Annotated in this window: 381 protein-coding genes, 1 tRNA gene, 1 other RNA gene, 23 pseudogenes and 2 riboswitches (2 of these 408 only partly in view); of the genes and pseudogenes, 173 read left to right on the top strand and 233 right to left on the bottom strand. The window is 73.6% G+C overall.

Translation table 11 applies throughout. From position 1 onward, the window contains the following. The 12 genes from E4N63_RS25030 to hisI all read right to left on the bottom strand — a co-directional run. Positions 1-636: the 5' portion of a VIT1/CCC1 transporter family protein gene (locus tag E4N63_RS25030; RefSeq protein ID WP_125623921.1), read on the bottom strand. It extends 132 nt beyond the left edge of the window; only the first 636 of its 768 coding nucleotides appear in the window; it begins with the start codon at positions 634-636; its stop codon lies beyond the left edge, outside the window. 206 nt (positions 637-842) lie between these two features. Further along, complete coding sequence (gene lgt / locus E4N63_RS25025) at positions 843-1,898, bottom strand: prolipoprotein diacylglyceryl transferase (protein WP_125623922.1); 1,056 nt, start codon at positions 1,896-1,898, stop codon at positions 843-845. 195 nt (positions 1,899-2,093) lie between these two features. Beyond that, entirely contained in the window at positions 2,094-2,474 is a 381-nt protein-coding gene (locus E4N63_RS25020) for a hypothetical protein (RefSeq protein ID WP_230241741.1), read from the bottom strand. A 191-nt stretch (positions 2,475-2,665) separates the two neighbouring features. Then, on the bottom strand, positions 2,666-3,481 hold the full coding sequence (gene trpA, locus E4N63_RS25015) for a tryptophan synthase subunit alpha (RefSeq protein WP_043463215.1): 816 nt from the start codon (positions 3,479-3,481) through the stop codon (positions 2,666-2,668). Then, the gene (trpB, locus tag E4N63_RS25010) at positions 3,481-4,728 is read right to left on the bottom strand and encodes a tryptophan synthase subunit beta (protein WP_125623924.1); all 1,248 of its coding nucleotides are present in this window, start codon (positions 4,726-4,728) and stop codon (positions 3,481-3,483) included. Before trpB ends, trpA begins: the two co-directional genes overlap by 1 nt. A gap of 378 nt (positions 4,729-5,106) precedes the next feature. Further along, positions 5,107-5,274: a tryptophan biosynthesis modulator TrpM gene (gene trpM / locus E4N63_RS31600; RefSeq protein ID WP_374112832.1), complete on the bottom strand. Its 168-nt coding sequence runs from the start codon at positions 5,272-5,274 to the stop codon at positions 5,107-5,109. A gap of 9 nt (positions 5,275-5,283) precedes the next feature. Further along, positions 5,284-6,093 (bottom strand): indole-3-glycerol phosphate synthase TrpC, encoded by an 810-nt coding sequence (trpC, locus tag E4N63_RS25005; protein ID WP_125623925.1) that lies wholly within the window; start codon positions 6,091-6,093, stop codon positions 5,284-5,286. 179 nt (positions 6,094-6,272) lie between these two features. After that, positions 6,273-6,704 carry a DUF2752 domain-containing protein gene (locus tag E4N63_RS25000; protein ID WP_308188742.1) on the bottom strand — a complete coding sequence of 144 codons (432 nt, stop codon included), beginning with the start codon at positions 6,702-6,704 and terminating at the stop codon, positions 6,273-6,275. Positions 6,705-6,960: 256 nt separating this feature from the next. Then, on the bottom strand, positions 6,961-7,188 hold the full coding sequence (locus E4N63_RS24995; RefSeq protein ID WP_019706500.1) for an HGxxPAAW family protein: 228 nt from the start codon (positions 7,186-7,188) through the stop codon (positions 6,961-6,963). A gap of 158 nt (positions 7,189-7,346) precedes the next feature. Further along, entirely contained in the window at positions 7,347-8,126 is a 780-nt protein-coding gene (locus tag E4N63_RS24990; protein WP_125623927.1) for a TIGR02234 family membrane protein, read from the bottom strand. A 135-nt stretch (positions 8,127-8,261) separates the two neighbouring features. Further along, the gene (locus tag E4N63_RS24985) at positions 8,262-9,770 is read right to left on the bottom strand and encodes an anthranilate synthase component I (RefSeq protein ID WP_125623928.1); all 1,509 of its coding nucleotides are present in this window, start codon (positions 9,768-9,770) and stop codon (positions 8,262-8,264) included. Positions 9,771-9,919: 149 nt separating this feature from the next. Next, a complete protein-coding gene (hisI, locus tag E4N63_RS24980) occupies positions 9,920-10,327 on the bottom strand; it encodes a phosphoribosyl-AMP cyclohydrolase (protein WP_230241739.1) in 408 nt (135 codons plus the stop codon). A 337-nt stretch (positions 10,328-10,664) separates the two neighbouring features. Here hisI and E4N63_RS24975 point away from each other — a divergent pair, with 337 nt between their 5' ends. The 3 genes from E4N63_RS24975 to E4N63_RS24965 all read left to right on the top strand — a co-directional run bounded on the left by E4N63_RS24975 (position 10,665) and on the right by E4N63_RS24965 (position 13,419). Beyond that, positions 10,665-11,297 (top strand): TIGR03085 family metal-binding protein, encoded by a 633-nt coding sequence (locus E4N63_RS24975; protein ID WP_230241738.1) that lies wholly within the window; start codon positions 10,665-10,667, stop codon positions 11,295-11,297. A gap of 329 nt (positions 11,298-11,626) precedes the next feature. Next, entirely contained in the window at positions 11,627-12,391 is a 765-nt protein-coding gene (locus E4N63_RS24970; protein WP_125623931.1) for a metallophosphoesterase, read from the top strand. 257 nt (positions 12,392-12,648) lie between these two features. Continuing rightward, a complete protein-coding gene (locus tag E4N63_RS24965; RefSeq protein WP_230241737.1) occupies positions 12,649-13,419 on the top strand; it encodes an isocitrate lyase/phosphoenolpyruvate mutase family protein in 771 nt (256 codons plus the stop codon). 123 nt (positions 13,420-13,542) lie between these two features. Here E4N63_RS24965 and E4N63_RS24960 read toward each other — a convergent pair whose 3' ends face one another. The 3 genes from E4N63_RS24960 to E4N63_RS24950 form a co-directional block, all read right to left on the bottom strand. Further along, positions 13,543-14,178 (bottom strand): TMEM175 family protein, encoded by a 636-nt coding sequence (locus E4N63_RS24960; RefSeq protein WP_230241736.1) that lies wholly within the window; start codon positions 14,176-14,178, stop codon positions 13,543-13,545. 403 nt (positions 14,179-14,581) lie between these two features. Then, positions 14,582-14,950, bottom strand: a complete 369-nt coding sequence (locus tag E4N63_RS24955) for a hypothetical protein (RefSeq protein WP_230241735.1) — start codon at positions 14,948-14,950, stop codon at positions 14,582-14,584. Between the two features lie 39 nt (positions 14,951-14,989). Beyond that, positions 14,990-16,468, bottom strand: coding sequence for a DUF4157 domain-containing protein (locus E4N63_RS24950; protein ID WP_230241734.1), 1,479 nt, complete (start codon positions 16,466-16,468; stop codon positions 14,990-14,992). A 314-nt stretch (positions 16,469-16,782) separates the two neighbouring features. Here E4N63_RS24950 and E4N63_RS24945 point away from each other — a divergent pair, with 314 nt between their 5' ends. Further along, positions 16,783-17,970: a DUF4157 domain-containing protein gene (locus tag E4N63_RS24945; protein WP_230241733.1), complete on the top strand. Its 1,188-nt coding sequence runs from the start codon at positions 16,783-16,785 to the stop codon at positions 17,968-17,970. A 182-nt stretch (positions 17,971-18,152) separates the two neighbouring features. Here E4N63_RS24945 and hisF read toward each other — a convergent pair whose 3' ends face one another. From hisF to hisD, 8 genes are all read right to left on the bottom strand, one after another. Then, positions 18,153-18,923, bottom strand: a complete 771-nt coding sequence (gene hisF / locus E4N63_RS24940) for an imidazole glycerol phosphate synthase subunit HisF (RefSeq protein ID WP_125623935.1) — start codon at positions 18,921-18,923, stop codon at positions 18,153-18,155. A gap of 43 nt (positions 18,924-18,966) precedes the next feature. After that, a complete protein-coding gene (locus E4N63_RS24935) occupies positions 18,967-19,440 on the bottom strand; it encodes a RidA family protein (protein ID WP_228429743.1) in 474 nt (157 codons plus the stop codon). 95 nt (positions 19,441-19,535) lie between these two features. After that, a complete protein-coding gene (gene priA, locus E4N63_RS24930; protein WP_125623936.1) occupies positions 19,536-20,264 on the bottom strand; it encodes a bifunctional 1-(5-phosphoribosyl)-5-((5-phosphoribosylamino)methylideneamino)imidazole-4-carboxamide isomerase/phosphoribosylanthranilate isomerase PriA in 729 nt (242 codons plus the stop codon). 153 nt (positions 20,265-20,417) lie between these two features. Then, positions 20,418-21,104 (bottom strand): imidazole glycerol phosphate synthase subunit HisH, encoded by a 687-nt coding sequence (hisH, locus tag E4N63_RS24925; protein ID WP_125626003.1) that lies wholly within the window; start codon positions 21,102-21,104, stop codon positions 20,418-20,420. Further along, positions 21,101-21,268: a hypothetical protein gene (locus tag E4N63_RS24920; protein WP_185831340.1), complete on the bottom strand. Its 168-nt coding sequence runs from the start codon at positions 21,266-21,268 to the stop codon at positions 21,101-21,103. The genes hisH and E4N63_RS24920 overlap by 4 nt, the downstream gene beginning before the upstream one ends. Further along, a complete protein-coding gene (hisB, locus tag E4N63_RS24915) occupies positions 21,265-21,858 on the bottom strand; it encodes an imidazoleglycerol-phosphate dehydratase HisB (RefSeq protein WP_030542950.1) in 594 nt (197 codons plus the stop codon). The genes E4N63_RS24920 and hisB overlap by 4 nt, the downstream gene beginning before the upstream one ends. After that, complete coding sequence (locus tag E4N63_RS24910; RefSeq protein ID WP_125626002.1) at positions 21,855-23,036, bottom strand: histidinol-phosphate transaminase; 1,182 nt, start codon at positions 23,034-23,036, stop codon at positions 21,855-21,857. Before E4N63_RS24910 ends, hisB begins: the two co-directional genes overlap by 4 nt. Beyond that, positions 23,033-24,379, bottom strand: coding sequence for a histidinol dehydrogenase (gene hisD / locus E4N63_RS24905; RefSeq protein WP_125626001.1), 1,347 nt, complete (start codon positions 24,377-24,379; stop codon positions 23,033-23,035). The genes E4N63_RS24910 and hisD overlap by 4 nt, the downstream gene beginning before the upstream one ends. A gap of 165 nt (positions 24,380-24,544) precedes the next feature. On the opposite strand from hisD, the gene E4N63_RS24900 reads away from it, so the two are divergent. The 4 genes from E4N63_RS24900 to ybaK all read left to right on the top strand — a co-directional run bounded on the left by E4N63_RS24900 (position 24,545) and on the right by ybaK (position 28,820). Then, positions 24,545-26,146, top strand: coding sequence for an oxidoreductase (locus E4N63_RS24900; RefSeq protein ID WP_125626000.1), 1,602 nt, complete (start codon positions 24,545-24,547; stop codon positions 26,144-26,146). Between the two features lie 171 nt (positions 26,147-26,317). Further along, on the top strand, positions 26,318-27,505 hold the full coding sequence (locus E4N63_RS24895; RefSeq protein WP_125625999.1) for a hypothetical protein: 1,188 nt from the start codon (positions 26,318-26,320) through the stop codon (positions 27,503-27,505). Positions 27,506-27,516: 11 nt separating this feature from the next. Then, positions 27,517-28,257 carry an LON peptidase substrate-binding domain-containing protein gene (locus E4N63_RS24890; protein WP_230241732.1) on the top strand — a complete coding sequence of 247 codons (741 nt, stop codon included), beginning with the start codon at positions 27,517-27,519 and terminating at the stop codon, positions 28,255-28,257. A gap of 47 nt (positions 28,258-28,304) precedes the next feature. Then, positions 28,305-28,820, top strand: a complete 516-nt coding sequence (gene ybaK, locus E4N63_RS24885) for a Cys-tRNA(Pro) deacylase (protein WP_125625997.1) — start codon at positions 28,305-28,307, stop codon at positions 28,818-28,820. A gap of 51 nt (positions 28,821-28,871) precedes the next feature. Here the strand turns inward: ybaK and E4N63_RS24880 are convergent, their stop codons facing one another. The 8 genes and pseudogenes from E4N63_RS24880 to E4N63_RS31595 all read right to left on the bottom strand — a co-directional run bounded on the left by E4N63_RS24880 (position 28,872) and on the right by E4N63_RS31595 (position 36,088). Then, positions 28,872-29,471 (bottom strand): ABC transporter permease, encoded by a 600-nt coding sequence (locus E4N63_RS24880; protein ID WP_125625996.1) that lies wholly within the window; start codon positions 29,469-29,471, stop codon positions 28,872-28,874. A gap of 59 nt (positions 29,472-29,530) precedes the next feature. Further along, entirely contained in the window at positions 29,531-30,370 is an 840-nt protein-coding gene (locus E4N63_RS24875) for an ABC transporter permease (protein ID WP_125625995.1), read from the bottom strand. Between the two features lie 43 nt (positions 30,371-30,413). Then, positions 30,414-31,451 carry an ABC transporter ATP-binding protein gene (locus tag E4N63_RS24870; RefSeq protein ID WP_125625994.1) on the bottom strand — a complete coding sequence of 346 codons (1,038 nt, stop codon included), beginning with the start codon at positions 31,449-31,451 and terminating at the stop codon, positions 30,414-30,416. Positions 31,452-31,617: 166 nt separating this feature from the next. Beyond that, positions 31,618-31,827 carry a hypothetical protein gene (locus E4N63_RS24865; RefSeq protein WP_230241731.1) on the bottom strand — a complete coding sequence of 70 codons (210 nt, stop codon included), beginning with the start codon at positions 31,825-31,827 and terminating at the stop codon, positions 31,618-31,620. Beyond that, positions 31,824-32,246, bottom strand: coding sequence for an ATP-binding protein (locus E4N63_RS24860; protein ID WP_230241730.1), 423 nt, complete (start codon positions 32,244-32,246; stop codon positions 31,824-31,826). Before E4N63_RS24860 ends, E4N63_RS24865 begins: the two co-directional genes overlap by 4 nt. A 125-nt stretch (positions 32,247-32,371) precedes the next feature. Then, positions 32,372-33,586 carry a helix-turn-helix domain-containing protein gene (locus tag E4N63_RS24855; RefSeq protein WP_230241729.1) on the bottom strand — a complete coding sequence of 405 codons (1,215 nt, stop codon included), beginning with the start codon at positions 33,584-33,586 and terminating at the stop codon, positions 32,372-32,374. Between the two features lie 60 nt (positions 33,587-33,646). After that, the gene (locus E4N63_RS24850; protein WP_230242732.1) at positions 33,647-34,645 is read right to left on the bottom strand and encodes a hypothetical protein; all 999 of its coding nucleotides are present in this window, start codon (positions 34,643-34,645) and stop codon (positions 33,647-33,649) included. 137 nt (positions 34,646-34,782) lie between these two features. After that, a pseudogene (locus tag E4N63_RS31595) lies at positions 34,783-36,088 on the bottom strand (NYN domain-containing protein). 260 nt (positions 36,089-36,348) lie between these two features. Between E4N63_RS31595 and E4N63_RS24835 the strand changes: the two are divergent. Next, complete coding sequence (locus E4N63_RS24835; RefSeq protein WP_185831188.1) at positions 36,349-36,522, top strand: hypothetical protein; 174 nt, start codon at positions 36,349-36,351, stop codon at positions 36,520-36,522. Positions 36,523-36,621: 99 nt separating this feature from the next. On the opposite strand, the gene dnaE is transcribed toward E4N63_RS24835, so the two are convergent. After that, entirely contained in the window at positions 36,622-40,164 is a 3,543-nt protein-coding gene (dnaE, locus tag E4N63_RS24830; protein WP_125623692.1) for a DNA polymerase III subunit alpha, read from the bottom strand. 355 nt (positions 40,165-40,519) lie between these two features. On the opposite strand from dnaE, the gene E4N63_RS24825 reads away from it, so the two are divergent. The 4 genes from E4N63_RS24825 to E4N63_RS24810 all read left to right on the top strand — a co-directional run bounded on the left by E4N63_RS24825 (position 40,520) and on the right by E4N63_RS24810 (position 45,678). Continuing rightward, complete coding sequence (locus E4N63_RS24825; protein WP_125623691.1) at positions 40,520-41,203, top strand: hypothetical protein; 684 nt, start codon at positions 40,520-40,522, stop codon at positions 41,201-41,203. A 66-nt stretch (positions 41,204-41,269) separates the two neighbouring features. After that, on the top strand, positions 41,270-42,112 hold the full coding sequence (locus E4N63_RS24820; protein ID WP_230241728.1) for a thioredoxin domain-containing protein: 843 nt from the start codon (positions 41,270-41,272) through the stop codon (positions 42,110-42,112). Positions 42,113-42,194: 82 nt separating this feature from the next. Continuing rightward, entirely contained in the window at positions 42,195-43,862 is a 1,668-nt protein-coding gene (locus E4N63_RS24815) for an alkaline phosphatase (RefSeq protein ID WP_230241727.1), read from the top strand. A 232-nt stretch (positions 43,863-44,094) separates the two neighbouring features. Beyond that, positions 44,095-45,678: a serine/threonine-protein kinase gene (locus tag E4N63_RS24810; protein ID WP_230241726.1), complete on the top strand. Its 1,584-nt coding sequence runs from the start codon at positions 44,095-44,097 to the stop codon at positions 45,676-45,678. Positions 45,679-45,820: 142 nt separating this feature from the next. On the opposite strand, the gene E4N63_RS24805 is transcribed toward E4N63_RS24810, so the two are convergent. Then, complete coding sequence (locus E4N63_RS24805; protein ID WP_185831187.1) at positions 45,821-46,441, bottom strand: dienelactone hydrolase family protein; 621 nt, start codon at positions 46,439-46,441, stop codon at positions 45,821-45,823. A gap of 78 nt (positions 46,442-46,519) precedes the next feature. Between E4N63_RS24805 and E4N63_RS24800 the strand changes: the two genes are divergently transcribed. Beyond that, positions 46,520-47,791 carry a mechanosensitive ion channel family protein gene (locus E4N63_RS24800; protein ID WP_125623687.1) on the top strand — a complete coding sequence of 424 codons (1,272 nt, stop codon included), beginning with the start codon at positions 46,520-46,522 and terminating at the stop codon, positions 47,789-47,791. A gap of 57 nt (positions 47,792-47,848) precedes the next feature. Here E4N63_RS24800 and E4N63_RS24795 read toward each other — a convergent pair whose 3' ends face one another. The 3 genes from E4N63_RS24795 to E4N63_RS24785 form a co-directional block, all read right to left on the bottom strand. Next, a complete protein-coding gene (locus E4N63_RS24795; protein ID WP_125623686.1) occupies positions 47,849-48,790 on the bottom strand; it encodes an RluA family pseudouridine synthase in 942 nt (313 codons plus the stop codon). Positions 48,791-48,866: 76 nt separating this feature from the next. After that, positions 48,867-49,469: a signal peptidase II gene (gene lspA, locus E4N63_RS24790; RefSeq protein ID WP_230241725.1), complete on the bottom strand. Its 603-nt coding sequence runs from the start codon at positions 49,467-49,469 to the stop codon at positions 48,867-48,869. Positions 49,470-49,578: 109 nt separating this feature from the next. Then, positions 49,579-50,238 carry a TraR/DksA family transcriptional regulator gene (locus E4N63_RS24785; protein WP_125623684.1) on the bottom strand — a complete coding sequence of 220 codons (660 nt, stop codon included), beginning with the start codon at positions 50,236-50,238 and terminating at the stop codon, positions 49,579-49,581. A gap of 624 nt (positions 50,239-50,862) precedes the next feature. Here E4N63_RS24785 and ileS point away from each other — a divergent pair. Beyond that, the gene (gene ileS / locus E4N63_RS24780) at positions 50,863-54,045 is read left to right on the top strand and encodes an isoleucine--tRNA ligase (RefSeq protein WP_125623683.1); all 3,183 of its coding nucleotides are present in this window, start codon (positions 50,863-50,865) and stop codon (positions 54,043-54,045) included. A gap of 163 nt (positions 54,046-54,208) precedes the next feature. Here the strand turns inward: ileS and E4N63_RS24775 are convergent, their stop codons facing one another. From E4N63_RS24775 to rsmH, 16 genes and pseudogenes are all read right to left on the bottom strand, one after another. After that, on the bottom strand, positions 54,209-55,318 hold the full coding sequence (locus tag E4N63_RS24775; RefSeq protein WP_043470298.1) for a DivIVA domain-containing protein: 1,110 nt from the start codon (positions 55,316-55,318) through the stop codon (positions 54,209-54,211). A gap of 47 nt (positions 55,319-55,365) precedes the next feature. Next, positions 55,366-55,650: a YggT family protein gene (locus E4N63_RS24770; RefSeq protein WP_019709472.1), complete on the bottom strand. Its 285-nt coding sequence runs from the start codon at positions 55,648-55,650 to the stop codon at positions 55,366-55,368. A 58-nt stretch (positions 55,651-55,708) separates the two neighbouring features. Further along, positions 55,709-56,329, bottom strand: a complete 621-nt coding sequence (locus E4N63_RS24765) for a cell division protein SepF (protein WP_125623681.1) — start codon at positions 56,327-56,329, stop codon at positions 55,709-55,711. A 123-nt stretch (positions 56,330-56,452) separates the two neighbouring features. Beyond that, entirely contained in the window at positions 56,453-57,172 is a 720-nt protein-coding gene (locus tag E4N63_RS24760) for a YggS family pyridoxal phosphate-dependent enzyme (protein ID WP_230242636.1), read from the bottom strand. Positions 57,173-57,174: 2 nt separating this feature from the next. Continuing rightward, positions 57,175-57,906: a peptidoglycan editing factor PgeF gene (pgeF, locus tag E4N63_RS24755; RefSeq protein WP_125623680.1), complete on the bottom strand. Its 732-nt coding sequence runs from the start codon at positions 57,904-57,906 to the stop codon at positions 57,175-57,177. A 13-nt stretch (positions 57,907-57,919) separates the two neighbouring features. Further along, positions 57,920-59,136 (bottom strand): annotated as a pseudogene (gene ftsZ / locus E4N63_RS24750) (cell division protein FtsZ). Positions 59,137-59,375: 239 nt separating this feature from the next. Next, the gene (locus tag E4N63_RS24745; RefSeq protein ID WP_374112831.1) at positions 59,376-60,176 is read right to left on the bottom strand and encodes a cell division protein FtsQ/DivIB; all 801 of its coding nucleotides are present in this window, start codon (positions 60,174-60,176) and stop codon (positions 59,376-59,378) included. 46 nt (positions 60,177-60,222) lie between these two features. Continuing rightward, positions 60,223-61,317, bottom strand: a complete 1,095-nt coding sequence (murG, locus tag E4N63_RS24740; RefSeq protein WP_125623677.1) for an undecaprenyldiphospho-muramoylpentapeptide beta-N-acetylglucosaminyltransferase — start codon at positions 61,315-61,317, stop codon at positions 60,223-60,225. Between the two features lie 6 nt (positions 61,318-61,323). Then, entirely contained in the window at positions 61,324-62,733 is a 1,410-nt protein-coding gene (gene ftsW, locus E4N63_RS24735; protein ID WP_230241724.1) for a putative lipid II flippase FtsW, read from the bottom strand. 60 nt (positions 62,734-62,793) lie between these two features. Beyond that, positions 62,794-64,245 carry a UDP-N-acetylmuramoyl-L-alanine--D-glutamate ligase gene (gene murD / locus E4N63_RS24730; protein ID WP_230242633.1) on the bottom strand — a complete coding sequence of 484 codons (1,452 nt, stop codon included), beginning with the start codon at positions 64,243-64,245 and terminating at the stop codon, positions 62,794-62,796. Then, positions 64,227-65,297, bottom strand: a complete 1,071-nt coding sequence (gene mraY / locus E4N63_RS24725) for a phospho-N-acetylmuramoyl-pentapeptide-transferase (RefSeq protein WP_019709463.1) — start codon at positions 65,295-65,297, stop codon at positions 64,227-64,229. Before mraY ends, murD begins: the two co-directional genes overlap by 19 nt. Then, a complete protein-coding gene (gene murF / locus E4N63_RS24720) occupies positions 65,294-66,721 on the bottom strand; it encodes a UDP-N-acetylmuramoyl-tripeptide--D-alanyl-D-alanine ligase (protein ID WP_125623675.1) in 1,428 nt (475 codons plus the stop codon). The genes mraY and murF overlap by 4 nt, the downstream gene beginning before the upstream one ends. Before the next feature lie 62 nt (positions 66,722-66,783). Then, positions 66,784-68,610, bottom strand: coding sequence for a UDP-N-acetylmuramoyl-L-alanyl-D-glutamate--2,6-diaminopimelate ligase (locus tag E4N63_RS24715; protein WP_125623674.1), 1,827 nt, complete (start codon positions 68,608-68,610; stop codon positions 66,784-66,786). A gap of 166 nt (positions 68,611-68,776) precedes the next feature. Next, a pseudogene (locus E4N63_RS24710) lies at positions 68,777-70,761 on the bottom strand (peptidoglycan D,D-transpeptidase FtsI family protein). A 33-nt stretch (positions 70,762-70,794) separates the two neighbouring features. Next, positions 70,795-71,283, bottom strand: coding sequence for a septum formation initiator family protein (locus E4N63_RS24705; protein WP_374112830.1), 489 nt, complete (start codon positions 71,281-71,283; stop codon positions 70,795-70,797). Beyond that, complete coding sequence (gene rsmH, locus E4N63_RS24700) at positions 71,280-72,236, bottom strand: 16S rRNA (cytosine(1402)-N(4))-methyltransferase RsmH (protein WP_230241723.1); 957 nt, start codon at positions 72,234-72,236, stop codon at positions 71,280-71,282. The genes E4N63_RS24705 and rsmH overlap by 4 nt, the downstream gene beginning before the upstream one ends. Positions 72,237-72,593: 357 nt before the next feature. Here rsmH and E4N63_RS24695 point away from each other — a divergent pair, with 357 nt between their 5' ends. From E4N63_RS24695 to E4N63_RS24680, 4 genes are all read left to right on the top strand, one after another. Next, the gene (locus E4N63_RS24695; protein ID WP_125626469.1) at positions 72,594-73,136 is read left to right on the top strand and encodes a carbonic anhydrase; all 543 of its coding nucleotides are present in this window, start codon (positions 72,594-72,596) and stop codon (positions 73,134-73,136) included. 249 nt (positions 73,137-73,385) lie between these two features. After that, positions 73,386-74,408, top strand: coding sequence for a MoxR family ATPase (locus E4N63_RS24690; protein WP_125626470.1), 1,023 nt, complete (start codon positions 73,386-73,388; stop codon positions 74,406-74,408). Further along, positions 74,408-75,757 (top strand): DUF58 domain-containing protein, encoded by a 1,350-nt coding sequence (locus E4N63_RS24685; RefSeq protein ID WP_125626471.1) that lies wholly within the window; start codon positions 74,408-74,410, stop codon positions 75,755-75,757. Before E4N63_RS24690 ends, E4N63_RS24685 begins: the two co-directional genes overlap by 1 nt. A gap of 27 nt (positions 75,758-75,784) precedes the next feature. Further along, the gene (locus tag E4N63_RS24680) at positions 75,785-78,208 is read left to right on the top strand and encodes a DUF3488 and transglutaminase-like domain-containing protein (RefSeq protein ID WP_230241722.1); all 2,424 of its coding nucleotides are present in this window, start codon (positions 75,785-75,787) and stop codon (positions 78,206-78,208) included. A 297-nt stretch (positions 78,209-78,505) separates the two neighbouring features. On the opposite strand, the gene E4N63_RS24675 is transcribed toward E4N63_RS24680, so the two are convergent. The 3 genes from E4N63_RS24675 to E4N63_RS24665 all read right to left on the bottom strand — a co-directional run bounded on the left by E4N63_RS24675 (position 78,506) and on the right by E4N63_RS24665 (position 80,587). After that, positions 78,506-78,904 (bottom strand): DUF3040 domain-containing protein, encoded by a 399-nt coding sequence (locus tag E4N63_RS24675; RefSeq protein WP_125627062.1) that lies wholly within the window; start codon positions 78,902-78,904, stop codon positions 78,506-78,508. Positions 78,905-79,179: 275 nt separating this feature from the next. Then, positions 79,180-79,959, bottom strand: coding sequence for a methyltransferase (locus tag E4N63_RS24670; protein WP_125627061.1), 780 nt, complete (start codon positions 79,957-79,959; stop codon positions 79,180-79,182). 85 nt (positions 79,960-80,044) lie between these two features. Next, positions 80,045-80,587 carry an SAV_6107 family HEPN domain-containing protein gene (locus E4N63_RS24665; protein WP_230241721.1) on the bottom strand — a complete coding sequence of 181 codons (543 nt, stop codon included), beginning with the start codon at positions 80,585-80,587 and terminating at the stop codon, positions 80,045-80,047. Positions 80,588-80,884: 297 nt separating this feature from the next. Here E4N63_RS24665 and E4N63_RS24660 point away from each other — a divergent pair, with 297 nt between their 5' ends. The 4 genes and pseudogenes from E4N63_RS24660 (at position 80,885) to E4N63_RS24645 (ending at position 86,486) form a co-directional block, all read left to right on the top strand. Further along, positions 80,885-81,739: an ATP-binding cassette domain-containing protein gene (locus E4N63_RS24660; RefSeq protein WP_230241720.1), complete on the top strand. Its 855-nt coding sequence runs from the start codon at positions 80,885-80,887 to the stop codon at positions 81,737-81,739. After that, the gene (locus E4N63_RS24655) at positions 81,711-83,801 is read left to right on the top strand and encodes a YhgE/Pip family protein (protein WP_230241719.1); all 2,091 of its coding nucleotides are present in this window, start codon (positions 81,711-81,713) and stop codon (positions 83,799-83,801) included. The genes E4N63_RS24660 and E4N63_RS24655 overlap by 29 nt, the downstream gene beginning before the upstream one ends. A 47-nt stretch (positions 83,802-83,848) precedes the next feature. Beyond that, positions 83,849-84,490 (top strand): TetR/AcrR family transcriptional regulator, encoded by a 642-nt coding sequence (locus E4N63_RS24650; RefSeq protein WP_125626393.1) that lies wholly within the window; start codon positions 83,849-83,851, stop codon positions 84,488-84,490. A 450-nt stretch (positions 84,491-84,940) separates the two neighbouring features. Beyond that, positions 84,941-86,486, top strand: a pseudogene (locus E4N63_RS24645) (phytoene desaturase family protein). Between the two features lie 1,182 nt (positions 86,487-87,668). Here E4N63_RS24645 and metF read toward each other — a convergent pair. From metF to E4N63_RS24620, 4 genes are all read right to left on the bottom strand, one after another. Continuing rightward, entirely contained in the window at positions 87,669-88,589 is a 921-nt protein-coding gene (gene metF, locus E4N63_RS24635) for a methylenetetrahydrofolate reductase [NAD(P)H] (protein ID WP_125626396.1), read from the bottom strand. Positions 88,590-88,712: 123 nt separating this feature from the next. Beyond that, positions 88,713-89,381 (bottom strand): thiamine phosphate synthase, encoded by a 669-nt coding sequence (gene thiE / locus E4N63_RS24630; RefSeq protein ID WP_230241718.1) that lies wholly within the window; start codon positions 89,379-89,381, stop codon positions 88,713-88,715. A gap of 274 nt (positions 89,382-89,655) precedes the next feature. Next, entirely contained in the window at positions 89,656-90,021 is a 366-nt protein-coding gene (locus E4N63_RS24625; RefSeq protein WP_019706499.1) for an Rv2175c family DNA-binding protein, read from the bottom strand. A 66-nt stretch (positions 90,022-90,087) separates the two neighbouring features. Continuing rightward, the gene (locus E4N63_RS24620) at positions 90,088-91,371 is read right to left on the bottom strand and encodes an NAD(P)/FAD-dependent oxidoreductase (RefSeq protein WP_230241717.1); all 1,284 of its coding nucleotides are present in this window, start codon (positions 91,369-91,371) and stop codon (positions 90,088-90,090) included. A gap of 146 nt (positions 91,372-91,517) precedes the next feature. Next, a riboswitch (TPP riboswitch) is annotated at positions 91,518-91,630 on the top strand. On the opposite strand from E4N63_RS24620, the gene thiO reads away from it, so the two are divergent. From thiO to pknB, 4 genes are all read left to right on the top strand, one after another. Further along, on the top strand, positions 91,627-92,907 hold the full coding sequence (gene thiO / locus E4N63_RS24615) for a glycine oxidase ThiO (protein ID WP_230241716.1): 1,281 nt from the start codon (positions 91,627-91,629) through the stop codon (positions 92,905-92,907). It overlaps the preceding riboswitch by 4 nt. After that, positions 92,904-93,128 (top strand): sulfur carrier protein ThiS, encoded by a 225-nt coding sequence (gene thiS, locus E4N63_RS24610; RefSeq protein WP_185831393.1) that lies wholly within the window; start codon positions 92,904-92,906, stop codon positions 93,126-93,128. Before thiO ends, thiS begins: the two co-directional genes overlap by 4 nt. Positions 93,129-93,131: 3 nt before the next feature. After that, positions 93,132-94,031, top strand: coding sequence for a thiazole synthase (locus E4N63_RS24605; RefSeq protein WP_268271052.1), 900 nt, complete (start codon positions 93,132-93,134; stop codon positions 94,029-94,031). A gap of 348 nt (positions 94,032-94,379) precedes the next feature. Further along, positions 94,380-96,392, top strand: coding sequence for a Stk1 family PASTA domain-containing Ser/Thr kinase (gene pknB / locus E4N63_RS24600; RefSeq protein ID WP_230241715.1), 2,013 nt, complete (start codon positions 94,380-94,382; stop codon positions 96,390-96,392). A gap of 69 nt (positions 96,393-96,461) precedes the next feature. Here pknB and E4N63_RS24595 read toward each other — a convergent pair whose 3' ends face one another. After that, the gene (locus E4N63_RS24595; RefSeq protein WP_230241714.1) at positions 96,462-96,953 is read right to left on the bottom strand and encodes an FBP domain-containing protein; all 492 of its coding nucleotides are present in this window, start codon (positions 96,951-96,953) and stop codon (positions 96,462-96,464) included. A 71-nt stretch (positions 96,954-97,024) separates the two neighbouring features. Here E4N63_RS24595 and E4N63_RS24590 point away from each other — a divergent pair, with 71 nt between their 5' ends. The 3 genes from E4N63_RS24590 (at position 97,025) to E4N63_RS24580 (ending at position 99,943) form a co-directional block, all read left to right on the top strand. Beyond that, positions 97,025-97,639: a TetR/AcrR family transcriptional regulator gene (locus tag E4N63_RS24590; RefSeq protein WP_125626854.1), complete on the top strand. Its 615-nt coding sequence runs from the start codon at positions 97,025-97,027 to the stop codon at positions 97,637-97,639. A gap of 100 nt (positions 97,640-97,739) precedes the next feature. Further along, entirely contained in the window at positions 97,740-98,924 is a 1,185-nt protein-coding gene (locus E4N63_RS24585; RefSeq protein WP_230241713.1) for a GDSL-type esterase/lipase family protein, read from the top strand. Positions 98,925-99,085: 161 nt separating this feature from the next. Then, entirely contained in the window at positions 99,086-99,943 is an 858-nt protein-coding gene (locus E4N63_RS24580; RefSeq protein ID WP_125626593.1) for a deoxyribonuclease IV, read from the top strand. A 66-nt stretch (positions 99,944-100,009) separates the two neighbouring features. Here the strand turns inward: E4N63_RS24580 and E4N63_RS24575 are convergent, their stop codons facing one another. After that, a complete protein-coding gene (locus tag E4N63_RS24575) occupies positions 100,010-100,636 on the bottom strand; it encodes a sulfite oxidase-like oxidoreductase (protein ID WP_230241712.1) in 627 nt (208 codons plus the stop codon). Positions 100,637-100,856: 220 nt separating this feature from the next. On the opposite strand from E4N63_RS24575, the gene bfr reads away from it, so the two are divergent. Beyond that, entirely contained in the window at positions 100,857-101,357 is a 501-nt protein-coding gene (gene bfr / locus E4N63_RS24570) for a bacterioferritin (RefSeq protein WP_230241711.1), read from the top strand. Positions 101,358-101,410: 53 nt separating this feature from the next. Here the strand turns inward: bfr and E4N63_RS24565 are convergent, their stop codons facing one another. Next, on the bottom strand, positions 101,411-101,701 hold the full coding sequence (locus tag E4N63_RS24565) for a bacterioferritin-associated ferredoxin (RefSeq protein WP_230242631.1): 291 nt from the start codon (positions 101,699-101,701) through the stop codon (positions 101,411-101,413). Positions 101,702-101,889: 188 nt separating this feature from the next. Beyond that, on the bottom strand, positions 101,890-103,239 hold the full coding sequence (locus tag E4N63_RS24560; protein WP_125626590.1) for a class II 3-deoxy-7-phosphoheptulonate synthase: 1,350 nt from the start codon (positions 103,237-103,239) through the stop codon (positions 101,890-101,892). A gap of 377 nt (positions 103,240-103,616) precedes the next feature. On the opposite strand from E4N63_RS24560, the pseudogene E4N63_RS24555 reads away from it, so the two are divergent. Then, positions 103,617-106,437: pseudogene (locus tag E4N63_RS24555) on the top strand (glycosyl hydrolase). 513 nt (positions 106,438-106,950) lie between these two features. Then, positions 106,951-108,894, top strand: coding sequence for an anthranilate synthase family protein (locus tag E4N63_RS24550; protein ID WP_230241710.1), 1,944 nt, complete (start codon positions 106,951-106,953; stop codon positions 108,892-108,894). A 231-nt stretch (positions 108,895-109,125) separates the two neighbouring features. Here E4N63_RS24550 and E4N63_RS24545 read toward each other — a convergent pair whose 3' ends face one another. From E4N63_RS24545 to E4N63_RS24520, 6 genes are all read right to left on the bottom strand, one after another. Continuing rightward, on the bottom strand, positions 109,126-110,094 hold the full coding sequence (locus E4N63_RS24545) for a DUF6879 family protein (protein ID WP_050364008.1): 969 nt from the start codon (positions 110,092-110,094) through the stop codon (positions 109,126-109,128). Between the two features lie 47 nt (positions 110,095-110,141). Beyond that, positions 110,142-111,113, bottom strand: coding sequence for an SCO2521 family protein (locus E4N63_RS24540; RefSeq protein ID WP_125626377.1), 972 nt, complete (start codon positions 111,111-111,113; stop codon positions 110,142-110,144). A 1-nt stretch (position 111,114) separates the two neighbouring features. Further along, positions 111,115-112,080, bottom strand: coding sequence for an SCO2522 family protein (locus tag E4N63_RS24535; RefSeq protein WP_230241709.1), 966 nt, complete (start codon positions 112,078-112,080; stop codon positions 111,115-111,117). Then, positions 112,077-112,994, bottom strand: coding sequence for an SCO2523 family variant P-loop protein (locus tag E4N63_RS24530; protein WP_125626375.1), 918 nt, complete (start codon positions 112,992-112,994; stop codon positions 112,077-112,079). Before E4N63_RS24530 ends, E4N63_RS24535 begins: the two co-directional genes overlap by 4 nt. 2 nt (positions 112,995-112,996) lie before the next feature. Next, positions 112,997-114,838, bottom strand: a complete 1,842-nt coding sequence (locus tag E4N63_RS24525; RefSeq protein WP_230242629.1) for an SCO2524 family protein — start codon at positions 114,836-114,838, stop codon at positions 112,997-112,999. Between the two features lie 73 nt (positions 114,839-114,911). Then, the gene (locus E4N63_RS24520; RefSeq protein ID WP_228429748.1) at positions 114,912-115,709 is read right to left on the bottom strand and encodes an SCO2525 family SAM-dependent methyltransferase; all 798 of its coding nucleotides are present in this window, start codon (positions 115,707-115,709) and stop codon (positions 114,912-114,914) included. Positions 115,710-115,987: 278 nt separating this feature from the next. Between E4N63_RS24520 and E4N63_RS24515 the strand changes: the two genes are divergently transcribed. Continuing rightward, the gene (locus tag E4N63_RS24515; RefSeq protein WP_043469103.1) at positions 115,988-116,509 is read left to right on the top strand and encodes an N-acetyltransferase; all 522 of its coding nucleotides are present in this window, start codon (positions 115,988-115,990) and stop codon (positions 116,507-116,509) included. A gap of 51 nt (positions 116,510-116,560) precedes the next feature. Here the strand turns inward: E4N63_RS24515 and E4N63_RS24510 are convergent, their stop codons facing one another. The 6 genes from E4N63_RS24510 to E4N63_RS24485 all read right to left on the bottom strand — a co-directional run bounded on the left by E4N63_RS24510 (position 116,561) and on the right by E4N63_RS24485 (position 122,682). Next, positions 116,561-116,929 (bottom strand): hypothetical protein, encoded by a 369-nt coding sequence (locus tag E4N63_RS24510; RefSeq protein ID WP_230241708.1) that lies wholly within the window; start codon positions 116,927-116,929, stop codon positions 116,561-116,563. A 460-nt stretch (positions 116,930-117,389) separates the two neighbouring features. Next, the gene (locus tag E4N63_RS24505; RefSeq protein WP_230241707.1) at positions 117,390-118,403 is read right to left on the bottom strand and encodes a 2-hydroxyacid dehydrogenase; all 1,014 of its coding nucleotides are present in this window, start codon (positions 118,401-118,403) and stop codon (positions 117,390-117,392) included. Between the two features lie 201 nt (positions 118,404-118,604). Further along, positions 118,605-119,633, bottom strand: coding sequence for a 6-phosphofructokinase (locus E4N63_RS24500; RefSeq protein WP_125626575.1), 1,029 nt, complete (start codon positions 119,631-119,633; stop codon positions 118,605-118,607). A gap of 203 nt (positions 119,634-119,836) precedes the next feature. Next, positions 119,837-120,511 (bottom strand): response regulator transcription factor, encoded by a 675-nt coding sequence (locus tag E4N63_RS24495; RefSeq protein WP_125626574.1) that lies wholly within the window; start codon positions 120,509-120,511, stop codon positions 119,837-119,839. After that, entirely contained in the window at positions 120,508-121,755 is a 1,248-nt protein-coding gene (gene macS / locus E4N63_RS24490; protein ID WP_125626573.1) for a MacS family sensor histidine kinase, read from the bottom strand. The genes E4N63_RS24495 and macS overlap by 4 nt, the downstream gene beginning before the upstream one ends. A 126-nt stretch (positions 121,756-121,881) precedes the next feature. Continuing rightward, entirely contained in the window at positions 121,882-122,682 is an 801-nt protein-coding gene (locus tag E4N63_RS24485; RefSeq protein WP_230241706.1) for a 1-acyl-sn-glycerol-3-phosphate acyltransferase, read from the bottom strand. A 189-nt stretch (positions 122,683-122,871) separates the two neighbouring features. On the opposite strand from E4N63_RS24485, the gene E4N63_RS24480 reads away from it, so the two are divergent. After that, positions 122,872-123,654 carry a carboxylesterase gene (locus E4N63_RS24480; protein WP_125623111.1) on the top strand — a complete coding sequence of 261 codons (783 nt, stop codon included), beginning with the start codon at positions 122,872-122,874 and terminating at the stop codon, positions 123,652-123,654. Continuing rightward, on the top strand, positions 123,647-124,432 hold the full coding sequence (locus tag E4N63_RS24475) for a hypothetical protein (protein ID WP_230241705.1): 786 nt from the start codon (positions 123,647-123,649) through the stop codon (positions 124,430-124,432). The genes E4N63_RS24480 and E4N63_RS24475 overlap by 8 nt, the downstream gene beginning before the upstream one ends. A 183-nt stretch (positions 124,433-124,615) precedes the next feature. On the opposite strand, the gene E4N63_RS24470 is transcribed toward E4N63_RS24475, so the two are convergent. The 7 genes and pseudogenes from E4N63_RS24470 to E4N63_RS24445 all read right to left on the bottom strand — a co-directional run bounded on the left by E4N63_RS24470 (position 124,616) and on the right by E4N63_RS24445 (position 130,051). Beyond that, complete coding sequence (locus tag E4N63_RS24470) at positions 124,616-125,365, bottom strand: endonuclease/exonuclease/phosphatase family protein (RefSeq protein ID WP_230242627.1); 750 nt, start codon at positions 125,363-125,365, stop codon at positions 124,616-124,618. Positions 125,366-125,572: 207 nt separating this feature from the next. Further along, positions 125,573-126,514, bottom strand: a complete 942-nt coding sequence (locus tag E4N63_RS24465; RefSeq protein ID WP_019710525.1) for an ROK family glucokinase — start codon at positions 126,512-126,514, stop codon at positions 125,573-125,575. A 58-nt stretch (positions 126,515-126,572) separates the two neighbouring features. Continuing rightward, entirely contained in the window at positions 126,573-127,079 is a 507-nt protein-coding gene (locus E4N63_RS24460; RefSeq protein WP_230241704.1) for a DUF5304 domain-containing protein, read from the bottom strand. Positions 127,080-127,240: 161 nt separating this feature from the next. Next, positions 127,241-128,335, bottom strand: coding sequence for an ArsA-related P-loop ATPase (locus E4N63_RS24455; protein ID WP_308188741.1), 1,095 nt, complete (start codon positions 128,333-128,335; stop codon positions 127,241-127,243). Between the two features lie 266 nt (positions 128,336-128,601). Continuing rightward, positions 128,602-128,646 (bottom strand): annotated as a pseudogene (locus tag E4N63_RS31280) (hypothetical protein); the annotation flags it as partial. Positions 128,647-128,677: 31 nt separating this feature from the next. Beyond that, positions 128,678-129,127: an SRPBCC family protein gene (locus E4N63_RS24450; RefSeq protein WP_125623106.1), complete on the bottom strand. Its 450-nt coding sequence runs from the start codon at positions 129,125-129,127 to the stop codon at positions 128,678-128,680. Positions 129,128-129,271: 144 nt separating this feature from the next. Continuing rightward, the gene (locus E4N63_RS24445) at positions 129,272-130,051 is read right to left on the bottom strand and encodes a metallophosphoesterase (protein ID WP_125623105.1); all 780 of its coding nucleotides are present in this window, start codon (positions 130,049-130,051) and stop codon (positions 129,272-129,274) included. A gap of 281 nt (positions 130,052-130,332) precedes the next feature. On the opposite strand from E4N63_RS24445, the gene E4N63_RS24440 reads away from it, so the two are divergent. Next, entirely contained in the window at positions 130,333-132,129 is a 1,797-nt protein-coding gene (locus E4N63_RS24440) for a long-chain fatty acid--CoA ligase (RefSeq protein ID WP_230241703.1), read from the top strand. Positions 132,130-132,343: 214 nt separating this feature from the next. On the opposite strand, the gene E4N63_RS24435 is transcribed toward E4N63_RS24440, so the two are convergent. From E4N63_RS24435 to E4N63_RS24410, 6 genes are all read right to left on the bottom strand, one after another. After that, positions 132,344-133,474 (bottom strand): glycosyltransferase family 4 protein, encoded by a 1,131-nt coding sequence (locus E4N63_RS24435; protein WP_125623103.1) that lies wholly within the window; start codon positions 133,472-133,474, stop codon positions 132,344-132,346. A gap of 132 nt (positions 133,475-133,606) precedes the next feature. Further along, positions 133,607-134,851, bottom strand: a complete 1,245-nt coding sequence (locus E4N63_RS24430) for a hypothetical protein (RefSeq protein WP_230241702.1) — start codon at positions 134,849-134,851, stop codon at positions 133,607-133,609. A 108-nt stretch (positions 134,852-134,959) separates the two neighbouring features. Then, positions 134,960-135,985 carry an NlpC/P60 family protein gene (locus E4N63_RS24425; RefSeq protein WP_230241701.1) on the bottom strand — a complete coding sequence of 342 codons (1,026 nt, stop codon included), beginning with the start codon at positions 135,983-135,985 and terminating at the stop codon, positions 134,960-134,962. Positions 135,986-136,187: 202 nt separating this feature from the next. Then, on the bottom strand, positions 136,188-137,216 hold the full coding sequence (locus E4N63_RS24420) for an NlpC/P60 family protein (protein WP_230241700.1): 1,029 nt from the start codon (positions 137,214-137,216) through the stop codon (positions 136,188-136,190). Between the two features lie 303 nt (positions 137,217-137,519). After that, positions 137,520-138,881 carry an NYN domain-containing protein gene (locus E4N63_RS24415; protein WP_230242625.1) on the bottom strand — a complete coding sequence of 454 codons (1,362 nt, stop codon included), beginning with the start codon at positions 138,879-138,881 and terminating at the stop codon, positions 137,520-137,522. A gap of 19 nt (positions 138,882-138,900) precedes the next feature. Further along, on the bottom strand, positions 138,901-139,140 hold the full coding sequence (locus E4N63_RS24410) for a hypothetical protein (protein ID WP_019709421.1): 240 nt from the start codon (positions 139,138-139,140) through the stop codon (positions 138,901-138,903). Positions 139,141-139,333: 193 nt separating this feature from the next. Here E4N63_RS24410 and E4N63_RS24405 point away from each other — a divergent pair, with 193 nt between their 5' ends. Together E4N63_RS24405 and E4N63_RS24400 are read left to right on the top strand one after the other, a co-directional pair. Next, on the top strand, positions 139,334-140,095 hold the full coding sequence (locus E4N63_RS24405; RefSeq protein WP_374112829.1) for a rhomboid family intramembrane serine protease: 762 nt from the start codon (positions 139,334-139,336) through the stop codon (positions 140,093-140,095). Then, positions 140,092-140,373, top strand: a complete 282-nt coding sequence (locus E4N63_RS24400; protein WP_019709419.1) for an Lrp/AsnC family transcriptional regulator — start codon at positions 140,092-140,094, stop codon at positions 140,371-140,373. Before E4N63_RS24405 ends, E4N63_RS24400 begins: the two co-directional genes overlap by 4 nt. A 75-nt stretch (positions 140,374-140,448) precedes the next feature. Here the strand turns inward: E4N63_RS24400 and trpD are convergent, their stop codons facing one another. The 5 genes from trpD to E4N63_RS24375 form a co-directional block, all read right to left on the bottom strand. After that, positions 140,449-141,513, bottom strand: a complete 1,065-nt coding sequence (gene trpD / locus E4N63_RS24395) for an anthranilate phosphoribosyltransferase (protein WP_125623098.1) — start codon at positions 141,511-141,513, stop codon at positions 140,449-140,451. Positions 141,514-141,758: 245 nt separating this feature from the next. Further along, positions 141,759-143,390, bottom strand: coding sequence for a ubiquinol-cytochrome c reductase cytochrome b subunit (locus tag E4N63_RS24390; protein ID WP_125623097.1), 1,632 nt, complete (start codon positions 143,388-143,390; stop codon positions 141,759-141,761). Continuing rightward, a complete protein-coding gene (locus E4N63_RS24385) occupies positions 143,387-144,454 on the bottom strand; it encodes a ubiquinol-cytochrome c reductase iron-sulfur subunit (protein ID WP_125623096.1) in 1,068 nt (355 codons plus the stop codon). Before E4N63_RS24385 ends, E4N63_RS24390 begins: the two co-directional genes overlap by 4 nt. Continuing rightward, positions 144,451-145,260, bottom strand: coding sequence for a c-type cytochrome (locus E4N63_RS24380; RefSeq protein WP_125623095.1), 810 nt, complete (start codon positions 145,258-145,260; stop codon positions 144,451-144,453). Before E4N63_RS24380 ends, E4N63_RS24385 begins: the two co-directional genes overlap by 4 nt. A 71-nt stretch (positions 145,261-145,331) precedes the next feature. After that, on the bottom strand, positions 145,332-145,952 hold the full coding sequence (locus E4N63_RS24375) for a heme-copper oxidase subunit III (RefSeq protein ID WP_125623094.1): 621 nt from the start codon (positions 145,950-145,952) through the stop codon (positions 145,332-145,334). Between the two features lie 307 nt (positions 145,953-146,259). Here E4N63_RS24375 and E4N63_RS24370 point away from each other — a divergent pair, with 307 nt between their 5' ends. After that, positions 146,260-146,661: a hypothetical protein gene (locus E4N63_RS24370; RefSeq protein WP_125623093.1), complete on the top strand. Its 402-nt coding sequence runs from the start codon at positions 146,260-146,262 to the stop codon at positions 146,659-146,661. A 9-nt stretch (positions 146,662-146,670) separates the two neighbouring features. Here E4N63_RS24370 and E4N63_RS24365 read toward each other — a convergent pair whose 3' ends face one another. The 4 genes from E4N63_RS24365 to coxB all read right to left on the bottom strand — a co-directional run bounded on the left by E4N63_RS24365 (position 146,671) and on the right by coxB (position 151,127). Then, positions 146,671-147,927 carry an Ig-like domain-containing protein gene (locus tag E4N63_RS24365; RefSeq protein WP_125623092.1) on the bottom strand — a complete coding sequence of 419 codons (1,257 nt, stop codon included), beginning with the start codon at positions 147,925-147,927 and terminating at the stop codon, positions 146,671-146,673. Positions 147,928-148,036: 109 nt separating this feature from the next. Next, a complete protein-coding gene (locus E4N63_RS24360) occupies positions 148,037-148,435 on the bottom strand; it encodes a cytochrome c oxidase subunit 4 (protein ID WP_125623091.1) in 399 nt (132 codons plus the stop codon). Further along, complete coding sequence (gene ctaD, locus E4N63_RS24355; RefSeq protein WP_230241698.1) at positions 148,432-150,168, bottom strand: cytochrome c oxidase subunit I; 1,737 nt, start codon at positions 150,166-150,168, stop codon at positions 148,432-148,434. The genes E4N63_RS24360 and ctaD overlap by 4 nt, the downstream gene beginning before the upstream one ends. Further along, positions 150,165-151,127, bottom strand: a complete 963-nt coding sequence (coxB, locus tag E4N63_RS24350; RefSeq protein ID WP_019709409.1) for a cytochrome c oxidase subunit II — start codon at positions 151,125-151,127, stop codon at positions 150,165-150,167. Before coxB ends, ctaD begins: the two co-directional genes overlap by 4 nt. 300 nt (positions 151,128-151,427) lie before the next feature. Here coxB and E4N63_RS24340 point away from each other — a divergent pair. Beyond that, positions 151,428-152,970, top strand: a pseudogene (locus E4N63_RS24340) (cysteine desulfurase/sulfurtransferase TusA family protein). A gap of 30 nt (positions 152,971-153,000) precedes the next feature. On the opposite strand, the gene E4N63_RS24335 reads toward E4N63_RS24340, so the two are convergent. Continuing rightward, positions 153,001-153,975, bottom strand: a complete 975-nt coding sequence (locus E4N63_RS24335; protein WP_125623088.1) for a carbohydrate kinase family protein — start codon at positions 153,973-153,975, stop codon at positions 153,001-153,003. Positions 153,976-154,153: 178 nt separating this feature from the next. On the opposite strand from E4N63_RS24335, the gene E4N63_RS24330 reads away from it, so the two are divergent. Continuing rightward, complete coding sequence (locus E4N63_RS24330) at positions 154,154-154,393, top strand: hypothetical protein (protein WP_230241697.1); 240 nt, start codon at positions 154,154-154,156, stop codon at positions 154,391-154,393. 160 nt (positions 154,394-154,553) lie between these two features. Next, positions 154,554-156,218 (top strand): hypothetical protein, encoded by a 1,665-nt coding sequence (locus tag E4N63_RS24325; RefSeq protein WP_125623086.1) that lies wholly within the window; start codon positions 154,554-154,556, stop codon positions 156,216-156,218. A gap of 99 nt (positions 156,219-156,317) precedes the next feature. Here the strand turns inward: E4N63_RS24325 and E4N63_RS24320 are convergent, their stop codons facing one another. After that, entirely contained in the window at positions 156,318-156,674 is a 357-nt protein-coding gene (locus E4N63_RS24320; protein ID WP_030543065.1) for an iron-sulfur cluster assembly accessory protein, read from the bottom strand. Positions 156,675-156,931: 257 nt separating this feature from the next. On the opposite strand from E4N63_RS24320, the gene nadA reads away from it, so the two are divergent. Further along, positions 156,932-158,119: a quinolinate synthase NadA gene (nadA, locus tag E4N63_RS24315; RefSeq protein ID WP_125623085.1), complete on the top strand. Its 1,188-nt coding sequence runs from the start codon at positions 156,932-156,934 to the stop codon at positions 158,117-158,119. A gap of 87 nt (positions 158,120-158,206) precedes the next feature. Here nadA and E4N63_RS24310 read toward each other — a convergent pair whose 3' ends face one another. From E4N63_RS24310 to E4N63_RS24290, 5 genes are all read right to left on the bottom strand, one after another. Next, entirely contained in the window at positions 158,207-161,428 is a 3,222-nt protein-coding gene (locus E4N63_RS24310) for an efflux RND transporter permease subunit (protein ID WP_230241696.1), read from the bottom strand. Positions 161,429-161,647: 219 nt separating this feature from the next. Continuing rightward, positions 161,648-162,355, bottom strand: a complete 708-nt coding sequence (locus E4N63_RS24305; RefSeq protein ID WP_125623083.1) for a response regulator transcription factor — start codon at positions 162,353-162,355, stop codon at positions 161,648-161,650. After that, positions 162,352-163,815 carry a sensor histidine kinase gene (locus tag E4N63_RS24300; protein ID WP_374112828.1) on the bottom strand — a complete coding sequence of 488 codons (1,464 nt, stop codon included), beginning with the start codon at positions 163,813-163,815 and terminating at the stop codon, positions 162,352-162,354. The genes E4N63_RS24305 and E4N63_RS24300 overlap by 4 nt, the downstream gene beginning before the upstream one ends. 99 nt (positions 163,816-163,914) lie before the next feature. Continuing rightward, positions 163,915-164,193 (bottom strand): hypothetical protein, encoded by a 279-nt coding sequence (locus E4N63_RS24295; RefSeq protein ID WP_019709403.1) that lies wholly within the window; start codon positions 164,191-164,193, stop codon positions 163,915-163,917. Between the two features lie 167 nt (positions 164,194-164,360). Then, complete coding sequence (locus E4N63_RS24290; protein ID WP_125623082.1) at positions 164,361-165,194, bottom strand: PspA/IM30 family protein; 834 nt, start codon at positions 165,192-165,194, stop codon at positions 164,361-164,363. Between the two features lie 337 nt (positions 165,195-165,531). Between E4N63_RS24290 and E4N63_RS24285 the strand changes: the two genes are divergently transcribed. Both E4N63_RS24285 and E4N63_RS24280 read left to right on the top strand, forming a co-directional pair. Continuing rightward, complete coding sequence (locus E4N63_RS24285) at positions 165,532-166,125, top strand: DUF3043 domain-containing protein (RefSeq protein WP_050364597.1); 594 nt, start codon at positions 165,532-165,534, stop codon at positions 166,123-166,125. A gap of 92 nt (positions 166,126-166,217) precedes the next feature. Beyond that, complete coding sequence (locus E4N63_RS24280; RefSeq protein ID WP_125623113.1) at positions 166,218-166,979, top strand: bifunctional 2-polyprenyl-6-hydroxyphenol methylase/3-demethylubiquinol 3-O-methyltransferase UbiG; 762 nt, start codon at positions 166,218-166,220, stop codon at positions 166,977-166,979. A gap of 179 nt (positions 166,980-167,158) precedes the next feature. Here E4N63_RS24280 and E4N63_RS24275 read toward each other — a convergent pair whose 3' ends face one another. Then, positions 167,159-167,368 (bottom strand): hypothetical protein, encoded by a 210-nt coding sequence (locus E4N63_RS24275; protein ID WP_019709399.1) that lies wholly within the window; start codon positions 167,366-167,368, stop codon positions 167,159-167,161. Positions 167,369-167,562: 194 nt separating this feature from the next. On the opposite strand from E4N63_RS24275, the gene E4N63_RS24270 reads away from it, so the two are divergent. The 7 genes from E4N63_RS24270 (at position 167,563) to E4N63_RS24240 (ending at position 178,329) form a co-directional block, all read left to right on the top strand. Continuing rightward, positions 167,563-168,765, top strand: a complete 1,203-nt coding sequence (locus tag E4N63_RS24270; RefSeq protein ID WP_125623081.1) for a bifunctional adenosylcobinamide kinase/adenosylcobinamide-phosphate guanylyltransferase — start codon at positions 167,563-167,565, stop codon at positions 168,763-168,765. Between the two features lie 204 nt (positions 168,766-168,969). Continuing rightward, positions 168,970-170,145 (top strand): nicotinate-nucleotide--dimethylbenzimidazole phosphoribosyltransferase, encoded by a 1,176-nt coding sequence (gene cobT, locus E4N63_RS24265; protein ID WP_230241695.1) that lies wholly within the window; start codon positions 168,970-168,972, stop codon positions 170,143-170,145. Positions 170,146-170,495: 350 nt separating this feature from the next. Beyond that, entirely contained in the window at positions 170,496-171,215 is a 720-nt protein-coding gene (locus E4N63_RS24260; RefSeq protein WP_308189761.1) for an adenosylcobinamide-GDP ribazoletransferase, read from the top strand. Between the two features lie 462 nt (positions 171,216-171,677). Then, positions 171,678-173,207: a leucyl aminopeptidase gene (locus tag E4N63_RS24255; protein WP_230241694.1), complete on the top strand. Its 1,530-nt coding sequence runs from the start codon at positions 171,678-171,680 to the stop codon at positions 173,205-173,207. Positions 173,208-173,781: 574 nt separating this feature from the next. After that, positions 173,782-175,170, top strand: coding sequence for a dihydrolipoyl dehydrogenase (lpdA, locus tag E4N63_RS24250; protein WP_125626800.1), 1,389 nt, complete (start codon positions 173,782-173,784; stop codon positions 175,168-175,170). A 47-nt stretch (positions 175,171-175,217) separates the two neighbouring features. Then, entirely contained in the window at positions 175,218-176,996 is a 1,779-nt protein-coding gene (gene sucB, locus E4N63_RS24245) for a 2-oxoglutarate dehydrogenase, E2 component, dihydrolipoamide succinyltransferase (RefSeq protein ID WP_230241693.1), read from the top strand. 136 nt (positions 176,997-177,132) lie between these two features. Then, complete coding sequence (locus E4N63_RS24240; protein ID WP_230241692.1) at positions 177,133-178,329, top strand: YafY family protein; 1,197 nt, start codon at positions 177,133-177,135, stop codon at positions 178,327-178,329. 54 nt (positions 178,330-178,383) lie between these two features. Here the strand turns inward: E4N63_RS24240 and E4N63_RS24235 are convergent, their stop codons facing one another. Continuing rightward, positions 178,384-179,301: an SDR family oxidoreductase gene (locus tag E4N63_RS24235; protein ID WP_228429753.1), complete on the bottom strand. Its 918-nt coding sequence runs from the start codon at positions 179,299-179,301 to the stop codon at positions 178,384-178,386. A gap of 262 nt (positions 179,302-179,563) precedes the next feature. On the opposite strand from E4N63_RS24235, the gene E4N63_RS24230 reads away from it, so the two are divergent. Further along, on the top strand, positions 179,564-180,088 hold the full coding sequence (locus tag E4N63_RS24230) for a DUF4240 domain-containing protein (protein WP_230242621.1): 525 nt from the start codon (positions 179,564-179,566) through the stop codon (positions 180,086-180,088). Between the two features lie 48 nt (positions 180,089-180,136). Here the strand turns inward: E4N63_RS24230 and E4N63_RS24225 are convergent, their stop codons facing one another. Further along, entirely contained in the window at positions 180,137-180,664 is a 528-nt protein-coding gene (locus E4N63_RS24225; protein WP_125626359.1) for a GNAT family N-acetyltransferase, read from the bottom strand. Positions 180,665-180,730: 66 nt separating this feature from the next. Here E4N63_RS24225 and E4N63_RS24220 point away from each other — a divergent pair, with 66 nt between their 5' ends. Both E4N63_RS24220 and E4N63_RS24215 read left to right on the top strand, forming a co-directional pair. Continuing rightward, positions 180,731-181,624 carry a TIGR01777 family oxidoreductase gene (locus E4N63_RS24220; protein WP_230241691.1) on the top strand — a complete coding sequence of 298 codons (894 nt, stop codon included), beginning with the start codon at positions 180,731-180,733 and terminating at the stop codon, positions 181,622-181,624. Positions 181,625-181,952: 328 nt separating this feature from the next. Continuing rightward, positions 181,953-183,362: an NAD(P)/FAD-dependent oxidoreductase gene (locus E4N63_RS24215; protein WP_228429754.1), complete on the top strand. Its 1,410-nt coding sequence runs from the start codon at positions 181,953-181,955 to the stop codon at positions 183,360-183,362. Positions 183,363-183,502: 140 nt separating this feature from the next. On the opposite strand, the pseudogene E4N63_RS24210 reads toward E4N63_RS24215, so the two are convergent. Continuing rightward, positions 183,503-185,150 (bottom strand): annotated as a pseudogene (locus E4N63_RS24210) (regulator). A gap of 397 nt (positions 185,151-185,547) precedes the next feature. Here E4N63_RS24210 and lipB point away from each other — a divergent pair. The 4 genes from lipB (at position 185,548) to E4N63_RS24190 (ending at position 188,801) form a co-directional block, all read left to right on the top strand. Next, positions 185,548-186,333 carry a lipoyl(octanoyl) transferase LipB gene (gene lipB / locus E4N63_RS24205; RefSeq protein ID WP_125624033.1) on the top strand — a complete coding sequence of 262 codons (786 nt, stop codon included), beginning with the start codon at positions 185,548-185,550 and terminating at the stop codon, positions 186,331-186,333. A 224-nt stretch (positions 186,334-186,557) separates the two neighbouring features. Beyond that, complete coding sequence (gene lipA, locus E4N63_RS24200) at positions 186,558-187,532, top strand: lipoyl synthase (protein ID WP_230241690.1); 975 nt, start codon at positions 186,558-186,560, stop codon at positions 187,530-187,532. Between the two features lie 359 nt (positions 187,533-187,891). Beyond that, the gene (locus E4N63_RS24195; protein WP_043462160.1) at positions 187,892-188,101 is read left to right on the top strand and encodes a hypothetical protein; all 210 of its coding nucleotides are present in this window, start codon (positions 187,892-187,894) and stop codon (positions 188,099-188,101) included. Between the two features lie 10 nt (positions 188,102-188,111). Continuing rightward, entirely contained in the window at positions 188,112-188,801 is a 690-nt protein-coding gene (locus E4N63_RS24190; protein WP_125624035.1) for a DUF4191 domain-containing protein, read from the top strand. Positions 188,802-189,007: 206 nt separating this feature from the next. Here E4N63_RS24190 and E4N63_RS24185 read toward each other — a convergent pair whose 3' ends face one another. Then, entirely contained in the window at positions 189,008-189,475 is a 468-nt protein-coding gene (locus tag E4N63_RS24185) for an RDD family protein (protein WP_125624036.1), read from the bottom strand. Between the two features lie 274 nt (positions 189,476-189,749). On the opposite strand from E4N63_RS24185, the gene glnA (E4N63_RS24180) reads away from it, so the two are divergent. The 3 genes from glnA (E4N63_RS24180) (at position 189,750) to E4N63_RS24170 (ending at position 193,264) form a co-directional block, all read left to right on the top strand. Then, on the top strand, positions 189,750-191,159 hold the full coding sequence (glnA, locus tag E4N63_RS24180; RefSeq protein WP_019709389.1) for a type I glutamate--ammonia ligase: 1,410 nt from the start codon (positions 189,750-189,752) through the stop codon (positions 191,157-191,159). A 687-nt stretch (positions 191,160-191,846) separates the two neighbouring features. Continuing rightward, positions 191,847-192,422 (top strand): sigma-70 family RNA polymerase sigma factor, encoded by a 576-nt coding sequence (locus tag E4N63_RS24175; RefSeq protein ID WP_230241689.1) that lies wholly within the window; start codon positions 191,847-191,849, stop codon positions 192,420-192,422. 17 nt (positions 192,423-192,439) lie between these two features. After that, positions 192,440-193,264, top strand: a complete 825-nt coding sequence (locus tag E4N63_RS24170) for a hypothetical protein (protein ID WP_230241688.1) — start codon at positions 192,440-192,442, stop codon at positions 193,262-193,264. Positions 193,265-193,497: 233 nt separating this feature from the next. Here the strand turns inward: E4N63_RS24170 and E4N63_RS24165 are convergent, their stop codons facing one another. Beyond that, positions 193,498-194,847, bottom strand: coding sequence for an SGNH/GDSL hydrolase family protein (locus E4N63_RS24165; RefSeq protein ID WP_230241687.1), 1,350 nt, complete (start codon positions 194,845-194,847; stop codon positions 193,498-193,500). A gap of 67 nt (positions 194,848-194,914) precedes the next feature. Beyond that, positions 194,915-195,586 carry a polysaccharide deacetylase family protein gene (locus tag E4N63_RS24160; RefSeq protein ID WP_230241686.1) on the bottom strand — a complete coding sequence of 224 codons (672 nt, stop codon included), beginning with the start codon at positions 195,584-195,586 and terminating at the stop codon, positions 194,915-194,917. 640 nt (positions 195,587-196,226) lie between these two features. On the opposite strand from E4N63_RS24160, the gene E4N63_RS24155 reads away from it, so the two are divergent. Further along, on the top strand, positions 196,227-197,177 hold the full coding sequence (locus E4N63_RS24155) for an alpha/beta hydrolase (RefSeq protein WP_230241685.1): 951 nt from the start codon (positions 196,227-196,229) through the stop codon (positions 197,175-197,177). 109 nt (positions 197,178-197,286) lie between these two features. Here E4N63_RS24155 and E4N63_RS30790 read toward each other — a convergent pair whose 3' ends face one another. Then, a complete protein-coding gene (locus E4N63_RS30790; RefSeq protein ID WP_268271549.1) occupies positions 197,287-198,225 on the bottom strand; it encodes a helix-turn-helix domain-containing protein in 939 nt (312 codons plus the stop codon). A gap of 134 nt (positions 198,226-198,359) precedes the next feature. Between E4N63_RS30790 and E4N63_RS24145 the strand changes: the two genes are divergently transcribed. The 3 genes from E4N63_RS24145 (at position 198,360) to E4N63_RS24135 (ending at position 200,337) form a co-directional block, all read left to right on the top strand. Then, positions 198,360-198,626 carry a hypothetical protein gene (locus E4N63_RS24145; protein ID WP_230241684.1) on the top strand — a complete coding sequence of 89 codons (267 nt, stop codon included), beginning with the start codon at positions 198,360-198,362 and terminating at the stop codon, positions 198,624-198,626. Positions 198,627-198,639: 13 nt separating this feature from the next. Then, positions 198,640-199,692 carry a PHB depolymerase family esterase gene (locus tag E4N63_RS24140; RefSeq protein WP_230241683.1) on the top strand — a complete coding sequence of 351 codons (1,053 nt, stop codon included), beginning with the start codon at positions 198,640-198,642 and terminating at the stop codon, positions 199,690-199,692. A 117-nt stretch (positions 199,693-199,809) separates the two neighbouring features. Next, entirely contained in the window at positions 199,810-200,337 is a 528-nt protein-coding gene (locus tag E4N63_RS24135) for a DinB family protein (protein ID WP_125624042.1), read from the top strand. 84 nt (positions 200,338-200,421) lie between these two features. Here the strand turns inward: E4N63_RS24135 and E4N63_RS24130 are convergent, their stop codons facing one another. Then, positions 200,422-201,066 carry a low molecular weight phosphatase family protein gene (locus tag E4N63_RS24130; protein ID WP_125624043.1) on the bottom strand — a complete coding sequence of 215 codons (645 nt, stop codon included), beginning with the start codon at positions 201,064-201,066 and terminating at the stop codon, positions 200,422-200,424. A gap of 180 nt (positions 201,067-201,246) precedes the next feature. After that, complete coding sequence (locus tag E4N63_RS24125) at positions 201,247-201,612, bottom strand: helix-turn-helix transcriptional regulator (RefSeq protein WP_230241682.1); 366 nt, start codon at positions 201,610-201,612, stop codon at positions 201,247-201,249. A gap of 158 nt (positions 201,613-201,770) precedes the next feature. On the opposite strand from E4N63_RS24125, the gene E4N63_RS24120 reads away from it, so the two are divergent. Then, complete coding sequence (locus E4N63_RS24120) at positions 201,771-203,126, top strand: NAD(P)-binding domain-containing protein (protein ID WP_230241681.1); 1,356 nt, start codon at positions 201,771-201,773, stop codon at positions 203,124-203,126. A gap of 140 nt (positions 203,127-203,266) precedes the next feature. Here the strand turns inward: E4N63_RS24120 and E4N63_RS24115 are convergent, their stop codons facing one another. From E4N63_RS24115 to E4N63_RS24105, 3 genes are all read right to left on the bottom strand, one after another. After that, positions 203,267-205,420 (bottom strand): restriction endonuclease, encoded by a 2,154-nt coding sequence (locus tag E4N63_RS24115; RefSeq protein WP_230241680.1) that lies wholly within the window; start codon positions 205,418-205,420, stop codon positions 203,267-203,269. 224 nt (positions 205,421-205,644) lie between these two features. Further along, entirely contained in the window at positions 205,645-205,899 is a 255-nt protein-coding gene (locus E4N63_RS24110; protein WP_230241679.1) for a DUF397 domain-containing protein, read from the bottom strand. Next, positions 205,896-206,732 carry a helix-turn-helix transcriptional regulator gene (locus tag E4N63_RS24105; RefSeq protein ID WP_230241678.1) on the bottom strand — a complete coding sequence of 279 codons (837 nt, stop codon included), beginning with the start codon at positions 206,730-206,732 and terminating at the stop codon, positions 205,896-205,898. Before E4N63_RS24105 ends, E4N63_RS24110 begins: the two co-directional genes overlap by 4 nt. Before the next feature lie 503 nt (positions 206,733-207,235). Between E4N63_RS24105 and E4N63_RS24100 the strand changes: the two genes are divergently transcribed. Together E4N63_RS24100 and E4N63_RS24095 are read left to right on the top strand one after the other, a co-directional pair. Then, positions 207,236-208,000: an SGNH/GDSL hydrolase family protein gene (locus E4N63_RS24100; protein ID WP_230241677.1), complete on the top strand. Its 765-nt coding sequence runs from the start codon at positions 207,236-207,238 to the stop codon at positions 207,998-208,000. 440 nt (positions 208,001-208,440) lie between these two features. Beyond that, positions 208,441-209,046, top strand: coding sequence for a bifunctional 2-polyprenyl-6-hydroxyphenol methylase/3-demethylubiquinol 3-O-methyltransferase UbiG (locus tag E4N63_RS24095; protein WP_230241676.1), 606 nt, complete (start codon positions 208,441-208,443; stop codon positions 209,044-209,046). A gap of 42 nt (positions 209,047-209,088) precedes the next feature. On the opposite strand, the gene E4N63_RS24090 is transcribed toward E4N63_RS24095, so the two are convergent. Next, the gene (locus E4N63_RS24090) at positions 209,089-210,069 is read right to left on the bottom strand and encodes a TerC family protein (protein WP_125624049.1); all 981 of its coding nucleotides are present in this window, start codon (positions 210,067-210,069) and stop codon (positions 209,089-209,091) included. Between the two features lie 537 nt (positions 210,070-210,606). Here E4N63_RS24090 and glnII point away from each other — a divergent pair. Continuing rightward, positions 210,607-211,626, top strand: a complete 1,020-nt coding sequence (gene glnII, locus E4N63_RS24085; protein WP_125624051.1) for a glutamine synthetase — start codon at positions 210,607-210,609, stop codon at positions 211,624-211,626. A 172-nt stretch (positions 211,627-211,798) separates the two neighbouring features. Here glnII and E4N63_RS24080 read toward each other — a convergent pair whose 3' ends face one another. Next, the gene (locus E4N63_RS24080) at positions 211,799-213,148 is read right to left on the bottom strand and encodes a PepSY domain-containing protein (RefSeq protein WP_230242618.1); all 1,350 of its coding nucleotides are present in this window, start codon (positions 213,146-213,148) and stop codon (positions 211,799-211,801) included. A gap of 740 nt (positions 213,149-213,888) precedes the next feature. Continuing rightward, entirely contained in the window at positions 213,889-214,614 is a 726-nt protein-coding gene (locus E4N63_RS24075; protein WP_230241675.1) for a hypothetical protein, read from the bottom strand. A 394-nt stretch (positions 214,615-215,008) separates the two neighbouring features. Between E4N63_RS24075 and E4N63_RS24070 the strand changes: the two genes are divergently transcribed. The 3 genes from E4N63_RS24070 to E4N63_RS24060 all read left to right on the top strand — a co-directional run bounded on the left by E4N63_RS24070 (position 215,009) and on the right by E4N63_RS24060 (position 218,453). After that, positions 215,009-216,286: a histidine kinase gene (locus tag E4N63_RS24070; protein WP_230241674.1), complete on the top strand. Its 1,278-nt coding sequence runs from the start codon at positions 215,009-215,011 to the stop codon at positions 216,284-216,286. Next, on the top strand, positions 216,250-216,906 hold the full coding sequence (locus E4N63_RS24065; RefSeq protein WP_039821629.1) for a response regulator transcription factor: 657 nt from the start codon (positions 216,250-216,252) through the stop codon (positions 216,904-216,906). Before E4N63_RS24070 ends, E4N63_RS24065 begins: the two co-directional genes overlap by 37 nt. 143 nt (positions 216,907-217,049) lie before the next feature. Next, positions 217,050-218,453, top strand: a complete 1,404-nt coding sequence (locus E4N63_RS24060; protein ID WP_308188740.1) for a DUF1996 domain-containing protein — start codon at positions 217,050-217,052, stop codon at positions 218,451-218,453. Between the two features lie 202 nt (positions 218,454-218,655). Here the strand turns inward: E4N63_RS24060 and E4N63_RS24055 are convergent, their stop codons facing one another. Next, the gene (locus E4N63_RS24055; RefSeq protein WP_230241672.1) at positions 218,656-219,171 is read right to left on the bottom strand and encodes a hypothetical protein; all 516 of its coding nucleotides are present in this window, start codon (positions 219,169-219,171) and stop codon (positions 218,656-218,658) included. A gap of 171 nt (positions 219,172-219,342) precedes the next feature. On the opposite strand from E4N63_RS24055, the gene E4N63_RS24050 reads away from it, so the two are divergent. Beyond that, on the top strand, positions 219,343-222,447 hold the full coding sequence (locus E4N63_RS24050) for an alpha-N-acetylglucosaminidase (protein WP_125625486.1): 3,105 nt from the start codon (positions 219,343-219,345) through the stop codon (positions 222,445-222,447). A 69-nt stretch (positions 222,448-222,516) separates the two neighbouring features. On the opposite strand, the gene E4N63_RS24045 is transcribed toward E4N63_RS24050, so the two are convergent. Both E4N63_RS24045 and E4N63_RS24040 read right to left on the bottom strand, forming a co-directional pair. Continuing rightward, entirely contained in the window at positions 222,517-222,711 is a 195-nt protein-coding gene (locus E4N63_RS24045) for a hypothetical protein (RefSeq protein ID WP_125625487.1), read from the bottom strand. Then, the gene (locus tag E4N63_RS24040) at positions 222,708-222,944 is read right to left on the bottom strand and encodes a three-helix bundle dimerization domain-containing protein (RefSeq protein ID WP_070159286.1); all 237 of its coding nucleotides are present in this window, start codon (positions 222,942-222,944) and stop codon (positions 222,708-222,710) included. Before E4N63_RS24040 ends, E4N63_RS24045 begins: the two co-directional genes overlap by 4 nt. 354 nt (positions 222,945-223,298) lie before the next feature. Here E4N63_RS24040 and E4N63_RS24035 point away from each other — a divergent pair, with 354 nt between their 5' ends. Further along, the gene (locus E4N63_RS24035) at positions 223,299-224,000 is read left to right on the top strand and encodes a TetR/AcrR family transcriptional regulator (RefSeq protein WP_125625488.1); all 702 of its coding nucleotides are present in this window, start codon (positions 223,299-223,301) and stop codon (positions 223,998-224,000) included. A 158-nt stretch (positions 224,001-224,158) separates the two neighbouring features. Here the strand turns inward: E4N63_RS24035 and pulA are convergent, their stop codons facing one another. Together pulA and E4N63_RS24025 are read right to left on the bottom strand one after the other, a co-directional pair. Then, positions 224,159-229,522, bottom strand: coding sequence for a pullulanase-type alpha-1,6-glucosidase (gene pulA / locus E4N63_RS24030; protein ID WP_374112827.1), 5,364 nt, complete (start codon positions 229,520-229,522; stop codon positions 224,159-224,161). 209 nt (positions 229,523-229,731) lie between these two features. Then, a complete protein-coding gene (locus E4N63_RS24025) occupies positions 229,732-231,456 on the bottom strand; it encodes a carbohydrate-binding module family 20 domain-containing protein (protein WP_125626685.1) in 1,725 nt (574 codons plus the stop codon). A gap of 593 nt (positions 231,457-232,049) precedes the next feature. Between E4N63_RS24025 and E4N63_RS24020 the strand changes: the two genes are divergently transcribed. Continuing rightward, positions 232,050-232,553, top strand: coding sequence for a DinB family protein (locus E4N63_RS24020; RefSeq protein WP_125626686.1), 504 nt, complete (start codon positions 232,050-232,052; stop codon positions 232,551-232,553). Between the two features lie 45 nt (positions 232,554-232,598). Here E4N63_RS24020 and E4N63_RS24015 read toward each other — a convergent pair whose 3' ends face one another. From E4N63_RS24015 to E4N63_RS23965, 11 genes are all read right to left on the bottom strand, one after another. After that, positions 232,599-233,339, bottom strand: coding sequence for a hypothetical protein (locus E4N63_RS24015; protein ID WP_125626687.1), 741 nt, complete (start codon positions 233,337-233,339; stop codon positions 232,599-232,601). A gap of 154 nt (positions 233,340-233,493) precedes the next feature. Beyond that, on the bottom strand, positions 233,494-233,634 hold the full coding sequence (locus E4N63_RS24010; protein WP_230241670.1) for a hypothetical protein: 141 nt from the start codon (positions 233,632-233,634) through the stop codon (positions 233,494-233,496). Between the two features lie 51 nt (positions 233,635-233,685). After that, the gene (locus E4N63_RS24005; RefSeq protein ID WP_125626688.1) at positions 233,686-234,183 is read right to left on the bottom strand and encodes a transmembrane transport protein; all 498 of its coding nucleotides are present in this window, start codon (positions 234,181-234,183) and stop codon (positions 233,686-233,688) included. After that, the gene (locus E4N63_RS24000; protein WP_230241669.1) at positions 234,176-234,721 is read right to left on the bottom strand and encodes an RNA polymerase sigma factor; all 546 of its coding nucleotides are present in this window, start codon (positions 234,719-234,721) and stop codon (positions 234,176-234,178) included. Before E4N63_RS24000 ends, E4N63_RS24005 begins: the two co-directional genes overlap by 8 nt. A 165-nt stretch (positions 234,722-234,886) precedes the next feature. After that, entirely contained in the window at positions 234,887-235,927 is a 1,041-nt protein-coding gene (locus E4N63_RS23995) for an AbfB domain-containing protein (protein ID WP_230241668.1), read from the bottom strand. Between the two features lie 216 nt (positions 235,928-236,143). Then, positions 236,144-236,872, bottom strand: a complete 729-nt coding sequence (locus tag E4N63_RS31270; protein ID WP_308188738.1) for an AbfB domain-containing protein — start codon at positions 236,870-236,872, stop codon at positions 236,144-236,146. Positions 236,873-237,919: 1,047 nt separating this feature from the next. Further along, on the bottom strand, positions 237,920-238,978 hold the full coding sequence (locus E4N63_RS23985; protein WP_185831127.1) for a LacI family DNA-binding transcriptional regulator: 1,059 nt from the start codon (positions 238,976-238,978) through the stop codon (positions 237,920-237,922). A gap of 2 nt (positions 238,979-238,980) precedes the next feature. Continuing rightward, on the bottom strand, positions 238,981-240,723 hold the full coding sequence (locus E4N63_RS23980; RefSeq protein ID WP_230241666.1) for a glycoside hydrolase family 13 protein: 1,743 nt from the start codon (positions 240,721-240,723) through the stop codon (positions 238,981-238,983). 95 nt (positions 240,724-240,818) lie between these two features. Continuing rightward, entirely contained in the window at positions 240,819-241,766 is a 948-nt protein-coding gene (locus tag E4N63_RS23975; RefSeq protein WP_230242617.1) for a sugar ABC transporter permease, read from the bottom strand. A gap of 5 nt (positions 241,767-241,771) precedes the next feature. Then, positions 241,772-242,791, bottom strand: coding sequence for a carbohydrate ABC transporter permease (locus E4N63_RS23970; RefSeq protein ID WP_125622830.1), 1,020 nt, complete (start codon positions 242,789-242,791; stop codon positions 241,772-241,774). A 35-nt stretch (positions 242,792-242,826) separates the two neighbouring features. Further along, positions 242,827-244,110 carry an extracellular solute-binding protein gene (locus E4N63_RS23965; RefSeq protein ID WP_230241665.1) on the bottom strand — a complete coding sequence of 428 codons (1,284 nt, stop codon included), beginning with the start codon at positions 244,108-244,110 and terminating at the stop codon, positions 242,827-242,829. A 362-nt stretch (positions 244,111-244,472) separates the two neighbouring features. Here E4N63_RS23965 and E4N63_RS23960 point away from each other — a divergent pair. From E4N63_RS23960 to E4N63_RS23945, 4 genes and pseudogenes are all read left to right on the top strand, one after another. Further along, a pseudogene (locus E4N63_RS23960) lies at positions 244,473-246,229 on the top strand (glycoside hydrolase family 13 protein). 25 nt (positions 246,230-246,254) lie between these two features. Continuing rightward, positions 246,255-247,322, top strand: a complete 1,068-nt coding sequence (locus tag E4N63_RS23955; RefSeq protein ID WP_125622833.1) for a LacI family DNA-binding transcriptional regulator — start codon at positions 246,255-246,257, stop codon at positions 247,320-247,322. A 35-nt stretch (positions 247,323-247,357) separates the two neighbouring features. Then, positions 247,358-248,194: a phosphatase PAP2 family protein gene (locus tag E4N63_RS23950; RefSeq protein WP_374112826.1), complete on the top strand. Its 837-nt coding sequence runs from the start codon at positions 247,358-247,360 to the stop codon at positions 248,192-248,194. Further along, positions 248,184-249,269, top strand: a complete 1,086-nt coding sequence (locus tag E4N63_RS23945; protein ID WP_308188737.1) for an HAD hydrolase family protein — start codon at positions 248,184-248,186, stop codon at positions 249,267-249,269. Before E4N63_RS23950 ends, E4N63_RS23945 begins: the two co-directional genes overlap by 11 nt. On the opposite strand, the gene E4N63_RS23940 is transcribed toward E4N63_RS23945, so the two are convergent. Continuing rightward, the gene (locus tag E4N63_RS23940; protein ID WP_230241664.1) at positions 249,251-252,541 is read right to left on the bottom strand and encodes a bifunctional [glutamine synthetase] adenylyltransferase/[glutamine synthetase]-adenylyl-L-tyrosine phosphorylase; all 3,291 of its coding nucleotides are present in this window, start codon (positions 252,539-252,541) and stop codon (positions 249,251-249,253) included. The genes E4N63_RS23945 and E4N63_RS23940 overlap by 19 nt on opposite strands. Before the next feature lie 508 nt (positions 252,542-253,049). Here E4N63_RS23940 and E4N63_RS23935 point away from each other — a divergent pair. The 3 genes from E4N63_RS23935 (at position 253,050) to E4N63_RS23925 (ending at position 254,698) form a co-directional block, all read left to right on the top strand. Beyond that, on the top strand, positions 253,050-253,208 hold the full coding sequence (locus E4N63_RS23935) for a hypothetical protein (protein WP_185831125.1): 159 nt from the start codon (positions 253,050-253,052) through the stop codon (positions 253,206-253,208). Between the two features lie 194 nt (positions 253,209-253,402). Beyond that, positions 253,403-254,050 carry a sigma-70 family RNA polymerase sigma factor gene (locus E4N63_RS23930; RefSeq protein WP_230241663.1) on the top strand — a complete coding sequence of 216 codons (648 nt, stop codon included), beginning with the start codon at positions 253,403-253,405 and terminating at the stop codon, positions 254,048-254,050. Between the two features lie 159 nt (positions 254,051-254,209). Beyond that, positions 254,210-254,698 (top strand): hypothetical protein, encoded by a 489-nt coding sequence (locus E4N63_RS23925; protein ID WP_125622836.1) that lies wholly within the window; start codon positions 254,210-254,212, stop codon positions 254,696-254,698. A gap of 179 nt (positions 254,699-254,877) precedes the next feature. Here the strand turns inward: E4N63_RS23925 and glnA (E4N63_RS23920) are convergent, their stop codons facing one another. Together glnA (E4N63_RS23920) and panB are read right to left on the bottom strand one after the other, a co-directional pair. After that, a complete protein-coding gene (gene glnA, locus E4N63_RS23920) occupies positions 254,878-256,239 on the bottom strand; it encodes a type I glutamate--ammonia ligase (RefSeq protein WP_125622841.1) in 1,362 nt (453 codons plus the stop codon). A gap of 551 nt (positions 256,240-256,790) precedes the next feature. Next, a complete protein-coding gene (panB, locus tag E4N63_RS23915; RefSeq protein ID WP_125622842.1) occupies positions 256,791-257,669 on the bottom strand; it encodes a 3-methyl-2-oxobutanoate hydroxymethyltransferase in 879 nt (292 codons plus the stop codon). 346 nt (positions 257,670-258,015) lie between these two features. On the opposite strand from panB, the gene E4N63_RS23910 reads away from it, so the two are divergent. Further along, entirely contained in the window at positions 258,016-259,035 is a 1,020-nt protein-coding gene (locus E4N63_RS23910) for an endonuclease/exonuclease/phosphatase family protein (RefSeq protein WP_230241662.1), read from the top strand. Between the two features lie 139 nt (positions 259,036-259,174). Here E4N63_RS23910 and E4N63_RS23905 read toward each other — a convergent pair whose 3' ends face one another. Next, positions 259,175-260,929, bottom strand: coding sequence for an NAD+ synthase (locus E4N63_RS23905; protein ID WP_125622844.1), 1,755 nt, complete (start codon positions 260,927-260,929; stop codon positions 259,175-259,177). Positions 260,930-261,047: 118 nt separating this feature from the next. Here E4N63_RS23905 and E4N63_RS23900 point away from each other — a divergent pair, with 118 nt between their 5' ends. Further along, positions 261,048-261,872, top strand: coding sequence for a site-2 protease family protein (locus E4N63_RS23900; RefSeq protein WP_230241661.1), 825 nt, complete (start codon positions 261,048-261,050; stop codon positions 261,870-261,872). A gap of 308 nt (positions 261,873-262,180) precedes the next feature. Here the strand turns inward: E4N63_RS23900 and E4N63_RS23895 are convergent, their stop codons facing one another. Further along, positions 262,181-262,372, bottom strand: coding sequence for a hypothetical protein (locus tag E4N63_RS23895; RefSeq protein WP_125622846.1), 192 nt, complete (start codon positions 262,370-262,372; stop codon positions 262,181-262,183). Positions 262,373-262,535: 163 nt separating this feature from the next. After that, on the bottom strand, positions 262,536-263,240 hold the full coding sequence (gene npdG, locus E4N63_RS23890) for an NADPH-dependent F420 reductase (RefSeq protein WP_230241660.1): 705 nt from the start codon (positions 263,238-263,240) through the stop codon (positions 262,536-262,538). A 225-nt stretch (positions 263,241-263,465) separates the two neighbouring features. On the opposite strand from npdG, the gene E4N63_RS23885 reads away from it, so the two are divergent. Further along, the gene (locus tag E4N63_RS23885; RefSeq protein WP_230241659.1) at positions 263,466-264,083 is read left to right on the top strand and encodes a hypothetical protein; all 618 of its coding nucleotides are present in this window, start codon (positions 263,466-263,468) and stop codon (positions 264,081-264,083) included. Between the two features lie 55 nt (positions 264,084-264,138). Here E4N63_RS23885 and E4N63_RS23880 read toward each other — a convergent pair whose 3' ends face one another. Next, entirely contained in the window at positions 264,139-264,384 is a 246-nt protein-coding gene (locus E4N63_RS23880) for a hypothetical protein (protein ID WP_043462077.1), read from the bottom strand. A gap of 101 nt (positions 264,385-264,485) precedes the next feature. Here E4N63_RS23880 and map point away from each other — a divergent pair, with 101 nt between their 5' ends. From map to E4N63_RS23865, 3 genes are all read left to right on the top strand, one after another. Then, positions 264,486-265,343, top strand: coding sequence for a type I methionyl aminopeptidase (map, locus tag E4N63_RS23875; RefSeq protein WP_125622849.1), 858 nt, complete (start codon positions 264,486-264,488; stop codon positions 265,341-265,343). Positions 265,344-265,602: 259 nt separating this feature from the next. Beyond that, positions 265,603-266,283, top strand: coding sequence for a heme oxygenase (biliverdin-producing) (locus E4N63_RS23870; protein WP_230241658.1), 681 nt, complete (start codon positions 265,603-265,605; stop codon positions 266,281-266,283). A gap of 318 nt (positions 266,284-266,601) precedes the next feature. Continuing rightward, positions 266,602-268,068 (top strand): sugar transferase, encoded by a 1,467-nt coding sequence (locus E4N63_RS23865; protein ID WP_230241657.1) that lies wholly within the window; start codon positions 266,602-266,604, stop codon positions 268,066-268,068. 67 nt (positions 268,069-268,135) lie between these two features. Here E4N63_RS23865 and E4N63_RS23860 read toward each other — a convergent pair whose 3' ends face one another. Then, on the bottom strand, positions 268,136-269,089 hold the full coding sequence (locus tag E4N63_RS23860) for a GDP-L-fucose synthase (RefSeq protein ID WP_230241656.1): 954 nt from the start codon (positions 269,087-269,089) through the stop codon (positions 268,136-268,138). 184 nt (positions 269,090-269,273) lie between these two features. On the opposite strand from E4N63_RS23860, the gene gmd reads away from it, so the two are divergent. The 4 genes from gmd (at position 269,274) to E4N63_RS23840 (ending at position 274,821) form a co-directional block, all read left to right on the top strand. Continuing rightward, positions 269,274-270,314 (top strand): GDP-mannose 4,6-dehydratase, encoded by a 1,041-nt coding sequence (gene gmd / locus E4N63_RS23855; RefSeq protein WP_125622853.1) that lies wholly within the window; start codon positions 269,274-269,276, stop codon positions 270,312-270,314. 162 nt (positions 270,315-270,476) lie between these two features. After that, complete coding sequence (locus E4N63_RS23850) at positions 270,477-273,209, top strand: LamG-like jellyroll fold domain-containing protein (protein ID WP_125622854.1); 2,733 nt, start codon at positions 270,477-270,479, stop codon at positions 273,207-273,209. Continuing rightward, positions 273,206-273,988, top strand: a complete 783-nt coding sequence (locus E4N63_RS23845; protein ID WP_230241655.1) for a hypothetical protein — start codon at positions 273,206-273,208, stop codon at positions 273,986-273,988. The genes E4N63_RS23850 and E4N63_RS23845 overlap by 4 nt, the downstream gene beginning before the upstream one ends. Beyond that, positions 273,985-274,821: a glycosyltransferase family 2 protein gene (locus E4N63_RS23840; protein ID WP_019709339.1), complete on the top strand. Its 837-nt coding sequence runs from the start codon at positions 273,985-273,987 to the stop codon at positions 274,819-274,821. The genes E4N63_RS23845 and E4N63_RS23840 overlap by 4 nt, the downstream gene beginning before the upstream one ends. Positions 274,822-274,887: 66 nt before the next feature. Here the strand turns inward: E4N63_RS23840 and E4N63_RS23835 are convergent, their stop codons facing one another. Beyond that, a complete protein-coding gene (locus E4N63_RS23835) occupies positions 274,888-276,045 on the bottom strand; it encodes a glycosyltransferase (protein ID WP_125622856.1) in 1,158 nt (385 codons plus the stop codon). A 181-nt stretch (positions 276,046-276,226) separates the two neighbouring features. On the opposite strand from E4N63_RS23835, the gene E4N63_RS23830 reads away from it, so the two are divergent. Further along, positions 276,227-277,825: an O-antigen polysaccharide polymerase Wzy family protein gene (locus E4N63_RS23830; RefSeq protein ID WP_230241654.1), complete on the top strand. Its 1,599-nt coding sequence runs from the start codon at positions 276,227-276,229 to the stop codon at positions 277,823-277,825. Here the strand turns inward: E4N63_RS23830 and E4N63_RS23825 are convergent. The 3 genes and pseudogenes from E4N63_RS23825 to E4N63_RS23815 form a co-directional block, all read right to left on the bottom strand. After that, positions 277,822-279,144: a hypothetical protein gene (locus E4N63_RS23825; protein ID WP_230242616.1), complete on the bottom strand. Its 1,323-nt coding sequence runs from the start codon at positions 279,142-279,144 to the stop codon at positions 277,822-277,824. The genes E4N63_RS23830 and E4N63_RS23825 overlap by 4 nt on opposite strands. 224 nt (positions 279,145-279,368) lie before the next feature. Beyond that, positions 279,369-281,168 (bottom strand): lipopolysaccharide biosynthesis protein, encoded by a 1,800-nt coding sequence (locus tag E4N63_RS23820; protein WP_230241653.1) that lies wholly within the window; start codon positions 281,166-281,168, stop codon positions 279,369-279,371. After that, positions 281,168-282,428 (bottom strand): annotated as a pseudogene (locus E4N63_RS23815) (glycosyltransferase). The gene E4N63_RS23820 and the pseudogene E4N63_RS23815 overlap by 1 nt, the downstream one beginning before the upstream one ends. Positions 282,429-282,602: 174 nt before the next feature. On the opposite strand from E4N63_RS23815, the gene E4N63_RS23810 reads away from it, so the two are divergent. After that, positions 282,603-283,073 carry an adenylyltransferase/cytidyltransferase family protein gene (locus E4N63_RS23810; protein ID WP_043462058.1) on the top strand — a complete coding sequence of 157 codons (471 nt, stop codon included), beginning with the start codon at positions 282,603-282,605 and terminating at the stop codon, positions 283,071-283,073. Here the strand turns inward: E4N63_RS23810 and E4N63_RS23805 are convergent. Next, the gene (locus tag E4N63_RS23805; protein WP_185831126.1) at positions 283,027-283,767 is read right to left on the bottom strand and encodes a CDP-alcohol phosphatidyltransferase family protein; all 741 of its coding nucleotides are present in this window, start codon (positions 283,765-283,767) and stop codon (positions 283,027-283,029) included. The two genes, E4N63_RS23810 and E4N63_RS23805, sit on opposite strands and share 47 nt — an antisense overlap. Positions 283,768-283,864: 97 nt before the next feature. Beyond that, positions 283,865-284,782, bottom strand: a pseudogene (locus E4N63_RS23800) (RNA-guided endonuclease InsQ/TnpB family protein); the annotation flags it as partial. A gap of 341 nt (positions 284,783-285,123) precedes the next feature. Here E4N63_RS23800 and E4N63_RS23795 point away from each other — a divergent pair. After that, positions 285,124-286,098 (top strand): hypothetical protein, encoded by a 975-nt coding sequence (locus E4N63_RS23795; protein ID WP_228429762.1) that lies wholly within the window; start codon positions 285,124-285,126, stop codon positions 286,096-286,098. A gap of 69 nt (positions 286,099-286,167) precedes the next feature. Here E4N63_RS23795 and E4N63_RS23790 read toward each other — a convergent pair whose 3' ends face one another. The 4 genes from E4N63_RS23790 to E4N63_RS23770 form a co-directional block, all read right to left on the bottom strand. Then, a complete protein-coding gene (locus E4N63_RS23790; RefSeq protein ID WP_125626314.1) occupies positions 286,168-286,908 on the bottom strand; it encodes a bifunctional DNA primase/polymerase in 741 nt (246 codons plus the stop codon). Between the two features lie 252 nt (positions 286,909-287,160). Further along, positions 287,161-287,763 (bottom strand): TetR/AcrR family transcriptional regulator, encoded by a 603-nt coding sequence (locus E4N63_RS23785; protein ID WP_125626315.1) that lies wholly within the window; start codon positions 287,761-287,763, stop codon positions 287,161-287,163. A gap of 66 nt (positions 287,764-287,829) precedes the next feature. Further along, complete coding sequence (locus E4N63_RS23780; RefSeq protein ID WP_230241652.1) at positions 287,830-288,903, bottom strand: small ribosomal subunit Rsm22 family protein; 1,074 nt, start codon at positions 288,901-288,903, stop codon at positions 287,830-287,832. 283 nt (positions 288,904-289,186) lie between these two features. After that, positions 289,187-290,563, bottom strand: coding sequence for a multidrug effflux MFS transporter (locus E4N63_RS23770; protein WP_230241651.1), 1,377 nt, complete (start codon positions 290,561-290,563; stop codon positions 289,187-289,189). A gap of 76 nt (positions 290,564-290,639) precedes the next feature. Here E4N63_RS23770 and E4N63_RS23765 point away from each other — a divergent pair, with 76 nt between their 5' ends. Beyond that, a complete protein-coding gene (locus E4N63_RS23765) occupies positions 290,640-291,623 on the top strand; it encodes a Gfo/Idh/MocA family protein (RefSeq protein WP_374112825.1) in 984 nt (327 codons plus the stop codon). Positions 291,624-291,725: 102 nt separating this feature from the next. Here E4N63_RS23765 and E4N63_RS23760 read toward each other — a convergent pair whose 3' ends face one another. From E4N63_RS23760 to rnpB, 5 genes are all read right to left on the bottom strand, one after another. Next, the gene (locus tag E4N63_RS23760) at positions 291,726-293,354 is read right to left on the bottom strand and encodes an alkaline phosphatase (protein WP_125626319.1); all 1,629 of its coding nucleotides are present in this window, start codon (positions 293,352-293,354) and stop codon (positions 291,726-291,728) included. 507 nt (positions 293,355-293,861) lie between these two features. Continuing rightward, positions 293,862-294,308 (bottom strand): fluoroacetyl-CoA thioesterase, encoded by a 447-nt coding sequence (gene flK, locus E4N63_RS23755; protein WP_125626056.1) that lies wholly within the window; start codon positions 294,306-294,308, stop codon positions 293,862-293,864. A gap of 146 nt (positions 294,309-294,454) precedes the next feature. Next, on the bottom strand, positions 294,455-294,595 hold the full coding sequence (locus E4N63_RS23750) for a hypothetical protein (RefSeq protein WP_185831343.1): 141 nt from the start codon (positions 294,593-294,595) through the stop codon (positions 294,455-294,457). A gap of 227 nt (positions 294,596-294,822) precedes the next feature. After that, positions 294,823-295,281, bottom strand: a complete 459-nt coding sequence (locus E4N63_RS23745) for an Hsp20/alpha crystallin family protein (RefSeq protein ID WP_125626055.1) — start codon at positions 295,279-295,281, stop codon at positions 294,823-294,825. Positions 295,282-295,491: 210 nt separating this feature from the next. After that, positions 295,492-295,896, bottom strand: an RNA gene (gene rnpB / locus E4N63_RS23740) — RNase P RNA component class A. A 173-nt stretch (positions 295,897-296,069) separates the two neighbouring features. Between rnpB and E4N63_RS23735 the strand changes: the two genes are divergently transcribed. Further along, positions 296,070-297,188 (top strand): sigma-70 family RNA polymerase sigma factor, encoded by a 1,119-nt coding sequence (locus E4N63_RS23735; RefSeq protein ID WP_374112824.1) that lies wholly within the window; start codon positions 296,070-296,072, stop codon positions 297,186-297,188. Here E4N63_RS23735 and E4N63_RS23730 read toward each other — a convergent pair. The 3 genes and pseudogenes from E4N63_RS23730 to E4N63_RS23720 all read right to left on the bottom strand — a co-directional run. Continuing rightward, a pseudogene (locus E4N63_RS23730) lies at positions 297,183-297,506 on the bottom strand (hypothetical protein); the annotation flags it as partial. The gene E4N63_RS23735 and the pseudogene E4N63_RS23730 sit on opposite strands and share 6 nt — an antisense overlap. A gap of 100 nt (positions 297,507-297,606) precedes the next feature. Beyond that, positions 297,607-298,191: a Uma2 family endonuclease gene (locus tag E4N63_RS23725; RefSeq protein ID WP_230241650.1), complete on the bottom strand. Its 585-nt coding sequence runs from the start codon at positions 298,189-298,191 to the stop codon at positions 297,607-297,609. A 211-nt stretch (positions 298,192-298,402) separates the two neighbouring features. Then, entirely contained in the window at positions 298,403-298,987 is a 585-nt protein-coding gene (locus E4N63_RS23720; protein WP_230241649.1) for a Uma2 family endonuclease, read from the bottom strand. Between the two features lie 187 nt (positions 298,988-299,174). On the opposite strand from E4N63_RS23720, the gene E4N63_RS23715 reads away from it, so the two are divergent. From E4N63_RS23715 to yaaA, 4 genes are all read left to right on the top strand, one after another. Beyond that, positions 299,175-300,005, top strand: coding sequence for a MerR family transcriptional regulator (locus E4N63_RS23715; RefSeq protein WP_230241648.1), 831 nt, complete (start codon positions 299,175-299,177; stop codon positions 300,003-300,005). Further along, on the top strand, positions 300,002-301,000 hold the full coding sequence (locus E4N63_RS23710) for a hypothetical protein (protein ID WP_185831342.1): 999 nt from the start codon (positions 300,002-300,004) through the stop codon (positions 300,998-301,000). Before E4N63_RS23715 ends, E4N63_RS23710 begins: the two co-directional genes overlap by 4 nt. Positions 301,001-301,122: 122 nt before the next feature. Continuing rightward, entirely contained in the window at positions 301,123-301,407 is a 285-nt protein-coding gene (locus E4N63_RS23705; protein WP_125626052.1) for a hypothetical protein, read from the top strand. Between the two features lie 250 nt (positions 301,408-301,657). Then, positions 301,658-302,467, top strand: coding sequence for a peroxide stress protein YaaA (yaaA, locus tag E4N63_RS23700; protein WP_230241647.1), 810 nt, complete (start codon positions 301,658-301,660; stop codon positions 302,465-302,467). A gap of 100 nt (positions 302,468-302,567) precedes the next feature. On the opposite strand, the pseudogene E4N63_RS23695 reads toward yaaA, so the two are convergent. The 3 genes and pseudogenes from E4N63_RS23695 to E4N63_RS23685 form a co-directional block, all read right to left on the bottom strand. Continuing rightward, a pseudogene (locus E4N63_RS23695) lies at positions 302,568-303,802 on the bottom strand (bifunctional RNase H/acid phosphatase). Positions 303,803-303,807: 5 nt separating this feature from the next. Then, positions 303,808-304,551 carry a zinc ribbon domain-containing protein gene (locus tag E4N63_RS23690; RefSeq protein WP_185831344.1) on the bottom strand — a complete coding sequence of 248 codons (744 nt, stop codon included), beginning with the start codon at positions 304,549-304,551 and terminating at the stop codon, positions 303,808-303,810. Then, a complete protein-coding gene (locus E4N63_RS23685; RefSeq protein ID WP_125626048.1) occupies positions 304,548-305,423 on the bottom strand; it encodes a Nif3-like dinuclear metal center hexameric protein in 876 nt (291 codons plus the stop codon). Before E4N63_RS23685 ends, E4N63_RS23690 begins: the two co-directional genes overlap by 4 nt. A 509-nt stretch (positions 305,424-305,932) precedes the next feature. Here E4N63_RS23685 and E4N63_RS23680 point away from each other — a divergent pair. Next, positions 305,933-307,069 (top strand): hypothetical protein, encoded by a 1,137-nt coding sequence (locus E4N63_RS23680; protein ID WP_125627073.1) that lies wholly within the window; start codon positions 305,933-305,935, stop codon positions 307,067-307,069. A gap of 510 nt (positions 307,070-307,579) precedes the next feature. Here the strand turns inward: E4N63_RS23680 and E4N63_RS30780 are convergent. Next, positions 307,580-307,708: a hypothetical protein gene (locus tag E4N63_RS30780; RefSeq protein WP_268271047.1), complete on the bottom strand. Its 129-nt coding sequence runs from the start codon at positions 307,706-307,708 to the stop codon at positions 307,580-307,582. Between the two features lie 385 nt (positions 307,709-308,093). After that, positions 308,094-308,828 (bottom strand): SDR family NAD(P)-dependent oxidoreductase, encoded by a 735-nt coding sequence (locus tag E4N63_RS23675; protein ID WP_230241646.1) that lies wholly within the window; start codon positions 308,826-308,828, stop codon positions 308,094-308,096. 661 nt (positions 308,829-309,489) lie between these two features. Between E4N63_RS23675 and E4N63_RS23670 the strand changes: the two genes are divergently transcribed. From E4N63_RS23670 to E4N63_RS23655, 4 genes and pseudogenes are all read left to right on the top strand, one after another. After that, entirely contained in the window at positions 309,490-310,077 is a 588-nt protein-coding gene (locus E4N63_RS23670) for a class I SAM-dependent methyltransferase (RefSeq protein ID WP_230242614.1), read from the top strand. A gap of 23 nt (positions 310,078-310,100) precedes the next feature. Further along, positions 310,101-311,042: an N-acetylmuramoyl-L-alanine amidase gene (locus E4N63_RS23665; protein ID WP_230241645.1), complete on the top strand. Its 942-nt coding sequence runs from the start codon at positions 310,101-310,103 to the stop codon at positions 311,040-311,042. Positions 311,043-311,276: 234 nt separating this feature from the next. Beyond that, a pseudogene (locus E4N63_RS23660) lies at positions 311,277-312,150 on the top strand (hypothetical protein). Between the two features lie 333 nt (positions 312,151-312,483). Next, a complete protein-coding gene (locus tag E4N63_RS23655; protein WP_039818594.1) occupies positions 312,484-312,780 on the top strand; it encodes a hypothetical protein in 297 nt (98 codons plus the stop codon). A gap of 54 nt (positions 312,781-312,834) precedes the next feature. On the opposite strand, the gene E4N63_RS23650 is transcribed toward E4N63_RS23655, so the two are convergent. Genes E4N63_RS23650 through E4N63_RS23640 form a run of 3 tightly spaced genes read right to left on the bottom strand, consistent with a single transcriptional unit; the run spans position 312,835 to position 316,127 of the window. Next, entirely contained in the window at positions 312,835-313,920 is a 1,086-nt protein-coding gene (locus E4N63_RS23650; protein WP_230241644.1) for a prenyltransferase, read from the bottom strand. Beyond that, positions 313,917-314,687 carry a class I SAM-dependent methyltransferase gene (locus E4N63_RS23645; protein WP_125626805.1) on the bottom strand — a complete coding sequence of 257 codons (771 nt, stop codon included), beginning with the start codon at positions 314,685-314,687 and terminating at the stop codon, positions 313,917-313,919. Before E4N63_RS23645 ends, E4N63_RS23650 begins: the two co-directional genes overlap by 4 nt. A gap of 36 nt (positions 314,688-314,723) precedes the next feature. Further along, positions 314,724-316,127: a glycosyltransferase family 4 protein gene (locus E4N63_RS23640; RefSeq protein ID WP_230241643.1), complete on the bottom strand. Its 1,404-nt coding sequence runs from the start codon at positions 316,125-316,127 to the stop codon at positions 314,724-314,726. A gap of 359 nt (positions 316,128-316,486) precedes the next feature. Here E4N63_RS23640 and E4N63_RS23635 point away from each other — a divergent pair, with 359 nt between their 5' ends. Both E4N63_RS23635 and E4N63_RS23630 read left to right on the top strand, forming a co-directional pair. Then, complete coding sequence (locus E4N63_RS23635) at positions 316,487-317,203, top strand: TetR family transcriptional regulator (RefSeq protein WP_228429767.1); 717 nt, start codon at positions 316,487-316,489, stop codon at positions 317,201-317,203. Between the two features lie 166 nt (positions 317,204-317,369). Next, the gene (locus E4N63_RS23630) at positions 317,370-317,999 is read left to right on the top strand and encodes a response regulator transcription factor (RefSeq protein ID WP_228429768.1); all 630 of its coding nucleotides are present in this window, start codon (positions 317,370-317,372) and stop codon (positions 317,997-317,999) included. Between the two features lie 89 nt (positions 318,000-318,088). Here E4N63_RS23630 and E4N63_RS23625 read toward each other — a convergent pair whose 3' ends face one another. The 4 genes from E4N63_RS23625 to lanKC all read right to left on the bottom strand — a co-directional run bounded on the left by E4N63_RS23625 (position 318,089) and on the right by lanKC (position 325,261). After that, entirely contained in the window at positions 318,089-319,924 is a 1,836-nt protein-coding gene (locus tag E4N63_RS23625) for an ABC transporter ATP-binding protein (RefSeq protein ID WP_125625348.1), read from the bottom strand. 275 nt (positions 319,925-320,199) lie between these two features. Beyond that, positions 320,200-322,269, bottom strand: coding sequence for an ABC transporter ATP-binding protein (locus tag E4N63_RS23620; RefSeq protein ID WP_230241642.1), 2,070 nt, complete (start codon positions 322,267-322,269; stop codon positions 320,200-320,202). A gap of 128 nt (positions 322,270-322,397) precedes the next feature. After that, positions 322,398-322,532, bottom strand: coding sequence for a SapB/AmfS family lanthipeptide (locus E4N63_RS23615; protein ID WP_019706186.1), 135 nt, complete (start codon positions 322,530-322,532; stop codon positions 322,398-322,400). Continuing rightward, the gene (gene lanKC, locus E4N63_RS23610; RefSeq protein WP_230241641.1) at positions 322,529-325,261 is read right to left on the bottom strand and encodes a class III lanthionine synthetase LanKC; all 2,733 of its coding nucleotides are present in this window, start codon (positions 325,259-325,261) and stop codon (positions 322,529-322,531) included. The genes E4N63_RS23615 and lanKC overlap by 4 nt, the downstream gene beginning before the upstream one ends. Positions 325,262-325,645: 384 nt before the next feature. Continuing rightward, positions 325,646-325,807, top strand: a riboswitch (cobalamin riboswitch). Between the two features lie 165 nt (positions 325,808-325,972). Here lanKC and E4N63_RS23605 point away from each other — a divergent pair. From E4N63_RS23605 to E4N63_RS23570, 8 genes and pseudogenes are all read left to right on the top strand, one after another. Beyond that, positions 325,973-327,250, top strand: a complete 1,278-nt coding sequence (locus E4N63_RS23605; protein WP_230241640.1) for a prenyltransferase/squalene oxidase repeat-containing protein — start codon at positions 325,973-325,975, stop codon at positions 327,248-327,250. A gap of 245 nt (positions 327,251-327,495) precedes the next feature. After that, a complete protein-coding gene (locus tag E4N63_RS23600) occupies positions 327,496-328,182 on the top strand; it encodes an SCO2322 family protein (RefSeq protein ID WP_308188736.1) in 687 nt (228 codons plus the stop codon). 183 nt (positions 328,183-328,365) lie between these two features. Then, a pseudogene (locus tag E4N63_RS23595) lies at positions 328,366-329,478 on the top strand (energy-coupling factor transporter transmembrane protein EcfT); the annotation flags it as partial. A 437-nt stretch (positions 329,479-329,915) separates the two neighbouring features. Next, positions 329,916-331,606: pseudogene (locus E4N63_RS23590) on the top strand (ABC transporter ATP-binding protein). Then, complete coding sequence (locus E4N63_RS23585) at positions 331,603-332,466, top strand: ECF transporter S component (RefSeq protein WP_230241639.1); 864 nt, start codon at positions 331,603-331,605, stop codon at positions 332,464-332,466. Before E4N63_RS23590 ends, E4N63_RS23585 begins: the two are co-directional and overlap by 4 nt. A 337-nt stretch (positions 332,467-332,803) precedes the next feature. After that, positions 332,804-333,439 (top strand): DUF6230 family protein, encoded by a 636-nt coding sequence (locus E4N63_RS23580; RefSeq protein WP_125625343.1) that lies wholly within the window; start codon positions 332,804-332,806, stop codon positions 333,437-333,439. 156 nt (positions 333,440-333,595) lie between these two features. After that, positions 333,596-333,937 (top strand): DUF6114 domain-containing protein, encoded by a 342-nt coding sequence (locus tag E4N63_RS23575; protein WP_308188786.1) that lies wholly within the window; start codon positions 333,596-333,598, stop codon positions 333,935-333,937. 107 nt (positions 333,938-334,044) lie between these two features. Further along, positions 334,045-334,746 carry a hypothetical protein gene (locus E4N63_RS23570; RefSeq protein WP_230241638.1) on the top strand — a complete coding sequence of 234 codons (702 nt, stop codon included), beginning with the start codon at positions 334,045-334,047 and terminating at the stop codon, positions 334,744-334,746. On the opposite strand, the gene E4N63_RS23565 is transcribed toward E4N63_RS23570, so the two are convergent. The 4 genes from E4N63_RS23565 to E4N63_RS23550 all read right to left on the bottom strand — a co-directional run bounded on the left by E4N63_RS23565 (position 334,736) and on the right by E4N63_RS23550 (position 341,574). Beyond that, positions 334,736-337,066, bottom strand: a complete 2,331-nt coding sequence (locus E4N63_RS23565; protein ID WP_374112823.1) for a phosphatase PAP2 family protein — start codon at positions 337,064-337,066, stop codon at positions 334,736-334,738. The two genes, E4N63_RS23570 and E4N63_RS23565, sit on opposite strands and share 11 nt — an antisense overlap. A 358-nt stretch (positions 337,067-337,424) precedes the next feature. Next, on the bottom strand, positions 337,425-339,572 hold the full coding sequence (locus tag E4N63_RS23560; protein ID WP_230241637.1) for an Ig-like domain repeat protein: 2,148 nt from the start codon (positions 339,570-339,572) through the stop codon (positions 337,425-337,427). Positions 339,573-340,062: 490 nt separating this feature from the next. Continuing rightward, on the bottom strand, positions 340,063-340,578 hold the full coding sequence (locus E4N63_RS23555; protein WP_230241636.1) for a hypothetical protein: 516 nt from the start codon (positions 340,576-340,578) through the stop codon (positions 340,063-340,065). A 303-nt stretch (positions 340,579-340,881) separates the two neighbouring features. Then, positions 340,882-341,574 (bottom strand): hypothetical protein, encoded by a 693-nt coding sequence (locus E4N63_RS23550; protein ID WP_228429771.1) that lies wholly within the window; start codon positions 341,572-341,574, stop codon positions 340,882-340,884. A 144-nt stretch (positions 341,575-341,718) separates the two neighbouring features. Here E4N63_RS23550 and E4N63_RS23545 point away from each other — a divergent pair, with 144 nt between their 5' ends. After that, the gene (locus tag E4N63_RS23545; RefSeq protein ID WP_230241635.1) at positions 341,719-342,225 is read left to right on the top strand and encodes a GNAT family N-acetyltransferase; all 507 of its coding nucleotides are present in this window, start codon (positions 341,719-341,721) and stop codon (positions 342,223-342,225) included. On the opposite strand, the gene E4N63_RS23540 is transcribed toward E4N63_RS23545, so the two are convergent. Further along, positions 342,174-344,513 carry an MFS transporter gene (locus tag E4N63_RS23540; RefSeq protein WP_230241634.1) on the bottom strand — a complete coding sequence of 780 codons (2,340 nt, stop codon included), beginning with the start codon at positions 344,511-344,513 and terminating at the stop codon, positions 342,174-342,176. The genes E4N63_RS23545 and E4N63_RS23540 overlap by 52 nt on opposite strands. A 711-nt stretch (positions 344,514-345,224) precedes the next feature. Between E4N63_RS23540 and E4N63_RS31265 the strand changes: the two genes are divergently transcribed. The 3 genes from E4N63_RS31265 (at position 345,225) to E4N63_RS23525 (ending at position 348,990) form a co-directional block, all read left to right on the top strand. Beyond that, entirely contained in the window at positions 345,225-346,202 is a 978-nt protein-coding gene (locus tag E4N63_RS31265) for a peptidoglycan-binding domain-containing protein (protein ID WP_230241633.1), read from the top strand. A 1,108-nt stretch (positions 346,203-347,310) separates the two neighbouring features. Continuing rightward, a complete protein-coding gene (locus tag E4N63_RS31260; RefSeq protein WP_230241632.1) occupies positions 347,311-347,823 on the top strand; it encodes a peptidoglycan-binding protein in 513 nt (170 codons plus the stop codon). 501 nt (positions 347,824-348,324) lie between these two features. Beyond that, a complete protein-coding gene (locus tag E4N63_RS23525; protein ID WP_185831384.1) occupies positions 348,325-348,990 on the top strand; it encodes an HAD-IA family hydrolase in 666 nt (221 codons plus the stop codon). A 75-nt stretch (positions 348,991-349,065) separates the two neighbouring features. On the opposite strand, the gene E4N63_RS23520 is transcribed toward E4N63_RS23525, so the two are convergent. Beyond that, positions 349,066-349,653, bottom strand: a complete 588-nt coding sequence (locus E4N63_RS23520) for a TMEM165/GDT1 family protein (protein ID WP_230241631.1) — start codon at positions 349,651-349,653, stop codon at positions 349,066-349,068. Between the two features lie 229 nt (positions 349,654-349,882). Continuing rightward, on the bottom strand, positions 349,883-350,680 hold the full coding sequence (locus E4N63_RS23515; RefSeq protein WP_228429773.1) for an ABC transporter permease: 798 nt from the start codon (positions 350,678-350,680) through the stop codon (positions 349,883-349,885). 208 nt (positions 350,681-350,888) lie between these two features. Between E4N63_RS23515 and E4N63_RS23510 the strand changes: the two genes are divergently transcribed. Together E4N63_RS23510 and E4N63_RS23505 are read left to right on the top strand one after the other, a co-directional pair. Then, the gene (locus tag E4N63_RS23510) at positions 350,889-351,560 is read left to right on the top strand and encodes an HNH endonuclease family protein (protein ID WP_125626708.1); all 672 of its coding nucleotides are present in this window, start codon (positions 350,889-350,891) and stop codon (positions 351,558-351,560) included. Positions 351,561-351,732: 172 nt separating this feature from the next. Continuing rightward, positions 351,733-353,538, top strand: a pseudogene (locus tag E4N63_RS23505) (alkaline phosphatase D family protein). Between the two features lie 66 nt (positions 353,539-353,604). Here the strand turns inward: E4N63_RS23505 and E4N63_RS23500 are convergent. Further along, complete coding sequence (locus tag E4N63_RS23500) at positions 353,605-354,441, bottom strand: superoxide dismutase family protein (RefSeq protein ID WP_228429774.1); 837 nt, start codon at positions 354,439-354,441, stop codon at positions 353,605-353,607. Positions 354,442-354,670: 229 nt separating this feature from the next. Here E4N63_RS23500 and E4N63_RS23495 point away from each other — a divergent pair, with 229 nt between their 5' ends. Next, a complete protein-coding gene (locus E4N63_RS23495; RefSeq protein ID WP_125624925.1) occupies positions 354,671-355,336 on the top strand; it encodes a DedA family protein in 666 nt (221 codons plus the stop codon). A 499-nt stretch (positions 355,337-355,835) separates the two neighbouring features. Continuing rightward, on the top strand, positions 355,836-356,351 hold the full coding sequence (locus tag E4N63_RS23490; RefSeq protein ID WP_230241630.1) for a hypothetical protein: 516 nt from the start codon (positions 355,836-355,838) through the stop codon (positions 356,349-356,351). A 109-nt stretch (positions 356,352-356,460) separates the two neighbouring features. Here the strand turns inward: E4N63_RS23490 and E4N63_RS23485 are convergent, their stop codons facing one another. Then, the gene (locus E4N63_RS23485) at positions 356,461-357,546 is read right to left on the bottom strand and encodes a Ku protein (protein ID WP_230241629.1); all 1,086 of its coding nucleotides are present in this window, start codon (positions 357,544-357,546) and stop codon (positions 356,461-356,463) included. Between the two features lie 39 nt (positions 357,547-357,585). Here E4N63_RS23485 and ligD point away from each other — a divergent pair, with 39 nt between their 5' ends. The 4 genes from ligD to E4N63_RS23465 all read left to right on the top strand — a co-directional run bounded on the left by ligD (position 357,586) and on the right by E4N63_RS23465 (position 361,372). Continuing rightward, positions 357,586-358,485, top strand: coding sequence for a non-homologous end-joining DNA ligase (gene ligD, locus E4N63_RS23480; protein ID WP_230241628.1), 900 nt, complete (start codon positions 357,586-357,588; stop codon positions 358,483-358,485). Between the two features lie 155 nt (positions 358,486-358,640). Further along, entirely contained in the window at positions 358,641-359,519 is an 879-nt protein-coding gene (locus E4N63_RS23475; protein WP_125624933.1) for an ATP-dependent DNA ligase, read from the top strand. A 225-nt stretch (positions 359,520-359,744) separates the two neighbouring features. After that, on the top strand, positions 359,745-360,785 hold the full coding sequence (locus E4N63_RS23470) for an N-acetylmuramoyl-L-alanine amidase (RefSeq protein WP_230241627.1): 1,041 nt from the start codon (positions 359,745-359,747) through the stop codon (positions 360,783-360,785). A gap of 266 nt (positions 360,786-361,051) precedes the next feature. Further along, positions 361,052-361,372, top strand: coding sequence for a hypothetical protein (locus E4N63_RS23465; RefSeq protein ID WP_125624914.1), 321 nt, complete (start codon positions 361,052-361,054; stop codon positions 361,370-361,372). 194 nt (positions 361,373-361,566) lie between these two features. Here E4N63_RS23465 and E4N63_RS23460 read toward each other — a convergent pair. Together E4N63_RS23460 and E4N63_RS31255 are read right to left on the bottom strand one after the other, a co-directional pair. Then, positions 361,567-362,810: pseudogene (locus E4N63_RS23460) on the bottom strand (RtcB family protein). Positions 362,811-363,100: 290 nt separating this feature from the next. Next, on the bottom strand, positions 363,101-363,559 hold the full coding sequence (locus E4N63_RS31255; protein WP_228429775.1) for an archease: 459 nt from the start codon (positions 363,557-363,559) through the stop codon (positions 363,101-363,103). Positions 363,560-363,898: 339 nt separating this feature from the next. On the opposite strand from E4N63_RS31255, the gene E4N63_RS23450 reads away from it, so the two are divergent. Together E4N63_RS23450 and E4N63_RS23445 are read left to right on the top strand one after the other, a co-directional pair. Next, a complete protein-coding gene (locus E4N63_RS23450; RefSeq protein WP_308188734.1) occupies positions 363,899-366,181 on the top strand; it encodes a sulfatase in 2,283 nt (760 codons plus the stop codon). A 264-nt stretch (positions 366,182-366,445) separates the two neighbouring features. Further along, positions 366,446-366,787, top strand: coding sequence for a hypothetical protein (locus E4N63_RS23445; protein WP_125624908.1), 342 nt, complete (start codon positions 366,446-366,448; stop codon positions 366,785-366,787). An 89-nt stretch (positions 366,788-366,876) separates the two neighbouring features. Here the strand turns inward: E4N63_RS23445 and E4N63_RS23440 are convergent, their stop codons facing one another. Next, a complete protein-coding gene (locus E4N63_RS23440) occupies positions 366,877-367,659 on the bottom strand; it encodes a CDP-alcohol phosphatidyltransferase family protein (protein WP_230241626.1) in 783 nt (260 codons plus the stop codon). Between the two features lie 294 nt (positions 367,660-367,953). Here E4N63_RS23440 and E4N63_RS23435 point away from each other — a divergent pair, with 294 nt between their 5' ends. From E4N63_RS23435 to E4N63_RS23415, 5 genes and pseudogenes are all read left to right on the top strand, one after another. Further along, entirely contained in the window at positions 367,954-368,937 is a 984-nt protein-coding gene (locus E4N63_RS23435) for a zinc-binding alcohol dehydrogenase (protein ID WP_230241625.1), read from the top strand. Positions 368,938-369,135: 198 nt separating this feature from the next. Then, positions 369,136-369,534: a 6-carboxytetrahydropterin synthase gene (locus E4N63_RS23430; RefSeq protein WP_019709268.1), complete on the top strand. Its 399-nt coding sequence runs from the start codon at positions 369,136-369,138 to the stop codon at positions 369,532-369,534. Positions 369,535-369,581: 47 nt separating this feature from the next. Next, a complete protein-coding gene (locus E4N63_RS23425; protein WP_125624929.1) occupies positions 369,582-370,733 on the top strand; it encodes a glycosyltransferase family 4 protein in 1,152 nt (383 codons plus the stop codon). Further along, a pseudogene (locus E4N63_RS23420) lies at positions 370,723-371,792 on the top strand (class I SAM-dependent methyltransferase). Before E4N63_RS23425 ends, E4N63_RS23420 begins: the two are co-directional and overlap by 11 nt. A gap of 29 nt (positions 371,793-371,821) precedes the next feature. Further along, positions 371,822-372,784 (top strand): annotated as a pseudogene (locus E4N63_RS23415) (lysylphosphatidylglycerol synthase domain-containing protein); the annotation flags it as partial. Positions 372,785-372,952: 168 nt separating this feature from the next. On the opposite strand, the pseudogene E4N63_RS23410 reads toward E4N63_RS23415, so the two are convergent. Together E4N63_RS23410 and E4N63_RS23405 are read right to left on the bottom strand one after the other, a co-directional pair. Continuing rightward, positions 372,953-373,606, bottom strand: a pseudogene (locus tag E4N63_RS23410) (RibD family protein); the annotation flags it as partial. Positions 373,607-373,659: 53 nt separating this feature from the next. Beyond that, the gene (locus E4N63_RS23405; protein WP_125626920.1) at positions 373,660-374,481 is read right to left on the bottom strand and encodes a creatininase family protein; all 822 of its coding nucleotides are present in this window, start codon (positions 374,479-374,481) and stop codon (positions 373,660-373,662) included. Positions 374,482-374,705: 224 nt separating this feature from the next. Between E4N63_RS23405 and ribA the strand changes: the two genes are divergently transcribed. From ribA to E4N63_RS23385, 4 genes are all read left to right on the top strand, one after another. Further along, the gene (gene ribA / locus E4N63_RS23400) at positions 374,706-375,371 is read left to right on the top strand and encodes a GTP cyclohydrolase II (protein WP_125626919.1); all 666 of its coding nucleotides are present in this window, start codon (positions 374,706-374,708) and stop codon (positions 375,369-375,371) included. 278 nt (positions 375,372-375,649) lie between these two features. Then, entirely contained in the window at positions 375,650-376,096 is a 447-nt protein-coding gene (locus E4N63_RS31250; RefSeq protein ID WP_185831240.1) for an SCP2 sterol-binding domain-containing protein, read from the top strand. A 7-nt stretch (positions 376,097-376,103) separates the two neighbouring features. After that, a complete protein-coding gene (locus E4N63_RS23390; protein ID WP_125624462.1) occupies positions 376,104-376,361 on the top strand; it encodes a hypothetical protein in 258 nt (85 codons plus the stop codon). After that, positions 376,358-377,386, top strand: coding sequence for a S1 family peptidase (locus E4N63_RS23385; RefSeq protein ID WP_230241624.1), 1,029 nt, complete (start codon positions 376,358-376,360; stop codon positions 377,384-377,386). Before E4N63_RS23390 ends, E4N63_RS23385 begins: the two co-directional genes overlap by 4 nt. Before the next feature lie 49 nt (positions 377,387-377,435). Here E4N63_RS23385 and E4N63_RS23380 read toward each other — a convergent pair whose 3' ends face one another. After that, a complete protein-coding gene (locus E4N63_RS23380) occupies positions 377,436-378,131 on the bottom strand; it encodes a YwiC-like family protein (RefSeq protein ID WP_230241623.1) in 696 nt (231 codons plus the stop codon). Between the two features lie 199 nt (positions 378,132-378,330). Continuing rightward, entirely contained in the window at positions 378,331-378,732 is a 402-nt protein-coding gene (locus E4N63_RS23375) for a putative zinc-binding protein (RefSeq protein ID WP_230241622.1), read from the bottom strand. 221 nt (positions 378,733-378,953) lie between these two features. On the opposite strand from E4N63_RS23375, the gene E4N63_RS23370 reads away from it, so the two are divergent. The 3 genes from E4N63_RS23370 to E4N63_RS23360 all read left to right on the top strand — a co-directional run bounded on the left by E4N63_RS23370 (position 378,954) and on the right by E4N63_RS23360 (position 381,091). Then, positions 378,954-380,153, top strand: a complete 1,200-nt coding sequence (locus E4N63_RS23370; RefSeq protein ID WP_230241621.1) for a PLP-dependent aminotransferase family protein — start codon at positions 378,954-378,956, stop codon at positions 380,151-380,153. Between the two features lie 81 nt (positions 380,154-380,234). Next, positions 380,235-380,885 carry an MOSC domain-containing protein gene (locus tag E4N63_RS23365; protein WP_230241620.1) on the top strand — a complete coding sequence of 217 codons (651 nt, stop codon included), beginning with the start codon at positions 380,235-380,237 and terminating at the stop codon, positions 380,883-380,885. Positions 380,886-380,947: 62 nt separating this feature from the next. Continuing rightward, the gene (locus tag E4N63_RS23360; RefSeq protein WP_230241619.1) at positions 380,948-381,091 is read left to right on the top strand and encodes a hypothetical protein; all 144 of its coding nucleotides are present in this window, start codon (positions 380,948-380,950) and stop codon (positions 381,089-381,091) included. 83 nt (positions 381,092-381,174) lie between these two features. Here the strand turns inward: E4N63_RS23360 and E4N63_RS23355 are convergent, their stop codons facing one another. The 6 genes from E4N63_RS23355 to E4N63_RS23325 all read right to left on the bottom strand — a co-directional run bounded on the left by E4N63_RS23355 (position 381,175) and on the right by E4N63_RS23325 (position 389,009). Continuing rightward, complete coding sequence (locus tag E4N63_RS23355) at positions 381,175-381,993, bottom strand: alpha/beta fold hydrolase (protein WP_125624451.1); 819 nt, start codon at positions 381,991-381,993, stop codon at positions 381,175-381,177. 647 nt (positions 381,994-382,640) lie between these two features. Next, positions 382,641-384,056 (bottom strand): CdaR family transcriptional regulator, encoded by a 1,416-nt coding sequence (locus E4N63_RS30755; protein ID WP_268271044.1) that lies wholly within the window; start codon positions 384,054-384,056, stop codon positions 382,641-382,643. A gap of 152 nt (positions 384,057-384,208) precedes the next feature. Then, entirely contained in the window at positions 384,209-385,888 is a 1,680-nt protein-coding gene (locus tag E4N63_RS23340) for a GMC family oxidoreductase (protein ID WP_125624028.1), read from the bottom strand. 270 nt (positions 385,889-386,158) lie between these two features. Then, positions 386,159-387,577 carry an aldehyde dehydrogenase family protein gene (locus E4N63_RS23335; protein ID WP_125624027.1) on the bottom strand — a complete coding sequence of 473 codons (1,419 nt, stop codon included), beginning with the start codon at positions 387,575-387,577 and terminating at the stop codon, positions 386,159-386,161. 770 nt (positions 387,578-388,347) lie between these two features. Continuing rightward, positions 388,348-388,626, bottom strand: coding sequence for a hypothetical protein (locus tag E4N63_RS23330; RefSeq protein ID WP_125624026.1), 279 nt, complete (start codon positions 388,624-388,626; stop codon positions 388,348-388,350). A gap of 308 nt (positions 388,627-388,934) precedes the next feature. Further along, positions 388,935-389,009: transfer RNA gene (locus E4N63_RS23325), tRNA-Val, on the bottom strand. A gap of 294 nt (positions 389,010-389,303) precedes the next feature. Between E4N63_RS23325 and E4N63_RS23320 the strand changes: the two genes are divergently transcribed. From E4N63_RS23320 to E4N63_RS23310, 3 genes are all read left to right on the top strand, one after another. Beyond that, complete coding sequence (locus E4N63_RS23320; RefSeq protein ID WP_230241618.1) at positions 389,304-390,029, top strand: DUF4097 family beta strand repeat-containing protein; 726 nt, start codon at positions 389,304-389,306, stop codon at positions 390,027-390,029. 120 nt (positions 390,030-390,149) lie between these two features. Continuing rightward, positions 390,150-391,547 carry a hypothetical protein gene (locus E4N63_RS23315; RefSeq protein WP_228429779.1) on the top strand — a complete coding sequence of 466 codons (1,398 nt, stop codon included), beginning with the start codon at positions 390,150-390,152 and terminating at the stop codon, positions 391,545-391,547. A gap of 298 nt (positions 391,548-391,845) precedes the next feature. After that, the gene (locus E4N63_RS23310; protein WP_125624024.1) at positions 391,846-392,073 is read left to right on the top strand and encodes a zinc ribbon domain-containing protein; all 228 of its coding nucleotides are present in this window, start codon (positions 391,846-391,848) and stop codon (positions 392,071-392,073) included. Positions 392,074-392,187: 114 nt separating this feature from the next. Here E4N63_RS23310 and E4N63_RS23305 read toward each other — a convergent pair whose 3' ends face one another. The 4 genes from E4N63_RS23305 to E4N63_RS23290 form a co-directional block, all read right to left on the bottom strand. Continuing rightward, positions 392,188-392,904 carry an O-methyltransferase gene (locus E4N63_RS23305; protein ID WP_230241617.1) on the bottom strand — a complete coding sequence of 239 codons (717 nt, stop codon included), beginning with the start codon at positions 392,902-392,904 and terminating at the stop codon, positions 392,188-392,190. Between the two features lie 14 nt (positions 392,905-392,918). Next, a complete protein-coding gene (locus E4N63_RS23300) occupies positions 392,919-393,719 on the bottom strand; it encodes an HAD family hydrolase (RefSeq protein ID WP_125624031.1) in 801 nt (266 codons plus the stop codon). Positions 393,720-393,952: 233 nt separating this feature from the next. Beyond that, positions 393,953-396,865: a phosphoribosyltransferase gene (locus E4N63_RS23295; RefSeq protein ID WP_230241616.1), complete on the bottom strand. Its 2,913-nt coding sequence runs from the start codon at positions 396,863-396,865 to the stop codon at positions 393,953-393,955. Between the two features lie 71 nt (positions 396,866-396,936). Beyond that, on the bottom strand, positions 396,937-398,094 hold the full coding sequence (locus tag E4N63_RS23290; RefSeq protein ID WP_125624022.1) for an HpcH/HpaI aldolase/citrate lyase family protein: 1,158 nt from the start codon (positions 398,092-398,094) through the stop codon (positions 396,937-396,939). Between the two features lie 198 nt (positions 398,095-398,292). Between E4N63_RS23290 and E4N63_RS23285 the strand changes: the two genes are divergently transcribed. Then, positions 398,293-399,366, top strand: a complete 1,074-nt coding sequence (locus tag E4N63_RS23285) for a TerD family protein (RefSeq protein WP_374112822.1) — start codon at positions 398,293-398,295, stop codon at positions 399,364-399,366. Here the strand turns inward: E4N63_RS23285 and E4N63_RS23280 are convergent. The 6 genes from E4N63_RS23280 to E4N63_RS23255 all read right to left on the bottom strand — a co-directional run bounded on the left by E4N63_RS23280 (position 399,288) and on the right by E4N63_RS23255 (position 403,922). Further along, on the bottom strand, positions 399,288-400,046 hold the full coding sequence (locus E4N63_RS23280; protein ID WP_374112821.1) for a Tellurium resistance: 759 nt from the start codon (positions 400,044-400,046) through the stop codon (positions 399,288-399,290). The two genes, E4N63_RS23285 and E4N63_RS23280, sit on opposite strands and share 79 nt — an antisense overlap. Positions 400,047-400,220: 174 nt before the next feature. Then, positions 400,221-401,354, bottom strand: a complete 1,134-nt coding sequence (locus E4N63_RS23275) for a DUF475 domain-containing protein (protein WP_125624020.1) — start codon at positions 401,352-401,354, stop codon at positions 400,221-400,223. Between the two features lie 47 nt (positions 401,355-401,401). Continuing rightward, positions 401,402-401,977 carry a TerD family protein gene (locus E4N63_RS23270; protein ID WP_019709244.1) on the bottom strand — a complete coding sequence of 192 codons (576 nt, stop codon included), beginning with the start codon at positions 401,975-401,977 and terminating at the stop codon, positions 401,402-401,404. Between the two features lie 131 nt (positions 401,978-402,108). Beyond that, entirely contained in the window at positions 402,109-402,684 is a 576-nt protein-coding gene (locus tag E4N63_RS23265; protein ID WP_030545331.1) for a TerD family protein, read from the bottom strand. Positions 402,685-402,841: 157 nt separating this feature from the next. Beyond that, positions 402,842-403,300, bottom strand: coding sequence for a peroxiredoxin (locus E4N63_RS23260; RefSeq protein ID WP_125624019.1), 459 nt, complete (start codon positions 403,298-403,300; stop codon positions 402,842-402,844). Between the two features lie 181 nt (positions 403,301-403,481). Further along, entirely contained in the window at positions 403,482-403,922 is a 441-nt protein-coding gene (locus E4N63_RS23255; protein ID WP_019709241.1) for a DUF3052 domain-containing protein, read from the bottom strand. Positions 403,923-404,387: 465 nt separating this feature from the next. Here E4N63_RS23255 and aceE point away from each other — a divergent pair, with 465 nt between their 5' ends. Continuing rightward, complete coding sequence (aceE, locus tag E4N63_RS23250; RefSeq protein WP_125624018.1) at positions 404,388-407,120, top strand: pyruvate dehydrogenase (acetyl-transferring), homodimeric type; 2,733 nt, start codon at positions 404,388-404,390, stop codon at positions 407,118-407,120. Between the two features lie 116 nt (positions 407,121-407,236). Here aceE and E4N63_RS23245 read toward each other — a convergent pair whose 3' ends face one another. Further along, positions 407,237-407,548: a small hydrophobic protein gene (locus tag E4N63_RS23245; RefSeq protein ID WP_125624017.1), complete on the bottom strand. Its 312-nt coding sequence runs from the start codon at positions 407,546-407,548 to the stop codon at positions 407,237-407,239. Between the two features lie 71 nt (positions 407,549-407,619). Between E4N63_RS23245 and E4N63_RS23240 the strand changes: the two genes are divergently transcribed. After that, complete coding sequence (locus E4N63_RS23240) at positions 407,620-408,432, top strand: potassium channel family protein (RefSeq protein ID WP_230241615.1); 813 nt, start codon at positions 407,620-407,622, stop codon at positions 408,430-408,432. Here E4N63_RS23240 and E4N63_RS23235 read toward each other — a convergent pair. Beyond that, positions 408,413-408,862 carry a peptidase inhibitor family I36 protein gene (locus tag E4N63_RS23235; RefSeq protein WP_230241614.1) on the bottom strand — a complete coding sequence of 150 codons (450 nt, stop codon included), beginning with the start codon at positions 408,860-408,862 and terminating at the stop codon, positions 408,413-408,415. The two genes, E4N63_RS23240 and E4N63_RS23235, sit on opposite strands and share 20 nt — an antisense overlap. A gap of 267 nt (positions 408,863-409,129) precedes the next feature. Further along, a complete protein-coding gene (locus E4N63_RS23230; protein WP_125624014.1) occupies positions 409,130-410,731 on the bottom strand; it encodes an MFS transporter in 1,602 nt (533 codons plus the stop codon). A 125-nt stretch (positions 410,732-410,856) separates the two neighbouring features. Between E4N63_RS23230 and E4N63_RS23225 the strand changes: the two genes are divergently transcribed. The 3 genes from E4N63_RS23225 to E4N63_RS23215 all read left to right on the top strand — a co-directional run bounded on the left by E4N63_RS23225 (position 410,857) and on the right by E4N63_RS23215 (position 414,037). Continuing rightward, entirely contained in the window at positions 410,857-411,516 is a 660-nt protein-coding gene (locus tag E4N63_RS23225) for a TetR family transcriptional regulator (RefSeq protein ID WP_230241613.1), read from the top strand. Between the two features lie 299 nt (positions 411,517-411,815). Beyond that, positions 411,816-413,060 (top strand): alpha/beta hydrolase, encoded by a 1,245-nt coding sequence (locus tag E4N63_RS23220; RefSeq protein WP_228429782.1) that lies wholly within the window; start codon positions 411,816-411,818, stop codon positions 413,058-413,060. 68 nt (positions 413,061-413,128) lie between these two features. Further along, complete coding sequence (locus E4N63_RS23215; protein WP_230241612.1) at positions 413,129-414,037, top strand: DUF4429 domain-containing protein; 909 nt, start codon at positions 413,129-413,131, stop codon at positions 414,035-414,037. Positions 414,038-414,111: 74 nt separating this feature from the next. Here the strand turns inward: E4N63_RS23215 and E4N63_RS23210 are convergent, their stop codons facing one another. Both E4N63_RS23210 and E4N63_RS23205 read right to left on the bottom strand, forming a co-directional pair. Next, complete coding sequence (locus E4N63_RS23210; protein ID WP_125625084.1) at positions 414,112-415,149, bottom strand: aldo/keto reductase; 1,038 nt, start codon at positions 415,147-415,149, stop codon at positions 414,112-414,114. Continuing rightward, the gene (locus tag E4N63_RS23205) at positions 415,146-415,592 is read right to left on the bottom strand and encodes a MerR family transcriptional regulator (RefSeq protein WP_230241611.1); all 447 of its coding nucleotides are present in this window, start codon (positions 415,590-415,592) and stop codon (positions 415,146-415,148) included. Before E4N63_RS23205 ends, E4N63_RS23210 begins: the two co-directional genes overlap by 4 nt. A gap of 245 nt (positions 415,593-415,837) precedes the next feature. On the opposite strand from E4N63_RS23205, the gene E4N63_RS23200 reads away from it, so the two are divergent. Continuing rightward, positions 415,838-416,662: a serine hydrolase gene (locus tag E4N63_RS23200; RefSeq protein WP_125625088.1), complete on the top strand. Its 825-nt coding sequence runs from the start codon at positions 415,838-415,840 to the stop codon at positions 416,660-416,662. Between the two features lie 159 nt (positions 416,663-416,821). After that, positions 416,822-417,727 (top strand): trypsin-like serine protease, encoded by a 906-nt coding sequence (locus tag E4N63_RS23195; protein WP_230241610.1) that lies wholly within the window; start codon positions 416,822-416,824, stop codon positions 417,725-417,727. A 69-nt stretch (positions 417,728-417,796) separates the two neighbouring features. On the opposite strand, the gene E4N63_RS23190 is transcribed toward E4N63_RS23195, so the two are convergent. Next, positions 417,797-418,501, bottom strand: a complete 705-nt coding sequence (locus tag E4N63_RS23190; RefSeq protein WP_125625090.1) for a pirin family protein — start codon at positions 418,499-418,501, stop codon at positions 417,797-417,799. A 300-nt stretch (positions 418,502-418,801) separates the two neighbouring features. Here E4N63_RS23190 and E4N63_RS23185 point away from each other — a divergent pair, with 300 nt between their 5' ends. From E4N63_RS23185 to E4N63_RS23165, 5 genes are all read left to right on the top strand, one after another. Further along, complete coding sequence (locus E4N63_RS23185) at positions 418,802-420,001, top strand: CdaR family transcriptional regulator (protein WP_125625092.1); 1,200 nt, start codon at positions 418,802-418,804, stop codon at positions 419,999-420,001. 89 nt (positions 420,002-420,090) lie between these two features. Continuing rightward, complete coding sequence (locus tag E4N63_RS23180) at positions 420,091-421,044, top strand: ACP S-malonyltransferase (RefSeq protein WP_230241609.1); 954 nt, start codon at positions 420,091-420,093, stop codon at positions 421,042-421,044. A gap of 13 nt (positions 421,045-421,057) precedes the next feature. Continuing rightward, a complete protein-coding gene (locus E4N63_RS23175) occupies positions 421,058-422,071 on the top strand; it encodes a ketoacyl-ACP synthase III (RefSeq protein ID WP_125625096.1) in 1,014 nt (337 codons plus the stop codon). A 93-nt stretch (positions 422,072-422,164) separates the two neighbouring features. Continuing rightward, positions 422,165-422,413 carry an acyl carrier protein gene (locus tag E4N63_RS23170; RefSeq protein ID WP_030545387.1) on the top strand — a complete coding sequence of 83 codons (249 nt, stop codon included), beginning with the start codon at positions 422,165-422,167 and terminating at the stop codon, positions 422,411-422,413. 66 nt (positions 422,414-422,479) lie between these two features. Then, positions 422,480-423,751 carry a beta-ketoacyl synthase gene (locus E4N63_RS23165; RefSeq protein WP_125625098.1) on the top strand — a complete coding sequence of 424 codons (1,272 nt, stop codon included), beginning with the start codon at positions 422,480-422,482 and terminating at the stop codon, positions 423,749-423,751. A 110-nt stretch (positions 423,752-423,861) separates the two neighbouring features. Here the strand turns inward: E4N63_RS23165 and E4N63_RS23160 are convergent, their stop codons facing one another. Next, positions 423,862-424,356: a DUF3145 domain-containing protein gene (locus tag E4N63_RS23160; protein ID WP_019709212.1), complete on the bottom strand. Its 495-nt coding sequence runs from the start codon at positions 424,354-424,356 to the stop codon at positions 423,862-423,864. Between the two features lie 726 nt (positions 424,357-425,082). Between E4N63_RS23160 and E4N63_RS23155 the strand changes: the two genes are divergently transcribed. The 7 genes from E4N63_RS23155 to E4N63_RS23125 all read left to right on the top strand — a co-directional run bounded on the left by E4N63_RS23155 (position 425,083) and on the right by E4N63_RS23125 (position 433,736). Beyond that, entirely contained in the window at positions 425,083-426,243 is a 1,161-nt protein-coding gene (locus tag E4N63_RS23155; protein ID WP_230242610.1) for a mandelate racemase/muconate lactonizing enzyme family protein, read from the top strand. Next, complete coding sequence (locus E4N63_RS23150) at positions 426,240-427,259, top strand: zinc-binding dehydrogenase (RefSeq protein ID WP_230241608.1); 1,020 nt, start codon at positions 426,240-426,242, stop codon at positions 427,257-427,259. Before E4N63_RS23155 ends, E4N63_RS23150 begins: the two co-directional genes overlap by 4 nt. A 193-nt stretch (positions 427,260-427,452) precedes the next feature. Continuing rightward, entirely contained in the window at positions 427,453-428,427 is a 975-nt protein-coding gene (locus E4N63_RS23145; protein ID WP_230241607.1) for a hypothetical protein, read from the top strand. A gap of 40 nt (positions 428,428-428,467) precedes the next feature. Next, complete coding sequence (gene chvE / locus E4N63_RS23140; RefSeq protein WP_125625325.1) at positions 428,468-429,577, top strand: multiple monosaccharide ABC transporter substrate-binding protein; 1,110 nt, start codon at positions 428,468-428,470, stop codon at positions 429,575-429,577. Positions 429,578-429,592: 15 nt separating this feature from the next. Continuing rightward, a complete protein-coding gene (mmsA, locus tag E4N63_RS23135) occupies positions 429,593-431,203 on the top strand; it encodes a multiple monosaccharide ABC transporter ATP-binding protein (protein ID WP_230241606.1) in 1,611 nt (536 codons plus the stop codon). Further along, complete coding sequence (gene mmsB / locus E4N63_RS23130; RefSeq protein ID WP_043460229.1) at positions 431,200-432,456, top strand: multiple monosaccharide ABC transporter permease; 1,257 nt, start codon at positions 431,200-431,202, stop codon at positions 432,454-432,456. The genes mmsA and mmsB overlap by 4 nt, the downstream gene beginning before the upstream one ends. Before the next feature lie 131 nt (positions 432,457-432,587). Beyond that, on the top strand, positions 432,588-433,736 hold the full coding sequence (locus tag E4N63_RS23125) for an aldose epimerase family protein (protein ID WP_228429784.1): 1,149 nt from the start codon (positions 432,588-432,590) through the stop codon (positions 433,734-433,736). A gap of 417 nt (positions 433,737-434,153) precedes the next feature. Here the strand turns inward: E4N63_RS23125 and E4N63_RS23120 are convergent, their stop codons facing one another. Further along, on the bottom strand, positions 434,154-434,630 hold the full coding sequence (locus E4N63_RS23120) for a hypothetical protein (protein ID WP_228429785.1): 477 nt from the start codon (positions 434,628-434,630) through the stop codon (positions 434,154-434,156). A 126-nt stretch (positions 434,631-434,756) separates the two neighbouring features. Further along, positions 434,757-435,935, bottom strand: coding sequence for a helix-turn-helix transcriptional regulator (locus E4N63_RS23115; RefSeq protein ID WP_230241605.1), 1,179 nt, complete (start codon positions 435,933-435,935; stop codon positions 434,757-434,759). Between the two features lie 515 nt (positions 435,936-436,450). On the opposite strand from E4N63_RS23115, the gene E4N63_RS23110 reads away from it, so the two are divergent. From E4N63_RS23110 to E4N63_RS23100, 3 genes are all read left to right on the top strand, one after another. Further along, entirely contained in the window at positions 436,451-436,672 is a 222-nt protein-coding gene (locus E4N63_RS23110; RefSeq protein WP_230241604.1) for a type II toxin-antitoxin system VapB family antitoxin, read from the top strand. Positions 436,673-437,082: 410 nt separating this feature from the next. Then, on the top strand, positions 437,083-437,937 hold the full coding sequence (locus E4N63_RS23105) for a helix-turn-helix transcriptional regulator (RefSeq protein ID WP_230241603.1): 855 nt from the start codon (positions 437,083-437,085) through the stop codon (positions 437,935-437,937). Between the two features lie 11 nt (positions 437,938-437,948). Further along, a complete protein-coding gene (locus E4N63_RS23100; protein WP_230241602.1) occupies positions 437,949-438,173 on the top strand; it encodes a DUF397 domain-containing protein in 225 nt (74 codons plus the stop codon). A gap of 86 nt (positions 438,174-438,259) precedes the next feature. Here the strand turns inward: E4N63_RS23100 and E4N63_RS23095 are convergent, their stop codons facing one another. The 12 genes from E4N63_RS23095 to E4N63_RS23040 form a co-directional block, all read right to left on the bottom strand. After that, positions 438,260-438,670, bottom strand: coding sequence for a hypothetical protein (locus E4N63_RS23095; RefSeq protein ID WP_228429786.1), 411 nt, complete (start codon positions 438,668-438,670; stop codon positions 438,260-438,262). Between the two features lie 67 nt (positions 438,671-438,737). Next, entirely contained in the window at positions 438,738-440,057 is a 1,320-nt protein-coding gene (locus tag E4N63_RS31245; protein WP_230241601.1) for an AAA family ATPase, read from the bottom strand. Positions 440,058-440,170: 113 nt separating this feature from the next. After that, the gene (locus E4N63_RS23085) at positions 440,171-440,599 is read right to left on the bottom strand and encodes an ATP-binding protein (RefSeq protein ID WP_125625308.1); all 429 of its coding nucleotides are present in this window, start codon (positions 440,597-440,599) and stop codon (positions 440,171-440,173) included. Positions 440,600-440,757: 158 nt separating this feature from the next. Next, a complete protein-coding gene (locus E4N63_RS23080) occupies positions 440,758-442,257 on the bottom strand; it encodes a family 43 glycosylhydrolase (protein WP_374112887.1) in 1,500 nt (499 codons plus the stop codon). Positions 442,258-442,629: 372 nt separating this feature from the next. After that, the gene (locus tag E4N63_RS23075; protein WP_230241599.1) at positions 442,630-444,156 is read right to left on the bottom strand and encodes an alpha-N-arabinofuranosidase; all 1,527 of its coding nucleotides are present in this window, start codon (positions 444,154-444,156) and stop codon (positions 442,630-442,632) included. A gap of 111 nt (positions 444,157-444,267) precedes the next feature. After that, complete coding sequence (locus E4N63_RS23070; protein ID WP_230241598.1) at positions 444,268-445,233, bottom strand: arabinan endo-1,5-alpha-L-arabinosidase; 966 nt, start codon at positions 445,231-445,233, stop codon at positions 444,268-444,270. Between the two features lie 157 nt (positions 445,234-445,390). After that, complete coding sequence (locus E4N63_RS23065; protein ID WP_374112886.1) at positions 445,391-446,290, bottom strand: carbohydrate ABC transporter permease; 900 nt, start codon at positions 446,288-446,290, stop codon at positions 445,391-445,393. A gap of 11 nt (positions 446,291-446,301) precedes the next feature. After that, positions 446,302-447,264 carry a carbohydrate ABC transporter permease gene (locus tag E4N63_RS23060; RefSeq protein ID WP_125626675.1) on the bottom strand — a complete coding sequence of 321 codons (963 nt, stop codon included), beginning with the start codon at positions 447,262-447,264 and terminating at the stop codon, positions 446,302-446,304. After that, positions 447,261-448,607 (bottom strand): extracellular solute-binding protein, encoded by a 1,347-nt coding sequence (locus E4N63_RS23055; RefSeq protein WP_125626676.1) that lies wholly within the window; start codon positions 448,605-448,607, stop codon positions 447,261-447,263. Before E4N63_RS23055 ends, E4N63_RS23060 begins: the two co-directional genes overlap by 4 nt. Before the next feature lie 206 nt (positions 448,608-448,813). Next, entirely contained in the window at positions 448,814-449,734 is a 921-nt protein-coding gene (locus tag E4N63_RS23050; protein WP_230241597.1) for an EI24 domain-containing protein, read from the bottom strand. Positions 449,735-449,821: 87 nt separating this feature from the next. Next, a complete protein-coding gene (locus E4N63_RS23045) occupies positions 449,822-450,247 on the bottom strand; it encodes an organic hydroperoxide resistance protein (RefSeq protein ID WP_125626678.1) in 426 nt (141 codons plus the stop codon). A gap of 169 nt (positions 450,248-450,416) precedes the next feature. Continuing rightward, positions 450,417-451,454, bottom strand: coding sequence for an NADP-dependent oxidoreductase (locus E4N63_RS23040; RefSeq protein ID WP_230241596.1), 1,038 nt, complete (start codon positions 451,452-451,454; stop codon positions 450,417-450,419). A 117-nt stretch (positions 451,455-451,571) separates the two neighbouring features. Here E4N63_RS23040 and E4N63_RS23035 point away from each other — a divergent pair, with 117 nt between their 5' ends. Together E4N63_RS23035 and E4N63_RS23030 are read left to right on the top strand one after the other, a co-directional pair. After that, entirely contained in the window at positions 451,572-452,003 is a 432-nt protein-coding gene (locus tag E4N63_RS23035; RefSeq protein WP_043460197.1) for a MarR family winged helix-turn-helix transcriptional regulator, read from the top strand. A gap of 97 nt (positions 452,004-452,100) precedes the next feature. Further along, a complete protein-coding gene (locus E4N63_RS23030) occupies positions 452,101-452,634 on the top strand; it encodes an HXXEE domain-containing protein (RefSeq protein WP_374112820.1) in 534 nt (177 codons plus the stop codon). Between the two features lie 68 nt (positions 452,635-452,702). On the opposite strand, the pseudogene E4N63_RS23025 reads toward E4N63_RS23030, so the two are convergent. The 6 genes and pseudogenes from E4N63_RS23025 to E4N63_RS23000 all read right to left on the bottom strand — a co-directional run bounded on the left by E4N63_RS23025 (position 452,703) and on the right by E4N63_RS23000 (position 456,794). Continuing rightward, positions 452,703-453,379, bottom strand: a pseudogene (locus E4N63_RS23025) (class I SAM-dependent methyltransferase). A 362-nt stretch (positions 453,380-453,741) separates the two neighbouring features. Further along, positions 453,742-453,924 carry a hypothetical protein gene (locus E4N63_RS31590; RefSeq protein WP_374112819.1) on the bottom strand — a complete coding sequence of 61 codons (183 nt, stop codon included), beginning with the start codon at positions 453,922-453,924 and terminating at the stop codon, positions 453,742-453,744. Between the two features lie 374 nt (positions 453,925-454,298). Further along, the gene (locus tag E4N63_RS23015) at positions 454,299-454,667 is read right to left on the bottom strand and encodes a helix-turn-helix domain-containing protein (protein WP_230241595.1); all 369 of its coding nucleotides are present in this window, start codon (positions 454,665-454,667) and stop codon (positions 454,299-454,301) included. Further along, entirely contained in the window at positions 454,664-455,038 is a 375-nt protein-coding gene (locus E4N63_RS23010) for a type II toxin-antitoxin system RelE/ParE family toxin (protein ID WP_230241594.1), read from the bottom strand. The genes E4N63_RS23015 and E4N63_RS23010 overlap by 4 nt, the downstream gene beginning before the upstream one ends. Before the next feature lie 112 nt (positions 455,039-455,150). Next, positions 455,151-456,024 (bottom strand): annotated as a pseudogene (locus tag E4N63_RS23005) (SMP-30/gluconolactonase/LRE family protein). Further along, positions 456,021-456,794, bottom strand: coding sequence for an IclR family transcriptional regulator (locus E4N63_RS23000; protein ID WP_125623663.1), 774 nt, complete (start codon positions 456,792-456,794; stop codon positions 456,021-456,023). The pseudogene E4N63_RS23005 and the gene E4N63_RS23000 overlap by 4 nt, the downstream one beginning before the upstream one ends. Positions 456,795-457,299: 505 nt before the next feature. Here E4N63_RS23000 and E4N63_RS22995 point away from each other — a divergent pair. Beyond that, a protein-coding gene (locus tag E4N63_RS22995) for a hypothetical protein (protein WP_228429878.1) crosses the window boundary here: on the top strand, positions 457,300-457,680 show its 5' portion. 141 nt of this gene lie beyond the right edge of the window; only the first 381 of its 522 coding nucleotides appear in the window; its start codon is at positions 457,300-457,302; its stop codon lies beyond the right edge, outside the window.

The raw sequence follows: 457,680 nt of genomic DNA, 5'->3' as shown, positions 1-457,680 counted from the left end.
GAGGAACAGCCCGGCCAGGGCGAGAAGCACCGCCGGCCACAGCTGCTCAGCCCCCAGCAGATACGGCAGCACGGGAAGAACGGCACCCGCCGCGAAGGCCCCGAAGGAGGAGACGGCGGCGATCGCCGGCGAGGGCAGGTCGCCGGGATCGACCCCGAGCTCCTCCCGGACGTGGATCTCCAGGGCCAGCTCGGGATCCCGGGAGAGCTGCTCGGCGACCTGCCGGGCCAGCTTCGGCTCCACGCCGCGCGATGCGTAGAGCTCCGCGAGCTCCCGCTCCTCCTCCGCCGGGTTCTTCCGTATCTCCTCGCGCTCGACCTCCAGCTCGGCCAGCACCAGCTCACGCTGCGAGGCGACCGAGGTGTACTCGCCGGCGGCCATGGAGAAGGCTCCCGCGGCGAGGCCGGCCATCCCGGTGATCACGATGGTCTGCGAGGCGACGTTGCTGCCCGCGACACCCGTGATCAGGGCCAGGTTGGACACCAGGCCGTCCATCGCGCCGAAGACCGCGGGGCGGAGCCAGCCGCCGTTGACGTCGCGGTGGGTGTGGTTGTCCCGGTGCGCGTCGTGCGGCTTGTCCTCGGCCTCGGTGAAATCCCCGGCGAGGTTGTCGGCGGCGGCGCTGCTGCTGGCCATGGGTGTGGTGCTCCCTTCCCCGGGACAGCCCGTCGGCTCCCCCTGGCTGCGAAGGTACGCGCGATGCCCAGGCGCCGCCAGCAAGGAAGGCCGAACTTACCTCTCTGACCTGCGGTTTCACTTCCGGGCGGTGGAGCGGGCAGACGGAACGGCGGCGGTCCCCCATGGGGCCGCCGCCGTCCGCGGGCGTGTCCGTGATCTCCGTCTCAGAGCTTCTTGGTGGTGCCCGCCCCGGAGTCCGCGGTGCCGTCACCGTCACCCGGGCCGTCCGGAACGGCCGTGCCGCCGCCGGACACCGCCGGTTCGCCGGACCCGGTGGGGGCGTCGCCGCTCTCCGCGTTCCCCGTCGCCCCGGCGGCCCCGGCACCCTTGCCGGGCTCGCCGTCCTTTCCGGGCCCGCCGTCCTTCTCGCCGTCCCGCCCGGCGTCGGCGGCCTCGGCCGCGCGGGCCTCCTCCGCCGCCGGTTCCACCACGGTCTCCCGGCCGGGGCGCAGCCGGGAGGAGACGATCATGTAGGTGACCGCCCCGAGGAAGACGATCATCGAGGTCCAGACGTTGAGGCGCAGGCCGAGCACATGGTTGGCCTCGTCGATCCGCAGGTACTCGATCCAGCCGCGGCCCACGGTGTACGCGGCGACATACAGCGCGAAGGCCCGCCCGTGACCGAGCTTGAAGCGGCGGTCCGCCCAGATCACCAGCAGGGCGACGCCGACGCACCACAGCGATTCGTAGAGGAACGTGGGGTGGTAGAGCCCGGGTTCGGGGCCTTTGTCGATCTTCAGGGCCCAGGGCAGATCGGTGGCCCTGCCGTACAGCTCCTGGTTGAACCAGTTGCCCCAGCGGCCGATGGCCTGGGCGACCGCGATACCGGGCGCGACCGCGTCCGCGTAGGCCGGGAGCGGGACGCCGCGGCGCCGGGCCCCGATCCACGCACCGACGGCGCCGAGGGCGATGGCGCCCCAGATGCCGAGCCCGCCCTCCCAGATCTTGAAGGCGTCGACCCAGTTGCCCTCCTCACCGAAGTACGGCTCGTACGTGGTGAAGATGTGGTAGAGACGGCCGCCGACGAGACCGAACGGCACGGCCCAGACGGCGATGTCGGCCACCGTGCCGGGCAGGCCGCCGCGGGCGACCCAGCGCCGGCCTCCGATCCAGACGGCGGCGAAGACGCCGATGAGGATGCTGAACGCGTAGCCGCGCAGCGGGATCGGACCGAGTTCGATCACGCCGGTCGACGGGCTGGGAATGTATGCGAGGTCCATGGCGGACCCGACGCTACCGTGCCGGGCGGGGGACCGGGCAACCCGCCCGGCAACGGCTCCATAACGGGCCGCACCGGGCGTGGCCCCGCGCCCCCCTCCTCCCCGCGCTCGCCCGTGGCCGGACGGTCACGGGGGACCGGCCGGGCGGGCGCCCGGCGGGCACCCGACCCGGAGACCGGGCTGAGGAAACGGGCGTCAGGAGAGGACCCGGGCCGGGTCGGCCACCACCACGACCAGCAGGACGACGAAGACCAGGCCGGCCACCACGCCCGACCAGCGCTGCCCGCGGGCCTGCGGCCGGGCGGGCGCGGTCCGCCACCCCTCCGGCTGCCGGGGCACGGCCTGCCTCCCCCGGCGGCGCCACCGTCGGAGGGTGCCCTGGCGCCGGGCGGCCGCCTCGTCCTCCCGGCGCAGCCGTTCGGTCACCATGCGGGCACGCGCCGACGGCTCCCTGGGCGCCCGGGCCCGCGCGGGCCCGGCGCTCTCCTCGACGAACCGCGCCCACTCCTCCTCGGATATCGCGGGCAGATCGGGCTCGTCCGCGGCCCGGCCGGTGGCGGGCGGCTCTGCGGTCACGGTCCTCACATCTCCTGGGGTCGCACGGGGCGGCCGGGCGGGACGCACGGCGGCCCGGCCGGTGACGGGGTGTGGGGGTGATACCAGGGTAATCCAGCGGGCCGACAGCGGCCGAGAGCCGGGACGGAGTCGGAACGGCGGAACGGGGAGGCGTACGCCTCCCCGTTCCGCTCCCCCGCTGATCCGGGCGGTCAGGCCCCGCGGCTCACGCCCTTCGCCAACTGCCCTGCCAGCGACCGGACTCCGTCCAACCCGCTCTCCAGGTCCGGCGCGTCCAGCAGCCGTTTGACGAAGGCCGAGCCGACGATCACCCCGTCGGCGAACGCCGCGACCTCGGCCGCCTGCTCCGGGTTGGAGACGCCGAGCCCGACGCAGACGGGCAGTCCGGTGGTGGCCCGGGTGCGGCGCACCAGGTCCTGCGCCTGCTCGCCGACGGACTCGCGGGTGCCGGTGACCCCCATCAGGGAGGCCGCGTAGACGAAGCCGCTGCCGACCGCCGTGATCTTCGCCAGCCGCTCGTCCCGGCTGCTGGGCGCGACGACGAAGACCGTGGCCAGGCCGTGCCGCGCGGCGGCCTCGCGCCACACCGCGGACTCCTCGACGGGGAGGTCGGGCAGGATGCAGCCCGCTCCCCCGGCCTCGGCCAGATCGGCGGCGAACCGCTCGACGCCGTACTGGTCGACCGGGTTCCAGTACGTCATGCAGAGCACCGGCGCCCCGGTCGCGGCGTGCACCTCGGCCACCGTGCGGATCACGTCGGTGATGCGCAGCCCGGCCCGCAGGGCGATGTCGTCGGCGGTCTGGATGACCGGCCCGTCCAGCACCGGGTCGCTGTGCGGCAGCCCGACCTCGACCACGTCGCAGCCGCCCTCGACCATCGCCGTGACGGCCCGCACCCCGCCGTCCACGGTCGGGAAACCGGCGGGCAGGTAGCCGACCAGCGCGGCCCGGCCCTCCCCCTTGGCCTTGGCCAGGACGGATTCCAGGAGTTCCAGGTTGCCCGCCATCACTCGGCCTCGATCTCGTCGCTCGGGTCGTACAGCTTGAAGTAGCGCGCGGCGGTCTCCATGTCCTTGTCGCCGCGGCCGGAGAGATTGACCAGCACCAGCCCGTCCGGGCCCAGTTCGCGGCCGAGGACGAGGGCGCCGGCCAGCGCGTGCGCGCTCTCGATGGCCGGGATGATGCCCTCGGTCTCCGACAGCAGCCGCAGTGCCTGCATCGCCTCGTCGTCGGTGACCGCGCGGTACTCGGCGCGGCCGGTGTCCTTGAGGTAGGCGTGCTCGGGGCCGACGCCCGGGTAGTCGAGCCCGGCGGAGATCGAGTACGGCTCGGTGATCTGGCCGTCCTCGTCCTGGAGGACGTAGCTGCGGGAGCCGTGCAGGATGCCGGAGGTGCCCTCGGTGAGGGTCGCCGCGTGCTCGCCGGTCTCCACGCCGTGCCCGGCGGGCTCGAAACCGACGAGCCGGACGGCCTCGTCGGGGATGAACGCGTGGAACAGGCCGATGGCGTTGGAGCCGCCGCCCACGCAGGCCGCCACCGCGTCCGGGAGCCGGCCGGCGCGCTCCAGGATCTGCCGGCGCGCCTCGACGCCGATCACCCGGTGGAAGTCCCGGACCAGGGCGGGGAACGGGTGCGGTCCGGCGACCGTGCCGAAGAGGTAGTGGGTGCGGTCGACGTTGGCCACCCAGTCGCGGAACGCCTCGTTGATGGCGTCCTTCAGGGTGCGGCTGCCGGACTTGACGGCGATGACCTCGGCGCCGAGCATCCGCATCCGCGCCACGTTGAGCGCCTGCCGCTGGGTGTCGACCTCGCCCATGTAGATGGTGCATTCGAGGCCGAAGAGGGCGCAGGCGGTGGCCGTCGCGACCCCGTGCTGCCCGGCGCCGGTCTCGGCGATGACGCGGGTCTTGCCCATGCGGCGGGTCAGCAGCGCCTGCCCCAGCACATTGTTGATCTTGTGGGAGCCGGTGTGGTTGAGATCCTCCCGCTTGAGGAAGACCCGGGCGCCACCGGCGTGTTCGGCGAACCGCCGGACCTCGGTGAGGGCGCTGGGGCGGCCGGTGTAGTTGACGAGCAGTTCGTCCAGCTCGGCGGCGAAGGCCGGGTCGGCCTTCGCCTTGGCGTACTCGGCGGCCACCTCGTCGACCGCGGCGACCAGCGCCTCGGGGATGAACTTGCCGCCGAACGCGCCGAAGTAGCCCTCGGGGCTGGGGACCAGACCCTCGGGGTCCGGGATGAAGAAGTCGGAGGACATCTGCGGTACTCCTCGTGCCGGGGCGCGAGGCCCCGGGTGGTGGGGTGGTGAAGTGAACGGTCCCTGGGGAGAGCCTCGCGTACGCCCGGCCGGCCTCCGGTGGTGCGGCCACCGCCCGGGCCGGCGCGGGACACCGCCGCGGGACGGCGACGCCGGAGCCCGGGCCCGGACAGGTCCGGCATGCGGTGTTGTCCGGGCGCGGGCAGAGGCGCAGGCGCAGACACAGGGCCGCGGCCCGGGCTTCGCGAGCCGAGGGCACGAGCCGGAGAAGCCGATGGCACCCGTCCGGTGGCCGGACCGCCTGCGGCAGGCGCGGTGTCAGCCGGTGTCAGCCGGTGTCAGCCGGTGTCAGCCGGTGTCAGCCGGTGTCAGCCGGTGTCAGCCAACCGTACGCGTGGCCACGGCATGCCATCGCATGCCGTTGATCTGCCCCGGCTCGCTGCCGATGTGGTAGCGCACCCGCCGCCCCCGCACCCGCCGCGCGGGCGCGCGGCAGCCCCGCGGCCGGCAGCCGCGGGCGAGCCGTGCGTACGGGGAACGGGCCATCGGGACGCCTCAGCCGCGCCCGTGCCGCAGGGCCGGGTGCGCGCCGGCCGCCACCAGGTCGGCCACCGCCGTCCTGGGGTCGCGGCCGGTGACCAGCGACTCCCCGACGAGCACGGCGTCCGCGCCCTCGTTGGCGTACGCGATCAGATCGTGCGGTCCGCGCACGCCCGACTCCGCGATCTTGACGATGTGGTCGGGGATCCCCGGGGCGATCCGCCCGAAGTTGGCCCGGTCCACCTCCAGCGTCTTGAGGTTCCGCGCGTTGACGCCGATGACACGGGCGCCGGCGACGACGGCCCGCTCGACCTCCTCCTCGTCGTGCACTTCGACGAGCGGCGTCAGGCCGATCGACTCGGCGCGCTCGATGAGCGACACCAGGGCCGCCTGGTCCAGGGCCGCGACGATGAGCAGGGCGAGGTCGGCGCCGTGGGCACGGGCCTCCCAGAGCTGGTAGGAGGTGACGATGAAGTCCTTGCGCAGCACGGGGATGTCGACCCGGGCGCGGACGGCCTCCAGGTCCGCGAGCGAGCCGCCGAACTTCCGCTCCTCGGTCAGCACGCTGATGACGGCCGCGCCGCCCGCCTCGTAGTCGGCGGCGAGCCCGGCCGGGTCGGCGATCGCGGCCAGCGCGCCCTTGGACGGGCTGGAGCGCTTGACCTCGCAGATGACCTTGACGCTGTCACCGCGGAGCGCCGCGGCCCCGTCCTTGGCCGGAGGGGTCCTGGCCGCCCGCTCCTTGAGCTCGTCGAGGCTCACGCGTGCCTGCCGCTCCGCGAGGTCGGCACGGACTCCCTCGATGATCTCGTCGAGCACACTCACGGGAGCGGCCCCCTTCCGGGACGGTGGTGGAGCGATCGCGGCCGTCCGGTGCCCGCCGGGCACCGCCCGCCCACGACTGCGCGAGACTCTGCGATGGTATCCGGCCGGGCGCACACCGTTCACATCCGGGCGCCCGGGGTCCCGACACGTGGACATACCCGGTGCTACCGGTTCCGGTTCTACGGTGCCAGGCCCGCGCCGAGCGACAGGTTCCGGACAACCGTGAACGCCGTGACGAGCACCCCCGCGGCCCACCACGCCGGACGGCTCCGCACGAACCGCGCGGCGCGCCCGGCCGGCGCGGGGCGGGTGGCGCGCCCGTGCCGGGCGGCGGTGCGTACGGCGCATACGGCCCAGAGCGCCCAGACGACGGCCGCCGCGGCCACGGCCAGGACGACCAGCGCGTTGGCGCCGAAGGCGGCGGCCGGATCACCCCGCACCAGGGCGTGGGTGCTGCGGAGGCCGCCGCAGCCCGGGCACAGGAGGCCGGTCGTGTGGAAGAGCGGGCACACCGGGTAGCGCCCCGGTACCCCGGGGTCCACGGCCCCGACCCAGCCGAGGGCGGCCGCACCGGCGGCGAGCGCTCCCGCGGGTGCGGCCAGGGCCCTCACGCGGGACGGAAGGAGCCGCCCGGCACGGCCGGCCCGGTGACGGTCGCCGCCGGGCGGAGGCGGGGACGGAGACGCGGGAGGCGGGGCGGGCACGGTGCGGGGTGCGCGGGTTCGTCGCTCACAGGGCCGAGTCTCTCCGCGTACGCGGAAAGGCGCAGCCCCGGGCCCTCGTACGCCGTCCATACGGCCGTACGGGCCACGGGGCCGCGCCTTCACGGTCCCGCCCCGGCTCGCGGGGGCGCCGTGCGCCCGCGGGTCAGTGCTGCGGCTGCCGCTTCTGCGGCTCGCGCGTGGCGTCCTGGCCCAGGCCGGCCTTCTTCATCATCCAGCCGACGATCCCGCCCAGGAAGACGAGGGCGATACCCACCCAGAAGCCCACGGGGCTGGCCATCACGGTGAAGGCGCTGGCCACGCAGAAACCGATGAAGGCGATGATGACGCCGGTCCAGGCGGCCGGGGTGTGTCCGTGGTCGGTGCCCGCCATGAGTTCTCCTCGTTGCTCTGTGTGCGCCTGGCTCGGGCGCGGTGAACGCTCGGCGTCCATTGTTCCCGACGGGCTGTGACACCGACGCGCCGGGGTGCCGTCCCGGAGCGTCGGAACGGCGGGCCGCCGCGCAGGTCGGGCGGGGTCCGGGGGTGGTCTCAGCGGTCGCGGGTCGGGTCCTCGCCCCGGTCCAGGGCGCGCCACATCTCCTCGGGGCGCTCCGGGCCGGGCGCGGCGGCGCCGCGGCGCGGGACGCCGGACGGGCGCTCGTACCGGCCGGACATGGCGGGCCAGCGGTGGCCGTGGCGCAGGGCGAGCAGTCCGGCGAGCAGGAGGAGCAGTCCGGCCGCGGTGGAGACCAGCGGCCAGGGGGTGTGGGTGACGTTCTCCACACCGGCGCCGACCAGCCCGGTGGCCCGGGCCGCCTCGGCCTCCAGTGCTCCGGTGTCGGCTCGGCCGTACAGGGAGCCGGCGGCGGTGCCCGCGCCGCTGAGCGCCAGCAGCGCGGCGACGGCGGCCCGCCCGGCGCGGCGCACGGCGAACACGGCGACCAGCGCGGCGAGCCCGACGACGGCCAGCGCGGCGGGCACGCCGGTGACGTCGCGGCCTTCGGCGGTAACCCGCAGCGCCCCCTGGGCGGCGGTGGTCGTGGCCTCGGACCAGGTCTGTCCGCCGGCGACCAGGGCGAGGGCGGCGCCCGCGGCACCGAGTGCGAGCGCGGCGGCGAGACTGCGCCGGCCGGCGCCGCCGGACGTGTCCCCGGCGTCGGCCGTGTCCCGCGCACCGGCCGTGTCTCCTGTGCCGGAGGCGGCGCCGGTGCCGGCGGCGGGACCGGGCGCCGGATCGGCCCCGGCCGGCCGGGGGTGGCCGGATGCGGAGTGCTGGGGTTCGCGGTGCTCGGGTTCGGGACGGCTGCGCGGCTCGGGTACGGGACTCACCACTCCACTATGGCCCGTCCCGCCCCGCCGCCCGAACCCGGGGCGGGGTCGCCTCCGGGCCGGGCGGATCGCGGGGACGCGGCGGGGCCGGAGGGCCGGGGCCGGGGACCGGACCCGAGCGGTCCGCCGCGGCCGCTACCGCAGCCGCGACGCCATCCGTACCGCGCGCAGCACTGCGGCCGCCTTGTTGCGGCACTCCGTGTCCTCGGAGACCGGGTCGGAGTCGGCCACCACCCCGGCCCCCGCCTGCACATACGCGGTGCCGTCGCGCAGCAGGGCCGTGCGGATGGCGATGGCGGTGTCGGAGTCGCCCGCGAAGTCGAGGTAGCCGACGCAGCCCCCGTACAGGCCCCGCCGGGTCGGCTCCAGTTCCTCGATGATCTGGAGGGCGCGTGGCTTGGGGGCGCCCGAGAGGGTGCCGGCCGGGAAGCAGGCGGTGAGCACGTCGAAGGCGGTGCGGCCCTCGGCGAGACGGCCGGTGACGGTGGACACGATGTGCATGACGTGGCTGTAGCGCTCCACCGACATGAAGTCGACGACCTCCACGCTGCCCGGCTCGCAGACCCGGCCGAGGTCGTTCCGCCCGAGGTCGACCAGCATCAGGTGCTCGGCGCGCTCCTTGGGGTCGGCCAGCAGTTCCTCGGCGAGGGAGGCGTCCTCCTGCGGGGTGGCGCCGCGCGGCCGGGTGCCCGCGATGGGGTGCAGCATGGCGCGCCCGTCCTCGACCTTGACCAGCGCCTCGGGGCTGGAGCCGACGACGTCGAAGCCGTCGAGCCGCAGAAGGTACATGTACGGGCTGGGGTTGGTGGCGCGCAGCACCCGGTAGACGTCGAGGGCGGAGGCCGGGCAGGGCGTCTCGAACCGCTGGGACGGAACGACCTGGAACGCCTCACCGGCCCGGATGCGTTCCTTGATGTCCTCGACGGCCTCCCGGTACGCGGCGCCGCCCCAGTGCTGGGTGAACTCGGGCAGTTCGGAGGGCGGCAGGGCGGCGGCTCCGCCGGGCAGGGGCCGGGCGAGGTCGGCGGTCATCGCGTCGAGGCGGGCCACGGCGTCCGCGTAGGCCTCGTCGACGCCGGTATCGAGGTCGTTGTGGTTGATCGCGTTGGCGATGAGCAGGACGGTGCCGTCCCAGTGGTCGAGCACGGCCAGGTCGGAGGTGAGCAGCATGGTCAGCTCGGGCAGGCCGAGGTCGTCACGGGTGCTGTCGCCGATCTTCTCCAGGCGGCGCACGATGTCGTAGCCGAGATAGCCGACCATGCCGCCGGTGAAGGGCGGCAGGCCGAGGAGGTCACCCAGGTCGCGCGGGGTGTGCAGGGTGTCGACGGTGGCGCGCAGGGCCTCCAGCGGATCGCCGCCGGTGGGGACGCCGACGGGCGGCGTGCCGAGCCAGTGCGCCTCGCCGTCGCGGACGGTGAGGGTGGCGTCGCTGCGGACACCGACGAAGGAGTAGCGCGACCAGGAGCGGCCGTTCTCCGCCGACTCCAGGAGGAACGTGCCGGGGCGTTCGGCCGCGAGCTTGCGGTACAGGCCGACCGGGGTGTCCCCGTCGGCGAGCAGTCTGCGGCTGACGGGGATGACGCGGCGGTCGGCCGCCAGCTTGCGGAAGGTCGTGAGATCCATCGTGGCGGCGCCGGTACTCATGGGCCCGGATCCTAGTGTGCGCGGCGGCTGCCACCGGGTGCGTTCCACGATGCGGCCCGCCGGGGCCCCGGCGGCGGACCGGAGGCGCCGGGTCCGGGCCGAGGGGTCCGGTTCAGGCGGTGCGGCCGGTTCAGGGCGAGGAGCCCGGTTCAGGCCGAGGCCGCCGGGCCGAGCGGCAGTTCCTGCGCGTCGAAGCAGGTGCGGTCACCGGTGTGGCAGGCGGCGCCCACCTGGTCGACCCGGACGAGCACGGTGTCGCCGTCGCAGTCGAGCGCCACGGACTTGACGTGCTGGACGTGCCCCGAGGTGTCGCCCTTCACCCAGTACTCGCCGCGGCTGCGGCTCCAGTAGGTGCAGCGGCCGGTGGTGAGGGTCCGATGCAGGGCCTCGTCGTCCATCCAGCCCAGCATCAGCACCTCGCCGGTGTCGTACTGCTGGGCGACGGCGGGGACGAGCCCGTCGGCGTTCCGCTTGAGCCGTGCGGCGATGGCGGGGTCGAGGCCGGAGGAGCCGGCCGGACCGGAGGAGCCGGTGCGGTCGCTGGAGTCGCTGGACATGGGCGCCATTGTGCCGCCGCGGCGGTGGCCTCGTGAAATCGGCCGCACGGCGGGGGCGGCACGCCGCACCGGAGGAGAGGCACGGCCGCGCCCGCGGCGCCCGCTCCCGCACGTCCGCGCCGGCCGGGAGCTTGCAGGGAGCCGCCGCACGCGCACGGTCCGCCGGCTCACCCGGCGCCCGCGCAGCGGCGGATCCAGCCGCGAGCGCCCCGGTCTCGGGGTCTCCCCGGGCCGCCCCGAGACCGGCCCCGAACCCGGTCCGGGTTCTCCCCCACTGTCCCCGGAACCACCGCGCGGCATCATGGCCGCTCACCCGGGACGGTCGTAGGGTGGCGGTATGTCGACCCATGCGAAGCGTGAACGCCTGCTCCTGGCCGATCTGTTGGAGAACGCGGGCCCGGGGGCCCCGACCCTGTGCGGCGACTGGACCACCCGCGACCTCGCCGTGCACCTGGTGGTGCGCGAGCGGCGCCCCGACGCGGCCGCGGGCATGTTCGTCAAGCCGCTCGCGGCGCGGCTGGACCGGGTGGCCGCCGAGTTCGGCGCGAAGCCGTACGAGGAGCTGATCCAGCTCGTCCGCACCGGCCCGCCCCGGATGTCGCCGTTCACCCTCAAGCAGATCGACGAGGCCGCCAACACCGTCGAGTTCTATGTGCACGCCGAGGACATCCGCCGCGCCCAGCCCGACTGGACGCCGCGCGAGCTGGACCCCGTGCTGGCCGACGCCCTGTGGTCCCGCATCGAGAAGGCCGCCCGGATGATGGGCCGCAAGTCGCCGGTCGGCCTGGTGCTGCGCCGCCCGGACGGCCGCACGGCCGTCGCCCACCGCGGCACCCCGGTGGTCACCGTCACCGGCGAGCCGGGCGAACTGCTCCTCTTCCTCTACGGCCGCCAGGAGCAGGCGCGTGTGGAGACGGAGGGCGACAAGGACGCCGTCGCCAAGGCGTACGCGGCCAAGCTGGGCATCTGACGCGGCTGACGCGGGCGGCGGACGTCCCCCGGGCGTGGTGAGGGGCCCGGCCCCCGCCGTTCCACTCGGCGGCGGAGAGGCGACGGAGCCGGCGGAACACGTCGGGGGACGAGGAGCCGGAGGGGCCTGGGCCCATCGCCGCGCCCGGAGCCCCGCCGGATCCGGGACGGCGGCCGCCCACGACCCCGTCACCCCGTACAGCCCCGACCGCCCCGACAGTCCCGACAGTCCCGACCGCCCCGACGGCCGCAACAGCCCCTGCCGGCGCAGGGCTTCGCGGTGAGTGAACCCGCCCGCGGGCCACGTCCGGCGCCACTACCGTCACCGCCATGACGCAGCGAGTCGCCGTACTGTCCGACATCCACGGGGTGCTGCCCGCCCTGGAAGCCGTGCTCGCCGAACCCGCCGTCCGGTCCGCCGACCGGATCGTGCTCACCGGCGACCTGGCCGCCGGGCCGCAGCCCGTCGAGACGCTGGACCTGCTGGACACGCTCGGCGACCGGGCGCTGTGGATCCGGGGCAACGCGGACCGGGAGCTGGTGGAGGGCGCGCCGGCCGGCGTCCCGGTCTCCGTCTGGGCGGCCGAGCGGCTCCGCCCCGAGCAGGCCGAACGGCTCGCGGGTCTGCCGCTCACCGCCGAACTGGACGTGGACGGCCTCGGCCGCGTGCTGTTCTGCCACGGCACCCCGCGCGACGACGCGGAGATCGTCCTCGCCGACTCGTCCGGCGGCCGCTGGGCCGAGGTTCTGGCCGGTGTGGACGCCGGGGTCGAGGTGATCGTCTGCGGCAACACGCACATGCCGTTCGCCCGCCTCGTCCACGGGCGTCTGGTCGTCAACCCGGGCAGCGTCGGCATGCCGTACGGCCGCCGGGGCGCCCACTGGGCCCTGCTCGGCCCGGGCGTCGAGCTGCGCCGCACCCCGTACGACTACGCGGCCGCCTGCGCGCGGATTGCCGCCGAGTCGGCCTTCCCGGACGCCGCCGCCTGGGCGGACGAGTACGTCCATGCCCGCAACTCCGCGGAGGACGCGCTCGCGGTCTTCGGGCGCATGGAGGGCCGCCGCCCGGCGCCCGGGGACTCCGGCCTGTCCTGAACAGCTTCGCGACCGGGCGCGGTTGGCCAGGACCCCGGCCCTCCGTCCCGCGGGCACCGGGGACCCGCGCCTCACCCGCGCCCGGGCCCCCTGTCCGGCCGGGGTCCCGCCGGGCCCAGTGCGCGGTACCGGCTGCTCCCCCGCCGGGGCTTCCGCCCCCGGACCCCGGGGCGTGCTGACCCGCTCCCGGGCCGTGCCGGAGCCGGGCCCACCTCGAACGGAGGTGGATTCCACGGCAGTTGCCTACGCTCACACACATGACTGCCACGACCGACACCGCCGACGGCACCAACGGAGCCTCTTCGCGGGCCGAGACCTTCCGCGCCCTCCACCACGACCGGGCGCCCTCCGCTCCGCTCGTCCTCCCCGGCCCGTGGGACGCCGTCAGCGCCCGCGCCTTCGAGGCCGCGGGTTTCCCGGCCCTGGCCACACCCAGCGCGGGCATCTCGGCGGCCCTCGGTTATCCGGACGGCGGCGGCACTCCGCCGGAGGAGATGTTCGCGGCGATCGCGCGGATCGTCCGTTCCGTCTCGATCCCCGTCTCGGCGGACGTCGAGGACGGCTACGGGCTGCCGCCCCGCGAACTGGTCGAACGGCTGCTGGAGGCCGGGGCGGTGGGCTGCAACCTGGAGGACTCCGGCCCGGCGGACCACCAGCTGGCCGACCCGCGCTGGCACGCGGACTGGCTCGCGGAGGTCCGGGCCGCGGCGGGCGGCAGCCTGTTCGTCAACGCCCGTGTCGACACCTTCCTCCGCGGTGTGCCGGACGCCGGGGCGGCGATCGAACGCGGCCGCCTCTACCGCGAGGCGGGCGCGGACTGCGTCTACCCGATCCTCGCCCCGCCGGAGCTGCTGCCCGGACTCGCCGCCGGCATCGGCGGCCCGCTCAACGCGCTCGCGCGCCCCGGCGGCCCCACTCCGCGCGAACTCGGCGAACTGGGCGCCACCCGCGTCACGTTCGGCGGCGGCCTGCAGAGCCGCATCGCGGAGGAGATCCAGGGCCTCGCGCGGGAGCTGCGGGACGGCTGATCCGGAGCCCGACCCGGCCGCCGACGGCATGGCAGGCGTACTCGCTCGCCGAGGAACCGTCGGCCGCGTGGCCTGTACGCGTCGTCCGGACGACGGTGTGACACCGGCCCGATCCCGCCGGTGTCACGCCTCGGGAGATCTCTCCGCAGGCTCCCGGTGCGTCGCCTTCTGCTGCGTACGCCGTCGTCTGCGGCCGATCACGAAGTTCAGCGGGACCAGTGTGAGCCAGGACCACATGGCCGCCGCCGGAGAGACGAAAGCCAGCGGCACGGCGGCACCGAAGACCACGGCGGTGACCCCCGAGTCCACGGCGAGCCGCTGTCTCCTGACCCTCGGGCCCCCGTCGGCCGGTCCGGCGGGGCCCCGGGCGGTCTCGCTGCGGCGGACGGCGGCCACCAAGGCTGTATGAACGGCATTGATGGCCGCCACCGTGCCCGAGTAGACCGCCACGGCCACTGCCTGGTCGGTGTACTCGGCAAGCAGGGACGTCGGGAACGGCAGCAGAGCCACCAGAGCGAGTCCCAGCAGCGTCAGACCGAGGACCGCGCCGTCCGGCGCAGGCGCGGCGCCGAGAATGCTGCGGTGATCGCGCCAGAACTGGGCGATGACGGTGAAGCTGAGCGCATACGCGGCGATGTTCGGCAGCACATCACTCAGCTCCTTGTGGAAGTCCGCGCTGTCCAGCCCCGCCGGCACGGAGATGTCCAGCACCAGAAGCGTCATCGCGATGGCGAAGACCCCGTCCGACAGAGCCTCCACTCTCTGGGCCCCGCCGGCCCGAGCGGTACCACCGCTTCCACCGAGGGAGCCCTTCCCGCCACGGTGTGGCCCGGTGTTCGTCACATCAGCCGATCCTCGCCCGTTTCTTCCCCAGCGGCATCCGGGACGGCGCCGTCCGGACCAGTACGCCCGCGCCCGCCCGGGCTCAGTCCGGGTGCGCGTACAGGGGTGCTTCCGGCCCCCTGACGGTCCGCCGTCCAAGACGACCTGCGCTGCTGCCTTCTTGCACGGCTCGGCAACCTTCCGCGATGCGCACGCGTGCGATCCCCCGCTGACGCGGGCGCCGAATCACCGGCAAGCGTGAACGCCCGCAAACATTGACCGTTGAAGTGGACCTGTTCGCCGTCGCCGCCCATCATCTCGACGATCCGCATCCCGGCCGTCACAGCTCGACCGGCGGCTCGTTCGCCGCGTCCGTCCCGGAGACGCACGGAGGACGGGGTCGGGTCAGCAGCCGCTCCTCCAGGACCGTCGCGTAGATCGCGGCGGTCGTGGACGCCGGGTGAAAAGGGGGCCAGATGCCCCGGCGGTAGGAGAAGCGGTGGCCGCGGAAGGTGACGGCGGCCACCGCGCAGACGGCGCGGACGGCGCCCTCCGCGTCCCGGTCATCCGTCAGGTATTCGACGTCCAGTGACTCCAGCCGCGCGCCCCGGCAGACCGGGAAGTCCTCCAGGGCGGGGCGGGCGGCCCGCAGGAACGCTTCCGCGTAGCGCTGCGGGCTGCCGTGCCGAACCCGTTCTCCTCCGGTCATCTCTCCATCATGCGTCGCGTCCGCCGTTCCGGGTTCGCGTCATCCCTCGCTGTTGTCGATGCTCCAGGCCCGGAACGCGCCCTTCGCGATGCGCGCCATGAGCGTCTGGAAGTCCGCCTTGACGGCCTGCGGGGTCTTGTCCTGCGGGAACAGCGGGGCGATGCCCTGGCGGTCCGGCGGCAGGCCGTTCACCAGCCGCTGCTTGTAGGCGTTGTAGACCGTCGCGATGTCGCGGCGCACCGCCTCACCCTCCCGGTTGGTGAAGACGGGAAGCCCGCGCTTGCGGTCGTCGTTGGTGGCGGCGATGGAGGCGACGTCCATCAGGAAGCAGTCGAGCAGGTCCGTGACGTCCTGCTCCCTGGCCCCCTGGACCCGGGTCTCCGCGTCCCGCAGCAGCATCTGCGCCATCTCCAGGGCCACGTCACGGTAGACGGTGTAGCGGGGGCTGCCCGGGATGGCGCCGAGCACGTGGTCGGCCTGCTTGGCGTTGGCCGAGTTCATCGAGACGAACCCGTCGGGCCCGCCCCTGTCCTCGCTCTCCAGACCGGGCACGGGGAAGGGCATGTCCCGGAAGCTCTTCTCCTCCCGTGCCATGTTCGGCATGCTCTCCGCGAGCGGGTGGATGCCGAACTCGTGGCAGAGCATTCCGGCTATGTAGCCGATGTCGTAGTTCTCGAAGTAGTAGGAGGCGAGGTTGACGAACACGCCCTCCTCCCCCTTGTCGATCACGTCGGCGGGGGTCTCCGTCGTGCGCTTCTCCAGCGTGATCGAGCAGTCGCGCTCCCCGAGGTAACTCCTGATCATGCTGTGTCCCGCGAGGAGCTGAAGGAGCCGGCCGGCTTTCTCCATGTACTCCGGGTACTTGAGGGCCACGTTGGTGAACGCGATCCTGCCCTGCGCCAGTTTCATCCGCTGGACCGCCGGTGCCGAACGCTGCACCGGACCCGCTGCCCCCGCGCCGCCCGTACCGTCCGCGCCGGCCGGTTCCGGGCCGCTCCTCCGCTCCGCCGGACCCGACATCACCCGCGTCGCGTTGGCCTCCGCCTCGCGTTCGAACCGGTCCGAGGGATCCGACACCCTCACGCCCGCGCCGTTGTCGGTGCCCGCGACCGGACCCTGCCGCTGCTGGATGACATGCGTCAGCTCATGGGCGAGGGTGTGCTTGTCGGTGCCGCCGTCGCCGATGACGACATGGCTGCCGGAGGTGTAGGCACGGGCACCGACTTCGGCGGCGGACGCCTTCGCGGCGCTGTCGTTGTGGACCCGGACGTCGGAGAAATCCGCGTCCAGCCGGGTCTCCATCTCGGCGCGGGTGGCGTCGTCAAGGGGCCGCCCGGGGGCACGCAGCACGTCATGGACGGCCGAGCGCTGCACCTGGGGCTGCTCGGGCCGGTGGCCGCAGCCGTCGCCGTGCTGGTGCCGTTCCTGCTCCGTGAGGTGCCCGGCCCGGCGGAGCATCTGCACGACGGCCGCGTTCCCCGCGGCGGCCTGCAGCGCGGGCAGGCTGCGGGAGGGCATGTCACCTCCGGCCGCGGGAGTACGCGCCGGTGCGCGCCGCTCCTGGTCGCCGGACGGTCGGGCATGGGCGTGGACGTGCACGGCGCCCCTCTTCCTGTGATCGGATCCAACGCCCTCTGAATACGCAGGACATGATCATCGGGTCCAGGTACCGAAGGGAAGAGTTCCCTGCCCTTCCGGGTGGAAAGGGGCGCCCTGCCGTGACCGCTGCACTGTTCGGACCGGTCATCGTGCACCCGGGGCTGTCCGGCCGGACCTTTCCCGCCTGCCTTCTCCTGTGTAGAGAAGTGAGGACGCCCAGACGAAAGGTCCTCATGCACGCGAAGAAGCAGCCGGAGAAGGACGCCGCTCAACGGCGGGCGGCGAGCCCGCCGGAGCAGGCGGCCGTGGTGGCGCAGCCTGTCGCCGGCAGCACGTCACCGCAGACGATCGCGGCTTTACAGCGCAGTGCCGGAAACGCGGGCGTCGTGCAGATGCTCCGTCAGGCCGGGCACCTCCCGGAGCAGGAACGGCACCAGCACGGCGCCGGCTGCGGCCACGGGGCCGAGCAGCCGGAGGTGCAGCGGTCCCCGGTGCACGACGTGCTGCGTTCGGCCGGGCGGCCGCTGGACGAGCCGCTCCGCAACGAGATGGAGACCAGGCTGGGCGCCGACTTCTCCGATGTCAGGGTGCACACCGACGCGGTGGCCCAGCGCTCCACGGCCGAGCTCGGCGCCAAGGCCTGGACCTCGGGCAACGACATCGCCATCGGTCCGGACGGCGCCGATCCCCACACGCTCGCGCACGAGCTCACCCATGTGATACAGCAGCGCTCGGGGTCGGTGGACGGCACGACCGGGCCCGGCGGGGTGCGGGTGTCCGACCCGGGCGACCGGTTCGAGCGGGCGGCCGAGGCCAACGCGTCACGCGTGATGTCCGCCCCGCTCCCCGACGTCCAGCGCGCACCGGAGGATGCGCGGCAGGCCCCGGCCGACGCCGGCATCCCCGTGCAGCTCGCCCGGCACGCCACCGGGCCGACGGAGCGGGACCCGGACAGCGACAACTACGACTCGGACGACGACAACTTCAGCACCAGGTTCGAGTCACAGCTGCCGCAGCCCACGCCCGAGTCCACGGTGGCGAGTCTGGTGGAGCAGCAGTCCGACCAGCACGTCATCCTCTGGCGCGGCACCTCACTGTCACGGGCCGAGGCCATGGAGTCGAACGGCAGCGCGGGGGGCGGGTCTGCCAGCGCGAGCACCACCGCTCCGGACCGGGCCGCGAGCCAATCCCAGATCGGTTACGGCGGTCAGCTGCCGGAGTTCACCACGCGCCCCGGCACCGCCGAGGGCTTCAGCCACAAGCAGGCGCTGGTGGTCATCTCCATCGCGGCGAAGTACCTGTCCAGGGGCAGCTCGAACGAGCAGGGCTGGATCGCGCTCCCCTCCGCGCCGCTCACGGTGCTCCATCTGGTGGACCGGACACGCGGACAGCAGTCGGGGCGCACGGCGAACGCGTCCTGAGCCCCGTGCCCGAACAGCGGTGCGGGCGGCCGCGTCCCGTGCCGCGGTCCAACAACGCCCGGAGCGGCACGGCGGACCCGGTACAGCGGACCGGGGCCTGCCCGGCATGGCTGCTACCAGTCGGCACGGCCGGGCCGGTACGGCTCCATGTCGGCGGGCCGGTGCACCGGCCCGCCGCCCGCTCAGCGGACCGGGTGGCCGGCCTCGCGCAGGGCGCGCTTGACCTCGCCGATGCGGAGGTCGCCGAAGTGGAAGACCGAGGCGGCCAGGACCGCGTCCGCGCCGGCGGTGACCGCCGGGGCGAAGTCGGACAGCTTGCCCGCGCCGCCGGAGGCGATCACCGGGATGGTGACCTCGGCCCGCACCGCCTTGATCATCTCGGTGTCGTAGCCGTCCTTGGTGCCGTCGGCGTCCATCGAGTTGAGCAGGATCTCCCCGGCGCCCAACCCGGCCGCGCGGTGGGCCCATTCGACGGCGTCGATGCCCGTGCCGCGCCGCCCGCCGTGGGTGGTGACCTCGTAGCCGGAGGGCGTGGTGGTGCCCTCCGGGCAGCGGCGGGCGTCGACGGAGAGGACCAGAACCTGGCTGCCGAAGCGCTCGGAGATCTCGCGGATCAGTTCGGGGCGGGCGATGGCCGCGGTGTTGACGCCGACCTTGTCCGCCCCGGCGCGCAGCAGCTTGTCGACGTCCTCCGTGGAGCGGACGCCGCCGCCGACGGTGAGCGGGATGAAGACCTGCTCGGCGGTGCGCCGCACCACGTCGTAGGTGGTCTCGCGGTCGCCGGAGGAGGCGGTGATGTCGAGGAAGGTCAGCTCGTCGGCGCCCTCGGCGTCGTACAGCTTGGCCATCTCGACCGGGTCGCCCGCGTCGCGCAGGTTCTGGAAGTTGACGCCCTTCACGACCCGGCCGCCGTCCACGTCCAGGCAGGGGATGACTCGGACCGCCAGGGTCATGTCGCTCGGTCTCCTCTTCGTTGTCGGTCTGTGTGCGGAAGGTCTACGCCGGGGTCTGCGCGGACGTCTGCGCGGTGCCGGCGGGCGCGGAGCGGTCGTCGCCGCGGAACGCCTCCAGCTCCACCTCGACCAGCACCCGGGAGTCGACGAAGCCGGAGACCACGACCAGGGTCGCGGCCGGGCGCACGGCGCCGAAGATCTCCTGGTGGGCGCGGCCGACGGCCTCCACGTCGCGGGCGTGGGTCAGGTACATGCGGGTGCGGATCACGGCCCCGGCGCCGAGGCCGAACCGCGCGAGCGCGTCCAGCGCGTTGCGGAAGGCCGTCCGCGCCTGCTCGTAGGGGTCGCCCTCGCCCATCAGATCGCCCCCGACGAGCGGCATGGTGCCGGAGACCAGCACCCGGTCCCCCGCCGCGACGGCCCGCGCGAAACCGATCGACTCCTCCCAGGGGCTGTCGGTCTGCACGCGCTGTATGGACGGGACGGCGTCGGACGGTCCGGTTCCGGGCATCGGCATCGGTTCCTGCTCCTCGAAGCTGGGGGCGGGGGCGGCTGGGCGGACGGGACGGGACAGCCGCGGCGGTTCGGTACGCACCGCGGCCGTCACACAGCTCAGGACACCGCGGCGAGCGCTACCTCCAGGGTGAACGCCTTGGCGTAGAGGGCCTTGCCGACGATGGCGCCCTCGACGCCCTCCGGCACCAGGGCCGCGATCGCCCGCAGGTCGTCCAGGGAGGAGACCCCGCCGGAGGCCACGACGGGCTTGTCGGTGGCGGCGCAGACGTTCCGCAGCAGCTCCAGGTTGGGGCCCTGGAGGGTGCCGTCCTTGGCGATGTCGGTGACCACGTAGCGGGCGCAGCCCTCGGAGTCGAGCCGGGCCAGGGTCTCGTAGAGGTCGCCGCCGTCACGGGTCCAGCCGCGGCCGCGGAGGGTGGTGCCGCGGACGTCGAGGCCGACGGCGATCCGGTCTCCGTGCTCGGCGATGACCCGGGCGACCCACTCGGGGGTCTCCAGGGCGGCGGTGCCGAGGTTGACGCGGGTGCAGCCGGTGGCGAGGGCGGCGGCCAGGGTGGCGTCGTCGCGGATGCCGCCGGACAGCTCGACCTTGATGTCCATGGAGCCGGCGACCTCGGCGATCTTCTCGCGGTTGTCGCCGGTGCCGAAGGCCGCGTCGAGGTCCACCAGGTGCAGCCACTCGGCGCCCGCCTTCTGCCAGGCGAGGGCGGCGGAGAGCGGGTCGCCGTAGGACGTCTCGGAGCCGGACTCGCCGTGGACGAGGCGGACGGCCCGGCCGTCACGGACGTCGACGGCCGGGAGGAGTTCGAGGCGGTGCGTGGTCATGGCGTGGCGTGCCTTCGGTGTCGGGGCGGGCGGTGGACGGGTGGGCGGTGGGGGCCGGTCCCGCGCGGCGGGCGGTGGGAGGTGGACGGAGCGGCCGGCCCGGGCGGGCCGGCGGCGGCCCCGGCCGCCGCCGCGCGGTGCCGTCAGAGGGTGTCAGAGGGTGTCGACCCAGTTGCGCAGCAGCTGGGCGCCGGCGTCGCCGGACTTCTCCGGGTGGAACTGGGTGGCCCACAGCGGGCCGTTCTCCACGGCGGCCACGAACGGCTCTCCGTGCGTGGTCCAGCTGACCTTCGGCGGGCGGATGGAGGCGTTGCCGGCCTCGAAGTCCCACTGGCCGACCGCGTAGGAGTGGACGAAGTAGAAGCGGGTGTCCTCGTCCAGCCCGGCGAAGGCCTGCGAACCCTCGGCCGCCTTCACGGTGTTCCAGCCCATGTGCGGCACGACGGGGGCGCGCAGCGGGCCGACGGTGCCCGGCCACTCGTCCAGCCCCTCGGTCTCGACGCCGTGCTCGATGCCGCGGGCGAAGAGGATCTGCATCCCGACGCAGATGCCCAGGACGGGGCGCCCGCCGGCCAGCCGCCGGCCGACGACCCAGTCGCCGCGTGCCTCCCTGAGCCCCTGCATGCAGGCGGCGAAGGCGCCGACGCCGGGGACGAGCAGCCCGTCGGCGTTCATGGCGCGGTCGTAGTCGCGGGTGATCTCCACGTCGGCGCCGGCCCGGGCGAGGGCGCGCTCCGCGGAGCGGACGTTGCCGAAGCCGTAGTCGAAGACGACGACCTTCTTGCCGGTGCCGGCGCTTCCGCCGGCGCCCGTGCCCGCCACCTCAGCGGTTCCGGTCATTCCCATACTCCCTCCAGCCGCATGATGCCCGCCGCCAGGCACATCGCCGAACTGATCGCCAGCAGCACGATGACGCCCCTGGGCAGCCCCTGCTTGGCGAAGGAGATCACCCCGCCGAGCAGGAAGAGCCCCACGACGATCAGGACGGTGGACAGCCCCGTCACAGCGCGCCCTTGGTGGACGGCAGGATGCCGGCGGCGCGCGGGTCGCGCTCGCTGGCGTAGCGCAGCGCGCGGGCGAGGGCCTTGAACTGGCATTCGACGATGTGGTGGGCGTTGCGCCCGTAGGGCACGTGGACGTGCAGGGCGATCTGCGCCTGGGCCACGAAGGACTCCAGGATGTGCCGGGTCATCGTGGTGTCGTACTCGCCGATCATCGGCGCCATCTTCTCGGGCTCGGTGTGCACGAGGTAGGGGCGGCCGGAGAGGTCGACGGTGACCTGGGCGAGCGACTCGTCCAGGGGGACGGTGCAGTTGCCGAAGCGGTAGATGCCGACCTTGTCGCCGAGGGCCTTCCTGAAGGCGGCGCCGAGCGCCAGCGCGGTGTCCTCGATGGTGTGGTGGCTGTCGATGTGCAGATCGCCCTCGGTCTTCACCGTGAGGTCGAAGAGGCCGTGCCGGCCGAGCTGGTCGAGCATGTGGTCGTAGAAGCCGACGCCGGTCGAGACATCGACCTTGCCGGTGCCGTCCAGGTCGATCTCGACGAGGACGCTGGTCTCCTTGGTGGTGCGCTCCACGCGGCCCACGCGGGTCATCGGTTCGTCTCCTTGGTGGGGTTCCCGGTGCTCGGGGGGTCCGGCCGGGGGTCCGGTGCGTTCCCCGGGCGGCCCAGGACGGCGCGTACCGCGTCGAGGAAGGTGTCGTTCTCGGCCGGGGTGCCGGCGGTGACGCGCAGCCATCCGGGCACGCCGTTGTCGCGGACCAGGACGCCCTGCTCCAGCAGGGCCCGCCAGGTCTTGTGGGCGTCCTCGAAGCGGCCGAACTGGACGAAGTTGGCGTCGGAGTCGGTCACCTCGCAGCCGAGCGCGCGCAACTCCGTGACCAGGCGGTCCCGTTCCGACTTCAGCTGCTCCACGTAACCGAGCAGGGTGTCGGTGTGTTCCAGCGCCGCGAGCGCGGTGGCCTGGGTGACGGCCGAGAGGTGGTAGGGCAGCCGCACGAGCTGGACGGCGCCGACGACGGCCGGGTCGGCGGCGAGATAGCCGAGCCGGAGCCCGGCCGCGCCGAAGGCCTTGGACATGGTGCGGCTGATCACCAGCAGCGGCCGGCCCTCGATGAGCGGCAGCAGCGAGGGGCGGTGGCTGAACTCGCCGTACGCCTCGTCGACGACGACCAGCGAGGGCTTGGCCTCCTGCGCCGCCTCGTACAGGGCGAGGACGGTCTCCGCCTCGACGGCGGTGCCGGTGGGGTTGTTCGGGGAGGTGATGAAGACGACGTCGGGGCGGTGCTCGGCGATGGCCGCGCGGGCGCCCTCCACGTCCACGCGGAAGTCGGCGTGGCGGGGGCCGGAGATCCAGCCGGTGCCGGTGCCGCGCGCGATGAGGGCGTGCATCGAGTAGGAGGGTTCGAAGCCGATGGCGGTGCGCCCCGGGCCGCCGAAGGCCTGCAGCAGCTGCTGCAGGACCTCGTTGGAGCCGTTGGCCGCCCACACCTGGCCGGTGGTGACCTCGTGCCCGCAGGTGCGGGTGAGGTACTTCGCCAGTTCGGTGCGGAGCTCGACGGCGTCCCGGTCCGGGTAGCGGTTGAGGGTGCGGGCCGCCTCGGTGACGCGCTCGGCGATCCGCAGCACGATCGGCTCGGGCAGCGGGTACGGGTTCTCGTTGGTGTTCAGCCGGACGGGGACGTCGAGCTGCGGGGCGCCGTAGGCGGACTGGCCGCGCAGTTCCTCCCGGATGGGCAGGGCGTCCCAGGGGGCCGGGGTGTTCGCGCTCACGTGCTCCCGGACCCTCCGTCCGCCCGTCCGTCCGTCCGCGCCCCGGGGAAACGGGCCGTGATCGCGGCCCCGTGCGCCGGCAGGTCCTCGGCCTCGGCGAGGGTGACCACGTGCTGGGCGACGTCCGCGAGCGCCTCGCGGCTGTAGTCCACGACGTGGATACCGCGCAGGAAGGACTGCACCGAGAGCCCCGAGGAGTGGCAGGCGCAGCCGCCGGTGGGCAGGACGTGGTTGGAGCCGGCGCTGTAGTCGCCGAGCGAGACCGGGGCGTACGGGCCGACGAAGATCGCGCCGGCGTTGCGGACCCGGGCGGCGAGGGCCGCCGCGTCGGCCGTCTGGATCTCCAGGTGCTCGGCGGCGTAGGCGTCGACCACGCGCAGGCCCTCGTCCATGCCGTCGACGAGCACGATGGCGGACTGCCGGCCGGCCAGCGCCGCGGTGACCCGCTCCACGTGCTTCGTCGCCGCGACCTGGGTCTTCAGCTCGGCCTCGACGGCCGCGGCCAGCTCCGGGGAGTCGGTGACGAGGACGGAGGCGGCGAGGGTGTCGTGCTCGGCCTGGCTGATCAGGTCGGCGGCGACGTGCACGGGGTCGGCCCCGGCGTCGGCGAGGACGGCGATCTCGGTCGGCCCGGCCTCGGCGTCGATGCCGATCCGGCCCTTCAGCAGCCGCTTGGCCGCGGCGACGTAGATGTTGCCGGGGCCGGTGACGAGGTTCACCGGCAGGCACTCGTCGGTGCCGTACGCGAACATGGCGATGGCCTGGGCGCCGCCCGCGGCGTGCACCTCCGTCACACCCAGCAGGGCGCAGGCGGCGAGGATCGTCGGGTGCGGCAGACCGCCGAAGGCCGCCTGCGGCGGGGAGCTGACGGCGATGCCCTCGACGCCGGCCTCCTGCGCGGGCACCACATTCATCACCACGGATGACGGGTAGACGGCGAGGCCGCCCGGGACGTACAGGCCGACGCGCTCCACGGGCACCCAGCGCTCGGTGACGGTGCCGCCCGGCACGACCTGCGTGGTGTGGTCGGTGCGGCGCTGGTCGCGGTGGACGAGCCGGGCGCGGCGGATCGACTCCTCGAGCGCGGCGCGGACGGCCGGGTCCAGCTCCTCCAGGGCCCGGGCGAGGGCCTCGGCGGGGACGCGGGTCCGGTCGAGCGTGACACCGTCGAACCGCCGGTTGAGGTCGAGCACCGCCGCCGAGCCACGATGGCGCACGTCGTCGCAGAGGGGCCGCACCTTCTCCAGGGCGGCCTCGACGTCGAACTCGGCTCGTGGCAGCAGGTCGCGCAGGGCGGCCCCCCCGGGGAGGGCGTCGCCGCGCAGATCGATTCGGGAGATCACGCGGTCAAGTGTCTCAGACCCGGCACACGGACCGGGCACCCGTATCAATCGCTGATACGGGACCCCGCAGTCACTCGTGACCATCGGCTTTCATACGGTTACCCAGCGGGCATGGGACACCTGTACGGGCCGGGACGGCCGTGCACAACGGAGGAGGACGCGCGAGTGACCGTGCCAGGGGACGGCGAGCCGCCGGCATCTCTTGAACTGACCCCCGCGGAATGGGGGATGTGGCAGGCGTTCCGCAACGGCAGCACGCACGATCTGCGCAGCCGCAACCCGCTCCACGACGATCCGGACGGGCAGCACCGCTGGGGCCCCGACCGCACGGTGCGCGCCCGCGTCCTGGCGCTGTTACTCCTCGACGGCCCGGCGCCGCAGCCGGGCCGGGTCACCGCGCTCAAGCTGAACGGTGCCTACGTCACGGGCACCCTGGACCTGGCCGGCGGCACCGTCGATCCGTATGTGGAGATGCACGGCTGCCGTTTCGAGCGGGAGATCCTGCTGCCGGAGGCCCGTTTCACCACGCTGCGGCTGGTGGGCTGCCGGATACCGCGGCTGGAGGGCGCGCGGCTGCAGACGGAGGGCGATCTGCATCTGCCGCGCTGCACCGTGCCCCACGGCATCCGCCTCACCGACGCCCAGATCGGCACCGATCTGCTGCTCAACCAGCTCACCGTGGAGCGCGACCGCCGGGGCCGCTCGATCGTCGCCGACGGGATCTCCGTCGGCCAGGACCTCCAGGCCGAGCTGATCGAGTCGCACGGCGAGCTGAGCCTGCGCGGCGCGCAGATCGGGGTCTCGCTCAGCCTGCGCGGCAGCAAGCTGCGCAATCCGCACGGGCGGCGGGCGCTCAACGCGCCCCAGCTCACCGTGGAACGCACGCTCTATCTGACCGCCGCCGGGCTCAGCGGCTCGCCGTTCGCCACCGGCACCACACCGCCGTACGGGGTCGTCAACACGCCGGGGAGCGGTATGCGCGTCCAGCGCTTCGAATGCGAGGGCGGGGTCCGGCTGGACGACGGGCGCTTCGGGGACGCCGTCGACTTCGAACAGGCCCGCTTCGTCATGGAGGCCGACCAGGAGCTGTCCATGCGGCGCATCCAGACGCCGGAGCTGCGTTTCCTGTGCGAGCGCCCGCACCGCGGCCGGGTGACGCTGTCGGGTGCCAAGGTGGTCAATCTGGTGGACCAGGCGTCGAGCTGGCCCGGGCCGGGCGGCCTGTCGATGGCCGGGTTCGGCTACGAGTGCCTGATCCCGCGCGGCCGGTTCCCGCTGGCGATGCGGCTGGAGTGGGTCGCGGCCGCCACCCCCGAGTACGCCCCCGAACCGTACGAGCAGTTGTCGAACGCGCTGCGGGCGAGCGGTGAGGACGCCCACGCCCGCGAGGTGCTGCTCGCCAAGCAGCGGCGGCGCCGCGAGACCCTGCCGGTGGCCGGGAAGCTGTGGGGCTTCCTGCAGGACTGGACGGTGGCCTACGGGTACCGGCCGGGCCGCGCGGCGGTGTGGATGGCCTTCCTGTGGGCGGCCGGCGCGCTGCTGTTCTCCCGGATCGAGCCGCCGGCCATCAGCGACGAGGGCGCCCCGCACTGGGACCCCTGGATCTACGCCCTCGACCTGCTGCTGCCGGTCATCAACCTGGGCCAGGACACGTCCTGGCGGATGACGGGCTTCCACCAGTGGGCGTCGGTGGTCATGATCCTGCTCGGCTGGGTCCTCGCCACGACCGTCGCGGCCGGGGCCTCGCGCCTCCTGCGGCGCAACTGACCGGCCGCCGGGAACGGCGGCCCGCCCCCGGGTGCGCCCGCCCCGTCACCGGGCGGCGAACTCTTGTTTTTTTACCGCTTGTTGACTGTCCCCCAGGCAACCGAAAATCCGATACCGAAGCGTCACCGGAAACTGCTGGAACGGCTACGACCTGCGCTTTTCAATGGAGCCATGGTCTATTTCCGCGCGCTGGCGACCACTGCGCGCATGGTCCGCCATACCTCCCGTCTCGCCGCCGACCTCGTTCCCGACCACGACGTGGTACTCGACGCGCCCGACGAACGGCTCTCCGGCGTGCTCACCGCCGCCGGGGCGGGCGACCACCGCCCCGCCGCCGCCCTGCTCGCCGCCACCCGGAACGACGCCCAGTGGGAGTACCGCGACCGCTGCACCGACGTCCTGGCGCGCTTCGCGCAGTCCCGTCCCCACTGGTTCGGCCGCTGGCAGGCCGAGGCCGCCCCCGGCGACCCCGACCTCGCCCTGCTCCGCGCCGCACTCGCCGTGCGCCGCGCCCGGCCGCGCGCGGACCGCGAGGAGTGGCTGCGCGCCGCGGCCCCGCTCGTCCGCGCCGCCGCCGGGGCCGCGCCGCAGGACCCGGTGCCCTGGCGGATCGCCCTGGACCGGGCGCGCGGACTCGGCCTCCCGCACTCCGAGTTCGCCGGCATCTGGTCCGAGGCGGTCGCCCGCTCCCCGCACCACAGCGGCTGCCATGTGGCGGCCCTGCGCTATCTGACCGCCCGCTGCCGCTCCTCGGCCCCGGAGGACGGCGGACCGCCGCACGGCGCGGACGGTACGGGGCGAGCGGGCGCCGCCGGCGCGGAGGAGACGGAACCCGAGGAGGGCGACGTCCTCCTCGGCGCCCGCCGCCACGACGCGTGCTTCTACTTCGCCGAGCGGGCCGCCGAGGCCGCGCTCCCCGGCTCCCTGCTGCAGGCCCTCCCGGCCCGTGCCCTGCTCGGCCACGCGGGCCCGGCGGCCGGGTCCCCGGCCGGGGGCACCGCCCGGTCCCGTCTCGCCCGCACGGAGTTCGGGGACCTGGCGGACATCGCCTCCCCGGGCCGGATCGACGCCGCCGTCGAACTCGCCGTCGGCATGTCCGCCCGGTACGCGCCCGGCGACCCGTGGCCCGCCGAGGTCCGCAACGTCCTCGCCCTGCTGCTGATCCTCCGCGGCCGCTGGGAGGACGCCCTGGACCAGTTCCGGCTCATCGGCCCGCACGCCACGGCCTTCCCGTGGACGGCCGTCTCCGACGACCCGCTGGGCCAGTTCCTGGAGATGCGCGACGGCACCCGGCTCCAGGTGGCCGCCGGCATGCCCCTGTGGCGGCGCGGCGACCGGGCGGTGGAGACCGGCCAGTAGGCTTGGCCGTCGTGACCATCGCGCGCCTTCCGCTCTTCCCGCTGAACACGGTGCTCTTCCCGGGCCTCGTGCTGCCGCTCAACGTCTTCGAGCAGCGGTACCGCGCCCTCATGCGCGACCTGCTGAAGCTGGACGAGGACGCCCCGCGGCGCTTCGTCGTCGTCGCCATCCGCGACGGTCACGAGACGGCCCCCTCCGTCCCGGGCCTGCCGGACGCCACCGCGCTGCCCGAGCGCGGCCCCGGCGCGGGCTTCGGCGGCGACCCGCTGGCCGCCTTCCACTCCGTGGGCTGTGTGGCCGACGCGGCCACGATCCGCGAGAAGGAGGACGGCGGCTACGAGGTGCTGGCCACCGGGACGACCCGGGTCCGGCTGCACTCGGTCGACGCCTCCGGCCCGTATCTGACCGGCGAGTGCGAGGAACTCCCGGAAGTGCAGGGGGAGGGCGCGGGCGCGCTGGCCTCCGGGGTGGTCCGGGCGTTCCGTACGTACCAGAAGCGGCTGGCCGGGGCGAGCGAGCGGTCGCTGGCGGGCGAGCAGGAGCTGCCCGGGGAGCCGTCGGTGCTGTCGTACCTGGTCGCCGCGGCGGCGGTGCTCGACACCCCGGCGAAGCAGCGGCTGCTGGAGGCGCCGGACACCGTGTCCCGGCTCGCGGCCGAGCTGAAACTCCTTCGCGCGGAGAGCGCGGTGATCCGTAGCATCCCCTCGCTGCCCGCGGTCGACCTGACCCGGCAGCCGATGAGCCAGAACTAGACGGGCCCCGGCGGACCGGCCGGCGGAACGGGCGGAGGCACGGAGACGTGGCGAAGAAGAAGCAGCGACGGGGCGGAGCGGCGGCCGGTGCCGGGGGCACACCCGCCACCGTCGCCCTCACCGAGGCCGGCACGGTCTTCACGGTGCACTCCTACGAGCACGACCCGGCCGCGGCCTCGTACGGCGCGGAGGCGGCCGAGGCGATGGGGGTGGAGCCGGCCCGGGTCTTCAAGACGCTGCTCGCCGAGGTGGACGGGGCGCTGACGGTCGCCGTGGTCCCGGTGTCCGGCTCACTGGACCTCAAGGCCCTGGCCGCGGCGGCGGGGGGAAAGCGGGCGGCGATGGCCGACCCGGCGGCGGCGGAGCGGGCCACCGGCTACGTCCGCGGCGGCATCTCCCCGCTGGGCCAGCGGCGCCGGCTGCCCACCGTGCTCGACGCCTCGGCCGCGGAGCACGCCACGATCTGCGTCTCGGCGGGCCGCCGCGGCCTGGAGGTGGAACTGGCCCCGGCGGACCTCGCCGGACTCACGGGCGCCGTCCTGGCCCCGATCGCCCGGTCCTGAAGCCGGGCGCCGCGGAGGCCCGGCGCCGGTCCCCTCCGGACCCTCCCCCGCTCAGAGCGGCGGCAGCACCGGTTCCGGGTCGCGCGGCCCGAACAACCCGGTCAGCGCGAGATGGACCAGCATGGCGGCGGTCGGCCACGCCAGCAGCGCGCCCTTCGCCCGCAGTTGCAGCGGCCCGTCGAAGGTGACGCCCTTGCCCACCTCGCGGGCGTGCGCGACGACGTCCGTGGTCGGCCCGAGGGCGACGCCGAGCCGCCAGGCGATCACCGAACCGAGCAGCCCGCCGACCGCCAGGGCGGCCACCAGCGGCACGCCGCCGCGCCGGAAGAGCAGGAAGACCAGCAGCGCCCAGACCGCGCCGAGGGCCAGGCCCAGCAGGACGAAGGTGCCGTCCGCGCCGACCGCGTGCTCGCCCTCGGTGTTCTCCAGATAGACGGCCTTGCCGTCGGAGACCAGCGGCACGCGCGGCGCCAGCCACAGCCAGGCCAGTCCCAGCAGCAGTCCGGTGACGGTGACGGCGAGCCCCACGAGAACGGCCCGGCGCAGCTCGCCGGGCTCCAGACCCGCGGACGGCGGGGCGCCGAAGGAGGGCTGCGGCACGGGGTCATCGGGGGAACGGCCGTGGGGCGGCGGTGTCAGCGGTGCGGTCACCCCGCCATCGTGCCAGGTGCCGTGCCGTCCTCCCTCCGCAGGAGGGCCGTCGGGGCGGCTCACCGCAGCGCCGCCCTCCGGTAGGCCCAGGTCGCCGCGGCCAGCGAGACCACGCCCACCGCGGCGCAGACGGCGAGATCGAGTCCCAGGGCGGCCCAGTCGGGGCGGGTCTCGAAGGCCCGGGCGAGCGCCTCCACACCGTAGGTGGAGGGCAGCAGATCGCGCGCCCAGGCGACCGGTTCCGGCAGCCGCGACGGCGGCAGGACGCCCAGCAGCAGCGCCGCGGACATGCCCAGCTGCCCCAGGAGCGTGGCGATCTCCTGCCGGGGCGCCAGCAGCCCGAGCGCGGCCCCCAGGCCGGCCAGGGCGGCACCGGCCAGCGGGATCACCGCGCCGAGGACCCAGAGCTGGCCCATCGGGAGCTGGAACATCACACTGCCGGCCACGGCGACGAAGACCGTCCCGGGCACCGTGAACGAGGCGTACGCCCCGGCGGCGCCCAGCACCACGGCCGCGGGCGGCACCGGCAGCGTCGCGTAGTGGTCCAGCCCGCCGCCGGCCCGCAGCCGCCCGAAGTACTGGGCGAGCAGATTGAGCCCGACGAAGGCCACGACCAGCACGCTCGACCCGGCCACCACGGCCCGCGCCTCCTCGCCGCTGTGGACGATGCCGCGCATCAGCACCATGATCCCCAGCGACTGGAAGGTCGCCACGAACAGCAGGGGGATCCGGGCCACCCGGGCGCGCGAGAGCTGCGCCCGGTAGACGGCGGCCAGCGCGGGCAGCAGCCGCGCGCGGGGCGCGAGCGGCGCGGGCTCCACGCCGGGGGCGGCCGGTCCGGCCGGTCCGGCCGCTACGGGGGCCGCGCCGGGCACCGCCCGCGCGGACACGGCGCTCACGTCCTGCCGCTCCCGTCCGCCGTGGCCCTGCGTGTACCGCCGGTCACCCCTTCACCAGCCCTTCCGTGCCGTTTCCGCCGAGCGCGAGATAGACATCCTCCAGGCTGGGGGTGGCCAGCGTGAAATCGTCGAGTGCCGCGAACGCCGGACCGCCGGTGACGGCGGCGACCAGCGCCCGGGCCCGGTCCTGCGGCAGCCGCAGCGTCCAGTGCCGCCCGGTTTCCGTCGCGGCCTTCCGTACGGCGGCGACCTCGGGAACGTTCAGCGGCGGCCGGTCCCGCCACACCAGCTCCAGCCGCACCTCGCCGTCCACCAGCGCCTTGAGCCCGGCCGGGGTGTCGCAGGCGATGACCCGGCCGCGCTCCAGCACCGCCACCCGGTGGAGCACCGTCTCGGCCTCCAGGACGTTGTGCGTCACCAGCAGGACGGTCGCCCCCCGCTCGGCGCGGCGCCGGTCCACGGCCGCCCAGACGGCGCGCCGGGCCACCGGGTCCATGCCGGTGGTGGGCTCGTCGAGGACGAGCAGCGGACGGTCGCCGACGAGCGCGGCGGCGAAGCAGGCGAGCCGCCGCTGGCCGCCGGAGAGCCGGCTCAGCGGCTTGCCGGCGAGGGCGGCGAGGCCGAGCTCGTCGAGGACGGCGTCCCGCTCGGCGCGGGCCGTGCGCCGGTCCAGGCCGCGCAGCCGCCCGGTGGTCTCGGCGGCCAGGGCGACCGTCAGCTCGTCGAGCGCCGTGGACTCCTGGCCGAGGTAGCCGATGAGCCGGGCGGCGCGCTCGGGATGGCGTACGAGGTCGTGGCCGAGCACCCGGACCTCGCCCGCGTCGGGGCGCATGAGCCCGGTGAGCTGGCGGACGAGGGTGGACTTGCCGGCGCCGTTGGGTCCCAGCAGGCCGAAGATCTCACCGCGCCGCACCGTCAGGTCGATGCCGTCGCTGGCCCGGACGGCCGGGTGGGCCGGGGTGCCGCGGCGGGCGCGGGCGGCCGGATAGGTCTTGACCAGGCCGCGCACCGAGCAGACCGGCGCGGCGGCCGCCGCCGCGCCGCCGGCGCCGTGTGCCGCCTGTGCTGTGCCCGTGCTCACGGTCAACTACCCTACAGGCCGTCTCTCAGGGGTCGGAGGAGTCTCTACTTGGCGAAAGTTTCCAGGCCAGAACCGGGTTTTCCCCGAGAGGGCGCACAGTCCGTGAGACGTGCGTCAGAGCCCGTGACGACGGAAGCCCCGGCCGGGGCTTTCGTCGTCACGGGCGTCAGGTATCGCGGCCCCGCAGTCTCTCTTCACGGGTCTTGATCACCCGCAGCCGATCCGGCTGCCGTGAGGTCCACCGGTCCGGCCCATGCTCCGGCCGCAGCACCCATGTGGCACCGCCGCGCACGTCCGCCACGATCCCGCGCCGGTCGGCGTCCTCGTCGTGGATCAGGTCACCCACCCACGCGCGCAACGTCTCTTCGCCGGTCATCCGTGTCCCTTCCCGTGCAATTCCGCCCACACCTGTTTCCCCCACGGCAGCGGCTCGGTGCCCCAGTCCTCGGCCAACGCCGACACGAGCGCGAGGCCGCGCCCGCCTTCGTCCTCGGGGCCGGATGCCTTGTGCACCGGTGGCGCCTTCGAGAAGTCCACGACGCCGATACGCACACGCGCCGTCTCGGGCCTCTCGACAACTACCCGGATCGAGTCACGCCGGGCGTGCTGCACGGCGTTGGCCACCAGTTCGGAGACGATCGTGGCGCCGTCCTCGGCCAAGTCGTCCAGGCGCCACGCGGCGCACGCTGCACGGACCAGGCGCCGGGCGGGCGCGGCGCTCTCGGGTTGGCGGGGCAGGGTCTCGCTGTACCCGGGGTGCCCGGTCCTGCGAGCCCGCGTTGTAGGTTGCGGCATGTCGGTCTGCTCTCTCAGATCGGCCAAGCCCCGGGGCCGGTCGCACGGCCGCCGGGGCGCTGTCCGCTCATGTAAGCGACATACCTGGAGCACTGACAGGGGCGCAACGTCCCACTCTCACCACACTATTCGCAGACCCCCAGGAACTCCGCCAACGGCCGCAGACCCGGCGGGTGATTGGGGAGCGCCCACAGGTCGCGCACGATGGCCACGGCCAAGGTGTGGTGTCGCATCCATGTCGGCGCCACACGGCGCAGGGACTCCAGGGTCTTCACCGCTCCGGCCGCATCCCCGGTGTCCGTGTGGGCGCGGGCCACGTCCAGCAGCAGCCACGTGCGCCATGACGGAGGCGTGTCCTTGCTGAGCCGCATCCCCTTTGCCAGAGCCAGGGCGTCCTGCGGGTGCCCGTACTGCACTGCGAGCCGGACGCGTTCAATGCGGACCGATGAGGGGCTGAACACGCTGACCATGCGGTTGTCTCCGCCGTCGGCCAGCTTCGAGACTCGGGCGGCTTCCTTCTCGGCCGTCTCCATCATTGCGGCTGCGCGCTCGTAGTCGCCGCTCCGCGCGGCCGATGTGGCGGCGCTCATGGTCAGCGCGCCCCACACCTTCAGGCCGTCGGCTGTATCGGTATGGCCCGCGTTCGCCATGTCGTCGGCGGCCCGGAGGGCGATAGCCAGCGCGTCTTCCAGACGGCCTTGCCGCTGGTACGTCCACGCCGTGGAGTTGACAATCATCGGCAGTAGCAGCGGATCGGAGGACTGCCCGGCTGCGTCTATGGCGCGCTCAAGGCTGATCAGAGCGAGGTCCGTCTTTCCCATTCGCACGGCTACGTGCCCGGCGAGCTGAAGTGCCTTTCCCAGGGCCGCGAATCCGGCCCTGCGCTCGTCGTCTCTGCCCGAAGCGGTGGCGGAGCGCGCATCCGAGGTCAAGTCCGGCAGCGCCTTCATCACCGTGTCGAACTCGGCAGAGTGGTACTGCGTCCAACCGTCCGCGATCTGCTCACGCAGGCTGTCCATGGAGAAGTCGGGCTCCGGTGGCTCGGGCTCCGGTCCCCAGAGCGCGGGCATGATGGCACGGCGCACCGCCACGAAGCGGGGACCGTCATTCTCCCCTGTGGAGGACACTGCAGGCGGGTCCCCGAGAAGAGTAGTCAGCTCCACGCCAAGACCGTTCGCCAGGGCGTGCAGCGTGGGCAAACGCGCCGAATGCTTCCGTCCCTGTTCGAGCTGACGGATCACGTCAACGGATACGCCGGAGCGCTCGGCCAGCGCTTCTTGTGTGAGGGAGGCCAGACGGCGCAAGCGGCGCAGAGTCTTCCCCAGGTCTTCCTTTGCCACGCTGCCACGGTACGCCCGCCGTGCTCAGGCCAGGGTGCCGATGACGCCACCGTTCGCCCGCTAGGCAGGGCCGTCCGCGTATAGCCCTCGGAGATGGCGGCTCAACCGGTCCTGAAGCGCATCGAGCGCCGCCCGTGCCACTGCCGCGTTCCGGTGCGGCTCCAGCCACTCCAGCACGCTGGCCGCTAGTTCACGGTCTTCGAGTCGGGCGATGTGGGCACGGAGATGCAGCGCGGCTTCCGTTGCCGCTGCCCGGAACTGCTCGCTCATCCTGGCTCCGGGCGGCAGTTGGTTCGCGGCCATGCTGCCTTCAAGCGCGTGCTGTATCTCCATGATCGCTTCCCGCTGGAGAGTCGCTCGCTCTGCGGCCAGACGAATCTTCGCCTCTTCCTGCGTGAGCAGCCGGTCACGCCGGAGGGTGCGTGCGTCGGACAGCTTCTGCCCGAGCAGCGTGCCGAGACTTCCCAGGACAACACCGACCAGGGGCGCGATCGATTTCCACCATTCCATCGGAGGATGGTAACCAGGGCGCAGCGTTGGACTGTGGATCGGTGGTAGCAGGCCAGCTGACCGTTTGCACGCAGGAAGCCGCAGCTCACACGGGCCAGGGTGTCCAGGCAACGGGTAATTCCGGCCGCCCTCAGTGGCCATGCCCCACAGGAGACCAGCCATCACGTCCGAGACCTGGGCCCGCTGCGCGGCCGTCAGCTCCAGGGCGTCCAGCGCCCGGTTCATCGCATCGAACATGATCTTCGTCTGGACCGCGGCCAGCGTCGCCAGATGCTCTTCCACGCCTGTGCGGGCCGCGAGGTCGCACATCTTCAGCGGCCAGTCCCGCTCCTCCCCGTACAGCTGCATCTGCTCCAGCAGCCACGCCACATGCCCGGCGGCCTGCCGGATCAGCCGAGAGACGACGACCGCTGGGCCTTCCTGCCGACCGTCCACGTCACCTTCGGTGCGCAAGAACTCGGCCGTGGCCTCCCGGCGCCGTGCGGCGGCCCGCACCTGCGGCGCCGCACCACCGTGCATCCGGCACACGGTCGCGCCGGTGACGGCCATGCCCAGCACCGGCCGCCGGACCGCGTCCGGGCCGTGCGGCGGCCGTCCTCGGGCGTCTCCAGACCGTTCCCACCACCGGTGGCCGACTGGACGCGCGCACGGAGTCCGCGCCCTCCAGACACACGCGCCCGCCCCGCTCAGTCCGCGGCCGGGGAGGGCTCGGCGGCGGCCGGGGCGCCGGCCTCGCGCCAGAAGCCGGCGCGGATCGCGTAGCGGTCGCGCTCGTCGATCTGGTCGTCCTTGTGGGCCAGCAGCCCGAAGCGGGCGGCGTACCGCAGCAGTTCGCCGTCGATGCGGTGCGGGATGCGCGGGTAGTCGGCGGTCAGCTGCTTCAGGGGGGCCGGGGAGGGCAGCCGGTCCTTCCAGCGGCGGGCGAAGACCTGGCCGACCTCGAAGGGGTCGCCGCTGACGGCCGTGATGTCCTCCTCCCGGTCGGCCCAGCGCTGTTCCGGGCTGGTGAGCTGGGCGAGGGTGGGCAGGGCCGCGCTCTCCGGGGTCGGCGGGCCGCCGCCGCGGTCGATCCAGCCGCGGTCGGAGGACCAGCGCAGAGTGGCGGCGGGGACCGGTGCGGGCGGCCCGGCGGGGCGGCGGGCCCGCGGCCGAGGCCGGCGAGGTCCTTGGGGTCGGCACGCCTCTGGCCGCGCCGTCGGCGGAGCCGTCGCTCCCGGCGGGCCGCCCGTTGCGCTCCCCGGGGCGCCGTCCTCCGTGCCGCCCGGGGCGGAGGCGGGTTCGCCGGGTGCGGGGCGGGGTGCCAAGGGCGGCCGGAGCGCCGTTGCGCGGTGCCCCGACGCGGCTCTCGCGGGGCCCGTCACCGTCGGACTCGGGCAGCGGCGCGGAGAGGATCGCCGCGATCTCCGGCCGGGACTCGGGCTGCGGCGGGCAGGCGGTGACGGCGTCCCTGGCGCGGACGGCCCGGGTGATCCAGCTGCGGTCCAGGACCCGGCGTTCGTCGGCCTCCGCGACCAGGTCCTCGGACTGGTTGTAGTCGCCGTCGGCGGCCTGCACGGCCCAGAGGTGGACGGCGACGCCGTGCTCCTTGGCGGACATCAGCCCGGGCAGGAGATCACCGTCGCCGGTGACGAGGACGATGTCGGAGCAGGCGCGGTTGCGGGCGAGTTCGGTGAGCTCGGCGTGCATCGCCGCGTCGACGCCCTTCTGCGCCCAGCGGCCGTCGCTCCGGGTCAGCGCGCCGAGCCGGACGGTGACCCGCGGCATGACGCGCAGCCGCCGGTGCTCGGGCTGGGGTACGCGGTCGGGGGCGCCGTCGAACCAGTAGATGCGGAGCAACTGCCGTTCCGTGTCGGCCTCGGCGCGCTCCCGCAGGGCCTGGATGAGGGCGGCGTGGTCCACGCTGATACGGGACCGGGCGGGCTCTCCGGCGAGCAGACTCGCGGCGGCCCCCAGCAGGTAACCGGCGTCCACCAGGACGACGCAGCGCTCCACGGTCCACCCTCTTTCCTGATCCGCCGCCCCCCGGAACGGTTTTCTTTCGGGTATCCCCCGAGTCTGCCCGACCGCCCGGGGGTTATCTGCCGAACTGGATCACCGGCGTGGCGCGTCGGTGCCGCCGGGAACCTGATCTCGCCGCTCACCGGCGGTAATTGTCCGACATGCGGCTTTTGCCGGGGCGTGTCACAGTGAGGTCGACGGCGCTCCCGTCCCCCGCCGGGTCGCCGGCCGGAGCGCCGGGAGGAGGCACCACCATGGCGAAGAACAAGAACCGGGATCGCAAGCAGCAGGACCGTCCCGCCGCCGGGAGCGGCGGGGAACAGGCCAGGGGCGGTTCCATGGAAGCGCAGGAGCGGATGACAGCCGAGTCCCCGGAATCCTCGCGGAACGTCTCGAAGAAGCACCAGCGGCGCTTCGGGCACAACTGACGGCGCCCTCCGGCGCACAGGGGGCGCGCCCCGGTCCCACGGGCGCGCCCCTTCGGCGTACCGGCCCCGGCGGCGGGGCGGCAAGCCCCGGGCGGTACCTCAGCCGGCCAGGCAGGACGGCCCGAGCAGCACCTTGAGATCCCCGAAGAGGGCGGGATCGGCGGTGACCCGGTGCCGGTCGAGCCGGAGCACGGTGGTCTTCCGGGCGCCCTGGAGCTTGACCCGCACCTCGGTGGACCCGCGGTGCTGGGTGAGCACCTCACCGAGCTTCTCGACCAGCGGCGGAGTGACCCGCACCGTCGGAATGGTGATCGTCACGGGCCCGTTGGCGGAGGCCTCCGAGAGATCGGGGACCATCATCTCCATGGCGACCAGCCGGGGCACGTCCTCCCGCTTGTCGAGCCGGCCCTTGACGAAGACCACGGTGTCCTCGACGAGCTGGGTGGACACCAGCTGGTAGGTGGCCGGGAAGAACATGCAGTCGAGGGAGCCCGCCAGGTCCTCGACAGTGGCGATGGCCCAGGCGTTGCCCTGCTTGGTCATCTTCCGCTGGAGGCCGGAGATGATGCCGCCGATGGTGACGATGGTGCCGTCGGAGTAGTCCCCGCCGGTCAGCTGGGAGATCGACGCGTCCGCCTTCTCGCTGAGGACGTGCTCGATGCCGAAGAGCGGGTGGTCGGAGACGTAGAGGCCGAGCATCTCCCGCTCCTGCGCGAGGAGATACGCCTTGTCCCACTCGATGTCGGAGAACTCGACGTCGAGCCCGAAGCCCGGGGTGTCGTCCCCGTCGTCCTCCCCCATGCCGCCGAAGAGGTCGAACTGCCCCTCCGCCTCCTTCCGCTTGACCTGCACCACGTTGTCGATCATCGACTCGTAGTGCGCCATCAGGCCCTTGCGGGTGTGGCCCAGCTCGTCGAAGGCACCGGCCTTGATCAGGGATTCGACGGTCCGCTTGTTGCAGACCACCGCCTCCACCTTGTCCAGGAAGTCCGGGAAGGAGGCGTACTTCCCCTTGGACTTGCGGCAGCGCACGATCGAGTCCACGACGTTCTGCCCGACGTTGCGGACGGCGGTCAGGCCGAAGACGATCGTGCTGTCACCGCGCGGGGTGAAGTTGGCGTCCGACTCATTGACGTCCGGCGGGAGGACCTTGATGCCCATCCTGCGGCACTCGTTGAGGTAGATCGCCGACTTGTCCTTGTCGTCGCGGACCGAGGTGAGCAGTGCCGCCATGTACTCGGCCGGGTAGTTGGCCTTGAGATAGGCGGTCCAGTAGGAGACCAGTCCGTACGCGGAGGAGTGCGCCTTGTTGAAGGCGTAGCCGGCGAAGGGCACCAGCACGTCCCACACGGCCTGGATGGCCTCGTCGGAGAAGCCCTTCTCCCGGGCGCCCTTCTGGAAGTTGACGAACTCCGCGTCGAGGACTTCCTTCTTCTTCTTGCCCATCGCGCGGCGGAGCAGGTCGGCCTGGCCGAGGGAGTAGCCGGCGAGCACCTGGGCGGCCTTCTGCACCTGCTCCTGGTACACGATGAGGCCGTGGGTGATGTCGAGGACCTCCTTGAGAGGCTCCTCCAGCTCCGGGTGGATCGGCGTGATCTCCTGCTGGCCGTTCTTCCGCAGCGCGTAGTTGATGTGGCTGTTCATGCCCATCGGGCCGGGCCGGTAGAGGGCCGAGACGGCGGAGATGTCCTCGAAGTTGTCCGGCTTCATCATGCGCAGCAGGGAGCGCATGGGTCCGCCGTCGAACTGGAAGACGCCGAGGGTGTCGCCGCGCTGGAGGAGCTCGAACGTCTTGGGGTCGTCGAGCGAGAGGTCGAGCAGGGTGATGTCGATGCCCTTGTTGGCCTTCACGAGCTTGACGGCGTCGTCCATGATCGTGAGGTTGCGCAGGCCCAGGAAGTCCATCTTGAGCAGGCCCAGCGACTCACAGGTGGGGTAGTCCCACTGCGTGATGGTGACGCCGTCGGTGTGCCGCACCCAGACCGGGACATGGTCGGTGATCTTCTCGCTGGACATGATCACGCCGGCCGCGTGCACGCCCATCTGCCGCACCAGCCCCTCGACGCCGCGCGCGGTGTCGATGACCTTCTTGACGTCCGGCTCGTTCTCGTACATCGAGCGGATCTCGCCGGCCTCGCTGTACCGGGGGTGCGAGGGGTCGGTGATGCCGGAGAGCGGGATGCCCTTGCCGAGGACGTCGGCGGGCATGGCCTTGGTGAGCCGGTCGCCCATGGCGTACGGGTAACCGAGCACGCGGGCGGCGTCCTTGATGGCGTTCTTGGCCTTGATGGTGCCGTAGGTGCCGATCATGCAGACCTTGTCGGCGCCGTACTTCTCGGTGACGTACCGGATGACCTCACCGCGCCTGCGCTCGTCGAAGTCGATGTCGACATCGGGCATGGAGACGCGCTCGGGGTTGAGGAACCGCTCGAAGATCAGGCCGTGCTCGATCGGGTCGAGGTCGGTGATGCCCATGGCGTAGGCGACGATCGAGCCGGCCGCCGAGCCGCGGCCCGGGCCGACGGCGATGCCGTTGTTCTTGGCCCACATGATGAAGTCGGCGACGACGAGGAAGTAGCCGGGGAACCCCATCTGGATGATGACGTCCATCTCGTACTCGGCCTGCTGCTGCCGGTCCTCCGGGACGCCGCCCGGGTAGCGGCGGGCCATGCCCCGCTTGACCTCCTCGCGGAACCAGGTCACCTCGGTGAAGCCCTCGGGGACCTCGAACCGGGGCATCAGGTCGCGCTTCTCGAACCAGCCGGTGGTGTCGATCTGCTCGGCGACGAGCAGGGTGTTGGCGCACCCCTCCTGCCAGGCGTCCGAGGAGTCGATGGCGTACATCTCGTCGGTGGACTTGAGGTAGTAGCCGGAGCCGCCGAACCGGAAGCGGTCCGGGTCGGAGAGGTTCTTGCCGGTCTGGATGCAGAGCAGGGCGTCGTGGGCGTCGGCCTCGCCGGCGTGCGTGTAGTGCGAGTCGTTGGTGACGAGGGGCGGGATGCCGAGCTTCTTCCCGATCCGCAGGAGGTCGTCCCGGACCCGCTTCTCCAGCTCCAGGCCGTGGTCCATCAGCTCCAGGAAGTAGCGGTCCTTCCCGAAGATCTCCTGGTAGTCGGCGGCGGCCTTGAGCGCCTCGTCGAAGTGGCCGAGCCGGATCCGGGTCTGCACCTCGCCGGAGGGGCAGCCGGTGGAGGCGATCAGGCCCTCGGAGTGCGCGGCGATGACCTCCTTGTCCATCCGGGGCCACTTGGTGAGCCAGCCCTCGGCGTAGGCGTCGGAGGAGAGCCGGAAGAGATTGTGCAGACCGGTCTTGTTGCTCGCCCAGATCGTCTTGTGGGTGTAACCGCCGGAACCGGAGACGTCGTCCCGCTTCTGGTGCGGCTGGCCCCAGGTGATGCGCCGCTTGTTCCGCCGCGACTCGGGGGCCACGTACGCCTCGATGCCGATGATCGGCGTGATGCCGGCCTTGGTGGCCTGGTCGTAGAAATCGTAGGCCCCGTGGAGGTTCCCGTGGTCCGTCATCGCGATGTGCGACATGCCCATGTCCTGGCAGGCCGCGAACATGTCCTTGAGCCGCGCGGCACCGTCCAGCAGCGAGTACTGGGTGTGAACGTGCAGGTGCGTGAAGGGCGGCTTGGTCACGGTGGAAGACCTCCGGGCAAGGGTCGGTGACGGCTGGGACGCGTGGGAACGCGTGCGGCGACAGCACCGAAGTCTATGCCCGGGGAGTGACGCCGGAGGGCACCCGGGAGCCCTCTTCCGGCTTCCCCCGGACGGGTTTCCCGCTGCCCGCCGGGACCGGCCGGGCGGGCACCGGAAACCTCCGGAACGCCACGGGAAACGGCAGCGCGGGCGTGTCCCCGGCCGGCCGGAACCAGGTGGCGGCGGCCCGCTCCGGACCGGCGCGGTCCGCCCCCGGACCGCAGGGTTCCGGACCGGCTGCCGGAAGCCCGGGTTTAGGTCCCGCTTAGCCGGGGCCGTGGCACACTTTCCGGCGATGGACGTATCGGGAGCACAGCTGAGGACGCTGCGGGCGGCGCTGTTCACGGCGCTCTGCCTCACGCTGTCCACGGCCGCGCACGTGGCCCTGTCCGCGGCGCCGCTGCCCGTCGGCCCGGTGGCGGCGGTCGCCGCCGGCGTTTTCCTGATCGCGTACGCGCTGGCCGGCCGCGAGCGCGGCCTCTGGTCCATCGCGGCGCTGCTCGTCCCCCTGGAGCTGGCCGCGGACACGGTCTTCACCACAGGCCAGCACACCTGTTACGGCGAGAGCGGCGGCCCCGTGGCCGGCCCGCTCCGCTCGCTCGGCGTCGACCTGCTCTGCGGCGGCGGCACCCTCGGCACCCCCCTGGCGCGGATGACGGCCCCGGACGACGCCGCCGCGCTGCCGGTGCCCGGCGGTCCGGCCACCCCCTGGCTGCTACTCGCCGCGCACGCCGCGGTGGGCCTGGCCGCCGCCGTCTGGCTGTGGCGTGGCGAGGCGGCGCTCGGCCGGCTGCTGCGGGCCCTGGCGGCCTTCGCCTTCCGGCCGCTGCTCCTCGCGGTCGCCGCGCTCGTCCCGGCCGGCCCCGTACCGCGCCGCGGGCCGCACGGGCCGCGGCGCCCCGTGGCGCCGGGCCGGCTCCCCATGCTGGTGTACTCCGTCGTACGGCGCGGACCGCCCGCCGTCGCGGCTGTCCGCTGACAGCCGCCGGGCCCCGTCCCGGCACAGCGACCGCGACCCCCTTACACCACGGAGCAGGGAATCACCATGAGCAAGCGCAACAGCCAGGAAGCCAAGCGAAACGCCCGTGAGCGGCTGCGCGAGGAGCGCGAGCGGCAGGCGAAGAAGGACAAGCTCCGCCGCCAGCTCGTCGTCGGCGGCTCGATCGTGGGCGTCCTGGCGATCGCGGCCGGCATCGGCTTCGCCGTCACCCAGCTGGGTGACGGCGGCGGCAGCGGCACGGTGAGCTCGAAAGAGTGGAACGACGCCGCCGAGGACAAGAAGCTCGTGAAGCCCGCCAACACCTCCGGCGCCAAGGGCACCGATGTGATCATCGGCGAGAAGGGCGCGGAGAAGACTCTCCAGGTCTACGAGGACATGCGCTGCCCCGCCTGCGCCGCCTTCGAGCAGGGCGCCGGCGAGATCCTGATCCAGGACGTCGAGGAGGGCAAGTACAAGGCCGAGTTCGTCATGGCCACCTTCATCGACGACATGGCCCAGGGCTCCGGCTCGAAGAACGCCCTGAGCGCCCTGGGCGCCGCCCTGGACGTCAGCCCGCAGGCGTTCATGGACTACAAGCACGCGCTGTACTCCCAGAAGAACCACCCGGAGGAGTCCGAGGACGAGTTCGCCGACGACGCCTACCTCCTGGAGGTCGCCGGCGAGATCAAGGAGCTCAAGGGCAACGCGGACTTCGAGAAGGACGTCAAGGACGGCACCTTCGACAAGTGGGCCCTGGAGATGGACAAGAAGTTCGACAAGAGCGATGTCCAGGGCACCCCGACCCTCAAGATGAACGGCGAGAAGCTCGTCGTGGAGGGCACCGAGAACACCCCGATGGCCCCGGACCAGTTCAAGGCCGCCATCGACAAGGCCCTCACAGCGGAATAATCACCGCCGGAACGGCAACGGGCAGGCGAACTTCCGTCGTACGTCTGCCCGTTCGCCGTACCCGGCAGTAATCTGTCGGCCCGTGACGGACCTTACAGAGACCGAGACCGCCCCCCGCCCCGCAGGCCACTCCCGCCGCACGGTCGTCAAGGCCGCGGCCGCCGGCGCGGGCGCCGCGATGATCCCGCTCACCGGCGCCCACCGCGCCGCGGCGGCCGGGAACGCCCCCGCGTTCCTGCACGGCGTCGCCTCCGGCGACCCGCTCCCCGACGGTGTCCTGCTGTGGACCCGCATCACGCCCACCGCCGACGCCGTACCCGGCTCCGGCCGGGGGCCGGACACCCCGGTCGGCTGGGAGGTGGCCGAGGACCGCTCCTTCGCCTCGGTCGTCGCCCGCGGCACCGCGACGGCCACCGCCGCGGCCGACCACACCGTCAAGGCCGACGTCCGCGGACTGCGCCCGGCCACCCAGTACTTCTACCGCTTCACCGCCGGCGGCACGGTCTCCCCGACCGGCCGCACCCGCACCACCGCCGCGCACGACGCCACCGCCCCCGCCGTCCGCTTCGGCGTCGTCTCCTGCGCCGACTGGGAGGCCGGCTGGTTCTCCGCCTACCGCCACCTCGCCGCCCGCGCCGACCTCGACGCGGTGCTCCACCTCGGCGACTACATCTACGAGTACGGCACCGGCGGCTTCCCGGGCGCGGACGGCGTGATCCGCTCGCACGTCCCCACCCACGAGATCCTCACCCTCGCCGACTACCGCGCCCGGCACGGCAACTACAAGACCGACGAGGACCTGCGGAACCTGCACGCCACCCACCCGGTCATCGCCATCTGGGACGACCACGAGGTGGCCAACGACGCCTGGTCCGGCGGCGCCGAGAACCACGACCCGGCCACCGAGGGCGACTGGGCGCGGCGCGTGGCCGCCGCCAAGCAGGCGTACTTCGAATGGATGCCGGTGCGCCCCTCCGTCGCGGGCACCACCTACCGCCGGCTGCGCTTCGGCCGGCTCGCCGATCTGCACCTGCTGGACCTGCGCTCGTTCCGCTCGCAGCAGACCTCCATCGGCAACGGCGAGGTGGACGACCCGGACCGCACCATCACCGGCCGCAAGCAGCTCGACTGGCTGAAGAGCGGGCTGGCGTCCTCCGACGCCTCCTGGAAGCTGGTCGGCACCTCCGTGATGATCTCCCCGGTGGCCTTCGGCTCCGTCCCCGCGTATCTGCTCGGCCCGCTCAGCAAGCTGCTCGGACTGCCCGCCGAGGGCCTGGCCGTCAACGTCGACCAGTGGGACGGCTACACCGACGACCGCCGCGAACTCCTCACCCATCTGCGGGAGTCGGGCATCGAGAACACCGTCTTCCTCACCGGTGACATCCACACCGCCTGGGCCAACGACGTCCCCGTCAGGGCCGCCACGTACCCCCTCTCGGCCACCGCCGCCACAGAGTTCGTGGTGACCTCGGTGACCTCGGACAACATCGACGACATCCTGAACGTGCCGCCGCAGACCGCCTCCCTGGTCGCGACGGCCGCCGTCCGCGCCGCCAACCGCCATGTGAAGTGGGTGGACATGGACTCGCACGGCTACGGGGTCCTGGACGTCACCGCCGAGCGGGCGCAGATGGACTACTACGTCATCTCCGAGAAGACCGACCGCTCCGCCTCCACGGAGTGGCTGCGCTCCTACCGGACCCGTTCCGGTGCGCAGAAGCTGGAGCGGGTGGACCAGCCGGTCCGCTGAACCACCGTCCGCAGCTTGCCGTCCCGCCGCGGCCCCGGCCGCGGCGGGACCGGCGCCCCGTACGTCGCGGTGCGGGCCGGACGCGGGCCGGCGGCCGCCCCGGGCGAGCCCCGGTCGGCCCCTCCCGGCGCGCTTTCCCTTCCGTGGCGGACCCCCGGGACGCGGCGGGCTGTATACCCTGCTGCTGCACCTGGCATGGACGGCAGCGGTACGGCGGCTGGGGGACGGCGAGTTGAGCGAGTCCGGGGACATCATCGACGGCCGCTTCGAGCTGCTGGAGCGGCTCGGCAGCGGCGGTATGGGTGCGGTGTGGCGGGCGCGCGACCGGGCTCTGCAGCGGGAGGTCGCCCTCAAGGAGGTACGGCCCCCGGATCCGGCGGCGGCCGGCGCGGGACCGGGCGCCGGACGCGTACTCCAGGAGCGGGTGTGGCGGGAGGCCCGGGCGCTGGCCCGGCTCAGCCACCCCCATGTGGTGACGATTCATCACATCGTGGACGACGAGGGGCCGTATCCCTGGCTCGTCATGGAACTGCTCTCCGGCGGCACCCTCCAGGACCGGCTCGACACCCGCGGCCCGCTGACGCCCGCGGAAGCGGCCCGCATCGGCCGCGAACTGCTCTCCGCCCTGTCCGCCGCGCACGCCGCGGGCATCCACCACCGCGACGTCAAACCGGCCAACGTCCTGCTGCGGCCCGACGGCGGCGCGGTCCTCACCGACTTCGGCATCGCCGCCCTGCAGGGCTCCGTGACCCTCACCGCCGTCGGCGACGTGATCGGCTCCCCCGAGTACATCGCCCCCGAGCGCCTCCGGGGCCGCGACGACCTCCCGGCCTCGGACCTCTGGTCGCTCGGCATGCTGCTGTACGTCGCCGTGGAGGGCGTCAACCCGGTGCGGCGCGCCACGGCCGTCGCCACGCTCGCCGCCGTGCTCGACGAGCCCGTGCCGCCCCCGCGGCGCGCGGGTCCGCTCGCGCCCGTCCTCGCGGAGCTGCTCGAACGGGACCCCGCCGCCCGGCCGGACGCGGCGCGGCTCGACCGGCTGCTGGCCGCCGCGGCGGAGGGGAGCACGGCTCCGCCGCCACCACCGACGGCCCCCACCCTGCCCGGCGTCCCGCACCCGTCCGACCCGCTCCACACGGCGCCCACCGTGACCACGGCCGGCTCCGGGCCGCCCGCTCCGGCGGACCGGGACCGGCGGGGCCATCGTACGGTGGCGGGGATGGCCGCCGCCGCGGTCGTCGGCGCCGGGCTCGCGGCGACCGGGGTCTATCTGGCCCTGACCGGCGACGGCGGCGACCCCCCTCCCCCGACGCGGACCACGAGCGCGTCCACGGGCACCGCCTCCGCCACCGGGTCCGCGACGCCCTCGTCCTCCGCCTCACCGTCCACCGCACCACCGAGCAGCGGAACCGGGCCGTCCACGTCCCCGGAGACACCGCCGCGGACGCCGCCGGAGAGCTCGCCGTCCGTGACGGGCCCGCGGCCCGGCACCTGGATCGCCCAGCTCTTCTCCGAGGCGGTGGTCCCCGGCAAGCCCGCCCCCAGAAGGCAGTTGGCGGAACTGCGCGAGAAGATCCCGGTGGCTCACCTGCTGCACAGCAGCGACTTCGCCTCGCTGCGGCCCGGCTACTGGGTGATCTACGCCCCCGGCCCGTTCGACGACGGCGAAGCGGCCCTCGCCTTCTGCGCGGAACACGGCCGGACCACCGAGAACGAGTGCGCGGGCCGCTACCTCAGCCATGACGAGGACGACCGCGAACTGCTGTGCCTCCCCACCCCGGACGGCGGCTCCCGGGGACGCTGCACCCGGCCGTGAACAGCCGCCCGGCACCCGGCCGCCGCAGCCACCGGCCCGGCCCCGCGGGGCCTACCGCGCTCTCGCCACCGGCGCGGGCCGACCGCCGCCCGCCGCGCGGCGTACGCGCCACCGCGCCCGTGAACGGAGCCCCGTACCGCGGCTACAGCTCCGACAGGAACGACAGGGCCACCGACCAGGTCTCCTCCGCCGCCTCCGGATCGTGGTCCGGGAGATCCGGATCGGTGTAGAGGTGGCCGGCTCCCGGGTAGCGGAAGATCTCCACCTCCGTTCCGGCCCGGCGCATCCGCAGATACCAGGCGTTCAGCCAATCGTGCGGCTCGAACGGGTCCGGGTCGGCGACGTGGAGCTGGACCGGCAGCCCGTCCGCGGACGCGTCCTCGGCGAGGTCCGAGGTGCCGTGGAGCATCAGCAGCCCGCGGGCCTTCTCGTCCGCCATCGCCAGGTTCTGGGCCAGCGAACCGCCCAGTGAGAAGCCCGCGTAGACCAGTCCGCGGTCGGACAGCGGCGCCGCGGCCGCGACCGCGCGCCTCAGCAGCTCGTCGCCGCCGATCTCGTCCTTGAGGTCCATGCCCTCCTCCACGCTGCCCGCGGTGCGGCCGTCGTACAGATCCGGCACGTGGACCTCGTGCCCGGCGGCCCGCATGCGGTCCGCCGCGGCGTGCACGGCCGGTCGCAGACCGTAAGAACTGTGAAAAAGAACAACTGTCGGAGAGCCCGGCACCCGTGTCACTTCCCTGAGAGCGGTTAGCAGTCTTCTCATCGTGCCAGTTACGGTCGGTCGGAGGTCCGCGGCCCCGACGCCGCCGGAATCCCGCCCCGAGGAGGAGACACCGTGCCGATGGAGGCTGTACTGCGCCCGCTGATCGTGTTCGGCGGTGCGCTGGTCATCTCGCTCGCCGTCGGCTGGCTCGTCCGCGTGGCGCTCCGCAGAAGCGACGCCCGGCACCCGGAGACGCCGCTGTGGGACATGCTGAGCCGGGCGCTGGTGCCGCTGCAGCTGGTGCTGGGCGCGGCGCTGCTGCGCGGCTCGTACGACCAGGCGCATCTCGCCCGGAACCACACGGTGGCCATCGGGCGGCTGCTGACGCTCGTGCTGATCGGCGCCACCGCCTGGCTGGTGCTGCGGGTCGTCACGGCCGTCGTCGAGGCATCGTTCACCCGCTACTCCGCGACGACCAGCGAACGGGCCCGGGTCCGCCGGGTCCGCACCCAGATCACGCTCATCCAGCGGGTGGTGACCGCGGTCGTCGCGGTGGTGGCCGGCGCGGCGATGCTGCTGACGTTCCCCGCGATGCGCACCGTCGGCACCTCGCTGCTGGCCTCGGCCGGTCTGCTGGGCATCGTGGCCGGCATCGCCGCCCAGTCCACGCTGGGGAACCTCTTCGCCGGACTGCAGATCGCCTTCGGCGACATGGTGCGGATCGGTGACACGGTCGTGGTGAACGGCGAGTGGGGCACCGTCGAGGAGATCACCCTCACCTTCCTGACCGTGAAGACCTGGGACGAACGCCGGTTCACCATGCCCGTCTCGTACTTCACCAGCCAGCCGTTCGAGAACTGGTCGCGCAACAGTCCGCAGATGACCGGCACCGTCTTCTTCCATCTCGACCACTCCGCGCCGGTCCAGCTGATGCGGGAGAAACTGGGCGAGATCGTGCAGACGATCGACGCCTGGGACGGCCGGAACTGGAACCTCACCGTCACCGACTCGACCCCCAGCACCATGGAGGTGCGGGCCCTGGTGACGGCGAAGGACGGCGACACCCTCTGGACGGCCCGGGTCGAGGTCCGGGAGAAGCTGCTGACCTGGCTGCGCGAGGAGCATCCGTACGCCCTGCCGCGCATCAACACGGCCCCGGCCGTCTTCCCGCCGCCGCGGAAGCGGGAACGGGACGGGCTGCCGACGGGCGTCGACGGGACCGTGGCCGCCCAGCGGACGGAGTCCCCGGAGGACCGGGCGGAGACGCCCGCCTCCGCGGCCGACCGCGGCGCCGCGCAGAACGGCCGGCCGGAGGCGGCGGAGCAGGGGAAGGGGACGGAGAAGTCCGGCAGAGCCGGCCGGGCGGGCAAGAACCACTCCGGCCGCGGCCCCCGGCTCCACCGCCGCTGAGCCCGGCCGGAGCGGGCCCGTGCGGACGGCCCCGGGGGGAGCGCGGCCGGCCCGCTCCTACGCGCTCTCGGCGCGCACGATGTCCAGCGCCCGCTGCAGGTCCTCGGGGTAGGCGCTCGCGAACTCCACCCACCGGCCGTCCGCCGGGTGCTCGAAGCCCAGCCGCATCGCGTGCAGCCACTGGCGGCCGAGCTTCAGCCGCTTGGCGAGGGTCGGGTCGGCGCCGTAGGTGAGGTCGCCGACACAGGGGTGGCGGTGCGCCGCCATGTGCACCCGGATCTGGTGGGTCCGGCCGGTCTCCAGCTTGACGTCGAGCAGGCTGGCGGCGCGGAAGGCCTCGATGAGGTCGTAGTGCGTGACGCTGGGCTTGCCCTCGGCGGTCACGGCCCACTTGTAGTCGTGGACCGGGTGCCGGCCGATGGGAGCGTCGATGGTACCGCTCATCGGGTCGGGGTGACCCTGGACGAGCGTGTGGTAGCGCTTGTCGACCGTGCGCTCCCGGAACTGCTGTTTGAGCAGGCTGTACGCGCGCTCGGACTTGGCCACCACCATCAGCCCGGAGGTGCCGACGTCCAGGCGGTGCACGATGCCCTGGCGCTCGGCGGCGCCGGAGGTCGAGATCCGGAAACCCGCGGCGGCCAGCCCGCCGATCACGGTGGTGCCCGTCCAGCCGGGGCTGGGATGAGCGGCGACCCCGACCGGCTTGTCCACCACCACGATGTCGTCGTCGTCGTGGACGATCTCCATGCCCTCGACGGGCTCGGCGACGATCTCCACCGGCGGCGCGGCCCGCGGCAGCTCGACCTCCAGCCAGGCGCCACCGGTGACCCGGTCGGACTTCCCGGCGAGGCTGCCGTCGACCAGTACCTTCCCGGCGGCGGCCAGCTCGGCCGCCTTGGTGCGGGAGAAGCCGAACATACGGGCTATCGCGGCGTCGACGCGTTCGCCCTCGAGGCCGTCGGGTACGGGCAGCGTGCGGATTTCGGGAAGGGTGCTCACCCGTCGAGTATGCCGGACCCGGAACCCCGCCCGCCCCCGCCGGTGCCCCGGCGGGACGCGGCGCGGCGCCCGGTCGTCAGTCCTTGTGGACGGTGCCGTCGGGGTCGAGCCCGCGGAAGGACAGCAGCACGATGAGGACGCCGCCGCACACGATGGCCGTGTCGGCGAGGTTGAACACCGCGAACCCCTTGGGTGCGATGAAGTCCACGACCTCGCCCCGGAAGAAGCCGGGGCTCCGGAAGAGCCGGTCGGTGAGGTTGCCGAGGGCGCCGCCGAGCAGCAGCCCCAGCGCGACCGCCCAGGGCAGGCTGTAGAGCTTCCGCGCGATCCGGGCGATGACGACGATCACGGCGGCCGCGATGACCGTGAACACCACGGTCAGCGCCTCGCCGATGCCGAAGGCGGCGCCCGGGTTGCGCACGGCCTCGAACCGCAGCCACTCCCCGATCACCGGAATCGCCTGGTGGTGCTCCAGCTTGGCCACCACGAGCATCTTGGTGCCCAGGTCGAAGAGGTAGGCGATCGCGGCGACGGCCAGCAGCACGGCGATCCGCCGTTTGCCCCGGCTCCGGGGGGCCGCGCCGTCGCCGGCGTCCGCCCCGTGCTCGCCGTCGGGCCCGGCCTCCGGCCGCTCCCCCTCGGAATCCGGGGTGTCGATGATCCGCTCCGCCTCTGCCACGTGAGTCCCTCAGCCTCTGGTCCGCCACCGGGCCCCACCCGGCTGAGGACGAGGGTACGGCACGGCCCGGGAGCGCCGGACCGTGCCGGGGGACGCCTGCCCGGGCCCGCTAGCGCCGCTCCTGCCGCTGCTTGCACTCCACGCAGAGCGTGGCCCGCGGGAAGGCCTGCATCCGGGCCTTGCCGATGGGGTTGCCGCAGGACTCGCAGCGCCCGTACGTGCCGGCGTCGAGCCGTTCCAGAGCCCGTTCGGTCTGGTCGAGCATCTCCCGGGCGTTGGCGTTCAGCGCCAGCTCGTGCTCGCGGGTGATGTTCTTGGTGCCGGTGTCCGCCTGGTCGTCGCCCGCGCCGTCGCCGGAGTCCCGCATCAGCCCGGCGATCGCCTCCTGGGAGGAGGCGATCTCGGTGCGCAGCCGTTCGGCCTCGCTCTTCAGCTCGTTCCGCGCCTCGTCGACCTCTTCGGCGGTCCAGGGGTCCTCACCGGGCCGTACCGCCAGTTCCCCGGGCACGGCCGCGGCCGTGCCGGCCGGGGTCTTCTTCGCAACCACCGTCTTGGCTCCCGTCTTCTCTGCGGGCTTCCCGGCGACCGGTGCCGCCTTCGCGGTCCGCTCCGGCGCGGCCGCCGTGTGCGCGGACGGCCGCCGTACGGCCGTCTCCGCGGCGGCCGTCCCGCTCACCACGGCCGCCGCGCCGGCCGTACCGGCGCGGTTGTCCGGGGCCGCCGTACCGGCCGGCTCCGCCGTCTCGACGACGGGCTTCTTCGCCACCATCGCAGCGACCCCCTCACCATATTGTGATCTTGTCGTTAATCGTGCTCGGACGATAAGTCGACTCGGAGGTCGCGGCAACGGGGCACGCCGACCATCCGGATCTCCCACCACCCCGGCCCGCCTCCGCCGGTAACGGCCGGGAGCGAGCCTGCATCCGTTGTGCCCCGCTCCCCGGCGGGTAATCCGGTGCGGCGGGGACCCGGGAGGGCCTCCGCCGGGGGTCCGCGAACCCGGGAGCCCCGCGTATGGCCATTCGGGTGGGCCGGCGGGTCCGGGCCCGCCCCCGGAAATCCGGTCGGCCGCCGCCCGCCCGGGCCCGTACACTGGGCGCTGCGTGAGGCGTGGATGGGGACGAGTAGTTCCGTACGCAGCCATGAGCGACCCGGGGACGGTGCGAGCCCGGGGGTGTGCGCGGTGCGAAGATCACCCCGGAGCCGCCGGAGGAAAACCCCCGCGTACGGCGGGGGCGAGTAGAACCGGCAGCGCGTCCCAATGAGGGGGCCGAGGAGCGCCGGCCGGCGACTCCCCGGTCAAGGAGGGTGGTACCGCGGGAGCGACAGGCTCTCGTCCCTCCGACGGACAGCACGATCACCACCCGCATGTGTCCGCCGGAGGCAGACCCCGATGAGTCCACAGCCGCAGTACCGCCAGGTCCCCGCCCAGGTCGACCTGCCCGCGCTGGAGCACGCCGTGCTCGACTTCTGGCGCGAGAACAAGGTCTTCGCCCGCTCCCTGGAGCAGTCCGAGGGACGTCCCGAGTGGGTCTTCTACGAGGGCCCGCCGACCGCGAACGGCATGCCCGGCGCCCACCACATCGAGGCCCGGGTCTTCAAGGACGTCTTCCCCCGCTTCCGCACCATGCGCGGCTACCACGTCGCCCGCAAGGCCGGCTGGGACTGCCACGGGCTGCCGGTCGAGCTGGCGGTCGAGAAGGAGCTCGGCTTCAACGGCAAGAAGGACATCGAGGCGTACGGCATCGCGGAGTTCAACGCGAAGTGCCGCGAGTCGGTGACCCGCCACACCGACGCCTTCGCCGAACTCACCACGCGCATGGGCTACTGGGTCGATCTCGACGAGGCCTACCGCACCATGGACCCGGAGTACATCCAGAGCGTGTGGTGGTCGCTGAAGGAGATCTTCACCAAGGGCCTGCTGGTGCAGGACCACCGCGTCGCCCCCTGGTGCCCGCGCTGCGGCACCGGCCTCTCCGACCACGAACTCGCCCAGGGCTACGAGACCGTCGTCGATCCCTCGGTCTACGTCCGCTTCCCGCTGACCTCCGGCCCGCTCGCCGGTGAGGCGGCGCTGCTGGTCTGGACGACGACCCCGTGGACGCTGGTGTCCAACACGGCCGTCGCCGCCCACCCCGGCGTGCGCTACGTCGTCGCCACGGACGGCAGCGAGAAGCTCGTCGTCGCCGAACCGCTGCTGGAGAAGGCGCTGGGCGAGGGCTGGGAGACCACCGGGCAGTCCTTCACCGGCGCCGAGATGGAGCGCTGGACGTACGAGCGCCCGTTCGCCCTGCTGGAGTTCCCCGAGCCGGGCGAGGGTGAGCCCGCGCCGCACTTCGTCGTGGGCGCCGAGTACGTCACCACCGAGGACGGCACGGGTCTGGTCCACCAGTCCCCCGCGTTCGGTGAGGACGACCTCAAGGTCTGCCGCGCCTACGGGCTGCCGGTCGTCAACCCCGTGCGCCCCGACGGCACCTTCGAGGAGGAACTGCCGCTCGTCGGCGGCCAGTTCTTCAAGAAGGCGGACGAGGACCTGGTCGCCGACCTCGACAGCCGCGGCCTCCTCTTCCGCCACCTGCCGTACGAGCACAGCTATCCGCACTGCTGGCGCTGCCACACCGCGCTGCTCTACTACGCGCAGCCGTCCTGGTACATCCGCACCACCCAGGTCAAGGACGCCCTGCTCCGCGAGAACGACCGCACCAACTGGTACCCGGAGTCGGTCAAGTACGGCCGCTTCGGCGACTGGCTGAACAACAACATCGACTGGGCGCTCTCCCGCAACCGCTACTGGGGCACCCCACTGCCCGTCTGGCGCTGCGCGGAGAACCACCTCACCTGCGTCGGCTCGCTGGCCGAACTCACCGAGCTCACCGGCACCGACCAGTCCGGGCTCGACCCGCACCGCCCGTACATCGACGAGGTCGTCTTCCCCTGCACCGCCGAGGGCTGCTCCCTGGAGGCCACCCGCGTCCCGGAGGTCATCGACGCCTGGTACGACTCCGGCTCGATGCCCTTCGCGCAGTGGGGCTACCCGTACAAGAACAAGGAGATCTTCGAGAAGCGCTACCCGGCGCAGTTCATCTCGGAGGCCATCGACCAGACCCGCGGCTGGTTCTACACGCTCATGGCCGTCGGCACCCTGGTCTTCGACAAGTCCTCCTACGAGAACGTGGTCTGCCTCGGCCACATCCTCGCCGAGGACGGCCGGAAGATGTCCAAGCACCTGGGCAACATCCTCCAGCCGATCCCGCTCATGGACCGGCACGGCGCCGACGCCGTGCGCTGGTTCATGGCCGCCGGCGGCTCGCCCTGGGCCGCGCGCCGCGTGGGCCACGGCACCATCCAGGAAGTCGTCCGCAAGACACTCCTCACCTACTGGAACACGGTCGCCTTCCAGGCCCTCTACGCCCGCACCTCGGGCTGGGCGCCGAGCACCTCGGACCCGGCCCCGGCGGACCGCCCGGTCCTCGACCGCTGGCTGCTGAGCGAGCTCAACACCCTGGTCGCCGAGGTCACCGAAGCCCTGGAGGGCTACGACACCCAGCGCGCCGGAAAGCTGGTCTCGGCCTTCGTCGACGACCTCTCGAACTGGTACGTCCGCCGCTCCCGCCGCCGCTTCTGGCAGGGCGACGCCGCGGCGCTGCGCACCCTCCACGAGGTCGTCGAGACCGTGACCCGGCTGATGGCCCCGCTGGTCCCGTTCATCACCGAGCGGGTCTGGCAGGACCTGGTCGTCCCGGTCACCCCGGGCGCCCCGGACTCGGTGCACCTGTCCACCTGGCCGGAGCCGGAGACCGCGCTCGTCGACCGGGGGCTCTCGGAGCAGATGCTGCTGGTCCGGCGGCTGGTCGAGCTCGGCCGGGCGACCCGCGCCGAGTCGGGGGTCAAGACCCGGCAGCCGCTGTCGCGCGCACTGGTCGCCGCCGCGGGCTTCGACGCCCTCTCGCCGGAGCTGCGTGCCCAGATCACCGATGAGCTGAACGTCAGCTCCCTGGACTCCCTCTCGGCCGTCGGCGGCTCCCTCGTCGACACCACGGCGAAAGCCAACTTCCGGGCCCTGGGCAAGCGGTTCGGCAAGGGCGTCCAGGCGGTGGCCAAGGCGATCGCCCAGGCGGACGCCGCGGCGCTCTCCCGCGCCCTGCGCGAGGGCACCGCGTCGGTCGAGGTGGACGGCGAGACGGTCACGCTCGCCCCGGAGGAGGTCGTCATCACGGAGACCCCGCGCGAGGGCTGGTCGGTCGCTTCCGACGCGGGCGCCACCGTGGCCCTGGATCTGGAGATCACCCCGGAGTTGCGCCGCGCGGGACTGGCCCGGGACGCGATCCGGCTGATCCAGGAGGCCCGCAAGAACAGCGGCCTGGACGTGGCGGACCGCATCGCCCTCCGCTGGGAGTCCACGGAGCCGGAGACCCGGGCGGCGCTCACCGAGCACGCGGCCCTGATCGCGGACGAGGTCCTGGCGACCGACTTCGCCGGCGCCGGGGCGGCTCCCGGGCCGGACGAGGCGTACGGCGAGTCCTTCACCGACGAGGGCCTGGCCCTCACCTTCCGTCTCCGCAAGACGGAGGCCTGAGCCGGCATCTCGGGGACGGGGGCCCGGCCGCGCGGAAGCCGGCCGGGCCCCGTCGGCCCCCAGTGGGCACCACCCGCGGGCGCGCACAGGTCCGGGCCCGGAGGGAATCCCTCCGGGCCCGGACCCGTGATATGCCGACGGTGCGCGCCCTAAGGCGCCGCGATCAGTTGTCGTCCTCGTCGATGAGGAAGCCGCGCATCGGCGACGGTGCCTGCTGCATCGGCGACGGGCCCTGCGGCCGCACCGGTGCCATCGGCTGCGTCATGGCCGGCGACATCTGCTGCTGGCCTCCGTAGGACGGACCGCCGTTGCCGCCCGAGGGACCGCCCATGGACTGGTTGCCCATGTGCCCGCCCATCGAGCCGGCACCGGCCATGGAGGGGGACGGCGGCAGCGACGGGGCCGGCGGGCCGCTGCGCGGCGGGGCCAGCGAGTCGTCGGCCTGGTTCTCCAGCTGGCGCAGCTGGCTCTCCAGGTACGACTTCAGACGGGTGCGGTACTCCCGCTCGAAGCCGCGCAGGTCCTCGACCTTGCGCTCCAGCGTGGCGCGCGCGGATTCCAGGGAGCCCATCGCGACACGGTGCTTCTCCTGGGCGTCCCGCTCCAGGGCGTCGGCCTTGGCGCGGGCGTCCCGCTCCAGACCCTCGGCACGGCTGCGGGCCTCACCGACGATCTTGTTGGCCTCGGAACGGGCCTCCGCGATCGCCTGGTCCGCGGTCTGCTGCGCGAGCGACAGCACGCGCGCGGCGCCGCCGTCGCCCGGACCGCCGGGGCCGGGGCCGTGGCCCATGTGACCGCCGGGACCCTGGTGCTGCTGCATGTGCTGGCCGGGGCCGCCGGGGCCGCCCATCGGACCGCCCATGTGACCGGGACCACCCTGCATCGGGCCGGGGCCGTGCATGCCGGGGCCGCCCTGCGGGCCGTGGCCACCGGGACCTGCGGGCAGCTGAGGTGCTCCACCGGGCAGCTGGGGCGGGCCCATCTGCTGCTGCGGCGGCACCGGCTGCGGGCCCGATATGGCGGCGGGCACCGGCCCGCCGGGCCTCTCCTGCTGCTCCGGCGGTTTGCGCATGCCCTGTTGTTGCTGGTTCTGCGCGGCGGCACGTGTCGCGGCCGCGAGCTTGGCCCGCAGGTCCTCGTTCTCGCGCAGCAGCCGGGTCAGCTCGGCTTCGACCTCGTCGAGGAAGGCATCGACCTCGTCCTCGTCATAGCCCTCTCGGAGGCGGACGGTCGTGAACTGCTTGTTCCGAACGTCCTCAGGGGTCAACGGCATCTCTTCACCTCAACGTAGTCGTCGGCATATCGGCAAGACCGTATCGTTCACAGCTGCCTCACGACGGAGATCAGGATGTAGACGATGATCATCAGTACGAAGAAGGACAGGTCGAGCGCCACGCCCCCGAGACGCAGCGGCGGAATGAACCGCCGCAGAAGCTTGAGTGGCGGATCGGTCACAGTGTAGGTCGCTTCCAGGAGCACCACCATCGCCTTGCCGGGTTGCCACGACCGGGCGAACTGGAAGACATAATCCATGACCAACCGGAAAATCAGCACAATCAGGAAGCACATCAGCGCGATGTAGATCACCTGCAGTGCGATGTCCATCCCGCGCTTCCCTCTCCCCTTGCACTTCGTCTCGGGCCGTACGGCCGGTTGTTGCGTCTCAGCTCTGGTTGAAGAACCCGCCCTCAGCGATACGGGCTTTGTCCTCCGCCGTGACATCGACGTTAGCAGGCGACAGCAGGAACACCTTCTGCGTCACTCGCTCAATGCTGCCATGCAGACCGAAGACCAGGCCCGCCGCAAAGTCGACAAGTCGCTTCGCGTCGGTGTCGTCCATCTCCGTCAGATTCATGATCACCGGAGTGCCCTCACGGAAGTGTTCCCCGATGGTACGGGCCTCGTTGTAGGTCCGGGGATGGAGCGTCGTGATGCGGTAGGGCTCGCGATCGGAGACGACCTTGGGCATGATCACCGGTGCGTTCTTCTCCAGACTCTGGCGTTCGGGTGTGATGGACGCCACGGGGGCGATACGGGCGGGACGCCCGCTTTCGGCCGTGACGGCCACCGGTTCACGCTGCGCGGGGGGTTGGGCGACTCTTGCCGGTTCGCCCGGTTCGCCCCGTTCCATTCGGTCCGCCTGGTGCGGCTGGTGCTGCCGGTGCGCCCGCTCGGGCTCCGGCTCGGGTTCGAACTCGTCATCGGGGTCGAACCCCCGGCCGTCGTACCCATCGTCCTCCACGAGGCCGAGGTAGACCGCCATCTTGCGCATCGCGCCGGCCATGTTCTGCGTCCTCCGCTCTGTGGTGGATCGGCTCCGTCACCGGCCGCCCTGGATCCACTCGGCCCGTCCGCCCGGGGGCGGAACCGACCATATTTTCTGCTGTGGTCCGACTTCTTGGCGACGTTACCGGAGGCCGGGCCTGACTCCGAGTACCGCAGTACCGACGCGTACATGTGTCGCTCCGGCCCCGATGGCGTCCTCGAGATCCGTACTCATACCCGCTGAGACCATGTTCGCAGCAGGATGACGCGCCCGCAGGCCGGATGAGATTTCCAACAGCCGCTCGAAGGCGGCCCGTTGACGCCCGACGTAAGGGCCGGTGAGCGGCGCCACGGTCATCACGCCGCCGAGCCGCAGGCCGTCGGCGGCCGCGATCGCGTCCCCCAACTCCGGTACCGCGCCGGGCGCGGCGCCGCCCCGGCCCGCCGCCTCGCCGGACCCGGCGTCCAGGGCCACCTGGATCAGGCAGCCCAGTTCGCGGCCGGCCCGGACCGCCGCCGCGGACAGCGCGCTGACGAGTTTGGGGCGGTCCACGGAATGCACCACATCGGCATAACCGACCACGGAGCGGACTTTGTTGGTCTGCAACTGGCCGACGAAGTGCCATGTCAGAGGCAGGTCCGCGCATTCCGCCGCCTTCGGCGCGGCATCCTGGTCCCGGTTCTCCGCGACGTGCCGGACACCCAGTCCGGCGAGGAGCCGCACGTCCGAGGCCGGGTAGGTCTTGGTGACCACGATCAGGGTCACCTCCTCCCGCTTCCGGCCCGCCGCGGCGCAGGCGGAGGCGATGCGTTCCTCCACCCGCCCCAGGTTGGCGGCCAGTTCGGCCCTGCGATCGGTCACGCTCATCCGTCCAACCAGACATAGGAGGCCAGGCGCCCGGTGGTGCGCTCGCCGCGGTACGAGAAATGGTCCGCCGATTCGCGGGTGCAGACGGCCGACGAGACCGTCCCCTCCACCCCGAGCCCGGACAGCTGGGCCCGGACACCGGCCGGCACGTCGAGGGCGGGCGTGCCCCGGGCCGTGACGGCCCGGGCCCCGGGCACCACGGCGGCGACCTCGTCCCGCATCCCCGCCGGGACCTCGTAGCAACGGCCGCAGATGGCCGGGCCGGTGTGCGCGACGAGCCGGGAGGGTTCGGCACCGAGCCGCACCATGGCTCCGACCAGCGCCGGGACCACTCCGGCGGCGAGTCCGGGACGGCCCGCGTGGGCGGCGCCCGCGATTCCGGCGACCGGGTCGGCCAGCAGGACCGGAACGCAGTCCGCGGTGAGCACCGCGAGGGCGAGCCCCCGGCGGGCCGTCACCACCGCGTCGACGGCGTCGTCCGCCGTTCCGTCCCAGGGGCCGTCGACCACGGCCACGTCCCGGCCGTGCACCTGGTTCATCCAGACCACCCGGCCCGGGGCGAGGCCCAGCGACTCCGCGGCGAGTTCGCGGTTCTTCCGGACGGCCGCGGGGTCGTCGCCGACCGCGCCGCCGAGATTGAGCTCGGCATACGGAGCGGCGCTCACCCCGCCCCACCGGTCGGTGAAGGCGAAGCGGGCGCCGCCCGTCTCGTACTGTTCCCCTATCACGTGCGGGCCACGGCTACTTGAGGAAGTCCGGCACGTCGAGCTCCTCGGCCTGGCTGTCCGAGTACGGACGGGCCGGGGCACCTGCGGGGGCGCGGCCGGCGGCGAGGGGACGTCGGCGACCGGGGCCGCCTCGGCCGGATCGGGCTCCTCCTCACGGGAGGGGGTGACGCTGCCGAGTCCGCCGAAGGACGGGCGGCTCTCCACCGGGGCGGGTGCGGGCGTCTCCTCGCGGCCGCCGTAGGAGCCGAGCACCTTGTCCCGGCTCTGGCTCTTCGAGGGCGGCTGGCCGCCGTCGAACCCGGCCGCGATCACGGTGACCCGGACCTCGTCGCCGAGGGCGTCGTCGATGACCGCGCCGAAGATGATGTTGGCCTCCGGGTGGGCGGCCTCGCTGACCAGCTGCGCGGCCTCGTTGATCTCGAACAGACCGAGGTCGGAGCCGCCGGAGATGGAGAGCAGCACCCCGCGGGCGCCGTCGATGGACGCCTCCAGCAGCGGCGAGGAGATCGCCATCTCGGCGGCGGCCACGGCACGGTCGTCGCCGCGGGCCGATCCGATGCCCATGAGCGCCGATCCCGCCTCGGACATCACGGACTTCACATCCGCGAAGTCGAGGTTGATGAGCCCCGGGGTGGTGATGAGGTCGGTGATGCCCTGGACGCCCGACAGCAGGACCTGGTCCGCGGACTTGAAGGCGTCGAGCACGCTGACCTGGCGGTCGGAGATCGACAGCAGTCGGTCGTTGGGGATCACGATGAGGGTGTCGACCTCGTCGCGCAGGCCGGCGATGCCGTCCTCGGCCTGGTTCGCGCGGCGCCGGCCCTCGAAGGTGAAGGGGCGGGTGACCACGCCGATGGTCAGCGCACCCAGGGAGCGGGCGATGCCGGCGACCACGGGGGCGCCGCCGGTGCCCGTGCCACCCCCCTCGCCCGCGGTGACGAAGACCATGTCGGCCCCCTTGAGGACCTCCTCGATCTCCTCGCGGTGGTCCTCGGCCGCCTTGCGGCCGACATCGGGATTGGCGCCGGCGCCGAGGCCCCGGGTGAGCTCACGGCCGACGTCGAGTTTGACGTCCGCGTCGCTCATCAGCAGGGCCTGTGCGTCCGTGTTGATCGCGATGAACTCGACGCCCTTGAGACCGACCTCGATCATCCGGTTGATGGCGTTGACGCCACCGCCGCCGATGCCGACGACCTTGATGACTGCGAGGTAGTTCTGCGGTGCTGCCACGTCGAAGGCCTCTCGCCTCGAGTTACGTATGCCTGAGGGCCGGTTCGAAGTGCCGACCCGAACCCTAACCGTGAAGTTTAGGGTTACCAGTGTGTCTGCCCCTTGGAGCCTTCGAACGAGACACTAAGTCGACAAGTGCCACGCGTTCAACGAACACGCCGAACCTGCCGCTTTTCTTTTCACCCTATGTGATCGCGCATCATGGTGGGGCACCAGGGTGCGGGCCGGATGAGTCGGGGTCAACTCCCGGAGACCGCCGGGGCGCTGGGAGAGCTCACATCGAAGTGGTCGGCTCCCCGCGCGCTTTTCAGCAAAGCGAGAAGCGTCCCGGCCTTCTGTTCCGAACGCTCGGGCGAACCCCAGACGACGGTCCGGCCGCCCGTCAGTTCCAGGGTGACGGAGTCGTAGGAACGGACCACCAGGGCACGGGTCTCCCGGTGAATCGGGGCAGGCAGCCCGGCCGCGACACCGGCTGCCTCCCTCCGCAGCCGTTCCGCTCCGAAACGGCGCAGACTCGGTGACCGGGCGGCGTCCATTTCCAGTAGCGGTACGCCCTTGGGCGGTTGGCTCACCGTGGCGAAAAGCACACCATCGCCGTCCACTTCGATGAACTTTCCGCCCTTTTCGATAAGCACCGCGGGCTTTCGCTCCGTCACCTTCAGACCGACCTCGTGCGGCCATGAGCGTACGACCTCGACGGAGTCGATGCGCGGGAGTTTTTCCCGCAGCCGGGCGGCGACCGCTTCGGTGTCGACGGAAACCAGAGGGGCGCCGCGCGGAACGGCGGCCGCCCGGCGGACCTGCTCCGGGGTCAGTACCCCGGTCCCGTCGACCGTCACCCGCTCCACCCGCACCCACGGCGAGCCGTGCAGGAACCAGAAGACGCCGGCCGCGGACAGGGCCAGGCCCAGGGCCCAGAAGACGAGCCGGTCTCCGCGCGGGCGCCACCGGCGCGGACGCTCCCGCCCGGCCGGTTCCGGGGACGGGCCGGACGGCGACAGCCCGTTCCCGCCGCGCCGGGCGGTCGTCTGTCCGGCCACGCTCCCCTGCCTTCCCGCGTTCCGCGCGCGCTGTCCTCCGGGGCCGTCAGCCGGCCCGGCCTGCCGCGATCGCCTCGTAGACCATGCCGACCAGCAGTTCGTCGGCGTCCCGGCGGCCGAAGTCGGCGGCCGCGCGCGACATCTCGTGCAGCCGGTAGGCGTCGGTGAGCACCGGCACCACCTGCTGCTGCACCCACTCGGGCGTCAGTTCGGCGTCGTCCACCAGAAGTCCGCCGCCCGCCTTGACCACCGGCTGGGCATTGAGCCGCTGTTCACCGTTGCCGATCGGCAGGGGCACATAGGCGGCGGGCAGTCCGACGGCCGACAGCTCGGCGACCGTCATCGCGCCCGCCCGGCAGAGCATCATGTCCGCCGCCGCGTAGGCCAGGTCCATCCGGTCCACGTACGAAACGGGGATGTACGGCGGCATGCCCGGCATGTTGTCGGCCCGCGGCAGTTCGTTCTTGGGGCCGACCGCGTGCAGGATCTGGATGCCCGCGCGCTGGAGCGCCGGAGCCACCGTCTGCACGACCTCGTTCAGCCGCCGCGCGCCCTGCGATCCGCCGGACACCAGCAGGGTGGGCAGGTTCTGGTCCAGGCCGAACGCGGCCCGGGCCTCCGGCCGGGCCGCCGCCCGGTCCAGGGTGGCGATGGAGCGGCGCAGCGGAATGCCCACGTATCGCGCGCCGCGCAGCTTGCTGTCCGGGGTGCTCACCGCGACGGCCGCGGCGTACCGCGAGCCGATCTTGTTGGCGAGACCGGGGCGCGCGTTGGCCTCGTGGACGATGATCGGCACCCCCAGCCGCTTGGCCGCGAGATAGCCGGGCAGCGCCACATAGCCGCCGAACCCGACCACGCAGTCGGCCTTGGTGCGCTCCAGGATCTGCTCCGCGGCCTTGATGGTGCCGCGCAGCCGGCCGGGAACGGTGATCAGTTCCGGTGTGGGCTTGCGCGGCAGCGGTACGGCCGGGATCAGCCCCAGTTCGTAGCCCCGCTCGGGTACGAGCCGGGTCTCGAGTCCGCGCTCCGTTCCCAGGGCCGTGATTCCCACGGCCGGGTCGTGCCTCCGCAGGGCATCCGCGAGGGCGAGCGCGGGCTCGATGTGGCCGGCGGTCCCCCCACCGGCGAGTACGACATGCACCGAAATTCACCGCTCTCCGGACGGCGGCCGCTCCGCGCGCCGTCTCATCGTGTTCCTTCCCGCCCGGGCCAGCCGCTTTCCCGGGTAAAACTGCCTCAGACGAGGCTGCCGCATGGCCAGGGCCGCCCGGGCGGCGGGCTCACTGCGCGCGAACGCGATCATCAGCCCGACGGCGAACAGGGTCGGCAGCAGGGCCGACCCCCCGTAGGAGACCAGCGGGAGCGGGACTCCGGCGATCGGCAGCAGGCCGAGCACCGCACCAATGTTGACCACGGCCTGGGCCGTGATCCAGGTGGTCACACCTCCCGCGGCGTACCTGACGAAGGGGTCCTCCGTGCGTCCGGCCACGCGGATACCCGCATAGCCTAGAGCCGCGTAGAGGGCGAGCACCGACAGCGTCCCCGCCAGGCCGAGTTCCTCCCCTGTCACGGCGAAGATGAAGTCGGTGTGTGGTTCGGGTAGTTCACCCCATTTCTCCACGCTTGCGCCGAGGCCGGCACCGAACCAGTTGCCGTTGGCCAGAGCGTATATCCCGTGGACGGCCTGCCAGCACTGGTCCTGCGGGCCGGGGTCGGTGGCGCCGATGCACTCCAGGCGGGCCATCCGGTTGGGGTTGGTCCCGATGAACAGCGCGCCGATGAGCCCGGCGACGGCGAGCACCCCGGCGAACAGCCGGGTGGGGGCGCCGGCCAGCCAGAGCAGGCCGAAGAGGATCGCGGTCAGGATGATGGCCGTGCCCATGTCGCCGCCGAGCATGATCAGTCCGAGCACCAGGAAGGCGACCGGGACCAGCGGCACCAGCAGGTGCTTCCACTGGGCCAGCAGCTTCTTCTCCCGCTTGCGCGCGAGCAGGTCGGCGCCCCAGAGGACGAGCGCGAGTTTCCCGAACTCGCTGGGCTGGAGCTGGAACGGGCCGCCGAGCTGGATCCAGTTCTGATTGCCCTTCACCGCGTGCCCGACGCCGGGGATCTGGACCAGCACCAGCAGCACCAGGCAGACGGCGAGCAGCGGGTACGCCAGGGCGCGGTGGAGGCGGACCGGCATCCGGGAGGCCAGCAGGAGCAGGCCCGCGCCGATCCCGGCGGCCAGCAGCTGCTTGCCGAAGAAGTAGGTGGAGGGCAGGTCGGAGCGGAGAGCCTGGATCTGGGAGGCGGAGAAGACCATCACCAGGCCCAGCACGGTCAGCAGCATCCCGCTGCCCAGGATCAGGTAATAGGCCGTCAGCGGGCGGTCCCAGGCGCGCCGCAGACGGTCCCTGAGGTGCCGCAGCCGGTGCACCGGGCCGGAACGGCCGGACGGGCGGCGTCCGGGGCGGGCCGGGGCGGTGCGGCTCCGGCCCGCCCCGCCGGACCGTGCCGGGCGGGGACGTGCCGGGGCGCGCTCACGTGTCGGGATGCGGGGCCGCTCGGCCGTCATGTCCCCTCCAGTCGGGCTGCCGGGTGCCGGGCGGCCGGTCGGGCACGGGGGGCAGCCCGGTCAGCGTCCCTGTCCCCCATGCCCGGCCCCGAGCTCGCGCACGGCCTCGGCGAAGGCCTCGCCGCGCTTGCCGTAGTTGACGAACATGTCCATCGAGGCGCAGGCGGGGGCCAGCAGAACGGTGTCTCCCGGCCGGGCGAGCGCCGCCGCTTCCCGGACCGCCGCCGCCATCGCCCCAGTGTCGGTCCGGCCGAGCTCGGCGACCGGGACATCCGGGGCGTGTCGCGTCAGGGCTTCGCGGATGAGGGCCCGGTCGGCGCCCATCAGGACGGCCCCGCGCAGCCGTCCGGAGGCCGCCGCCACCAGTTCGTCGAACGTGGCGCCCTTGGCGAGGCCGCCGGCGATCCAGACGACGGAGTCGTAGGCGGTCAGGGAGGCCTCGGCGGCATGGGTGTTGGTCGCCTTGGAGTCGTCGATGTACGTGACGCCGCCGATCTCCGCGACCCGCGCGATACGGTGCGGCTCGGGCCGGAACGCCCGCAGGCCGTCCCGTACGGCGCGCGGCTCGACGCCGTAGGCGCGGGCCAGGGCCGCGGCGGCGAGGGCGTTGGCGATGTTGTGCGGGACCGGCGGGTTGACGTCGGAGACCTCGGCCAGCTCCTGGGCCTGCTTCTGACGGTCCGCCACGAAGGCGCGGTCGACGAGGATGCCGTCGACGACGCCGAGCTGGGAGGGCGCCGGGGGGCCGAGGGTGAAGCCGATGGCGCGGCAGCCCTCCTCCACGTCGGCGGCGCGGACCAGTTCCTCGGTGGCCTTGTCGGCCGCGTTGTAGACGCAGGCGACCGTGTTGCCCTGGTAGATCCGGCCCTTGTCGGCGGCGTACGCCTCCATCGAGCCGTGCCAGTCGAGGTGGTCGGGCGCCAGGTTGAGGACGGTGGCGGAGTGCGCGCGCAGGCTGGGCGCCCAGTGCAGCTGGTAGCTGGAGAGTTCGACGGCCAGCACGTCGTACGGCTCGGCGTCCTCCCGCTGCTCGGCGAGGACGGCGTCCAGGACGGAGACGCCGATGTTGCCGACGGCGGCGGTGCGCAGCCCGGCGGCCTCCAGGATGGCGGCGAGCATCCGGACCGTGGTGGTCTTGCCGTTGGTGCCGGTGACGGCGAGCCAGGGCGCGGCGTCCGGGCCGCGCAGGCGCCAGGCCAGCTCCACATCACCCCAGACCGGGACGCCGGCCTCGGCCGCGGTCCGGAAGAGCGGCTTGTCCGGCTGCCACCCCGGTGTGGTGACGACGAGTTCGGTGGACTCGGGGAGGGTGGCGCCGTCGCCCAGGCGGACCGTGACGCCCAGCGCCTCCAGTTCGGCGGCCTGCTGCCGCGACCGTTCGTCGTCGCCGTCGTTGACCACGGTGACCCGGGCGCCGAGGCCCCGCAGCACGCGCGCTGCGGGGACCCCGGAGACACCGAGTCCGGCGACGGTGACACGGGTGCCGGCCCAGTTCACTTGCCCGCCGCCCAGCCCGCGTAGAAGAGACCGAGACCGACGATCACGCACATGCCCTGGATGATCCAGAATCTGACCACGACCAGCACTTCGCTCCAGCCCTTGAGCTCGAAGTGGTGCTGGAGCGGCGCCATCCGGAAGACCCGCTTCCCGGTGAGCCGGAAGGAGCCGACCTGGATGACGACGGACATCGTGATCAGGACGAAGAGGCCGCCGAGCAGGGCGAGCAGGAGCTCCGTGCGGGAGACGATCGCCAGGCCGGCGAGCGCGCCGCCGAGGGCCAGCGAACCGGTGTCGCCCATGAAGATCTTGGCGGGCGAGGTGTTCCACCACAGGAAGCCGAAGCAGGCGCCCATCAGGGCGGAGGCCACCACGGCCAGGTCCAGCGGGTCGCGGACCTCGAAGCAGGCGGCGGGGTTGGTCAGCCGCTCGGCGTAGGCGCAGGACTCCTGGTGCTGCCAGACACCGATGAAGGTGTAGGCGCCGAAGACCATCACGGAGGCGCCGGTGGCCAGGCCGTCGAGGCCGTCGGTCAGGTTCACGCCGTTCGACATCGCGAGGATCATGAACAGCGCCCAGATCACGAAGATGACCGGGCCGAGCGACCAGCCGAAGTCCTGCGTGAAGGAGAGCTTGTCGGAGGCCGGTGTCTGGCCCCGGCCGTCCGCGAAGTTGAGCGACAGGACCGCGAAGGCGATGCCGACGATCAGCTGGCCGGCCATCTTCGCCTTGGCGCGCAGACCGAGGCTCCGCTGCTTGACGATCTTGATGTAGTCGTCCAGGAAGCCGACCAGGCCCATGCCCGCCATCAGGAAGAGCACCAGGAGACCCGAGAAGGTGGGGTTCGTGGCGGTGATCACCTTGGTGAGGGCGTACGCGATGAGCGTGGCCAGGATGAAGGCGATACCACCCATGGTGGGGGTGCCGCGCTTGCCGTGGTGCCCGCGCGGGCCGTCGTCCCGGATGTACTGCCCGTAGCCCTTGCGGGCCAGCAGTTTGATCAGCAGCGGAGTGCCGACCAGGGTCAGGAAGAGCCCGATGACTCCGGAGAAGAGGATCTGCCTCATCGGCCGGCGACCTCACCCTCGCCCGCGGCCGCGCCGCCGTCGGCGAGCAGCTCCTGCGCCACCCGCTCCAGCCCCACCGAACGGGACGCCTTCACCAGCACGACGTCGCCCGGGCGCAGTTCTCTGCGCATAAGGTCGACCGCCGCCCGTGCGTCGGACACGTGCACCGACTCCTCACCCCACGAACCCTCGTTCTTGGCACCCATGTCGAGCCAGGCGGCCTCCCGGCCCCCGACCGCCACAAGCTTGCTGACGTTGAGTCGGACGGCCAGCCGCCCGACCGCGTCGTGCTCGGCGAGTGACTCCTCGCCGAGCTCGGCCATCTCGCCGAGCACGGCCCACGTACGACGCCCCTTGCCCATGGCGACGAGCGCACGGAGCGCCGCCCGCACGGAGTCGGGGTTCGCGTTGTAGGCGTCGTTGACGACCGTCACGCCGTCCGGGCGCTCGGTGACCTCCATGCGCCAGCGGGAGAGCTGGCCGGCCTCGGAGAGCGCGGTGGCGATCTCGTCGGCAGGCATGCCCAACTCATGGGCGACGGCGGCCGCGGCGAGCGCGTTCGACACGTGGTGCTCACCGTACAGCCGCAGGGTCACGGCACTGCACCCGGTGGGGGTGCGAAGTGTGAAGGCGGGCTGCCCGGTGTCCGTGAGGCGGACGTCCTCGGCGCGGACGCCGGCGTCCGCGGACTCGCCGAACAGGACGGTACGGGCCCGGGTGCGGCCCGCCATGGCCCGTACCAGCGGGTCGTCGGCGTTGAGGACGGCCAGGCCGCCCTCCGCGGCCGGCGGCAGCGCCTCGGCCAGCTCGCCCTTCGCCTCGGCGATCTGCTCCTTGCCGCCGAACTCGCCGACGTGCGCGGTGCCGACGTTGAGCACGACGCCGATCCGCGGCGGGGTGAGCTCCGCGAGGTACCGGATGTGCCCCTTGCCGCGGGCGCCCATTTCCAGGACGAGGTGACGGGTCGTCGCCTCGGCGCGCAGGGCGGTCAGCGGCAGCCCGATCTCGTTGTTGAGGGAGCCGGGCGGCCAGACCGTCGGGCCGATCCGCTGCAGGAGCTGGGCGAGCAGGTCCTTGGTGCTGGTCTTGCCGGCCGAGCCGGTCAGCGCGACGACGGTGGTGCCCAGCCGCCGGACGACCTCGCGGGCCAGCGCGCCGAGCGCGGCCGTGACGTCGTCGACGACGATCGCCGGGACGCCGACGGGCCGGGCGGCGAGAACGGCGACCGCCCCCCGCTCGACGGCCTGCCGTGCGTAGTCGTGGCCGTCCACGTTCTCACCGGCGAACGCGGCGAACAGGCCGCCGGGACCCGCCTTCCGCGAGTCGATCTCGACGGAGCCGGTGACCCGGGCGCCGAGGTCCGGTATGTCGTGCGGACGGCCGGAGACGGCGGCGGTGATCTCGGCGAGCGAGAGGTCGATCACCGGTCACCCCCGCGGGGGCCGGACGGCTGCCGGGTGAAGGCGTGTGCGCGCATGGCGGTCTGTCATCCCTGGTCGGTGGAGTGCGGAGGGAGCGCGCCGCCGGCTTCCGCCGGGGTGGCGCGCTCCGCGGCGGCACGGGCGCGGATGGCCCCGCCCAGCACCTCACGGTCGTCGAAGGCGCGGACCACGCCCGCGATGTGCTGGCCCTGTTCGTGCCCCTTGCCGAGGACCAGCACCGCGTCACCGGGCTCGGCCCGGGCGACGGCCGCGGCGATGGCCTCGGCGCGGTCGGCGTGCAGCAGGACGTCGCCGCGCTCGTGGACCGGGACCTCGGAGGCACCGGTGAGCATCACGGCGAGGATCGCCAGGGGGTCCTCGGAGCGCGGGTTGTCGGAGGTGAGCACGGCGGTGTCGGAGAGCCGGGCCAGCGCCGCGCCCATCGGGCGGCGCTTGTGCGGGTCGCGGTCGCCGCCGCAGCCGAGCACCGCGTGGATTCTGCCGTCGGTGACCCGGCGGACCGCGCGGAGGACGGACTCCACGGCGTCGGGCTTGTGCGCATAGTCGACGAAGGCGAGATACGGCTGGCCCTCGTCGACCCGCTCCAGCCGGCCGGGGACCCCGGGGATCCCCGCGACGCCGTCGGCCGCCGTCTGCGGGTCGACGCCGGCGACGACGAGGGCGGTGACCGCGGCGAGGGCGTTGGCGACGTTGAACGGGCCCGGCAGCGGCGCGGCGGCCCGCACGGACTCGCCCTTGGGGCCGACGGCGGTGAAGGTGGAGCCGAGCGGGCCGACCTCGATCTCCTCGGCGCGCCAGTCGGCGTCCGGATGGCCCTCCGCGGAGAAGGTGGTGACCGGGACCTCGGACTCGTGGACCAGGCGGCGGCCGTACTCGTCGTCGAGGTTGACGACGCCGGCGCGGCTGCGGCGGGCGGTGAACAGCTGGGCCTTCGCCCGGAAGTAGTCCTCCATGTCCGGGTGGAAGTCCAGGTGCTCGGGGCTGAGGTTGTTGAAGACGGCGACGTCGAACACGCAGCCGTCGACCCGCCCGAGGACCAGGGCGTGGCTGGAGACCTCCATGGTGACCGAGCGGACACCGCGCTCGCGCATCACGGCGAAGAGCGCCTGGAGGTCGGTGGCCTCCGGGGTGGTGCGCTCGCTCTTGATGCGCTCGTCGCCGATCCGGGACTCGACGGTGCCGATGAGGCCGGTGGGTTCGGGGGCGCCGCCGTCCTCCTCGGCCCCGCCGTCGTCCGCGCCGGTGACCGGGTGCCGGCGGCGGGCGGCGGCCGCGGCCCGGAGACCGCCGTCGATCATGTAGGCGGTGGTGGTCTTGCCGGAGGTGCCGGTGATGCCGATCTGGAGGAGATCGCGGCCCGGGTCGCCGTAGACCGTGACGGCCAGTTCGCCCATCCGGCCGCGGGGATCGTCCACGACGAGGACCGGGAGGCCGGTGGCGGTGGCCCGCTCGGCACCGGACGGGTCGGTGAGGACGGCCGCGGCGCCGAGGCCGGCGGCCTGTCCGGCGAAGTCGGCGCCGTGCAGGCGGGCTCCGGGGAGCGCGGCGTAGATGTCACCGGGGCGCACCGCGCGGGAGTCGTGGGTGATGCCCGTGACCGCCGCGTCGGCGGCGCCCGGGGGGAGCTCGGCGCCCAGCTGATCCGCCAGCTTCGCCACCGGCGTCGGGTGGACCCGTTCGGGGCGTGGCGCCCCCGGGGGGTTCGCGGGGACTCGCCTCGGGGCCTCCCCCGTCGGCGGCGCGTCGGGGGACGGGGTGTGGGACTGATCAGCATGTGGCACGGCGGTGAGCGTACCCGGCCCACCGGGCGGGTCGCGAAACAAGGGGTGGAAGGCATTCCGTTCCTCGCCGTCCGGGGTGATCGACGTCACGGGATCCGGCCTCAATCTCTTTCTCGGTTACTGGGGCGTCCGGGCTCTCCGGGGTCTCCCGGTTTTCCGGGCCTCTTCCCGGTTCTTCCGGTTTCGGCTCTTGTTCCCCGTTGTCCCGCCCCCTGGTGCGTCGATCCGCGTGATTCCGCCCGGTTCCGGCGCGCGTTCAGCCGCGCGGCTCGAAGGTCACCGGCAGTCTCGCCGGGTCGGCGCCGGTCGGGGCCACCTTGAGGCTTTTCAGCGCGAACTCCGTGACCTGCTTGTAGACGGGGCCGCAGACCTGGCCGCCGAAGTAGCTCCCCTTGTCGGGGTCCGGGTCCTGGACGGCGCAGTAGACGGTGACCCTCGGCCGGTCCGCGGGTGCGAATCCGGCGAACGAGGCGGTGTAGCCGTTGTAACGGCCGGTGTCCGGGTCCACCCGGTTGGAGGTACCGGTCTTGCCCGCGACGCGGTAGCCGGGGATCCGGGCCCTGGTGCCCGTTCCCTCCTCGCTGCCGACGACGGACTCCAGCATCCTCGCCAGCGTCTTGGCGGTCTTCTCGCTGATGACACGGGTGGTCCGGGGCTCCGGTGCCGGGGTGAAGCGGCCGTCGGGCCCGGTGGTGCCGCGGACGAGCGTGGGCTCCACGCGCACCCCGCCGTTGGCGATCGTCGAGTAGACGGAGGCGGCCTGGACGGCGTTGATCGAGAGCCCCTGGCCGAACGGGATCGTGTACTGCTGCGAAGCGCTCCAGTCCTCCGGCTTCGCCAGGATGCCCGGGGTCTCGCCGGGGTAGCCGAGGCCGGTGGGCCGGCCGATGCCGAACTTCCGCAGATAGGAGTGGAGGACCTTGTTCGCCTCCTTCTGTGTCGTGCCGAGCTGTTCGACGGCGAGGATCGTCCCGAGGTTGCTGGACTTGGCGAGCACGCCGTTGAGCGTCAGATACCAGGTGGGGTGGTCGACGTCGTCGGCGAAGAGCCGGTCGGCCCGGTGCAGCCTGTTGGGCACCGTCACATGGGTCCCGGGGGTGGCGGCGCCCTCCTCCAGGACGGCGGCCATCGACATCACCTTGCTGGTGCTTCCGGGCTCGTACGCGTCCTGGAGCGCCGGGTTGCCGAGGCCGGTGCCGGCGGCGGAGATGTCGTTCGGGTCGAACCCGGGGGCGTTGGCCAGGGCCAGGATCTCGCCGGTCCGGGTGTCCTGCACGACGACGTAACCGCGCTGGGCACCGGTCTCCCGGACCTTTTCGGTGATGGCCCGCTGGGCGGCCCACTGCAGGTCGCGGTCGATGGTCAGCCGGACGTCGGAGCCCGGCACGGCGGGCTGCTCCCGGGCGCTCTCGGTGGGCACCCGGCGGCCGCCGGAGTGGGCGTAGGTGATCTTGCCGGGCTCACCGGCCAGCTCCTTGTCGAGCTTGGCCTCCAGGCCGCCGCCGCCCCTGCCCTCGGCGTTGACGAAGCCCAGTATCCCGGCGGCCAGCTCCCGGTTCGGGTAGATCCGCTTGCTGTGCGGCTCCTGGTAGATCCCCGCCAGCGGGTTCGGCTCGCCGCCGGAGCCGGCCTTCTCGGCGAAGCCGTCCCTGAGGTCCTTGATCTGCTGCCAGACCTGCGGGGACTGGCGGCGGGCCAGGACCGCGTAGCGGGAGTTGCCCGCGGAGAGCTTCTCCGCCATCCCGTCCTCGTCCTGTTCCAGGATGGGGGCGAGCAGTTCGGCCGCCCGTTCGGGGGCGTCCCGGCTCCCGCTCTGCTCCGGGGCGAAGAGATACGGGTCGCCGATGATGTCGTAGGCGTCGACGGTGGTGGCCAGCTCGCCGCCGGAGCGGTCGGTGATGGAGCCCCGCTCGGCGGCGATCGTATGGGTGATGTACCGGTTGACCCGGCTCTTGGCCGCGTAGGTGTCGGCCTCCACGGCCTGCACCTGGAGCAGGCGGACCACGAACGCGAGCATGACGAGGGTCAGCGTGAGGCTGATCAGCCGGAGGCGGGGGCGGGGCTGCCGAGGCGGATCGGCCGCTGCGCCGGGCGGCCGGGGCGCGGACCGCGGCCGCCGGGGGCGCCCGGCCCACGGCCCTGGCACCGCCGGACCGCGGGGTCCTCCCGCCGGTCCCGGCCGGCGGCCGCGGGGGCGGCGGGGCCGGGCACCCGCCGGCGCGGCTGCTGGGGGTCACTCATGCGCTGGCCTTTCCGGTGCGGGGGTGCGGGCGGTCAGCCGCCGGGGCGGTGAGCGGGCGGCTCCGGGAGCGGCTCCTCCGCCGGCCCCGAGAGCCCGGAGAGGCCCGGCCGCCCGGAGGGCGCGGCGGAGGCGCCGGACGGGCCCGGCGCCGGGGACGACGGGGCTGCTGCTTCGGACGGGACGCCGCGCACGGTGCCGTCCGGGTACAGGAAGACCGGACTGCCGCCGGGGACCATGCCGAGCTCGCGGGCGCGCTCCGCGAGCGCGTCGGGCGCCGTGAAGGCGTCGACCTCCTGTTGCAGGGCCTGCTGCTGGCCCGTCAGGTCGGTGGTCTCCCTCCGCAGCTCGCTGAGCCGGAAGGAGCCCTGGTTGAGCGAGGCGTTGAGGAGGAGCAGGCTGATCAGCCCGCCGGCGAGCAGGAGCACCACCAGCAGGACGAACGGAGTGCGGGCCGCCGTGCTCGGCCCGGCCGGCATCAGCCGGGCCAGCCGGGCGGCCCTGCCCCGGAGCGTCCGCTTCACCGGTGGTCCTCCCTGATCCGCTGGGCGCCGCGCAGCCGGGCGGGCGCGGCGCGCTTGTTCTCCGCCACCTCCTCGTCGCCGGGAAGCTCCGCGCCGCGGGTCAGGAGCTTCAGCCGCGGCTGGTACTGCTCGGGGACGACGGGCAGACCGGGGGGCGCCGTGTTGCCCGCTCCGGCGGCGAACACCTGCTTGACGAGCCGGTCCTCCAGCGAGTGGTACGACAGCACGGCGACGCGGCCGCCGACGGCGAGCCGGGAGACCGCGGCGGGGATCGCCCGTTCGAGGACGGACAGTTCGCCGTTGACCTCGATGCGCAGCGCCTGGAAGGTGCGTTTGGCCGGGTTGCCGCCGGTGCGCTTCGCCGCCTGGGGCAGGGCGTTCCGGATGAGTTCCACGAGACGGGCGCTGTTCGTGAAGGGCTCCTCGGCCCGGGCCTTGACGACCGCGTCCACGATCTTCCGGGCGAACTTCTCCTCGCCGTAGGTGCGCAGGATGCGGACCAGGTCGCCGGGCGGGTAGGTGTTGAGGACCTCGGCCGCGCTCATGCCCGTCGTCTGGTCCATCCGCATGTCGAGCGGTGCGTCCTGGGCGTAGGCGAATCCGCGTCCGGCCTCGTCCAGCTGCATGGAGGAGACCCCCAGGTCGAACAGGATGCCCTGGACGCGCGGGATGCCGAGCCGGTCCAGCACCTCGGGGAGCTCGTCGTAGACGGCGTGCACCAGGGTGGCCCGGTCCGCGTGGGGAGCGAGCCGCTCGCCGGCGAGCCGCAGCGCCACCGGGTCGCGGTCGAGGGCGATGAGGCGGACGCCGGGGAAGGTGTTCAGCAGGGCCTCGCTGTGCCCGCCGAGGCCGAGGGTGCAGTCGACGGCGACGGCGCCCGGCCCGGCCAGGGCAGGGGCCAACAGGTCCAGGCACCGCTGGAGCATCACCGGGACATGTCGGGTCTCGCTCATGCGCCCTCTCAGATCGGCGCCGCCGTACGCACCGCCGGGTCCCCGCCCGCTCTGCGAGCCGCTGGCACCGGGGAAGGAGCGTCAGCCGACCGGGGAGCGGGAGGAGGCCGAGCCGTACGTACAGGCCGCGCACGCGGGATTTCTCGGTCCGGGGGAGCTCCGCGCCTCCCACTTCGCGTCACTTTAGTCCACTCCTCGGCGCGGTCAATCAACGGGCCTGCGCGCCGCGCGGACCGGCTCCCGGCCCTCCGCGGGGCCGTCCGCGGGGTGTGGATCGGCTCACATCCCGGGCCGTTGGACGGCTTTGCCCCCATCTCACAGCGGGCCCCGGCCCGGCGCGCCGGATAACGTCGGAGTATGTCGACATCTGCGCCCGCACCCCGCCCCGCCACCGACAGCGTCATCGACCGGCTCGTGAGCGCCAACCGCGCGTACGCCGCCGGGTTCACCGACCCGGGCATGGACGCCCGGCCCGTCCTGAAGGTCGCCGTCGTGGCCTGCATGGACGCGCGGCTGGACCTGCACGCCGCCCTCGGCCTGGACCTGGGCGACGCCCACACCATCCGCAACGCCGGCGGTGTGGTCACCGATGACACCATCCGTTCGCTGACCATCAGCCAGCGCGCCCTGGGCACCCGCAGCATCGCTCTGGTCCACCACACGAACTGCGGTCTGGAGAGCCTCACCGAGGAGTTCCGGCACGACCTGGAGATGGAGGTCGGCCAGCGGCCGAACTGGGCGGTGGAGGCGTTCCGGGACGTCGACCAGGACGTGCGCCAGTCGATGCAGCGGGTCCGCACCTCGCCGTTCCTGCTGGACACCCGCGACGTCCGCGGGTTCGTCTTCGACGTGACCACCGGGCTGCTGCGGGAGATCGACCCCGCGGGGCCGGAGTCCTGAACCCGGGGGGTCGGGGGGTCCCCCGTGGCCCCCCGGCTCTTCGGGCAGACAAGCCGGTACACACGGGGACAAAGAGACCCGGGTTGTCCACAGGCGTGTGACGTGAAGCCGTGAGGACGGCAAGAATGCGGAGATACGGCACCGTCGCCGGCGAACGCCGGACGCGGTGAGCGCGTATGACGCGCGTGTGATGTGTGGCCGGCCCGCCGAAGGGTGCGCCGGCCCGGAGAACGGGCCGAGGAGGGCTGGGTGACGACCTATGACGATCGAGCGAGCCTCACTGATCTGACCACCACCGCGGAGCGCGTGCGCCGGTCGGTGGAGAACGTGATCGAGGGCAAGCCGGAGGTCGTGAGGCTCTCGCTGACGGTGCTGCTCGCCGAGGGGCATCTGCTCATCGAGGACGTACCGGGGGTCGGCAAGACCATGCTGGCGAAGGCGCTGGCGCGGTCGATCGACTGCTCGGTGCGGCGTATCCAGTTCACCCCCGACCTCCTGCCCTCGGACATCACCGGGGTGAGCGTCTTCGACCAGCAGCGGCGGGACTTCGAGTTCAAGCCCGGCGCGATCTTCGCCCAGATCGTGATCGGCGACGAGATCAACCGCGCCTCGCCGAAGACCCAGTCGGCGCTGCTGGAGTCGATGGAGGAGCGGCAGGTCACCGCCGACGGGCAGACCTACCACCTGCCCAGCCCTTTCATGGTGGTGGCCACCCAGAACCCGGTCGAGATGGAGGGCACCTACCCGCTGCCGGAGGCGCAGCGGGACCGCTTCATGGCCCGGGTGTCGATCGGCTACCCCAGCGCCGAGGCCGAGCTGGAGATGCTGGACGTGCACGGCGGTGTCTCGCCGCTCGACGACATGCAGCCGGTGGCGCACGCCCACGACATCGTCAAGCTGATCGACGCGGTCCACTCCGTGCACGTCGCGGACTCCGTCCGGCGCTACACCGTCGATCTGGTGGCGGCCACCCGCAACCACCCCGAGCTGCGGCTGGGCGCCTCGCCGCGGGCGACGCTCCACCTGCTGCGGGCCGCGAAGGCCTCGGCGGCCCTGCACGGCCGGGACTACGCCCTCCCGGACGATGTGCAGGCGCTGGCCGTCCCGGTGCTCGCGCACCGGCTGCTGCCCACCGCCCAGGCACAGCTCGGGCGGCGTACGTCCGAGCAGGTCGTCGCAGACATCCTCCGGCAGACCCCGGTGCCCGATCCCTCCGCGCAGCAGTGGCGCGGAACGCCGCAGGGCCGGCCGCCGGGCCTGCGGGGGCTGTGATGTCCGGCGCGCCGGGAGAGACCGAGGCGCCCGCGGAGGGCCGGGAGCAGCGGGGCACCCTGCGGGGCGCGCTGGCCGGGCTCACCACCCGGGGGCGGTCCTTCCTGGCCGCCGGTTTCGCCGCGGCCGCGTGCAGCTACGTCCTGGGGCAGGACGACCTGCTGCGGGTCGGACTGCTGCTCTCTGTCCTCCCGCTGGTGTGCGTCGCGGTGCTGTACCGCACGCGCCACCAGGTGGCGGGCAGCCGGCGGCTGGCTCCCGCGCGGGTTCCGGCCGGCTCGGAGGCGCGGGTCCATCTGCGGGTCGACAACGTCTCCCGGCTGCCCACGGGGCTGCTGATGCTGCAGGACGGGGTGCCGTACGTCCTCGGGCCGCGCCCCCGGTTCGTCCTGGACCGGGTGGAGCCGGGCGGACGGCGCGAGGTGTCGTACCGGGTCCGTTCGGACCTGCGCGGCCGCTATCCCCTCGGGCCGCTCCAGCTGCGGCTGACCGACCCGTTCGGGATGTGCGAGCTGACCCGGGCGTTCAGCACGCGGGACACCCTGACCGTGGTGCCGCGCACCGAGCCCCTGCCGCCCGTCCGGCTCTCCGGGGACACTCCCGGTTACGGCGAGGGGCGGCACCGTTCGCTCGCGCTGGCCGGCGAGGACGACGTCATCCCCCGCGGCTACCGGCACGGGGACGATCTGCGCCGGGTGCACTGGCGTTCCACCGCACGCTACGGCGAGCTGATGGTGCGCCGGGAGGAACAGCCGCAGCAGCCGCGCTGCACGGTGCTGCTCGACACCCGGCGTGTCGCGCACCGGGGCGCGGGGCCGGACTCCGGGTTCGAGTGGGCCGTGTCCGCGGCGGCCTCCATCTCGGCGCACATGCTGGAACGGGGCTTCTCGGTACGGTTGCTGACGGACACCGGGGACACCGTGCCCGGTACGGACGGCGGCGCGGGGACGCCGGGGGACTTCGCGGACACGGCCGGGCTGATTCTGGACACCCTCGCGGTGGTGGACCACTCCGGCGAGCCGGGGCTGTCCGGGGCCTACGACCATCTCCGCGGCGGACAGGAGGGGCTGCTGGTGGCGCTGCTCGGCGCGCTGGACGAGGAGCAGACGGCGGTGGTGGCGCGGCTGCGGCACCGGACCGGGCGGGCCGTCGCGTTCGTCCTGGACACCGGCGCCTGGGCGCGCGAGCCGGACGCGGACCCCGACGGCTTCGCCGGCCGGCTGCGGCTGCTGCGCGAGGCGGGCTGGTCGACGGTCCCGGTCCGCCCCGGCGCGGCACTGCCCGACCTGTGGCGGATGGCGGAGCGGCCGCGGGCGGGGGCACCGGCGAGCGGGCAGACGGGGGCATGACATGACGGGCCGGGCAGAGGAGCGGCGATGAGCGGACGCGGACGGCTGGCGGTGAGCGCGGCGCTGGCCACCCTGCTGGCGGCCTGCTCCCTGCTGCCGCTGGTGAAGGAGGCGGGCTGGCTGCCGCAGGCGGCGTTCCTGCTGGCGGCCGTGTCCGGGGCGGGCGCGCTGGCGCGGCGGGCGCCGCTGCCCCGCCCGCTGACGGCCCTCGCCCAACTGCTGGTGGCGCTCCTGCTGCTGACCTGGTCCTTCGCGCGGGGGCAGGCCGTGGCCGGGCTGCTGCCCGGCCCGGACGCCTTCCGCGAGTTCGCCCTGCTGCTGTCGGAGGGCGCGCAGGACATAGGCGAGTACTCCATACCGGCGCCCGTGACGCCCGGCATCCGGCTGATGCTGGTCGGGGGTGTGCTGGCGATCGGACTGCTGGTGGACGTGCTCGCGGTGACGTACCGGGCGGCGGCCCCCGCCGGCCTGCCGCTGCTGGCGCTGTACTCCGTGGCGGCCGGGCTGGACCAGGGCGGCTCGCGCTGGCTGTGGTTCCTGCTGGCGGCGGTCGGCTATCTGCTGCTTCTGCTGGCCGAGGGCCGTGACCGGCTCTCGCAGTGGGGGCGGGTCTTCAGCGGCGCGCCGCCCGCGCCCAGCAGGCTGGGGGCCGGGCTGGAGCCGTCCGGCGGCGGCCGGGCGGCCGCCCCGCTCCGCACCGGCCGCCGGATCGGCGCGGTGACGCTGGGCATCGCCATGCTGCTGCCCGCCGTCATGCCCTCACTGGGCGACGGGCTCCTCGACGGGCAGCGGGGCACCGCGGGCTCCGGACCCGGGGCGGGCACCATCACGACCGTGAATCCGCTGGTGTCCCTGCAGAACAGCCTCAACCAGCCGGAGAACCGGGAGGTCCTCTCCTACCGGACGAACGCGGAGAACACCCGGGACCTCTATCTGCGGATCGTCGCCCTGGACCAGTTCGACGGCTCTTCCTGGAAGTCCTCGGAGCGGCCGATACGCCCGGTGCCCGACGAGCTCCCGCCGCCCCCCGGGCTGAGCCCCGAGGTGGCAACGGCCAGGGTCGACACCTCCGTCTCGGCGTCCGACTCCTACCGGCAGAGCTGGCTTCCGATGCCGTACCCGGCCACCCGGGTGGAGATCGGCGGGCGCTGGAGCTTCGAGCCGGAGGGCCGCACCCTGGTCGGCAACCGCCGGCAGACGACCCGGGGGGCGGAGTACCGGGTGTCGAGCCTGCTGGTGCAGCCGACGGCGGCGCAGCTCGCCGCGGCCGGCCCGCCGCCCGCCGATCTGCTGCGCGAGTACACCGAGGTGCCGGACTCGCTGCCCCCGGTGGTGGCCCGCACGGCGCGGGACGTGACCGAGGGCGCGGGCAGCGCGTACGAGAAGGCGGTGCGGCTGCAGGACTGGTTCGCGTCCGAGGGCGGCTTCGTCTACGACACCCAGGTGGAGGCCGGGAGCGGCAGCGAGGCCGTCGCCAACTTCCTGGAGCAGAAGGAGGGCTTCTGCGTCCACTTCTCGTTCTCCATGGCCGCCATGGCGCGGACCCTGGACATCCCGGCGCGGGTGGCGGTCGGTTTCACCCCGGGAACGGCGAGCGCGAACGGCACCATGTCCGTCGGCCTCCGCGACGCGCACGCCTGGCCCGAGCTGTACTTCGAGAACATCGGCTGGGTCCGCTTCGAGCCGACGCCCTCCCGGGGAACGGTCCCCGACTACACCGTGCCGGACGCCCCGGAGAGCGGCACCACGGTCCCGGACGAGCCGGAGCCCGTCGAGTCCTCGGAGCCGTCGGCCACCCCCTCCGACCGGGAGGACTGCCCGGCGGACCAGCGTTTCCTCGGTGAGTGCCAGGTGCCCCCGGCCGACGCCGGGAGCGGCGCCACCGGTGGCGGACTGCCGCTGCGCACGATCCTGCTGTCCACCGCGGCGGCCGTCCTGCTGCTGGGACTGCCCCTGCTGCCGCTGGTGTGGCGGACCCGGGTGCGCGGACGCCGGCTCGGCGGAGCGGGGAAGGAGCCGCGCGACCCGGCCGAGGAGGTCCTCGCCGCCTGGCGGGAGCTGATCGACTCGGCCTGGGACCACGGCTTTCCGCCCGACGACTCGCAGACCCCGCGCCGGGCCGCCGAGCGGATCGTGGCGGCCGGCGGACTGGAGGAGCCCGCGGCGGAATCGGTGCGCCGGGTGGCCGGGGCCGTCGAGCAGGTGCTCTACGCGCCGGTACCGCGTCCGGCGCCGGGGCTCGCCGACGACGTACGGCGCGTGCGGGCGGCCCTGCATGCCGCGGCCGGGCGGGGAACCCGGCTGCGGGCCCTGTTCGCGCCGCGCTCGGCGGTACGGGTGGCGTGGGCCTGCTCACGCCGGTTGTGGGCGCTGACCGAGCGGTGGAGCGCCGCCTGGACCACGGCTGTACTGCGGGTCTCCCGGCGCGTCCCCACCCGGCAGCGGGGCTGAGCCCCAGCCCGAAGCCGGCCGGGAGGCGGGCCGGGGAACGGCCTTCGCCGGGACGGCCCGGCTGCCGGGAGCAGGCCGTGCCCGGAGGCCCTGCGTCCGGGGATCGCCTACGGGGCCGGTCCGGGCACGGGGCCGCGGGCGGGCGGGGGCCGCGGACGGGCGGGGGCGGGGATGGGAACGGGAAAACACCCGTGTACGCGAACAGACTTGAGGGGTGACCTCTCGCAAGGTCACCCCTCAAGGTGTGTCCGTGTGCCGGCTCCGCGGTCCGGCTCGGCCGCCTGCCGGTGCCGGCGGCTAGTGCCCCGGCTCGTCGCGGCGGCGCTGCCAGCGCTCCTCGATGCGGTTCATCATGGAGCGGCGCTGCCTGCCCTGTCTGCGGCCGCCCTGGGCGCCGGTATCGGCGGGCTGCTGTTCACCCGGCTGGGGTGCCTTGCGCCAACTGGTGACGGCGAGCGCGGCGCACCCGAGCATGACGAGGAACCCCACCACGCTGATCCAGATCTGCTGGGCAACCATGCCCGCCATGAGAAGCGCGATACCCACCAGAAAACCCGCGACCGCCTGGTACACCCGGCGACGGGTGTACGTGCGCAGCCCGCTTCCCTCAAGCGCTGTCGCGAACTTGGGATCTTCGGCGTACAGCGCTCGCTCCATCTGCTCGAGCATGCGCTGCTCGTGCTCCGAGAGCGGCACGGAGTCCTCCTACTCGTCGGTCGCGGGAGCGACCGGGTGCGACGCTTTCAAGGATAGGCAGGGATTCGCCCCCGTGAAACCCGCTCCCCTGCGTCATTTCCCATGACACAGGGCACATCGGGTCAGGTTCCGGGTCACTCTCCCCTGCCGGCCCGTCCGACGATGCCGACCGTGTTCCCTCGATCATACGGGGCAATGCGTCCGATTGGGTGAGCTGTGGCCCAGAGCATGCGCCGGCCGGAGTCGGGCGACTCCGGACGGTATGCCGTACGGCGTCAGCCGGATTCCCGTTCAGCCAGTACGTGCAGCTGGGTGGCGACGGACTGGAGGGCGGGGACCTCCGCCGCGGCCGCCTCCAGCTTGAGCAGGGCCTCCAGGGCGCCGGGCTCGCCGTCCACCAGCGCACCGGGGACCAGGTCGGCGAAGACGCGGACGCCGTGCACCGCCTCGACGGCGAGCCCGGCACCGGTGACGAGCGCGGTCAGTTCCTCCGGGGTGAAGCGGCGGGGCACCGGGTCGCCCTCCCCCCAGCGCCCGTGCGGATCCGCCAGGACCTGCCGCGCCTCGGAGAAGTGCCCGGCGAGCGCACGGGCGAGGACGGCACCGCCCAGACCGGCGGCGAGCAGGCTGAGCGTGCCGGACGGGCGAAGCGCGGCGACGGCGTTGCGCACGCCCTCCGCCGGGTCCTCCATGTACTCCAGGACGCCGTGGCAGAGGACGGCGTCGAAGCCGCCCCGCTCGACCACGTCGAAGAGGCCGTGCGCATCGCCCTGGACTCCGCGCACGCGGTCGGCGACCCCGGCCTCGGCGGCCCGCCGCTCCAGCGCGAAGAGGGCGTTGGGACTGGGGTCCACCACGGTGACGCGGTGGCCCCGGCGGGCGACGGGCACGGCGAAGTTGCCGGTGCCGCCACCGGTGTCGAGCACGTCGAGCACGGCGCGGGAGCCGTGCCCGCCGGGGCCCGCGCTCTTCATCCGGCGGTCCAGTGCCTCCCGGAGCACGTCCCAGACCACGGCGGTGCGGAGAGAGGCTCGGGGGCGCATCGGGTCGGACACAGCGGGGGACTCCTCGGCGCGGGACCGCCGCGGGGACGGCGGTCGCAGTCGGTGCAGGCGCCCTCCACCCTATTGCCTCTCCCGCTCAGCTCGCGTCGGGCTCCGCCTCCTGCTGCGGCTCGGCGGTGCGGGCCTGCGGCAGCACCGGCTGGAGCACCAGCATCCGCTCCACGAGCCGCAGGAACATCCCGGCGTCGCGCAGCAGATCGTCGGCGTCGCGGCTGCCGGCCGCGTCGCGTATGCCCGCCTCGGCGCGGGCCCGGCGGGCGGCACCGGAGGCGAACAGCATGCTCCACTCGGTCAGTTCGGGAGCCACCTCCGGCAGCACCTCCCAGGCGCTGCGGATGCGCTGCCGGCGGCGCGGGGTGCTCTCGGGCCGGCCGCGGACCGCGAGCACGGCCGCGGCGGTCCGCAGGGCGGCGAGGTGGGCGGTGGCGTAACGCTCGTTCGGCTCCGGGAGTCCGGCGGCTTCGTCCAGCCCGGCACGGGCCTGGGCGAGCAGGCCCAGCGCCTCGGGCGGTGCGCCGGCCCGGCGCACCACGGGGTGGACGTCGGCCGGGGAACCGGCGAGTGCGGGGGTGGTCCTGTTGCTGCGGCGTCGGCGCGCTGCGGCGGACGTGGTCGCCATGACGAACCTCCTGTCGTCGCGGAACGGCTGTCGGGGCCGTATGTGCACATCGTCGGGCACACCACTGACAATCCGGCCTGACCTGCGGTTTCCTCCCGTACCAGCCGCTTCCCGGGTTTTCCCGCCCCGGCTCGGGAGGGTTCCGTGCCACCTCCCTCCTCCCCACGCCCCCGGGCCCCGGCGGGCCGAGCCCCCGGCCGCGAGCCGCGGCGTCTCGGACGCTATCTTTCTGTACTGACCAGTCAGTTCAAAAAGCCGCCGGTATGCCGGCGCGGAACAAGGAGAGGGGACGCGAGGGTGAAGGACACCACCCCGCGGGGCGCGGCGGTCTCGGCCGGGGGGTTCGGCCTGCGGGGCCCCCGCGGCTGGGCCTTCCGCGACATCGCCGTCACGGCGGAACCCGGTGCGCTCATCGCCGTCGAAGGGCCGTCCGGTACGGGCCGGACCTGCCTGCTGCTCGCCCTCACCGGGCGGATGCGGGCCCACACCGGGCACGCGGAGGTCGGCGGCCTCCGGCTGCCGACCGGCCGGGGAGCCCGGCGCGGGCACATGGCCGCCGTACGGCGGATCAGCGCCCTCGGCCCGGTCCCGGGGGTCTCCGAGCTCGAACCGTCCCTGACCGTCGCCGAGCACCTGCGCGAACGCGCCCTGATGGAACGCAGGTTCGGCACCCCGCCCCGGGAACTGCTGCGTCCGCGCGCCGCACGGGCCGCGGACCTGCGGGAGCGGATCGAGGCGGCGCTGGAGGGCGCCGGGCTGGCGCCCGAGACCCTGCCCAAGGGCACCCGGACGACCGTGCGGGATCTGGAGCGGCTGGAGTCGCTGCGGCTCTCCGTCGCGCTCGCGCTGACCGGCCGGCCGCGGTTGCTGGCCGTCGATGACGCCGATCTCAAACTGCACGGCCGGGAACGGGCCGCCGTCTGGGAGTTGCTGGCCGGGGTGGCCGCGGCGGGAACGACCGTGCTCGCCGTGTGCAGCCAGGCCCCGCCCGGCTCCGTCACCGTCCGCACCGCCGCCGCGGAGACTCACGGGGACGACGGAACGTCCGCCGGGCCCTCCGGTGCCCGCACGGATCCCACGGCCGGAACCACGGACGGCACAAGGGACGGGGAGGGGGCACCGGATGCGTTCGCCACGACTCGCCGCGCTTGAGCTGCGGCGCTTCGGCCGGGGCCGGATGCCGCGGGCGGCGCTCGTCGCCCTGCTCCTGCTGCCGCTGCTCTACGGGGCGCTCTACCTGTGGTCGTTCTGGGACCCGTACGGCCGGCTGGACAAGGTCCCGGCCGCCCTCGTCAACGCCGACCGCGGCGCCACCGTCGACGGTGAACGGATCACGGCGGGCGACGAGATCGCCGACGGGCTCCGCGACAGCCACGCGTTCGAGTGGCACGAGGTCAGCGCCGCCGAGGCCCGTGCGGGGGTGGAGAGCGGGCGGTACTACCTCTCGCTCTCCGTGCCGGGCGACTTCAGCGAGCGCCTCACCTCGGGCTCCGGCGGGGAACTCCCCGAGAACGGCGCGCTCCGGGTGCGCACCAACGACGCCAACAACTACGTCGTCGGGCAGATCTCCAGGACCGTCTTCGCCGAGGTGCGCTCCGCGGCCTCGGCGGACACCGCCCGCTCCTATCTGGACAAGATCTTCCTCTCCTTCTCCGACATCCACGGGGCGACCGAGAAGGCCGCCGAGGGCGCCGACAAGCTGGACGAGGGGGTGGACAAGGCGCACCGGGGCGCCACGGACCTCGCCGACGGCCTGGCCAAGGCGGAGAAGGGCAGCGGCGATCTCCGGACCGGGCTGCGGAAACTCCACAAGGGCGCCGGACGCCTCGACTCCGGCGCCGCCCGGGTGGCCGAGGGCACCGGGAAGCTCGCCGAGGAGGCCGGACGGATGGGCCGCGTCGTCCCCTTCCTCAAGGAGCACGGGGACGAGATCGGGCGCACCGCCGGCCTGGTCGCCGACACCGCCGGGACCGTCCGCGGCCACCTCGGCGATCTCCCCTCGCCCACCACCGCGGCCGAACTGGCCGGGGAGACCCGCGAGGCGGCGGACTTCCTCGCCGCCGACCACAAGGAGCGCTGTGAGCGCACCCCGACCCCCGACGCCGCCTGCCCGCGGTTGACGAAGGCCGCCGAGGCCGCCGGGAAGGCCGCGGATGCCGCGGAGACCGTCGAGTCCCTGGTGCGGAGCGAGAACGGCGAACTCGACCGGCTGGACCGCGACCTGGCCTCCGTGCAGCGGTACGCCCGGACCCTGGAGCGGAAGGCCCCGGCCCTCTGGAAGGACGTCGACACCGCCGTCGCCGGCATCGAGAAACTGGACGCGGGCGCGGAGAAGGTCGCCCGCGGCGCGCACTCCCTGCACACCGGCCTGGCCACCGCCAAGAAGGGCTCGGAGACCCTCGACCGGGGGATCGGCAAGCTCTCCGAGGGCGCCGGCGATCTGGGCGGCGGCCTGTTCCGGCTGGCGGACGGATCGGAGAAGCTGGCGGGCGGCCTGCACGACGGCGCGCGGAAGATCCCGGACTACGACCGCGAGGAGCGCGACGCCCGGACGGAGGTCATGGCCGACCCGGTCCGGCTCGCCAACCGCTCGCTGCACACGGCGCCGGACTACGGCACCGGCTTCGCCCCGTACTTCATCCCGCTCTCCCTCTGGGTGGGCGCCATGGTCGCGTACATGCTGATCCAGCCGCTCAACCGGCGGGCGCTGGCCACCGGTGCCTCCTCCTGGCGCATCGCGGTGGCCGGCTGGCTGCCCGTCGCGGCCCTGGGAGTGCTGCAGACGGCGGCCCTGATGTCCGTGCTCCACTGGGGACTCGGGCTGGAGATGGCGCGGGCCGCGGGCACGATGGGCTTCCTGCTGCTGGTCACCGCCTGTTTCGCGGCCGTCGTGCAGTGGCTGAACGCGCGCTTCGGCCCGGCCGGCCGCATCCTCGTCCTGGCGCTGCTGATGCTCCAGCTGACCTCCGCGGGCGGCACCTACCCCGTCGAGACCAGCCCCGGCTTCTTCAACGCCGTCCATCCCTTCCTGCCGATGACCCACGTCGTCGAGGGGCTGCGCCGGCTGATCACGGGAGGCGGCCTGGAACCGGTGTGGCAGGGCACCGCGGTGCTGGCCGCGTACACCCTGGGCGCGCTGGCGCTCACCGCCTGGTCGGCCCGGCGCCGCCAGGTGTGGACGGTGGACCGGCTGCACCCGGAGCTGAGCCTGTGAGGCCCGACCGGCCGGTAGACCGCCCGGTAACCGGGAGAATCAGCGGCATGGAGAGCACGAGCACCCGTCGGCGGGCCACCCGCACCAGGCTCTACGAGGCGGCCGTCACGCTCATCGCGGAGCAGGGCTTCTCGGCCACCACGGTGGAGGAGATCGCCGAGCGCGCCGGGGTGGCCAAGGGCACCGTCTACTACAACTTCGCCAGCAAGACCGAACTGTTCGAGGAGTTGCTCCGGCACGGGGTGGGGATGCTCACCGCCTCGCTCCAGCGGGCGGCGGACGAGACCGCGGAGCGCGGCGGCAGCCGGGTGGACGCGCTGGACGCCATGGTCCGCGCCGGACTGGCCTTCATCGACCGCTACCCGGCCTTCACCCAGCTCTACGTGGCCGAGCTGTGGCGCACCAACCGGGCCTGGCAGGACACCCTGCTGGTGCTGCGGCAGCAGGCGGTCGCGGTCGTGGAGACGGTGATCCGGGAGGCCGTGGAGCGCGGCGAGGTGAGCGGGGAGATCGACGTCCAGCTGACGGCGGCGGCCCTGGTCGGCATGGTGCTGGTGGCGGCGCTGGACTGGAAGGCGTTCCAGCCGGAGCGGACCCTCGACGACGTGCACGCCGCGCTCTCACGGCTGCTGCAGGGGCGGGTCGGCGGGGAGCGGAGCGGTCGGGAGGACCGCGCGGGCACGGTATGAGGGCGCGGGTATGGCGTGAGCGCGGGCACGGCGTGAGCGCGCGAAAAGGCGCTGTCCTGGCGTGGTGCGATCCCCCGTCGTACCCCGCCAGGACAGCGTTCCCCGTACCCCCGTGCCCGGGTTTCCCCGTGCCCCGGGTTTCCCCGTGCCGCCCGGACGAGCTCCCCCGTGGTGCTCCTCCGGGCCGTCCCGGGGTGCCGCGCCGTTCCGCCGCCCCGTGCCGGCGGTGCCGGCGGGCTCCCCTTCCGTGGCCCTCACTCTTCCGTCCGCGGGCGGCCCGGCCCATCCGCGCGGCTACTCATCCGCCGTCTGGGTACGGGTACTCAGACCGCGCGCCGCATACTCACGGTCGGGTACGGCGGCACTCCCCGGCACCGGCGAAAGCCCCGGCCGGGCAGGCGGAACGGGGCACCGGAACGGCTGCCTGCGCCCCCGGCTAAGGTCTCGCCCATGGCACGGATTGCGGTGATCGGCGCCGGCACGGGCGCGATGGCGGCCGCCGCCCGGCTGGCCGTGGCAGGCCACCGGGTGGCGGTGTACGAGCGCGCGGAGACGTACGGCGGCGCCGTCCGCCGCTTCGAGCGCGACGGGTTCGGCTTCGACACGGGGCCGGCGCTGCTCCATCTGCCCGCCGTCTTCCGTGACTTGTTCATCAAGACCGGCAAGGAACCCCTGGAGTCGTGCGTCGCCCTGGAGCAGGTCGATCCGGCGAGCCGGCATCTGTTCGCGGACGGCACGGACCTCTCCCTGCCGGGCGCCTCCCGGGCCGGCGTGGTCCGGGCCCTCGACGCGGCGCTCGGCGCGGGCGCCGGGGAACGCTGGGGCGGGCTGCTGGGCCGTGCCCGGGAGACCTGGGAGGCCACCCGGCGACCGCTGCTGGAGGAGCCGCTGCCGCGCGACCGGACCGGCCTGGAGAGCGATCCCTACCCAACCCCGTCCGGGCGGAAGCTGTTGGGCCTGCGCAGGACGCGACCCCCCGGCAGCCTCACCGAACTCGCCCGGCGCGAGCTGCGCGATCCCCGGCTGGCCGCCCTCCTGGAGAGCCACGCCCTGGCCTACGGCTTCGACCCGCGGACCGTGCCCGCGAGCGCGGCCGTACTGCCGTATCTGGAACACACCTTCGGCAGCTGGTACGTGCGGGGCGGCCTGCGGGCCCTGGCGGAGGCTCTGTACGAACGCTGCCGCGCGCGGGGCGTGGAGTTCACCTTCGGCGCCGAGGTGACGGGCGTCCTCGTCGAGAACGGCCGGGCCGCCGGACTGGAGCTGCGGGACGGCGGACGGGTGGCGGCCGAGGCCGTCATCTCCGGCGTCGACGCCCGGCTGCTGTACGACCGCCTGCTGCCCCCGGGCGGGCGCGCCCTCCCCGCCACCCGCCGCGGCCCCGCCCGGCCACGGCCGGTTCAGCCTGCTGCTGGCGCTGCGCGGCCCGCGCCCGGAGGGAACGGCACACCGCACGGTGCTGCACGCCGCCGATCCGGCCACCGAACGGGCCGGTCTGGACGGGGACTTCGGCAGCCTCTGCGACCGCCCCACCGTGACGGTGCTCCGGCCCGGCGATCCCGCACTGCTCCCGGACGCCGGCCATGAGACCGCGGTGCTCTCGGTGACCGTCCCGCCGCACGCCCCCGGCGGGACCGGCGCGGAGGGCACGCTCGACTGGACCGCCGGAGGGCACGCCGAACGGTTCGCCGACGCGCTACTGGCCGCCGCCGGCAAGGCCGGGCTCGATCTGGAGAGCCGGCTGCTGTGGCGGGAGGCCCGGACACCGGCCGACACGGAACGCGAGACGGGGACGCCCGGGGGCTCGGTGCCGGGCCCCGCGCTGGCGGGCGCCGGCGGTGCCTTCCTCCGAGCGGGCAACCGCGCCGATGTGGGCGGTCTGTACCTGGTGGGCGGTTCGGCCCATCCCGGCGGCGGGCTCGCCCATACCGGGATGTCGGGCGCACTGGTCACGGGCCTGCTCGTGAACGGCGACGACTGGCGCGGCTCGCAGTAACGGCGGGTCGGGGCCCGCTTCGTGGGCCCCGCCGCGGGCCCCGACCGCGGAACGGCGGACGGCCGGAGCCGGTCGGACGGGCCGGGAGGGGGCCGGCGCCGTCGCGGGGTGCGCGGAAAGCGGTACCCGGTCAGGGCTCGGGGCCGGTGGCTCCGGGCTCGGTGGCTCCGGCGGATCAGTAGCGGTACTGCTGCTCGTCGAAGCCGCTGTTGTAGCCGGGGGCGCCTGGTACGGGTAGGGCGGCTGGTCCGCCGGGGCCTCCTCGGGCGGGAGGGGCCCCGCGCCGTCACGCTGCTGCGGCACCCAGACACCGCCGGGCGGGGTCTCGGAGTACGGCTGCGCGTACGGGTCCGGGGCGTACGGGTCCGCCGCCTGGTACGGCGCCCCCGCGTACGGGTCGGCCGCCCCGTACGCTCCGCCGTCCGGGGCGTAGCCCTGGCCGTAGCCCTGGTCACCGGCGCCGGAGTACGGGTCGGCGTAACCGCCGTACTGCGCCGTCTGGTAGTCGTACGTGCCCTGGCCCTGGCCGTAGCCGGTCTGGCCGCCCGCCTGCCCCGTGGCGGCGCCGGTCCCCACGTAGGTGCCGTAGCCGTCGTCGTAGCCGGCGTACTCGCCGTAGCCGCCGCGGCCGGTGTCGCGGCCGGGATCGCCGTACCGGGTGTCGCCGTAGACGCCGTACTCACCGGTGTCGTCGGGCAGCGGCTCCGGCCGGTACACGGCGGGTTCCGGCTCCCGTTCGGGCCGCCCGCCGTCGTCGGGGAACGCTCCGTCGTGCGGGAACTCCCCATCGTGCGGGAACTCCCCGCCGTCGGGCAGCGCTTCGAGGTCCGAGACCTCCAGCGTGGGCTCCGCCCGGTTCCCGGGGTCGCCCTTGCGGCGCTTGCTCGCGCCCGGCTTGCCCCCGATGGCCCACCCGGTGGAGAAGCCGCGCCGGAAGGAGAGCGTGACGAAGGTCTGTCCGACGGCGAAGGCCATCGCGCCGATGCCGATCAGCACCACGGAGGGGATCAGGAGGACACCGACGACCACGCAGGAGAAGCCCGCGAAGGCGAGGAGCCGCCAGCGCAGCCGCGCCTTGTACTGCAGCAGCACCTCACCGAGCAGCCAGAGGGCGACGATCCCGAATGCGATGTAGAGGACTGTCCAGCCCATGTGCCGCCCCGCTTCCGCCGCTTTCGGCCGTCATCGGGGCCGCTGGTGCAGCCCCAGATTCTCGTAGATCTCCAGCGTCGCCGTCGAGTGGTTCAGGGTGATGAAGTGCAACCCCGGGATGCCCTCTCCCATCAACCGCGCGCACAGCTCCGTGGCGTATTCGATCCCCATGGAGCGTACAGCGGCCGGGTCGTCTTTGACCGCGAGGATCCGCTCGGCCAGCTCCGGGGGGAAGGCCGCGTTGCTGAGCTGGGCGAATCTCTCGATCTGCCGGACGTTGGTGACCGGCATGATCTCGGGGATGATCGGGGTCTCGCAGCCCGCCGCCGCCACCCGGTCCCGCAGGCGCAGGTAGTCCTCCGGGTAGAAGAACATCTGGGTGATGGCGAAGTCGGCGCCGGCCCGGCACTTGTCGACGAAGTGCCGTATGTCGCTCTCCCAGTCCGGGGACCGCGGGTGCATCTCGGGGAAGGCCGCGACACCCACGCAGAAGTCGCCGGACTCCTTGATCAGCCGTACGAGGTCGGCGGCGTACCGGACGCCCTGGGGGTGCGGGACCCACTCGCCCATCGGGTCACCGGGCGGGTCGCCGCGGAGCGCGAGCATGTTCCGGATACCGGCTCCGGCGTAGCTGCCGATGACGTTGCGCAGTTCGGCGACGGAGTGGTTCACCGCGGTGAGGTGTGCGACGGGGGTGAGCGTGGTCTCGGTGGCGATCCGCTCCGTGGCGCGCACGGTGCCGTCCCGGGAGGAGCCGCCCGCGCCGTAGGTCACGGAGACGAAGGTGGGGGCGACGGCCTCGATCCGCCGGATGGCGTTCCACAGCGTCCGCTCGCCCTTCTCCGTCTTCGGGGCGGCGAACTCGAACGAATACGACTGCGCGCCCGACGCGAGGAGGTCGCGCACGGTACGGGCGTGGTCCGTCCGGGTGGAGGGCATACCAAGGGCCATACCGGCAGGTTAACCACCGGCGCACCCCGTCCCCATCCCTGTCCAGCAGGCGGACAGGGGATCGCCGCGCGGCACGGGGCCGCCCGGCCTGCCGCGGCCCCTCGCGCCGGAGCCGGCCGCGGGTCAGAGCGGGCGTTCGCGGAGCCTCCGGGCGAGGTCGGCGGTGGCCGCGGCCGGGTCGGCGGCCTCCGTGAGGGCACGGACCACCACCACCCGCCGGGCTCCGGCGTCGAGCACCTGCTCCAGATTGCCCGCGTCGATCCCGCCGATGGCGAACCACGGACGGCCGGTGCCGAGGGCCGCGGTGGAACGGACCAGATCCAGGCCGGGGGCGGGCCGTCCGGGCTTGGTGGGGGTGGGCCAGCAGGGGCCGGTGCAGAAGTAGTCGGCGCCCGGCTCGGAGGCCGCCGCGGCGGCCTGGGCCCCGGAGTGGGTGGACCGGCCGATCAGCGGGCCGTCGCCGAGGATGGCACGGGCGGCCGGGACGGGCAGGTCTTCCTGGCCGAGGTGGAGGATGTCGGCGCCCGCGGCGTGGGCGATGTCGGCGCGGTCGTTGACGGCGAGCAGCTTGCCGTGGCGGCGGCAGGCGTCGGCCATGACCTCCAGGTGCTCCAGCTCTTGGCGGGCCTCGATGCCCTTGTCGCGCAGCTGCACGATGTCCACACCGGAGGAGAGCACCTCGTCGAGGAAGGCGGGCAGGTCGCCCTGGCGGGTGCGGGCGTCGGTGCACAGATAGAGCCGGGCGCCGGCGAGCAGTGCGGCGGCTTCGGCGTGGGTGTGGGCGCGGGCCATGGCGGTCCCCCGTTTCGTCGGTGTACGGGCCCGGGGGTGCTCCGGGCCCGTACACCGTTGCGGTTGTTCAGGCGTGACGTGATGCGGACGTGCCGGTGTGTACCCGGACTCCGGACTGCGTGGCTCCGGCGGACCGCCGGGCGCGGGCCGGCCGGGTGTCCCGGGCGGCGGGGCTCCGGCGCACGGGGCGCCGCCGGCGGGACGGCCCGGACCGTGTCCGGGCTGGCGCCGTGTCCGGCTTCGTGTGCGGCTCCGGGTCCGTGTCCGGCTCCGGTCAGACGGCGAGCGCCTGGGCGCGGCGCTTCACCTCCGTGCCGCGGTTCTCCCCCAGGGCCTGGGCCGGCGTGCCGGGCAGGCTCGGATCCGGGGTGAAGAGCCATTCCAGCATTTCCTCGTCGGTGAAGCCGTCGTCCCGCAGGAGCGTCAGCGTTCCGACGAGGCCCTTGATCACCTTGCCGTTCCCGATGAAGGCGGCCGGTACCTGGAGCACGCGGTTCTCGCCACGGCGCACCGCGATCAGCTGGCCCTCCCTGACCAGCTGCCGGACGCGGGTCACCTCCACGCCCAGGCGTTCGGCGACGTCGGGAAGGGTGAGCCAGTCGGAGACGAGCGCTTCGGTCTTCGTGTCAATCTCGGTCACAGGTCAAGCGTGCCATCCGGGACCGACAGCCGGAAGCGCGGCACCGCCGGGCGGGCGCACACCCGCTCAGACGGCGGCCGACTTCAGCGGTACGGACGGGTCGGCGGCCCGCTCCGGGTCGAGCCGCGCCGCCCGCTCGATCAGCCGGCGGCCCTGCGCGAGATCGCGCGGCCGGCCCACGGCGAGCAGGGCCGTCAGCACTCCGTCCCGCAGCCAGCACACCGACCAGGAGGTGCCCGCCGGGTCACCGCGCCACAGCAGGCGCTCGCCGCCGGAGTGGTGGCCCGCGTACTGGAGGAAGCGGCCGAACTGCTCCGACCAGAAGTACGGCACCGGGTCGTACACGGGGGTCTCCTCGGCGCAGCGCGCGATGCGCGCGGCCACGGTGACCGGTCCCCGGAAGGCGTTGTCCCAGTGGTGGATCAGCAGCCGCTCGCCGTAGCGGGCGGAGGGGAAGGAGGCGCAGTCGCCGACCGCGTAGACGTCCGGCAGGGAGGTGCTCAGCCGCTCGTCGGCCCGTACGGAGCCGTCCGCGCCGAGCTCGACGCCGGAGCCCGCCAGCCAGCCGGTTGCGGGCCGGGCGCCGATGCCGACGACGACGGCGTCCGCGCGGAGCCGGCTGCCGTCCCCGAGGAGGACGCCGCCGGACTCGACGGCGGCGACGCGGGTGCCGGTGAGGAGGCGGGCGCCCGCCTCCTCGTACCAGCCGGCCATGGGCGCGGTGACCTCGGCCGGGAGCGCGTCGGCCAGCGGGCGGCCGGTGGCCTCGACGACGGTGACGGGGCAGCCGGCCTCGCGTGCGGCGGTGGTGAGCTCGGCGCCAATCCAGCCCGCGCCGACGATGACGATCCGGCGGCCGGCGGCGAGCACCGGGCGCAGCCGTTCGGCGTCGTCGAGGGTGCGCAGCACGTGCACACCGGGCGAGGTCTCGCTGCCGGGGAGACCGACGGGATCCGCGCCGGTGGCGATGACGAGGTGGTCGTACGGGAGGACGGTGTCCCCGGCGACGACCAGCCGGTCGGCGGCGCGGAGCGCGTTCGCCGGGTGGCCGAGCAGCAGTTCGACGTCCAGGGCGGCGAAGTCGATGCCGAGGGACGTGGCTCCGGCCGGACCGGTGGCCGCGCCGGCGGACGCGCCCCCCTCGGTGCCGGCGGCCGCGTCCCCGCCGTGCCCGCCCTGGAGCACCGCCTTCGACAACGGCGGCCGGTCGTACGGCGGGTGGCTCTCGGCGCCGAGCAGGGTGATGGCGCCCGGCCAGCCCTCCTCGCGGAGCGCGACCGCGGTCCGCGCCCCCGCCATGCCCGCGCCGACGATCACGACTCGCTCTGCTGTCCGCCTGTCCTCGCTCACGCGTTCACTCTAGGACCGCCCCGGCGGACACCGCTGGCGGTCCCCGGCCGCCGGGCCGCGCACGGGTCCCACACGCCGGCGGGCGGCGGGTCTCCGACCCGGCCGGGCCTTACAGCGGTCGGCGCCGTGGCGTTAGGGTGGCGGCACAGAGCACTCGCGGGAGCCCGGAGGACCGGGCTGAGAGGGAGGCCGGACCGCCTCCGACCGTACGAACCTGATCCGGGTCATGCCGGCGAAGGGAGGAGCTGGACGCCCATGCACACATCACCGGGGAACGCGCACAGCGGCAGCGAGGGGCACACGGGCGGAGGCGGGCGCGGAGCCGCCCGGCACACCCATGACGTACTGGTCGTCGGGGGCGGCATCATCGGCCTGGTCACCGCCTGGCGCGCGGCCCAGCGCGGCCTGGACACCGCCGTCGCCGATCCCGCGCCGGGCGGCGGTGCCGCGCAGGTGGCCGCCGGGATGCTGGCCGCCGTCTCCGAACTCCACTACGGCGAGCAGACACTGCTGGGCCTCAACCTGGCCTCGGCCGCGCGCTATCCGGCGTTCGCGGCCGAGCTGGAGGAGGCGAGCGGCCAGGACATCGGGTACCGGGCCTGCGGCACCCTCGCGGTCGCCCTGGACGCCGACGACCGCGCCCATCTGCGCGAACTGCACGCCCTGCAACTGGCGTCCGGACTGGACGCGCAGTGGCTGACGGGCCGTGAGTGCCGGCGCCTGGAACCCATGCTGGCGCCGGGGGTGCGCGGCGGTCTGCGGGTGGACGGCGATCACCAGTGCGATCCGCGCCGGCTGGCGACTGCCCTGGTGCGCGCCTGTGAACGCGCGGGCGTCGTCTTCCACCGGCAGCGCGCCGGGCGGCTGTCCGTCTCGGCGGACCGCGCGACCGGCGCCGTCCTGGACGACGGCACCGGGGTCGCGGCGGGGCTGACCGTGCTGGCCGCCGGGAGCATGAGCGGACGGCTTCCGGGGATTCCGGACGAGGTGCTGCCACCGGTGCGGCCGGTCAAGGGGCAGGTGCTGCGGCTGCGGGTGCCCGAGCGGTACGCGCCCTTCCTCTCCCGCACCGTACGGGCCGTGGTGCGCGGCGGACAGGTCTACCTGGTGCCGCGCGAGAACGGCGAACTGGTGATCGGTGCGACCAGTGAGGAACTCGGCTGGGACACCACCGTCACCGCGGGCGGGGTGTACGAACTCCTGCGCGACGCCCATGAGCTGGTGCCCGGTCTGACCGAACTGCCGCTCACCGAGACCCGCGCGGGCCTGCGCCCCTGCTCGCCGGACAACGCCCCGCTGCTCGGCCCGTCCGCGCTGCCCGGCCTGCATCTGGCGACGGGCCACCACCGCAACGGTGTTCTCCTCACGCCGGTCACCGGGGACGCGATGGCCGAGGCGCTGGCCACCGGCGTGCTGCCGGAGGAGGCCCGCGCCTTCTCGCCGCTGCGGTTCGCGGGCGGCGCCGCCGGAGCCGCCGGAGCCACCGACGCGGCCGGCGCCGCACCCGCTTCCGTACGACAGGAGCAGCCCGTATGACCGTCAACGTCAACAGGACCGTGACCGTTACCGTCAACGGGGCGTCCCGCGACCTGCCCCCCGGCACCACGCTGGACGCGCTGGTCGCCGGCTTCACCCGGGCCCGCACCGGGGTCGCCGCCGCCGTCAACGAGACCGTCGTCCCGCGCGGCGACTGGCCCGCCACCCGGCTCGGCGCGGGCGACCGCGTCGAGATCCTCACCGCCGTCCAGGGAGGCTGACCCATGGCCGACACCACCGTGTACGACGGCACCGCGCCCGCCGCGCCCGGCCCGTCCCCGGACGCGCCGCCCCCGTCCGCGACCGCGCCCTCGCCCGCTCACGAACCCGCCGCCGACCCGCTGGTCATCGCGGGGATCCCGTTCGCGTCCCGGCTCATCATGGGCACCGGCGGCGCCTCCAGCCTGGACATCCTGGAACGCGCCCTCACCGCCTCCGGCACCGAGCTGACGACCGTCGCGATGCGCCGGCTGGACCCGACCGTGCAGGGCTCCGTCCTGTCCGTCCTGGACCGGCTCGGCATCCGCGCGCTCCCCAACACCGCGGGCTGCTTCACCGCCGGGGAAGCCGTCCTCACCGCGCGCCTCGCCCGTGAGGCGCTCGGCACGGACTGGGTGAAGCTGGAGGTCGTCGCCGACGAACGCACCCTGCTGCCCGATCCGGTCGGCCTGCTGGACGCCGCCGAGACCCTCGTCGACGACGGCTTCACCGTCCTGCCCTACACCAACGACGATCCCGTGCTGGCGCGGAGGCTGGAGGAGGCGGGCTGCGCCGCGATCATGCCGCTGGGCTCCCCCATCGGCTCCGGACTCGGCATCCGCAACCCGCACAACTTCCAGCTGATCACCGAGCGGGCCGGGGTGCCCGTCATCCTCGACGCGGGCGCGGGTACGGCCTCCGACGCGGCCCTGGCCATGGAGCTGGGCTGCGCCGCCGTGATGCTGGCCTCGGCGGTGACCCGCGCGCAGGAGCCGGAGCTGATGGCGCACGCCATGCGGCACGCCGTGGAGGCGGGCCGGCTGGCGTACCGCGCGGGCCGCATCCCGCGCCGCCACTTCGCCGAGGCGTCCTCACCCACCGAGGGCCGCGCGGTGCTGGACCCGGAGCGGCCGGCCTTCGGCTGACGGGGGCGCGGCGGGCCCGGCCGGGGACGGGACGGGACGGACAGCGGCGGGGCGCGCCGGGCCGGGGCGGCACCGGGACCCGGCCCGGCGCGGTCTCCGGTCCCGCCGCCGCGACGGCACGGGCCCCGAGCCGTGACGGGCCCGGAGCCGTGACGGGACTCACGTCCGCCTCCGCGCCCGCCCGCCGCACCCCTGTACGCCCCAACGGCCGTGACCGGGGCGGCCGGTGCGGCCCCGGGCCCCGCCGCCCGTGCGTTTCCCACCCGCTGTCACATTCCGGTAGCAGTGCGGCCACGGGCGCACCGGGGAGGGCCCGCACCGCGCGTCCCGGCTCGTAGACTCACCAGCGTGGATACGACCCTGCAGGACCCCTCCCCCGGCCCGCGCCGGGAGGACCCGCTGGTCGGGCAGGTGCTCGACGGCCGCTACCGGATCGACGCGCGGATCGCCACCGGCGGTATGGCCACCGTCTACCGGGGTCTCGACACCCGGCTCGACCGTGTGCTCGCGCTCAAGGTGATGCACCCGGGGCTCGCGGCCGACGCCGCCTTCGTCGAGCGGTTCATCCGCGAGGCGAAGGCCGTGGCACGGCTCGACCACCCCAATGTCGTCGGGGTGTACGACCAGGGCGACGACGGCACCCACGTCTTCCTCGCCATGGAGTACGTCGCCGGGTGCACCCTGCGCGACGTGCTGCGCGAGCGCGGCGCGCTCCGCCCCCGGGCCGCCCTGGACATCCTGGAGCCCGTCCTCGCCGCGCTCGGAGCCGCGCACCTCGGCGGGCTCGTCCACCGCGACATGAAGCCGGAGAACGTCCTGATCGGCGACGACGGCCGGGTCAAGGTCGCCGACTTCGGCCTGGTGCGGGCCGTGGACACGGACACCACCGCCTCCCCCGGCACCCTGCTCGGCACGGTCTCGTATCTCGCCCCCGAGCAGATCGAGCACGGCACCGCCGACCCCCGCGTCGACGTCTACGCCTGCGGCATCGTGCTGTACGAGATGCTGACGGGTGCCAAGCCGCACGCCGGCAGCACCCCCGCCCAGGTGCTCTACCAGCACCTCCACGAGGACGTACCGCCGCCGTCGGCCGCCGTACCCGGCCTGGCCCCCGGGCTGGACCGACTGGTGTGCGACGCCACCGCCCGCACCCCCGCGGCACGCCCGGCGGACGCGGCCGCGATGCTCGCCGCGGTCCGGGAGGTGCGCGCCGGGCTCACCGACGCCGAACTGGACGCCCTGCCGCCGCAGGCCCTGACACCCGCGGCCGCGGGCAGCGAGGACCGTACGAGCGTGCTGCCCCGCACCCGCGCCGCGGCGGGCTCCCCGGGCCACCGGGGCGGGCCGCGCGGCGAGCCGTACGAGAGAACCGCCGCCCTGCACCGCGAGGACGGCCTGGAGCGCACCAGCCGCCTGGCGGTGCCGCCGCCGGACGCGCCGGGGCCCGGGTCCTCCGCCGTCCCCACCGCGCCCGCCGGCCGCGCGCTGCGGCGCCGGCGGCTGCTGCCGCTGATCACCGCCGGGCTGCTGCTCCTGGGCAGTGTGCTGGGGGTCTGGTACATCAACTCGGGCCAGTTCACCCGGGTCCCGGGGGTGCTGGGCGAGCCCCGGGCCGCGGCCGAGAAGACCCTGCGCTCCGCCGGGCTGGACGTCGAGGTGGAGGAGGGGTTCAGCGATGTCGTGGAGCGCGGCCGCGTGATCAGCACCGACCCGGAGCGCGGCGCCCGCATCCGCGACACCGGCACGGTCACGCTCCTCGTCTCCAAGGGCCCGGACGTGGTGGAGATCCCGGATCTGCGGGGCGTACCGCTGGGGAAGGCCAAGGACCGGCTCAAGGAGCTGGGCCTGGTGCCCGGCGTGGTCACGGACACCTTCCACGACACGGTCGCCCGGGGCGCGGTGGTCTCCACCCGCCCGAAGGCGGGCACCGAGCGGAAGCCCGACACGGCCGTCGCCCTCACCGTCTCCCGGGGCGAGCCCGTGGAGACGCCCGGCGTGACCGGCGAACCGGCGGGCGACGCCCGGCAGACGCTGGAGGACGCGGGCCTGAAGGTGCGGATCGCCCCGGAGCGGGTCTTCTCCGAGGAGGAGAAGGGCGCGGTGGCCGAGCAGTCACCGGCCGAGGGCACCACCCTCGCGCAGGGCGACACGGTCACGCTCACCCTCTCCCGGGGGCCCGAGATGATCGTGGTGCCGGACGTCGAGGGCGCCGACGCCGAGGAGGCCCGGAGCGAGCTGGAGGAGCTGGGCTTCGACGTGAGGATCCGCCGGTTCTTCTTCGGTGACACGGTCTTCGACCAGTCGGTCGACGCGGGTGACGAGGCGCCGAAGGGCAGCACGATCACGCTCCGCGTCCGGTAGGGACGGTCACCACGGGGGAGTCCGCGGTTCGCGGTGTCTCCCCGGCGGCGGGCCGCGCCGGTCCCGGGGTCAGGCGGTGACCTTGGCGACGAACGCGGAGAGGTTCGCCACGGTCCGCAGGATCTTCTCCTCCGTGGTGATCGTCTCGTGGAGCCGCGCGCCGGGGCCGGCGTCCTTCCGGCCCCGTACGTACAGCGAGCAGGCGAGGTCGCCGCACAGGTATATGCCCACCGAGTCGCCCTGCCGGCCGGCCTTCCCCGCCTTCGGCGCGACCATCAGGGAGACGCCCCCGGTGTGGGTGGTCACGCACACCGAGCACATGCTGCGCCGCGCCGTCCTGGAGGAGGCGCCGGAGCAGCGCAGCGCGAGGGCCCGCGGACGGCCGTCCAGCTCGGCGGCGAGGTAGGCGCGGTCGGGAGCCAGTGGGTCCCGCCAGCCGAGGTAGTCCAGATCCTCCCAGGGGCGGTCGCCCAGGTCGCGGGGGACGGACAGGCGCTTCGCCTCGCCCTTGGTGCAGTTCACGAACGCGGCGCGGATCTCTCGCTCGGTCAGCGGTTTCATGAAAGACACGCTATTTTGCCTAAGACCATTAGGCAAATGCATAATGCCTACCGGAACTGAGGAGGAGGGGCATGGCACGCGCAGGACTGACCGCCGAGCGCCTGACCCGGGCGGGAGCGGAACTGGCCGACGAGGCCGGGTTCGACGAGGTGACCCTCTCGGCGCTCGCCCGGCGGTTCGACGTCAAGGTGGCGAGTCTGTACTCGCACGTGAAGAACTCCCGGGACCTCCGGACGAGGATCGCCCTCCTCGCCCTGGAGGAACTCGCCGACCGGGGCGCCGCGGCCCTGGCCGGACGGGCCGGGAAGGACGCCCTGGCCGCCCTGGGAGACGTCTACCGCGACTACGCCCGGGAACATCCCGGCCGCTACGCCGCGGCCCAGCTGCGGCTCGACCCCGGGACGGCCGCCGCGAGTGCCGGCCCCCGGCACTCCGGGATGACGCGGGCGGTCCTGCGCGGCTACGACCTGACGGAGCCGGACCAGACGCACGCCGTCCGGCTGCTGGGCAGCGTCTTCCACGGCTTCGTCACCCTGGAGACGGGAGGAGCGTTCAGCCACAGCGCGCCCGGACCGCAGGACACCTGGCCGAGGATCCTGGACGCCCTCGACGCCCTGCTGCGGAACTGGCCCGCGCCCCCGGCATCCTCCCCCACACCTCAGCCCACACCTCCGCCCGCGCCCTGACCCCGGCCGGAGCCCGCACCGTCCGGGGACGGACCGCCGCCGGTGCGGGCACCCCCGGCCCGGCGACGACGCCCCCGTATCCCACTCAGCGAGGTCTGCCGTGCCCACCGAGCACCCCTGGATCACCACCCCCGTCACCGCGGACCTGCTGCGCGGCGCCCTCGACCTGGAGCGCACCGAGCACGGCCTGCTCCCGCACCGGCTGCCCGCCCGGGCCCGCGCCCAGTGCGCCGACGGGCAGCTGGCCCTGGCCGAGTCCCAGCCCTCGGGCGTCCGGCTGGCCTTCCGCACCCGGGCCACCGCCGTCGAGCTGGACACCCTGCCCACCAAACGCGTCCACAGCGGCGCCCCGCCCCGCCCGGACGGCCTGTACGACCTGCTCGTCGACGGCCGCCCGGCCGGTCAGGCGACCGTCACGGGCGGCAACACCCTGCTCATCGACATGGCCACCGGAAGCGCCGAGAAGCGGCCCGGCCCGGTCGGCACCGCCCGCTTCACCGGCCTGCCCGGCGGCGTCAAGGACGTCGAGATCTGGCTGCCGCACAACGAGACCACCGAACTCGTCGCCCTGCGCACCGACGCCCCCGTCGAGCCCCTGCCGGCCGGGGACCGCAGGGTGTGGCTGCACCACGGGAGTTCGATCAGCCACGGCTCCGACGCCGCGAGCCCCACCACCACCTGGCCGGCGCTGGCCGCCTCGCTCGGCGGCGTGGAACTGATCAATCTGGGCCTGGGCGGCAGCGCCCTGCTCGACCCGTTCACCGCCCGCGCCCTGCGCGACACCCCCGCAGATCTGATCAGCGTCAAGATCGGCATCAATCTCGTCAACACGGACCTGATGCGGCTGCGGGCCTTCGGCCCCGCGGTGCACGGCTTCCTCGACACCGTCCGCGAGGGCCACCCCGCCGTGCCGCTGCTGGTCGTCTCCCCCGTCCTGTGCCCCATCCACGAGGACACCCCCGGCCCCAGCGCGCCGGACTTCAGCCGGCTCGCCGAGGGGAAGCTCGGGTTCCGGGCCCTGGGCGACCCCGCCGAGCGCGCCGCCGGAAAGCTGACGCTGCGCGTCATCCGGGAGGAGCTGAGCCGCCTCGTGGAGCAGCGGGCCGCCGAGGACCCGAACCTGCACCATCTCGACGGCCGCGCGCTCTACGGCGAGGCGGACGCCGCCGAACTGCCGCTGCCCGACCGGCTCCACCCGGACGCCGCCGCGCACCGCCGCATCGGCGAACGCTTCGCCGCCCTCGCCTTCGCCCCGGGAGGCCCGTTCACCGCCGGACTCGCCTGAACCGGCGCCCCCGGTCCGGCGGGGAGGAGCCCGGCCGGGGACGACGAACCCGCAGGTGGGGCGGCCCGGCCGCCGGTCCGCTCCGGCCGCCTGGCACCCTGGAGGGGTGAACACCCCGTACGTCCCCGCCCCGGCCCCTCCCCGCCCGCACCCGGAATCCCGTGGGGAGCCATGTCCGTGTGGCCGGCGGGCTCGCCGCGCGAGGGCTGGCCCACGCCCGGGAGATCGGCGCCGAGTCCGTGCAGGTGTTCGTCGCCAATCCGCGCGGCTGGGCGACCCCCGCGGGCTCCCCGGCGCAGGACGAGGCGTTCCGCGCCGCCTGTGCCGCCGAGGCGCTGCCCGCGTACGTCCACGCGCCCTATCTCATCAACTTCGGCTCGCACACCGAGGCGACCACCGAGCGCTCCGTCCAGTCCCTGCGGCATTCGCTCCGGCGCGGCAGGGCGATCGGCGCGCGGGGCGTCGTCGTCCACACCGGCTCGGCCACCGGGGGCCGGGACCGCGCCACGGCGCTCGCCCAGGTACGGGAGCGGGTGCTGCCGCTGCTGGAGGAGCTGACGCACGACGACGACCCGTGGCTGCTGCTGGAGCCGACCGCCGGCCAGGGCGCCTCGCTCTGCGCGCTCGCCGAGGACCTGGGCCCGTACTTCGACGCGCTCGACCGTCATCCGCGGCTCGGCGTCTGCCTGGACACCTGTCACGCCTTCGCCGCCGGGCACGACCTGGCGGCACCGGGCGGCACCAAGGCACTGCTGGACGAGCTGGTGGACACGGTCGGCCCGGGCCGGCTGAAGCTGATCCACGCCAATGACTCCAAGGACGTCACCGGCGCGCACAAGGACCGGCACGAGAACATCGGCAGGGGCCACATCGGGGCGGAGCCGTTCCGCGAGCTGTTCACACATCCGGCGGCCGAGGGCGTGCCGCTGGTCATCGAGACCCCGGGCGGCCAGGAGGGGCACGCGGCGGACGTGGCCCTGCTCAAGGAACTCCGGGACGGCGGCGGCCCCGGCTCATAGCGGGGGGCGCGGCGTGCGGTCCCGCGCGCACGGCCTCGGCCCGCGACGGGCGCACGCCCGGCGGCGCTACAGCTCCGGGCCCTCGCCCGGTTCCTCCTGGTAGGAGTAGCGCTGTTCGCGCCAGGGGTCACCCAGGTTGTGGTAGCCCCGCTCCTCCCAGAAGCCGCGGCGGTCGGTGGTCATGTACTCGATGCCCCGGAGCCACTTGGGCCCCTTCCAGCCGTACAGGTGCGGCACGATCAGCCGTACCGGGAAGCCGTGCTCGGCGGTGAGGAGCTCGCCGTCCTTGTGGGTGGCCAGGATGGTCCGTTCGGAGGCGAAGTCGGAGAGCCGCATATTGGCGCTGTAGCCGTACTCCGCCCAGGCCATGACATGAGTGACGGCGGGCGCGGGCGGCGCGAGGTCCAGAAGCGTACGGGCGGCGACACCGCCCCATTCCGCGTCCGTCATGGAGAACTTGGTGACGCAGTGGAGGTCGGCGGTGACCGTCGTGTAGGGCAGCGCCGAGAATTCCTCGTGGTCCCAGCGGTCCCGGCCGGCCGGGTCGGCCAGGGCTCCGAAGATCCGGAATTCCCAGCGCTCGGGTCTGAACTTGGGCACCGGCCCGTAGTGGGTGACCGGCCAGCCGCGTTGCAGCCGCTGGCCGGGAGGAAGGACCGACTGTTCCCCTTCGCGGCTTTCCGGCTGACCCATGGGGTCCATGGTGACAGACCCCGGCAGCGGAACGTGACCGGGGCCGGGATGAAGCGGATGAATTCGGGTTAGTGGTGACTTACTGGATCAATCCTCGCGGCGGTGCGAGGATGCGCCGGGCCGGCGATCATTCCGTTCAGCCCGTTCGTCCCGTTCACACCGCTCACACCAGTTCATTCAGTTCAGTCCGTTTCACCCGGATGGTGAAGGAGCCACCGCGATGCAGGGCGACCCCGAGATCGTCGAGATCCTCAACGAACAGCTGACCGCCGAGCTGACCGCGACCAACCAGTACTTCCTGCACTCCAAGAAGCAGGAGCACAACGGCTGGGTGAAGCTCGCCGCGTACACCCGCGCCGAGTCCTTCGACGAGATGAAGCACGCCGAGGTGCTCACCGACCGCATCCTCTTCCTGGAGGGCCTGCCGAACTACCAGCGGCTCTTCCACGTACGGATCGGCGAGACGGTGAGCGAGATGTTCCGGGCCGACAGGGAGGTGGAGGTCGAGGCCATCGACCGGCTGCGGCGCGGCATCGAGATCATGCGCTCCAAGGGCGACATCACCTCGGCCAACATCTTCGAGACGATCCTCGCCGACGAGGAGAACCACATCGACTACCTGGACACCCAGCTCGATCTGATCGAGAAGCTGACGGAGCCGCTCTATCTCGCCCAGCTCATCGACCCGGCCGAGGAGTCGGGCCAGGCGAGCACGGGCTGAGGGACACCGGCGGTACGGGCCCGGGCGACCGGACCGCCCGCGCGGGGCTCCGCTCAGGCGGCCTCGGCGGCCCGCGCGGAGTGGGCGGCCCGCACCGCCTGTGCGGCGGCGAGGACCACCGGGGCGACGGACGGGACCGCCGCGGTGGACGGCGCGATGGCTGCCGCCTCCCGGGCCCCGGGTGCGGCACCCCGCCCCAGCAGCGCCTGGATGCGCCGCACACAGCCGCCGCAGTCGGTGCCCGCCTTGCAGGCGGAGGCGATCCGGCGCGGTGTGCAGGCCCCGGCGTCCGCATGCTCGCGCACTTCCCGCTCGGTGATGCCGAAACAGGAGCAGACGTACACGCGGTTCACCTCCAACAGGCAGCCGGGCCGGCCGGTCACGGGGGAAAGTCAGGTAAACCTCACCTTACCCAGCAGGGGCCGGGGCGCACAACGCGAGGGGCGCGGATCACTGTGATCCGCGCCCCTCGCGCACGCCCTCCGCCCGGATGCGCGCCCCCGCGCGCTCCCGGGACCCCGGGCTCCCGGGCTCACTGCTCCCGGTACATCTCCGCGACGAGGAAGGCCAGGTCCAGCGACTGACTGCGGTTGAGCCGCGGGTCGCAGGCCGTCTCGTACCGCTGGTGCAGATCGTCCACGAAGATCTCGTGGCCGCCGCCGACGCACTCGGTGACGTCGTCGCCGGTGAGCTCTATGTGGATGCCGCCCGGGTGGGTGCCGAGGCCCTTGTGGACCTCGAAGAAGCCCTTGACCTCGTCCAGCACGTCGTCGAAGCGGCGGGTCTTGTGCCCGGAGGCCGCCTCGAAGGTGTTGCCGTGCATCGGGTCGGAGGCCCAGACCACCTGGGCGCCGGAGGCGGTGACCTTCTCCACCAGGTTCGGCAGCTTGTCGCGGATCTTGTCCGCGCCCATGCGGGTGATGAAGGTCAGCCGGCCCGGCTCGCGCTCCGGGTCGAGCCGGTCGATCAGCGCCAGCGCGTCCTCGGGCGTCGTGGACGGGCCGAGCTTGACGCCGACGGGGTTGCGCACCCGGGAGGCGAACTCGATGTGCGCCCCGTCGAGCTGCCGGGTCCGCTCGCCGATCCAGATCATGTGGCCGGAGACGTCGTAGAGCTCCCCGGTACGGGAGTCGGTGCGGGTCAGCGCCGACTCGTAGTCGAGGATCAGCGCCTCGTGCGAGGAGTAGAACTCGACGGTCTTGAACTCCTCCGGATCCGCGCCGCAGGCGTTCATGAAGTTCAGCGCCCGGTCGATCTCGCGGGCCAGCGCCTCGTAGCGCTGCCCGGACGGGGAGTTCTTCACGAAGTCCTGGTTCCAGGCGTGCACCTGGCGCAGGTCGGCGTAGCCGCCGGTGGTGAAGGCGCGCACGAGGTTCAGCGTCGAGGCGGAGGCGTGGTACATCCGCTTCAGCCGCTCCGGGTCCGGGACGCGGGCCTTCTCGGTGAACTCGAAGCCGTTGACGGAGTCGCCCCGGTACGTGGGCAGGGTCACGCCGTCCCGGGTCTCGGTCGACTTGGACCGCGGCTTGCTGTACTGGCCGGCGATCCGGCCCACCTTGACGACCGGCACGGAGCCGGCGTAAGTGAGCACGGCCCCCATCTGGAGGAGCGTCTTCAGCTTGTTGCGGATCTGGTCCGCGCCCACGGCGTCGAACGCCTCGGCGCAGTCACCGCCCTGGAGCAGGAACGCCTCACCCCTGGCGACGGCACCCAGCTGGGCCCGCAGCTGGTCGCACTCGCCGGCGAAGACGAGCGGAGGATAGGACTCGAGGTCCGCGATCACATCGCGCAGAGCCTCGGAGTCGGGCCACTCGGGCTGCTGCGCCGCGGGCAGGTCTCGCCAGGTGTTGACACCGGCGGTGGATTCAGCGTTCACGGTCACGGCGTCAACCCTACGACGCCCGGCCCCGCCGCCGGCCCCGCGCCCGGAATCTGAGACGGAATCCGCCTCCTCCCGCCGCGGGCGTTCGCGCCGGTTTGTGAGAGCGGAGGCCCGGCCGCCGCCCGCCGAGACTCCAGAAGCCGAAGGACGCCGTCCGTTCCCGGCCGCCCCTTCCGCCGGCCCGCCGGCCGTGACCGCGGCCGGCCGTGCCCGCACCGGCCTGCGGTGACTTCGCAACGCGAGGAGGCGGTCACCGCACGGTCCGGGCGGCCGGCCTGCACACCCCGGTATCCCGCACTGCTTCAAGTATTGACGGTGTACCGACAGCTCTCTACGTTGACGGCATTCTTTGAGAGCGCTCTCAAAAAGGAGAGTCCATGCGTCTTCGCAGAATCCTGGCCGTCACCACGGCCGCCGCCTTAACCACGACGGGCCTCGTCGCGGCCGGGGCGGGCAGCGCCTCCGCCGCCACCGTCCCCGTCGGCCGGGGCAGTTACAGCGACACCCGGCCCGCCGGCGCGGAGGGGCCGCAGAACAACAGCGGCGCCCCCGTCACCCCCAAGGTCACGGCCGCCGCCGCGGACCGGCCCGTGCCGACCAACGACTGGTGGTCCTCCCTGGCCTTCCAGCGCTTCGCGGACAATCCGTACTCCGAGAACATGTACGGCCACCCCCTCACCTACAAGGCGGTCTCCGGCGGGCTGGAGGTCGGTTACCCCACCGCCTCGGCGATCGTCGGCGACGGCCGCCAGTACGAGTTCCCGCACCAGCGGGACCTCACCGTCGGCCTCGAAGGGCTCAACTCCCCCGACGCCAGGGCCCACGACTGGAGCGACTGGACCGTCACCCCCCAGTGGTCCGACGGCTCCCGGACGTTCCGCGCCACCATCGGCCACGGCATGCCCTTCGTCTACGCCCAGGGCAGCGGCGGCGCCGCGCGGATCACCACCGCGAGCGCGCCCGAGGTCTTCGCCGACGACGGCAACGTGCTCGGCGTGACCGTCGCCGGCCACCACTACGCCCTCTTCGCGCCCACCGGCAGCGACTGGACGGTCTCGGGGAACGACATCCGGGCCGGCCTGGGCTCCAAGGACTACTTCTCGCTGGCCGTCCTGCCCCGCACCGACGCCCTGGCGGACTACCGCGCCTACGCCTTCAGCTTCGTCACCGGCTCCAAGGCGACCTGGGACTACGACGAGAAGGCCGGCACGGTGCGCGCCGGCTACACCCTCACGACCACCGCCAAGGAAGGCACGGAGACCGGCACCCTCCAGGCCCTCTACCGCCACCAGTGGCTGCACGCCACCGACCCGCTCACGCCGTACACCTATGTCTCGCCGCGCGGCACGATGAAGGTGCGCGAGGGCAGGAGCTTCACCACCGAGCAGAAGGTGACCGGCGTCCTGCCCGGTCTGCCGAAGACCTCCGGGCCCGACACCGCCCGGCTCAAGGCGTACCTGAACGAGGCGGTGAACGCGGGCGATCCGTTCAGCGGCGCCCGTGACACGTACTGGACCGGCAAGGCCCTGGGCAAACTCGCCCAGCTCGTCCCCATCGCGGAGCAGCTGGGGGAGACGGCCGCCCGGGACAAGCTGCTGGAGCTGATCAAGGGGCGGCTGGAGGCGTGGTTCACCGCCGGCGGGGAGGCCGAGTTCTCCTACGACGCCCAGTGGCGCACCCTCACCGGCTACCCCGCCTCCTACGGCAGCGACAAGGAACTCAACGACCACCACTTCCACTACGGCTACTACGTGCTGGCGGCCGCCGTCGTCGCCCAGCACGACCCCGGGTGGGCCGCGGACTCCGCCTGGGGCGGCATGGTCGACCTGCTGGTGCGGGACACCGCCAACCCCAGCCGGACCGACGCCATGTTCCCCTTCCTGCGCGGCTTCGACGTCTACGCTGGGCACAGCTGGGCCGCCGGGCACGCGTCCTTCGCGGCCGGCAACAACCAGGAGTCGTCCTCCGAGTCCGTCAACCTCAGCGCCGGACTCGTCCTGTGGGGCTCGGCGACCGGTAACACCGCGCTGCGCGACCTCGGCGTCCATCTCCTCACCACCGAGTCCGAGGCCATCGCCCAGTACTGGTTCGACGCCGACGAGGAGGTCTACCCCGGCGACTACACCCACGACGCCGTCGGCATGGTGTGGAGCAGCGGGGCCGCCTACGCCACCTGGTGGACCGCCAACCCCGAGGAGATCCACGGCATCAACGTCCTTCCCGTGACGGGTGGTTCACTCCACCTGGCCCGTGAGAAGGACGCCATCCGGCGCAGCATCGCCGAGATGGAGCGGGAGAACGGCGGCCCGGCCGCGGAGTGGCGCGACCTGCTGTGGGAGTTCCAGGCCCTGGCCGACCCGGAGAAGGCCAAGGCCGCCTGGGACGCCACCGGCGGCGCCTACACCCCGGAGGAGGGCGAGACCAAGGCCCACACCTACCACTGGATCAGCACCCTGGACGCGATCGGGGCACCCGACACCTCGGTCACCGCCGACAGCCCCACCGCCGCCGTGTTCGCCAAGGGCGGCAACCGCACCTACGCCGCCCGCAACGACACCGGCACCGCCCGGACGGTCACCTTCTCCGACGGCGCCGTGCTCAACGTCCCCGCCCACTCCTCCGCCTCCGGCAACGGAACCGGCACCCCGCTTCCCGGCGACCCGGACCCCACACCCACCGATCCCGAGCCCACCCCCACCGACCCGTCCCCTCGCCGGTGACCGGTGACACCTTCCATCTGCGTCCGGGCGGAACCCTCGGCACCACCGCGGCCACGTCCCCGGCGACCGACACCATCCCCTCCGCCGAGGGGGGCAACTACGACGGCGTCCCGCACCGCCCCCTGGTGTACGAGGTGCGGAACGTCAACGGCACCGTGAAGGGCGGCGCCTCCACCGACTTCCGCCTCAAGGTGGACGCCGGCATTCACGTCGGCCTCGGCCAGCAGGTCCGGATCTCCTACGACCTGACCGGCGACGGTTCCTTCGACCGCGTCGAGACGTACCGCTACTTCGCCACCGACCCCTCCCCGGCTACGAGGACTACACCCCCGCCCGCACCGGACTGCTCTCCTCCTCCGGCACCCTGGGCGACCTCCGGGGAGGGACCGTCCGCGCCGAGGTCTGGGGCGCCATCGGCAAGGCCCCGGCCACGCTCCAGGTCGGCACCGGATCGGTCCTGACCATCCCCTTCGAGTAGCACAGCGGCCCGGCGCCCCCACGGCACCGGGTCTGCGTCGAGCGTCCGGGATCACCCGATGTCAGGCGGGTGATCCCGGCCCCGGCGCCGCCGGCTGCTCCGCGACCGGCATGACCGCCGCGGCCACTGCGGTGCAGCGCATGGCACGGTCGGAAGTGCGGGCCCGCACACCCGCCGGGCCGCGCTCCCGTGGCGGGAACGGAGCGGTGCGGCCGGGGCACGTTCGGGTAGGGTGGCGGCCATGTTCGCGCCTCTGAACCAGAACTGGTGGTGGCCCGCTGAGACGGCGGCCCACCTCCTCGCGCGTACCCACTGAACCTCTCACGCGAAGGCCGCCTCCCGGGGCGGCCTTCGGCGTTCGACGGACGGCCGTCCCTCCGCAGATCCGGAAGGAACCGCCCGTCATGGAACGATCACCCGGCACCGCCCGCGTCCCCGCCTCCCCGGTCCCACCTCCCGTCCCTCCCCGGCGCTCCGGGGTCCGCCGATTTCCTGGAGTCCCCCGCCGCCGTCGTGGCCCGGCTGCTGAGCCCGGACTGCCCGCCGTTCGCGCTGCTGCGCCGCAACGCGCCCGGACGGGACCAGGACGTGGTGGAGGTCCTCACCGGCCCCGTCGAGCACGTCGAACGGCTGGCCGACATCCCGCTCGGCGAAGGGCCGGCCGCGGACGGACGGCCCGTCACCGACGCGCTCGCCCTCATCCCGTTCCGGCAGATCCGCGAACGCGGCTTCGACGTGCGGGACGACGGGACACCACTGGCCGTCCTCCGCCCCGAGCGAACCCTCGAACTGCCGCTCCCCGCACTCCTGGACGCCCTGCCCCGCCATCCCGTACGGGTCGGGAACGGGTCCTTCGACGTGACCGACGACGCCTACGCGGAGATCGTGGAGCGCGTCGTCCGGGACGAGATCGGCCGCGGCGAGGGCGCCAACTTCGTCATCCGCCGCACCTTCCGCGGCGAGATCCCCGGCTACGGCCCCGCCGACGCGCTCGCCCTCTTCCGTCGGCTGCTCACCGGGGAGCGCGGGGCCTACTGGACGTACGCCGTGCACACCGGCGAGCGCACCCTCGTCGGGGCGAGCCCGGAGGCGCATGTGCGGATGTCCGGCGGAACGGTCGTGATGAACCCCATCAGCGGCACCTACCGCTACCCGCCCGGCGGGCCGGACGCCGAGGGCCTGCTGCGCTTCCTGCACGACCGCAAGGAGGTGGAGGAGCTGTCCATGGTCGTGGACGAGGAGCTGAAGATGATGTGCACCGTCGGCGACCGGGGCGGCGCCGTCATCGGGCCGCGGCTCAAGGAGATGGCGCATCTCGCGCACACCGAGTACGAGTTGCGCGGCCGCAGTTCGCTGGACGTGCGGGACGTGCTGCGGGAGACCATGTTCGCGGCGACGGTCACCGGCTCGCCGGTGCAGAACGCCTGCCGCGTCATCGAGCGGCACGAACCCGTGAGCCCGCACGACCCGGACGGCCGCGGACGCGGCTACTACGCGGGCGCGCTCGCGCTCATCGGACGGGACGCGGGCGGCGCGCAGACCCTTGACTCCCCCATTCTCATCCGGACCGCCGACATCGCGCCCGACGGCCGGCTGCGGGTGCCGGTCGGCGCCACCCTCGTCCGCCACTCCGACCCGCGGAGCGAGGTCGCCGAGACGCACGCCAAGGCGGCCGGTGTCCTCGCCGCGCTGGGTGTGCTCCCCGCGCCGGACCGCCCGGGCGCGGCCGCGCCGCCGCGGCTCGCGGACGATCCGCGGGTGCGGGCGGCGCTCGACGCCCGCCGCGCCGGGCTGGCGCCTTTCTGGCTGCGGATGCGGACCGCGGAGGAACCGGCGGACTCCGCCGCCCCGCACGGCCCCGCCCTCGCCGGCCTCCACGCCCTGGTCGTCGACGGCGAGGACACCTTCACCGCCATGCTGGCGCACCTGCTGCGCTCCACCGGTCTCGCGGTGACCGTACGGCGCTACGACGAGCCGGGGCTGCGCGAGACGGCGCTCTCCCACCGCGGCCCCGTCGTCCTCGGCCCCGGTCCCGGGAACCCGGCCGACACCGGCGATCCCAAGATGCGCTTTCTGCGCGCCCTGGCCGCCGATCTGGTGCGGGACCACCGGCACGGGCTGCTGGGCGTCTGCCTCGGGCACGAACTGCTCGCCGCCGAACTGGGACTGGAGATCGCCCGGAAGGACGTGCCGTACCAGGGCGCGCAGGAGCGGATCGACTTCTTCGGCCGCCGGGAGACCGTCGGCTTCTACAACACCTTCACCGCACGCTGCGAGGAGGCGGCGGAACGGGAACTGGCCCTGCACGGCGTGGAGCTGAGCCGCGACCCGGCCACCGGCGACGTCCACGCGCTGCGCGGTCCCGGCTTCGCGGGGGTGCAGTTCCACCCGGAGTCGGTGCTGACGCTCAACGGGACGTCCCTCGCCGCCGGCCTTCTGGCGGCCGTGCGCGTGTAGACGGCCCCGGGGCGGCGGTGGCGGAGCGACCCCGGGTCTCCTCGGACCCCGGTGTCCCCGCGTCCCGTCCGCCGGCGAGCGGCACCCCGCGTACCCCGTACCCGGCGCCCCGCGCCCGGACCGCCGCGGCCGCGACGAGCGGCGTACGCGACGGCGGGCGCGGCGGCGGGCGCGGCGGCCCGGAGGAGCGGAGTGTGCGGAGTGCGCCGCCGGCGGGCCGGCGGGGGCCGGCTACTCGTCCGGCTCCGGTTCCTCCTCCCCGGCCTTCCACAGCTCCTCGAAGCGCTTGACACGCCGGGCCACCCGGTCATCGCGCAGGTCCAGGGTGGTCTTGGCGTTCATCCCGCGCAGGTCGGGCTCAACCTCGTAGGACAGGGAGTGGTCGAAGACGATGAAGTCGTTCGTGGTGTCGATTCCGGCGGTCGGCGGCAGCTCGGACAGCGCGAGGACGCGCACCTCGATGCCCAGACCCTTCTGGTGCTCCACCAGCTGCAGCAGTTCCTCGTCGATCTCCTGCGGTGTGTTGACGATGAACAGCCGGCGGATGCTCACCCCGTGCTCGTGGATGGCGTCGCGCTGGGCCCGCAGATAGCGCTGTCCCAGCTCGGTGGGCCAGAAGTCGTGGTCCACGGAGGTGCTGGTGGCGTCGATGGTGTGGGAGGCGCACTGGGTGAGGGTCACGATCCAGTCGTGGTCCTCCCCGTCGTAGTCGGCGTGCTTCTGGTGGAGGTTGGCCATCAGGGTGCCGAGGCGGGTGACCTCGGCCTGGGCGAACGCCTTCATGATCTCGGGCCCCTCGGAACCGACCATCGTGGCGTTGCGCACCAGCCGGGTCACCCCGTCGGCCCGCAGGGCCGAGCCCTCGACCAGGCCGAACAGCTCGGTGGCGTGGTTGATTTTGGCGAATCCCTCGGCGACCAGCTCCTTCATCTCGGTGTTGTGACGGGTGAGGCTGTGCTCCACGGCACCGAGCCGGCGCTCGAAGTCGACCATGTACTGCACGATCATGGCCGCGCCGGCGACGAAGACGGAGACCGTCAGCTTCCAGACCTCGGGCTGGTCGACGGCGTTGGTGAGTGCGTAGGTGAAACCGCCGATCAACGCGGTGATCACGGTTTTCAGCAGGAACGGCGGAATGCCGGCCTGCTGCGGCGGGCCCAGGGCGGCCGGTGCCCCCGGTGTTCTCGTCGATGCGTGCATCTGTCGTCCTACTCCCCCGGTCGGGTCCGTGCGTGCCCGCACCCCCGTCAGCGTGCCGTCAGGGCTTCGCGCAGCAACGGAATGGCCTGCAGGGCGAGCTGGTCCCTGATGCGCTGGACCAGCGTCTGCCACTGCCGGGTGAATCCGGGCTTCCGCTCGAGCACCTCCCACAGCGGGCCCAGGGTCGTGTCCACTCGTGCTCTCGGCATCCACAGGTGCAGCAGATGGTCCACGGCCGGGCGGAGCGCCATCACGGCGTCGTGCCCGTCCGCTGATCCCAGCCGGCTGCGCTCGACCATCCGTACGAGGGTCGTGAGCAGCCAGTCGTGCAGGGCGAGGTCCTCGCAGAGCCCCGCGCAGGCGGCCGGTTCGGTGTGCTCCGGCAGCCGCAGCTCCACGGTGCGCAGCCCGTCCTCGGCGAGGGTGAAGCGTTCGATCGACGGGCCGGCGCCGTCCGTGGCCCGTAACGCGGCCCAGCGCAGCCGGGTGCGCCGGGACTTGAAAGGGGGCCGCTGGTCGAGCAGCGGGTGCCGCAGCAGTTCGCCGAGGAGCCGTTCGGCGATCGCCCCCAGATCGAGCTCGCCGGGCTGCCGGCGGTCGGCCAGGACGCCGTCGGCGACGGCCCGTCCGGGCAGCCGGCCCAGGGGCTCCAGCACCCCGGGCCGGACGAGGTAGTGGCCCCAGGGGCGGCGCAGGTCGGGGCCGCGGCCCGGGGAGCGGAACTGCGCGGTCGTCTGCAGCACCCGGCCCTCGACGAGCACGGCGCGGGCGGCGACCGTCCCGACGGCGCGCACCTTGGCGCCGGTGGCCGCGGGCAGCCGGCAGTCCACACCGGTGAGGACGTCCGGGGAGACCGCGTGCAGATTGGGGCGCTCGGAGATCCGCACCCGCTCGTCCGCGCGGATCCGGAGCAGTTCGCCCGCGGCCGCCGCGGGCAGCGACGCGGAGGTCTGGAGCAGGCAGGTGCGGACCTCGCCACAGGCCAGCACGGTCTCCGCGGTGTCGCCGGGCGCCCGCATCTCAGGCCTCCGCGCAGAAGACGTGGGTGACGCGGTCGGCGACGGCGTCCGGGAGCGCGATCCGCTCGCCGGCGGAGCGCTCGGCGACCTGGCGGAGCGCCCCGGGGTCCACCTCCACCTGGCCGAGAATGACACGGACGGCGTGCTCGACCGGCAGGAAACGGGAGGGCAGCACGGAACAGGTGCGGTAGGCGGCGAACGGCTGGGCCGCGGGGTTGAGCCGGGTCAGGGGTGCCAGGTCGGCCCAGTCCCGGGGGAAGCCGCCCTCGGGACTGGGCCGGGGCCGGAGCACCGGCTCGCCGCGGTGGCGGAGGAGCCCGAGCCGGGCCAGCTGCCAGACGGCCGCGAGGAACGGGCAGGACCAGGTGCGGCGGCCGTCGCGGTCGTCCCAGAGTTCGACGTCCATGAAGACGGAGTGGCGGTGGGCGGCGGTCTCGGCCGGTGGCCGCCAGGACGGCGGAAGGTCGTTGGCCATGGCCTCCAGCCGCTCCACGCCGGGGGTGCGCTCGCCGTTGGCGAGCCAGCCGATCTCCTTCACCGGCGGGCGGGAGCCGTCGCTGCCGGGCGGCGGCGACTCGACGAGCCGGTGCTCGACGGCTTCCGCGAGCCGCACGCCGTCGGCCACGTCGCAGGCGGATTCCCGGGCCAGGTAGTCGATGGTCAGCCCGCAGCGCTCGGCCTCGGTCAGCAGGAGGGGGACGAGCTCGGCGGGCGAGGAGAACCGGCTGAAGTAGTCGTCGACGAGGAAGCAGGTGCTGACCCGGGGCCGCGCCCCCTTCCCGTTCACGGCCGAGGCGAGGACCGCGTCCACCCAGGGCCGCACCCGTGCGAAGTGCTCGCGCAGCCGTTCGGGGCCCGCCTCGAAGTCCTCCATGTACAAGTGGCCGATCTCCAGCGAGATGTGGGAGAGCGGTATGGACTGGGTGCGGGGGTCGGCCGTCGTCTCCCGGAAGACCGCGTCCGTCACGGCTGCCCCCACGACTCGTCGTCGGTGAGCTTCCGGGAGAGCTCTTCGAGGGCCTGCAGGGTCTCCATGTTGGCGATCCGGCTGGCGAGGACGTCCTCGTCGGTGATGAGCTGCTCACGCCACTGCAGGACGGGTTCCAGCGGTACGGAGCCGAGCAGCCGGGTGTAGCCGATGTCGAGGTCCGCGGCGAGCACGTCGAGGTCCTGGTCGCACTTGCGCATCCAGGCGGACTGGGCGGGCGGCACCTGGGACCACAGCGGCGACTCGGGGTCGGGCACCGCGGCCCGGACGAAGCGGATGGCGCCGGTCAGCAGCGCCTTGTCGTGCCCGCGGGTGACGCCGCCGGCGACGATGCCCCGCTCGCCGAAGACCAGCCCGGCGGCGGCGATCACATGCTGGCGGGTCCAGCGGTGGTAGACGAGCCAGCGGGCCGGGACCGAGCGCATCTCGCGCCGCGAGGTGGCCTCCAGGGCGAGGTCCACGGCGTAGCTGCGGCCGGCGCTCAGGTCGACCACGACGAGGTCGAACTCGCCGTTCAGCCGGAGGAGGAGATCGACGCAGCGGCGCAGCGTGTCCGGGCCGACGGTGAACTCGCCGCCGCTGCGGTCGCCGGGCAGCAGGACGAGATTCCCGGAGCCGGCCGGGCGGTGGCGCAGCACCTCGTGCTCGGTCTCGGCCCAGACGTCGGTCCGCACCGGCTCGGTGGTGCGGCCCTGGAGGTAGGAGTGGAGTCCTCCCCCCTCAACGCCGCGCAGCGCGCCGGGCATGTCGAAGACGGCGGCGGCCGTGGGGGAGCCGAAGTCGAAGTCGAGATAGCAGACGTCGTCCCCGGTGAGCGCGCGGCGGTAGGCCAGGTTCGCACTGGTGACGGAGCGGCCGGTGCCTCCCTTGTCGGAGGCCGCGAAGACGATCACCGTCACACTCCCCGGGAGGCCGTCTGCCGGGCCAGGGCCAGGGTGTCGAGTTCGCCGAGGACCTCCGTGCTGAGCGCGCAGGAGGTGCCCGGCTGTTCCTCCAGGATCTCGCGGGCCCGCGCGAGCTTGACCTCGATGCCCTTGAGCGCCATCCCGCGCGATCCGTCGGCCGTGGAGGTGGGTTCGAGCTGCTCGTTGCCGAGGAGGTGGGTGGCCTCGCTGAGGAGGTCGCGGGCGATGCCGATGAGCGTGCCGCTGCGGATCGGCGGCTGGGTGTAGAGCTGGCGCGCCGCGACCATGCACTCGGTGACGCGCTCGGTGATGCTCCAGGACAGCGACCAGCCGCGGGCCGGTGCGTCCGGGTAGACGGCGTGGATGTTGTCCCAGAGGCCCGCGCTCTCCCCGCTCCGGTTGCGGCGCTGCCAGAGGTGATCGAAGATCCGCTCGGCCAGCCGCAGCAGCCGGTCGTGGGAGGAGATGCTGCGGGACAGGGAGCACAGCTGGATGGTCCGCTTGAGCAGTTGGGCGGAGAAGTCCGGCATCGACCACTGCATGGGCGGGCCGAGCGCCTCGCCGCCCTGGAGGGGCATGGCCACACCGGGGGCGTGCAGCTCGATGGCCGGGTCACCGACCTTCATGCGGCTGGTGATGCGGCCGCGTTCGGCGAGCCGTTCCATGACGTCGACGGTGCGGGTGAGGTCGTCGTCGGTGGCGCGGCGGCGCACCAGGTCGTGGACGAGGATGGCGGCGACGGAGAGCGAGAAGTACTCCGACTCCTGCCGCTGGCCGGTGGTGCGCCAGGGGATGTCCTCCAGCGGCCAGCCGGCCTCCCCGAACCGGGCGATGCGCGACCAGTACTGCTGGGTGATCTCCCACCGGAGCCGCAGGGCCTCGGCGAGGCGCTGCTGTTCGACGTTGAGCAGGCCGAGGGTGAGGGTGCGCTCGGAGAAGAGGTCCTGGATGCCGTCGAGGGCGACGACGGTGAAGTAGAGGTACGGGGTGGGCTTGGCGATGCCGTCGGGCTGCGGGCCGATCTCGCTCTCGGTCTTCACCGGCGGGGCGTCCTTCACCAGGCTCCAGGCCCAGCCGCACTCGAAGAGCTGGTTGTCGTCGCCGAGGCCGTCGGCGACGTCGACGCCGAGGGAGATGCTGTCCCGGATGGTGGCGCGCAGGGACTTGAAGCGCCGCTGGAACTGCTGGGCGGCGATCCGCTCGGAGACCCGGCCCTGGCCGAGGAGCCGGCAGAGGGTGCGGCCCTGGGGGGCCTCGGCGTCGAAGACGTTGACGGTGAAGGAGCGGAGCAGGCTCACCATGGCGGCGGTGAGGCGGGCCTCGGTGGCGGTCCTGAGTTCGTCGGCCATCGCCTGGACTTCGGCGCGGCGGGGCTTGCTCAGATAGACCTTGAGAAAGCCGAGGGTGGCCAGGGAGAGCGTGATCGACAGGGAGAAGGAGTCGACGACCCCCAACTGCCGCTGTTCCGGGGTAAGTTCGGCTTCGGAATCCCGGGCGTTGAAGTAGTGGCCCCCGGCGAAACTCGGTCTCTTGTCGTCCGTGGTGTGGGTGTTCATGAATTCGGCGACAACCGAAAGAAGCTTGGCCGGGAGCTCCAGACGGGTGCCCGCGCCGCTGAGCACCTCCCGGACGTCACGGTCCGTGGTGTCCGGATCGTCCAGGCGGAACGCGGGGAACTCGGTGGCCGGGTACATGAGGCAGAGCAGGCGTTCGGCGTCCGCGACACTGCTGAGCCCGCCCGCATCCCCCCAGTCCCATTCCCCGTCCGCGAACGAATAGCGTGCAATGGCCCGCCAGATGTCCAGCAATTGCTGGCGCGGCTTGATCTGCATCCCCATACCCCTCACCCCGGGCCCGCCCCGGACCGCCGACCGGAAAGCGGGCCACCCTTCAATGGTGTGCGCGTTACCGCGATTGAACGGAACGGCGTCGGCCGCAGGCCACGATCATGCCCTCATATCCCTGACGGAGTGGACGTTCGCCAGGAATGCCGATGCGCGTGATGTGCATTTCGCTTTCGGAATAGGGAGCAAGGCCCTCCCGTACCTGCTCCTCCTCCACACTGCAGGCCGGGAAGGATTCCCCGCCGACCGAGTAGCCCGTGGAGCCCTCCATGAAGGCGGCGGCGAAGGGCGCTCCCGGACGCAGGCACTCCGCGAAGCGCCGTACGCCCACCCGGAACTCCTCGTGGGAGGTCGTCATCGACTCGGCCACGAAGAACATGGTGCCGATCCCCCAGCGCCGTTCGGGGAGATCGAACAGATTGCCCTGCTTGGGGCGGGCGGCCAGCCGCAGCCTCGCCCGGGGGTCCTCGATCCCGGCGTACGGCTCCACCTCGCGCAGGACCCCCCAGAAGGCGTCCCAGTTGGCCTCGTAGCCGGGCACCTGGCGCTCCAGCCACTGCACGTTGGTCCGGGCCCGCTCGAAGAGCGTGACCTCAGAGCACCAGGGGAGCAGAGTGAGCGCGGGGTACAGATTGGCGCCCGACCCGACGTCGATCCCCGGCACGGGAGCGGCCGCCGGGTGGAGCCGGAAATGGTCCCGGAAGTGATCCCGGACGATGCGGATGATCTGCTCGTCGTCGGAGCGCAGATGGCGGTAGTTGTGCTCGACGTACGCGTCGGAATCGAACGCGTTCCAGTCGGTCTCACCATTGAGCTCTTGCGATTTCCCGGGCCCGGGATCAAACGTTCTCAGAACCATCGTCCAAGCGTAGCGAGAAACCCCCGCCCGGTCTCAGCTTTGAACAAGCCATAGGGGGTTCGCGGAAGCACGGAACAGGCCCGGCCGGAGCACGGGGGGCGCGTCGGCGCAATGCGGCGTCTGGCCCGTTCCAACCTTGAACGTCCTGTTCGGGCCGGGAATCCTGGTCTGACCGCCGGCCGTCGGCCACCCCGCCGGAAGGCGCACGCCGTCCCACCGCGTTCCACCTGTACAGGTGATGACGCGTGGTCCCAGACCCTTTCACCAGGAAGTGGCGCATGACTGCTCTTTCCGGAGATCGATTACCGCTGTCCGCCGTCTCGGCCGTGTCCCTGGCCCCGGAGAGCCGGCCGCCATGGGTGAGAACGATCACCGAGGAGGACCTGCCGCCCCTCTCCCGGCTCGACGAGGAGGTCTTCGCCGAGCACGCCTACCCCTACTTCGTGCTGCGCCAGCTCTACGACCTGCACGGGGACCAGCTCCTGGTCCTGGACGACGGGGACTCCCTCGTGGGCTACGTCCTCGTCGGCACCCAGTCCGACAAGAGCCGCAGCTGGATCCTCGGCCTCGGGATCGACAGCGGGTCACGGGGCCGTGGCTTCGGGCGGCAGCTGATGGCGGAGGCCCTGCGCCGGCTGCGCGCGGAGGGGGTCGGCGAGGTCCGGCTGACCGTCGAGCCCGCCAACACCGCCGCGGTGGAACTGTACGAGTCACTGGGTTTCGCCCGGCTCGACCACCACGAGAACTACTTCGGACCCGGCGACGCCCGGCTGGTGATGACGCTTCCGCTGCGGAGATGACACGGCGGCGGGGCGCGCTCGGCGAGGTGCCGTGCGCCCCGCCGTGCGCGGTCAGGGCCCGCCGGATCCGTCCGGATCATCCGGGGTGCCCAGGGTGCCCTGGGTGCCCTGGATGTCCGGCCGGACGGCATCCGGCTCCGGGGCGGGCTCGCCGGCCCTCGTTCCCTCCTCCGGGGGCGGGGGCGGCAGGGTGGTGAGCCGGCCGAGCAGTTCGCGGCAGGCCTCGTCCTCCGAGGAGAAGGCGAGCACGTCCTGGTCCCCGGAGCGCTGCCGGAGTCCCACGGCCCAGCCGTCCGGGGCGGGCCGCAGGAAGAAGTACGCGTCCGAGGGGGACGGGATGTCGCGCACACCGGGGATGTCGTAGAAGGCGTCCGGCACCCGCTCCTCGCGCAGTACCCGGACCAGTTCCCGTCGGTCCACGATGCCGGTCCTCTCCTCGGGGGTGCCCGTTCCGTACGGCGGTCCTCGTCAGCCGGGCCGCCGGAGCGCCCGGGCGGCCGCGGTCCCGGGGACGACGGTGCGGTTCACGGCCCTGAGGACGTGATACCCCGGCGGACGCCCCGGGGCGACGGGGCCGGGGCCGCCCGGCGGAATCACCCGCCCGGCGGACGGGATGGCGGCCGGGGTGGAGAGCCGTCCGGGGTGGCGCATGCGGGGTCCCGAGGTGTCCCGGTGGGATGGCTGGCACGGGCATACATCGCCGTTTTCACCGGACGGGCCGGGCGGCCCGGACCGGCGTCAACCGGTCGGAGCAGCGCCATCCCACGGGCGGGTGAAAACCACGGAACCGGACGGGGCACGCGGGACGGGAACGAGCCGGGGAAGCGAGCTGTGACACCCGGGCCGGGGAGCGGAGCGGGAGGCCCGCCGGGAGGGTCCCTCAGCCGGCCGCGCGGCCCGCCGCCGGGACCAGGACGTTCTCGCTGGTGCGGCCGGCCAGGTAGTCGTCGATGTTGCCGACGGTGGTCTCGACGATCTGGGCGGTGGCGTCGCGGGTGTAGTACGCCTGGTGGGAGGTGACCAGGACGTTGCTGAAGGTCATCAGCCGCGCCAGGGTGTCGTCGGTGACCACGTCGAGCGACTTGTCCAGGTAGAAGAGCCCGGCCTCGGCCTCGTAGACGTCCAGCCCGACGCCCGTGAAGCGGCCCGCCTTCAGCTGCTCGATGAGCGCGCCGGTGTCGACGAGCCCGCCGCGGCTGGTGTTGACGAGGATCGCGTCGTCCTTCATGACGGACAGGCCGTGCCGGTCCAGCAGATGCTCGGTCGCCGGCAGCAGCGGTACGTGGAGGCTGACGAGGTCGGCCTCGGCGAGCAGCTCGGGCAGGTCCTCGCGGTACTCCATGCCCAGCTCGGTGCAGGCCGGGTTCTCCGCGATGTCCCAGCCGAGCAGCTTCATCCCGAAGCCGTGGGCGATACGCGCGAAGCATTCGCCGATCTTGCCGGTGCCGATCACCCCGGCGGTGCGGCCGTGCAGGTCGCGGCCCATCAGCCCGTCGAGGCGGAAGTCGAAGTCGCGGGTGCGGGTGGCGGCCCGGACCACGCGCCGGTTGACGGCCATGGCCAGGGTCCAGGCGAACTCGGCGACGGAGTACGGGGAGTAGTGGGAGACCCGGGCGACCGTCATGCCGAGCTCGGCGGCGACCTCCAGATCGATGTTGTTGAAGCCGGTGGCCCGCTGGGCGATCATCCGGGTGCCGCCCGCGGCGAGGGTGCGCAGCACCGCGGCGTCGAGCTGGGCGTTGACGCTGACGCTGATGATCTCGTGGTCGGCGGCGATGGGGGCGGTGTCCCGGTTGAGGAAGACGTCCACACAGCGGACGGTGTGCCGGCCGGCGAAGGCCCGCTCGATCATCGGCTTCTCATCGTTCTGGACGCCGAAGGCGAGGATGTCCACGATTCTCCCGGTACGAGCAGACAGCTGCTGATGACAACGCCTTTGATGCTACAAGCCGTCCGGGAAGGGGCCGTTGCCCGCCGGAGGGAACCGGGGCGGGAGGCGCCGGGACGGCGGGCCGCGGTGACGGCCCGCCGCTCCGGCCGGGCGGGGCCCCGTCCCGCACCGGGGTGGTGCGGGCGGGCGGCGCCCCCCGGTCCGTCAGCCGAAGAAGACGCCCGCCTCGGCGTACAGTTCCGGGCTCACGGTCTTGAGCCTGGCCGTCGCGTCGTGGATGGGCACCCGCACGATGTCGGTACCGCGCAGGGCGACCATCTTGCCGAAGTCCCCGTCCCGGACGGTCTCGATGGCGTGCAGCCCGAAGCGGGTGGCGAGCCAGCGGTCGTACGCGCTGGGGGTGCCGCCGCGCTGGACGTGGCCGAGGACGGTGGTGCGCGCCTCCTGGCCGGTGCGGGCCTCGATCTCCTTGGCCAGCCACTCGCCGACGCCCGACAGCCGGACGTGGCCGAAGGCGTCCTGCGAGCCGTCCTTGAGGACCATGTCGCCGTCGAGGGGCATGGCCCCCTCGGAGACGACCACGATCGGGGCATAGCGGATCTTGAACCGGGACTCCACCCAGGCGCACACCTTCTCCAGGTCGAAGCGCTGCTCCGGGATGAGGATGACGTTGGCACCGCCGGCGAGCCCGGAGTGCAGCGCGATCCAGCCGGCGTGACGGCCCATCACCTCGACCACCAGTACCCGCATGTGGGACTCCGCGGTGGTGTGCAGCCGGTCGATCGCCTCGGTGGCGATGTTGACGGCCGTGTCGAAGCCGAAGGTGTAGTCGGTGGCGGAGAGATCGTTGTCGATGGTCTTGGGCACGCCGACGCAGTTGACGCCGTAGTCGTCGGCCAGTTGGGCCGCGACCCCGAGGGTGTCCTCCCCGCCGATGGCGATGAGCGCGTCGACCTCCAGCTTGGCCAGATTCTCCTTGATCCGGCGGATGCCGTGCTCGGCCTTGAGCGGATTGGTCCGCGAGGAGCCGAGGATGGTCCCGCCGCGCGGCAGGATGCCGCGCACCGCCGGGATGTCGAGCGGAACCGTGTCGGCCTCCAGAGGGCCCCGCCAGCCGTCGCGGAACCCGACGAATTCGTACCCGTACTCCTGGACGCCTTTGCGGACGACGCCCCGGATCACGGCGTTCAGTCCGGGGCAGTCACCGCCACCGGTCAGTACTCCGACCCGCATGGGATCTTCCCTTCGTGATCATTCTCCGTAGTCGCGCCATTACGCGTTCACGGTAGTAGTGATCCAGATCACAGGGGATGGGAGCAATCGGTCGATTTCGCACTTTCCCGGGGAGACCGGTCCCCGGGATCACCCGTATGGAGTGATGGACGGGAGTGGCGGGCGGGGAGCCGGAGGGGCCGCCGGCCGGAACCGACGGTGCGTCAGGCCTCGTCGAGGCCGCGCTCGATGGCGTAGCGGACAAGCTCCACCCGGTTGTGGAGCTGGAGTTTGCCCAGGGTGTTCTGGACGTGGTTCTGCACCGTGCGGTGCGAGATGACCAGCCGTTCGGCGATCTGCTTGTACGAGAGGCCCTTGGCGACGAGCCGCAGGACCTCGGTCTCCCGGTCCGTCAGCCGGGGGGCGTCCCGGGCGCCGGCGGAGGGCGGCTCCGGCTCGGACGCCAGCCGCCGGTACTCGCCGAGCACCAGCCCGGCCAGGCCCGGGGTGAAGACCGGGTCACCGGCCGCGGTCCGGGCCACCGCGTCCAGCAGTTCCCCGGCTCCCGCGGACTTGAGCAGATAGCCGGTGGCGCCCGACTTCACCGCCTCCAGCACGTCCGCGTGCTCACCGCTGGCGGAGAGCACCAGCACCCGCAGCCCCGGCTGCGAGCCGACGAGCTGCCGGCAGACCTCGACCCCCGGCAGCCCGGGCAGGTTGAGGTCGAGGACCAGGACGTCCGGTCTCGTGGCACGGGCCCGCCGCACCGCCTGCGGGCCGTCCCCGGCGGTGGCGACCACGGTGTGCCCGGCCGCCGCCAGGTCGCGCGCGACCGCGTCCCGCCACATCGGGTGGTCGTCGACCACCATCACCCTCACCGGCGCCGGTTCCGTCGTCATCGGCTCTCACTCCCCCGTGCTGTCCGCGGTATCCGCAACTCGACTTCCGTGCCCTGCCCGGGTACGGACAGCAGCTCGGCGCTGCCGCCCAGCTCGCGCAGGCGGCCCCGGATGGAGAGGGCGACACCGAGCCGCCCCTCCCGCTCCGCGTCCGCGAGGCGTCCCTCCGGGATGCCCGGGCCGTCGTCCCGGACGGTGACGATCACCTCGTCCGGCTCGTCCTCCAGCAGGATCCACGCCCGCGCGTCCGCGCCCGCGTGGCGGTCCACATTGTCCAGGGCGGCGCCCACGGCGGCGGCCAGTTCCTCCGCCGCGCGCGTCTCCAGCAGGACGGGCGCGCCCGGCTCGGCGAAGGAGACACGGGAGTTCGCACAGGCGGCGAGCAGGGTCCGCAGATCACGGCTCCCGTCCGCCGCACCGGCGGACGGACCGGCGGGCGCCGGTGCGCCGTCACCGCCCGCCGCGGCCGGGGAGCCGTCCGGCCCGGGGCGCGGCTCCCCGCCGCCCCGGGAGACCTGCTCGGGGGAGCGCCGGGCCGCGGGGACGAGGCCGCCGGCCACCAGGGTGCGCAGCGCCACCTCCTGTTCGCCGGCCATCCGCCCCAGCTCGGCCGCCTCGCCGCCGATCTCCGCGCCCCGCCGCTGCACCATCGCGAGCACTTGGAGCACGCTGTCGTGGATGTCGCGGGCCAGCCGCTCCCGTTCGCGGGTGGCGGCGTCGACCTCCAGGGCCCGGGCGAGGGTGCGCTCACTGGCCCGGGCCACCTCCACGACGTAGCCGATGGCGACGCTGGCGATCCAGACCAGCAGGACGTTGTGCACGGTGTCCCGGGCGGGCGTGCCGCGCTCGATCAGATTGGCGACGCCGACGATCGCGGAGACGACCGCCGCCCAGCGCCAGCCGCCCTTGAGAGCGAAGCCCAGTACCGCGCCGGCCGTCCAGATGGACGGCAGGGTGGGGCCGCCGGCGGCGATGCGCTCGGCGGTGTCGACGACGGGCGTCAGCAGGATGCCGGCGACCGCCACGGTCAGGTCGGCGACCAGGAACCGCAGGGTGCAGCGCTCGGCGGAGGAGACCCGGCCGACGGTCGCCAGCGTCCACACCGCCAGCACGGCGAGATAGGCGGCGGCGCCGAGCGGGCGGGCGTACTCGTCGTGGTCGTAGCCGAAGAGGGCGATGGCGTAGGCCATGGTCAGCACCCGGTAGCCGGTCAGCGCCCGCCAGAGCGGCTGCTCCACGGACATCCGGGGCCGGCTCCGCCCGCCGGAGGGCCCTCCCCGGCCGCGTCCTCCCCGGCCGCCGTCCCGCCGCCGGGCCGTACGCGTGACCGCAGACTCGGTGCCATCTCCCCAACCCTCGCCCGGGACGGATTACGCCCCGGAATCCCCGGTGCGCCGGTCTCCCCGGCGCCCCGGCCCCGCGCTCCCCTCGGCCCGCCGTGCGCTCTCCGCGCCGGCCGCCGCCTTCTCCTCGTCCTTCCGCCGCTTCGCCGCCTCGGCGAGCTGCCGCTTGGCGACGCTGGCGTAGACGTCGACGTACTCCTGGCCGGACAGTTTCATGATCTCGTACATGATCTCGTCGGTCACCGAACGGAGGATGAACCGGTCGCTCTCCATGCCGTGGTAGCGGCTGAAGTCCAGCGGCCTGCCGATCCGCATGCCGGGGCGCATCAGCTTCGGTATGACCTTCCCCGGCGGCTGGATCTTCTCCGTGTCGATCATGGCGACGGGGATCACCGGCGCCCCGGTGGCGAGTGCGATCCGCGCGACACCGGGCTTGCCGCGGTAGAGCCGTCCGTCCGGCGAGCGGGTGCCCTCCGGGTAGATCCCGAACAGCTCGCCGCTCTCGATCACCCCGACGCCGCTGCGCACCGCCGCTTCCCCGGCGGCGCGACCGCCCGAGCGGTCCACCGGCAGCTGGCCGACGCCCTTGAAGAAGGCGGCGGTCAGCTTGCCCTTGACCCCGGGAGAGGTGAAGTACTCCGCCTTGGCGATGAAGGTGACCTTCCGGTCCACCATGGCGGGGAAGAAGAAGGAGTCCGAGAAGGAGAGGTGGTTGCTGGCGAGGATCGCCGGGCCCTCCGCCGGGATGTTCTCCAGCCCTTCCGCCCAGGGACGGAAGGCGAGTTTCAGCGTCCCGCCGATGGACAGCTTCATTGCGCCGTAAAGCAACCGAGGACCTCCTGTGTGTGCGGCACGACTCTAGCCTGCCGCCGCGGGCGTTCCGCCCGGAGGCGGTCGGCGGACCTACCCGGTACCGGCGCCGTCGCGTACGGTGAAAACCGGCCGTGCCCACCGGCCCGGCATCACCCGGCAGCCCCTGCCGGACCTCGCGAAACGACGACGAACAGGAGACCTCCGGTGCAGGTCCTCCCCGGAGCCGAACCGTTCCACCACGAGGGCGGGGACATCGGTGTCCTGCTCTGCCACGGCTTCACCGGTTCCCCGCAGTCCATGCGCCCCTGGGCCGACTTCCTCGCCGGGCGCGGATACACCGTGTCCCTGCCGCTGCTGCCCGGCCACGGCACCCGCTGGCAGGACATGCAGCTCACCGGCTGGCAGGACTGGTACGCCGAGGTCGACCGGGGCCTGCGCGGCCTCACCGCCCGGTGCCGGCAGGTCTTCGTCTGCGGCCTCTCCATGGGTGGCGCGCTCGCGCTGCGGCTGGCCGCCAAACACGGCGACGAGATCAGCGGGATCGTCGTGGTCAACCCCGTGAACCGGGTGCACGGGCTGTCGGCGTACGCGCTGCCCGTCGCCCGCCATCTGGTGCGCACCACCAAGGGCCTGGCGAGCGACATCGCCAAGGGCGGCGTCCAGGAGGCCGCCTACGACCGGGTGCCGCTGCACGCCGCGCACTCCCTGCGCCGCTTCCTGCGGCTGCTCGACGCCGAACTGCCGCAGGTCACCCAGCCGTTGCTGCTGCTGCACAGCGCGCGGGACCATGTGGTCTCCCCGGCCGACTCCGCCCGCATCCTCAGCCGGGTCTCGTCCACGGACGTCACCGAGACCCTGCTGGAGCGCAGCTACCACGTGGCCACGCTCGACTACGACGCCGAGCGGATCTTCCAGGACTCCCACGACTTCATCGGCCGGCTCGTGGCGGACGGCACGCAGCGGGAAGGGACGGCGACCGGTGGCTGAACGCGGTACCGGCACCGGGCACGAGGACGGCCCCGAACCGTTCGACGAGGAGGCCGCCTGGGCGGCGATCGTCGCCGGGTACGGCGACGAACCGGAGTTCCCCGGGGACGACCCGCCCGCGCGGGAGCCGGCGCCCGGTCCCGGCGCGCTGCCCGGCTTCCTGGAGACGGAGAAACCGCTCAAACCGTTCCCGGCCGGGGCGGAGCCCGAGCCGGGGAAGCCGGCGCGCGGCGGCGCGAGCCGGGAGCCCGTACGCCGGGAGTCCGGGCCCGCGGGGACGGAGTCGCCGGATACGCCCGGGGAGGCGGGGACGTCCGGGGCGGAGGCCGCGGGCTCCGGCTCCGCGGACCCCTCCGGTGCCACCGGCCGGCCCGGGCCCCCGGCCTCCTCCGGCTCCGGGCCGGCGGCCGGGGCGGACCGGCCGCTGGGGTCGAGCGTCATCTTCCCGGCCGGCGCGGGCCCCCGGGACTGGAGTCCGCGTGAGCCCGCCGGGGACGCGGGGGGCGCGGAAGGCGGAGAGGGCGGAGACGAGGACCACTTCGTACCGCCCGAGCCGCCGCCGCTCCCGGAGGCCGACACCCCCACCAAGTTCGCCTGGCTCGCGGTGCTCGGCGGACCGCTGCTGCTGATCGTCACGGTGCTGGCCCAGCAGCCGGTCACCTGGTGGATCGCGACCCTCGGGGTCGGCGGCTTCCTGGGCGGCTTCGCGACCCTCGTCGCCCGGATGCGGGAGGACGACGAGGAGGACGACGACCCGGGCCGGGGCGCCGTCGTCTGACTCCCTGCCCGGTCCGCCGGAGAATCGGAATCGCCGCGGACGGGCGCCTTCCGAAAACGGGCCTCCGGGCCTACGGTGTTCTCCGAAGGCCTCCGTGCGATCGAGGTGGGTACCTCCGTCGCACGGGGGTCTTCGCCAGTTCCGGGGCCGCTCCGCGCCAACCGCCGCACCGGCGGGGCGTGTTCAGCCTCGCGCCAGCGACCCGCGGTGCCGGGCGCCGGGTCCGGCGGGGATCCTGAGGGCGGCCAGAACAGGGAGATGGTCCGTGGCGGCCCGGAGATCGGCGTGGCTGACGCCGTCGAGGTCCAGGGGCACCCCGCAGCCCAGGATCTCCACGCCCTCCGTGGCCAGCACCGCGTCGATGCGCTGGTGCGGATCGGCGGGGGTCGAGGTGTACTCGCCGCCCCAGGGGGCCTCGGCCCAGGCGTCCCGCAGCCCGCCGGTGAGTCTGCGGAACGCGCGCCCGCCCGGCCGGTCGTTGAGGTCGCCGCCGACGACCGCGTACGCCGCCCCGGCCTCCCGCGTCTGCCGGTCCAGGACGTCCAGCAGCATCCCGGCCTGCGCCTCCCGCTCGGCCGCCGCCAGGCTGAGGTGGCAGCTCGCCGCCACCAGCCGCGCGCCCCCGAACCGCAGGACCGCGGTGGCGAAACCGCGCCGGTGCAGTCCCGGGGTGAGCGGCAGCAGGATGTCCTCGGTGCGCTCCACCCGGGCGCGGAGCGAGGAGAGGATCAGCGGGCCGGTGGCGGTGGCCCCGCCCGTGACGTACACCAGCTCCGCGGCGCGGGCGAGCCGCGCCACCGCCTTGCGCCAGCGGAAGAACCGCGGCGCCTCCTGGACCAGGACGAGATCGGGGGCGCAGGCCCGGATGACCCGGGCCAGCGCCTCCCGGTCGTCGCGCAGCGAGCGGACGTTGTAGCTGAGCACGCGGATCACGGCGGAGCCGTCCCCCTCCGTGCGGGAGGCGGGGAGAGCGGCCGGACCGTCCGAGGCCGTGTCACCGGTGCGGGGGCCGTGCTCCGCCCCGTCCCCCGGCCCGGCCGGCTCGGGGGCGCCCGGCTCGGGGGCTCCCGGTGTGCCCTGTGCGCCCGTGTCCGTCCCGTCCGTCCCCGCCGCGCTCACCCGCTCGGTCCTCTCAGCCGGTCAGCCCTGGCGCGCCAGGTCGGCGGCGCCCACCAGACCGGCCTTGCCGCCGAGCTGCGCGGCGAGCACCTGGGCGTGCGGCCGCCACTGGCTGCCGACCAGCCAGCGCCGGAACGACTTGCGGATCGGGTCCAGGACCAGATCGCCCTCGTCCGAGACGCCGCCGCCGATGATGAAGGCCGAGGGGTCGAAGAGCGAGGCCAGATCGGCCAGGCCCGCACCCGCCCAGCGGGCGAGCTCGCGGAACGAGTCGACGGCGACCGGGTCGCCCCGCCGCGCCGCCTGGCTGACGTGCCGGCCCTCGATGCCCTCGGGCGTTCCGTCGCCGAGCGACAGCAGGATCCCGGCGTTCTCGGGGGTGGCCACGGAGCGCTGGCGGGCGTAGCGGACGAGGGCCCGCCCGGAGGCGTACTGCTCCCAGCAGCCCTGGCTGCCGCAGCCGCACAGCAGGCCGTCCGGGACGACCCGGACGTGGCCGAACTCGCCGGCGACGCCGAAGCGGCCCCGGCGCAGCTTGTTCCCGATGATGACGCCGCCGCCGAGGCCGGTGCCGAGCGTGATGCAGATGACGTCGTCGTGGCCCGCGCCGGCGCCGAACTTGTACTCGCCCCAGGCGGCGGCGTTGGCGTCGTTCTCGACGACGACCGGGAGCCCCACCCGCTGCTCGACCTTGTCCTTGAGCGCCTCGTGGCGCCAGTTGATGTTGGGGGCGAAGAGTACGGTGGCCCGCTTGTCGTCGACGTAGCCGGCCGCGCCGATGCCGACGGCCGTGATCTCGTGGCCGGTGCTGACCGTGCGGACCGCTTCCGCGATGGCGTCGATGACGCCCTCGGAGGTCGGTGGGGTCGCGACCTTGCACGTCTCGAGAATCGAGCCCTCTTCGTCGACCACGCCAGCTGCGATCTTCGTGCCGCCGATGTCGACGCCGATGGTGAGTCCCATGTATCCCTCAGTTGTCCGGTCGATCCCCGCTGCGTGACCAACCGTACCGGAGCTGTGGTCAGTCGAGGTCGATGCGCCCGCTTCCGGACGGACCCCCCGGGTCCTCCGGTCCCTCTCCGCTCTTTCCGTCCGCCTCCCGGCTCCCGGGGTCCGCGGTGCCCCGGGTCCAGTTGCCCTCCTGGCGCTCGACGGCGGAGCGGTAGGCGGCGAGCAGCTCGGAGCCGGCGGCGGCGAGGTGGTCGAAGACGTCCGGGTTGCGCTCCACGACCGGCTCCACGGCGGCCTTCGCGCGGTTCACCAGCTGCTGCACGGCGCTCTGCGCGGCCAGGCCGGCGACCGGGAGCTGGAGCGAGGAGAGCTTGTCCGCGACGGCGTCGGCCAGTTTGAGCAGTTCCTCGGCGGCGCTGCCGGGCGGCCGGCCCTCCTGGGCGCGCCGGCGCGCCTTCTCGGCGGCGAGGTCCTCGGCACAGGCCGTGGACCAGGCGTCGGCGTCGGCGGCGGGGGCCGCCCCGGTGGCCGGGGTCCCGGCGGGCTCGGTGGCCGGGTGCTCGGTGGGATCGCTCATTGCGGGCTCCTGCTGCGGGATCGGCGGTCAGGCGCCTCGGCGGGCGCCCCCGCCTCCGACGGTACCGGAACCGCCGCCGGTGGCCGTCGGCCCCGGCCCGGTCCGGAGCCCGGTGACGGCCCCGGCGTCACGGCCGCGGCGGCGGACCGGCGGCCGCCGGCTCAGGGAGTGCGGGGCCACAGACCGGGCTCGGGCACGAAGCGGACCCGCAGCTCGCCGCCGGACAGCCCGGCCCCGGACACGGTGCAGCGGCGCAGCGCCGACGGCAGCGGGACGATACGGCGGAACGGGCCCGCGGCGACCATCAGTTCGTCCCCGCGCCGCACCAGTTCGAGGTCGCCGCGCTCGGCTCCGGCCAGCGGGATGCGCCAGACCAGCACGCCCTCTCCGGCCCGCCGGTCCTCCACGGTCCAGGCCGGGGCGCCCGGGGCCGGCACGGCGCGGTGCGCGGCCCCGGGGTGCGGGGCCACCGGTGCCCCGGGAAGGCGCTCCGGGGTGCCCGACCGGTGTGCGAGCGCGTCGGCCAGGACGGCCAGGTCCTCCGGACCGCGCGGTTCGCGGCCGAGGTGCGGCAGTTCGTACAGGGCCGTGCCGGTGTCCGGGTCCGCCCACTCCTCGTCCAGGGCTTTCAGGGCGGTCTGCTGCTCGCCGGAGAGAGCCGCGAGCCAGGGGTCGGCCGAGCCGGTGGGCAGCACCTTGCCGGCGATGACCGCGTCGACGCGGTGGCCGTGCAGGGCGAGTCCCGGGCGGAGGCGGCGGAGCGCGTCCACGGCTGCCGGGCCCGGCTCGGCCACCAGCCGCAGCGTGGTCGTCGGGGCGCTCAGCACCTCGCGCGCGGCGGCGAGTTCGGCCCGGGCCCGGTCGGCGGCCCCGTAGAGCCAGGGGGCGGGCATGGGCACCCCGGCGAGCTGGGCGAGCACCGGCCGCAGGGCGCGGGCGGCCTGCCGGCTCGGGGGCAGCAGGCGGTCCAGGTACCAGCTCAGCTGTTCGGGGAGCGCCAGGACGGCCAATGTCTCCTGGGCGGGCGGCAGATCGACGACCACGAGATCCCAGGCGTCCGGGAGCCCGTCCTCCGCCGCCGGGTGTTCTGCCGCGGTGGCGGACGCGGAGGAGGGGGCAGCGGCGGCGGGCCCGGTGGCCGCGCCCGGGAGGTCGCGGACCCCGCGGAGCGCGCGGAGGACGGCGAGCCGCCCGGCGCCCGGCAGGACGGCGAGCTCGTCGGGGTGGAGGGGCGCGGCGCCCAGCAGGTCGAGCACGGGCCCGCCGCGCTCCTGGAGGGCGAGGAGGTGTTCCCGGAGGTGTTCGTCGCCCTCGACCCGGGCGGCCCAGAGGCCGGGCGCGGCGGGGACGGGCGCGGTCCAGGGGCGCCCGCCGGGGCGTGCGGCGCCGGTCCGCGCTCCGGGGCGCGGGTGGCCGCGGCGGGCGGCGGGAGCGTGCGGCCGAGCACCGTGTCCAGGGGGCCGGGCCGGCCGGTGGTCAGCAGCAGGACGCGCTGCCCGCGCCGGGCCGCGGCGAGGGCGGAGGCCGCGGCGGCGGTGGTGCGTCCCGCCCCTCCGGGGCCGGTCACCAGGACCGTGCGGACGAGGGTGCTCGCCACCTCAGGCCTGCGCGCCGCTCTCGACGCGCTTCTTCAGGCCGGCGAGAGCCCGGTCGATGATGACCTTCTCCGCCTTGCGCTTGATCATTCCGAGCATGGGGATCTTGACGTCGACGGTCAGCTGGTACGTCACCTCGGTGCGGGCGCCCCCGTCGACCGGCGTCAGCCGGTAGGTGCCGTCGAGGGAGCGCAGCATCTGCGACTTCACCAGCGTCCAGCTCACCTCGTTCTCGCCGGCCCAGGTGTAGGCGAGGGTGTGGTCGTCCTTGATCGCCCCGGCGTCGAGCACCAGCCGGACCTGCTCGGCACGGCCGCGGTCGTCCTTGGCCAGCACCTCGGCCTCCTTGACCTCCCCGGTCCACTCCGGGTAGCGGTCGAAGTCGGAGATCACCGACATGACCTCGCCCGGTGCCGCCTCGATCATGATGTTCGAGCTGGTGTGTTCCGCCATCGCGGTGGCTCCTTCACTGCGGTCGGCTCCGGCCTGCGCCCCTGCCGGTGAAGGCTACCGCGCGCCCGTACCGGTCCCGGCGGGCCCCTCCCGCCGGTCGGAGGCCGCTCTCGGCCCGCCCGGGGAGCCGCCGTTCGCCGCCGGTCACCACTCCAGCGCCCACGGCGTCCCGGTCGCGGCGAAATGGCCGACGTTGACGCATTCCGTGGCGCCGACGCGCATCCGGCGCACCAGCGGCTGGTGCACATGCCCGAACAGCGCGTAGCGCGGCCGCGTCGCGCGGATCGCCTCCAGCAGGGCCGGGCTGCCCCGTTCGAAGCGGCGGGCCACGGTGTCGTAGCAGAGCTCGGGGATCTCCGGCGGGATGTGCGAGCAGAGCACGTCCACCTCGCCGAGGGCGGCGACCTTCGCGGCGTAGGTCTCCTCGTCGATCTCGTACGGGGTGCGCATCGGGCTGGGCAGCCCGCCGCCGACGAAGCCGAAGACCAGGCCGCCGATCTCGGTCCGCTCGCCGTCGAGCACGCTGACCCCGTGCGCGCCCGCGTACTCCGGCCAGAGGGCCGGGATGTCGACATTTCCGTAGGTGGCGTACGTCGGCCGCGGAAAGGCGGCGAACAGCTCGGCGTACTGCTCGCGCACCGCGGACTCGATGACACGGCGGCGCTCCTCCTCCCCGCCGACCAGCCCGGCCCACAGCCGGGCGCCGAACTCGCGGGCCTCCCGGAAGCGCCGGTCGGTGCGGAGTTCCACGATGCGCTCGGCGTTCTCCGTGCCGAAAAGCCGCGGAAATATCCCTCTGGAACGATCCGCGTAGTCCAGGAACAGGACAAGGTCGCCGAGGCAGACCAGGGCGTCCGCACCGTCGCCCGCCCTGGCGAGGTCCGCGCTGTTCCCGTGCACGTCACTGACCACATGGACTCGCATGCGGTGGACCCTACGCCGTCCGTACCGCACCGGGGAGACGGCCGCGACCTGCGGTTCCTCACGGGCAGCGGGGGAACTGGACTAGGCTTCGGGCGGCAACCCCGTGCCGCGGTCCGGTATGTGTGACGCGTAAAACATCTGGGCGGCCCCCCTACCGGGGAGCCGATACCGGTGGGTAACGTCCGGGTCGTCGTCCCCTTCCCCCCCGACCAGGGACCGCGGCCGCGGCAGCACGCCGGTTACGACGTGGCAGCACCGGCGCCCTATGAGGAGCAGCAGTCTTGCGCGAGTTCAGCCTTCCGGCCCTGTACGAGGTCCCCGCGGACGGAAACCTGACGGATCTCATCCGCCGCAACGCCGCGCTCCATCCCGAGGTCGCCGTCCTCGCGCGGAAGCGGGACGGCCGCTGGGAGGACGTCACCGCGAAGGACTTCCTGGCCGAGGTCCGCGAGACCGCCAAGGGCCTCATCGCCGCCGGGGTGCGCCCCGGCGACCGCGTCGCCCTGATGTCCCGCACCCGCTACGAGTGGACCCTGCTGGACTTCGCGATCTGGAGCGCGGGCGCCGTCAGCGTCCCCGTCTACGAGACCAGCTCGCCCGAGCAGATCGCCTGGATCCTCAGCGACTCCGGTGCCGTGGCCTGCCTCGTCGAGACCGACGCGCACGCCGGCGCCGTCAACTCCGTACGGGACCGGCTGCCCGAGCTGCTGCACGTCTGGCAGATCGAGCGCGACGCCGCGGGACAGCTGCGCGACCAGGGCGCCGGGATCACCGACGCGGAGGCCGACGAGCGGGCCGCGCTGGCGGACGCCGACTCCCCCGCCACCATCGTCTACACCTCCGGCACCACCGGCCGCCCCAAGGGCTGCGTGCTGACGCACCGCAACTTCTTCGCCGAGGCGGGCAACGTCGTGGAGCGGCTGCGCCCGCTGTTCCGCACCGGCGAGTGCTCCGTCCTGCTCTTCCTCCCGGTCGCCCATGTCTTCGGCCGGCTGGTCGAGATCGCCGCCGTCCTCGCGCCGATCCGCCTCGGCCACTGTGCCGACATCAAGAACCTCACGGACGAACTCGCCTCCTTCCGGCCGACGATGGTGCTCGGCGTGCCGCGCGTCTTCGAGAAGGTCTACAACTCCGCCCGCGCCAAGGCCCAGGCCGACGGCAAGGGCGGGATCTTCGACAAGGCCGCGGACGCCGCCATCGCCTACAGCCGCGCCCTGGACACCCCCTCCGGCCCCTCGCTGGGCGTGCGGATCAAGCACAAGGCCTTCGACAAGCTCGTCTACGGCAAACTCCGTTCGGTGCTCGGCGGCCGCGCGCGGCACGCCATCTCCGGCGGCGCCCCGCTCGGCGAGCGGCTCGGCCACTTCTACCGCGGCATCGGCTTCACGGTCCTGGAGGGCTACGGCCTCACCGAGTCCTGCGCCGCGACGGCGTTCAACCCCTGGGACCGGCAGAAGATCGGCACGGTCGGCCAGCCGCTGCCCGGCTCGGTCGTCCGGATCGCCGACGACGGCGAGGTGCTGCTCCACGGCGAGCACGTCTTCACCGGCTACTGGAACAACGAGGCCGCGACCCGCGAGGCGCTCTCCGACGGCTGGTTCCACACCGGCGACATCGGCACCCTCGACGAGGACGGCTATCTCGCGATCACGGGCCGCAAGAAGGAGATCATCGTGACGGCCGGCGGGAAGAACGTCGCCCCCGCCGTCATCGAGGACCGCATCCGGGCCCACGCGCTGGTCGGCGAGTGCATGGTCGTCGGTGACGGCCGCCCCTTCGTCGGCGCGCTCATCACCCTGGACGAGGACTTCCTGCCGCGCTGGCTGGAGGACCACGGCAGGCCCGCCGGCACGACGGCCGCCACGCTGCGGGACGACGCGGAGCTGCTGGCCGACGTCCAGAAGGCCGTGGACGACGGCAACGCGGCCGTGTCGAAGGCCGAGTCGGTCCGCAGGTTCCGCATCCTGCCGGCCCAGTTCACCGAGGAATCCGGGCACGTCACGCCGTCCATGAAGCTGAAGCGGGCCGTCGTGGCGAAGGATTTCGCGCACGAGATCGAGGCCCTCTACACGAAGTAGCCCCCGGCCCGGTTCTGCCGGGACGGGCGGCCAGGGGGGCGGGCCCGCCCCGGGCCGCCCGCCGGGGTGTCTCCGGCCCGGGCGGGACGGCGCGGACCTCACGGCCTCTCCGCCGTGGCCCCGCGCCTCCGAGGTCCCACCGGCATCCCGGCACCCGGCCTCGCCCCGGGTACGTCCCGCCATACCCCCGGGCCGGGGAGGGGCCGGGCCGGTGTCAGAGCAGCGAGGCCAGGCGGTCCGCCAGCAGGTCGCGGCGCCAGCGCTCCTCGATCCAGGCGCGCCCCCGCTCCCCCATCCGCCGCCGCAGTGCGGGATCCCGCAGCAGCGTCACGATCCGCTCCGCCGCGTCCGGCACGGACTCCCCGCGCACCACCCAGCCCGTCTCCCCGTCCAGGACCGCGTCCGGCGCACCGCCCGAGTCCCCCGCCACCACCGGGAGTCCCGTCGCCGAGGCCTCCAGGTAGACGATGCCGAGCCCTTCGACGTCCAGCCCGCCCCGCCGGGTGCGGCAGGGCATCGCGAAGACGTCCCCCGCGCCGTAGTGGGCCGGCAGTTCCTCCCACGGCACCGAGCCGGTGAAGAGCACCGAGTCCGCCACCCCGCAGCCGTCCGCGAGCTTCTCCAGGTCCTTGCGGTACGGGCCGCCGCCCACGATCAGCAGCACCGTGTCCGGTACGGCCGCCAGGATCGCCGGCATCGCCCGGATCAGCGTGTCCTGCCCCTTGCGCGGGACGAGCCGCGACACGCACACCACCACGGGACGGCCGGTGAGCCCGAGCCGCGCCCGGATCTCGTCGCCCCCCGAGCCCGGGTGGAAGGTCTTCTCGTCGACGCCCGGCGGCAGTTGCACCATGCGGGCCGCCGCCTCCGGGGTGAGCGCGGCGGCGATCCGGGAGCGGGTGTACTCCCCCAGATACGTCATCGTGTCGGTGCCCTCGCCGATCCTGCGCAGCAGCCGCCGGGCGGCGGGCAGCTGGGCCCAGCCGGCCTCGTGCCCGTGTGTGGTCGCGACCAGGCGGCGGGCGCCGGCCCTGCGCAGCGCCGGCGCCATCAGCCCGAGCGGGGCGGCGGCGCCGAACCACACCGACCTGCAGTCGTGCTCCCGCAGCAGCTCCGCGGCGCGGCGGGTCACGCGCGGGGTGGGCAGCAGCATGCTCGTACGGTCCCGGACGACGGGGAACGGCTGCTCCGCGTCGAACCGGGCCACCTCGGTGCCGTCCTTCCAGGTGGAGGCGTAGACGACGAGGCGGGCCGGGTCCAGGCGCAGCGCCATGCTGTGCAGGAAGGACTGGATGCCGCCGGGACGGGGCGGGAAGTCGTTCGTGACGATCAGGGTCTTGTCCATCCCGGCCGACAGTACCGGGTGGCCCGCGGCGTGCTCCGGGGTGCTCCTGAGGCGGGGCCCCGGGGCTGCTGCGGCGCCGGGGCCCGGGGCGGGCAGAACCCCGTACCCACCCGCGGAATCCGCGGCGACGCCTCAGCCGAGCCGGCTCTCCGCGTACGCGCGCCAGCGCGCCGCGAAGGCGGCGGGGCCGAGGCCCAACTGCTCGCGCAGGGCCGCCTCCAGGGCCCGGGACCGGTCGGGGCCGGCCTCGCCCACCGCCCGGTAGAAGGAGACCAGCGTCTCCTCCCCCCACTCCTCCGCGATCATGCGGCAGGCGAGCCACCCCGCCTCGTACGCGCGGGCGAGCCGGCGGGCGTCCCCGGTGAAGGAGAAGTCCTCGTCGTCGGGGAGCGCCCCGGGCGCGCGGCCCGCGGCGACCTCGCGGGCCAGCTCGGGGGCGATCCGGGAGGCGGGGCGATCGGTGTTCCGGTAGCCGGCCCAGTCGGCGAACCCCTCGGAGAGCCAGAGCGGGGTGGCGGGCGAGGTGTGGGCGCGGGTGGCGACATGGGCCGTCTCATGGGTGAGGACCACGTCCTGCCCGGTCTCGCCGAGGATGCCGTAGGCGGCCGGGTTGACGATGACGCGGTCGGCGGGGCCGCCGGGTGCGCCCCCGGTCCGCCCGGTGGTCACGGCCGCTATGCCGCGATAGCTCCCCGGCGGGTCGCCCAGCAGCTCCGCCATGTCCGCCGGGGAACGCGGTACGAGGACGACGACCCGGCGGGCCCAGCCACCGCCCCAGGCCGCGTCCACGGCGGGGACGGCCCGGTCGGCCGTGCGGGCGATGCCCCGCAGCCGGCCCCGGTCGTGGCCGACGCCGAGCACCAGGCTGCGGCTGCCCCGGACGGCCTCGACCCGGCCCTGCTCCCACAGCGGTTCGGGGCCGTCGCCGGCGGGGTGCTCCGCGGCGATGTACCAGCGTCCGCCGCGTTCGGCGAGCGTGAGCCGCTGGTCGGCGGTCGCCGGCCCGGTGTCGTGGCCGCTGAGCCGGTAGCTCAGCCGGACCCGGACGGCGAGGCGGCGGCCCTCGCCCGGCGCTGGCTCGAAACCGCCGGTGCCGGTGAGTTCGTACTCCCAGGAGGCGAGGGGGACTTCGGCGAGGTTCCGCAGCACCTCCCGCTGGCGGGCGCGGAGCCGGCCGGCCGAGGGGTGGGTCTCCGCGAGGAACGCGCGTTCGTCGTGGTCGAGGAGGGCGGCCGCCCGCCGGTCCAGCAGCCGCTGCACCGACCGGTCGCCCGGGTCGGCCCGGCCGCAGGCGGGCAGCAGCGCGAACAGGACGAGCAGCGCCGCGACCGCCGGTGCGGCGGCGCGCACCCTCCCGTACCGCCCCGGAAACGCCACGCTCCCGATCGTACGGCGGCGGCCGGAGCGCGGACCCGCCCCGATCCGGGCGGGCGGGCGCCGGGATCCGGACGGCACACGAGCCCGGGCCCCGGGCGGCGCGGGGCCTCAGACCCGGGTGACGGTGGCGTTCGGCATCAGGCCCACGGGGTCGTAGCGGACGGCGGCCCCGGGGTGCGGGGCGTGCACGATCTGCCCGTTCCCGACGTACATGCCGACATGGCTGGCATCCGCCCGGTAGGTCACCAGGTCGCCGGGGCGGGCCTCGCTCAGCGGGACCCGGCGGCCGGCGAACCGCTGGGCCTGGGAGGTGCGCGGGAGCGTCACCCCCGCCTGCTGGTACGACCAGTAGGTGAGCCCCGAGCAGTCGAAGGAGCCGGGACCGGTGGCGCCCCAGACGTAGGGTCGTCCCACCGCCGCCCGGGCCGCGGCCACGGCAGCCGCCGCGCGCCCGGACGCCGCGGTGCCGCCGCCGGGGAACTCCGTACGGCCGCCGTCACGGGCGGCCCGCCGGTGCTCCGCGCGCTGGTCCGGGCCGAGGGAGTCCAGCAGGCGCTGTGCGCGGGCCAGCCGGGCCTCGACGGCCCGCTTGTGGCGGCTGACGGCCTTCCGGCTGCGCTCCGCCGCCGCGATCCGGCTCGCGGCGCGGGCGCGTTCCTCGCGCAGCTCGGTCTGCGCCCGCCGCAGGGAGCGCAGTTCGCCGGCCTGGCGTTCGCTGATGCGGTTGAGGGTGACGGCCCGGTCGAGGTAGGTGTCCGGGTCGGAGGAGAGCAGCAGCCGCACGGCCGGGTCCACACCGCCGGCACGGTACTGGGCACCGGCGAGGGAGCCGAGGACGCCGCGGAGCCGGTTGACGCGCTCCTGGCCGCGGGCGACGCGGTCGGAGAGCCGTCCGGCCTCGGCGCTCAGCCGCCGGTACCGCTCCCCCGCCGCGTGGTACTTCTCCGTGGCCCGCTCGGCCTCGACGTGGAGCCGGCCGACCGCGGACCGCACCTCGGCGGGGGTGTCCTGAGGCTCGGCGGCCGCCGGGGCGATGGAGAGCGCCACGGCGGCCGTCGCCGCCGCGGCGGGCAGCATCGTGATGCGGTTGGACTGCGTGAGGCCGGTCTTGCCGGCCCGGCGATGGGATGCCACTGCTGGCCGTGCTCCCTTCCGCTGGGGGTCCCGGAGGAGACCGGGACCGGAGAACTGCGGGCCGAGAGTAACCAGATGGATGCGCAGGGTGAAAGGACCGAACGGGGCCCGGAAACGCCTCGTCCCACCGGAGACGCAGGTCACCGGTGGGACGGAAGGAGCCGGCCGCCGCCCGATTCGCTCGAACGGGCGGTGTGTCGGACTAGCCGATCCGTACGCCGAACTGGAACGGCATGTTGTTGATCGACTCGTAGCGCACATTGGCCCCGGGCTTCGGGGCGTGCAGGATCTGGCCGTTGCCGGCGTAGAGGCCGACGTGGTGCAGATCGCCGTAGAAGAAGACCAGGTCGCCCGGTTTGAGAGCGCTTCGGCCGATCCGCGTGCCGTCGTTGGCCTGGGCCTGCGAGGTGCGGGAGATGCCGACGCCGGCCTGGGAGTAGGCCCAGGACGTCAGCCCGGAGCAGTCGAAGGAGCTGGGGCCGGTGGCGCCCCAGACGTACGGTGCGCCGATCTTGGACTGCGCGGCGGAGAGGGCGGCGGCGGCGCGCTGCGACTCCGGGACGGCGCTGCCGAGGTCGACCCGCTCGCCGGCGGAGCGGTTGGCCCGGTCCTCCTCGGCGGCGAGTTCGGCGCGCTCCGCGGCCGTCAGGGTGTTGAGCAGGGCGCGGGCCGTGGCCAGCTTCCCCTGGATCTCGCGCTTCTTCTCACCCAGCGCCTCGCGGGTGGTGTCGAGCTCCTCCAGCTTGCCGGCCGCCTCGGCGCGCTGCTGCTGGAGCGTGCGCTGCTTCCCGGTGATCCTGCCGAGGGCCTCGGCCTGCTTGCCGCTGAGCTGGTTGAGCGTGGAGGCCCGCTCCAGATACGTGTCCGGGTCGGAGGAGAGCAGCAGCTGCACGGACGGGTCGATGCCGCCGGAGCGGTACTGGGCCGTGGCCATGGAACCGAGGCCGTTGCGCAGGTCGTTCAGGTCCTCCTGGCCGCGGGCCACCTTGTCCTGGAGATTGGAGACCTCCTCTTCGAGCCTCTCCTGCTTCTCCTTGGCACCGTTGTACTTCTCGGTGGCCATCTCGGCTTCTTCGTACAGCTTGTCGACCTTGGCCTTCACGTCGTTCTTGGAAGGCTGCGGCGCGGCCTGGGCGGCCTGCGAGGTGATGGCGACGGCTGCGGCGGCGGTGGCCGTGAGCACGCTGACGCGTGCCCGGCCCGGCTGCCTGGGTCGACGGTGGGACGCCACGGAGGCGACCTCCTTCTTCCTCCAGCCGCCTGCCGGGAGGACGGAACGCGGCCCGGCTCCGGTGTCCGGCCGGGACCTGCCGGACATACCGGATTCGGCGGTTCCCCCGCGGACATCCCCGATGGATGATCACCGCGCGGAGGGTTCGGAGCCGACCCTAGTGACCTTGTCGTGATCGGTTCAAAGGGTCATGCGAAAAAACTTCCGTCGGAAGGTTTTCTTTACCCGCACTCGCACAGCCGGTGACAGCGGCCTGACACCGCGTGCCGCAGAAGGCCCCCGCCGGGCCCGGGCCGCTTCGGGTCAGGTACGCGCGAGCCGCTTCAGCAGCAGGGTCGAGGCGACGGGGCGTGCGCCGGCGCGCGCCACTCCGTCCGCCACCTCCCGGTCCGCGGAGACCACGACCACCGGGCGCCCCGGCGGCTCCGCGCGCACCAGGCGCCGGATCAGCTCGTCGGCGGTCTGCCCCGGCTTGCTGAACAGCACGCGCACCCCGCGCGGCGGCGCCAGGAGCACGGGCGCGGCCAGCTCCGCGCCGTCGAACACACACGTCATCTCGGCACCGGTCTGCGCGGCGAGCACCGCCAGCCCGCCCAGCAGCCGCAGCCGCTGCTTGTCCAGCGGCATCGTCGGATAGCCGGTCTTGGTGACGTTGTAGCCGTCGACCACCAGATGCGCCTGCGGCAGCGCGAGGAGCTGGTCGAGCAGCGCCGGGTCGGTCTCCGAGAGCGCGCGGGTGGCGATGTCCTTCGGTGTCATCCGCCCCGGCTCCACCGCGTCCACGGTGTCCGCGGGGTGCTGCGCGGCCGGTGGCAGGGCCAGCTCCCGGCGGAGCCCCTGGGCCGCGTCCAGCACGGTGTCCAGCAGCAGCCGCAGCCGCATGTCCTCGATGCTGCGGCCCTCGCGCACCGCGCGGCGCCCCGCCTCCAGGGCCGACTCGGCCTCCGTGAGCCGGGCCCGCAGCCGCCGCGCCTCGCTGTCCGCGGCCGTCTTCTCGGCCGCCGCCGCGGCCCGTACGGACTCCAGCTCGGCCGCTGCCTTGCGGAGCGCGGCCTCGCCGCGGCGCACGTCGCTCACCGCGCTGCGCAGCTTCCGGTGGAGGACGTCCGCCTCCTTGCGGGCGCTCTCCAGTTCGGTGCGCGCCCGGTCCGCCTCGGCGCGTGCGGCCGCGCGGGCCTCGGCCAGTTCCTCGCGGAGCCGCCGCACCTCGCGGCCGGCCTCCTCCTCGGCCCGCTCCGCCCGGGCCCGCTGGACCTCCTCGCCGGCCGCGGCGACCAGCTTGGCCCAGCCCACGGGCCGCAGTACGTACGCCAGCGCGGCCACCTCGGCCGGATCCGCGGCGGCCGGCGGCGCCCCGGCCTCCAGGGCTCCGGAGAGCTCCGGCTGGATCTCGCGCAGCCGCTCGCCGACCCGCTGCCGGAAGAGCGGATGGCTCTCCAGGGCGGCGGCCATGGCGTTGCCCGCGAACTTGGCCCGGCGGCTGGGGGTGAAACGGGCGTACTGCCGCAGCTGGGGCGGCAGTTCCGCCATCGTCAGACTGCCGAAGGCGTCCGCGACGAGGGCGACGACCCGGCGCCGTACGCCCTCCGGCAACGGCCGGTCGAGCACCTCCCCGGCGTCGGCGGACCGCTCCGCGTCCCCGGCGCCGTCGCCCGTGTGCTCCACCACCTGTCGCGCTCCGATCTCAGCCGCTCACACCGGGGCGGTCCACCAGTTCGATCTGGTCCACCGCGTTGCACCAGCGGCAGCGGACCGACTCGATCGTCTCACTGAGCACGTCCCGCTCCTCGACCCTGGGTTCCCCCGCCAGGTCGAGGTGCACGTACTCGACCGCTCTGCTGGAGCGGGTCACGTCGAAACGAGTCAGGTTGCCGCACAGGGTGCAGCGCCACCGGGTCTCGGCCGTCGGCTGGGGAACGCCCATCGTGTCGTCCTCGTTCTCTGCGTCACTTGCGTCTGCGTCTTCCGCACGTTCTGGTCCGCGGTGCGCCGTCGAACTGCGGGATGCTCTCCCGCAACCCTACGGCCTGCCCGGGCCCGCTCGCCGGGCCCGGTCACGGGGTGGACGTCCGGCGAGGCGTTCCGTCCGCCGGAGCCCGTTACGCCATGATCTGCGCATGCGGAGAAAGGCGCGCGGGCTCCCCGGCGGCGGCCGGACCCCCGCGGAACGGGCCCCGGGAAGCACGGATCGCGGGCCCGCCGTGGTGACCCACACCCTGACCGGCCTGTGCTGCCTGTTCTTCGTACTCGGGCCGGTCTCCGGGCTCAACCCCGCCCATGGCGGCGGCGACCGGCTGATCGCGGCGCAGAACGACCACTTCCGGCGCTGGGGCCTGGTGCCGGCCGAACTGTTCGGCGGCTCGCCGGAGGCCCTCCTCACCCCGCTGACCGCGTTCTTCGTCCACGGCGGCTGGCTGCATCTGCTCGGCAACCTGCTCTTCCTGCACGTCTTCGGCCGCATGGTGGAGACCCGGCTGGGCCCGGCGCGCTACGTACTGCTGCACGCCGGTACGGGCTACCTCGCGCTGACCGCCTTCGCCGCGGCGGACCCGGCCTCCGACCAGCCCCTGGTCGGCGCCTCCGGGGCCGTCTCGGGGGTGCTGGGCGCCTTTCTGCTGCTCTTCCCGCGGGCCCGGGTCACCAGCCTCTTCCCGTTCTTCTTCTTCCTGCCGCTGCGCTTCCCGGCGTGGGTGGTGCTGCCCTTCTGGTTCGCGCTCCAGTGGCTGGCGTCGCAGAGCGCGCCGGAGGGTTCCGGGGTGGCGTACCTGGCGCATCTGACCGGCTTCCTGGCCGGCTTCCTCTGGGCGTGGGTCCGCTACGGGGGTGCGGCTAGAGTGAGCAGCGCAGACCGGGCGACCGAGGGAGACAGCCAGCCGTGATCACCGCGATCGTGCTCATCAAGACCAGCGTGGACCGGATCCCGGAGATCGCCGAATCGATCGCCGCTCTGGAGAACGTCAGCGAGGTCTACTCCGTCACCGGCACCTACGACCTGGTGGCGATGGTCCGGGTGGCCCGGCACGACGACCTCGCCGATGTGATCCCCGGCCGGATCAACAAGGTCGACGGCGTCCGGGCGACCGACACCCATGTGGCGTTCCGCACCTACTCGCAGCACGACCTGGAGGCCGCGTTCGCCATCGGCCTGGACTCCTGACCGGCTGAGGAGGAACCCCCGGCCGGCGGCCCGCCGCGGTTCCGCCGGCCCCCGGGAGCCGGCGGAACCGCGGGGTCACACATGGCTCGCGGCGACCCAGCGCTCCAGCGTCCGGAGGGCGGCGCCGGAGTCGATCGACTCGGCGGCCCGGGCCATGCCCTCGGCGATCTGCTCGGTGAGCGGTGTGTCCGCCGGGTGGAGGGCGGCGAGGGCGGCGGCCGAGTTGAGCAGCACCGCGTCCCGCACCGGGCCCTTCTCGCCCGCCAGCAGCCGGCGCGCGACATCCGCGTTGTACGAGGCGTCCGCCCCGCGCAGCGCCTCGACGGGCACCAGACCGACGCCCACGTCCCGCGGGTCGAAGGACTCCTGACGCACCGTGCCCTCCCGGACGATCCACACCTGCGAGGTGGAGGTGACCGTCAGCTCGTCCAGCCCGTCGTCGCCCCGGAACACCAGCGCGGAGGAGCCCCGTTCGGCGAGGACGCCCGCCATGATCGGCGCCATCCGGGCGCTGGCCACACCGGTCGCCTGCGCGGTGACGCGCGCCGGGTTGGTCAGCGGGCCGAGGAAGTTGAAGGTGGTGGGGATTCCCAGTTCCCGCCGGGCCGCCGCCACATGACGGAGCGACGGGTGGAACTTCACCGCGAAGCAGAAGGTGATCCCCGCCTCCTCGGCCACCTCGGCCACCCGCCGCGGCGGGAGTTCGAGGTTGACGCCGAGCTTCTCCAGCACGTCGGAGGCGCCGCTCGCCGAGGAGGAGGCGCGGTTGCCGTGCTTGACCACCTTGGCGCCCGTGCCCGCGACCACGATCGCGGACATGGTGGAGATGTTGACCGTACGGGCGCGGTCTCCGCCGGTGCCGACGATGTCGACGCTGTCCCCGGGGACCTCGATCAGCCGGGCGTGCTCGTACATGGTGCGGACCAGCCCGGACAGCTCGGCGACCGTCTCGCCCTTGGCCCGAAGCGCGACCGCGAAGCCGGCGATCTGGGCGTCGGTGGCCGCGCCCCTCATGATCCGGTCCATGGCCCAGGCGGTGTCCTCGGCGCCGAGGTTCCTGCCGTCGAGCAGTGCGGTCAGCACGTCGGGCCAGGTGCGGGCCGCCACGCTGCCGCCGCCTGCCGGGGTCACAACGTTCATGGTCCGCTCCTGGAGTCCATGGGGAAGGGGTGGCCTGGGGGCCGGCCGCGGCGGGCCCCGGCCCAGCCTAACGGGGCGGGCGCCCGGCACGGGCCGGTGCCCGTACTGCGGGACGGTCGCGGCACGGACCGCCCCCGCGGACCGCCCGTATGGACCCCGCGGCCGCGGACGGACCGCGGGCCCCGGTCCGCCCCACGAGGGGACGGGCCGGGGCCCGGGGCTGTGTGGCGACCGCGGGTGCGGCCTCAGTGGTGGCCGTGGCCGCTCTGGATCTCCTTGAACTCCTCCGGGGTCGCCTTGGGGATCTGGGAGCCCTCGCCGTACCAGCCGCGCGAGAGGCGGGCCCGCAGCTTCTGGCTCCGCGGCACCTTGCGCCGTACGCCGTTCTCGTCGACCTCGGGGCCGATCTCCAGCGGCTTGGGCTGCTCGTGCTGGGTGAGGGTGTGGAGCTGCTCCTGCGAGAGCGGCTCGTGCACCTCGACGAACTCACCGTGCGGCAGGCGCTTGATGATGCCGGCCTCGCGGCCGTGCAGCACCTTGTCCCGGTCCCGGCGCTGGAGGCCGAGGCAGATCCGCTTGGTGACGATGAAGACGATCACCGGCACCACGAAGAAGGCGATCCGCACGAACCAGGTGACCGCGTTGATCGACATGTCGAAGTGGATGGCGAAGATGTCGTTGCCGCCGCCCAGCAGCATCACCAGGTACCAGCTGATCCAGGCCGCGCCGATGGCGGTACGCGTCGGGGCGTTCCGCGGCCGGTCCAGGATGTGGTGCTCCCGCTTGTCGCCGGTGACCCAGGACTCGATGAACGGGTAGACCGCGATCACGGTCAGCACCAGCGGGAAGACGATCACCAGCGGGATGGCCACGCCGAGGTTGAGCGTGTAGCCGCCCGGCAGCACGAACTCCCAGGCGGGCATGGCCCGGATGAGTCCCTCGGAGAAGCCCATGTACCAGTCGGGCTGGGCGCCGGTGGACACCTGGTCGGGCCGGTACGGGCCGAGCGCCCAGATCGGGTTGATGGTGAAGAGCGCGGAGAGGACCGCGATCACACCGAAGACCAGGAAGAAGAAGCCTCCGGCCTTGGCCATGTAGACCGGCAGCAGCGGCATGCCGACCACGTTGGTGTTGGTCTTGCCGGGGCCCGGGAACTGGGTGTGCTTGTGGTAGAAGACCAGGATCAGGTGCGCCACCAGCAGGCCGAGCATGATGCCCGGCAGCAGCAGGACGTGGGCCGCGAAGAACCGCGGGATCACGTCGGTGCCGGGGAACTCCCCGCCGAAGAGGAACATCGACAGGTACGTGCCGACGACCGGCGTCGCCAGGATCGCGCCCTCCATGAACCGGACACCGGTACCGGAGAGCAGGTCGTCCGGGAGCGAGTAGCCGGTGAAGCCGGTGAACATGCCGAGCACGAACAGCAGGAAGCCGAAAACCCAGTTGACCTCGCGCGGCTTGCGGAAGGCGCCGGTGAAGAACACCCGCATCATGTGCACGAACATGGAGGCCAGGAAGATCAGGGCCGCCCAGTGGTGGATCTGCCGGATGAGCAGACCGCCGCGCACGTCGAAGTTGATGTCGAGGGTGGAGGCGTAGGCCTCCGTCATCCGGACGCCGTGCATCGGGACGTAGGCGCCGTGGTACTCCACCTCGGCCATGCTGGGCACGAAGAACAGCGTCAGATACACACCCGTGAGGATGATGATGATGAAGCTGTAGAGCGCGACCTCGCCCAGCATGAAGGACCAGTGGTCCGGGAAGATCTTGCGCATGTTGCTCTTGGCCAGGGTGTAGATCCCCAGCCGTCCGTCCGCCCAGTCGGCGACCCGCTCTCCCGCGGGCGCCTTGCGCCGGTTGTCGGTCGCCGTACTCATCCGCGCTCCCAGAAACTCGGGCCGACGGGCTCCGCGAAGTCACCGAGGGCTTCGAGGTAGCCGTCCTGGTTGACACCGATCCGCAGCTGCGGCAGGGCGTGGCCCGCCGGGCCGAAGATCACCCGCGCGCCGTCGGCCATGTCGAAGGTCGACTGATGGCACGGGCAGAGCACGTGGTGGGTGGACTGCTCGTACAGGGTCACCGGGCAGCCGACGTGGGTACAGATCCGCGAGTACGCCACGATGCCCTCGTGCGACCAGTCGAGCTCCTTCTTGTCCTTGATGTCCTCCGGCTGAATCCGGACGACCATCACGGCGGCCTTGGCGATCTCCACGTTGAACTCGTGGTCGTCCTCCTCCAGGCCCTCGGGCTTGACGAAGGTCAGCGATCCGACCGGGATGTCCTCCGGCCGCAGCGGCTCGTTGGTGTTCTGGTTGACCAGCAGCTTGCCCTTGGCCCACAGCGTGTGCCGGAGCTTGTCGCCGGGCAGCGGGCCGAGGTCGCGCAGCAGCACCACGCCGGAGAGCGGCACCAGGGCCACCGCGCCGAAGAGGGTGTTGCGGAGCAGCTTCCGCCGGCCGAAGCCGGACTCGGCGGCGCCCTGCCGGAAGTCGGCCATAACCGTGGCCTTGGCCTCGGACTCGGCGCCGATCGGGTGCCGCTCGTCCGCGGTCTCCACGTCCGACATCAGCGTGCGGGCCCAGTGGACCGCGCCGGCGCCGATGCAGAACAGCGCGGTGCCGAGGGTGAGGCCCAGGGCGAAGTTCAGCGCGCTGACGTGACCGAACGGGAAGATGTACACGATCTTGTCGATCGGGAACACCACGTAGCTGGCGATGAAGCCGATCGTGGCCAGCATGGAGACGACGAAGAGCAGGGCGACGGTGCGCTCGGAGCGCTTGGCGGCCCGCTCGTCGATGTCCTGGATGCGGGGCTGGTGGGGCGGCAGGCCCGGGTCCGCGAACGGATGCTCCGCGGTCGCCGTCACGCCCTCGTGAGCCGTCGGCCGCTCACTCGGCAGGGATTCTTGGGACACGTCTTTGTTCGATCCAGTCTCGCTCATGACTTCCTGGCCTTTGCGGTCCGGGCGGCGACCCAGATGGCGACAGCGATCATCGCGCCGAGGCCGAAGGTCCAGGCGAACAGGCCCTCGGTGACCGGACCGAAGCCGCCCAGCTCCAGGCCGCCCGGGTTGGCCGAATCCTCACCGTTCACCGTGTTGATGTAGGCGATGATGTCCCGCTTGTCCTGCTCGGGCGTCGTCGAGTCGGGGAACACGGGCATGGCCTGCGGGCCGGTCAGCATGGCCTCGTAGATGTGCTTGTTCGAGACGCCGTCGAGGTTCGGGGCGTACTTGCCCTCGGTCAGGGCGCCGCCCTGGCCCGTGAAGTTGTGGCACTGCGCGCAGTTGGTGCGGAAGAGCTCCCCGCCCTTGGCGATGTCCGCGCCCTCGGGGTCGTAGGCCTCCTTCGCCGGCACGGCCGGGCCGGGGCCGAGCGAGGCGATGTACGCGGCCATCTGGTCGATCTCGGCCTGCGAGTAGACCACCGGCTTCTTCGGCGCCTGGGCGCCCGGCTGCTGCATGGGCATCCGGCCGGTGCCGACCTGGAAGTCGACCGCGGCGGCGCCGACTCCGACCAGGCTCGGGCCGTCGGAGGTCCCCTGACCGCCCGTGCCATGGCAGCTCGCGCAGCCTGTGGTGTAGAGCTGCTTGCCCTCCTTGATGGCAAGGGACTGAGCGGTGGTGTCGGCCTGGGCCTTGTCCGCGGGTGCGAACGCCGCGTACAGCCCCCCGGTGACCGCCAGCGCGAAGAGTAGGACGACAAGCGCCGCCAGCGGATGGCGCCGTCGTGCGGAGAGCTTTTTCACGGATTACCCCGGTGTCAGGATCTTCTGCGTCGATGCTTCTGGCTTGGTGTGGTGCGGGTCCGTCGGACCGGTTACTTGATCATGTAGATCGTGGCGAAGAGGCCGATCCAGACGACGTCGACGAAGTGCCAGTAGTACGACACGACGATGGCCGACGTGGCCTGCTCGTGGGTGAACCTCTTGGCCGCGTAGGTCCGGGCCAGGACCAGCAGGAAGGCGATGAGTCCGCCCGTCACGTGCAGTCCGTGGAAGCCGGTGGTCAGGTAGAACGCCGAGCCGTACGGGTCCGACGAGAGCGAGAGTCCCTCGTGCTTCACCAGCTCGGTGTACTCGAAGATCTGGCCGCCGATGAAGACGGCGCCCATGATGAAGGTGACCACGAACCACGAGCGGAGCTTCTTCACGTCACCGCGCTCGGCGGCGAAGACGCCGAGCTGGCAGGTGAGGGAGGAGAGCACCAGGATCGTGGTGTTGGCCGCCGCGAACGGGAAGTTGAGTGCGTCCGCCTTTTCCGACCAGAACTCGGCTCCGGTCACCGATCGCAGGGTGAAGTACATCGCGAAGAGGGCCGCGAAGAACATCAGCTCGGAACTCAGCCAGATGATGGTTCCGACGCTGGTGAGGTTCGGTCGATTGACCGACGGGTGCGCGTGCCCGGTGTCTACTGTCGTTGCTGTCGCCACGACCGACATTATGTCGGTCGCTTATCCGGCGCTCACCCCGGGGGTGCCGTTCGGTGTGTCAAGGCCTTACACGCTGCTCTTCCGGCCCATTCCGCGGGCTCCGCGGGGCGGCGGAACGGAGGCTTCCACGGGCCCCGGGCGGCCCGGTGCCGCGGCCGTCGCCGGCCCGGGCGCCCCGTGCGGAACCGGACCGTCCGGCCCGGCCGGGATCTTGGATCCGCCCACCCCTCCTCCCCGCCGCTCCGGCGGAGTAGCATCCGCCGCAACGGCTCCACACACCACCGTGCCGTCCGTACGCCGCAAGCCTGGAGGAACGATGCAGCCGACCGCCACGGTCCTGGTCTACAGCGACAACGCGAGGACGCGCGAGCAGGTGCGACTGGCGGCGGGCAAGCGCCCGGCCGCCGACGTGCCCCCGGTGGAGTTCCTGGAGTGCGCCACGCTGCCGGCCGTGCTGAGCGCCCTGGACGCCGGCGGGATCGACGTCTGCGTGCTGGACGGCGAGACGGCGCCCGCGGGCGGCATGGGCGTCTGCCGGCAGATCAAGGACGAGATCTTCGACTGCCCGCCCGTACTGCTGCTGATCGGCCGCCCGCAGGACGCCTGGCTGGCCACCTGGAGCCGGGCCGAGGCCGCGGTGACCCACCCGGTCGACCCGGTGGAGTTCGCCGGCGCCCTGGCGGGCCTGCTGCGCGCCCGGCCCGCCGTGGACGCCTGAGCCCCGGTCTCAGAACTGGGGGCGCAGCCGGGCCGGTTCGGCCGGTCCGGCATCCTCCCGCTCGGCGGGGCCGTGGAGGGCGCTGCCCGCCGACCACTTCGCCCAGTCCAGGTTCCAGTCGCCGAAACCGTTGTCGAACGGTGTCATCGTCTCGCCCTCGCTGCCGACGACCTTGACGATGTCGCCGAGCCGCACGTGGTCGAAGAACCACTTGGCGTTGGCCATGCTCATGCCCGTGCAGCCGTGGCTGACGTTGGCGGAGCCCTGCGAGCCGACGGACCACGGCGCCGCGTGCACGTACTCGCCGCTCCAGGTCACCCGGACGGCCCAGTGCACCGGCAGGTCGTAGGACTCGGCGCTGCCCGCCGCGATGCCCACGCTGGTGCCGCGCATCCTGACAAAGGCCTCCTTGGCCAGGACGATCTTGGTTCCGTTGCGGGTCTCGAAGCCGGGCTTGCCCGTGGTGACCGGAATGGTGCGGACGACCTTGCCGTCGCGCTTGAAGGTCAGAGTGTGGGTGCGGGCGTTGGTGACCGCCTCGACGCGTGGGCCGGTGCGGATCCGCAGCGGCTTCGAGGAGCCGCCCCTCAGCCCCTTCTCGGCCTTGACGCCGCCCAGGGCGCTGCGCACCTCGATGGTGGCGTGAGCGGGCCAGAAGTCGCGTGGCCGGTAGTGCAGCGTCTTCTCGTCCACCCAGTGCCAGGCGCCGGCCACGCGGGGCCGTGAGACGACCTGCAGGGAGCTCTCGACGCGGCCGCGCGCCGCGCGGTCCCGGACGGGACGGCTGAGTTCGGCGGTGATGGGCTGGCCGACGCCGTAGGTCCCGGCGTCCGGGCCGAAGGTGACGCGCAGCCGGCGGTCGGCGGGCGCGGTCTCGAAGTGGATGACGCGCAGCCCCGGGGCGCCGCCGCGGTTCTCGGTGCTCACGCGGAGGGTGTAGCGGACACCGGCGGTCAGCTGGGAGGTGCTGCGCCAGCGGGTTCCGTCGTCGTTGAGCTCGCCGCGTATTCGGTGGCCCGCGGTGTCGGTGGCGGTCACGTCGGTGATCCGTCCGCCGCCGCTTCTGGCGGTGATCTCCAGCGGCTTGTCCGGGTCGAGGGCGCGCCCCTCGCTCCCGTCGCCGCTGAAGGCTATCTGGCCGGTGGCGTCGTAGGGCTTGGCGGTCAGGGAGGGTCCGGAGCCGCCGCAGGCGGCGGTGGCCGTGACCAGCCCGCCTATCAGCAGGCCGCTGCCCAGGACGGTGCGTATGCGCGGGTTGTGGTTCATAAGCCACAAGCTATGAAATGCCGGGCGGTCCGGCGCGGCGGATGGGCCAAACGGGTCGGGCCCGGAAGCGGCTGCTTCCGGGCCCGGCGCGTGTGCGTGCGGTGGTGCGCTACTGGGTGGCGTTCTCACCGCGGTAGTACTCGAACACCCAGCCGAAGAGTCCGATGAGGACGATCGGTGCCGAGAAGTACAGCAGCCACCAGCCGAAGATGACGCCCATGAAGGCGAGCGCGGAACCGATGGCCAGCGAGAGCGGCTGCCAGCTGTGCGGGCTGAAGAAGCCCAGCTCCCCGGCGTCGTCCGCGACATCGGCGTCCAGGTTGTCCTGGGCGCCGGTGTCCACGCGGCGGGCCGTGAAGGCCAGGTAGAAGCCGACCATGACGGTCAGGCCGAAGGAGAGGAAGAGCGCCGTGGTGCCGACCGGCTCCCTCGACCACAGGCCGTAGACCACCGTGACGACCAGGAAGAAGAGCGACAGCCAGAGGAAGACGTGTCCCTGGATCTTCACTTCGCGGCCTCCTTGTCACCGGCGAGGGCCTTGCCGGCCACCGCTTCCCGGGCTTCGAGTGCGTCGATCTCGGCGATCTCCGGGTGGTGCAGGTCGAAGGCCGGGGATTCGGAGCGGATCCGCGGCAGGCTGAGGAAGTTGTGCCGCGGGGGCGGGCAGGACGTCGCCCATTCGAGCGAACGGCCGTAGCCCCAGGGGTCGTCGACCTCGACCTTCGGCGCGTACTTGGCGGTCTTCCAGACGTTGTAGAAGAACGGCAGGAGCGACAGGCCGAGCAGGAACGAGGCGATCGTCGAGACCGTGTTCAGCGCGGTGAAGCCGTCCGCGGCGAGGTAGTCCGCGTAACGCCGCGGCATGCCCTCCACGCCCAGCCAGTGCTGCACCAGGAACGTGCCGTGGAAGCCCACGAACAGCGTCCAGAAGGTGATCTTGCCGAGCCGCTCGTCCAGCATCTTGCCGGTGAACTTCGGCCACCAGAAGTGGAATCCGGCGAACATCGCGAAGACGACGGTGCCGAAGACCACGTAGTGGAAGTGCGCCACCACGAAGTACGAGTCCGACACGTGGAAGTCCAGCGGCGGCGAGGCCAGGATGACGCCGGTGAGGCCACCGAACACGAAGGTGATCAGGAAGCCGACGGTCCAGAGCATCGGGGTCTCGAAGCTCAGGCTGCCCTTCCACATGGTGCCGATCCAGTTGAAGAACTTCACACCGGTCGGCACCGCGATCAGCAGCGTCATGAAGGAGAAGAACGGGAGCAGGACGCCGCCCGTGACGTACATGTGGTGCGCCCAGACGGTCACCGAGAGGCCCGCGATCGCCATCGTCGCGGCGATCAGGCCGATGTAGCCGAACATCGGCTTCCGGCTGAAGACCGGGATGATCTCCGAGACGATGCCGAAGAACGGCAGCGCGATGATGTACACCTCGGGGTGGCCGAAGAACCAGAAGAGGTGCTGCCACAGCAGCGCCCCGCCGTTGGCCGCGTCGAAGATGTGCGAGCCGAACTGGCGGTCCGCCTCCAGGGCGAACAGCGCGGCGGCCAGCACCGGGAAGACGATGATCGCCAGCACCGCGGTCAGCAGCACGTTCCAGGTGAAGATCGGCATCCGGAACATCGTCATGCCGGGAGCGCGCATGCAGATGATCGTGGTGATGAAGTTGACCGAACCGAGGATCGTGCCGAAGCCGGAGAAGGCCAGGCCCATGATCCACATGTCGCCGCCGACACCCGGCGAGCGGACGGCGTCGGACAGCGGGGTGTAGGCGAACCAGCCGAAGTCCGCGGCGCCCTGCGGGGTGAGGAAACCGGCGACCGCGATCAGCGAGCCGAAGAGGTACAGCCAGTACGCGAACATGTTCAGCCGCGGGAACGCCACGTCGGGCGAGCCGATCTGCAGCGGCATGATCCAGTTGGCGAAACCGGCGAAGAGCGGCGTCGCGAACATCAGCAGCATGATCGTGCCGTGCATCGTGAACGCCTGGTTGAACTGCTCGTTCGAGACCAGCTGCGTACCGGGCCGGGCGAGTTCCGCGCGCATGACGAGCGCCAGGACGCCGCCGACACAGAAGAAGAAGAACGAGGTGACCAGGTAGAGCGTGCCGATCTTCTTGTGGTCGGTGGTCGTCAGCCAGTCGACCACGGCACTCCCGGGTTTCCTGACGCGCACGGGCGGTGCTGCGGCAGCCGTCGCTGCGGCAGCGGCACCCTGGGGTTCGTTGAGGATGCTCATGGGTTGTTCGTCTCCGCGTTCTTGGCGGCATCAGACTGGGTGATACCCGCAGGGATGTAGCCGGTCTGGCCCTTCTCCGCCAGGTCCTTCAGGTGCTGCTGGTAGCGCTCCGGAGAGACGATCTTCACGTTGAAGAGCATCCGGGCGTGGTCGACACCGCACAGCTCGGCGCACTTGCCCATGTAGGTGCCCTCCTTCTCCGGAGTCACCTGGAACTGGTTGGTGTGGCCCGGGATGACGTCCTGCTTCATCAGGAACGGCACCACCCAGAAGGAGTGGATGACGTCCCGCGAGGTCAGGATGAACTTGACCGACTCGCCCTTGGGCAGCCACAGGGTCGGGCCCGGGTTGCCGTTCTGCGGGTTGCGGTCGCCGGGCGTGCCGGCGTCGTAGACGCCCTCGGCGCCCTCGGGGACGCCTTCCAGCTTCTTCTCCGCGATGGAGGAGACCTCCTTGGGCAGCGCCCCGGGCGTCGCCGGGTCGCCGTCCACGTCCTCCATGTAGTTGAAGCCCCAGCTCCACTGGTAGCCCACCACGTTGATGACGTGGTCGGGCTCCTTGGAGGTCTTCAGCAGCTCGCTCTCGTCACGCGCAGTGAAGTAGAAGAGCACGGAGACGATGATCAGCGGGACCACCGTGTAGAGCGCCTCGATCGGCATGTTGTACCGGGTCTGCCGGGGAACCTCGACCTTGGTCCTGGAACGCCGGTGGAAGATGACACTCCACAGGATCAGGCCCCAGACGAGCACGCCCACGGCGAGCGCGGCGGCCCAGGATCCCTGCCACAGGGAGAGGATCCGCGGCGCCTCTTCTGTGATGGGGGTGGGCATTCCGAGGCGGGGGAAGTCCTCGTATGTGCAACCGGTGGCGGTCACCAGGACCAGGCCCGCGGCAAGCGCCTGCGGCAGCTTCCGCCGCATCGGGCGCCGCGACGAGCGGTCGGAGCCGTTGGGACTCACGTAGCGCCTTCCCGAGAGTCTCGCCCGCCGACCTGCGGCCGTCTCTGCGTTCGGTCGCCGGCCCTTGTCGCGGGCAGGGGTTTGGATGTTTATGCGGACCAAACCCTACTGGACGCCATTTCACGTCGCGCGGGGAGGGTGCCCAACGCGCCGCGCGACTCCCAGGAGGTGGGGAACGCGGCCCTCCGCACCCCGTGGGCGGGGGCCTTTCGGGAGGTCGCGGGGCCGGGAACGGCCCTGCCCGGGCGCCTGTACGGGACGGGCGTGTCGGACCCGCCGGGCAGGGGTTAGCGTCGGGGCGTGGCCTACTTCGACTCCGCCTCCTCCGTGCCGCTCCACCCCGTCGCCCGGCAGGCCCTGCTCGCCGCGCTCGACGAGGGCTGGGCCGACCCGGCCCGGCTCCACCGCGAGGGCCGGCGCGCCCGGATGCTGCTCGACGCGGCCCGGGAGACCGCCGCCGAGGCGGCCTGCTGCCGGCCCGACGAACTGGTCTTCACCTCCTCCGGCACCCGGGCGGTGCACGACGGGGTGGCCGGCGCCCTCGCGGGCCGCCGGCGCGCCGGGCGGCATCTGCTCGTCTCGGCCGTGGAACACTCCTGCGTCCTGCAGTCTGCCGCCGCCCACGCCGCGGACGGCGGCACCGTGGAGGAGGTCGGCGTGGACCGGACCGGCCGGGTGGACGCCGGGCGCTACGCCGGGGCGCTGCGCGAGGACACCGCGCTCGCCTGCCTCCAGTCCGCCAACCACGAGGTGGGCACCGAGCAGCCGGTGGCCGAGGTCGCCGAGGCGTGCCGGGACGCCGGGGTGCCGCTGCTCGTGGACGCCGCACAGTCGCTGGCGTGGGGGCCGGTGGACGGCGGCTGGTCGCTGCTGACGGCGAGCGCCCACAAGTGGGGCGGGCCGCCGGGGTCGGGCTGCTGGCCGTACGGAAGGGCGTGCGGTTCGCGCCGCGCGGGCCGGCGGACGAGCGGGAGTCGGGCCGCGCCCCGGGCTTCCCGAACATCCCGGCGGTGCTGGCCGCGGCCGCTTCGCTCCGCGCCGTGCGGCAGGAGGCGGAGGGGGAGGCGGCGCGGCTGCGGGCCCTGGTGGACCGGATCCGGGCGCGGGTGCCGGAACTGGTGCCGGATGTCGAGGTGGTGGGCGATCCGGTGCGGCGGCTGCCGCATCTCGTCACCTTCTCCTGTCTCTATGTCGACGGGGAGGCCCTGCTGCACGGACTGGACCGGCGAGGCTTCTCGGTCTCCTCGGGCTCCTCCTGCACGGCGAGCACTCTGGTGCCCAGTCATGTGCTCCGCGCCATGGGGGTGCTGTCCGAGGGCAACGTCCGGGTGTCCCTGCCGGCCGGGACCGCCGCGGAGGACGTCGAGCGGTTCCTCGCCGTCCTGCCGGAGACGGTGGGCGAGGGGCCGGCGGCTGGGCGCCCTGCCGGGGAGGAGGCCGCGGGCCCGGCGGGCGCCGGGCGGGGGCGGCCGGTGCCGCTTCCGTCGCGGGGCCGGACGCCGCGTCCGCCGCCTCCCCCGGCGTTCCGGCGCCGGAGCGGGCCGCGGCAGAGCGGGCCGAGCCCGCGGAAGGAGCCGCTCCGGAAGCGGCCGGAGCGGAGGGGCCCGGTGCCGAAGAGCCCGCGCTGACCGTGGACGCGCTGGGACGGCGGTGCCCGATCCCGGTGATCGAGCTCGCCAAGGTCATCGGGGAGGTCCCGGACGGCGCGCTGGTCGCCGTCCTGGCCGACGACGAGGCCGCGCGCCTGGACATCCCGGCCTGGTGCGCCATGCGGAACCAGGAGTACGCGGGCGAACGCCCGGCGGAGCGCGGTGCGGTGTACCTGGTGCGCCGCCGGGCTTAGGACCGGACAGTCCCCGGGGAGCCCGCCGGCTCAGGTCAGGTGGGCCCGGACCTCGGCCGCGGCCTCGTGGCCGTACGCCTTGGTGAAGCGGTCCATGAAGTGGGCGCGGCGCAGTTCGTACTCCTGGGTGCCGACGGTCTCGATGACGAGGGTCGCCAGCATGCAGCCGATCTGGGCGGCGCGCTCCAGGCCGACGCCCCAGGCGACGCCCGCCAGGAAGCCGGCGCGGAAGGCGTCGCCGACGCCGGTCGGGTCGGCCTTGGTCTCCTCCTCGGCGGTGCCGACCTCGATCGGCTCCTCCCCGCTCCGCTCGATCCGCACGCCGTTGGCCCCGAGGGTGGTGACACGGGTGCCGACCCGGCCCAGGATCTCCTCGGAGGTCCAGCCGGTCTTGGACTCGATGAGCCCCTTCTCGTACTCGTTGGCGAAGAGATAGGTGGCGCCGTCGAGGAGTATCCGGATGTCCTCGCCGGTCATCCGGGCGATCTGCTGGGAGAAGTCGGCGGCGAAGGGGATGTTCCGGGTCCGGCACTCCTCGGTGTGGCGGAGCATCGCCTCCGGGTCGTTCGCGCCGATGAGGACGAGGTCCAGCCCTCCGACCCGGTCGGCGACCGACTTCAGCTCGATCAGGCGGGCCTCGCTCATCGCGCCCGTGTAGAAGGAGCCGATCTGGTTGTGGTCGGTGTCCGTGGTGCAGACGAAGCGGGCGGTGTGCAGCATCTCGGAGATCCGCACCGAGCCGGTGTCCACGCCGTGCCGCTCCAGCCAGGCGCGGTACTCGTCGAAGTCCGGTCCGGCGGCGCCGACCAGGACGGGGCGGACTCCGAGCTGCCCCATGCCGAAGGAGATGTTGGCGCCGACTCCGCCGCGCCGCACCTCCAGGGCGTCGACCAGGAAGGAGAGCGAGACCGTGTGGAGCTGGTCGGCGACGAGCTGGTCGGCGAAGCGGCCGGGGAAGGTCATCAGATGGTCGGTGGCGATGGAGCCGGTGACAGCGATACGCACGGCTGGCTTCTCCTGCGGGCGGCGGAAGGGGACGGTTCACGCTACCCGGTCCGGGCGGCGCCTCCGACCGGTGAAAACTACCCGATAGTAGAGCTTTCTTCGCCCGGGTCCGGATGCATACGGTGCGAGGAGACAGGCGTTCCGCCTGTGCGGTTCCCAGCCCGGCCCAGGAGTCGTCATGCCGATCACACCGCACCACTCCGGATCCCCCGCGCTGCCGGTCACCACCGACCCCACGCCGCTGGAGCTGGACGGCGGACTGGCCGAACTCCGCGGCGACTGCTCGCGGATGGCCCCGCACTGGCGGGCGTGCGCCGCGGCGCACGCCGAGCCCGTACCGCCGTCGCGGATCCACGGTGTCCGGGTCCCCGCCTCCTCCGCGCGGCTTCTGGACGGAATGTCGGAGTACGGCGACTGAGCCCGTCCGGATAGCGGAATCCCCGCACCCGAAAGGGGGAACCGTACGCTCCTCCGCTCCGTCCCATCGGCGTGTCCCGGTCAAGGGGCGCGAGAGGGACCGATACGCGGACCGGCGCGCGCCGCCGTCCCGCGTCGAGCGGAGCGATAGGAGCGATGCGGTGAGCACCCAGCGACCTCCGGAGGACGCACCGGAGCAGCACGCCCCGGACAGGCCGCGGCAGCGGCGTTCCACGATCATCGCCGCGTCGGTCGCGGTGGCGGTGCTGCTCGCCGGCGGTGGCGGGGCGTACTGGGCCTCCACCGCGGGCGACGGCGGTTCGGCGCCCGCGGCGGGCGATCCCCCGCCCCTGCGGCTGGACGGATACGGCGGAGCGGCGGAGGGCCCGGGGGTCGCCCCCGGCGAACCGGACCCCGCCGGCCGCACCTACGTCGCGGAGGGCGAGCTTCCGGACGGCCCGGACGCCGCCCCCGTGCACCATCCCCGGGGCGAGGTCGGCCGCGCCGCCGCCGAGCGGCTGGCGCGGGCCCTGGACGTGCCGGGTCCGGCGCGACTGGCCGGTGACACCTGGAAGTTCGGTCCGCTCCGGGACGCGGCGGGCCCGAAGCTGGACGTCGCCAGGAACGCTCCCGGCACCTGGACGTACCAGCGCTTCGGCCCGGGCGGCAGCGACGACTGCGCGGAGCCGCCGGCCGGGCCGGAGAAGGAGGAGAAGGACGGGCCCGGGAAGGGGTCCGGCTCGGACAGCTCCTCCTCGTCCACGAAGTGCCCCCTGCCGCCGGACGGTCCCGCCGAGGGCAAGCCCGTCTCCGAGGCGGAGGCGAAGCGCGCCGCCGGGCCCGTACTGAAGGCCGCCGGCCTGGCGGACGCCGCTCTGGACGCCGGTACGGCCATGGGCGCCGTACGGGTGGTGAACGCCGACCCGGTGGTGGACGGTCTGCCCACCTACGGCTGGCACACCGGCCTGCGGATCGGGCCGGGGGGTGATGTGGTCGGCGGCAGCGGGCATCTGGCGGAGCTCGAGAAGGGCCCCGAGTATCCGGTGCTGGGCGCGGAGGAGGCACTGGAGCGGCTCAACAGGTCCGCCGGCGGCGGACGGGTCGGCATCGGCGGCTGCGCCTCGGCGGTGCCGCACGCGGACGGCTCCGAACCGGGGAGCCCGTCCTGCGGGGAGCCCGCCACCGCGCCGAGCACCCTGCCCGCGCCGGTCCGGTCCGGGCAGGACGATCCCGCACAGGACGGCCCAGCCCGGGAGGGTTCCGGCGGACAGGACACCGAGCGGAGCGAGCCGGGCCGGACCACCCCGGCGAAGCCCGAGCCGGCCACGGTACGGAAGGCCGTCTTCGGCTACGCGGCGCATTTCGTGGCCGGGAAGCAGGCCCTGGTGCCCGCCTGGCTGTTCGCCGTGGAGGCGCCGGGCGCGGGCGAGGGGGACACCTTCACGGTGACCTATCCGGCGGTGAAGCCGGAGCACATCGCGGGGAACGGCGGCTCGTCCGCCCCCGGGGACCGGCCGACCTCCGGGCCCGCCGAGCCGGGCGAGCCGGGCGGCGACAAGGCCCTGACCCGGGTGGAGACCTACAGTGCGGACGGCCGGAAGCTGACGGTCCGTTTCTGGGGCGGGGTCTGCACCGACTACGAACTGTCGGCCGAGAGCACCGAGCAGCGGGTCACCGTCCGGATCACCGGCACCGAGAAGGAACCGGGCCGCGCCTGCGTCAAGATGGCGAAGATGATGAAGGAGACGGTGGAGCTCAAGGAGCCGCTGGGCGACCGCCGGGTCGTGGACGCCGCGGACGGCGAGCGCGTCCCGCGGGAGAAGTGAGCGGCCCCGGCCTCCCGCGGCGGGAACGGCCGGGCACGCCGGAGGCGGCGGACCGTGCGGTCCGCCGCCTCCGGTATGTCCCGCGTCCGGCCGGCCGGGTCAGCTGAACGAGTCGCCGCAGGCGCAGGAACCGGTGGCGTTGGGGTTGTCGATGGTGAAGCCCTGCTTCTCGATGGTGTCGACGAAGTCGATGGAGGCACCGCCCAGGTAGGGAGCGCTCATCCGGTCGGTGACGACCTTGACCCCGTCGAAGTCCTTCACGACGTCGCCGTCGAGGGAACGCTCGTCGAAGAAGAGCTGGTAGCGGAGACCGGAACAGCCCCCGGGCTGCACCGCGACCCGCAGCGCGAGGTCGTCGCGGCCCTCCTGCTCCAGCAGCGCCTTGACCTTGCTCGCGGCCGCGTCGGACAGGAGGATGCCGTCACTCGCGGTGGTCTTCTCGTCCTGAACGGACATCTGCTTCTCTCCCGGGTTGTACGGATCGCTTGCCGTCGGCTCAACCCACGGCGCCCCGGATTCATTCCGGGCGGCGGTATCGCCATCACTTCCGCTGTTCATGCTCGCACACCCGCCCGGAAGGAGACAGTTCCGGCCGGGCCCGCCCGCCGGACGGATGCGTCACATCGACACAAGCGCCATCGTCAACGTGACGTGAAGCGGTTATGATAGATAGCGTCATTCAGACGAAAAGGGTGTCTGCAGAACAGGAAAAGGTGCGTGCAGTGACCACCGCCCAGCCTCTCGACGTGTCTCCGACACCGCTCGCTCTCCTCCTGCTCGGCCGCGAGGCCGATCCCGGGAGCGAACGCGGTGTGGAATGCCCCGGCGATCTGCCCGCGCCGTCCGACCCGGACCTCGTGGCCCGCGCCGCGGCGGCCAAGGCGAAGCTCGGGGACAAGGTCTTCGTCCTCGGCCACCACTACCAGCGGGACGAGGTCATCCAGTTCGCCGATGTGACCGGTGACTCCTTCAAGCTCGCCCGGGAGGCCGCCGCACGGCCACAGGCCGAGTACATCGTCTTCTGCGGCGTGCACTTCATGGCCGAGTCCGCGGACATCCTCACCGGCGACGCCCAGCAGGTCGTCCTCCCCGACCTCGCCGCGGGCTGCTCGATGGCCGACATGGCCGGCGCCGAGCAGGTCGCCGAGTGCTGGGACGTGCTGACCGACGCGGGCATAGCCGGCTCGACCGTGCCCGTCTCGTACATGAACTCCTCCGCCGACATCAAGGCCTTCACCGGGCGCAACGGCGGCACGATCTGCACCTCCTCCAACGCCAGGCGGGCACTCGACTGGGCGTTCGAGCAGGGCGAGCGGGTGCTCTTCCTCCCCGACCAGCACCTCGGCCGCAACACCGCCGTACGCGACCTGGGCCTGTCCCTCGACGACTGCGTGGTCTACAACCCGCACAAGCCGAACGGCGGGCTGACCACCGAGGAGCTGCGCTCCGCGAAGATGATCCTGTGGCGCGGGCACTGCTCGGTGCACGGCCGCTTCTCGCTGGACTCGGTCAACGAGGTGCGCGAGCGGGTTCCGGGCGTCAATGTCCTGGTGCACCCGGAGTGCCGCCACGAGGTCGTCGCCGCGGCCGACTACGTCGGGTCGACGGAGTACATCATCAAGACCCTGGAGGCCGCGCCCGCCGGGTCGAAGTGGGCGATCGGCACGGAGCTCAACCTCGTCCGCCGGCTGGCGAACCGTTTCGCCGCCGAGGACAAGCAGATCTCCTTCCTCGACAAGACGGTCTGCTTCTGTTCGACGATGAACCGGATCGATCTGCCGCACCTGGTCTGGGCCCTGGAGTCACTGGCGGACGGCAGGGTCGTCAACCGCATCCAGGTGGACCCGGAGACGGAGAAGTACGCGAAGGTCGCGCTGGAGCGGATGCTCGCCCTGCCGTAACCACGGCCCGAAGGCGAGCGGGCGGCCCGCCCCGCACCAGGACGGTGCGGGGCGGGCCTCTCGCCGTGCGGGCTCCCGCCGTGCGCGTCAGACGCCGGCCGGCTCGGCCTCCCGGGCACCGTCCGGCGAGCCGGACTCCCCCGCCGGGCCCTCACCGGACCGCTCCCGCTTGGCGGCCCGCTTCGCCGCGCGGCGCTCCTTGCGGAGCTCGACCATCGCGTAGAGCGTCGGCACCAGCAGCAGCGTGAGCAGCGTCGAGGTGACCAGGCCGCCGATCACCACCACGGCCAGCGGCTGCGAGATGAACCCGCCGTCGCCGGTGACGGCGAGCGCCATCGGCAGCAGGGCGAAGATCGTGGCGAGGGCCGTCATCAGGATGGGCCGCAGCCGGTGCCGGCCGCCCTCGATCACCGCCTCGACGATCCCGTACCCCTGGGCCCGGTACTGGTTGACGAGGTCGATCAGCACGATGGCGTTGGTGACCACGATGCCGATCAGCATCAGCATGCCGATCAGCGCCGGGACGCCCATCGGGGTGCCGGTCAGCACCAGCAGGCCCAGCGCGCCGGTGGCCGCGAACGGGACGGACACCAGCAGGATCAGCGGCTGGACCAGCGACTTGAAGGTCGCCACCAGCAGCATGAAGACGATGGCGATGGCCGCCAGCATGGCCAGCCCCAGCGCGGAGAACGCCTCGTCCTGGTCCTGCGAGACGCCGCCGATCTCGGCCTCGGCGCCCTCGGGCAGGTCCAGGGCGTCGATCGTCGTCCGGAGTTCGGCGCTCACCGCCCCGGTGTTGTCCCCGGCCGGCTTGGCGGTGACGGTCGCGGCGCGGGCGCCGTCGATCCGGGTGGTGCTCACGGGTCCGGGCACCGACTCGATCTCCGCGACCTCCGCGAGCCGCACGGGGCCCGCCGGGGTGGGCAGTCGCAGCTCGCGCAGCCCGGCCTCGGTGGTGACGGGCCGCGCGGACTTCACCACGACCTCGCGCTCGGCGTTGCCCAGCACCGCCGTGCCCGCGGTGGTGCCGCGGACGGCCTGGGTCACGGCCTGGCCGAGGGCGCTCTCCGTGAAGCCGTACCGGGCGGCCTCCGGCTTGGCCGAGACGGAGATCCGGGGCACCGACCGCGACAGGTCGCTCTGGACGTCCGTGACGCCGTCGAGCTCCGCCACCGCGTCGCGCACCCGGTCGGCCGCCTCACGCAGCACCTCGGCGTCGGCCGCCTTGACGACGACGCTCAGGTTCTGGTTGCCGAAGCCGTCTCCGGCGGAGACGGTGGTCTCCCCGATGTCCTCGCCGAGGCCGGCCAGGCCGTCCCGGATCCTGTCCACGACGGCGGCGGAACCGTCCGAGTCCTTCAGCCGGATCTGGTACGTCGCCTGGTTGGCGTCCCGGCCGCCGCCGAAGGCCGCCATGATGCCGGAGGAGCCGACGGTGACCTGGTGGTCGGCGACCCCCTCGATGCCGTCGAGCATCCGCTCGATCTTCGCGGCGGCCTCGTCCGAGGCGGAGAGGCCGGTGCCGGGCGGCAGTTCCTGCTTGATGGAGACGGTGTCGGTGGCCCCGGGGTCGAAGAAGTTGGTCTTGAGCAGCGGCGTGATGCCGAAGGTGCCGGCGAGCACCGCCGCGGCGATGAGCAGGCTGGTGACCCGGCGGCGGGTGGCGAAGCGCAGCACCGGCACATAGGCGCGCTGCAGCGGGCTGCCCGCCTCCTTCTCCTCGGCCTCGCGGCGCAGCTTCTCCGGGTCGGTCGTATCGCCGTCCGCGGCCCCGGGGGCGCGGAGGAACCAGTACGAGAGCACCGGCACGATCGTCAGCGAGACGAGCAGCGAGGCGAGCAGGGCGACCGTCACGGTCAGCGAGAACTCGCCGAACAGCGCGCCGACCATGCCGCCGACCAGCCCGACCGGGAGGAAGACCGCCACGGTGGTGAGGGTCGAGGAGGTGATGGCCCCCGACACCTCGCGGACGGCGCCGAGGATGGCCCGCTGCCGTTCCTCGCCGTAGCCCAGGTGCCGCTTGATGTTCTCCAGGACGACGATCGAGTCGTCGACGACCCGGCCGACGGCGATGGTCAGCGCGCCCAGCGTGAGCATGTTGAGCGACAGGTCGCCGGACCAGAGCACCACCAGGGTGACCACCACGGAGAGCGGGATGGACACCGCCGTCACCAGCGTCGAGCGCAGCGACACCAGGAAGACGAGGATGACGATCACGGCCATGACGAGGCCGAGGAGCCCCTCGGTGGTCAGGCTCTCGATCGACTTGGAGACCGCGGGCCCCTGGTCGCTGACGACGGTCAGCCCGGCCCCGGAACCGAGGCTCCGCTCCAGCTCGGGCAGCTTCTCGGCGACGGCCTCGGAGATGGCGACGGCGCTGCCGTCCTGGCCCATGGTGAGGACGACGCCGAGACTGGGCTCGCCGTTGGTGCGGGTGAGCGAGGTGGCTTCGTCCGGCCGCTCCTCGACCTCCGCGACGTCACCGAGACGGACGGGCTTCGCGGCCCGTTCCGCTCCGGCGGCGCCCGCGGCCCCCGCCGCGGCCGGGCCGCTCGGCTCGCCCGCCGCCGGGGTGAGGCGCAGGTCCTCGATCTCCTTCGGGCTCGTATAGCCGCCGCCGACGCGCACCGTGCGGTTCCGGCCGTCCTCGTCGAAGGACCCGGCGGGCATCGTGGCGCCGTTCGCCTGCAGCGCCTGGGTCAGCGCCGCGGTGCTCAGCCCGGCCCGGGCGAGTTTCCTCTCGTCCGGGGTGACGGCGACGATCCGGTCGCGCACGCCCTCCAGGGTGACCTGGCCGACGCCCTCGATGTCCGACAGCACGGGCAGCACCGAGCGCTCCAGGCGGCCGGCCAGCGCCTGCTGGTCCTCCTCGCCGGAGGTGGCGGCGAGCACGACGGCCGGGATGTCGTCCGTGGAGCCCGCGACGACCTGCGGGTCGACGCCGTCCGGCAGCTGTGAGCGGGCCCGGTTCACGGCCTGCTGGACGTCGGCGACGATCCGGTCCGTGCCGTCCCCGTAGTCGAACTGCGCCATGATCACCGCGGAGCCCTCGCCCGCCGTGGAGGTGACGCCGGTGATCCCGTCGACCGCCTGGACGCCGTCCTCCAGCGGGACGACGACCTGCTTCTCCACCACATCGGGGGCCGCACCCGGATACGGGGCGATCACCGACACCATCGGCAGTTCGATCGAGGGCAGCAGCTGCTGCTTGAGCTGGGGTATCGCGATGGCCCCGAAGACCACCGCGACGATCGCCATGAGGGCGACCAGGCCCCGTTGGACGAGGCTGATACGGGACAGCCAGGACATGGGTGCGGGTCTCGCTTTCCGGAGGTTCGTCGGATCCGGCCCCCGGGGGCACGTCCCGGGAGGGCACGCCGGACGGCGCCGGACGGGCACGGCCGGCCGGCGGAAGGGGCCTGGGGCCCGCCCCTACGATCCCCCACGCCGGCGGCGGCTTCCTCAGCCCCCCGGGCGGTTCCGCGGGCGGCGCGTACCACGGACGCAGTACGCGCCGCGCACCCCCGGCTACACCCTCGGCCGTACCAGGCCCGACTCGTAGGCGATCACGACCAGTTGGGCCCGGTCGCGGGCGCCGAGCTTGGCCATCGCCCGGTTGACATGGGTCTTCACGGTCAGCGGGGAGACGGTGAGGCGCTCGGCGATCTCGCCGTTCGAGAGCCCCGCCGCGACCAGGCCCAGCACCTCCCGCTCCCGGCCGGTGAGGACGTCCAGCCGGCCGGCGCCGTCGCCCCGCTCGTCGCCGCCGTCACCGCCGCCGGCGGACGGTTCGCCGGGGGGCGCGCCCTGGGAGAGGAAGGAGGCGATGAGCGCGGTGGTCGCCGCCGGCGACAGCAGCGACTCCCCCGCCGCGACGGTACGGATCGCGGCCAGCAGCTCCCCCGGTTCCGCGCCCTTGCCGAGGAACCCGGAGGCGCCCGCCCGGAGCGACTCCACCACGTACTCGTCCACCTCGAACGTCGTCAGCATCACCACCCGCACCCCGGACAGCTCCGGATCGGCGCTGATCAGGCGGGTGGCGGCGAGTCCGTCGGTGCCGGGCATCCGGATGTCCATGAGCACGATGTCGGCCCGGCGCTCCCCGGCCAGCCGGACGGCCTCCGCGCCGTCGGACGCCTCGCCCACGACCTCCATGCCGGGCTCGGAGTCGACGAGGATCCGGAAGGCGCTGCGCAGCAGGGCCTGGTCGTCGGCGAGCAGCACACGGATGGTCACAACGCTCCCTCTCTCCGCCGCGCGACCCGGCAGGCGGCATCGGCGGACGCCTTCGCCGCGGCGTCCGCGGCGGCTATCCCGTCGGCGGTGAGCGGCAGGCGTACGTGGACCCGGAAGCCGCCCCCGCGGCGCGGGCCCGTCTCGCACACCCCGCCGAGCGCCGCCACCCGCTCCCGCATCCCGAGCAGGCCGTGACCGCCGGGGGGACCGGAGGCGGCGGACTCACCGCCGCCCGGGTCCGGCGAGCGCCCGTGCGGCGCCCCGCGGTCCGGTCCGCGCTGCGGGCCCGGCCGGCCGCCCGGATCCTCCCCGCCGGGGGCCGCGGCAGCGGCGGCGCCCGCCCCGTCGTCGAGGACGCTGACCTCCAGGACCCCCGCGCCCCGTGCTATCCGGACCAGGGCGGCGGCGCCCTCGCCCGCGTGCTTGTGCGTATTGGTCAGCGCCTCCTGCACCACCCGGTACGCCGTGAGGTCCACCGTCGCGGGCAGCTCCCCGGTCACGGCCGCGGCCTGCTCCGCGCGGCGGCTGAACCAGGGGCCGCGCGGCTCGGTGGAGGACACCTCCACCTCCACCGGCAGCCCCGTCCGGGCGAAGCCGCCGACGAGCTGGTCCAGCACGCCCAGGCCGGGGGCGGGCTCGGTCGGGGCCTCCGGGTCGCCGTACTGCCGGAGCAGGCCGACGGTGGTGCGCAGCTCGTTCAGCGCCGAGCGGCTCGCCTCCCGCACATGGGCCAGCGCCTCCTTGGCCTGGTCGGGGCGGCTGTCCATGACGTGCGCGGCGACCCCCGCCTGCACATTGACCAGGGCGATGTGGTGGGCGACCACGTCGTGCAGCTCACGGGCGATCCGCATGCGCTCCTCGGCCACCCGGCGGCGGGCCTCCTCCTCGCGGGTCCGCTCCGCCCGTTCGGCGCGCTCCCGGATGGCGTCGACGAACGCGCGGCGGCTGCGAACGGCGTCACCGGCGGCCGCGGCCATGCCCATCCAGGCGGAGAGGGCCAGATTCTGCTGCCCGTACCAGGGGCGCGGGCCGAACAGCGCGGCCGCCGTGGTGAGCGCGACGACGGCCACGGCCCCGGCCCGCCAGGTCGTCGAACGGTCGGTGCGGGAGCCGACGGTGTAGAGGGCGACGGCCGCGGCCAGCGCGACCGGTGTGCCCTCCTCGCCGGGTCCGGTGACCAGTTCGAGAAGTGTGAGCGCGCCGGTGCAGACGAGGACCCGGGCCGGCATCCGGCGGCGCAGGATCAGCGCCGAGCAGGCGAGCACCGCGATGACGACGCTGGAGGGCTCGGGGGTGCGCTCCCAGAACCGGGGCTGCCCGTACGGCTTGTGGCCCACCGCCAGGCTGACGAGGACCAGGACGAGCAGGACGCCGGCGAGCACGGCGTCGACCGCGAGGGGGTGCGAGCGCAGCCAGCGCTGCGAGCGGGCCATGCCCGGACCGGCGGCGAGGGTTGTCACGACAGGAACGGTACGGGGTCCGGCGGCTGCCCGTGACCGGACCGGCCCCGGTACCCGTACCGGGGCGGACGGGCCCGGGCGGCCTCCGGGGACCCGCCCTCAGCTCGGGATGAGCCCTTCGTCGCCCAGCATCTCCCGGACCTCGTCCAGGGTGGCGTCGGGCGACGGAAGGATCAGCTCGGAGGGTTCCAGGGCGTCGTCCGGCAGGGGTTCGCCGAACTCCCGCACGGCGTCGAGCAGCGCGTGGAGGGTGCGGCGGAAGCCCGGTTCGTCGCCGCCCTCCATCTCCGCGAGCAGCTCGTCGTCCAGCTTGTCGAGCTCGGCGAAGTGGCTGTCGGCCAGCCTCACCTGCCCCTCCCCCATGATCCGTACGATCACGACGACCTCCTCTGCCGCTGCCACTGCCGGCCCGCCGGGGCCGGTCCCGGTCTCCGGATGCCCGGTGCCGTGCTGCCTGCTGCCGTACCGCGGTCACTGCTGCTGCCGGGTGCCGAGCCGCCCGGCGCCCTGCCGTCCCGCCGTTCCGCCGCCCCGACGCCCTGCTGTCAGTGCTTGCCGAAGTCCGGCGGGGTCTGCTGCTGATTCTGCGGCTGCTGGGCCTGCGGCGCCTGCTGGGGCGGCTGTTCCTGCGGCTGCTGCGCGCTGCCGCCCTCGATGGCCTGCTGCTGGGTGCTGCCGCCGGCCAGCTCCGCCTTCATCCGCTGGAGCTCCAGCTCGACGTCCGTGCCGCCGGAGAGCCGGTCCAGCTCGGCCGCGATGTCGTCCTTCGCCATGCCCGTCGGGTCGTCGAGCGCCCCGGAGGCCATCAGCTCGTCGATCGCGCCGGCCCGCGCCTGGAGCTGCGCGGTCTTGTCCTCGGCGCGCTGGATCGCCAGGCCGACATCGCCCATCTCCTCGGAGATGCCGGAGAACGCCTCCCCGATCCGGGTCTGCGCCTGGGCGGCGGTGTAGGTGGCCTTGATGGTCTCCTTCTTCGTACGGAAGGCGTCGACCTTGGCCTGCAGCCGCTGGGCGGCGAGGGTCAGCTTCTCCTCCTCGCTCTGCAGGGTCTGGTGCTGGGTCTCCAGGTCCGTCACCTGCTGCTGGAGCGCGGCCCGGCGGGACAGCGCCTCGCGGGCGAGGTCCTCCCGGCCGAGGGCGAGCGCCTTGCGGCCCTGGTCCTCCAGCTTGCTCGACTGGCTCTGCAACTGGCCCAGCTGGAGCTCCAGCCGCTTGCGGGAGGTGGCGACGTCCGCGACGCCGCGGCGGACCTTCTGCAGCAGCTCGAGCTGCTTCTGGTACGAGTAGTCGAGGGTCTCGCGCGGGTCCTCCGCCCGGTCCAGGGCCTTGTTGGCCTTCGCGCGGAACAACATCCCCATCCGCTTCATGACACCGCTCATGGGTCTCGCGCGCCCCCTTCTCCGGGCTCGTCCTCGGGCAGTCCTCGGACCCACAGTAAGGGCCCTGCTTCCATTACCGCACTGATCGGCCGCGGATGCGCTCCTCCTGCAGGACGATCACGCGACGGCCTTCTCCGGCGCAGGGAGTAGGCCGGGGCCCCAAGGGTCTGGTACCCCGTCCGGACCCGTCCCATGGGACCGGTCCGGCATCCCGGCTCTCCCGCGGTCCGGAACCGGCTCCGGCGACCCCGCGGAACCGGCCGGGGACCGACCGTTGCGGGATCGTGCCCGGTACGGGCTGTGGCCCGGCCCGTGAGACCCCGTACCCTTGGGTTTCGTGTTCCGTAGCCGTTCCAAGGATGAGCAGGCCGCCACCCCCCGGGTGGCCGCGAGCTCCAAGCAGCCCCGCGACCCGCAGGCCCCCAAGGGCCGGCCCACGCCCAAGCGCGCGGTCGCCCAGTCGCAGCGCCGCACCGTGGCCGCGACGCCGGCCAACCGCAAGGAGGCCTCCAAGCGCGCCCGCGAGGCCCGCCGCGCGGACCTCGCCCGGCAGCGCGAAGCCCTCGCCAGCGGTGACGAGCGCTATCTGCCGGCCCGGGACAAGGGCCCGGTCCGGCGCTTCGCCCGCGACTTCGTCGACTCCCGGTTCTGCGTCGCGGAGTTCTTCCTGCCGCTGGCGGTGATCATCCTCATTCTGAGCATGCTCCCGTCGATGCAGGTCAAGAACGCCTCGCTGCTGCTGTGGATGGGCGTCATCGTGATGATCGTGATCGACTCGATCGGCATCGGAGTCCGGCTGCGGAAGCAGCTGGCCGCCCGCTTCCCGGACGAGCCCCGCCGCGGAGCCGTGGCCTACGCCCTGATGCGCACCCTGCAGATGCGGCGGCTCCGGCTGCCCAAGCCGCAGGTCAAGCGCGGAGAGCGGCCCTGAGCACGGACAGTGCCGCGGGGGCGGGCCGGGCGACGGCCGAGACCGATTGGCAGCCCGAGGGGGCGGCGAACTGGCTCGGCGGTCCGGAGGGGATCCGCAACACCGTCCGCCGGGAGCTCGTGGCCCGGCAGCTGGAGGAGCAGATCACCGCGCGCTTCCCGGTCGGGCAGCGGCTCAGGGTGCTCGACGTGGGCCTCGGGCACGGCACGCAGGCGCTGCGGCTGGCCCGGGCGGGCCACCGGATCACCGGTCTGGAGTCCCACGCGCCGCTGATCAAGGCCGTGCGCACCGCGCTGGCCGCCGAACCCGAGGGCATACGCGAGCGGTTCAGGCTGATCGAGGGCGACAGCCGCGAGACGGGCGTGCACTTCCTGCCCGGCAGCTTCGACGTGGTGCTCTGCCACGGGGTGCTGATGTACACGGAGCAGCCCGATCCATTACTCGCCGGCCTCGCCCGGGTGCTGGCACCCGGCGGCCTGCTGTCGCTGCTCGTACGGAACGCCGACGCGCTGGCCATGCGCCCGGGGCTGGCGGGCGACTGGGAGACCGCGCTCTCCTCCTTCGACTCCACCACCTACGCCACCCGGGCCGGCCGCACCGCCCGCGCCGACCGGCTCGACGCGGTCTCCGCCACGCTCTCCGGGATCGGGGCCCCGCTGCACGCCTGGTACGGGGTGCGGGTGCTCACCGACCAGGTGGCCGACAACGCGCATCCGGGCAGCGTGCGTGAGCTGGAACTGATGCTGGCCGCCGAGGACCGGGCGGGGCGCACCGACCCCTACCGCTCGGTGGCGGCGCTGCTGCACGTGTGCGGGGTACGGGGAGCGCCGGGGGAAGCGGTGGCGGACGCGTAGTCCGCGCGGGGTGACGGGGCCGCCGGTGCGGCTGTTCTTCGTTCTTCCGGAGCCGTTGTTCCTGCGGAGCCGTTCCCGGAGACCCGGCTTGTTACAACCTCGCCCGGTGCGGGCTCCCGGATGACGGAGCGGGCGGGCCGGTACGTCGGCGCCCCGCCCGCCCGCTCCGCCGCGCCGGTTCAGCCCTCGGCGGCGCTGAGGCTCATCGGGCCGTAGATCTCCGTGCCGTCCTCGAAGAGGGTGACCTGCTCGGTGCCGCCCTCCAGGAGTTCCTTCCACACTTCGCCGATCCAGGACTCCGCGTCGCCCTGGGTGCTGAACTCGCCCGGCTCGACCGCGGGTGCCGTCTCCGTCCCGTCGGACTTCTCGAACCGCCACGTCCACGCCATGTACGCCTCCCGGCTGCCGGCTCCTGTGATGAGGTGCTGCGCCCACCCTATGCGGCGGGCGGGCCGGCGCCCTGCCGTGCCCCCGGGCCCGCCGGCCCGGCGCCTCACCCCATCGCGGGACGGCGGGGGCGCACCCGGGGGCGCGCCCGGCAGGCCGTGCGCGCCGCCGGCCCGGGACGCGAGACGATCAGGGCGTGGAACTCACTCTCCTCGGCACCGGGGCCCCGGGCGGGCTGCCGCTCCCGGGCTGCCCCTGCGCCTCTTGCGCGACCGCCGTGGGCGCGGACGCCCGGACCGCCACCTCGGTCTTCGTCGACGGCGCCCTCCTGCTCGACCTGACCCCGGACGCCGTGCAGGCCGCCGCCCGCGCGGGGCGCTCCCTGCGGGGCGTACGGCAGGTGCTGCTCTCGCATCCGCACACCGGACCGGCCGTCGACGTGCCCGCCGGCCTGCCCGCTCCCGGACGGGTGCCGGACGGCCGCGAGCTGGCGCTGATCAGCGGGCACCGGGTGCGGGCGGTCGCGGTGGACGCCCCGGGCACGGGCTATTCGGTCACCGGGCCGGACGGCGACGACCTGCTGTACCTGCCGCCGGGCGCGGCACCGGCGGGCATGCCGCCGCGCACGGCCCCGTACGACGTGGTGCTGCTCGACGTCCTGGGCCGGCCCGAGGCGCTGGCCCGGCTGCGGGCGGCCGGGGCGGTCACGGCCACCACCGATGTGATCGGCGTGCACCTCGGCCACGAGACACCGCCGGGCACCGAGCTGCACCGGCGGCTGTCGGCGGCGGGTGCCCGGACCGTACCGGACGGCACGGCACTCGGCGCCCGGGGGCGTCCCGTTCCCCCCGCCCCGCCGCGGCGCACGCTCGTCCTGGGCGGCGCCCGGTCCGGCAAGTCGGCGGAGGCGGAGCGGAGGCTGGAGTCGTTCCCGGAGGTGCTCTACGTGGCGACGGGCGGCACCCGCGAGGGGGACCGGGAGTGGGCGGCGCGGGTGTCGCTGCACCGCGAGCGCCGGCCGGGCGGCTGGCGGACCACGGAGACCTGCGACCTGGTGCCGCTGCTGGCCGGGGACGGCCCCCCGCTGCTGATCGACTGCCTCGCGCTGTGGCTGACGCACGCGATGGACGCGGTGGACGCCTGGGACGACAAGGTGTGGGCGGCCGGGGGCGGCCAACGCGCCCTGCGGGCACGGACGGAGGCGCTGGTGTCCGCCGTCCGCTCCACCCGCCGCACCGTCGTGGCCGTCTCGAACGAGGTGGGCTCGGGGGTCGTCCCCGCCACCGCGTCGGGACGGCGCTTCCGGGACGAACTGGGCCGGCTGAACGCGGCCGTGGCGGCGGAGTGCGAACACGTCCTGCTGGTGGTCGCCGGCCAGGCCCTCGCGCTGCGCGGCTGAGCTGAGAGGAGGAGCCGGGGTCCCGTGGCCCGGAGCCGCTGCCCTCGGGCGGCTGTCCCTGCCCGGTGACACGGCTCGCGGCACCGCTCGCACCGGCCGCTCGGGGACCGCGGTCACTGCCACCCGCGGTCCCGTACCACGCCCGTGGCGGGAGCCCGCCCCGTGGCGTCCGGGCGGCTGCCCGGCGAGGGTAGGGTGCGGCGGATGAGCGGTCTGAATCTCGATGACTTCGGCAATCTGATCGAGCGCCCCGACTCCGGCGTACGGCGTGACGCCGAAGAGCGCAGGGAGCGGCTGGCCGTACGGCCCGGTGCCCTCGGACGGCTGGACGATCTCGGCGAGTGGCTCGCCGCCGCGCAGCACTCCGTCACCGTCAGGCCGGTCGAACGGCCCCGCCTCGTGCTCTTCGCCGGTGACCACGGGGTGGCCGCGCTGGGCGTCTCCGGCCGCCCCGCCGGGAGCGCGCACCGGCTCGTGCGCGCCGTCCTCGACGGGGAGAGCCCGGCGGCGGTGCTGGCCCGGCGGTTCGGAGCCGGGATACGCGTCGTGGACATGTCCCTGGACTGCGACCCCGGCGACTTCCCCGAGGAGGTCGTACGCCACCGGGTGCGGCGCGGCTCGGGCCGGATCGACGTCGAGAACGCGCTCACCGCCGAGGAGGCCGAACAGGCGTTCCGCGCCGGAATGGCCGTCGCCGACGAGGAGGCCGACTCCGGCACCGACCTCGTGGTCCTCGGCGACCTCAGCGTCGGCGGCACCACCGCGGCGAGCACCCTCGTCGCCGCCCTCTGCGGCACCGACGCCTCCGTGGTGACCGGCCGCGGCGGCGCGGGCATCGACGACCTGGCGTGGATGCGCAAGTGCGCGGCGATCCGCGACGCGCTGCGCCGCGCCCGGCCGGTCCTCGGCGACCAGCTCGAACTGCTCGCGGCCACCGGCGGCGCGGACCTCACCGCCATGACCGGCTTTCTGCTCCAGTGCGCCGTACGCCGCACGCCGGTGATCCTGGACGGGGTGGTCTCGGCCGCCTGCGCGCTGGTCGGGCAGCGGGTGGCCTTCCGCGCCCCCGACTGGTGGCTGGCGGGCCAGGCGAGCGGCGAGCCCGCGCAGGAGAAGGCGCTGGACCGGATGGCCATGGACCCCCTGCTGGACCACGGGGTGACGGCGGGCGAGGGCACCGGCGCCCTGCTCGCCCTGCCGATGGTGCAGGCGGCGGCCGCCCTGCTGGCCGAACTCCCGGAACGGCGCGAGGAGCGGCCGGACCCGGCACAGGCACCGGAGCCCGGCACCGGCTCGGGACCGGACTCGGGACCGGACTCGGAGCCGGAGCCGACCGCGGCACCGGCCGCCCGGGAACCGTCCGGCGACGGAACGGCCTGACGCCAGGACGTGCGGGCGGCCGTACGGCCCTCGCGCCCGCCGCGCCGTTGCGGGGGCCGGCCGGGAACCGTGCGGCACCGGCCGTTGGCGAGGCACGGGGCGACGGATAGCCTGCGCCCCGTGACCGAGCCGACTGCCGACGACCCGCGCCCTGCCACGCCTCCGGACGACGGCCCGGTGCCCCGGGCGGCGGCTCCGCCTCGCCGGACGGCGGTACCCGCCCGCCCGGCACCCCTCCGCCCCGCCCGGCACCCCTCCGCCCCCGTCAGGGAAGCCGGACTCCCCGCCGAGGGGCGGGCCACCCGGACGACGCCCTGCGGTTCGCGTTCGGCACCCTCACCGCGCTGCCGGTGCGCGTCACCCGCTGGGACCGGACCGCCGCGCGGGGCGGCATGGTGTGCGCCCCGGTCGCCGGCGCCGTCCTGGGTCTCTGCGCGGGGGCGCTCGGCGGTGTGCTGCTCCTGCTGGGCGCGGGCCCGCTGCCGGCCGCGGTCGCCGGCGTCGCCGTACCGGCGGCGCTCACCCGCGGGCTGCATCTGGACGGGCTCGCCGACACCGCCGACGGTCTCGGCAGCGGCAGGCCCGCCGGGGAAGCCCTGCGGATCATGAAGCAGCCGGACATCGGCCCGTTCGGGGTCGTCACCCTCGTCCTGGTGCTGTTCGCGCAGACCGCGGCCCTGGCCGAGCTGTACGCGGACGGCTGGGCGGCCGGCGCGGTCGCCCTGGTCGTGGCCGCCGCGGCGGCGCGCTGCGCCCTCACCCTGGCCTCCCGCGCCGGGGTGCCCGCGGCCCGTCCGGAGGGGCTGGGCGCGGCGGTCGCGGGCGTGGTCCCCGTACGGACGGCGCTCACCGTGGTGGCGGTCACCGCGGTGGTGTGCGCCGCGGCCGGGGCCCTCCTCGGCCCGTGGGCGGCCCTGCAGGCCGCGCTCGCCGTCCTGGCCGCTCTCGGCGCGGCCGAACTCCTGCTCCGCCACTGCCGGTCGCGGTTCGGCGGGGTGACGGGCGACGTCTTCGGCGCCCTCGCCGAGACGGCCGCGACGGCGGCCCTGACCGTGCTCGCCCTCGGCTGAGCGGCCGTGCGGGACGCGGCGTCCGCGGCCGGCCGGACAGCCGTCCCCGCCCCGGAAGCGGCATCCGCGGCTCCGCCGGGCCGCCCGCCCGGGACGCACGGCCAACGGGCCGCCGGCCGCAAACCGTTCGGCGGACGCCCGCCCCGCCGCCGCACCGCCGGACGGCCGGACCGCGAGCCGCCGCGCCACGTCCCACCGGGGCGTCAACTGCCGTACGGCGACCGCGCCCCGCTCCGTCCCCGCCCCGCGCGCCCGGCGACCGGCGCCGGGAGGGCCGGCGGGGCGCCGGCGGCCGCGGCCGGGCGCTGAACGGGCCCGCCGGTGAGGGCTAGGGTTCCCGGAGAAGGACCCCCCACGCCCGTCCATCGGGAGCCGGGATTCACCCGGCGCATACGATGCCCCGGGCGCGGCCGGCCCATCCATCGGCCGAGGAACTCAACGGAAGAGAGAGACCCCACCACCGTGACTGCACTGACTCTCAGCACTTCGTCCCCGGCCGCGCTCCGCGCGGACGCCATCGTCGTCGGCGTGGCCAAGGGCGCCAAGGGACCCGTGGCCGCGGCCGGAGCGGAGGCCGTGGCGAAGGCCTTCGACGGCAAGCTGGCCGCCGTCCTGGAGACGCTCGGCGCCACCGGCGGCGAGGGCGAGGTGACGAAGCTGCCCGCGCCGTCCGGCTTCAAGTCCCCGGTCGTGCTGGCGGTCGGCCTCGGCGACGCCCCGGCCGAGGGCGACCGGTTCGACGGCGAGGTGCTCCGCCGGGCCGCGGGTACGGCGGCCCGTGCGCTGGCCGGTGCCAAGAAGGGCGGGTTCGCCCTGCCGGTCGAGGACGCGGACGACGCGGCGGCCGTGGCGGAGGGCGCGCTGCTCGGCGCGTACACCTTCACCGCCTACCGCTCCGCCCCGGCGGGCGGCCGGAAGAAGGACGACAAGAGCACGCCGCTGGCCGAGGTGACCCTGCTGGGCGGTAAGCCGCGCGACAAGGCGTTCAAGGCGGCGGCGGAGCGCGCGACGGCGCTGGCCGCCGAGGTCAACCGGGCGCGCGACCTGGTCAACATGCCGCCCAACGACCTGCACCCGAAGTCCTTCGCGGCGTCCGTGCAGGAGGCCGCCAAGGAGCACGGCCTGAAGGTCGAGGTGCTGGACGAGAAGGCGCTCGCCAAGGGCGGCTACGGAGGCATCCTCGGCGTCGGCAAGGGCTCGGAGAACCCGCCGCGGCTGGTCCGGGTCTCGTACACGCATGCCAAGGCCAAGAAGACCCTCGCCCTGGTGGGCAAGGGCATCACCTACGACTCGGGCGGCATCTCCCTCAAGCCGGCCGGTCACAACGAGACGATGAAGTGCGACATGAGCGGTGCGGCCGCCGTGTTCGCCGCCGTCGTCGCGGCGGCGCGGCTGGGCGTCGCGGTGAACGTCACCGGCTGGCTGGCGCTGGCCGAGAACATGCCGTCCGGCTCCGCGACCCGCCCCGGCGACGTGCTGCGGATGTACAGCGGCAAGACCGTCGAGGTGCTGAACACCGACGCCGAGGGCCGGCTGGTGCTGGCGGACGCGCTCGCCCGCGCCTCGGAGGAGAAGCCGGACGCGATCGTGGACGTGGCGACGCTGACCGGCGCGATGGTGCTGGCGCTCGGCAACCGCACGTTCGGGATCATGTCGAACGACGACGCCTTCCGCGCCTCGCTGCACGAGATCTCCCAGGAGGCGGGCGAGCAGTCCTGGCCGATGCCGCTGCCGGCGGAGCTCCGCAAGGGGATGGACTCCCCGGTGGCCGACATCGCCAACATGGGCGAGCGGATGGGCGGCGGTCTCGTCGCCGGTCTCTTCCTCAAGGAGTTCCTGGGCGAGGGCATCACCTGGGCGCACCTGGACATCGCGGGTCCCGCCTTCCACGAGGGCGCCCCGTACGGCTACACCCCCAAGGGCGGCACGGGCTCGGCGGTCCGCACGCTGGTGCGGCTGGCCGAGCGCACCGCGGCGGGCGACCTGGGCTGAACGCGCCGGGCGACGCCGAGCGGCGCCGGACGACGGCGACGGGCGCGCGTCGCCCTCCGTGTGCCGCTCCACCACCGGCCGCCGCCGGACCGGTGTTCCCGGTCCGGCGGCGGCCGGCGCCGTTCCGCGGCGGGTTCGGGGCCGGGACGCCGGGTGCCTCCGCGCCGGCCCGTCACCGGGTCCGCCCGCGGCACCGGCGCCCCCGGCCGGAGCGCGCCGGCCGCCCCCGCGTTCGTCCGTGCGTTCGCCCTGAACGAAATCCGCGCGGGCATCCCTCCGCCCCTCCGGGGCAGGCGCCCGGGCAACCAACCAGTGTCCACCGGGCCCCGCGGCCCGCCCCACCGGCCCTACGCGCGAGTAACTCCCCGCCTCGGCCGGACGGGCGTCCCGAGGACCGGCCCCGCGTCCCGTCGGCCGTCAACAAATGCGAAGATGTTGTCTCGGCAGGACAGGGCCCCGGCTCACGTACCGAGCGAGCCACACGGACGGGCTTGAAGAACTCAGCGGCCGAACAACAGCCGCCGCCCGGTCTCGGAAGACCGGCTCCGGCGCACCCATGCATGGAGGACGTGACGTGGCGAACGACGCCAGCACCGTTTTCGACCTAGTGATCCTCGGCGGCGGCAGCGGTGGCTACGCCGCCGCCCTGCGCGGGGCGCAGCTGGGCCTGGACGTCGCACTCATCGAGAAGGACAAGCTCGGCGGCACCTGTCTGCACCGCGGCTGCATCCCCACGAAGGCTCTGCTGCACGCCGGTGAGATCGCCGACCAGGCCCGCGACGGCGCCTCGTTCGGAGTCCGGACCTCGTTCGACGGCATCGACATGGCAGGCGTGAACAAGTACAAGGACGGTGTGGTCTCCGGCCTGTACAAGGGCCTGCAGGGCCTGGTCGCCTCCCGCAAGGTGACGTATGTCACCGGCGAGGGCCGGCTGTCGTCGCCCACCTCGGTGGACGTGGACGGGCAGCGCTACGAGGGCCGGCACGTGCTGCTGGCGACCGGCTCGGTGCCGAAGTCCCTGCCGGGCCTGGAGATCGACGGCAACCGCGTGATCTCCTCGGACCACGCGCTGGGCCTGGACCGGGTGCCGAAGTCGGTGGTCGTCCTCGGCGGCGGTGTCATCGGCTGCGAGTTCGCCTCCGCGTGGAAGTCCTTCGGTACGGACGTGACCATCGTCGAGGCGCTCCCCCACCTCGTCCCCGCCGAGGACGAGAACAGCTCCAAGCTGCTGGAGCGCTCCTTCCGCAAGCGCGGCATCACCTTCTCGCTCGGCTCCCGCTTCTCGGGCGTCGAGTACACGAACGACGGCGTGAAGGTCTCCCTGGAGAACGGCAAGACGTTCGAGGCCGAGCTGCTGCTCGTCGCCGTCGGCCGCGGCCCCGTCTCGCAGGGCCTCGGCTACGAGGAGGCCGGGGTCAACATGGACCGCGGCTACGTCCTCGTCGACGAGTACATGCGGACCAACGTCCCCACGATCTCCGCCGTCGGCGACCTCGTGCCGACCCTTCAGCTGGCGCACGTCGGCTTCGCCGAGGGCATCCTCGTCGCGGAGCGGCTGGCCGGGCTGAAGACCGTGCCGATCGACTACGACGGCGTGCCGCGCGTCACCTACTCGCACCCGGAGGTCGCCTCCGTCGGCGTCACCGAGGCGAAGGCCAAGGAGATGTACGGTGCCGACAAGGTCGTCGCCCTCAAGTACAACCTCGGCGGCAACGGCAAGAGCAAGATCCTGAAGACCGCGGGCGAGATCAAGCTCGTCCAGGTGCGTGACGGCGCCGTGGTCGGCGTCCACATGGTCGGTGACCGGATGGGCGAACTGATCGGGGAAGCGCAGCTGATCTACAACTGGGAGGCGCTGCCGGCCGAGGTCGCACAGCTGGTCCACGCCCACCCCACGCAGAACGAGGCGCTCGGCGAGGCCCACCTGGCGCTGGCCGGCAAGCCGCTGCACTCCCACGACTGATCCGGGCGCGCCCACATCCGCACCATTCGATAGGAGCAACCGAAACCATGGCGGTTTCCGTAACCCTCCCGGCGCTCGGCGAGAGCGTGACCGAGGGCACCGTCACCCGATGGCTGAAGGCCGAGGGTGAACGCGTTGAGGCCGACGAGCCGCTGCTCGAGGTCTCGACCGACAAGGTCGACACCGAGATCCCGGCCCCGGCGGCCGGTGTTCTCTCCTCCATCAAGGTGGCCGAGGACGAGACCGTCGAGGTCGGCGCCGAACTGGCCGTCATCGACGACGGTTCCGGCGCCCCGGCCGAGACCGCGGCTCCGGCCGCCGAGGCCGCCCCGGCGGCCGAGGCGCAGCCCGAGCCCGAGCCCGCCCCGGCCCCGCAGGCCGAGGCCCCGCGGCAGGAGGCCGCTCCGGCGCCGTCCGGCGGGGGCGCCGAGGGCACCCCGGTCACGCTGCCCGCGCTGGGCGAGTCCGTGACCGAGGGCACCGTCACCCGGTGGCTGAAGGAGGTCGGCGAGTCGGTCGAGACCGACGAGCCGCTGCTGGAGGTCTCCACGGACAAGGTCGACACCGAGATCCCGTCGCCCGCCGCCGGCACCCTGCTGGAGATCCTGGTCGGCGAGGACGAGACCGCGGAGGTCGGCGCCAAGCTGGCCGTCATCGGCGCGGCCGGACAGGCCCCGGCCGCCGCTCCCGCCCGGCCCCCGCGCCGGCGCAGGAGGCCCCGAAGCAGGAGGCCCCGAAGCAGGAGGCGCCCGCCCCGCTCCGGCTCCCGAGCCCGCCCCGGCTCCGGCCCCGCAGGCCCGCAGGCCCCGGCACCGCAGCGCGCCGAGGCCCCGGCACCGGAACCGCAGCCGGCCGCCCCGTGCCCGCCCGGCCCCGCGCCGGCTCCGCGGGCCGCCGCCGAGCCCGGCGGTGAGGGCGCGTACGTCACCCCGCTGGTGCGCAAGCTCGCCGCCGAGCACGGCGTGGACCTGTCCTCGGTCAAGGGCACCGGTGTCGGCGGCCGCATCCGCAAGCAGGACGTCATCGCCGCCGCCGAGGCCGCCAAGGCCGCGGCTCCGGCCGCCGCCGCGCCGGCCCCGAAGGCCGCCGCCCCGGTGCAGCCGTCGCCGCTGCGCGGCCAGACGGTGAAGATGAGCCGGATCCGCAAGGCCACGGCCAAGCACATGACCGAGTCCCTCAAGGTCTCGGCGCAGCTGACCACCGTGATCGAGGCGGACGTCACCCGCGTCATGCGGCTCCGGGCGCGGGCCAAGGAGCAGTTCCTGGCGCGCGAGGGCGTCAAGCTCTCCCCGATGCCGTTCTTCGTGAAGGCCGTCACCGAGGCGCTGAAGGTCCACCCGGCCGTCAACGCCAAGATCAACGACGACGAGACCATCACCTACCACGACACCGAGAACATCGGCATCGCGGTGGACACGGAGAAGGGCCTCTTCGTCCCGGTCATCGACAACGCGGGCGACCTGAACCTGGCCGGCATCGCCAAGAAGACCGCCGACCTGGCCAACCGCACCCGCAACGGCGGCCTCAAGCCGGACGAGCTGTCGGGCGGCACCTTCACGGTGACGAACACCGGTTCGCGCGGCGCGCTGTTCGACACCCCGATCCTCAACCAGCCGCAGGTCGCGATGCTGGCCATCGGGGCCACCGTCCGGCGTCCGGTCGTGGTGGACACCCCGGAGGGCGAGTCCATCGCCATCCGCGACATGGTCTACCTCGCGCTGACGTACGACCACCGCCTGGTGGACGGCGCCGACGCGGCCCGCTTCCTGGGGACCCTCAAGGCCCGCCTGGAAGAAGGCGCGTTCGAGAGCGACCTCGGCCTGTAAGGGCTCGGGGATTCCACGACGGCGCCCCCGTCCCGGTCCGTCCGGGCGGGGGCGCCGTCGTTCCCGGAGCACGGCTCCCGTCGTTCCGGCACGGCCCCCGTGACCGGCCGCGGGCCGCCCCGGCATGATGGCGCCCATGCGTGCCGCCCGGCTGATCCGCATGGTGCTGCTCCTCCAGTCCCGGCCCTCGATGACAGGGGCCGAACTGGCGCGGGAGCTGGAGGTGTCCGAACGGACCGTCGCCCGTGACGTCCTCGCGCTCTCGGAGGCGGGGGTGCCCGTCTACGCGGCGCGCGGCCGGACGGGCGGCTACCGGCTCATTGGCGGCTACCGCACCCGCCTGACCGGCCTCGCCCGCGGCGAGGCGGAGACGCTGTTCCTCTCCGGAGTGCCCTCGGCGCTCCGCGACATGGGTTTGGCGGACACCGCCTCCGCGGCCCGGCTGAAGGTGGCCGCCGCGCTGCTGCCCGAACTGAGCGACACCCCCGCGAGCGCGGCACAGCGCTTCCATCTGGACGCGCCGGGCTGGTGGCAGGAGCCGGTGACCCCGGAACCGCTGCCGCTGATCGCGGAGGCGGTGTGGGGCGACCGGCTGCTGACGGCCCGCTACCGGCGGCGGGCGGAGACGGGCGGCACGGAGGTGCGGCGCACCCTGGAGCCCTACGGGCTCGTCCTCAAGGCAGGCGTCTGGTACCTGGTGGCCCGGCCGGCCGAGGAGAGGCTCTCCCCGCCGCGGGCGGCGGTCCCGGCGCACGGAGGCCCCGGGGAACCGGGCGACGCGGTGCCCGGCACGGGGATCCGTGCGAGCCCCGCCGGTGGCCCCGGCGGGTCCGGCCGGACACCCGGCGGGCGGCCCGGTACGGAGCCGGGTCCGGAGCCCGGTGGCGGACCCGGTGACCGGCCCGCTGACCGGCTGTACCGGGTCTACCGCGTGGAGCGCTTCGGCTCCGTCACCGTCTCGGAGCAGCGGTTCGCCCGGGACGAGGGGTTCGATCTGCCGGGCTTCTGGCGGGAGCGGGCCGCTGAGTTCGCCCGTTCGATCCTGCGCGACACGGTCGTCGTACGGCTCTCCGCGGCCGGGGCCCGGAAGCTGCCCCGGGTCACCGACCGAATGGCGGCGCGGGAGGCCCTCGCCGCGGCCGGCGAGGCCGACGGGGAGGGGTGGGTCACCGTCACCCTGCCCGTGGAGTCGCTCGACGTCGCCCACGAGCAGGTCCTCGCCCTGGGCCCGGAGGCCGAACTGCTGGAGCCGCCGGAGCTGCGCGCCCGCTTCGCGGAGGCGGCGGCCCGCGCGGCCGCGCTGTACGGCCGGGACCGGCAGGACGGGCGGTAGCCCGGCATCACGGCCGCCCCGCCGCGGGGGACGGCCGGGAGGGCCGCACCCCGCTCAGCGGTACTCCGCGTCGTCCGCCTCCCGGCCGCCGGCCGTCACCTCCTTGATGTACCGCCAGGCGTCCGGCCGGGTGCCGTCGGTGTCCGTGAAGCCGTAGACCCGGGAGAGCTGCCCGCTGGCGAGCGACTGCCCGTTCCAGCGCGCCACCTCCGGGTCGGCGGCCAGTGCGGCGACGGCCCGGCCGACGAAGACCGGGGACTCCGAGATCGCGAAACTGGGCTCCTTCGCCACCCCCTCCCGCCAGTTCTCCTCCGTCACCCCGAAGTGGTCGAGCATCTGCTCGGAGCGGAGGAAGCCGGGCGTGACGGAGACCGCCGCGCAGCCGTACTCCTCCAGCTCCGTGCCGAGGCCGAGGGCCATCCGCAGGGGCGCGTACTTGGCGAGGTCGTAGTAGAGGCTCTCGCGGTAGTCCTTGTTCGTCTCGGTGGTGCCGTCGGTGATCTCCACCAGCAGCCCGCCGGGCCGGCGGATCAGCAGCGGCAGCGCGTAGTGGCTGGTGACGATGTGGCTCTCGACGCCCAGCCGCAGCATGCGCAGGCCGCGCTCCAGGCCGATCTCCCACATCTTCTTCCCGAAGTCGATGAGGTGCTCCCCGCCCCAGAGGTCGTTGACGAGGACGTCCAGCCGCCCCTGCTCCCGGTCGACGCGCTCGGTCAGCGCACGGACCTGTTCCCGTTCCAGATGGTCGGTGGGCACCGCGATGCCCGTGCCGCCCGCGGCGGTCACGAGTTCGGCGGTCTCCTCGATGGTCTCCGGGCGGTCCACCTCGCTGCGCCGCGCCCGTGTGGTGCGGCCGGTCACATAGACGGTCGCGCCCTCGGTCCCCAGTTGTACGGCGATGGCGCGTCCCGCGCCGCGGGTGGCTCCCGCGACGAGCGCCACCCGGCCCGCCAGCCTGCCCTGTCCGTTCACGTGTCCGGATTCCTCTCTCTGTCCGTACCGCCCGCACGGTTTCTCCTCCGTGCGGACGGAACGACCCTGGCAGGCAATGCGGACATCTTCTGTCGTCTTTTCCCGCGCGCCTCCGGCGTGTTCCGCTCCGGACGGTCCGGGCGCTCCGGCGCGGGACGGCATCCCCCGATTTGCGGGTCATCACCCCGGCCGGTAACGACACGGCCGCATCCGGCATGCTGCGCGTGCGCGGCGGGTGGGCAGGGCCGATGCTGGTCCCGTGATGGACGAGACGGAGTTCTGGGCGATCGTCGACAGCTCCCGCGAGGCCGCCGGCGGGGATCCGGTGGAGCAGGCGGACGCACTCGTGGAACGGCTGGTGCTGCTGGACCCCGAATCGGTGGTGGATTTCGCCCGGCACTTCGAGTCCCGGCTGGCCCGGGCCCACCGCTGGGATCTGTGGGCCGCCGCCTGGCTGCTGACGGGCGAGGCCGGCGAGGACGCGTTCGACGGTTTCCGCTGCTGGCTGATCGGCCAGGGGCGGCAGGTGTTCGAGGGCGCGCTGCACGAGCCGGACGATCTGGCGGAGCTGCTGGAGGACTTCGACGAGGAACTGGACGGTGAGGCGGAGGACCTCGGCTACGCGGCCTACGAGGCGTACGAGCAGCTCACCGCTGTCGAACTGCCGGACCTCGGGCTGCCCGAACCGCCGGCCGAACCCGAGGGCACGCCCCTCGACTTCGGCGACCGCGCGGCGCTGGCGGAGCGCTTCCCCGCCCTCACCGAGCGGTTCCCGCCCCCGCGGTGAGGCGCGGGCGCGGCCCCGGGCCCGCCGGGCGGAGGCGCCGCCGGTCCCTCAGCCGTTCTCCGGCCCCAGGGAGCGTCCCATCAGGACGTCGTCGGCGAACATCCCGTCCAGCAGGAACTCGCCCGGCAGGAGGCCCTCCACGGCGAAGCCCGCCGACTCGTACAGCCGCCGGGCCGGTGTGTTGTGGCCCAGCACCCGCAGGGTGATCCGGACCGCGCCCTGCCGCCGCGCCTCGTCGCAGGCGGCGTCGAGGAGCGCGCGGGCGACGCCCCGGCCGCGGGCCCAGGTGTCGACCGCGAGGCCCTGGATCTGCCGGACGTGGTTGTTGGACGGCAGCCGGGTCGGCGGCACCAGCCGGATGTAGCCGGCGATCCGCGCCTGGATCTCGGCGACGAGCAGGTCCTCCGGCGGATGGGCCGCGTCGAAGAAGGGGGCACCCGGAGCGGGAGGTTCCGGCTGCACGGAGTGCAGCCGCGACCAGACGCGGCGGTCGAGGTCGCCGAGCGCTGCCCCGTCGACGGGCACGGCGGGGCGGACGGTCACCGGCTGAACCGGACGTATGAGCGGTTCGGGCATGGACGCCACTGTGCCACCGCCCCCCAATACGCGTCACCTCCCGTACGCCGGGGGCAGGATGGCCCCATGCGTATCGCGATCACCGGCTCGTCCGGTCTCATCGGTTCGGCACTGCTCCGCTCCCTGCGCACCGAGGGAGGGCACGAGACCGTACGGCTGGTACGCCGGCCGCCCCGGGCGCCGGACGAGGCACAGTGGGACCCGGAGGGCGGCTCCGCGGACGCCGGCGCGCTCCGCGGCTGCGACGCCGTCGTGCACCTCGCGGGTGCGGGAGTCGCCGACCACCGGTGGACGGAGAGCTACAAGAGGACGATCCGGGACAGCCGGGTGCTCGGCACCACCACGATCGCCCGGGCCCTGGCCTCGCTGGACACCCCGCCGCCCGTCCTCGTCTGCGGCACCGCCATCGGCTACTACGGCGACACGGGCGACCGCGAGACCGACGAGAGCGCGCCGCCCGGCGACGGCTTCCTGGCCGGGGTCTGCCAGGAGTGGGAGGCCGCGGCGGCGCCCGCCGAGGAGGCCGGCGTCCGGACGGTCTTCGCCCGGACCGGGCTGGTGGTGGCGCGCGAGGGCGGCGCCTGGGGGCGGCTGTTCCCGCTCTTCAAAGCCGGGCTCGGCGGGCGGCTCGGCAACGGCCGGCAGTACTGGAGCTTCATCGCCCTGGACGACCACATCTCCGCCCTGCGGCACCTCATCGCCACCGCGTCGCTCTCCGGCCCGGTCAACCTCACCGCGCCCGTGCCGGTCACCAACCGGGAGGTGACGGCCGCGATGGGCCGGGTGCTGCGGCGGCCGACCCTCGCCACCGCGCCCGCGCCCGCGCTGCGGCTGGCGCTCGGGGGGTTCGCCGAGGACGTGCTGAGCAGCCAGCGGGTGGTGCCGCGCCGACTGCTCGACTCCGGCTTCACCTTCGCCCACCCGACCGTCGAGAGCGCGATCCGGGCCGCGCTGCGCTGACCCCGGGCGGGCCCGCACGCCCGTACGGTCCGTGCGGCGGCGTACAGGCCCCCGCCCCCGCCCACACCGGCACCGGCACCGGTACCGGTGGGAGCGCAACCGGAAAGGCCGGGACGCGGCTGTGCGCGGGCCCGTCCGCCCACCGGCGCTCTCCCCTCAACGCCCGTGCGCCCGTGCCCGGTTGGTGCGCGACTGTGCGGGCCGGTAATCGTTCCTAGGCTCGGGGGGAAGGGGATGCCGGGTATTGCCGTCGCCGGTTGAGGGCATGAGGTCTCCAGCGACCGCAGACGACCCGGTGAGGGGACACAGCCGACCTCGGGGAGGGCACGTGCTCAGCACCGCACAGGAGAGCACCGCACAGCAGAGCAGCACACGGAACGGCAGCGGACGGGGCTCCGCGGACCGCACGGACGTCGTCGTGGTCGGCGCCGGGCTGGCGGGACTCACGGCGGCGGCCCGGCTCAGCCGCGCGGGCCTGGAGGTGACGGTCCTGGAGGCGGCACCCCGGATCGGCGGCCGGATGGCCACCGAGGAGGCCGACGGCTTCCGGCTCGACCGCCCGGGGCGGCTCCTCGACCCGTCGCTGCCTGCGCTGGCGTCCGCCCCCGAGCTGGCGGACCTCGTCCTGCGCCCCCTCTCCCCCGGCCTGCTGGTGCACAGCGGGGGCCGCGTCCACCGGTACGCCGAACCCCGGAGCGCGCGGGGCACCCGGGCCGCGGCCCGCGCCCTGGCCGGTGCCGCACGCGCCCCGCGCACCCTCCGTGCGCCCCGCGCGCCACGGGCCGCCCGCGCGAACGCCCTTGACCAGGCCCGGCTCGCCGGTTATCTCAGCCGGCTGGCCGGAACCCCGGCCGAGCGGCTGCTGGCCCGGCCGGAGCTGCCCGCCGCCGCGTTCCCCGGCAGCCGGGGCCTGCCGCCGCGCACCATCGACGGCTATCTGCGGCCCCTGCTCACCGCACTCCTCAACGACCCGGAGCTGACCACCTCCGGCCGCTGCGCCGATCTCGCGCTGCGCGGCTACGCCCGGGGCCGGCTCAGCCTCATCGAGGGCGGTACGGCCGCGCTGACCGGCCTCCTCGCCGCCACCCTCCCGCCGGGCACCGTACGGACCGGGGTCCGGGCCGTGTCCGCCGCCACCAGCTCCGTCATCACCGACACGCAGGGCGAGATCGGCTGCCGCGCCGTCGTCGTGGCCACCGGCGCCCGCGCCGCCGCCGGGCTGCTGCCCGGTCTGCGGCTGCCCGGATTCCACCCGGTGACCGTGCTGCACCACGCCGCGCCCGAACCGCCGTCGCAGGAGCCGGTGCCCCTCCTCGACGCCGACCGGACCGGGCCCGTGGCGCACACCCTCGTGGTCAGCGCGGCGGACCCCCGGCGCAGCCCGTGCGGCCGCGCGCTCATCACGTCCACGGTCCTCGGCCCGGCCGCCGGGGAGCCGCCCGCGCTTCTCGACAAGAGCGCCCGCGCCCAGCTCGGGGAGCTCTACGGCACCCCGGCGGAGGACTGGGAGCTGGTCGCCGTCCGGCACGACCCGGAAGCCGTGCCCGCGATGCCCGCGCCGCACGACCACCAGCGGCCGGTGCGGCTGCTGCACGGGCTGTACGTGTGCGGTGACCACCGCGACACGAGCACCGCCCAGGGCGCGTACGGCTCGGGGTGCCGGGCCGCCGCGGCGGTGCTGCGCGACTTCGGCCTCCGCCCGGGCTCCGCCGCCGAGCCGGTGGCCTCCGCGGCCTAGCACCGCCGGCGGCCTGCCCGGACGGAAGGCGCGGACAGCGCCCGCGCGGACGCCTTCCGTGCGGGCGCCTCCCGTATGGAGGCCCCGTGCGGGCGCACGGCCCGCACGGGAGCCGCGCAATCCCCGCCGCCCGGGGCCGGTCAGAGCGCGGCGACGCGCTCCCGGTAGCCGCGCACCGCCGCGGCGTCCTTGAAGGGCTCCAGCCGGCGCTCGAACTCGCGGACGTACTCCGTGGCGCGCACCGACCGCATCTCGGCCGCCTGCCGCGCGGACTCCGCCCCCAGCGCGCACGCCTGGTCCAGATCGCCCAGGCCCAGCCGGGCCGAGGCGAGCACCACCCGGCAGAACAGCCGGCTCCGGGCATAGCCGGAGTCGCGCAGTTGCAGCGACCGCTCGGCGTGCTGCGCGGCGGCCCGGTACTGGCCGAGGTCGCGGTGGCAGTGCCCGAACTCGTCGGCGAGCTGCGCCTCGTCGAAGAAGCGCGCCCAGTACGGCACCTCGTCGCCCGGGCGCGCCGACTCCAGGGCGCGCTCCGCCCGCGTCAGCGCCCCCGTGCAGGCCCGGATGTCGCCCAGCAGCCCGTGCGCCCGGGCCTCGGCCGCGTGCAGCAGCGACTGCACCACGGGGGGCGCGCCGCAGCCCGCTCCCTGCTGCGCGACCCGGGCGAGCTGGGCGGCTTCCCGGCCGTGGCCCAGGTAGACGGCCTGCCGGCTCATGGTGACCAGGACATAGCTGCCGTAGACCCGGTCGTCGGCGGCCTGCGAGAGCCGCAGGGCCTGGACGAAGTACCGCTGGGCGAGGCCGTGCGCCGCGATGTCGTACGAGGTCCAGCCCGCGAGCCGGGTCAGATCGGCCACGGCGCCGAAGAGCTGCCGGCCGGTGCTCTCGCCGTAGGAGCCGCGCAGCATCGGCTCGGCCTCGTGTTCGAGGTAGCGGACCAGGGCCTGCCGGGCGTGGCCGCCGCCGTAGGCGTGGTCGAGCGAGCGGAACAGCTCGCCCACCGAGCGCAGGGCCGCGATGTCGCCGGGGGTCACCTTGGTGCCCGGGCCGGGGTCGGGCCGTTCCCACCCCCGGGGCGGCGGTGTCCGGCCGGGCGCGGTGCCGGTGCGGCCATCGCTCCCGGGGCAGCCGGAGACGCCGGGTGCCGCGGTGCCGGTGCCGGAGCGGAGGGCGGCGCGGGGCCCGGGACGGTGCCGGGGCGGAACCGCGCCGGGGCGGCGGACGGGCCGGTACGGGGCCGGGCACGGCGGCGGGGCCCTCGCCCTCCCCGGGGCCCTGGGATTCCCCCGGTCCGGGCTGCCGTCCGGGGCGGGCGACCCTCTCGTCCGTCCGGCCGATCAGCCAGTCGCGGCTCGGGACCACCAGGCCAGCCGGGGTGAAGGCGATCTTCCGCAGCTCCGCGTGGCTGCCGGAGTCCTTCCGCCACAGCCCGCTGACGATGTCCACCGCCTCGGCGGGCGTCTCCGCGAACTCCAGGCCGGCGTAGACCGGCGCGCAGGCGTCCAGCCCGAGGTCCTGCGCGGTGAGCCGGCGTCCCAGCCGGCGGGTGAAGACCTCCGCGATCAGTGCGGGGGTCGTGCCGCGCGGCTGCTGGCCGCGGAGCCAGCGGGTCACCGACGTCTTGTCGTAGCGCAGGTCGAGGCCGTGCTCAAGGCCGAGCTGGTCGACCCGGCGGGCCAGCCCCGCGTTGGAGAAGCCGGCCTCGGCGATGAGAGCCGCCAGGCGGCGGTTGGGGATGCGCTGGGGGATGGTCCCGTCACGCAGCCCGGGGGAGGGTCGATCCGTCATCGGTTGTGCGGTCTCCTGCCTTCCGGACCCGTGGGGGGAGCGGGGCGCGACAGGCCCCAGTGCTGTGGCCGGCAGCCCGCGCTCGCCCGATCGCCCTCCTTGGACCGGCGCGAATTTAGCGAGAGACGCGGCGATTTCGGCCGTCTCGTCGCCTTGTTCATCCGATCGTGTGAGCGGACCCGGTATTCCGGTGCGAACCACCCAGTGGCCAGCTAAGGCCGGTCCGTCCCGTCCGTCCCTCGGCGCCGGATCGGACCGCATCCGGAAGCCCGGCCCGCGCCGCTCCCGGCCTCCCGGGACCCGGGCTCCGGCGGCCGGGCGCGGCGCGGGCCCGCCCCGGTCGTACAGTGGCTGAGGGCGCCATCCGTGCCGTATCGCTGTTCGAAGAGGAGCCACCGTGAGTGAGCTGCGCTTTGTCCACCTCGGCTTCGGGGCGGACGCCGTCGAGTACCAGGCCGCTTGGCAGGAGCAGCGCCGGGTGCACGCGGCGAGGTTCGCGGACGAGATCCCCGACACCTGTCTGCTCCTGGAACACCAGGCCGTCTACACGGCGGGCCGCCGGACCGAGGACAGCGAGCGCCCGCTGGACGGCACCCCGGTCGTCGACGTCGACCGCGGCGGCAAGATCACCTGGCACGGCCCCGGCCAGCTCGTCGGCTACCCGATCCTGAAGCTGCCCCGCCCGGTGGACGTCGTGGCCCACGTGCGCCGCCTGGAGGAGGCCCTGATCCGGGTCTGCGCCGACTTCGGTCTGGAGACCTCCCGGATCGAGGGCCGCAGCGGTGTCTGGGTGCTCGGCGACCCCGCGGACGCCCCGGCGGCCTCCCTCGGCGGCCTCTCCCTGGACTTCGACCCGCGGATCGACGACGAGCTGTTCGACCCCCGGCTGGCCGGACCGGAGTACGCACCCTCGAACGCCGGGCAGCGCGGGGAGGACCGCAAGCTCGCCGCGATCGGCATCCGCGTGGCCAAGGGCGTCACCATGCACGGCTTCGCCCTCAACTGCGAGCCGGACAACACCTCGTTCGACCGGATCGTGCCGTGCGGCATCCGCGACGCGGGCGTGACCTCGCTCTCCACCGAGCTGGGGCGCACGGTGCCGGTCTCCGAGGTGCTGCCGGTGGTGGAGAAGCGGCTGCGCGAGGTCCTGGAGACGGCCGAGCCGCTCCCCCGGGCCGTCTGACGTGCCCCGCCGGGCGGCCCGGGAGAGGGGAATGCCCGCCCCCTCGCCCGGGGTTGGCGGAGGACGGGCCCGCTTCCCCGGCGCACCGGCGGCGGCGGGGCACGGCGGTGCGGACGGGGAGGGCCCCCGGCGCGGCGGCCGTGGAAAATACGGGCGTACCCTGGTGTTCGCCGAAGATTCGAATAGCCACGCAAGGCAACGCTGAGAAAAGGGGAGTGCCGGACGTGTCCGCAGTCGCACCCGACGGTCGGAAGATGCTCCGTCTGGAGGTCCGGAACAGCCAGACCCCCATCGAGCGGAAGCCGGAGTGGATCAAGACCCGGGCCAGGATGGGCCCCGAGTACACCGAACTCCAGGGCCTGGTGAAGCGCGAGGGCCTGCACACGGTGTGCCAGGAGGCCGGCTGCCCCAACATCTACGAGTGCTGGGAGGACCGCGAGGCGACCTTCCTCATCGGCGGCGACCAGTGCACCCGGCGCTGCGACTTCTGCCAGATCGACACCGGCAAGCCGCAGGCGCTGGACCGCGACGAGCCCCGGCGCGTGGCCGAATCCGTACGGACCATGGAGCTGAAGTACGCCACGATCACCGGAGTGGCCCGCGACGACCTCGAGGACGGCGGCGCCTGGCTCTACGCCGAGACCGTGCGGCAGATCCACGGCCTGATGCCGGACACCGGCGTCGAACTGCTGATCCCCGACTTCAACGCGGTCCCCGAACAGCTCGCCGAGGTCTTCTCCAGCCGCCCCGAGGTGCTCGCGCACAACGTCGAGACGGTCCCCCGGATCTTCAAGCGCATCCGTCCCGGCTTCCGCTACGACCGCTCCCTCGACGTCCTCCGGCAGGCCCGCGCCGACGGGCTCGTCACCAAGTCGAATCTGATCCTGGGCATGGGCGAGGAGCGCGCGGAGATCACCGAGGCGCTGCGCGACCTGCACGAGGCCGGCTGCGAGCTCATCACGATCACCCAGTACCTGCGGCCCACGCCCCGCCACCACCCGGTGGTGCGCTGGGTGAAGCCGCAGGAGTTCGTGGAGTTGCAGCAGGAGGCCGAGGAGATCGGCTACGCCGGTGTCATGTCCGGCCCGCTCGTCCGCTCCTCCTACCGCGCCGGACGGCTCTACGCGCAGGCGATGGAGCGGCGCGGCGAGGCCCCGGCGCGCGGTGGTGCCGCCGCCGCGGACCGGCAGTCGGCCTGAGCGGCACGGTCGGCCCCCTCGCCTCCCGCCGGGGTTCACCCGTGCACACGAGCATTCCCGATCGCGAAGTCAAGAGGCCGTGCGGCTCCCCCGGAGGGGCCGCACGGCCCCGCGCCGGGGCCGCTGTTCGTCCGTTTCGGAACATTGTTTCGCTGCGTTTGACCGATCGGTCACCCGCTGGTAACACCTATTCATGACGCTGGATTTACGCACCGCGAACGCACACGCGCCGGTCCGGCACGGCCGCCTTCCCCGCCCGCCGGACCGCCGCCCGCCGCGCCCGCCCGCGTGAACCCGGCGCCGCCGCACCGCCCGCGCCACTTCCTCCCGTCCACGACGCTCCGAGGGGAAACGAGACCATGCAGGGCTCTCCCGTCCACGCCACCGCGATCCCGTCCGTCACCGGCGCACTGCGGGCCGTGGAGTCCGTTCTTCTGCGCCGGGGCCAGCTCACCGCCCGCCGCAACGCCTGGACCGCCGTTCTGGAGGACCGCCGCCGCGCCAAGGCGCGGTACGAGGCCGAGCACGTACTGGAGGCCGCGGCGACCCGCGCCCCACAGGCCACGTAAACTCGGGGGCATGGCGAGGAAGGAAACATCCGAGAACCCCGGGCGGCTCAAGCAGATCGCCCTGACCTACAAGATGACCAAGCGGTCCGACTCCAAGGTCGGGCTCGTCGTCGCGGCTGTGGGACTTGTCACCTTCGGTGTCCTCCTCGCGATCGGCTTCTTGATCGACCACCCGGTGTACCTGGGCATCCTGGGCGCCCTGCTGGCCTTCCTCGCCATGGCGATCGTCTTCGGACGGCGCGCCGAGGCGGCGGCCTTCGGGCAGATGGAAGGCCAGCCGGGAGCGGCCGCGGCGGTCCTGGAGAACATCAAGCGCGGCTGGACGGTGACGCCCGCGGTGGCGATGAACCGCCAGCAGGACGTCGTCCACCGGGCCGTCGGCAAGGCGGGCATCGTGCTGGTGGCCGAGGGCAACCCGAACCGGCTCAAGGGCCTGCTGGCCTCGGAGAAACGGAAGATGGCCCGCATCGTCACGGACGTCCCGGTGCACGACGTCACGGTGGGCGACGGCGAGGGCCAGGTGCCGCTGAAGAAGGTCCGCACCCACCTGCTGAAGCTTCCCCGGGTGCTGACCGGACCGCAGGTCACCACGGTCAACGACCGGCTGCGCGCGATGGGCGACCTGATGAGCAACATGCCGATGCCGAAGGGCCCGATGCCGAAGGGCATGCGGATGCCCAAGGGCGGCCGGATGCGCTGAGCCGTCCCCGCGGCGGCGCGGGGCGCCGGCGCCGGGCGGTCGGCCCGGCCGTATACGGCCCGGCACGGACGGCCGAAGGGCCCGGATCTCCCAGGAAGCCCCTGGAGGATCCGGGCCCTTCGCGTGCCGCGCGGGCGGTGCCGCTTCCGGCCCGGCCCCGGTCCCGGCCCCGCCCCGGTCCGGCCGGGTGCCGGCGCGGGGGCGTCTCAGATGCGTACCTGGACCGCCCGGGCGAGCCGGTCGTGGAGGCCGCGGCCGTCGCGGTCCCAGATCAGCGCGGGGACGACCAGCAGGAGCAGCAGTGTCCGCGCCACGACCCGTACGGCGCCCAGCCGGTCACCGTTCTCGGCGATGACCCGCAGACCCATCAGCCGCTTGCCGGGCGTGCTCCCGACCGTGGTGACGGTGGTGACGCCGAGCAGCGCGAAGAGGACGAGCGCCCAGTTGTTGGCGGCCCTGAGCTCGCCGCCGGAGAGCAGCCCGTAGGCGATCAGGACGCAGAGCGCCCAGTCGATGAAGAGGGCGCCGGTGCGGCGCCCCACGCCCGCGACCGAGCCCGGCCCCTCCCTGGGCAGGCCGAGGCGCTCGCCGCGGTAGCCGAAGTCCACACCCATGTCCTCGGCCGCCGCGCGGGGGCCGGAGATCCACGATCCGATTGCGTGCCTGTTGTCCACCCGTCCACGGTACTGCGGCGCCCGGGCGGGCCCGGGACCGCATACGTTCCCCGCCGCGCGGACCGGGGCCGGCGACCCGGACGACCACCCCGGCGACGAGCGCGGCTCCGTGTTTCAACAGGCAGAAGGGACCACCGGCCGGTTAACCTCGGCGAAACAAATGGGTCACGCTCGGGAAATCCCCCAAACCTAAGGTCGATGCCAGCGTGCCACCGCACTGGCCGCGTTCCAGGCAATCCCGCCACCCCCCGGACGGCGGGCTAGGAGGAGTTGCATGTTCCAGAACGCCGACGATGCGAAGAAGTTCATCGCGGACGAGGACGTCAAATTCATCGACGTCCGATTCTGCGATCTGCCCGGCGTGATGCAGCACTTCACGATCCCGGCCGCCGCTTTCGACCCGGCCGAGGAGCTCGCGTTCGACGGCTCGTCGATCCGCGGCTTCCAGGCGATCCACGAGTCCGACATGGCGCTCCGCGCCGACCTCACCACGGCTCGTGTCGACCCGTTCCGCCGGGACAAGACGGTCAACATCAACTTCTTCATCCACGACCCGATCACGGGCGAGCAGTACAGCCGTGACCCGCGGAACATCGCCAAGAAGGCCGAGGCGTACCTCGCCTCCACCGGCATCGCCGACACGGCGTACTTCGGCCCCGAGGCCGAGTTCTACGTCTTCGACAGCGTGCGCTTCAGCACCGCCGCGAACGAGTCCTTCTACCACATCGACTCCGAGGCCGGCGCCTGGAACACCGGCGCCCTGGAGGACAACCGCGGCTACAAGGTCCGGTACAAGGGCGGCTACTTCCCGGCCCCGCCGGTCGACCACTTCGCCGACCTGCGCGCCGAGATCTCCCTGGAGCTGGACAAGGCCGGCCTGCAGGTCGAGCGCCAGCACCACGAGGTCGGCACCGCCGGCCAGGCCGAGATCAACTACAAGTTCAACACGCTGCTCGCCGCGGCCGACGACCTGATGCTCTTCAAGTACATCGTGAAGAACGTCGCCTGGCGGAACGGCAAGACCGCGACCTTCATGCCCAAGCCGATCTTCGGTGACAACGGCTCCGGCATGCACGTCCACCAGTCCCTGTGGGCCGGTGGCGACCCGCTCTTCTACGACGAGCAGGGCTACGCGGGCCTCTCGGACACCGCCCGCTACTACATCGGCGGCATCCTCAAGCACGCCCCGTCGCTGCTGGCCTTCACCAACCCGACGGTGAACTCGTACCACCGCCTGGTCCCGGGCTTCGAGGCCCCGGTCAACCTGGTCTACTCGCAGCGCAACCGCTCCGCCGCGATGCGCATCCCGATCACGGGCTCCAACCCGAAGGCCAAGCGCGTCGAGTTCCGCGCCCCGGACCCCTCCTCGAACCCGTACCTCGCCTTCTCCGCCCTCCTCCTGGCGGGCCTCGACGGCGTCAAGAACAAGATCGAGCCGGCCGAGCCGATCGACAAGGACCTCTACGAGCTCGCGCCCGACGAGCACGCCAACGTGGCCCAGGTCCCGACCTCCCTCCCCGCGGTCCTCGACGCCCTGGAGGCGGACAACGAGTACCTGCAGGCGGGCGGTGTCTTCACGGGCGACCTGATCGAGACCTGGATCGACTACAAGCGGACCCAGGAGATCGCCCCCATGGCCCTCCGTCCGCACCCGCACGAGTTCGAGATGTACTTCGACATCTAGAGCGACCGGCCTTCGCAGGCTTCCGGCTCCGGACCGCCGTCCGCGCACCCCGCGCGGGCGGCGGTCTTCGTGTGGGACCGGTGACGCGGTACCCGCGGGCACTGCCGTGGTGATGGACAAAACCTGAACCGGGAGTGAAGTGCCTCACAGCACACGCGGGGCCGGGCGGCCCGGGACACCGGCGGGGCCCTGCCGGATACGGCGGGTGAGACCGGGCCAGGCTCTGAGATGGGCTGGTGGAGCCGGTGGGGCCGAGCGGGATCGCACTCGCCGGGGAATTCCGGTTGCGGTTGCGGAACTACCGGTCGGTCATTTCGGGTCGGGGATTTTTTCGAGGCCGGTGTCAACGTTCGGCCCCCCGGCTCGATTAGCTGGTCACTGAGAGCGAACACCTCTCCGGCACGGATCCGGAACGGACCACGGACCACGGACCCAGGACCGCAGTGCCGGCCGCCTCTGCGAAAGAGAAGCAAGCCGTGAACGAAGTGCTCCTGCATGGACTGGTGCTGGCAACCGCCATGCGCGTGTTCACCCCTGACGCCGCACGTCTCGTACGCCGGGCCCTCGCCGCCGGCGTACGCGTCGGAACCGCCTCGCTGCTCGATCACCGGACCCCGCTCCCTGCCGTCCGGCCCCGCCCCGCCGGGGCCGCCCGCCCTTCCCGGTTCCGGAGAAGGGAGAGCGCGCGTGAGTGAGGACACGCCCCCGTCGCCGTCCGGCCGCGCTCTGCGAGCCCGCTCCGTGCAACTGCCGCGCGCCTTCTGGGCACTGCACCGCCAGTACTACCGGCCCTACCAGCGCTACGCCGAGCTCCAGCTGGGCGACCCCGGTGCGGCCACCCGGCTGGTGCACCAGGTGTTCATGGACCTGGCCACCCACTGGGACCAGCTGATGGAGGAGCCCAACCCGGCCACCTGCGCCTGGTCCCACCTCAAGCAGTGCATCGCCGACGAACTGCGGGACCGCGAGCCGGCCATGGCGGAGACGGCGGTCTTCAGCAGCGTCGCCCGGGTGGCACTGGAGTCGGTGCGCGAGCAGTTCGCCGCCATGGAGAGCAGGATCGGCCTGTACCCGGCGATCTCCCGGCTGCCCGACCGGCTGTTCGACGTCATCGTCCTCCGTCACGTCCTGGGCTATCCCTCCGACCGGACCGCCCACATCATGGGCATCACCGAGGCGACGGTCCGCTCCCATCTGGGGGCCGCCCGCCGGAAGCTCGAACGGGACCTCGGGCTCCCGCACGCGGGCCAGGAGCACCGATGAAGGAGACAGGAATTCCCATGCGACCGCCCCGTACGCTCGGCGAGCTCCTGGCCGACGCCGAAGTCCTCCGGCACGACTACGAGGAAGAGGAGATCGCCGCCTCCCGCCGCCGCATCGAACGCGATGTCGCCGAACTCCAGCGCCGCGCCGGTGGCGGCGGCCCGCTCCCGGCTCCGGCCGCCCACAGCGGACGCGCCGCCCTGCGCCACGCACAGCGGGCGGCGCCCCCGTGGGCGTCCTCCCGCAACGGCCGCGCCGCCGGGGACCTGCGCCACCTCGCGGCCTATGTTCTCCACAGCACCCCCGCCGCCCGGCACATCGGCCGGCTGGCCACGTCCCACCAGTTGGAGCCGGAAGGCGCCCTGGTCTTCGCCTGCCTCCTCCATCTCTCCGACCGCGAGGAAGTGGCGGAGTTCCTCTGGCAGTTCTCCGCGGGCGCCGGCAAGGCCGTATCCGCGCTGTGCCTGCATCTGCTCCACCTCCAGCGGGGCGAGCTCCGTGACGCCCGGCACTGGGCGCGGCAGGCGTCCGTCCTGGAGAACCACGCCCGGTCCGCCGACGGGGACACGCGGCCGGACGAGGGCGCGCAGGTCCCCGCCGCGCTCATGCTGCTGCGCACCAGGATGGGTCTGGCCAAGCTCGACCAGGGCACTGCCGGCCCCGGCGGCGCCCCCGGCCCCGCCACACCGGGTACGCCCGGGGTTTCCGGGCAGGCCCGGCTCTCCCGGTCCCTGACCGCCGCGGTCCAGCGCCTCGTCGCCGGGGCGGACCTGTACGAGGATTCCCTGCCCTGGCCGGACCGCGACCTCGCCCTCCGGCTGGAGCACTGCGGCGCCTCGTAGACGGCCCGTGCCCGCCCGGAGAAGCCGGGGAAAGGCCACGGGGCCACCACCCGGGGCGGGGTGGCGGCCCCTGAGACCCCGGAGACGGTGGGGGTCTCGGCCCGTACCTCAGCGCTTCGGCACGCGGGTTCGTCGGCACCCGCGTGCGCCGGCGCGTGAGGACCTCGATGCGGGCGTCCCCCGCGGACGGGTGCCGGCGCGGCTGCGCGCCGGCCCGTCGGCGGGGCGGCCCGTCAGTGGAAGAGCCTCAGCGGGACGGCGCGTCCCATGGCGGTCAGTCCCGCGTCGTTCGGGTGGAGGTGGTCGCCGCTGTCGTAGGCCGGGAACAGGCGCTCCGGGTCCTGCGGGTCGCGGACGGCCCGGTCGAAGTCGATGACGGCGTCGTACTCGCCGCTGGTGCGGATCCAGTGGTTGAGCCGCTGCCGCGCGGCCTCGTTCTCCTCGCTGTAGAAGCCGAGGGTGTCGTTCTTGAACGGGGTGACGGTGCCGCCGTAGATCTTCAGTCCCCGCTCGTGGGCGCGGGCGATGAGCTGGCGGTGACCGTTGATCAGGTCCTCCGCCGAGACCCGTTCGGACTCGGGGGCGACGGTCCCGGGGTGCCCGAGATCGTTGACGCCGAGCAGCACCAGGGCGTAGCGCGCGCCGGGCTGGGCGAGGACGTCGCGGTCGAAGCGGGCCAGGCCGCTCTCGCCGAAGTAGGCCGCGTACGCCTCGGCCTGGTGGCCCTCCGGCGGGTTGGGGTCGTGGAGGAGGCGGTTGCCGCTGATGCCCTTGTTGACGACGCCGACGCCGCGCAGCGCGGGCTTCTGCTGGAGGCGCCGGGCGAGGACGTCGGACCAGCGGTTGTTGGCGTCGAGGCCGGTGCCCGCGGTGATGGAGTCGCCGAGGGCCACGGCGGCTGCGGGCCGGTGGGCGGCCACGCTGACGCCGGTGAGGAAGTACCAGCGGTCGTTGGTCGCGGCGGGGCCGATGTGGGTGCGGCCGGTGACGTTGCCGTCGGCGACGTAGTTCGTCTGGTGGGCGAAGGCGGCCACCGTGGCGCCCGGGGTGCGGCGCGGGAGGTGGATGCTGACGACGAGGTCGGTGCCGGCCGGCACCCGCAGTTTCACCGGGTCGCTGAGCATCGGGGCGCCCGGCGGGACGGTGACGGAGCGCTTGCCGCCGAAGGTGAGTTTCCGGTCGGTGGCCGGGGCGATGGAGGAACCCGGTCCGCCGCCGGCCCGCCGGGCGATGTGTGCCTCGCCGATGAGCAGCCGCTCGGTGCCGAACTCGTTGGAGAAGCGGACGCGCAGGGTCTGGCCGGCGGTGCTCACCCGCACGACTTGGCGGAGGGTCTGGTCCTCGAAGACGGTGCCGTCGGAGGCCGGGACGGTCGTGGGGGCGGCGCCCCAGGTGCCGGTCCAGGAGGACGCGGTGCGGGCCGGGCCGCCGCCGTCCGGTCCGGGGGCGGCCGGGGCGGCGGGCGCCGAGCCCATCAGCAGGGTGCCGGTGAGCAGGGCAACGGCACCGGCCCGTACCCGGCTCCAGGGTCCGGGGCGGCGGCCGCCCCGGGGCCCGGGTGTCCGGGTGCTGTCGTCGTTCATGCTTCTCTCCTGGGGATCCGGTGCGAGGAGGACGGAGCGGCCCGCGGACCGACCGGCGGGCGGCGGGTCAGCCGCGGCGGGCGGGCCGGTCGAAGCGCCAGCCCTCGGAGCGGAGCTTCGGGATGATCCGTTCGACGGCCTCCACGGTCTGGCTGCGGTCGCCGCCGCCGTCGTGGAGAAGAACGACGGCTCCGGGGGAGAGGCCTTCCTCCAGACGGCTGACCAGTTCGTCGGTCCCCGGCGGGTCCCAGTCGCCGACCACCAGCCGCCAGCCCAGCGGCTGCATTCCCAGCCCGGCCGCGACCTCCGGGCTCTTGCCCCAACTGCCGTACGGCGCACGGAAGTACGGGATGCGGGCTCCCGGGGCGGCCTTGCGGATGGCGGCGGAGGTGCGCCGCAGGTCGGCCCGGATCTCCTTCTCGGACCAGGCCCCCATGTCGTCGTGGTGCATGCTGTGGTTGCAGAGCGTGTGGCCGCCCGCGACGATCTTCCGTACGAGCTCGGGGTGGGCCTCGACGTGGTCGCCCCAGAGGCAGAACACGGCCTTGACGTGCTGCTCGCGCAACACCTGGAGCAGGCGCGGGGTGTCGGCCGGGTTGGGTCCGTCGTCGAACGTGAGGGCGACGGTGTTGCCGCCGTGCCGGGTGGAGTCCACGATCGCGGGGGTGGCCTTGCCGCCCTGAGCGGGGCCGGGCCGGTGGGCCTGCGCGGCCGGCGCGGTGGCCGCGGTGACCGCCACGGCGGCCAGGCAGAGACCGGTGGCGAGCAGTGGGGAACCGGCCGGCCGGCGCCGTGAGCCCGGACGTCCCGTCCTGCCGGCCGGTGCCGGCGGGGCCGTGTCCCTCCCCTGCCGGGTGCCGCCGGGCCCGGGCCGGGGGGCGCCGTGCTCCCGGGGCTCGTTCCGGCCGGGTTCGCCGGCTCCGTTCCGGGTCGCGGATCTGGCCATCCCTGGCCCCTTTCTGACGCTCCGTGGGTGCGTGCTTGGTGCCCGGCCCGGTCCGTGCCGCCCGCGGAACGGGCGGCGGGGCCAGGGGGCGCACCGCCGTCGGCCCCTGCTCCCGCTGCATCCCCGCCAGCCGTTCCGGCCGAAATTTTCCGGAAGTTCCTGTCGGGCGGGGCAGACCTTAGGAACGGGCTTTCCCCCACGTCAAGGGGGTGCGAGCAGAGAGCGTCCGGCCGGGATGGGCCTTCTACCGGAAGGCGCAGGTCGTAGGCTGGCGAAAAATTTTCAGGGCCGTCGGGCGTCGCGCGCGGGTGTCGGACGGCGGAGGCGGTTCTCCCGACGCCTGTCTGATGACCGCGCCGGACCCTCCGTGACACCGTTCAGGAGGTTCCGTGCGACCCACCCCCCACACCCGCGCGGAACGGAGGGACCACGGATGCGTTATGCCTTCGACCCGGAGCTGGCCGCGGCGGTCGCGATGATGCCGGAGGTCGACATCAGCGATGTGGCCGCGGCCCGGGCCGCGCAGGCGGACCAGCTGTCCGCCGTCGTCGCCGCGGCCGACACCACCGGAGTCGAGGTCGAGGACATCTCCGTTCCCGGTCCCGAGGGCGCCCCGGACGTGCCGCTGCGGCTCTACCGGCCCCGGGACGCGCGGGGCCCGCTGCCCGTGGTCTACGCGATCCACGGCGGCGGCTTCGTCGTCGGCACGCCCGACGCCGACCACGAGGGCAACCTGCGGTTCTGCCGCGAACTCGGCGCGCTGGTCGTCTCGCCGGACTACCGGCTGGCGCCCGAACACCCGTACCCGGCCGCGCTGGAGGACTGCTACGCGGGTCTCTCGTGGCTCGCCGAGAACACCGCGGAACTGGGCATCCTGCCCGACCGGACGGCGCTGTGGGGCGACAGCGCCGGAGCCTGCCTGGCCGCCGCGCTCACCCTGCTGGCCGACGACCGCGGCGGTCCGGCGATCCGCTTCCAGTGCCTGGTCGCCCCCGCGCTCGACGACCGGCTGCGGACCGCCAGCGCCCGGCTCCACACCGACACCCCCGTCTGGAACCGGCACAACGCCCGGCTGAGCTGGGAGGCCTATCTGGGCCCCGGCACGCCCGGCTCCCAGGACGTCTCCCCGTACGCGGCGCCGGCGCGGGCCGGGACCAGCCTGCTGAAAGGGCTGCCGCCCGCGCACATCACGGTGATGCAGTTCGACCCGCTGCGGGACGAGGGCATCGACTACGCCCGCGCGCTGCTGGCCGCCGGGGTCCCCACCGAGCTGCACGTCCTCCCGGGGACCTTCCACGGAGCGGGCGCGGTGGAGCACGCCGCCGTCGTCCGGCGGATCACCGCAGAGATCACCGCCGTGCTCGCCCGGGCCCTCGGCCGATGAGCGCCCGGACGACGGGCCGCCGCCGGACGGTGGGCGTCCGGCCGGGCCGCATCCGGCCGGGGCCCCCGGACACCCGGGGGACGAGGGGCGCCGATGCGGCGGCCCCCGCTCACTCCGTGCCGGACAACCGCCAGGCGTACAGCGCCAGATGGGCGCGGAAACGGTCCTGCGGGTCTCTCAGCCGCCAGCCCAGCGTCTCCTCGACGTGCGCCAGCCGCGCCGCCACCGAGCTGTGGTGCAGATGGAGCTCCGCCGCGGCCTGCCGCAGCGAGCCGGTACGGCAGAACGCCGCCAGCGCCGCGATCCCCGTCCCGCCGCCCTCCCCGCCGCCAGCTCCGCCAGGGCCCGTACCTCCGGCCGGGCGCGCAGCCGCTCCGCCGGGATCTCGGCCAGCAGCGCGACGGGGCCGAGGTCGTCGTGGTCCGTCACGGCCTCCCCGGGCGTGCCCGCCACCGCGAACCGCAGCGCCACCCGCGCCTGCTGCCAGGAGACGCCGGCGTCCAGGGCCTCGGTGAGGCCGCCGACACCGGCCCGTACGCTCCGTTCCGCCCGCCCCGCGGGCTGTCCCGGCGCGCCCGGGCCGGCGGGGCGCGCACCGGCCGCCGCCCGCAGTTCCTCGGCCGGTGAGGCGGGGTCGCCGTCGGGCCGCTGGACGAGCACCGCCCCCAGCGGACCCACTCGCGCGATCCGTACGGAGCCGGGCAGACCGCTCCGCCCGAGCAGGGTGACCGTCTCCACTCCGATGTCGGGGGCGGGGCCGGCTCCGTGTCCGCTGCCGGGGGACGCGGCCTCCGCCCCGCCGGCGCCGTTCCCGCGATCCGCCGCGGGCGCGAGCGCGGCCGCGCCTCCTGTCCCGCCGGCGGAACCGGCCGCCCCCGGTGAGCCGGGCGAAGGGGTGTGCCCGCCGCCCCGGTCCCCGCCAGCGCCACCGCGACCACCCGCAGCGGCAGTTCGGGCACCAGGCCCAGCAGCCGCAGGGCCCGGGCCCGGTCCTCGACGGCCTCGCGTTCGGAGAGCACCAGTTCGACCAGCGCGGGGTCTGCCGCATGTGGTGGTTCGGCGGCGCGGCGCCGTCCGTCCAGCATCCGGGCGGCGATGGCCATCCATTCGAGCACCAGCTCGTCGAACGGGCCCGGCGCACCCGGGCGCTCGAGCCAGACCCGCCCGCCGGGTCCGGAGTCCGTGTCGCCGAAGAAGGCGCTGCCGGACACCCGTTCGGGCTCGCCCGGGAGCGCGGCTCCCCCGGGCCCGAACCGCACCCTGCGCCCGCCGGTCCGCTCCAGTCCGGCCGCGCACTGCGCGAGGCCGGCGGTGGACCGCACCAGCGACACGGCGTCGGAACCGGCGCTCATCAGCGCCTCGAAGTGGGCGATCACCCGCACCGCGGTGGCCGCGTCCGCGTCCAGTGCCGACAAGCGCAGCAACAAGCCCTTCACAGCCGCAGTCTAGAAAGGAGAACGGCATGCCCGACACCCCCACGTCGCCCGCGATCCCGTCCCGCGGATCCCGCGGAGGAGCGTTACGCGGAGGACCGCTGCCCGGAAGATCCCCGCGCACGCTCGTCGCCGCCCTGCTCGGCGGCGTCCTGCCGCTGCTGGCGGCCCTGTGCCTCGCCGCCGCCCCTGCCGCGACGGCGGCCGGCGCCGCGCCCGCCGCCCCCACCGCGCAGCTCGTCGAGGTGAACAACTTCGGCAACAACCCGAGCGGTCTGCGGATGCACCTGTACGTGCCGGACAACGTCGCGCCGCAGCCGGCGCTGCTGGTCGCCGTGCACTACTGCACCGGCTCCGGACCGGCGTTCCACAACGGCACGGAGTTCAAGTCCCTGGCCGACCGGTACGGCTTCGTCATCGTCTACCCGTCGGCGACCCGCAGCGGCCAGTGCTTCGACGTCTCCTCGCAGCAGGCGCTGCGCCGTGACGGCGGAAGCGACCCGGTGGGCATCAAGTCCATGATCGACTACGTGCAGCAGCGCAACAACACCGACCCGGACCGCGTCTTCGTCGTCGGCGCCTCCTCCGGCGCGATGATGACCAACGTCCTGCTCGGCAACTACCCGGACGTCTTAAAGGCCGGTGCGTCCTTCATGGGCGTACCGCACAGCTGCTTCGCCACCACCGACGGCTCCAGCTGGAACAGCGCCTGCGCCAACGGGCAGATCAACCGGAGCGGGCAGCAGTGGGGCGACCTGGTGCGCGGCGCGTACCCCGGCTACAACGGCCCCCGGCCGCGGGTGCAGATCTGGCACGGCACCCAGGACAACACCCTGCGCTACCCGAACTTCGGGGAGCAGATCAAGCAGTGGACCAACGTCCACGGCGTGAGCGAGAGCCCGTCGTCGACCGACCAGCCGCAGTCCGGCTGGACCCGCACCCGCTACGGCGGCACGGGCGACCGGACCCCCGTCGAGGCGATCAGCATCGCGAACACCGGCCACAACCTGCCGCAGGGCGGACAGGCCGCGCGGGCGATCACCTTCTTCGGCCTGGACGGCGCCGGAGCCGCCGCCCGCTAGGCGGCGGCCGCCCCGCCCCCGGCGTGACCGCCGGGGCACAGAAACCGGCCCCTCGCCTCCCTCGCGCCTCCCGGAGGGGCCTTCTCCGGCCCGGTGCGCGTTGGCAGGATGCTCGGTATGACGACCTTCGACCGTCCCATACCGCCGCTGACCGCCGACGAACGCACCGGGCTGGAGGCCTGGCTGGAGTTCCAGCGCGAGACGCTCGCCGTCAAGTGCCGCGATCTGACGGACGAACAGTTGCGCGAGGCGGCCGTCCCTCCGTCGAAAATGACGCTGCTCGGCCTGGTGCGGCATCTGGCCGAGGTGGAGCGGAACTGGTTCCGGCGCATCCTCCTCGGCGAGGACGTCCCGCCCGTCTTCGGCGGCGCCGCCGATCTCAGCGAGACGGACGGCGGTTTCGACCTGGGCGACGGGCTCGGCCGCGACGAGGTCCTCGCCCGCTGGCGCGCGGAGATCGACACCAGCCGGAAGATCTGCGCGGCCCGCGGCCTGGAGGACACCGGTCTGCTTCCGCCCAATCCGGGCGTGGAGGGCCCGGTGAACCTGCGCTGGATCTACGTCCACATGATCGAGGAGTACGCCCGCCACAACGGCCACGCCGACCTGATCCGCGAACGCGTCGACGGGGTCACGGGCATCTGACCCGTCATCACGCCCCGGCAGCCGGTGGACCGGAGGATCGGCCCGGTCCGCTGTCCGTCCGCGGAGCCCTTCCGCCGCCCGGTGTCATCCTGCCCGTCGGGCGGGCAGCGTTGACAGCAGTTCGGTGATGCGGGCGTCGATGTCGTCGCGGATCCGGCGGACGAGGTCGAGCGGGGCGCCGCCGGGGTCGGCCACGGGCCAGTCGAGGTAGCGGCGGCCGGGCACCACCGGGCAGGCGTCCCCGCAGCCCATGGTGATCACGATGTCGGCGGCCCGGACGACCTCGTCGGTCAGCGGCTTGGGAAAGGCGCCCGCCGGATCGACGCCCGCCTCCTCCAGAACCCGCACGATGTGCGGCTCGATGGCGTCGGCCGGGTGCGTGCCGGCCGAGGAGACGGTGACCCGGCCGGCGGCCCGGTGTCCCAGCAGCGCGGCCGCGAGCTGAGAGCGCCCCGCGTTGTGACTGCACACGAACAGCACCCGCGGCAGCCCGGCACCCGGCGCGCCCCGGACGTGAACCAGGGCGTCGAGGCGTTCGGCGGTGAAGCGCTCGGCCAGCACCACCAGGTGGGTTCGGACACGCGCCGTGGCGGCGAGACGGCGGTAGGAGTCGACGAGCAGGCCCTGCACGGTCTCGACCGCGAAGCGGTCGGCGTGCAGGGTGGCCAGCCGGGCGACGCCGGCGGCCAGACGCTCATCGGGCAGGAGGGAAGGCGGAGAAGCGGGCATGAGGGACCCTTTCCACGGGCCGATGGGTCAACCGGGGCCGGCACCAGCACCGGGTGGCGTGACAATATCAGCCTGCGGTGACGTCAGTCGATACTGACCTGACTGCCCCGTCCGGCCGCCTCCCGGGCGGACCCCCGGACAGACACTCCCCGGGCACGTCCGACAGCACGGACGGGGCCGTCAGGTACGCGGGGCGAGCATGGCGGCCATCGCGGCGACCACGGAGGGGGCGACCCGGTAGTAGACCCAGGTCCCGCGCCGTTCCGAGGTGAGCAGGCCGGCTTCGCGCAGCTTCCTCAGGTGGTGGGAGACGGTCGGCTGGGAGACGCCGACGTCGGAGATGTCGCAGACACACGCCTCGCCGCCCGCGTGCGAGGCGATCCTGGAGAACAGCCGCAGCCGCACCGGGTCGGACAGCGCCTTGAACATCGCGGCCGTCTTCTCCGCGTCGGCCTGAGACAACTCCCCGGCGGTGATCGGCGGGCAGCACGGCACCACGTCCCCGGCATCCAGGGCGGGCAGCTCGGCCCTCTCGAACTTCGACATGTGTCTATGTTGACACTCATCGATGCGGCGTGGCAAGCTCCGGATGCACCAGACATCGACAGGCGTCGAATCAAAGAGCCGTGGCGACCCCGCCCGTCCGGACCGGCCCGCCGCACGGTTCACCGACGCGCCCCACCCACGCAAGGAGACCCATCGCCATGAGCGAGCAGCAGCTTCCCGTCGCCGTCATCGGAGCCGGCCCCGTGGGCCTGGCCGCGGCGGCCCACCTCGTCGGGCGCGGCATCGAACCCCTGGTCCTGGAGGCCGGGCCGGCCGCCGCCTCCGCCGTGCGGGAGTGGAGCCATGTGCGCCTGTTCTCCACCTGGGGCGAGGTCATCGACCCGGCCGCCGAGAAGCTGCTCGCTCCCACCGGCTGGACCGCACCGGACGCCACGGCCTACCCCACCGGCGGCGACTGGGCCGAGCTCTACCTCCAGCCGCTGGCCGACGCCCTGGGCGACCGCGTCCGCTACGGAGCGCGCGTCACCGGCGTCTCCCGCGCCGGCCGCGACCGCATCGTCGACGCCGACCGCGAGGCCCAGCCCTTCGTCCTGCACCTCACCACCGACGGCGGCCACGAGGAGCGCATCACCGCACGCGCCGTCATCGACGCCTCCGGCACCTGGACCACACCCGGCCCGGCCGGGGCCGCCGGCCTGCCCGCCCTCGGCGAGAAGGCCGCCGCCGACCGCGTCACCTACCGCGTGCCCGACCTCAACGACCCGGTCGTGCGAGCCCGTTACGCCGGCAAGCGCACCGCCGTCATCGGCTCCGGCGCCTCCGCCTTCACCGCGCTCGCCACCCTCGCCGAGGTCGCCCGGGACGAGCCCGGCACGCACACGGTGTGGGTGCTGCGGCGCGGCATCGGCGGCTCCACGTTCGGCGGCGGCGAGGCCGACGAACTCCCCGCCCGCGGCGCCCTGGGGCTCGCGGCCAAGGCCGCCGTCGACAACGGCCACGCCGACGCGGTCACCGGCTTCCGCACCGCGGCCGTCGAACGGGACGCCGACGGACGGCTGGTGCTCACCGGCGAGGACGGCCGGCGCCTCGACCCGGTCGACGAGGTCATCGTCCTCACCGGCTTCCGCCCCGACCTCTCCTTCCTGTCCGAGCTCCGCCTCGGCCTGGACGAACGCCTCCAGGCCCCGGTCGCCCTGGCCCCGCTGATCGACCCCAACCAGCACTCCTGCGGCACCGTCTACCCGCACGGCCACCGGGAGCTGTCCCACCCCGAGCAGGGCGTCCACCTGGTCGGCATGAAGTCCTACGGCCGCGCCCCCACCTTCCTGGCGATGACCGGCTATGAGCAGGTCCGCTCCGTCACCGCCGCGCTCGCGGGCGACACCGAGTCCGCCGACCGGGTCGAACTCACGCTCCCCGAGACGGGCGTGTGCGGAGGCGCCGGCCTGTTCGACGACCCGGCCGCCACCGCACAGGGCGACAGCGGCGGCGGCTGCTGCGCCCCGGCACCGGCCGATGCCACGGCGGGTGCCACGGCGGGCGGCGGCTGCTGACCGCACCGCCCCGGCCGGCGGGGCCGCGACCGGCACAGGGGTCCGGTCGCGGCCTCGCGCCCGCGCAGGACGACGGCGGACGACCGTCGGAAACAAGTCGAGTTCAATGCCCGGCGGGATGCCTCCCCGGGCGGACCGTTCTAAGCCACCTCGACGCCGTACTCCTCGACCAGCTCCACCAGACCGCCCTCGTAGCCCCTGCCCCCGGTGACGAAGTCCCAGTCGCCGTTGGCGCGCTTCCGGAAGGAGCCGAGCACCAGGGCGGTTTCCCCGGGGCGGCCGTCGGAGACGTCCAGGCGGCCGAGTTCGGCGCCGCTCGGGTCGGACAGCCGGATGCGGGCGTCGCGGAAACCGGAGAGGTCCGCACCGGGGTCGGCCTCGGGGTCGGTGGCGGCGACGAGCACCAGGCGGTCCGCCGCCGTGGGCAACTCGTCGAAGCGGACCCAGACCGCGGCCCGGTCGGCACCGGTGCCCGGCATCGTCCGGACGGTGCCGTCGGGGTTGGCCGGATTGTTGAAGAAGACGAACTGGTCCTCGTCCAGGACGCGGTTGCCCTGGCAGACCAGTGCGCAGATGTCCAGGGCGGCTCCGCCGGTCCAGCTCATGCCGAGCACACTCGTGCCGTCGAGGTCCGCGTCGAGGGCGTCGTCCGGGGCCTCCGGCCCGGAGACATCCGGTGCGGGGGCACTCGCGGGACCGGAACCCCGGCCGGAATTCCGCGCCGGCTCCCCCAGCCGGCCCCGCAGCCCGTTCCGGCCGAGCAGGTCGAGCAGTTCCCCGCCGCCGAGCAGGGTCAGCGGCTTGCCGCCCGCGAAGGCGTGTGAGCCCGGCCCGAAGCGGGAGGTGGTGACCAGGATGCCCTTGTTGGCACCCGCCGCCTGAACCGTGCCGTAGAGGTCACGGACCGCGCTCGGCGGGACCGTGTTGCGGTAGCGCTTCACCTGGACGACTATCTTGCCCCCGCGTATCGGGTCGGGGTCCAGCGCGTCCACGTCCACACCGCCGTCGCCGGACCTCTGCGTGGTGACCGCCTGCATCCCCATGGCGCGGAACAGCTCGGCGATCAGCTCCTCGAACTCGACCGGGTCCATGGCGTACAGATCCGGTTCCTCCCCGTCCTCGTCCGCGCCCTGCGAGACGGAGGTCCGTCCGCCCGCCTCCGGCAGCCGCCCGGGCCGTACCGGGACACGCTTCTCCGGCCGGGGCGAGAGCTGCCCGCGCAGCCCTTCCGTCAGGCAGTCGGGCGCGGACACCTGGTCCAGCCGCAGCCTCTGGAACTCGGCCCGCGTGACCATGACCGTGACGAGGAAGACCTCCTCGCGCTGACCCGTGGCCGGGTCGGTGCCGTCCACGAAGCCGTTCAGCGCCACGGAGTCGAGCATCCCGAACCCGTCCGCCGCGAACAGATGGTGCAGCGTCAGCAGCACGCACTGCGCCAGCACGTCCCGGTACAACTCGCGGCGCTCGGCGGCCGGCCGCTGGGTCTCCTTCTCCCGGTCCGCGCCCGGCATGTAGCGGACGGCGGAGATCGCGGGGACGATCTCCGGGCCGGGCAGCTCCCAGTTCAGGACGTACTGGCGGGCGGCGGCGTCGTACGAGGCGGTGAGCCGGCGGGGGAAACCGTCGGGCCAGCCCCCGGCCGCGTACAGCGCGGCGGAGAAGTACTCCACCACCGCCCGCTCGTCGTCGCCCCGGCGCAGGGTTTCCTCCAGCCCGGCCACGCCCGCGTTGTGGGCACGGATCTCCGCCAGCCGGGCGTCCGCCCACCGCTGGTATTCCTGCCGGTACGCCTCCAACTGCCGTACCCGCTGGGCCTCCGCGGCCTGCGCCTGGTGCCAGGCGTGCTCGTAGCGTGCCCGGGCCTCCTCCTGCGCCTGCCGCCCGGAACCGAAACCCCAGCCGCCGCGCGTCTGCGGCGCGAAGGCGGCGGGGTCGGGCATCGGGACGGGGTGCGACAGCTGCCCCGGGGAGAACGGCTCCAGTTCTTCCGGCATCAGCAGCGCCCGGGGCGAGAACGGCGGCACCGCACACCCCGCCGCCAGCAGTCCCCGCAACTCCTCGACCCGTGCGTCGAGTTCGTCGGTACGGCACCGGGCGTCGGCTTCACGCCGCTGCCGGTACGCCGCCTGCTGCTCGCGCTGCGCACGGGCGGCGGCCCGCTCGGCGGCCCGCTGCTGCCGCTCCTGCTCGCGCTGGTGCCCGACCCACGCCCGCTGCTGCATCTCCCGCTGGCGCTGCTGCTGCCGCTGGATCTCCGACCAGGTACCGATCAGTCCCTGACTGCGACGGCTCATACGGCTCAGGCCCCTTCCCCCGGACATGCGACACACGCCGGGATGCTGCCCTTCCGCTGTCCCGCGCTCGTCAACTGTAGAACGTAGAACAAAACTTCTGGGCGGGTTGAGCGAAGACTCGGTACACAGGCGCTACGTCTGGTAAGGGACGCGGACAGGCGCGAGCGTCCGGCGCCGGTGGTGCTCCGGTGCCGGACGCTCGGGATTCGCGAGGGTGAGTTCGGCTAACCTCGCCGGTCCTGCGCCGTGTACGCCACGAACTCGCCCCAGGCGGAGGGGGACAGGGCGAGCCGAGGACCCTGCTTGTTCTTGGAGTCCCGGACGTGGACGGTGCCGGGGCAGGCGGCGACCTCTACGCAGTCGTCTCCGCTGCCGCTGCTGTGACTCGACTTGCGCCAGGAGAGGGCGACCTCCACACAGTCACCATCCCCGCCGCTGCTGTAGCTGCTCTTGAACCAGGCCAGTTCGTTGCTGCTCATACGGCTCCTCGCATCCGCTGCAACAGGCTCACGGAGTCTTCGAGGGAGAGAGCCTGTGAACGCATCCTGGCATAGCGCATCTGGAGAACGCTGATCTCTTTCGAGTCAGAAACGAACAGGCCGCTACGCTGGCCCTCGCTATAGGCGAACCATCGGTTCTCGGGCGTCTCCAGCAACTGCACCGGACCGTCCAACCCTGCATGGGCCTCCCTGGCCACGGGCATGACCTGCACTTCTACGTTCCTCAGCGCCGCGAGCCCCAGCACATGGTCGAGCAGCCCTCGCGTGACCTCCGCCCCACCCGTCCGCCGCAGGAACAGATGCTCCTCCAGAATGAAGCTGAACGCCGTGTTCGGCCGCTCCCGGAGCAGGCGCTGCCGCTCCGCCCGGGCCGCCCACTGGGCTTCGATCTGGTCGTCGTCCAGCGGCGGCAACTGGTTGGCGAACAGCGTCCGCGCGTACGCCTCCGTCTGCAACAGCCCCGGGATCAGGCGGCATTCGTACGTGGACAGCGTGATCGCCTCCGCCTCGAACTGCGCCCACTGCTTGAACCAGTTCGCCAGCCCTTTCTGCCGTGACAGATAACGGGCCGCGCCCCGCAGGGTCCCGAAGGCGTCCAGGACCTCCTCCGCCCGCTCGACGAACTCCCGGGGCGGGAAGCGCCGCCCCTGCTCGATGGACGCCACCGTGGGCGTCGAGTACTGCACCAGGGGCGCGAGCTCCTCCTGGGTCAGCCCTGCCCGGTTGCGGAACGACTTGACCACCGCCCCGAACGCCTTGAGGCTGTCCGGCACTCCGGGCTCGCAGCTTCTCCCCTGACTCGCCTGGTGCAACTGGTCTCTTTGCACCGCCTCGCCGGCCACGCTCGCGTCGCCGCCCGTACCGATCGCGTCGTTCGGCATCCGACGCCACCTCCACACTCCCGCCTCGCCGCACTTGCCAACTCACGCATGGTCACGAGCAGTTACGGGCGCCGTCCACTGTCCGTGCGGGTACGCGCGCGGAGCGTACCGGTCGGCGATCTGGCGAGCGATGAAAGCCGCTGGTCAGAGGCGTATACCACAGAGCACCAGACACCCGGGGGTTGGTCACCGTACGTGTGTTCCCGCGGCGTCGGCCGCCGTACGAAGCCACCGTCACGCGCCCTTCCGGCCGTATTGCCGCGCCTTTCGGCCCACCCGTACATTGGGAGCGCTCCCATACCTCCACCCCCAAGTCGCCGAGCGGCCCCGCCCGCGCCGGTCCACCGCTCCGCCGGCAGCCCCCGCGGCGGAGCTCAACTCCGCGTGCCGCGAAGTGCCGTGAAGGACCTGAAGGAACGAAGGGAACACCCCCCATGACCAGAACACGGCACCTGCTCTCCGGCCTGGTCGCCCTCGTGGCGCTGCTCCTCGGTATGGCCTCCACCGCCTCAGCCGCCTCCGCCGCCCACGCCGACTCCGACGCCGCGCCCGTCCGCGTCATGCCGCTCGGCGACTCGATCACCGACGGCTTCAACGTTCCCGGCGGATATCGCGTCGACCTCTGGCAGAAACTGGTCGCGGGCGGCCACGAGATCGACTTCGTCGGCTCGCAGGCCAACGGACCGGGCAACCTCGGCGACCGCGACCACGAGGGCCACTCCGGCTGGACCATCGCCCAGATCGACAGCAACATCGAGAGCTGGCTGAAGACCTACACCCCCGACACGATCCTGCTGCACATCGGCACCAACGACATGTACGGCGGCGACCCGGGCGGCGCCCCCGCACGGCTCGCCACGCTGATCGACCGCATCACCGCCCAGGCGCCGGACGCGCACCTCTTCGTGGCGACGATCGTGCCGCTGGCCTGGGGTGACGCGACCGTGCGGACGTTCAACGCGGCGATCCCCGGGATCGTGCAGAGCAGGGCCGACGCCGGCAAGCGGGTCCACCTGGTCGAGATGTACAGCAAGCTGACGACGGCCGACCTGGCCGACGGGGTGCACCCCAACGCCACCGGTTACAGCAAGATGGCCACCGCTTGGTACGAGGCACTCCTGTCCGTGCCGGGCAGTATCGGCGCCGACGCCACCTCCGCCCCGGCGGTCGAGCGGCAGACCGCCGCAGCGCGGAGCTAGCCCGCCCCTTCGTGAAGCGGGCTGCCCGGCGGATGGCCCGGCACCCGAGAAGCGCCTCCGACCGGCAAGAACGAGGATCGTTGAGGTCCTTGCTCCTGCCACCGTCGGAGGCGCTTCGCCGCACCTGCCCGCCCTCGACCCGGTCGATGACACCCACCGGCGGCAGATGCGCGAGCGGCTCACCGCTCAGCACCGTTGCGGCAGCGGACCCTGCGCGATGCCGATGAAGACCTCGATCGCCTCCGCCGTCAGGTCCCGCACCGAGTCCTCCCCCCAGGTTCCGCCACATGGCCGCGATCGGGACTGCGCCTCCTCCGGCGACGACGGTGCTGAGCCGGGGGACTTGGCACCGGCTGCGCGGCGGCCGGGCGCCCGCCCTGGAATCATGAAGCCCGTAGTCGCAGGACGTGCGTGCGAGCAGCGAGCAGTGAGGAGCCGGTGTGGACGCCGAGGCGTGGGACGAGCGGTATCGCGGCACGGAGCTGGTGTGGTCGGCCGGGCCCAACCGGTTCGTCGCGGAGGAACTGGCCGGGCTGCCCGCCGGGCGGGCCGTGGATCTCGCCGCCGGTGAGGGCCGCAACGCCGTCTGGCTGGCGGAGCAGGGCTGGGACGTGGACGCCGTGGACTTCTCCCCCGTCGCCCTCGCCAAGGCGGAGCGGCTGGCCGGGGAGCGCGGGGTGACGATCCGGACCGTGCGGGCCGATCTGACCGAGCCGGCGGGGGCGGTCGAACCGGCGGCGTACGACCTCGCGCTCGTCGTCTATCTGCAGCTGCCGTGGCCCCTGATGGCCGAGGCGCTGCGGCTGGCCGCCACCGCCGTACGGCCCGGCGGGACCCTGCTGCTGGTCGGCCACGACTCCGACAACCTCGAACACGGTTACGGCGGCCCGCAGTCCCCCGACGTCCTCTACACCGCCGATCGGGTGGCCGATGTGTGGCGGCCCCACGCCCGCATCCTGCGCGCCGAGCCGGTCGGCAGGCCGGTGGAGACGGACGAGGGGCCGCGCACCGCCATCGACGCCCTGGTCCGCGCCGAGCGGGTCTGAGGGCAGGCGGGCGGCCGCCGGCGGAGAGGGCCGTTCGCCCGCTCACCCGGTGCCGCCCGCCGCTCCCTTCCCGCCGTCCCCGTCCCGCTTCTGCTCACTCCTGGTCGCCGCCAGGGACCAGATGATGGAGACGGCGATCGTCGCGACGATGAAGCCGAGGGTGATCGGGATGGGCAGCTTGCCGACCGGGGTCTCGGACAGGATCAGCTTGACCCCGGCGAAGGCGAGCAGCACGGCCAGCCCGTAGTGCAGATAGCGGAAGCGGCGCAGCAGGCCGGCGAGGAGGAAGTACAGGCTGCGCAGGCCGAGGATGGCGAAGGCGTTGGCGGTCCACACCAGGAAGGTGTTGGTGGTGATCGCCAGGACGGCGGCCACCGAGTCGATGGCGAAGACCAGGTCGGTGGCCTCGATCGCGACGAGGGCGACGAACAGCAGGGTCGCCGTGCGGCGGCCGTTCACACGGACGACGAACCGGTCGCCGTGGAACGTGGGATCGGTCGGCACGATCCGCCGGACGAGCCGCACGACCGGATTGCGGTCCGGGTGCACTTCCGTGTTGTGCGAGACGGCCATCTTGTAGCCGGTCCAGATCAGGAACGCGCCGAACACGTAGGCGGTCCAGAAGAAGATCTCCAGCAGTTCGGCGCCGATGAAGATGAAGACCAAGCGGGCGCCGAGCGCGCCGATCACCCCCCAGAACAGGACCTTGTGCTGGTAGGCGTCCGGGACCCCGAAGAACGAGAACACCAGCGCGAAGACGAAGATGTTGTCGATCGACAGGGCCTTCTCGATCAGATAGCCGGCGTAGTAGGTGCTCGCCGCCTCCCCGCCCTGCCAGGCCCACACGATCACGCCGAAGGCGAGACCCGCCGCGATCCATCCGGCGCTCCAGAGGGAGGCCTCGCGGAAGCCGATGACATGGCTGTCACGGTGGGCGAGCAGGTCGACGGCCAGCATCAGACCGATGGCGGCGGTCAGCACGGCCCACCCCCACAGGGGTGCGGTGAAGGTCAGGTCGTTCATGTCGGTCGGCTCTCCTCGGCTTCCCTCGGTCGTCCTCCTCGGCTGCCCCGGGTTCCCCGGTTCGGGTCCCCGGATGCCCGCGTACCCCGGTCCACCGGGTGTCCCCCGCGGAGACGGCCGCCCGGGGCCGGTGAGGACAGCGGCGGTACGGCCTCATCGTCACCCGGGGCCGGGGGACTTCCCGGGTGGATCACCGGCCGTCCGTCCGATGCCGTAACGCCGTGGCGGCCGCGGTGCCCGTCGAGGCCGTGGTGCCCGTGCTGCCCGTGGTGGTGTCCGTGGTGTCCGTCACCGCCGCAGCCCCGGCGCGTCTCCCCGCCGCTCCCGCCGCGCGGGCAGCGTCCCGTAGCCCGTACGACACATACGGGGCCCCGCGGACACAGCCGGTTTACACCGGAGCAACTGCCGGGAAACGGCCCGTTGCCATGCTGCCGCCGAGGGGACCGGGGGGTTGGGCACCACCGTGCAGAGCCGCGCGGAAGAGGCGCTTCCGGGACCCGCACCCGCTGCCGTCCGCACCCGCACGAGGGGGACCACGTGACCTTCAAGGCCGAGTACATCTGGATCGACGGAACCGAGCCCACCGCGAAGCTCCGTTCGAAGACGAAGATCCTGGCCGACGGCGCCGAGCCGCCCGTCTGGGGTTTCGACGGGTCCAGCACCAACCAGGCCGAGGGCCACTCCTCGGACCTCGTCCTGCAGCCGGTCTTCTCCTGCCCGGACCCGATCCGCGGCGGTGACGACATCCTCGTCCTGTGCGAGGTGCTGCACACGGACCTGACCCCGCACGCGTCGAACACCCGCGCACTGCTGCGTCCGGTGGCGGAGAAGTTCGCCGCCCACGAGCCGGTCTTCGGGATCGAGCAGGAGTACACCTTCTTCCAGGGCAGCCGGCCCCTGGGCTTCCCCGAGAACGGCTACCCGGCCCCGCAGGGCGGCTACTACTGCGGCGTCGGCGCCGACGAGATCTTCGGCCGCGAGATCGTCGAGAAGCACCTGGACAACTGCCTGACGGCGGGCCTGGGCATCTCCGGCATCAACGCCGAGGTCATGCCCGGCCAGTGGGAGTTCCAGGTGGGCCCGCTGTCGCCGCTGGAGGTCTCGGACCACATGTGGGTGGCCCGCTGGCTGCTCTACCGCACGGCCGAGGAGTTCGGGATCTCCGCCACGCTGGACGCCAAGCCGGCGAAGGGCGACTGGAACGGCGCGGGCGCGCACACCAACTTCTCCACCAAGGCGATGCGCGAGGGCTACGAGCCGATCATCACGGCCTGCGAGGCGCTGGGCGACGGCGACAAGCCGGCCGTGCACGTCAAGCACTACGGCGTCGGCATCGAGGCCCGGCTCACCGGTCTCCACGAGACGGCGCCCTGGAACGAGTACAGCTACGGCGTCTCCGACCGCGGCGCTTCCGTCCGCATCCCCTGGCAGGTCGAGGTGGACCGCAAGGGCTACATCGAGGACCGCCGCCCGAACGCCAACGTCGACCCGTACGTGGTGACGCGGCTGATGGTCGACACCTGCTGCACCGCCCTGGAGAAGGCCGGCCAGGTCTGATCCCTCCGCTCCTCCCCGTGGTAAGGCGACGGGCGCCCGCAGCACCGGCGGGCGCCCGTCGCGCTGTCCGGGCGCGGGCCGCCGCCCGGCGGCCCCGTTCCGTACGGGCCACCGGGAGGCGGACCGTACGGAGCGGGGCCTTGCGCGTCGGCCCGTCAGCGGGCCGGGCGCGTCAGGAGACGTCCGCCCGGTGCCGGGCCACCGCTCCGCGGAGCAGGTCCACCACCAGGAACAGGACCAGCCCCAGCCCGAACAGCGGTACGAACCAGCCGAGCAGCACCGCCGCCGCCAGCAGCCCCGCCAGCGCTCCCGGCGGTGCCTTGCGCCAGGCACCGCGCGGCATCGGCCGCCCGACGCCGAAGCGGGTTCCGCGCGGGGGACGGCGCTGCCACCACATCCGGTAGCCGTACACGATCAGCACGATCAGTCCGGCCATCAGCGCGATCAGCAGCAGCTGGTTGGGCAGCCCGAGGAAGAGCCCCATGTGGGCGTCGATACCGAACCGGGTGAGCTGGGCGAGCACCGGGTAGTCGGCGAAGGCCAGGGTGTCCACGACCTCACCGGTCGCCGGGTGCACGGACACCGAGTCGAAGTGCACCGGCCACTGCTTGTCGTTCTCCGCGACGACATAGGCGGCCTTCTCGTCGGCCGGCAGGGTGATCACCACGGACTCCGAGACGCCCTGCTCGCGGGCGGTGTCCATGAGCCGGTCCAGGCCGATGTCGCCTCCCTCGCCCGGCTGGTGGCCGCCGTCGCCGTGCGCCGAGCCGTGGCCCTCGTGGCCGCCCGCCCCGGTGCCGGCCGCCGGGTCCACGGTGGCGGTGACCGCCGGGGTGGTGCCGCGCACCTGCTCGCGCAGCAGGGCGACGTTCTCGCCCGCGTACGTCGACCAGGTCAGCCCGGTCGCCGAGAGGAACAACAGGCCCAGCAGGGACCAGACACCGATCGCGCCGTGCCGGGACATCGTGCGCCGGCGGCCCGTCAGGCCCCGCTCCGGCAGCAGCAGACCGCGCGCACCGCGGGTGGCACGGCGGCGCCGCAGCCACAGCAGCAGTCCGCCGAGCGCCACGACCCACAGCCAGCTGGCGGCCAGTTCGCTGTAGAGGCGCCCCGGTTCGCCCAGGTGCAGATGGCGGTGGAGCTCCGATATCCAGGCGCGCACGGGGAGCGCGCCGGAACTGCCGTAGCTGAGGAGCTCTCCGCGCACCTCGGCGGTGTACGGGTCGACGAACACGGCCGTCGACTTGCTCTCCCCGAGGCCCGGGTCCTCGAACAGAACGCGGGTGGTGGCCCCCGCTTCGGGGGACGGCCACACCTTCGAGAGCGTGCCGCCGGGGTGCGCCTCGACGGCCGCCCCGACCTGCTGGGACAGCGGCAGAGCGGCTTTGCCCTCGGGCACGGGGACCGTCAGCTCGTCGGCATAGATCACCTTCTCCAGCGGGTACGAGGCCGCGTACAGCAGCCCGGTGACGGCGGCGATCAGGAGGAACGGGGCGACGAGGATGCCCGCGTAGAAGTGCATCCGCAGCACGAGCGGGCGCAGGCTGCCCTTGGACGGCGCGGGGACGCGGGGCGGAGGTGGGGTGGCGGTGCCGGCCTGCGGGGCCGGTGCGGGCGGCTCGTCCTCCGCGTCGCCCCACGGAGTCCGCCGGGCGCGCCGGCGGGGCCGGACCGGGGCGGGGCGGGAGTGGCGGCCTTCGCGGTGGTGGCCGGTGAGACGGTGACCGCCTCGCCGGCGGCCGCCGTGTCAGCGGCCGCCGTGCCCGCGGCCGGGGAGGCGCCGTCATTGGACGCGGTGCCGGTGGACGCGGACGCCACGGCCGTGGTGCCGGAGCCGGAAGCGGAGCCCGGTGGAGCGGGACGGTCGGTGTCCGGCTTGGCGGGATCGTCGATGGACATGGGGTTGGCCTCACTTCGTGGTCGGCCGCGGGCGCGCGGAGGCGCGGGCGCGGCACGGGGAGCGGGGCGGGTGGAGCCGGGCCCGGAGGGGCGCGGTGGAGTCCCGGCCGCGGCCGGCGCGGGATGCCGGTGCGCGCGGCGGCCCATCGCCCGGCCGGGGCTTCCACCGCCCGGCCGTCCGGGACCGCCCGGAATGGCCGCGGGCCGCCCGGACGGCGGCTCCGCGTACGGTTCACACCCCGGCCCACACGCTCACCACCGCGCGACGGCAACGCGTCGCAGCCGCACAGCGGGCACGACCGCCCAGGCCGTCAGGTCACGGCGGGAGCGGCGGCCCGTGCGGCGCAGCGCGGCGGGCGCCCGTCAGGCCGGCGTCGTACCGGGCGCGGGCCCGAGGGCGTACGGGGTGGGGTGGGGCCGGGCCCACGGCGGCGGCCCGCGCCGGGAGAGGACGTGCGCCAGCAGGGAGCCCCGCAGCCGGAGGGCCGCCTCCCCGTACGGCAGCGGCGGCCGCACGGGGCGCGGCGCGGCCGGGGTCCCGTACCGGGCGGCTCGGAGCAGCGTCCGCAGCGGTATCAGCGCCAGGGAACCCAGGCAGCGCAGCAGCCGGAAGAAGGCGGCCTCGCCCCGCCAGAGCCAGACGGCGCAGCAGAGCGCGGCGAGGAGGTGGACGGCGAGCATGGCGAGTGTGGCGTGCTCGGAGTGCTCACCCGGGACGGCGAGGCCGACGGGATCCGGCGCGGCGCCGACGCCGTGCCCCGGGCCGGTGCCGGCACCGGCCGGGCCCGCCTCGGGCAGGGGCCCGCCGGGCGTCCGGGGATGGGCCGCTGCGGTGCCGGGGCCGTCGGTGAAGATCAGGTGCAGGGCGGTCTGGACCGCGAGCAGGGTGCCGGCGATGGAGAGGACGCCGCGGCGCCGCCCTCCGGCGAGCCAGGCGACGGTGCCGGTGATGCCGAAGGCGGCCAGCAGCGCCGGGAGCGGAATGTCGTGACCGGACATCACCGCGTGCCCGGTGGCCGCGAGCACGACGGAGACGGCCGCGAAGAACGCGGCCCGCAAGAGGCGCGTCAGCGATCCGTCTGCCGTCATGGTGGTGAGGTGCATGCTCCCACGCCGTGCCGGGCGGCGGCAGCGGCGACGGTCGGCCAACGCCCTTGTCTGCCCGATGAGTTCACCCGTACCTGCCCGGAGTCCTTTTCGTTCCGCTCCTGGGTACGGACAGGACCGCCGATCGACTCACCCGGCCTGCGGATTCCCGGGCACAGGGCCGGGCGGCAGCCGGGGCCGGTGGCCGAACCGCTCCCCCGGCCGCCCCGTCCGGCGGGCGGGTGAACGGGCGGGCAGGCGCCGGGCACACCGCGCAGGGGTGGTGCCAGGTGCACCTCCGCCCGGGGGCGCGGCCCCGTGACCGCCGGCTCCCGATCCGGCGAGACTGGGGCCGTGCCCGAGAGCCGGGCGCGGAGCAAGAGGCCGGGGGCCGAAGATGGGGAAGTTCAGGGAAGCACTGATGGCGGCCGGGCGGGGGCTGTACGTCGCCGTGGTGTCGCTGGCCGGTTCGGTCGCGCTGCTCGTGCTGTCGGTGCTGTCGATCGGCTTCATCGCCCTCGGCGTGGGCGTGCTGACGACACCGGTGGTGCTGGGGGCCGTACGGTCGTTCGCGGAGTGGCGGCGGACGCTGGGGTACGACTGGGCGGGCGTGCGGACTCCGTCCGCGTACCGTCCGCTCCCGGCGGACCTGCGGCCGGGCCTGGTCGGGCAGGCGGAGCGGTGCGCGCATCTGCTGCGGGACCCGGCGACGTGGCGGGATCTGCTGTGGCTGCCGGTCGACATGACGGCGGGCTTCTTCACGGCGGCGCTGCCGGCCGTGCTGCTCGCCTTCGCCGCCGAGGGGGCCGCGATCGCGGCCGGACTGTGGCGGGTGCTCGGGGACGGCTACTGGTTCGCGTTCATCCCGGTTCGGGGCCAGGTGAGCGCTCTCGCGGCGGGCGCGCTCGGGCTGCTGGTCCTGGCGGGTGCCCTCCGCGTCAACCCGGCGCTGCTGCAGGCCCACTTCCGGCTGACGGGGGCAGTCCTCGCGCCGTCCAAGGAGGCCCTGGCGCGGCGGGTGGAGCGGCTGGCCGAGACGCGGCACGACGCGGTGGACACCTCGGCCGCCGAACTCCGCCGCATCGAACGGGATCTGCACGACGGTGCGCAGGCCCGGCTGGTGGCGATGGGCATGAGCCTCGGCACCGTGGAGGCCCTGCTCGAGAAGGACCCGGAGCAGGCGAGGAAGCTGCTCGCCGCGGCCCGGCAGGATTCGGCCGAGGCGCTCACGGAGCTGCGCGACCTGGTACGGGGCATCCATCCGCCGGTGCTGGCGGAGCGCGGTCTCGGGGACGCCGTGCGGGCCCTGGCCCTGCGGATGCCACTGCCGGTGGAGGTGGAGGTGGGCCTGCCGGGGCGGTTCGCGGCGCCGGTGGAGTCGGCGGCGTACTTCGCGGTGAGCGAGGTGCTGACGAACGCGGTGAAGCACTCCGGGGCCGAACGGGTGTGGCTGGATGTGCACCATGACGCGGCCTCGGGGACACTCCGGATGACCGTTACGGACAACGGCCGCGGCGGGGCGGACCCGTCGGCCGGTTCGGGCCTGGCCGGGATCGAACGCCGGCTCGGTACATTCGACGGCATACTCGCCGTCAGCAGCCCGGCCGGCGGTCCGACTCTGGTGACGATGGAGCTGCCGTGCGTGTTGTCCTCGCAGAAGACCTCTTCCTCCTGAGGGACGGCCTGGTCCGGATGCTGGAGGCGTTCGGCTTCGAGATCGCGGCGGCCGTGGAGAGCGGCCCGGAGCTGAGCCGGGCGCTCGCGGAGCTGAAGCCGGACGTGGCGGTGGTCGACGTCCGGCTGCCGCCGTCGTTCACGGACGAGGGCCTGCAGTGCGCGCTCGCCGCACGCCGGGAGACGCCGGGCCTGCCCGTGCTGGTGCTCTCCCAGCATGTGGAGCAGCTCTACGCACGGGAGTTGCTGGCGGACGGCATGGGCGGGGTCGGCTATCTGCTCAAGGACCGGGTGTTCGACGCCGACCAGTTCACGGACGCGGTGCGGCGGGTGGCCGCGGGCGGCACCGCGATGGACCCGCAGGTCATCTCCCAGCTCCTCAGCCGCCGGTCCCGGGACCGGCCGATGGAGAAGCTCACCCCGCGCGAGCGCGAGGTGATGGAGCTGATGGCCCAGGGCCGTTCGAACACGGCCATCGCGGGGGAGCTCTTCGTCACCGAGCGGGCTGTGGCGAAGCACACATCGAATATTTTCACGAAGCTCGGTCTGGCCCCCTCGGACGACGACAACCGGCGGGTTCTCGCGGTTCTGGCCTATCTGGACCGGGGCGCGCGGGAGTAATCGTCCGGCGGGGTTTGAACACCCGAGCGCCGGACTCCGTATCGCTGGCCATGAAGCCCAAGACACACAAGCGTTCCCCTTTGCTGAACAGGACGGCTGGTGCGGCGGCAGCTCTCCTGTTGGGAGGCGGCGGGCTCGCTGCAGTGAACTTCTACGCCTCCGCCGGCACCTCGAACGATGGCGACAGCCGGAAAGGAGCGGTAGCACAAAAGGCGTCCACCATCGCCTGTCCGGATGTGGTGGACCGTCTGGAAAAGGTCCCCCGGCAGTCGCGGAAGGAAGTCAGCCGTGAGCTGGGGCGGCTCGACGCCCAGATCGGCGCGGCCTACAAGCGCCTCGTGGAGAACCGGCGCGCGGCTGCTCTCGACGCGTCGTGGACCAAGAACTCCGTGCTCGACCCGCTGGCCAGCAAGCGCCGTGCCAGTCTCGACCGCATCAGAATCGCCTTGGAACGGGCCGGTGTGACCCAGGCCGGCCTGGAGAAGCTCGCCCGCTGCGGCATGAAGGACGGCGGCACGGTCCGTCCCGGCGACGGCCAGCAGGACGGCGGCCAGCAAGGCGGCGGCGAACAGGACGGCGGCCAGGACGGCGGGCAGCAGGACGGCCAGAACGGCGGCCAGGGCGACGGCGGCCAGGGCGAGGGCGAGGCCCCGCCGCCGCAGGTCGGCCCCTCCCCCGAGGACTTCGTGGACATCAACGACGTCCAGCCGAACGTCCAGGAGCCCGAGGCCCAGGAGAACGCGTCCACCGGCGTGTTCAAGAGCGACTGCGGCGTCAACGAGAACGGAAAGTTCAACTCGGACAACATCATCGTGGCGCCCGGTGTGGTCAACGCCGCGCACCACATGCACGACTACGTCGGCAACCAGGCCAACGACGCCTTCGCCGTCGACGAGGACCTGGCCCAGGGCGAGACCACCTGCGCCAACCAGGAGGACCAGTCCACGTACTACTGGCCGGTCCTGCGCGACCTGACCGGCGGTGACGAGGCGGACGTCAACACCCCGGGCGGCGGCCTCGACGGCAACGTCGGCAAGATCATCACCCCGGCCGAGGTGACGATGGAGTTCCAGGGCAGCCCGGTCGGCGAGGTCGTGGAGATGCCGCGCTTCCTGCGCATCATCACCGGTGACGCCAAGGCCTTCACCAACGGCACGGACAACGCCAACTCCTCCTGGAGCTGCACCGGCTTCGAGGACCGGCAGATCGCGGACAAGTACCCGCTGTGCCCCGAGGGCAGCCAGGTGGTGCGCAAGTTCGAGTTCCAGAGCTGCTGGGACGGCCAGAACGCCGACAGTGCCAACCACCGCACGCACGTCGACTTCGCCAATGAGGACGGCTCCTGCGACGAGGGCTTCGTGGCCATCCCGAAGCTCGTGCAGCGGATCGTCTACGACGTGCCGGAGGGCACCAACTTCGCCGTGGACTCCTTCCCGGAGCAGCTGCACAAGCCCATCACGGACCACGGTGACTTCATCAACGTGTTCTCCGAGAACCTGATGGCGGAGGCGGTCGAGTGCATCAACAGCGGCCAGGAGTGCACCTGACGGTGCCCCTCCCGGCGCTGCCGGACCGCTGATTCGGTCCCCCCGATGACCCGGTCCTTCGTCATCCCACTCCCCTGACGGCCTCCCCTGTGGCCGTCACGGGGCGGGGGTGCCGGTGATCCCCACCGGCACCCCCGCCGTTGTTTCCGTACGCGGCCGCGTAGCCCGGCCCCGGCCTCGTACGGACGGGCCGGCCGTACGGTCAGCCGTGCGAGCCCTGGTGGCCGCCCTGCTTCGCGTCCTCGTGGGACCCCTCCGGGGAGTCCTCGGACGCACCGCCCGAGCCCTCGCCGTGCGCGGGTCCGTGCGAGGCGCCCGTCTCGATGTCGCCGCCGAGCTTGCCGCGCAGGCTCTCCACCACCTTCGGGGAGCCCACGGCGACCCACTTCGGGCCGACCAGATAGGTGCCCCCGTAGCCCTCGGCCTCGGAGAGCCAGTCCTGCTGCCCCTTGTGGGTCGCGAAGGTGGCCAGCACATAGCGGCCGTCGCCCCTGCCGCACCGTCCCTGCCGCAGCTCCTCGGCGTCGATCTGCAGATTCGGTTTCTCGCAGCCCGCCTTCCCGGCGAGCTGCTCCACGGTGCCGGTGGCCGTCTCGGGAACTCCGGCCCCGTCGTCCGCCCCGCTGTCCCCGCCGCCGCAGCCGGCGGTCAGCAGCAGGGCGCAGGCCAGCACCGGGGTGACGGCGGCGGTACGCACCGCCGAACGCTTCGATGACATCGGTCCTCCGGATGGGTGCGGCCCCGCGCGGGGGCCACATCGTGACTTCTCGGTGTGTCCCGGGGTACGGCTCACCGCGTCGCGCGTCTCATTGCCGGGCCCCTGTCGGCTCGTTAGCGTGCACACCTCACGCACCTGTTACCGCTGTGCTACGCAGAGTGGGGAGCGCACGTGTCCGAACTGACCAGACGGGTTCTGCTGGGAGCCGCCGGTGCCCTGGGCATCGCGGCCCTCGGCGACCACGCACCGGCCGCCCGCGCCGAGACGCCCGCGGCCGGCCCGCCCTTCGACCCCGCACCCGCCCGCGCGGCACTGGAGCGCCTGCTGCCCGGCCACGCCGGCCAGTTCCGGCTCCGGCCGCTGTCCGGCGGCCGGGAGCGCTTCCGCGTCACCGGTGCCGCGGGGCGCGTCGAGGTGGCGGCCACCAGCCCGACGGTGCTGCTCACGGGGGTCAACTGGTATCTGAAATACGTCTGCCGCGCCCATCTGAGCTGGTCCGGGAGCCAGACGGAACTGCCCCGCCGGCTGCCCGCGCCGGACCGTCCGCTGGCCCGGTCCGCGACCGTGCCGAACCGGTTCGCCCTCAACGACACGCACGACGGCTACACCGCCCCGTACGCCGACTGGCCGCGCTGGGAACGCCTGATCGACATCCTGGCGCTGCACGGCTGCAACCAGGTGCTGGTCACCCCGGGCCAGGAAGCCGTCTACCACCGGCTGCTCCTGGACTTCGGCTACACCGACGAGGAGGCCCGCGCCTGGATCCCGGCCCCCTCCCACCAGCCGTGGTGGCTGCTGCAGAACATGAGCGGTTACGGCGGCCCCATCAGCCCGGAACTGCTCGCCCGCCGCACCGCCCTGGGCCGCCGCATCTGCGACCGGATGCGCGAGCTGGGCATGTCCCCGGTGCTCCCCGGCTACTTCGGCACCGTCCCCGGCGGCTTCGCCGAACGCAACGACGGGGCGCGCACCGTCCCGCAGGGCACCTGGGCCGGCCTGGAGCGCCCCGACTGGCTCGACCCGCGCACCGCCGCCTTCCGCGCCGTGGCCGCGTCCTTCTACCGCCATCAGGAGGAACTCTTCGGCGCGGCGGACCACTTCAAGATGGACCTGCTGCACGAGGGCGGCGACCCGGGGGACGTGCCCGTCCCCGAAGCGGCGCGCGCCGTCGAGACCGCGCTGCGCACCGCCCGCCCCGGCTCCGTCTGGGTCATCCTCGGCTGGCAGGAGAACCCGCGCCGGGAACTGCTGGACGCCCTCGACAAGGAACGGATGCTCGTCGTCGACGGGCTCTCCGACCTGGAACGGGTGACCGACCGCGAGGCCGACTGGGGCGGCACCCCGTATGCCTTCGGCACCATCCCCAACTTCGGCGGCCGCACCACCCTCGGGGCCAAGACCCACCGGTGGACCGAGCGGTTCACGGTCTGGCGCGACAAGCCGGGCAGCAAGCTCACCGGCACGGCCTATATGGCGGAGGCCGCCGAGCGCGACCCGGCCGCCTTCGAACTCTTCAGCGAACTCGCCTGGCGCGAGGAGCGGGTGGACCGCGCCGCCTGGTTCGCCGAGTACGCCGACATCCGCTACGGAGGCCGCGACCGCGAGGCCCGGGCCGCCCTCGCCGCGCTGCGGGAGACCGCCTACGAGATCGGCAGCCGCGACGGGCGTCCGCACGACAGCATCTTCGCCGCCCGCCCCAGCCTCACCGCACGCTCCGGCACCCACTACGCCACCCACATGCCGGCCTTCGACCCGGCCGCCTTCGACACGGCCTTCGCCGCCCTGCTCGGCGTCCGGGCCGCGCTGCGCGGCTCCGACGCCTACCGGCACGACCTCACCGACCTCGGCCGGCAGGCCCTGGCGAACCGCTCCTGGCAGCTCCTGCCGCAGCTCCGCACCGCGTACGAGCGCGAGGACCTGGAGACCTTCCGGGCCCTGTCCGCGCTGTGGCTGCGGCTGATGCGGCTCAGCGACGACATGACGGGCGCCCACCACCGCTTCCTGCTGGGCCCCTGGCTGGCCGACGCCCGCCGTATGGGGTCGGACGAGGCCGAGTCCGACCGGCTCGAACAGACGGCCCGCACGCTCATCACCACCTGGGCCGACCGGCCCACCGCCGACGGCGGGCGCCTCGCCAACTACGCCAACCGCGACTGGAACGGCCTCATCGGCGACTTCCACCTCCCCCAGTGGCGGAGCTACCTGGAGGAGCTGGAGAATGCCCTCACCGAGGACCGCGAGCCCCGCGCCTTCGACTGGTACGCCGTCGAGGAGCCCTGGACCCGCGAACGGCAGAAGTACCCGGAGCGGCCCGTCACCGACGCCTTCCGCACCGCGCGGCGCGTCCACGACGAGCTGGCCCGGGCCCCGTACCAGGGGGTCGTCACGGTCTCGGCGGACCCGGTGGCGATCCCGCCCGCCGGCGGCACCGACCTCACCGCGTCGTTCCGCAACACCAACGGCCTGGCCCCCACCGGCTCCGTCGGGTTCACCCTCACCGGACTCGCCGGCGAACCCGGGGAGACCGTCACCCTGCCGCCGGTCCCGGCGGGCGGCGAGGGCCGGGCCCGGTGGCGGGTGGCCGCCCCTGCGGGCCCGCCGGAGCGCCCCCTGGACCCGCTGCCGTACGAGATCGCGGTGCGCTACGGGCCGCGCGGCGAAGCCCCGGTGCGCACCGCCCACCCCGGCGTCCTGTACGTCGCGAGCCCGCCCGGGCCCGGCTGGCGGACGGCGAACGGGAACGCGGCGCTCTTCGGGGAGCTCGGCGCCCGCTGGGCCATCGAGGGCGCGGGCGCCGATCTGTGGAAGGCCACGGCCGAGTTCGGCGCGCTCTACCGCCCGGGCGTCCTGGCCCCGGGCACGGTGGTGACCGTCCGCGTCGACAGCCAGGCCGTCACGGGACCGTGGGCCCGAGCGGGTCTCGTCGTCCGCAACTCCCTGGAGGAGGCGGGCTCCCCCGGCTTCCTCAATCTCTCCGTCACCCCGGCCAACGGCGTCGTCCTCTCCTACGACGCCACGGGCGACGGCACCCTCGACACCTACCGCCGTGTCACGGGTCTCACCGCCCCGGTCGTACTGCGCCTGACCCGCACCGGCGAGGACGCGTACACCGGGGAGTGTTCGGCGGACGACGGCGCGACCTGGCGCACCGTGGCGGCCGTCCGGGTGCCGGGCGCGGCAGCGGGGCCGCAGGACGCGGGGATGTTCATGAGCGCGGCCAACGGGGGTGACGGCGAGCGCGGCCTGGTGGAGTTCAGCGGCTGGCAGGTGAGCTGACCGGAGCGGCCCGGGCCGGACGGACCCCGGGCAGCCGGGAAGGACGGGGAACCCGCGGCGCTCTCCCGGTTACCGGGCGGGCGCCGCGGCGCCGTTCTCCGGGGCCGCGGCCGCCGCCTCCGCCTCGGCCTCCGTCTCCGTCCCGGTCTCCCCGAGGTCGCTCTCCCCGAGCAGATAGGGATAAGGGCAGCTGCGGGGATCGGCGGCGATGCAGGAGTTGCACGGCCGCGACCGGTCGAGCACGCACTTCGGTACGGGCCTCATGACGGCTCCCCTCCGGCTTCCGCCCCGGCCGGGCCGTCCCCGGCCAGCCGGCGGCACACGCGTTTGAACACCAGGACCGGCACGTAGTGCCGGAGCGGCGCGGAGGCGAAGACGGCGGACTCCTCCGCCAGGACCGCGTCCAGCACTTCGGAGGGGGTGTCCGGGAAGCGCCGGGCGAGCCGGGCGCGGACGTCCTCCCGCGCCCGGTCCTCCGCGGCCGGTCCCGGCGGCATCACGGGCCGGGTGTCCCGGCAGTGGCCGCCGCCCCCGGCCGGAGGGCCGTGCGGAACGGCCGGGGCGGCCGGCGACCCGGCCGGGAGCCACCGGAGCCCTCGCCCCGTTCCTGCGGTGCCGCGCGGATGTCCCCTCATGCCACCATGATATACCCCCAGGGTATTCACTCATCCTGACCCCACCCCCGTCCGCCTCGGCGGAGAACACCCCAACTCACGCCCCTCCAGCCACACCCGTCCCACGGGTAACGCCGGAACCGGCCCTCACCTCCGCCCCGGCGCGCCCCCGTGCCGCCCGTCACACCTGGCGCCGGGGACACAACACGCAGATAACCGGTCGTTAAGGTAGCCACCATGACGACCGTGGTACGCCGCCGGATGGGTGTCGAAGAGCGGCGGGAACAATTGATCGCCGTGGCGCTGGAGCAGTTCAGCCGCCGCTCCCCCGACGAGGTCTCCATCGACGACATCGCGACGGCCGCGGGAATCTCGCGGCCGCTCGTCTACCACTACTTCCCGGGCAAGCACAGCCTGTACGAGGCGGCGGTCAGCCGGGCCGCGGAGGAACTGGCGAACCGTTTCACCGAGCCACGTGAAGGCCCGCTCGGGGCACGGATGTTGCGGGTCGTGAACCGCTACTTCGACTTCGTCGACGACCACGGCCCCGGCTTCGCCGCCCTGCTGCGCGGCGGCAGCGCCGTGGGCCCCGAGCGCGCCAACGCGCTCATCGACGACGTCCGCGAGGCCGCCTACCGGCAGATCCTCCTCCACCTGGGGACCGACGAGCCCGGTCCGCGTCTCGGCCTCGTCGTCCGCTCCTGGATCGGGCTCGCCGAGACCACGGCGCTGACCTGGCTCGACGGCTGCGATGCGCCGCGCGAGGAGATGGAGTTGCAGCTCGCGCACGACTTCCTGGCGCTGGCGGCGGTCACCGCCGCGTACGACGAGGAGACCGCCGCCGTGGTGCGCGCGATCGTCTCCGAGCAGGCGGCCGACGGCGCCTACGCCGCCTTCGTCGCCCGGCTCGCGGAGTTCGGTCCCCGGCCCGCCGCCTGAACCGCCACCGTGGGCCCCACGGCTCGTACAGCCCTCCCCCCTCACCCCTCATACGCGAACGGACCACCCGGCGCTCGCCCCTGAGGGGCGCGCCCGGGTGATCCGTTCACCGCGTGGTCTGTCACCGCGTGATCCGGCCCGCGGAGCCGGCCGCCGGATCAGTGCCGCTGGAAGACCGCCACCGTGCGGCCCGGGACCGTGAAGGTGCCCGAGTCCCGCGCGTAGGACGCCTTCTTCACCACGCCGTCCGAGCCCCCGGCCTGGACAGGATGGAGGGCGTAGCCCCGCCCGGCCGCCGAGCCGACCTTCTGCGTCTGCTCCCGCGGGGTGGCGTTGAAGACCACCACCAGGTCACCAAGAGCCATGGTGATGACGCCCGGCGTCTCCTCCGCGCCGCTGAGCGGGAAGGACAGCCGCTCCTGCACCGCCTCCGCCGTGTCCAGGCCGAACACCGGCTCGGTGGTGCGGATGCGGAGGAGGTCCCGGTACGCGGCCGAGGCGCCCTCGATCTCCGTGCAGCCGGGCCGGAACTGCGGTTTGCTCAGCAAGGGCTTGGCGAAGGGCCACTTGTCCTTGTTGTCGGCGGCCGGCGGCAGGCCGCGGCCGAAGCCGTTGCCCTTCTCGCAGTCCCAGTTCAGGACGTTGAACCAGTCTCCGCTGTCGTAGGAGTTGCGGTCCAGCGACTTGGAGCGGAGCAGGTCGCTGCCCGCCTGGGAGAGCGCCGGGCCCTGGGAGAGCGCCGCGGTGGCCATGGAGAGGACCTGCATCCTGGCCCGGTCGGCGGCCGGGGTGTCCGCGGGCAGTTTGAACGCCAGGGCGTCGTACAGGGTTTCGTTGTCGTGGGCGTCGGCGTAGGCCAGGGCCTCGCCGGGGGCGGCGGCGTAGCCGGCCGGTGAGCCGTTGTAGTCCACCTCGGAGCCCTTGACCTTCTTCCCGGAGGAGCCGGTGAAGGAGTAGCCGGCGAGGTTGCCGCTCAGCCCGACCTTGATGAGGTCCTGGTAGTGCAGCAGCCGTGCCCTCTGCTCCGCCTCGCTGCCGTTGGCGTCGGAGCCGTTGGGCTCGGTGAAGAGGCCGGAGCCGAAGCCCTGGACACCGGGGTCGGCGTCGAACGGGCCGCCGCCGCGCACCGCGTCGCGGGCCCGGTCGCTGAACGTGGCGATGCCGGTGCCCGCCATGTTCTTCTGCGTGGCCTGGACGAAGCGGGCGTCGTCGGCGATCTCGCCGAAGTTCCAGCCCTCCCCGTAGAGGATGATCTCCTTGCCGTCCACGCCGTCCTTCTCCACCGTCAGGGCGTCCAGCGCCTTGCGGACGGCGAGCATGTTGGCCTTGGGGTGGTGGCCCATGAGGTCGAAGCGGAAGCCGTCGACCTTGTACTCCTTCGCCCAGGTGACGACGGAGTCCACGACGAGCTTCCCCATCATGTCGTGTTCGGGCGCGGTGTTGGCGCAGCAGGTGGAGGTGGCCACGGAGCCGTCCGCCAGCAGCCGCTGGTAGTAGCCGGGGACGATCCGGTCGAGGACGGACTTGCCGTCCTGGCCGCTCGCCACGGTGTGGTTGTAGACGACGTCCATGACGGTGCGCAGCCCGCTGCCGTTGAGGCTCTGCACCATCTTCCGGAACTCCACGGTCCGGCGGGGGCCGTCCGGGTCACTGGCGTAGCCGCCCTCGGGGACGGTGTAGTGCAGCGGGTCGTAGCCCCAGTTGAAGCCGTCCTCGGCGGCGGCCTTCCCGACGCACTCCTGCTGCTTCTCCGAGTCGGCGGGGAACGCGGCCAGCTCGCAGTCCGGCTCGGTGCGGTCGGCCTTGCGCTCGGGGATGGTCCCGATGTCGAAGACCGGCAGCAGGTGGACGTACGAGGTGCCGGCGTCCGCGAGCTTCTCCAGGTGCTTCATGCCGTCCGAGCCCCGGTCGGTGAAGGCCAGGTACTCGCCCGGGTGTTCGGACGTGGGGTCGGCGGCGGAGAAGTCGCGGACGTGCAGCTCCTGGATCTGCGCGTCGCGCAGCGGCACCGCCTCCGGCTTCTTCAGCGAGGCCCAGCCCTCGGGGGCCAGTGCCGGGTCGGCCAGATCGGTGACCAGGCTTTCCTTCGAGTCGGCGGTGAGGGCGGTCGAGTAGGGGTCGGTGACCTTGTTGGTGACGAGCTTCTGGACGCTCGGCGCCCAGACGGTCACGGCGTAGCGGTACGGCTTGCCGCGCCAGTTCTTCTTCCCGGCCGCGCTCCAGACGCCGCTGGCGTCGTCACGGCGCATCGCGACCCTCTTGCCGTCCAGTTCGAGGGAGACCGCGCGGGCGGTGGGGGCCCAGACGGAGAGGGACGGCCTGCCGTCCGCCGAGAAGACCGGGCCGAGGTCCGCCTTGGTCGCCTCCGCTCCGTACAGGTCGTCGAGCACGCCCGGGATCTGGACGCCGGTGGCGGCGAGCAGCGCGCCGGAGGCCGAGCGCTGGGTGGCGATCAGCTGGCCCCGCAGGGCCTCGCGGACCCGGTCCCGGTCGCGCTCGTCCAGGCGGAAGGCCGGGTGGTCGGCGAGGTGCGGGTACTTCTTCTTCTGCGCGCCGGTCAGCGCGGAGGGCGCGAGCCGCAGCCACTGCCCCTCGTCGGAGAGGACGCCGTCCTCGGCGGTGATGCCGCCCCGGGGGGCGTACACGAGCTGCTGGCTGGTGGCGGCGGTGGCCTTCACCTTCCAGACGACGGTGTCGCGGTCGATCCACTGCGCCTCGGCCCTGGTGAGGTCGAGGTCGGGGGCGCCGCCGGTGGCGGGCAGCAGATGACCGGGCTTGCCGGCGAGCCGCCAGACCTCGTGGCCGTGGGCGGCGAAGTCGAGGGACTGGTCGCTCGGGAGGTCCTTCTCGTCGCCCTTGTGGAGGATGTACGACAGGGAGGTCGCGCCCTCGGCGAGGGGCACCTCGAAGGTCGCGCCGAAGGCGTCCTTCCGGACCGGCTCCAGCGGTTTCGACCACTCGGTCGGCTCGGCCGCGCCGGTCCAGGTGTGCAGGCCCCAGCCGTCGTAGTCGCCGCCGGGGCGCTGGTAGTGGATGACGGCCTTGGTCTTGTCCTGCGGCGGGTAGACGCCGTCGGGGCGCTTGCCGGTCAGACCGTCGTCGCCCTGCTCGATCCACACCTCACCGGTCTTCGCCAGGTCGATGGTGCGTTCGGGGCCGTCGGCGGTGCCGTCCTTCTCGACGGTGAACTGCAGTTCTGCGGCGCTCTCGTCCTCGCCCAGGGTGATCCAGGCGAAGGCGCCGTACGCGTCGCGGCCGGTGAAGGCGCCGGTGCGCTCGCCGGCCTTCAGCCGCCAGCCCTCGTAGTCGCCGTCGGCGCGGCGGTAGTGGACGACGGCGTAGTCCCGTTCGACGGCGGTGGGCCTGTCGGGCGCGGGGGGCTGCCCGGTGGCGGAGGAGGCGAGGGCGCTGGCGGTGCGGCCCTTGCTGTCCACCACGACGGCCTTGTAGCGGAGGGCGGTTCCGGCGGGGACGGTGTCGTCGATGTGGTGGGTGACCTGGTACGGGGCGTGGTCGGCGCTGCCCAGCACCTGCCACTTCCCGCGGCCGGTCTGGGCGGCGAAGACGACCCGGTTGAGCTGTCCGCCGTCCACGTCGGCGGTGAGTTCGACGGTGCCGGTGGCGCCCTTCTCCGGGGCGGTGAGGGTCACCGAGGGCTTGGCGGCGGGCGCGGCGAGCGGCTTCGCGGCCTTGAGGACGGTCGCCGAGAGGGCGGGGACGGTGACCTCGATCTTCTTGTCGGCGCCGCTGACCACGCGGTCCGCGTCGTCGTAGCCGCCGGAGCCGCCGGAGCCGCCGTGGATCGTGCGGAACGTCATGCGGGCGGAGCCGGTCGGGATCTCGGCGGTCTTCGCCTCGGTGGAGTTGTTGAAGGCGACGACGTACTCGGTCTTCTTGCGGGTGTCCGTCCGCGAGAAGGCGTAAAGCGACGTGTCGGCGAGGCGCTCCGTCTGGATGCCGTCGCGCAGCGCCGGGTGCTTCTTGGTGAGCTTCGACAGGCCGGCGATCTGCCGGTAGAGCGGGTGCCGGGTGTCGTAGGCGTCGTCCGCGTGGGTGCGGCGGGTGCCGAGCTGGTCGTCGTCCAGGTAGTCGGCGGTCTTGGAGGCGAAGAGGGTCTGCCGGGCGTCCTTGTCGCCGCCCGCGCCGGTGAAGCCCTGCTCGTCGCCGTAGTAGACGACCGGGTTCCCGCGGGTCAGGAACATCAGTTCGTTGGCGAGCTTCGCCCGCCGGAGCAGTTCCCCGCCGTCCGCCTCCGGGTTGTCCTTCTTCAGGAAGCTCCCGATGCGGCCCATGTCGTGGTTGCCGAGGAAGGTGACCTGGGAGTACGCGTTGGCGCCGTCGGTGGTGTAGCGGTAGTCCTGCGCGAGGACGTCCGACAGCCCGGACGCCTCGGCGCCCTGGGAGGCGTAGGAGCGCGCCGCCTCCTGGAAGGGGAAGTCGAGGGTGGAGTCGAGGCGGCCGCGGGTGACGTACGGGGCGGTGACGGCCGGGTCGGCGGAGTAGACCTCGCCGAACATGAAGAAGTCGTCCCGGCCGCGCTTCGCGGCGTAGGCGTCGAGGGCGGTGGCCCACTGCGTCCAGAAGTCCAGGTCCACGTGTTTGACGGTGTCCACCCGGAAGCCGTCGATGCCGAAGTCCTTCACCCAGCGCTGGTAGATCTTCTCCATCCCGCGCACGACCTCGGGACGCTCGGTCCACAGGTCGTCCAGGCCGAAGAAGTCGCCGTACTCGCCGGACTCGCCCGCGAAGGTGGAGTCGCCCCGGTTGTGGTACATCGCCGGGTCGTTGAGCCAGGCCGGGACCTTCTTCTCCCCCTTCGCCACGGGCGTGTAGGGGAAGGCGTCCAGGTCCACGCCCTTGCGCGGCATGCCGTCGCGGTCGTCGAACGGGCGGCCGTCCTTGTCGAGGTACGGGAAGGCGCCCTTGGGCTTGTAGCCGTACTCCTTCTCCGCGTAGTCGACGGTGTCGGCGGTGTGGTTGGTGATGACGTCGAAGTAGACCTTCATGCCCTTGGCATGGGCCTTGTCGATCAGCTTCGTGAGCTCGGCGTTGGTCCCGAAGTGCGGGTCGACCCGGGTGAAGTCGGTGATCCAGTAGCCGTGGTAGCCGGCCGAGCTGTTCTCCCCCTCCCCCTGCACCGGCCTGTTCTTGAAGATCGGCGCCAGCCAGATGGCGGTGGTGCCGAGGCCCTTGATGTAGTCCAGCTTGCGGGTCAGGCCCTTGAGGTCGCCGCCCTGGTAGAAGCCCTTGTCTGACGGGTCGAACCCGGTATCGAGGCGGCCGCCGGACAGCCCGCCCCTGTCGTTGGCGCGGCTGCCGTTGGCGAACCGGTCCGGCAGGACGAAGTAGAACTGCTCGCGCGACTGGTCGTGGCGCGCGGGCTGCGCCGCCAGCGACCTGTCCGACGGCGGTCTCGGGGGCGGCGGTGCCGCGGACGCGGGCTGCGCCGCGGGCAGGACGGCCGCGAAGAGCGCCGCGGTGACGGCCGCTGCGGCCGTTCTGCGACGCGGGTTTCCGGTCACGGGTGACATCTCCTCAAGGGATGGCGGATGGTGCGGTGGGTGCGGTGGGGTGCGCGGCCCGTGCGGGACCGCGCGGAGCACACCCGGTGGCGGAGGGTTGGCCGGGGACGGCGGGGGCGCGGCAGGGGTGGAGAACGGCGGGATGACCGCCCGGCCCGTCGGGGAGTACGGGCCGGACGGCCGGCGCCCGCGAAGGGCGGCGGAAGGGGTCAGTCGCGCCAGGTGTCGGTGAGCCGCACGCTGCCGTCACTGCCGACGGTGGCGGTGCGGTTGGCCCCGCTCTCCCAGGTGACGTTGGAGCCCGCGTCCTTGCGGAGGTACTTGTACTCGAAGGAGGTGCCCGCGGGCAGCGGGACACTCAGCGACCACACGGGGTAGTCCGCCGGGTCGAGCTTGAGCGCGGCCGAGGGGTCCCAGTTGCCGAGCTCGGCGCGGTTGCCCGTGACGTAGATGTTCTGCCCGAGCACGGTGGTGGCGTTGACGTTGAACGACGCGGCCGCGGCCGGCTCGTCGGTGCCGCCACCGCCGCCGGAGCAGGTGCGGGCCCCTGTGTGCAGGGCGATGGCGCTGTTGGAGCCGAGGGTGGCGGTGAACTGGCCCGAGCCGTTGACGGTCACCGTGGCACCGCTCTGGACGTCGCAGTAGTCGCCGGACGGGAGCGAGGTCTGGAAGGTGCGGCTGATCGGCCCGCCCTCGTGGTTGATGGCGACGTAGGCGCTGCTCCCGCGCCCGAAGGCGATGGCGTCGTTGCCGTTGTCCCACCAGTTGGTGACGGCCGAGTTCCCGGCGGTGTTGCGGAAGGCCACCATGTTCCGGATCTCGGGCCAGCCGTGCTGGCACTTCCAGCCGTCGCTGTAGCAGGCGTTCACCGTCCCGCCGTTGGGCGGGCCGGCGTCCTTGTTCGACCACTCGTAGCCGGAGTGGACGTCGGGGGCGCCGTAGGGCCAGGCGAGCATGAAGACGTTCGCCAGGGTGTAGTTGGCACCGTCCTTGTAGCTGAGGGTGTCGCCGACGCGCTCGGTGTCGTGGTTGTCGACGAAGACGGCGGACTTGCCGGACTCCATGTAGCCCCAGCTCTCGCCGTAGTTCTTGAGGTGGGCGAGGCTCTCGTTGTTGAACATCCGCTTGAGGTCGCGGGCGTAGCGGAACTCCTGGACGTCACCGGTGCCCAGGTACTCGCTCGGGGAGACGGCCTCACCGGCCCCGTGGATCGCCTCCTGCTTCCAGTAGGCGTTCGGGTTGCTCAGCCGGGACTTGATGTTGGCCAGGTCGGCGGCCGGCATGTGCTTGGCGGCGTCGATGCGGAAGCCGTCCACACCCAGGGAGAGCAGGTCGTTCATGTAGCCGGCGATGCGGCCGCGGACGTAGTCCTCGCCGGTGTCGAGATCCGCGAGGCCGACCAGCTCGCAGTGCTGGACGTTGTACCGGTCCCCGTAGTTGTTGATCTCGGACCGGCAGTCGTCCATGTCGGCGCCCGAATAGATGCCCGGATAGCCATACTTGGAGTACGAGGACCCGCCGGTACCGGTGCCGGAGCCGGCGGACATGTGGTTGATGACGGTGTCGGCGACGACCTTGACACCCGCCGCGTGACAGGTGTCGATCATGTTCTTGAACGCGCCGCGGTCCCCGAGCCGCCCCGCGATCTTGTAGCTGACGGGCTGGTAGGAGGTCCACCACTGCCCGCCCTGGATGTGCTCCTGCGGGGGCGAGACCTGGACGTAGCCGTAGCCGGCCGGGCCCAGGGTCTGGGTGCACTCCCTGGCGACGGAGTCGAACCGCCACTCGAAGAGCACGGCGGTGACCTGCTTGTTGCCGGGGGGCGCCGCCTGAGCCGGAGTGGTGGCGGCGGGTGAGGCGAGTCCGGCGGCGGCGCCCGCCACAAGGGCGAGGGACGCGGCCAGGGGTCGGCGTCTGCTGAGGCTACGGGCCATTGCTTCCTCCTGGGTGAGGAAAGGGGTGGGGGAGCAGCCTCGTGCGGCAACGCGCCATGCCCCTAAGGCCGATGAAGGTTCTTGCTGCAAGAAACAACAAGAAGTTGGGTACCGGACGGTAGGCCGCCCGCCGCCCTAGGTCAAGACCCTGGACACAACCGCGTTACGGAGGCGAAATCCCACCGCCTCACGGCGGGTTGAACCCCTGCAAACTCTTTCGCAAACTATTGCAGCAGTGTTACGTTCAGCCCTGACTCCGGCCCGGCCGGCCGGGGGATCCGCAGGGCGTGGCCGCTTCCGGGCCACCCCGTCCACGGACCCCACGCGCCCGTCCGGCCGGGCCGGTTCCAGAGGGAACAGACGTCCGCGTCACGGCGGGCTGCGTGCGACCGGCCGGCCCCCGGCACAGCCGCCCGGCGGCCGGCCTCCCTGCCGTCCGCCGGGTGAGACGAGCACCGGGGCCGCTTCCTCGGCGTCGTCTCCCTGCCGATCCGGGCGCCGGGGCGCGTTCGCCGGCTGCCCGTCGCCTCCAAGAAGCGTGTGCCGGGCGGTACTTCGGCACGCGACCGGCCCCCGGACGGCATGATGTCCGGATGACCGATCACCAGAGGACCGATCCGCCGCCGGTCGACGACGAGCGGGCCACGCTGAACGGATACGTGCAGTACCAGCGGGACACCCTCGCCATGAAGTGCGCGGGACTCTCCACCGGGCAGCTCAGGGAGCGGGCCGTGCCGCCGTCGCCGATCTCCCTGCTCGGGCTCGTGCGGCACATGGCCGATGTCGAGCGCGGCTGGTTCCGGAACGTGGTGAACGGCGAGAGTGTTCCGCGGTACTGGCCCCGCGAGGACGGTACGGACGGCGCCTTCGACGTGGACACCGCCGACCCGGAGGAGGCCTTCCGCGTCTGGCGGGAGGCGTGCGCGCGGTCCCGCGCCATCGTCGAGGCCGCCGAGTCCCTCGACGTCACGGGCCGCCGCCGCGGCGAGGACTTCTCCCTGCGCTACATCCTCGCCCACATGATCGAGGAGTACGCCCGCCACAACGGCCACGCCGATTTCCTGCGCGAGCGGATCGACGGAGCGGTCGGCGAGTGAGCGGCGAGGAGCGGCGGGTGGGCGGAGCCCGGACCGGCCCCGTCGTCAGTGCCGGTCCGGCTTGCCCGCCAGGAGGTTGCCCGCCTTCGCGCTGACGCCGCCCCAGCGGGCGTCGTGCCGCCGGGCCCGCTCCGTGGCCCGGCGCCGACGGCGCGAGCCCTCCGAGTAGAAGCGGTGGGCCCAGGGCGAGTCGGGGCGGGCGAGGCGCACGGCGGCGGTCAACGCCACGGGCGGCAGGAAGATCCCGATCACGCCCAGCCGCATCTTCCCCTTGACGAAGGACGTCACGACGATGAGGAAGTGCAGGGCCACGGTCAGGGCCAGCCCCGCCCGGTTGTCCTGCTCCGCCTCGCTGACGTCGTCCACGCCCACCGGCAGCGCGCCGAGCAGCACCATGCCGACGGCGGCCGCGGTGAGCATGACCGCCTCGACGGAGGCGCGGCCCTGCTGGGACCAGTACACGTCGCTGAGGTAGAGCATCAGCGCGAACTCGTCCATGACGAGGCCCATTCCGGCGCCGAAGACCAGCGCCATCGCCGCCGCCCCGCCGCTCTCGTCCGCGATGGCCGCCATCCCGAAACCCCCGACAGCGGCCAGCACGATGCCGGGCACCATGTGGTGAACGTGCACCCGTCCGGTGCCGACGTTGCGGAACGGGCCGCGACCGGCCCGGATCATCCGGGTGATGCCGCGGGTGACCAGGAAGACGGTCACGAACCCGGCCAGGCTGAGCAGCAGGGGCAGCTTGCCCGGCTCCACGATGTTGCGATACCACCAGTCGCCCATGGGGCCGCCCTGTTTCCGCTATGCCGTGATTCCGGCGGATTGTTCCGGTCGGCGCTCACGATAATCCCCGGCCGGCCCGGACCACGCCCGGCGCGCAAGTCCGCCGCCGCGAAAGCCGGTGGCCGTCCCCGCTGCCGGGGGCCCGGCCGAGGCCTCAGGTCAGCAGCCGGAGGCCGATCCCGAGCAGCAGTGCCGCGCACGCCGCCGCGGTGACCAGGAAGACGGTGCGCCTGCCGGCCCCGCGGAGGCGCAGAGCGAGGGCCAGCGGGCCCACGGGGGCGATCTTGTTGTTCACGGCAGTCTCCTCGATGATCTCGGTGAATCGGAAGGAACACAGGTCGGGGGTTCAGGGCCTGTCCTGTTGCAGAGCGGACCGCAACGCGAGCAGTTCGCGGCGGCGGGACCGCGCCCGGACCAGGGCGAGTCCTGCCGCGGCGACGAGGAGGACACCGGCCAGGGCCGTGACCAGTACCCCGGCCGTGGTGGCGCGTACAGCGGCAAGCGCCGTCCCGGCCACACCGGTCACCGCGGCGGCCACGAGCGCGAGCCGGGCTGCCAGCACCCGGTCCCGGGCGAAAAGGGGCCGCCGTCTGCTCAGCACCCAGCCGGCGAAGGCCGCCCAGGCCAGCCCGATGGCGATCAGCCCGGCGAAGGCCGCCCGGGTGCGCAGGGGAAGCGGATGCGGCTCGGTGGCCCACAGCACCGCGATCAGTGCCGCCCCGCATCCTCCCGCCAGTCCCACGGCAAGGTGGCGGATCCGTGAGCCCAGCGAGACCTCCGCGGCGAGCGCGCGCTCCAGTTCCCCGGCAACGCCCCCCTGGGCCGCGGGGTTCGGTTCACTCATGTCCGTATCCCCTCTCGGCAAGGACTCCGCGCAGCATGCGGCGCGCGCGGTGCAGCCTGCTCTTGACCGTGCCGACCGGTACGCCGAGCACCTCCGCACAGGCGGCCAGCGGCAGATCCTGCAGGTGGAACAGGATCAGCACTTCGCGCTCCGGGGGCGGCAACCCGCCCAGGCCGGCCTCCACCTGCATCGTCGTGAGCAGACTGCCGAGAGAGTCGTCGACGACGGCGCCCGCTTCGTCCATGGGGGTTTCCGACGCCCGGTACGCCTGCCTCAGATGGTCGGTCACCGCGCGCCGGGCGATGGTGAACAGCCAGGGGGCGAACCGCTCCGGCTGCCGCAGCCGCGGCAGTCCGCGCACCACGGCGACCCACGCCTCCTGGGTGAGATCCTCCGTGAGGTGCGGCGACCCGACCATGGCCCGCACATAGCGCCACAGCGGGCCATGCCAGGCACGCACCAGTTCGGGGAATGCTTCCCGCTCCCCGAGCTGGCAGCGCACCACCAACAGCCCGTCACGCCGCTCGTCGCCGCTCACCGCACCTCCCTCTCCGCTTCCGCGTCTCACCGGAACAGTCGGCGTGCGAGGCGGAAAGGTTCACGGGATCCCGGGCGACCGGCCGGGGGCCCGCACTCCGGTGCACCGCCCCGGGTGCTCTCATGATGTACGCGCGGGACGTGACGGGGGCCGGGCCCGGCGGGCTCAGCTCAGGGCGGCGATGACGCGGAACGAGGCGTCCTGCTTGAAGAGCTGCGAGCCGTCGGACCGGTCGAGCACCAGCCGGAAGCCGCGGTGGCGCAGGAAGCGGCCGGGGAAGTTGTACGACTCGAAGCTGGTGGCACCGGCGACCATCCCCTCGGTGGCGCAGAAGGTGGCGTCCTGGCGGAAGAGGCCCGTGTCCTGCACGGCGGAGACCCGCACGCGGAACTTCTGCTGGCGCAGGTACTTCCCGTTCGCCGTCTTGAACGAGTAGCACTTGTCGTCGGCGAGGCCCGGCATCACGGTGAAGGTGGCGTCCTTGGCGTCGGCCGCCGCGGCCGGGCCGGAGCTGACGGGGTCGAGGAAGATCGCGCCGTCGCGCTGGCGCAGATAGCGTTTGGGGTAGTTGACGGACTGGAACGAGCGGTTCGCCGTGGCCCCCTCGGCCGGCAGCCCGCCCTTGCCGGAGACGCCCGGCGCGGGGCGTTGGGCAGGGACGGGGTGGGCGGGGTCTGCTCCCGGGCGGTGCCGATGCCCCGGCGCCGCGCCGCCGCCCGCCGGGCCGTCGTCGCCGTCCGCACCCATCATGTCCATTCCGAAGAACCAGACCGTGCCCACCAGGGAGGCGGCCAGCAACCCGGCCAGCAGGAAGATCGGGTTCAGCGGCCAGTCCCGGAGGCGCCAACCGATGCGGCGCGCCCGGCGGGCGGGCGGGCGCCGGTGCCGTCGTCCTCCGGCAGCGAGAGGCCGTACTCCGACAGGTTCGGCGGCGGTCCGCCGCTGCCGCCGTCTTTCCGGCGGCGTCTGCCGCGGGCGCGGGGGCGGGGGCGGCGGGGGCATCAGGGGCCCGGAGCCGTAGAAGGACCCGGCGGGGGCGGCTCCCACCAGGTCGTCGGCGCCGGGCGCGGCGGCCGGCTCCCCGCCGGCCGGGAACGCGCCGGTGTAGCCACCGGTGGGCCACTCCGCGCCGTCCTCCCAGTAGGGGGGCGACCATACGTCCGGGTCCGGCCCCGGGCCGTCGTCGCGTGGCGTGTCGGCTGTCATCTCGGGTCCTCCCAAGACCTTCTCTGACCAACGCACAGCCCTTGGGGCGGCAGCCTCCGAACCGGTGGCGGAGCCCCCGGAGGCGCGGGCGAACCCGCGTCACAGTAGCCCAAACGACCTTCGCCGCAACACACTTCGCCTCCTATAACCGCAGTAAGCAGCGATGACGGGCCGCGGGCGGCGGTCCGGCGGCCGCTCGGCCCGGACCGGGAGCGCTCAGCCGAGGGGCGAAGTCAGCTGGAAGGAGATGTCGGCCCGGTAGAGCTCCGAGCGTTCCCACGGGTCCATCCGGAGCTCGAAGTTCCGGTGGCGCAGAAAGCGGCCGGGGTGGTTGAACGCCTCGAAGGAGACCGATCCCCGCCCGGCCGCACCCTGGCGCATGCAGAAGGTCGCGTCCTCGCGGAACAGCCGGGAACCGTCGTTGCCCGCCACGACGGCGCGGAAGTCGCGGTGCCGGAGGTAGCGGCCGTCGAGCGTCCGGAAGGAGTGGCAGCGCCCGTCGGCGAGCCCCGGCACCAGGGCGAAGGTGGCGTCCCGGGCCGCGCCCGGGGAACCGATCGGGTCGAGGAGGACACGGCCGTCCCGGTGACGCACGTACCGGTCCGGGTAGTTGACCGACCGCAGCGACCGTTCCGATCCGGTGCGGGAGGCTCCGCCCTCGCTGATCCTGCCGCTCTCCTCCTTCGCGCCGCCCTCACGGTCCCCGCCGGTGCGGGAGCCGGACGACGGAACGGCGGTACGGGACGGGGAGGGCGCCGGGCGTGCCGCGGAGGTGCGCGACGCGCTGGGCGAGGGGAGCCGGTCTTCCGTCCCGGAAGGGGAGTTCGGGGTTCCTCCCGGCCGGCGCCCGGCAGGGACGGGGTGGGGCGGGGAGCGGCGTGCCAGGACGGTGCGGCGCCGGACTCCGCCCCCGCGTCCGCGGGACCGCCGCTGCCGCCGAACCACAGGGCCAGCGCCAGGACCGAACCAATCACGAGACCTGACACGGCCACCACCGGGACCGACGGCCGCCCCGGCCGGCCGGTGCCCTGCGGGACGACGGCCGAGCGGAACACCGGATCGTCCCCGGCGGCCGGCGGACCGGAGGGCCGGTCCCGCCGCCACGGCGGGGTGCCACCAGCGGACGGTCGGCGGGCGCGGCGGATCCGGCGGGCCGCCGGTGGACGCGGGGCACCCCGGCTCCCGTCGGGGACGCGGGGCGCCCGGGCCGCGGCCGTCGGACGCCGCGGGTCCGGGCTCCGGCCGGTGGACGCGGCGGGGCCGGGTGCTGCGGGCGGCGGCCTCCGTGGAACGGGCGGGCGGACCGTCCGGAACGGCGGGCGGACCTGCCGGGACACCGGGCCGTGGTTCCGGCGCGGGTGCGGTCGCGGGCGCGCCGCCGGACGGGGCGCCGTCATCCGCGCCGTCCCCAGCGGCGTCCCCCGTGGCGGGCGACTGCTCCCCGTCCTCCTCTTCTCCGAGGTACGGCGGTATCCGTACCTCCCGGTCCGGCCCCGGGGCGCCCGGCTCGGGTGCGCCCCGCTCCGGCTCCGTGCCGTCATGGCGTGCTTGGCGGCCGTCTGCCAACGGTGGTTCCTCTCTCGAACCCTTCCGGCGAGCGCACAGCGCGGAGCAGCCCGGAGACGGGCTGGTGGGGGGCGCGTGTGGGAGCGCGCGCCACAGTAGCCGAAACGGTGGGCGGAGCAACACAGTTCGCGGAGGAAGATCCGTAATCGCTTTCCGCGGCCGTCCCGGCGGTCACCGGAGCAGCACCGTAGAGGGTTCCGTAACGGCTCGGGCGTGAACCGGCCCGAAGCGGGACAGCCGGGGCCGGCGCGGACGGCACAGCGCCCCGGCCCCGCTGCGGGCCGGGCGGGGCGAGGGCGGGGACGCGGGACCCGAACGGGAGGACCGGGCCCGCCCGGGGGCGCTCCACGGAACGGGGCCGGCCCAGCGGCCCGGACAGCCGGTCCGGCGCGGCGCGGCGCGGGGCAACCGCCGTGCGGCCCCGGCTCAGTCGCCCGCCGTCCTCCGGGCCGGCCCCGTCGAGCCGCGGACGACGAGGTCCGGCTGGAAGACGAACTCCGTGCGCTGCACCGGGTTGCCCTCGATCTCCTCCAGCAGGGCGCCGACCGCGGCCGTCGCCATCGACTGCACCGGCTGCCGCACGGTCGTCAGCGGCGGGTCGGTGAAGGCGATCAGCGGGGTGTCGTCGAAGCCGACGACGGAGATGTCGCCGGGCACGTCCAGGCCGCGCTGCCAGGCGGCCCGGATCACGCCGAGCGCCATCAGGTCGCTGCCGCACACCACGCCCGTGCAGCCCTCGTCGAGCAGCGCGCCCGCCGCCGCCTGGCCGCCCTCCAGCCCGAACAGCGTGTGGTGGACGCGCCGTTCGGCCTCCTCGCGGGACTGGCCCAGCGATTCGCGCAGCTCCGAGACAAACCCCTCGGTCTTGCGCCGGGACGGGACGAAGCGCTGCGGGCCGACGGCCAGGCCGATCCGCTCGTGGCCCAGCTCGACGAGGTGCCGTACGGCCATCCGGGCCGCCGAGCGGTCGTCGGGCGAGACGAAGGGCGCGGCGATGTTGTCGTTGTAGCCGTTGATCAGGACGAACGGTACGCCGCGCGCCGTCAGCCGGGTGTAGCGGGCGGGGTCGGCGGTGGTGTCGGCGTGCAGCCCGGACAGGAAGATGATGCCGGTGACGCCGCGCTCCTCCAGCTGCTCCACCAGTTCGTCCTCGGTGGCGCCGCCGGGCATCTGGGTGCAGAGCACCGGCGTGTAGCCGTATCCGGCCAGGGACTGTTCGATGACCTGGGCGAAGGCCGGGAAGATGGGGTTGGTCAGCTCGGGGATCACCAGTCCGACGAGTCCGGCGCTGCGCTGCCGCAGCCGGACGGGACGTTCGTAACCGAGGACGTCGAGCGCGGCGAGCACCCGCTGCCGGGTGGAACCGGCCACGCCCGCCTTGCCGTTGAGCACCCGGCTGACGGTCGCCTCGCTGACGGCCGCCTGGGCGGCGATGTCCGCGAGCCGCGGGGCGGCGGGCTCGCCGCCACCCCGCGGCACGGCCATGGTCACGTCGTCCACCAGACGGCGGAGTCGGCGGGCAGCACGGCTTCCCCGCCCTCCACGACCGGGCCCTCCACGACCGCTCCCCTCGCGACCGCGCCCTCACTGGCCAGCAGCATCCGGCCGGGCACCGGGACGCGGACGGGCTCGCCGGTGGTGTTGACGGTGCAGACGAAGGCACCGTCCGAAGCCCGGCCGGCCGCCCCGCCGCCCGCGCCGCCGGCTCCCTCCGCCGGGGTGCGGCGGAAGGCGAGGACGCCCTCGGGCGCGTCCAGCCACTCGACCGCGTGGCCCGCGCCGAGCGCCGGGTGTTCGCGGCGCAGCGCGATCGCGGAGCGGTAGAGCTCCAGGGTGGAGGTCGGGTCGCCGGTCTGCGCCTCGACGCTGTACTTGGCCCAGACATCGGGCTGCGGCAGCCAGCTGGGGCCGCCGGGCTCGGGTCCGAAGCCGTACGGGGCCTCGGTGCCGGACCACGGAATCGGCACCCGGCAGCCGTCGCGCAGGCCCTCCTGGCCGTTCTCCTTGAAGAAGGAGGGGTCCTGGCGGACCTCGTCGGGCAGGTCGGTGACCTCCGGAAGCCCGAGTTCCTCGCCCTGGTAGACGTACGCGGAGCCGGGCAGCGCCAGCATCAGCAGCACGGCCGCGCGGGCCCGGCGCAGGCCGCGCTCCGGGTCGCCGTCCGCGTAGCGGGTGGTGTGCCGGACGACGTCGTGGTTGGAGAGCACCCAGGTGGTGGGCGCGCCGACGGGCCGCATGGCGTCGAGCGATGCGTCGATGGCCTCGCGCAGTTCGGCGGCGTTCCACCCGGCGCCCAGGTAGTGGAAGTTGAACGCCTGGTGGAGCTCGTCGGGGCGGAGGTAGAGGGCGGTGCGGTCGGCGCTGGGGGTCCAGGCCTCGGCGACGCCGATCCGCTCGCCCGCGTACTCGTCGAGGACCTTCCGCCAGGAGCGGTAGATCTCGTGGACGCCGTCCTGGTCGAAGAAGGGCAGCTTCTGGCTGCCGAGGAGCTTCAGCTGCTCGCCGCGGCCCATGTCGGGGAGTCCGTCGGCCTTGACGAGGCCGTGGGCGACGTCGATGCGGAAGCCGTCGGTGCCCAGGTCCAGCCAGAAGCGGAGGATGGAGCGGAACTCGTCCCGGACGGCCGGGTGCTCCCAGTTGAAGTCGGGCTGCTCGGGGGCGAAGAGGTGCAGGTACCACTCCCCCGGGGTCCCGTCGGGGTTCATGGTGCGGGTCCAGGCGGGGCCGCCGAAGACGGACTCCCAGTCGTTGGGCGGGAGTTCACCGTCCGTGCCCTTGCCGGGACGGAAGTGGAACCGCTCGCGGAGTGGTGAGCCGGGGCCCTCACGGAGTGCCTGCCGGAACCAGACGTGCTGGTCGGAGCAGTGGTTGGGGACGAGGTCGACGATGATCCGCAGGTCCAGGGCGTGGGCCTCGCGGATGACCGCGGCGGCGTCGTCCAGGGTGCCGAACATCGGGTCGATGGCGCGGTAGTCGGCCACGTCGTAGCCGGCGTCGGCCTGCGGGGAGGCGTAGAAGGGGCTGAGCCAGACGGCGTCCACACCCAGCTCGGCGAGGTACGGCAGGCGGGTGCGCACCCCGTCCAGATCGCCCATGCCGTCGCCGTTGCCGTCGGCGAAGCTGCGCGGGTACACCTGGTAGATCACCGCGTCCCGCCACCAGCCGGTGCGCTGTTCCGCGGTGGGGGCGGCGGAGCCGGCCTGGGGGGTGCCGGTGGGGTCGTGGGTCATGTCATCCCTGGATCTCGGGGAACTCGGCGGCCGCGGCGCCGGTGTGGCCGCGGCCGCCGGGTGGCAGGCGGGGGTGGGTAAGCGTCCGGTCCCGGTCACGACTTGGTGGCGCCCGCGGTCAGCCCGGCGACGAGGTGGCGCTGGGCGAAACCGAAGACGATCATGGCGGGCACGGCGATGATCACGGCGGCGGCCGTCATCGATCCCCAGTCGTTCGTGTACTGGTTGACGAAGGTCTGCAGGCCGCCGGCCAGGGTGAGGTTCTCCTCGCCGGTCATGAACGCCGAGGCGTAGGCGACCTCGGCCCAGGCGGTCACGAAGCTGTAGAAGCCGGTGACGGCGATGCCGGGCTTGGCCAGCGGCAGGATCAGCCGCCAGAAGGTGCCGAAGGGGTTGAGACCGTCGACACGCCCCGATTCGTCGATGGCGACGGGGATGGTGTCGAAGAAGCCCTTCATCATCCAGGCGCAGAACGGCACGGCGATGGTGAGGTACGTGATGATCAGGCCGACGGGCTGGTTGAGGAGCCCGAGCTGTGCCATGAGGTTGTAGAGCGGCACGATCAGGATCGCCATCGGGAACATCTGCGTGATCAGCAGGGTCCACATCAGCGGGCGCATGCCCGGGAAGCGGAAGCGGCTGACGGCGTAGCCGGTGGTGGCCGAGATGAAGACGCCCAGGAACGTGGTCACCAGCACGATCAGCACCGAGTTCCCGAACCAGGTCAGGAAGTGTGTGTCGTTCAGGACGTGGTCGTAGTTGGCGAAGGTGAAGTTCTCCACCAGTGAGGTGGTGAAGGCGTCGCTCTTGGGCTTGAAGGACGTCACCAGCAGCCACAGCGGCGGGAACACGGCGGTCACGGCGGCCAGCAGCAGGCCGGCGTGCAGCCCGGCGGAGGCCAGCGGCCCGCGCTCGCCGCGCCCGCGGACGCGGCCGGTGCGGCCGTTCCCGTTGCGGACGGCGGCGGCCGGTACGGGGGCGGTGGTGGCGGGGTCGGGCGTCGTGGTGCCCGTGGTGGTTCCGGGGGTTCCGGTGTTCTTCATGGTCGTCACCACACCTCTCCCTGCTTGCGGAGCGAACGGCGGTAGACCACCGCGAAGGCCGACAGGAGCAGCAGGATGAGCACGCCCCAGGCCGCGGAGGAGGCGAAGTCTCGCGGGCTGACGATGAAGGACAGCCGGTAGGCGTAGGTCACCAGGATCTCGGTGGAGTCGCCGGGGCCGCCCCGGGTGAGCAGGAAGATCACCGGGAACATGTTGAAGGTCCAGATGGTGCTCAGCAGGATCACCGTGCTGCTGACCGAGCGGATGCCCGGCAGCACGACGTTGCGGAACCGCTGCCAGGCGTTGGCCCCGTCCATCTCGGCGGCCTCCAGCAGCTCGCCGGGGATGCCCTGCATGGCGCCCAGCATGGCGACGAGCATGAACGGCACGCCGAGCCAGACGTTCACCGCGATGACGGAGATCTTGGCCCAGGTCGGGTCGCCCAGCCAGGGGATGCCGTCGATGCCGCCGCCGGCCAGCAGCTGGTTGAGGATGCCGTTCTTCTCGTTGTAGAGCATCCGCCAGGCGAAGACGGACACGAAGGCCGGGATGCCCCAGGGCAGGATCAGCGCCATCCGGTAGACGGTCCGGCCGCGCACCTTGCGGTTGAGCATGGACGCCAGCACCAGGCCGAGGAGGAAGGTGATGGAGACGCATCCCACCGTCCACAGCACGGTCCAGCCGAGCCGGTCCCAGAAGACTCCGTCCGTGAGGATGGCCTGGTAGTTGTCGAGGCCGACGAACTCGTAGCTCGCCTCGATCTCGTTGACGCCGATGGTGCGGGCGACGTTGGCCTCGTCCGCGTCGGTCAGCGACAGATAGACGCCGCGGACCAGCGGATAGCCGATGATCACCCCGATGACGGTCACCACGGGGGCCACCATGGCCCAGGCGTACCAGTGGGTGGCCAGGGCCCGGCGCAGCGGGCCGGGGGTCTTGCCGGGTGCTCCGCCGGTTCCGCGGCCGCGGCCGCGGGCGTCTCCGCCCGCGGCCGGTGCCACCGACCGGCCTGTCTCGACAGCCATGGTCGTCGGTCAGCCTCTCCCTGGGTTCCTCGGTCCTACTTCCAGTCGCCGTCCTTGAGGAGCTTGGCGTACTCCTCACCGATCTTGTCGGCGGCGGCCTCGGGCTCGGTCTTGCCGGTCAGCACGTCGGCGAGCTGGACGCGGATGGGCTCGAAGAGGGAGTTGCCCTCGGCGATCCACGGGCGCTCGACGGCCTTGTCCACGGCGGGCTTGAAGAACTGGACCATCTTGTTGTCCTTGACGGTCTGCTCGTCGTACACCGAGGTACGGGTCGGGAGCAGGCTCAGCTCCTCGGTGGTGGCCTTCTGGACCTCGGCGGAGCTCATGTACTTGGCGAACTCGTAGGAGGCGTCCAGGTTCTTCGAGCCCGCGTAGACGGAGAGGTTGTGGCCGCCCTGCGGGGCGCCCTGGGCTTCGCTGCCGGCCGGGACCGGGGCGACGCCGAGGTTGTCCTCGTTGCCCTTGAACTCCTTGCCGGCCAGGGTGTCCTCGATGGCCCAGGGGCCGTTGAGCATCATGGCCACCTTGCCGTCCTTGAAGGACTTCTGCATGTTCTCCCAGCCGTCGGTGGTGTCCGTCGTCGCGGCCTTGGAGTCCACCAGGTCCTGGATCGTCTCGAACGCCTTGGCGCCGGCGCCGTCGTCGACCGTGATCTTCTTGGCCTCGGCGTCGACCATGTCGCCGCCCTCGCCGTAGAGGAAGGGCAGGAACCAGTAGGCGTCGTCACCGCGCATGTAGAAGGGGGTGACGTCCTCGCCCTTGAACTTCTCGGTGGAGTTCTTGATGTCCTCGACGGACTCGGGGACCTCGACGCCGGCCTTCTTCAGCAGGTCCTTGTTGTAGAAGAGGGCGAGGGTGTCGATGACCTGCGGCACGCCGTAGGTCTTGCCCTCGAACTGGGTGCTGCCCCAGGCCTGGTCGAGGTAGTCGTCCTTGTTGTCGACGGCCGCGGTGTCGTCCAGCGGGGCCAGGTAGCCGAGGTTGGCGAAGTCGGCGACCCAGGCCACCTCGGTGCGCATCACGTCGGGGGCGCCGGAGCCGCCACCCGCGGCGTTCTTGAACTTGTTGCTCGCCTCGCCGAAGGGGACGCTGACGTACTTGACGTCGACCTTCGGGTGCTCCTTCTCGAAGCCCTCGGCGGTCTTCTTGAAGAACGCCTTCTCGGCCTCGTTCGAGGTGTCCCAGAAGGTGACGGTGCCGGAGAGCTCGCCGGAGCCCTTCTTCTCGCCGCTCTCGCCGCTGTCGCTGTCCCCGCCGCACGCGGTCGCCGCCAGGGAGAGCGTCGCGACCAGCGCGGTGGCCGCTATGCCACGCCGCATGGTGTTACTCCTTCATGAGAGCCCGTGATGGCCGGGGTCCCGGGGGACCACCTGCCCTGACCGCGCCGTCGCGGCGCCGGGTGTACCGCGAAAGTAACAGGGATGCAATGTGGCCGAAAGTCTTTGCGGCAACTTTCTGCAAGGCTGCCGGATCGTTACAGCGGCGTGTCTGCACAGTTGCCACCCCACCCCTTGACGGCCCTGGCCGGGGGGCTTTCGGCCCTGCCGCAAGAATCTGCCGATACTTCCGCAAGAGCTTGCAAAGCTGTTACGTTCCCCACGTCAACCACGGGGGCCGCGGCGCGTTGTCCTCTCTGGCGTCCGTGCCGAGCGTCACACCGGCTACCGAAGGGGAAACGACGATGACTCAGGAGCTCACGCCCGCCCTCCACGACCGGCCCGCGCCCGCCCCCGGCGCCGGCCCGGGGGACGCCCCGCGCGGCGGCTCCGGCACCGCCGCACACTGGTGGCGGGACGCCGTCATCTACCAGATCTACGTCCGCTCCTTCGCCGACGGCAACGGCGACGGCATCGGCGATCTGCGCGGCGCCCGGGAGCGGCTGCCGCATCTGGCCCGGCTGGGCGTGGACGCGGTCTGGCTCACCCCCTTCTACCTCTCCCCGCAGGCCGACGGCGGTTACGACGTGACCGACTACCGCACCGTCGACCCGCTCTTCGGCGACCTCGGCGACGCCCGGGAGCTGATCCGCGCCGCCCACGGGCTGGGAATCCGCGTGATCATGGACATCGTCCCCAACCACACCTCCGACCGGCACGCCTGGTTCCGGCAGGCCCTGAGCGAGGGCCCCGGCTCCCCCGCCCGCGACCGCTACTGGTTCCGTCCCGGCAAAGGCACGGACGGCGAGCTGCCGCCCAACGACTGGGAGTCCGTCTTCGGCGGCCCCGCCTGGACCCGCACCACGAACCCCGACGGCAGCCCCGGCGACTGGTACCTCCACCTCTTCGCCCCCGAGCAGCCCGACCTCAACTGGGAGCACCCGGAGGTCCGCCGCGAGTTCGACGCCGTCCTCCGCTTCTGGCTGGACCTGGGCGTGGACGGATTCCGTGTCGACGTCGCCCACGGCCTCGTCAAGGCCGAGGGCCTGCCCGACATCGGCCACGGGCAGCAGGCCAGCCTCATCGGCACCCAGAAGCTGCCCTTCTTCGACCAGGACGGCGTCCACGAGATCCACCGCCACTGGCGCCGGCTGCTGGACTCCTACGACGGCGAGCGGATCGGGGTCGCCGAGGCCTGGGCCCCGGACTCCGAGCGGCTCGCCCTCTACGTCCGCCCCGACGAAATGCACCAGGCGTTCAACTTCCAGTTCCTGCGGAGCGGCTGGGAGGCCGCGGAGATGCGCGCGGTGATCGACACCTCCCTCGCCGCGACCGCGTCCGTCGGCGCGCCCACCACCTGGGTGCTCTCCAACCACGACGTCGTCCGGCACACCACCCGCTACGCGGACGGCGACCCGGAGCGCGGCCTGCGCCGGGCCCGCGCCGCCGCCCTCCTGATGCTCGCGCTGCCCGGCTCCGCGTACGTCTACCAGGGCGAGGAACTCGGCCTGCCCGAGGTCACCGACCTGCCCGACGAGGTCCGCCAGGACCCCTCCTTCCTCCGCGCCGACGGCCAGGACGGCTTCCGCGACGGCTGCCGGGTGCCGATCCCGTGGTCCGGCACCGAGGCCCCGTACGGCTTCGGACCCGAGCCCGGCGGCCCCAGCTGGCTGCCGCAGCCCGGTGACTGGGCCGGATACAGCGTCGAGGCGCAGACCGGCGACCCGACCTCCACCCTGGAGCTCTACCGCGCGGCCATCGCGCTGCGCCGCGAGCTCCCGGCGCTCGGCGCGGGCGACGCGGTCGAGTGGCTGGACGCGCCCGACGGCGTCCTCGCCTTCCGCCGCACCCCGGGCACCGCCCCGGCGCCGTCCGCCGGAGAGGGGGAGGACGGCGCGCGGGGCCCGGTGGTCTGCGTGCTCAACACCCTCGACCGGCCCGTCACCCTGCCCCGGCCCGGCCGCCCCTGCTGAGCAGCGCCCCGATGGCCGCCCCCGCCCCGCGCGAGGACGGCGGAACCGTCCGTATTCCGGCCGAATCCTGCGCGTGGTGGGCAATCTGACATGCGACCGGTACAGTCCAGCCCTATGACCGCACGGCTCGCCGACATCGCAGCCCAGGCGGGGGTCAGCGAAGCGACAGTCAGCCGCGTGCTCAACGGCAAGCCGGGGGTGGCCGCGACCACCCGCGAATCCGTCCTCGCCGCGCTCGACGTCCTGGGCTACGAGCGCCCGGTGCGGCTGCGGCGGCGCAGCGCCGGGCTGGTCGGACTGATCACCCCCGAGCTGGACAACCCGATCTTCCCCGCACTCGCGCAGGTCATCGGGCAGAACCTGACCCGCCAGGGCTACACCCCGGTCCTCGCCACCCAGACCCCGGGCGGCTCCACCGAGGACGAGCTCACCGAGATGCTGGTGGAGCGCGGGGTCTCCGGCATCATCTTCGTCTCCGGGCTGCACGCCGACACCTCCGCCGACATGCAGCGGTACGACCAGCTCCGCGGGCAGGGCGTGCCGTTCGTCCTCGTCAACGGCTTCTCCCCGAAGGTCCGCGCCCCGTTCGTCTCGCCCGACGACCGCGCGGCGATGCGGCTGGCCGTGACGCATCTCGCCGCCCTCGGCCACACCAGGATCGGGCTGGCGCTGGGCCCCAAGCGGTTCGTCCCCGTGCTGCGGAAGACCGAGGGCTTCCGGCAGGGGATGCGCGAGCAGCTGGGGCTGACCCCGGAGGAGTCCGACGAGCTGATCGAGCACTCCCTCTACACCCTGGAGGGCGGCCAGGCCGCGGCCGACGCGCTGATCCGGCGCGGCTGCACCGCCGTGATCTGCGCCAGCGACATGATGGCGCTCGGCGCCATCCGCGCCGCCCGCCAGCAGGGCCTCGCCGTCCCCCGGGACGTCTCGGTGGTCGGCTTCGACGACTCCCCGCTGATCGCCTTCACCGACCCGCCGCTGACCACGATCCGTCAGCCGGTCCAGGCCATGGGCCAGGCGGCGGTGCGCGCACTGCTGGAGGAGATCGGCGGGACCCCGGCCCCGCACAGCGAGTTCATCTTCCTGCCCGAACTGGTGGTCCGCGGGTCGACCGCCGCGGGTCCGCAGGGACAGTCCTCACCGGCCCGGAGGGCACCGGCCGACGTCCCGGTCCAAGGGTGATCGGTAACACGCCGGGGTCTGGCAGACTGTGGCGCGTGGGTGACGCGACTGTGAGGACTCTGGAGAAATCACCGGCCGACACACGGCCAGAGGCCCAGCCCGGGGGGGAACGCCTTTCGATCGGACGGCTGAGGCTGCCGCGACGCCCACGGCTGCGGTTCGAGATCCTGCTCATCGCGGTGAGTTACTGGATCTACTCGGTGATCCGCAACGCCGTCCCGGAGCAGAAGGCCGCGGCCCTGCGCAACGCCGACTGGATATGGCGGGCGGAGCAGGCGGTGGGCATCGCCGTCGAGCACACCGTGAACCACGCCGTGAACTCGGTGACCTGGCTCGTCGTGGGGATGAACTACTACTACGCCACCCTGCACTTCATCGTGACCGTCGGCGTGCTGGTGTGGCTCTACCGCTGGCATCCGGGCCGCTACGCCGCGACCCGGCTCGTGCTCTTCCTGACCACGGGGATCGCGCTGCTCGGTTACTACCTCTATCCGCTGGCGCCGCCCCGGCTGGTGCCGGACGGCGGTTTCGTCGACACGGTCGTCGTGCACGACACCTGGGGCTCGATGGCCTCCGGCAACCTCGCGAGCATGTCCAACCAGTACGCGGCGATGCCGTCCATGCACATCGGCTGGTCGGTGTGGTGCGGGATCACCATCGTCATGCTGGCGCCCGCGCTCTGGGCCAAGGTGCTGGGCTGGCTCTACCCGCCGCTGACCCTGCTCGTGATCGTGGCGACGGCCAACCACTTCTGGCTGGACGCCGTCGGCGGTGTGCTCTGTCTGGCCGCCGGCTACGGGTTCTCGTACCTCTGGTACCGCTCGGTCGCCTACCGTCTCCCCCGGCATGTGACGCCGCTCCATGCGACCTGAGCCGGCGGGCGTCCCCGGCCCGGCGGGCGGGGACGAGCCGGTGTTCGGGGACGAGCGGGTGTACGGGGACGGCCCCGCGGGCCGGGGATCCGGGGCGGAGGCGCTGCCGTACCGGGTGGTCGCCACCGATCTCGACGGGACCCTGCTCCGCACCGACCTGACCTTCTCCCTCCGCACCCGGCAGGCGCTCAAGCTGGCCACCGGCGCCGGGGCGCGGCACCTCGTCGTCACCGGCCGGCCCGCCTCCTCCTGCCGCCCGTTCCTGCTGGACCTCGGCTACGACGGCCTGGCCGTCTGCGGGCAGGGCGCCCAGCTCTACGACGCCACCACCGGCCGGCTGCTGATGACGGCCTCCCTCGGCCGCGGTCCCGCCCTGGCCCTGGTTGCCGCGGTGGAACGGGAACTGGGGCCGCTGGAGCTGGGCGTGGTCACGGCGGCGCCGGAGAACCGCTGCGTGAGCACGGCCGGATTCTTCACGCCGCCCCCGCCGGGCAGCGAGACGGTCACCGACCGGGCCCTGCTGTGGGCGGAGCCGATCGAGAAGGTCCTGATGCGCCACCGGGAACTGCCCGACCGCGCCGTGGCCGAGACCGCCGGGCGGCTGGCGGGGGACGCGATGACGGTGGTCCACTCGCAGGCGGGCATGGTCGAGCTGCTGCCCGCCGGCACGACGAAGGCGGCCGGGCTGGCGGCGGCCGCGGAGCTGCTGGGATTCACCGCCGCGGACACCATCGCCTTCGGCGACATGCCCAACGACCTGCCGATGCTGGACTGGGCCGGGCACGGGGTGGCCATGGCGGGCGGCCATCCGGAGCTGCTCGCGGCCGCCGACGAGACGGCCCCGGGGAACGACGCGGACGGCGTCGCGGTGGTGCTGGAGCGAGTGTTCGGAGCGGCGTGCGGTGACGGACCGGGCACCGGTCCCGCCGTCCTGCCGCACCCGCGCGGCGCGGGCCCGCGCGGCGCGGCGGGCCACCGGCCGGGCGGGTCCCCGGCACCGGTGGACCGGGCTGACGGCACGGCAGGCCCGCCGGAGCCCGTTCCGCCGGGCCCGGGTCAGCCCTTGTCGTCGTAGAAGAGGCGTTCCATCACGCCGCGGGCGCGGCGGGTCACGCGGCGGTAGTCGTCGAGGAGTTCGCCGCTGCTGCCGATCTCGTAGCCGAGGTAGCGGCCCACGGCGGCCCGCTCCCGCACCTCGGCCGGGAACGTGTCGCCGGGGCGGCCGCGGACCAGCATCACGGCGTTGCGCAGCCGGGTCGCCAGCAGCCACGCCTCGTCCAGGATCTCCGCGTCCTCCGTCCCGATGAGCCCGGCCGCGTGCGCGGCGGCCAGGGCCTCGCGGGTGCGGGTGGTGCGCAGGCCCGGCTCGGCCCAGGCGTGCCGGAGCTGGATCAGCTGGACGGTCCACTCGACGTCGGAGAGCCCGCCCCGGCCGAGCTTGGCGTGGGTGGTGCGGTCGGCGCCGCGCGGCATCCGCTCCTTCTCCATCCGGGCCTTGAGCCGGCGGATCTCGCGGACGGCGTGCTCGTCCGGGCCCTCCACCGGGTAGCGGAGCGGGTCGATCAGTTCGGTGAACCGCTCCCCCAGCCCGGCGTCGCCCGCGACCGGCGCCGCGCGGAGCAGCGCCTGGCTCTCCCACGGCTGCCCCCAACGCCGGTAGTAGGCGGCGTACGAGGAGAGGCTGCGCACCAGCGGGCCGGTCTTGCCCTCCGGGCGCAGATCGGCGTCGATGAGCAGCGGCGGGTCGGCGGAGGGGAGCTGGAGCAGCCGGCGCATCTCGTTGGCGACGGCGAAGGCGGCGCGGGCGGCCTCCTCCTCGGCCACGCCCTCGCGCGGCTCGTGGACGAAGAGGACGTCGGCGTCGGAGCCGTAGTTGAGCTCCTGGCCACCGAAGCGGCCCATGCCGATGACGGCGAAGCGGGTCGGCAGGGTGTCGCCCCACTGGGCGCGGACGGCGGCGCGCAGCGCACCGGCGACGGTGGCGGCGTTGAGGTCCGTCAGGGCGGTGCCGACCCGGCCGACGGCGCCGCCGGGGTCGTGCTGGGCGGGGCTCTCCTCGGTGCCGTACGCGCCGATGAGGTCGGCCGCGGCGGTGCGGAACATCTCGCGGCGGCGCACCCCGCGGGCGGCGGTGACCGCCTGCTCGGGGCCGTCGGCGCGATTGACCGCGGCCAGCACCTCCTGCTCCAGGGCGGCGCGGCCGCGCGGACGCAGCCCGTCGGGGGCGCCGAGCAGGGCGACGGCCTCCGGGGCGCGCATCAGCAGGTCGGGGGCGAGCCGGCCGCCGGAGAGGACCCGGGCGAGGTTCTCGGCGGCGGCGCCCTCGTCGCGCAGCAGCCGCAGATACCAGGGGGTGCCGCCGAGGGCGTCGGAGACCTTGCGGAAGTTGAGGAGCCCGGCGTCGGGGTCGGCCGAGTCGGCGAACCAGCCGAGCAGCACCGGCAGCAGGGTGCGCTGGATGGCGGCCTTGCGGCTGACACCGGAGGCCAGCGCCTCCAGATGGCGCAGGGCGGCGGCGGGGTCGGCGTAGCCGAGAGCCACCAGGCGTTCGCGGGCCGCCGTCGTGCTGAGCCGCACCGCGCCGGGCTCCAGCTGCGCGACGGCGTCCAGCAGCGGCCGGTAGAACAGCTTCTCGTGCAGCCGGCGCACCTCGCGGCTGTGCCGCTTCCACTCCCGGCGGAGCGTCACCACCGGCTCCGTACCGCGGTCCCACCGGAAGGCGGCGGCCAGGGAGCGGCCGAGGCGGCGGAGATCGGCCTCGTCCTCGGGGACGAGGTGGGTGCGGCGCAGCCGGTGGAGCTGGATGCGGTGCTCCATCGCCCGGAGGAAGCGGTAAGCCTCGTCGAGTGCGGCGGCGTCGGCCCGGCCCACGTAGCCGCCCTCGGCGAGCGCGGCCAGCGCCTCCAGGGTGGAGCCGCTGCGCAGGCTGGTGTCGGCGCGGCCGTGGACGAGTTGCAGCAGCTGGACGGCGAACTCGACGTCGCGCAGGCCGCCGGGGCCGAGTTTGAGCTCGCGCTCGATCTGCGCGGCGGGGATGTTCTCCACCACGCGGCGGCGCATCTGCTGCACGTCGGCGACGAAGTTCTCCCGCTCGGCGGCCTGCCAGACCATGGGGGCGACGGCGTCGCAGTACTCCCGGCCGAGGGCGGCGTCCCCCGCGACCGGGCGTGCCTTGAGCAGGGCCTGGAACTCCCAGGTCTTGGCCCAGCGCTGGTAGTAGGCGAGGTGGCTGGAGAGGGTGCGGACCAGGGGCCCGTTGCGGCCCTCGGGGCGGAGGTTGGCGTCGACGGGCCAGATGGTGCCCTCGGCGGTGGTGTCGGAGCAGAGCCGCATCAGATGCGAGGCGAGCCGGGTGGCGGCGCGCAGGGCCTCCGTCTCCTCCTCGGCGGACGCCCGGTCGTCGGCGGCCCCGCCCACGAAGATCACGTCCACGTCGGAGACGTAGTTGAGCTCCTGGCCGCCGCACTTGCCCATGGCGATGACGGACAGCCGGCAGACGGCCGCGTCGTCGGGGGCGGCGGCCTCGGCGATGCGGAGGGCGGCGCGCAGGGTGGCGGTGGCGAGGTCGGCGAGCTCGGCGGCGGCCTCGGCGACGTCGATGGTGCCGCAGACGTCACGGGCCGCGATGGTGAGGAGGGAGCGGCGGTAGGCGGCGCGGAGGCTGTCGGCGTCCTCGGCCCCGGCCAGATCGTGCTCGAACTCGGCCAGCCCGGGGTGGAGATCGCCGGGCTCGTAGGTGACGAGGGTCTGCCAGTCGAGCGGGTGCCGCACCAGGTGGTCGCCGAGCGCCTCGGAGGCGCCGAGGACGCGCAGCAGGCGGTCGCGGAACGGCTTGGCGGTGACGAGGGTGTCGAGCAGCGCCCGGGTCCGCGGGCGGCGGCGGGGTACGGGCCGCCGGGGGCGGATCGGCGGCCGGGGACGGATCCGCGGCCGGCGGCCCGCCCGGGCGCGTACCGGGGTGCGGCCGGGGCGCTCCGGGCGTCCCGGCCGGGGCGTACCGGGGCCGGCCTCCGGGGCCGCCGCGCCGGGGCTCTCGTCCGGGCGGGTCCCGGCCTCGCCCGCCGGAAGCGTCGCGGGGCCTGCGGCCGGGACCGTGCCGGGGCTCTTGTCCGGGACCGTGGCAGAGCCCTCGTCCCGGGCCGCGCCGGGGCGGGCCCGGCCCCGTAGCGGCCGTACCGGGCGGGACGGGCGTACCGGACGGGGCCGGTGCTCCGGCCGGGGCCTCCAGCGCGTCCCGTACGTCGCGCGCGGCCAGCGACTCGGCCAGACGGACCAGGGCCCGCAGGGCGAGATCGGGGTCGGCGGTGGCGCCGAGGGCGTCGAGCAGGAGCGGATCGTGCCGCACACCGGCGAGTTCGGGCGCGTTCAGCAGCCGCTCGGCCACGGCCGGGTCGGTGAACCCGTTCCGCACCAGCCGTCCGAATGTGCTGTCCCGCCGCCCCTGCTGCACGCTGCGCCACCCGTCCTTCACCCACGGCCCGCCCGCCGTGGCCGGCCCGGCGACCAGGGCCGGGCCCCTGACCGGCCCGCCTGGTTGATCGTCCCGAGCCTATCCGCCCCCGGCGCCACCCGGTACGCCGACGACCACGCGGCCGCCCGGGCGCGAGGTCGCCCGGCGCCGGCACGGGGGCATCCGGCCGGCGATCGGTCACCCGATGACGGCCGGCGGCCACGTTGACGGGAGACGGCCGCCGCTCGGCGTGAGCACCCCTCACCGCACACAGTGCAGGGTGACGCGCGTCACTTCCGGCCCTCCCGTGCCGCCTGCCGGCACCGGCCGGTCGGCACAGGAGGGGGAACCGCCGTCGTGGCGGCCCGGTCCGCACCGGCCGCCCTTCCCGAGAAGGAGACGTAGATGCCCTCGGACCCGTCGCCCGCGAAGGTCTACTTCGTTCTGCTGATTCTGCTCGTCGCAGGTCTGGTGACCTGCCTGGCCTGGCTCGAACCCGCGTTCGGGATCGCGCTGCTGGTCGGTGTCGGCGCCGGCGCCTTCCTCCTCCAGGCCCTGCGCTGACCAGTCCGGTCGCCCTCCCGGCCACCGGCAGGAGGATGCCCCACACCCCCGGACCCGCTTCCCCGCGCGCGGCAACCTCCGCGCGGCGACGGAAAGTTACGGAGCCCGGCCGCCCCTTCTCCGGCGTCCCCGTCGGCATACCTCTCCGAGAGGCGCCGCGGGAGCACCTCCACGACAGCAGGAAGGGAACACCCATGAGCAACGCACCAATGACGTGCGGGAGGGACGACGGCGGCGAGCCGTCGTCCGCTGTCCCCCGCTCGACGGTGCCGGAGCCGGATGACCGGAGGGAAAGCGTCCCCGCTCCGCGCCGGAGGCTCACCGGGGAGAAGGTGGCCGAGATCCAGCGGCTGCGGCCGCACATGGAGCGGCTGATCCTCGGCAAGGGGATGGGCCGGGTCCGGGAGGACCTGCTCCAGGAGGCCGTGCTGCGGCTGGTCCGCCGCTGGTCGGACCCGGAGTTCGGGATCGACCGCGACGACGGTGGCCGGGCCTTCGCCACGACCGTGACGCTCGGCGTCATCGCCGACGCCTGCCGGGCATACGACCGCGACCGCTCCTTCCCCTCGGACACCCTCCCCGAGGCCGCGCACACCGATCCGGAGACCGACGAGTACCTCCGCATCCGGGCCGTGGAGTCGGTGCTGGAGAAGGCCCTGCCGGAGAAGGGCGGACTGCGCGAGGTGGCCTACCTCTGGATCGTCGTCGGCCTCGGCCAGACCGAGATCGGCAGGGCCCTCCGCATCGACCGCAAGACGGTGAAGCGCCGCACCGACAAGATCCGCGCCCACCTCGCTCCCCACCGGCAGACCATCCATGACGAGCTCGGAGACAGTGACTAGCACTCTTCTCGGGATCACGGGCCGGACGCACGTGCCGTCGAAGGCGGCCCGTGATCCCAGGTTGGGTCCTAGTGGCCCGTACGGAGAACGCGGGACTGGGCACCCGGAGGGATCCGGGCACGGAACCCGCTCACAGACCGAGGAGGCAGAGGTATCGACATGTCAGACATCCGCGATCTTCTCCACGAACAGGTGGAGAGGAGTCAGGACCGGCTGCTGGGGCTCTACGGGGAGATGACGCCGCGCTCCTGGGACGCACTGCTCGACCGCGTCGAACAGCAGCTCGACGACGAGGAGTCCGCGCAGGCAGGCGGTACGGAGAAGGACGGCGGCGGGAACGGCGCCGGGGACGGGGACGACCGGACCGGCGTTGCCGGACCGGACCGGGGCGCCAGGGGGGCGCTCCGGACCGGTCCGGGACTCGGTCTGGTCGCCCTGGTCGTGGCAGCCGTCGCGGCTGCCGTGCCACCCGGGCCGGCAGCGGTCCGGACAACCGTCTTCATGGTGTACGGGGCGCTCGCCGCCCTCCTGGTGTGCGGGCACCTGTGGCGCACGCACCAAGGCACCCGTGCCCCGGCGGGCCGGTCCGGCGAACCCGTCGTCCGCTTCCCGGCACAGCCGCCACCGGAAGCGGCACGGTTCGCCTGACCGGGCGCCACGCGGACGTGCCGGACCGGCAGCTCACGGGGGTAACTGCCGGTCCGGGCCCGTCGCAACGGCACCGGGCCTCCGGACAACGGAAGAACGGGGAACGGCTCCGGGCCGGCGGTTCGACACCGCCGGCCCGGACCGCCGTACGCGGCGGGGCCGCGTCACACGGCCGTTGCTTACAGCACCGGCAGCATCTTCCGCAGTTCGAAGGCCGTGACCTCGCTGCGGTACTCCTCCCACTCCTGCTTCTTGTTGCGCAGGAAGAAGTCGAAGACGTGCTCGCCGAGGGTCTCCGCCACGAGTTCGCTCCGCTCCATCAGGTCGATGGCCTCGCCCAGGTTCTGCGGGAGCGGTTCGATGCCCATGGCGCGGCGCTCGGAGTCGGAGAGTGCCCAGACGTCGTCCTCGGCGCCGGCCGGGAGTTCGTGACCCTCCTCGATGCCCTTGAGGCCCGCCGCCAGCAGTACGGCGTAGGTGAGGTACGGGTTGGCGCCGGAGTCGATGGAGCGGACCTCGACGCGGGTGGAGCCGGTCTTGCCCGGCTTGTACATCGGGACCCGGATGAGCGCCGAGCGGTTGTTGTGGCCCCAGCAGATGTACGAGGGGGCCTCGCCGCCCGCGCCGGCCGTGCGCTGCGAGCCGCCCCAGATGCGCTTGTAGGAGTTGACCCACTGGTTGGTGACGGCGGAGATCTCCGCGGAGTGCTTGAGCAGGCCCGCGATGAAGGACCGGCCGACCTTGGAGAGCTGGTACTCGGCACCGGACTCGTGGAAGGCGTTGCGGTCGCCCTCGAAGAGGGAGAGGTGGGTGTGCATGCCGGAGCCCGGGTACTCCGAGAACGGCTTGGGCATGAAGGTGGCCTGGACGCCCTGTTCCAGCGCCACCTGCTTCATGATCAGCCGGAAGGTCATGATGTTGTCGGCGGTGGAGAGCGCGTCGGCGTAGCGGAGGTCGATCTCCTGCTGGCCGGGGGCGCCCTCGTGGTGGGAGAACTCCACCGAGATGCCCATGGATTCGAGCATGGTGATGGCCTGGCGGCGGAAGTCCATGCCGACGTTCTGCGGGGTGTGGTCGAAGTAGCCGGAGCTGTCGGCGGGGACGGGGCGGGTGCCGTCCACCGGCTTGTTCTTCAGCAGGTAGAACTCGATCTCGGGGTGGGTGTAGAAGGTGAAGCCCAGGTCCGAGGTCTTGGCGAGGATGCGCTTGAGGACGTAGCGCGGGTCGGCGAAGGAGGGGGAGCCGTCCGGCATCAGGATGTCGCAGAACATGCGGGCGGTGCCGGGGGCCTCGGCGCGCCAGGGCAGGATCTGGAAGGTCGACGGATCGGGCTTGGCGATCATGTCGGACTCGTACACCCGGGCGAAGCCCTCGATGGCGGAGCCGTCGAAGCCGATGCCCTCGTCGAACGCCTGCTCAAGCTCGGCGGGCGCGACGGCGACGGACTTCAGAAATCCGAGCACGTCGGTGAACCACAACCGCACGAACCGGATGTCGCGCTCCTCCAGCGTACGGAGCACGAACTCCTGCTGCTTGTCCATCTCTCTCCTTGCGTGGGGATTCCCGGCCGTGGGAGGCCGGGAGGGAACGCGTCCTCCGCCCTGGGAGCCACGAGCAGCGTAGTACGCCGCGGCCCCGCCCTCGGGCAGCGGTCGGGGCCCGGCCGCCGTACGGCTCCGCGGAGCGGGGCGGAAGGGCCGTCCCGTTGCCGGATGGAGGCGTCACACGAGCCATCCTCGCAGGTCGGATACCGTTTCACGAGTCTCCTGCGCGTCTCCTGCGCGACGGCTCGAACACCAGTATCGCAACCGGGGATTACCAGGGGGTTTCGCGGTCTCACCGCACCCCCGAACGGCCCGGTGAGGCCGGGCCCCGCGTCCGGCGGAGAGCGTCCGGCGCCTCCCCGGCCCAGGACCGTGCGGCGGGTGCCGGCCCCGGCCCCCGGCACACCGGCAGCCCGCCGATGGGGGATGTCGGCGGGCTGCCGGCCTCATGGTGGCTCGGGGGTGAGGCGGAGGGGCGCACCGGGACGGCGTCCCGGCGGGCGCTCCCGCGAGGTCCCGGAAGCCGGAGAGCTCCCGGGGGACAGGGGTCAGTGGAAGCTGTGCTCCGCCGCCGGGTACGCGCCGCCGACGACGTCCTCGGCGAACGCCCTGGCCGCGCCGCCCAGCGCCTCGCGCAGCTGCGCGTACTGCTTGACGAACCGCGGTACCCGGCCGGACGTCATGCCGGCCATGTCCGTCCACACCAGGACCTGCGCGTCGCACTCGGCGCCGGCCCCGATGCCGACGGTGGGGATGTGCAGGGAGCGGGTGACCTCGGCGGCGAGTTCGGCCGGCACCAGTTCGAGGACGACCGCGAAGGCGCCCGCGTTCTGTACCGCCTTGGCGTCGCGCAGGAGCTGCTGCGCCGCCTCCTCGCCGCGCCCCTGGACCGGGTAGCCGCCGTAGGCGTTGACGGACTGCGGGGTGAGGCCGATGTGCGCCATGACGGGGATGCCGGACTGGACCAGCAGCTCGATCTGGTCGGCCGAGCGCTCGCCGCCCTCCAGCTTCACTGCGCCCACGCCGGCCTCCTTGACCAGCCGGGTCGCACTGCGCAGCGCCTGGACGGGGCCCTCCTGGTAGGAGCCGAACGGCAGGTCGCCGACGATCAGCGCCCGCTTGGTGCCGCGGACGACGGCGGCGGAGAGCAGGGTGATCTCGTCCATGGTCACCGGCACGGTGGACTCGTAGCCGAGGTGGCAGTTGCCCATCGAGTCGCCGACGAGCATGACGGGGATGCCGGACTCGTCGAACACGGAGGCCGTCATGGCGTCGTAGGCGGTGAGCATGGGCCACTTCTCGCCGCGCTGCTTGGCGGCGGCGATGTCGCGGACGGTGATACGCCGGTTTCCAGTGCCCCCGTACAGCGTCTTCCCGCTGTCGGCCGCGGGCTGCTTCGGGGCAGGCGCAGGCGGAACGTGCGTCATGGCTTCGGCTCCTTGTCGTCTCGAGGCGCCCTGACGGCGTCCCCGGATCACCTCCCATGGTGGCACCGGCCGGGCGATCCGGAAAGTGGTGTGCCCCACACCCCCGCGCCGCCGGGCCCGAAGGCCGGGACTCCCCCGCCGGGACGCCCGCGGCGGGCAGGGCGTGGACCGGCGCCGGATGTCCTGTTTCCGTCACAGTGGCGGGGGCACCGGTACGGTCCGGAACCCCGCGCGATGCCCCGGACGTCCCCCCTGGCGGAAGGCCGCCGCGCACGGCGGGCAGGGAAAGGCGATCCCCTAGGGTGCGTACGCGGGGACCAGCGCGGCGAGGCACGAAGGGCAGCACATGGCGCAGGCGTATATGACGGAGTCGGGACCCGGCGGCCCGGACACCGGTCGGACCGGTTCCCGGGTCCGGCGTCTGGCCGCCGCGCGGTTCGGCCCGGGCACCTGGCGGCGCGGCATCCTGCTGGCGGTCTGCTCCGTGTTGATCGCGCTGCTGATGGCCTTCCACTCCCGGGTGCCCAACCGCGTCGGCAACCTGGGCAGTCTGCTGGAGACCTTCCTGCCCTGGGTGGGGCTGGCGCTGCCGGTGCTGCTCGTCCTGGGCCTGCTGCGGCGCTCGGCGACGGCGCTGGTCGCGCTGGTGCTGCCGCTGGCCGTCTGGCTCAACCTCTTCGGCCAACTCGTCACCGACAAGTCGGGCTCCGGCGGTGGGCTGACCGTGGTCACGCACAACGTCAACGCCGACAACCCCGATCCGGCGGGCACCGCACGGGACATCGCCGGATCGGGCGCCGACGTGGTCGCGCTGCAGGAGCTGAAGCAGGGGACCGTGCCGGCGTACGCAGAGGGGCTGGCCGCGGAGTACCCGCACCACAAGGTGGAGGGCACGGTCGGGCTCTGGAGCAAGTACCCGCTGTCGGACGTCCGCGGCGTCGACATCGAGATGGGCTGGACCCGGGCCATGCGCGGTACTGTCGGCACCCCGGACGGGCCGGTCGCCGTCTACGTGGCGCACCTGCCGTCGGTGCGGGTGAAGCTGAACGCCGGGTTCACCGCCGAGCAGCGGGACAACAGCGCCGAGGCCCTGGGCATCGCCATCCGGGACGAGCCGCAGGAGCGGGTGGTCCTGCTGGGCGATCTGAACGGCACGATGAACGACCGCGCGCTGTCGCCGGTCACCTCGCAGATGCGGTCCACGCAGGGTGCGGCGGGCGACGGCTTCGGGTTCAGCTGGCCCGCGTCGTTCCCGATGGCGCGGATCGACCAGGTCATGGTGCGCGGGGTGGAGCCGGTCTCCTCCTGGTCACTGCCGAGGACGGCCAGCGACCATCTGCCGGTCGCGGCGTCCGTGGACTTCTGACGCCGGCGCCGCGGAGCGCGTACGGCGGCGGACCCCGCACCCGGGCGGCGGGTGCGGGGGCCGCGGCGGCGCTCCCGGTGGGTGGTCCGCCGCGGGCCGCGCCCCGGGTGGTCCGCCCCGGGCGGCGGTCCGCCCCGGCTCAGCCCGTCTCCTCCCGCCAGCGGTTGGTGATCGGCAGCCGCCGGTCCTTGCCGAAGCCCTTGGCGGAGATCTTCGTGCCCGGCGGGTACTGGCGCCGCTTGTACTCCGCCCCGTCCACCATCCGCAGCACCCGGGTGACCAGCCCGGCGTCGAAGCCGGCCGCGACGATCTCCTCACGGCCCTTGTCCCGGTCCACGTAGAGCTCCAGGATCCGGTCGAGGAGGTCGTAGTCCGGGAGCGAGTCGGTGTCCACCTGGCCGGGGCGCAGCTCGGCGCTGGGCGGCTTGCTGATCGAGTTCTCCGGGATCGGCGGGGTCTGGCCGCGCTCCTCGGCGGCCCGGTTGCGCCAGCGCGCGAGGCGGAACACCGAGGTCTTGTAGACGTCCTTGATCGGGCCGTAGGCGCCGACGGAGTCGCCGTAGAGGGTGGAGTAGCCGCAGGCCAGCTCGGACTTGTTGCCGGGCGCCAGCACGATGTGGCCCTCCTGGTTGGAGAGCGCCATCAGCAGGGTGCCGCGCAGCCGGGCCTGGAGGTTCTCCTCGGCGAGGCCGGTGAGGCCCAGCGACTCCATATAGGCGTCGAACATGGGGCCGATCGGGACGGTGCGGTAGTTGAGCCCCGTGCGCTCCGCCAGATCGGCCGCGTCGTCCTTGGAGTGCTCGGAGGAGTAGCGGGACGGCATCGAGACGCCGTGGACGTTGGCGGCGCCGAGGGCGTCGCAGGCGATGGAGGCGACGAGCGCGGAGTCGATACCGCCGGAGAGTCCGAGGATGACGCTACTGAAGCCGTTCTTGGCGACGTAGGCGCGCAGGCCGACGACGAGGGCCGAGTAGACCTCCTCGTCGTCGTCGAGGCGGTCCGCGTAGCCGGAGGTCAGTTCGGCCTCGTAGGGCGGCAGCGGCTCCTCGCTGATGACCACGTGCTCCACCCGCAGCCCGTCCCCGGCGGTGCCCGAGGGGATCTCGCCGGCGGCGGGCAGGTCGAGGTCGACCAGCACGCAGCCCTCGGAGAACTGCGGGGCGCGGACGATCACTTCGCCGCGGGCGTCCACCACGATCGAGTCGCCGTCGAACACCAGGTCGTCCTGGCCGCCGATCATCGCCAGATAGGCGGTGGTGCAGCCGGCCTCCTGGGCGCGCTTGCGGACCAGCTCCAGCCGGGTGTCGTCCTTCTCCCGCTCGTACGGGGAGGCGTTGATGGAGAGCAGCAGGCCGGCGCCGGCCGCGCGGGCGGCGGGGACCCGGCCGCCGTCCTGCCAGAGGTCCTCGCAGATGGCGAGGGCCACGTCGATGCCGTGCACGCGGATGACGGGCAGGGTCTCGCCGGGAACGAAGTAGCGGAACTCGTCGAAGACGCCGTAGTTGGGCAGGTGGTGCTTGGCGTAGGTCAGCGCGATCCCGCCGCGGTGCAGCACGGCGGCGGCGTTGCGCGGGGCGCCGGCGGGCTGCCCGTAGCGCGGCTGCGCGTGCTCGGAGCGGTCCAGGTAGCCGACGACGACGGGCACCTCGCCCAGCCCTTCGGCCTCCAGCCGGGCCGCGAGCGAGACGAGGGCGGAGCGGCTGGCCTCCACGAACGAGCGGCGCAGCGCCAGGTCCTCGACGGGGTAGCCGGTCAGCGCCATCTCCGGGAACGCCACGAGGTGGGCGCCCTGCTCGACGGAGTGCCGGGTCCAGTTGAGGACCGACTCGGCGTTCCCGGCGAGGTCGCCGACGGTCGAGTCGATCTGATTCAGTGCGAGGCGAAGTTGGGGCACGGCCGCCAGTCTAGTCACGGTAATCGTCTCTCTGACGCGATACGGGGCGGAGAGGCGCGCTCCGCACCCCTCCCGGCCGCCGTCTACCCGGCCGGCGCCGCTCCAGTACGGTCGCCCCATGAACACCCCGGCAGTCCCGCGCCACAACCGGGTCAGTCCCGTCTTCCTCGCACTGGCCGCCGTCATGGCCGCCTCGGGCTGGGCGATGTGGGTTCAGGGGGAGCTGCCGGTGAGCGCCGGCCTCCTCGTGTTCCTCTTCGTCCTCTCGGGCTGGATCGTCTCGCTCTCCCTGCACGAGTACGCCCATGCCCGGACGGCCCTGCACAGCGGCGACATATCCGTCGGTGCCAAGGGCTATCTCACCCTCAACCCGCTGAAGTACAGCCATGCCCTGCTGAGCATCGTGCTGCCGGTCCTCTTCCTCATCGCGGGCGGGATCGGGCTGCCGGGCGGCGCGGTCTTCATCGAGCGGGGGCGCATCCCGGGGCGTCTGCGGCACAGCCTGATCTCGGCGGCCGGGCCGCTCACCAACGTGATCTTCGCGGTGATGCTGACCGCCCCGTTCTGGCTGAACGCGCTGAGCGGCGTACCGCTCGCCTTCCGCTGTGCCCTGGCCTTCCTGGCTCTCCTCCAGGTGACGGCCGCGATCCTCAACTCCCTGCCGGTACCGGGCCTGGACGGCTACGGCGTCATCGAACCCTGGCTGCCGCGGGGAGCCCGGCGGCAGCTGGACCAGGTCGCGCCGTTCGGGCTGCTGCTGGTCTTCGCCCTGCTGTGGGTGCCGGAGGTGAACCGGGTCTTCTTCGGCGGGGTGGACGCTCTGCTGGCCGCCCTCGGCGTGAGCGAGTTCGAGACGGCGCTGGGCCTGGAGTGGTTCCGCTTCTGGCAGGGCGAGCCGGACAGTGGCTGGTTCCGCTACGAGGACGTCGCGCCCCTCCTGTGACCGGCGGACGCGCTCGCCGGGTTCCGGCCGTCAGCGCTCTCCGGGGTGATCGTGACAGCGGACGATTCCCGGGAAGCACCGGGGAGCGCCGCCATGTGGTCGCGGACCGTGCTCTCCGCGTCGAGCAGCGGCCCGGACCGGCTGCCCGCCGCTCTTCGAGCGCTCCGCGGCGACCTCGTACGTCTCCGTCCGGCCACGCGATCCGTCCCTCCGGCAGGCATGCGGTCCCGCGGCCGCGTCACGGACGGCCGGGCACGGGCCGGGGCGGCATCCGGCAGTACGGAGCCGCCCTTTCCGGGTGCGGGCGGTCAGCCCGTGGGGTGCTGCGCCGCCGCGCGCTGGGCCCGGTCCTTGCGGAAGTGGAACCAGGCCATGTTGGAGGAGACGCCCGCCATCATGACCCAGAGGATGCCCAGCCAGCTCCCCTCGACGAAGGAGACCACCGCCGCGGCGGTGGCGAGCAGGCAGACGGCGAGCGAGAACAGGGCGAGGCGGGGCATGGCGGTCGGCTCCTCGGAGAGCGGGTGCGACGAACCCGGCCATTGTCCCCACGCCCCTCCGCCGCCGCCCTCCCCATCCCCTCGCGGCCGGGACCGGCCGGCGTGGACCACGGCCGGCGGGTGCACGGCCGGAGCCGCGGACGGAGCGTGGCGACGGCCGGACTCAGATGTCGGTGATCCGAAGCCCGGCGTGGGCCTTGTAACGGCGGTTCACGGAGATCAGGTTGGCCACGAGCGATTCCACCTGGTGGGCGTTGCGCAGCCGGCCGGCGAAGACGCCGCGCATCCCCGGGATGAGGGCGGCCAGGGCCTGGACGGTCTCGCAGTCGGCGCGCACCTCGCCGAGCACCATCACATCGGTGTCGATCTTCTCGACCGCCGGGTCCTGGAGGAGGACGGCCGAGAGGTGGTGGAAGGCCGCGGTGACCCGGGACTCCGGGAGCAGGGCGGCGGCCTGCTCGGCCGCGCTGCCCTCCTCGGGCCTGAGGGCGTAGGCGCCCTTCTTGTCGAAGCCGAGCGGGTTGACGCAGTCCACGACGAGCTTGCCCGCGAGGTCGTCGCGGAGGGCCGTGAGGGTCGCGGCGTGACCGTCCCACGGCACCGCGACGATCACGATGTCACTGCGACGGGCGCACTCGGCGTTGGCCGCGCCCTCGACGCCGTGGCCGAGCTCACGGGCCGCGGTCTCCGCCCGCTCGGCGGTCCGCGAGCCGATGATCACCTTCTGCCCCGCCCGGGCCAGCCGGTAGGCGAGTCCGCGGCCCTGGTCCCCGGTGCCACCGAGGACGCCGACCACCAGGCCGGATACGTCGGGGAGCTCCCGGGGGTCCTTGGCGGGGGCCTTCTGCGCTGCGTCGGTGGAGTTCATGACAGCGATACTGTCACACCCGGCCCGGCGCTTCGACACCTCCGGCGCCTCTCCCGCGCCCCGGGACAGAATGCCCCGGGAGACCGCCCCCGGGAAGACCGCCGCCCGGCACCGGGAGCCGTCCGGCCGGACCGGTCCCGCGGTCCGCGCCGTTCTCCGGTCCCGTCCGGGGGAACTTCGCCCGACCGGCGGGCACGGGGCTCCCCGGCTGGTACAGGATGCCGCATGGACGCCGTACGAGTGGCCCTGCTGCGCGACGTGCTCGCCGGGACGGCCTGGCTGGACGCCACCCGGTGGTTCGCCGGGGCGCTGCGCCGCTCCGTCGATCCGCGCGGCGGCGGGCTGCTGCTGGTGGGAAGCGCGGAGTACGAGCCCTGGCATCTGGCCGCCCACCTCGACGACGAGGCGGCCCGGGCCGGACTCCCGCAGCTCTCACCCACGCTGGTGCGGCACCGGGTACGGCCGGGGGCGCCCGCGCATCTGGCGGTCGGGCCGGCCCGGCTGGAGGCGGTGCGGCGGGGCGAGACCCTGCTGGTCGTCACCCCGGACGAGCCGGGCGAACACCTGCTGGAACGGGTGCGCGGCGCCCGCCGCGCCGGGGCGACCGTCCTGGCCCTCGACGGCGGCGGCCGGGATCTGCGGTCGCTGGCACACGAGACGCTGACCGCCCCGGGGGCGGGGCCGGCGCCGGCCGGGGTGCTCGGCCTCGACACCGTGCAGCATCTGGTGAGCGCCGCGGCCGGGGAGAGCGGGCTGCCCGGGCCGCGCGGCCGGCGCCGCTTCCGGGACCGGCTCTCCCGGCTGGCGGAGGGGCTGATGACCCCGCCGCCGGCCGGCTGGTAGGTGGTCCGGGCGCCGGTGGGCCGGACGGACCGCCCTGGCGGCGGCCGGTCCCGGCTCAGCCCCGGCCGCCGCCGGGACCGTTCTCCGTCCCGTCCCGGTCGTGCCAGCGGGGGTCGGTCTCCCATTCGGTGTTGCGCTCCGCGGCCGTCTCCATCGCGTGCTCGGCCTCGGGCCGGCTCGCGTACGGGCCCATGCGGTCCTTGGCCGGGCACTCGGGCCCCTCCTCGACCTTCCCGTGCTTGAGGCAGTAGTACCACTCGCCCGCCTTGCCGGCCGGACGGTTCCTGCTGAACAGCGCCATCGAAGGGCTCCTCTCCTCGCGGCCGCTCCCGGCCGCCGCGGGCGGCCTTCCGACCGCTCTGCCGCTCATGTTGCCCGAGCGGCCGCGGATACACTCGCCGCATGTCTGGCCAGTCGCTGCTTGTCCCCGGGACGCTGTCCCCCCGCCGTTCCGTACCCGCCTCCATTCCGCGCCCCGAGTACGTGGGCAGGGACGCCCCCACCCCGTACACGGGGTCCGAGGTGCAGGACGCCGAAACGATCGAGCGCATGCGGATCGCCGGGCGCATCGCCGCCCGCGCGATGGAAGAGGCCGCGCAGCACATCGCGCCCGGCGTCACCACCGACGAACTGGACCGCGTGGCGCACGAGTACATGTGCGACCACGGCGCCTACCCCTCGACTCTCGGCTACCGGGGCTACCCCAAGTCGCTCTGCGCGTCCGTCAACGAGGTCATCTGCCACGGCATCCCCGACTCGACCGTGCTCCGAGACGGGGACATCGTCAATCTGGACGTCACCGCCTACATCGGCGGCGTGCACGGCGACAACAACGCCACCTACCTCTGCGGGGACGTGGACGAGGAGTCCCGGCTGCTGGTGGAGCGGACCCGGGAGGCGCTGAACCGGGCGGTCAAGGCGGTCCGGCCCGGCCGGCAGATCAACGTCGTCGGGCGGGTCATCGAGTCGTACGCCAAGCGCTTCGGCTATGGCGTGGTCCGGGACTTCACCGGGCACGGCATCAACAGCTCCTTCCACTCCGGCCTGATCGTCCCGCACTACGACAGCCCGCACGCGACCACGGTGATCAAGCCGGGGATGACCTTCACCATCGAGCCGATGCTGACGCTGGGCACCCACGAGTACGACATGTGGGAGGACGGCTGGACCGTGGTCACCAAGGACCGGAAGCGGACGGCCCAGTTCGAGCACACCCTCGTGGTGACCGAGTCCGGCGCGGAGATCCTGACGCTGCCCTGATCCGCCGACCGCCGCCCGCCGCCCGCCGCCCGCCCGGAGCGTGCCGGACGGGCGGCAGGTCGGCCGGAAGTGGCCGCGGGCCGACGGGCGGACTTCCCGACAGCCTGTCGGAAACCTGTAGACTCGCGCTGAGGGCCGGCGTGAGCGGGCCCGGAGCAGACCCGAGCAGACGCCAGCCGGCGCCCGCGCCTCCGCCGCACCCCGCGCGGAGAGCGTGGCGGCGCACCGACCCGCCCGCACCGGTCCCCGGAGGCCCGCCATGGACGCCCCCAGCAGCACGCCGTTCTCGACCCTGATCCGCACGGCATCGCACGCGCAGCACACCGAGGCCGAGAACTCCGCCTTCATCGGTGACATGCTCGCCGGCCGGCTGGGCGTGGAGGCGTACGCGCTCTACACGGAGCAGTTGTGGTTCGTCTACCGCGCCCTGGAGGAGCAGGCGGACGCCCTCGCCGGCGACCCGGTTGCAGGACCGTTTCTCCGCACGGAGCTGCGGCGGGTCCCCGAGCTCGAACGTGATCTCGACCACCTCGCGGGCCCCGGCCGCCGCGCCGCCGCGGTACCACTGCCCGCCACCGCCGCCTACGCCGCGCGGATCACCGAGGTCGCGCGGGAGTGGCCCGCGGGCTATGTGGCCCATCACTACACCCGCTACCTCGGCGACCTCAGCGGCGGCCAGATCATCCGCTCCACCGCGGAGAAGACCTGGGGCTTCGCGCGCAAGGGCGACGGCGTGCGGTTCTACGTCTTCGAGGGGATCGGCAACCCGGCCGCCTTCAAGCGGGAGTACCGCGAGCTGCTGGACGCCCTGCCGGTGGACGACGCCGAGAAGGAGCGCGTCGTGGACGAGTGCCGGCGCGCCTTCGCCCTGAACACGGCGCTCTTCCGGGAGCTCGGCGACCACTTCGCGCGGCGCGTGGAGGACCCGCTCAGCGCGTGAGCCCCCGCTCCGGCCCCCGCGCCGGGCACCGTATCGGCACGCCACCCGCCCCGGCGCCGTCCGCCGCGCCGCCGGCGGGCACGCGCTTCCGAAATCCGCGCCCCTATACCATCTCCGGCCCTGTGACGGCAGCGCAGGGTGGGTCTTCACGCCAAGAAGTGAATTCCGGGGATATCCCCGAGCAAAGTTCTTCAAACAGCAGCGGACGTACAGACGTTTGCCATACGGTCAGACGTACGTAGGCGCGTGGCCTTTGGGGAAGGGTACGCGCGCCGTCACGGTCGCGCTGTGCCAGGGGGGTTCATGCGGCATATCGGTATGTCCAAGGCCAGATCGGTGACGGCCTCCGGCGTCCGCGGAGGGAGGTCACCACACCGCCGGCGCAGTGGCAAGGCGCGGTGGTACTTACCCGCGGCGCTGGCCACCGACATCCTGGGGGTCGCGCTTCCCGTGGCCTTCGTCTTCGCCGGTACGGGGCAACCGCATCCCGTACCGGCGGCCCTCGTCGGGGCGGCTCTGTGGACCCTGGTCCGCGCTGCCCGCCACCGCTACGGCTCCGACGCCCTCGGCGAATCGCGCGGCGTCATCCCGGCGCTCCACGACTGGCTGACGCTGCTGGGCCTGCTGGCGGTGGTCCGGATCGCGGCCGGCGAGACGTCCGATCCCGTGACGGCCCTGTCGGCCCTCTCCTTCGCCCCGCTGCTGACGGCTGTCTGCGGCAAGGTCACCCACCGGCATCTGACGCGGCAGCGCCGTTCCGCGCAGTCGGTGCACCGGGTGCTGGTGATCGGCGAACCCGCCGCCGCCGACGAGGTGGTGGAGCGGCTCGCCTCCCGTACCGACCACGCCTATGTGGTGACCGGGGTGGTTCCGGTCGGCAGCGCCCAGCTGACCTCCGGGGTGCCCGCCCCGGCCCGGATCGGCTCCGCGCCGCCCGCGCGGAGCGAGCAGGACTGGGTCCCGGTGCTGGGTGCCGCCGAGCAGCTGGCCGCGGATCTGGTGCTGGTCGTGCCCGGCCCGCGGATCAGCGGTGAGCGGCTGCGCCGGCTGTCCTGGGCGCTGCACGACTCGGGGCTGCCGCTGGCCCTGGCGCCGGGGCTGACGGACGTGGCGCCGCGGCGCCTGCGGACCAGCACGGTCGCCGGGCTGCCGCTGCTGCACGTCGCCCCGCCGCACCGCCAGGGCCCGCAGACGGCGCTCAAGGCGGCGCTGGACCGGACGGGCGCGGCGCTCGGCCTGCTGCTGCTCGCACCGGTGTACGGGCTGCTGGCGCTGGTGATACGGCTGGACTCCCCGGGTCCGGTGCTGCACCGGCAGACCCGGACCGGTCTGGACTCCAAGCCGTTCACCATGTGGAAGTTCCGCACCATGGTGGTCGACGCCGAGCAGCGGCGGGCGGAGCTGGCCGCCGCCAATGAGCAGGACGGCCCGCTGTTCAAGATGCGCCGCGACCCCCGGGTGACCCGGGTGGGCCGGTGGCTGCGGCGCAGTTCGCTGGACGAGCTGCCGCAGCTGGTCAACGTCCTGCGCGGCGAGATGTCGCTGGTCGGACCGCGCCCGCCGCTGCCCGACGAGGTGGCGCAGTACGACGAGGTGGCGATGCGGCGGCTGGCGGTCAAGCCGGGGCTCACCGGGCTCTGGCAGATCAGCGGCCGGTCCGACCTCTCCTGGGACGAGAGCGTGGCGCTGGATCTGCGCTATGCCGACAACTGGTGCCTCCGCGGGGATCTGGACCTGCTGGCCCGTACGTTCCGCGCCGTCGTCGACGGACGCGGAGCGTACTGAGCGGAGTGGTGCCGAGGTGCGAGCAGTGAGCGGCCCGCCGGGCCGGGGCCGCCGGGGAGACCGGGGATCAGGCCGCGGCGCCGGCGCGCCAGCCGGCGTAGACGGCCGCGATGCCGTCGCGGAGCGGGATGCGCGGCTTCCAGCCGAGGGCGGAGATCCGCGAGATGTCGAGCAGCTTGCGCGGGGTGCCGTCGGGCCTGGTGGCGTCGAAGGCGATCCGGCCCGGGTAGCCGGTCACCTCCCGTACGGTCTCGGCGAGTTCGCGGATCGTCAGGTCCTCGCCGCAGCCGACGTTCACCGGGTCGTCGCCGTCGTAGGAGCGCAGCAGCACCGCGCAGGCGGCGGCGAGGTCGTCCACGTGCAGGAACTCCCTGCGGGGGGTGCCCGTGCCCCAGAGGGTGACCTCGGGGGCGCCGCTCTCCTTCGCCTCGTGGAAGCGGCGGATGAGGGCGGGCAGGACGTGCGAGGTCTCCAGGTCGAAGTTGTCGCCGGGGCCGTAGAGGTTGGTCGGCATGGCGGAGATGTAGGAGGCCCCGTACTGCCGCCGGTGGGCCCGGATCTGGGTGATGCCGGCGATCTTGGCGAGGGCGTACGGCTCGTTGGTCGGCTCCAGCGGACCGGTGAGCAGGGCGTCCTCCCGGATCGGCTGCGGGGCGAGTTTCGGATAGATGCAGGAGGAGCCGAGGAAGAGCAGCCGGCCGGTCCCGGCCGCGTGGGCACCGGCGATGACGCTGAGCTGGATGCGGAGGTTGTCCTCCAGGAACTGCACCGGATACGTGCTGTTGGCCATGATTCCGCCCACCTTGGCGGCGGCCAGCACCACGGCGTCCGGCCGGACGTCGCGCAGAAAGCTCTCGGTGCGCGCGGCGTCGCGCAGATCGAGTTCGTCCCGGCCGCGGGTGACGACTTCGTGGCCGTCGGCCGTGAGGCGGCGGGTGACCGCCGATCCGACCAGGCCGCGGTGGCCGGCCACGAATATCCGGGCCGTTTCCGGCAGCAGTTCATGCGTCGTCTGGGTCATGTCCCGGATTCTGCCAGGGCATTCCGCGCGTAGCACACCAAACCGGGAAACACCGAGAACCACGGACCGCGCAACCGCGGACCGCAGCACCGCAGGCGGGGGAACGGCGGGAGGCCCGCCCGGCCCCGCGCCGACCGCGGGGGCCGTACCGCCGTACGGCCCCGTCCCGAGGGGGGAACGACCGATGAACACGAACGACACCACGCAGGCCGGGGGCAGAACCGCGCTGATCACCGGCGTCACCGGGCAGGACGGCTCCTACCTGGCCGAACTGCTGCTGTCGAAGGGCTACACCGTCCACGGCCTGATCCGCCGGTCCTCGTCGTTCAACACCGAACGCCTGGACCACATCTACCAGGGCCCGCAGGAGCCGGGCCGCACCCTCGTCCTGCACCACGCGGACCTCTCGGACGGGGTGGCGCTCGTCAACCTCCTCCGCGATCTGCGGCCGGACGAGGTCTACAACCTGGGCGCGCAGTCCCACGTCCGGGTCTCCTTCGACGCCCCGCTCTACACCGGCGACGTGACGGGCATGGGCTCCCTGCGGCTGCTGGAGGCCATCCGCGCCAGCGGGATCGACACCCGCATCTACCAGGCCTCGTCCTCGGAGATGTTCGGCTCCGCCCCGCCGCCGCAGAACGAGCGGACGGCGTTCCACCCGCGCAGCCCCTACGGCTGCGCCAAGGTCTTCGGCTACTGGGCGACCGTCAACTACCGCGAGGCGTACGGCCTCTACGCGGTCAACGGCATCCTCTTCAACCACGAGTCCCCGCGCCGCGGCGAGACCTTCGTGACCCGCAAGATCACCCGCGCGGTGGCCCGGATCAAGGCGGGCCTGCAGGACCGGCTCTACCTCGGCAATCTCGACGCGGTGCGGGACTGGGGCTACGCCCCGGAGTACGTCGAGGCGATGTGGCGGATGCTCCAGCGCGACGAGCCGGACGACTACGTGGTGGCGACCGGGCAGGCCGGCAGCGTACGGGAGTTCGTGGAGACGGCGTTCTCCGCCGCCGGTCTGGACTGGTCCGAGCACGTCCGCTTCGACCCCAAGTACGAACGCCCGAGCGAGGTCGACGCGCTCATCGGGGACGCCTCCAAGGCCGAGTCGCTGCTCCGGTGGAAGCCGCGCGTGATGTGGCCGGAACTCGCCCGGATCATGGTGGACGCCGACCGGGCCCAGCTGGAATCGGAGCTCGCCGGCACCGCCGTACGCATCGACCGGTGAACCCGCGGATGGTCCGCGGGGCGGGGCACGGAATTCCAACGGCCAACAAACGGCAATGAGTTCAACCGAAGTGGTGACCGGCGGAACGGCTACGGCCTACTCTCGCCAGCTAGAGGCGGCCGTAGCGCCGCATTGAGGTAAAAGCACAGCCCGGGGGGGCACATGCGCACAGTGGGGGCCTATACGGCTGCCTTGTCCTTGGCGGCCGCATCGCTGACGGGACTGGGGACGGTGACGGCGGCTCCGGCCGCCGCCCTCACCCCGCCCGTCGGCATCACCGCCGACGATCTGCCGACCTGGCAGACGAACGGCATCGTCTGGGCGATGGCGGAGGCCGGCGGGGTGGTCTTCGCCGGCGGTACGTTCTCGGCCGTCAGACCGCCGGGTACGTCCGCCGGCAGCAGCCAGGAGCAGCAGGCGGTGAACTTCACCGCCCTCGACGCCGCGACCGGCGCGCCGACGGACTGCGAGTTGTCCTTCACGGTCGGCTCCGGCAGCGCGACCGTCCGGGCGCTGGCGGTGTCACCGGACGAGGAAACGCTCTACGCGGGTGGCTTCTTCGGCGCGGTCAACGGCGTCCCGGTCAGCAGCCTGGCCGCGATCGACATCGACACCTGCACGCCGCGGACCGACTTCAAGCCCTCGGTCAACGCGACTGTCCGGGCCCTGGCCGCCACGGACGGCGCCGTCTATCTGGGCGGCGACTTCCAGACCGTGGGCGGCCAGTCGCGGAGCCGCTTCGCCGCCGTCTCCACCGGCGGTGACGTCCTGCCGTGGCGGGCCGACGCGGACGAGCCCGGCCGGGCCGTCGAGGTGACCCCCGACGGCGAAACCGTCATGCTCGGCGGCGACTTCTTCACCGTCAACGACGAGGACTCGCACGCGCTGGCGGCCGTGGACGCCTCCACCGGCACGGTCGAGAAGAGCTACCCGCTCGGCTTCTTCCCGCAGACATCCGTGGTGAAGGACATCTTCGCGGACGCCTCGGGCGTCTACTCGGCCAGCGAGGGCAACGGCGGCGGCGTCTTCGACGGGCGCGTCGCCTACGATCTCGCCACCCTGGACCAGCGCTGGCGGGACACCTGCCTGGGCGCCACCCAGTCCGTCCAGACCCACCAGGACGTCCTCTACAGCGGCTCGCACGCGCACGACTGCAGCAGCATGGGCGCCTTCCCCAACCAGGAGCGCTACCACCTGCTGGCCCAGTCGGTGAACGATCCGGAGCTGCTCGGCTGGTTCCCGGACACCAACGACGGCCTCGGCGAGATGATCGGGCCGCGCACCATGGCCGTCTCCTCGGCCGGCGGCCGGGACTTCCTCTGGGTCGGCGGCGAGTTCACCACCGTCAACGGCGACGGCCAGCAGGGCCTGACGCGCTTCGCCGACAGCCCCGACACGGGCGCACCGCCAGTGCCGCAGACCGAGGCGTCGAGCACCGCGCCGGGTTCGGTCACGGTCCGCTGGCAGCCGAGCATCGACCTCGACGACAGCGAGCTGACCTACCGCGTCTACCGCAACGGCTCCTCCACACCGGTGCACACCGTCACCGCCTCCGCGAAGCCGTGGTCGCAGCCGCAGCTGACGTTCACCGACACCGACGTCGCCCCGGGCTCCACCTACACCTACCGGGTCAGCGCGAGCGACGGCACCAACACCAGCTCCCTCTCGCCCCCGCGGTCGGTCAGCCCGGCCCTCGCCCCCGAGGCGTACGCCGAGCAGGTGCGCGCCGACGGCGCCGAGCTGTACTGGCGCTACGACGAGCCGTCCGGCACCTTCGCCGCCGACGCCTCCGACACGCAGAGCGCCGGCATCCACCGCGGCGGCCCGGCCCGCGCCGTCACCCCGGGCGCCGTCCCGGGCACCGGCACGGCCGTCGGCCACGACGGCGTCGACTCGTACACCTACAGCGACAAGCGACGGCCCCGTCCGGACGCCTACTCCATCGAGACCTGGTTCAAGACGGACACCACGGCCGGCGGCATGCTCGCCGGTTTCGGCGACCGGATCCTGCAGAACAGCTCCCGGCACGACAAGCACCTCTACATGACCGACTCCGGCCGGCTGATCTTCGGCGTCACCAGCGGCTGGACGCGGACCATCACCACCCCGGGCTCGTACAACGACGGCGAGTGGCACCACGCGGTCGCCACCCAGGGCAGTAACGGGATGCGTCTGTACGTGGACGGACAGCTGCGGGCGAGCAACCTGCTGGTCGTCAGCAGCCGGGACTTCGACGGCTACTGGCGCTTCGGCGGCGACAATCTGCGCGGCTTCCCGAGCCGCCCGAGCAGCGACTACTTCGCCGGGCAGCTGGACGAGTCCGCCGTGTACCCGGGCGTGCTCAGCTCCGCGCAGGTCGAGGAGCACCACGAGCTGGGCACGGCGCCCTCGGACACCGTGACCGCGGTGCAGCCGGTGGCCGACACCTACGTCAACCAGCAGGCGGCGAGCGCCAATTACGGCGGCTCCGGGCAGCTCGCGGTGCGCGGCTCCACGGCCTACGAGGCGTATCTGCGCTTTCCGCTGCCGGAGGCGCCGGCGGGCCAGGTGCTCAAGAGCGCAGCGCTGCGGGTGCAGCTGACCTCCGACTCGTTCGCCGGTTCCGGGGACCCGGCCCGGATCGTTCCCGTCACCGGCGCGTGGACCGAGACCGGCACCACCTACACCGGCCGGCCCGAGCTGTCCTCGACCGTCCTGGGCACACTGACCGGGGCCACCACCCCGCAGGGCACCTACTCCACCCTGCTGGACACGGCCGAACTGGACTCCCGGCTCGGCCAGGACCTGGACATCGCCCTGACCGGTGACGGCACCGACAGCCTGTGGCTCTCCTCCCGGGAGGCCCCGGGGACCGCCGGTGACCCCACCCTGCTGCTGACCTTCGGGGCGCCGTGAAGCGCCACGGTGCCCGCCGCGGCGCGGCCGTCACCCTGGTGACGGCCGCCGCCGTGCTGCTGGCGGGCTGCGGCGGAGGGGACGGCGGCAGCGGCGCCGGGGACGGCCGGAACGGCAAGGACGGCAGGGCCGGCAAGGAGCGCTCCGGCGCGGCCGCCGGCCCGTCGGCGCCGGCGGAGGACTCCAGGGGCCCGGACGCGGGCGGTGTCCCGTCCGGCCCCAAGGAGCCGGTGTCCGAACTCACGCCCGTCACGGGGTCGTTCAGCAAGAAGGAGAAGAAGTACCTGGCCGGCCGGGTGCCCAAGGGACAGGACCCGGCGGCCGTCCTGGAGGGCGGGCAGGAGGCCTGCGACCGTCTGGCGTTCCTGGAGCGGCGGAACGAGGACATGGCGGTCAGCGCGCTGATCCTCGGCGAGATCCGGGGCGCCCGCGACGCCGTCACCCACCTCTGCCCGCGGCGGATGCCGCTGGTGGAGGCCGCCGACCGGGGCTTCCCCGACGGCGAGTTCGCGGTCGGCGAGCGGCGGAAGGCGGGGAGCACCATCGTCCCCGGCCGCTACCGCTCCCCCGGCCCGGGCCCGTCGGGCGCCGGCGGTGACGGCGACGGCGACGGCGGCGAGGAGTGCGTCTGGCGGATCACCGGGGCCGGCGGCAAGAAGCTGGACTCCGGCTCCGGCCGGTCCCAGGGCGGGGACATCGAGATCACCATCCCGGCGGCGGCCCGCGGCTTCAGTTCCGCGGGCTGCCACAGCTGGCTGAACCCAGGAGGCACAGGGTGAGCGCCAAACTCCCCATCGTCGTGGCGATTCCGACCAAGAACGAGGCGGAGAACATCGCCGCCGCCGTCGGTTCCGTCATGGGCCACTTCGAGGCGGTGGTCGTGGTCGACTCGGACAGTACCGACGACACCCGCAAGATCGCCTCCGGACTCGGCGCGGAGATCGTGCCGTACGAGTGGGACGGCAAGTACCCCAAGAAGAAGCAGTGGTGCCTCGACCACGTCCGCCCGGAGATCCCCTGGATGCTCTTCCTGGACGGTGACGAGACGCCGAGCCCGGCGCTGCTGGCGGAGCTGCGGCAGGTCTTCTCCGAGCCGGTGGCGGAGGCGGCCTTCGACATACCGCTGGGCTACTGGTTCGCGGGGCAGCGGCTGCGGCACGGCTACACCATCGTCAAGCGGGCCCTGATGGACCGCAACCGCTGCTACTTCCCCGTGCTCGGCGATCTCGACGCGCCGGGCATGGGCGAGCAGGAGGGCCACTACCAGCCGATCGCGGAGTCGGTGCGGCGGCTGCGCTCCCCCATCGAGCACGAGGACCTGGACCCGGTCCGCACCTGGTTCGACCGGCACAACCGGTACTCCGACTGGGAGGCGTGGCTGGAGCTCCACCCGGAGGTGCGGGAGGAGATCCGGCTGGCCAAGACCCGGCAGGGGCAGCTCTTCCACAAGGCGCCGTTCAAGCCGCTGGTGTCGTTCGGCTACGCCTACTTCTACAAGCTCGGTTTCCTCGACGGGCGGGCCGGTCTGGACTACGCCCTGGCGATGAGCTTCTACCGGTGGCAGATCGGGCTCAAGACACGGGAGGGCCGGCGCACGGGGCGGACCGGCTGAGCGTCCGGCGCTCCCTCGCGTTCCCTTCCGGACGGCCGGAGGGGAACGCGAGGGGCCGGGGAGGGGTCATCGCCCGTGCCGGGCGATGACCTCCTCGTACACCCCGTGCAGGTCCTCGACGACCGCGTCGATGGAGAACTTGTCGTGGATCAGGCGGTGGGCGGCCTCGGAGGCCTCGGCGTTGGCGGCCGGGTCCAGCAGTTCCAGGATCGCCTGGCCGACCAGCGGCCCGTTGTCGGCGTCGGGGCGGCTGTCCACGACCCGTCCGGCGCCCGCCGCCGCCACGTCCGGCGACAGCCCGCCGGTCTTGGTGACGACCACGGGGAGACCCACCGACATGGCCTCCAGGATGGAGACGGCGAAGGGCTCCACCACGGACGGCAGGACGTAGACGTCGGAGCGGCGCAGCTGCTCCAGGACCTCGGTGTGGCCGAGCGGGCCCACGTACTCCACCGAGTCCGCCACCCCCAGCCGGGCCGCCAGGGCCAGCATCTCGTCGGCCAGCGGGCCGGTGTCCGGCCCGGCGAGCACGAAGCGCGCCTCGGGATACTTGGCGAGGACCACGGGCATGGCGGAGATGAAGTCCTCCGGCCGCTTGCGGGCCTGGACGCGGGCCAGATAGAGCACGGTCGGCGGCCGGTCCCCGGTGGTGGCGGGGCGGCGCTCCTGCGGCTGGACGCCGTTGACCAGCCGATGGGTGTGGCGCAGCGGGTCGGGCGCGATGACCGCCGCCACGTCCTCCCGCTCCATCTCCGTCAGGTGCAGGACGGCGTCGGCCTCGCGCAGCACCTTGCGCAGGCCCAGGACGTCGACGAGCTGGGCGACGCGCTTCTCGGTCGGGTCGATCATGCCGTGCGTCTGCAGGACCAGCGGGGTGCCGCAGCGCAGCGCGATCAGCGCGATGGGCAGCGTGATGAGATCCCGCATCAGATGGACGTGGACGACGTCGGCGCCCTTCACCATGCGGTGCGCGCGGGCGAGCAGGGCCGGCGAGGTGATGCCGCTGACCTCGAAGGCCGGCAGCACGTGCCGGGCCTGGTACAGCCAGGCGGGCACCCCCTCGACGGTGTCGGGCAGCGGGCCGTCGAAGCGGTCGCCGAGCGCGGTGATCCGGGCGTCCACGCCACGCCGCCGCAGCCCCCGTGAGAGGTTCAGCGCGACGCGGGTGGGACCGCCGAAGTCATTGGTCGGTGTGTGCAGCGTGACCGCGTGCAGGACCTTCACGAAGTGTTCCTCCCCCCGATGCCCCCCGGCATCGTGCCGTCAGCGTATCGGCGGCGCGCGGCCGCCCGCAGGCTTATCGAACGAAGTGGCGGACGGTGTGCGGGGACGCTTCTAGACTGCAGGCCGTGGGGGCGGCTGTCGTGCCGCCCCGGGGGCCGAACTCGCGTACGTCTGGGGGGACATGGCAGTCGACCTGCCGGCGGGACCGGCCGGAGCGGCGGGACGGGCCGGACCGGGGGACGACCCGGGCAACGGGCCGGGCAAGGGACCGGGAAGCGTCCCGCCCGGGTCCGGCGGCGGCCCGGGTGCGCCCGGCGGACCGCCCGCGCCCGTGCCGCCGTCCGCCACCGCCGACTCCGCGCCGCGTGCCGTGCTCTCCCGGGCGCTGTCCGTCCCGCTGATCCTCGGGCTGGTCTTCGGACTGCCCGCCGTGGTGTCCGCCCAGTACGGCGACGGGGTGCGGGACGAGGCGTACTGGCTGCAGCTGGTGCTCACCTGCTACGCCGGTGCCCGGCTCTCCGCGATGGTGCTGACGGCCCGGCGCCGGCTGATCCAGGGCGCCTTCTGGCTGTTCTGCTACATCGCCATGGGCGTGGCCCCGCTCGCGCAGGCCGTGCTCGGCCGCACACCCACCCCGGTGGTCGGCCCCCGCTCGGACACGGTGCTCGCCATCGCGCTGGTGCTGCTGGGCTGTGTCGCGTTCGACGTGGGCGTGCTGCTGGCCCGGCACCGCCCCGCGCTCCGCATCCGCTGGTCGCCGCCCGCGGCCTCGGTGGGCCGGCGGCGGCTCTACCTGCTGATCCTGCTCGCCTACGCGGGCAGCGGGCTGTTCATCGTCCAGCTCGGCGGCCCCGCCGTCTTCTTCGAGAGCCGCCAGGAGATCAGCGAGTCCATCGGGGCCAGCGGGGCGGGCGGCGGTGACGGCAATGTGGGCTCGGCCTTCCTGCGCGGCTTCGGCACCGTACCGGCGCTGCTGGCGCTGCTCTTCCTGCTGCGCTGGCTGGTCACCTCCAAGGTGCCGCGGCGCAGCCCGATGATCCTGCTGCTCCTGGCCGGGCTGGTGGTCGTCAACGCCGTCGTCAACAACCCCGTCTCCAACCCGCGGTACTGGTTCCTCACCGTCGCCTTCGCGATCCTCTTCACGGCCTTCCCGAAGAGCCCGGTGATGTACCGGACCTCGCTGGCTCTCGGGGTGATCGCGGCGCTGCTGCTCTTCCCCTTCATGGACCGCTTCCGGTACGACGAGGAGGGCCGCAAGGCCGTGGAGTCCTCCTCCTTCGTGGAGCCCCTGACGCTCAAGGACTACGACCAGATCGGCATGTTCGCCAACACGATCACCTTCGTCGAGTCCGGTGCGGGTCACTCCTACGGACGGCAACTGGCCGGAACGACCTTCTTCTTCGTGCCCCGCTCGCTCTGGGACGGCAAGCCCCTGGACTCGGGGGTGCGGGTCGGGCAGTGGATGGGGATGACCAACACCAATCTCTCCTCGCCGCTCTGGGCGGAGCTGTGGCTCGACTTCGGCTCCGGCGGCATGGTGGCCGGCTTCCTGGGGCTGGGCTATCTCTGCGCCCGCGGCGACCGGCGGTACGCCCTGCGCACAGTGGACGACGAACGGCCGGGCAACATCACCGCGGCCGTGATCCCGCTGATCGCCGGCTACTCCTTCATCCTGCTCCGGGGGCCGCTGCTGCAGGCCGCCGGGCGCATCGGGATCGCGCTGTTCTGCCTGGCCCTGGTGACGACGTTCCGCTCGGACGTCCGGAAGCTGCTGCGTTAGCGGGCGGGGCCGCGACGCGCACGGGCGCGCAGCCGTGGCCGGAGCGCCTGGCGTCCGCCGCCCCGGACGCCCCGCCCCGCCTCGGCCCGGTCCCCGGGGGCGGTGGCCGCGCCGGTTTCCCGTGCCGCGCCGCGTCCGAGGAGGACCGCGCGGGTCCAGGCCGCGGCGGCCTTGAGGGCGGAGCCGAGGCAGAGGCCCCAGGCCGCGCCGAGGACACCGCCGAGGACGTAGCCGCCGATGAGGAGGGCCACCGAGAGCAGGGAGAAGACCACCTGGATCGGCAGGGTGGCCCGGGGGCTGAGCACGCGCAGGGTCAGCAGCGCGCAGGTGCCCAGGGCGATGGCCGTGTACTGGGCCCCCGTGGCCGGAAGCAGTGCGGAGGCGGAGTCCCAGGTGGCGCCGAGGAGTTCGCGCCCCGCCCGGTCGGGCAGCAGGGTGAGGACGCCGGCCCAGAGCGCTGCGGTGCCCGCGAGGACGAGGGCGAGAACGGCCGTGGCGCGGATGCGGCGCCCGGTGCCGGAGACCCGGTTCAGGAGCGGCGGGCCGAAGGAGGTCGCCGCGTTGAAGAGGACGTTCATCGGGCCGAAGAGGGCCACGGCGCCGCGGAGCGCGCCGACGGCGAGCTGGTTGGCGAAGAGCCCGAGCCCGACGATCGCGAGCTGGCTCGACGCGTTGCCGACGGCGAACTCCAGCACGAACCGCCGCCCCAGATGGCCGCGGCGCAGGAACCGGCGCGGATCACCCGGGACACCGCGCAGCCGCGGCCACAGCAGCGCCGTGCCGAGCAGGAGGGCGGGGAGGGCGGACAGGCCCCAGACGGCGATGAGCCGGCTCGGCCCGCTGCCCTGCGGCTGGAGGGCGAGGGCGGGGACCACGGCGGCGAGCCGCAGCAGGTCGGCGGCGAGGGCCAGATGGGGCAGCCGGAGGGTGGAGCAGCAGTAGCGGACGGCGTCCTGGGTGAGGATGACCGGCAGGACGAGGCCGAGGACGGCGAGCCCGCGCGCCGTCTCCCCGGGCACGGGAACGAGCACGGCGGCCATGACGGCACCGGTCGCGGCGGAGACGCCGGCGGTGAAGACGAGCGCGGAGCGGCAGGCGGAGCGGACGGCGGCCGGCTCCCCGCGCTCCAGCACCAGGGCCTGCCCGACGTAGGAGACGCAGAGGCCGAGCAGGACGGTGAAGACGGTGTAGACGATGGAGAAGACGGAGAAGCCGGCGGCGGTGGAGAGCCGGGCGGCGACGATCAGCACCGCGATGTTGGTGAGCGCGGAGACGCCTTGGTCGGCGACGGAGCAGAGCACGGCGGCCCGTGTCCGCAGCCCTCCGGCACCGGGCTCCCCGGCTGTGGATTCCCCCGCGCCGCGTTTCCCGGCTCCGCGTTCCTTGGCTCCGGGTTCACCGGCTCCGGTACCGCCGGACCCGCTCCCTCCGGACCCGGAGGCTCCGGCCCCGCGCTCCCCGGCTTCCGCGCCACCGGGTCCGCCGGGCCCGGCGGGCCGAGCCCCGGGGTCCGGGCCCGGGGCGTCGCCGGAAGGGCCGTGCGTCACCGGCGGGCCGGGCGGGCCGGGTCCCCGGTGCGGCCGCCCTCCTCACCCGGGCCGCCGGCGCTCTCCCCGGCGGTGGGCCAGGAGACCCGCTGCTGGTCCGCGCCGCCCCCCGTCGCGGTCCCGGGCCCGGCACCGGATCCCGGCGCGTGCTCCGCCGCGGTGTCGCGGCCGGTGCCCGTGCCGGCGGCGTCCGCGGCCGGACGGGGACGCTCCGCGCCGCGCCCGCGGCGGCGGAGGCGGAGGTCGGGGACGCGGCGGCGGCGGGCGGAGTCCTCGGAGTGCAGCAGCGCTCCGAGGACCGTGCCGCCCCCGCCGCTGACGAGTTCGCGGACCCGGGCGAGGTCGTCGCGCCGCACCTCGCGCGGGTCGCAGACCACGAGCACCCCGTCGACGCGGTCGGCGAGCGCTATCGCGTCGGCGTACGAGAGCACGGCGGGCGCGAGGACGACGACCACGGTCCCGGGGGATTCCGCCTCGGCGAACAGCCGGGTGGCGGGCCCGGAGGTGAGCGCGCGGGCGACGTTGCGCACCTTGCTGCCGGGCACCAGGTCGAAGGCGCCGGACTCCCCCGCGTCGATGGGTATCTGCAGCCCGGTCGGCCAGCCGTTGTCGCCGCGGGCGGGGGTCCGGGCCCAGCCGGGCCGTACGCCCTCGGCGGAGCGCAGCTTGTGGGCGAGGCCCGGGGTGCGCAGGTCGGCCTCGACGAGGAGGACGTCCCGGCCCATCTCCACGAAGCAGGCGGTGAGGTTGACGGAGGCCTCGGCGGCGGTGTCGATGGGACCGCGCGGGGCGACGACGAGCAGCCGCCGCCGTTCGGCGAAGCCCTGGTCGTAGGCGAGGCGGAAGGCGATCGAGCGGTACTCCTCGGCGACCCGGCCCTGGGCCAGCAGCCGCCGCGGCTGCTTCCGCCGCGGCCGGGGGAGCGTGCCGAGCACGGGTGCGCGCAGGGCACGGACCACGTCGCTCTGGGAGCGGGCGGTGGGGTCGAAGACCAGCCGCACCCAGGCGGCGACCAGGCCCAGGCCGATGCCGACGGCGCCGCCGAGGCCGAGCAGCAGCGGCAGCCCGGGGCCGGAGGCCGCGGCCGGCGGGGTGGCGGTGCGGACCACGAAGCCGGGAGTGGTGTCCACCGCCTTGAGCTTGGTGATGCTGCTGTTGAGTTCGGAGATCCTGCCGATGACGCCGGACTGCACGGAGAGCGTCGTGTCCAGGGCCCGGCCCTCGCCGAGTCCGTCGATCTGCTCGGCGAGCTTGTCGCGCTGCTTCTTCAGCGGTTCGAGCTGCTCCTCGTAGCCCTTGATCATGTTGTCGATCACGGACTGGGTCTGGTCGCGCCGGTTGTCGAGGTAGGCCTGGGTGAGGGCGTTGGCGGCCGTCGCGGCGGTCCGCGGGGAGCCGTCGGTGTAGGAGAAGCGCAGGACCAGGGTGTTGGGCGGGTTGGTGACCTGGAGGCCGTCCTGCAGCCGTTCGACGCGGCCGGGGTCGCCCAGTTCCTTCGCGGCGCGGGCGGCGACGGCGTTGCTGAGCGCCGTCTGCCGCTCGGAGCCCATGCTGACCTCCTTCTCGGGGTTGCCGCCGCCGGGCGAGAACGGGTCGAAGGTGGCCGAGCGCACGGTCACCTCGCTGGTGGCCGTGTAGGCGGCGCCGCCGGCGAGGGCGGTCCAGGCCCCGCCGAGCAGGCCGAGGACGACGCCGGCCACGATCAGCACGCGGTAGCGCAGCAGTTGGCGGAACTGGTCGCGCAGCAGGTCCGGCTCGTCGGGCCCCTGCTGGGCGCCGGGCTGTACCACCGTCATCAGCGGGGTCCCCTCGGGCTCGGGTGTGTCTCCAGTGCCTCGTCGAGGAGCCCGGTGATCCGGGCCAGCCCGGCCTCACGGCTGAGGTGGGCGTCGACGTAGGCGGGGCCGCGGGCGCCGAGCGCGTCGGCCGCGGCGGGCTCGGCGGCCAGTTTCCGGACCGCGTCCAGCAGCGCGTCCGGGTCCTCCGGGGGGACGAGCACGCCCGCCCCGGAGCGCCGCACCTCCCCGGCGGTGCCCCTCCTCCGCGACGGAGGCGACCACGGGCCGGCCGGCGGCGAAGTAGGAGGTGAGTTTGGACGGGATGCTCATGTCCAGGACGGAGGCGCGCTGGGTGACGGCCAGGACGTCGGCCGCGGCGAGGACGTCGGGGAACTCGGCCTCCCCGGCGGGCGGGAGGAAGCGCAGGTTCGGCAGCCCCCGGCCGAGGCCCTGGAGCCGTTCGCGCTGGTTGCCGTCCCCCATGAGGACGATGTCGACGCCCGGCTCGGCGCGGGCCGCGCCGACGAGCACCTCCAGCCCCTGCTTGAGGCCCATGTTGCCGGAGTGCAGCACGACGGTGCGGTCCGCGTCCCAGCCGAGCCGGGACCGGGTCTCGGCCCGGGGCCGCGAAGGGCGGGCGACGTGCGACCAGTTGGGCACCAGCCGGATGCGCCCCGGGTCCACACCCATGGCGGCCACCTTGTCGGTGAACGTCTCGTGGATGACGCCGACCAGGGTCGCCCGGCGGAGCACACGGCGCTCGACCGCGGCGGCCGCGGCGGCGGCGCGGTCACCGCCGCGGATGCCGCTCTGTGCCGCGGCGGCGCCCATGAGGTCCTGGACGACGGGGACGTACGGGACCCGGTGTCGGCCGGCGATCCGGGCGCCGAGGACGCCGCCGGCGAGGCTCGGCAGCTGGGCGACCACGGCGTCGGGCCGGCCCATCCGGGGCGGTGCGAGCAGTCCCCCGGCGAGTATGGACGCCTCGTACAGGGCCCGGCGCACGGCGGTCTGCCGGGGCGGCACGGTGTGCCGGCGGCGGTGGACCCGCACGCCGGCGCGGGTCTCCTCGCGGCGCCAGACGCCGCGGTACGCCGGATCGGCCCGCCAGGCGGGGTAGTGCGGGATGCCCGCGAGGACATGGGTCTCGATCCGCCCGCCGGCGGCCCAGTGTTCGGCGATCTGCGTGGCGTACGGCCCTATTCCGGCCTGCTCTGGCGCGTAGTTGGTGGAGACGAGCAGAACCCGTCTCGCCGCGGCCGTACCGGTCTCCGGCATGGCGCGCTCCTCCCCCCGGAGTCGAATGGCAGCAACCCTAGCCGTTCATTACTGCAACTTGTCTTTCTTCTCTGTTAGTTGGCCTTTCGCAATCCGACCGTGAAGGACCCCCGCATCCGGCTATCGTCGACAGCGGCGCGCTGGGGAGCGCGCCGTGAAGGGGGGTACCACCGCATGACGCACACCGTCGGTTATGCACCGGGCGTCTACGATCTGTTCCACGTGGGTCACCTCAACATCCTGAGACACGCACGGGCCCGATGTGACTATCTCATCGCAGGAGTGGTCTCGGACGAGATGGCGGAACTGGCCAAAGGCCGGACGCCCGTGGTCCCGCTGGTGGAGCGGCTGGAGATCATCCGCTCCATCCGCTTCGTCGACGCCGCGTTCGTCGAGACCGTGCCGGACAAGCTGGAGACCTGGCAGCAGGTCCGCTTCGACAAGATCTTCAAGGGCGACGACTGGCGCGGCACACCCAAGGGCGACCAGCTCGAACGGGACTTCGCGACCGTGGGCGTGGAGGTCGTCTACTTCCCGTACACCGTCCACACCTCCAGCACCCAGCTGCGGCGCGCCCTCGACACCCTGGCGCAGCCCGTCACACCGGGCGTATCGCGGTCAGCTCCCGGAACCACTTCGCCATGAAGGCCACCAGGAAGAGCGCGTGCACGACGAACAGGGCGGTATAGGCGGCCAGGAACACCGTCTCGCTGCCGAGCAGCAGGAACACCGCGCAGAAGACGCCGTAGTCCACCGGCAGCAGCGCCACCGCCCGCAGCCGCGAGGGGGGCGGAGCCGGAGCGCCGGCCGGCGTCGCGCCCCTCGGCTTGAGCTTGTCGGCCAGCAGCCCGCCCGTGAAGATCAGCAGGGCGGCGGACTGGAAGCCCAGCGGCACCAGCAGCCAGCCCGGCCCGGGCAGATCGAAGAACCGGTGGAAGGAGATCAGCACGGCGGCGTGCAGCGCGGCGATCTTCGCCGCGTCCACCACATGGTCGAGCCACTCCCCCGCCGGGCTGCTCTCCTTGCGCAGCCGGGCCAGCTGGCCGTCCGCCGAGTCGAGCGCGAATCCCACCACCAGAGCCGCCCAGACGGCAGCGGCCAGCCCCCAGGATGGCCGGACGAGCGCGAGCGCCACCACCCCCGCGAAGCTGAACGCCCCGCTGATCAGCGTCACCTGATTCGGCGTCAGCCCGGCCCGGTACGCCGCCGCGGCGAGGATCCGCCCGGCGGGGCGATTGACGTAACGGGAGTAGAGCGACACCCCCTTCGCCGTCTTCTGCGCCCCGCGCAGCTCACGCAGCGCCGCCGCGTACCCCGACTCCGCAGTCCCGGCCATCATCCCCCCAGACGAGAGCACACCCTTGGTGGGCGGTCACCCACGGTGCATGGTGACTCCACCCGCGACTGAAGTCGCGGGCTTCCTGTGTCGGTGGCTGGGCACCGGCGCAGAGGACCAGCCCGGCCCTGTGTTTGACGTTGAGCGCGCCAACGTGGTCAGCGTGTGCCACCAAGCCGCAGTTTACGCACGCGAACTTCGCCTGGGTGACCCGGTTCTCCTTCGCCGCGTGCCCGCATCCGCCGATATCCGGAGGACAAGTGCGGGACGTATTGCGGGCGTCCACCGGGATCAGCCGCTCGACCCCGATCACATCATGCTTCCGGACCACGGCGAGGGCCTGCTTGTGGTGATAATCCAGACGCCGCCGCGGATCTTCGCGTGCAGCTTCGCGACCTTGCGGGCCGCGGCACGATGCTTCTTCGTACGACGCCGCGTGCGTCGGGGGAACGTCGCCAGGTGGTGCTGCGCTGCGGCCAGCTCCCCGGCCACCTCGTCGAGAAACCCGGGGTTGGCGACGTGGTGGCCGTCGGAGTCGGTGAGGAAGTGGACCGTGCCCAGGTCGATACCCACCCTGCTGCCGGTCGGGGGCAGCGGCTCGGCGGGCACCTCGTCACAGGCCAGAATCACATACCAGCGGCGGCCATCCCGCTTCACGCCGACCGTCTTCACCCGGCCCTTCACACTCCGGTGCCGGTGGACCCGGACATGCCCGACACCCTGCAGGCGGGCACGCGTCTGCGCGTCGTGGGGGGGCGGAGTCCCACCGGCAGCCGTCCCCGGCCTTCGGGAAGGTCACGGTGTCGAAATGCCCGACCCCTTTGAACCGTGGGTATCCGGGTGTGCCACCGGCCTTCACCCGCCGGAAGAAAGCCTGGAAGGCCCGGTCCGGGCGACGCAGGGTCGCCTGCTGACTGGAGAAGGACCACCGCCCCTGACGCTCCGGATCGAACGCCCGGATCTCCCTCAACTGCGCCGACTGGTCCCCATGGCGGACCGACGTCCTGGAACTGTGCCGCGGCTCCGGCCCAAGGGTTCGATTCCCCCACCGGCTGAAGCCGGTGGCCCCCTCGAAAGAAGGTCTGATGACACGCACCACAGACAACCACCCGCCGTACCCGAAGGGCCGGCGCCCCCGGCCTCTCCCGCCGTACGGGGCGCCCGCCGCCCGCCCCGTCACCGGGCGGCGGAACGCAGAACGCAGAGTGAACTTTCCACCGGCGCGGCGCGTTTCACCGGTTGCCCGTGCGTCCACGGACCGCGGTCCGCGGGGCACCGGACGCGGATCCGGCCCCGGCGCCGGTCCCCCGCCCGGTAGGGTTGCGCCGAATCGAGCAGTCCGAAGGAGCATCGAGCCCCATGAGACGCAGGTTGCCGCAGGTGACGGCGGTCCTGTCGGCCACAGCACTGCTGACGCTGACGGGTTGCGTGACGGTGCACGGCGAACGCGCGGTGGTACCGGCCGTGACGAAGGCCGAGGCCGCCAAGGCGCTCGAGCGGTTCACCGACGGCTACAACCGGGCCAACCGCGAGCTCGACCCGGCCCTCGGTGCCCGGGTGGAGACCGGCGCGCTCCAGACCATGGGAGAGGCCGACCTCAAGGCCCGCCGGGTGAAGAACCCGGACGGCCTGCCCGACTACCCGCCGCTCAAGCTGACCGACGCGCGCTTCGCCATCCCCCGGCAGGCCGGCTGGCCGAAGTTCTTCGTCGCCGACACCGACAGCAACCGCGACGACAACCGCTGGCTCCTCGTCTTCACCCGGAGCGCTCTCGACGATCCGTGGAAGGCCGCGTATCTGTCGATCCTCAGCCGGGACGAGGTGCCGGAGTTCGCGGTCGACGAGGACGGCTACGCCGAGCCGGTGACCGGCGGCCGCGGCTCCGCCCTGCTCACGGACCCGGCGAAGATCAGCAAGACGTACACCGACTATCTCGGCTCGGGCGAGGGGGAGCTCTTCGCCGACGGCTACGCCACCTCCGCCCAACTGGCGTACCGCAAGCGGGAGAGCAAGACCCCCAAGTACTGGACCCAGTTCGCCGACCAGCCGGCCCGGCCGCCGCAGTACCGCACCGTGGCCCTCCGCACGGAGGACGGCGGGGCGCTCGCCTTCTTCGCCGCGCACCACACGCAGAAGCAGACGATGGCCGAGGGCTTCACCATCAACAAGATCAACGATCAGAAGGCCAACGCCCTGCTGACCGGGAAGGCCGAGAAGAGCCTCACCCTGGTGCGGATATCGCAGTCGGCGGTGAGCATTCCGCCGAAGGGGGACGCCGGGAAGGTCGTCTTCCTCAACCGGCTGGAGGGCCTGACCGCGGCCCGCGGCGGCTGACCGCCGCGCGCAGGCACCCGCCCCACGAGCCGGTGCCTGCGGCTGTGCCGGTGCCCGCGCCTGTGCCGGTCAGCGGCCCATCGGCCAGGCCGGGGCCTCCTGGCCCGCGCCCGCCCCGTCCGCGTACTGGGCGCAGGCGTCCGTCAGCGCCTCCAGCAGCGTCAGCGGATCGGGCAGCGGCCGCTCCGGCCCGCGCAGCCAGCGCACCGAACCCCCCGCGGGCAGCGCGGCGGGCGGTACGAGCACATAGCTGCCCCGGCAGTGCCAGCGCAGTCCGGGATGCTCGTCCATGGTCTCGGGGTGGCAGTCCAGCTCGCAGGGCCACCACTCGTCCTCGTCCTCGGGCTTGCCGCGGGTGGCCGTGAAGAAGAGCACCCGGCCGAGCGGGCCGCCGTCGCCGCTCTCCGCGACCGGGCCGACCTCCACCCCCTCGGCCTCCAGCCGCTCCAGGGCCTGGAGCCCGGCCTCGGCGGGGACGTCCAGCACATCGTGGTCGATGCCGGTGGCCGTGATGAAGTTGGCCTGCGGACGGTCGTGCAGCAGCTTGCGGATCTTCTCGGCATCGGTGGTCGCCTGGGTCTGCCAGGCGAAGGAGACGGGGTGCCGGCCGGGTGTGGGGCAGCCGATCCGGTCGCAGGAGCAGCCGTACCCCTCGGGGTGGGCGGCCTCCGCCAGGGGAAAGCCCGCGGCCACGGCCGCCAGCAGCAGGTTCTCACGGTCCGCGGCCGCCGCCTCGGCGGCCGTACGGCCCCGCGCCCCACCTCGCGGGCGGCGGCGCAGCCACTGGGAGAACCCTTTTTCGCGTTCCATCGCTCCCCTAACTTCGACCGTTGCCCGGTCAATGCTGCCACCTTCCGGGGCCCGAGGTGGCCGGTGTTCACATCCGGGGTACCCGCCGTTACCCGCCTTGTGGCTTGCCATGGGCACTGATGTCCGGATATTCCGCGCCTCCACTGTCTTCATGCTCACAGGGCCGGCGGCCGGGCCCGCGTCTTCCCGCGGCCTCTCCCCGCCACGGCTGCCCCGCCCGGTCCCCGGTGGCGGCACGGGGCGGCCGTTCCGTCAGCGCGCGGGGGGAGCGAGCGAGCGCAGCACCATTTCGACGACGGTGTCCGCGAAAGCGTGGGTCAGCGGACGGGTCCGCAGCATCCAGCGGTGGTGCAGCGGCCCGACGAGCAGTTCCAGCGCCACCCGCAGATCCGTGCCCTCCGCGATGTCGCCGGCCCGCCGGGCGCTGCGCAGCCGCTCCTCGTAGGCGGCGAGCTGCGGTTCGAGCACCTTGGCCGTCAACTCGGCCGCCAGCACCGGGTCGTTCTGGCTCTCGGCGGCGAGCGCCCGGCTCGGCAGGTCGTAGCGGGGGTCGTTGAGCTCGTCGACCGTGGCCCGCATGACCTGCTTGAGGTCGGCCTCCAGATCGCCCGTGTCGGGGAGGGCGATCCCGCCCGCGTCCTCACCGAGGGCGAGGAAGGAGTCGAACAGCACCGCCGCCTTGGACGGCCACCAGCGGTAGATCGTCTGCTTGCCGACGCCCGCACGGGCCGCGATGGCCTCGATGGTGAGTTTGCCGAACCCGGTCTCGGCGACCAGTTCGAGAGCGGCGTCGAGAATGGCGCGGCGGGAGCGTTCGCTGCGGCGGGAGGTCTGCGGGCTGCGAGGTTCGGCCATGGCGAGAATCTAGCAGTCGGGCGAGGCGGCATATTTCACCCTGAACCGCCTCGGGCGGCCGGCCCGTCAGTCCGCCCCGGGAGCGGCGGGCGGCGGGGGCCAGGTGTCGCCCCAGACGGTGTCGCGCGCCCGGCGGTAGTCGGCGCCGTGCCGCTTGGTGACCGTCTGCCGGCGCAGGGTGCCCTCCGGTGTGCACAGGTCCAGCAGCACCTGCCCCTTGCGGATCTGCGGGTGGCGCACGACGCGCGGGACGGCCGGACCGGCAGGCGCCTCCCCGTCCGTATCCGCGTCCGGTGCCGGCGCCGGGAGGCGGGTGGCCGCCACATAGGCGAACTTCTCGTCCTCGTACGGCAGGGAGCCGCCCTTGATCCGGCGGTGCAGCGCGGACCGGCCGACCCGGGCCGCGAAGTGGCACCAGTCCCGGCCCGGCTCCATCGGGCAGGCCGCGCTGTGCGGGCAGGGCGCGGCGATCCGCAGCCCGGCCGCGGTGAGCCGCTCCCGGGCCTCGCGCAGCCGGAGATAGCCCTCCGGGGTGCCCGGTTCGACGAGGACCACGGTCCGCGCCGCGCGGGCCGCCTCGCCGATCACCGCCGCGCGGTCCGCGCCGGTCAGCTCCCCCAGCACGTACGAGACCGTGACCAGGCCGGTCTCCGGCAGCCGCAGCCCGTCACCGATGACCGCGCGCCGCCACTCCGCCGCGCGCAGCCCGGCAGGGCCGGCGGACACGGCCAGTTCGCGGCCGAGGGCGAGGGCGGGCTCCGCCCAGTCGAGCACGGTGGTGCGGCGGTTCCCGCCGGGCCAGTTGGCCTCGGCCGCCCAGACCGCGGCACCGGTGCCGCCGCCGATGTCGGTGTGGCTCTCCGGTTCCCAGCCGGGGACGCTCGCGCGGAAGGCGGCGAGCGCGGAGTTCACGGCCTCGAAGGTCGCGGGCATCCGGTACGCGGCGTACGCGGTGACGTCCGACCGGTCGCGGAGCACCGGGGCGTCGGTGGGGGTGCGTCCGCGGTAGGTGGCGATCAGCCGTTCGACGGCCCGTGCGGCCTGCCGGGGCGGCAGCCCGTCGAGCAGCTGCGCGAGCCCGGCCCGCAGACCGTCGCCGACGGAGGCGGCCTCGGCCGGGCGGGAGGGAGAGGCGTACATTCGGCCGATTTTAGGTGGTCGGATGGACCGCCGGGACCACGGCGGCCGGGCGCGGGAGGAGGCGGACGGGCGGACGCGGATGGGGCGGCCCGTGCCTCCTCCCCGGCTCACCTTCCGCCCTCCCCGGCCGCCCCGCGTCGCGCACCGCGCGGGGACCGTGGTCCGCGGGGCGGCGGCGCGGGTGGATGGCGTTCGCCGGCAGCACGAGGAGGGTGTCGGTGGCGCGGTCCAGCCCGGCCTCGTCCGGGCCGCCGGGCCGCCGGGCCGCAGTCCGAGGTGTGGCTCAGCTCTCCGCTCCCTCCCGGCGCTCCGTGCCCTCCCGGCGCTGCGGCTCGGCCACGACCTCCGTCGGCGGCGGCGTCTCCCGGCGCTGCCACGGGCGGCACAGCAGCAGGAAGGACATGACGGCCGCCAGCGCGCAGACCAGCTGCACCACCGCCATCGGCACGGCCGTGTCCTCGCCGGCGATGCCGACCAGCGGCGAGGCCACGGCCCCGGCGAGGAAGGTGCTGGTGCCCAGCAGCGCGGAGGCGGAACCGGCGGCGTGCCGGGTACGCATCAGCGCCTGGGCGTTGGTGTTGGGCATCGCCAGGCCCATGGCGGACATCAGCACGAACAGCGCGGACGCCACCGGCACCAGCCCCACCGCCCCGAACACCCCGCTCGTCATGAGCAGCAGGGCGGTGGCGGCCGCCGTGATCACGGTGAGGCCGAAGGCGAGCGCCTTGTCCAGGCTGACGCGTCCGACGAGGATCCTGCCGTTGATCTGGCTGACGCCGATCAGGCCGACGGAGTTGATCCCGAACAGCAGGCTGAACATCTGCGGAGTGGCGCCGTAGATCTCCTGGACCACGAAGGCGGAGGCGGCGACGTAGGCGAAGAGGGCGGCGAAGGCGAAGCTGCTGGTGAGCATGTAGCCGGTGAAGACCCGGTCGGCGAGGAGCCCGCGCATCGTGCGGAGGGTGCCGCCGAGGGCCGCGCCGCCGTGCCGCTGCTCCGGCGGCAGGGTCTCGCCCAGCCACCGCCAGACGGCGAAGGTGATCGCGGCACCGATCAGGGTGAGGACGACGAACACGCCGCGCCAGTCGGTGATCCGCAGCACCTGGCCGCCGACCACGGGGGCGATGATCGGGGCGACCCCGGAGATCAGCATCAGGGTGGAGAAGAAGCGGGCCATCGCGTTGCCGTCGTACAGGTCGCGCACCACGGCGCGGGCTATCACGATGCCCGCCGAGCCGGCCAGCCCCTGCACCAGCCGCAGGGCGATGAGCACCCCGGAGCCGGGGGCCAGCGCGCAGAGGGCGGTGGCGATCACATAGACCACCATGCCGGCGAGCAGCGGGCGGCGGCGCCCCCAGCGGTCGCTCATCGGCCCGATGACGAGCTGGCCGAGCGCCAGGCCGGTGAGGCAGGCGGTGAGGGTCAGCTGGACCGTCGCCGCGGAGCTGCCGAGGGAGCGGCCGACCTCGGGCAGCGCCGGGAGGTACATGTCCATGGAGAGCGGCGGCACAGCGGTCATTCCGCCGAGGATCAGGGTGACCAGCAGACTCGTACGCCGCTGTCCGGCCGCCGCCGCGCCGCGGGCGCTCCCGGCGCCGCGGGCGGGACGGGACCGCTGCCGGGGGATCCGCCGGTCACCGGCCGGGCCGCTCTTCCGCATAAGCCTCTCCATCGCTGTTGAAATCGCTCCCATATCCTCTCAGCATCAGTGCGGCCGATATCAGGCGGGGATGGTCATGGATCAGATCAAGTGGGGCATTCTGGCAACGGGTGGGATCGCTTCCACCTTCACCGAGCAGGTACGGAGGCTGCCGGACGCGGAGATCACCGCCGTGGCCTCCCGCAGCGCGGGCCCGGCCGAGGCCTTCGCCGAGCGCTTCGGCATCCCGCGGGCGTACGGCAGTTGGGCCGAGCTCGCCGGGGACGCCGAGGTGGACGTGGTGTACGTGGCGACGCCGCACGCCGCGCACCGGGCGGCGGCCGGGCTCTGCCTGGAGGCGGGGCGCGCGGTGCTCTGCGAGAAGCCGTTCACGCTGAACGCGGCCGAGGCCGCGGAGCTGGTGGATCTGGCCCGTTCCCGCGGCCGCTTCCTGATGGAGGCCATGTGGACCTACTGCAATCCCGTGGTGCTGGAGATGCTGCGGCTGGTGCGGGACGGCGCCATCGGGGAGGTTCGGGCGGTCCACGCCGACTTCGGCATCACCGGCCCGTTCGACGCGGGCCACCGGCTGCGCGACCCGGCGCAGGGCGGCGGCGCGCTCCTCGATCTCGGCGTCTATCCGGTGGCGTTCGTGCAGCTCCTGCTGGGCGAGCCGGACGACGTCCAGGCGCGGGCGCAGCTCACCCCGGAGGGCGTGGACTCCAACACCGGCATCCTGCTGGGCTGGGACTCGGGCGCGGTGGGGATGCTGAGCTGTTCGATCACTGCGGACACCCCGATGACGGCCGCCGTGACGGGAACGGCCGGGCGGATCGAGTTCCCGCGCGGCTTCTTCGATCCACGGCTGTGCGTGCTGCACCGGCCCGGCCGCGAGCCGGAGGAGATCACCGTGCTGAGTGAACACAGCGGGATGCAGCACGAGGCGGCCGAGGTCATGCGGTGTCTGCGGGCGGGCGAGAAGGAGTCGCCGCTGGTGCCGCTGGACGGGACGCTGGCCGTGATGCGCACGCTGGACGCGGTGCGCGAGCGAATCGGCGTCCGCTACCCCGGCGAGGAGTGAACGGGGCGGAGTCGGCAGGGGGTTGACGGGGTCCGGTCGCCGGGCCCCGCGGCGGCCCCGTCCCGCCCGGGAGCCGGCGGGACGGGGCCGCGGCCGGGGCCGTCAGGCCTCCCGGAGGCCCGGGGCGCCGGCCTCGGTGACGAAGGACGCCGCCGTGGCGATCGGCGCCCCCGGGGTCGTCACCGCGGGGAGCGTGCGGAAGTCCGCACGGGCCTTCTCCTCGTCCAGCGTGACGGTGACGTAACCGCGCCGCCCGTTGTAGAAGCGCATGTGCGGGTTGGCGTCCATGTAGCGCCGGTAGTTGGCCGGCTGGTCCGCTCCGTCGCCGCCGCTGCTGACGGAGGTGGCCACGAACTCGGTGCCGACCGTGCGGGACTCGGGGCGGTCGAAGTCCCGCTTGATGTCGAACGCGTAGCCGACGTGCACGTCACCGGTGAGGACGACGAGGTTCTCCACCCCGGCCGACTCCGCCCCGGCCAGCACGCGTTCGCGGGAGGCGGGGTAACCGTCCCAGGCGTCCATGCTGACCGTGTAGTCGTCGGTGGAGTTGCTGCGCCGCCGGGAGAAGGTGACCTGCTGCGGCACGACGTTCCAGCGGGCCCGCGAGGCGCGCCAGCCGCTCAGCAGCCAGCGCTCCTGGGCGGAGCCGGTGAGGGTGCGCGAGGGGTCCTCGGACTCGGGCCCGGGGGTCTTCCAGCCGTCTCCGTAGGCCTGGTCGGAGCGGTACTGGCGGGTGTCGAGGATGTCGAACTGGGCCAGTCCGCCGAACGTCAGCCGCCGGTACAGCCGCATGTCCGCGCCGTGCGGGCGCTGCGGGGCGCGCAGCGGAAGGTTCTCCCAGTACGCGCGGTAGGCGGCGGCGCGGCGGATCAGGAACTCCTCCGGCGGCACGCCGTTCTCGGGGACGTCGTCGGCGTAGTTGTTCTCGGTCTCGTGGTCGTCCCAGGTGACGACGAAGGGATGGGCGGCGTGGGCGGCGATCAGGTCCGGGTCGGACTTGTAGAGGCCGTAGCGCATCCGGTAGTCGTCGAGGCTGACGGTCTCCCGGTTGAAGTGGGCGGGCAGGGTGCGGTCGCCTGTGTAGGCGCGGGCGCCGCCCGCCGCGTTCACGGCGTACTCGTAGAGGTAGTCGCCGAGGTGGAAGACGACGTCCAGGTCCTCCCGCGCGAGGTGCCCGAGGGCGGTGAAGTAGCCTTGGTGGTAGGCCTGGCAGGAGACGGCGGCGAGCCTCAGACCCGTGATCCGGGCGCCGGCGGCGGGCGCGGTGCGGGTGCGGCCGGCCGGGCTGACGTGGTCCCCGGCGCGGAAGCGGTACCAGTACACCCGGTCCGGTTCGAGGCCGTCCGCCTCGATGTGCAGGGCGTGGTTGTACTCGGGATGGGCCGTGGCCGTGCCGCGCCGGACGATCCGGGTGAACCGCTCGTCGCGCGCCACCTCCCAGGAGACCTCGACTCTGGCCTCCGGCATCCCGCCGTCGGGTGTGTACGGCTCGGGGGCGAGCCGCGTCCACAGCAGGGCGGAACCGGGCCGGGGATCGCCGGACGCGACTCCGAGGGTGAACGGATCGGCCGCGAGCGCCCGGCGGGCGTCCAGCTCCGCGGCCTGGGAGCTGCCCGGCAGGTTGGTGGCGAAGGCGAGCGCGGCGGCGGCTCCGGTCACGGTGAGAAAGCGGCGGCGGCCGAGGTGTGCGGCGGCGGCCCGGAGTTCCCGCTCGTGGAACGTGGACGTCATGTGGCCCTCCCCTGACGTGGGTTGGTGTCGGGAAGAACAGTGGCGGCGGGGAGCGGCGGACCGTTGTCGTGTGCACAACGCCCACATGGCCGCCGGATGAGCTTCGCCCCCGACTGGGGCGATCGGCCGCATTACGTCCGCCGAGGGCGCTGCGAGGCGGGGGGCCGGACGGCCGGGCGTGCGGGAGCCGGGCACGCGGGAGGCCGGGCGTGCGGGGGCTGTACGCGCCGACTGCGCCGGGCGTACGGGCGGGGCACCCGGCGTACGGGAGCGGGCATGGCCCCGCCCCGTCGCGCGGAGGGAGGAGGTGCGACCGGGGGCGGAGCGGGGCGGGCCGCTGGGCGGGGGCGGCGACCCGTGGTCAGAGTGAACCGCGCATCGCGCACAGAAGACAGGGTGTGCGCACGGAAAGATGTGTGCGTGTTGTTCACACCCCGTGTGCGGGACGTCACAGCGGCGCGGTACGGGCCGGAACGCCCCGGCGAAAACCGGTCCGGGGAGCCGGTGTTACGGGGAAACGGCCGGTCCGGCGGCTGTGTCCCGGGCCAGCTTCTCCCGCATACCCGCCGTGAACCGGTCGAGCGTCACCACGGCGCGTTCATGGGTTCCGGAACCGATGGCGTCGACGCCGTCGTGTGCGGTGACCCGCCAGCGGATCCGCCGTTTCTCCACGCTGAGCAGTTCGGCGGTGACGGTGACGGTCAGCCCCGGCGGAGTCGCGGCCGTGTGCGTGACGCAGATTTCCGTGCCCAGGCTTCCCTCGCCGGGCTCGAGATGAGGCGTCAGCGCCCGGACGCAGGTCCACTCCATGAGCCCGACCATGAATCCGGTGGCGAACACCTCGGGGAATCCGGCGAATTCCGGGGACTCGGGATAGAGATGCCGCACTGTCTTGTCCGGCGGCACGACATAGCTGTGGGTGAAGATCTCACCGACGCGCAGACCGTCCCTCATCGCCTCTTCCTCGCCGGGGCAGCCACCCCGTCCTCCCGGTCCCGCGGCACGGCGGCGGACGCCTCAATATGGCACAGCGCGCCGACGGGCGGAAGCGCCCGCCGGGCATCCCGCCCCGGGCCGGCCGGCCGGAGCCGGGCCACCGGTCACTGCTCGGATTCGCCCCGCTCCACGGTGAGCAGCCGGGCCCACTGCGCTCCGCACCGGCAGTACGACTCCTCGATGAGTTCGCCACGCTCGGAAACAGCGAGGTCCTTCGTGAGGCGGACGTGCACATGCTGGCTCATGACGGATGGATCCCTCCGCACCGGAAATGATGCGTCCATCTAAAGGAAACGGGGCAAAGAGGGCCACCACCGGTCCACATCACGGAATCGGCGTTCACCTCGCGCAGCATGCGGCGAGCGGAACGTGAGAGAACCGGGTCCGGGGCGACCGGGCACGCCGGGGCCCGTCCACCGCGCCGGGAGAAGGCGGCGGACGGGCCCGGCCGGACGGGCCGCCGTTTCGGCGGTCAGCCCTTGATCTTCACCCGGCGGCGCCGCTTGGCGTTCTCGGCCTTCGGAATGCGCACGACGAGCACGCCGTCGGCCAGCTCCGCGGTGATGTTGTCCGTATCGGCGTCCGCCGGCAGGCTCCAGCGGTAGGCGAACCGTCCGTAGCGGCGGCTCTGCTGCCGGAGCACTCCCTTGCGCTCCTTCTCCTCGACCTCCCCGCGGACGATCAGCTGGGACTCCATGGCCTCGATCATGATCTGGTCCTTGCCGACCCCGGGGAGCTCCAGGTCCACCGTGTAGCCGTCGTCGCTCTCCTCGATGTCGGCCAGGGGCGACCACATGCCGCCCTCGGCGAGCTCACCGGCCGGGGGGAAACCACCGCTGAGCAGCCGGCCCATCCGGTCGTACAGCTCCTCGAACTCGCGGAACGGCCCCCAGCTCGGCGCGGCCGTGCGGTGGCGGACGGGAAGCGTCATTCCGATCATCACCTCTCGTGGGATCACGGGGGCACCGGCAGCCCGGAAACCCCGCCGGCCTCCGACCGGCGCACCACGAGTCACCCGTTATATCCGCTTCATTCCGGTACCCGACGCGGAGGCTGTTTCGCGCCGGCGGGAAGGCCGCGCGCCCGGGCCGCCCCGGGCGCGCGGCCGGAGGGGAGGAGCGGGAGGGGCGAGTACAGGCGGCGGACGAGTCGGCCTGTACGCCGGGTTCTGTCTCCCGGGGGCCTTGCGGCCCGCGGGGAGGCGGCCATCCATCTGGGACCGGCGTTGCCGCCGGCCTCGTGCGGTCCACCCGCGGACTCGGGCGGGCAGCCCTCGAACGTCCGCGCAGGGCCGTCCGGAGACAGCCCCTCTTGACCTTGCTCCGGGTGGGGTTTACCGAGCCGTCCGGGTCACCCCGGACGCTGGTGGTCTCTTACACCACCGTTTCACCCTTACCGGGCGCCTCACGGCCCCGGCGGTCTGCTTTCTGTGGCACTTTCCCGCGGGTCACCCCGGGTGGGTGTTACCCACCACCCTGCCCTGTGGAGCCCGGACGTTCCTCGGCGGGACCCCGAAGGGCCCCGACGCGACCGCCCGGCCGGCTCGTCCGCCGTACCGCCATGCTACCCGTCGGTGAACAGCGGCGGCGCCGCGCGGGCGGGGCGCCGGACACCCGCGGATCCGTGCGGCGAGGGGGCGTTGTCAGTCCCCCCTCCTACTGTGTGCCCATGACCGGAGAAGCCGGTCCGGTGTCCGGGTGCGATGTGAGGTGAGTCCCGGTGAGTGATCTCGTGGCAACGTACGGAAAAGCCGGTACGGCGACGGCGGGTGAGACGGCGGGGCCCGGCGGGCCCGGGTCCGAGGAGCGACTGGAGCGGCACCGGGTGGAGCTGACCGGCTACTGCTACCGGATGCTGGGCTCGGCGTTCGACGCCGAGGACGCCGTCCAGGAGGTCATGGTCCGCGCCTGGAAGGGCCTCGGCCGCTTCGAGGGCCGCGCGTCGCTCCGTACCTGGCTCTACCGCATCGCCACCAACGTCTGCCTGGATCTGCTGAAGGGGAACAACCGCCGCGCCCGACCCATGGACCTCTCCTCCCCCCAGCCCGCGAGCACACCGCTTCCCGAGGCCCTGCCGGAGACCGCCTGGGTCGAGCCGGCCCCCGACGGCCGGGTCCTGGAGTCCGGCGGTGACCCGGCCGATGTGGCGGTGGCGCGGGACACGGTCCGGCTGGCCTTCGTGGCCGCGCTCCAGCATCTGCCGCCCCGGCAGCGGGCCGTGCTGATCCTCCGGGAGGTGCTGGCCTGGAAGGCCAGCGAGGTCGCGGAGCTGCTGGACACCACGGTCGCCTCGGTCAACAGCGCCCTGCAGCGGGCCCGTTCGACCATCGAGGCGACCGGGGCGGACGCCACCGAGACGGTCCGCCCCCTCGACGGGGAACAGCGCGCCCTGCTGGAGCGCTATGTCGACGCCTTCCAGCGCTACGACCTCGACGCGCTCACCGCCCTGCTCCACGAGGACGCACGCCTCTCCATGCCGCCGTACCCGCTGTGGCTGCGCGGTCACGCCGAGATCCGCGCCTGGATGCTGGGCACCGGAATCGGCTGCCGCGGCTCCCGGCTGCTCCCGGTCACCGCCAACGGCTGCCCCGCCTTCGGCCAGTACCGCCCCGCCGCCGACGGCCACGGCTACGAGCCCTGGGCGCTCCAGGTCATCGAGATCTCAGACGGCCGCATCACCGGGCTCAACGCCTTCCTCGACACCCCGCACCTCTTCCCCCTCTTCGGCCTGCCCCCGCGGCTCGGCCCCGACGGCAGCGCCCCGGGCCCCGAGAACGGCGTCCAGACCGAGGAGGTGGAGGAGGGCCAGCAGCTCCGGCCCGGCGTTCCGCAGCCGTAACCGGCACCCGAGCCGCCGGGCGGTGAGCCGTAGCCGGGCCAGGGCTTCCACGGTCGCCAGATCGGGCCGGGTGACGGCACCGGCGTCGCAGAGGACGACCGTGAACGGCCCATCGTGGCCGGGGGCGCCACCGGTCCCCTCACCACGCCCCAGGAGGCTCTGCAACCGCGCACAGAGCGCGGGTACCTCCCCGCGGGCGACCGTGCCGGGAAGCGTCAGCACGACCGTGCCCGGTGGCCCGCCGGGCACGGGGCGCGGTCTTCCGGGCGGCGGTCCCTCCCCGGAGGACGCGGCCGGTGACGGATCGGAACGGGGCATCGGCGTCCTCCTGTCGCGGGCTTCACAGGAGGACAGACGGCCGGACCGTGCGGAACTCATCGGGACCCGCCCCCGGTCCCGCACCGGCCCGGAGCACGGCTCAGACGAAGTCGCCCGTTTCGAGGTCGAAGGAGAAGGGCGCGGGGAGCGTGATCGGCTTCCCGTAGGGAACCGTGGAGGTGTTCCGGTACTCCCCGCCTTCCGGGTCGCTGAAGAGCGTCACCGAGCCCTTCTGCCGATCGACGAGCAGATAGAGCGGGATGCTTCCCAGCGCATAGCAGAGACGCTTGGCCTCACGATCACGGTCCGGGTTCGTCGAGGTCACCTCGACCACCATGGCCACCCCCCGGCAGGGCATCCACGGCTCGGCTCCCCGGAAGAGCCGTAGCTCCTTGGGCGCGAAAGTCCCGTCCGGAATGACGTGGTTCCTCAAGCTGAGGGAGTTGCGCGGGATCTTCAGCCCTTTGTTGCCCGAGAACTGCATGGGTGTGGCCGACCGGATGTACACCTGCTCCGCGATGGAGCTGATGTGTTCCTCGTGATCCCCGTCGGGCGGCGGCGTCACAACGATGTCCCCCTCGATCAGCTCGGCCCGATAGCCTTCCGGCGTGTCCAGGGCCAAGAAGCCCTCCAGCAGGCGTTCTTCCTGCGTGAGCGGCTCGTGTTCATGCGCCATGGCGCTCATGTCACGCACCTTCCCTGTCTCGCCGCCACGGTAGGGAGCGGAGGGGGCCGCGTCCCTGCACGAAGGGGTTACTTCCCCCGATCGTGGCACACGCGAACGCCGGGTTGCCACGATCGCCACCGCGCCGGACCGGCCGGGCACGGGGGGAGTCCTCCGTGCGGTGGCACGGCCGCGAGTGCTCGGCGCCGGTTGGGCGGAGTCGAAGCACCGCTCAGACGAAGTCGCCCGTTTCGAGGTCGAAGGAGAAGGGCGCGGGGAGGGTGATCTCCTTGCCGTAGGGCACGGTGCACACCTGCCGGTAGTCGCCCTCCCCCGGCTCGCTGAAGAGCGTCACGGAACACTTCTCACGGTCGACCAGCAGGTGCAGCGGGATACCACCCCGCGCATAGCAGTGGCGCTTGGTCGTGCGGTCGCGGTCGGCGCGGGTCGAGGTCACCTCGACGACCATGGCCACCTCATCACAGGGCATCCACGCTTCCGCGTCGTCGAACAGCCCCACCCGGGCCTCGGCGAAGGTCAGGTCGGGGATGACATGGTTCTTTACGCACTGTCCGGCGCGGGGGACCATGAGGCCCTTGTTGCCGGACACGTCCATATCCACCGCGGAGCGGCGCGCCACCTGCCGGATGATCCGGCTGATGTCCGCTTCATGGGCCCCCTCCGGCGGCGGCGTCACAACGATCTCCCCCTCGATCAGCTCGGCCCGGAAGCCTTCCGGCGTGTCCAGGGCCAAGAAGCCCTCCAGCAGGACTTCTTCCTGCGTGAGCGGCTCGTGTTCATGTGCCATCGCGCTCATGTCACGCACCTTCCCTGTCTCGCCGCCACGGTAGGGAGCGGAGGGGGCCGCATCCCTGCGCGAAGGGGTTACTTCCCCCGATCGTGGCACACACGAACACCGGGTTGCCACGATCGCCACCGCGCCGGACCGGCCGGACCCAGCCGCGCTTGACCTTGTCGCAGCGTCAACGTTTTGGATGGGTGGCATGCGGATCGGAGAGCTTGCCGCGCTGGCCGGGGTGTCCACCCGGACCGTGCGCCACTACCACCATCTCGGCCTGCTGCCGGAGCCCGGGCGGCGCGCCAACGGCTACCGCGTCTACGAGCTGCGGGACGCGGTGCGGCTCGCGCGGATACGGCGGCTGACGGAGCTGGGGCTCGGCCTGGACGAGGTGCGGGACGTCCTCGCGGACGACGCGGGACGGGAGCTGCGCGAGGTGCTGGAGGAGCTGGACGCCGATCTCGCGCGGCAGGAGGCGGCGATCCGCGCCCGGCGCGAGCGTTTGGGGGTGCTGCTGCGGCAGGCCCGAGAGGGTGGCGGCCTGCCGCCGGAGGGGCCGGTCTCCCCGGAGCTGGGCGCCCTGTTCGAGGAGATGGCCCGGGTGTCCGCGGCCCTGCCGGGCCCGGAACCGCGCACGGCCGCCATGGACCGGGAGGTTCTGGCGCTCCTGGAAACCACCGGCTCCGGCCCGGAGGAACGGCGCCGGCTGTCGCGGCTCGTCCGCGAGATGGCGACGGCTCCACAGGCGGCCGAGCGCGCCTACGAAATGTACGCGCTGCTGGACGAGCTGGCGGATGCCGATCCCACGGACCCCCGCGTGGAGCTCGCCGCGCAGGCACTGGCCGGCTGTCTGCCGCGCGAGGCGATATCCGAGCTGACGGCGGCGGACGGACCGCTGGACGAGGGCGCGGGCGGAGCCGCCGGCGGACCGTCCGAGAGCTTCCTGGACGCACTCTTCGACAGTCTCGGCCCTGCCCGGACGGCGGCGCTGCGCCGGGCGATGACTCTTCTCACCGAGCGGAAGGAGCAGACATGAACGGGGACGGCACGGGCGGAGCGGCGGCTCCGGCCGCGGCGGGAGCGGACGGCGGCCGGGCCTCCCGGTGGCGGCGGTGGGGTGCGGGCACCGTCGTGGCGGGCGAGTTGACGGTCCTGGTGTGCCTCGCCGCCGGGGTGCGGTTTCCGTGGCCGGTGGTGCTCGCCGTCGAAGCGCTGGTTCTCACGGCGCTCGCCGCGGGGGTGGTCGTGACCGCCCGCCGTTACCGGCGGGCCCGTCGCGCCGGCGAGGAGCGCGGCCCCGCCCTGCACCGGGCCGTACGGCAGGGAATGCCTCCGCTCGCGCGACGGCTGATGGCGCACGAGGCGCGGGTGATGGTGAGCCTGGCGCTCTGGGCGGCCCGGCGGAGACACGGAGTGGGCCCGGGCGCCAGGGCCGTCGGTTACGCCCGGTGCCAGGCTCCGATGATGTTCCTGCTGACGCTCGCCACCGTCATCGAGACGGTGGTGCTGGCGCTAGTCGTCCCCTGGCCCGTCGTGCACGCGGTTCTGCTCGTGCTGGGGCTGTACGGGGTGCTGATGATGGTGGGGCTGCACGCCTCCTGTGTCACCCGTCCCCATGTCGTCGGTGCGGACGGCTCGCTCCGTGTCCGCTACGGCGCGCTCTTCGACCTGCGGATACCGGCGGGGCTGATCGCCTCGGCCCGCTACGAGCGGCGGTACACGGACGGCCGGCTGCTGCGGGTCGGCGATGCCGGTGACCTGGACCTGATCGTGGACAGCCAGACCTCCGTCACGGTCGAGCTGACCGCGCCGGTGACGGCCGTGCGGCCTTTCGGCAAGCCGTTCCGGGCCCGGCTCATACGGTTCCACGCGGACGATCCACGGGCGGCGGTGGCCGCGCTCCGGCACAGGGGCACCACGGAGGGTGAACGCCCGGCCGTGATCCCCGCCCGGGGCGCGGCGGCGGCCCCGGAGCGGCCGCCGGTCCCGCCGCCCGCCGGGTCTCCGGTTCCGGACCCCGGCTCCGGCTGAAGGGAGACACCAGAGGGACCGGGGGGCGGTCCCGGCAGTGTGTCCTGCCCGGGACCCGACCGAGGCCGAACCGATCCCCGGCCAAGGTGCGAACGGAGGGTGACCCAAGGCAGGCTTGCGCCATGGACTACATACGCCTCGAAGCGTGGGTCGGCGGGGAATGGCTCGCGGTGGAGGCCGTCAGCGTGACCGACGGGGAGTCCGAAGGCGAGTCCTTGTCCCTCTCGTTCGCCCCGCAGCAGACGGAGGCCGGCTACCGGACGCTGATCTGGGAGCCCCTGGAGTGTTTCCTCCGGGAGTACCGGGAGGAGCCGATCGTGCTGGTGCCGGCGGGCAACCAACTGCCGGTGATGTTCGGGCCCGGGGCGGCCGGGCCCTTCCGGCTCGGCCGGACGTCCGGGGGCTGACCTCCGGGCGTGTGGTCCGGCTTCTCCATCGGGCCGCACCGCTCCGGACGTCCCGCGTCCCGTGGCCGGCCCGGTCCCGTGGTGACTCCGGTGCTTGGCCGCCGTCCGCCTCCGGGGGCCCGGCGGGAGGCGTTCGGGACGGGTTCTAAGCTCGGATCGGAGCCGGTCGTTCCGTTGCGGACGTACCCGGCCGGTTCCGTGACCATCCGTATCCGCCCCGCTTCCGTGATTCCCCGCGAGGAGTTCCGCCGTGCTCGTGCTGTTGCCGCCGTCCGAAGGTAAGGCCGAGGGCGGGTCCGAGGGCCCCCTGGACCTCGACTCGCTGTCGCTGCCGGGGCTCTCGGCGGCCCGCGGCGAGGTGCTGCGCGAGCTGGTGGAGCTGTGTGGGGCGGACGAGGAGAAGGCCCGGACCGTCCTGGGGATCGGCGAAGGGCTGCGGGGCGAGGTCGCGAAGAACGCGGCTCTGCTGACGGCCGGGACCCGGCCGGCGGGTGAGATCTACACCGGCGTCCTCTACGACGCCCTGGATCTCGCCTCCCTGGACGCCGTCGCCCGGGCCCGGGCGGAGCGGACCCTGCTGGTGTTCTCGGGGCTCTGGGGCGCGCTGCGGACCGGCGACCGGATCCCGTCCTACCGCTGTTCGATGGGGGTGAAGCTGCCAGGCCTGGGGGCGCTGGGTGCGTACTGGCGCGGCCCGATGGCGGAGGTGCTGCCGGAGGTCGCCGGTGAGGGCCTGGTCCTGGACCTCCGCTCGGCGGCGTACGCCACGGCCTGGAAGCCGAGGGGCTCGGTGGCGGAGCGGACCGCCACGGTCCGGGTGCTGCACTCGACGATCGTGAAGGGGGTGGAGAAGCGCTCCGTGGTGAGTCACTTCAACAAGGCCACCAAGGGCAGGATCGTCCGGGATCTGCTGGTCGCCGGCGTGGAGCCCGCGCACCCGGCCGAACTGGCCGATGCGCTGCGCGAGCTGGGCCACACCGTCGAAGTGCAGCCGCCGCCGAAGGCGGGCAGGACCGGCAGGCCCTGGGCTCTGGACGTGATCGTCACCGACGTGCACTGAGCGGCACGGGCACCGCCACCCGGCCCCGCCCGGCGCTGCCCGGCCGACGGCAGCGAGGCGGGCCTCCGGGGGAAGCCGGGCGGGCCCGCCCCGGTGCGGGTCAGCGGAGGTGGCCGGTGTCGTTCAGCAGGCGCAGGGAGGCGTTGCCGTCGGCGTAGTACGCCACCACGGACAGGGAGGCCGGGGACAGTTCCATGCGGAAGAGCGATTCCGGGGGTGCTCCCAGCGCCAGCCGGACCAGGGTCTTGACCGGTGTGACGTGCGTGACGAGCAGGACGGTGCGGCCCGCGTGGCGCGCGATGAGCTTGTCGCGGGAGAGGGCCACCCGGCGGGCGACCGTCTCAAAGCTCTCCCCGCCGCCCGTGGGCTCGGCCCGGGGTGAGGCGAGCCAGGCGTCGAGGTCGTCCGGGTAGCGGTCGCGCACCTCGGCGAAGGACAGGCCCTCCCAGGCGCCGAAGTCCGTCTCGCGCAGGCCCTCGTCGACCCGGATGTCGAGCCCCGTCCGGGCGGCCACGGTCTCCGCCGTCTCGCGGCAGCGCCGCAGCGGGGAGCTGACGATCGCCTGGACGGTGCCGCGCGCGGCGAGGACCGCCGCCGTGGCCTCGGCCTGCCGGCGGCCGGCCGGTGACAGCCCGGGGTCGGAGCCGCCGCTGCCGGAGAAGCGCTTCTCCGGGGTGAGGGCGGTCTCGCCGTGCCGCAGCAGGACGAAGGTGGCGGGGGCGCCGAGGTCGGCGGGGCCGCCCAGCCGACCGGCGGGACGGCGGGTGCGGCGGCCCGCCCGGCCGGGGCGGGCGCCCCGGCCCGTTCGGACAGTTCTTCCAGTTCCTCGGGTTCGGCGGAGTCGGCGACGGCCTCCGGCCGGGGTCCGGCGTCGAGGGCCGCCGTGGAGAGAGAGGGCTTCCAGCGCTCGCCGCGCTTGCCCGCGTCCATGGCCTCGTTGGCGAGCCGGTCGGCGTGCTTGTTCTTCTCCCGGGGGATCCAGGTGTAGCTGACCTGCCCGGGGGTGGGGAATATCGTCTTGGCCTCGGCCGCCAGGGGCCGCATGTCCGGGTGCTTGATCTTCCAGCGGCCGGACATCTGCTCGACGACGAGCTTGGAGTCCATCCGCACCTGGATCTCGGCGTCCGGGTCCAGGGTGCGCGCGGCCCGCAGTCCGGCGATCAGACCCCGGTACTCGGCCACGTTGTTGGTCGCCGTGCCGATGAACTCGGCCGCCTCGGCGAGGGGTTCGCCGGTGGCCGCGTCCAGGACCACCGCGCCGTAGCCGGCGGGGCCCGGATTGCCCCGGGAGCCGCCGTCGGCCTCGACGATGAAGCGCCGCTTGGGTCCGCTCATCGGGTCTACAGCCCCGAGTCGGGCGTACGGACCAGGATGCGGCCGCAGTTCTCGCAGCGCAGCACCTGGTCGGGCGCCGCGGCGCGGACGTCGTTGACCTCGGTGATGTTGAGCTCCAGCCGGCAGCCCTCGCAGCGCCGCTGGTGGAGCCGGGCCGCGCCGACCCCGCCCTGCTGGACGCGGAGCTTCTCGTAGAGCTTCATCAGATCGGCCGGTACGGAGGCGGAGACGACCTCGCGTTCCTTGGTGAGGCTCGCGACCTCCTGGTCGAGCTCCGCCACGGCGTTGTCCCGGCGTGTGGCGGCGTCGGTGAGCTTGGCCTCCACGGACTCGACCCGCCCGGCCAGTTCCCGGGCCCGCTCCTGCGCGGACTCGCGGCGCTCCATGATCTCCAGGACGACGTCCTCCAGGTCGCCCTGGCGCTTGGCGAGCGAGACGATCTCGTGTTGGAGGTTCTCCAGGTCCCTGGGCGAGGTGACGGCGCCGGAGTCGAGCCGCTGCTGGTCCCGGGCGGCGCGCTGGCGCACCTGGTCGACGTCCTGCTCCGCCTTGGTCTGCTCGCGGGCGGTGTCGCTCTCCTCGGTCTGGGCGGCGACCAGCAGGTCGCGCAGCTGCGCGAGGTCGGCTTCGAGGGTCTGGATCTCGGCGTGCTCGGGCAGCGTCCTGCGCTTGTGCGCAAGCTGCGAGAGCCGGACGTCGAGGGCCTGGACGTCGAGAAGGCGGATCTGGTCGGCGGGCTCGGCGTTCAGTTCGGGGCTCCCGGGATGTCGGTGGAGGGGTCGGCGGACGCCGCGTGGGCGGTCCAGGGGTCGGTGACCGTACGGGAGACGTGGGTGCGCAGGTCCCACCCGTGGCGGTCGGAGATCTCGTCGAGCTGGGCGGCGGCCTGCTCGGTCCAGGGCCACTCGGTGGCCCAGTGCGCGGCGTCCAGCAGCGCCGGTCCGCGCCCGGAGTGCAGGGCGTGTTCGCGCGCCTCGGACGCCGGGTGGTGCCGCAGGTCGGCGGTGAGGTAGGCGTCGGCGCCCGCGCGCCGCACGTCGGCGAACAGGCTGTCGCCGGAGCCGCCGCAGACCGCGACGGTGCGGATCACGCGGCCCGGCTCGCCGGCGACCCGGATGCCCTGCGCGGTGGCGGGCAGCCGGGCGGCGGCGCGGCCGGCGAGCTCGGCGAGGGTCTCCGGCTCGTCGAGTTCGCAGATCCGGCCGAGGCCGCGGCGTCCCTCGGGGTCGGACGGATCGGGCACGAGCGGGCCGGTGATCCGCAGGTCCAGCGCGCCGGCGAGGGCGTCGGAGACACCGGGGTCGGCGCGGTCCGCGTTGGTGTGGGCCACGTGCAGCGCCACGGAGTTGCGGATCAGGGTGTGCACGACGCGGCCTTTGAAGCTGGTGGCCGCGACCGTCGTCGTCCCGCGCAGATAGAGCGGGTGGTGGGTGACGAGCAGATCGGCGCCGAGCCGTACGGCCTCGTCGGCGACCTCCTGCACCGGGTCGACGGCGAACAGCACGCGCCGGACGGGTGCGTCGGGATCTCCGCAGACGGTCCCGACGGCGTCCCACTCCTCGGCCCGCTCCGGGGGCCAGAGGGCGTCGAGCGCGGCGATGACTTCAGACAGTGCGGGCACGGGCAAAGGCTACCCGCACCCGGACCCTGCAGACCCGCCCCGGGCCCCTGCCCGGGCCCTCCCCGGCGGACCCGCCGGTGCCCCGCCGCCCCGGGCGGCCGGTGTCCGGGCAACCGGCGGGGACGGCAGCACATCTGTGCCCCTCCGCTCAGCCGGTTCGGGGGAACACCACCCGTACGCATGAAGCACCCCGGCTCCATGGGGCCGTTCCGGCGGACGAAACCCAGTATCGGTAACCGGAGGTGACCGAGCATGACGGCTTGTGTCCTGGAGACCGCCGTGGACGATGACACGGCACCGGCAAGACCCCGGCCCCCACCCCGGCGGAGGCCCCGGCGCTCACCATCGCCGCGGACGGCTCGTACGCCGCCCGGCTGCGGCCGGACCCCGACGGCGGCCTGTTCGCGGAGCGGTGGACCCTGGACGGCCCGGAGCCCTACGCCGTACGGCTGCCCGGCGTCCGCCCGGAGGAGCCGGGCAGCGAGGTACTGCCGCTGACGGACGGGCGGGTGCTGATCCGGCGCCGCCTGGAGGGGCGGCACGCCCTCGCGCTGCTCTACCCGGCCGGCCCCGTCACGGGCGAGCAGCCCGCCGGCTCGGTCGGCCGCGAGCGGCTGCGGCTGCTCCCGCCCGCGCCCGACGGCGTCACCGCCTACGCGCTGGCGCCCGGCGAGCGGTCCACGGAACTGTGGCGCGTGCACGGCGGACCCGCCGGGCCGGAGCGCGTCACCGAGATCCCCGGCCACTGCTCGGGCGGCGCCTGGCTCGACCGCGACGGCCACCTGCTGGCCCTGGACCGGACGGTGGACGGCCGCACCAAGACGATCACCGTCCATCTGCGGCACGGCGGCGAGACGAGCCCGCTGCTCCGGATCACGGAGGACAGCGACGACCGGCTGCTGCTCGCCGACCCGGACAGCGGTCTGCTGCTGCTGCGGTCGAACGCGCCGGGGCCCGACCGGCTGGGCTGGGGCGTGCTCGGCAGCGCCCGCCCGGCACGCTTCCCCGGTGCGCTGCTGTACGAGGCCGGCGGAGCGGCCTCGGCGGCCGGCACCACGCCGGTCCCCTTCGCGGTACAGCCCGGCCAGACGCTGCTGCCCGAGCACTGCGGAGTTGCCCTGCGGATCGACGGCCCGGACGGCCCCCGGGTGGGCGTCTGGCGGCCCTCCGAGCGTCGGCTGCGCCTGCTCACGGCGCCGCGGGGCTGGCTGCCGGGCACCGGGCTGTGGACGGCGGAGGGCGAACTCCGGCTGCCGTACGCCACGGCGGACGTGCCCTGCGGTCTGGGCCGGATGCCCCTGCCCGCCACCGCACCGCTCCTCCGCCCGGCCCGGGTGCCCCGGATGGCCTTCCGGATGATCTCCCGGAGGGACCTCCGGGCGGCCGCGGCGAGGGCTTCGGACACGCTGCCCGGAGCGGGCGCGTCACCGGGGGCACCACCGGCCGGAGCAGCCGGCCCGCCGCGGGGTGGGCCGGCACCGCCGACCGGCGGAGGGGGCGGCGCACCGGGCGCCGACGCACCGTCAACAGGCTTGTCACCGGAGCTTGCCGGGTCCTCGTCCGGCGGAACCCCGTCCGTCCCGCGCCCGGTCCCCCTGCGGGAGATGCCGACGGCGTGTCCCCGGCACCTCCGGGCGAGTCCATGACAGGGGTCCGGGATAAACTCCGGTGGGGGTCGGCGTCCGTCCACGACCGGTGCGCCACAGGGGACTTGGCATGACCGGCAGGCGCCTCATGCCGTGGTCGCGGTCGCGGGCCCCGGACACAGCACACAGTCAGTCAACGGGGTGATCCACCGACATGTCCGAAACACAGACCGAGACCATCGCGGCCCGCCCGCGCACGGGAACAGTCCCGATCTCCTCCGGCTCGGGAAAGCACCGGGGACCTGCCGCGTCCGAGGACGCCACGGCCCCCGCACGCGGCAGGCACCGCCGCCCGGCGCCGGAACGCGACGCCTGACCGGTCCTTCCGGCAGAAACCGTACGGCTGTGGCCGCCGGCCGACCCCGGCGGCCACAGCCGCGTCCGGGGACGGAGTCCCGGCGGCCACCGGCACGGAGCCGGGCGCCGGGGAGCACGGGGCCCCGTTGCTGCCGTCCGCACCCGCCCGTCACACGGCCGCCGGACGGGTTCCGGGAACGGCAGCCAGTGGCGTCAGGGGCTTTCCCGCTCGTTCGCTTCCCCCACCCCGGCCCGGGCGCGGCGGCGGCCCAGCAGGGCGCATCCCGCGATCACCGAGCCGACGGCGATGACCCTGGCGGCCTGGAGGTAGCCCTGCGCCACCTCGTCCGAAGTTCCGGGCAGGCCGAGGAAGACCCACGCCGCGGCGACGCCCCCACGACGATCAGTGCGACAGCCCCCACGTTCCCGTCCCCGCCCACCAGGGCTCCACGGGGCGGACCCGCTCGTCGGTCCGCTCAACATCCTTGTCGGTCACGATCGTTCTCCCGTGCGTGGGGGGGTGGTCGCGAGGGAGGACGCCGGCCCGGCGGTGCCCGGTTCTCGCCGGCCGAACTCTCCGGCTCGCAGCGCGAGCTCGTCGAGCCGACCCCGCACGGGCCTGCGGGCCTCGGACACACCGGCCCCGCCGCGGCGACGGCCGGCGTCGTCCGTGGCCGGCGGGTTCACCACACCGGCCGCCGTTGGGGTCCGCAGACCGGCCGGCTCCTCAGGTGCGCAGGTAGGAGGCGCCGTTGAGGTCCAGCACCGTGCCCGAGGACCATTCCGCCTCGGGAGAGGCCAGCCAGCGGACCGCCGCCGCGATCTCGTCCGGGTCCGCGACCCGGCCGTACGGGCTCTGGGCGAGGATGGCCGCGCCCTCCGGGCCGGTCAGCCGGTGTGCGACCCGTTCCGTGCCGATGAACCCGGGCGCAACCGAGGCGACCGCGATGCCGTACGGGGCGAGCGCGACCGCGAGGGACTGGCCGAGCGCGTGCACCGCCGCCTTCGTCGCCCCGTACGCCGGGTGGTCGGGTTCGCCGCGGAAGGCTCCCCGGGATCCGATGTTGACGATCCGTCCGCCCGTGCCCTGCTCGATCATCCATCGCGCGGCGCTGTGGGAGACATGGGCGGTGGCGAGCAGGTTGACGTCCACATGGCGGCGCCACGCCTCCGCCCATGCGGTGAAGCCGGTGGAGGCGGGCGGGTGCGGGGTGTTGACGGCCGCGTTGTTGACGAGGACGTCGAGGCCACCCAGCGCCTCACGGGCCGCGTCGGCCAGCCCGGCCGCCGCGCCGGGGTCGGCCAGATCGGCGCCCAGCAGCGCGTGGCCGTCCCCGTCGAGAGCAGCGAGGGTCCGCTCCGCCTCCGCGCGCCGCGTCCCGTAGTGCACGGCGACCCGGTCGCCGTTCGCCGCGAACACCCGGGCCAGCGCCCGGCCGAGTCCGCGTGAGGCACCCGTCACCAGGACCCGGCGGCCCCGCGCCGGGAACGGCGGTACGGCGGGCGGGGCAGCGGGGCGGCCGCTGCGGACGGGTCGGCGGAGCCGTTCGTCCCCGGCTTCCCTCCGGGACCGGGGTTCGCGGACGGGGGGTTGGCGGCGGTCATGGCGTACCACTTCCTCACTCTGCCGGCGTTCCGTGACGGGGCGGCCGCCGGCGCCGGTTCCGTGCCCCGCACCGGACCGCCCGGGCGGGCCCACCCTACGAGCGGCCCGCCCCGGACCGTCCCGGCCAACCCCGTCCCGGTCGTCCCGGCCGAACGGGGCTCCGGGCAACGCGGCCCGCGCCCGGTCCGGACACGGCGGGTGAGCCGGCCTCGGGGCAGTGACCCCGCCCGCTCCCCGTACGGCGCCCCCGCCCGCCTCCCGGCGTGAGCCGTCGGGCAGCATGGGGCTCTCCGCCGGCTCCGCCCGCCGCTCCCGGACGGCCGGGCGCCCGGTACCGAAGGAGAGACCCTGCCCGGAACGGCGGCCGGGCCGCGCGGTCCGTCCCGCCCCCGGCCGGCCGCACGGACCGCCCACCGACAAGCGACAAGAAGGACAGCCATGGCCCCCAGCCCCAGCAGGCGACGACCGCCCGGCCCGCCCGGAGGTGCTGGCCGCGTTCGAGGCGGCCAAGGGCTTCATGCCCGTCGACGAAGGGCTCGCCCTGTACGCCGCCGCCGTGGAGGCGGCCGGGCTCGGGCTGCCGCTGCTGGAGGTCGGCACCTACTGCGGCCGGTCCACGATCCTGCTGGCCGCCGCCGCCCGGGACGCCGGCACCGTCGCCGTGACCGTGGACCACCACCGCGGCTCCGAGGAGCAGCAGCCCGGCTGGGAGTACCACGACACCGGCCTGGTGGACCCGGAGGTGGGCCGGATGGACACCCTTCCCGTCTTCCGCCGGACCCTGTACGCGGCCGGGCTGGAGGACCACGTCATCGCGGTCGTCGGCCGCTCGCCGCAGGTGGCGCGGGTCTGGGGCCGGCCGCTGGGGCTGGTCTTCGTCGACGGGGGCCACACCGACGAGCACGCGACCGCCGACTACGAGGGCTGGACCCCGCATCTGGCGCCCGGCGGGCTGCTGCTCATCCACGACGTCTTCGCCGATCCGGCCGACGGCGGCCAGGCCCCGTACCGGATCTACCGCCGCGCCCTGGAGTCCGGGGACTTCACCGAGGTGTCGGCCACCGGCTCCCTGCACGTGCTGCGCCGTACGGGCGCGGAGGGCTGAGCCCCGCCGATAGCATCGCCGACGTGTCGAACGGCAACTCTTTCGCACGGCCCCGCAGGGCCCGCCGCCGTGCGCTGATCGGACTGGCCGTGCTCGGGACCGCCGGTGTGGCCGGCTGGCTGGTCTGGCAGCCGGCGGCCGGCGGCCCTGGCGGGGACGGTTCCGCGGGCGGCGCGGCGGCGGGACGGCCGCACGGCGGGGTCTCCCCGGCGCCGCCGACCGGGCCCGCGCCGGGGGCCCCGGACCCCTCGGCGGGTGACGGCTCGGGCAGCGGTACCGGGGACCGGGACGGGCCACTGGCCGGCCGGGTCGTCGTCATCGACCCCGGGCACAACCCCGGCAACCGCGAGCACACCCGGGAGATCGCCCGCACCGTCGACATCGGCACCCACCGCAAGGAGTGCGACACCACCGGGACGGCCACCGACTCCGGATACGCCGAGGCCGAGTTCACCCTCGATGTCGCCCGCAGGATCCGCACCCTGCTCGAACAGCGCGGCGCCGAGGTCGTGCTGACCCAGGACGGCGACCGCCCGTACGGGCCCTGTATCGACGAGCGCGCCGAGATCGGCAACGAGGCGGGCGCCGACGCCGTCGTCTCCGTCCACGCCGACGGCGCCCCGGCCGGCGCCCGGGGCTTCCATGTGATCCTCCCGGGCCGGGTCCGGGAGGGCCGGGCGGACACCGCCGCGATCACGAAGCCCTCCCGCGAACTGGGCGAGCGCGTCGCCGGCGCGTACGCCCGGGAGACCGGTTTCCGGCCCGCGGATTACCTCGGCGGCGGCACCGGCTTGGATGTACGCTCCGACCTCGGCGGGCTCAACCTCTCCACGGTCCCCAAGGTGTTCGTCGAGTGCGGCAACATGCGGAACGCGCGCGACGCCGAACAGTTCACCAGCGCACGGTGGCGCGGGCGCGCGGCCCGGGGGATCGCGGACGGCGTGGAGTCCTTCCTGACGACGTGAACGGCACCGCCCATGGCCCTCCCCGGCCGCCCTGGAGAAGGGGGAGAGCCGGGCCGAACGGGGAAACGGGGGAGGAAACGGGAAAGCGGGGAAAGCGAACGCCATGGTGACCCGCTGTCACACCCCGCACCACAGGGCGATTTGTCCGTCCGTACGATGGGGGGCCACCCCCGCGCCAGGCCACCCGCGCACCGGCGGCAGCAACCACACTCACGAGACGACGAAGGACCTTACGTGAACATCCGCTCCCTCACTCGAGGCGACGGCGTGGTGATCGGAGCAGCGGTGTTGCTGTTCATCGCCTCGTTCCTGAATTACTACTCCGTGGACTGCGAAGGCGAGTTCTGCGACCAGGCCAAGCAGGACCTGCCCAGCGCCTGGGACGTCGACCGGCTGATGCTGGTCCTGCCCGCTGTCTTCCTGCTCGGCCTGATCGCGACCGGTCTGCTGATCGCGGGCCGTTTCCAGCCGCAGGGCCGCAAGGTCCTCGGGCTGTCCCTCGGCGAGTGGGGCACCGGGCTGGCGCTGGCCGCCGCCTGGAACTCCGTCTGGGGCCTCATCGTGACGCCGGACGGCGTGAGCGTCGGTATCGGCGCGATCCTCGCGCTGCTCGGCGCGCTCGCGCTGGCCGCCGGCGCCCTGCTGCCGAGCCGGGTGCCCGCCCTCCAGGCGTCCCTGCTGGGCGCCCCGAAGCCGCAGGCCCCACCCCGCCGGGGCCGGACCGGGCGCCCCGGCCCCGGGCGGCTACGGCTACCCGGGCGGCCAGCAGCCGCCGCCGCAGGGCTATGGCTACCCGGGCCCGGCGGGACAGCCCGGCCCCGGCGGGCAGCAGCCGTCGTACGGCGGCCAGCCGCAGGCGGGGGCCCCGGCGCCCGGCCCGCAGACCGGCCGGCCGCCGCACGGTGGTGGCGACTTCTCCCCGTTCTGGTTCGCGGTGCCGGTGGCCCGCCCGCTGTACGCGGAGGACGGCTCCCCGACGCCGATCGCCGAACTGGCGCCCGGCACCTGGTACCTGGCGGTCGAGCAGCGCGGTCAGGCGCTCGTCGCGCAGACCCAGGACGGGCGGCGCGGCGTCCTCCAGGACACCTCCGGCATCCAGCGCGGCTGATCCCGGCGCCGCACGGCCCTTCACGGCGGCACCGCCTCGTGCCGCACGGTGCCGGGCACGGTGGTTTCCCCGGCCCCCGCTCCCCTGTTCCGTCCCGTCACCGGGACGTCCGGGAGAGCGGGGGCCGCGGACGTTCACGGGATGCTCCGCACAGCGGTAGCGGACGTCACGGGCCGGATGGACCCGGCGTCCCCGCGGGCCCGGCCGCCCCAGTGAACCCGGCAGCCCCGGCGGACCCGCCCGCCCGGTACCGGACTTGACGGTTCCGGGTGCTCCGTACCACTCGCGCCCCCGGAGGGGTTTCCGTGGCATGAACGGGGCAATACGCGCTGCATGAGCCCTTACCGACGTTCAGGCGGCAGTACCGCGGCCGCGGCGATCCGGCTGGTGGCTGATGTGGCCGCGGGAATCCTGGTCCTGTGGATCATCATGTATCTGCTCGACGCGAACCGGGCGAACGACCTGGTGAACTTCGTCCAGAACGCGGCCCACTGGCTGGCCGGATGGTCCCGCGACCTCTTCACGATGGAACTCGACTGGCTGCGCGTGGTGCTGAACTACGGGCTGCCGGCGGTGGTGTACCTCGCCATCGGGCACGCCCTGGCGGCCCGTATGCCGCGCGGGGCCTGACCCCCGGCCGGATGCGGGCCCGGCGGCCGCTCCCGCCCCGGCAGCGGCTGCGCCTCAGCAGCAGTCCGGGTCCAGCCCGGCGGGCAGCCGTTCGCCGCCGAAGACGGCCGTCGTGGCCTCGTCGCCCCCGAGGGCGGCCACGGCCAGCAGCACCGAGCCGGCCGTCCAGGTCGTCTGCTCCTCCGGCCAGAAGGCGGCGTCCTCGTAGACGTAGCCCGTCCAGTACATGCCCTCGCCGTCCCGGAGATGGCCGATCCAGCGGAGGATGTCCACGGCGCGGTCCGACTCCCCCATGGCCCAGAGGGCGAGCGCCAGTTCGGCGCTCTCACCGCCGGTGACCCACGGGTTCGGCAGCACGCAGCGGACGCCGAGTCCGGGGACCACGAAGTCGTCCCAGCCCTCCTCGATGCGCTCCTTGGCCGCGGTGCCGGTCAGCGCCCCGCCGAGGATCGGGTAGTACCAGTCCATGGAGTAGCGGGACTTGTCCAGGAAGCGCTCCGGGTGGTGCCGGATGGCGTGGGCGAGCAGTCCGGTCGCCAGCTCCCAGTCGGGCTGCGGGTCCTCGCGCTGCTCGGCGATGGCCAGGGCGCAGCGCAGCGCCTGGTGGATGGAGGAGCAGCCGGTGAGCAGCGCGTCGGTGACGGCCGCCCCCGCGTCGCCGTCGCGCTCCGGGGCCTCGCGCTTCCAGCCGATCTGCCCGCCGGGCTGCTGGAGGGTGAGGACGAACTCGACGGCGGCGTAGACGGTGGGCCACATCCGGTCGAGGAAGGTGTCGTCGCCGGTGGAGAGGTAGTGGTGCCAGACGCCCACGGCGACATAGGCGACGAAGTTGGTCTCCCGGCCGCGGTCGGTGGGTGCCGCCGGGTCGCCATCGGCGTAGGCCGCGTACCAGGAGCCGTCCGGCAGCTGGTGTTCGGCCAGCCAGCGGTAGGCGGCCTCGGCGCGCTCGTGTTCGCCCGCGGCGTCGAGGGCCATGGCGGCCTCGACGTGGTCCCAGGGGTCGAGGTGGTGGCCGCGGAACCACGGGATGGCGCCGTCCTCGCGCTGGTGGGCGAGGATGCCGGCCACGGTGGCGGCGGCCTGCTCGGCGGTGAGCACCCCGGGCAGGACCAGGCGTTCGGTACGGCCGGGGCTGGTCACGCCCGGCCCTCGGCGGTTCCGTCGGAGGCCGCGTCGACCGGGCCGGTGTCCGGGAGCCGCGGCTTGGTGGCGTAGACGACGAAGCTCTTGCCGATCAGCGGGTCGAGGGCGCGTTCGGCGACCCGGGTGAGCAGCGGCTTCTTCATGATGTCCCAGACCAGCAGCTTGTGGTACGCGCGGACGGGCAGCGCCTTGTCGTTGTCGACTCCGAAGGCGCATTTCAGCCACCAGTAGGGCGAGTGCAGCCCGTGCGCATGGTGGCTGCCGTAGGGGCGCAGCCCGGCTTCGCGGATCCTGCGGACCAGTTCCCCGGCACGGTAGATGCGGATGTGGCCGCCCTCGACCTCGTGGTACGCGTCGGAGAGCGCCCAGCAGACCTTCTCCGGCCCGTAGCGGGGGACGGTCACGGCGATCCGGCCGCCGGGCCGGAGGACGCGGACCATCTCGGCGAGCACACCCTTGTCGTCGGGGATGTGTTCCATCACCTCGGAGATGATGACGACGTCGAAGCTGTCGTCGGGGAAGGGCAGCGCCAGCGCGTCGCCCTCCATGGCGGTGGCGGTGGCGCCGGCCGGGGCCTCGCCCGCCTCCTTCATGGCGGCGAACCAGGTGGCGACCTCGCGGATCTCCTCGGTGTTGCGGTCGAGCGCCACGACGTGCGCGCCCCGCCGGTAGCACTCGAAGGCGTGCCGGCCCGCGCCGCAGCCGAGATCGAGCACGCGGTCGCCCGCGGCCAGCGGAAACCGGGAAAAGTCGACGGTCAGCACTCGGGGTCTGCCTCTTTCGGTCGGGGGTGCGTCCGGTCAGCCGCGCGGACGGCCGGTGGAGGGCGGTGGGGGCGGCGGCTCCGGACGGAGGGCGCCCTGCCGCTCCACGGCCCGCCGGTAGTGCTCGACGGTGCCGCGGGCGGCGCGGGCCCAGGTGAAGCGGGAGAGTACGCGTTCCCGGCCGGCGTGGCCGAGGCGGCGGCGCAGCGCGGGGCCGTCGTGGGGGTCGAGCAGCCGGCCGAGCGCTGCGGCGAGGGCTCCGGCGTCGCCCGGCGGTACGGCCAGGCAGGTCTCGCCGTCCTCGCCAGCGACCTCGGGGATGGCCCCGCCGGTGGTGGCGACCAGCGGGGTGCCGGTGGCCATGGCCTCGGCGGCGGGCAGGGAGAAGCCCTCGTAGAGGGAGGGCACGCAGGCGATCTGGGCGCCGCGCACGAGGTCGGCCAGTTCGGTGTCGCTGATGCCCTTGACGAACTCGACGGCGTCGGCGAGGCCGTAGCGTTCGATGGCGGCGGCGACGGGCCCGTCCTCGGCGCGCTTGCCGACGACGACCAGGTGGGCGCCGGGGTGCTCGGTGCGGAGCTTGGCGAGCGCCTCGACGAGGTGGACCAGGCCCTTGAGGGGGACGTCGGCGCTGGAGGTGGTGACGATCCGGCCGGGGATCTCGGGGACGGAGGGGTCCGGGGAGAACAGTTCGGTGTCGGCGCCGATGTGGACGACGTGGATGCGGTCCCCGGGCACGCCGAGGTGTTCCACGATCTCGTCGCGGGAGGTGCCGGAGACGGTCAGCACGGACGGCAGCCGGCGGGCGACGCGCTTCTGCATGCGGGTGAAGCCGTACCAGCGGCGGACGGAGGCGCGGCGCCGGGGTCCGGTGGCGGCGTCGAGGTCGAGCCGCCGGTCCACGGTGATGGGGTGGTGGACGGTGGTGACGAGCGGGGCGCCGAGCCGGGCGGGGCCGCCGAGCAGGCCGTAGCCGAGGGTCTGGTTGTCGTGGATGACGTCGAACGCGCCCCGGCGGGCGGCGAGATGGCGGCGGGCACGGAGGCTGAAGGTGAGCGGTTCGGGGAAGCCGCCGGTCCACATGGTGGCCACTTCCAGGGCGTCTATCCAGTCGCGGTACTCGCCGGGCTTCGGGGTGCGGAACGGGTCGGGCTGCCGGTAGAGGTCGAGGCTGGGCAGTTCCGTGAGGCTCACTTTGCCGGGGCCGGGGGTCTCGTCGAGGACCGGGTAGGGCTGGGAGCCGATGACCTCGACGGAGTGGCCGAGCGCGGCAAGTTCGCGGGAGAGGTGCCGGACGTAGACGCCCTGGCCGCCGCAGAACGGGTTGCCCTTGTAGGTGAGAAGGGCGATGCGCAGTGGGCGTCCGCCGTCGGACGCGAGGGGGCCGGGGGTTCCGGCGGAGGGGCTCGATGCGGCTGCCGGTGCGGCCTCAGCGGTCACTCTTCGGGCCCCTTCTCACTTCAGTTCTGCCGGAGCGTAGCGGCTCGCGCCAATCTAGAACAAGTTTCAGCTTGGCCGGCCGCCCGGCCGCCCGTCCGTCACCCCGCCCGGCTGTCCGCCCGGCCGTCCGCGTGGTCGCCCGCCGTGGTCGTCCGCCGTGGGAGGAGCTTCGAATCTACCGGCAGGTAGCCCTTACCGCCGGTCCGGGCCGGGTGATTCGCACCACGGTCGGCGCGCCGCCGGGCCTTTCCGCACCTCCGGAGCCATGCCCTGAGCTTGCGCCCGCCGTGAGCACTCGGGCACGGTGAGGTGCCCCTGCGGATGGCGGCGCACACCGGAGATGCCACGGATCGGGACATATGACCACGGAATCAGCGTCACAGCTCTCCCCATCGCGTCTGACGGAGCGTCAGGAAGCCCGTCGTCGATCGATCCTGCGTGCGAGTGCCGAACTCGCGAGCCGGGGCGGCTTCGACGCCGTGCAGATGCGCGAGGTGGCGGAGAGCTCCGGGGTCGCCCTCGGCACCCTCTACCGCTACTTCCCGTCCAAGATCCATCTGCTGGTCGCCACGCTGCGGGACCAGTTGCAGCGGCTGTACGAGACACCGGCGAGAAGACCCGTGACCGCGGAGGCGCCCTCGGCCCGGGTGGCCGAAACGGTGCTGCGCGCCTTCCGCGCGATGCGGCGCGAGCCGCTGCTGGCGGACGCGATGGTGCGGGCGCTGACCTTCGCCGACCGGTCGGTGAGCGAGGAGGTGGCCGCCGTGTCCCGGCTGACCACCACGATCATCCTGGACGCCATGGGGCGGACCGGCGCCCCGGGCCCCGAACTGCTCTCGGCGGTCCGCGTCATCGAGCACACCTGGCACGCGACGCTCGTGGCCTGGCTGGCGGGCCGTTCCTCCACGGAGAGGGTGCGCACCGACATCGAGACCGCCTGCCGGCTCATCGACCTCACAGCACCGCGGAGGGCGGGGACACCGGGAAGCGCGGAAGAGGCGCGCCAGGGGGGCGCGGAGGCGGCGCACGCGGGGGGTGCGCGAAACCCCGGAAAAGCTCCGGAACACGCCCGCTGAACCGACTACAGCACGGGACGTAGGGCAAGTCCGTATGCCAAGTCCCGTGTCGGCCGTTCCCTCGCCTGCGTTGTGGGAACGCGCTCTTGGACGACTGAACTGTTCAGATGTTCCGACGGACACATGGGAGACCACCGGTGCACACGAGTCTGGAGGGGACGGGCAAGTGATCCGGGTACTTCTGGTGCACGACATCGGGCTTCTGCGGTCGGCGCTGGCCGCACTGCTGGGGAGGGAGCACGATTTGGAAGTGACGGCGGCGACCTGGGACAAGTTCCCGGCGCGGGCGCAAGCCACCCGTCCGGACGTCTGCGTGGTCGACGCCGACAACCCGGCCTCGGAGTCGCTCTCCGCGGTCCTGGAAGCCGCCGAACCGGAGGGCCGGGAGGCCCAGGGGCTCCGGTCCGGGCGCCGCAGCGCGCTGCTCGCCCTGGTGACCGCGGGACGGCCGGGCGCGCTCCGCCGCGCCTTCGACGCCAGCGCCCTGGGGTACGTCAGCAAGAACGCGACCCCGCAGCGATTACTGGACGCCATCCGCAAGGTGTCCAAGGGCGAGCGATTCGTGGACGAATCGCTCGCTTTCGGCTTCATGCAGGCGGCCGAGATGCCGCTGACGGCACGCGAGCTGAGCGTGCTCTCCCTGGCCGCCGAGGGCGCGCCGATCGCCGAGATCGCCAAGAGCCTGCATCTGTGCAACGGGACCGTGCGCAACTACATGGCCTCGGTGATCCGCAAGACCGGTGCGAGAAACCGCATCGACGCCGTTCGTATATCGCAGAGCGCCGGCTGGGTCTGAGTCCTGCCCCGGCCGCCGCCGACCCGGCCCCGGCCTCGACGGGGCCGGGTCGGCGGGCGGCGGGCTATCCGGGTCCCCCGGGCGCACCGTCAGACGCGCACGGTCTGCCAGTGGCCCACGAGATCGCGGTAGAGGCCGGAGCGGTCCAGTAGTTCGTCGTGACTGCCGCAGACCGCGTGCACCCCGTCCATCACCAGCACCCGGTCGGCCCGGCGGGCCGAGCTGATCCGGTGCGCGACCGTGATGACCGTGCCCGGCCGCTCCGCGAACGCGCGCTCGGCCCGCTCCTCGGCCACCGGGTCCAGATGACAGGTCGCCTCGTCCAGCAGCACCACCGGGGCGGGGGACAGATGCGCCCGGGCCAGGGCGATCAACTGCCGCTCCCCCTGCGACAGCACGGCGGGGTCGACGACGGCGTCGAGACCGCCGAGCCGGTCCGCCAGCCCGGTCAGGCCCACCGCCTCCGCCGACGCGGTCACCGCCTCCGGCGGGGCGCCGTCCGGGCAGAGGTAGAGCAGGTTCTCCCGCAGGGTGCCGGTGAAGACGTACGCCTGCTGGGGGATGAGGACCCGCAGCCGCGCGGGTTCCCCGGCCGGCCACGAGCGGGCGGGTCGGCCGAGCACCCGGACCTCCCCCCGGCCGGGGGTCAGCAGCCCGGCGACCAGGCCGGTCAGGGTGGACTTGCCGATGCCGCTCGGCCCGACCACCGCCAGGCACTCCCCCGCCCCGACGGTGAGGTCCAGATCGCGCAGCACGGGGTGCGCCCCGGCGCCGTAGGCGAAGGTGACCGAACGGAGTTCGACGGCCGGCGCGCCCGGCTCCGGCCCGCCGTCCGGGACCGCGTCCGGGACGGCGTTCAGGACCACGTCCGGTCGTCCGCCCGGCGCGGGGGGCGCCGCCGAGGAGGACGCGTGCGGATGCGGCACCGCGGCGCCGCCCTTGACGGAGCCGGGCGCCCCCGGGCCCGGCGTCTCCGCTCCCGGCGGTCCGTCGTGGCCGCCGGTGAGCCGGTCCAGGATCACCAGCAGCCGGGTGCCCGCGGCGCCCAGCGCCGTCATCAGGGTGTGCAGCGCGGGCAGCAGCGACTGCGTCAAGTAGGTCAGCGCGCCCAGCAGTTCACCGGCCGTGACTCCCCGGTCCAGCAGCCAGGGTGTCGCGAAGACCAGCAGCAGGACGGGCAGTTGCCCGGCCACCCCGAGCGACAGGGTGCGCGCGGCGGCCCACCGGGCGAGCGACCGCGCGGCGCCCACCTCGGCATCGGCGAGCCGCGCGGCCCGTGCCGCCGTACGGTCCTCGGCACCGCAGGCCACGATGTCCCGGACACCCCCGGCGACGGCCCCGTACTCCTCGGCGAGCGCCTCGTCCGCGCGGAGGTAGTCGCGCTGCCGGGCGGCCATCGGGATCAGCGTGGAGAGGAACAGGGCCAGGCCCAGCAGCAGCGGCGGCCCGACGACGAGCAGCAGCTGGGGGGCGAGGGAGGCCAGTCCGAGCAGGGCGCCGGCGGCGGTGAACAGGAAGGAGCGGGCCACCAGCACCAGTCCCGCGAAACTGTCCCGGGCGGTCTCCGTCTGGTGGGTGATCCGGGAGACGACGGCGCTGTCGGCCCGCGCCGGATCGGCGACCGCCTCGCGCAGGGAGGCCGACACCACCCGGCGCAGCAGCCCGTCGCGCAGGGGTTCGACGAGGCCGGCCAGCCCGCGGAACACGCCCTGGTTGGCGAAGCCTCCGACGACGACGGCCGTGGCGGCCACGGCCAGCCAGAGGAGTCCGGTGCGGGTGTCCCCGGCGAGGAAGCCGCGGTCGAGGGCCTGCGCCACGCTGTAGCCGCCGAGGAAGGTGTGCGCCGACTCCAGCAGCGACCAGCCGCCGAGCGCGGCGAGGACGCGGAGCCGCGCCCCGAGGAACCGGCGCGCCTGCGGCAGGATCCGCCGCAGCGCCCCCCGCCCGGCCCGGTCCTCCCCGGAGCGGGGCCGCGGTGCCGGGTCCTCTCCGGGCCGGTTCCCTCCGGTCCGGTCCGGTCCCGGCCGGTCCGGTGCCGCCGGGTCCGGTCCGGCACGGTCGCGTCCCGTCGCGGTGCCCCGCCCCGCGGCGGGGTCCTCCCACCGTGCTCCAGGGTTCTCGCGCCGTGCGGCCGCCCCGGGCCCGGGTGCGGATGCGGGGCGCCGCTCCGGCGTGGTGTCCTCCGTGCGTCCGGGCCGGGTCACGGGGCGCCCCCCGTCCGGCCCCGGTCACCGGGGCCGGGGCCCGGGGCACCGCTGACCGCCGGGCCGGGCGGCTCGAGCGCTTCGGCGTCGGCGTCGGCGTCCGTGCCGGTGCCGGCGAAGACCGCGCGGTACGCGGGGCGTTCCCACAGGACCTCGTGCGGCCCCACGGCGCGGACGCGGCCGTTCTCCAGCCAGACCACCAGGTCGGCGCGGGCCGCCGAGGAGACCCGGTGGGCGATGAGCAGGCGGGTGCCGGCCCGTACGTCCCGGGTCAGGGCGCGGCCCACCTCCAGCTCGGTGACGCTGTCCAGGCTGGAGGTGGCGTCGTCCAGCACCAGCAGCCGGCCGGCGTGGGCGAACGCCCGTGCCAGTCCGAGGCGTTGGAGTTCGCCGCCGGAGAGCGGCGCGTCGGCGAGCCGGGTGGCGTAGCCGGCGGGCAGCAGGCGGATGAAGGAGTCCGCGCGCGCGGTGCGGGCGGCGGACCGTACGGTCTCCTCCGGGGGCTCGCCGGCGCCGAAGGCGATGGCCCCGCCCACGGTGCCGCCGAACAGCGCCGGGCGTTCGAAGGCGTAGCCGACCTCGCGGCGCAGCTCCGTCCGGTCGAGTTCGGGCAGCGGCACGCCGTCCAGCAGGACGGTGCCGCCGTCCGGATCCTCCAGCCGGCCGGCCACGGCGGCCAGGACCGACTTGCCGGCGCCGGAGCGCCCGACGACGGCGGCCGTGACGCCGCCGGGGACGGTGAGGTCGACGCCGTCCAGCACCCGGGCGCCGCCCCGGACGACGGTGACGCCGCGCAGTTCGAGCCGGCCGGGCCCGCCGGACGGCAGACGGCGGGTGCCGTGGCGCACGCGCGGCGCGGACAGCAGTTCGGCGGTGCGGCGGGCGGCGGCCCGGCCGCGCACCAGGGCGCTGAGCTGGCCGACGACGGCGCCGATCCCGGCGGCGAGTCCCGCGTAGCGGGAGGCGGCCAGGAGTTCCCCGATGCTGAGCTGCCCGGCTGCCAGCCGCACTCCGCCAACGGCCAGGACGGCGGTGGTCAGCAGCGGCACCAGGATGCCGCCCTGGGTGACGGCGCGGCCGTAGACCTGCCACATCCGGCGCCCCTGGGCGTCGAGTTCGGGGAGGGGCGCGAGCACCCGGTCCCGCTCACGGCGCGCCGTACCGGCGGCCGCGACGGTTCGCGCGCCGCCGAGTGCCTCCATCAGCCGGGCGGCGATGTCTCCCTGGATGCGCTGGTAGCGCGTCACGCTGTCGGAGGAGCTGCGGACGAAGACCCGCAGGAGCAGCAGGAGGACGGGCACCCCGGCGAGGAACACCGCGGCGGTCCAGACGTCGACGAGGACGAGGGCGACGATGCCGCCGACCGGTGTGAGGAGCGAGGCGGCGGAGGCGGCCGCGGTGGCGGGGACGGTGCCCGCCTCGGCCGCGTTGCCGGTCAGCCGGGTCACGACGTCGCCCGGGGTGAAGCGGGCGGCGCGGCGCGGGCCGACGGAGAGGAGGTGGGCGGTGCCGCGGTTGCGCAGCCAGGCCGTGGAGCGGGCGTTGGTGACGCCGGTGGCGTGGGCGGTGAGCGCGTCGAGCAGGACCTCGGCCGCGAGCAGCACGCCGCAGAGCGCCACCCACGGCCGGGCTCCGTCCCGCCTGGCGAGCAGCAGGTCGAGGGTGTGGCCGAGCACGGCGGGCAGCGCGATGGTCGCGGCGGCGGAGGCCGTGGTGGCGAGGAGGATCAGGACGGCCCGGCCGGTGCTGCGGCGCGCGGCGCCGACCAGCAGCCGGCGGGCGCCGGGGGCCGGGTCCGCGGGAGAGGCGCCGGTGGCGGCCGGAGGGGTGCGGGCCTCGTCGTGGCGGCGGGCGCCGGCGGTCCGGGCCCTGCCGTTGCGGGTCTTGCCGTTGCGGGCCTTCCCGGTGCGGGCCCTCTCGCGGGCTTCCGCGCCGCGTGGTTGCGCGCCGCGGTCTTCCGCACGGCGGGCTTCCCCGCCCGGGGTGACGGCCCGTGCGCCGGGGGAGCGGTCCCCGGCGTCCCGGGCTTCGGCGGAGGGGCCGGTGCCGGCCGGCTCGGTGGCCATGGGCTGCGGTGTCTCCCCTCCTCCGGTGACGCGCGGACGAAGGCGGCGCGTACGGTGAGCGTGCGGCCCCGGGCGGAATGCCGCCGCCCGGGACCGCGCTGAGCTGACCTGCCGACTAGCGGCTCAGATCAGTTGCAGGTGGTGACGCTCAGGGAGCTGTCGCCGCAGAGCAGCAGGGAGGCGCGGGAGCCGCCGCCCGTCGCCAGCTCGCCGGTGATCTCCTCGGCGGGGGTCTCCATGGTCTGCAGGTCGAGAAGGGTCATGACACTGTCCTTTCCTTGATGTCCGTGGGGACGGGATTTTTTTGGGTACGGCCTCCGGCGGAGACCGGCTCGTGGGGCCGCCCGGCGGGCGGCGGGAGGAAGGGCAGGTGCACGGGAGAGCCGTGCAGCGCGCTGCCCAGGGCGAGCAGGCACCCGGCGGTGCCTGTGCTGAGGTCCATGGAGAGGCGCATCATCTGCTCCCCGGGGAAGGCGAGTTCCCCGCGGAACGGGACGGCGCCCCAGGTGAGGGCGGTGATCTGGCGGCGCAGGGCGGTCTCGTCCGTGCCCGGGCCGCCGGTGGTGGTGCGGGCCAGGTGCAGGACCATGCCGGCCGCGCCCCGGAACAGCCCGGGCTGGGCGTAGAACTTGCCCTGGGCGGCCCGCACGATGTCGCGGCGCGCCCGGTCGAAGTCCTCGTCGTGACGGTGGGCCAGGTAGTCGTCGAGAACCATGCCGATGCCGACGCTGCCGGCGCCCAGGTAGGGCATGGTGCGCTTGCCCTCGTCGACCTGGAGCGCGCCGTCGGGACCCTTGACGCAGCGGGCGAGGTCGCGGCGCAGGGCCTCGGCCGCGAGGTCCAGCAGCGCGGGGTCCCAGGTGCGCTCGTACCGGCGGAGGAAGAGCAGGGCCTGGCCGGCGGCGCCGTGGAGGAGCCCGGCGCGCGGCACTCCGCCACCGGTCCGTCCGGTGCCGCCGCCGGTGCCGCCCTCGGTGCCGTCGGAGCGGGCGAACCGGTCCGCGACGATCCGGGTGCAGCGCGCGGCCGCGTCCTCCAGGGCGATCTCGCCCGTGCTCGCGCCCAGGGAGTCCAGGGCGAGGGCGATGCCGGCGAGTCCGCTGTGCAGGTCGGGCGCCATGCCGGACCAGTCCTCGGCGAGGGTGAGCCCGGCCAGTTCCAGGGCGCGTTCCCGGTGGCCGAGGCGGTCCAGGGTCCAGGCGATGCCGGCGAGTCCGTCGTAGAAGCCGAGGGGGGTGCCGGGGGCGGGGCGTTCGGAGCGGCGCAGCAGCCACTCCTCCGCCTCCGGATGCCGTCCGCCGCCGGTCTCGGCGAGGGCGTGCAGGACGCCGGCCGCGCCGTAGCCGTAGCAGAGGCCGCCGCCCGCCCGGAACTGGGCGATGTCGCCCGGGAAGTAGCGGTCGTGGCGGTCCGGGGTGGCCGAGGCGAGGATGGCGCGGACCATGGAGTCCCGGCTGTGCGGCCAGTCCGCGGGATCGACGGGCAGATACGGGGCCCGGGTGGCCGGGGCGCTGCCGGCCGCTTCGTCCGCTCCGGCCGCCGGCGGTTCGGCGGCTGGGTCGCGGAGGATCTCGGCGACCGCCTCGTCGAGGAAGTCGCGGGCCACCGGGAACTCCCGGGCGGCGATCTCCGCGAGATGCGCGGCCTTGCCGCGGTCGATGGCGAAGAGGCTCGTGAGCGGGAGGAAGAGGGCGATGCGCAGACAGGCGAGCGCATAGCGGTCGACGTCGAAGCCGCGGTGCCCGGCCGGGGCGACGAAGCCCGGATTGGCGACCACCTGGCGGCGGCCCTCGTCGATGTGCGCGGCGGCCTCGAAGTCGAGGAGGGCGACGGAGGATTCGTCCTCGGAGACCATGATGTTGAACAGATGCAGGTCGTTGAAGACGACGCCGCGGGCGTGGACCGCCTCCACGGCCTCGGTCACCATGCCGTGCATCCGTATCGCCCAGTCCGTGTATCCGGCGAGCGCCTCCGGTGAGGGGTCGGCCTCGATGAGCGGGTGCCGGCGGGCGAAGAAGGTGTTGAGCGGCTTGCCCTCCAGGAACTCCATCACCATGAAGTGGTGGTCGCCGAGGACGAAGGAGTCGCGCACCTCCGGGGTGTACGGCAGCCCCGACAGGCGTTCGAGGGCGGCGCGTTCGCGCTCCAGCCTGCTCACGGCGTCGGCTCCGTCGGCCGCGAGACCCGCGTGGGGCCGGGCCTCCTTGAGGACGACCTTCTCGCCGGTGCGGGTGTCCGTCCCGGCGTAGACACCGCCGCCGTTGGAGAAGTGCAGGGCCTTCTCGATGCGGTACGGGATGCCGGTGGTGCGGGTGGCCGTGCGGGCCTCGATGTGCGGGGTGAGGCAGGCCGGGGGCTCCACCCAGCCGGGTATGTGGAAGGCCGGGTCCCGGCGGTCGGGTACGAGCTTCCCCTCGGCGTTCTCCACGGCGGGGCGCAGGACGCCCTGCTCGTCGTAGCAGTGCCGTTCGGTGAAGCTGCCGTAGCGCACGTGGACCGGGCCGGCGCCCCAGCGCAGATCGCTGAGGATGTACGGGCCGGGCTCTCCGTCGAGGAGTTCGCCGAGCTCGCGGGCGATGGTCCCGAACTGCTCGTCGTTCTCCGGGTAGACGGTGATGAACTTGCCGCTGCCGCCCCGGTCCGCGTACTTGGCGTTGCGGGTGCGGAGGAGGTGCCGGCCCGGGATGAACTTGAAGGCCACCGACCGCGGCACGCAGTAGTCCCAGACCTGGGTGAGGATCTTCTCGGCGTTGTCGAGCGTGGCCGAGACGTGGATCTTCCAGCCCTGGGCGGGCAGCGAGGTGTCGAGCGGGCGGAAGGCGAGCCAGTCGCCGTTGCTGTGCCGCTGCCATCCCTCGGGAGCCTCGCGGCGGGCGTGCTCGTAGAGGGCGCCGGGCGCTCCGGGGGTGTCCTCGGTGCCGGCGGAGAGCCGGTGCGGGGCGTCGTAGAACGTGCGGTCCGCGTCGCAGTACACGGCGTACCCCAGGTCCATGACGCTCCTTCGTCCCGTCCGGTGGTGCGGGCCTCTCGGTGTGATTCGAGCTTGTCACCGGCGGGCGCCGGCGGAACAGTCACAGCTGTCACGACCCTGATGTGCGGAACGCACGAGTAAGTTACGGCAGTTCGAATGCCGCCGAACGGCCTCCTCTCGGCCCTCCACACGGCCTCTGACCTGGGTCAAACCGGTCATGCGCCCGGGGTGGCGCCCGCCCCGGACAGCCGCTTCCCCCCGTCCGGCACTCCCTTCCGGAGCGCTCCGCGCCCCTGCGGACGGGCCCGCCGCGGCCCGCCGGGACGCACGCCGCGACGCGGACCGGGAGACGGGCCGAGAGGCGTGCCGGGAGGCGGCCGGCGGGCTGGGCCGGACACCCGTTCGATGATCTTCTACCGGCCGGTTAGGGTGTCTTCCGACAACTTCATCCGTGCCCTGACAGGGGAAGACCGGTGCGAATCCGGCGCTGACCCGCAACCGTGAGTACACCCCGCGCCCCGCGCGGCCGTACGAGCCGGAGCACCTGTCCGGGCGCGAACAGGCTCCCGTCCGCCGGTGCGGCGCCCTCCGCGGCGCCCGGCCGCGGACGGCACCGTCGAGGTCTACGGAAGACGAGCCCGGTGTGCCCTCCGCGTGCGGTCCGCGCGGCCGGGGTCGGCCGTGCCCGGCTGCCCCCCGCCACGAGAACCGCCAACGGAAGGCACCGAAACCATGAACGTACGCCGCACCGCCGCGGCCCTGGCCGCGTCCGCCGTGCTGGGTGCGCTCGCCGCACCCGCCGCCTCGGCCGACACCGCCGCGCCGTCCTCCTCCCCCGCCCCGAAGCCGCCGTCCGGGCTGCACGGCACCAAGGACCCGTCCTACGACGGGGTGTGGCGGCAGTCCATAGCCCTGCTCGCCCAGGACACCGCGGGCGTCACCCCGGCCGCCCAAGCCGTGGACTGGCTCACCGGGCAGCAGTGCGCCTCCGGCGCGTTCGCCGCCTACCGCGCGGACGCCGGCGCCGAGTGCGACGCCAAGACGCCGGTGGACAGCAACGCCACCGCCGTCGCCGTCCAGGCGCTGGCGGCCCTCGGCGGGCACACCGGCGAGGTCCGCAAGGCCGTCGGCTGGCTGAAGTCCGTGCAGAACGAGGACGGCGGCTGGGGCTACCTCCCGGGAACCCCCAGCGACACCAACTCCACCTCGGTGGTCGTCGGCGCGCTGGCCGCGGCGGGCGAGAAGCCGGGAGCCACCCGGGCGGGCGGCAAGTCCCCGTACGACGCGCTCGCGGAGCTGCAGCTCGGCTGCGACGCCGACGCCGGTGACCGCGGCGCCTACGCCTTCCAGCCCGACAAGAAGGGCCGCCTCCTGGCCAACGCCGACGCCACGGTGGCCGGTGTCCTCGCCGGCCACGGCGAGGGCCTGGCCGTCAGCCCGGCCGCCGGGGACGGCGGCGAGGGCGGCGGCGCGCCCGAGCCGCTGGAGTGCGGCTCCGGCGCGGACGCCGGCCGCACGCCGGAGGAGGCCGCGTCCGGCGCCGCCGCGTACCTCACCGGGCTGCTGGAGAAGGACGGGCACCTCACCTCGCTCGCGCCCGGTGCCGACGAGCCGGTGCCGGACCACTCCAACACCGCCGAGGCCGTGATCGCCCTGGCGGCGGCCGGCCGGCCGGAGGCTGCCGAGGCGCCGCTGGCCTGGCTGGAGAAGAACTCCGCCGAGTGGGCCGCGGACAACCCGGCCGGTCTGGGCACCCTGGTCCTCGCCGCGCACGCCGCGGGCGGCGACCCGCGCTCCTTCGGCGGCACGGACCTGGTGAAGGAGCTCAACGCCACCGGGCCGGAGCCGGAGTCGGTGCCGGCGGCCGGCGCGGACGCCGGCGAGGAGGGCGAGAAGTCCGGGTCCGGCGACGTCTCCCTCCTCTGGTGGATCCTGGGCGCGGGCGTGCTCGCGGGCCTCGTCGCCGGCGCCGTCCTGATGCTCACCGCCGGCCGGAGGAAGCGGTCGTGAGCGGGCGGCCACGGCGGACCACCGGGCTCCGGGCGCCGGACGGCACGGACCGGTACGGCACCCGGCCGCGCCGGACGCGGCCGCTCGGCGCGGAGACGGACCGAGCGGAGCAGCCGCACGGTGGCGGCCCGGGTGGCACGCGGCGGGGCGGCGGCCGGCACGGCACGGCGCCGCGCGGCGGCGGCCGTCCCCGGGCCGGCGCCCGCCGGCGTCCGGCCGCGCGCCCCGGGGTGCGCGGGCCGGCCGTGCTGCTGCTCGTGGCCGCCGTCACCGCGCTCGGCGCGGGGCCGGCACAGGCCGAGGGGTACCGCTACTGGTCCTTCTGGCAGCGGGACGGCGGCAGTTGGAGCTACGCCACCGAGGGGCCGGCGACGGCCAGGCCCGCCGACGGCGATGTCGAGGGCTTCCGCTTCTCGGTGAGCGTCAACACCCAGGACGCCGCGAAACCGCGCGGCACCGCCGGCTTCGACGAGATCTGCGCGGGCATCCCCGCCGAGGACGGCCGCAAGCGGGTCGCGCTCCTGCTGGACTTCGGTACCGCCGAGGACGCGCCGGACGGCGAACGGCCCCCGGAACCTCGCACGGAGTGCGCGTCCGTGCCGGAGGACGCGACCAGCGGTGAGGCCCTGGCCGCCGTCGCGAAGCCGCTCCGCTACAACACCTCCGCGCTGCTGTGCGCGATCGCGGGCTACCCGGAGCGCGGCTGCGGCGAACAGGTGTCCGGGGACGCGGGTGCCGCGGACGGCGGCGCGGACCCGTCCGGCGGAAGCGGTTCCGACGGCTCGGATGACGGCCGCTCCGGTGACGACCGTGCCGGTGAGCCGGCCGGCGGGGACGGCGGCGGCTCGTCGACCGGTCTCTACGCGGGTGCCGCCGCAGTCGCCGTCCTCGCCGCGGGCGCCGCCTGGCAGGCCCGCCGACGCCGCGGATGAGCACCGGCGCCCCCGGGACGCCCCGTCCCGGCCCTCTCGACAGCGCCCGGCCCGCGGCGGGCCGCGGTGCCGCTCCCCGCGCCCGCGACGGCCGCCGTACCCCGGTCCCGGCGGCCGGAGCGGGGCACGAACGGCGCGGTCCGGCGGCCGGGCGCGGAGGAGACGGGCGCGGGTCCGTCCGCGGTGGCGCGGCTCCGCGGGCGTCTCGCGTCCCGTGCGCCCGAGGCCTCGCGCGGCAACGCCCTGCACGCCGGGGCCTGGTGGCTGTGGGCCCTGGGTCTGGCCACCGCCGCGTCCCGGACCACCAATCCGCTGCTGCTGGCCCTGCTCGCCACCGTCGCCGGCTACGTCGTCGCCGCGCGGCGCACCGACGCCCCCTGGGCGCGCAGCTACAGCGCGTTCCTCAAGCTCGGCCTGGTGGTGATCGCCATCCGGCTGGTCTTCTCGGTCTTCCTCGGCTCGCCGATCCCCGGCAGCCAGGTGCTCTTCACCCTGCCCGAGGTGCCGCTGCCGGAGTGGGCGCGCGGGGTGCGGATCGGCGGCCGGGTCACCGCCGAGGGGCTCGCCTTCGCCTTCTACGACGGCCTCAAGCTGGCCGTGCTCCTGGCCTGCGTCGGCGCGGCGAACGCGCTGGCGAACCCGGCGCGGCTGCTGAAGTCGCTGCCGGGCGCGCTGTACGAGGCGGGCGTCGCCGTCGTCGTCGCCATGACCTTCGCCCCCAACCTGGTCGCCGACGTGGTGCGGCTGCGCGCCGCACGCAGGCTGCGCGGGCGCGCCGACCGGGGCGTCGGGGCGATCCTCCAGATCGCGCTGCCGGTGCTGGAGGGAGCGCTGGAGCGGTCCGTCGCACTGGCGGCCGCGATGGACGCGCGCGGCTACGGCCGCACCGCCCGCGTCCCGGCCGCCGTACGGCACACCACGACGGTGCTGACCCTCGGCGGACTTCTCGGCGTCTGCGCCGGCACCTACGGTCTGCTGGCCGCGGAGGGCGCGGGGTTCGGCCTGCCCGTCCTGCTGCTGGGGCTGTCCGCCGCGCTGGCCGGGCTGTGGCTGGGCGGCCGCCGCTCGGTGCGCAGCCGCTACCGGCCGGACCGCTGGGGCCCGCGCTCCTGGCTGGTCGCCGGGTCCGGGGCGGCGGTGGCCGCGGTGATGATCTGGTCCGCCTCCGCCGGCCGGGCGGACCTGCACCCGTCGGTCGTCCCGCTGACGGCACCGGCCCTCCCCCTGTGGCCCGCGGCCGGTGTCCTGCTCGGGCTGCTCCCGGCCGTGGCCGCCCCGGCGCCCGCGTCCCGGACCCACCGCGGCGGGCCGGGCGAATCCGGGCCGTTCGGTGCCGTCTCCGCGTCGGGGGGCGCGGAGGCGGGCGAGCGGTCCGAGCGGGCCCGCGGGCCCGGGGCCCCGGACCCGGACGCCGTTCCGGACGGGGCCGTCGCCGCCTGGCGCCTCCGCCCGGGCCGGACCGGCCCGGAGCACGGCCCGGCGGACGGAGCCGCGCCGCCGGATTCCGGCACCCCGGACGGGACTCCCGGTGCCGCCCCGGGCCCTTGCGCGCCGGGCGCTCCGTCGGCCTCGTCCACCCCGCAGGGCTCCGGGTGGCGCTCCGGGGGCGGCGGTGAAGCCGGCGGCGGGTCCCCCGGGCCTTCCGCCGCCCCGGTCCGCCCGGACCGGACGAGCCCGCCGCACCGCGCGGAGCGCCGCCGCACCGCGTCCACCGTCCCACCGGAGGAGACACCGTGATCCGGTTCGACGACGTGTCGGTCCGCTACGAAGGCGCAGCCGCCGCCGGACCGGCGCTCACCGATGTGGATCTGACGGTCCCCGAGGGCGAGTTGTGCCTTCTCGTCGGCCCCTCCGGTGTCGGCAAGTCGACACTGCTGGGCACGGTCAGCGGTCTCGTCCCGCACTTCACCGGCGGCACCCTGCGCGGCCGGGTCACGGTCGCGGGCCGCGACACCCGCACCCACAGGCCGCGCGAGCTGGCGGATGTCGTCGGCACCGTCGGCCAGGACCCGCTCGCCCACTTCGTCACCGACACCGTCGAGGACGAACTGGCGTACGGCATGGAGTCCCTGGGCCTGGCCCCGGCCGTGATGCGCCGCCGCGTCGAGGAGACCCTCGACCTGCTCGGCCTCGCCGCGCTCCGCGACCGTCCCATCGCCACCCTGTCCGGCGGCCAGCAGCAGCGGGTCGCGATCGGGTCCGTCCTGACCCCGCATCCGCGGGTGCTCGTGCTGGACGAGCCGACCTCCGCTCTCGACCCGGCCGCCGCCGAGGAGGTGCTCGCGGTCCTCCAGCGGCTGGTGCACGACCTGGGCACGACGGTGCTGATGGCCGAGCACCGGCTGGAGCGGGTCGTGCACTACGCGGACCAGGTCGTCCTGCTGCCCGCGCCCGGCGCGGCCCCGGTGACGGGCCGTCCGGCGGAGATCATGGCCGTGTCCCCGGTGACGCCGCCGGTCGTCGCCCTGGGGCGGCTCGCCGGCTGGTCTCCGCTGCCGCTGTCGGTACGGGACGCGCGGCGGACCGCCGGACCGCTGCGGGAACGGCTGGCAGGGCTCACCCCGTCCCCGCACCCGGTTCCCGCCCGCACCCGGCCGCCGCCGAGTCCGCCGTGGAGGCCGCCCCCGCCACCGAGCTGTCCCGGCTGTCGGTGCGGCGCGGCCGCACCGAGGTGCTGCGCCGGATCGGGCTGACCGTGCGGCCCGGGGAGACGGTGGCCCTCATGGGCCGCAACGGCGCGGGCAAGTCGACCCTGCTCAACACCCTCGCCGGGCTGCACCGCCCGGCGGGCGGCACGGCCCTCGCCGGCGGCGTCGTCCCGCACCGCACGTCCCCGCGCGACCTGATCCGCCGGGTCGGGCTCGTACCGCAGGAGCCGCGGGACCTTCTCTACGCCGACACCGTCGCGGCGGAGTGCGCGGCGGCGGACGGGGACGCGGACGCCGAGCCGGGCAGCTGCCGGGCCCTGGTCACCGCCCTGCTGCCGGACGTCTCCGACACCACCCATCCGCGCGACCTCTCCGAAGGGCAGCGGCTGGCGCTCGCGCTGGCCGTCGTGCTGACGGCACGCCCGCCGCTGCTGCTGCTCGACGAGCCGACCCGCGGCCTCGACTACGCCGCCAAGTCCCGGCTGGTGGAGATCCTGCGCGGACTGACGGCGGAGGGGCACGCCGTCCTGCTGGCGACCCATGACGTGGAGCTCGTCGCCGAACTGGCGCACCGAGTGGTGATCCTGGCGGACGGCGAGGTGGTCGCGGACGGTCCGACCGCCGAGGTCGTCACCGCCTCCCCGGCCTTCTCCCCGCAGGTGTCCAAGATTCTGGCGCCGCAGCCCTGGCTGACCGTCTCCCAGGTGCGGAACGCCCTGGCCGCCCCGGACGGCCCGGATGATCCGGACAACCCCCGGACGGAGGACGCCCGATGACCCCGGAGCGCCCGCCGGCCCGGGAGCGGCCGGCGGCCCGGGAGCGGCCGGCGGCCGGCCGGGTGCGGGCGGTACGTCTCGGCCCGCGCTCGGTCGCGGCGCTCGTGCTCGTCAGCGCGATCGGGGTGATGGCCTTCGGCTGGCCGCTGCTCGCCGACTCCGCGTCCGGGCTGGCGCACTCGGGCGACGCGCCGTGGCTGTTCGCGGCGCTGCTGCCGCTGCTGGTGGCCGTCGTGGTGGCGACCGTCGCCGACACCGGGCTGGACGCCAAGGCCATCGCGATGCTGGGTGTGCTCGCGGCGGCCGGCGCGGCGCTGCGGCCGCTGGGCGCGGGCACCGCCGGGCTGGAGCCGATGTTCTTCCTGATGGTGCTGAGCGGCCGGGTGCTCGGCCCGGGCTTCGGCTTCGTGCTCGGCGCGGTGACGATGTTCGCCTCGGCCCTGCTGACCGGCGGGGTGGGGCCCTGGATGCCGTTCCAGATGCTGTCGATGGGCTGGGTGGCGATGGGCGCCGGGCTGCTGCCGGGGGCGGAACGACTGCGCGGCCGGGCGGAGCGGTGGCTGCTGGCCGCGTACGGCGGGGCCGCGGCCGTCCTCTACGGCACGGTGATGAACCTTCAGGGCTGGCCGTACATCGGCGGGCTGGGGACGGGCATCTCCTTCGTCCCGGGCGACCCGGTGCACGAGAACCTCGTCCGCTTCGCCGCGTACTGCCTGGCGACCTCCCTCGGCTGGGACCTTCCCCGGGCCGCGCTGACCGTGGTGCTGACCCTCACCCTCGGCTCCACCGTCCTGGCGGCCCTGCGCCGCGCCACCCGCCGGGCGGCCTTCGAGGCCCCGGTGGCGTTCGAACGGCCCTGAGCCAGGGCCGGGGCGGCACTCGCCGGCGGCCGGTACCGGAGCAGGGGCGCCGGGCCGGCCGACCCTCGCGGCCCGCGGCGCGCAGCCGCGCCCCTCAGCCGGCCGCGACGGGTGCGCTCCACGCCTCCGGGCCGGGCTCCGGGAATCCGGCTGCGCCGCGGTCTTGCCAAGGTTACTGGCGAGTCATACCCTCGGTAACCCACGACTTGGCATGCACTCAACACTGCACCCATGCGCCCCTTCGCACCGCGCACAGAGCCGCACCACCTCCCCCACACGCACCGCTGACGCGCGGTCCGAGGCGCTGACCCCGTTCCCACCGACGGAGGGACAGACCATGGAAAACGTTCGGAGCAGGGACGACGCGGACGGATACGAGACCGGCCGCGTCGGACTGCGGAGATTCGCGTTACTCGCGGTCCCGGGATTCGCGGCCACCGCGGCGCTCGCCGTCGCGCTGGCCAACGGGGCGCTCGCCGCCTCGTTCGCCGTCTCCGGCCAGGAGTTCAAGGTCTCCGCCGACGAACTCACCGGGGACGGCTTCGTCCAGTACGGCAGTTTCGACACCAACGTCCGGGACGAACTGCTGCCCGTGGCCGTGACCGGCCTGCGGAAGGCGGAGATGACCAATCTCTGCCAGTCCGTCGTCACCAGCCTGCCGGTCGTCGGCGACATCTCGCTCAAGCTCTCGGCGGGCACCGGGAAGAAAAAGGTCGAGGCCACCGACCTGATGCTGGACGCCACCCAGCTCGCGGGCAACGCCTCCTTCACCAACATCGAGATCGGCCGGGACGCCTCCACCCTCGACAAGGGGCCGGACGGCGCCCAGGGCATGCAGGACCTCTTCTCGCAGCAGGCCGACGACATCCGGATGACGAATCTGCGCCAGACCGCATGGGCCACCACCGCCGGCACCTTCAAACTCGCCGGGCTGCACATGAAGATCCACAAGGGCCGGACGGAGTGCTTCTGACGTGCCCGGCCGCGCCCCTCCGAACCAGCCCGCCCCGCAGCCTCCCCGGCACCCCGCGGCCGCCGGTACGGAGGTGACCGGCGGCTCCCGGGCACCCGGCCCGGTGTACGGGCCCGCTGGCGGCGGTGGCGGCGGAGCCGTCCCTTCTGGGGCGGCCTGCTGACCGTCCTCGCCGGTCTGGAGATCAGCCTCATCCCGCTCGCCCCCGTCGAGATGATGCTGCATCAGGGGATCGCGGGCCTGCCCTCCGTCCTGCTCGCCCTCATCATGATCGTGATGGGGCTGAGCGCCTGGTTCGCCCCCCACTACCGCGGCCTCGCGGGCGTCGTCACCGTCCTGCTCGCCGCCGCCGCACTGGTGATGTCCAACCTCGGTGGCTTCTTCATCGGCACCGTGCTGGGCATCGTCGGCGGCTCCATGATCTTCGCCTGGCGGCCCGTGCCGCGGCAGGCGAAGGGGGACGCGGCCGGAGAACGGCCGCCACCCCGGCGCCGGTAAAGGGCCCGAACCGCCCGCCGGCTCCGGGAGCCGAGCCCTCCCGGGCCCGTCCCCGCACGACCCCTCACCCCGGAAACACCCCAACCCTCACAAGGAGAACCCCCACCATGACGCGAGCCTTAGCCCTGCGCGCCCTCGTCGCCTGCGGCACCGGAGCCGCCACGGCCGCCGCCCTGGCGCTCACCGGCGCCGCCTCCGCCACCGCCGCCCCGGCCGACTCCACCGCGGCCGGGCCGACCACCGTCTCCCCCGCCGGACACCAGTTCGCCGCCACTCTCAACGGATCGGCGACCTTCAAGGCCGGCGCGGTGACCGTCACCTGCACCGTCTCCAGCTCCGCGCCCGCCGCGGACGGCACCTCCGACGCCAACCAGGTCCCGGACGCCCCCGGCAACACCAACGCCGAGGGCCCGGTCGAGAGCGTCATCAACGCCCCGACCTACAGCTCCTGCCGCTCCAGCCTCCCCGGGGTGAGTGTCACCATCACCACCACCGGCGTCTGGGGTGTCTCGATGCAGCACGGTGACCCCAGCAGCGCCACCCTGACCATCCCCCAGGGCGGCTTCGTGCTGAAGACGAGCGGTCTCGCCTCCTGCACGGTGACCGCCGCCCCCGACGGTGCCGCGCCCGTGGGCGGTACCTGGACCAACGGCGCACCGTCGCAGCTGGACTTCACCGACGCCCAGGTGCCGGTGTCGGCCACCGGCGGCTTCGGCTGCCCGACCAGCGCGGAGACCTCGGTCTTCAACGCCACCTATGACGTCACCGATATGACCGACCCGGCCTCGCAGATCACCGTCACCGGCTGATCCGCACGGCTCCCGCGGTCCGGCCGGTCCCCTCCGCCCCGACCGCGGGCCGGGCCCGTACGGACCGGCTGCGCGCCCGGTCCGTGCGGGCCCTCACCGCCGCGCGGCGGCCGATGCCGGGCCGCCGCGCGACCGGCCCCCGCTCCGGCCCGGGCTCCCGCCGCTCAGCTCTCCCCGGGCGCTCCGGTCCTCTCCCCGCTCGCCGTCCCCGCGAGTTCCGGCTCCGCGCCCCGGCCCTGGGCCGCCCCGGCCCCCGCTCAGCCGCCGCCCGCTCCCCGTCCGCACCCCTCCCGGTCACGGCGTCCGCACCGCCCGCACCGCCCGCCGGGTCCGGCGGCTCCGGGATCCCGGCCGCGCCGGCCTTCTCCGCCGTACGGCCGATGAGCAGGTGCCGCACCCCGAAGCCTGCCGCCACCACCACGACGCCGCCCGCCGCGTCCAGCAGATAGTGGTTGGCGGTCCCGACGATCACCACCGTCGTCAGCACCGGATAGAGCACGCCCAGCACCCTCGGCCACAGCGCGGGCGTCAGCCGCCACACCACCACGGCACACCACAGCGACCAGCCGACGTGCAGCGAGGGCATGGCCGCGTACTGATTGGAGATCCCCGTCAGCGCGCCGAAGTCGGGGTGGTCCAGGTCCTGCGGGCCGTGGGCCGTGTCGACGAAGCCGAGCCCCGGCATCAGCCGCGGCGGCGCCAGCGGGTACATCCAGAAGCCGATCAGCGCCAGCAGGGTGGCGAACGCGAGCGAGGTGCGCCCCCAGCGGTAGAGCACGGGGCGGCGCAGGTACATGAAGCCCAGCAGCGAGAGCGGCACCAGGAAGTGGAAGGCCGAGTAGGAGAAGTTCATGGCGCTCTCCAGCCAGCCGGTCCGCGCCACCAGCAGGTTGAACCACAGCTCGACGTCGATGCGGAGCGCCGCCTCGATCTCCAGGATCTGCCACCCGTGGTGCTCCGCGAGCCACCGCCCGTCCGGCGCCTGGCCGCGGACCCAGGAGTACGCCCAGTAGCCGACCCGGATGAGCAGCAGTTCCAGCAGCAGATTGGGCCGGGTCAGCGGCTGCGGCCAGGACCGCAGCAGCGGCAGCCGTCCCGCCCCGGCCGCCGCGGGAGAGGCGTGCGGCGCGGGGCGCGGCCGCAGCCACTCGGGCTCCGCCCGGGTCAGGAACGGCACCGCGCAGGCGGCGGCCAGCGCCGCCAGCAGCGGGGCGTTCTCCCCGATGAGCCCTATCCACTCGATCTTCGGCACGAGGGCGTCCCGGTGCAGGGTCATCACCAGGACGACGACCGCGGGCCAGACGAGCCGGTCGGCCCGGCGCCGCCCGACCCGCCCGACGGCGGCGAGCAGGATCCACAGCTGCTGGTGCTGCCACGCGGTGGGCGAGACGGCCACCGCGACGCAGCCGGCCAGCGCCACGGCGAGCAGCCACTGGCCGTCGGCCGCGTAGCGGGCCGCCCGGCGCAGCCCGGCCACCGCGACGGCGGCCGCGAGGACGAGGAAGAGCGCGATCTCCAGCGGGCCCTGCACGCCGAGCCGGAGCAGCAGCCCGTGCAGGGACTGGTTGGCCGCGCTGTCGGGGGGCCCGCCGAGGCCCGCGCCCGCCGCGTGGCGCAGCCAGTACGTCCAGGAGTCGTCCGGTGACGCGGCCCAGGCCAGCGCCGAGCAGGCGGCGAAGGTTCCCGCGGCGGTCGCCGCGGCCCGCCGACGGCCGGCCGCCCACAGCAGCACGGCGAAGAGCAGTACGGCGGGCTGGAGCGCGGCCGCGGTGCCGATGAGCGCCCCGGAGACCCGGGCGGAGCGGCGCGGCAGGAAGGCGGTGAGCACCAGCAGGACGGGGAGGACGCTGGTCTGGCCGAGGGTGAAGGTGTTGCGCACCGGCACCGAGACGACCAGCAGGACGAGCGCGACGGGTGCCGCGAACAGCGCGGCCCGACGGGAGAGCGGCCCCGGCAGCAGACGCGCCGTCACCAGGCCGGTGGCGACGACGAGGAGCAGGGTGCCGAAGGTCCAGCCGACCCCGAGCGCCTGTTCGGCGGCCCGGGTGAAGGGCTTCAGGACGAGCCCGGCGAACGGGGTACCGGTGAAGGCGCCGGGCCCGTCCCCGTACAGCGGCTGCCCGGCCCGCAGGACGCCGTTCTCCCCGATCCAGGTCTCCAGATCGGCCAGCCGTCGCCGCGGGGGCAGTCGCAGTACGGCCGCCGCCTGACGGGCCGCCAGCAGGGCGACCACCAGCCAGAGTGCCCCGACGGCCAGCACCGTCCGTGATGCCGCCGGTTCCGCGACCGCCCGCAGTCCGTTTCTCTCCGGATTCGCCACCGTCCGACCGCTCCCCCGTCTCCGTCCGCCCCCTGGGTGTTCCTTCGCACCGCGCCGTGCAAGACGCGGGACACCCGACGGCCACCTGACCGTCGCCGCCCATTGCCCGCAGATTAGCCCCGATCTTCTCGGGGAGCCGGGCGGTTTGTCCGGGTGTTTCCGGGCGTGCCGGGATGGGTGGCGGTGGACGGTGGCCGGATCCCGCCGCCCGGGCCGGAAGGGTGGCTGCGGAGGGACGGGTTCCCGCGCGTCTCCGTCCCGCGCGGACGGGAGACGCCGCGCCCCGGGGCGGGCGCGGCGTGGAGAGGGCCGTGCCGGGGTGCCGGTACCCACCCGGCGCGGCCCCCGGTTCCGGTGCTCAGGGGAGGAGCGGCAGCGGCCGGAAGTCCAGCGGCGCCGTGTCGGTGGACGGTCCGTAGACGGCGGTCCCGGCGAAGGAGGCCCGGTAGGACTCCGTGGTGACCAGGGTCGACTGGACGGTCACATTGCTGAGGGTGGCGACACCGGAGGCGTTGGTCACGGCCGTGCCCAGGGTGACCTGCCCGGTGGTGGGGTTGGCGGTGAAGGTGACGGTCTGCCCGGGCAGCGGCGCCCCGGTGGCCGCGTTGGTGAGGGTGGCCCGCAGGGCCGGGATGACGAAGGTGCCGTTGGTCCGCATCCGGATGGCGGCCGGTTCCGCGTCGAGCCGGGTGGCGGTGGTGGCGGGCGGGTCGACGGTGACGGTGACCGTGCCGGAGGAACCGGCGAAGCAGCCGTTGCCGTTGTAGGTCGCGGTGACCGTGTTGGTGCCGGTGGGCAGGGCGCTGGTGGTCGCGGTCGCCACCCCGCCGGGGTTCACCGGGACGGTCTGGCTGAAGCCGCCCGGGCCGGTGAAGGTGACGGTGCCGTCGACCGTCTCCGAGCCGGATGACGAGGGGGTGACGGTGGCGGTGAGCGTGACGGGCTGCCCCTGGGTGGTGACGGCGGGAACGGCCGTGACCGTGGTGGTCGTGGTGACCGGTTCGACGGTGACGGGAGTCAGCGGGGAGTTCGACGCGGCGGTGCCGGGGTCGGCCGGGACGAAGAACGCGGCGGCCTGCCGCACACCCACGCCGAGGCCGGAGTAGACCGTACTGGCCTGTCCGGAGGCGTCCAGGGCCACCGTCCGGACCGGGCCGCCGTCGCTGAGGATGAAGGTCACCGAACCGGTGGTCACCGGGTCGCCGTTGGCGGTGAGCACCGTCGCCCGCAGGGTGACGTCCTCGCCGCAGACCGCCGGGCCCGGGATCACCTCCAGCGTCGTCGTGGTGGAGGTGGGGGAGAACACGTAGGTGAAGGTGCCGACGCTGGTGCCGGTGCCCTCGGCCGTGGTGACGATCACCGGGCCGCTGCCCGTGCCGGGCGCGGTGACCGCGGTGATGCTGGTGTCACTGTTCACGGTGACGGAGGCGGCCGGCACCCCGGCGATGGTGACGTCGGTCGCCCCGGTGAAACCGCTGCCGGTGATCGTGACCGTCGTCCCGCCCGTGGAGGGCCCCGTCGTCGGGGCGACGCCCGTGACCACGGGCACGGTGAGGACGGTGACCTCTCCCACCGTGTAGTTGGTCACGTAGATGTCGCCGCCCGGGGCCACCGCGATCCCGTACGGCGTGGTGCCGGCCGCGACGGTGTAGAGGATGGCGTGGGTGGCGGTGTCGATCACCAGTGCCACGTCGCCGGCGTAGTCGGTGACATAGGCCCTGCCGTCGTCCGCGACCGCGACCGCGACCGGCTCGGTCCCGGGCGGGAGCACGATCGTGTCCGTGACCAGCAGCGTGGCCGTGTCGATCACGGACACCGTGGCGGAGCCGGAGTTCACGACATGGGCGAAGCCGCCGGACACGGCCACCGAGGAGGGCCCGGAGCCGGCCGGGAGCGCGATGGTCTGGGTCGTGTCCGTGGTGCTGTCGATCACCGTCACGGTGTGGGAGCCGGTGTCGGCCACGAACACCAGGCCGTTCGAGGAGCCCACTCCGGACGGCAGGACGCCGGCCGGGATGGGCGAGACGCCGGGCACCACCGTGTCCGTCACGGTGTCGATGACCGTGACGGAGCCCGCCAGGAAATTGCTCACATACGCCTTGCCGTTGGACACCGCCACGCCGATCGGCCCGGTGCCCGCCGGGAGTGCGACCGTGCCCGTGACCGTGTCGGTGGCCGTACTGATCACCGAGACGGTATCCGCGCCGAGGTTGGTCACATAGACCTTGCCGCCGGCCACGGCGGCCGCCGTCGGCCCGCTGCCGGCCGGGAGCGCGATGGTGCCCAGGACGGTGCCGGTGGCCGTGTCGATCACGGTGACGCTGTCGGACTCGGTGTTGACGACGTAGGCCTTGCCGCCCGGCGTGACCGCCACAGCGGCCGGTCCGGCACCGACCGGGATCGTGGACGTCGCCAGGACGCCGATCCGCGTCACCGGCGGCGGTCCGCCCGTCTGCCGGGGCAGACGCCCCGCCCGCTGCTGCGACTGCTGGGTGTGCGCATCCATGTGAATCTCCCGTGTGGGTACGGAGTGTGGGCCCGGCCCGGAGCGGGGGCGGTGCGGCCCCGGCACCGCGGACCCGCGGCGGTTCCCGTGCCTCCCGGTCTCCGGGGGCCTCACCGTGAAGCGGCCGGCGGACCGGGCCGCACCGGGGCAGTGGTCCGCCCGCTGTGGACCTCCTGGTGATCCCCCACCCCGGACGGGATAACCGGGGCAATGCCCTCAATACGCATCAATCAGCAGCAAAACGCTTATCGTACGCGCTCTTTCGCACCACCGCGGGGTGCACCGCGCACCACCGGCGCGCACCTCCGCCGCGACCGGCGGCCCCTCCCGGTCCCTCTGCCATCAGGGGGCGGGCCGGGTGCCCGCGCACAGGAAAGGGCCCCGGAAGCCGTGGCTTCCGGGGCCTCGCAGGGCCGTACCGGCCCTTCTCCCCGACGGACGTCTCCACGGGGTCGTGTGCCCCGTCGCGGCAGTGCGGTGGTGCGGTGGTTCAGACGCGGAGCAGACGCTCCGTCAGGTCGCGGTAGTCGCGCAGGGCGGTGCGCAGTTCCTCGGTGTCGAGGTGAGCGTCCTTGCCCTTGCCGTTGCCGCTGCCGCCGTTGTGCTCCCAGGCGCTGCGCAGCTTGCGACGCTGCTCGCTCAGAGCCTTCGCGACGTTCTCCGCGGCCTCCTCGAACAGGGCGTCGGCCTCGCGGACGGCTTCCCGGGGGCTGTCGACGAAGCCCGTCACCGTGTGCTGAAGCCGCTCCGAGAGCCGGTCGCACTCGCGCTGCGGCAGCAGGGGCGCGGCCGCGGCCGGGACAGCGGTGCCACCGCGGTGCGCCGCGCCGTCGCCTTGGGCCGAGCCCTCGCCGTACGCCGCGCCGTCGTTGTACGACGCACCGCCGGGGACGGAGCGCTCGCCGGCCGTCGCACCGCCGTGGTGCGCGGTGTCTCCGGCGGGGTCCCCCGCGGGCTCCCCCGGGCCCGGGTACGAGCGGGCCGGAAGGCCGGTCGCCGGGTCCACCGGGCGGCTTCGCCGCCCGGGGCCGGCGGGGCGTACGGAGCCGCCGAGGTGGCGGGGGCCGCCGTGGTCGCCGCACCGGAGGGGTCGGGCGGGGGACGGAGTCCGCCGGGCCGCCCGGGTGTCCCGGGGCCTCCGGAGCCGCCGCGCCGGCCGGGAAGCCGGCGGCGCTGCCGTCGCCCGCGGGCCGTCCGGCCGGGGTCCGCCCGGAGCCGCTCGCCACGGCCGGGTCCGGGTGGGAGCCGGGTCCCCGCTCGTAGCCGTCACCCTGTTCGTGCTCGTGCTTGTTCCTGCCGAGATGCGCCATCACGCACCGCCCTTCGTCGTTCCGGTGTGGTGCCGGGCGCCCCAGGGGCCGTGCAGCCGGTCGGCGAGCCGCTGCTTGCCGGTCCCGGCGGCCGTGGTGCGCGTGCCGTGCCGCTCGGCGCCGCGGTCGTGGGCCCGGTGCCGCGCGTTGTCCTGCGGGTGTGTGCTGACCAGTTCCTCGAAGAGCGCGCGGGCGTGGACCACGGCTTCGCGCAGTTCCTCGGTCTCCGCCCGGCCCTCGCGGGCCCGTGCGGCGACGGCGTGCACGTGCCGGTAGCCGTCGACGTGCTCGCCGTGGTGCACCGACAGGGCCGCGACCTGCTCGTCGAACTCGTCGGCCGGGAAACCGCGTTCGCGGATCAGTTCGCCCAGCAGCCGCTCCGCGGCGTCGACGGCCTGCGCGGGCGAGTCGACGAACTGCTCCTGCACACCGGCCCAGCGGGCCACGTACTGCTCGCGGGCCTCGGCGCTCAGCGGGCGCGTCCGCAGATCGCCGTGGCGCCGCAGCCGCTCGGAGAGTTCCCGTTCCGCGGCCTTCCGGTCGCCGTCGTGGCGGGCCACCGTGCGCTCGTACTCGGGACCGAACCGGCGCTTCAGGCCGCCACCGCCACTCTGCATGACGCGCGGGGCGAGCACGAGCGCGACGATGACGAGAGCCGCCACGGCCAAGATGATGATCACGCCTGTGGACATGTCGTGCCTTTCGCTGAGCTCCCCTCGTGCGAGGCTTTCATCACGGCGTTTTGCCCCGGACACGGGCCGCAAACGCCGCCAAAGCCGCCGAGGGATACGGAAATTGAGCTGCCCGCGGCCCCGGGGCCGTCGCAGAATGCGCCCATGACCCGGACCGGAACCCGCCGCACCGCCCCCTGGACCGTCTCCCCCGAACCCGTCGGCTCACCCGTCGCCAGGCGGCTGTTGCGCGACTACTACGCCGAGGTCGCCGGCCGGTACTACGGGCGCGCCGTGACGGACGCCGAGATCGACGAAGGGCTCGTCGAGCACCACAGCGACGACCTCACCGCGCCCGCGGGCGTCTTCCTCGTCGCCCGCCTCGGCGGCGAACCGGCCGGCTGCGGCGGGCTGCGCCTGCTGCGGCCGGGCACGGCCGAACTCAAGCGCCTCTACGTCCGGCCGGAGGCGCGGGGCAGCGGTGGCGGAGGCGCCCTGCTCGGGGCGGTGGAGGCGGCGGCCCGGGGACTGGGCGCGGAGCGCGTCGTCCTCGACACCCGGCACGACCTCGTCGAGGCGCGGGCGCTGTACGCCAGGCGCGGTTACGCGGAAATCCCCGCCTACAACGACGACCCGTACGCCGAGCACTGGTTCGCGAAGCACCTCGGGTGAACCGCGTGGGGGCGTCCGGCCGCCGCCCCTCGCTCAGCCCGGGTGCGGCCCCGCCCCGCCCCGGCGTCCGCGCGGTGCCGGACACCGTGTCCCTCGCCGTGCCGGCGCCGGTGCCCGCCGTGCCGCGGCCCGTCGTCGTCGTACGGCCACTCCTCGTCCGAGCCGCAGAGTTCCGCGCTCAGCTCCCGGACCAGTTCCTCCAGGTCCCGCGGCCGGTCCGGCCCCCACCAGTCGCCGAGCAGCGCCGCCAGATGCCCCTCGCGGGCCGTGGCGAGCCGGCCGGCGACCTTCCGTCCCCGGGCGGTCAGCCGCAGCGGCAGCCCGTCCCGGACCGCCAGGCCGCGGCCCTCGATCTGCCGCACGGCCGAGGTGAGCACGCTCAGCGGCAGGGTGCCGCGCCCGGCGAGGACCGCCGGATCGGCCCCGCCCTCGCGCCGGACGCGGAGCAGCAGCCAGCTCGCGGCGGGGTCGAGGCTGTAGCCGGCCCGGGCGGTGATGTCCTCGTAGAGGCCGTGGCATCCCTCACGGGCGCCGAGGGCGGAGAGGGCGCGGGCCACCTCGTCGTGGGAGGAGCGCTCCACCGGGTTGCTCGCGTAGGTCTCGCTCATGTCGGGGGTGGTGACGGAGCCGCGCAGCGGTTCCTCCTTGAGGAGGACGGCCAGCACGAGCGCCCCGAAGGTGACGGGGGCCGCGAAGAGGAACACGTCGGTGATCGACGCGGAGTAGGCGTCCAGGACCTCCGGGCGCAGCCGCGCCGGGAGCAGGTCGATGGTGCGCGGATCGGACGCCAGGTCGGCGGGCCCGGCTCCGGCGGGCAGGCGCTCGTCCGCGAGCAGGGCGGTGAGCCGGTCGCCCAGCCGGCCGGCGAAGACCGTACCGAAGACGGCGACCCCGAAGGAGGCGCCGATGGAGCGGAAGAAGGTCGCGCCGGAGGTGGCGGCACCCAGGTCCTCGTAGCCGACGGCGTTCTGCACGGCGAGCACCACGATCTGCAGGACGAGGCCGAGGCCGAGCCCGAAGACGGCGAAGGAGACATTGATCTCCCAGCCGGGGCTGAACCGGTCGATCCGGTGCAGGAGCAGCAGCCCGAGGGTGGTGACCGCGCAGCCGGCGACGGGGAAGACCTTCCAGTGCCCGGTGCGGCTCGCGAGCTGGCCGGAGACGGTCGAGGCGATCAGCAGCCCGGCGACCATCCAGAGCATCCGGACCCCGGACAGGGTGGGGCTGAGACCCCGTACGACCTGCAAGAAGGTCGGGAGATAGATCATCGTCCCGAACATCGCGAAGCCGACGACGAAGCCGATGACCGATCCGAGGGTGAAGGTGCGGATCCGGAACAGGCCGAGCGGCAGCACCGGTTCCACAGCCCGCCGTTCCACGGCCGTGAAGGCGGCCAGGAGGACGGCGCCGAGCAGGGCGAGCCCGGCGACCCGCCAGGAGACCCAGGGCCAGACCGTGCCGCCGAGTGAGGAGAGCAGGACCAGCACGGCCGCGACGGCGGCGATCAGGAGGATGCCGGCATAGTCGATGGTGTGCCGGACGGGGCGCGCCGGGATGTGCAGGACGGCGGCGATGACGAACAGCGCGACCAGCCCGATCGGGAGGTTGACGTAGAACACCCATCGCCAGCTGAGCTGTTCCGTGAAGAGGCCGCCGAGCAGGGGCCCCAGCACACTGGCCGCACCGAACACCGCCCCGAACAGGCCCTGGTAGCGGCCGCGTTCACGGGGCGGGACGATGTCGCCGGTGATGGCCATGGAGAGCACCATCAGCCCGCCGCCGCCGAGCCCCTGGAGCGCGCGGAAGACGATCAGCTGCGGCATGTCCCGGGCGATCCCGCAGAGCACGGAGCCCATCAGGAAGATGCCGATGGCGAGCAGGAAGAGCCGCTTCCGGCCGTACTGGTCACCGAGCTTGCCCCAGAGCGGGGTGGCGGCCGTGGCCGCGAGCAGATAGGCCGTGACGACCCAGGACAGGTGGTCCAGGCCGCCGAGTTCGCTGACGATGACGGGCAGGGCGGTGGCGACGATCGTCTGGTCGAGGGCGGCGAGCAGCATGCCGAACAGCAGTGCGCCGATCGCCAGGCGCACGGTGCGCCGGGGCAGGTCCTCCCCGGGCCTGGGGGCGTCGGCGGGTGCCGGGGCGGCGGGGTCCGCCGTCCGGACGGCCGCGGGCGTCCCAGGCGCCGCGGTTCCGCCGGGGGCGCCGGAGGCGCGGAGGGCCCGGGGCGCGCCGGGCCCTCCGTACCGTCCCGTCCCTCCCGGGGGTGGGGCCGCGTCCTCGGCCATGGACGCCTCCTCGGTTCGGGCCTGCTCCCCGCCGCCGGTCGCCCGCGGCCCGGCGGCTGCCGTACGTGTCCGCGCGTTCCCGCGGCTCCGCGTCCCATCCTGGCGGTTTTGCCGGGGTATGGCCCGCCGGAAGGGCCTGTCGGCGGGGCCCTGGCTGTGCTCTTCGCACAACTGTCTGCATAATCGCTCCCACGCAAGGGAGGGGATCCACCGTGACGGCATATGTCTGCCCGGACTGCGGGGCGGCACGGCAGCGGGACGGTCGGCCCGGCTGCGCGTGCGCGGCCCGGGCGGCCGCCGCCGCCGAGGATTTCGACCCGCTGCGCATCCGGCCGTACGTGGAACTGCGCGAACCGGCGCCGGCATCCGGGCCGGAACAGCCCCCGGACGCGGCCGGCGGCCCCGCCCCGCGGTCCGCCGCCGCGCCGGACTCACCGGCGGAAGGCTCGCCGGGGGAGAACCCCGCGGCGGGCCGGGAACCGGACGGCGCCCCGGACCTGCGGCCCGGCCGGTCCGCCGGCGGGACCTCCGGCCCGGAGCCCGCCGCCGCGCCGTCCGCCTCCTCTCCGGAATCCGGGCCCGGTCCGGCCGCGGTTCCCGGATCCGGGACCGGCTGGGACACGCTGTTCCGCTCGCGGCCCGCCGGTCCGGCACCGGGGAACACCGGCGGGACCGACGGCACCGACCGCCCGGCCGGAGCGGGACCGCCCGGTGACGGCCCCGGGACCGGCCGGTCCGCGCCGGGCTCCGCCCCTCCACCGGTACGGCCGCGGAACGGCCCGCCGACCCGGCGGCCCCGACCACCGCGCTCCCCGGTTCGACGGCACCGGCCGCCCGGCGGGCCCGGACCAGCCGGGTGACTCCGGAGCTGGCCCGGGTGCCGCACCGGAAACCGGCGGCCCGGCCGGGGAGGACGACGCCCCGGACATCACCCGCCCCTCTCCCCGCTCACCCCGCGGCCGGCGCGGCCGGGGCGCGGACTCCCACCCCCGCGCCGAGGACCTGGGGCTCTTCCACGACGACGCCTTCGCGGACCGCGAACCGGAGGACTCCGGCCGCCCCGGGGCGGGCCGGACCGGGCGCCGCCGCCGTACGGCCGTGATCGCCGGGGCGGCCGCGGCGGTGGTCGCCGTCTGCGCCGGGGTCCTCGGCACCGGGCTGCTGGGCGGCGACAAGGAGGAACGCGCGGCACCGAACGAGAACAGCCTCACGCCCACGGCCGTGCTCCCCACCGACGGAAACGGCCCGTCGGCGAGCGCCTCGGCCTCGCCCTCGGCCTCCGTCTCGGCCAACGGCGGCTCCCCGTCGGCCTCGGCCACGGACTCGTCCCCGTCCGCGAGCCCTTCGGGGGCGGCGGGTTCGGCGGCGCCGGACGGCACCCCGAACCCCACCCGGGCGTCGGGCTCCGTCTCGGACGCCCCGGACGAGCCGGGCGACGGGTCCGGCTCCGGACAGGACGATCCGCCGATCCTGCAGAAGGGGATGTCGGGACCGGAGGTCCTGGAGATGCAGCAGCGCCTCAACCAGGTCGGCCTGTTCAGCACGGTGGACGAGGACGGCAGCTACGACGAGCAGGACGAGCGGGCGATCGCCAACTACCAGCTCTGGAACGGCGTCGAGGGCGACCCGAGCGGCGTCTACGGACCGGCCACCCGCCGCTCCCTGGAGGAGCGCACCGAGGAGCCGTAGGGCCGGCCCGCCGCTTTGCCCCGGGTCCACGGCACCCGACACCGCACCCCGCCGCCGGGCACACCCACGTACGCGCCCCGTGCACGGGGCGGTCCTGCGCCGTGCGGTGCACGGCGCCGGCCGCGCGGTCCGACCCGACGCGAGGGTGCGGACAGGCCCCGGCCGTACCGGTCCGCGTCGGTGCCGACCCCGTGACGGAGCGGACGGGCAGGGGTGCAGTCCGCCCGTCCCGGGCCGTGGTGGCCCGGCGGCCGGTCCGCAGAGATCGGCGGAACTCGGCGGAACTCGGCGGAACTCGGCGGAGACGGACGAAGACGAAGACTGCGGAGAAGGCCCCCGCGCGGGCCCGAGGAATTCCCGTCCGGCCCATTTCGCGGCCTATGCCCCCTGGGGGAAGCGCCCCGATGGGGACCTGTCCGTTCCCCTTCACACCACTGTCTGCATAATCGCTCCCACTGCGATGAGGGGATCCATCAGGTGACGGCACATCTCTGCCCGGTCTGCGGGCTGGAGCGGACACAGGCCGACGGCCTCGGCTGCGACTGCGCGGGGCGGGCCGCCTCCGCGGCCGGGGACACCGCCCCGCCGCCCCATGAGCCGTCGACCCGTCCGTCGCCCCGTCCGGCCGGCGGGTTCCCGCCCGGGACCGCGGTCTCCGGGGAACCCCGGGACGTACAGGCCGGGCGTGGCCCGGAGGAGGGCGGCGGCGGATTCCCGCCGTACGGCCCTGCCGCTTCGGCCGCGGAGTGGGGCCCGGCGTCCGCGGACCGCCCGGCGCGCACGAACGCCGACCCCTGCCCGGCCCCGGGACTTCCACAGAACTCGGACCGGGACCACGACCGGGACCGGGAGGGCGATGACGGCGCCACGGTGCCCCTCCGCCCCGTCCACCCGGCGGCCTCGCTGGTGGCCCTGCCGGAGTCCCCGGTCTCCGGCCCCGCGAGGAGGATCTGGGCCTCTTCGGCACCGCCGCCCCCGCCGCACCGGAGGCGCCGGCCGGGCACGGACGCCGGGCCCCCACGGGCCGGGGTATCCACGGGGCGACCGGCGGGCGGACCGCCGGCAGCGCCGTCGTCGCGCGGCGGCCGTCACGGCCACCGCCGCGGCTGTGGCCGCCGTCTGCGCCGGCGTCCTGGCCGTCGGCCTGTCCGGCGACAGCGAGGAGAGCGACCGCGCACTGCCGGACGAAACGCCCCGGGTCCCCACCGCCGTCCTGCCCACCGGCGACGCCTGGACGGGCAGCGGCCGGCCCTCGGCCTCGGCCACCGGTCCCACGTCCGCCACGCCGACCCGGTCCCCGGTCGCCGTGAAGTCCTCGGCCTCCAAGACGCCGGAAGCCGACCGGACGGCGGACGAGGGCGCCGAGCCCCTGGACGAGACGCCCCGGCCCGAACCGGCACCGGTCCTCAGCAAGGGGATGTCCGGAGCGGAGGTCCTGGAGATGCAGCGGCGGCTGAACCAGCTCGGCCGCTCGCTGAAGGTGGAGGAGGACGGCCAGTACAACGGGAACGAGGTCCGGGCCATCAGCCGCTACCAGAACATGTTCGGCGTCGAGGGCGACCCGCAGGGCGTCTACGGCCCGGCGACCCGCAGCTCACTGGAGAGCCGCACCCAGGTGTAGGCGGGGCGGCGGGGACGGGCCGCCGCCGCCCGCTCCCGCTCGCACCGGGTGGCCCCCTCGGCGTACGGCGGACGCCAACTCCCGGCCCGCGCCGGCCGGCCGGGGCGCCGCCGCCACCCCACGCACTCCACCACGGCACCGGCCGGAGGCGGCCGCCCCTCCCCGTCCCGGCCCCATGCCGCCCCGCCCCGCTCCGCGCCGTCCCGTCCCCGTCCGCCGCGAACGCGGCACGGCAACGGTCACCGGCCCTCGGTCGCCGCCCCTCGCTCACCGGCCGGATCACCCGCCGCCCGCCGCCCGCGGACCGGCCGCCACCTGCGGATTCACATCCGGACCCCGGAAGGTCTGGTGTCTGCGCCCACTGTTTTGTATGGTTGAGGAACAAAGTGGTTCCGCCCGTGTTCCCTGACCGGCGGGCGGAGCCGCCTTGTTCTCCGGTTTCCGGTTCCCCTTTTCCGGTTCTCCGGTCCCCCATCGCACGCCCGCGCCCAGGAGCAGCCCATGACGGCCATCCCCGCCGTGCCCCTCTCCGCCCGCGCCGTCCTCCTCGACATGGACGGCACCCTCGTCAACTCCGACGCGGTGGTCGAGCGGTGCTGGCGGCAGTGGGCGGCGGAGCAGGGCCTCGACGGCGACCACGTCATGCGGCATGCGCACGGCCGGCAGGGCCACGCCACGATGGCGCTGCTCCTTCCGGACCGCCCGGCGGCCCTCAACCACGCGGACAACCGCCGGATGCTCGACCGGGAGACCACCGACATGGACGGGGTCGTCCCGGTGCCCGGCGCCGCCGCCCTGATGGCGGCGCTCCGCGGACTGCCGCACGCTCTGGTCACCTCCGCCGACAGCGGGCTGGCCACCGCCCGGATGGCGGCGGCCGGGCTGCCGTCGCCACCGGTGCGCGTCACCGCCGAGTGCGTGGGCGCGAGCAAGCCGGACCCGGAGGGCTTCCTCAAGGCCGCCGCCGAACTGGGCTTCGACGCCGAGGACTGTGTGGCCTTCGAGGACTCCGAGGTGGGCATCGCGGCGGCCCGCGCGGCCGGGATGCGGGTGGTCGGCGTCGGCGCCCGCGCGGCCGCCTGCGGGCCGACCGTCCATGTGCCGGACCTGGAGCCGGTCCGGATCACCGGGGACGCCACCGGGCTGGTCCTGGCCTTCGGCGCCTGACCCCGGCCGCCCCGCCGCCGCCGCCCCCAACCGCCCGCCTCGCTGCGGCGGTCGGCCGCCGGCGGCCACGGGCCGTCAGCCCGTCGCGGCCTCGTACAGGCTGAACGCCGCGAGCGCGAGCATGACCGTCGCCGCGACCTTGGTGATCAGCCGCAGCGGCACGTACTTCATCAGGGTGCGGCCGCCGAGGATGCCGATGCCCGCCACCGCCCACAGCGCCAGTACCGCGCCGATGCCGACCGACAGCGGGTCGTCGTAGCGGGCGGCCAGGTTGGCGGTCATGATCTGGGTGAGGTCGCCGAACTCGGCGGCCAGGATCAGCGTGAAGCCGGCGCCGGAGACCTTCCAGAAGCTCTGGCCGCCCGGCTCGGCGCTCTTCTCCCCGCCCTCGTCGCCGTCCTTCCTGAAGAGCAGGACCGCGGCCCCCACGAGGAAGAGCACACCCACCACGGCCTGCACGATCCGCTGCGGCAGCAGCGTGAGCACACTGCCGGCGGCGACGGCGAGCACCACGTGGACGAGGAAGGCGGCGGCCACGCCCGCGAAGACGTACGAGGCGCGGTAGCGGGTGCCGAGCAGGAGACCGGCGAGCGCGGTCTTGTCGGGCAGTTCGGCGAGGAACACGACGCCGAAGACGAGTGCGATGGTGCCGATGCTGAGCACAGCGGTGTTTCCCTCTGTCGATCGGTTGCCTGTGCTGCCCGACCGATGACCTGGCTGTGTTTCAGGGGTCGCTTCGGCCCGGCAGCGTCTGGACACTGCGGCCGAAGGTCTCGCTGGGCGGGCGGCGCGCCACCGCGCACTGCCTGCCTCCGGGCGCCGGCCCGGCCGCGCGAGGCGGCCGGGCAGTATGTCGACGGTCCGGCGAAGAGCTACTCCCCTTCAGACGCGTTCAGCCTACGCGATGCTCCGCCGGCTCCCCGTCCCGGTGCAGGAGTCCGCGGGCGACCAGCTCCAGCACCAGGGCCACCGCAACCACCTGCACCGCCACCAGCGCGACCAGCACGAACAGCTGTACGGCCCCGGCCATGACGGGTGACGCCCCGCCGAGCAGCATGCCGACGTACGCGCCCGGCAGCGTGACCAGGCCCACCGTCCGCGTCTGGTCCAGCCCCGGCAGCAGGGCGTCGGAGGCGGCGGGCCGGGCGATCTCCAGCCGGGCCTCGCGCACGAGCAGCCCCAGCGCCATCCCGGCCTCCACCTCCCCGTGGCGGGTGCGCAGTTCGTCGAGGGCCCGCCGGCCCGCGAGCACCGTGGCGGTCAGCGCGCCGCCGATGAGGATGCCGCTGACGGGGATCAGGGCGATGCCCTTGAGCGGGACGAGCCCGGTGACCAGCAGCACGGCGACCACCGGCACCACCCCGGCGCCGATCGGCAGGGCGGCCCACCACCAGGTGCGGTTTCGGGTCACCCGGCGGCCCGCCGTCCGGACCGCCACCCCGAACATCAGCGCGACGAAACCGAGCAGCAGGGGCACCGCGCGGACCACCCAGCCGATGAGGTACGAGACGGCTGCGAGCTGCACCGCGGCCCGCAGCCCCGCGGTGACGACGGCACGGGCGTAGCCGCGGCCGTCCGGGCCGGCGAGCCGGGCGAGGGCCGCGACGGCGGCGGCCGCGAGGAGCAGGGCGGCGAGGACGATCCCCAGCACGGGGTTGACGGGGAGCAGGGCGTCGGCGGCGGTGAGCACGCGGCAACCCTAGAACGGGCCCGCGCCCCGCTCGCACGGGTGTGCCCCTGTTCGTCCACCCTGCCGCCGGGCATAGACACGTCAAACCCTTGATCTGACGTGCTCATGTCGTCAATCTGTAACCCGGCGCCCCACCCCAGGACATCTGGCGGCGGCAGCCTGTGGCCGATCCCCACCGGCCAACATCCCCCCGTCCCCAGGAGTTCCCATGCCCCGTACCCACTCCGCCACCACCCCGCGCGGCACGGTCTACGCGCGTCGCGCCGGCCTGGCCGCCGGGCTCACCGCCCTGCTCGGCACAGTGCTGCTCAGCGGTCCGTCCGCGCAGGCGGCGCCCCCCACTCCGCCGAGCGCCTCCACCGCCCGCAGCTACCTCTCCCAGCTGACGGTCAGGGCGGAAGGTTCCAGCAGCGGCTACAGCCGCGATCTGTTCCCGCACTGGAGCACCCAGAGCGGCAGCTGCAACACCCGCGAGGTCGTGCTCAAGCGCGACGGCACCAACGTCGAGCAGAACAGCTCCTGCGCGGCGGTCAGCGGCACGTGGCGCTCCCCGTACGACGGCGGCGTATGGACCGCTGCCTCCGACGTCGACATCGACCACGTCGTGCCGCTCGCCGAGGCCTGGCGCTCCGGCGCCTCCTCCTGGACCACCAGCAAGCGGCAGGGTTTCGCCAACGACCTCACCCGCGCCCAGCTCATAGCCGTCACGGACAACGTGAACCAGTCCAAGGGGGACAAGGACCCCGCGGAGTGGATGCCGCCGAGCAGCGGCTACCACTGCATGTACGCCCGCATGTGGGTCCAGGTGAAGCACTACTACGCCCTCTCGGTCGACTCCGCCGAGAAGTCCGCGCTCAGCGGCGTCCTGAACGGCTGCTGACCCGCCTGGCCCCCAGGAGCCCGCGGGCGGGCAGGGGCTGGACAGGGATGGGTCCGGCCGGGGACCCCGCCGGACCCCGGCCGGCCGCCGTGCCGGACCACCCGCCGCCCGGCACTCCCGCCTCCCTCCGTCGTTCCGTACCGTTGCGGGACGACGGAGGGAGGCGATCACCATGACCGGACTGCGACTGGGCCCGCTTCTGCGGTACGTGGACGAGCACAGCGCCACGGTCTGGGTCGAGACGGACGGCCCGTGCGAGGCGGAGGTCCGCTGCGCCGGCGGCACGGAGGACGCGCGTGCCGCCGGCGGCACGGGCGGCGCACCCCTCGCGGGAGCGGCCGCACCCGGTGGCACGGCACCCCCGGCGGCCCCCGGCGGCACGGCACGGAGCTGGCGGGTCGGCGGCCACCACTACGCACTGGTGACCGTCACCGGCCTGGCTCCGGAGAGCACCACCCGTACCGGGTGCTGCTCGACGGCCGCCAGGTCTGGCCCCGCCCGGCGGCGGCGAGCCCGCCCCGTCATCCGCACCCTTCCGCGCCCCGGCACCGACGGCGCGGACGGCGTCCCCCTCCGCGTCTCCTTCGGCTCCTGCCGCTGGGCCGCCCCGCCGTCCACCACCGCCGGTGCCGGTCTGGGCCCGGACGCGCTGGACACCCTCTCCCTCCGGCTGACCGCCGATCCGCACGCCGAACGCCCGGACGTCCTGCTGCTCCTGGGCGACCAGGTGTACGCGGACGAGACCTCCGAGGCGACCCGGCGGTGGATCGCGGAACGGCGCGGCCTGGGGGAGCCGCCGGGCGACCAGGTCGCGGACTACGAGGAGTACACCCGCCTCTACGACGAGTCCTGGTCCGACCCCGAGCTGCGCAGGCTGCTGGCCACCGTCCCCAGCTGCATGATCTTCGACGACCACGACGTCATAGACGACTGGAACACCAGCGAGGCCTGGCTGGCGGAGATGGAGGCCACCGGCTGGTGGCGCGAGCGGGTGCTGTCCGGACTGATGTCCTACTGGGTCTACCAGCACCTGGGGAACCTCTCCCCCGCCGAACTGGCGGCCGACCCGCTCTTCACCGCCGTACGGGAGGCACCCGACGGCACCGCGCTCGTACGGGAGTTCGCGGCCGCCGCCTACGCCGACCCCGCCCACGTCCGCTGGAGCTACCGCCGCGACTTCGGCCGGACCCGGCTCCTGATGGTCGACACCCGCGCCGCCCGCGTCCTGCCCGAGCAGCGGCGCGCGATGCTCGACAAGGGCGAGTCCGACTGGCTGCGCGAACAGGCGCTGGCAGACCCCGGCTCGCGCGACCATCTGCTGATCGGCACCTCGCTGCCCTGGCTGCTGCCGCCCGCCATCCACGACGCCGAGCAGTGGAACGCGGCCCTGTGCGGCGGGGAGCGCGGCTCCCGCTGGGCCCGCTGGGGCGAGAAGGTGCGGCAGCGCGCGGACCTGGAGCACTGGGCCGCGTTCCCGGCCTCCTTCGACGCGCTGACCGAGCTGGTCGCCCGCGCGGGCGGCGGTCCGGAGGCGCCGGCCACGGTCTGCGTCCTCTCGGGCGACGTCCACCACGCGTACATCGCCGAGCCGCGGTGGCCGGAGGCGCCCGGCGGTACGGGCGGAGCCGGGCCGGACGGAGCGGTCCGGCCCTCGGCCCGGGTGTTCCAGCTGACCTGCTCCCCGCTGCACAACAGCGTCCCGGCGGCGATCAAGCTCGGTTTCCGCTTCGGCTGGAGCCGCGCGGGCCGCCTGCTGGGGCGCGTCCTGGCCCGGCACGGGCGGGTCCGGCGGTCACCGGTGAGCTGGCGGAAGGCCGGCGGGCCGTGGTTCGGCAACCAGCTGATGACCCTGACGCTGCGCGGCCGCGAGGCCGCTCTGACGCTCCACCGCGCCGAGCCCGACGGCGCCGGAGGCTCGCGGCTGGCCACGGTCCTGGACCGACGGATGACCGGCCCGGACGGCGGCGGAGCCGGCTAACCGGTGAGCCGCCCCGGCCGGACCGGCTCACCACCGGCCGGCCGGGCCACGGCCCGCGGCGCCTCCTCAGCGCTGCGCGGCGAACGGCACCGTGAAGCAGGCCAGCCGCGCACCGGCGGTACCGGCCGCGCCGTCCTCCGTCGCCGTGGTGTGCTCGTGCAGCACCACGGAACGGGCCTCGCCGGGCCGGAAGTTCCAGTCCTGCCGGGCCTCCGCCGCGCCGTCGCCGGAGTCGCCGGCGGTGAAGTCCAGCCACACCTCGTTGTCCGGGTTGGCGTACCGGGGGTCGGTGGACGGCTGTTCGGGGTCCCGGCGGTGCTGGTAGTGCGGACCGGAGGAGTCCGGTTCGGCACCGCAGGGCCGGGTGTGCACATGTGCTCCGTAGGCGCGTCCGGGCTCGAGCCCGCTCACCCGGAGCCACACCGTCGTCCCCTCCGGGTCCGTCCACTGGCGCACGCCGATCCGGGCCCCGGGCGGCACGGCTTCCGTGTCGTAGGTGACCGCGCCCACCGGGCCGAGCGGGGTCACCGGGGCGAACCCGGATTCCGCGTTGACCCGGGAGAACCGGGGGGCGTCCCGGGACGTCCGCTCCCCACCCCCCTCCGGGGTGCCGGCGTCCCGGGCCGCGGCGGGGCGGTCGTCCCGCGGGCGGGGGCCGAGCACGTCGCGGAGCCAGTGGCTCAGCGGCCCGTCGTCGGCGGCGGTATGGCTTCCGTCACTCCGCTCCGGGTCCGGCTCCGCCGCGCCGGCCGGCCCCACGGACGGCAGGCCGCCGGTCAGGGCCAGCACCAGGACGAGCACGACGGCCGGGGCGGCACTGCCGCCGGCCGCCGCCCGGGTCCGCCACCCGCCCCAACGGGCCGCCGTACGCCTGCTCTTCACCGATGTCACCGCGTCGTTCATCGCACTCCTCGTCCACACGCCGTTCTGCGGTTCCGGGGTCTCCGGGCGACCATCCCTTCCCGGCGACGCCGGCGCTCCGTGCCCGCCGTACGGATGTTCCGCGCCCGGATCCGGCGCGGCGCGGCCCGGAGACCGGCCCGCCCGCCCCGGGCGTACGCTGTACGGCGGTACATGACCGCTTCTGCCGCACCCCCGCGACGCGCGGTCGGGGGTTCGGATGGGAGAAGCCGTGCTGGAGGATCTGGGGTCGCTGACGGCGGCCCCGTGCATCTACGTCATCGTCGTGGTGTCGGTGCTGCTCGACGTCTTCCTGCCCGTGCTGCCGAGCGGGGTCCTGGTGATCGCGGCGGCCACCGCGGCGGCGGGCGCGGGTGCGGCCGACGCCGTCGACGCCGCCACCGGTGCGGCCGGCTCCGCCGCGGGCGGTGTGCCGGACCTCCTGGTGCTCGCCCTCTGCGCCGCGACCGCTTCCGTCCTCGGCGACCTGGCCGCGTACCGGCTGGCCCGGCGCGGCGGTGAGCGGTTCGACCGCGCCATCGCCCGGTCCCGCCGGCTCTCCTCCGCGCAGGACCGGCTGGGCACCGCGCTGGTCCGGGGCGGCGGCCCGCTGGTGCTGCTCGCCCGCTTCGCGCCCGCGGGCCGGTCGGTGGTGAGCCTGGGCGCGGGCGCCGCGCACCGCGCTGTCCGGGAGTTCCTGCCCTGGTCCGCGCTGGCGGGCCTGATGTGGGCGGGCTACGGCGTGAGCCTCGGCTATGTCGGCGGGCAGTGGCTGGGCGCGTCCTGGTTCGGCGCCGCCGTCTCGGTGCTGGCCCTCCTCGCGGCCGGCTCGGCGGCCGCGTACGCCCTCCGGCGCCCTGCCCGCCCGGGCGGGCCGCGTCCGGACGGGGCGGCGTAGCCCGGGAGGAGTTCTCGGCCGGAGCGGGCCGGACCGGGGAGCGGGAGCGGTCCGGTCCCGTGGACCACAGGGCGGACGAGGGCGCCGGGGCGGAGTCCCGGCAACCAGTACCGGCAACCAGCGGCAACGCGACGGGCGCCGGTGCCGGACCCCGGCGAACCCGGCTTGATCCACACGACAGGCGCCGGCCGCGCCGCGCCCCCGGCCACCGCCCGAACACCCCTTCCCGCGTTCGGGGTTCACACGATCCCCGCCCCCACGCCCCGGTGCGCACACCGCCCACCACGGCCTGGTGCGCAGGGCCGCAGCACCGCCCGGTGCGGCCCTTCACCCGTCCGGCCGCTCCTCCGTACGGCCAGTCGTTCGTACGGCCACTCGTTCGCAGCGCCCGGATCGCCGGGCCCGGGCGGGGCTTCTAGCCTTCCCCGAGGAGAGCGCGGGCCTCCGGCCGCACACGGCGGGCCCGGAGCCCGCCGTGGACGTGGAGGAGGACCCGCCCATGCGCAGCACACGCCTCGCCGCGCCGGCCGCCCTGGCCGCCGCCGTCCTGAGCGCGGCTCCGCTCACGGCGGCGGAGCCGTTCGCCCCCGCCGCGGCCGCCGCCTCGGACGGCGCTCCGCCGGGCCCGGCCGTCGAGACGGATCCGTCCGCCATCGCGCCGGGCGGCACGCTGCGCCTGCGGGCCACCGGGTGCGACAGCCGTACCGGTACGGCCTCGTCCCCGGCCTTCGGGCGCATCAGGCTGGAACCAAGCGATCTGAAGGCCGGTCATCTGTTCGGCAGCGCCACGGTCCATCTCCACGCCGGGACCGGCGAGCACCAGGTGAGCGTCCGGTGCGGCGGCCCCGAGGGCCGCTCGGCCGCCACGCGCGTCACCGTCTCGCGGGAGGCGGTGGAGGCCGGAGCGGGCGGCTTCCGCGGAACGGTGACGGCGGCGGGCGGCGCCCTGCTGCTGGCGGCCGCGGCGCTCGGCCTGTACCTGCACCGCCGCGCCCGTACGGCCCCCGGCCGCTGAATCCCGTACGGGGCCGCCCGCCTCCGTACAAGCCGATCCGTACGGGCCGAAGGCGGCCGACCGGACACGCCCGGTGCCCGCCCACGCGGGCCGGAGCGGTCTCCGGCCGTCAGCCGGTGGCGCGGTCCTGCTTCTTGGCCGACGCCGTCTTCTTCGCCGCCCCGGACGTGCTCCGCCGCCCGCGGGAGTCCTTCGCCGCCGATCCGCTCTTCTTCGCCGCCGTGCTCTTCCGGCTCCCGCCGGTCTTCTTGCCCGCCTTGCCCGCCCCTTCCTCCTCCGCTCCACCGCGCTTGGCGGTGCTCTTCCGCGCCGCCGTCTTCCCGGCGCCCTTCCCGGCGCCCTTGCCGGACCGCAGCTCCCGGACGTCGCCCTCCGCCCCGGCGGCCTCCTCCCCACCGGCCGCCGCGGCCTGCTCGCCGCGCCCCTCCCGTGCCGCGCGGACGCTGTTCTCCAGCGCGGCCATCAGGTCGATGACCTTGCCCCCGGCCTCCACCCGCTCCCGCGCCTCCTCCGGCTCGACGCCCTCCAGCTTGGCGGCGACCAGCGCCTCGACGGCTTCCCGGTACTCGTCGTGCAGCTCCTCGGGATCCAGGTCGCCGAGGGTCTCCATCAGGGTGTCGGCCAGATCGAGTTCCGCGTCGCGGATGCCGACCTCGGTGTCGGGCGCGACCCCGGTCGCGGGCCGGATCTCGTCCGGCCAGAGCATGGTGTGCAGGGCGAGGGCGTCGTCGACGACCCGCAGCATCGCCAGGGTCTCGCGGCCGCGGAGGGCCAGTTTGGCGATGGCCACCTTCTCGCTGCGGTTCAGCGCCTCGCGGAGCAGGACGTACGGCTTGGCCGCGCCGCCGCCGTCGGCACCGAGGTAGTAGGAGCGGTCGAGCTGGAGGGGGTCCACGGTGTCGGCCGGCACGAAGGCGAGGATCTCGATGGTGCGGGCGGTGGGCAGCGGCAGCGCGGAGAGGTCCTCGTCGCTGAGCGGCACGGTCGTCCCGTCGGCGGCCTCGAAGGCCTTGGTGATCTCCTCCGTGGGGACTTCCTCCCCGTCCAGCTCGCAGACCTTGCGGTAGCGGATGCGCCCGCCGTCGGCCGCGTGGACCTGGCGGAACGAGACCGAGTGGTTCTCCGTCGCCCCGAAGACCTTGACCGGGATGCTGACCAGACCGAAGGAAATGGAACCCTTCCAGATGGATCGCACGATTCACACCTTTCGTGCCTTCATGTGATGATCCATGCTATGTCGATCATCGCCGAGGTGGAGGGGCGGCGGCTGGCGCTCAGCAATCTCGAGAAGGTCCTCTATCCGAGCGGTTTCACCAAGGGTGAGGTCCTGCACTACTACGCCGCTGTCGCGCCGGCACTCCTGCCCCACCTGTACGACCGCCCGCTGTCCCTGCTGCGCTATCCGGACGGCGCGGGGGGCGAGCACTTCTTCGCGAAGAACGTGCCGCCCGGTGCCCCCGCCTGGGTGAAGACCGCCGAGGTCCCGCGCTCGGAGGACAAATGGGCGCGGCAGATCCTGGTCCAGGACCTGCCGACGCTGGTCTGGGTGGCGAACCTCGTCACCGAGCTGCACACCCCGCAGTGGAAGGCCGCGGAGCCCGCCCTCGCCGACCGGCTCGTCCTCGATCTCGACCCGGGCAGCCCGGCGACGGTCGTCGAGTGCTGCGTCGTCGCGGACTGGCTGCGCGAGCGGCTGGCCGGGGACGGCCTGCGCTCCTACGCCAAGACGAGCGGCTCCAAGGGGCTGCACCTGCTCGTCCCGCTGCACCCTCCCGCGCCCTCGCGCGAGGTCACCTCCTACGCCAAGGCCCTCGCGGTGGAGGCCGCGCGGGTGATGCCGGGGCTGGTCACCCACCGGATGTCGCGCTCGCTGCGGCCGGGAAAGGTCTTCGTCGACTTCAGCCAGAACGCGGCCGCCAAGACCACCGCCGCCCCGTACACGCTGCGGGCCCGCGACACCCCGACCGTCTCCGCGCCGGTGGAGTGGGCGGAGATCCGGGCCTGCTCGGACCCGGAGCAGCTGGCCTTCCGCGCCGGTGACCTGCCGGGACGGCTGGAGGGGCACGGGGACCTGCTGGCCGGGCTCCTCGACCCGGAACGCGGCCACCCGCTGCCGGACCTGCGGGCGCCGTGAGCGACCCCGGAGCGGAACCGGCGCGGGGCACGGGCGCCGGGGACGGGCACGGGCCCCGCCCGGGGCCGGGGGACGCCGGCGCGGAGAGCCCCGGCGGCAGCAGGCCGGACCCCGGCACCGGCGGCCGGCCCGCCCGGGCCGTGCTGCGCCCGCCGGTGGAGGTGGCACTGGCCCGGCCGGTGGAGCGGCTGCCCAGCGGCACCGGTCTCGCGTACGAACCCAAGTTCGACGGCCACCGGATTGTCCTGTTCCGCGACCGCGACCGCGTCCTCCTCCAGGCGCGCTCCGGCCGGATCGTCACCGGCTCCTTCCCCGATCTGGTCACGGCGGCCGAGGCGCTGCCCGCCGGGACGGTGCTGGACGGCGAGGTCGTCGTCTGGACGGAGGGGCGCACCGACTTCGCCGCCGTGCAGAAGCGCGCCATGGCCCGCCGCGGCCGGGCCGCCGAGCTCGCCCGGCGGCTTCCCGCCTCGTACGCGGCCTTCGACCTGCTGGCCACCGGCACCACGGACCTCCGGCCGCTGCCGTACCGGCGGCGGCGCGCCGCGCTGACCGGTCTGCTAGCCCCGGTCGGACCGCCCGTGCAGGCGGTGCCGATGACCACCGACGAGGAGGTGGCCTCGCTCTGGTACGAGACGCTGACCGCGAACGGGATCGAGGGCCTGGTCGTCAAACGGCTCGACGGGCCCTACCGCGGCGGCCGGCGCGACTGGCTCAAACTGCGACACTCCGACACCCGCGACGCGGTGGTCGCCGGGGTGACGGGTTCCCGCACGCATCCGCGCGCCCTGGCAGTGGTCCTGCCCGGCGACGACACCCCCGTCCTCACCTCCCCGCTGGCCCCGGCGGTCCGCGCGCAGCTCGCCGGGGCCCTCGCGGGTCTGCCGCCGGGCGGGGAGCCTACGGCGGCCGGAGCCGTGACCACGGACGGAACGCCGTATCTGCCCGTACCGCCGGTGCTGACGGTGGAGGTGCGGCAGAGCTCGACCCGCCATCCCCTGACGACGGTCAGCCGGCTGCGCCTGCCGGAGTGACGGCCGGTCACCGCGACCCGCGTCAAGGCCCGTTACCGGCCAATTACCGGCGTTTTGCCCGGAGGGCGTTTCCGCACCGCCGTATCACGGGCATCACCACTGAGCCAACACGCCGAGACTCTCGAAGTCCGTTGATATTACCGATAGTTGGCTACCTTCTCTGTTCCCGGCACGCCCCGCCCCCACGGCGTGCCCTCTTCCATCCAGCAGTCCAAGGGATGCCCCATGGCCACACCCCTCTCCGCGAGCCGGCTCCTCGCAGCGATCAAGGCCGAAGGCTGCAAGGTCGTCGAGTACAAGAGCTGGCGCACCCACAACCGCAACCACAAGGGTCCCTGGGGGCCGGTGTACGGCGTGATGATCCACCACACCGTCACCTCCGGCACCGACTCGTCCGTGGCCCTCTGCTACAACGGGCACAGTTCGCTGCCCGGACCGCTCTGCCACACCGTGGGCGCCAAGAACGGCACGCTCTACATGGTGGGCAACGGCCGGGCGAACCACGCCGGTTCGGGTGACGACGACGTCCTGCGCGCCGTCATCGACGAGCGCGCCCTGCCGGCCGACAACGAGGCCAACACCGACGGCAACCGCCACTTCTACGGCATCGAGCTGATCAACCTCGGCAACGGCCGCGACCCGTGGCCCGAACCCCAGCTCGACGCCGCGGCCCGCTGGGCCGCCGCCATCTGCCGCGCGCACGGCTGGAACGAACGCTCCGTCATCGGGCACCTGGAGTGGCAGCCGGGAAAGGTCGATCCGCGCGGCTTCACCATGAGCAGTTTCCGGTCCCGCGTGAAAGCCCTGCTCTCACGCCCGCCCGGTCAGGACAACACCGCCCCGGAGGACGACGTGCCGCTCTACCTCAGTCTCGGTATGCACAAGGAATTCACCATGGTTCCCGGAACCTGGTACTCGGTGGCCTGGGACCAGGAGTGGTCGGACCCGCTCAAGCACCACGCCGCGGGCGGCCGCACGTTCGCGACCAACTGCCAGTACAACGGCGTGGCCTCGATACGGGTCCGCGGCCTCACCCCGGGCCGGGAGCTCCAGGCCCGCATCGTCGAGGACGACGGCTCCGGCAACACCGTGCAGCATCATCCGATCGGTGAGGCGGTCGGCACCGCCGGGAGCACCTTCCTCGCCTTCCCCTTCTCGGGCAAGGCGCGCAAGGACCGCAGGACAAAACTCCAGATCGCACACAACGGCGAGGAGCCGGTGACGGTCGAGAACAGCTATCTCAAAGCCCAGGTCTGGCCGAACTGACCACGCCTTCCCCGCCCTCGAACGGGTGGCCGGGGCGGGGAAAGCCGGGGGTGGCGTCCGGGGATCGAACCCGGACGCCACCCCCGGCCCTGTCTCCGGGCCCGGTCCGCCGCCCCGGAGGGCCACCGGGACGAACAGACATACCGAAAAACCCCTATCCGGGCTCTATCCGGACCATGCGCCACCTAAGCCGGGAAAAGGATGGTTAGCCTCTATCCACCCCATCCGGTTCGCCGGATGACATCACTGGAGGAAGAGGAGACCTCATGCGCAAACTGCAGAAGGCCGCCATCGTCATGGCCATGCTGGGGACGGTCGGGATCTTCGGGACCGGCACCGCCATGGCCCAGTCGGACATCCGGTCCGACCGCGGCCAGACACGCTACGAGCAGAGCTACGACCAGGAGAGGTACACCGAGCACCGCGGCCGGGGCCGGGGTCACGGCCACGGCCGCGGACACGGCCGCTGGGGCCACGGCCGCGGCCACGGCCACGGTCACTGGGACCACGGCCGCGGGCACCACCGCGGCCACTGGGGCCACGGCCGCGGGCACCACCGCGGCCACTGGGGTCACGGCCGCCGGTGACCACGGACGGACGCCGGACCCGGCCCCGACTCCGCGCCCGGCACCCGTCCCGCTCCACCCGCACCGGTCCGACGTCCTCCGGCCGGCGGCCCTGAAAGCCCCCGGCTGACCACCTCCACCGTCGTCGGACCGCGCCGGAGATCCCCTGCCACTCCCGTTGGCAGGGGGTCTTCGCGTGCCGCGCCGGCCCTCCGTCAGCCCTTGACGACGCCCAGCGGCACCAGACGGGCGACGAGCCGGGCGAGGCCGGCGCCCTCCGTGACGTCCGCGACCACGTCCACGTCCTTGTACGCCTCCGGGGTCTCCTCGGCCAGCCCCCGCCAGGAGGACGGCCGGACGGCCACGCCCTTCGACTCCAGGTCGGCGCGCAACCGCTCGCCGCGGACGGCGCGCAGCGCCTGATGGCGGCTCATCACCCGGCCCGCGCCGTGGCAGGCGGAGTGGAAGGCGTCATTGCCGGGCAAGCCGGTCATGACGTACGAGGCGGTGCCCATGGTGCCGGGGACGAGCACGGGCTGCCCCGCCTCCGCGAGGTCCTCCGGCAGCTCCGGGTCGCCCGGCGGCAGGGCCCGGGTCGCGCCCTTGCGGTGGACGCAGAGCCGGCGTGGCCGGCCGTCCACCTCGTGCGTCTCGACCTTGGCCATGTTGTGCGAGATGTCGTACACCAGGTCGAGACCGGTCCCGAGGGCGGTGGTGAAGGCCCGGCGGGCCGCCTCGGAGAGCAACTGCCGGTTGGCGCGGCCGTAGTTGGCGGCGGACGCCATGGCGCCCAGATAGTTGCGGCCCGGGGCCGAGTCGACCGGGGCGCAGGCGAGCTGGCGGTCCGGCAGGCGGATGCCGTAGCGGTGCAGCGCCTGGTCCATCACCTTCACATGGTCGGTGCACACCTGGTGGCCCAGTCCGCGCGAACCGCAGTGGATCATGACGCAGACCTGGTCCGGCCGCAGCCCGAAGACCGCCGCCGCCTCCGGATCGTAGAGGTGGTCGACCGCCTGGACCTCCAGGAAGTGGTTGCCGGACCCCAGACTGCCCACCTGCCCCAGCCCCGCTCCACGGCCCGCCGGCTGACCTCGCCGGGCGCGGCGCCCTGCAGTGCCCCGGAGTCCTCGCAGCGTTCCAGGTCCCGGGGCACCCCGTGGCCGTGCTCGACGGCGTACCGGGCGCCGCCCACCAGCAGGTCGTCCATCGCGTCCGGGCCCGGCAGCTCCCACAGACCGCCGCGTCCCATACCGCGCGGGACGGTGCGGCCGAGGATGTCCATCAGCCGCTCGAAACCGCCGGGGTCCAGTTCCGCGCGGGTCGTCCCGGCGGCCAGCAGCCGCACCCCGCAGGAGATGTCGAAGCCGACACCGCCGGGCGAGACGACACCGCCCTCGTCGATGTCGGTGGCGGCGACCCCGCCGATCGGGAAGCCGTACCCCCAGTGCACATCGGGCATCGCGTACGAGGCGCGGACGACGCCGGGCAGGGTCGCCACGTTCGCGACCTGCTCCAGGGCCTTGTCTCCGGCCGCCTGCGGCAGCAGCTCGCGCGAGGCGAAGACCACTCCCGGCACACGCATCGGCTCCCGCTCCTCGATCCGGAAGCGGTACGGGGTCTCCTCCGTCAGTACGATCTCCACATCCTCACCTCCGGTCCGCCGGGGGCCGCCATTCGGCCGCCCCCCTTCCCCCCGCCACCGCGGCCGTCCCGTATCCGGACGGGTCCGGACCCGGCTCCGGGCGGGCCTCAGACGTCGAGGGTCACCGCGCAGGTCCATCCCCCGGAGTCACCGCGCAGCCGGAGGTCATGCAGCGAGACGGCCTTGGGCACGGCACCGACCAGCGGAGTGCTGGAGGCGTCGGCCATCCGGCAGCGGACGGTGGCGGCCCGGCCGCCTTCCCCGCCCCGGATCGGGCCCACCACGGTCTCCAGGGGGATCTCGCCGTCGGCGTCCAGGCGGTAGACGGCCTCATCGAGGACGGAGACCAGCAGGTCCTCGTCGGTCGCCGCCGTGACCTCGAACGCGCGCTCGGCCACCGCCACGGCCCCGGAGACGTCCGCGAAGCTCTCGACGGCGGCGCGCACTGCCTCGGCGATGCACCGCTCGGCCGTCTCCGCCCACGCCTCCACCCGCAGGTCGGCGGTGTGCGGCACGGTCCGGTGGCCGCTGCCGCGCGGCCGTCCGCCGGCCTCCGTCCGGTCCACGCCACCACCTCTCCGCGACGTCCCGCGCACGGCCGGGCACCGGCGCGCCGCCGCGCCCTTCCTTCCAGGCTCACCCGGCGCCGCGCCGGCGGCAACCGGGGCGGGAGGACCGGGCACGGAAGCGCGAAGGGCTCCCCGGCCTCGGCGGCCGGGACCGCGGGTGGCAGGCCCCGGGGGTGCGGACGGCTGCCGTCCCGTCACGACCGGCAGTTTCCCTCCCGCGGCCCGCCCGGTTGATTGAGCGGTTGCCGCCAACCGGCCGTACCCATAACGGCGGGCCCCGCTCCCGAGCCCGGCCCGCCGTGCCACTACCGGGCTTCGCATGGAAGGACCTTCGGGTTGCCGCTCTCTCGTCAGCTTCCGACAACGGACAACGCCACCAAGGAGGACGGCCCGGCGCCGGACGACTCCCGGGAGCGCACACCGGACGACACCACGACCACGGACCGGGACACCGCCACGGACCGGACCGCCGCCACGGACCACGCGGACACCGCCGCCGGCGGCACGGACGGGCGGGACGATGCCGGCGCCGGCGCGGATGACGCCCCGGCAGCCGCCGGTACGGCCGCGGGCCGCACCGGAGCCGGGGAACAGCCCCCCGGAGACGACACCGCCCCCGCAGGCGACCGCGCCCGCGCAGGCGACGACGCGGACCACGGCCCCGAACAGCCGTCCGCCGAAGAGGAGTCCGCTCCGGCCGGGCGGCCCGCCCGGACCGAAGACCCGCCGCCGGCCCCGGCACCGGCGATCCCGCGGACGGGCCCGCCCCGGCCCGCACCCCGGACAGCCCGCGGCGGCGGTGACGACGGCACCGCAGGCGGCGGCGCCCCGAGGGCAGCCGCCCGCCGGAACCCCGAGCGCCCCGAGCGCCCCTGGCGCCGCGGCCCGCGCGGCCGGTGGCGGGCCGAACACCCCGCCGCGGCAAGGGTCCTGACACACGGGACGACGGCCCTGGCCGTCCTGCTCGTCTTCGCCGCGCTCGTCATGCCGAACGGGCTCAGCCGGTTCACCCCCTTCGCCTTCACGCGCCTCCCCGGTGAGGCGGTCGTCGCCGCCGCCGTCCTGCTCTTCCTGCCGCCGAGGGCCCGGCGGTGGGTCGCGGCGCTCTCCGGGGCGGGCCTCGGGCTGCTGCTCGTCCTGAAGTTCGTCGACATCGGCTTCTACTCGGTGCTGAGCCGGCCGTTCGACCTGGTGCTCGACTGGATCCTCTTCGAGGACGGCCACTCCTTCCTCGAATCCACGGTCGGCGGGACCGCCGCCACCGCGGCCGTGATCGGCGCGGTGACCCTGGCCGCCGCCGTGCCCGTGCTCATGACGCTGGCGGTGATCCGGCTGAGCGAGATCCTGGTCCGGCACCGTGCGACGGCCACCCGGACCACCTTCGTCGTCGCCATCGTCTGGATCACCTGCTCCGCGATCGGCCTCCAGATCGGCAGCACGCCGGTGGCCTCCAGCGCCGCGGCGAAGCTCGTCAAGGACCGGGTGAACCGGGTGGAGGCGGGCATCGAGGACGAACGCAAGTTCGCCCGGGTGGCCGCCGTCGACGACTTCGGCGACACCCCGCCCGACGAGCTGCTGACCGCCCTGCGCGGCAAGGACGTCCTCTTCGCCTTCATCGAGAGCTACGGCCGCGTGGCGATCGACGAGAACCCGGAGATGTCGCGGCTCATGAGCGCGGCCCTCGCGGAGGACACGGACCGGCTGGACAAGGCCGGTTTCTCCTCCCGGAGCGGCTTCCTCCGCTCCCCCACGACCGGTGCCGGCAGCTGGCTGGCCCACTCCACCCTCTGGTCCGGCCTCTGGGTCGACAACCAGCGGCGGTACCGCACCGTGACGGCGAGCGACCGCCTCACCCTCACCGGCGCCTTCCAGCGCTCCGGCGCCTGGCGGACGGTCGGCATGATGCCGGGCGTCACCCGGGCCTGGCCGGAGGGGAAGTTCTACGACTTCGACACCATCTACGACTCCAAGGAACTCGGGTACCGGGGGCCGAAGTTCAGCTGGACGCCGGTTCCCGACCAGTACACCCTGTCCGCCTTCGAGCGGCTGGAGCGCGCCAAGAAGGACCGTGATCCGCTGATGGCGGGGATCATCCTCGCCACCAGCCACAACCCGTGGGCGCCCATCCCGCGGATGATCGGCTGGGACGAGGTCGGCAACGGCTCCGTCTACCACGCCATGAAGGAGGAGGGGAAGGACCCGGAGGAGGTCTGGAAGGACCCCGAGCAGGTGCGCACCGAGTACCGGCGCGCCGTCGAGTACTCGATGGACAGCCTGGTCTCGTACCTGGAGGAGTACGGCGACGAGGACACCGTGCTCGTCGTCCTCGGCGACCACCAGCCCGTCCCGACCGTCGCCGGTGACGGGGCCAGCCGGGACGTACCGATCTCGATCGTCGCCCACGACGAGGCCGTTCTGGACCGGATCTCCGACTGGGAGTGGGACGAGGGCCTGAAGCCCGGCCCGGACGCCCCGGTCTGGCGGATGGACACCTTCCGCGACCGCTTCCTGACGGCGTACGGCCCGGAGGCCGATGCCCCGTCCGCGTCGGAGCCGGAGTTCGACGCGGACGCGGACGCGGACAAGAAAACGGACCCGGACAAGGCGGCGAAGCGGTGACCGCCGGCCGGTGAACACCGGCCCGCACCGGCAGAGGGTGAGCCCCGGGCCCGACGGCCCGGGGCTCACCCCTGCCGTCCGGACATCACGCGCACGAACGCCGCCGAGCCAGGACACCGGGTCTCAACCGGGCTGTCTATACAGCTGGTTGGGGTATGTCAATCCACCCCGGGGTCCCTTTTCGATCATCTTGGGGTAGGACGCACACGGTCCCCCACCCGACTACCTTCCTCTTTGGAATATCCGTTCGAACGGGGAGGGTGCATGACCAGCACCTTGAAGAAGATCGGGACCACCGCGTCGGCCATGGGCCTGCTGGCCGCGGGCATGACCTTCGGCCTCGCGCCGTCGGCGCAGGCCGCCGCCGGGCCGTCCGGCTGCAGCGCCTACGTGTCGCACACCAACGACCACGTGGCCGTGGGCTGGTGCAGCTCGGGCAACGGCACCTGGAACGTCCAGGCGTACTGCGGCGGCCCGGGCGGCGCCAGGGGCCCCTACAAGGGCACCCCCGGCTACCGCACGCGGGGTGTGGAGAAGGCGGCGACGCTCAACTGCGGTTCCTCCGGCTACCCGTACAACATGAAGGTCGTCGACAAGAAGGCCTGACCCGACCGGAACAGCGCACGCACGGGGGCGGCTGCCCCGGCCCGTCGAAGGGGCCGGGGCAGCCGCCCCTCCGGCGCTCCGCGGCCGGCTCAGACGCTCTCCGCCGCCGTTCCCCGGATCACCACGGCCCGGGCGTCGCGGGAGTCCCGGACGTCCCGGACCCGGAAGCGCCACAGCGTCCCGATGTCCCGGCCGAACGACCACACCAGCAGCGTCAGCGCCCCCAGCACCGTCCCGAACGCGACCGCGTACGGGAGGAGTCCGGAGCCCGCCACGAGCAGCGCCACGCCCTGCAGCGCGGCCACCGTCTTCCGCGCCATGCTCGGCGGAAGCGGCCCGTTCAGCCACGGCATCACCCGGGCCGCCGCGACGAAGCCGTAGCGCATGGCGCCGATCAGCAGCACCCAGCCGCCCAGGGCCATGGCGTCGTAGAGGCTGAGCACCAGGATCAGGAAGGCGTCGGCCTCCATGTCGAAGCGGGCCCCGAGGGGGGAGGCCGTTCCGGTGCGCCGTGCCACCTGCCCGTCCACCGCGTCCAGGCTCAGCGCCACCGCGGTGAGCGCGACCAGCGTCCCCACCGGCACCGGCCCGGTGAAGGAGTCCGCGACGAGCGCGGTCACCCCTCCGACGAGCGTCGTACGGGCCAGGGTGACGGCGTTGGCCGGCCCGAACGGCCTGGGCGGCCAGGACCGGTGCAGGGCGCGGGTGAGCAGGGCCCAGGTGCCGACCGTGAACCCCAGGCCCGTCAGCCACCCCGCGAGCCCCAGTCCGGCCACCGTGTCGAGAAGGACCAGCAGAAGGATCTGCGCGCCCGCCCCCGCGGTCGTCTCCTGGCGCAGGAGCCTCGTTTCGCATAGGTCGCTCAGGGCCACCGCGCATCCTCCCGCTGTGTGTGTGCTTGTCGGCTGTGTGAGCCGTGCCGGCTGTACGTGCTGTGTGCTGGTGCTTGTGCTGTGTTCTGTGTGCTGTGTTCTGTGTGCTGTGTTCTGTGTTCTGTGTCCGTCGCCGGTCCGCGTGCCGCTCCCGGCGCTGTGCCGGTGCGGACCGGCCCCGGCCGGGGCCGGCCGGGATGTGACGCTGTGACAGAGTCGGACCGCCGCGTACCGTGTGCGGCCTCGCGTTCAATAACGTGAGCCAGCAGCCCAGCGTTCACCAGGAGGACGCCGATGCCGCGCACCGCCCGCTCCTTCTGGCTCAACTCGCCCGGCCACGGGGAGATACGGGATGTCACCCTGCCCGAGCCGGCCGACGGCGACGTCGTCGTGCGCGCGCTGTACTCGGGCGTCAGCCGCGGCACGGAAAGCCTCGTCTTCCGCGGCGGTGTGCCCGAGAGCCAGCACACCGCGATGCGGGCGCCCTTCCAGGAGGGCGCGTTCCCCGCTCCCGTCAAGTATGGCTATCTCAGCGTCGGCCTCGTGGAAGAGGGGCCGGAGCACCTGCTCGGCCGTACGGTCTTCTGCCTCTACCCGCACCAGAGCCGGTACGTCGTCCCGGCGAGCGCCGTGACCCCGGTGCCGGACGCGGTCCCCGCCGCCCGCGCCGTGCTGGCCGGCACGGTCGAGACGGCGGTGAACGCCCTATGGGACGCGGCGCCGCTGGTCGGCGACCGGATCGCCGTCATCGGCGCCGGCATGGTCGGCTGCTCCGTCGCCGCCCTGCTCGCCCGCTTCCCGGGCGTCCGCGTTCAGCTCGTCGACGCCGATCCGTCCCGCGCCGCCGTCGCCGAGGCGCTGGGCACCGGGTTCGCCCTCCCGGGGGACGCCCTGGGCGACTGCGATCTCGTCGTCCACGCCAGCGCGAGCGAGGCCGGGCTCACGCGGGCGCTGGAACTGCTCGCCCCGGAGGGCACGGTCCTGGAGCTGAGCTGGTACGGCGACCGGCGGGTCGCCCTGCCGCTCGGCGAGGCATTCCACTCCCGCCGGCTGACCGTGCGCGCCAGCCAGGTGGGCACGGTGTCCCCCGCCCGCGCCTCCCGCCGCGGCTACGCCGACCGGCTCGCGCTCTCCCTCGGCCTGCTCGCCGACCCCGCTCTCGACGCCCTGGTCTCCGGCGAATGCGCCTTCGAGGAACTGCCGGCCACGCTCGCCCGGATCGCCTCGGGCGAACTCCCCGGGCTGTGCCACCGCGTCCGGTACGACCCGCCCGCGTGAGCCGCCCCGCGCCGGTCGGGATGAGCCGTCCCGTGTGAGCCGTTCCCCGCGTCACCGGCCGCACGCGGCACCACCACCGCCGGGCAGCGCGCCGGAATTCTCCGCGGCCCGGGCTTTGAACAGGAGTTACGCTCCGGCCGTACTGCATGGCACGGCCCGGCAGCGGGCCGCACAGCCCAGAGACCTGGAGGTCGGTCGTTGTTCAGCGTCACCGTCCGTGAGCACCTGATGGTCGCTCACAGCTTCCGCGGCGAGGTCTTCGGACCCGCGCAGCGTCTGCACGGCGCGACGTTCCTCGTGGACGCCACCTTCCGCCGTACGGACCTGGACGCCGACAACATCGTCGTCGACATCGGCCTGGCCACCAGTGAACTGGGGGCCGTGGTCGGGGAGTTCAACTACCGCAATCTCGACGAGGTGCCCGAGTTCGCCGGCGTCAACACCTCGACGGAGTACCTGGCCAAGGTCATCGCCGACCGGCTGGCCGACAAGGTGCACGCCGGGGCCCTGGGCGAGGGCGCCCGCGGCCTGAGCGGCATCTCCGTCACCCTGCACGAATCCCACATCGCCTGGGCGAGTTACGAGCGGACGCTGTGACCGGGGCCGCCACCACCACCCTGCCCCCGCGCTCGGTGCACGTGGTGATGCCGGGAGACGTGGCCGACCCGTCCGCGCCGAGCGGCGGCAACGTCTACGACCTCCGCGTCTGCCGCGATCTGCCCCGCCTCGGCTGGCAGGTCCACCCGCGCGCCGTCGACGGCGGCTGGCCGCGGCCGGGCCCCGGTGCGCGCGCCGAACTGGCCCGCGTCCTGCGGGAGCCGGCGGACGGCAGCCTCGTCCTGCTCGACGGGCTGGTCGCCTGCGCCGTGCCCGAGATCGTCGTCCCGGAGGCCGAACGGCTGCGCCTCGCCGTGCTGCTGCACCTGCCGCTGGGCGACGAGACCGGGCTCGACCCGGCGACGGCCGCCGAACTGGACGCCGCGGAGCGGGAGACCCTCCGGGCCGTGCCGGCCGTCGTCGCCACCAGCCAGTGGGCCGCCGGCCGGCTGGTGGAGCAGCACGGGCTCGCGCCCGCCCGGGTCCACGCCGCCGCGCCCGGGGCGGACATCGCCCCGCTGGCGCCGGGCACGGACGACGGCCCGCACCGGCGCGGCGCGGAAGGTGCCGAGGACACCGGGGGCGCCGGGAGCGGCGCGGACACGGGCGCCCCGCGCCTGCTGTGCGTCGCCTCGGTGACCCCGCGCAAGGGCCAGCACCGGCTGGTCGAGGCCCTGGCCGGCGTCACCGACCTGCCGTGGAGCTGCCATCTCGTCGGCGGCCTGGACCACGACCCCGCCTATGTGACCCGGCTGCGGAAGCTGATCGCCGAACTCGGCCTCGGCGACCGGGTCCGGCTCACCGGCCCCCGCACCGGCGCCGCCCTGGACGCGAGTTACGCCGCCGCCGACCTGTTCGTGCTGACCTCGTACGCCGAGACGTACGGCATGGCGGTGACCGAGGCGCTCGGGCGCGGCGTCCCCGTCCTGGCGACGGCCGTCGGCGGTGTCCCGGAGGCCGTCGGCCACACACCCGACGGCTGCCGGCCCGGTGCCCTCGTGCCGCCGGACGAACCCGCGGTGCTCACCGCCGCCCTGCGGCGCTGGCTCTCCGAGCCGGGCGTGCGCGACCGGTGGCGGACGGCCGCGCGGCGCCGGCGCGATGCCCTGGCCGGCTGGGAGACGACCGCGCGGAACCTGGCCGCGGTGCTGGAGGAGCTCCGGCTCCGTACGGAACTCCGGAGGACCCATGCCTGCTGAGACCGAGCCCGCGACCGTGCGCGACACCGCGGCGGGCGGCACGGCCACGGGCGGCGGCCCGTCCGGGAGCCCGGCCGCGTCGAGCCCGGCCGGTACCGGGAGCCTCGACGGCGCCGGGCCCGACGCCGCGGCCGGGGACGGGGCGCCCCGCTACGCCCCCGAGTGGCTGGCCCTGCGGGAGGGCGCCGACGCCGCCGCCCGCGCGCCGCGGCTGCTCGGCCCGCTGGTCCGGCACTGGGCGGGCGGGCAGGACGGGGAGGAGGGCAGCCGCAGCGACCCGGCCGTCCGGGGCGGGAGGGCCCGCTGGTGATCCGCGACCTCGGCTGCGGCACCGGCTCCATGAGCCGCTGGCTCGCGCCCCGGCTGTCCGGACCGCAGCACTGGATCCTTCACGACCACGACCCGGAGCTGCTGGAGCTGGCCGCCGAGCGGATGCCCCGCACGGCCGCCGACGGCAGCCCGGTCACGGTCGGGACCGAACAGGGGGACGCGACGCTCCTGACCGCCGACGTCCTCGCCGGTACCTCGCTCGTCACCGCTTCCGCCCTGCTCGACCTGCTGACCCGCGAGGAGGTGGACGCGCTCGCCGCGTCCTGCGCCGCCGCCGGCTGCCCGGCGCTGCTGGTGCTGTCGGTCGCCGGACGGGTCGAACTCTCCCCGGCCGACCCGCTGGACGGCGAGATCGCCGACGCCTTCAACGCCCACCAGCGCCGGGCCGTGGACGGCCGCCGGCTCCTCGGCCCGGACGCCGTCACGGAGGCCGCCGAAGCGTTCACGCGCCACGGTCTGACCGTGCGGACCGAGGCCAGCCCGTGGCGACTGGGCCCCGGCGACCCCGCCGGCCCCGCGGGCCCCACCGGCCACGGGCTGGCGCTGGCCGCGGAGTGGCTGCGGGGCTGGGTGGGTGCCGCCGTCGCACAGCGGCCGGAGCTGGCGGAGCCCGCAGGGACGTATCTGCGGCGCCGGCTGGAGTCGTGCGCGGCCGACGAGCTGCGGGCGGTCGTCCACCACAGCGACCTGCTGGCCCTTCCCGCTCCCCCGGTGGGCGGTACGCCGTGATCCCGCACGCGCTCCGGAACCGCCTCGGCATGATCGGCGGTCTGGCCATCCTCGCCGTTCTGCTGTGGCAGCTGGGCACCGGCGCCTTCCTGGACGGCGTGCGGCGGCTCGACGGCACCACGCTGCTGGCCGCGCTCGGCCTGGGCCTGCTGACCACCGTGTTCAGTGCCTGGCGCTGGTGCCTGGTGGCCCGTGGCCTGGGCATCCGGCTGAAGCTGGGCCGCGCGGTCGCCGACTACTACCGCTCGCTGTTCCTCAACGCGGCGCTGCCCGGCGGTGTCCTGGGCGATGTGCACCGCGCGGTGCGGCACGGGCGGAGCTCCGGTGACGTCGGCCGGGGCGTCCGCGCGGTCGTCCTCGAACGGTGTGCCGGGCAGGGCGTGCTGGTGGCGGTGGGCGTGGCGCTGCTGATCGCGCAGCCGTCCGCGGCCCTGGCGGAGGCGGGGCGGTCCGCCTGGCGCGTGGTGACGGCGCCGGGCGTCCTGCCGGCGCTCTCCGCGGCCGGTGCGGCGGTCCTGCTGCTCGTCCTCCGGCGGCGCCTGCGGCCGGGCGGCGCCCCGGAGGGGAGCCCGGACGGAGCTTCCGCCGCAAGGCCGGGCGGCTCCCGCTGGGCCCGCGTCCTGCGCACCACGCTGGCCGAGGCGCGCCTCGGGCTGCTGGCCCGCCGCAGCTGGCCGGGCGTGGTGGTCTCGTCCGCCGTCGTCCTGGCCGGCTATCTGGGCATGTTCCTGCTGGCGGCCCGGGCCGCCGGAGCGACGGCCCCGGCGGCCGAGCTGCTGCCCCTGATGGTGCTGGCGCTGCTCGCGATGGCGCTACCGCTGAACGTCGCCGGCTGGGGTCCCCGTGAGGGCGTCACCGCGTGGGCGTTCGGTGCCGCGGGCCTGGGTGCCGCCCAGGGGCTGACCGTCGCCGTCGTCTACGGGCTCCTGTCCTTCGCCGCGAGCCTGCCCGGTGTCGGTGTGCTGCTGGCCCAGTGGTGCGCCGGACTGCGGCGCCCGCAGGTCGAGTTCGAAGAGGGTGTCCTCACCGAGGACGGCTCGCCGGACCGGCGGGCGGAGCGCGTCGCGCATCAGCTCCGGGCCGGTGAAGCGGAGCCCCGGGACGCCGTCCCCGAGAAGGACCGGCGCCACGGTCACGTAGAGCCGGTGCAGCGCCCCCTCGTGGAGGAAGCGCGACACGGTGACGCCGCCGCCCTCGACCAGGACGCGGCCGAGCCCGCGCCGCGCGAGCTCGTGCACCAGGCGGCGGGGGGCGAACGCGGCGCTGTCCGGGAGGACGAGCACGTCCGGCCGGCCGTCACCGCCCGCGCCGCCGGGCTCGCCGTGCCGCCCGTGCTCGCCGTCGCCGGCGCCCACCACCCACAGGGTCGGCGCCTCGCCGTCGTGGAACACCCGGAGCCCCGGCGGCACGCGGCGGTGCGGATCGAGGACGACGCGTACCGGGTTGGTGCCCGCGCAGGCGCGGACCGTCAGCCGGGGATCGTCCGCGGCGGCGGTGCCGGCACCGACGACCACCGCGTCGGCGAGCGCGCGCAGGCGGTGCAGATGCGCCCGGTCCTCCTCGCCGGTGACGTAGTCGGCGTCGCCGGTGCGGCTGGCGATGAACCCGTCCAGGCTCTGCCCCAGTTGCGCGAAGGTGAAGCGGGGACCGGCGAGGCAGAGGGACAGATAGCGCTCGGCGAGGAGGGCCGCCCCGGGCGAGGCGTGCGGCCAGCGGCGCCGGCCGTCCGCGTCCGCGACGAGTCCGGCGGCTTCGGCGTCCGCCTCGCTCCGGACCCCGCACAACCGCTCCCAGGCTTCTGATGCGCCGAGCACACCCGCACCCTGCTCTCCGCCGCGCTCCGCGCCGCGGCCCGCGTCCCCCGCGTTCACAGCGCCCCCCGCCCCGCGCTGTCACCGGACCGGGACCCGGACCCGTCCGGCTCCGGCCGCGGGGGCTCCGGAACCCGTTCCGCCGTACCCAGCACGGAAAGGTATTCCCCGAAGGAATCCACCAGCCCGGCCAGCAATTGCTTCCCTTTCTCCGCCGAAGCCATTGAGGGCCGGCCGATCACACCGGAACCGGTGTAAGGCCGCATACCGAGAGTGAGCAAATGCTGACGGTCGTCGGAGAGCCAATCAGAGGTCTCATATCCGGGGCGTACGAGCTCCGGATGCGCATGCAGCAGGATGGAGGTCTCCACTTCGCCCGCGTGCATATCGCTGCGCGAGGAGGTCACCACACCCGCCCGCTCGCGTGCGGCGTCCCAGTCGCCCGATCCGGGGAAAAGCGCCATGCGGGTACCGCTGCCGGCGGACTCCTGAACGACGTTGCGCAGCACATAGTTTCCGCCATGCCCATTGACAAGGACGAGATTCGTGACCCCGGAACGGCGGAGGGATTCCGCGATGTCCTTCACGACGGCGTAGAGCGTGGCGGCGGAAATGCTCACCGTCCCGGGCCAGCCGGCGTGCTCGTGCGAGCAGGAGACCGTCACCGGCGGCAGCAGCCGTACCGGGTACGCGGCCGCGATCTCCCCCGCGACGGCACAGGCCACCACCGTGTCCGTGACCAGCGGAAGGAAGCGGCCGTGCTGTTCGAAACTCCCGATGGGGAGCACGGCGACGGCGGCTCCGCGGCTCCCCACGTCCTCCGTCGTGTCCAGCGGCAACAGCCCCGAAGCCGGCAGTCCCGTCCCCGAACCACTCATGTTTCCCGGCCCTTTCAGTATTTCTCCGACACCACACGGCCGCGGCGGAACCCCCGTCCGGGACGGACCCGGAGCACAGGGAACACCCACCGCGCGCCGTCAACGCGAGCAGCCTACGCGGAAATCACGAACCCAACGACCGAACGTGACGAACAACAAAACCAGTTGATACTTTCTCACCGTTTCCGATTCCACCGCCAGGGTCTTACCGATAGGATCGAGCCATGACAGACAGTGATGTCGCGCTCCGCGACAGTGCTCTCGCTCCAGGTGTCGAACGCGTGGCACACGTCCGGCTTTCCACCGAGCACGGCGAATTCCTCGCCGTCGGCTACCTGGACCGCATTCGCGGCGACGAACAAATAGCGCTGGTATACGGCGATATCGAGGGCGAGGGCGCCCTCACCCGCCTGCATTCGGAGTGCCTGACCGGAGACGCCTTCGGTTCGAAGCACTGCGAGTGCGGGGACCAGCTCTCCGCCGCGCTCCGCGCCATCGTGGCCGAGGGCAGGGGCGTCCTCATCTACCTCCAGGGCCACGAGGGCCGCGGCATCGGCCTGCTGGCCAAGCTCAAGGCGATGGCCCTGCAGGCGGAGGGCCTCGACACCGTGGAGGCGAACCTCGCCCTCGGTCTCCCGGCCGACGCCCGCGACTACCGGGTGGCGGCGGAGATGCTGCACGATCTGGGGGTGCGCTCCGTCCGCCTGATGTCCAACAACCCCCTCAAGCGCGACGCCCTGCTCCGCCACGGCATCAGGATCGCCGAGCAGGTCCCGCTGCTGATCCCGCCGCGCGAGGAGAACCTGGCGTACCTGGTCACCAAGCGCGAACGCTTCGGGCACCACCTCCCCCACCTGGACCTGGACCGCGCGGCCGCTCCCCAGCCCTGACCGCCGGCCCCGCTCCCCGGTCCGTCCCCAGGTCCGTCCCCGGGCGCCTCACCCGAGCCCGCCCACCCGCACGCACGCGACGGCGCCACGCCGCGAGTCCGGTGCCCCGTGCCCCGCGCACCGGGCCACACGTCACCCCGCGGCGTCCGCCGGCCACTCGGCCGGGTGAATCCGCGTGCGAGGCCGGGTGAATCCGCGTGCGAGGGCTGGCGGCCCCGTGCGCATCCCCGCAGTGTGGGACGGAGTGCCCGGCCAGTACGACGACTCCGAGGGGCCCCGTGACCGCATACGCCAAGCTCCGCCCGCTGACCGCAGTACGGCAGGCCGACGTGGGGCAGACCTTCCACCGGCTGGCCGACCTGCTGAGCGAGAGCGGCGAACAGGCCATCGTCCGCTTCACCCTCCTCGCCCCCGCCGGAACCGGCGGGACCGGCCCGGGCGGCGCGGACCGCGCCGAGTCCGGGAGCGGAGGGGACCGGCAGTGGACGCTGGTGCCGGCCAAGCGCAAGTACCGGGTGGTGGAGGGCGGCGCGGTGCCCGGCCCGCCCGATGTCGAGCTCGTCACCCGCGAGGCTGTCTGGTGGGAGATCGCCGACGGCCGTCTGTCACCGCTCGACGCCTTCACCGGAGGCCGGCTGAGAGTGCTGGGCGACGCCGACCTGGCCGCCCGTCTGCTGCGGAAGGCGTCCGGTGGCACCGGCGTCTCCGCGATCTGCGGGGAGTGAGGCGGACATGGCCGTCGAGGACACAGTGGGCCGGGTGGAAGAGCTCAAGCTCTCCGACGGCTTCGGGTTCGTGAACATCCGGCGGGAGGAGGGCACTCCGACCAACGAACTGCTGATCATCTGGTTCGGTGACCGGTCCGAGGGCCCCGTCGCCCTCTTCACCACCGAGCTGTCCCTGGCCCTGGCCCGGGGCCTGCGCGTCAAACTCCTGCACGGCGACGACAGCGCCTACATCACCCGCGTCACCGTGGAGGCGCCCCCGTGATCCCCGGGGAGCGCGAGGAGGGCGGCGCCCGGGAGGAAGGGCCGCCGGACGGCCCCATCCCCCACGACCACCGCATCGACGTGGTCAAGGAGCGGTTCGCCGCCCGCCTCATGACCTATCCCAACGTCACGGGAGTGGGCGTCGGCCTGCGGATGCGGGCCGGCCGGCGCCTGTCCGAGCCGTGCGTCCGCGTCTTCGTGAGCCGCAAGGTGCCCGAGGCCGAACTCCGCACGTCGGATGTCCTGCCCCGCGAACTGGAGGGCGTCACCGTCGATGTCGTGGAGGGCGAGTTCACCCTCCTCCGCAACGGCGCCCCGCCGCTGTCCCCGGAGCGCAGAAGGGCCCGCCACTTCCCCTTCGCCGTCCCCGGGACGAGCGTCGCGGGTCTGCGCGTCACGGCCGGCACGCTGGGCGCGGCGGTGTACGACGCGACCGGCGGGGGCTCGCAGCTCCTGCTCAGCAACTGGCATGTGCTGTGCGGGGTGCCGGAGTGCGCCGCCGGCGAGGAGATCGTCCAGCCGGGCCCGTTCGACGGCGGCACGGCACCCCGGGACACCGTCGCCCGCCTGCTCCGGTACGCCGACACCGACCGGGTGGACGCCGCCGTGGCCGTCCTCGACGGCAACCGCTTCCTGTCCGACGCCATCGCGGGCATCGGGCTGGTCAGCGGCGTCGGCGCGGCGGGGCTGGGGATGCGGGCCCGGAAGTCGGGGCGCACCACGGGCGTCACCGGCGGGATCATCGACGCGGTCGGTCTCGATGTGACGGTCGGCGGCCGGCTGTTCCGCGGGCAGTTCACCGTGGCGTCCGAGGACGGCGCCCCGGTCGTCGCGGGTGGCGACTCGGGAAGCCTGACGGTCGACGACCGCAACCGCGCGGTGGGCCTGCTCTTCGCCGGCCGCACCGACGGCGCCTACTGGATCGCCAACCCCATCGCCGACGTCATCGCCGCCCTGGGCATCCGCTTCACCCCGGACCCGCTGCCCCTGGACGCCGCCGTCCTCCTGACGGCCGCGGACTCCTGAGCGGACCGGAGCGACGGTGGGGCGTACGGGCCCCACGCCGGCCGGGCCCTCAGGCCGCGAGGGCCACGGAGACCAGGAGCAGGAGCGAGCTGACGATCTCCACCAGGCCGAGCTGCAGCGGAGTCATCCGGCGGCGCGGAAGCCCCGCGGCACGGACCAGGTACCAGCCGAAGGCCACGGCGTACACCGGGGTGATCCAGGCCGCCACCGCCAGCGCGGCCGCGTGGAAGGCGGCGGAGGCGGCGAACATCGCCGTGTTCCCCCGCTCGCGGATGCAGCTCTTGACGAACAGGACGGTCCCGGCGAGGTAGAGCAGGACGACCGTGAACGGCCCGCCGACGTCCCACGGGGACCCGCCCGCGACACTCACCACGACGGGGAGGATCAGCGTCGCGGCCGCCGCGGAGACCAGCCCGTTCACCAGGGCACGGTCGTCGCGGCGGGAGGCGAAGAAGCCGTTGACCGCGAGCGCCAGAGCGAACACGGGTGCGTAGAGGATGAGTTGGGGACGTGCCGCGAGGACGACGGCTCCGGCGGCCAGGGTCGTCAGCCCGTAGGCGAGGAGTTGGTCGCGGTACCGGGCGGGCCGGCGCGTCTTCACGGCGAGCAGGGCGAAGTACGACAGCAGGTAGCCGCCGATCCACGCGACGAGCAGCGGCAGCTCCGGCCAGGCGAACCCCGCGGACAGCAGCCCGGCCAGGTACGGCAGGAGCAGCATCGCCCACGCGCCGTGCTGCGGCGGCACCCACTGCCCGCGCTTCTTGCGCCGGGGCCGGCCACGCGCCGGGGCGGACTCCGGCGCGGACGTCCCGGCCGGGGACAGCCCGGACCTGTCCGGCTGCGCCCTGCCCGCCTTCGCCGTCTTCGGCACCGTCGTGGGGGCCCCGGCCCGGGCCGCACCCCTTGGGCTCCCCGTCCGTCCGGTCCGGAGGCCACCGGCTGGCTTACCCACCGTGCGCATCGCGTTCCCTCCCTTCCACGGGTGCCGTGGCAAGACGGTCGACCAGGCCGGTCAGCACCCGCTCGGCCTGCTCCGGGTCGTAGTCCTCGCCGAGCCGCTTGCGCACCCCGTCGTCGCTGAGGAGGTGGTGCACGGTGGGCGTCACCCCGTGCCGGGCCAGGCAGTTCCGGGCGCACCGCAGCACACACCCGTCGATCGCGACGACGGGACGCCCGCTCGTGGCCTTCCGCACCAGACTGGGCACGTCACCGCCGACACCCGCGATGCAGGACATCTCGGCGATCCCGCGCCGGTCGAGCTGAACGGCGAGCCAGTTCGTCATCTGGGCGGCGCTGGAGCATCCGGAACAGGAGTACACCAGTGGCAGATCGCGTCGGCGGTTCACCGGGGCCGTCTCTCCTTGCTGCTCGTCCTCACCACTCCCCACCCGCGCGACCGTAGCCCGCGTCCCGTTCCGGCACATGGGTCTTCCGGACCCATTCCCCGGCAGGGAGTCCCACCCGCCCGGCGGGTACCGGAGCCGCCCGGCCGGCGGCAGGCGCCCGGATGGTGCCCACATGCCGGAAAGTAGATGGGCAGGCCACCGATCTTCCCTAGGCTTCGGCCATGACGAGCCCAGCAGCCCCAGCGGCCCAGCCCCCCGTCCTCGCCCGTCGTGCCGCCTCGGTCGGCTCGTCGCCCGTGCGCGACATCCTCGCGCTCACCGCCCGGCCCGAGGTGATCTCGTTCGCGGGCGGGCTGCCCGCGCCGGAGCTCTTCGACGCCGAAGGGCTGCGGGCCGCGTACGACCGCGTCCTGGCCGAGGCACCGCGGCGCGTCCTGCAGTACTCGACGACCGAGGGCGACCCGGCGCTGCGCGCGGCCGTCGCGGCCCGGCTCGGAGTCCGCGGACTGCCGACCGGGCCGGACGACCTGCTGATCACGGCGGGTTCCCAGCAGGCACTGACGCTCCTCGCGACGACCCTGCTGGAGCCCGGGGACACCGTGCTCGTCGAGGACCCCACCTACCTGGCGGCGCTGCAGTGCTTCGGCCTCGCGGGGGCGCGGGTGGTGCCGGTGCCCTCCGACGAGGACGGCGTCGACCCGGACGCGCTGGAGGAGCTGGTGGCCCGCGAGCGGCCGAAGCTGCTCTACCTCGTCCCCACCTTCCAGAACCCCACCGGCCGCACGCTGCCCGCCGAGCGCCGGCAGGCCGTCGCCGGCACCGCGCGGCGCCACGGCCTGTGGATCGTGGAGGACGACCCGTACGGCGAGCTGCGGTTCGAGGGCAGCTCCGTGCCGTGGATCGCGTCCCTCGGCGCGGCCGCCGACCGTACCGTCCTGCTCGGCAGCTTCTCCAAGATCATGGCACCGGGCCTCCGGCTCGGCTGGCTCCGCGCCCCCGCGGCGCTGCGCCGCGCCTGCGTGATCGCCAAGCAGGCCCTCGACCTGCACTCCTCCACCATCGACCAGGCGGCCGCGGCGCGTTACCTGGCCGACGCCGACCTGGACGCCCACCTGGCGCGTGTCCGCGCCGCCTACCGCACCCGCCGCGACGCCCTGCTCGGCGGCCTCCCCGCTGCCCTTCCGGACGGCAGCACCTGGAACCGTCCCGACGGCGGCATGTTCCTCTGGGTCCGCCTCCCGGGCGGCCACGACGCGACGGCCCTGCTGCGCGAGGCCGTGGCCCACGACGTCGCCTACGTTCCCGGCGCCCCGTTCCACGCGGGCCCGCCGGACCCGGCGACGCTGCGGATGTCGTTCACGACCCACACCCCGGAGGAGATCCGCGAGGGACTGCTCCGCCTCGCCAAAGCCTTCCGATGAGACTCCGCGGTGTGGCAGGGGGCAGGGGCGGTGCCGGGAAAGGTGTCGCGCTCAGGGGCGACGAACCGTACCGTCGCCCGGATGAAGCTGCTCTCCGTCAATGTCGGCAAGCCCCGCCCCAACCCCTGGAAGGGTCTCAGCGCGACCGGAATCGACAAGCGGCCCGTCGAGGGCCCGGTCGCCGTCGCCGCCCCCGGCCCCAAAGGCACCGGCGCGGTCGGCCTGGCCAGCGACCGGGTCTACGACGTGAAGCACCACGGCGGCTCCGACCAGGCCGTCTACGCCTATGCCCGCGAGGATCTCGACGGCTGGGAGTCCGAGTTGGGCAGGCCGCTCGCGAACGGTTTCTTCGGGGAGAACCTCACGACCGCCGGCCTCGACGTCAACGGCGCGCTGATCGGCGAGCGTTGGCGCATCGGACCGGACGTCGTCCTGGAAGTGTCGTGCCCCCGGATCCCGTGCGCGACATTCCAGGGCCGGCTGGAGCGCGACGGCTGGATCCGGCGGTTCACCGAGGCCGCGCTGCCGGGTGCGTATCTCCGTGTCATCGAGCCGGGGGACATCCGCGCCGACGATCCGGTGGAGATCGTGCACCGCCCCGGCCACGAGGTGAGCGTCGCGCTCGTTTTCCGCGCGCTGACACGCGAACCGGAGCTGCTGCCACTGTTGCCGACCGCCGGCGCGCTGCCGGAGGAGATCAAGGACCTGGTCGGCAGACGCACGACCGTATAGGTCGCGGACAGCCGCGACCGGAAGAGAAGGCCCCGGCTGCCTTCCCCATCAGCAACCCCGGGGTGATCTCGATACCGCTCGGCTTCCTGCTGGGCTGGCTCGGGTCGGTCCTCGACGCCCGCGAACGGGGCGGCGCGGACTTCACCGAGGCGGAGGTCCGCATCCTGACGGGCGCCGGGGCGGGCCCGGTCGACGGCGGCGCGTAGCGCCGGGCGGACGGCCGCACACGGGCCCCGTGCGCCGGCCCCGGTCCCTGAGGGGGACCGGGGCCGGCGCGTTGCTCGCGGGGTCACGCCGGCCGGGACGCACCGTCCACTGCGGCGAAGTGGGCGGCGAGATGCCCGTTGGCGAGGTCCGGCTGCTCCAGGGCCACCGAGTGGCCGGCCCGCGGCACCACTGCGCAGCGGCCGTCCGGCGCCGTCTCCGCGATCCGCTCGGAGAGCGGCGGCGGGTACGCGTGGTCCTCCTCGCCCGCGACGGCGAGGACCGGCACCCGCGCCCGGCTCAGCTCGTCCAGCACGCTCTCGCGGTGCACCACCGCGTGCGCGGCGTCCCCGATGGACGGGGGGAGCTGCTCGATGTACGCGCGCCAGTGCTCGCGCAGCTCCTTCTTCTCCGGGTCGGCCAGCGTCGCGTCACCGAGCATGACGTACATGACCGCGTCCACGACATTGCGCGTGCCGTTGGCCCGCAGCTCCTGGACGAGCGGGTCGAATTCGGCGACCTTGTGCTCCTCCTCCGCCGAGGATCCCAGCGCGGCTGCGGAGCGTACGAGGTCGGGGCGGCGGGCCGCCAGCCGGAGGGCGATGAAGCCGCCGAGGGAGTTCCCGACGATGTGGCAGGGGCCGGCGCCGAGTGCCTCGATGAGCGCTGCCGCGTCCTCGGACAGGGTCTCCATGCCGAGGGAGGCGGCGGCGGACGGCGCGCTCCCGCCCTGTCCGCGGTGGTCGTAGGTGATGACGCGGTACTCCCGGGAGAAGCGCTCCACCTGGTGGCGGAACATCGTCCGGTCGAAGAAGAGGGAGTGGCTGAAGACGAGGGCGGTGGCGTCGCGCGGACCGACGTCGTCGTAGGCGAGCGTGGTGCCGTTGACGGAGAGGGTGGGCATGACAGGGCCTTCTTTCGCTCGGGATGTTCACGGTGGTGTGGGAGGTGGACGAACAGGGTGCTGACCCACGGGGCCGCGGCGCGGCACACGCGGATACCGGCCGGCCCGGGCGCGGAGCCCGGGCCCGGACGCCCGGTACGGGGACCGGGTGCTCGGGACGGCGACGGAGACCGGATACCCGGGGCGGCGCACGGGCCGGGACAGGGGCGGAGGGCGGGCCCCGCGGGCGGGACGGAGAGTGCGCGCGTCGGTCGGGACCGGCACGGGGAGCCGCCCGGCGGGAGAACGGTGAACGGGGACGGGAGCCGCGTCCACGGCCGCCACGGTGTCTCCGTGCCGCGGTGCCCGCCGAGCGGGGAACCGCCCTCACCGGCCGGGCGCATTCCCGCAGGCTCCATGGGCGGCAGGGCTGCACGGCACCGGCCACCGGGGACCCACCCGGCGCCGCGGTACGGACCACTCCCGTTACGGGCCGTCCGCCCGGACGGCGACCGCCAGCACCACCGGATGCCATCGGGTCCGACGGCCTCCGGCCGGCACGGCGGTGACGGGCCGGACAGGAGAGGGGCACCGGGCCGCACCGGCAGCCCGCGGATGAGAGCCTGCCGCCCGGGAACCGGGCCCCGGCCCGTCCCGAGGGCTGTGCGTCAGCGCCCCGCCGGACTCGCGGGCCGGCCGGAACGGGCCGGGCCGACCGGACGGATCGGACTGACCGAACCCCCCGGACCCGTCGGACCGACCGGTCCCACAGGTCCGGCCGGACCGGCCGGACCGACGGAATCCGTGGAACCGCCAGGACCCGTCCGCGCCGTCGGCCCGCTCGGCAGTCCGGCCAGCAACCGCCGTGCCTCCAGGGCGAGATGGATCTCGCTGGCGCCCACCGGGTCGGTCGGGGACCGGCCGGTGAGTTCCTGTACGCGGCGCAGCCGGTGGGTGACGGTGTTGCGGTGGCAGAACATCCGGGCGGCCGTCTCGGTGGAGGAGCCGCCGACGGCGAACCACTGAGCCAGTGTCTCCAGCAGCACGTCCCGCTCGTGCGCGGGCAGGTCCAGAACCGGGCTCAGCACCTCCCGTACGGCGTGCTCGGCCGAGTCGGGGGCGCTGACGACCATCAGCCCGACCGGGGAGTCGCCGTACGAGGCCACCTCCCGGGTGCCGGGCGGGACGCAGGCGCAGGCCAGGCGTGCCTGGCGGAGCGCGGCGGGCGCGTGTTCCAGTCCGTGGAAGAGGGCGCTCACCCCGACCCGTCCGGTGCCGCGCCGCCGGAGGAGCCCGGTGACCTCGGGCAGGGCCCGCGGCGAGCCCAGGGAGAGCAGCCCCACCAGGGCTTCGCCCTCCGTCCGCCAGACCGAGGCGACGCCGAGGGCGCGCAGAGTTCCTTCCGCTCCGCCGGCTCCGCCCGATCCCTCCGCCCCGTGCGGCGGCCGGCCGCCGGGCAGGCGGCGGAGGCCGGGCCCGGTGGCCGCCGGTGGCACCTTCTCGCAGCTCACCACGGCGAAGACGCCACGGGGCGGCAGGCGCAGTGCCTCGGCGCACTCCCACAGGTGCGCGCCCTCGTCCAGCCGGCCGTCGAGGAGCGCCGCCAGGAGCAGGCTCCGCACCTGCCGGTCGCAGTGGGCCCGCTCCGCCATGGTCTCGCGGTACGCGCCGGTCACAGCGTCGGTGAAGGCATCGCTGACCATCCACACCGCCGAGGCCGCGTACGGCACCTCCCGCGGGACGGAGTCGCCCGCCTCGTTGAGGACGCATTCCCACAGGAAGCGGCCGGCGAGCCGGTAGGCGTGGGTGACCGCCGACAGCGGCACGCCGCGCTCGGCCTTGAAGCGGCCGGTGTCCCGGGGGACCCGCAGGTCCAGGGTGTCCCGGCCGAGTTGGGTGATCATGGAGTGCAGGTTCTCGGCACAGGCCGTACGGAGCTCGCCGTACGGGACGGGTACGCCTTCGTGGTAGGCCTCCTCCTCGACCGCGATCCGGTCGGCGAGCAGGTCGGCGAACCGGTCGACCCCTGGCAGCAGGACGTCGGCCAGCCGGTGCACTCCTGAGTCATGGAAGATCACGGTCATGGGGGCTCCCCCCGCGTCGGGCCGTGGCCCGATTCCGGAAGCCGGGCCACTGGCAGGGTAACCACGGGTGCCGGTCGTGGGGAGAGGCCGTGCGATCACCGGTCCCCGCCGGGCCGCGTGGGCGGCCCCGCGAGCCGGGGAGGGAGGCGGCGTCACGCCGGGTCGACCAGACGCACGGAACGGACAGGACCGGGGGAACCGGCGGGCTGCGCCGGGGGCACTGTACGGACCACGCGCACCGCCGCGGCGTCCACGTCGGCGGACGCGGTCGCGCCGGCCGGTCCCGCGGTCCCTCGGATCAGGTCCGCCGCCCGCTCCGCGATCATGATGGTCGGGGCGTTGGTGTTGCCCCGGACGACCGTCGGCATGACGGAGGCGTCGGCCACCCGCAGCCCCGTCACCCCGTGCACGCGCAGCTCCGGGTCCACGACCGACCCGATCGCGCAGGTGCCGGCGGGGTGGTAGAGCGTCTGCAGCTCGCGCCGGGCGTAGGCGAGGAGGTCGTCGTCGCCGCAGCCGGGGTCGGGGGCGAGGAAGTCCGCCCGGTGGTGCGCCCGCATCGCGGGCCGGCCGGCGATGTCCGTCACCAGGCGCAGCGCGCGGACCGCCGTCGCCCGGTCCTCCTCCGTGGTCAGGTAGTTGTGCAGGATGCGCACCTTCGCGCTGGGAAGGGCCGAGCGCAGCGTGACCGTGCCGCGGCTGGTGGGGGCGAGCAGCACGGCGCCGATGTGGAAGCCGTGGTCGGTGATCGCCCCCAGGCCCTCCTGGTGGAACATCGCGGGGACGGCGTGGATCTGCACATCCGGGGCGTCGAGGCCGTCGGTGGTGCGGAAGAAGCCGCCGCCCTCGCCGATGTTCGAGGTCAGCGGGCCGCGTCCTTCGGTCTCCAGCAGCCGCACGTTGTCCGGCGTTTCGGCGCTCAGCAGGGATTCGGTGTCGGTGAGGTGGACGACGGCCAGGTGCGCGTGGTCCTGGAGGTTCTCGCCCACCGGCAGGTCGGCCCGGGGGGTGATCCCGTGGGCTGTGAGCTCGTCGGTGGGACCGATGCCGGAGAGCATGAGGAGCTGCGGCGAGTTGTAGGCGCCGGCGCAGAGGACGACCTCCCGCGCGCACCGCAGCTCCTCGGTGGCGCCGCCGCGGTCGATCTCGACACCGGCGGCCCGGTCCCCGTCGAAGAGGACCCGGTTGCACTGGACACCGGTGAGCACCTCCAGGTTGGGCCGGTCCAGGGCGGGACGCAGATAGGCGGTGGCGGTACTGCACCGCAGGCCGCCCCGCTGGGTGAGTTCGTAAGTGCCGACGCCGTCCTGCTCGGGGCCGTTGAAGTCCGGGTTGAAGGGGTGTCCGGCCTCCTGCGCCGCGGTGACGAACGCGTCGATCAGCGGGTGCCGGGAACGGCCCGGGTTGACCGGCAGGGGTCCGCCCGCGCCGTGCCACTGCGACGGGCCGGCGTGGTGGTCCTCGGCGCGCAGGAAGTACGGCAGGACGTCATCCCACCCCCAGCCCTCGGCCCCGGCGGCCGCCCAGGCGTCGTAGTCCCGCCGGTTGCCGCGGATGTAGATCATGGCGTTCATGGACGAGGAGCCGCCGAGCATCCGTCCGCGCGGCAGATAGCGGCGGCGGTTCCCCAGCCCCGGCTCGGGCTCGGTCAGGTAGTCCCAGTCGTACTTGGTGCGAAACAGCTTCCCGAAAGCCGCGGGGATGTGGATCTCCTGCGCGTCGTCGGGCCCGCCGGCCTCCAGCAGCAGCACCCGCGCGTCCGGATCCTCACTGAGCCGCGCGGCGAGCACACAGCCGGCCGATCCCGCACCCACGATGATGAAGTCGTACATAGTGCGTCCTCTCTCTGCGGCTGCCGCGTGACGGCCGCCCACCGGCACCTACCGGGCCACCGCCGTCCCCCGGCGGCCCGGTAGATGCCTGCTCGATGCGACCGGGGCCCTCGGTGGGTCCCCGGTCGGATGGTCCGCCGGCCATGGCGCCGGCGTGCGTCCCAGGGGTCCGGTTGGGGTCCGGACCGTGTGGCCGCCGTACATCCGGGGTGTCCCCCGGCGTGCGTGGGGACATCGCGCTCCCGGTGGGCGCCGGGCGCTCCCCGGGTGTCAGAGCTGGATGGCCTTGGTCTCCAGGAACTCCTCGAAGCCCATCCGCCCGGCCTCACGGCCCACGCCCGACTGCTTGTAACCGCCGAAAGGCGCCAAGGGGTTGAAGGCTCCGCCGTTGACGTCGACCATGCCGGCCCGGATCCGGCGGGCGACCGACTTCGCCCGCTCGGGGTCGCCCGACCACACGCCTCCGGCCAGGCCGTAGGGTGTGTCGTTGGCGATGGCGACGGCCTCCTCCTCGGTGTCGTAGGGGATGAGCGACAACACAGGACCGAAGATCTCTTCCCGGGCGATGGTCATGTCATTGCTGACATTGCTGAACACCGTGGGCGCGACGAAGTAGCCGGGGCCGTCCTGCGGGGCGTCGGGCCCGCCGGTGAGCAGCGTGGCACCCTCGGCGATCCCGGCGGCGATGTAGTCCCGTACCCGCTTGAGCTGGGCGTCATTGGCCATCGGGCCGATCTGCGTCTCCTCCGCCTGCGGGTCGCCCACGTGGTAGCCGCTCGCGACCTCGGCGGCGATCCGCCCGGCCTCGTCGAGCTTGTCGCGCGGGACGAGCATGCGGGTGAGGGCGATGCAGGTCTGCCCGGAGTTGAGGTAGCACTTGGCCACACCGTCGGTGACCGCGGCCCGCAGATCGGCGTCGTCGAGGATGATGTTGGGCGACTTGCCGCCGAGTTCGAGCGCCACCTTCTTCACCGTGTCGGCCGCGAGCGCCGCGACCCGGCGGCCGGCGCGGGTCGACCCGGTGAACGACACCATCGACACCTCGGGGTGGGCCACCAGGGCCTCGCCGACGACCGGCCCGTACCCCGTCACCACGTTGAGCACGCCGGCGGGCAGCCCGACCTCCTCGGCGACCTCGGCCAGCAGCAGCGCAGAGAGCGGCGCGACCTCGGAGGGCTTGAGGACGACGGTGCAGCCGGCGGCCAGTGCGAGCGCCACCTTGAGGGAGACCTGGTGGAGCGGGAAGTTCCACGGGGTGATGCATCCGACCACGCCCACGGGCTCCCGCACGACCTGCGAGTTGCCGACCTCCTCCGGTCCGTAGTCGAAACCGGACGCCAGGTCGGCCGCCTGGCCGAAGGTGAACGCGGGCAGCCCGGCCTGGAGCACCCGGCTCTCCTGCACGGGGGTGCCGACCTCACTGGCCACGAGCCGCGCGATCTCCTCGCCCCGCGCCTCCAGTACCTGCTGGATCCGGATCAGATGCGCGGCGCGCACCGACGGGGAGGTCTGGGACCAGATCTCGAACGCCTGGGCGGCGGCCCGCACGGCGCGGTCCACGTCCTCGGCGGTGCCGGCCGGTATCGAGCCGATCACCTGCTCGTCGGCGGGATTGACCACATCGATCGTCTCGGTGCTCCCGGACGGGGTCCACTCCCCGCCGATGAAATGCTTGGTGTACGACGTCATTGCCCGGGCTCCTGCTCAGAAGGTTTCGGCGGGATGTTTCGGGCAGTCTGCGGGAGCCGCCGCGGCGCGGTCGATGGAGCGGGGAAGCCGGATCGGGGCGCCGGATTGTGCATGTGCACGGTGAGGTCGGGGCGGACTCACCGGGGGCGGATACGGCTCCGATCCCGCCGCCCGCGCCCGCCGCTCGGACAGCCCCGGCCGGGGCCGGCTCACCGCCGGGGAACGGGATCCGCCGTCGGAGACGCCACCCGGGGGCAGGCTCGGCGAACGCACGGGACGGCCACCGCGCCGGGGACCCGGCGGTTCCCCGCGACCCCGGTGCCGGACCGCGTGGCCGGCGGCAGGTCTCGATGCGCCCGCGCATGCGGCGCGACACGCGATCCGCAGGGCGGGATTCGACGGTGCGGCGCAGAGCATCACGGCCCTCGACACGACGGCCCGGACCACGGGCCGGCAGGACCCGCTGATGTCGGAAAGGGATGTCGAAGACCCCCGGCCGTGATCGGCCGGGGGTCTTCTGGCTGGTGGGCGCGGACGGGTTCGAAGCGCCGAGTTCCGCCGCGCGGGCTTGGCACCCATCGCAGAGCGGTCCGCGCCTGCCATCAGCGGTTTCGGGGCGTTGGGCCGGCCCGAGGACGCTCACACCTGCACGCGCGGCCCCATCCACCGTGGCCCACCGCTCGATCCGGCACGGATCCGGCACCCGCCGGCCGCCCCGACCGCCGTATCGCCGCACCCGTCACGCATGACCTACGGGACGGGCGGTCGCGTTACATGGCCTGGCGTTCCCTTTCCCGACGGAAGTCGTGCACGTCGGCGGTGAGGGTGCCCTCCTGCTGCTCGTAGTGGGAGAGCGCCAGCCCGACGCCGAAGAATGTGGGGGCCCATTCGCCGACGAAGATGCCCCACCGGTCGGCGCGATCGAGTCCGAGTCCCTGTTCTGCCTTGAGTGACGCAGCCCAGGCGGCGATGGAGAGGCCGATGGACAGGAAGCCTGCGGTGTACGCGTGTTCGCTGCGCAGGCCCTTCTCGTGCAGCTTCTGAATCATCGTGGGTCTCCCTGATCTCTGGGGACGGGCACTTCCCTCAGTGTCATCCGGCCGGCGGATGCCCGCATCCGGACGAATGGCCCGCGAAGATCACCTCAGCGGCTTTTGCGGTGGAACCAAGCCTTTGTGCGGCTTCAGGAGATCGCCGATCACGTCGACCGGCAGATCAGGAAGATGCGAGATCAAGCGGCCCTCCCAGCGCGCAAGTGGCACGTCGCCTCTTCCGCCGCCCGTCGGCGGGGGCACGAACGAAGCCCAGGCTTCCGGTTCTCCGCCGGACGGCCTGGGCCTTCGTCATGCGCGGGGACTGGTGGGCGCAGACGGGTTCGAACCGCCGACATCTGCTTTGTAAGAGCAGCGCTCTACCACTGAGCTATGCGCCCCCGGGAACGATGGGACAGACTACATGGCCGATGGCTTCTGCCCATAAACGTGACGGTAGGTGGCCGGAGTCCGGCAATGGACGGGAGCACAGCCGCGGGTACGGGGGGTGGCCCCACCCCGGATCGGGTGGGCGGCCGGATCGTTCGGGGCGGGCCGGGTCCCTACGGTTCGGAGTGACCCTTCCACCCGGAGTTCCACCGGCCCGTTCGGAGTTCATCGTGATGCCTCACCGCCGACTTCCGCTCCCGTCCCGCTCCCGTTCACGCCGTCGGTGGCGGGGCCTGATCGCCGCCGTGGGCGCGGCCGTTCTGGTCGCGGGTGTCGCGGGGTGCGGTGGTGACGCCGGCGACGACGAGACCCCCGAGCGACGGGCGTTCTCCCTCGGCGGGGAGGTCCTGAAGATCGACGCGGAGAACACCTCGGTCGAGCTGGTGCCCGCCGAGGTCGAGGACGTCCGGGTCACCCGGTGGTTCAGCGGGTGGACGGCCCTCGGCGGGGACGTCGAGGAGTTCTGGGAGATGAAGGGGGACACCCTCCGGATCGGCGTCCGCTGCGAAGGGCTGATCGACAACTGCGGCTCCCGGCACCGGGTGCAGGTGCCGCGCGATGTCGCCGTGACCGTGGACGGGGACAACGGGAAGATCACCGCCACCGGTTTCGCCACCGCGCTCGAGCTCCGCTCCGACAACGGACCGGTCCGGGTCGAGGACTCCCGGGGCCCGCTGAAGCTCACGAGCCACAACGGCGAGGTGAAGGCCACCGGTGTCATCGCGCGCCGGGTGTCCGCCGAGGCCGGCAACGGCTCCGTGGAGCTCGGGTTCGCGCGGGTGCCGGACCAGGTGGACGTCACCAGCGACAACGGGTCCGTCTCCGTCGGCCTGCCGCGCGCCACCTACCGGGTCGACGCCGTGGCCCGCAACGGGGACGCCGACGTCACGGTGCCGCGCGACACCGCGAGCAAGCACCGGATCACCGTCCGCAGCGACAACGGGAACATCACCGTCCGCACGGCCGAGTAGGCGGCCGACTGCGCAAGATCGCGAACGAATCGGGCCGTGTATTCGTTCACCCCTGGTGGGACAATGTCCCTACCCGGCAGTGATCTGCCGGAGGGGGCGGACGCGGCACGGGAGAGAGATGTGACGGCGAGATCTGCGCAGCCGTACGGGCGGCCGGCGACGGTCCGCCGCCTTCCGCCCGGCAGCGGCCCGGTGCGGCCGTTCCTCGGGCTCGTCCTGCTGCCGCTCCCGCTTCTGCCCCTCCTCGCCGCCGCCGCGCCACTCGCCTTCTCCGGCGGCGGCACCCGGCGCTGGTTCGGCGGCGGGCGCGACGACCAGCGTGCGCAGGCCCAGGCCGCCAAGGACGCCGCCGCTGCCGCCTTCTACGAGCTCGACTCCGCCCAGCGCGATCTGCGCATCTCCATCGAGACCATCGTCGCCGTGGACAGCTCGCCGCCCGCCCGCCGCGCCGCCGCCGACTTCCAGGCTCTCGGGCAGCGCATCGACGAGGTCAGCCACCGCTACATCAACGCCGTCGACGCCCACGACCTCGACCGCGACGACCTCGACTCCGCCACCGCCTCCCGCGCCCGCGCCGATCTCGACCGGGCCCGGGACGACCTCCGGCGGACGAAGGCGGAGCTCGACCGCTTCGCGAGCGGTCTGACCCCGCTCCTCGACAAGGCCGAGACCCAGCTCGCCCGCCTCGCCCCCGCCGTCGAACGCGCCCGGCAGGCCCTGCTCGCCGCCACCGGGGCGCTCGACTCCGTACGGGCCTCCGGTCTCGGGGCCGACGATCTCGCCGCCCGCCTCGCCGCCCTCTCCCCCGAGCTGACCAAGCTCAACCAGGGCGCCGGGCAGCACGGCGTCCAGGACACCCTGCGGCGCGCGGACGACGTGCTGCGCAAGGCCGAGGCGATACGCAGCGAGGCCGAGCAACTGCCCGCCCGCGCGGCCGAGATCGACCGGCGCCTGGTCACCCTGCGCACCCGCGCCGAGGCGATCACCACCCGCACGGAGGGCGTCGGCCCGATCCTCAGCGAGCTCCGCCGCCGCTACAGCGCGGCCTGCTGGCAGGACCTCCAGCCGGTGCCGGAGGAGGCCACCCGGGCCGTCGAACAGGCGGAGGAGAAGCTCCGCGAAGCCCAGGAGGCCCGGCGCGAACAGCGCTGGCCGGACGCCACGGCCCGGCTCAGCACGGTACGGGCCCTGCTCAACGGTGCCGACGAGGCCGTCTCGGCGGCCGGTGACCGGCTGCGCCGGCTGGACGAGGTCTCCGCCGACCCGTCCAAGGAGACCGAGCGCACCCGTTTCGCCATCCGCGACGCGCAGCGCCTGGCGATGGCCGGCCGTGACACCCCGGACCCCCGGCACGCGCGCCCGCTGGACGACGCGGTGGTGCGGCTGGACCGCGCGGTGGCCGGGCTGGAGGGGCGGCATCCCGACTGGTGGCACTTTCTGCTGGAGACGGAGGCGGTGCGGCGGACGGTGGCGCGCGTCGTCGGCGACATCCGCGAGGAGCTGGGCGCGGGCCACTGAGACGGTGCCCGTCGGTGCGCCGGGCGGCGCGGAGTGCGGGCAGTGAACCGGATCAGGGAGCCCGGGGCCGCGGGTCGGACGGGCGAGTACCGGAGTGACCCGGGCGACGGCACCGCACGGCACGGCCTGCCCGGACGGTGAACCGGACGGCAGGGCGGGGGCGGGGCGAGCCCGTGCCCGCCCGGGCGGCGCCGCCGCCGCCCGTTCCGGCGGCAGGGGCTGGACGGCGTGCCCGGAAGCGGTGGCGGTGCACCGGGCGCCCGCCCCACCGCCTCCCGCGGGCGGCTAATCTGGCCGCATGCCCCGATACGAGTACCGCTGCCGGTCCTGCGGCGACACCTTTGAACTGAGCCGTCCCATGGCCGAGTCCTCCGCCCCCGCCGTCTGCCCGGAAGGCCATGAGGACACCGTGAAGCTGCTCTCCACCGTGGCTGTCGGAGGCACGGCCTCCGGTTCCGCACCGGCCGCACCGGCCACCTCCGGTGGTGGCGGTGGCGGCTGCTGCGGTGGCGGCTGCTGCGGCTGACACGGGAGGCCGGGCCGGGGCAGGCCGGTACGGGCCGGCTCGCAGGAGACCGTCACGGCCCGGACCGGCCCCGGCCTCCGGCCGACGCCCGTCCGACGCCCGCCCAGCCGGGGCTCAGCGCTTGCGGGCCAGGGTCAGGCCGTCGGCGACCGTCAGCATCACCGACTCCACCCGGTCGTCGGCCAGCACCTGCTCGTTGAACTCCCGGGTGGCCCCGCCGCCGCCCGTGGCCTGCGGGTCCGTCACCTCGCCGTGGAAGAAGACGTTGTCCACGACGATCAGCCCGCCCGGGCGCAGCCGCGGCACCAGTTCCTCCCAGTAGCGGCCGTTGTTCTCCTTGTCCGCGTCGATGAAGGCCAGGTCGATCCCCGGATCGGCCGGCAGGGCGCGCAGGGTGTCCAGGGCCGGGCCGATGCGAAGGTCGATGCGGTCCGCGACGCCCGCCTTCGCCCAGGCCTCACGCCCGTACGCCGTCCACTCCTCCGAGACGTCGCAGGTGATCACCTTGCCGCCGTCCGGCAGGGCCTCGGCCATCCACAGCGCCGACATCCCCGTGAACGTGCCGACCTCGACGATCAGCCGGGCTCCGACGAGCTTCGCCAGAAAGGCCAGCAGCGGCCCCTGCTCCTCGGAGACCTGCATCCGGGCCCGGCCGCCGAGTTTCTCGTAGGTGGTGTCGACGAGTTCCCGCCGCACCCGGTCCAGCGGCGGGTTGTGGCGCAGGACGTAGTCGTAGAGCTCGGGGGTGAGCGGGGTGACCTGGTCCGGGTCGAGCGGGCTGCGCTTCCCGGCTTCGCGCGCCGCCCCCGTGGTGGTGTTCGTATCAGCCATGGCGCCATCCTCGTTCACGCCGCCACCGCCCGCACCAGGGACCGCAGAATCGCCTCGCCCGCCGCCACGCCCCGTTCGGCGAGCGCTGTGACGTGCGGCGCGGTCCAGCCGGTGTCGGCCAGTTCGCCGTGGCCGGGGCGCCAGCCCTGGTCACCGGCGCGCAGGAGGTCGGCGTCGAGGAGCGAGTCGCCCGCGGTGAGCACCCGGGAGGCGCCGGTGCGCCGCGCCACCTCGGCGACGGCCGCGCTCTTCGTGAGCGGCTTCGGCACGGCGTAGATCTTGCGGCCCTGGAGCGAGACCGTCCAGCCCTGCCCGTCGGCCCAGTCCGCGAGGTCCTTGACCCAGGCGTCGGGCAGCAGCGCGCGGTCGACCACCAGGTAGGCGAAGAGGTCCTCGGCGACCCGCTCCTTGAGCAGCCACTCCGGGTCGGCCGAGCGCAGCAGGTGCTCGCGCACGGAGGCGAGCGGGGCGCAGCCCTCGTCGAGCGTGCGGCGCACCCGGCGCTGCCAGCCGGGGTCGGACTCCCCGTCGACGAGCAGATGCCCGCCGTTGGCGCAGACGGCGTACGGGGCCGGGGGCCCGGGGAGGCGGATGCGGCCGTACTGCGCCCGGGTCCGGGTGGTGGACGGGACGAACACGGCCTCGCGCGCCAGGTGTTCGAGGAGCCCGGCGGCGGTCTCGGTGAGGTAGGAGAGCGGTTTGTGCTCGTACACCTCGACGCAGAGGAGGCGGGGGGCGAGGGCGTCGGCCATGTCGAGGGCGAGGGCGGCCGCGGAGTAGATCAGGGTGCGGTCGAGATCGCTGGCGACGAGGATCGGGCCCGGGCCGGGACCGGGCGGGTGCGGTGACGGGGATGCGGCGGGCGTGGGCGCCGCCGCGCCGGTGCCCACGCTTCCGCCGGTGGCCGGGGTGGCGCCGGTGCTCAAGGTCTCGTCCCGTCCTGCGGTCTGGTCGTTCCCTGTGGTCTTGTCGTTCCCCGCGGTCTGGCCGTGCCTCACGGGCTCGTCCTGGCTCACGGTTCCGTCCCGGCCCGCCGTCTCGTCGGCGCTCACGCGGAGATCACCGCCTTGCCGTCCGCGCCCGTCGCGCCGCGCGTGTAGCGCGGGTGGATCAGTCCGACGCAGCTGTACGGCAGTTCGCCGACCTCCTCCACCGGCACCCCGCGCTGCTCGGCCAGCAGCCGGATGTGGTCCAGGTCCGCGCCCGCGCCCCGCCGTGCGAGGACCCGCCAGGGGACCCGGCGCAGCAGGACCCGCGTCGTCTCGCCCACCCCGGGCTTGACGAGGTTCACGTCGTGGATCCCGTACTGCTCGCTGATCCGTTCGACGGCCGCCCAGCCCTCCCAGGTCGGCGCGCGGCCGGTGTCCGACAGCAGTTCGGCCGCGTCCGCCGCGGCCCGCTCCGCCACCTCGCCGAAGCGCGCCGAGACGGCGTCCAGGAAGTGCCCGGAGACGTCGGAACCGGCCAGTTCCCGGTAGAACTTGGCGCCGTGGAAGTCGTCCGGCCCGACCAGGTCCGCGCGGAGCACCGTCCGCGAGACCAGCCCGGAGACCGTGGAGTTGAGGCAGGCTGAGGGGATCAGGAAGTCCTCACGCGTGCCGTACGTCCGCACGCAGCCGCCCGGGTCGGCCAGGACGGCGATCTCCGGGTCGAAGCCCGTGACGCCGGTGGTGCGGGTGAAGTCCTTGATCGCGGCGGCGAGTTCGCGGGTGATGGCGCCCTTGCCCGTCCAGCCGTCGACGAAGACGGCGTCCGCCGGGTCGTGGTGCTCGGCGAGCCAGCGCAGCGCGGTGGTGTCGATGCCCCGGCCGCGGACGATGGAGACGGCGTAGTGGGGCAGGTCCAGCCCGTGCGCGTGGAGCGCCCAGCGGCGCATCAGGACGCCTACGGGGGTGCCGGCGCGGGCGAGCGAGACCAGGACGGGACGGCCGGTGCCCCGGCCGGCGCGCTCGGCGAGCAGCGTCTCGGTGACGGTGCCGACGGCGCGGGCGATCCGCGCGGCGGAGGTGTCGAGGGCGGTGCGGAACAGCCGCTGGTAGTCCTCGCTGGGCTGGTACTCGACCGGCAGCGACTCGGCGTAGTGCGCGCCACCGCGCTGCACGGCCTCCTCCCGCTCCTCGACGGGGGCTTCGAGGGGGACGGCGGAGAGGTCCTGGAGCAGCCAGCCGACCTCGTCCGGCCGGTAGGAGGAGAAGTCGGGTCCGCGCAGCGGGCCGGGCAGCGCGGCGGGCGCCGGTCCGTTGGGCGGGGGCACGGTTCCCGGGCCGGCCTCCGCGGACACCGGGGCCGCCTTCGCGGCGGGGTCCGTGTCCGGGGTCGTCTCCGGGCCCGGCCCGGCCGCGCCTTCCGTCCGTCCCGTCCGGGGCCGGGGCACGTGGGACGGGACGACCGCCAGCAGCACCCGGTCCGTGTGACGGGCCAGTTCGGACAGCAGGCCGCCCGGGGCGTGCAGCTCGGCCGTGTCGGCGGCCGAGTCCACGACCGTCACGACGGCGTCGAAGCGGCGGGCCGGGTCGGCGCCGGGCGCGACGTTGTAGGCGTACCGCTCCCCCGGGCCGTCGGCCGGCGCGTCGTGCGCCGGGAAGGCGATCCGGGTGCGGATGGCGTAGCCCGGGTCGTCGACGGCGAGGACGGGTGAGCGGGTGGTCGTCGAGTACCGCACCTCGGTCCGTTCGCCGAGTGTCCGCTGCAGAGCCTGGGCGAGCCGCAACGGCGCGTACATCAACTCCTCGCAGCCGAGGACGAGTACGCGCCCCGGGGCGCCCGGCTCGGCGCGACCCGGCCGGCCGGCGGCGTGCTCCGGAACGGAGGCCGGCCCGGGTACGGGGGCAGCGGGCCCGGGTACGGAAGCCGGCCCCGGCACGGCCGCGACGGGCTCCGGTACCGGCGCGACCGCCACGGCGCCGTCCGCCGTGAGCGCTTCCGCGATACGGTCCGCCATCGCCGGCAGCGCCGCCTCCAGCCGTGCCCGGTGCGCGGGCACGAAGCCGTGCCGTCCGCCGTCCGGCAGTCCGTGCGGCCAGCCGAGTTCCACCCGCCGCACCGCCGCCGGAGTGCTGCCGGCTCCGGACGGGGCACCGCCGCCGGCACCGGCCACCGCGCCCGCCTCGTACCGCGCCACCAGCGCCTGTCCCCGCTCCAGGACGTCCTCCGGCAGCCGGACCGTTCCCGAGGCCAGCGCCACGAGATCCACCCGGGCCCCCAGATCGGCCGCGGCCTTCCGCAGGGCGTCCCGGTGCTCGTCGGTCCGCAGATCGACGAGGGCGACGATCACGTACCGGTCGCGCGGAAACCGCTCGTGGAGTGCCCGGACGGTGTTGAGCACCGTGCGGCCGGTGGAGAACTCGTCGTCGACGAGCACGAGCGGCCCGTCCCCGCCGAGCAGGTCCGGGTCCTCGGGGAGCAGCAGGTGGGAGCTGGCGTGGCTGTGTTCCTCCTCGAAGCCGCCGACCGGCGCGAGGCCCGGGACGGGCCGCCTGGTCGAGTGGAGGTACGCCGCCGGAGCCAGCCCGTCGGCGACGCTGTGCCCGAGCCCGGTCGCCGTCTCCGCGTAGCCGAGGACGACGGCGCGGGCGGCCGCCTCCTCGCCGAGCAGCCGCCGCACCCGGCGGCCCAGGCCGAGCCCGGCCTCGTGGACCACATCGGGGCGCTGCGGCACATGCTTGCCGAGCACCTGGGAGACCAGGAGATGCGCCCGTCTGGGGTTGCGCCGCAGCGCCAGGCCGAGCAGCCCGCGCAGCGTCCCCGCACCGGCCGGACCGGCCGTGCCGGTCACGCCGGCCGCGCCGCCCCGATCCCCGGCACCGGCAGCGCCGCCCGTACCGGCAGCGGCGTCGCCGGCCGCGGGTTCCCCGGCCTCAAGGCCCGGCCCGTCGCCGTCCTCCGGCCGGTCCGCCTCGCGCAGCTCGACACCGAGCCGCTCCGCGACCCACGCCCCGGACCACTCCCGCTCCTGCCGCATCCTGTGAACGCCTCGCCTTTCCGCTGTCGTCCGTACCCTGGGTGTGCCGCGGCCGCTGCCGCCGTTCTCGGTCACGTGATGCCGGCCGCCAGCAGCTCCACGAAGGTCACGTCCTCCCGCGCCACCCCGAAGATCTCCGCGCGCAGCAGCGTCCGCTCGGCCCAGGCGCGGTGCGGCTTCACCTCGTTCATCTTGTTGGTGTAGGCGGAGCGCATCACACCGCCGCCGCCCCGCTCGGGCCGCAGGATGTCGACCGCGTCGCTGTACTCCTCGTGGCTCACGACGGACAGCGCGTGCACCGGGGCGACGTGGGAGGGGTGTATGCAGGTCTTCCCCAGCAGGCCGTTGGCGCGGTCGAGTTCGATCTCCCGGAGCAGGCCGTCCATGTCGTGCTCGATGAGCGCGGTCCGCAGCTTCTCGGCGCGGCCGGTGAAGGGGCTGCGCCGCAGCTGCGGTTTGAACATCCGTTCCTGGAGGCGGAAGTACTCCCACACCGGCCCGGTCACGGTGAGCCCGGTGCCGTCCGCCCGTCCGAGCGTGTTGACCACATCGGCGATCACCGAGGCGATGAGCTGCACGTCGTAGGCCGTCATGTCCGGGGATCTGCGCAGTCCGTACGCCGAGCAGAAGTCGGTGACGCCCAGGCGCAGCGCCAGGACCCGGTCCCGGTACTTGTCGACGCTGCGCCGGATGCCGGCGAGGGTCTCCGCGCGGCTCTCCAGGTGCAGCAGCTCCGGCGACTCCAGGACGGGCATGGCGAACAGCCGCCGCCCGCAGGCGTTCTCGGCCTCCGTCAGCGCCTCCAGGAACGGAACGCCCCGCTCCTCGGTGAACTTGGGCAGGACGAATCCGGACAGCAGCCGCGCCGCGGGCCCGAGGCGGCGCACGAGGTCCGTGATCTGTTCCGGCCACCGCACCCGGATGAAGAGCAGCGGCAGCTCGGAGTCGTGTTCCAGCAGGGCGTGGAGCTGCCGGACCAGGTTCTCCTCGGCGCCGGCCACGTCGGCGTCGTCGATGGAGTCCTCCAGGCACAGCACCATCGAGACGACCCCGCGGCCCATCTGTTTGATCACGTCCTCGGCCAGCGCGGGCCGGGTCGCGGGGCTGTAGAGCGTGGCTCCGAGCGCGACGGCGAGCCGCTGAGCTGGGGAGTCGACGTCGAACCGGCCCGGCTCCCGGTGGAACAGGGCCGTCCGGACATCGGGCGGCACGTACCCGAAGTGGCGCATGCAACTCCCCCTGTGATCTGTCGCGCCGTGACGCGATCTGGCCGGTAATCGTACGTTGCGTTCAGGCTCGAAAGCCCTTGCGGACATGAAAATCACGTATCCCGCCCGTGTCCGTTCCCCGTCCGTTCCCGGTCCGGCGGGCACGGGATGCGGTCCCCGCGTTGTACCCGCCTGCCCCGGGAAGGCAGGATGACCGCTATGACGCACGCGATGTTGAAGGGGTCGAACATCCCGCTGGACGCATCCGCCGTACGGGCGGTGCTCCGCTGGACTCCCGGGCCCGGGGTGCCCGATGTCGACGCGTCCGCGCTGCTGCTGAACGCGGACGGCCGTGTGCGCTCGGACGAGGACTTCGTCTTCTACAACCAGCCGCGCCACCCCTCCGGCCTGGTGCGGCACTTGCCCAAGAAGCGGCTGGCGGACGCGCTGACGGACACCGTCGAGGCCGAGATCTCCGCACTGGAACCGGTGGTGGACCGGGTGGTGCTGGCCGCGTCGTCCGACGGCGGCGCGTTCGGCGGGGTGCCGGATCTGCGGCTGCTGCTGTTCGACGCCTCGCCGGAGGTCTCCGGGAACGGCGGCGAGCCGCTCGCGGTCTTCGACGTGGTGCCCGAGACCGGCGACGAGTCGGCCCTCATCTGCGGCGAGCTCTACCGGCGCGGCGACACCTGGAAGTTCCGCGCCCTGGGCCAGGGGTACGACACCGGGCTGATCGGTCTGGCCACCGAGTACGGCATCTCGGTGGAGGACGCCGGGGACGAGCCCTCCGGCACCGCCCCGTCCGGCGGAGCACCCGCGCCGTCGCCCGCCCCGGAGGCGCTCACCGAGCCGGTGCCCGCACCGCACCGGGAACCGGCCGCCGCGCCCGCCGCCGCGCCGGACGACGCCACCCGCGCGCACCGGCCCGGTTACGGCTATCCGCCGCCACCGCCGGCCGCCCGCCCGCGCAGCCGCCGTTCCGCCCCCGCCGCCGCCCCGGCCCCTGTCCTGCAGGCGCCCCGGCGCACGCTCCGGGTACGGCTACCCGCACCACCCGGCGGCGGCCTACGGCTATCCGCAGCACCCCGCGCCGCCGGCGCCGGACCCGGCGTTCGCGCTGCCGCCGCAGGGGCCGCAGTTCCAGCGGAACCGCTGACCGGCCGGCGGCCGGGCGGGCCCGGGAGCGCGGCCGCCGCCCCCGGCCGCCGCGCCCGTCAGACCTTCTCCTTCGTCCCCGGCCCCCACTGGAGTCCCCAGCCGTACAGCCGGTCCAGCTCCGCCTGGAAGCCGTAGACGTACCGCACCTCGCGGCGCACCACCAGCTCACCCTTGACGTTCTCGATCAGCAGCACGGCGCAGGAGCGGGCCTGCGGGGCCCGCTCGTCGAGCCCGATCTCCAGCCGCGGGCCGTTGCTGGGGTAGAGCGTGACGACGGCGTGGGTGCGGTCGAAGGCGGGGGTGCCGTCGTAGATGTAGACGAAGACCAGCAGCCGCTTGAACTCGTCCCGGTGGTCGAGGTTGATGTAGATCGTCTCGCCCGAGGTGCCGCCGAACCGGTCGTCGCCGCTGAGCTTCACATAGGGCGGGCTGTTGATGTCGCCGAGGAAGTTCCCGAGCGGCTGCACCACGCCCTTGGAGCCGTCCTTCAGCTCGTACATGCAGGCCAGGTCGAGGTCGATCTTGACCACGGCCGGGCCCTGCGCCTGCACGATCTCCGGCTTGAAGAGACTGCCCGGGTTGCGCAGCAGCCCGCCGCGCTTGGTGTAGCCGCCGATGTCCGAGGTCCGCATCCGCCAGGAGAGGTTGACGCGGAGGTTGCCGCTGGCCGCGCCCTGCTTGGTGAGCGAGACGGTCTGCCGTCGTTTGGTGAGCTCTATCGCGTTGGTGGCGGGGTTGCCACTCTCGAAGACCGACCGTCCGTCGGCGGGCCGCAGCCAGGAAGGCCAGGACCAGTCCCTGTTCCAGAACGCCACGCTGGACACCCCCACTGCTCTCGTCCCCTCGACCGGCCCGCGGGAGCGCGGACCGGGCAGCACCGCGGGGCGGCCACGGCGGCCGGCGGCCCGGCCGGTTCCGGGTTCCGCTGCCTGGTGGCCGCCCCGCACAGAGCGTTCCTCATTCGGAGCGTGGTCACACTCCGGACCGGGTCACACTCCCGGTGACACCTTGGTCTCCTCCTCACGGCCCTCGGCGGCCAGTCCGCGGTTGCGGCGGACGGAGGACCAGAAGGAGGCCGCGATCAGGCCCACGCCGATGAGGCCGGTGATGACCTCGGAGATGTGGAACTTGATCGTGATGAGCAGCAGCGCGGCCAGGGCGCCGATGGCGTAGTGCGCGCCGTGCTCCAGGTAGACGTAGTCGTCGAGGGTGCCCTCGCGGACCAGGTAGACCGTGAGCGAACGGACGTACATCGCGCCGATGCCGAGGCCCAGCGCCATCCAGAAGATGTGGTTGGTGATGGCGAAGGCGCCGATGACGCCGTCGAAGGAGAAGGAGGCGTCCAGCACTTCGAGGTAGAGGAACATGAAGAACGCGGCCTTGCCGGCGAGGCCGACCAGGGACGGGTCCTTGCCCTCGCGCCGGGCCTGCTCCTTGACCTCCTCGTCGTGCTCCTCGTCCTCCTCCAGCTTCTCCTCGAAGTAGCCGGAGAGCCCGCCCACGAAGAGATACGTGATCAGGCCGGCGACGCCGGAGAGGAGCACGGTGGCCGACTTGTCCTCGTACGTGCCGCCGTGCTGCGCGGCCTCGGTGGCGATGGTCGCGGCGGTGACCAGCAGGACGACCAGCGCGATGCCGACGGCGAGGCCGTCCACCTTGCCCAGCCGGCTGAGCGGCTTCTCGAACCAGGACAGCCAGTGGTGCTCTTTCTCGTCGAAGAGGAAGTTGAGAAAGATCATCAACAGGAACATGCCACCGAAGGCGGCGATGGCCGGGTGGGCGTCGGTGACCAGCATCTCGTACTGGTCGGGGTCGCGCATGGCCAGTTCGACGGCCTCGATCGGTCCGACCTTGGCCGTGATGGCGACGATCACGACCGGGAAGACCAGTCGCATACCGAACACGGCGATCAGGATGCCGATGGTGAGGAAGATCTTCTGCCAGAAGGCGTTCATCTTCTTCAGCACACCGGCGTTGACCACCGCGTTGTCGAACGACAGCGAGATTTCCAGGACCGACAGGATCGCCACGACGGCGAACCCCTGCCAGCCCCAGAAATAGGCTGCGGCGGCCAGTCCCGCGGCGGTGACGCCGAAGGACCAGCCAAAGGTTTTCAGGAGCACTGGCTACCCAATCGTGAGTACGGGTCCCCCGCGCGCAGTGCGCGGCTTTACGAAACGTTGACCCCGAAGTCTAGAGCGATCCCCCGCAGACCCGACGCATACCCCTGTCCGACCGCCCGGAACTTCCATTCGCCGCCGTACCGGTACACCTCGCCGAAGATCATCGCGGTTTCGCCGGACGCGTCCTCACTGAGGTCGTAGCGGGCGAGCTCCGCACCGTCCGCCTGGTTGACCACCCGGATGAAGGCATTGCTGACCTGCCCGAAGGTCTGCCCCCGGACATCGGCGTCATGGATCGAGACCGGGAAGACGATCTTGTCGACCTGCGCCGGGACCTTGGTCAGGTCGAGCAGCAGGGACTCATCGTCGCCGTCGCCCTCGCCGGTGAGGTTGTCACCGGTGTGCTCGACGGAGCCCTCCGGGCTCGTGAGGTTGTTGTAGAAGACGAAGTACTCGTCGCCCAGCACCCGGCCGTCGCGGCACAGCAGCGCGCTGGCGTCGAGGTCGAACGGCGCTCCCGTGGTGGACCGCGCGTCCCAGCCGAGGCCCACCAGGACCTGGGTGAGATTCGGCGCGGCCTTGGACAGGGAGACGTTGCCTCCCTTTGCGAGCGTGACACCCATGATCTGTTCCTCCCCCTCTGTGATGCCTTGCTGATCCCGCCGGGCGCCGCCGGCACCGCGGCGTTGTCCCCGCTGCGGCCGGCGCCGCACCTCCGCGCTGGGGGAGGTGCGGCGCCGGGCGGTCGCGGGTGTCAGACGTTGACGCCGAAGTCCTGCGCGATGCCGCGCAGACCGGAGGCGTAGCCCTGGCCGATGGCCCGGAACTTCCACTCCGAGCCGTGCCGGTACAGCTCGCCGAAGACCATGGCGGTCTCCGTCGAGGCGTCCTCCGTCAGGTCGTAGCGGGCCAGCTCGTTGTTGTCGGCCTGGTTCACCACGCGGATGAAGGCGTTCCGCACCTGGCCGAAGCTCTGCTGCCGGCTCTCGGCCTCGTAGATCGAGACCGGGAACACGATCTTGGCGACGTCCGCGGGCACCGCGGCGAGGTTGACCTTGATGGCCTCGTCGTCGCCCTCGCCCTCACCGGTGAGGTTGTCACCGGTGTGCTCGACGGAGCCGTCGGGACTCTTGAGGTTGTTGAAGAAGACGAAGTGCTGGTCGGAGACGACCTTGCCCTCCGCGTTCGTCAGCAGGGCGCTGGCGTCGAGGTCGAAGTCGGTGCCGGTGGTGGTGCGGACGTCCCAGCCGAGACCGACGGTGACGGCGGTCAGGCCCGGCGCCTCCTTGCTCAGAGAGACGTTCCCGCCCTTGCTGAGACTGACTCCCACAAGTCCTCCCCTGGATGCGAGGGGCGAGGGGAAGACCGCCCCGCCCCCGTCGTGCGATGACATCGGATCAACGGGACCGATCCTAGTGAGCGGCCACCCCGGGGGACAGGCTTCTCCACCGGCCCGTTTCCCCCGGGATCACCGCCCGTGCGGGCGGTCAGAGCGCGCCGAGGGCCTTGGCGTAGTCGTTCAGGTCCCGCGCGTCCGGGAGGCCGTTGACGACGGTCCAGCGGACCACGCCCTCCTTGTCGATGATGAAGGTGCCGCGCACGGCGCAGCCCTTCTCCTCGTCGAAGACGCCGTAGGCGCGCGAGGCCTCGCCGTGCGGCCAGAAGTCGGAGAGCAGCGGGTACTCCAGGTTCTCCTGCTCGGAGAAGACCCGCAGCGAGAACGGGGAGTCGTTGGAGACCGCGAGCAGCTGCACGTCGTCGTTGACGAACTGGGGCAGCTCGTCGCGGAGGGCGCAGAGCTCGCCCGTGCAGACGCCGGTGAAGGCGAAGGGGTAGAAGAGGAGGACGACGTTCTTCTCACCGCGGAAGTCCGAGAGCCTCACGAGCTCGCCGTGCTGGTTCTTGAGCTCGAAGTCAGGGGCCTTGGTGCCGACATCGATCGCCATGGGGTGCGCGTCCCTCTCGTCGTGGTTACCGGTCGTGCCCCAGTCTTCCACTGCGCCGTTCCGACCCGTGCCGGGGGCCGCCCGCGGACCGCGCCGGGGGCCCGGGAACGCCGTGTGCCCCCGCGGTGGATCACCACGGGGGCACACGGACGGTCCGGTACGGCTCCGGGCCGGGTGCGGGCTACCGCTTCCCGGAGCGGGCCGCCTTGGGAGTGACGAGGCGGCTGCCCGCCCAGTCCTTCCCGGCGCTGACGCTGCTGGTCTGCGCCAGTCCGGCGGTGGAGGCGGCTTCGCCGATCTCACTGGCCTCGACGTAGCCGTCGCGGCCGGTCTTCGGCGTCAGCAGCCAGATCGGGGCACCCGCGTCGATCATGGTGGTGGCGTCCACCAGCGCGTCCGTCAGGTCGCCGTCGTCCTCTCGGAACCACAGCACCACGGCGTCGGCCACGTCGTCGTAGTCCTCGTCGACGAGCTCCGTGCCGGTCAGTTCCTCGATGGCCGCACGCAGATCCTGCTCGGTGTCGTCGTCGTAACCGAGCTCCTGGACCACCTGTCCGGGCTGGAAACCCAGCCTGGCGGCAGGGTTGGTCCGCTCCTCCGCGTGGTCCGCGGTCGCGCTCACGGATTGCCTCCTGTCGTGTTTCGAGTGTTCTTCCACCCCACGCGCACGCGAGGCTTGGGCGTAGTCCACACGGGCCGGGCGGATCGCGCAAGTACCTGACCCCTTATCCCGCCCAAACGTTGACTTGTCGCCGCAAGAGGTACTCCCCGGCCATGGTGCCGGTCGGGGATTTCCGGCGCATTTCGGGGGTACACGCGGAGGTTGCGCCGAACGGGCCGTCCGCACCGCGGACCGGCATCGGGCCGGCGCCCCGGCGAGGCGTAGGGTTGCGGTCGGCCGAGCCACCCAAGTCGGCCGGAACCCCCCGTTGTCTCACAGAGTGGCGGTTACCGCGCAGTACCGTGGTTATTACCGATCAGTAGAGATGACGTATTCGCCTCTGCGGTCCACGATGGAGGCGGCGCGACACCAGCAGAGCACGAATCCATGACGTGCACAGCACGACCGAAACAGCGAAGGAACAGCGTGGCTTCCGCATCCGATCGCAACCCGATCATCATTGGCGGTCTTCCCAGCCAGGTCCCGGACTTCGATCCCGAGGAGACCCAGGAGTGGCTCGACTCGCTCGACGCAGCCGTCGATGAGCGAGGCCGGGAACGCGCCCGTTACCTGATGCTCCGCCTCATCGAGCGGGCACGCGCCAAACGCGTCGCCGTCCCCGAGATGCGCAGCACGGACTACGTCAACACCATCGCGACCAGGGACGAGCCGTTCTTCCCCGGCAACGAGGAGATCGAGCGCAAGATCCTCAACGCGACCCGCTGGAACGCGGCCGTCATGGTCTCCCGTGCCCAGCGCCCGGGCATCGGCGTCGGCGGCCACATCGCCACCTTCGCCTCCTCCGCCTCGCTCTACGACGTGGGCTTCAACCACTTCTTCCGGGGCAAGGACGCCGGCGACGGCGGCGACCAGATCTTCTTCCAGGGCCACGCCTCCCCCGGCGTCTACGCCCGCGCCTTCCTCCTGGACCGCCTCTCCGAGGCCCAGCTCGACGGCTTCCGCCAGGAGAAGTCGAAGGCCCCCGACGGCCTCTCCAGCTACCCGCACCCGCGGTCGATGCCGGACTTCTGGGAGTTCCCGACGGTCTCCATGGGCCTCGGCCCGCTCGGCGCGATCTACCAGGCGCGGATGAACCGCTACATGGAGGCGCGCGGCATCGCCGACACCTCCAACTCCCACGTCTGGGCCTATCTCGGCGACGGCGAGATGGACGAGCCCGAGTCGATCGGCCAGCTCTCCATCGCCGCCCGCGAGGGCCTGGACAACCTCACCTTCGTGGTGAACTGCAACCTCCAGCGGCTCGACGGCCCGGTGCGCGGCAACGGCAAGATCATCCAGGAGCTGGAGTCGCAGTTCCGCGGCGCCGGCTGGAACGTCATCAAGCTGGTCTGGGACCGCACCTGGGACCCGCTGCTGGCCCAGGACCGGGACGGCCTGCTGGTCAACAAGCTGAACACCACCCCCGACGGCCAGTTCCAGACGTACGCCACCGAGAGCGGCTCGTACATCCGCGAGCACTTCTTCGGCGGCGACCAGCGGCTGCGCAAGATGGTCGAGAACATGACCGACGACCAGATCCTGCACCTGGGCCGCGGCGGTCACGACCACAAGAAGATCTACGCGGCGTACAAGGCGGCCAAGGAGCACAAGGGCCAGCCCACCGTGATCCTGGCCCAGACCGTCAAGGGCTGGACGCTCGGCCCCAACTTCGAGGGCCGCAACGCGACCCACCAGATGAAGAAGCTGACGGTCGACGACCTGAAGATGTTCCGCGACCGGCTGCACCTGCCGATCCCGGACAAGGAGCTGGAGTCCGGCGCGCCGCCGTACTTCCACCCGGGGCGCGACTCCGAGGAGATCCAGTACATGCACGACCGCCGCAAGGCGCTGGGCGGCTATGTGCCGACCCGCGTGGTGCGGTCGAAGCCGCTGGTGCTGCCCGGGGACAAGACCTACGCGACGGTGAAGAAGGGCACCGGGCAGCAGCAGATCGCCACCACCATGGCCTTCGTGCGGCTGCTCAAGGACCTCATGCGGGACAAGGAGATCGGCAAGCGCTTCGTGCTGATCGCGCCCGACGAGTACCGCACGTTCGGCATGGACTCGTTCTTCCCGAGCGCCAAGATCTACAACCCGCTGGGCCAGCAGTACGAGTCCGTGGACCGCGAGCTGCTCCTCGCGTACAAGGAGTCGCCGACGGGCCAGCTGCTGCACGACGGCATCACCGAGGCGGGCTGCACGGCCTCGCTGATCGCGGCCGGCTCGGCCTACGCCACGCACGGCGAGCCGCTGATCCCCGTCTACGTCTTCTACTCGATGTTCGGCTTCCAGCGGACCGGCGACCAGTTCTGGCAGATGGCCGACCAGCTCTCCCGCGGCTTCGTGCTCGGCGCCACCGCCGGCCGCACCACGCTGACCGGTGAGGGCCTCCAGCACGCGGACGGCCACTCCCAGCTGCTGGCCTCCACCAACCCGGCCGCCGTGTCCTACGACCCGGCGTACGCGTACGAGATCGCGCACATCGTCAAGGACGGTCTGCGCCGGATGTACGGCGAGGACAGCGAGAACGTCTTCTACTACCTCACCGTCTACAACGAGCCGATCCAGCACCCGGCCGAGCCGGAGAACGTGGACGTCGAGGGCATCCTCAAGGGCCTCCACCGCCTCAAGCAGGGCGAGCGGGGCATGATCCCGGCGCAGATCATGGCCTCCGGTGTCGCGGTGCCGTGGGCCCTGGAGGCGCAGCGCATCCTCGCCGAGGAGTGGGACGTCCGGGCGGACGTCTGGTCGGCCACCTCCTGGAACGAGCTGCGGAAGGAAGCCGTCGCGGTGGAGGAGCACAATCTGCTCCACCCCGAGGAGGAGCAGCGCGTCCCGTACGTCACCACCAAGCTGCGGGACGCCGAGGGCCCGAAGGTGGCCGTGTCCGACTGGATGCGGGCGGTACCGGACCAGATCGCGCGCTGGGTGCCGGGGACGTACCAGTCGCTGGGCGCGGACGGCTTCGGCTTCGCGGACACCCGCGGCGCGGCCCGGCGCTTCTTCCACATCGACGCCCAGTCGATCGTGGTGGCGGTCCTCACCGAGCTGGCGCGGGACGGGAAGGTGGACCGCTCCGTGCTGAAGCAGGCCATCGACCGCTACCAGCTGCTGGACCCGAAGGCGGCCAACCCCGGTACGGCGGGCGGCGACGCCTGACGCACGCGCGGTGAAACACCACAGAGGGGCCGGGCCCGGAACGCATCTCAGCGTTCCGGGCCCGGCCCCTCTGTGGTGTCACGTCGTCCGCGCCGGGCGCCGCGGGGGCCGCCCGGTCAGACGACGCCGCCGCCGAGGCCGCCGACCCCGGCCAGCAGGAGGACGGCCATCACCGTGTCGATGGCACCGAGGACCACCGCGACGAGCGCCGGTACCGAGGCGCCGCGGAAGTCCCAGCGGCGGCCCATCGACATCCAGCCGGCCACGATCGCCGCCGGTCCGAGGACGATGCCCAGGACGAAGAATCCGGCGATCGCGCAGACGAGGCCGATGATGCCCAGTGACGCGCGATCCGGCCCGCTCCGCGACCACATCCGGCCGCTCTCACGGGGGTGCCTGCGCGTACTGCTGTGTCCCATGCCCGCCATCTCGTCCCTCCAAGGGTTGTCGAATTCGGGCTGCTCTCCGTCTTCCCTCGTGCTCCCATACGATTCACGGCATGAGCGAGACACCGTCCGGCCTGCACAAGAGGGAGCGCTGGGAGCGCCGTACCCAGGGGCCGCTGCTGGCGCTGTCCCTGCTGTTCGCGGCCGCCTACGCCGTGCCGATCGTGCTGCCGGACAGCGACCCGTGGGTGCGCGAGGCCGGCCGGGCCGTGGAGTGGGGGGTCTGGGCGGCCTTCGCCGTGGACCTCGCCATCAGGCTGCACCTGTCGCCGTGGAAGCTGCGGTTCCTCCGCGAGAACCCGCTGGCGGTGCTCGCCGTGGCCCTTCCGCTCCTCCAGCCGCTGCGGCTGCTGCGGCTGGTCTCCGGTCTGCTGCTGGCGGGGCACCGGGCCCGGCTGGCCGCGGCCACCGCCCAGATCCGCCTCACCACCTACGTGGCCGGCTCCTGTGCCGGACTGCTGCTGTTCGGCTCGCTGGCCGTCCTGGAGGTCGAGCGCAACTCCCCCGAGGGGAACATCAGGACGTTCGGCGACGCGGTGTGGTGGTCGTTCACCACCATGACCACGGTCGGCTACGGCGATCTGGCCCCGACCACCGGGCTGGGCAGGGTGCTGGCGGTCGGGCTGATGCTCTCCGGGATCGCCCTGCTCGGTGTGGTCACCGCGAACATCGCCGCCTGGTTCATCTCCCAGTTCGACCGGGAGAAGGCCGAGGAGCAGCGGCAGACGGCGGCGATCGACGAGCTCACCGCCGAGGTCCGGGCGCTGCGCGCGGAGCTCGCGGCGGCCGGGGAGGGCCGCGCCGCCGTTCCGGAGCCGGCCGGGCGGAACGGCGGCGGGCCGGGTGTCAGTTCTCCCAGATCTTGAACGCCCGCACCCGGTACGGGGAGTCGGGCACCCAGGTGCCGCCGCCCGGATAGGTGTCGAACTCGCCCGTCTCCCCGCACTCGGCGCTCTGGTAGGTGGTCACGGGCCGGCCGGTGCGGTTGGCCAGCGAGCCCGCCGAGGCTCCGGCGGGCAGCGGGATACAGCTCTCGATGTCGGTGCCGGAGAGCTCGTGGGCGGTGCGGGTGCCGCCGAAGCCGTGGCGGTCCCAGAGGCAGAACGCCCCGGACGGGCAGGAGCCGGAGGAGGGGCCGGGCCCCGCCGCCGGGGGCGCGGGTGTCCCGGCGGCCGGTGGCGCTGGAGGCGCCGCGGCGGCGAGCGGGGCGGCCGGGACCAGGGCGGCGGCCAGCGCGGCGGCGGTCACGGCCGCGGTCGTCAGGACAAGGCGGGTCGTCGGGAAAGAACGTGTCATCAGGACAGGGCGCTTCATCGGGATCACTCCCCCGTGAGGTGCCGCGCCGCCGGGGCGCGGGCACACAGCCGGCCGCCGGACGGATGCCCGGCGGCGTTTCCGCGACGAGCCTCTCCGGCCGGTGCCTCCGCCGCCAAGGGCCTCCGGGCGATGCCACCCGGATAGGGGACAGCCCCGCAGGGGATGACCCAACGGGGCTGCCAGGAAGCGGAGTTGACCCCTCCGTCCTGCGGCCGGGCCGCTGCCCGGCGCAGGGCCCCGGCCGCCTCAGATGTGGGCGCCGCCGGCACCGGCCCCGGCGTTGACGCCCCGGTTGGTGAAGAGGGCGACCACGACGGCGAGGACCGCGACCCCGCCCGCGACGGTGAACGAGAAGCCCATGCCGGACACGAACGTCTCATGGGTGACGCCGGTGATGATCTCCGCGACCTGCGGCGGCGTCTCCTTGGTGAGAGGCGGGATACCGACCTCCACGGCCTCGGACATCTGCGCCAGCTGCTCGGGGGTGACCGGCGGGAGCTGGGCCTCCGCCCAGTTGCCGGGCAGCTGGTCGTCGACCCGGGCGGCCATGGTCGCGCCGAGCACGGCCGTGCCGAGGCTGCCGCCGACCTGCATCGCCGCCTGCTGGAGACCGCCGGCCACACCGGACAGCTCCAGCGGCGCGTTGCCGACGATCACCTCGGTCGCGCCGACCATGACCGGCGCCAGGCCGAGGCCGAGCAGGACGAACCACAGGGACATGACGCCGCTGCCGGAGTCCGTCTCCAGGGTGGACATGCCGAACATGGCGGTGGCCGTGAACACCATGCCGCCGACCAGCGGGACACGCGGGCCGACCTTGGTGATGAGGGCGCCGGCGATCGGCGAGGACACGATCATCATGCCGGTGAGCGGCAGCAGATGGAGCCCGCTGTCGACCGGGCTCATGCCGTGCACGTTCTGCAGGTAGAAGGTGACGAAGAAGATCCCGCCCATGAAGGCGAAGGCCATCAGCACCATGAGGACCGTACCGGCGGACAGCGGCACGGAGCGGAACATCCCCAGCGGGATGAGCGGTTCGCGGACCTTCGTCTCCCAGAACGCGAACGCCGCGAAGGTGAGCACCGCGGCGGTCAGGAAGCCCAGGGTGAGCCCGTCGCCCCAGCCCCAGGCGGGGGCCTTGATCAGCGCCCAGATGAGGAAGAACATCGCGGCCGAAAGCAGCACGATGCCGGGGATGTCGAAGGAGCGCGGGGCGTTCTCCGCGCGGTGGTCACGGAGGATCACCAGGCCCATCAGGAGGGCGGCGACGCCCACCGGCACGTTGATGAAGAAGACCGACTGCCAGCTGACGTGCTCCACCAGCAGACCGCCGACGATCGGCCCGCCCGCGGTGGAGGCACCGATGACCATCCCCCAGATGCCGATCGCCATGTTGAGCTTCTCGGCCGGGAAGGTGGCCCGCAGCAGGCCCAGCGCGGCGGGCATCAGCAGCGCGCCGAAGAGGCCCTGGAGGACCCGGAAGCCGACCACCAGCGGCACGCTGGCGGAGAGACCGATGGCGCCCGAGGCGAGGGCGAAGCCGGCTATGCCGATCAGGAAGGTCTGGCGGTGCCCGAAGCGGTCGCCGAGCTTGCCCGCCGTGATGAGGGAGACGGCGAGGGCGAGCAGATAGCCGTTGGTTATCCACTGGACGTCGGCGAGCGAGGCCCCGAGGTCCTGCTGGATCGCCGGGTTGGCGATCGCGACGATCGTGCCGTCGAGGGCGACCATCATCACGCCGATCGCGACGGAGAGAAGAGTGAGCCAGGGGTGCCCCCGCAGGCCCTTGCGGGGTCCGGGCTCGGGAAGGTCCGGCGCCGCGTCGGCGACGGTGGTCTGAGACGTCATGGCCGGAGATTATGGCAGCGACTGACAGTTGACAAACCGTTTCCGGGAACGGTAACTGTCACGCTACTCATACCATCCCTGAGCAGGGAGAACAGCTGAGGAACCGAGCGAGAGGCGGCCCGAAGGTGACGACTGGGCACCCCGAAGGGGCACCGGACGGGCTGCGCGAGCGCAAGAAGAGACGGACCCGCGACGCGCTGATCCGCTCGGCCCTGGAACTCTTCACCACCCGGGGCTACGAGGAGACGACGGTCGACGACATCGCCGAGGCCGCCGGGGTCTCCCAGCGGACCTTCTTCCGCTACTTCCCCGGCAAGGAGGCGGTCGCCTTCTCCGTCCACGACCTGGTCGAGGAGCACTTCCTCGACGCCTTCGGGGCCCGGCCGGACGGCGAGCCGCCGCTGACCGCGCTGCGCCGGGCCGTCTCCGTCACCTGGGACACCTTCGGCGAGGCCGTCGGCGAGACCGTCGAGCCCGGGCTGCACATGCGGATGTGCCAGGTCATCGAGTCGACACCCGCCCTGCTCGCCACCGCGATGTGCCGCTCGGCGGAGCTGGAGGACCACCTCGTCCGCGACATCGCCCGCCGGGCCGGGACGGACCCGGTCACCGACCTCCGGCCACGGGTGCTCGTCGCCGCCTTCACCGGCGTGATGCGGATGACCGGCCGGATCTGGGGCGCGGGACCGGACGCGAGCGCCGAGGCGCTGCGCCGGCTCACCGAGCGCCATCTCGACGCGATCGGTCCCGCCCTGGCCCTGGACAGGCCGGCGCCGCAGGACTGACCGGCTCCGGCCGCCCGCGGTCCCGGCTCCCCTCTCCGGCCGCGCGTACGCCCACGCCCCGCCCACGCGGGACCGGCCCGCACCGCCGCCCGCCCTGGCCCCCGGTCCCCGGCCCCTTCCGGTGTCCGCCCCGGCGTCCACCTGGGCCTTCATCCGGCATCCGCCCCGGCGTCCGCCCCGGTGTCCGCCGGGAGACGGTCGTCCCTTGCGACCGCTATGCCCGGCCTCAAACGTGAAATGACTCACGCTCACCCGCCGGATAACGATTCGGCAGCGCCCGTCTCCTAGGGTGTGCCGCAGTGTCTTCCTTGTCTGAGCTCGGCTCCTCCGCTCCCGCCTCCTGGTTCAGCGGCTCCCCCGCCTCGCGGGCGGCGCTCGTCCTGGGCCTGGTGCTGATACTGCTGGCCACCACCGGCTGGACCGCGATCCGCACCCACCGCCCGCAGCCGGGGGCCCGCGCCGCCGCGCAGGCCGCCTGGAACCGCGCCTCGGCCGACGGACGGAGACTCCCCCGGCCCGAGTCCTCCCCGGCGGCCGTCCGGGACTTCTTCCGCTCGCTCGGCGAGACGCAGCGCCGGAGGCTCGCCGAGCGGCACGCTCTGGTCGTGGGCAACCTCAACGGCGCCCCGCCGGTCCTGCGCTACCGGGCCAACCGCACCGCGCTGCGGCAGGCGATCGCCGCCGAACGGGCCCGGCTCGACGACCCCCGGCTCACCGAGCTCGGCCGGGAGCAGGTGGCCCGCAGGATGCAGCGTTACGGCTCGCTGCTGCGCGGAAACCGGCAGATCCTCGCCTTCGACCCGACCGGCCCCGGCCGGGTCGCGGAGGTCTTCGGCGACCTCGACACGGCCCAGCGGGTTTCCGTCGTGGTGCCCGGCGTCGACACCCATCTGCTCACCTTCGAACGCACCCGGCGGACGTTCACGGCGCCGGTCGGCATGGCGCGGGCGCTGCACCGCGCCGAGCGCGCGGCCGCGCCCCGGGTCCGTACCGCCGTCATCGCCTGGGCCGACTACACCAGCCCGGCGGGCGTCGGCATGGACGCCGCCGCGGGCCGGCTAGCCGCGGCGGGCGCCGTCACCCTGCGGGCCCTGGTCCGGGCGCTGCCGGGATCGTCGAGCGTCGCCCTGTTCTGCCACAGCTACGGCTCCGTGGTCTGCGGCGTCGCCGCCCGCTCGCTGCCGTCCCGGGTCACCGACATAGCGGTCGCGGGCAGCCCCGGAATGCGGGCCGAGCGGGTCGCGGACCTCGGCGGGCGGGCCCGGATCTGGGCCACCCGGGACGCCGACGACTGGATCGAGGACGTGCCGAACCTGGAGTTCGGCGCGCTCGGCCACGGCGTGGACCCGGTCTCCCCGGCCTTCGGCGCCCGGCTGCTCTCCGCCGCGGGCGCCACCGGCCACACCGGCTACTTCGTGCCGGGCACCGCCAGCCTGGCGAACTTCGCCCGGGTCGGCGTGGGCGACCTCGCCGCCGTGAGCTGCCCGCCCGGCCGGGGAACGGGCTGCGGGCGGCCCGCGTCCCCCGGACACCGGACGCTGTGACGCGCGCCGGGCGCGCCGGAGGGCACGGAGGGAGGACGGGCGGTCCCCCGCCGCCTACGATGAGCCGTATGGGTGATGTGCTGGCCGGTTTTCACACCGTCTGGGAGTTCGACACGGACTCCGTGCTCATCCGCTTCGAACGGGGGATCCGCACGCCGAGGCTCTTCCACGTGCTCGGCGAGCGACGCGTCCCGTACGAGGCGCTGTCGGCCGTGGAGCTCGCTCCCGGCAGAAAGGGCACGGTGGTGCTGCGGGCCGTGCCCCGGCCGGGTGCCGACCCGCTGATGGACGCGGCGGGCGGACAGCTCAAGGAGGGCTCGGACCCCTACCGGCTGGTGCTGCCCGCCGAACGCGAACTGCTCGCCGAGTACTACGCGGACGAAATGCGCTCCGCGCTCGGCCCGGACGCCGCCGACCCCGCCGCGTGCCATCTCGTCGCCGCCCCTCCGCCGCCGCTCAGCTTCAAGGCGTACGACGGCAAGGCCCTCTTCGACGGCCGGAACGTCACCTTCCGCTGGTTCTGGACCGGCGCCTCCTCCGCCAAGTGGAAGGCCGGGGACCAGACCTTCCCGGTGAGCGAACTGGCCGGCGTCGAATGGCGCTCCCCCGAGGTCTTCGACGGCCATCTGCGGCTGCTGCGCCGGGGCGCGGACGACTCGGCGCCGGGCGACGCCGACCAGGACCCGGCGGCCGTGGTCTTCGGGCTCGGCTACGGCCTCGTGCACGAGTCGCTGCCGTTCGCGGCCTCGGTGCTGGAGGCGGTCAGGGCCGCCGAGCCCGCCACCGCCGACTGCCCCGGCGGCCCGGGGCGCCGCGCCGCCGTCCCCGTCCTCACCGCCGAGCCACCGGGGCGGGCCCGCCCGGACCCGGCCGACGTCGCCGACCGCATCCGCCACCTCGGAGCCCTGCACGACGCGGGACTGCTCACGGACGACGAGTTCAGCTCCAAGAAGGCGGAACTGCTCGCGGAGCTGTGAGCCGGAGCCGGACGGCCCGGGGTGTGGTCGCCCCGGGCCGCCTGGGCGCCTGGGCATCGTGTCCGGCCGTAGGGCTACTCCCGGCCCGCCGACGTGAACGCCATGTCGGCGTAGCGGCCGCCCGCGACGCGGTCCGCGATGGGCTCCAGCAGGGCCAGTTCCCCGTCCGTCAGCCGGATGCCGGTGGCGGCCGTGTTCTCCTCCACCCGGGACCGCTTCCGGGTGCCGGGGATCGGGACGACGCTCAGCCCGGGGTACCGCTCCGCCCGCTGGTGCACCCAGGCCAGCGCCGTCTGGCCGAGGGTGATGCCGCGGCCCTCGGCGACCTTGCGCACCGGCTCCAGCAGCGCCGCGTTGGCCTCGGCGTTCTCCCCGGTGAAGCGCGGCATCCTCCGGCGGAAGTCGTCCTCGGTCAGATCCTTCCCGGCGTCGGTGAACGCCCCGGTCAGGAAACCCCGGCCGAGCGGCGAGTACGGGACGAAGGCCACCCCGAGTTCGGCCGCCGCCGGCACCGCCGTGCGCTCCACGTCCCGGCTGAACAGGGACCACTCGGACTGCAGGGCGGCGATGGGGTGTTCGGCGTGCGCGGCGCGCAGCTCGTCCCCCGTGACCTCGCTCAGGCCGAGCTGCCCGACCTTGCCCTCCTCGACCAGTTCGGCCATGGCGCCGACGGTCTCCTCGATGGGGACGTTCACATCCCGGCGGTGCATGTAGTAGAGGTCGATGACGTCCACGCCGAGCCGACGCAGGCTGGCCTCGGCGCACTGCCGGATGTAGGGGCGGTCGTTGCGGACGCCGCGCTTGGACGGGTCGTCCGGGTCGAGCACGATGCCGAACTTGGTGGCGAGGGTGATCTCGTCCCGGTGGGCCGCCACGAAGGGGGCGATGAACCGTTCGTTCTCCCCCATCCCGTACATGTCGGCGGTGTCGTAGAGGGTGACGCCCAGTTCGAGGGCGCGTTCCAGGGTGGCGCGGGCCTCCGCCGCGTCGGTGGGCCCGTAGGCGAAGCTCATGCCCATGCAGCCGAGGCCCTGCACCCCCACCTCGGGGCCGCCGGCGCCGAGGGAGGTGCGGGCGATCCGGTCCTGGTTCCGGCTCGTGTCCTGGCTCATGCGGTGCCGGGTCCTCCCGTGTAGAGGTCGATCTTGTAGTCGAGTACGTCCAGGGTGTCCTGGAGTTCGGTGATCCGCTGCCGCACGTCCTCGCGGTGGGCGGCCAGCAGCTCCCGGCGCTCGGCGAAGGTGTGATCGCCCGCGCGGACCATCCCGGCGTAGCGGACCATGTCCGCGACCGGCATCCCCGTCAGCCGCAGTTTGCCGACGAAGCCGAGCCAGTCGAGGTCGCGGTTGGTGTAGCGGCGCTGGCCGGTGTGCGAGCGGTCCACGTCCGGCATCAGGCCGATGCGCTCGTACCAGCGCAGGGTGTGGGCGGTCAGGCCGGTCCAGGCCGAGACCTCGCTGATGGTGTACGCGTCCTGCCCGGCCGGGCGCGGATGCTCCGGGAGCGCCGACGCACACAGATCCCGCCGTACGGGCGCACTCTCCACCACGCTCATCGCCGACCACCTTCCCGTTCGGAACTCACCGGACACTCGCCGCTCACGTTATGGGCTTGGAGTGCACTCGAAGCAAGCGGCCGCGGGATTCCTTTCCAGCCATTCCGGGCGGGCCCCGTCGGCGTACCCGCGGGGGCGCCGCCCACCCGGGCCGCGCCCAGGTCACCCCCCTTGCCCGTGTTCCGCTCCCCCGGCGGACCCGGCCGGACGCATGACGCCCCCGGCGGCCGGTTAGGCTCCCGGCCATGGAAAGTCTGCGGATGATCGAGAACTGGCCGGTTCGCACCGCCGCGGCCGCGGTCGTCCGGGCCGACGGCAGCCTCGCCGGCTCGCACGGCCCGCAGGAGCACCGCTTCAAGCTCGCCTCGGTCACCAAGCCGCTGGCCGCCTACGCCGTGCTCGTGGCGTACGAGGAGGGCGCCGTCGAACTCGACGAGCCCGCGGGGCCCGAGGGCTCCACGGTCCGCCATCTGCTGGCGCACGCCTCCGGTCTGGCCTTCGACGAGCCGAGGGTGATGGCGGCCCCCGGCGAGCGCCGGATCTACTCCAACGCGGGCTTCGAGGCGCTGGGCGACCACGTCGCCGAGGCCACCGGGATCGCCTTCCCCGACTATCTGCGCCAAGCGGTGCTGGAACCGCTCGGCATGGCCGCCACCGAGCTGCCGGGCTCCCCGGCGAAGGACTGCGTCTCCACCGCCGCCGACCTGGCCCGGTTCGCCGCCGAGGTGCAGGCCCCGCGGCTGCTGCACCCGCAGACGGTGGCCGCCGCGACCCAGGTGGTCTTCCCCGGGCTGAACGGCGTCGTGCCGGGCTACGGCCACCAGCGTCCCTGCGACTGGGGGCTGGGCTTCGAGATCCGGGACGGCAAGTCCCCGCACTGGACGGGGGGTTCCTCCTCACCCCGCACCTTCGGCCACTTCGGCCAGACCGGCACCTTCCTCTGGTCCGACCCGGACGCGGGCGCGGCCTGCGTCGTCCTCACGGACCGGGACTTCGGGTCCTGGGCCATCGACGCCTGGCCCCCGTTCACCGACACGGTCCTCACCGAACTGGGCGAAGGGACGGGCTGAACCGGGCCGGGCGTCCCGTCCTCTCCTCACGCCCCGGTGATGTTCTGCGCCCGGCCGACGCTGAGAGCAGCAGAACAGCCGAACGTCCGTTCGTTCGTTCCGTGCCGCCGGGCAGGCGCACGGCACGACCGCACGGGCACACCGACAAAGGGGCTTGTCTTGCGGGTCACCACCCATCTGCGCTCCATCCGCTCCACTCTGGCGAAGTCGATAGCCGTGGCCTCGGCCACCGCCGGCCTGGCACTGGCGGCGACCCTGCCGGCCGCGGCCATCAGCTCGTACAATTCCACCCCCGCACCCGAGCGCACCGAGGTCGGCGCCCTCGTGGCCACCTGGGACAACGACGGCGACCCGGCGACCCCCGACCGGGTGGACTGGGTCTGCTCCGGCACGATGGTCGACGCGGACACCTTCCTCACCGCCGCGCACTGCACCACCGACTGGCCGGACAACGTCCGCTTCCACGTCTCGCTCGACCAGGACGTCCAGTCCGCGCTGGACGAGGCCGGGGCCCGGCATCCGGGCGACCCCGCCGCCGTCGCCGCGGAGGTCGCCGTGCGGGGCGAGGCGCACAACCACCCGGAGTACCCGGGCCCGCAGTCGGACACCCACGACATCTCCGTGATCGAACTCCCGGCGGAGGAGATGCGGGAGCGCTGGGAGTTCACCCCGGCCACGCTTCCCGCCGCCGGCCGGCTCGGCGAACTCGGCCCGCGCGGCCTGAAGGACACCGGCTTCACGGTGGCCGGCTACGGCACCCGGGAGGCCCTCCGGGCACCCGGCGGCCACACCCACCCCGGCGGCGGGGTCCGGATGAAGGCCCCGCTCTCCTTCAACGCCCTCGACCGGTCCTGGATCCGGCTGGCGATGACGGAGCCGCAGGGCAACGGCGGCGCCTGCTACGGCGATTCCGGCGGCCCGAACTTCGCGGTGATCGACGGGAAGCGGACCCTGGTGGGGACGACCATCACCGGCGACGCCGTGTGCTACGCGACCAACGTCGCCTACCGCCTCGACACCCCGGCGGCACGCGGCTTCCTCGCCCCGTTCGTCACCCTGCCCTGACGCGGCGTCTCCGGGGGAGGCCGTTGCCGACGCGCCTCCCCCGGAGGCCACCGGGCTCCGGGCGCCCGGCTACGGCAGTTCCCAGAGCAGCAGTTCGGAGGGTTCCTCGGCGATCAGGAAGCGGCCCCGGCAGTCCGTGATCCGGGCCGCGTCCCCGGGGCCCAGCAGCTCGCCGTCCGCGCCGGTGAGCGTCTCCGGGCCGCCGGTGCCCGGGGTGCCCGCCGCGGCGAGCCGGACCGCTCCGCGCACCACATGGGCGTAGAGCAGCGGCGCGTCCGGCAGGACGACCCTCGTCCCGGGGTCGGGGCGGCGGATGTGCAGGTCCGCTTCCGCCCGGTCCACGGCGAGCGGTGTCCGGTCGGCGATGCCGCGCACGATCTCGTACTCCGGTTCGCCGCCGGGCTCGCGCGGTGTCAGCCACATCTGGACGAAGACCAGCGGCCGTTCGCCCTCGTTGCGCTCCTCGTGCCGCACTCCGCCGCCCGCGCCGAGCCGCTGGACGTCGCCGGGGCGCACCACCGTGGTGTTCCCGGCCGAGTCACGGTGCGTCAGCTCGCCCTCGACGACCCAGGTGACGATCTCGGTGTCGCGGTGCGGGTGGGAGGCGAAGCCCGCGCCGGGTTCCAGCCGTTCCTCGTTGCAGGCGATCAGCGCGCCGAAGGACAGATTGTCCGGGTCGTAGAACCGGCCGAAGGAGAACGCGTGCAGGGTTTCGATCCCGGCGCCCGCGTCCCCGCCACGGAACCGTGCGCCCGCCCGCCAGACCTCGTTCATGACCTCACCGTAGACGGCCCGGCGCGGCCGGGCGCGTCGGGGGCGGGGGTGACGGCTGTGACGGCTGTGACGGCCGTCAACGGCCGTCAACGGCCGTCAACGGGCCGGCGAACGCCACGGCAGGTCGGCGACGGCAGCGGCGGCAGCAGCGGCGACGGCACAACCCGGGCGCTCCGGGAGCGGCCGGACACCCGGAACGGCGGGGCATCTGCGCCCGGGCCCCGTCCCCGCTCCCGCTCCCGGGTCCCGCTCTCCGGACCCCCGGCCCCGGATGGCCGCACGATGAGGCAGGCTGGTTCCGTGCCTGAACCTGAGACCGGATCTTCCGACGCCCCCGTCCGCCATCCGCACGCCGCTACGCTCCTCCGGCTGGAGAAGTCCTCCGGCTCCCTCGCCGCGGACGCGATCGCCCGCATGGACGAGACGCTGCCGTGGTACCGCGCGATGCCGCCGGAGAACCGGTCCTGGATCGGTCTGGTCGCGCAGGCCGGTATCGCGGCCTTCACCGAGTGGTTCCGGCACCCCGAGGCACCCCAGGCCATCAGCACGGACGTCTTCGGCACCGCGCCGCGCGAGCTGACCCGGGCCATCACGCTGCGGCAGACCGTGGAGATGGTGCGCACCACGATCGAGGTCATGGAGTCGGCGATCGACGAGGTCGCCGCCCCGGGCGACGAGAACGCCCTGCGCGAGGCCCTGCTCGTCTACGCCCGCGAGATCGCCTTCGCCACCGCCCAGGTGTACGCCCAGGCCGCGGAGGCGCGCGGCGCGTGGGACGCCCGGCTGGAGTCGCTGGTCGTCAACGCGGTGCTCTCCGGTGAGGCGGACGAGGGCGCGCTGTCCCGGGCCGCCGCGCTGGGCTGGAACTCCCCGGACCACGTCTGCGTCGTGCTGGGCACGGCGCCCGACGGCGACAGCGAGCTGACCGTGGAGGCGATCCGGCGGGCCGCGCGGCACGCGAAGCTCCAGGTGCTGACCGGGGTGCTGGGCAGCCGGCTGGTGGTCGTCGCCGGCGGCAGCGCCGATCCGCTGCGCACCGCGCGGGATCTGATCGGGCCGTTCGCGGCGGGCCCGGTGGTCGCCGGTCCCGTCGTCGGCGATCTGCTCTCCGCGACGCGCTCGGCGGCGGCCGCGGCGGCCGGCCTGCGGGCGTGCGCGGCCTGGCCGGACGCGCCGCGGCCCGTCCTCGCGGACGATGTGCTGCCGGAGCGCGCGATGGCGGGGGACGCCGCCGCCCGGCGGCAGTTGGTGGAGGAGATCTACAGACCGCTGGAGGAAGCCGGGTCGGCGCTGCTGGAAACGCTGAGCGTCTATCTGGAGCAGGCCAGCAGTCTGGAAGGCGCCGCGCGGATGCTCTTCGTCCACCCCAACACCGTGCGCTACCGGCTCCGACGTGTGACGGATGTCACCGGCTGGTCGCCCTCCGATGTGCGCTCCGCGTTCACCCTGCGCATCGCGCTCATCCTGGGCCGTCTCGCCGACGCGGGATCACCGCACTAGCCCTTTGTTGGATACCGACAATTCCCCTGTCCGTTCTTGGTCCCTGTCCCCACGGGCGGCGGGGACCACCGTCACGAGAGAGTGTGAGAGTGCTCGTACTCGTCGCTCCCGGCCAAGGCGCTCAGACGCCCGGCTTCCTGACCCCCTGGCTCGACCTCCCCGGTGTCTCCGGACGCCTGGCGGAGTGGTCGGCCGTCTCCGGCCTGGACCTGGTGCACTACGGGACCGAGGCCGACGCCGAGACCATCCGTGACACCGCGGTGGCCCAGCCGCTGCTGGTGGCCGCCGGGCTGGTCTCCGCGTACGCGCTCTTCGACGACCCCCGGGCGGAGATCCCGGCCCGGGTCGGCGCCGTCGCCGGCCACAGCGTCGGTGAGCTGACCGCCGCCGCCCTCTCCGGAGCGCTGAGCGACGAGGACGCCGTCGCCCTGGTGCGGAAGCGCGGCCTGGCCATGGCCGAGGCCGCCGCCGTCACCGAGACCGGGATGTCCGCCGTGCTCGGCGGCGACCCGGAGCAGGTGCTGGCGCATCTGGAGAAGCTCGGACTGACCCCGGCCAACATCAACGGCGCCGGGCAGATCGTCGCCGCGGGCACCGCGGAGCAACTCGCCGCGCTCTCCGCGGAGAAGCCGGAGAAGGCCCGCGTCATGCCGCTCAAGGTGGCCGGCGCGTTCCACACCCGCCACATGGCGCCGGCGGTCGCGAAGCTGGAGTCCGCGGTCAAGGACCTGACCGTCTCCGACCCGCGCGTTCCCTACCTCTCGAACAAGGACGGCCGGGCCGTCGCCTCCGGCCCGGACGCCGTGGAGCGCCTGGTCAACCAGGTCTCCAACCCGGTCCGCTGGGATCTGTGCATGGAGACGTTCCAGGAGCTGGGCGTGACCGCGCTGCTCGAGGTCTCTCCCGCCGGCACCCTCACCGGGCTGGCGAAGCGGGCGCTGCCCGGGGTGAAGACCCTGGCGCTGAAGAGCCCGGCCGACCTCGACGCCGCCCGCGAGCTCATCGCCGAGCACGCGGCGCCCGCCCGCTCTGCCGCGGAATAGGAGCCGAAGAACCATGACCGCGAAGATCAAGCCGAGCCGGGGTGCCCCGTACGCGCGCATCCTCGGCGTCGGCGGCTACCGCCCCACGCGGGTGGTGCCGAACGAGGAGATCCTGCAGCACATCGACTCCTCCGACGAGTGGATCCGCTCCCGTTCGGGCATCAGCACCCGGCACTGGGCGGGGCCCGAGGAGACCGTCGCGGTGATGTCGGTCGAGGCGGCGGGCAAGGCCATCGCCGACGCCGGGATCGGCCCGGAGCAGATCGGCGGCGTCATCGTCGCCACCGTCTCGCACTTCAAGCAGACCCCGGCCGTCGCCACCGAGATCGCCCACCGGATCGGCGCGGGCCGGCCCGCCGCGTTCGACGTCAACGCGGGCTGCGCGGGCTTCGGTTACGGCCTGACCCTCGCCAAGGGGATGGTCACCGAGGGCAGCGCGGAGTACGTCCTCGTCATCGGCGTGGAGCGGCTGTCGGACCTCACCGACCTGGAGGACCGCGCCACGGCCTTCCTGTTCGGCGACGGCGCGGGCGCCGTGGTCGTCGGCCCGTCCGAGGAGCCGGGGATCGGCCCGAGCATCTGGGGTTCCGAGGGCGACAAGTCCGAGACGATCAAGCAGACCGTGCCCTGGGACGCCTACCGCGGCCGGACGGACGTCTCCGGCATCCGCTATCCCGCCATCACCCAGGAGGGCCAGGCGGTCTTCCGGTGGGCGGTGTTCGAGATGGCGAAGGTGGCCCAGCAGGCCCTGGAAGCGGCCGGGATCGCCCCGGCCGACCTGGACGTCTTCATTCCGCACCAGGCCAATATGCGGATCATCGACTCGATGGTGAAGACCCTCAAGCTGCCGGAGCACGTCACGGTCGCCCGTGACGTCGAGACCACCGGCAACACCTCGGCAGCGTCGATTCCGCTCGCGATGGAGCGGCTGCTGGCGACGGGGCAGGCGAAGAGCGGTGACACCGCGCTCGTCATCGGCTTCGGGGCGGGTCTCGTCTACGCCGCCACGGTCGTTACTCTCCCCTAGGCACGAAACGCGCGGTTACGGGCAGCCGGTCACCACGCGTCCTGTTTTCATCCGGAAAGCACCACCGAAACACATCGAATGGAGAGCGCCATCATGGCCGCCACGCAGGAAGAGATCGTCGCCGGTCTCGCGGAGATCGTCAACGAGATCGCCGGTATCCCCACCGAGGACGTCCAGCTGGACAAGTCCTTCACCGACGACCTGGACGTCGACTCGCTGTCCATGGTCGAGGTCGTCGTCGCCGCCGAGGAGCGCTTCGACGTCAAGATTCCGGACGACGACGTCAAGAACCTGAAGACCGTCGGCGACGCCGCGGACTACATCCTCAAGCACCAGGCCTGAGCCGAGCGTTCGTCGCCACCCCGGCGGTGGCGGTACCGCACCCCTCTACTCGTGGAGAACATTCCTGTGAACTCGACCAATCGCACCGTGGTCGTCACCGGTATCGGAGCAACCACACCGCTGGGTGGCGACAGCGCTTCGACGTGGGAAGGCCTGATCGCCGGACGCTCCGGTGTGGCGGCCCTGGAGGGCGAGCGCTTCGCCGACCTCCCCGTCCGCATCGCCGCCTCGGCGGCCGTGGACCCCTCCGAGGTGCTGCCCCGGCCGGTGGCGCGCAAGCTGGACCGCTCGGCCCAGTTCGCGCTGATCGCCGCCCGTGAGGCCTGGGCCGACGCCGGCTTCACCGGCGCGGCCGGCTCGGAGGAGAACGCCGGCGCCGTCCGCCCGGAGCGGCTGGGCGCCGTCATCGCCTCCGGCATCGGCGGCGTGACCACCCTGCTCGACCAGTACGACGTGCTCAAGGAGAAGGGCGTACGCCGCGTCTCCCCGCACACCGTGCCCATGCTCATGCCGAACAGCCCGTCGGCCAACGTGGGTCTGGAGGTGGGCGCCCGCGCCGGCGTGCACACCCCGGTCAGCGCCTGCGCCTCCGGCGCCGAGGCGATCGGCTACGCGGTGGAGATGATCCGCACCGGCCGCGCCGACGTGGTCGTCGCGGGCGGCACCGAGGCCGCCATCCACCCGCTGCCGATCGCGGCCTTCGGCAACATGATGGCGATGTCGAAGGACAACGACGACCCCGAGGGCGCATCCCGCCCGTACGACGCGAGCCGCAACGGCTTCGTGCTCGGCGAGGGCGCCGGCGTCGTCGTCCTGGAGTCCGCGGAGCACGCCGCCGCGCGGAACGCCACGGTCTACTGCGAGGTGCTCGGCCAGGGCATCTCGGCCGACAGCCACCACATCACCCAGCCCGAGCCGGAGGGCCGCGGCATCGCGGACGCCCTGCGGAACCTGCTGGACTCCACCGATCTCAAGGCGTCCGAGGTCGTGCACATCAACGCGCACGCGACGTCCACCCCGCAGGGCGATGTCGCGGAGATCAAGGCGCTGCGGAAGGTCTTCGCGGACGACGTCGACCACATGGCGGTCTCCGCCACCAAGTCGATGACCGGCCACCTGCTGGGCGGCGCGGGCGGTGTGGAGACCGTGGCCACCGTGCTGGCGCTGTACCACCGGACGGCCCCGCCGACCATCAACATCGAGAACCTCGACCCCGAGGTGGACGCCGACGTCGTGCGCGACAAGGCCCGCCCGCTGCCCGAGGGGACGATCGCGGCGCTGAACAACTCCTTCGGCTTCGGCGGCCACAACGTCGTGCTGGCCTTCCGTACGGTCTGACGGCACCGGGAGGCGGCGCCGGCCGCGCACCGGCACCGCGTCAACGCGGAGGGGCCCGCCCGGGTGATCCGGGCGGGCCCCTTGCGTGCGTTCGCGGTCCCCCGCCGGGGTTAGACGACCTGGTGCAGCCAGCGGACCGGGGCGCCCTCGCCGGCGTAGCGGAAGGGTTCGAGTTCGTCGTCCCAGGGCTTGCCGAGGAGCTTGGCGATCTCCGCCTCCAGGACGGTCTCGCCGCGGGCGGAGCGGGCCAGGGCCGCGCGCAGCCGGTCCTCGGGGATCAGGATGTCGCCGTGGATGCCGGTGACGGCGTGGAAGATGCCGAGCTCGGGGGTGGAGCTATAGCGCTCGCCCTCGGCGCCGGGGCAGGGCTCCGCGGTCACCTCGAAGCGCAGCAGATGCCAGCCGCGCAGCGCGGAGGCGAGCTTGGAGGCGGTGCCGTGCTCGCCCTGCCAGGAGAACTCCGCACGCCAGGTGCCCGGTTCGGCGGGCTGTCTGATCCAGTCCAGGCTGACGCGCACGCCGAGGACGCCCGCGACCGCCCACTCGACGTGCGGGCAGAGCGCGCGCGGGGCGGAGTGGACGTAGAGAACTCCACGTGTCGTCACCGGGACCTCCAGTGTGGGACGAGGTGGGCCTTCCCCAGCGGACTCGCGCCCGTACCGATCTCGTCCGGAACAGCACTTGACAGTCTGCCCCAGAGATCACTTCCGCACCAGGCCCCGAGATTACCAACAGTAAACATCATCGGGAGCGATCCTCTGCAAAAGGGACACTATGTGACGTGCCGTGAACGTACGGATGCCGGGTGACGCCCTGGCCCGATCGGGGGACCGGGAACCCGCCACGGGGGCACGACGCCTGCGGCCCCGGGGAAAAGCTACCGTGCGCCGGGGACCCCGGGGTGACGTACCGTCGGTCCGGGCCGGATATCACGGAAGCTTCACTCTCGGGGGCGGTCCCGCGTTCCCCGGCCGCGGACGCCCGAGGGTGTGTATCCGCGCCCCACCGGCAGCGTCGGCGAACAGCCGTGCGCGGCAAGGGACATGAGGGGCGGGGAGGCCACGGACCCGCCCGGCCCGGCCCTTCCCGCCGGCCCGCCCCGGCCCTGTCGCTCCCTGGCCGGATCCGGTCGCCGCCGCCGTCCGCCGGGCCTCGGGCTTTGCCCCTCCGGCCACGGAAACCGGCCCTTCTCCCCCGGCCCGGGGTGCCGTCACCCGGTTCGGGGAAGGACGCGGGTGCACGACCATTGACACTGCTCCCGGCACGTCATTACCGTCACGCCAGGATTTCGAACGTGTGACGAAATATCGAACACCGGAAGGGCAGTGGCCTTGCGCATCACCGGCATCACCACCCATGTCGTCGGAACTCCGTGGCGCAATCTGACCTATGTCCTCGTCCACACCGACGAGGGCATCACCGGCGTCGGCGAGACCCGGATGCTCGGCCGGACCGACGCGCTGGTCGGCTACCTCCGCGAGGCGGAGGTCAACCACCTCGCCGGCGCCGACCCGTTCGCGATCGAGGACCTCGTCCGCCGGATGAAGTACGGCGACTACGGGCGGGCCGGGGAAATCGTCATGTCCGGCATCGCCTGTGTGGAGATGGCCTGCTGGGACATCAAGGGCAAGGCGCTGGGCGTGCCGGTCTGGCAGCTCCTCGGCGGCCGCGTCACCGACCGGGTGAAGGCCTACGCGAACGGCTGGTACACCGTCGAGCGCACCCCCGACGCCTTCCACGCCGCCGCCCGCCGGGTCGTCGACCGCGGCTACCGGGCGCTGAAGCTGGACCCGTTCGGAACCGGCCACTTCGAGCTCGACCACACCGAGACCCTGCACTCCCTCGCCCTCGTGGAGGCCGTACGCGACGCGATCGGCCCGGAGGCGGAGCTGCTGGTCGAGATGCACGGGCGGTTCAGCCCGGCGACGGCCTCCCGGCTGGCGAAGGAGCTGGAGCGGTTCCACCCCTCCTGGCTGGAGGAGCCGGTGCCGCCGGAGAACCTGAAGGCGCTCGCCAAGATGGCGGCGAAGACAACGTTGCCCATCGCGACCGGTGAACGCATCCACGACCGCATCGAGTTCCGCGAGCTCTTCGAGTCGCAGGCCGCCGACATCATCCAGCCGGACGTCGGGCACCTCGGCGGCATCCTGGAGACCCGGAAGCTGGCCGCCACCGCCGAGACGCACTACGTCCTCATCGCCCCGCACAACGTGGGCGGCTCGGTGCTCACCGCCGCCTCCCTCCAGCTCGCGGGCTGCACCCCCAACTTCAAGATCCTGGAGCACTTCAACGACTTCGCGGACGCCGAGATCAAGAAGGTCGTGAAGGGTGCCCCCGAGGTCGTGGACGGCTACTTCACCCTGCCGGAGGCGCCCGGCCTCGGTGTCGAGTTCGACCCCGACGCGGCGGCCGAGTTCCCGCAGCAGCGCGCCCACTTCGACCTGTGGGCCGAGGGCTGGGAGAAGCGCGACCCCACCGGGGGCCGGTCGTGACGGGCGGCGGGCGCGCCGTCCTCCTGGAGCGGCCCGGCGCCCACCGGATCGTCCCGGCGGAGCCCGTGCCGCCCGGCCCCGGCGAGGCCCTCGTCCGGGTGTACGCGGCGGGGGTGTGCGGCAGCGACCGCGAGCTGTACGAGGGCACCCGCGCGCCCGGCTACGTCCGCTACCCCGTCACCCCCGGCCACGAGTGGTCGGGGACGGTGGAAGCGGTCGGTGAGGGCGTCGACCCGGGGCTGGTGGGCCGGAAGACCGTCGGCGAGGGCTTCCGCAACTGCCAGACCTGCGAACGCTGCCGGGCCGGCGAGACCTCCCTGTGCACCGGCGGCTACGACGAGACGGGCTTCACCCGGCCCGGCGCCTTCGCCGACACCCTCACCCTGCCCGCCCGGCTGCTGCACGTCCTCGGCCCCGACGCCGATCTGCGGGCCGCGGCGCTGCTGGAGCCGGCCGCCGTGGTCGCCGCCGCGGCGCTGACGGCGGCGGCGCGGCCCGCCGAGCGGATCGCCGTCGTCGGCGCGGGCACCCTCGGCCTGCTGGCCGTCCAGTTCCTGGCCGCCTCCGCGCCCGCCGAACTGCTCGTCGTGGAGCCCCGTACGGGCCGGGCCGAGCAGGCGGTGCCCTTCGGCGCCACCGAGGTCCGCCCGCCGGACGGGCTCACCGCGCTCACCGGCCGGTACGACCTGGTGGTGGAGACCGCGGGCGCGCCGCGCAGCGCGTGCTGCGCGGTCTCCCTGGCGCGGGGCGGCGGCCGGGTGATGCTCACCGGGCTGCCCGGGGCGGGCGCCGAGGGCCTCGACCCGCTCGGCCTGGCGATGCGCCAGATCACCGTGCACACCGTCTTCGGTGCCCCGCCGGCGGCCTGGGCGTATGCCGTGCGGGCCTTCGGGACCGGGCTGCTGAACCCGGCACCGCTGATCACCCACGAGTTGGCATGGGAGGAGTATGCCGAGGCCGTCGCGCTCGTCGGCGGCGGTGATCCCGGCGCCGGGAAGGTGCTGCTGCGCCCCTGATCCCGCGGCCCGGCCCGGTCCCGTCATCCCCGCCCCGCCCCCGCCCCCGATCCGCCGTACGCCCCCGGCGACTGCCCCGGACACCCTCCGCCGGTCCCCGGCACCCCGGCTCCCCACCGGTGGTGTCCCGGCCCGGGCCGTCCGGACGGCCGGCCGCCCGAACACCATTCGTCATGCAGAACAGAGGAGTCCCGTGTCCGACAGCACCCGTCCCGCGCCGCGCCGCCCGGGCTCGGCCGCCCTCGCCCTGATCGGAGAGCCCGTCCCCGCCGACGACCCGGCCGACGCCTCCCCGCACGCCTTCCCCGACGGCGGCACCTGGCGCACCGAGGTGCCGTCGGTGGAGGGCCCCGAGGCGCTGGCGACCGTCCTCAAGGAGTCCTCCCGGCTGGACGTGCCGATCCACCGGATCAGCCAGGGCAGCGGCATCTGGATGCTCACCGACGACGAGATCACCGAGATGACCGGCGCCTGCGCCGATCGCGACATCGAGCTCTGCCTCTTCACCGGCCCGCGCGGCACCTGGGACATCGGCGCCGCCACCCGCACCGACTCGCGCGGCGGCGGTCTGCGCGCCCGCGGCCACGACGGGCTCGCGGGCTGTGTGGAGGACGCCGTCCGCGCCACCGAACTCGGCGTGCGCTGCCTGCTCATCGCCGACGAGGGCGTGCTGTGGACGCTGCACCGGCTGCGGGAGCAGGGCGTCCTGCCCGCCGACACCACCTTCAAGGTGTCCGCGCTCGTCGGCCCGGTCAACCCGGCCTCGTACGCGGTGTGGGAGCGGCTCGGCGCCGACTCCATCAACATCCCCTCGGATCTCTCCTTCGACCAGCTCACCGAGATACGCCGGGCCGGCCGGGCGCCGATGGACCTCTACATCGAGGCCCCGGACGACCTCGGCGGCTACGTCCGGATGTACGACACCGGGGAGCTGATCCGCCGCGGCGCCCCCGTCTACCTCAAGTTCGGGCTGAGCAAGGCGCCCGGCATCTACCCCTACGGGGCCCACCTGCGCGACGTCACCCTGGACACCGCGCGGGAACGGGTGCGCCGCGGCCGGCTCGTCCTGGACCTGCTGGCGCGGCACGGGGCGGACGGCGGCATGTCCCCCCTCGGCTCGCGCCTCCCCGGAGAACTGCGGCGCTTCCCCGCCGGCCCGGTCTCCTGACCGGCCCGCCCCGACCCGCCCCACCACGAAAGGAACCACCATGCGCATCACCAGAGGTCTCGGCGCCGCGACGGCGGCGCTTCTCCTCACCTCGGCGCTCGGCGCCTGCGGCCAGGACTCCACCGGCGTCGACGACGACGGCAAGAAGGACTCCAAGGGCGGCACCATCGGCCTGGCCATGCCCACCAAGTCGTCCGAGCGCTGGATAGCCGACGGCCGGAACATGGCCAAGCAGTTCCGGGCCAAGGGCTACAAGACCGACCTCCAGTACGGCAACGACGACGTCGACGAGCAGGTCGCCCAGATCGAGAACATGATCGCCAAGGGCCACGAGCTGCTCGTCATCGCGGCGATCGACAGCGCGGCGCTCACCAATGTGCTGGACCGGGCGGCCGAGGCGAACATCCCCGTCATCGCCTACGACCGGCTGCTGATGGGCACCGAACACGTCGACTACTACGCCACGTTCGACAACTTCAAGGTCGGCGTGCAGCAGGGCACGTACATCGCCGACAAGCTCGGGCTGAAGGAGGAGGGCGGCGAGAAGGGCCCCTTCACCATCGAACTGTTCGCCGGCTCCCCCGACGACAACAACACCCGGTTCTTCTTCAACGGCGCGATGAGCGTCCTGAAGCCGTACATCGACGACAAGAAGCTGGTCGTCCGCTCCAAGCAGACCAAGCTGAACCAGGTCACCACGCTCCGATGGGACGGCGGCACGGCACAGCGCCGGATGGACGACCTGCTGAGCAAGTCCTACACCTCGGCCGAGCTGGACGCCGTGCTCTCCCCGTACGACGGGATCTCCATCGGCGTCCTCTCCGCCCTCAAGAGCGTGGGCTACGGAACCAAGGACAAGCCGTACCCGGTGATCACCGGCCAGGACGCCGAGAAGGCCTCCGTGAAGTCGATCATGGCGGGTGAGCAGACCCAGACCATCTACAAGGACACCCGGGAGCTGGCCAAGGCCACCGTCCAGATGGGCCACGCGATGCTGACCGGCGGCGAGCCGGAGGTCAACGACACCAAGACCTACGACAACGGCAAGAAGGTCGTGCCGGCCTATCTCCTCCAGCCGGTGAGCATCGACAAGTCCAACACCCAGCTCCTCATCGACGAGGGCTACTACAAAGCCTCCGAGCTGAAGTAAGGGGCGGCGGTCATCATGCAAGCGGCCACCGGCACGACGGGCGGCCCGGGGGCGGCGCCGCCCGGGCACCCCGTGCTCGACATGCGCTCCATCACCAAGACCTTCCCCGGCGTCAAGGCCCTGTCCGGCGTCGAGCTCACCGTGCGCGAGGGCGAGATCCACGCGATCTGCGGGGAGAACGGCGCCGGCAAGTCCACCCTGATGAAGGTCCTCAGCGGAGTCCACCCGCACGGCAGTTACGAGGGCGAGATCATCTTCCGCGGCGAGCCCTGCGCCTTCAGAGACATCCGGGCCAGCGAGCGGCGCGGCATCGTCATCATCCACCAGGAACTCGCCCTCGTCCCCTATCTCTCCATCGCGGAGAACATCTTCCTCGGCAACGAGCACGCCACCCGCGGGGTGATCAACTGGAACGACACCCTGGGTCACGCCCGCAGGCTGCTGCGCCGCGTCGGGCTCGCCGACTCGCCGCACACCCGGATCGCCGACATCGGCGTCGGAAAGCAGCAGCTGGTGGAGATCGCCAAGGCGCTGGCCAAGGAGGTGAAGCTCCTCATCCTCGACGAGCCCACCGCCGCCCTCAACGACGCGGACAGCGCCAAACTCCTCGATCTGCTGCTGGAGTTCAAGGCGCAGGGCATCTCCTGCATCCTCATCTCGCACAAGCTCAACGAGATCCGGCGGGTCGCCGACTCCGTCACCATCCTGCGGGACGGCCGGACCATCGAGACCCTCGCCGTCCGGGAGACACCCGACGCGGAGCCGGCCGTCTCCGAGGAGCGGATCATCCGCGGCATGGTCGGCCGCGATCTGGACCACCGCTTCCCGGAACGCACCCACTACGCGGGCCCGGGCGCCGGGGAGACGGCGATGCGGATCGCGGACTGGACCGTGCACCACCCCATCGACCAGCAGCGGAAGGTCGTCGACGAGGTGTCCCTGGAGGTGCGGCGCGGCGAGATCGTCGGCATCGCCGGGCTGATGGGCGCGGGCCGCACCGAGCTGGCGATGAGCGTCTTCGGGCGCAGCTACGGGCGGCACGCGGCGGGGCGGGTCCTCCTCCACGGAAGGGAGGTCTCCACGCGGACCGTGCCGGAGGCCATCGCCCACGGCCTCGCGTACGTCACCGAGGACCGCAAGACCTACGGGCTCAACCTCGGCGACGACGTGACCCGCAACATCTCCATCGCCTCCCTGCCGAAGGTCGCCCGGCGCGGTGTCGTCAGCGAGCACGAGGAGGCCCGGGTCGCCGAACGGTTCCGTACGTCGATGAACATCAAGACCCCCACGGTGTTCGAGACCGTGAACCGGCTGAGCGGCGGCAACCAGCAGAAGGTCGTCCTCAGCAAGTGGATCTTCGCGGGCCCCGAGGTGCTGATCCTCGACGAACCGACCCGCGGCATCGACGTGGGGGCGAAGTACGAGATCTACACGGTCATCAACGATCTCGCCGCACAGGGCAAGGCCGTGGTCTTCATCTCCTCCGAGCTGCCGGAGCTGCTCGGGATGTGCGACCGGATCTACACGATGGCCGCCGGCCGGCTGACCGGGGAGATCCCCCGGGCGGAGGCCACCCAGGAAGTGCTGATGCGCCACATGACCATGGACAGAGGACGGACCCGATGAGCACCACGACCACCACCAAGGACGAGGGACCGGCACCGGGTCCGGGCTCCGGCCCGGGCGCCGGGGGCGGCGCCGGGTCCGGCCTCGCCGCGGCGCTGCTGCGCGGGATGCGCGCCAATATGCGGCAGTACGGGATGCTGCTCGCGCTGGCGCTGATCGTCGTGCTGTTCCAGGTGTGGACGGACGGCATCCTGCTGAAGCCGCAGAACGTCACCAACCTGGTCCAGCAGAACAGTTACATCCTGATCCTGGCCATCGGGATGATGATCGTGATCATCGCGGGCCACATCGATCTCTCCGTCGGCTCGCTGGCCGCCTTCGTGGGCTCCGCCGCGGGCGTGATGATGATCAAGAACGATATGCCGTGGGTGCTCGCGCTGGTGCTCTGCCTGCTGATCGGCGCCGCGGCCGGGGCCTGGCAGGGCTTCTGGATCGCCTATATCGGCATCCCGTCCTTCATCGTCACCCTCGCCGGGATGCTGCTCTTCCGCGGCGCCACCCAGATCATGCTGGAGGGCCAGACCCTGCGGCCCTTCCCGGACGGCTTCCAGTCCCTCGGCAACGGCTTCATCCCGGAGCTGGGCCCGGACACCAACTACCACAACGCGACGCTGCTGATCGGCCTCGGCGTGGTCGTCTTCGTGCTGTGGCGGGAGTGGAGCGACCGCCGCCAGCAGGAGCGGTACGAGCTGGACGTCATCCCGATGGGGCTGTTCATCGCCAAGTGCACCGCCCTCGTGGCGGCGGTCGTGGCCTTCACGCTGACCCTGGCCAGCTACCACGGCACGCCGATCGTGCTGCTGATCCTCGTGGGCCTGCTGATGGCCCTCGGCTTCGTGATGCGCAACGCGATCATCGGCCGGCATGTCTACGCCCTCGGCGGCAACCGGGCGGCGGCCAAGCTGTCCGGCGTCAAGGACAAGCGCGTCACCTTCCTGGTCTTCGTGAACATGGGGGTGCTCGCGGCACTGGCGGGGGTCGTCTACGCGGCCCGGCTGACCGCCGCCACCCCCAACGCCGGTATCAACTTCGAACTGGAGGCCATCGCCGCCGCCTTCATCGGCGGTGCCTCGGCCACCGGCGGCGTCGGCACCGTCCTCGGCGCCATCATCGGCGGCCTGGTGCTCGGCGTGCTCAACAACGGTATGTCCCTGGTCGGTATCGGCTCGGACTACCAGCAGGTCATCAAGGGCCTGGTGCTGCTCGCGGCGGTCGGCTTCGACGTCTGGAACAAGCGCCGGGTCGGTTCGTAGCCGGCCCCGGCCGGCCCCCGGGCCAGGCACCCTCTGCCCGTTTGTCCCCTTGTCCCCCTTGAGAGGATCGGCACGGTATGACATCGAGACGCACGGTGATAGCGGCTGCGGCCGCAGGATTGGCGGCAGGCATGACGACACCAGGCGCGGCGCAGGCCCGGGACCGGGCCGGAGTCGGGAGCGGGGCCGCGGCCCCGGGGGAGGCCGGGCCCACCGGACGGGGCCGCCCCACCCGGGAGGGCTTCGGCAGCCTCCCGGACGGCACCCGGGTCGACCGCTGGACCCTCGCCCGCGGCGGCACGCGGCTGCGGGTACTGTCGTACGGCGGGATCGTCCAGTCCCTGGAGATCCCCGACCGGCACGGCCGCACGGCCAATGTCTCCCTCGGCTTCGCGGACCTCGCCTCGTACACCGAGCACAGCCCGTTCTTCGGCGCGCTGATCGGCCGCTTCGGCAACCGCATCGCCCGGGGCCGCTTCACCCTTGACGGCAGGACCTACCAACTCCCGCTCAACGACGGGGAGAACAGCCTGCACGGTGGCGACCGGGGCTTCGACAAGCGGGTCTGGGACGTCGAGCCCTTCACCCGGGGCGGGGACGCCGGCCTGACGCTCACCCGGGTCAGCCCGGACGGCGAGATGGGCTACCCGGGCGAGCTGACGGTGCGGGTGGACTACATCCTCACCTCCCGCGGGGACTTCCGCATCGTCTACGAGGCGACGACGGACGCCCCCACCGTCGTGAACCTCACCAATCACACCTACTTCAACCTCGGCGGCGAGGGCACCGGCACGATCATGGACCACGAGCTGTGGCTTGAGGCGTCCCGCATCACCCCGGTGGACGCCACGCTCATCCCCACGGGCAAGCTCCTCCCGGTGGCCGGTACGCCCTTCGACTTCCGGCGCGCCAAGCCGATCGGCCGGGACATCCGCGAGGCACACGAACAGGTGCTGTACGGGCGGGGCATCGACCACAACTACGTCCTGGACAAGGGCATCACCGCCCGCCCGCGCCACGCCATGACCGTCACCGACCCGCGCTCCGGCCGCACCATGCGGATCGCCACCACCGAGCCGGGCGTGCAGCTCTACACCGGCAACTTCCTGGACGCCGGCTACGCCGGCACCTCCGGCCGGATCTACCGCCAGGGCGACGGCTTCTGCCTGGAGACCCAGCACTTCCCGGACTCCCCGAACCAGCCGTCGTTCCCGTCCACGGTCCTCCGCCCCGGCGAAACCTACCGCTCGGAGACGGTCCACTCCTTCTCGGCCCGCTGACCACCCGGCCCGGGCCTCCGACCCGCGGGGATGAGGCGGAGGCCCGGAGCGGGGTGAGTCGAGCCGGACTCAGCGCGCTCGTTCAGCGGAACCAGCCCCAGATCACTGACACAGCCGCGGCAGGCATACCACCGGTACCCAGCACCCAGCCCGGCCTCGACGACCCGGACCGGCACGGTGTCCGGAGCGAGCAGCTCGTGCCACGCGCACCACCGCAGCCTCACCGCCCGGCCGCATCCCGCTCCCGGCGGGCCCGCGCCACCGACTCGATCAGGCCGATCGGGTCGTCCGTCCCGGTCAGCGGCGGATACTCAGCGGCGTGCCCGGGACAGGCGTACACCACAGCTCCGGTGCCGGCACCGTCCCTTGCGCCGACCCGCACCAGTCGACCGAGTTGACCGCACCGCGCACACTGCCTCACCGGGCGGACGCTCCGGTGGCGAGGGCTGCCGCGTAGGCCCCGTACAGGGCGTCGGCGTCCGTCAGCACGGCGGGCTCGCCGGTCGGGGGGACGATCCACGTGTGCCGGTGCCGGGTGTGCGGTGCGACCACCCGAGGGGGCGGCACATCGACGTGCTCGGCCCGGGCCAGCACGCGCGCACCGGGCAGGTCCCAGTCGTGGGCCGCGCCCACCGGCACCATCACCTCGACGCCCTTCGGGCCGAGCAGGACGGGGCCGGCCTCCCCCAGGTTCTGCAGGATCTGTACGGTCCGCCACCCCTCGGCGGCCGGCAGTCGTGCGACGTCCCAGGCGACACCCACCGGGACCGTGACGAGCTCGTCCGCCAGCCACGCGACGGCCGCCTGCCCGGGACTGCCGCCCGCACGGCGGATCCACTCCAGCGCGGACACGGGTGGCGTGCCGGACGGGGCACTGCGATCGGTGGTGGACATGTCGACACTCCCGGCCTTTCAGTGATCAGTACGTCACCGAGAGTAGAAAATTCGCTGTGCCCGCCACCATGGCACTTTCCCTCAGGGCCGGGGGGATGTACCAGGCACCGGGGCCAAGGGCCCGCATCACACGGGGACACCGATCGCATCGGCGAGTTCCCGCATCTCCGCTGTCAGCGTCCGCCGGCGGCCGATGATCCGGCAGGTGATGTCGCGCGCGTACCGCTGCTGCCGCAGCCACTCCGGTCGTTCCGCGCGGAGCTCCTGCAGAATCCGCATCGCCTCTTCGTGCTGCCTCAGCCGCGCATGAGCATCCGCGACATCGAGCCGGTGCCGGGCGTGGCTGCTGCTCGGGGGTATATCCGCCGGCATCCTCGCCGCCAGGCGGAGGACCGTCTCCGGCCGGCCCTGGACAGCGGCGTGCTCGACCGCGTACTGCTGCACCCTCAGCGGCCCGAACCGGCGCATGCGGTCCACCCCGGCGGCGTCATCCCGGCCCAGCGCGGCCGCCGCGGCCCGGGCCAGCCGCAGCGCGTCCGCAGCCTCCCCGGGCCGGTTGTCCCGCACCGCTGCCGCGCCCGTGCGCAGCAGCATCCAACCCCATGCGGCGAGTTCGGCCGGGGTGGCGCGGGACATGCGGGGCTCTGTCTCGTCCGCCCACCGCACGGACAGCTCCCGCGCCTCCTCCAACCGGCCCTGGCGGAGCATGAGCCAGGCCATGGTGCTGACCGTGGCGGCACCGTCCAGCCGGTCCGGGGCCATGTCCAGCGCACGGTCGAGGGCTGCGGCCGCGCCCTCGTACTGCCGTGTCTGCGTCAGCAGCCACCCGGCGAGCTGGAGCACCCGGACCTGTACGGCGCGGGTCCGGCGGTCGGTACCGGTCAGTGCGTCGGCGTCCCGGATCAGCGGCGGGACCACGGTCGCCAGGCCGCTCAAATGCACGGTGGCGAAGAGCGGTTCGGCTGCGGCTAGGGCCCTGGAAATACCTGCCGTGGTTGGCTCCTCGTCCAGTGTGTCGGCGGGCGGGGCCAGAAACGCAGCCCGTACCGGCGCCCACTGGTCCGTTGTGGCGGCGTCCGCCGGGTCGGCGTCCCGCCGCAGGAGCCGCGCCGTGGGGACCCTGAGCGCGACGGCCAGCAGCCGCGCTGTCTCCATTCGCGTGCCGACCAGCTCCCCTTGCTCCAACTTGCGGATGAGGGACAGGGAGACGCCGGACGAGCGGGCCAGCTCCCTCTGCGTCAGACCACGCCTTTTGCGCACATCCCGCAGTCGCGCGCCGATGTGGGTATCGGTGTGCTCAGTCATGGTGTTCTCCGTTCCGCTGGGCCCTCAGAACGGTATTCCCAGCCGGGCTTGGAGGGTGGCGAATGTCCCTTCGTCGTCACTCGGCCGGGGAGACCATGCCCGGTGTGCGGTCGGCACTCGACCGAGGCGAGGTCGGCGCGACCACTGCGTTCTTGATCGTCACCCTGCTCTTCCCGGTCACCTCCCCACTGGAAGCCGGCCATCGGTTTCCTACAGCTTCCTGCGGCCATTCCCCCGTAAAACAGCACCAGCCGTGAACACCCCCGCGCCGACGGGAAAGATGTGCCGTACTGGGCGGCGGCGGTGCGCGGAAGCGCTGTCTGAACCGGCGAAGCGGATGCAGCCTGCGTCCTGCCCCCCGACGCGGGGTGAGACGGAGGCCCGGGCCGTTGCCGGTTCCGCGAGCGGGCTCGCTGTGTGCAGAGGCAGGCGTTGCGCGCAGCTGCCTCTGCTCGCGGGCGGAAGACTGCTCTCTGTACTTCGATGTACATCACCAACATGGGCGGAGGCTCGGTGTGTCCCTTGCGCAAATCGACATTGATGACGACGCACTGCGGCGGGTCATGGCGCTCTCGAAGGCAAGGACGAAGAAGGAAGCGGTGAACCTCGCGCTCCACTTCTACGTCGAGCAGCAGGAGCGGGCGGCCCGCATCAGTCGCCACTTCGAGCGGGCGCGGGAGTGGGGAGCTGTCGAGGACGCCGAGGCTCTGCACCAGGCAGAGCAGCGCACCCGGTGAGACGCGGTCGACGCCGGAACCATGGCGTCCTGCTATCCGCAGCGCACCGAGTTTCTGTACAGCGCTCGGAACGGTCGCGAGTACGGCGAGATCGCCGAGATGTTCGCGGATCTCTACTCGGACGTGTCGGTGAACGCGGGACGCTGGATCGGCGCGGTGCGGCACCACATGGCCCAAGCCGGCGAGTACCGCAGGGATCTGCTGCCGGTCACCACCGACCGGGACTCGCCATGCCGGGCAGCAGCGGTCCCGGCGCCCCCGGAGCACCATGGCAGGACGTCTGCCTCCCCGGCACCGCCGCCGGGGGCAAGGTGGCACCCCTGCAACCTGGTCCCTCCACGTCCCTCGCTTCCTCTGGTTCATGAAAAGGTGTTGCGTCACATGCGACACACGAGCCACGAGGGGACGCCATGTCGCTGAGAAGCGCGCCGACAGCTCGTCAGGAGCGACTGGGTGCCGAGTTGCGGAGGATGCGCGAGGCCGCGGGGGTCACCGCCCGCGACACCGCGAAACTCCTGGGGGTGGACCCCGCCAAGGTCAGCCATATCGAGGCGGGACGGCTCGGGGTCGGCGAGGAGCGCCTGCGGCGGCTCGCGACGTTCTACTCCTGCGGCGACAGCGCGCTGATCGACGCCCTCGTGGCCATCACCTACGAACAGCGCGGCCAGGGCTGGTGGGAGGCGTACCGGGGCGTGCTGCCCGCCTCGATGCTGGACCTCTCCGAACTGGAACATCACGCGACCCGGCTCCGCACCATCCAGATCACTCACATCCCCGGCCTGTTACAGACCGAGGCGTACGCCCGCACCATCTTCGGCGCCGCCCTGCCCCCGCTGCCCAAGACCGAGCTGGAGGCCCGCGTCGCGCACCGCATGGAGCGGCAGTCCGTCCTGAGCCGGCACCGCACGTCCCCCTATGAGGTGGTCATCCACGAGGCCGCGCTGCGCATGCGCTTCGGCGGCCGCGCGGTGGTGCGCGAACAGCTGAAGGCCCTGCAGAGCCTGAGCGAGCAGCCCTACATCAGCCTCCGCGTGATCCCCTTCGCCTCCGAGGCGCACATCGGGTCCGGGCACGCGATGCTCTACGCCTGCGGGCCCGTCCCGCAGCTCGACAGCGTGCAGGTCGACGCCGCGCACGGCATGGGACTGCTCCACACCGAGCCCCAGCTCCGGAAGTACCGGACGCTCTTCGACGCCATACGGTCGGCGGCGCTCGGGGAAACCGAGTCGCGCGCCTTCATCCAGTCGGTCGTCCGAGAGCTGTGAAGGGTCATCCGTTGGCCGAGAAGACCATCTGGCAGAAGTCGTCCTACTCGCAGGAGGAGGGCGAGTGCGTCGAACTCGCCGCGGCCGGCCCGGCCGCCATCGCCCTCCGCGAGAGCGATCACCCGGGTGCGGTCCTCACGCTCCGCCCCACGGTGCTCGGTGCTCTGCTGCGCGGGGTCAAAGCCGGCGAATTCGACGGGCCGGCTGCCCGTGCACGCAGCAGCCGACCACACTGACGCGGACATACGGAGCGGGACCGGTCCGCCCTTCACTCCCTGCGGCGTGAAGGGCCCGGTCCCGCGTCTGCTCTGCCGTCGACCCGTCAGGCGTAGGACGCGAGAAGGGCATCGAGCGTCCACACCCCGGCCTCGATACCGGAGGTCCGGGCCAGGTACCGGTCGCGCTCGACGAGGATGTTGAGATCGCCGCAGCCCAGACGGTTGCAGGCATGCTCGATCAGGCTGCTGCCCGTCCGTCCCCCTGCGAGCAGGGTCTCCCGATGAGCGGCGTTCCACTCGACCTCGTTCAGCGCCCAGGGTGCAGTGCCCTCCACCACCGTCCGGAGGACCGCGGCGAAGCGCTCGGCGCAGGCGCGGCGTGCCTTGCCGTCCGGTAACTGAGCGATGTGGTTCCCGGTCTCGATCACCGCCGTCACGGGGAGCAGCAGCGTGCAGTTCCGGGCTTCGCGTTTGCGGCGCAGGTCGTGGGGGCCACCTGCTCCCGGTCCTGGCATTTTCCGGGGACGCCGAGGAGATTGCAGAGGACGGATGTGTCGACGAACTCGACTCTGCGCGCCACGTTCACCCGATTCCGAGCAGCCGGTCGAATTCCGTGTAGTCGCGGTCGCCGCGGTCACGGTGCTCCAGCCGGCCCTGCGTCACCACGTCGCCCAGGGTTCCGGCGGCCATGGCCGCCGGGTAGCCCTCCAGTTGTGTGAGCCGGCCGAGGCGGCTGGTGCCGGACTCACGGTCGCGCGTGCAGACGACGACGCCTTCGTGGTCGGCGCTGTCGAGCGCCGTGAGCAAAGCCGGACTGTGTGTGGTGATCAGGACCTGCGTGCTGTTCTCGGCGCTGGCCTGCCGCACCAGGTGCAGCACCTCGGACGCCTGTGAGGGGTGCAGTCCGTTCTCCAGTTCCTCGATCACCAGCATCAGGGAGCGTTCGTCCTGCTCCGCGAGTCGGGGACCCAGGTCGAGGCCGCTGCCCCCGGTGAGCAGCGAGGTGGCCACCGCCAGGAAGCGCAGCATCCCGTCGCTCATCTCCCGGGCCGGGGTGAGCCCGAATCGCCCCTCGTCCAGGGCCAGCATCACGTCGCCCAGTTCGGAGTTGGTGACCGCCAGCCTTTCGATGTCGTGATCGGTCAGGCCCCGCAGCAGTTCCACCAGCCGCTGGAAGAGGCCCGATTCCCGGCGCTGGAGGTCTCCCACCGCGGCGGACAGATTCTCCGCCGTGCGCCGCAGATGCACATCGCGCGCCGGCACGTACTGGCGCATGAGGTGCGGCACCGGGTCGAGATGGAAGACCCCCGTCAGCGCCGAGAGCACTGTCTCGGCGCACCACAGGGTGTCCTGTTCGCCCACGGTCTCGCCGACCAGGCGGCCGGGGACCTGCGAGGTGAGAAGTCTCGACGCCCGGAACATCATCCGGGGGTGCCGGCCCGGCTTTCCGTTGTGCACGGTCGCCACTACGGGGCCGGGCCCGCTCGGTTCGGTCATCTCCAGTACGGCCTTCCGGCCGCGGTGCGTCGGGCCGGTGATGCGCTCGGAGACGATCCGGACCTCCGGCTCCACCTGGACCGTGACGTCGAGATCGACCAGATACCGCTCGCCCGACTCCTCCCTCCGCACGGTGCAGCCGAGGGTGAAGTGATCGGAGCCGTGCGGCACACAGCCGGCCAGCCCGCCCCGTACCGGTCCGGACTCACTGCGACGGCTCTCCAGCGCCTCGATCACGTCCTCGCCCCGCGCCAAGCGGGACAGGACTTCCAGGCCGTCCAGAGCATTGGACTTGCCGCTGCTGTTCCGGCCGATCAGGACGGTGAGCGGCGCGAGCGGGAGCACTTCGTCGCGGAAGCTCTTGAACGCGGTGAGACGGACCTCTTCGATCGTCTGGACTGTCACGTTTTCAAGCTACCGCAGGGCAGGCCGAGCCCGTGCCGACTGCGCGCGGCTGCGGCAGGGGGCAGATCCGGTCCGACTGCCCGGCTGGGGGAACCGGTCCCGGGCGCGGCCGGCTACGCCCGGAGGGTGCCCAGTTCGCACCAGACGCCCTTGCCCTGGCGTGCGTTGAGGCCGGGCGGACCGCCCCGTACATGGCCCCAGGCGTCGGCGAGGGCGGCGACCAGGGCGAGGCCGCGGCCCCCCTCGTCGTCGTCCCGGGCGCTGCGCGGGGCGGGGGCGGACGGGTTGGCGTCGTAGACGCTGATCCGTACGAGGGTCGGCTCGACCACCAGCCACAGCAGCGAGCCGATGCCGGAGCCGGAGTCCCCGCCCCTGTTGGTGTGCACATAGGAGTTGGTGACCAGTTCGGAGGTGCACAGAGCCGCGCTGTCGGTGATGTGCCGCAGGTCCAGGGAGCGCAGGACGCTCGTCACGAAGTCGCGGGCGATCTTCGGGACGGTGATCTGCGGAGGACAGCACAGGGCGTAGGTGTGGGGCTCCATGCTTGTTGTCTCCCCTCCGTGGTGAACGGCGCAACCGCCATACCACTACAGGTCGTGTGAATCTCATCACGGAATGTAGAAACCCGTGAACGCTGGAGGCGCGGAGCGCGGCGTCCGCGCGGGCAGTGCGCGCGGACGCCACGCCGGTGGCCGGCCGGTCAGGAGACCGGCTTCAGCTGCCACTGCTGGCAGGCGTTGTCCAGCCAGGACCACTGGCGGACGTCGGCCCCGTCGGCCGTGGAGCAGTCCGCCACGTCCGCGACCTTGCCGCTCGCCGCGTTGATGAGCCGGACCCAGCCGCCGCTGTCCGTGACGGCGAGGCGGAAGCGCTGGCAGGTGTTGTCCAGCCAGGACCACTGGCGCAGACCGGCGCCGTCTTCCGCGGAGCAGTCGGCGGTGTCCAGGACCTTGCCGCCGGCCACGCCGACCAGGCGGCTGGTGTCGTCGCCGAGATCCTCGATCCGCCAGCGCTGGGCGTCCGCGCCGTTGCACGTCCACTGGCGGACGTTCGCGCCGTCGGCCGTGGAACCGTCCTCCACGTCCAGGCACTTGCCGCTGTTGCGGTTGACGAGGGTGTACGCGGCCGGGGTGGCGGCCGTCTCGCCGGACGGGCCGGGGAGGGTGGTGCCCAGCCGGACCGGGGTGCCGAAGCGGGGGGTGCCGTCGGCGTTCCAGGTGAACTTCTGGGCGCGGGCCGTGCGGGCGTTGCTGCAGCCGTCGCCGGCGTCGTCGTTGGCGTGGTAGACGATCCAGTTCTCGGTGCCGTCGGGTGAGGTGAAGAAGCCGTTGTGGCCGGGGCCGTAGACGCTGTTGGCGTCACTGCGCTGGAAGACCGGCTCCGGCTTCTTGGTCCAGGAGGCGGCGCTGAGCGGGTCGGCGCCGGTCAGTTCGAGCTGCCCGAGCTTGTAGTCGGGGGTCCAGCAGCCGCTGGCGGAGTAGATGACGAAGGTGCGGCCGCCGCGCTGCAGCACCTCGGGGCCCTCGTTGACCGGGTCGCCGGAGCGCTCCCAGGCGTGGGTGGGGGTGGAGAAGGTCCGGAACGCGCCGCTGACCGTGTACGGGTTGCTCATCGGCGCGATGACGAGGTTCTGGGTGCCGCCGTCGGTGAAGGCGCTGGCCAGCATGTAGAGGCGGCCGCCCTGTTCCATCAGGCTGCCGTCGATGAGCCAGCCGTCCAGGCTGGGGTGGGTGATGCGGGCCTTGTAGGCGTACGGGCCCATCGGGTCGGAGCCGGCGCTCTCCAGGACGTGCAGCCGCTGGGTCGGGCCGTAGTCCTCGATGCCCTGGCCGGCGGTGTAGTAGAGGTACCAGCGGCCGCCTTGGTAGTGCATCTCCGGTGCCCACATGTTGCAGCAGCGGGAGGCGGTGGTGTCGGACCACACCCGCACGCTGGGCGCGGTGGAGAGCCCGGCGAGGGTGGGCGACTTGCGCATGGTCAGCTCGGAGGTCCACGAGGTGCTGATCATGTAGTAGTGGCCGTCGTGGTAGCGGATCCAGGGGTCGGCGCCCTTCTGCGCCTTGACCGGGTTGGTGTACGGGCGGCCCTCCGCCGAGGGGGCCGCGGATCCCGCCGCGGTGCCGGTGGTGCCGGTGGCCGCTGCCGGACGGACCGTCGCGGGCTCCGCCGTGGCGGGCTGCGGGGCGGCGGCGAGCACCAGCGCGAGCAGCGCGGCCGCCAGGGCGGCGGCCCGGGAGCGCGGGTGCGGGCGGGGGCGCCTGCCTGCGCGGGCGCGGCGGAGGTGTGAGGTGCGGTAAGCGCATGAAGCGGAGCACGGGAATCCCTTCCGATACGGGTGGGGGCTGCGGATCGGTGGGCGGGTCCGTCCGGTGGTGCGGTGTTGCCGGTGTGCCGGTGTGCCGGTGGAACGGAGCGGTACGGGGTGGGGTCGTGCAGCTGCCCGGTGGGTGCGGGCCCGTACCGGAGGGAGTGCCCAACGGCTGTTCGGCGTACAGCCGTTGGGCACGTGTGGGGGCGGTGCCGGAGCAACCGGGGCGGGCCGGGGCCCGTCCGGTCCGGCCGCTCCGCCCCGTCAGACGAGGCGGATGACGTTCCAGGACAGGGGTTCCAGCACCGTGCGCAGCACGCCGTCCGCCAGTTCGGTGCCCTCCGCCGCCGCGTGCGGGGTGACGCGTTCCGGTTCGGCGAGGGTGTTGCGGGCCTCCGGGTCGGCGTCGGCCAGCACGCTGTGCTCGGCGACCCGTCCGACGGACAGGCCGTGCAGCGCGGCCTCCAGGGGCAGCGGTTCGGTCTGGCTGCGGTTGACGGCGAAGACGGTGACCGCGCCGGTCTCCTCGTCCTGCACCGCCGTGGCGTGCAGCAGCGGCACCTCTCCGTAGCGCGCGGTCTCGTACACCGGTCCGGCCGGGTCGACCATGAGGACCCGGCCGCGTCCGTACCGCGACGCCTGCGCGAAGGGGAAGAAGGTGGTCTGCCGCCAGGAGGGGCCGCCGGGTTCGGTGAGGATCGGGGCGATGACGTTGACGAGCTGGGCGAGGCAGGCGACGGTCACCCGGTCCGCGTGCCGGAGCAGCGCGATGAGCAGCGAGCCGAAGACGACGGCGTCGGTGACGCTGTAGTTGTCCTCCAGCAGCCGCGGCGCCTCCTCCCACTGGCCCGGGTTGCGCTCGGCCTCTTCCTGGAAGCGGGAGAGGTACCAGACGTTCCACTCGTCGAAGGAGAGGTTGACGCGCTTCTTCGACTTGAGCCGGGCGCCGACGTGGTCGCAGGTGGCGATCACGTTCTCGATGAAGGACTCCATGTCGACGGCGGAGGCCAGGAAGGAGCCGCGGTCGCCGTCCTTCTCCTCGTAGTAGGCGTGCAGGGAGATGTGGTCGACGAGGTCGTAGCACTCCGCCAGGACGGTGGCCTCCCAGGCGGCGAACGTCGGCATGTACTGGCCGGAGCTGCCGCAGGCGACCAGTTCCACGTCCGGGTCGATCTGCCGCATGGCGCGGGCGGTCTCGGCGGCCAGCCGGCCGTACTCCTCCGCCGTCTTGTGGCCGGTCTGCCAGGGCCCGTCCATCTCGTTGCCCAGGCACCAGAGGCGGATGCCGTACGGGTCCTTCGCGCCGTGCGCGATACGGCGCTCGGAGAGCTCGGTGCCGCCGGGGTGGTTGGCGTACTCCTGGAGTTCGAGCGCCTCGGCGACGCCGCGGGTGCCGAGGTTGACGGCCATCATCGGCTCGCCGCCCGCCTTCGCGACGAAGTCCATGTACTCGGCGAGGCCGAAGCGGTTGGTCTCGGTGGAGCGCCAGGCGAGGTCGAGGCGGCGCGGCCGGTCCTCCACGGGGCCGGTGCCGTCCTCCCACTTGTAGCCGGAGACGAAGTTGCCGCCGGGGTAGCGGATGGCGGTGACACCGAGCTCGCGGACCAGTTCGAGGACATCGGTGCGGAGCCCCGCCTCGTCGGCGGCCGGGTGGCCGGGTTCGTACACGCCCGTGTAGACGCAGCGGCCCAGGTGCTCGACGAAGGAGCCGAAGAGGCGGGGGTTGACGTCGCCGACGGCGAACGCGGGATCCAGGGTGATGCGGGCGGTGCGGGCGGTGCGGGCGGTCATGGAGGCCTTTCGGTCCGGGGAATGGGAGGAGGGAGGCGGGGAGGACGGCGGTGCCGGCGGTACGGAGGCCGGGCCCGGGTGCCGGATGCGGGTGCCGGGCCCGGCCGGGGGTCAGTACGCGGTGGGCCAGCCGCCGCTCCAGCTCAGCAGGTTGATGCCGAGCTTGGGTGTGCCGTTGTCGTCGCGGTCGTAGTAGTGGTAAACGAGCACATGCCCGTCACTGTCCTTCAGGACGGACTGCCCGCCCGGGCCGATGTAACGCCCGTGGGTCTCCAGCACGGGAGTGCCGCCGCCGTCCATCATCCGCACACCGTTCCGGTCGGTGTAGGGGCCGGTCGGGCTGCTCCCCCGGCCCACCTTGATCTTGTAGGTGGAGTCGGTGCCGGCGCAGCACCGGTCGTACGAGGCGAACAGGTAGTAGAACCCGTCCCGTTTGACGATCTGCGGGGCCTCCACGGCGTGCGGCGCGTCGGGCCGGGTGGCGAGGTTGTGAACGGTGCGGTCGCTGTGCCGGTTCCCAGTGGCGGGGTCGAGGCGGATCATCTTGATCCCGGTCCAGTAGGAGCCGAAGCTCAGCCACCAGCTGCCGTCGTCGTCCACGAAGAGGTTCGGGTCGATGGCGTTGTGGTTGTCGCTCGTGCTCGTGCGGTACACGATGCCGCGGTCGCTCCAGCTGCCGGGCAGGCCGGTGGAGCTCTTGGCCAGCCCGATGGCCGAGTGGTTGGAGCCGAAGGAGGAGACGGCGTAGTACATCCAGTAGGCGCCGTTGTGGTACGAGATATCGGGCGCCCAGGGGTCCCGCTCCGGGGAGTACTCCGACCACCAGGACGGCAGGCTGGTGAAGGCCGATCCGGCGCGGGTGAAGTGGGTGCGGTCGGTGGAGGTGCGGGCCTCCAGGCCGCCGTGGGTGGAGTAGAGGACGTAGCGCCCGTCGGTGGTTTTGATCATCGTCGGGTCGTGGACGACGACATCGCCGGTGACCAGCCCCGGGTTGGGGTAGGCGGTGGCACCGGACGGCAGCAGGGCGAGCAGCAGGGCCGCGGGCAGGGCGGTGAGCAGAGCGCGTCGGCGACGCATGGGGGTGTCCTTCCGTTGTGGGGGCGTGGGGATACGGGAGGGCGGGTCGTACGCGGGTGCGTGGTGCGTGGATGCGTCGCGCGTACGGGGTGCGTTGCGTTGCGCGTGGGCCGGTCCGGACCGTGGAGCCGCCGCGGGCCCCCGGTCCGGACCCTGGCTACTGGCCGGCGAGGCCCGTATGGGCGACGCCGCGGACGATCTGGCGCTGGAAGATCGCGAAGACGACGAGCAGCGGCAGCCCGGCGATGACGAGGGAGGCCATCACCTGGGCGTAGCGCACGCCGTAGGTGGACTGGACGTTGACGAGCCCGACGGGCAGCGTCATCCCGGCCGGGTCGGTGGTCACCAGGAACGGCCAGAGGAAGTTGTTCCAGGTGGAGATGAAGGTGAAGATCGCGACGGCGGCGAGCACGGGCCGGGAGAGCGGCAGCACGATCTGCCAGAAGACCCGCCACCGCCCGGCGCCGTCGCAGAAGGCGGCCTCCTCCAGCTCGCGCGGCACGCCCTGGAAGAACTTCACCAGGATGAAGACCATGGCGGGCACGGCGACCTGCGGCAGGATCACGCCCCAGTAGGTGTCGACGAGCCGCAGCCGCACCATCTCGGCGAAGAGCGGGGCGATGAGCACCTGCGGCGGCACCATGATCCCGGCGAGCACGATCCCGTAGAGGACGCGGCGTCCGCGGAACTCGGTGCGGGCGAAGCCGTAGGCGGCCATCGCGCAGGTGGTGACCGTCAGCAGCGTCGTCATCACCGCGATATAGGCGGAGTTGAACATCCAGCGGGCGAGGTCGCCGGACGCCCACACCTCGCCGTAGGCGTCGAAGGTGATGGTCGAGCCCACCCACTCCAGTGTGGTCTTCGTCGTCTCGCTCGCCGGTTTGAGGGAGGTGGCCACGGCCCAGGCGAGCGGCAGCAGCCAGGCGACGGCCAGCAGCAGGGCCAGGGCGAGCAGGGCGATCCGGCCACGCGTCCAGCGGGGCGTGCGGCCCCCGCCGGTCCCGGGCGCGGCGGCGGCGCCCGGCACCGGGGCACCGGCCGCGGTGGTGCCTTCCACGGCGGTTGCGCTCACCGGTCACTCTCCTCACTGGCGCGCCGGGACAGCCGCAGCTGGACCAGCGAGACGACGACGATCAGGGCGAAGAACACGTAGGAGATGGCGGAGGCGTAGCCGATCCGGTAGCCGGTGAAGCCGGCCTGGTAGACGTACTGGAGGATCGGCCGGGTGGACTCGTCGGGGCCGCCGCCGGTCATGATGTAGACCTGGTCGAAGATCTTGAGCGAGGCCAGCAGCTGGAGCACCAGCACGACGAAGGTGGTGCGGCGCAGGCTCGGCAGGGTGATGTGCCACAGCCGGTGCCAGGGCCCGGCGCCGTCGATCTCGGCGGCCTCGTAGAGGTGCTGCGGGATGGACTGGAGTCCGGCGAGGTAGAGCAGGAAGTTGAAGCCGACGGTCCACCACACGGTGGTGAGGACGATGGAGAGCATCGCGTAGCGGGTGTCGCTGAGCCAGCCGATGTCCGGGTCGAGCCCGGCGGCGCCCAGCAGCAGGTCGGCCAGGCCGAAGTCGGACGGGTAGATCATCCACAGCCAGAGCAGGCAGACGACGCCCGAGGGCAGCAGGAACGGCGCGAACCAGGAGAGCCGCCACAGCCACTGCACCACCCGCAGATGGTGGGCCAGCAGCGCGAGGACCAGCCCCAGTACGACCAGCGGGACGGTGCTGAGGACGGTGAACCAGAGGGTGTTCCAGAGGGAGGACCAGACGTTCGGGTCGGTCAGCGCCTCGGCGTAGTTGTCCAGCCCGATGAACTCCGACTCGGTGCCGGCGATGTTGTCGTCGCCGAGGCTCATCTTGACGCCGTAGAGCAGCGGCCACACCAGGAAGAGGGCGTAGACGAGGAGGAACGGAGCGGTGAAGAGCAGCCCGTGCTCGGTCCACTTGTGGCGGACGGACCGCACGGGGCCCGTCGTCCCGGCCCGGGCCTCGGCGGCGGGCGCGGCGGGCGGTACGGCGGAGGTGGTGGTCATGCCGCGCCTCCGAAGGGGTTCGGGGTGTCGAGGAGTTTCCGCAGCCGGCGCTTCGCCTCGGCGAGGCCGTTCCGCGGGCTGCGGGAGCCGGTGAGCACGCCGGAGAAGACGGCGCCGAGCTCGATCTGCATCGAGGAGGCGGAGCCGGCGAACCAGGCGGGCGGGTCGAGGGCCACGTCGTCCAGGACCGAGCGGTACTCGGACTGGGGGGTGAGCTCCAGGTACTCCGGTTTCTCCAGGGTGGGCAGATAGGCGGGGACGTGGCCGCCCTTGGCCCATTCCACGGTGTGCTTGAGCAGCCAGGCGACGAAGGCGTGGGCGGCCTCGTTGCTCTCGCCGCCGCGGTCGGCCTGGTGCGGGAGGACGAAGGTGTGGCAGTCGGCGAAGGTGGAGGCCCGGCCGAAGAGGTCCGGGATCCGGGTCATGGAGAAGGGGATCTTCGTGGTGAGGAAGGTGCTGACCTCCCACTCCCCGTTGATGAGGAAGGCGGTCCGCTGGGTGTTGAAGGCGCCGACGCCGCCCTGGTAGTCGACCCGGTGGATGGCCAGTCCCTCGTCGACGAGGGAGCGCATCCACTCCAGGACCCGCAGGGCCTTGGCGTCGTCGATGGTGATCCGGGTGCCGGTGTCGTCGAGGACGGTGCCGCCGGTCTGGGAGTAGAAGGCGGCGAAGAGCCGCCAGGGGCCGACGGTGTCGGCGCCCATGGTCTCCATGGCGATGGCGGGTCGGCCGGTGGTCTTCTTGACGGCCCGCAGGGCCTCGGTGAACTCCCGGGCGCCCTGGAGGGGTTTGAGCTTCCCGTCGTCACCGAGGAGACCGGTCTTCTTGCAGATCTCGGTGTTGTAGAAGAGGACCAGGGGGTGGGTGTCGAGCGGGACGGCGTACTGCTCGCCGTCCACGGAACCCCGGCGCCAGATGTCCTCGGGGAAGTCCTGCGGGCGGACGCCGTGTTCGGCGAGGAGGCCGAGGTCGAAGGGGTCGAGGAGCCGGCCGGGGGCGAAGCCGGGGAGACGGGTGAGGTGGAGGGCGGCCACCTCCGGGGCCCGTCCGCCGGCACCGGCCATGCCGAGTTTGGTGTAGTACGGCGCGCCCCACTGGAGGGTGGCGGCCTCCAGGCCGATGTGGGGGTGTTCGGCGCGGAAGGCGTCCAGCAGCGTCTGCATGTTGACGCCGTCACCGCCGCCGAAGAGGTGCCAGAAGCGCAGGCGGGTGCGGTCGGCGCCGGCGGCCGAGGGGGCCGCGCAGCCGGAGGCGGCGGTTCCGAGGGTGCCGGCCGCGGCGAGGGCACCGAGGCCGGTGAGCACGCTTCTGCGGCTCCGTGAAGTTCGTGAACTCTGCTGCATGACGGCGGGTATCCCTACGTCTTCGGGATGCTCATGGCGTGCGGGAGGGCTGACACCGTTCGAAATTTCGAATGGCGCCCGTAACTTCGAACGGCAAGATAGATTCGAAAGAATGCCCCGTCAACGCTTCGCGCAGAGAAACGGCAAAGCCGCCGACACGCCAACACGGGCCGCACACCCGGGAGATGGGGTGCGGCCCGCGGTGTTCACGCGTGCCGGCGGCCGTTGCGCGCCGTCAGTTCCGTAGCCGGTTCCGTGCCGTCACGGGGGCGGACTTGCTCCGCAGGAAGGTCAGCCGGCCGACGGCGCCGGGGGCCAGGCCGGGGTGCGGGCCGGGCCGGGTCCGCCCTGCCCGGTTTGCCGGCCCCGGGGCCCGGCGGCTCCTCCTCGGGCGGCAGCAGGTCGCGGGCGAGGAGGGTCGCCCCCGCCACCGCGCCCGGCATCAGGAAGACGGCGACGACCGGGACGAGGAAGGCCAGCGCCAGCGGCACACCGAAGCCGAGGGTGAGCATCATCCGGCCGCGCAGCAGCCGGAACCGCTCCTTGATCGGGAGGCCGCGGCGCGCGAGCGCCACTCCGGCCAGCTCGACGGTGAGGAAGAACCCCGAGACGCAGACACCGGCCACGGGCACGACGGTCTGTCCGATGACGGGCACGAAGCCCAGCGCGAACAGGGACACCCCGAAGACGGCAACCCAGAGGAGCACCCGCAGGCTGTCCCGCGCCGAGATCACCAGCTCGCGCCAGAGCGGCAGTTCGGGCCCCGCCGGGGCGCCGCCCTCGGACTCGTCCACCTGCTCGGCCAGGGCTTCGTAGAACGGCTGGCCGACGAGGAGGGTCACCGCGGCGAACGTCACCACCGCGAAGAACAGCCCGCCGACGAAGAGCAGCGCAGTGAGGGTTCCGCGGAGGAGGCCCTGCCAGGGCGAGTCCCAGTCGTCGGCGAACGGGGTGGCCCAGGCGGTGATGTCGTCGGCCCAGAAGCCGAGGACGACCAGCGCCGCCACATACAGCGCCAGGGTGATGAGCGGCGGCAGCAGCAGCCCCGTCTTCATCCGGCTGCCCCGCCGGCTCACCCACCGCTGGCCCTTGGCCAAGTAACCGAAACCCACCCCGAGATCACGCATGACGGCAGCTTATCGGGGCCCCGGACGGCACAAGCCCCGCCCGTGGATTCGGGGCGGGGCCGGTGCGGGGCGACGGTGCGGCGGAGGTCAGGCGACCGTCAGGCCGACCTTGATGTTGCCGCGGGTGGCGTTGGAGTACGGGCAGACCTCGTGCGCCGCCTCGGTCAGTTCGCGGACGGTCGCCTCGTCCGCGCCCGGGATGTGGACGGCCAGTTCGACCTCCAGGCCGAAACCGGCCCCGGCCTTTCCGATGCCGACCTTCGCCGTCACGCGCGAGCCGGTGATGTCGGCCTTCCGCTGCCGGGCGACCACACCCAGCGCGCTCTGGAAGCAGGCGCTGAACCCGGCGGCGAAGAGCTGCTCGGGGTTGGTTCCCGCACCGCTCCCGCCCAGCTCCTTGGGCGGGTTGACGACCACGTCGAGCTTGCCGTCGTCGGTGGCGACCCGGCCGTCACGCCCTCCCTCGGCGGTGGCTATCGCGGTGTACAGAACGTCGACGGTCTGGACGGACATGTGAATCCTCCTGTGGTGCGCACGACTTGTGCGCTCTTGAACCTGCTGCCAGGACTGTGCTTCCGCGCGCCGGGCATCTCCGCCGGCGCTGCGAACCCGGCCGACGCCAAGAAGACGGCGGTACGCGGGGTGGTGCGTGGGGGTGGTGCGTGGGGGCAGAGGAAGGGCGTCAGCCGTCGAGGCTGACGATCATCTTTCCGGTGTTCTCGCCGCGCAGCATGCCCAGGAAGGCGTCGACGGCGTGGTCGATGCCGTGCACGACGGTCTCGGGGTGGTGGAGGTCGCCGGACCGGATCCAGCCGCCGACCTCCTCGACGAACCGCGGCTGCAGCGCCTGGTGGTCGCCGACGAGCATCCCCTGGATGCGGAGCCGCTTGCCGATGACCTGGGCGAGATTGCGCGGCGCGGGCGACGGCTCGGTGGCGTTGTACTGGGAGATCATTCCGCAGACGGCGATACGGCCGTGGACCGTGAGGGAGCTGATCGCCGCCTCCAGGTGTTCGCCGCCGACGTTGTCGAAGTAGACGTCGATGCCGTCCGGCGCCGCCTCCTTCAACTGCTCCCCCACCGGGCCGTTCTTGTAGTTGAACGCGGCGTCGAAGCCGTACTCCTCGGTCAGGGCCCGTACCTTCTCGTCCGAGCCGGCGCTGCCGATGACGCGGGAGGCGCCCTTGAGCCGGGCGATCTGGCCGACCAGGCTGCCGACGGCACCGGCCGCGCCGGAGACGAAGACCGCGTCGCCCTCCTGGAAGGAGGCGACCTCCAGCAGCCCGGCGTAGGCGGTGAGACCGGGCATCCCGAGCACGCCGAGATAGGCGGTGAGCGGGGCGACGGCCGGGTCCACCTTGGTGGCGTGCTCGGCCTTCACGACGGCGTACTCGCGCCAGCCCAGCCCGTGCAGTACGTGGTCCCCCACGGCGAACCCGTCCGCCTCCGAGGCCACGACCTCGCCGACGGCGCCGCCGTCCATGGGCGCGTCCAGCCGGAACGGCGGGACGTACGACTTGACGTCGTTCATGCGGCCGCGCATGTAGGGGTCGACCGACAGATGCAGATTCCGGACCAGGATCTCACCGGGGCCGGGCTCCGTGACGGGGATCTCCCGCAGCGCGAAGTCCTCCGGTACCGGCGTGCCGTGCGGCCGGGCGACGAGATGCCACGCGCGGTCGGCGCGCGGCAGTCCGGACGGTACGGGCTGTTCCGGCATGGGTCACTCCTCCTCAGGGCCGCGCTGCAACCCAGCGGCGACCAGATACTTCACTACCTGAAACAACCATGCTGCCCAATATTTCAGATTGTCAAGTAAATCGTTACTCTGGATGCCATGGCCCCACGCAGCACGGATCCCCTGACCCTCGAGGTCGTCGAGCTCATCGCCGCCGTCGTGGCCCGCTACCACGAGGAGTACGAGGACGCCGCGGCCGAGCACCACCTCACCGGCGCCCAGGCCCGGCTGCTCGGCCTGCTCTCCCTGGAACCGCTCCCGATGCGGCGGATCGCGCAGCGGCTGAAGTGCGAGCCGTCCAACGTCACCGGCATCGTCGACCGGCTGGAGGCCCGCGGCCTCGTCGAACGCCGCCCCGACCCGGCCGACCGCCGCGTCAAACTGGCCGCCACCACCGCCGAGGGCCGCGCCACCGCCCGCCGCCTCCGCGACTCCCTCGACTTCGCCCGCGAACCCCTGGCCGCCCTGTCGGCGGAGCAGCGCACCCTCCTCCGCGACCTCCTGCGGCGGATGCTGGGCCTGGAGGCCTGACGACGCCCGGTGGGACACGGGGCTGTGTGAGACTTCCGTCCCATGATGGGGCATGAGGACACGGGAGAGGCCCAACGGGCGGACTCCGCGGTGACGTTTGGGTTATTGGCCGCGTGGGTTCTGCACGACGCGGAGGAGGTGGCCGTCACGCCTCGATGGCTCCGCGCCCGCGTGCCAGAACTGCAAGCTTCCGCAGGTTCCGGAACGGCTGTGGCAGCGCCTGGAGTCCATCGACGAGCGGGAGTTCGCGACAGCCGTCGCGGCCAGGGGCGTGCTGATCACCGCCGCTGCCGCCGACGGGTACCGCACGGGCGGCCGCTCGGCGTTATACCAGACCGCTCCGAACGGCTTCGGGCTCCACGGCCTGGCACACCTAGCCCAGGCCGCCGCCGTACGCGGTACCCCGGGTGCGGCCACCTCCCTGCTGGTCGTCATCCCCTTCTCCCTCTGGGCACGCGGCGGACTTCGCCGGGCCGGAATGACCCGGCCGGCGCGAGCGGCCGACGCGGTCCGCGGCCTGGCATGCACGGCGACAGTCGTCGGCGCGTCGCACGCGCCGGCGCGGCGGGTCTGCGGCGGAGGAGCATCCCGGGGGCGGAGAACAGGCCCGGCCTCACCCGGTGAGACCTGAAGACCCGGCCCGCCGGCCACCGTCGGGCACCGGACCGCCTATGAGTCATGCCCACGTGCTGGGCCGGTTCACGGTCGGTCCGCCCTGCGATCAGTCGGCTTCCGGGCCGTGAAGGAGGCAATGGTCCTCGTCGTTCCCTCATCCGGTTCCTGCAACAGGCGTGCGGTGACTTCGAGCCCAGCCCGGGTCAGGAGCTCGGTGATCCGGTCTGCGGGCAGCAGATACGACCCGAACGAGACGGGGTGACCGCCGTAGGCGTGTGTCGGGCGCAGATGCTCACCGCTTCCCACGTGGCCGACGAGCAGCAGATGTCCACCCGGCGCCAGGGTCCGGTGGAACTCGGCGAACACGACCGGCAGCATTTCGGGGGGGGCGTGTGGTGGGTGGAGTAGTAGGCCAGTATTCCGCCGAGCGCGTCGTCGTCCAGCTCCAGCGCGGTCATGGAGCCCACGGTGAACCGCAGGTCCGGATAGGCCCTCCGAGCCAGCTCGATCATCTCCGGCGACACGTCGATGCCGCACACGGGTACGTCGAGGCTCGCGAGATGGGCCGTGACCTTTCCGGGGCCGCACCCGAGGTCCGCGACCGGTCCTCGGTCGGCGGCCCGCACGAGTTCGGCGAACGCGGCCAGCATCGCGCGTGACAAGGGGTCCAGCTCCGACGGGTCCTTGACGCGCAGGACGTACTCGGCGGCGACGGTGTCGTACGAATCCCGGACTGCGGCGAGATAGGAGGGCTCAGTCATAGGGGGCGTCCAGTACTCCTGTTCGGTTCGCGAGCTGCCCGGTGGGTCCAACGGCAACAGCATGCGGCGGTGCCGACTTCGGTTCGGGGGCGCTGACGATCAAGCGGGGCGTACACCAGATGTGTTCAGTCCTTCACGCCCGTTGGCTTCCGTATGCCTCGATGCTTGATACGCGCGATAGGCGAGCGGGCCTCGGAGCGCCTTGCAGCCGGGATCCGACCGAGCTGGGTTGATCCGGGCAGGAGAGGTCCACAGGTGCTCGGGCTCGGCGAAGAGGACCACGGCCGACCATTCACAGTGCCACCCTCAGAAGTCGCCGGTACCGGTGACCTCGGCTGAGCCGATGGTCCCGGGGTGGATGGTCACGGCCCGACCGTCTGACTGACGAGTACCGAGAAAAACGCAGCTGTGTCGCGGCCACCGGTTGGGTGAGCGGTGCGGGTGATGGTGCTGTCCAGGGACGCGTCCACGGCGCGGACGATGCCGAAGTCGATGACGCGGGGGCCGTCGACGGTGAGCAGGATGTTGGACGGCTTGAGGTCCAAAACGGCGCCGGAACGCCTCGTGCTGGGCTCCCTCCGGGAGATCCGTGCGGACGAGTTTCACCGCCACGGTGGCCGCGTCGGCGCCGTCCTCCTCACGGGCGAGATATACGCGTCCCATGCCGCCCGCGCCAAGCCTCGACAGCACCCGGAAGGGGCCGATGCGCACGGGATCGCCGGGGCCCAGCCGGTCCATCGTCTCCCGCCCCCCGTCGCTCCTGATCAAGCCGTGCGCGATCCTTGCACGGCGGATGAGAGTCGCGGGGCTTTGCCGGGAGTCCATCCGGCCACGGGTCCGTTGGTGCTATGAGGACCGGTCGTCCCACTCACCGCTCGGCGCGGAACCGGGCTTCCGACAGATGCGGATGGCTACCCCGTCACGCGACCGAGGGACGACCACCCGCAGACTCATCCGGAGTCCGGTCACCGTCGTGCGGTGTGAAGCGGAAGGCCGAGGTGTCGCCGTCGAGGTCGATGGTGAGTGATGCGTCCAGAGCCTTGGCCAAGCGGGTCAGCAGCGGCAGGGTCGGCACGGAGTCACCGCCCTCGATGCCGGAGATCTGCGGCTGATTCATGCCCGCGCGACGGGCCAACTCGGCCTGGGAAAAGCCGAGTTCGCACCGTCGATCGTAGACCGCCTGCCCCAGCGCGAACGCGTAGCCGGCTTCGACGTAAGCGGGGGACTCCTCTGCCGTCTCCCCCAGGAGCTTCCTGGCCCGCCGGGTCTTCCACTGTGAGTGGTTCACTGGCCTGCCTCCTTGTTGCGGTCGTAGATGTGCCCGGCCGGACCGTGGTCCGCCTCACACTCCTTCTGCATCCGTCGAGCCCGCGATACCTCCCCCACCTCGCGCTGCCTGGTCTTGCGGAAGACCGTCAACAGCACGATGCGCCGTCCGGGCGCAAGCCAGTACGTGATGCGTACCGCATTGCCTTCCATGACCATGCGCAGCTCGCGCAACTTGCCGCCGAGGTGACGCGAGTAGGGCTCACCGAGCGTATTCGGATCCTCCGCGAGCATGTCGACCAAGCGCTCGACTCGGTCGTACTGGCCATCCGTCAGGAGTTCCAGCCACTGCCGGACCTCCGGTTCGGTCTCGATCTGCCAGGCTTTCCCCACGACGGCAACTATACAGAAATTTATATAGGACGTGGCCGCCACTGCCGAGCCGGTCACCGCCACCAATGACTGTGGCCGCAGGCTCGCAGTCCGCCGCCCCTGCCGGCCCCCGTCACCCCGCGAACGGGGGCTGCGGGAGGCCCTGGCCCGCGTCGGGGAGAACGAGGAGGGAGCCGGCCAGGGGTGGGGGCGGTGGCCGACGCGGGCCGTGGTGATGTACAGGTCCGTGAGGTCCAGGCCGCCGAAGGCGCAGGCCGTGGGGCGGCGGACGGGGAGGGGAGGGTGCGGTCCAGGCGGCCGTCCGGGGTGTAGCGGCGGATCGCGCCGCCGTCCCACAGCGCCACCCAAACGCAGCCGTCGGCGTCCACGCACAGCCCGTCCGGGTAGCCCGCGCCGTCCTCGATCTCCGCCAGGGTGCGGCGGCCCCGGATGTCCGGGCCGGCGACGTCGAAGACGTCGACGCGGCGGGTCGGTGAGTCGGCGTAGTACATCAGCCGTCCGTCGGGGCTCCAGCCGGTGCCGTTGCTGACGGTGGAGTCCGGCAGCACCTCGACCGCCGTGCCGTCCGGCGCGATCCGGGTGAGGCTGCCGCCGCCGGGGTTCTCGTCGTATGTCATGGTGCCCGCCCAGAGCGAGCCGTCCGGCGCCACGGCCGCGTCGTTGCCCCGGCGGTTCGGCACCGGGTCGTGGTGCAGCCAGGAGAAGGCGCCCTCCGGGGAGAGCAGGGCCACGCCGTCGCGGAGGTTGAGCACGAGGCCGCCGCCCGCGCGCGGCTTCACGGCGCCGACGTGCTGTTCGGTCGTGAAGACCGTACGGCGGCCGGTGGCCGGATCGTAGCCGTGGACGCGGGAGGAGAGGATGTCGATCCAGATCAGCCGGCCCGTCGCCGGGTCCCAGGTCGGCCCCTCGCCGAGTTCGGCGGTCTCGCGGACGGCCACCTCCGGGCGGGGATGCCGGGCCGTGCGGCCGGGAGTCTCTGTGCTCATGGGCGGCCACGGTAGCCGAGGCGGTCCGACAACTCGGCCGCGCCCTTGGCGGCCAGCTCCGACAGCTCCGCGTGCCGCTCCTCGCTCCAGCGGATCATCGGTACGGAGATGGAGAGCGCCGCGACGACCGTGCCCGCCGAGTCCCGCACCGGCGCGGCCACACAGCTGACGTCCGGGTTGGACTCCCGGTGCTCGACGGCGATCCCGCTCTCGCGGATCGCGGCGAGCTGGCGGCGCAGGACGGTGGGCGAGGTGATGCTGTTGTCCGTCATCGCGGTCAGCGTCCCGCCGTCGGGGAAGAGCTGCTTCAGTTCGGTCTCGGGGAGCGAGGCGAGCAGCATCTTGCCGACGGAGGTGCAGTGCGCGGGGAGCCGGCGGCCGGCCGCGGAGACCATGCGGACGGCGTGGGTGCTGTCCACCTTCGCGATGTAGATGACGTCGGTGCCCTCCAGGATCGCGACGTGCACCGTCTCGTCGCAGGTCTCGGCGACGCCCCGGGCCACCTGCCGGCCCTCGGCGGCGAGGTCGAGCTGCTCGGCGTAGCGACTGCCGAGCTGGTACGGGCGGACGCCGAGCCGGTAGCGGCCGGGCTGGTCGGGGACGGCCACGAGGTAGTTGCGGGCGGCGAGCGTGGTGACCAGCTCGTGCACGGTGGTGCGCGGCAGTTGCAGCTTGCGCGTGATCTCGGGGGCGGAGAGCGTACCGTCTCCTTCGAGGAAGAGCTCCAGGATGTCCAGGGCTCGGGTCACGGCGGGTACCAGGCGTCCCATAACCGCTCACTCACCTACTTCCGGCAGTCGCTTCCGTCAGCGGCGGCGCCCGGAACGGGACGTTCGAAACCCCGGCCGTTGATCGGTATGACGAACGCCAGCCTAACCGTGGGCGGTTCGGGCGGCAATAAGCCTGGTCGTCACCGTCTCCGGGCTTTCCGGCTCCGGGGCTCTCGGGCTCCGGGGCTCTCGGGCTCCGGGCTCTCGGGCTCTCGGGCTCCGGGGCGTTCCGGCCGCGCCGGGCCGTCAGCCGTGCCGCCGGATCCCGCCGCACCCCCGGCGGCCGCTCCGCACCCGCGCGCTGGGGGACGATGGGGACCATGAGCCGTCCCGAACCGCCCGCCGACGCCCCGGGTCCCGACGACAGCACCCGGCCTGCCACCGGCACTCGATCCGACAGCGGCACCGACGCCGGCGCCCGGCCCACCGAGCCCGCCTTCCCGCATGACGCCCCTCCCCGCCCCTGCCCGGTCCTCTCCTGTTCCAGCTCGTGCTGCTCCGGCGGATGGCCGACCACCAGCCCGGCCTCGTCGAGGACGCCCTGCGGGAGCTGGGCGAGAGCCGGGCGGTGATGCGCGAGGCCAACCGCCGCTGGCAGGCGATGGTGCGCTCGCCCCGGGCCCGCGGCGCCCTGGCGCGCTACCGCTCGGTGCTCGGCCCGCCGGAGTCCCGTGCCCCGCGCCGCATCGGCGACCTGGAGTGCGAGGCCCTGCGCTGGCGTGTGCCGCTCTGGCCGGATCTGCGGTTCGAGGTGCTGGCGGCACCGGGCGGCCAGGTGTGGAACGAGTGGCTGGTCCGCGCCCCGGGTGCCCCCGGCCCCGTCCTGCGGACGCTCGGTGATCTGCGTCCCTGGAGCTGCACGGTGGACGAGGTGGCCCGGGCCTTC

Origin of the sequence: Streptomyces sp. MNU89, from assembly GCF_020982505.1 — a bacterium.
Taxonomy (GTDB): Bacteria; Actinomycetota; Actinomycetes; order Streptomycetales; family Streptomycetaceae; genus Streptomyces; species Streptomyces xinghaiensis.
Note: the sequence above shows the minus strand (reverse complement) of the source record. Positions and strands in the feature narration are given on the sequence as shown.

Excerpts from the sequence above, each read along its gene's own strand:
- E4N63_RS24650 (WP_125626393.1), top strand. The coding sequence starts at position 83,849 with ATGGAGAGCACGAGCACCCGTCGGCGGGCCACCCGCACCAGGCTCTAC.
- E4N63_RS24825 (WP_125623691.1), top strand. The coding sequence starts at position 40,520 with ATGGACGTATCGGGAGCACAGCTGAGGACGCTGCGGGCGGCGCTGTTC.
- E4N63_RS23885 (WP_230241659.1), top strand. The coding sequence starts at position 263,466 with ATGGACGCCGTACGAGTGGCCCTGCTGCGCGACGTGCTCGCCGGGACG.
- E4N63_RS23035 (WP_043460197.1), top strand. The coding sequence starts at position 451,572 with ATGGCCCCACGCAGCACGGATCCCCTGACCCTCGAGGTCGTCGAGCTC.
- E4N63_RS24975 (WP_230241738.1), top strand. The coding sequence starts at position 10,665 with ATGTCGACCCATGCGAAGCGTGAACGCCTGCTCCTGGCCGATCTGTTG.
- E4N63_RS24015 (WP_125626687.1), bottom strand. The coding sequence starts at position 233,339 with ATGGGCGACTGGTGGTATCGCAACATCGTGGAGCCGGGCAAGCTGCCC.
- E4N63_RS24895 (WP_125625999.1), top strand. The coding sequence starts at position 26,318 with ATGGTCTATTTCCGCGCGCTGGCGACCACTGCGCGCATGGTCCGCCAT.
- E4N63_RS24805 (WP_185831187.1), bottom strand. The coding sequence starts at position 46,441 with ATGAGAAGACTGCTAACCGCTCTCAGGGAAGTGACACGGGTGCCGGGC.
- E4N63_RS23925 (WP_125622836.1), top strand. The coding sequence starts at position 254,210 with ATGTCAGACATCCGCGATCTTCTCCACGAACAGGTGGAGAGGAGTCAG.
- E4N63_RS24460 (WP_230241704.1), bottom strand. The coding sequence starts at position 127,079 with ATGAGCGATCCCACCGAGCACCCGGCCACCGAGCCCGCCGGGACCCCG.
- E4N63_RS23490 (WP_230241630.1), top strand. The coding sequence starts at position 355,836 with ATGCGCAGCACACGCCTCGCCGCGCCGGCCGCCCTGGCCGCCGCCGTC.
- E4N63_RS24955 (WP_230241735.1), bottom strand. The coding sequence starts at position 14,950 with ATGACCGGAGGAGAACGGGTTCGGCACGGCAGCCCGCAGCGCTACGCG.
- E4N63_RS23055 (WP_125626676.1), bottom strand. The coding sequence starts at position 448,607 with ATGCAGCAGAGTTCACGAACTTCACGGAGCCGCAGAAGCGTGCTCACC.
- E4N63_RS24835 (WP_185831188.1), top strand. The coding sequence starts at position 36,349 with ATGGCGAAGAACAAGAACCGGGATCGCAAGCAGCAGGACCGTCCCGCC.
- E4N63_RS24685 (WP_125626471.1), top strand. The coding sequence starts at position 74,408 with ATGTCCGGCGCGCCGGGAGAGACCGAGGCGCCCGCGGAGGGCCGGGAG.
- E4N63_RS24020 (WP_125626686.1), top strand. The coding sequence starts at position 232,050 with ATGACCGATCACCAGAGGACCGATCCGCCGCCGGTCGACGACGAGCGG.
- E4N63_RS23390 (WP_125624462.1), top strand. The coding sequence starts at position 376,104 with ATGGCCGTCGAGGACACAGTGGGCCGGGTGGAAGAGCTCAAGCTCTCC.
- E4N63_RS23370 (WP_230241621.1), top strand. The coding sequence starts at position 378,954 with ATGACGAGCCCAGCAGCCCCAGCGGCCCAGCCCCCCGTCCTCGCCCGT.
- E4N63_RS23900 (WP_230241661.1), top strand. The coding sequence starts at position 261,048 with ATGAACACCCCGGCAGTCCCGCGCCACAACCGGGTCAGTCCCGTCTTC.
- ctaD (WP_230241698.1), bottom strand. The coding sequence starts at position 150,168 with ATGAGCATCCTCAACGAACCCCAGGGTGCCGCTGCCGCAGCGACGGCT.
- trpM (WP_374112832.1), bottom strand. The coding sequence starts at position 5,274 with ATGGCCCGTTCCCCGTACGCACGGCTCGCCCGCGGCTGCCGGCCGCGG.
- glnA (WP_019709389.1), top strand. The coding sequence starts at position 189,750 with ATGTTCCAGAACGCCGACGATGCGAAGAAGTTCATCGCGGACGAGGAC.
- E4N63_RS24950 (WP_230241734.1), bottom strand. The coding sequence starts at position 16,468 with ATGCCCTCCCGCAGCCTGCCCGCGCTGCAGGCCGCCGCGGGGAACGCG.
- E4N63_RS23970 (WP_125622830.1), bottom strand. The coding sequence starts at position 242,791 with ATGGCTGTCGAGACAGGCCGGTCGGTGGCACCGGCCGCGGGCGGAGAC.
- E4N63_RS23235 (WP_230241614.1), bottom strand. The coding sequence starts at position 408,862 with ATGACACGTTCTTTCCCGACGACCCGCCTTGTCCTGACGACCGCGGCC.
- E4N63_RS24100 (WP_230241677.1), top strand. The coding sequence starts at position 207,236 with ATGACCAGAACACGGCACCTGCTCTCCGGCCTGGTCGCCCTCGTGGCG.
- E4N63_RS23760 (WP_125626319.1), bottom strand. The coding sequence starts at position 293,354 with ATGACGTCCACGTTCCACGAGCGGGAACTCCGGGCCGCCGCCGCACAC.
- E4N63_RS24945 (WP_230241733.1), top strand. The coding sequence starts at position 16,783 with ATGCACGCGAAGAAGCAGCCGGAGAAGGACGCCGCTCAACGGCGGGCG.
- E4N63_RS30755 (WP_268271044.1), bottom strand. The coding sequence starts at position 384,056 with ATGACCGTGATCTTCCATGACTCAGGAGTGCACCGGCTGGCCGACGTC.
- E4N63_RS24500 (WP_125626575.1), bottom strand. The coding sequence starts at position 119,633 with ATGCGGGTCGGAGTACTGACCGGTGGCGGTGACTGCCCCGGACTGAAC.
- E4N63_RS24390 (WP_125623097.1), bottom strand. The coding sequence starts at position 143,390 with ATGAGTACGGCGACCGACAACCGGCGCAAGGCGCCCGCGGGAGAGCGG.
- flK (WP_125626056.1), bottom strand. The coding sequence starts at position 294,308 with ATGAGGGACGGTCTGCGCGTCGGTGAGATCTTCACCCACAGCTATGTC.
- E4N63_RS24965 (WP_230241737.1), top strand. The coding sequence starts at position 12,649 with ATGACTGCCACGACCGACACCGCCGACGGCACCAACGGAGCCTCTTCG.
- E4N63_RS23805 (WP_185831126.1), bottom strand. The coding sequence starts at position 283,767 with ATGATGGCCGGGACTGCGGAGTCGGGGTACGCGGCGGCGCTGCGTGAG.
- sucB (WP_230241693.1), top strand. The coding sequence starts at position 175,218 with ATGGCGGTTTCCGTAACCCTCCCGGCGCTCGGCGAGAGCGTGACCGAG.
- E4N63_RS24445 (WP_125623105.1), bottom strand. The coding sequence starts at position 130,051 with ATGCGAGTCCATGTGGTCAGTGACGTGCACGGGAACAGCGCGGACCTC.
- E4N63_RS23945 (WP_308188737.1), top strand. The coding sequence starts at position 248,184 with ATGCGACCTGAGCCGGCGGGCGTCCCCGGCCCGGCGGGCGGGGACGAG.
- E4N63_RS23295 (WP_230241616.1), bottom strand. The coding sequence starts at position 396,865 with ATGCGGCAGGAGCGGGAGTGGTCCGGGGCGTGGGTCGCGGAGCGGCTC.
- E4N63_RS23540 (WP_230241634.1), bottom strand. The coding sequence starts at position 344,513 with ATGGCCGAGGACGCGGCCCCACCCCCGGGAGGGACGGGACGGTACGGA.
- E4N63_RS24375 (WP_125623094.1), bottom strand. The coding sequence starts at position 145,952 with ATGTCGGTCGTGGCGACAGCAACGACAGTAGACACCGGGCACGCGCAC.
- E4N63_RS24785 (WP_125623684.1), bottom strand. The coding sequence starts at position 50,238 with ATGGTGGCGAAGAAGCCCGTCGTCGAGACGGCGGAGCCGGCCGGTACG.
- E4N63_RS24275 (WP_019709399.1), bottom strand. The coding sequence starts at position 167,368 with ATGGCGTGGACGTGGCGGTTCGAGAAGTCCGACGGGACGGAGACGGCA.
- E4N63_RS23260 (WP_125624019.1), bottom strand. The coding sequence starts at position 403,300 with ATGGCGATCGATGTCGGCACCAAGGCCCCTGACTTCGAGCTCAAGAAC.
- mmsB (WP_043460229.1), top strand. The coding sequence starts at position 431,200 with ATGAGCACCACGACCACCACCAAGGACGAGGGACCGGCACCGGGTCCG.
- ribA (WP_125626919.1), top strand. The coding sequence starts at position 374,706 with ATGACAGACAGTGATGTCGCGCTCCGCGACAGTGCTCTCGCTCCAGGT.
- thiE (WP_230241718.1), bottom strand. The coding sequence starts at position 89,381 with ATGGCCCGCGCCCACACCCACGCCGAAGCCGCCGCACTGCTCGCCGGC.
- E4N63_RS24035 (WP_125625488.1), top strand. The coding sequence starts at position 223,299 with ATGACGACCGTGGTACGCCGCCGGATGGGTGTCGAAGAGCGGCGGGAA.
- E4N63_RS23910 (WP_230241662.1), top strand. The coding sequence starts at position 258,016 with ATGGCGCAGGCGTATATGACGGAGTCGGGACCCGGCGGCCCGGACACC.
- E4N63_RS23955 (WP_125622833.1), top strand. The coding sequence starts at position 246,255 with ATGACCGCACGGCTCGCCGACATCGCAGCCCAGGCGGGGGTCAGCGAA.
- E4N63_RS23830 (WP_230241654.1), top strand. The coding sequence starts at position 276,227 with ATGGCAGTCGACCTGCCGGCGGGACCGGCCGGAGCGGCGGGACGGGCC.
- E4N63_RS24775 (WP_043470298.1), bottom strand. The coding sequence starts at position 55,318 with ATGCCGTTGACCCCTGAGGACGTTCGGAACAAGCAGTTCACGACCGTC.
- E4N63_RS23615 (WP_019706186.1), bottom strand. The coding sequence starts at position 322,532 with ATGACCCTTCTCGACCTGCAGACCATGGAGACCCCCGCCGAGGAGATC.
- E4N63_RS23550 (WP_228429771.1), bottom strand. The coding sequence starts at position 341,574 with ATGTCCACAGGCGTGATCATCATCTTGGCCGTGGCGGCTCTCGTCATC.
- E4N63_RS23895 (WP_125622846.1), bottom strand. The coding sequence starts at position 262,372 with ATGCCCCGCCTCGCCCTGTTCTCGCTCGCCGTCTGCCTGCTCGCCACC.
- E4N63_RS23655 (WP_039818594.1), top strand. The coding sequence starts at position 312,484 with ATGAGCCCTTACCGACGTTCAGGCGGCAGTACCGCGGCCGCGGCGATC.
- E4N63_RS30790 (WP_268271549.1), bottom strand. The coding sequence starts at position 198,225 with ATGCGGCAGACCCCGCGCTGGTCGAACTGGTGCTCTCCGAACGCGAGG.
- E4N63_RS23355 (WP_125624451.1), bottom strand. The coding sequence starts at position 381,993 with ATGCCCACCCTCTCCGTCAACGGCACCACGCTCGCCTACGACGACGTC.
- E4N63_RS24410 (WP_019709421.1), bottom strand. The coding sequence starts at position 139,140 with ATGGGCGTTCCCCAGCCGACGGCCGAGACCCGGTGGCGCTGCACCCTG.
- trpD (WP_125623098.1), bottom strand. The coding sequence starts at position 141,513 with ATGAACGTTGTGACCCCGGCAGGCGGCGGCAGCGTGGCGGCCCGCACC.
- E4N63_RS24225 (WP_125626359.1), bottom strand. The coding sequence starts at position 180,664 with ATGCCCGAACCGCTCATACGTCCGGTTCAGCCGGTGACCGTCCGCCCC.
- E4N63_RS23120 (WP_228429785.1), bottom strand. The coding sequence starts at position 434,630 with ATGTCCACCACCGATCGCAGTGCCCCGTCCGGCACGCCACCCGTGTCC.
- E4N63_RS24495 (WP_125626574.1), bottom strand. The coding sequence starts at position 120,511 with ATGACGACGGAACCGGCGCCGGTGAGGGTGATGGTGGTCGACGACCAC.
- E4N63_RS23790 (WP_125626314.1), bottom strand. The coding sequence starts at position 286,908 with ATGGAACGCGAAAAAGGGTTCTCCCAGTGGCTGCGCCGCCGCCCGCGA.
- E4N63_RS23290 (WP_125624022.1), bottom strand. The coding sequence starts at position 398,094 with ATGCGCCACTTCGGGTACGTGCCGCCCGATGTCCGGACGGCCCTGTTC.
- E4N63_RS24995 (WP_019706500.1), bottom strand. The coding sequence starts at position 7,188 with ATGGCGGGCACCGACCACGGACACACCCCGGCCGCCTGGACCGGCGTC.
- E4N63_RS24045 (WP_125625487.1), bottom strand. The coding sequence starts at position 222,711 with ATGAGGCCCGTACCGAAGTGCGTGCTCGACCGGTCGCGGCCGTGCAAC.
- E4N63_RS23560 (WP_230241637.1), bottom strand. The coding sequence starts at position 339,572 with ATGGATGCGCACACCCAGCAGTCGCAGCAGCGGGCGGGGCGTCTGCCC.
- E4N63_RS24800 (WP_125623687.1), top strand. The coding sequence starts at position 46,520 with ATGGAGGCTGTACTGCGCCCGCTGATCGTGTTCGGCGGTGCGCTGGTC.
- E4N63_RS23670 (WP_230242614.1), top strand. The coding sequence starts at position 309,490 with ATGCCCGTCGACGAAGGGCTCGCCCTGTACGCCGCCGCCGTGGAGGCG.
- E4N63_RS23725 (WP_230241650.1), bottom strand. The coding sequence starts at position 298,191 with ATGAGCGCCATGGCGCATGAACACGAGCCGCTCACGCAGGAAGAACGC.
- E4N63_RS23525 (WP_185831384.1), top strand. The coding sequence starts at position 348,325 with ATGACGGCCATCCCCGCCGTGCCCCTCTCCGCCCGCGCCGTCCTCCTC.
- E4N63_RS24135 (WP_125624042.1), top strand. The coding sequence starts at position 199,810 with ATGACGACCTTCGACCGTCCCATACCGCCGCTGACCGCCGACGAACGC.
- E4N63_RS24230 (WP_230242621.1), top strand. The coding sequence starts at position 179,564 with ATGGACGAGACGGAGTTCTGGGCGATCGTCGACAGCTCCCGCGAGGCC.
- mraY (WP_019709463.1), bottom strand. The coding sequence starts at position 65,297 with ATGAGGCAGATCCTCTTCTCCGGAGTCATCGGGCTCTTCCTGACCCTG.
- ileS (WP_125623683.1), top strand. The coding sequence starts at position 50,863 with ATGAGTCCACAGCCGCAGTACCGCCAGGTCCCCGCCCAGGTCGACCTG.
- ftsW (WP_230241724.1), bottom strand. The coding sequence starts at position 62,733 with ATGACGGCCGAGCGGCCCCGCATCCCGACACGTGAGCGCGCCCCGGCA.
- E4N63_RS23115 (WP_230241605.1), bottom strand. The coding sequence starts at position 435,935 with ATGACTGAGCACACCGATACCCACATCGGCGCGCGACTGCGGGATGTG.
- E4N63_RS24515 (WP_043469103.1), top strand. The coding sequence starts at position 115,988 with ATGACTGCTCTTTCCGGAGATCGATTACCGCTGTCCGCCGTCTCGGCC.
- E4N63_RS24545 (WP_050364008.1), bottom strand. The coding sequence starts at position 110,094 with ATGCACGCATCGACGAGAACACCGGGGGCACCGGCCGCCCTGGGCCCG.
- E4N63_RS24590 (WP_125626854.1), top strand. The coding sequence starts at position 97,025 with ATGGCACGCGCAGGACTGACCGCCGAGCGCCTGACCCGGGCGGGAGCG.
- E4N63_RS24970 (WP_125623931.1), top strand. The coding sequence starts at position 11,627 with ATGACGCAGCGAGTCGCCGTACTGTCCGACATCCACGGGGTGCTGCCC.
- E4N63_RS23205 (WP_230241611.1), bottom strand. The coding sequence starts at position 415,592 with ATGAGCGTGGTGGAGAGTGCGCCCGTACGGCGGGATCTGTGTGCGTCG.
- E4N63_RS24075 (WP_230241675.1), bottom strand. The coding sequence starts at position 214,614 with ATGACGGCAGACGGATCGCTGACGCGCCTCTTGCGGGCCGCGTTCTTC.
- E4N63_RS23770 (WP_230241651.1), bottom strand. The coding sequence starts at position 290,563 with ATGCGGAAGAGCGGCCCGGCCGGTGACCGGCGGATCCCCCGGCAGCGG.
- E4N63_RS24130 (WP_125624043.1), bottom strand. The coding sequence starts at position 201,066 with ATGCCCGCTTCTCCGCCTTCCCTCCTGCCCGATGAGCGTCTGGCCGCC.
- E4N63_RS24595 (WP_230241714.1), bottom strand. The coding sequence starts at position 96,953 with ATGAAACCGCTGACCGAGCGAGAGATCCGCGCCGCGTTCGTGAACTGC.
- ligD (WP_230241628.1), top strand. The coding sequence starts at position 357,586 with ATGTCGATCATCGCCGAGGTGGAGGGGCGGCGGCTGGCGCTCAGCAAT.
- E4N63_RS24195 (WP_043462160.1), top strand. The coding sequence starts at position 187,892 with ATGCAGGGCTCTCCCGTCCACGCCACCGCGATCCCGTCCGTCACCGGC.
- E4N63_RS23105 (WP_230241603.1), top strand. The coding sequence starts at position 437,083 with ATGTCGCTGAGAAGCGCGCCGACAGCTCGTCAGGAGCGACTGGGTGCC.
- E4N63_RS23190 (WP_125625090.1), bottom strand. The coding sequence starts at position 418,501 with ATGAACGAGGTCTGGCGGGCGGGCGCACGGTTCCGTGGCGGGGACGCG.
- rsmH (WP_230241723.1), bottom strand. The coding sequence starts at position 72,236 with ATGAGCGAGACCCGACATGTCCCGGTGATGCTCCAGCGGTGCCTGGAC.
- E4N63_RS24985 (WP_125623928.1), bottom strand. The coding sequence starts at position 9,770 with ATGAGTACCGGCGCCGCCACGATGGATCTCACGACCTTCCGCAAGCTG.
- E4N63_RS24330 (WP_230241697.1), top strand. The coding sequence starts at position 154,154 with ATGCCGATCACACCGCACCACTCCGGATCCCCCGCGCTGCCGGTCACC.
- E4N63_RS24765 (WP_125623681.1), bottom strand. The coding sequence starts at position 56,329 with ATGGCCGGCGCGATGCGCAAGATGGCGGTCTACCTCGGCCTCGTGGAG.
- E4N63_RS23545 (WP_230241635.1), top strand. The coding sequence starts at position 341,719 with ATGACCCGGACCGGAACCCGCCGCACCGCCCCCTGGACCGTCTCCCCC.
- E4N63_RS23230 (WP_125624014.1), bottom strand. The coding sequence starts at position 410,731 with ATGACGTCTCAGACCACCGTCGCCGACGCGGCGCCGGACCTTCCCGAG.
- E4N63_RS24190 (WP_125624035.1), top strand. The coding sequence starts at position 188,112 with ATGGCGAGGAAGGAAACATCCGAGAACCCCGGGCGGCTCAAGCAGATC.
- E4N63_RS24525 (WP_230242629.1), bottom strand. The coding sequence starts at position 114,838 with ATGCAGATCAAGCCGCGCCAGCAATTGCTGGACATCTGGCGGGCCATT.
- E4N63_RS24055 (WP_230241672.1), bottom strand. The coding sequence starts at position 219,171 with ATGTCATCGAAGCGTTCGGCGGTGCGTACCGCCGCCGTCACCCCGGTG.
- E4N63_RS23750 (WP_185831343.1), bottom strand. The coding sequence starts at position 294,595 with ATGAGCCAGCATGTGCACGTCCGCCTCACGAAGGACCTCGCTGTTTCC.
- E4N63_RS24320 (WP_030543065.1), bottom strand. The coding sequence starts at position 156,674 with ATGTCCGTTCAGGACGAGAAGACCACCGCGAGTGACGGCATCCTCCTG.
- E4N63_RS23500 (WP_228429774.1), bottom strand. The coding sequence starts at position 354,441 with ATGAACGACGCGGTGACATCGGTGAAGAGCAGGCGTACGGCGGCCCGT.
- E4N63_RS24865 (WP_230241731.1), bottom strand. The coding sequence starts at position 31,827 with ATGACCGGCGAAGAGACGTTGCGCGCGTGGGTGGGTGACCTGATCCAC.
- E4N63_RS23820 (WP_230241653.1), bottom strand. The coding sequence starts at position 281,168 with ATGACGGTGGTACAGCCCGGCGCCCAGCAGGGGCCCGACGAGCCGGAC.
- E4N63_RS24605 (WP_268271052.1), top strand. The coding sequence starts at position 93,132 with ATGGCCGACACCACCGTGTACGACGGCACCGCGCCCGCCGCGCCCGGC.
- E4N63_RS23720 (WP_230241649.1), bottom strand. The coding sequence starts at position 298,987 with ATGAGCGCGATGGCACATGAACACGAGCCGCTCACGCAGGAAGAAGTC.
- E4N63_RS23705 (WP_125626052.1), top strand. The coding sequence starts at position 301,123 with ATGGACTACATACGCCTCGAAGCGTGGGTCGGCGGGGAATGGCTCGCG.
- E4N63_RS23570 (WP_230241638.1), top strand. The coding sequence starts at position 334,045 with ATGACGCGAGCCTTAGCCCTGCGCGCCCTCGTCGCCTGCGGCACCGGA.
- thiS (WP_185831393.1), top strand. The coding sequence starts at position 92,904 with ATGACCGTCAACGTCAACAGGACCGTGACCGTTACCGTCAACGGGGCG.
- E4N63_RS24155 (WP_230241685.1), top strand. The coding sequence starts at position 196,227 with ATGCGTTATGCCTTCGACCCGGAGCTGGCCGCGGCGGTCGCGATGATG.
- E4N63_RS24080 (WP_230242618.1), bottom strand. The coding sequence starts at position 213,148 with ATGCACTTCTACGCGGGCATCCTCGTCGCCCCGTTCCTCCTGATCGCC.
- E4N63_RS23310 (WP_125624024.1), top strand. The coding sequence starts at position 391,846 with ATGCCCCGATACGAGTACCGCTGCCGGTCCTGCGGCGACACCTTTGAA.
- E4N63_RS23270 (WP_019709244.1), bottom strand. The coding sequence starts at position 401,977 with ATGGGTGTCACGCTCGCAAAGGGAGGCAACGTCTCCCTGTCCAAGGCC.
- E4N63_RS24110 (WP_230241679.1), bottom strand. The coding sequence starts at position 205,899 with ATGAGCAGCAACGAACTGGCCTGGTTCAAGAGCAGCTACAGCAGCGGC.
- E4N63_RS23000 (WP_125623663.1), bottom strand. The coding sequence starts at position 456,794 with ATGGGACGCCTGGTACCCGCCGTGACCCGAGCCCTGGACATCCTGGAG.
- E4N63_RS23075 (WP_230241599.1), bottom strand. The coding sequence starts at position 444,156 with ATGACCGCCCGCACCGCCCGCACCGCCCGCATCACCCTGGATCCCGCG.
- E4N63_RS24370 (WP_125623093.1), top strand. The coding sequence starts at position 146,260 with ATGCAGCCGACCGCCACGGTCCTGGTCTACAGCGACAACGCGAGGACG.
- E4N63_RS23365 (WP_230241620.1), top strand. The coding sequence starts at position 380,235 with ATGAAGCTGCTCTCCGTCAATGTCGGCAAGCCCCGCCCCAACCCCTGG.
- E4N63_RS23765 (WP_374112825.1), top strand. The coding sequence starts at position 290,640 with ATGGATCAGATCAAGTGGGGCATTCTGGCAACGGGTGGGATCGCTTCC.
- panB (WP_125622842.1), bottom strand. The coding sequence starts at position 257,669 with ATGACGCACGTTCCGCCTGCGCCTGCCCCGAAGCAGCCCGCGGCCGAC.
- E4N63_RS24290 (WP_125623082.1), bottom strand. The coding sequence starts at position 165,194 with ATGAGCGGTGTCATGAAGCGGATGGGGATGTTGTTCCGCGCGAAGGCC.
- hisF (WP_125623935.1), bottom strand. The coding sequence starts at position 18,923 with ATGACCCTGGCGGTCCGAGTCATCCCCTGCCTGGACGTGGACGGCGGC.
- E4N63_RS23240 (WP_230241615.1), top strand. The coding sequence starts at position 407,620 with ATGAGCGAGACACCGTCCGGCCTGCACAAGAGGGAGCGCTGGGAGCGC.
- E4N63_RS24540 (WP_125626377.1), bottom strand. The coding sequence starts at position 111,113 with ATGCGGGCGCCCGGCGACACCGCGGAGACCGTGCTGGCCTGTGGCGAG.
- E4N63_RS23445 (WP_125624908.1), top strand. The coding sequence starts at position 366,446 with ATGACCAGCACCTTGAAGAAGATCGGGACCACCGCGTCGGCCATGGGC.
- E4N63_RS23465 (WP_125624914.1), top strand. The coding sequence starts at position 361,052 with ATGCGCAAACTGCAGAAGGCCGCCATCGTCATGGCCATGCTGGGGACG.
- E4N63_RS23095 (WP_228429786.1), bottom strand. The coding sequence starts at position 438,670 with ATGCCAGGACCGGGAGCAGGTGGCCCCCACGACCTGCGCCGCAAACGC.
- E4N63_RS23580 (WP_125625343.1), top strand. The coding sequence starts at position 332,804 with ATGGAAAACGTTCGGAGCAGGGACGACGCGGACGGATACGAGACCGGC.
- E4N63_RS24025 (WP_125626685.1), bottom strand. The coding sequence starts at position 231,456 with ATGGCCCGTAGCCTCAGCAGACGCCGACCCCTGGCCGCGTCCCTCGCC.
- E4N63_RS23965 (WP_230241665.1), bottom strand. The coding sequence starts at position 244,110 with ATGCGGCGTGGCATAGCGGCCACCGCGCTGGTCGCGACGCTCTCCCTG.
- E4N63_RS24385 (WP_125623096.1), bottom strand. The coding sequence starts at position 144,454 with ATGAGCGAGACTGGATCGAACAAAGACGTGTCCCAAGAATCCCTGCCG.
- E4N63_RS23860 (WP_230241656.1), bottom strand. The coding sequence starts at position 269,089 with ATGACCCAGACGACGCATGAACTGCTGCCGGAAACGGCCCGGATATTC.
- E4N63_RS23780 (WP_230241652.1), bottom strand. The coding sequence starts at position 288,903 with ATGTACGCCTCTCCCTCCCGCCCGGCCGAGGCCGCCTCCGTCGGCGAC.
- E4N63_RS23405 (WP_125626920.1), bottom strand. The coding sequence starts at position 374,481 with ATGAGTGGTTCGGGGACGGGACTGCCGGCTTCGGGGCTGTTGCCGCTG.
- E4N63_RS23850 (WP_125622854.1), top strand. The coding sequence starts at position 270,477 with ATGCGCACAGTGGGGGCCTATACGGCTGCCTTGTCCTTGGCGGCCGCA.
- trpB (WP_125623924.1), bottom strand. The coding sequence starts at position 4,728 with ATGTCCTCCGACTTCTTCATCCCGGACCCCGAGGGTCTGGTCCCCAGC.
- E4N63_RS23070 (WP_230241598.1), bottom strand. The coding sequence starts at position 445,233 with ATGCGTCGCCGACGCGCTCTGCTCACCGCCCTGCCCGCGGCCCTGCTG.
- E4N63_RS23865 (WP_230241657.1), top strand. The coding sequence starts at position 266,602 with ATGTCCAAGGCCAGATCGGTGACGGCCTCCGGCGTCCGCGGAGGGAGG.
- E4N63_RS23620 (WP_230241642.1), bottom strand. The coding sequence starts at position 322,269 with ATGGCCACCGAGCCGGCCGGCACCGGCCCCTCCGCCGAAGCCCGGGAC.
- E4N63_RS24115 (WP_230241680.1), bottom strand. The coding sequence starts at position 205,420 with ATGAGCCGTCGCAGTCAGGGACTGATCGGTACCTGGTCGGAGATCCAG.
- bfr (WP_230241711.1), top strand. The coding sequence starts at position 100,857 with ATGCAGGGCGACCCCGAGATCGTCGAGATCCTCAACGAACAGCTGACC.
- E4N63_RS23340 (WP_125624028.1), bottom strand. The coding sequence starts at position 385,888 with ATGTACGACTTCATCATCGTGGGTGCGGGATCGGCCGGCTGTGTGCTC.
- chvE (WP_125625325.1), top strand. The coding sequence starts at position 428,468 with ATGCGCATCACCAGAGGTCTCGGCGCCGCGACGGCGGCGCTTCTCCTC.
- priA (WP_125623936.1), bottom strand. The coding sequence starts at position 20,264 with ATGACCACGCACCGCCTCGAACTCCTCCCGGCCGTCGACGTCCGTGAC.
- E4N63_RS23175 (WP_125625096.1), top strand. The coding sequence starts at position 421,058 with ATGACCGCGAAGATCAAGCCGAGCCGGGGTGCCCCGTACGCGCGCATC.
- E4N63_RS23085 (WP_125625308.1), bottom strand. The coding sequence starts at position 440,599 with ATGGAGCCCCACACCTACGCCCTGTGCTGTCCTCCGCAGATCACCGTC.
- E4N63_RS24120 (WP_230241681.1), top strand. The coding sequence starts at position 201,771 with ATGAGCGAGCAGCAGCTTCCCGTCGCCGTCATCGGAGCCGGCCCCGTG.
- E4N63_RS24450 (WP_125623106.1), bottom strand. The coding sequence starts at position 129,127 with ATGGCGGAACACACCAGCTCGAACATCATGATCGAGGCGGCACCGGGC.
- cobT (WP_230241695.1), top strand. The coding sequence starts at position 168,970 with ATGAGCGGTCTGAATCTCGATGACTTCGGCAATCTGATCGAGCGCCCC.
- mmsA (WP_230241606.1), top strand. The coding sequence starts at position 429,593 with ATGCAAGCGGCCACCGGCACGACGGGCGGCCCGGGGGCGGCGCCGCCC.
- E4N63_RS24465 (WP_019710525.1), bottom strand. The coding sequence starts at position 126,514 with ATGGGACTCACCATCGGCGTCGACATCGGCGGCACGAAGATCGCAGCT.
- E4N63_RS23785 (WP_125626315.1), bottom strand. The coding sequence starts at position 287,763 with ATGGCCGAACCTCGCAGCCCGCAGACCTCCCGCCGCAGCGAACGCTCC.
- E4N63_RS24165 (WP_230241687.1), bottom strand. The coding sequence starts at position 194,847 with ATGAACGACGACAGCACCCGGACACCCGGGCCCCGGGGCGGCCGCCGC.
- E4N63_RS24140 (WP_230241683.1), top strand. The coding sequence starts at position 198,640 with ATGCCCGACACCCCCACGTCGCCCGCGATCCCGTCCCGCGGATCCCGC.
- E4N63_RS24070 (WP_230241674.1), top strand. The coding sequence starts at position 215,009 with ATGGGGAAGTTCAGGGAAGCACTGATGGCGGCCGGGCGGGGGCTGTAC.
- trpA (WP_043463215.1), bottom strand. The coding sequence starts at position 3,481 with ATGGCGGGCAACCTGGAACTCCTGGAATCCGTCCTGGCCAAGGCCAAG.
- E4N63_RS23425 (WP_125624929.1), top strand. The coding sequence starts at position 369,582 with ATGCCGGGAGACGTGGCCGACCCGTCCGCGCCGAGCGGCGGCAACGTC.
- E4N63_RS24935 (WP_228429743.1), bottom strand. The coding sequence starts at position 19,440 with ATGCCGATGCCCGGAACCGGACCGTCCGACGCCGTCCCGTCCATACAG.
- E4N63_RS23715 (WP_230241648.1), top strand. The coding sequence starts at position 299,175 with ATGCGGATCGGAGAGCTTGCCGCGCTGGCCGGGGTGTCCACCCGGACC.
- E4N63_RS24220 (WP_230241691.1), top strand. The coding sequence starts at position 180,731 with ATGCGTATCGCGATCACCGGCTCGTCCGGTCTCATCGGTTCGGCACTG.
- E4N63_RS24665 (WP_230241721.1), bottom strand. The coding sequence starts at position 80,587 with ATGGCGACCACGTCCGCCGCAGCGCGCCGACGCCGCAGCAACAGGACC.
- E4N63_RS24820 (WP_230241728.1), top strand. The coding sequence starts at position 41,270 with ATGAGCAAGCGCAACAGCCAGGAAGCCAAGCGAAACGCCCGTGAGCGG.
- E4N63_RS24240 (WP_230241692.1), top strand. The coding sequence starts at position 177,133 with ATGCGTGCCGCCCGGCTGATCCGCATGGTGCTGCTCCTCCAGTCCCGG.
- hisH (WP_125626003.1), bottom strand. The coding sequence starts at position 21,104 with ATGACCGGAACCGCTGAGGTGGCGGGCACGGGCGCCGGCGGAAGCGCC.
- E4N63_RS23335 (WP_125624027.1), bottom strand. The coding sequence starts at position 387,577 with ATGACGTCGTACACCAAGCATTTCATCGGCGGGGAGTGGACCCCGTCC.
- E4N63_RS23975 (WP_230242617.1), bottom strand. The coding sequence starts at position 241,766 with ATGAAGAACACCGGAACCCCCGGAACCACCACGGGCACCACGACGCCC.
- E4N63_RS23795 (WP_228429762.1), top strand. The coding sequence starts at position 285,124 with ATGAGACGCAGGTTGCCGCAGGTGACGGCGGTCCTGTCGGCCACAGCA.
- E4N63_RS23245 (WP_125624017.1), bottom strand. The coding sequence starts at position 407,548 with ATGGCGGGCATGGGACACAGCAGTACGCGCAGGCACCCCCGTGAGAGC.
- E4N63_RS23045 (WP_125626678.1), bottom strand. The coding sequence starts at position 450,247 with ATGTCCGTCCAGACCGTCGACGTTCTGTACACCGCGATAGCCACCGCC.
- E4N63_RS23585 (WP_230241639.1), top strand. The coding sequence starts at position 331,603 with ATGACCCCGGAGCGCCCGCCGGCCCGGGAGCGGCCGGCGGCCCGGGAG.
- E4N63_RS24365 (WP_125623092.1), bottom strand. The coding sequence starts at position 147,927 with ATGAACCACAACCCGCGCATACGCACCGTCCTGGGCAGCGGCCTGCTG.
- E4N63_RS23810 (WP_043462058.1), top strand. The coding sequence starts at position 282,603 with ATGACGCACACCGTCGGTTATGCACCGGGCGTCTACGATCTGTTCCAC.
- E4N63_RS24405 (WP_374112829.1), top strand. The coding sequence starts at position 139,334 with ATGCGGAGAAAGGCGCGCGGGCTCCCCGGCGGCGGCCGGACCCCCGCG.
- lanKC (WP_230241641.1), bottom strand. The coding sequence starts at position 325,261 with ATGGACCTGGGGTACGCCGTGTACTGCGACGCGGACCGCACGTTCTAC.
- E4N63_RS23040 (WP_230241596.1), bottom strand. The coding sequence starts at position 451,454 with ATGCCGGAACAGCCCGTACCGTCCGGACTGCCGCGCGCCGACCGCGCG.
- map (WP_125622849.1), top strand. The coding sequence starts at position 264,486 with ATGTCTGGCCAGTCGCTGCTTGTCCCCGGGACGCTGTCCCCCCGCCGT.
- E4N63_RS24520 (WP_228429748.1), bottom strand. The coding sequence starts at position 115,709 with ATGGTTCTGAGAACGTTTGATCCCGGGCCCGGGAAATCGCAAGAGCTC.
- E4N63_RS23985 (WP_185831127.1), bottom strand. The coding sequence starts at position 238,978 with ATGGCCGTGCCGCGGGGTGGCGGCGAGCCCGCCGCCCCGCGGCTCGCG.
- thiO (WP_230241716.1), top strand. The coding sequence starts at position 91,627 with ATGCACACATCACCGGGGAACGCGCACAGCGGCAGCGAGGGGCACACG.
- hisB (WP_030542950.1), bottom strand. The coding sequence starts at position 21,858 with ATGACCCGCGTGGGCCGCGTGGAGCGCACCACCAAGGAGACCAGCGTC.
- E4N63_RS23170 (WP_030545387.1), top strand. The coding sequence starts at position 422,165 with ATGGCCGCCACGCAGGAAGAGATCGTCGCCGGTCTCGCGGAGATCGTC.
- E4N63_RS23980 (WP_230241666.1), bottom strand. The coding sequence starts at position 240,723 with ATGACCCACGACCCCACCGGCACCCCCCAGGCCGGCTCCGCCGCCCCC.
- E4N63_RS24680 (WP_230241722.1), top strand. The coding sequence starts at position 75,785 with ATGAGCGGACGCGGACGGCTGGCGGTGAGCGCGGCGCTGGCCACCCTG.
- macS (WP_125626573.1), bottom strand. The coding sequence starts at position 121,755 with ATGTCCGTGGAGCAGCCGCTCTGGCGGGCGCTGACCGGCTACCGGGTG.
- E4N63_RS23125 (WP_228429784.1), top strand. The coding sequence starts at position 432,588 with ATGACGACACCAGGCGCGGCGCAGGCCCGGGACCGGGCCGGAGTCGGG.
- glnA (WP_125622841.1), bottom strand. The coding sequence starts at position 256,239 with ATGGACAAGCAGCAGGAGTTCGTGCTCCGTACGCTGGAGGAGCGCGAC.
- E4N63_RS23510 (WP_125626708.1), top strand. The coding sequence starts at position 350,889 with ATGCCCCGTACCCACTCCGCCACCACCCCGCGCGGCACGGTCTACGCG.
- E4N63_RS24575 (WP_230241712.1), bottom strand. The coding sequence starts at position 100,636 with ATGGGTCAGCCGGAAAGCCGCGAAGGGGAACAGTCGGTCCTTCCTCCC.
- E4N63_RS23605 (WP_230241640.1), top strand. The coding sequence starts at position 325,973 with ATGAACGTACGCCGCACCGCCGCGGCCCTGGCCGCGTCCGCCGTGCTG.
- E4N63_RS24170 (WP_230241688.1), top strand. The coding sequence starts at position 192,440 with ATGCGACCGCCCCGTACGCTCGGCGAGCTCCTGGCCGACGCCGAAGTC.
- E4N63_RS23710 (WP_185831342.1), top strand. The coding sequence starts at position 300,002 with ATGAACGGGGACGGCACGGGCGGAGCGGCGGCTCCGGCCGCGGCGGGA.
- E4N63_RS23215 (WP_230241612.1), top strand. The coding sequence starts at position 413,129 with ATGGGTGATGTGCTGGCCGGTTTTCACACCGTCTGGGAGTTCGACACG.
- E4N63_RS23060 (WP_125626675.1), bottom strand. The coding sequence starts at position 447,264 with ATGACCACCACCTCCGCCGTACCGCCCGCCGCGCCCGCCGCCGAGGCC.
- E4N63_RS23435 (WP_230241625.1), top strand. The coding sequence starts at position 367,954 with ATGCCGCGCACCGCCCGCTCCTTCTGGCTCAACTCGCCCGGCCACGGG.
- E4N63_RS23935 (WP_185831125.1), top strand. The coding sequence starts at position 253,050 with ATGCCCTCGGACCCGTCGCCCGCGAAGGTCTACTTCGTTCTGCTGATT.
- lgt (WP_125623922.1), bottom strand. The coding sequence starts at position 1,898 with ATGGACCTCGCATACATTCCCAGCCCGTCGACCGGCGTGATCGAACTC.
- E4N63_RS24850 (WP_230242732.1), bottom strand. The coding sequence starts at position 34,645 with ATGGCCGTCACCGGCGCGACCGTGTGCCGGATGCACGGTGGTGCGGCG.
- E4N63_RS23330 (WP_125624026.1), bottom strand. The coding sequence starts at position 388,626 with ATGATTCAGAAGCTGCACGAGAAGGGCCTGCGCAGCGAACACGCGTAC.
- E4N63_RS24090 (WP_125624049.1), bottom strand. The coding sequence starts at position 210,069 with ATGAACGACCTGACCTTCACCGCACCCCTGTGGGGGTGGGCCGTGCTG.
- E4N63_RS23635 (WP_228429767.1), top strand. The coding sequence starts at position 316,487 with ATGACCACGGAATCAGCGTCACAGCTCTCCCCATCGCGTCTGACGGAG.
- E4N63_RS23285 (WP_374112822.1), top strand. The coding sequence starts at position 398,293 with ATGACGCACGCGATGTTGAAGGGGTCGAACATCCCGCTGGACGCATCC.
- npdG (WP_230241660.1), bottom strand. The coding sequence starts at position 263,240 with ATGAACTCCACCGACGCAGCGCAGAAGGCCCCCGCCAAGGACCCCCGG.
- E4N63_RS23470 (WP_230241627.1), top strand. The coding sequence starts at position 359,745 with ATGGCCACACCCCTCTCCGCGAGCCGGCTCCTCGCAGCGATCAAGGCC.
- E4N63_RS24435 (WP_125623103.1), bottom strand. The coding sequence starts at position 133,474 with ATGGACAAGACCCTGATCGTCACGAACGACTTCCCGCCCCGTCCCGGC.
- E4N63_RS24040 (WP_070159286.1), bottom strand. The coding sequence starts at position 222,944 with ATGCCGCCGGGACCGGCCGCGGAGGACCGGGCGCGGGAGGACGTCCGC.
- E4N63_RS24005 (WP_125626688.1), bottom strand. The coding sequence starts at position 234,183 with ATGAGTGAACCGAACCCCGCGGCCCAGGGGGGCGTTGCCGGGGAACTG.
- E4N63_RS23305 (WP_230241617.1), bottom strand. The coding sequence starts at position 392,904 with ATGGCTGATACGAACACCACCACGGGGGCGGCGCGCGAAGCCGGGAAG.
- E4N63_RS24310 (WP_230241696.1), bottom strand. The coding sequence starts at position 161,428 with ATGTCCTGGCTGTCCCGTATCAGCCTCGTCCAACGGGGCCTGGTCGCC.
- E4N63_RS24770 (WP_019709472.1), bottom strand. The coding sequence starts at position 55,650 with ATGGACATCGCACTGCAGGTGATCTACATCGCGCTGATGTGCTTCCTG.
- metF (WP_125626396.1), bottom strand. The coding sequence starts at position 88,589 with ATGGCCCTTGGTATGCCCTCCACCCGGACGGACCACGCCCGTACCGTG.
- E4N63_RS23210 (WP_125625084.1), bottom strand. The coding sequence starts at position 415,149 with ATGAGCCAGGACACGAGCCGGAACCAGGACCGGATCGCCCGCACCTCC.
- E4N63_RS23930 (WP_230241663.1), top strand. The coding sequence starts at position 253,403 with ATGAGCAACGCACCAATGACGTGCGGGAGGGACGACGGCGGCGAGCCG.
- E4N63_RS24125 (WP_230241682.1), bottom strand. The coding sequence starts at position 201,612 with ATGTCGAAGTTCGAGAGGGCCGAGCTGCCCGCCCTGGATGCCGGGGAC.
- E4N63_RS24860 (WP_230241730.1), bottom strand. The coding sequence starts at position 32,246 with ATGCCGCAACCTACAACGCGGGCTCGCAGGACCGGGCACCCCGGGTAC.
- hisI (WP_230241739.1), bottom strand. The coding sequence starts at position 10,327 with ATGTCCAGCGACTCCAGCGACCGCACCGGCTCCTCCGGTCCGGCCGGC.
- E4N63_RS24655 (WP_230241719.1), top strand. The coding sequence starts at position 81,711 with ATGCGTTCGCCACGACTCGCCGCGCTTGAGCTGCGGCGCTTCGGCCGG.
- E4N63_RS23880 (WP_043462077.1), bottom strand. The coding sequence starts at position 264,384 with ATGGCGCTGTTCAGCAGGAACCGTCCGGCCGGCAAGGCGGGCGAGTGG.
- E4N63_RS24695 (WP_125626469.1), top strand. The coding sequence starts at position 72,594 with ATGTCGACATCTGCGCCCGCACCCCGCCCCGCCACCGACAGCGTCATC.
- E4N63_RS23050 (WP_230241597.1), bottom strand. The coding sequence starts at position 449,734 with ATGCGTGATCTCGGGGTGGGTTTCGGTTACTTGGCCAAGGGCCAGCGG.
- E4N63_RS23745 (WP_125626055.1), bottom strand. The coding sequence starts at position 295,281 with ATGACGCTTCCCGTCCGCCACCGCACGGCCGCGCCGAGCTGGGGGCCG.
- E4N63_RS23200 (WP_125625088.1), top strand. The coding sequence starts at position 415,838 with ATGGAAAGTCTGCGGATGATCGAGAACTGGCCGGTTCGCACCGCCGCG.
- E4N63_RS23995 (WP_230241668.1), bottom strand. The coding sequence starts at position 235,927 with ATGACAGCCGACACGCCACGCGACGACGGCCCGGGGCCGGACCCGGAC.
- E4N63_RS23870 (WP_230241658.1), top strand. The coding sequence starts at position 265,603 with ATGGACGCCCCCAGCAGCACGCCGTTCTCGACCCTGATCCGCACGGCA.
- gmd (WP_125622853.1), top strand. The coding sequence starts at position 269,274 with ATGAACACGAACGACACCACGCAGGCCGGGGGCAGAACCGCGCTGATC.